The organism is Shimia sp. FJ5 (assembly GCF_032918335.1).
GTDB classification, from domain to species: domain Bacteria; phylum Pseudomonadota; class Alphaproteobacteria; order Rhodobacterales; family Rhodobacteraceae; genus Shimia; species Shimia aestuarii_A.
This window is the reverse complement of the sequence record NZ_JAWJUV010000001.1, coordinates 276,352-733,170: the sequence shown is the minus strand read 5'-3', so window position 1 is coordinate 733,170 and position 456,819 is coordinate 276,352. Positions and strand designations below refer to the sequence as shown.

Sequence of the window (456,819 nt, the reverse complement as noted above, 5' to 3'; positions counted from 1 at the left end):
GTGGATATCTGCGCGAAATCGCTCAAGAAATACGGCCTCGATGCCGCGCCTATCCACGGCGACCTCGACCAGAGCCAGCGCACGCGGACCCTCGAGTCTTTCCGCAATGGTGAACTGCGCTTCCTCGTGGCCTCTGATGTCGCCGCACGCGGCCTTGACGTTCCGTCGGTGAGCCACGTGTTCAACTTCGACGTTCCGGGCCATGCCGAGGACTATGTGCACCGTATCGGCCGCACCGGCCGCGCTGGCCGCGAAGGCAAGGCCTTTACCATCTGCATCCCGCGCGACGAAAAGGCCTTTGCCGCCGTCGAAGCCCTGATCCAGAAGGAAATCCCGCGCGTCGAGGTCGAAATCAAGTCGACCCGCAAGCGCAAATCCGACGATCAGCCCAAGGCAGAAGAAAAAACCGAGGCGCCAAAGACCGAAGCCAAGGCGACCGACGCGAAACCCGAGGAAACCCCCAAGAGCGAGAAATCCTCCTCCAAGAGCCGCAGCCGCTCGCGCGGTGGTCGCTCCTCGGATCGCAATGATCGCAACAACAACGACCGCGGCGGCAAGGACAACAAGGTTGTCGGCATGGGCGACCATATGCCGAGCTTCATCGCGCTAAGCTTTGACGAGCGCCGCGCTAGCTAAGCGGCCTCACCAAGATGAAAAAAAGGGCCGGAGAGCATCTGCTCCCCGGCCCTTTTTCTGTCCGATGTCCGTGCCTTAGCTCAGACGGCTTACAATCACCGTGACTTCCGGCTTGCGGCCGATCTCGTCATTGCAGGTGTTGCGCGCGATCCGGCGCAGCTCTTCCTCGAGCTTGTCGTCATTGGCCAACGTCTTGTCCGCCGCGCGCCCAAGGAACTGCGTCAGGTCTTCCTCGAGCACGTCGAGAAGCGGCGCAAAGCTGCGGCCTTGCTCCGGCAGGCCCTTGATCTCGCACCAGGCTTCGCCGAGCGGCTCGTCGTCTTCATCGAGGATCACGTTCACCACAAGATGCCCGTTGAGCGCCATGCGGATACGATCCCGCACCACACCGTCCAGCGCGCCGATCTTCACCGCACCATCAAGATAGGTGCGTCCGGTCTCGACAAACCCCGCAACTTTCGGCGCATTGCCCGAAAGGTCCACCATCGTGCCATTTACGGCGACGATGCTCTGCCGTCCGCGTGCCTCGGATATCTTGGCGTGCTGGCGCAGGTGGCGGTGTTCGCCGTGGTTCGGAATGACCATCTGCGGATTGACGATATCCTGAAGCGCCTCGAGATCGGGGCGGTTGGCATGGCCCGAGACGTGATAGCGCCCCTCATGATCGTCGACGACCTCAACACCCATTTCCGAGAACTGGTTCATGATGCGGATCACACCGCGCTCATTGCCCGGAATGGTCTTTGAGGAGAAGAGGAACATGTCGCCCTCTTTGAGAGTCATGCCGTTATACTTGCCACGGGCCAACTGGGCCGACGCCGCGCGTCGCTCGCCCTGCGAGCCAGTCACGAGAAGCATCAGGTCCTGACGCGGGATCGCGCGGGCGTCTTCGATGCTGACGACCTTGGGAAAGCTGTCGAGCACGCCGGTTTCCACCGCCGTCTCGATCATCCGACGCATCGCACGTCCCATGAGACAGATCGACCGCCCTGCCCGTTCGCCCGCTTCCGCCAGCGTCTTGACCCGCGCCACGTTGGAGGCAAACGTCGTCGCGACGACCATATGCGGCGCCTCGCTCACAAGCGCATCGATCTCGCGCCCGACACTCGCCTCGGAGCGCCCCGGATGAAGCGAGAAGACATTGGTCGAGTCACAGACCAGCGCCTTGACGCCGTCCTTGCTCACCTCTTTCCAAAGTTCCTTGTCGAAGGGCTCGCCCACAACAGGCGTTTCGTCGAGCTTGAAGTCGCCCGAATGAATAACCCGGCCCGCCGGGCTGTCGATGACAAGCGCGGCGCTTTCGGGGATCGAGTGGCTCACCGGCAGGAAACCGACGTTGAACGGACCCGCCTTGGTCATGTCAGGCCATGCGCCCACGGTGATAACTTCCGCCTCCGGCGCGCCCCGGTCCTTCATCTTGTGCCGGGCAAGCGCCGCGGTGAACACCCGCGCATAGACCGGCACGCCAAGGTCTTCCCAGAAATGGCCGACCGCGCCGACATGGTCCTCGTGGCCATGGGTGATGAACACCGCTTCAAGGCGGTCCTTGTTCTCAACAAGCCATGTCATGTCCGGGAAGATCAGGTCGACACCGGGGCTCGTCTCCATATCCGAGAAGGTCACGCCCAGATCGACTAGGATAAGGCGCTCTTCGCCCTCCTTGCCATAGCCATAGACATAGGCATTCATGCCGATTTCACCCGCTCCACCGAGCGGGAGGTAGATTAATTTTTCGCTGCTCAAGCTGCGTTTTCCTTATTGTATTTGTGAATCACGGTCAGGCCGTGCATCGTCAGGTCGTCTTCGAAACAATCGAAAAGTTCGACCGATTGCTGGAACAGAGGCGCCAGCCCGCCCGTCGCGATAATTTGCATCGACCGATCGCGCTCGGCCTTAATTCTCTCACAGATCTCGCGCACGAGACCCACATAGCCCCAGAACACCCCCGACTGGATACAGGCGACAGTGTTGGTGCCGACAACATTCTGCGGCTTGGCAATATCCACATGCGGCAACGCGGCCGCAGAATTGTGGAGCGCCTCGAGGCTGAGGTTCACCCCCGGCGCGATGACCCCGCCGACATAGGCCCCGTCCTTAGCCACCACGTCAAAGGTCGTCGCGGTGCCGAAATCAACAACGATGATATCGCCACCATGGCGGTCAAACGCGCCCGCTGCATTTACGAGACGGTCCGGACCAACCTGTGTGCCGATATCGACACGCGGCTGGGTCGGCAAGAGGCATTCCGGCTTGCCAACCACAATCGGACGGCACCCAAAGAAGCGATCCGCGAACACCCGAAGGTTAAAGACAACGCGCGGCACGGTCGAGGAGATGATGACGTCGGTGATGTCGGCGTCAATTCCATAGTGTTTGACGAGCGTCGAATACCACGTGAAATAAGCGTCCGCCGTCCGCGCATGATGTGTCGATGTCCGGAGCGTGCAGAGAAATTTCTCCCCGTCCCAGATCGAGAAAACCGTATTGGTGTTGCCGCAATCAATGGCCAGGAGCATGATCTGCCTCCTTAGAAAAACACCTCCGCCGCCGGAATGGCCACGGACCCTTTCGCCGTCTTCAACACCAGATTACCGGCGCTGTCCACCGTTTCAAAAACGCCAACCGTCTCGTCACGTGACGTTCGGGCCGTGATCGTCTCTCCAATACGCGCCGCCCGCGCAAGCCACGCGGTCCGGATCGGCTCGAACCCGTAGGTCCGGAACTGCGTCTCATACCGCGCATAGGCAGGGGCCAAGAGGTCGAGAAACTCTTCTGGTGTGACCTCTGCACCGGTCTCTGACAAGAGGCTCTTGGGCGCGACCGCCCCCGGCTCAACCTCTCCCGCGCTCGGCGCGTGGCGTAGATTGACGCCGATCCCGATGGCGATATGGCTCACTGCGCCGCCTGCAAAGCCTGCGCTTTCAAGCAGGATTCCGGCGACCTTGCCACCATTCAAGAGTACGTCGTTCGGCCATTTGAGCGCAAAGGGCGTGGCCTGTCCCGTGGCTGCCACGAAGGCGTCGAACAAGGCGAGCGAGGCCACGAAAGACCGAAGCGCAATCCGGTCTGGTGTCTCAGCCGGCTGCATCACGAGGGTTGCGGCGAAGTTCCCGCTCGGATCGGTCCAGGGACGTCCTCGCCGGCCCCGGCCCTTGGTCTGGCGCAGCCCCAGTATCCATTCCGGGCGCACAAGCTCAGGCGCGATACGGGCCGCCTCGGCATTGGTGCTATCGACCTCTGCGAGAACCCGCTTGCCATACCCTTCGGGCCAGCCTGCCATGCCCTATCCTTCCCTCACAAACAGCAACGCGCCCCAAAAAGGGCGCGCCGCAAACCGATTGTCCTGCGTTTAACGCAGCAGGGCCTCTGCCGCGATCAGCGCCGGGGTCTCAATGCCGAAGAGGTTCACGACACCGACCAGCATGATCGCCGCCGAGCCCATCAACATGACCCAGAGCACCGGAGACTTGCCCTTGTCGAGCGCCTCACCCTCTTCTCCGAAGTACATGTAGTAGACGATGCGCAGGTAGTAGAACGCGCCGATCACCGACGCGATCACGCCAAGCACCGCGAGCCAGATCAGCCCGGCCTCATAGGCTGCGCGGAGCACATATAGCTTGCCAAAGAAGCCCACGAGCGGCGGCACACCAGCCAGCGAGAACATCAGGATCAGCACGGCAAGCGCCTTGCCCGGCTCACGCTTGGCATACATGTTGAGCGCTGTGATATCCGTGACCGGCTGGCCGTCCTTCTCCATCGTGAGGATAAAGGCAAAGCTGCCGACGCTCATCGTAACATAGATCGCCATGTAGATCAGAAGCGCCTGCACGCCAAAGGCCGTCCCGGCGGCCAGCCCCATAAGCGCATACCCCATATGCGCGATCGAGGAATAGGCCATAAGGCGTTTGATATTGGTCTGTCCAATCGCGGCCACCGCGCCAAGGAACATCGACAGCACCGACAGGAGCGCGATGATCTGCTGCCAGTCGCTGACCACACCGCCGAACGCATCATGCAGGACACGGGCAAAAAGACCCATCGCCGCCATTTTCGGAGCCGTGGCAAAGAAAGCCGTGACCGGGGTCGGCGAGCCTTCATACACATCCGGCGTCCACATGTGGAACGGCACGGCCGACACCTTGAAGGCAAGCCCAGACGCCACCAGCGTCAGACCGATCAGAAGGCCGATCGGCGCATGGCCCTCGCCTGCGGCGGCGATGATACCGCTAAAGAGCGTTGTGCCTGCGAACCCGTAGACCAGCGAAGACCCGAATAGGAGAAGGCCAGAAGACAGCGCACCAAGGACGAAATACTTGAGGCCCGCTTCGGTCGATTTGACACTGTCGCGGCGGATCGAAGCCACCACGTAGAGCGCAAGCGATTGCAGCTCGAGTCCCATGTAGAGCGCCATCAAGTCCCCCGCGGAGACCATCACCATCATCCCTACCACGGAAAGCGTGACGAGGATCGGGTATTCAAAGCGGAGCATACCGCGCCGGCTCATGTAGTCCTGCCCCATGACAAGCACCGCCGCCGCCGACAGCAGCATCGTGATCTTGGCAAAACGGGCAAAAGGATCATCGTTGAACATACCGCCGAACGCGGTCCGAGTGCCTTCACCATTGATGCCGATCCACACCGCCACAAGCACGAGCACCACCGCCGTCACCCATGTGAGCATCGGGGCAAGCTTGTCCTTGCTGGTATAGACCGCGCCAATCAGCGCCAGCATCGCAAACAGTGCCAGAACGATTTCCGGCACGATAATGTTGAGATCAGCCTGGATCATTTCTCAAGCTCTCCTTAATGCGACGCCATCTGGTGCGCCCCGTCCGCGGCGCTGCCCAGTGCGGCATGGTAGTTGGAAATCAGGGCTTCAACCGAAGGCCCGATGATATCGGTGATCAGTGCCGGATAGACACCAAGGATCAGCGTCATCGCCACGAGCGGCGCAAAGATCCATCTCTCGCGCGCGCTCATATCCGAAATCGTGCGCAGGCTCTCCTTGATGAGATCGCCAAACACGACCCGGCGATAGAGCCAAAGCGCATAAGCCGCCGAGAAGATCACGCCCGAGGTCGCCACAAGCGCGACCCAGGTGTTGACCTGGAAGATGCCCATGAGGGTCAGGAATTCACCAATGAACCCCGAGGTGCCCGGCAGGCCAACGTTGGCCATGGTGAAGAACATGAAGATCAACGCATAGGCCGGCATCCGCGTCACAAGCCCGCCATAGGCGTCGATATCGCGGGTGTGCATCCGGTCATAGATCACGCCCACACAGAGGAAGAGCGCGCCCGAGATGAACCCGTGGCTCAGCATCTGGAAGATCGCCCCGTCAATCCCCTGTTGGTTGGCAGCGAAAATACCCATCGTGACATAACCCATATGCGCGACCGAGGAATACGCGATGAGCTTTTTCATATCCTCCTGCACCAGCGCGACCAGCGAGGTATAGACAATGGCGATCGCCGACATCCAAAGCACGAGGTCGGTCATGACCTCCGCCCCCACAGGGAACATCGGCAAACTGAAGCGCAGGAAGCCATAGCCGCCCATTTTTAGCAGGATCGCTGCAAGCACGACCGAACCCGCCGTCGGCGCCTGCACGTGCGCGTCCGGAAGCCAGGTATGCACTGGCCACATCGGCATCTTCACCGCAAAGCTCGCAAAGAAGGCGAGGAACAGGAGCGTCTGCATCCCGCCAAGCACATGTATGCCAAGGACCGAAAAGCTCTCGGAGGCGAATTCATGGCTCATGAGCGTCGGGATATCCGTCGTGCCCGCATCGGTGAACATCGCCACCATCGCAACCAGCATCAGCACCGAGCCGAGGAAGGTATAGAGGAAGAACTTAAAGCTCGCATAGATGCGGTTCGCCCCGCCCCAGATGCCGATGATGAGGAACATCGGAATGAGGCCCGCCTCGAAGAAGAGGTAGAAGAGCACAAGGTCCAGCGCCATGAACACGCCAAGCATGAGCGTCTCCAGCAGGAGGAAGGCGATCATGTATTCCTTGACCCGCGTCTCGACCTGCCAGGAGGCGGCGATGACAAGCGGCATCATGAAGGTGGTGAGCATCACGAACAGAACAGAGATCCCATCGACCCCCATCTTGTATTTCATGCCCAAAAGCCATTCGCGCTCCTCGACGAACTGGAACCCGGTGTTGGAGGGGTCGAATTCGACAAGGATAAAGAGCGAGACGAGGAAGGTGATGACCGTGGCCACCATCGCAACCCATTTCGCATTGCGCTGCGCTGCGGCCTCCTCCCCACGCAGGAAGATGGCCAGAATGGCCGCCGCCAGCGCCGGGATGAAGGTAACGAGAGAGAGCAGGCTGTCGTTCATTAGTGCGCTCCTCCGCTGAGCGTCATCCAGGTGATAAGCACGACGATGCCGATCACCATGGCAAATGCGTAAGTGAAGATGTAGCCGGATTGGGCGCGACCTGCGAGGCGGGTAAAGAAGGGGATGATCCCCATCGCCACGCCGTTGATCGACCCGTCAATGACATTGCCGTCGCCACGCTTCCAGAGAAAGCGGCCAAGGGCCTGTGCCGGACGGACGAAGATCGCGTCGTAGATCTCGTCGAAATACCACTTGTTGAGCAGGAAAAGGTAGAGCGGGCGCTGCACCTCTGCGAGCCGCTTGGGCAACGCCGGGTTCAGGATATAGAACCACACTGCCGTCAGGAAACCGATCACCATGGCAACGAACGGGCTCACCTTGACCCATTTCGGGGCGTGGTGGGCCTCGTCGATGACGTGATTGTCCGGTGCCATGAAGATCGCACCCTGCGGCGCCATACCATGACCTTCGGCCATTGCGTGATCGTCGCCGTGATCGTCCGGCTTGGCATGACCATCGTCGCCATGACCTGCGTCCTCCCCGTGGCCCGCATCGGCCTCGGCCGCGTGGTGTGCCTCGATGCCGAAGAAGGCGTTGACCTTGTGGTGGTCGCCAAAGAACACCCCGTACCAGATCATCCCCGAGAACACCGCGCCAAGCGCCAGAACGCCAAGCGGCACGAGCATCACAGTCGGGCTTTCATGGGCGTGGTCGTGGGTATGCTTGTTGCCCCGCGCCTCGCCATAGAAGGTGAGGAAGATCAGGCGCCAGCTATAGAACGCCGTGAACAGCGCCGCGATGACCAGCATCCAGAAGGCATACCCACCGCCCGTTCCGGCCCATGCGCTCTCGATGATCGCATCCTTAGACAGGAACCCGGCAAAGCCGATGGTCGTCATCGGAATACCCACCCCGGTAATGGCCAGCGTGCCGATCATCATCGCCCAGAAGGTATAGGGGATTTTCTTCCGCAGCGCGCCATAGTTGCGCATGTCCTGCTCGTGATGCATCGCATGAATGACCGAGCCAGCGCCAAGGAAGAGCATCGCTTTGAAGAACGCATGCGTCAGCAGATGGAACATCGCCGCCGAGTAGACGCCAACGCCCGCCGCCACGAACATATAGCCAAGCTGCGACATGGTCGAATAGGCGATCACGCGCTTGATGTCGTTCTGCACGAGGCCGATCGTTGCCGCGACAAAGGCTGTGCTTGCGCCGAGGAAGGTCACAAAGGCCATCGCCTCGGGCGCATATTCCATCAGGGGCGACATGCGGCAGACGAGGAAGACACCCGCCGTCACCATGGTCGCCGCGTGGATCAGCGCCGACACCGGTGTCGGGCCTTCCATCGCGTCCGGAAGCCATGTGTGCAGGAAGAGCTGTGCCGACTTGCCCATCGCGCCGACGAACAGCAGGAAGGCCAGAAGGTTCGCCGCGTTCCACTCGGTCCACAGGAAATGCAACTGCGTCTCGGCCAGCGCGGGCGCGGCTGCGAACACGTCGTCGAACTTGATCGAGTCCGTTAGGTAGAACAGCCCGAAAATCCCAAGCGCAAAGCCGAAATCGCCGACCCGGTTGACCACGAAGGCCTTGATCGCCGCCGCGTTGGCGCTCGGTTTCTTGTAGTAGAACCCGATGAGCAGGTAGGACGCGACCCCCACACCTTCCCAGCCAAAGAACATCTGCACCAGGTTGTCGGCGGTCACCAGCGCCAGCATGGCAAAGGTGAAGAAGCTGAGGTAAGCAAAGAAACGCGCCTTATAGGCCTCGCCCTCTTTCCAGTTCTCATCATGCGCCATGTAGCCAAAGCTATAGAGGTGGACCAGCGCCGAAACCGTCGTCACCACGATAAGCATGATCGAGGTCAGCCGGTCGAGCCGGATCGACCACGAGGTATCGAGCGTGCCCGACTGGATGAAGTCGAGGATATGGATATGTTGGGTTTCCGGCCCATGGGTCAGGAACACGACCCAGGAAAGCACGCAAGACAGGAAAAGAAGCCCCGTCGTCACATATTGCGCGCCCTTTTCGCCGATCAACCGCCAGCCAAAGCCGCCAATGAGGCTGCCGACAAGCGGGGCGAAGAGAATGATCTTTTCCATCTGCCCTTAGCCTTTCATCACGTTGACGTCTTCGACCGCGATCGTGCCACGGTTGCGGTTGAAGGCGACGAGGATCGCGAGGCCAATCGCCGCTTCTGCCGCCGCAACGGTCAGCACGAAGAGCGTAAAGACCTGCCCGACGAGATCGCCAAGGAAGCTCGAGAAAGCCACGAGGTTGATATTGACCGAAAGCAGCATGAGTTCGATCGACATCAAAAGGATGATGACGTTCTTCCTGTTCAGGAAGAGGCCGAAGATGCCGATGACAAAAAGCGTCGCCGCCACTGTCAGGTAATGTTCAAGCCCAATCATTTTGGTCCCTCGTTCTCTTTTTTTGTTCGCCGGGTTCTGGCCCCGGCCCAGACCGCAGTTGCGACTGCAATCCCGATTGCCAACCAGCTTGCAAAGCCCATCAAAGCCCCTGCCCCGGTTTCACGTCCTTGAGTTCCATCGCCTTCGCCGGATCGCGCCACATCTGTTCGAGCACGTTCTGACGCTTGATGTCTTTGCGATGGCGCAGCGTGAGCACGATGGCCCCGATCATCGCCACAAGCAGGATCAGACCGGCAAGCTGGAACAGAAGGAAATATTTGTCATAGATGAGATGCCCAAGCGCGGCGGTGTTCTCGACCCCGTCCGGCGTCACGGCGGCACGTTGTGCCTCGGCAACGTCCGACGCTTGCCAGACGCCCACCGCCATGCCGAGCTGCATCAGGAGGATCACCCCGATCAAGAGCGCGACCGGCAGATATTGCGCCATGCCCGCTTTCAACTCGGCGAAATCCACGTCGAGCATCATCACCACGAACAGGAACAGCACCGCGACCGCGCCGACGTAGACGATGATGAGAAGCATCGCGACGAACTCCGCCCCAAGCAGGACGAAAAGCCCCGCCGACGACAGGAACGCCAGGATGAGCCAGAGCACGGAATGCACCGGGTTACGGCTGATGACGGTGAAAAGCCCGCCTGCGATCACGCAGAGCGCGAAAAGATAAAAGGCCAGTGCTGCGATACTCATGTGTCACTTTCCTCGTTTGCGTCCAGCACTTCCTGGACGAGTTCCATCGCCTTGGTCATGGCGGGAATGCCGGCGAACATCGACATCTGGCCGATGGTCTCGACGATTTCTTGTTTCGTGGCGCCCGCCTCGAGAAGGTGGCGCACAGTCATGCGGATTTGGCTCTCGGCCTGCGCGCCAAGCACGGTCAGCGCGCCAAGCGTCAGGAGAAGCCGGGTCTTGGCATCAAGCCCGTCTTTGTTGAGCGTCTTGCCAAAGAACATCTCCATCACGTCCTTGGGCATGGTCGGCCACAGGGATTCAAACCCCTTCGGGGTAAACGACTCCATCGCAGGATTGAGGGTCTTCGCCATCTCCTGATACTGCGCGATCATCGCTTCAAAGGGGTTCGTCTTGTCGTTCATCGGTACGGCGCGTCCAGTTCGATATTGCGGGCGATCTCGGCTTCCCAACGTTCACCGTTCTCCAGAAGCTTCGCCTTGTCATAGAAAAGCTCTTCGCGGGTCTCGGTGGCGAATTCGAAATTCGGCCCCTCTACAATCGCATCCACCGGGCAGGCCTCTTGGCAGAAGCCGCAATAGATGCACTTGGTCATGTCGATGTCATAGCGCGTGGTGCGGCGGCTGCCGTCTTCGCGCGGTTCTGCATCAATCGTGATCGCCTGCGCCGGACAGATCGCCTCGCAGAGTTTGCAGGCAATGCAGCGCTCTTCCCCATTGGGATAGCGGCGCAGTGCGTGCTCGCCGCGGAAACGCGGGCTGAGCGGGCCTTTTTCATGCGGGTAGTTGAGCGTCGCCTTGGGTTTGAAGAAATACTTCAGACCAAGCTTGAAGCCCCCGATGAAGTCACTGAGCAGGAAGTAGCCTGCGGCGCGTCGATAATCGATATTCGCCATGGGTTTAGCCTCCAATCGCCCAGCGGGCATAGGCACCGCCGAACGCTTCGAATTTTGCAAGGAACGCCACGATCACAACCCAGACGAGCGACATGGGCAGGAACACTTTCCAGCCAATACGCATCAGTTGGTCATAGCGATAGCGCGGCGTGATCGCCTTCACCATCGAGAAGATGAAGAAGACAAAGAGCATCTTGGAGAACATCCAAAGGATGCCATCCGGCAGCCCCGGAATGGGCGAGAGCCAGCCACCAAGGAACAGAAGCGAGGTGAGCGCACACATCAGCACGATCGCCACGTATTCGCCAATCATGAAGAGAAGGAACGGCGTCGAGGAATATTCCACCTGATAGCCTGCGACGAGTTCGGATTCCGCTTCCGGAAGGTCGAACGGCGGACGGTTCGTCTCCGCCATGGCCGAGATCAGGAACAGGAACAGCATCGGGAAATGCGGCAGCCAGTACCACGAGAAGATGCCGTAATCGCCCTTCTGCGCATTGACGATATCGCCAAAGTTCATCGACCCGGTCGAGATGATGACGCCGATGATGATGAGGCCGATGGAGACCTCGTAGGAAATCATTTGCGCGGCGGAGCGCAATGAGCCGAGGAACGGATATTTCGAGTTCGAGGCCCAACCGCCCATGATGACGCCGTAAACCTCAAGCGAGGAGACCGCGAACACATAGAGGATTGCCACGTTGATATCCGAAAGCACCCAGCCATCGTTGAACGGGATCACGGCCCATGCGATGAGCGCCATCACGAGGCTCACCAGCGGCGCCATGAGGAACACGACCTTGTCGGCCCCTGCCGGATAGACGATCTCCTTGACCGCATATTTCACGAAGTCCGCGAAACTCTGCAAAAGGCCAAAGGTGCCGACAACGTTCGGCCCCCGGCGCATCTGCACCGCGGCCCAGATCTTGCGGTCGCCATAGAGCAAGAACGCGAGCGCCACGAGAAGCGGCACAACAATCAGCAGAACCTGCCCGACAATGAGCAGGAAGATACCGAGATTGGTGGTGGTAAAGAATTCAATCATGGGTCCTCACACCGTGGGTATGCCGTTTTCCGCGCAGTTCGCGACGGTGACTTCTGCGTCAATCGTCTTGAGCCCGCGTGGAAGCGCCGGGGAAATCGTGTAGACGGCGTCGCCCTGCCACGTCCCCTTGTTTTCATTGACCTGCGTGCGCACATGGCGCGCGAAACCGAAACCGCGGATCAGCGCATATTGCGCCGCCGCACACTCCGCATATGCCTGCACGTCGGCCTCGGTCGCGAGGCCTGCCATGCGGACACGGAAATTCACCAGATCGCCCTCGAGAAGCCGCGTCTCGACTCCGAGATACTCGGCCTCGGGCAGATCCGCACCCGAGCCACACGCCCCACCGGAACAAACCGGCTGGCACGCCGAAAGCCCCAGCGCGAGCGCGGGAACAATCGGGGATATGTGGGCGTTAAGCTGCATTTTCCTCACTCGGCCGCCATCTTGGCACTGTTGCGCGCGCGGGCATTGGCCGAAAGCTCGGCCATCAATTCGCTGGCCCGTGCAATCGGGTTGGTGAGGTAGAAATCCTTGACCGCGAGACCAAACGCCCCCTTGCCAAGTTCCTTGGCTTCAAGCGGCTCCCAGCCATTGTCGATCACCTGATCGATCTTGGCGAGATGCGGCACTTCGGCCACGAGCGCCTGACGCAGCTGCGCCAGCGTATCGAACGGCAGCGTCGCGCCGAGCTCCGCAGACAGCGCCCGCAGGATGGCCCAGTTCTCCTTGGCTTCGCCCGGTGCGAAACCTGCGCGCATGGCAAGCTGCGGACGACCTTCGGTATTGACGAAAAGACCGTTTTCTTCCGTATAGGCCGCCGCCGGCAGGATCACGTCGGCACGATGCGCGCCACGGTCGCCATGGCTGCCCTGGTAGATCACGAAAGGCCCTTCGCCGACTTCGATCTCGTCCGAGCCAAGGTTAAAGACGACCTCCGCGCCTTCCATCGCCACGTCGAGACCGCCTTCGGTCACCGCGCCAAGGTCCATCGCCCCCACGCGGCTCGCCGCCGTATGCAGAACGAGCATCTTGCCACCAAGCTTTTCAGCCAGCGCCATCGCCTGACCAAGAACGGCCACGCCGTCGCCTTCGGTAATGGCGCCCTGACCAACAATGACAATCGCTCCCTCGGTCGGTTTTGCCTCGCTGACGAGACGGTTCAGCGGCAAACGCCCCGGCCCGACAGAGGTATAGTCGTAGGTGAGGTCCATATCTTTCGGCCCGACCACCGTCACATTCGCGCCCTTGATCCACGCTTTGCGGATACGGGCGTTCAGAACCGGCGCTTCGTCGCTCGGGTTCGAGCCGATGAGGTAAACCGCCTTGGCGCTATCGATATCTTCGATTGCCGCGTTGCCGACATAGGCCGACCGATTGCCCGCAGGCAGCACTGCGCCGTTGGTGCGGCATTCAATCGTGCCGCCAAGCCCATCAACGATCTGCTTGAGTGCGTAAACCGCTTCGACCGGGGCCAGATCGCCCACGAGTGCGGCAACCTTCTTGCCGCTCATCGCCTCTGCCGACTTAGCCAGCGCCTCGCCCCAGCTTGCCGGGCGCAGCTTGCCGTTTTCGCGCACATAAGGCCGGTCAAGCCGCTGACGACGCAGCCCGTCCCACACAAAGCGCGTCTTGTCGGAAATCCATTCTTCGTTCACGCCGTCATGGTTGCGCGGCAGGATACGCATGACTTCGCGCCCCTTGGTATCGACGCGGATGCTCGAACCAAGTGCGTCCATCACGTCGATGGTCTCGGTCTTGGTAAGCTCCCATGGACGCGCGGTAAACGCATAGGGCTTCGACGTGAGCGCGCCGACCGGGCACAGGTCGATGATGTTGCCCTGAAGATTGCTGTCGAGCGTCTGGTTTAGGTAGCTGGTGATCTCCGCATCCTCCCCCCGGCCCGTCTGGCCCATCTGGGTGATCCCCGCGACTTCGGTCGTGAAACGCACACAACGGGTGCACGAGATACAGCGCGTCATCGTCGTCGCGACAAGCGGGCCAAGATCAAGATCATCGACCGCACGCTTGGCTTCGCGGAACCGCGTGTCCGAGATACCATAGGCCATGGCCTGATCCTGAAGATCGCATTCGCCGCCTTGGTCGCAGATCGGGCAATCGAGCGGGTGATTGATGAGCATGAACTCCATCACCCCTTCGCGCGCCTTCTTGACCATCGGCGAGTTGGTCTTGACGACCGGCGGTTGGCCTTCCGGTCCGGGACGCAGATCACGCACCTGCATCGCGCAGGACGCCGCCGGTTTCGGCGGTCCGCCGACGACTTCGACAAGGCACATACGGCAGTTGCCCGCGATGGACAGCCGCTCATGGTAACAGAAGCGCGGAATCTCGACCCCAGCCTGCTCGCAGGCCTGGATCAGGGTCATCGCGCCCTCAACCTCGACTTCCGTGTCGTCAATGATGATCTTGCGTAGGTCAGACATGGTTATTTCGCTCTCAGCAGCACGCCGATCTGGCTTGATTTCTGAATTTCTTCGCGCCCCAGCGCGCAAAAGCTCTGCGGGTCGTCATAGGAGACGCCCTTTGCGGCGAGATAGGCCTCGCCACGTGCCCGCAACCGGGCCTTTTCCTCGTCGTTGTCGACATAGGCTTCGATCTCGGCATCCGAATACCCCATGTCCCGCGCCTTGCGTTTGAGCGACGACAGAAAGTTGAACGCCCGAAAGTACCGCGCATTGATGGTTGGGCAGTAATCCTTGATCTCGCGCGCAATCGCGACGGCGAACAACCCGTTGTTGATCTCCGTTGCCTCGCGCAGGTGTGGGCGTGCCGCCGCCGAAGACACCGGCGCCGCGAGACAGGCCGCGAACACGGCCCCCGCGAGCGCAACACGCGCCGTCGTCGTCAGGGATATGACGCCACAGGATCTCACGGCTTACAGACCCCTTCGAACATCAACCGGCCGTTGTCATAGACAAGCGCACCGTCTTCCACATCTGGGCCGCTGACCCAGTCGATCTGCGAGGTGCCGAATTCCTTGATGCAGTATTTCACCGCTTCGTAGCGCCCCGCTTCGCGCGCGGCGTCGAGCGATTGCTGCGGTTGGCGCACGAAGACTTTGAACTTCTCGCGCTCCTTGCGATCTTGCCGGTCCACCGTGGTCACGAAATAGAGCCCATCAAAGGTCACTTTCTCGTTGTTGCTCAGCTTGTCGCGCATGTTCGCGCAGCCCGCCAAAAGCGCGACCGCACCAACAAGCGCAATTGTGAACCGCACCCGGCGTGCCATATGTGTCTGCGTATCGTTCATCACGAACCCCGAACCTTTATTCCGCCGCCATCGCGCCCATGCGCCCGGTCTTGTTGGCCTTGATGCGATCTTCGATCTCTTCGCGGAAGTTGCGGATGAGGCCTTGGATCGGCCAGGCCGCCGCATCGCCAAGCGCACAGATCGTGTGCCCCTCGACTTGCTTGGTCACGTCCCAAAGCATGTCGATTTCCTCGATATCGGCCTCGCCCTTCACAAGGCGATCCATCACCCGCATCATCCAGCCGGTGCCTTCACGGCACGGCGTGCACTGGCCACAGCTCTCGTGCTTGTAGAACTTCGAAAGCCGCCAGATCGCCTTGATGATGTCGGTCGATTTGTCCATCACGATGACCGCCGCCGTGCCAAGACCCGAGCCAAGCTCACCGCGCAGGTAGTCGAAATCCATCACCGCATCGCGCATGTTCTCGCCACGCACGCAGGGCACGGACGAACCGCCCGGGATCACCGCAAGGAGGTTGTCCCAGCCGCCACGAATACCGCCACAGTGCTTTTCGATCAGTTCCTCAAAGGAGATCGACATCGCCTCTTCGACGACGCACGGGTTGTTCACATGGCCCGAGACCGCGAATAGCTTGGTGCCCGCGTTGTTGGCGCGACCAAAGCCCGCGAACCACTCCGGCCCCCGGCGCAGGATCGTCGGCACAACGGCAATCGACTCCACGTTGTTGACTGTGGTCGGACAGCCATAAAGGCCCGCCCCCGCCGGGAACGGCGGCTTCATGCGCGGCATGCCCTTCTTACCCTCAAGGCTCTCAAGAAGCGCGGTTTCCTCGCCACAGATATAAGCACCTGCGCCATGATGCAGGAACAGATCAAAGTCCCAGCCCGATCCGGCCGCATTGCGCCCCAGAAGGCCCGCTTCATAGGCTTCGTCGATTGCCGCCTGGAGCGCCTCGCGCTCGCGGATATACTCGCCGCGGATATAGATGTAGCAGGTGTTCGCATTCATCGCGAAAGATGCGATCAGGCAGCCCTCGATCAAAGTGTGCGGATCATGGCGCATGATCTCGCGGTCTTTACAGGTGCCCGGCTCGGATTCATCTGCGTTCACTACGAGATAAGCCGGACGCCCGTCGCTTTCCTTGGGCATGAAGGACCATTTGAGGCCGGTCGGGAACCCTGCCCCGCCTCGCCCGCGCAGACCGGAGGCTTTCATCTGGTCGATGATCCAATCGCGGCCGTTCTGGATGATCTTTGCCGTGCCATCCCAATGGCCACGCTGTTTCGCGCCTGCAAGGCTGCGGTCATGCATGCCGTAGAGATTGGTAAAGATACGGTCCTGGTCCTTGAGCATCCCGTTACCCTTCGTTCTTCTGGCGCTGACGCCAGATCTGATAAATCATCGCCAGTGCGAGCACGAAGCCCCCTAGCGCAATGAGGTCGAACAGCGCCCGAACCCGTTGGCTCAGGCCCATCTCGGCCCCGATAAAGGTGGCGGCGATCCAGAACAGCGCCGTGCCTGCAATCACAATGGCGACGATCCGCCCCTTGCGTGCCTGTTCGCTGTTCCGCTCGTGTTCCGCCATCCCTTGTTCCATCCTCAATACACGTCGCCGTCTTCAACGCGCTTGGCAAAGTCGGTCGAGCCGCCCGAGGCGAGCGTCTTGGCCTGCTCGACCCAGCCATCGCGTGCGATACGACCCTTGAAGGCAAGCAGATCGTCCATCTTGGCAATATCATCGGCATCCCATGCCGCGATCTGCGCAAAGCTGGTCACGCCTGCCGCATTGAGCTTCTCTTCGATCTTCGGACCCACGCCCTTGAGCTTCTTGAGGTCGTCCGGACCTGTCGACGCCGCTGCCACGGGTGTTTCCACCGGCGCTGCTGCCGGGGCCGACTCGGCGGCAGGCGCGGGCGCGGCTTCCGGTGCGGGTGCGGGCTCGGCTTTCGGCGCAGGTGCGGGCTCGGCTTTCGGCGCGGCTGGCGTGCTCGCCGGGGCTGCCTTCGGCGCGGCAGGCGCGCTCACTGCGGCGGCCTCGTCCTTGGCACAGAATGCTTTGATAAGGATAAACCCAAGGCAAACTGCCACGACCACAGCCAAAATGAGCGCCAACAACGTCGCCATCGCACCTTTCAATAGGAAAAACGCGATTACGCCGCCGATGATTCCGACGATCCAGCAGACATTTCTGCACTTCGATGTGTCATTCTGAGCCATGGTACTATCCCCTGTTAAGCTATTCTTTGTCCTTTGGTCTTCTTAGTATACGTTGCCCTTGTCGACTTTCTTGGAGAACGCGGTCTCGCCGCCTTCCGCAAGGGTTCTTGCCTGATCGATCCAGCCATCACGCTCGATACGACCCTTGAATTTCAAACGGTTATCGACCCAAGCGATTTCTGCCTCGGTCCATTTCGCGATCTGATCATAGTGATAGAAGCCAAGCGCATTGAGCGTCTCTTCGAGCTTCGGCCCCACGCCCTTGATCTTCTTGAGATCGTCCGCACCGCCGTCGCGCGCCGCGCCAAGCGTTTCCGGGGCTTTCTCTTCGACCTCTGCCACCGCAGCTGCCGGTTTGGCCGCGGGTTTTGCGGCTTTCTTCGCCGGGGCTTTCGAGGCTTTCTTGGCCTCTTCGGCCTGTTTCGCCGCCGGTTTCGGGGTGTCGGGGGCTTTCGGCGGTTGGGCCTTGCCGGGCGAGCGCCCCGCAACCGTGCCATCCGCGCCAACCCACGGCGTCGTCAAAGGCACCTCGGTGCCGTCGATCCGTTTCACCGTGTCGCCGATATCCGTCGCAAGCTGCGCCGAGGCGTTGTATTTCGTGTGGCCCGAGTCATATTCCTTAAGGCTGGTCAGCCCGGAAAGCGGCTCGGAGGCGAAACGGCCATTCATCGGACCCGGCGCAGGCACCTTGCCCGCCGCGAGATCGTCGAGAAGCTGGGCAAAACCCTCTGCCGTCATGTCCTCGTAGTAGTCCTTGCCGATCTGCGCCATCGGCGCGTTGGCACAGGCCCCAAGACATTCGACCTCTTCCCACGAAAACTTGCCATCCGCCGAAAGCGTGTGCGGCGTCGGCGCGATCTTTTCCTTGCAGACCTCCATCAGATCTTCCGCGCCACAGATCATACAGCTCAGCGTGCCGCAAATCTGAATATGGGCGACCGATCCAACCGGCTGAAGCTGGAACATGAAGTAGAAGGACGCGACCTCAAGCACACGAATATAGGCCATGTCGAGCATCTCCGCGATGGACTCGATGGCCGGTTTCGTGACCCAGCCCTCCTGCTCCTGCGCCCGCCACAAAAGCGGGATCACAGCGCTGGCTTGCCGCCCTTCGGGATACTTGGTGATCTGCGCCTCGGCCCAGGCCTGATTGGCGGGCGTAAAGGCAAAGCTCTCGGGTTGTTCAGAATGAAGACGACGAAGCATTAGCGGTCAATATCCCCAAAAACGATGTCCATCGTGCCGATGATCGCGGCCACATCGGCGAGCTGATGGCCCGTCGCGATGTAATCCATCGCCTGCAAGTGGCGATATCCGGCACAGCTGATCTTGGCGCGGTAGGGTTTGTTGGTGCCATCGGCGACAAGGTAAACGCCGAACTCGCCCTTGGGCGCTTCCACGGCGCAATAGACCTCGCCCGCGGGCACGTGGAACCCTTCGGTGTAAAGCTTGAAGTGATGGATCAGGCTCTCCATCGAAGTTTTCATCTCGGTGCGCTTCGGCGGCGTGTATTTGCCACGTGCCAGCACATCCCCGGTCGCCTCGCGCAGCTTGACGATGCACTGGCGAATGATGCTCGTGGATTGGCGCATCTCTTCCATGCGCATCAGGTAGCGATCATAGCAATCGCCGTTCTTGCCAACCGGGATCTGGAATTCGAACTCGTCGTAGCATTCATAGGGCTGCGCGCGGCGCAAGTCCCAAGCAAGCCCCGCCGAGCGCGCCATGACGCCGGTCATGCCATAGGCCTCGACCGAGTCGCGATCCACCACGCCGATATCGACGTTGCGCTGTTTGAAAATGCGGTTCTCGGTCAGAAGCCCGTCAATATCGTCGATCATCGACGGGAACTCGATCGCCCATTCCTCGATATCATCAAGAAGCTTGTCCGGCACATCCTGATGAACCCCACCGGGGCGGAAATAGTTGGCGTGCATCCGCGCACCACAGGCGCGCTCGTAGAACACCATGAGCTTCTCGCGCTCTTCAAAGCCCCAAAGCGGCGGGGTTAGCGCGCCGACGTCCATCGCCTGCGTGGTGATGTTGAGAAGGTGGCTCAGGATACGGCCAATCTCTGAGAACAGAACCCGCAAAAGCTGACCACGCCGCGGCACCTCAATGCCTGCAAGCTTCTCGATAACCAGGCACCAGGAATGTTCCTGATTCATCGGTGCCACGTAGTCGAGACGGTCGAAATACGGCAGGTTTTGCAGGTAGGTCCGGCTCTCCATGAGCTTTTCCGTCCCGCGATGCAGCAAGCCAATATGCGGATCGCAGCGTTCCACGATCTCGCCGTCAAGCTCGAGCACAAGCCGCAAAACCCCGTGCGCCGCCGGGTGTTGCGGGCCGAAGTTGAGGTTGAAGTTGCGGATTTTCTGCTCGCCCGTCAGGGCGTCTTCGAAACCTTTGGAGCCGTCCATCATTTCGCCCCCTCTTTCTCGTCGCCCGGAAGGATATATTGCGCCCCTTCCCATGGGCTCATGAAGTCGAACTGGCGGTATTCCTGCGGCAGTTTCACCGGCTCATAGACAACGCGCTTCTGCACCTCGTCATAGCGCACCTCGGTATAGCCCGTGGTCGGGAAATCCTTGCGCAGCGGATGGCCACGGAACCCGTAATCCGTCAGCAGACGGCGCAGGTCCGGGTGGTCGCTGAAGATGATGCCATACATATCGAAGGTCTCACGCTCGTACCAATCGGCCGAGGGGAAGACGCCCGTGATCGACGGCACAACCTCGTCCTCGCGCACCGAGACCCGAAGGCGGATGCGTTGGTTCTGCGCCATCGACAGCATGTGATAAACCACGTCGAACCGCTTGGCGCGTTCTGGGTAATCCACGCCCGTGATGTCGAGCATCTGGGTAAAGCGGCAGGAAGCATCGGTCTTGAGGAACTCCACGAAACCCGCAATGCCGCCCGGCACCACATCCACGTTTAGCTCGCCATGACTCACGTCCCAGCCAAGCACGCAATCCGGACGCTTCAATTCGATATGCGTCCCAAGTTCGTTCAGTGCCTCGTCGCTCATCTTTCGATCGTCCCCGTGCGGCGGATCTTGCGTTGCAACTGCATGATGCCATAAAGCAGCGCCTCCGCCGTGGGCGGACAGCCGGGCACGTAGACATCGACCGGCACAATCCGGTCACAGCCCCGCACGACGCTATAGGAATAGTGGTAATAGCCCCCGCCATTGGCACAAGAGCCCATGGACAGAACATAACGCGGCTCCGGCATCTGGTCATAAACCTTGCGCAGCGCCGGGGCCATCTTATTGGTAAGCGTCCCGGCCACGATCATCAGGTCCGACTGGCGCGGGCTGGCGCGCGGCGCGGTGCCAAAGCGCTCGAGGTCATACCGCGGCATGGAAAGCTGCATCATCTCGACCGCGCAACAGGCGAGCCCGAAGGTCATCCAGTGCAGCGAGCCGGTGCGCGCCCAATTGATGATGTCTTCGGTCGAGGTCAGGATAAAGCCCTTATCCTGCAATTCAGTGTTGAGCGCCTGCGTGGCGACCTCGCGGTCGGCCCCGGCAGTGTTGGCTCCCGTCATCACTCCCATTCCAAGGCTCCCTTCTTCCATTCATAGGCAAAGCCGATGGTCAGAACCCCGAGGAACACCATCATCGACCAGAAGCCGACCATGCTGATGTCCTTGAAGCCCACGGCCCACGGAAACAGCATCGCGATCTCGAGATCGAAAATGATGAACAGGATCGACACAAGGTAGAACCGAACGTCGAATTTCATCCGCGCGTCGTCAAAAGCGTTAAAGCCGCATTCATAGGCGCTGACCTTCTCGGGGTCGGGCCGACGAACGGCAAGAACAACAGCGGCGAGGATCAGGACGAGGCCTAGTGCGACAGCGACGGCCAGAAAGACGAGAATGGGAAGATATTCCCGCAGCATCTCTTCCAAGTGTGGCTCCTTTCATGCGCGTGCCCGAGGGTGCGCAGTCAAATGGCTGATGTGACTAAGGAAGGGTTTAATCCTGCCCCCCTTGGGGGTCAACTCGCACAGGACATATTCACATTCATGAAATCGTTGCGATTTTTCAACATATACAACGGTATGCGCAGCGTTTCGCGCGCCGCAAGAAAATGTGGCAGGAAATATTTTCTTTCCCTTTCCGGCCCTTGCCGCGCTTGCAAAGGGAAAATTCCGCAGATGCGAAAACATGCATCTGTCACCTTGGATTCGTCTCGAATCGCGTGAACTGCGCCAAAAGCGCGCTGGCGATATTGTCTGCCGATCAAAAAGAAAACCCGCCCGGCAAAAACAGCAGGGCGGGCGAAACGATGTTTGCGCTAGCAAGAATCTCAGTGCACCTGGCCTGCGCCCTAGCTGCGGACCCAAGACGCTTTGCGTTTTTCAAAGAAGGCCGAAATGCCCTCCGGCGCCTCGTCGCCTTCCCACGCATTGACCAGCGCCTGGATGGTCATGTCGATGATCTCGTCATCAATCCGCGGTCCAAGCGCACGGGTCAGCGCCTTGGCCGAAGCCACCGCACCGGGGGCACAGTTCATATAAGGGGCCACTTCCGCCTCGACCGCCGCATCGAGCTCTTCTGCCGGAACCGCCTTGGCGAGAAGGCCAAGTGTCACCGCCTCCTCCGCCTTGAAGAGACGCGCCGACATAAACACCCGCCGCGCCATCGCTTCGCCCATGCGCGAGACGACATAGGGCCCAATCGTGGCCGGGATCAGGCCCAGCTTGGTCTCGGTCAGCCCCATGAGAACCGTGTCCGCCCCAATGGTCACGTCGCAAACGCTTGCCATGCCGACACCGCCGCCAAAGGCATTGCCCTGCACCTTGCCGATCAACGGTTTGGGCAACGTGTTCAGCGCCTGAAGCATCTCAGCGAGCTTGCGCGCCTCACGGCCCCGCGTCTCTGGGTCCATATCCATCTGCGCCCGCATCCACGCAAGATCACCACCCGCACAGAAACTCTTGCCCGCACCGGTCAGGATCACCACCCGCACCGCGTCATCCGCCGCAAGCTGTTCTGCCGCGGCTTTCAGGTCGTCGAGCATCTGCCCCGACATCGCATTGTGCTTTTCCGGGCGGTTGAGCGTCAGCGTCGCGACGCCCCGCGCATCCGTCTCGATCGTCACTGTCTCAAACATTTCAGTCTCCCTTCCGCATCTCGCGCGCCATCTCCGCCGCTTCGGCAAGGACCGTCGCATCAAGGCCTGTCTCATAGCCAAGCGCCGTCAGCCGCTCATGAACCGCTTCCGTCGCCACGTTGCCCTTAGCGCCCGGCGCATAGGGGCATCCACCCAGACCGCCGACCGCCGCATCAAAGACGCGCAAGCCCTTTTCAAGCGAGGCCTCGATATTGAGGAGCGCCCGGCCGCTCGTGTCGTGATAGTGTCCGGCAAGCTTCTCGGCTGGCACCTCCGCAATCACCGCATCGAGCATCGCTCCAATGCTCTCCGGCGTGCCCTGTCCGATCGTGTCGCCAAGGGAAACCTCGTAACACCCAAGATCAAAAAGCATCTTCGCCACCCGCGCCGCGCTCTCCGGCGCAACCTTGCCGTCATAGGGACAGTCCGTGACGCAAGAGACATAGCCCCGCACCGGCAGCCCAATCGCCTTGGCAGCCTCGATCACTGGCACAAAGCGTTCGATCGATTCCGCGATGCTGGCGTTGATATTGGCCTTGGAAAACCCTTCCGAGGCCGACCCGAACACCGCGATTTCATCCGCCTTGGCCGCCACCGCGCCCTCAAAGCCGCGCATATTCGGCGTCAGCGCCGCATAAGAAACGCCCTCGGCCCGCGTGATCCCGGCAAGCACATCCGCACTATCGGCCATCTGCGGCACCCATTTCGGGCTCACGAAACTCGCAATCTCGATCCGGCGAAACCCGGCCCGGCTGAGGCAATCGACCAAGGCGATTTTTTCATCCGTCGGGATCAGCCGCTTTTCATTCTGCAGGCCATCGCGCGGCCCCATCTCGAAAATCTCAACCGTCTCAGCCATTGGGCACCTCATAGAAATCCTTGCGGTAAAAACTCTGCTCGCCATCAAGCGCGCGCGCCTCGCGATAAGCAGGCCGTGCCGCGATCCGTTCTACATAGGCCGCAACATTCGGGTATTTGTCGAACCGCACATAATAAGGCGCAGCAAAGAGATTGAACCCCATCATTGTATCCGCGGCTGAGAACCCTGACGGCAAGAGCCAGTCGCGCGCCTCAAGCACCCGGTCCATCGCCTTGATCGTCGAGGCAAGCCGCGCGGTCTCAAGCTGGATCGTCTCCGGTGCTGCGGGCGTCGGATCCCCCATGAAGAGCTGTTGCATATTGAGCGAGCCGATGATGCTCGCCTGCGTCTCGGCAAAGCCCAGCCACTCAAGATAGGGCACGCGCTCCGCATCCCCCGGCAGCCGCCCCAACCCATGTTCGGGCCGCGTCTCGGTCAGGTATTCAACAATCGCCCCGCTTTCATAGATCGTCTGCCCGTCAATCTCGAGCGCAGGCACCCGCCCCACGGGCGAGATCGCCTTGAACTCGGCGGCGCGCAACGAGCCATCGGTAATCGCATAGCTCTTGAGCTCGGCCCGAAGCCCCATCTCTTCGAGAAGCCAGAGAATCCGGAAAGAGCGTGAGAACGGGATATGATGCAGGCGGATCATGCCGCCGCGTCCTCTTCTTCCTCCACAAGCTGGATCAGCGCCGCACCTTCCTGCACCTGATCGCCGGCATGGGCCAGAACCTCGGCCACCACCCCGTCGCGCACCGCAAGAAGCGAGTGTTCCATCTTCATTGCTTCGAGGATCGCAAGGCGGTCGCCCTCTTTGACCTCTTGGCCGGCTTCCGCGAAAATCGCCTTCACAAGGCCCGGCATCGGCGCGGCGATCACATTGCCTCCCGCCCCGGCTTCCGCCGCGACCTGAAGCGGATCCACCACGTCAAACTCGATCCCGTAGTTGGCAAAAAGGCTGACCTTGCCCCCCTTGACCACGACCGGCGCCGCGCGCTTGCCGTCGAAATGCCAACCGCCACCGATCCGCTCTGCCTTGACTGTCGTCTCACCGACCAGAACCTCGGCCCGGTGCGCGCCGTCCATCATGACCTTCACGTCGAACACCTCTTCGCCATGGGACATCTTGACCGCGCGGGCGAGCGGCGCCCAAAGGGTGAACCCCCCTTCGACCGGTGCCAGCGTATCAAGCCCAAGCGCCGCCATTCCGGCCCAGGCCACCTGCGCCGCGTTCGGGGTGATATCCTGCACAAGACTGTCGAGATCACGCGCGATGAGGCCGGTATCGACCTCCCCGGCAGCAAAGCCCTCATGGCCGCAAAGCGCCCCGAGGAATGCAAGGTTCGTCACCGTGCCGCCGACCTGCGTCTCCGAAAGCGCGGTCTTCATCCGCGACAACGCCACGGCACGGGTCGGCCCGTGAGTGATGATCTTGGCGATCATCGGATCGTAGAAGGGGCTGATCGTGTCACCCGAGCGCACGCCGCTGTCCGAACGCGCCCCGTCCGGGAATTGCAGATGCGAAAGCGTCCCGGTCGCCGGAAGGAAGCCCTTCGGCACATCCTCGGCATAAAGACGGACCTCGAAACTATGGCCATAGATGGCAAGCTCATCCTGCGCCGCCGGAAGGCTCTCGCCTGCCGCCACACGGAGCTGCCACTCCACGAGATCCACGCCCGTGATCGCCTCGGTCACCGGATGCTCCACCTGTAGCCGCGTGTTCATCTCCATGAACCAGAATCCATCCGTGCGCAGCCCGTCCGAGCCGTCCACGATGAATTCAACCGTGCCCGCGCCCTTATAGCCGATGGCCTCGGCGGCACGCACACCCGCCTGTCCCATCGCCTCGCGCACCTCAAGGCTCATCCCCGGCGCAGGCGCCTCCTCGATGACCTTCTGGTGACGCCGCTGAAGCGAGCAATCGCGCTCAAAAAGATGCACCGCGTGGGTGCCATCCCCAAAGACCTGCACCTCGATATGACGCGGCTGGGTCACATATTTCTCGATGAGCACGTCCGGATTGCCAAAGGCCGTCGTCGCCTCGCCCTGTGCGCTTGCCAGTGCATCGGCAAAGTCCTTCGCGTCCTCGACAAGGCGCATCCCCTTGCCGCCGCCGCCCGCCACGGCTTTGATGAGCACCGGATAGCCAATCTTGCCCGCCTGTTCGGCAAGGAACGCCGCATCCTGATTGTCCCCGTGATAGCCCGGTACGACCGGCACACCGGCTTCTTCCATCAACGCCTTGGCCGCATCCTTGAGACCCATCTTGCGGATCGCCTCCGCCGATGGGCCGATAAAGACCAAACCGGCTTTCTCGACCGCATCCACGAAATCCGGGTTCTCCGACAGGAAGCCATAGCCCGGATGGATCGCCTCGGCCCCCGTTTCCTTGGCCGCCGCAATGATCACATCGCCCTTGAGGTAGCTTTCCGCCGGTGCCGCGCCACCGATGTGCACCGCTTCGTCCGCCATTGCCACATGCTTGGCCTCGGCATCCGCATCGGAATAAACCGCCACGGTCTTAACGCCCATGCTCCGGGCCGTTTCCATCACCCGGCAGGCGATCTCGCCCCGGTTCGCAATCAGGATCTTGTTGAACATGATTTCAACTCCCTATCTGGTTTGGCCTTGTCCGGGCCTTGAGGCGCACCGACGCAATACCGACGTGATACCGACGCGATGCAGACCCCGGTTTTACATCCGGAACACGCCGAATTTCGTCTCTTCCACCGGTGCGCAGAGCGAGGCCGACAGGCTCAGCGCAAGCACGTCGCGGGTCTTGCGCGGGTCGACAATCCCGTCATCCCAAAGCCGTGCCGAAGCATAGAGAGGATGGCTCTGATGCTCGAACATATCGAGCGTCGGCTTCTTGAAATCCGCCTCCTCCTCGGCCGACCATTCCCCGCCTTGGCGCTCGATCGCGTCGCGTTTCACGGTGGCCAAAACCCCCGCCGCCTGCTCTCCGCCCATCACCGAGATGCGGCTGTTGGGCCATGTCCACAGGAACCGCGGGCTATAGGCGCGCCCGGCCATGCCATAGTTCCCTGCCCCAAAGGAGCCGCCGACAAGCATAGTGATTTTCGGCACTTTCGTGGTCGCCACAGCGGTGACCATCTTGGCCCCATGCCGCGCGATCCCTTCCGCCTCGTATTTCTGCCCGACCATGAAGCCAGTGATATTTTGCAGAAATACCAAAGGGATACCGCGTTGCGAGCAAAGCTCGACGAAATGCGCGCCCTTTGCTGCGCTTTCGGAATAGAGCACGCCATTGTTGGCCACGATCCCCACCGGACAACCCTTCACATGGGCAAAGCCGGTGACCAGCGTCTCGCCAAAGCGCGGCTTGAATTCATCGAACCGCGACCCATCGACCACACGCGCAATCACCTCGCGAATGTCATAGGGCGTGCGCAGCCCCGCAGGCACCACGCCAAGGATTTCTTCCGGGTCATAGGCCGGCTCTTCTGGGCTCTGCCAAGTCACGGTGCTCGGCTTGGACCGGTTGAGATGCCCCACCGCACGCCGCGCCAGCGCCAGCGCATGCGCGTCGTCCTCGGCAAGGTAATCCGCCACACCCGAAAGCCGCGTATGCACATCACCGCCCCCAAGGTCTTCGGCAGAGACAACCTCCCCCGTCGCCGCCTTCACAAGCGGCGGCCCGGCAAGGAAGATAGTGCCTTGTTCTTTCACGATAATCGTCACATCCGACATCGCCGGAACATAGGCGCCACCCGCCGTACAAGACCCCATCACCACGGCAATCTGCGGAATGCCCTTGGCGCTCATATTGGCCTGATTAAAGAAGATACGGCCAAAGTGATCGCGGTCCGGAAAAACCTCATCCTGTTGCGGCAGGTTCGCCCCGCCCGAGTCCACGAGATAGATACAAGGCAATTGACACTGCTCTGCGATCTCCTGCGCGCGCAGGTGTTTCTTGACGGTCATCGGGAAATAGGTGCCGCCCTTCACGGTCGCGTCGTTGCACACCACCATGACTTCCTGACCCTGCACCCGGCCAATCCCGGCAATGACCCCTGCGCCCGGCGCAGCGTTGTCATACATATCATGCGCAGCCGTCGCCCCGATCTCGAGAAAGGGCGCACCCGGATCGAGCAGGTTCGCCACCCGTTCACGCGGCAACATTTTGCCCCGGCTCACATGGCGTTCGCGCGCACGCTCCCCGCCACCCGCCGTCGCTGCCGCAGCCGCCTCGGCCGCCACGCCCAGCGCCTCGAGATGCGCCTCCCGGTTCTGGCGCGCATCGTCGCTGGTCGGGATGAATTTGGACTCTAGTTTCATTGCCGCGTCTCCTATGTGTCCGCAAGACGCCGTCGCGCGCCCCATCGAACATGTCTCCCACGGCGCCCTAGAAAGGCGCCCATCTTGTCGATTTGGCCCGCGAGCTGCGGGCCAAACAGATCAGCTCATCTTGTTCATCATCTCGCGACCGACGAGCATGCGGCGGATTTCCGAGGTGCCTGCGCCGATCTCCATCAACTTGGCATCGCGGAAAATCCGACCCACAGGGTTGTCGCTCAAATATCCCGCACCGCCAAAGGCTTGCACCGCCTGGTGCGCCACGACCATCGCTTCCTCAGACGCGTAAAGACAGCAAGCCGCCGCGTCCTGACGCGTGATCTCGCCACGATCACAGGCCTTGGCCGCCTCGTAGACATAGGCGCGTGCCGAGTTCATCTTGGTGTACATATCGGCAATCTTGCCCTGCATGAGCTGGAAGTTCCCGATCGGCTGGCCGAACTGCTTGCGCTCGACCATGTAGGGCATGACCTCGTCAAGACAGGCCGCCATGATGCCGGTGCCGATGCCCGCAAGCACGACACGCTCATAGTCGAGCCCCGACATCAAGACGCGCACACCCTTGCCTTCTTCGCCAAGCACGTTCTCAAACGGCACTTCCACATCTTCAAAGACGAGCTCTGCCGTGTTCGACCCACGCATCCCAAGCTTGTCGAAATGGTTCGAGGTCGAGAAGCCCTTCATCTCTTTCTCAATGATGAAAGCGGTGATGCCTTTGGGCCCTGCGTCCGGATCGGTCTTGGCATAAACGACAAGCGTATCGGCATCCGGGCCATTGGTGATCCAATACTTATTCCCGTTGAGCACATAGCGGTCGTTCTTCTTCTCAGCGCGCAGCTTCATGCTGACAACATCCGATCCCGCCGAAGGCTCGGACATGGCCAGCGCACCGACCTTCTCGCCTGAGATCAGGCCGGGAAGGTATTTCTGCTTCTGCTCATGCGTCGCGTTGAGCTTGATCTGATTGACGCAAAGGTTCGAATGCGCACCATAGCTGAGCGACACCGACGCCGAAGCCCGCGCGATCTCTTCGACCGCAATCACATGCGCAAGGTAGGACATGCCCGCCCCGCCATATTCCTCTGGCGTGGTGATACCGAGAAGACCAAGATCGCCAAACTCTTTCCAAAGTTCGTTCGGAAACTCGTTCTTCTGATCAATCTCTGCCGCCATCGGCTTGATCCGCTCTTGTGCAAAACGGTGCACCATCTCGCGCATCGCGTTGACGTCTTCTCCGAGGTCGAAACTCATCGTGTGCATGAACATCGTTCAAACTCTCCCATTAAAGCGTTTCACGAAAACCCGCCGACTGGACTTGCGAAAACCGCCATCTCTCCCAAAGCGCCTTAAGGGCCTCCCGCCCGGCACTTTATTGAACACTTGTTCATATAACTACGCCGCACACCGATTCCGGTCAATAGTTTTCCACCCACACCGCATTTCTACAGGTCTGCGTACACGCGCTTGCCCCGCCGGACCCTTCATGCCAAACCTCTTGCAACGGCCCTGAGAAATGCGATGCCATGCGCCCTGAACGCCCGATTGACGCCCCACCTCTCCGCCTGACGGAACTGATCGCGATCGCCTTGGGCGGCATGGTCGGGGGCGGAATCTTCACGGTGCTTGGCCTTGGTGTGGCGACAATCGGTGTCTGGACACCCCTTGCCATCGCCCTCGGTGGCGCAGTGGCGGCACTCGCGGCCTATTCCTATGTCAAGCTGGCGCTCTATTTTCGCGACGAGGGCGCCACCTACGCGTTCTTCAAGCTGAGCTTCCCCGGACATGATTTTGCTGCCGCACTAATCGGCTGGTGGGTGGTGTTCGGCTATATCGCAACCATTGCGCTTTATGCCTTTACCTTTGCCTCCTACGCCATCGCCCCTTTTTCCGACGACGACACTCTCCGCCGCGTTGTGGCAATTGCCGTCATCGCCGCATTCGCCGGGATCAACATCTGGTCAACCCGTGGCATGGGCCGCATCGAAGATCTCATGGTTTATTCCAAGATCGTGATCCTCCTGATCGTCGCGGGCGTGCTTTGGGGCAATGCCCGCGCCTCACTCCCCGACCTCGCGGGACCGGACCCAGCCCTGCCGCTCTTCGGTATCGTCACCATCGCTGCCGTGACCTTTGTCGCCTATGAAGGGTTTCAGCTTGTGATCCACGCCATGGGCGAGATGACCGCGCCCGAGAAGAACATTCCCCGCGCGATCTATACCGCCGTGGCGCTGGCAACTCTGGTCTATGTGGTGATCGCCATCGGCGCGGTGCTCGCCATCCCCTTTGCCGACATCATCGCCAATCAGGAACACGCCCTCGCCGCAGGGGCCGGGGACATTCTCGGCCCGATCGGCACTCAGCTTGTCATCGCGGGCGCCCTTCTCGCCACCATGAGCGCCATCTCTGGCACACTCTTTGGCGCCTCACGCCTCATGTCGGTGATCGCGCGCGACGGTTTCTTTCCCGCCCGCCTTGAGAAACGGCGCTCTGGCATCCCCCGCACGGCCGTCTTGACGATGGCGGGCTTTGCCGCGCTCCTGATCCTCATTGGCGATCTGCGCCTGATCCTCGAGTTCGGCTCGATTACCTTCCTCTTGGTGTCGATCCTCATGGCCTGGGCAAACCACGTCCATCGCGGCAAGACGGGCGCACATCCCGCCATGACGCTCCTGTCGATCTTCGGCCTCTCTACAGGCGCCGTCCTGATCCTGATTTTCGAAGCCCGCCACGCCCCGGCACAGCTCGCCTTCGTACTGGCGCTCTACGCAGCCCTGAGCTTCGGCGCACGCCTCTACACGCGCCTACGCTAGGGCTTCTTCTCTGAGAAATACTCTGGGGTGAGGCCGCAGGCCGAGGGGCAACGCCCCTACCCCCCTTGATAAACCGCGCCAACCTCGGACCGAATGATCCGCGCAATCAGAGCACAATCTGCTTCCGTGAAAGTCAAAGGCAAGCGCATATCGACAATGCCCGCCAAAACACGGTCGCTCTCGGGCATCCGCTCTGCCGCCGCATAGCGCCACGAGTCATAGCGCGAGGTGAACGCCACAGGTTCGGCACCACCAAACCATTTGAGTTCCACGCCCCGCGCCGCACAGCGCCGCAAGACCTCTTCGACCTGCCCCTCGCCCCAATCCAGAAGAAGAAACTGGATAGACGAGCCGACATAGCTCTCCGCCTCGGGCCGCTCCACGACGGTCAATCCCGGCGTGCCCCGCAAGCCGTCTTCCACGACCCGGTAAAGCGCATTCCACCGTGCAACCTGCTGGTCAAGATCGCGCAATTGCGGCCGCAGGATCGCGGCGCGCAAATGATCCATCCGCCCCGAAATGTTGGGGGTGACATATTTCACCGCCTCAAAGGCCTCCACCGGAGGCCTCGCAAGGTGGCGTTCATAGAGCATATAGGACCCCGACAGCATGATCGCCCGCGCCATCAATGCATCATCATCGCTTATGAGCAGCCCGCCCTCGCCGGAATTCGCGTGCTTATAGGTCTGTGTCGAATAACACGCCATGACACCATGCCGCCCTGACCACGTGCCGCGCCACTTCGCGCCCATCGTATGCGCGCAATCCTCAATCACACGAATGCCCGCCGCGTCACAGATCTCCATAAGCCGATCCATGTCACAGATATGCCCCCGCATATGGGAAAGCATCAGCACATCCGCGCGGCCGGCCTTGGCCGCGAGATCTTCGAGGTCGATCACAAGGTCCTCGGTGACCCCAACAAAGACAGGCTCGGCCCCGACGCTGGTAATCGCCCCCGGCACAGGCGCCAGGGTGAAGGCATTGGTCAGAACTCTATCTCCCGGCCCAACCCCGAGCGCACGCAAGGCACAGGCAAGCGCATATCCCCCTGAAGCGACGGCAAGGCAATACTTCGCCCCCATTTGCGCCGCGAACTCCTGTTCAAGAAGGGAAACCTCGCCCGGCGCATCCCCGACCAGATTGTAGCGATGCAATCGCCCGCTTTGCAGCACCTCAAGCGCCGCCGCGATCCCTTCGTCGGGGATCGGCTCTTGTTGGGTGAAGTTACCAGTGAAATGTTCTGGGAAACGCTCTGTCATGGGCCGATCCTTGACCTGCCCCCGCGCGCCCGTCAACGCCGGAATGCGCCCCCCGATCCCCTAAAGGCGGCCCGGTACCCCCGCAAAATGTCGCGAACGGACGATTTACAGAGACCACGCCGTGCCACGCTAACACGCAAAGGGAGGACAAGATGCACGACCCGATCGCCTTTCTACATGACCTGACGTGGGAGACCCTGCCCGAAACCGTGCGCGCGCAAGTGCCGCTACACCTGCTTGATCTTTTCGGTATTGGTGCGGCAGGGATGCGCACCAACATGTCCCGCATCATTCGCGATCACGCGTATGAGGATTTCGGCGGTGAGATGCCCCTTCTCTATGATGGCCGCGGTGCAAGCCCCCTTGGCGCAGCCCTCGCCGCCGGGATCACCATCGACTCCATAGACGGCCATGACGGGTTCAACCCCTCCAAGGGCCATATCGGAGCGCCGATGATCCCGGCCGCGCTCTATGCCGCGCATGAGGCAGGCGCGACAGGCCGTGATTTCCTAACCGCCGTTGTCGTGGGCTACGAAATTGGCGCCCGCGCCGCCATCGCCCAACACGCCACGGCACCGGATTATCACACGTCGGGAAGCTGGGGCGCCGTGGCCGCCGCCGCCGTAGCCTCCCGGATCATGCAGCTTTCCCCGCACCAAACTCGCCACGCCCTTGGCATCGCCGAATACCACGGCCCCCGAAGCCAGATGATGCGCTGCATCGACCATCCCACCATGGTCAAAGACGGCGCGGGCTGGGGTTCCATGGCTGGCATCTCCGCCGCCCGCCTTGCCGCCAAGGGCTTTACCGGCGCACCAGCGCTCATCGTCGAAGAGGTGACTGAGCCTTGGGCCGATCTTGGCACGCGCTGGTATATGCTCGAACAGTATTTCAAACCCTATCCTGTTTGCCGCTGGGCCCAGCCGCCAATTGAAGCCGCCCTTGCCCTGCAACGCGCCCACAACATCGCTGCCGCCGACATCACGAAAATCGAGGTCGAGACGTTCCACGAATCCATCCGCCTCGCGACGTCACACCCAAAGCGCGGCGACGAAGCGCAATATTCCACGAGCTTCCCAACCGCCGTTGCCCTCGTCCATGGCGATGTGCGCCCCGAACACCTTGTTGATGCCGCGCTTTCGGATCCCGAAGTGCTCCGGCTTTCCGCCGCCATGATCATGCGCGAGAGCGACCACGCCAACGATGCCTTCCCGTTGCGCCGTTTTGCGCGCGCAACGCTGACCCTCGCCGATGGCACAACACATCAAAGCGACTGGCACGAGCCGCGCTGGGACGCGACCGCCCTGCCCTCGCCCGCCGAAATCCGCTCGAAGTTCCACGCCTACGCTGATCCCGTCCTCGGTCGGGACCGCGCCACCGCGCTCGAAACCGCCATCGACGCGCTGCCCGAAACCGGGCTCGCGCCGCTCACGGATCAGCTATTCCGCCCGATCAACTCCTGAACAAGGTCAGGCAGATCGGCATAGTCTTCAAGTAGCGCCTCCGGCTCCAACGCCGCCATATCCGCACCACTCGGCCCGAAGGTCACAAGGACAGACGGCACACCAGCGGCGCGCGCTGTGTTGCGGTCGGTGTCGCTATCCCCAATGAGGATCGTTTTGGCCGGATCTCCCCCAAGACGGCGCGCCGTTTCGCGCAGCGGTTCCGGATCAGGCTTGCGCACCGGAAGCGTGTCCGCTCCAACAAGCGCCCCGAACGCGTCTCGCGCTCCAAGCGCCTGCATGAGTTGTTCAGCCAATGCCTCAGGTTTGTTCGTACAAATCCCCACGCCATAGCCACGCGACGCCAGCACCTCGACCGCCTCAAGCGCGCCGGGATACAGCACCGTGTGATCGGCAATCGCGCGACCGTAGGCCTCAAGCAACATAGGGTAATACCGATCGACAACGACAGCATCCATGCGCCCAAGCCTCTCGAGCCCTGCGGTGAGCATCGCCCGTCCTCCGCGTAGCGCGATCGCCTCGTCTCGTCCTACCCCGAGAACATCGCCAAACCCCATGTCCCGAAAACAGGCATTCGCCGCCGCGAGCAAGTCTCCGCTCGTATCTGCCAACGTCCCATCGAGATCGAAAACCACTGTTCGCATACCGTTCCTTTCACCTTGGCAATGAATCGCCCACCGCTGTTACACCCGGTAACGCGAATTGATAGATATCGCCCTTGCACCAATACCGCGAACCGATAAAACGGCCGCAACGTCATTTCAAAGGGAAACCCGATGAATATTGCACTCGTCATCCTCGCGGCTGGCAAAGGCACCCGGATGAAGTCCGATCTTCCGAAAGTGCTACACGAGATCGCCGGTGCGCCGATGCTGGTCCATGCCATGCAATCTGGGGCCGCTCTCGATCCAGCACGCGTGGTGATCGTCGCCGGACACGGGTTTGACACTGTGAAGGCCACCGTCGCCGACCACGATCCCGACGCCACGGTTGTGCTTCAGGAAGAACAGAAAGGCACGGCCCACGCGGTCGATGCCGCCCGCGAAGCACTCGCCGATTTCGAAGGCGACGTGATCGTCCTCTTCGGAGATACGCCCTTTGTGCGCCCTGAAACACTCGCCCGCATGGCCGACGCGCGGGGCGAAAACGCAGTTGTCGTGCTCGGGTTCGAGGCCGCTGATCCGGGCAAGTATGGCCGGCTCGTGATGCAAGGAAACAGCCTCGAAGCTATCGTAGAATATGCTGATGCAACAGATGAGCAACGCGCGATAAGCTTCTGTAATAGCGGCGTAATGCTAGCAGATAGCAAATCTCTTTTCTCGATGATTGCCGAAATCGAATCCGACAACGCGCAAGAGGAATACTACCTCACCGACGTCGTCGGCATTGCCCGTGATCGTGGCCTGTCCGTGACCGCCGTTGCCTGCGACGAAGAAGAAACCCTCGGCATCAATTCTCGTCTCCACCTTGCTGACGCGGAAGAGATCTTCCAGACCCGCGCCCGTCGCGCTCTGATGGAACTCGGCGTGACCATGCAGCAACCCGCAACCGTCATGCTTTCGCATGATACGGTCATTGGGCGCGACACGATCATCGAGCCGAACGTCTATTTTGGCCCCGGCGTGACGATTGAAAGCGGCGCGCACATTCGCGCCTTCTCGCACCTTGAAGGCTGCCACGTTTCGCGCGGCGCCATCGTCGGCCCCTATGCCCGCCTGCGTCCGGGCGCGGAACTGGCCGAAGATGTGCGGATCGGGAATTTTGTCGAGATCAAGAACGCAACCCTCGATGAGGGGGCCAAGGTCAATCACCTGTCTTATATCGGTGATGCCTCCGTCGGAGCCGCGTCCAACATCGGCGCGGGCACTGTGACCTGCAACTATGATGGGGTGATGAAGCACAAGACGACCATCGGCAAGTCGGCCTTCATCGGATCCGACACAATGCTCGTCGCCCCCGTTACGGTTGGTGATGGCGCCATGACAGCAAGCGGTTCGGTGATCACACAAGACGTCCCGGCGGAAGCCTTGGCTCTGGCACGCGCGAAACAGGTCAACAAAGCCGGCATGGCGCGGAAATTGTTCGAATTGTTAAAATCCAAGAAGGTTAAACGCGATAAGGAGAGCGTATAATGTGCGGAATTGTTGGTGTACTTGGTGAACACGAGGCCGCTCCGATCCTCGTCGAGGCGCTGAAACGCCTTGAATATCGTGGGTATGACAGCGCCGGGATCGCGACAGTGAACGACGGCGCTTTGGATCGCCGTCGCGCAGTTGGCAAGCTGGTGAACCTCTCTGATCTTCTCGTCCATGAACCGCTGCGGGGCCGTGCCGGGATTGGTCATACACGCTGGGCCACCCACGGCGCCCCCTCGGTCGGCAACGCTCACCCGCACAAGGCTGGCCCTGTCGCTGTGGTGCATAACGGCATTATCGAAAATTTCCGCGACCTACGCCAAGAACTCGCCGAAGCGGGTTTTGAATGCTGCACGGAAACCGACACCGAGACCGTCGCACTTCTGACCCAGCGCTATCTCGACGAAGGCCTTCCGCCCGTCGAGGCCGCCCGCAAGACGCTCTCGCGCCTTGATGGGGCTTTCGCCCTGGCTTTCCTGTTCGAGGGCGAGGACGATCTGATCGTCGCCGCCCGCAAAGGGTCTCCCCTCGCGATTGGCCACGGTGACAACGAGATGTATGTCGGCTCGGACGCCATCGCGCTTGCACCGATGACCCATCGCATCACCTATCTCGAAGAAGGCGATAGCGCCGTTCTGACGCGCAACTCGCTTGAGATCCAAGACGTTGATGGAACCCGCGTGACCCGCGAACTGCGCGAGATCGCCATTGATCAGGCGCATGTCGACAAAGGCGGCCACAAACACTTTATGGCCAAGGAAATCGCGGAGCAGCCGAGCGTCCTTGCCAACGCGATCCGTCATTACCTCGGCGGCGGCGAAAGCGATATCGTGCTCCCCGATGCCGGCCTCGATTTTACCAAGATCGAACGTCTGACCATGGTGGCTTGCGGCACGGCCTTCTATGCCTGCCTGACGGCCAAGTACTGGTTCGAACAGATCGCGCGTATTCCGGTCGAAGTCGATATCGCCTCAGAATTTCGCTACCGCGAACCGCCGATGAGCAAAGGCACTGTCGCCCTTTTCGTAAGCCAATCCGGCGAGACCGCCGATACACTCGCGGCGCTGCGCTACTGCGCCGGCAAGGCCGACAAGATCGTCTCAGTCGTAAATGTCCCCGAGAGCTCGATCGCACGCGAAAGCGACCTTGCCCTTCCGATCTATGCCGGCGTGGAGATCGGCGTTGCCTCGACCAAGGCCTTTACCTGTCAGTTGACCGTGCTTCTCCTGCTCGCGCTCAAAGCCGGGCATGAACGCGGCACGCTGAGCATGGAAGACCTGCAAGAAAAACTCGCATCGCTGCAAACCTTGCCGGGCATCCTCAACAACGCGCTTGAGATTGAGACCAAGCTGACCCGTGCTGCCCGCAAACTTTCCGAGGCGCGCGATATCCTGTTCCTAGGCCGCGGCCTTATGTATCCACTCGCACTCGAGGGCGCGCTGAAACTCAAAGAAATCAGCTACATCCACGCCGAGGCTTATGCGTCCGGTGAACTCAAACACGGCCCCATCGCGTTGATCGACAAGCATGTGCCCGTGGTGGTGCTCGCCCCGCGCGATGCACTCTTCGACAAGACCGTGAGCAACATGCAGGAAGTCATGGCGCGCGGCGGAAAGGTGCTTCTCGTGACCGATAGCAAGGGCGCAGAAGAAGGCGGCCATGGTGTCTGGGACACCATCATCCTGCCCGAGATCGACCCGATCCTGACGCCGATCCTCTATGCCGTCCCGGCCCAGCTCCTCGCCTACCACACGGCCGAGGCCAAAGGCACTGACGTGGACCAGCCGCGCAACCTCGCGAAATCCGTGACTGTAGAGTAGCATGACGCTAGATGACGCACTGGCCGCCCTGCGCGCCCGGATCGAACCGGGCCGCGCCGAAGGGCAGGCGAAGTATCACAAACAGACGCGCGAGGTTCTGGGCATCCCAAACCCCGCGCTCAATGACCTGACCAAGGACTGGCGCCAGAGCCTAACGGTCGAGGAACGTGTCCTCCTCGCGGACGCGCTCTGGCAGACCGATATCTTCGAGGCGCGTATCGCGGCGGCCAAGCTCCTGACACAGGCGCGCATCCGCCCCGACACCGCCGCATGGGACCTTATCGTCTCATGGGTGCCCGACTTCGATAGCTGGGCCATCGCAGATCATGTCTGCATGGCTGGCCAGAAACGCCTGCTCGCCGATCCGTCCCGCCTCGACACGGTCGAAACATGGACCAACTCCGCACATATGTGGACACGTCGAGCCGCCTTGGTCATCACGTTGCCCTGGACGAAACAGAACAATCCCAAACCCGCCGACCTCGTGATCCGCGACCGCGTCCTCGGCTGGGCGGCGTCTTACATAGACGATCCTGAGTGGTTTATCCAAAAGGCCATCGCTTGGTGGCTACGCGATCTCTCCAAGCACGATCCCGCGCGCAGCCGAGCATTCCTTGACGCGTATCAGGACCGCATGAAGCCCTTCGCCGTCAAGGAAGCCTCAAAATACCTCGCCTAGCGCCTTCGCGAGACGCAGTGCCTTAGATGGATTTCGTATGACTTTAGTTTGCGGTCACCCGCACTTCGCTCAACTCAGTCAGCGGCATCTCCAAGGCACGCATCGCTGCAAGCGACATCCGCGATCCCGCCGTGGATGCACCTTCGATCGGGATCAACGTCACCGCGAGCCATAGCCCGTTATAATACACACGCCCCTTGCCCTCTCGGGTGACGAGCGGCGTCTTGAGCCACATTCCGGGTTCGCTCGCCGCACCAAGCGATACTACCGTGGTGCCAAGCTCGCCACGAAGCGGTGGCGGTGTCTCTTCGACCTCGGGAGTTATCTCTTCGACTTCGGGTGCATCAGGTGTCGGGGTGTCTGGCGCCCGCTCTGATCGGTTGAAAAGATCCCAGTCCGGCATTTTCACGCGCGGCACCTCATCGCACCCCGCCAGAAACGCCAATGCGACCGCCCCGAAGACCCATTTCCGACCTTGCAACACAAGCATCCGCCCTTGCCCCCTCTTGTTTCTAAGACTACCTAAGAGATATGACCGATGCCCCATTGATCGACCCCTTCCAACGCGCTGTCAATTACCTGCGCGTGTCCGTGACTGACCGTTGCGACTTCCGCTGTGTCTATTGCATGGCGGAAAACATGACATTTCTGCCCAAGAAAGAGCTGCTTACACTGGAAGAACTGGACCGGGTCTGCACGAATTTCGTCGAACTCGGGGTCGAGAAACTGCGCATCACCGGCGGAGAACCGCTGGTGCGGCGGGGGATCATGACCTTCTTCGATTCCATGTCCCGACACCTCGAAAGCGGCGCTCTGCGCGAATTGACGCTGACAACCAACGGGTCGCAGCTCGAGCGCTTTGCCGATGATCTCTGGGCGGCAGGTGTGCGCCGGGTCAATATCTCGCTCGACACGATCAATGAGGCCAAATTTGCCGAGGTGACCCGGTGGGGCCGTCTGCCGCAAGTGTTGCGCGGCATCGACGCGGCCCAGCGTGTTGGCATGCGCGTCAAGATCAATGCCGTCGCCCTCAAGGGGTTTAACGAGTCCGAGCTCTTTGACCTCACAGAATGGTGCGCCTCCCGCGACATGGACCTCACTTGGATCGAAGTCATGCCGATGGGTGACCTCGGCAACGAGGACCGACTGGATCAATACTGGTCGCTGAAAGACCTGCGCGCCCGCCTCGCAGAACGCTACACAGTCACCGATCTTTCCGAACGCTCCGGGGGTCCGGCCCGCTATGTCCGGCTTGAAGAAACCGGTCAAAAGATCGGCTTCATCACGCCGCTGACGCATAACTTCTGCGAAAGTTGCAACCGCGTGCGCCTGACGTGCACCGGGGAACTCTTCATGTGCCTTGGACAGGAAGACATGTATGATCTGCGTCCCGCCCTGCGCGGCAGCAGTGACGACACCGCCCTCAAGGAGGCCATCCGCGCCGCCATCGCACTCAAGCCCAAAGGGCATGATTTCGATTATTCGCGCCAACGCCCCGACGGCCAGATGACCCGCCACATGAGCCATACAGGCGGCTGATCCGGAGATGGCCGCGCCCGCGCTGACCCTGACCTACCGCCTGTATCAGGCGCTGACCGCCCTTGGCGCGCCATTGGCGATGCGCGAAGCACGCAAGCGCTTTGTCGAAACCAATGGCCCTCTCGACCGCCTGAGCGAACGCGCCGGGCGCACAAACGTGGCACGTCCAGAAGGACGTCTGGTCTGGATACACGCGGTCAGCGTCGGCGAGTTTCGCTCGATCCTCGGCCTTGTCGACCGGCTTGTCGCCGAAGGCGTCCACGTTCTCGTGACCACGACCACCGCCACCTCCGCCACCCTCGCGGCCGAACGCTTGCCCGAAGGGGCCTTGCATCAGTTCTCGCCGCTCGACACACCGCAGGCGACCCGGCGTTTCCTCGATCACTGGCGCCCCGACCTTGTCGCCTTTGTCGAAAGCGAAATCTGGCCCAACCAGATCGTCGCCGCTCACCGTCGCGGCCTGCCGCTCGTGCTCTTGAATGCCCGCCTCTCGGCGCGCTCCCTCAAACGCTGGCAGAAACTCTCTGCCACGGCTGAAAGCCTCTTTGCCCGTTTCTCCCTGATCCTGTGCCAGGTAAAGGGCACGGAACAGGCCTTGGCCCTGCTCGGCGCGGATGCCATGGTGACCTCGACAACCGGCGATCTCAAGGCCGATGCCGACGCCTTGCCTATCGACCCGGACGAGGCCGCGCGCTTATCTGCATTGATCGGGGACCGCCCGCTCTGGGTCGCCGCCTCGACCCACGAGGGTGAAGAAGAACAGGTGTCCGCCGCTCATCGCATCGTCACTGGCACCTCCCGCGAAAGCCTCCTCATTCTCGTGCCGCGCCACCCCGAGCGCGCCAATGCCATCGCGCACCAACTGGCCGAGGAAGGCTGGCAAATCGCCCGCCGCAGCGCGGGTCAGGACCCCGGCCCAGACACCCAGATCTACCTCGCCGACACGCTCGGAGAGACCGGTCTCTGGTATCACCTCGCGCCTGTGGTCTTCGTCGCAGGCTCCTTCGCCCCTGTCGGCGGCCATAACCCCTACGAGCCCGCGCATTTCGGCTGCGCGATCCTGCACGGCCCCCTCTACGCCAATTTCGCGCTGGCCTATGGCGAAATGACCCGCCGCGACGCCTGCCTCGAAGTCGAAGACGCGACAGCGCTCGGGCTCACGGTTGCGGGCCTCTTTCAGACCCCGCGCCTCGCTCCGCTACAGGACAACGCCCGCGCCTATGTCACCTCTGCCAAGAACCTTCAGGACGACATCGCCGCCCGCCTGCGCGCCCTGATCGAGGCATGAAAAAGGGCGCCCAAGAGCGCCCCTTTCTTCTTCTCTGTGACAAATACTCTGGGGTGAATTGGCCGTGTGCGGCCAAGAGGGGCAACGCCCCTCCGCCCCGTCACGCCGCGGGCATCCGCTGTTCCACGATCTCCGCCCACCAGCTACAACCCGCCGGGATGGCCTCGTCGTTAAAGTTGTACTCCGGGTGGTGCACCATCGCCGTGTCGCCATTGCCGACAAGGATATAGGCACCGGGCCGCTCTTCGAGCATGAAAGCGAAATCCTCGCCGCCCATGACAAGCGGCGCTTCTTCGCAATCGCCGCTCACAGCCTTCGCCACGTCCACGGCAAAATCGGTCTGCTCGTCCGAGTTGACCATGACCGGGTAGCCGCGGTGATAGACAACCTCAACCGTGCCGCCAAAGGTCGCCGCGATCCCGTTGCAGATCGCATTGATGCGCTCTTCCGCCAAATCGCGCATCTCAGGGCTGAGCGTGCGCACCGTGCCCTTGAGATGGACTTTCTGCGGAATAACGTTGAACGCCTTCGAGGAGGTCTCGAACGAAGTCACCGAGACAACCACCTGATCGATCGGATCGGCATTGCGGCTGGCGATGGTCTGAAGCGCGGTCACCGCCTGCGCCCCCATCACCGTCGTGTCGATGGTCTCATGCGGTTTCGCAGCATGGCCCCCCTTGCCCTCGAAATGAATGTCGAACTGGTCCGTTGCGGCAAAGAACGGCCCCGAGCGGATCGCGAAGGAGCCAACCGGTTTGCCCGGCCAATTGTGCATCCCATAGACTTCCTGAATGCCCCAGCGCTCCATCATACCATCGTCGCACATTTCCTTGCCGCCGCCGCCGCCTTCTTCGGCGGGCTGGAAAATGACAACCACGGTGCCGTCGAAATTGCGCGTCTCGGACAGGTATTTCGCCGCGCCCAAAAGCATCGCCGTATGGCCGTCATGGCCGCAGGCGTGCATCGCGCCATCGGTCTTGGAGGCATAGTCGAGCCCGGTCTGTTCATGGATCGGCAACGCGTCCATATCCGCGCGCAAGCCAATGACCTTGCCTGATCCTGTCGTCTTGCCCTTGATGACACCTACGACACCGGTACGGCCAATCCCGGTCACGACCTCATCACAGCCGAATGCTTCGAGCTTTTCCGCCACGATCGCGCTGGTGCGGTGGGTCTCAAAGAGAATCTCCGGGTTCTCATGAAGATCGCGCCGCCATGCGGTGATCTCGTCCTGCAGTTCTGCAAATCTGTTCTTAACGGGCATGTCTCTCGCTCCTGTTCTTGCACGTTGTCTCTAGTTGTTGGTCAGCGGCATCCGCCGCTCGACCAGTTCCGCGAACCAGCTACACCCAAACGGGATCGCGTCATCTTCGAAGATATAGGCCGGGTGGTGGCACATCGGCCCCTCCCCATTGCCCAGAAAGATATAGGCTCCGGGCCGCTCCTGCAGCATGAAAGAGAAATCTTCCGCCGGCATGATCGGGTCCGTCACCTCGTCCACATTGTCCGAGACCGCCCGCGCCGCATCAACCGCATAGGCGGTTTCCGCCTCGGTGTTGATGGTGACCGGATAGCCCTCATCCCACGTGACCTCGGCCTCTGCGCCATAGGCCTGTGCCGTGTGCTCTGCGATTTTCCGGATACGCATCTCGGCAAGCCCCCGCCCCTCAGGGTCAAGCGTGCGCACTGTCCCCTTCATCCGCACCCGGTGCGCAATGACGTTAGAGGCGTTGCTGTCGCTCTCGAATGTGCCCACGGTGAGCACCACACGATGGATCGGGTTGACGCTGCGCGACACGATGGATTGAAGCGCCACAACGATCTGTGCCGCGACCAAGGTCGTGTCGACTGCCTCATGCGGGGCCGCCGCATGGCCGCCCTTGCCTTTCACCACGATCCCGAACTCATCCGCCGAGGCAAGAAGCGGACCGGGCCGCGTCGCAAAAGATCCGACAGGCAGGCCCGGCATATTGTGCAGCCCATAGACCTCCTGAATCCCCCAACGCTCCATAAGCCCATCGTCACACATCGCCTTGCCACCCGCGCCGCCCTCTTCGGCGGGCTGGAAGATCAACACCACCGTGCCGTCGAAATTGCGCGTCTCCGAAAGGTATTGTGCCGTCCCGAGAAGGATCGCCGTATGCCCATCATGGCCACAGGCGTGCATCTTACCCGGCACCGTGCTGGCATAGTCCACGCCCGATGCCTCCTCGATCGGCAGCGCGTCCATATCCGCGCGCAACCCGATCACGCGGCCTTTTGTATCGCTCTTGCCCTTGATGACGGCAACAACCCCGGTCTGCCCGATCCCCGGCGTGATCTCATCCACGCCAAAGCCTTCAAGGCGCTCGACAACAAAGCTCGCCGTCTTGTGCACATCATAGAGAAGCTCTGGATGCTGGTGCAGGTGGCGCCGCCACTCCGTGATATTTTCCTGCATTTCTGCAATACGATTGCGTATCGGCATGACGCCACCCCTCTGTCTCGCAAAACTCGTCAGATATCCGGCCCAAGCTCAAGCTTCGACCCATCTGAAAACCGTGTGACCCGGAAGCGGTTCAGAGCGTGGCCAAGCTCACCGCCCGACACCAAATCCGCCATAATCCGCCCAAACGCCGGGCCAATCCCAAACCCATGCCCACACATCCCCGTGCAGATCGAAAGCCCTTCGAGCGGCGCGCGATCCACCACCGGCACGATATCGGGAAGCGAGTCGATCATCCCGGCCCAGCTCGTCCTGATCTCGACCTTGCCGAGCGCCGGGAAAAGCGCCTCGAAATCCGCTCGGATCTTCTCGACAATCGCCGTGTTCGGCAATGGGTCCAATATCCGCATCGCCTCAAACGGCGTTGGCGCATCCGCGCCGAACCGCCGTTTCGTCCCCCAACCGTCCGGGTAGCCCTTAGGCGCGCGCGGCCTGTAGGTCCGTCCGAACGGATCGCGGATCAGCTCCGGGATATAGGCCGAGAAATGGCGAAATGCATCCGGCCCGATAAAAAGTTCATGATACCCCGCCGAGGCCAGCGTATAGCCCCCGTCCTGCCGCCGCCGAAACGCAAGACCGTCGCCATTCGCGCCGCCCTGATGCACATCCGGGAGGGCATTTGTCGCCGCCACGGTTGCGCGCACCGAAAGCTGCGGGATCTTGATCCCCTCATTGCGCAGGAAAAGCGACGACCACGCGCCGCCCGCGACAATCACCTCCGGCGCGCGAATACGGCCTTTCTCGGTGACGACGCCCGCGACCTTGCCGCCCTCGCGATCCAAGACCCGCGCCGCGCAGCCCTCGAGGATCACCGCGCCCGCGCGCACCGCCGCCCGCGCCAGTGCCGGCACCGCGATGAACGGTTCGGCCCTCATGTCCGATGCCGTATGAAGCGCGCCCCGGAACGTCTTTGTCATGCCGGGAAACATCTCGCCGACGTCGGCCCCGGAGAGCATCCGGCTATCGACCCCGATCTCACGCGCCCCTTTCAGCCACGCCTCGTAGCGCGCCTCATCGGCTTCATCTTTCGCCAGATAGGTCAGCCCACAGGTTGTAAGCCCAAGATCCTCGCCAACCTCCGCCGCGAGGTCTTTCCAGAGACGGTTCGCCTCCATCATGATCGGCAATTCCGCGAGGTCGCGCCCCTGCTGCCGAATCCAGCCCCAGTTGCGCGAGGATTGCTCGCCCGCGATCCGCCCTTTCTCGAGGACGACCGGGCGAAGCCCCTTCTTGGCAAGGTAATATGCCGCCGTGATCCCGATGATCCCTCCGCCGATGATAACCACGTCCGCCTCTTTCGGAAGCGGCCCGGTATGTTCGGCGGCAAGGCCCATATGGATCACAAACGCCATATGCCTCAGCCCCGCAACATGTCGACCAATCGTCGCATAAAGGCTTCGCCAGCTTCGAACTGTGCCACGGTCAGGAACTCATCCGGCTGATGCGCCTGTTCGATATTGCCGGGGCCACAAACCACACCGGAATACCCGCCATTCTGGAAGTGCCCGGCTTCGGTGCCATAGCTGACAACACGCGGCGCATTGTCCCCGGTAAGGCTGCGCACGATCTGTTCGGCCTCGCCGTCTTTCTCAGGCACAAGGCCCGGCACGTCGAACATTTCCTCAAGCACGATATGCGCCTCTGGGCGCACCGCCTGCATCTCGGCCTCGACCTCGGCTACCTTCTCGCGGAATCGGTTGGCCCACCCCTCGGCACTTTCCCCCGGCACGACCCGGAAGGTGAGCGCGAACCGGCAGTCGAGCGCCGTGATATTATGCGCCGTGCCGCCTTCGATCTTGCCAACATGCACCGTCGTCCAGGGGGGCTCGAACATCGCATCGATCTCGCTCGGCACCTTGGCGCGGTTTTCCTCGTTCATCTCGTTGGCCCACTCGATGAGCTTGGCCCCGTACATGATCGCGTTGACGCCGGTGTGCATGATCGAGCTATGCACCTCGAAGCCGCGCACATGCACCTCGAACCCCGTGCCGCCCTTGTGGCCCGTCACCGCCTGCATCATCGACGGCTCGCCCACGATCACCGAACTGGCTTTCGGCACCTTGCCATCCATCGCCGCGATAAGCGGCGGCGCACCGGTGCAGCCGATTTCCTCGTCATAGCTCAGCGCGATCTGCAGCGGACGCTGTACCTCTGCGGAATGCGCCTCCACTAAGGCCCAGATCGCCAGCGCGTCGAAACTCTTCATGTCGCAGACACCGCGCCCGTAAAGCTTGCCATCGCGCTCGACGACTTCGAACGGGTCCGATGACCATGGCTGTCCCTCAACCGGCACGACATCCGTATGTCCCGACAACACGATCCCGCCCTCAATCTCTGGCCCGACATGGGCAAAGACCGCGGCTTTCTCGTTGGTCTCGTTGTAGTGGCGATGCACGGTGATGCCATGCCCACTGAGATAGTCATCAACCCACTCGATCAGGGGCAGGTTGCTGACATCGCTGACCGAGGGAAAGCTCACAAGCTTCTCCATGATCTCGCGTGCGGAAAGTGTCTCGCTCATCGGTTCGGCCTTTCGATACGTGTTGCCGCGCTCCTATCGCGTTCGCCCGACGAGGCCAACGCGCTCCGCTGCGGCACAACCCGCATCCCTTGTAAAATCGTCATGAGGTTCAGTATCCGCTATCCGTCGTCAGGATCTTGTGTCCCGGCGAGACCTCTCGGTATTCGCTCGGCGCGGCCTCATAGCCAACCGGATGGATGGGCGACGGGATCGGCTTGAAATTGAGATCTCTCTCGCTCTTGCGCTGACGTGGATCGGCCACTGGCACAGCCTTCATAAGCGCCCGCGTATACGGGTGTTGCGGGTCTTCGAACACGGCCCGGCGCGGTCCGATCTCCACGATCCGGCCAAGATACATCACCCCGACATAATGGCTCACCCGTTCGACCACCGCCATGTCATGGCTGATGAACAAGTAGCTCAGGCCCAGCTCCGCCTGCAATTCCATCATCAGGTTCAACACCTGCGCCTGCACAGACACATCAAGCGCCGAGACCGCTTCATCCGCCACGATCAACTTGGGGTTAAGAGCAAGCGCGCGGGCAATCGCGATTCGCTGCCGCTGCCCTCCCGAAAGCTCATGCGGGAATCGCTTCATGAAACTGCGCGGCAATTCCACCCGGTCGAACAAATGCGCGACACGATCCTGCATCTCGCTGCCCTTGTGGGTGCCGTAATTGCGCATCGGCTCCGCGACCTGCTCCATGAGCTGCATCTGCGGATTGAGCGAGGCGAACGGATCCTGAAAGATCATCTGTAGATCGCGGCGCACCTTGTGCATTTCTTTCTGCGACAGGGAAAGAACATTGCAGCAGTCAAACTCGACATGCCCCGATTCCGGTTCCACGAGCCGCATCAAGGACCGCCCCACTGTCGACTTGCCGCAGCCCGACTCGCCCACGAGCGACAGGGTCTGCCCCTTGTTCACCGTAAAGGACACGTCCTCGACGGCATGGACCCGTGCCACCGTGCGGCGCAATAGGCCGCCCTGCACCGGAAAGCGCGTCACAAGGTTTCTCACCTCAAGGATTGGGGTCTCTTCACCTGGAATCGGATCAAGCGTCTGCCCCTCCACCCCAAAAAGCTTCATCGGGCGCGGCAGGTCGGTGCCGGTCATCTCGCCAAGTTTCGGCACCGCCGCCAAAAGCGCCTTGGTGTAGTCATGCTTGGGGTTCTCGAAGATCTCCTCGACCGGACCTTCCTCGACCTTATTGCCGCGGAACATCACGACAACCCGGTCCGCCATTTGCGCCACCACTGCCATATCATGGGTGATGAACATCACCGCGGTGCCCGTCTCGCGCTTGAGGCGGTCCATCAGCGCTAGAATTTCCGCCTGAATCGTCACGTCGAGCGCCGTCGTCGGCTCATCTGCAATCAACAGGCGCGGCTCACAGGCCATGGCCATCGCGATCACCACGCGCTGCCGCATCCCGCCCGAGAGTTCATGCGGATATTGCTTGAGGCGCCGCTCCGGCTCGGGGATCCGCACCTGCTGCAACAATTCGAGTGCCCGAGCCTCGGCTTGCTCGCGTGACAGTTTTTTGTGCAGACGAAGCCCTTCTGTAAGCTGTCTGCCCACCGTGAACACCGGATTGAGCGCCGTCATCGGCTCTTGGAAGATCATCCCGATCTCATTTCCGCGAATCGTTCGCATGAGACCTTGGTCGGTTTTGGCAAGATCGACCTCGCCGCCTTCCTTGCGATCAAAAAGCAGGCGCCCGCCCGAAATCTCGCCACCGCCATACTCGATCAGCCGCATCAGAGACAGGCTCGACACCGATTTCCCAGAACCGGATTCGCCAACGATACAAACGGTTTCCCCCGGCTTCACGGCAAAGGAAACATCCTCCACCCCGACAACTCTACCGTTCTTGGTTTCGAACTCGACTCGCAGATTTTCGACCGAGGCGATCGTGTTGTCCAACATCTGGCGGCTTCCCTGCTGATTTTTCTATTTGGTCAATAGCTTGACGCTAACGACAGCTTTGCCCGCATGTCAAACACCCGCAAGAGGCGACGACACTGGCGTTGGGTAAACTTGTCGGAGAGACTTGCATTTTGCAAATCCTTAGATTGATAGTGGGACCAGTCGAGAGGGGATGTCAGGTCTGCGCCGCATGTGGGGCGTGTGCCAATTGCCGTTTTCTCAACAAGACACTCAACCGCGAACGGCAGGCAATGCCGTCGCATCGAAGCGCAAATTGCGCACCAACAAGGAGTGAGACATGAAGGTTAAAACCCTTATGCTTGGGGCTGCGGCCGCCTTTGCAATGGCCCCTGCGGCCATGGCCGAGCGCGGATCGGATGGCCACGTAAACATCATCTACTGGCAGGCGCCGTCGATCCTGAACCCGTATCTGTCGAGCGGGACCAAGGACATCGAATCGTCGTCGCTGGTGATCGAACCGCTTGCGCGCTTCGCCCCGGACGGCGCTCTGGTGCCTTACCTCGCCGAAGAGATTCCGACCGTCGCCAACGGTGGCGTGTCCGAAGACCTGACCTCGATCACTTGGAAGCTCAAAGAAGGGCTGAAGTGGTCTGACGGCACCGACGTGACCGCGCGCGACGTGCAGTTCACTGCCGAATACTGCATGCACCCGGAAGGTGGCTGTGCGCAGTTCGCCAAGTTCGAAGGCGTGGACACCGTCGAGGTCATTGACGACCTGACCGTCAAGGTGAACTTCTCTGAACCCAAGCCGAACCCCTACTCGGCCTTCATGGGTGGCCAGTCGCCGATCATCCAAGCGGCCCAGTTTGCCGATTGCCTTGGTGCCAAGGCTCCGGAATGTACCTCGGCAAACTTCATGCCGATCGGCACCGGCCCCTTCAAGGTGGATGAATTCAAGCCGAACGACGTGATTTCCATGTCGGCCAACCCGAACTACCGCGACCCGGCCAAACCGGCCTTCGCCACGCTGACCTTCAAAGGCGGCGGTGACGCGACTGCAGCAGGCCGCGCGGTTCTCGAGACCGGCGAATTTGACTACGCTTGGAACCTCCAGCTCGCCCCCGACGTCCTCGCCAAGATGGCAGAAGGCGGCAAGGGCAAGACCGTGGCAGCCTTCGGTTCGCTCGTGGAACGTCTCGAAATGAACATGACTGACCCGAGCCCTGACCTCGCGCCTGACGTGCGCGCAACACGCAAGGCCCCGCACCCGTTCCTGACCGACCTCAACGTGCGTAAGGCTCTGTCGATGGCGATCGACCGTGAACTCCTCGTCGAGATCGGCTACGGCCAGGCAGGTCGCCCGACCTGTAACCTCGTGCCGGGTCCGGCAGTCTATGCCTCCGACAACACCGAATGCTTCACGCAGGACATCGAAGGCGCCAAAGCGCTTCTCGACGAAGCCGGTTGGGTGGATAGCGATGGCAACGGCATCCGCGACAAGGACGGCGTTGAACTCTCGATCCTCTACCAGACCTCGACCAACGCCGTGCGTCAGGACTTCCAGGCCCTCATCAAACAGTGGTGGTCGGAAATCGGTGTTGAAACCGAACTGCGCAACCTGAACGCTTCGGTGTTCTTCGGTGGCGACCCGGGCTCGCCGGACACGTTCCAGAAGTTCTACGCAGACGTAGAAATGTATGCCAACAACTTCGACGGCACCGATCCGCAGGCCTACCTTGCGATGTATCGCTGTGGCAACGAGCCGAAGCCGGAATCGCAGTGGCAGGGTGAGAACATCAACCGCTTCTGTGACCCCGAGTATGACAAACTCGTCGCCGAACTGTCCAAAACCTCGGAACTTGAAAAGCGCTATGAGCTTGCCAAGAAGATGAACGAGATTCTGACCAAGGAAACCTACACCATCGTTCCGCTGGTGGACCGTGGTCGCGTGTCGGCCCACTCCAATACCCTTGGCGGTGTGGTTCTGAACACTTGGGACTCCGAGCTTTGGAACGCAGCTGACTGGTATCGCATCAAGTAACCGCTGCACCATCAACCCGTCCCGAGGCTTGACCCGGGGCCTCCCGCCCGTCACGGTGGAAGGCCCCGGTGATCGCACTGGGGCGGGTTGCACCAATAATAAGCCCTCATAAAGGCGACGCCCATGCTGACATTCACGATCCGCAGGCTGATCCTCGCAGTGCCGACACTGCTGTTCATCAGCCTTGTGATCTTCCTGCTGCTCGAACTCGCCCCCGGCGACCCGATGGCGCAGGTCCCCCTCACCGTCCCCCCTGACGTCAAGATGAAGATGCGCGAGGCGCTTGGTCTCGGGGAACCCCTCCATATCCGCTACTGGAAATGGCTGGTGCAATTCTTCTGGATTGAACCCCAAGTTCTCATCGACTCGATCTTCAACACCTCTTTCGCCGAAGGCAAACAACGCATCCTGTCCTGGCAGACCCGCTCACCGGTCATGGATATGGTCGTGCAGCGCCTGCCCCAGACCCTCTGGGTTGTCGGCATGTCCTATATCGTCGGTATCCTGATCGCGCTGCCGATCGGCATCTACTCGGCCTACCGCCAGTATTCGATGTTCGATCAGGCCGGGACATTCGTGACGATGATCGGCTTCTCGATCCCGCCCTTCTTCACCGGCCCACTTCTGGTGATGATCTTTGCGGTGCAACTCGGCTGGTTCCCATCGGTCTATGACACCACCCACGTGGTCAACGACTGGGATAGCTTCATGGTGCAACTGCGCCAGATGATCATGCCGGTCATGGTACTCGCCCTGCAAACCACGGCGCAGATCAGCCGCTTCATGCGCGCCTCAATGCTCGACAACCTCAATCAGGACTACGTGCGTACCGCGCGCGCCAAGGGCCTGCCGGAAAAGATCGTTGTGCTTGTCCACGTGCTGCGCAACTCCATGATTCCGGTGATCACCGCGATTGCACTTGGCATCCCCGGCATCTTTGGTGGCGCGATCATTACCGAGGTGGTGTTCAAGGTGAACGGCATCGGCGATCAGCTCCTCAACGCGCTCTTTGCCAATGACCTGCCATCGGTGCAGACACTCGCCTTCATGATTGCGGTGCTCATCGTCCTCTTCAACCTCATCGCCGATGTGCTCTACGGCGTGCTCGACCCGAGGATTCGTTATGACTGAGACGCTTGAAAAGAAAATCGAGCCGCTTCAGGATCTCGAACCCTCCGAGCCGCCCCATTCGCAATGGAAGGACGTCTGGGACCAGTTCAAAAAACACAAGGGCGCCCTCATGGGTGGGTCGTTCCTCCTCCTGATTACCCTTGGTGTGCTGTTTGGAGAATATATCTGGACCCTCGATCCGCAAAAGCTCGACATCCGGAACAAGGACATCCGACCGATCTACACGATCCTCTGGGATAGCGGTGCCAAGGTCCAATGGGGCCACCCGCTCGGCACCGACAACCTTGGGCGCGATGCACTCGCCAACATGATCGTCGGCGGACGCACCTCCATGGCTGTCGGCTGGGTAGCGATGCTTCTGGCGCTGTCCATCGGAACAACCATCGGCGTGCTCGCGGGCTTCTTCCGCAAGCTCGATGGCCCACTGATGCGCTTCACGGATCTCGTCCTGTCGCTTCCGATCCTGCCCCTGCTGCTTGTCGCCGTGACCCTGTTCCGCGATGCACTCAGGGCTCAGCTCGGCCCGGAGACCGGTATGTTCCTCCTGATCGTCGGCGTGGTCGGCGTGACCTCTTGGATGCAGACCGCGCGCATCGTGCGCTCCGAGGTGCTCGCCCTCAAGGAACGCGAGTTCATCCTCGCCGCCCGCTCCATCGGCACCACGCCCGGAGCGATCATCCGTCGGCACCTACTCCCCAACGTGATCTCGCCGATCATGGTCTCGGCCACACTTGGCCTTGCCACGGCGATCATCACCGAAAGCGCCCTGTCCTTCCTCGGGGTCGGCTTCCCGCCGGACTTCCCGACATGGGGCAAGATGCTTGCAGACGCCGTGCCGCGCATGGATCAATTCCCCGAGCGCGTCATGTTGCCCGGTCTCGCGATCTCGCTGACTGTGCTCTCGGTGAACTACCTCGGTGACGGTCTGCGCGACGCGCTCGACCCGCGCATCCGCGGACGCTGAAACACACCCGCCAAGGGCCTGCTCAAAGGCCCTTGGCAGCTCGCGCCTATGCGAAAATAAGAACATCCCCCACCGCCATCACCGGTCTCCACACCGCTCGTTTCCCGCATCAACTCAAATCGGGACAAGCGTTCTGCCAGAACAGAACAGCAGGGAAAATGTCCCGCAAAGCACCGCATTCCTCAAGGAAACCTCTCTTGATTCTGCGCCTCCCCTGCGCCATCTGGAACGATGTTCTAATCCCGCGCGAGGAAGACCCATGTTTGAATCCCTTGGCTTTGAAAATTACACCGCCCCGCAGGTCGCTGTTGGCTTTGCCCTCCTAATCGGCCTTGTCTATGGCGTGCTCGCTGAACGCACGGGCTTCTGCCTGCGTCGCTCGCTGATTGGTGAAGATCGTCGCGCTGCTGCTGGTGTCTGGCTCTCGGCGCTCGTCGTCGCCCTTCTTGGCACCCAAGCCATTGCCCAAGCCGGGCTGATTGACTTTGGCGAACACCGCTTCTTTGCCGCCGATCTGCCGCTCCTCGCCATCGTGGTGGGCGGGTTGCTGTTCGGGGCCGGCATGGTGCTCGCGCGTGGCTGCGCCTCGCGTCTGACCGTCCTGACCGGGACGGGCAACCTGCGCGCTCTGACCGTGATCCTCGTTTTCGCGCTGACCGCACATGCCACCCTCAAAGGCGTGCTCTCGTCGCTGCGCACCGGCCTCGGCTCGGTCACGTTGCCACTCGAGTCCGCGACCCTGCCGGGCACCCCGCTGCTGTGGACCGCGCTCATCGCCGTGGCCGCCATCGCCGTGATCCTGCGTTCGGGCAACCGCCCCCGCGCATTGCTCGGCGGCGCCCTCATCGGCGCGCTCGTGCCGCTCGCATGGGTTGGCACCGGCTATGTCCTCTATGATGATTTCGACCCGATCGCGCTACAGGGCCTGTCGTTCACTGCGCCTGCCGCAGACACGCTCTTCTTCACCGCGGCCTCGACCGCCGTCTCCGCCAACTTCGGTATCGGCCTCATCGGTGGTGTGGTCGTAGGGTCGCTCATCGCCTCCCTCGCCTTCGGCTCCTTCCGCTGGCAGAGCTTCACCGCCCCCGCCGAGACCGGCCGCTACCTCTTCGGTGCCGTGCTGATGGGCTTCGGGGGTGTGCTGGCCGGTGGCTGCACCGTCGGCGCGGGTCTCTCGGGTATCCCGACACTCTCGCTCTCCGCGCTTGCCGCCATTGCGTCGATCGTCGTCGGCACGCTGGCAACCCAGCGCCTGCTCAACGCCGCCCCTCGTGGCGCAGCCGTCCCGGCGGAATAATCCCACCGCGCGGCGTTTGCCGCCATAGACGTCGCGCACGCGCCGGATCGTCCCCACGGTCCGGCGCATTTCTTTTCAGCGCCTCAATGCATCTTCTTCTTGATCCGGCGCACCATCGCCCACACGGCAAGCACCACCGGAAGCACAAGGATCGCCGTTAGCTCTCCCTTGCTGATCCCGATCCACCCTGCCACCGGATAGGCCAGATAGGCCGCCAGCGAGAGCGCGTAGTAGCTGATCGCCACGACCGAAAGACCCTCGACTGTCTCTTGCAAGCGAAGCGCAAGATCGGCCCGCCGATCCATGCTCTCAAGAAGCGCCTGGTTCTGCGCCGAGCGCGCCACATCGACCTTGGTCCGGAGCAAATCGCCCGCCCGCGCCGCGCGTTCCGACAACTCGTGCAACCGTTTTTGCGTCGAGGTCACGGTGCGCATTGCCGGATCATAGCGCCGCATCATGAACTCGCGGAAGGTCTGCCGCCCGTCCACGCGCTCCTCGCGCAATACCTCAATCCGTTGGTGCACAATCGCCTCATAGGCCCCCGTCGCACCAAACCGGAACGCGCTCTCCGCAATCATATTCTCAAGCTCTGCAGAGACCTGTAGAAGCCTGTCCAGAGTTCTTTCCGGCGCTTCATCTTCCTTGCGAATATTGCCCATGAGCTGCGTTAGGCTGGTGTCCTGCGCTCCAAGGCTCGCAGAAAGGCCACGCGCCCGGCTAAAGCCGAGCATCGACATGCTCTTGTAGGTTTCGATCTCACAAAGCCGCTGCACGATCCGTCCGACACGCCGCGCCCCCGTGCCCGGCTGCACGAAACATGCCATACGCATATGCCCTGCCGGGTTGATGCGGAAATCAGTCGCAATGACCGCCGCCCCATCAAGGACCGCCGAGGCCGCAAGGCTCTCCGGCACGAACCAGTCCCTGAGGTTCTCGCGCAGAACCTCCTTGGCCGGTGTCTCACCAATCCGGATAAGCGCCGAGGTGATCCGCACGCCCGGCACTTCGGCAAGCCAGTCTTCAGGAAAGACTTCGAACTCCGCCGGATCAAACGCCCGTGCCCCAAGCCCATGGGTGAACACCGTATAGGTGACGAACTCGGTATGCTGTTCCCATTTGAGAAGATGCCGCCCGATTTTGCCCGAGTAATGCGTTGCCCCCGGTTGCGGATGCGTCCCCCCGTGCCGGTCGAGCAGCTTGCACAGATGCGCCAAATCCTGCGACCGGTCCCGCGCCACGGCATCATGCGGCTGCTTGATAGCAAGAAACACCGCGGTGCAAGGCACTTCAAGCGAGGGAAACGGACGGGCATGAAGCTCATTGGTGAGCTTATAGCGCAGCGGATGGTCTTCGATTGGCGGCATGGCGCGGCTCCTGAACTTCAGGCCAACCTACGCCTTTTTCCTCAAAAGTAAAGAAGTGAGTTATTTCAATGTGTTAGCGGAATACAATGGTATACAAACCCCTCTAGCCCCGCGTCTCCACCGTCAGGATCGTGCCCTGCGCCGCTGCACAGAGAAGCTCCTCCCCCTCTCGCAATGCAAAGACATCACAACGGCACACCGCTTGGCGTTTCCCGTAGGAAACGACCTCGGCCCGCGCAATCAACACCTCGCCAATCGCCGGGCGGGTGTAATTGATCTTCATCTCCTGCGTGAGCACATTGCCAAGCACCGATCCCCCCGCATAGGTGATCGCATTGTCCGCAAGGTAGCTCAGCACGCCGCCATGCGCGAAACCGTGCTGCTGTTTGTGGTCCTCGCTCAGCACAAGGCGCAATCCCGCCCGCCCCGGCTCGAACTCTGTGAGCTCTGCGCCCAACAACGCACTGAAAGGTTGTGCGGCCAGAACCGCCTTTCCCATTTCCATCATATCGGTCATGCGCTTTCCTCCTGCGCCGATCCGACCACGCCGCGCGCGGCCCTGTCAAAACCGACGTGACGGCAAGGCGTGCATGAAAAAAGGCGCCCCGAAGGGCGCCTTTCAAACTCTCACATGACTGGGATCAGTTGACCATCGTCAGAAGGGTGTCGAGCGACTGTTTCGCATCGCCATAGAACATGCGCGTGTTCTCCTTGAAGAACAGCGGATTCTCGATCCCCGAGTAACCGGTGCCTTGGCCCCGCTTGGAGACGAAGACCTGCTTCGCCTTCCAGCACTCAAGAACCGGCATCCCCGCGATGGGCGAGTTCGGGTCTTCCTGTGCGGCCGGGTTCACGATGTCGTTGGAGCCGATCACGATGGCCACGTCCGTTTCCGGGAAGTCGTCGTTGATCTCGTCCATCTCCATCACGATGTCATAGGGCACCTTGGCTTCGGCCAGAAGCACGTTCATGTGCCCCGGCAGACGGCCCGCGACCGGGTGGATCGCAAAACGCACGGTCTTACCCTTGGCGCGTAGACGCTTGGTCAGCTCGGCCACGTTCTGCTGCGCCTGTGCCACAGCCATACCATAGCCCGGGATGATGATGACCGAGTCGGCCTCGTCGAGCGCCTGGGCCACGCCCTCGGCGTCGATCGCGACCTGTTCGCCCTCGACTTCCATCGCCGGACCCGTCGTGCCGCCAAAGCCGCCGAGGATCACGCTGATGAACGAGCGGTTCATCGCCTTACACATGATGTAAGACAGGATCGCACCCGAGGAACCGACAAGCGCGCCGACCACGATCAGGAGGTCGTTGCCAAGCGAGAAACCAATCGCCGCCGCGGCCCAACCCGAGTAGGAGTTGAGCATCGAGACAACCACGGGCATGTCCGCGCCACCGATCCCCATGATGAGGTGATAGCCAATGAACAGCGCCGCGATGGTGAGGATCGCAAGCGGCAGCATCGCGCTCGTGTTGAGGTACCAGATCAGACAGACCAGTGACAGGAGCGCCGCGCCCGCGTTGAGCGCATGACCACCCGGCAGTTTCGTCGCCGCCGAAGTGACCTTGCCCGACAGCTTGCCATAGGCAATGACCGAGCCGGTAAAGGTCACGGCACCGATCCAGACGCCAAGCGACAGTTCGACCAGAAGGATATTGATCTCGATCGGCTCTTTCTTCGCGATCAGCTTGCCAAAGGCGCCAAGCTCTTTCACCGCGTCACCGCCCGCCACAAGGGCCGCTGCGGCGTTGCCGATCTCGAAATGCGCGTTAAAGCCGACGAATACCGCCGCCAGACCGACAAGCGCGTGCATCCCCGCGACAAGCTCGGGCATCTGCGTCATCTCGACCTTGGAGGCGAGTTGATAGCCAATGAGACCCCCCGCAAGGATAAGCGGGATCGAGAGCCACCAAAGCCCAACGCCGGGGCCGATCAGGGTCGCGAAGACCGCCAGCGCCATACCGACGATGCCGTACCATACGGCGCGCTTTGCGCTTTCCTGGCCCGAAAGCCCGCCGAGCGACAGGATGAAGAGGACAGCCGCAACCACATAGGCTGCCGTAGTAAATCCGTATTCCATTTGCCTCTACTCCTTACGATTTCTGGAACATGGCGAGCATGCGCCGTGTTACGAGGAAGCCGCCGAAGATGTTGATCCCGGCCATAAAGACCGAGGCGGCAGCGAGGAGGATCACCAGGAAGGAGCCCGATCCGATTTGCATCAGGGCGCCAAGAATGATGATCGACGAGATGGCGTTGGTCACGGCCATGAGCGGCGTGTGCAGCGAGTGCGACACATTCCAGATCACCTGGAAACCGACGAACACGGCGAGGACGAACACGATAAAGTGCTGCATGAAGCTCGCAGGCGCCACAAGACCGACACCAAGAAGAATAGCAGCCCCAACCGCAAGCAGGGTCACCTGCTGTTTGGTCTGTGCCTTGAACGCGGCCACTTCCTGCGCGCGCTTCTCTTCCGCGGTAAGCTCTTTGGGCTCTTCCTTCTTCGGCTGCGCCGCGATGGCCTGAACCTTCGGCGGCGGCGGCGGGAAGGTGATCTCGCCCTGATGGGTCACGGTCGCGCCGCGGATCACGTCGTCTTCCATGTCATGCACGATCTGACCGTCTTTTTCGGGGGTCAGGTCGGTCATCATGTGACGGATGTTCGTCGCGTAAAGCGTCGAGGCCTGCGTCGCCATGCGGCTCGGGAAATCGGTGTAGCCGATGATGGTCACGCCATTGTCGGTCACGATCTTCTCGTCTGCCACGGTCAGCTTACAGTTGCCGCCCTTCTCCGCCGCGAGGTCAACAATGACCGAGCCCGGCTTCATCGCTTCGACCATGTCCTTGGTCCAAAGCTCGGGCGCTTCGCGGTTGGGGATGAGGGCCGTGGTGATCACGATGTCGACTTCCGGCGCCAACTCACGGAACTTGGCAAGCTGGGCATTGCGGAATTCTTCCGACTGCACCGAGGCATAGCCGCCCGTCGCTGCACCGTCCTGCGTTTCCTCTTCAAAGTCGAGATAGACGAACTCGGCACCCATCGATTCGACCTGTTCGGCCACTTCCGGACGCACATCAAAGGCGAGCGTGATCGCGCCAAGGCTGGTCGAGGTGCCGATCGCCGCAAGACCGGCCACACCGGCGCCCACGACAAGAACCTTCGCCGGCGGAACCTTGCCCGCGGCGGTGATCTGACCCGTGAAGAAGCGACCAAAGTTGTTGCCTGCCTCAATCACGGCACGGTAGCCCGCGATATTGGCCATGGACGACAGCGCGTCCATTTTCTGCGCGCGGCTGATACGTGGCACCATTTCCATGGCGATCACATTGCCGCCCTTGGACTTGGCAAGCTCGAGGCCTTCCTCGTTGCCGCCCGGATTAAAGAACGAAATCAAGGTCTTGTTCTTATTCAGACGCTTGAGTTCCGTCTCGTTGGGCTGACGCACCTTGGCGATAATGTCGGCGTCTTTCCAGAGCGCCGCCGCCGTTTTGACGATCTCTACGCCCGCAGCCTCATAATCTGCGTCCGAGAAACCAGCCTTCTCGCCCGCGCCGCTTTCGATGGCGCAGTCATAGCCCAGTTTTTGAAGTTGCTTGGCGGAATCCGGCGTCATCGCGACACGGTTCTCTCCGTCAAACACCTCTTTTGGTGTTCCGATCTTCACGTTTTCAGTCCCCCTTCGTTCAAAGAGCTCGAAATTTTATTTCGCGCAAACCCTGTTGCGGTTGCGGAAAGTTCTAACGTCACCGCGAATGCTGCACAAGCAAAGTAAGCCATTCGGGGCGTCTTTGTTCGTAACGTCATCAGACCCAGCGCCTCGTTTTCTGCGTGTAGCGGAAAAAGTCGGCGCGGAATTTGCGCCGAAGCCGGTTCTCCTCCGGGATGACGAAACGCCGCTCGATGATCCAGACGAAGATCGGCACGAGCGGCAGCGAAAGAACCGCGTCCATGTTCAGGATAAGCCCCGCAAGGAAAAGCGTGTCCCCGACGTAGATCGGGTTGCGGGTGCGGCTATAGATCCCGCTCGTGACAAGCCGTTCAGCGTCGCGGTGCGGGATAAGCGTCGTTTTCATCCGACGCATCTCGTAAAAGGCCAGAAGCATGAGGACGACACCGCCCCCGGCAAGGATGCCCCCAAGGAAATCCGCCCAAACCCCGCCAAAGCTGAGGCCGAGAGGGTAATAGGTCGCCTGCGCCCAGGCGATGCCGAGCGCCGCCAGAAGCCACATGGGCGGAATATCAATCCAGGTCTTCATTCCGGTTTATACGCCGCTGTTTCCTGCCACCCGATGATCCCGGACTGGAGCACCACCACGTTCTCGCGCCCCATCAGGCGCGCCGCAAAGGCGGCCTGCGCCGAAAGCGATCCCGTGTTGCAATATAGGATGACAAGGCCGCTCTCAGGCAATTCATCAATCCGCCGCGGCACCTCGCGCCATTCGATATGCGTCGCACCCGGAATATGCCCGGCCTCGAACTGGTCCGCGCTGCGTGTATCGACAAAGGTCGCCGCCTCGAACACGTCCCTATCGAGTTGCTGCGGCAGAATGATCCCCGCCTCGTAGGTTGCGAAATCCATGTAGTCGGTGATCGCTTCGGCCACGGCCTCTTCATCCGCGAAGGCGGGCAAGGCAAGCGTCGCCGCAACCAACATGGCAATAAGTTGTTTCATGGACATTTCTTTACAGTAGCCGATCCCGTTCGCAACGCGTCATGTCGCAAAAGGCCGAAAAAAGGACGATTTGTCACAAACTCCCGGCCCCTTGGAACAATCACCTAGGCGATTATTCCCATTCCATCTCTTCGAACACGCGCCCGGCGTTCTTTGTTGCCAGTTCTTCAAATGTATCGAGGTATTTCCATTTCTCCTGATCGACGTAGTAGGCTCCGGCAAGGTCGCCGCCCTCGTCGATATGCGCGCCAATCTTCTCGCGCAGGTCGCTGAGATAGCCAGTGGTCTCCTCACGCACCATTGCCATGTTCGTGGGATGCCCATGGCCCGGTATGACATAAGTCGCGCCAAGATCCGTGAACGGTCCCTCGAAGGTCTCGATCCAACAAGAGGTGCAGATCCCCTCAAAAATCGGCGGCATCCGTTCATGGAAGGCAATATCGCCCGCGATCACGATGTCCCATTCGGGAATCCAGACCTGCACGTCGCCCGGATCATGCGCAGGGCCAAGATGCAGCGCCTCGATTTTGACGCCGCCCATCTCGATCTCATACGTGTCCTCAAAGCTGAGGTTCGGGGTGACGGTGCGCGTGCCTTCCGCCTTGTCGCGGTTGTAGCGCTGCATGCCCTGAAGGATGAAATCCGCCTCTTCGGTGAACGCGTCAATCGCGTCCACATGGGCAAGGACATCCACCCCCTGATCGACCCAATAGGAATTGCCAAGCATGGCATGGCCCTGCCCGTTCTCGTTGATGACGAGTTTCACAGGCTGATCCGTGACCGCCTTGATCTCATCATGAAGCGCCTTGGCAAGGCGCGCCGACGCACCGCCATTGACGACCACGACGCCATCGCCGGTGACGATAAAGCTTAGGTTGTTGTTATGGCCCGAGTTCTCATAGGTCGGCGGCGCGGTCGCTCCAATCGCTGAATAGACCCCCGGAATGACCTCGTAAGGCTTCGCATAAAGCTCCGACTGCGGGTACTGGTCTGCAATGTCCTCAAAGCCCATCGCGGCTCCGGCCCCAAGCACCAGCGCGGCGGCAGAGGCAATACTGATAAAACGAGTCATGAACGCTCCTCCCTGCGGTTCAACACATCTGCCCAACAGCCATACAGAACAAATTCATAAATGTGAATTGTTTTAGATGTCCTCCCTGATCCCAAAGTGACGGTACGACCTTCTTGCCCCATGGCCATGCCTTGATACGGTCGGGGCAAAGGGAGGAATGAACATGGATCATCTCAAAGGAAAACACGCGCTCATCACGGGCGGCGGAACGGGAATCGGTCTCGCCATTGCCCGCGCGCTTGCCGCCGAAGGCGCCAACGTGACCATTACGGGCCGCCGCCGCGACGTGCTCGAGGAACAGGCCGGCGACGGTCTTTTTGCCGTGCAAATGGACGTGGCTGACGAGGAGTCGGTGGTGAACGGTGTCGCCGCCGCCGTCGAGGCCCGTGGCCCGGTGCAGATCTGCGTCGCCAATGCCGGGGTGGCCGAAGGCCGCGCCCTGCACAAGTCGTCCCTCGCCGAATGGCGGCACATGATGTCGATCAACGTTGACGGCGCCTTCCTGACCATCCGCGAAAGCCTCAAGTCTATGGTCACGACGGATTGGGGCCGCGTCATCGGCATCTCCTCCATCGCGGGCCTGCGTGGCCTCAAAGGCGCGCCTTGCTATTCGACCTCGAAACACGCGCTCAACGGCATGATCAAGGCGCTCTCTGCCGACTACGCGACCAAACCCTATACCTTCAATTCGCTCTGCCCGGCCTATGTCGACACCGACATCATCGCCCGCAACGTCGAAAGCATCTCTGCCCGCGCCGGCGTGAGCAAGGAAGAGGCCCGGCACATGATGGTTGGCGTGAACCCCCATGGCCGCCTGATCACTGCCGAAGAAGTGGCCGAGGCGGCGATGTTCCTCTGCGGCGCCCACTCCGGCAGCATGAACGGCCAGACCATCCAAATCTCCGGCGGCGAGATGTAGGCCCTCACCACCGATAAGAAATCAAACGCCCGCCCGACCCCGGCGGGCGTTCTTTTTTGCTGAAATCACAAAACTTGATGGCTGAAATCACAAGAATTGCTGGTGCGCGGAAAAATTCGATCCGCTAAAGCGTTTTGAAACACCTGCCCCACAGGAGACGCGCCATGACCGATTTCACCGCCACCAAAGCCATGTTCGACCTGCCCGAGGGCGTCATTTACCTCGATGGCAACTCTCTCGGCCCCCTGCCCTCCGCCGCACCTGCCGCAATGGAGCAGGTCATGCGCAGCGAATGGGGCGAGATGCTCATCACAGGCTGGAACAAGGCCGGCTGGATGGCCCAGCCCGCCCGCGTCGGCAACCGCATCGCCCGCCTGATCGGGGCCGAGCCGGGCCATGTCGTCATGGGTGACACGCTCTCGATCAAGGTCTATCAGGCCCTCGCCTCCGCCCTCGAGATGTGCCCCGACCGCCGCGTGGTCCTGTCGGATTCTGGCAACTTCCCCTCCGATCTCTACATGGCCCAGGGGCTCCTGAAATCCCTCGGTGACGACTACGAACTCCGCGTCGTCGCCCCTGAAGATGTGGCCGACAACATTACCGACGAGATCGCCGTTCTGATGATTACCGAGGTCGACTATCGCACCGGTCGCCTGCACGACATGAAGGCGCTCACTGAAAAGGCCCATGCCCACGGCGCGCTGACGGTCTGGGATCTCGCCCATACCGCGGGCGCAACAGATGTGCGCCTCGCCGAGTGCAACGCCGATTTCGCCGTCGGTTGCACCTACAAATACCTCAATGGCGGCCCCGGCTCCCCTGCCTTCATCTATGTCGCCCCCCGCCACGCCGACGCAGCGCGCCCCGCGCTCTCCGGCTGGCTCGGCCACGAGGCGCCCTTCGCCTTCGACCTCGACTACCGCCCCGGTGCAGGCATCGAACGTATGCGCGTTGGCACGCCCCCGGTTCTCGCCCTCGCCGCGCTCGAACAGGCGCTCGATATCTGGGACATGACGACGATGGCCGAAATCCGCGCCGCCTCGCAGGATCTGACCACTCTCTTCATTGAAGAGGTCGAGCGCCGTTGCCCCGATCTCGCGCTCGCAACACCCCGCGACCCCGCCCAGCGCGGCTCGCAGGTCTCTTTCCGTTTCGAACACGGCTACGCCGCCATGCAGGCCCTGATCGCGCGCGGCGTGATCGGCGATTTCCGCGCCTCCGATATCATGCGCTTCGGTTTCACGCCGCTCTATATCGACGCCGACGACGTGCGCGCCGCCGCCGAAATCCTCGAAGACGTGATGACAAACCGCCTCTGGGACGATCCCGCCTACCAGACCCGCGCCGCCGTCACCTGATGCACCCGCGCACCCCGCATATCCCTCTTTGTCGCCCCGCCGGCTGGGTCGCCCTTTGGCGGCGGCTGGCGGCGTTCGGCACGCTCAACCACCGGAGTCTCCTTGTCCCTGTGATACGCTCATCCCAAGACAAAGGAGACCTCCATGACCACCCCCACTTCCGCAAACCCCGAAGACCACGGCGCCCAGATGTCCTTTGACGGGCGCATGTCCTATGGCGACTACCTGTCGCTCGACAAGATCCTGTCCGCACAAGCCCCACTCTCCGATGCCCATGACGAGATGCTCTTCATCGTCCAGCATCAGACCTCTGAACTCTGGATGCGTCTCGCCATTCACGAACTAACCGCCGCCCGCACCCTTCTGGCCAAAGGCGAAACCCGCCCCGCCTTCAAGATGCTCGCCCGCGTCGCCCGCATCTTCGAGCAACTGAACTCGGCTTGGGACGTGCTGCGCACCATGACACCCTCGGACTACACGCGCTTCCGCGACGCGCTCGGGCAAAGCTCGGGCTTTCAATCGCATCAATACCGCCTGATCGAATTCATCCTCGGCAACCGCAACCGCGCCATGCTCAAACCCCATGCCCACCGCGCCGATCTCGTCGCGCTACTGGAGGAAGAACTGACCCAGCCCTCGCTCTACGATGTGGCGCTCACGGCCCTGAACGAGAGCATCGCCCTTCCACCCGAGGTTCTGAACCGCCCGCGCGACAAAGCGCACGCCGCCACCCCCGCCGTCGCCGCAGCATGGGCGCAGGTCTACCGCGACCCGGAACAACATTGGGAGCTCTACGAGTTGGCCGAGAAATTGGTCGATTTCGAGGATTACTTCCGCCGCTGGCGCTTCAACCACGTGACCACGGTGGAACGGGTGATCGGCTTCAAGCGCGGCACCGGTGGCACTGGCGGCATCTCCTATCTGAAGCGCATGCTCGAGGTCGAACTGTTCCCCGAACTCTGGCACCTGCGCACCGATCTCTAATCCCGGCGTGGATCAGGCCGTCTTTAACGCCGCGCCCTGCCGCCCCTCGGCCCAGGCGCGCACCGCATCGCCAAAGGCCTCGAATAGAGGACGCGAGACCGGATCATTGGCCGCGTCCCATTCCGGGTGCCACTGCACCGACAGGGTAAAGCCCGGCGCGTCCTTGATATAGATCGCCTCGGGCGTGCCATCGGGGGCATAGCCGTCGATGACCACCCGTGCGCCCGCGCGCTTGATGCCTTGACCGTGAAGCGTGTTGGTCATGACCTTCTCTGACCCCATCAGCCGGTGGAACACCCCACCCTCGCTGAAGGTCACGCAATGGCGCAGGGCGAATTTCTCTTCCAACGTGCCATCCGGCGGCATCCGGTGATTGTCGCGCCCCGGTAGGTCGCGGATCTCCGGGTAGAGCGAGCCCCCCATCGCCACATTGACCTCTTGAAAGCCGCGGCAAATGCCAAGGAATGGCTGCCCCCGCTCGACACATTCCCGCACCAGCGGCAGCGCGATCGCATCGCGCGCCCGGTCGAAATCGCCATGCGCCGCTGTGGCCTCCTCGCCATAATGCTCGGGATGCACGTTGGGGCGGCCACCGGTGAGAAGGAAGCCATCACACCGCTCCATCAATTCCGCGACTGAGACGAATCTCGGATCCGCCGGCACCAGAAGCGGCATACAGCCCGACACCGACGCCACCGCCTCGGAATTCATCGTGCCCCCGGCATGGGCCGGGTATTGATCGTTGATGAGATACTGGTTGCCGATAATGCCAACGACGGGCCGTGCCATGCTGTCCTCGCGCTTGTCCTTGGCGGTAACATAGGCGCGCACCCGACGAATGGCAAAGGGTTCCCTTAGGGACGTGACGCCCCCTCTTCTTCTCTGTGAAAATACTTCTCGGGGGAGTGTGAGGGGGCAGACAGCCCCCTCACCCCTGCCACTTATTTCAGCGCTTTCAATTCAAGGCGCCGCGCGTGCAACACAGGCTCGGTATAGCCCGAGGGTTGCACCCGCCCCTTAAAGACAAGATCACAGGCCGCCTGAAACGCGACGCCCGCGAAATCCGGCGCCATCGGGCGATAGTCCGGATCGCCTGCGTTCTGACGGTCGACCACGGCGGCCATCTTTTGCATCGCGGCCATGACCTGCGCCTCACTCACAACGCCATGATGGAGCCAGTTCGCCAACGCCTGGCTCGAAATCCGGCAGGTCGCCCGATCTTCCATAAGCCCCACGTCATGAATATCCGGCACCTTGGAACAGCCCACGCCCTGATCGACCCAACGCACCACATAGCCAAGGATGCCCTGCGCGTTGTTCTCGATCTCCTGCTGGATGGCCTCGTCCGACAAGTTCTCGCCCGCCATCACCGGAATGGTGAGCAGATCGTCCAGCGTGCCGCGTGCCCCGCCCGCCTTGATCTCGCCCTGTCGCGCCAGAACGTCGACCTTGTGATAATGCGTCGCGTGCAGCGTCGCCGCCGTCGGGCTCGGCACCCAGGCACAGTTCGCGCCCGACATGGGATGGCCGATCTTCTGGTCGAGCATATCCGCCATCCGGTCCGGCATGGCCCACATCCCCTTGCCGATCTGCGCCTTGCCCTGAAGGCCACAAGCCAGACCGATATCGACATTGCGATCCTCATAAGAGGCAATCCACGGCGTCGCCTTCATCTCGCCCTTGCGCAGGAACGGCCCCGCCTCCATCGAGGTGTGAATTTCGTCGCCCGTGCGATCAAGGAACCCGGTGTTGATAAAGGCCACACGATGCTTGGCGGCGCGGATACATGCCTTGAGGTTCGCGCTGGTACGCCGTTCCTCATCCATAATCCCGATTTTCACCGTATGGCGTGGCAGGCCGAGGATATCCTCCACCGTGTCAAAAATCCGGTCGGTGAACTGGACCTCCTCCGGCCCGTGCATCTTCGGCTTCACCACATAGACCGATCCATGAAGCGAATTGCCGCCCTCGGCCTGCAGGTCATGCATCGCGATCATCACGGTGACGAGCGCATCCATCAGCCCCTCGCCGATCTCGGCGCCGTCGCGATCAAGGATCGCAGGGTTGGTCATCAGATGACCCACATTGCGCACAAGCATGAGCGACCGCCCCTTGAGCACCGCCGCACTGCCGTCCGGCGCGCAGTAGGAGATGTCCGCGTTGAGGGTCCGGGTGAAACGCTTGCCGCCCTTGCTGACCGCCTCAGCCAAATCGCGCCGCATCAGGCCGAGCCAGTTGCCATAGGCGACAACCTTGTCCTCGGCATCCACGCAAGCGACCGAATCCTCACAATCCATGATCGTTGAAAGCGCACTTTCGAGCGTCACATCGTTGATCCCCGCCGGATCGGAGGCACCGATCTGGCCCTCCGTGTCGATCTCAAGGATCACGTGCAGACCGTTGTGCTTGAGGAGGACACGCGACGGCGCATCTTCTGCGCCCACATAGCCTGCAAACTGCGCCGGATTTGCCAGCGCGGGCACAAGGTCCCCGCCCGTCACGGAAAGCGCGCCTGCCTCGGCCCAAGACCCGCCCGCAAGCGGCACCGCCTCATCCAGGAACCCCTTGGCCCAGGCAATCACCCGTGCGCCGCGCGCAACGTCATACCCCTTGCCCTCTGGCAGGTCGCCCAAGGCATCCGTGCCATAGAGCGCATCATACAAAGACCCCCACCGCGCATTCGCTGCGTTGAGCGCAAAACGCGCATTGGTGATCGGCACGACAAGCTGCGGCCCCGGCACGTTTGCAATCTCGGGATCGACATTGGCGGTCTCAACCTCGAAATCCGCGCCTTCCGGCAAGAGATAGCCGATCTCGCGCAGGAACGCGGTATAGGCCTCCGCATCATGCGCCTGCCCCTTGCGCGCCATGTGCCAGCCGTCGATCTTCTGCTGCATCTCCTCGCGCACGGCAAGCAGGCGGCGGTTCTCCGGCCCCAACTCATGTGCAAGCTGGCTCATCCCCTCCCAGAACGCCGCGGCGGGCACGCCGGTGCCGGGCAACGCCTGCGCCTCGATGAACTCCACGAGTCGCGCATCGACCTGCAACCCCGATTTTTCGATCCGTTCCGCCATTTGCCGTTCCCCGCTTTGCGTTTTGTATACCAAGGCACACCAACGAATTAGAACGGAAGTTTCCTATAGGCAACAAGCCCGCGCCCCCGCCCGGACAAAAACACTTGCACGGAAAGCCGAATAATCACCTGCCTGCTTTCTTGTTCCGCCTGCAACGCTCAGAACAGAACCGCACCTCGTCCCACACCGCACGCCACTTGCGCCGCCATGTGAACGGCCGCCCACAGGTCGCACAGGTTTTTTGCGGCAAGCTTGGTTTCTTATGCGCCATGCTCTGGGTCTCCCGTCTCTCCTTTCCCAAGAGCTAGCAAGCCCCCCCTGAAAGGAAAGCCTGCTTGCAGCGCCGCCACGATTGGCTACATCTGTTCAGAACGACAATGCAGGAGACTTCCATGCGCGACGCCGCCCCGACCACGATCTACCTCAAGGATTACACCCCCTTCGCCTACCTGATCGACGAGGTGTCGCTGACCTTCCGGCTCGATCCTGAGAAAACCCGCGTCCTCTCCCGCATCGCCTTCCGCCCCAACCCGGACGCCACGGACCGCCGCTTCTTCCTGCATGGCGAAGACCTGACCCTGATCTCGGCCAAAATTGACGGCAAAGATATCGAGACCCGCACCGTAGACGGCGGCATCGAGGCCGACGCGCCCGACGCCCCCTTCATCTGGGAGGCCGAGGTCGAAATCGCCCCCGCCTCGAATACCGCGCTTGAGGGCCTCTATATGTCGAACGGCATGTATTGCACCCAATGCGAGGCCGAGGGTTTTCGCAAGATCACCTACTACCCCGACCGCCCCGATGTCATGGCGCCCTTCCATGTGCGTATCGAAGGCACCGAGCCGGTCCTCTTGTCCAACGGCAACCCCGGCACCTCCGGCGCAGGCTTTGCCGAATGGCATGATCCGTGGAAGAAACCCGCCTATCTCTTTGCCCTCGTCGCGGGCGATCTCGTCAATCACCCCGACACATTCACCACCAAATCGGGTCGCAAAGTCGATCTTAACATCTGGGTCCGCCCCGGCGACGAGGGCAAATGCGCTTTCGGGATGCAGGCGCTCAAGGACTCGATGAAATGGGACGAAGACGTCTATGGCCGTGAATATGACCTCGACCTCTTCAACATCGTCGCCGTGGACGATTTCAATATGGGCGCGATGGAGAACAAAGGCCTCAACATCTTCAACTCCTCCTGCGTGCTGGCCAGCCCCGAAACCTCGACCGACGCCAATTTCGAACGTGTCGAGGCGATCATCGCGCATGAGTATTTTCACAACTGGACCGGCAACCGCATCACCTGCCGCGACTGGTTCCAACTGTGCCTCAAGGAAGGCCTGACCGTCTTCCGCGACAGCCAGTTCACCGCCGACATACGCTCGGCCGAGGTCAAGCGCATCACCGACGTGATCGACCTGCGCGCCCGCCAGTTCCCCGAGGACCAAGGCCCGCTCTCGCACCCGGTCCGCCCCGAGAGCTTTCAGGAAATCAACAACTTCTATACCGCAACGGTCTATGAGAAAGGGGCCGAGCTGATCCGCATGCTCAAGACCCTCGTGGGCGATGACGCCTACAAACGCGCGCTCGACCTCTATTTCGACCGCCATGATGGCGACGCCGCCACCATCGAAGACTGGCTCAAAGTGTTCGAGGACGCGACGGGCCGCGATCTGACGCAATTCGCGCGCTGGTATTCGCAATCCGGCACGCCTCGCGTCACGGTGCGCGAGGCATTCGAGGGCGACACGCTGACCCTGCACATCTCGCAAATGACCCCGCCCACCCCGGGTCAGGACGAGAAAGACCCGCGCGTCATCCCGATCGCCGTCGGTCTCCTCAACCCCAATGGCGACGAGGTGATGGAGACACAAATCTTGGAGCTGACAGAGGCGGAACAGAGCTTTTCCTTCCCCGGCCATGCCACGCGCCCGATCCCCTCGGTCCTGCGCGGCTTCTCGGCTCCCGTGGTCCTTGAACAGGACATCGACAACGCCCGCCGCGCCTTCCTCCTCGCCCATGACACCGACGCCTTCAACCGCTGGGAATCCGGCCGGATGCTGGCGCGTGATGCGCTCCTACGCATGATCCTCGAAGATGCCGCGCCGGATGCGGCCTATCTCGAGGCGCTCACCACGCTCATGCGCGACGAAACGCTCGATCCCGCCTACCGCGCCCTGATGCTCGGCCAGCCGACGCAATCGGAACTCGTCGGCCTGCTGCACGAACAAGGCCATACCCCCGATCCGCAAGCGATCCACGACGCCTCGGAAGCCTTGCGCGATGCCAAGGCACAGGCGCTCGCCGACCTCCTGCCCGGCCTTTACGCCAACAATCAGGTCGACGGCCCCTTCTCGCCCGATGCCGACGCTGCGGGAAAGCGCACGCTCGCCAATGCCGCGCTCTCGCTCCTGACACGTCTCGATGGCGGCACGGCGGCGGCGAACCAATACGCCATGGCCGACAACATGACCCTGCAACTCGCCGCGCTCTCGGCGCTATTGGATGCGGGCAAAGGCGAAGAGCAATTGGCGGCATTTGAAAAACAATGGTCCCATGATCGCCTCGTCATGGACAAATGGTTCGGCCTTCAGATCATGCAGGCTGCGCCCAAGGACACCGCCGCCACCGCCGCGCGCCTGACGGACCATCCCGATTTCAGCATGAAGAACCCCAACCGCTTCCGCGCCGTCTTTGGCGCGCTCGCCATGAGCCACGCGGGCTTCCATCATGAAAGCGGCGCGGCGTATACCCTTCTCGCCGATTGGCTTATCCGCCTCGATCCGCTCAACCCGCAAACCACGGCACGTATGTGCTCCGCGTTCCAGACATGGCGGCGCTACGATGCAGACCGGCAGGCCGCGATCAAGACGGAACTTGAACGCATCCTCGCCACCCCGAACCTGAGCCGCGACACCAATGAAATGGTCTCGCGCATCCTCGGCGCATGAGCCTGCCGTTCCGCCATCAAACCCGGGGGCGGTCTCTGCGCACCGCCCTCGCCGTTGCTGCCGCGCTTGTGGTGCTGATCGGGCTATACCTCGTCGGCACGCTCCTGTGGCTTCTGGCGGTGTTCTCGCTCTTCTTGCTCCCGGCGCTGCTTGACCTCCTGCGCGATCCAAAAGGGCATTTCGAACTGACCGAGACGGACCTCAAATGGGACACCCCGCGCCTCTCCGCAGCCCTGCCGGTCGCACGCATTGCCAAGGCGCGCTTCGACACGCGCTGGGATTTCTCGGTCCGCGTGACCTTGATCCTCCATGACGGCAAGAAACTGCGCATCCCCCAAGATGTCCTGCCGCAGCATCAAGCCCTTGAAAACGCTTTTAAATCCCTCAACATCCCCGTCGAACGGCACCACTTCAGGGTGATCTGACCCGGCACCTTTCTGCCGCTTCGCAAAACCGTCCGCTTCTTTCCCAAAGGGTGCCTTCTTTCGGCCCGAATGCCTCTGCACATTTGCTCTCAATCAAGGAGTGAATGTCGCGAATGTCTGTTTTCCCGCCCAAGCCACCGTCTTTCAAGAGCATGATTCCCCCGTCCTTGAAGGCGCTGACAAAATCTTTCGAAACCAAGCGCCGCCCCCCCGAGGTTCAGCGTCTGGGCGGCGAAACCTATCGCAATTTGCTCGACCGTCTGCACATCGCCGTCAATGTCATGCCCCCTGACCAGACCGAGGCCGATGACGCGCGTGAACACGGCACCTTTCTCGCTCGTCAGGATCGCTGGGACGAACTTGCCGATCTCATCCGCGAGGCGGACCGCGCCCGTCGCACCACCGACGCAGGCCAACCCATCGCCGACCTCCTGTCCTACGGTGGCCGAGCCGACGTGGTGCAGGCCGCCGAGCACGCCCTCTTGCATGGACGCGCGGCAAAAGGGTCGAACTTCTTCTCCGGCGTCGAGGCACTCGAATTCGTGCTCGACGAAGCGCCCGACAACTATCCGCTCGCGCTGATCGTCGCCAATATGCATATCGACATCGGCTGGGCCTGGCGCGGGGCGTCCGCCACCGAGGAGCTGCGGGCGACCAACCGCGAGGCCTTCCACGCCCATTTCGACCGCGCCAGCGATATTCTCGACGCCTTTTGCCCGGTTGACCTCGACTCGCCTGCGCTTGCGGCAGCGCGCTGTGCCCTGCTGCCCGGTCGCCATAGCCCCGAACTGCACATCATCCGCGAGTTCGAGCAACTCGTTTCCCTCGACCCGATGAACCCGCGCCATATGCGGGCGCTCGGCAACTACCTCCTGCCGCGCTGGTATGGCGACTTTCAGGCCCTCGACCTCGAAGCCCGCCGCACCGCCGCCCGCACCTACGAGGACTGGGGCGCCGCGGGCTATACTTGGGTCTGGTTCGATGCGCTGCTCGTCGATCCCGAAGGCCTCTCCATCTTCGAGCCCGAGTATTTCCTCGAAGGCATCTACGACATCCTCGACGCATGCCGAGATCAACACACAGCCAACCTCACCGCCGCGCATCTCTACCAATGCTGGCAGACCGCGCGCGAACGCTACAACGAGACAGGCTATCGCCCCGACCTGCCCCCGGCCCTGCGGCGCGGCTTTGAAACCGTGGTCGAACACCACCTCCGCGAGGTTCACCCAATGATCTGGGGCCATGCCGAGATCGGCTTTGAAAACACCGCCCGCATCATCTCCCACTCCCGCCTAGCCGAAAAGGGCCGCGAGACCGCGCTCTCCGCCATCGCCATGCCGTTCCTCAAACGCCTGCAAGATGGCCAGACCGTGACCTTCGGCCCCGACGGCATCCATCACGGGCCCTCCTGACTCCCTGCCCCCTTGCTCCTTTTCGGCCTCTGGCCTAGAACGCGTCCCAATACGCGTTCAAAGGAGTCCGGCAGATGCTCGACCTGACATATGATGCCCCCAAGCCCAAGGTGATCGCGGGCGCCAAGCATGACTGGGAACTGGTCATCGGCATGGAGGTCCATGCCCAGGTTGCGACCCGTGCCAAGCTCTTCTCCGGCGCCTCGACGCAATTCGGTGCCGAGCCGAACTCCAACGTCGCCTTCGTCGATGCGGGCATGCCCGGCATGCTGCCGGTGATCAACGAGGAATGCATCGCTCAGGCCGTGCGCACCGGCCTTGGCCTCAAGGCCGATATCAATCTGTTCTCGGCCTTCGACCGCAAGAACTACTTCTATCCCGACCTGCCGCAAGGCTACCAGATTTCCCAGCTCTACCACCCGATCGTCGGTGAAGGCGAAGTGCTGGTGGAAATGGGCGACGGCACCGCGCGCAACGTGCGCATCGAACGCATCCACCTTGAACAGGACGCCGGGAAATCCATCCACGACATGGACCCGCACATGTCTTTCGTGGACCTCAACCGCACGGGTGTCGCGCTGATGGAAATCGTCTCGCGCCCCGATATCCGTGGCCCCGAAGAGGCCGCCGCCTATATCGCCAAGCTGCGCCAGATCATGCGCTATCTCGGGACATGCGACGGCAACATGCAAAACGGCAACCTGCGTGCCGACGTCAACGTCTCGATCTGCCGCCCCGGCGCCTACGAGAAATACATGGAAACGCAGGACTTCTCGCATCTCGGCACCCGCTGCGAGATCAAGAACATGAACTCCATGCGCTTTATCCAAGCCGCGATCATGATCGAGGCCGAACGCCAGATCAAAATCGTCGAGGCCGGCGGCTCCGTCGATCAGGAAACCCGCCTCTACGATCCGGACAAGAACGAAACCCGGTCCATGCGCTCCAAGGAAGAAGCCCACGATTACCGCTACTTCCCCGACCCCGACCTCCTGCCGCTCGAGATCGAACAGGACTGGGTGGATGACATCGCCAAAGGCTTGCCGGAACTCCCGGATCAGAAAAAGGCCCGTTTCATCGGCGATTTCGGCCTGTCGGACTATGACGCCTCCGTCCTGACCGCCGAATCCGAGAACGCCGCCTTCTTCGAAGAAGTGGCCGCCGAAGCAGGTGACGGCAAGCTTGCCGCGAACTGGGTCATCAACGAGCTGTTCGGCCGTCTCAACAAGGACGACCTTGGCATCAAATCCTCGCCCGTCTCGCCTGCGCAACTCGCGGGCATCATCAAGCTCATCAAGTCCGACGCCATCTCCGGCAAGATCGCCAAGGACCTGTTCGAGATCGTCTACACCGAAGGCGGCGACCCCGAGGCGATCGTCGAGGAACGCGGCATGAAACAGGTGACCGACACCGGCGCCATCGAGACCGCGCTAGACGAAATCATCGCCGCAAACCCGGCCCAGGTCGAAAAAGCCAAGGTGAACCCCAAACTCGCGGGCTGGTTCGTCGGTCAGGTGATGAAAGCCACCGGCGGCAAGGCCAACCCCAAGGCCGTCAACGAGCTTGTTCAGAAAAAACTCGGCTGATCCAACCAGCCCTTGCCTTTCCGCCCCAGTATCTGGGCGGAAAGGCAAGGGCCTCAGGTTCAGTCTACTGACCGTATAACTTCGGATAAAGCGCGATCGCCTCATCAATGGCTGTCTGATTAGGGCGATATCCTCCCATCTCATTGACCGAGTTCCGAAGCGCGATCTTGATCATAAGCGCGTTGGGAAACCCATCGTCATCCACCAGAGGCAGTGGATCAGATACCGCGTAAGGCGTGTCTGAGACCCATTCCCTGGCAAGAACACTTGGGCAGTTACAAGATTTGCATTGCGCCGCACTCGGCTTCCCGGATGCTGGCTTGCGACAGTATTTTCTACCGGGCTTCATATCTGACGGGTCAAGCTTGCAAGAGCGATAGTAGGATCCCTTTTTGGGCTTGCTGCCAAGCGTGTCACACCAAGGCAGATAGGATTCGGCATGGGCAATCGCAGATTTGCTGCCCCGACGCGCAAACCAGTTGAACTTCGCCGCAAGAGACGCTGGCGCAGAGCGAAATACAGAATGCCCATTTCGCCCGCCACGCCCATCATGGGCACCATCATTGCCCGCCTTCATATCCGTCCCCGGCCACGAACCGCTCCTTTGCCACATGCACCCATAGTTGTTGAGCCGGACACAAAGCCTCTTTATCCCGGTACGCATGTCGCCGTTGGAGTCACAGGTAAACGCGGGGCGTCCGCCCACCGGTTCAAGGTATTTGGCAGCCTGCGCACACCAATCTGTCCCGTTCCCGGACCATTTGTAGAGATCAGCCGAGGCCGGACCGCTGCAAAGCGAGAGCGCCACCACGGTGAAAGACCAGAAATATTTCTTTAAAATTGATTGCATCAAAGCTCCTCCATAAGAACGCCGAGGCAGACGGGCTCAGCTTGGCGGCGTCTCAATAGATGGCTATCGAGACTAACAATTGGCGGCGCGTCGCGACGGAATGGGCGCAATCCTACACCGTTTGGCGAAATTTCAAAACGTGCCCGGCCTGACCTCGCCATCGGTAAAAGCGCCCACCACCGCGCGGAATTTTCAAAAAATTCCGCCCCGATTTCTTCAAAAGAAATCGTGACCCGCCCATTAACCCGTGCGCTCCGTTCATCATGCGATCTGCGCGATCCAGACCGACGCAATACCGACGTCATACCGACGTGATACAGATCGCCCTTTTGCCGCGTTAATTCTTCGCGCCACGATCTGGCACATCCCCTTTTTCGGCGCTAGGCTGCGGCCAAATCGAACCGCGAAAGGATCCCTCATGGATTGGGTCAAGATCATCCATCTTCTCTGCGTCATGGGCTGGATGACCTCCGTCTTCGCCGTCCCCCGCGCCATCATCTACTGGAAGAAAGAGCATGACCGCCTTGGCGAGTTCGGCCCCACCGGCGACCTCACCGTGCGCCTCTATCGTTTCTCCGCCATGCTCGCCGTCATCGGCGTCATCACCGGCCTCTGGCTCGCTTGGTCCGTGTGGGATTTCGCCACATGGACTCACGTGAAGATCACTGCCGTCGCAATCCTCGCCGCACACTACATCTGGACCGGCCGCATCGTGCTGCGCGCCCGCCGTGGCGAATTCCGCGAGAGCGAGGTTTTCCTGCGTATTTTCAACGAAGTATCCGTTTTCATCACCATCGCGATCCTGTGGGTCGTGGTCGTCAAACCGTTCTGAGGCACCCCCAATGACCGGACCTTTTCTCTCTGCCCCTATGGAGCTTGATCCGTCCTGGATCGACTATAACGGCCATCTCAACATGGCCTTCTACAACGTGCTTTTTGACCGTGGCGTCGATGAGATCTGGACCGCGCTTGGCTTTGGCCCGGAGTACCGCGAGGCGCGCAACCTTTCGACCTTCTCGGCCGAGTTCCATCTCTGTTACCTGCGAGAATTGCATCTCGGCGCCAAGGTGCGGGTGTCGTTTCAGCTTCTGGCCCATGACGAGAAGCGCTTTCACTTCTATCAGGAACTGATCCACGAGGACGGCTGGATCTCGGCGACAGGCGAAGGTCTGGCGCTGCATATCGACATGTCCGGACCCCGAGTCGCCCCCATGCCCCCCGACATCCTCGCCAACGTCGACAAACTCGCCGCCGCCCACGCCACCCTGCCGCTTCCCGAACGGGTCGGGCGCAAGATGGGGATACCCGGCAAATCCCCTTGAAAATATGGCAAAATCCAATGCTGACGCAGCGCAGATTGCCTGCTAATGTCAGAGTATTGGAAACAAAGCTGTATTAGTTTGATGGTCGAGTATGAATACAAGGTCGTGCCGGCCCCAAGCCGGGGAAAACGGGCGCGTGGCGTCAAGGGGCCGGATGGGCGTTTCGCACATGCCTTGCAAGAGGTGATGAACGCGCTCGCCGCCGAGGGCTGGGAATACCTGCGCTCTGACACCCTGCCCAATGACGAGCGCACCGGCCTGACATCGGTGCAGACAACTTTTCGCTCCATCCTCGTATTCCGCCGCCCGACCGCGACCGCCGAGGCCAAGCCCGCGCCACCAGTGCAGCAATTGCCGCCCCCCGGCGAGACACCCTTCATGCCGCAAGTGGTCGCCACCGCCGACCAGGCCGCTGACGAGATCGACGAGCCGGAATTGGACAACGTGCTGCCGATGGCTCTTTTGCAACGCGCCCGTCAGATCGCGGACGATAAACCCGAAGACGACAAGAAATCGGACGTGGCGGCAGAATAGCGCTTAGTTACCGAACCGGAGCTCAAGCGCGTGAATGCGTGCCAAGAGCGGCTTGCCAATCGCATCATGCACAGCGCGGTGGCGCGCGATCCGGCTCATCCCATCGAATTTATCCGATTGGATTTCCACGATAAAATGGCTTTCCCCGCCTTCTTGATAGCCCGCATGCCCGCGGTGGCGTTCGCTGTCGTCGATCACCTGCAAGGTTGCTGGCTGAAACGCCGCTTCGATCTGATCATGAATTTCCTGTGTCACGGACATTTTTTTCTCTGAGCCTCTTCAATCTGCCGATGGTTAGACTAAACTCTCCGCCTCGAGTCGAAAAGGTGAGTTCATGCGCAAACCAGATCCCTTCGGTTTTGATATGTCAGTATCGACCGCGAAGAAGAAAAACCCGCGTGGCCGTCGTGGCATGTCCGGGGCAAGCGAAACCTCGACCCGCGAATGCGAGCATCCGGGCTGTACAGAGGCGGGCAAATACCGCGCACCGCGTGCCCCCGACGTCCTTGATGAGTTCAAATGGTTCTGCAAGGAACACGTGCGGGAGTATAATCTTAAGTGGAATTTCTTCGACGGTCAGACCGAAGCAGAAATGAACGCCCAGAAATCCAAGGACAAGGTCTGGGAGCGGGAAACCAAGTCCTTCTCCGATCCCGAGGCCCGCGCCTGGGCACGACTTGGCATCGAAGATCCGCATCAGGTCTTGGGCGCCAACGCGACCCAGAACCCCGGCAAAGGCGCCGCCGCCGGACGACGCCTCCCCCCCACAGAACGCCGTGCCATCGAGATTCTCGAGGCGAAGGACAGCTGGAGCAAGGCCGAGGTGCGCAAGGCCTATAAGAAGCTCATCAAGGTTCTGCACCCGGACATGAATGGCGGCGATCGGAGCCAGGAAGAACAATTGCAAGAGGTGGTCTGGGCCTGGGATCAGATCAAGGAAAGCCGCAACTTCAAATAACCAAAAAGAAAAGGCCCCTTCCGGGGCCTTTTGCTTTCTCTATCCTCGCTGTGGGCGAAACCGTCAGGCGGCTCGGAACACGAGGCTCACGCCGTTCAGGCAATGGCGTTTGCCGGTAGGCTTCGGTCCGTCATCAAAGATATGCCCAAGGTGGCTCCCGCAACGGCGGCAATGGCATTCGGTGCGCACTGCAAAGAGTTTGCGGTCGGGCTTCGTTTCAATCGCATTGGGCAACGCCTTCCAGAAGCTCGGCCAGCCTGTGCCGCTGTCATACTTGTGGCGCGACGAATAAAGTCGCAGATCACACCCGCGGCAATGATACGTGCCCTTGTCATAAAGCTTGTCGAGCGGCGATGTCCCGGCCCGTTCGGTGCCTTCGTTGCGCATCACCTCATATTGCAACGGCGTCAGCATTTCGCGCCATTCCGCCTCGGTGCGCGTAACCTCGAAAACCTCGTCCGAGGCCGCCGCCGGGCTCAGGCCAAACATCGCAGCCCCGAGCGCGGTGCCTCCTGTCAAAAGAACCTGTCGTCTTAGCATGGTCGTCCTCCTTTTCTTCTTCATTTTGGAGGGAATCCCCCCGCGTCTCAAATCAAACCTACCCACAGTGTTGCGAGCTTTGTGTCGAAACGCATGAGGCCGCCCCGATGGGACGGCCTCTGTTCGCGCGTCTCACACGGGCTTACATGGCCGGCAGGAGCACCGTGTCGATCACGTGGATCACACCGTTCGACTGTTTCACGTCAGCGATGGTCACGGTCGCATCACGGCCGCGCTCGTCGGTGAGGGTGATCTCGCCGTTGTCATAGCTTGCCTTGAGGGTACAGCCACCGACGGTCGGCACATCATGCACGCCGCCATCGTCGTCGATCATGCCCATGATCGCATCCGACATCGCGTTGGCCGACACAACGTGACAGGTCAGAACCTTGGTGAGTGCGTCTTTGTTCTCGGGCTTGAGAAGCGTTTCAACTGTGCCAGGCTTCAGCATGGCAAAGGCATCATCGGTCGGCGCAAAGACGGTGAACGGACCTTCGCTCTGCAGGGTCTCGACGAGACCAGCGGCCTGGACGGCAGCAACCAGCGTCTCGTGGTCAGCCGAATTCACGGCGTTCTCAACGATGTTCTTGTTTTCATACATCGGAGCACCACCAACCATCGGGTTCGCAGCAAGTGCTGCACCGGCGGTCAGGGTCAGGGCGGCGATGATATTCAGCTTCGAGAGTTTCATGTTATCCTCCATGTTCAGGTTTTCAGGACCGGCCTGATCGCCGGAACTGTGGGGGTTACGCCCCGTTTCCCGCCGCGGATCACGGTTCGTCGATCACAAGCGTTCACCTCATCGTCAGACTTCCTGACTTGCCGCCGAGCAGGGGCGCGCTACGCGCCCGCGCGCAGCGGTGCCAACGAAACCGTCAACAAACCGAAGCACACCTGTCACAAAAAATCTGTAGCCGAGGCCAAGCACATCGCTGGAGTTGCCGTTATGATCCTCACGCTCGCCTCGCTACACGCTCTTTCCTTTGCGCTGACCGGCCTTTCCGGCCTTGCGCTGGCTGCGCATCTTGCGCTGAGCCTCGCGCGTCCGGATCTCGGTCTCTGGCCCGCCTCCTCCGGCTGGCGGCACCATCTGGCCTTTGGGCTGTTTCGATTGTTTTGTGGTGGCACTGTGGTTTTTGCGCTTTGCGCGCTGGTGGTGCATGGAGTGACGCATTGGGGCCAGTTCGCCCTTGGCCTGCCGATCATGATCTTCGCCTTCGGCCTGACCCTGCGCGGCTATCGCTTCCTCGGCCTCGACAATACCTATTGCGAAAGCGGGGGCCTCGTGACGGGCGGCATGTATGCCTATTCCCGCAACCCGCAATATGTCACCTCGGTCATCGCCACGATCGGCCTCGCCATCACCTGCGGCTCTCCCCTGACCGGCCTCTTCGCACTGGCGCTCTTTGCGCTCTACTTCCTGTTCGTCCTCAACGAAGAACGCTGGCTCATCTCCGGCTATGGCCAAGCCTTCCGCGACTACATGAAGAGCACACCGCGCTTTGTCGACGCCCGTAGCCTCCTGCGCGCGAAGGCCACACTGCGCGAAGCCTTCTGATCCCGAACGCCTGTTCGACATGCAAGCCGAGGCCGGTTCAACCCTTGTCGTTGTGACGGGGCGATAATCCGGCCAGAGCCTCTTGCCCTTGCGCGCAAGATAAGGCACCAAGTGCGGGTTTGGTGCCCGGCGGGGCGCAGAGAAGAAGGACGAATTCCATGGACGATGGCTTGCTCGACATCAACGCGAAACCAACCGAAGCGATTTCGGTGCGTGACGTCTTTGGGATCGACACCGATATGGTGGTCCACGGCTTCGAAGAAAAAAGCGCCCGCGTCCCCGAGATCGATCCCACCTACAAATTCGATCCCGACACCACCATGGCCATTCTCGCGGGTTTTGCCCGCAACCGCCGCGTCATGATCCAAGGCTATCACGGCACCGGCAAGTCGACCCACATCGAACAAGTCGCTGCACGCCTCAATTGGCCCGCTGTGCGCGTCAATCTCGACAGCCACATCTCCCGGATCGACCTGATCGGCAAGGACGCGATCAAGCTGCGCGATGGCAAGCAGGTCACCGAGTTCCATGAAGGCATCCTGCCTTGGGCACTGCGCAACCCCGTCGCGATCGTTTTTGACGAATATGACGCAGGCCGCGCCGACGTGATGTTCGTGATCCAGCGTGTTCTGGAAACTGACGGCAAGCTGACGCTGCTCGACCAGAACGAGATCATCACCCCGCACAAGCACTTCCGCCTCTTCGCAACTGCCAACACGGTTGGCCTTGGTGACACCACGGGCCTCTACCACGGCGTGCAACAGATCAACCAAGCACAGATGGACCGCTGGTCCCTCGTCGCGACGCTGAACTATCTCTCGATCGACGCCGAGACCAATATCGTGCTCGCCAAGAACCCGCATTTCAACACCGAGGCAGGCCGCAAGACGGTCAAGCAAATGGTGACCGTCGCCGACCTCACCCGCACCGCCTTTATGAATGGTGATCTCTCGACCGTGATGTCGCCGCGCACGGTGATTACATGGGCCGAGAACGCCGAGGTGTTCCGCGACGTGGGCTATGCCTTCCGCCTGACCTTCCTCAACAAATGCGACGAGCTCGAACGCCAGACCGTGGCCGAGTTCTACCAACGCCTGTTTGACGAGGAACTTCCGGAAAGCGCCGCAAGCGTGAGCCTTGGTTAAACCGCTTCATATCGGGCTGATCGGCGGGATCGGCGTTGCCGCGACCGTCGTCTACTATCAACGTTTGACCAAGGCGGTCGAGGCGCGTGGCGGCAAGCTCGAGCTGACGATTGTTCATGCCGATGTGCAGGACCTGATCCGCAACAACCTCGCCGACAATCGCACCGCACAGGCCGCTCTCTATGCGCCGCTGATCGACCGCCTCAAGGCCGCGGGCTGTGACTGCGCGGCCATTACCTCGCTGGGCGGGCATTTCTGTTTCGAGGAAACTAAGGCCATTTCCGCCCTGCCGCTCATTTCCGCCGTGACACCGCTTGATTCCTATTTCGCCGCCGAAGGGCTCGGCACGGTCGGTCTATTGGGCACACGGGTTGTGATGCGGACCGGCCTCTACGGGCAGCTGACGAAGACACGCGCCGTCGCGCTTGAGGACGACATCGAAACACTCGGCCAAAGCTATCAGGACATGGCCGTTGCCGGGATGTGTAGCGAAGCGCAACGCGCCCTCTTCCTTGATGCCGGGGCGCGGATGGTGCGAGACAAGGGCGCAGATGCGGTCGTCCTAGCCGGAACAGACCTCAACCTTGCCTTTGATGGTCAATCCCCCGGCTACCGTGTCATCGACGCACTCGACGTGCATGTCGCGCTCCTCGCCGACATCGCCACAGGCCAGTGCAGCCTGTCGGATATCACGTCCTAGACAGCAAACACCCGAGAAAGTTTTCAAATCGCACACTTGATATGCGATTATTTCTGCTCAAAGATGATTTCATGAGCGGTTTGAGAACATATTTTCGCCGACTACCCCTCTCCTTGGCGCTATGCGCGGCACCGATCTGCGCACAGGGCGAAACCATGCCTCCCTCCGATCCCCTACGCACCTTTGCAACCTGCGCAGGCCGCCTTTCGGCACAGATGGAATTCGAATGGATGTTCGATGGCGCCGCTTCCGAGGTCACACAAGATCGGCGTGGCGAGGTGCTCGACATCCTCGACGCAATGACGCCGCCGACGCAGGCCCGCGACGTGCTCAACTGGCGGATCGAGGCCAAGATGGCTCATAGCTCTCTGCTCCAGCGCACGACCTTCTCCGACGATTCCCGCATTCAGATGCAAGCCCGTCGCCTCTCCGTGCAGAAGCTCAAAAGCTGCACCGCATTGCTCTTGGGCTAAAGCCTGATCCTTGGGTGCGCGACGCGCCGTTCCGACACATTCCCACCTTGCCTTTTCCGGCTGATGCGTGATTTATCGTTGCCATGACCAAGAAGTCCGACAACCCCGCCGATCCGTTCAAAAAGGCTCTTGCCGAGGCCACCAAGGTAATGGCCCATGATCCGGAGCTATCGGTCAGCTATAGCGCTGATCCATCCGGCGTGTCGGGCGAACAAATGCGCCTACCGCAAGTTAGCCGCCGGATGAGCCGCGACGAAGTGCTCTTGGCGCGCGGCACGGCGGATGCGCTCGCCATGAAACGTCGCTACCATGACGATGGCACCCACGCGAAATACGCCCCGGCCCAAGGCATCGCCCGCGATCTCTACGAAGCCATGGAGACCGCCCGCTGCGAGGCGATGGGCGCCCGCGACATGCCCGGCACCGCAACAAATATCGACGCAAAGATCGAGAACGAAGCCCTGAGCCGCGGCTACGACCAGATCACCAACTCCGCCGAGGCGCCGCTCGCAACCGCGGCGGGCTATCTCGTGCGCCACCTTGCCACCGGTCGTGATCTTCCCCCGGCCGCGCGCAACGTGATGAATCTCTGGCAGGGCTACATCGAACAACAAGCCGCCGACACGCTTGGCGATATCAACGCGCTGCTGTCCGACCAACAGAGCTTTGCCAAACTTGCCCGCAAGGTCATCGAAGACCTTGGCTATGGCGATCAGCTTGGCGAAGACCCCGATGCCGAGGACGACGACCAAGAAGACGAAGCCGAAGAGCAGGAAGACAACGAAGATCCCGACAGCTCCGGCCAAGACGACAGCCAGGACGACGAGAACGAGGCCAGCCCCGAACAGTCCCAAGAAGAACAACAGGACATGTCCGAGGCCCAGGTCTCGATGGACGAGATGGCCGAGGACGAGATGGGCGATGACGTGGAAATGCCCGACGGCGAAGCGCCGCTCGAGCCGCCCGCCCCACAGCCGATCTCGGATGCCGACCCGAATTACTCGGTCTTCGCGACTGATTTCGACGAGGAAATCGCCGCTGAAGATCTCGCAGAACATGTAGAGCTTGAACGCCTGCGCGCCTATCTCGACCAGCAGCTCGAACCGCTCAAGGGCGCGGTGGGCCGTCTTGCCAACAAGCTCCAGCGCCGCCTTCAGGCGCAACAAAACCGCTCGTGGGAGTTCGACCTCGAGGAAGGCATCCTCGATGCGGGCCGTCTTGCCCGCGTGGTCGCCAACCCGACGACACCGCTTTCTTTCAAGGTCGAGAAAGACACCGAGTTCCGTGACACGGTGGTGACACTGCTGCTCGACAACTCCGGTTCCATGCGCGGCCGCCCGATCTCCATCGCGGCCATCTGCGCAGATGTTCTGGCCCGCACGCTTGAACGCTGCAACGTCAAGGTCGAGATCCTCGGCTTCACCACCCGCGCGTGGAAAGGCGGCCAGAGCCGTGAGAAATGGCTTAACGAAGGCCGTCCGCAACAACCGGGCCGCCTCAACGACCTGCGCCACATCATCTACAAATCCGCCGACGCCCCTTGGCGGCGCAGCCATGTGAACCTCGGTCTGATGATGAAAGAGGGGCTTCTTAAGGAAAACATCGACGGCGAGGCGCTTGAATGGGCGCACCGCCGCATGGTCGCCCGCCGCGAGGCGCGTAAGATCCTCATGGTGATCTCGGACGGGGCGCCGGTCGACGACTCGACGCTTTCGGTCAACCCGGCCAACTACCTCGAAAAACACCTGCGCGATGTCATCGCCATGGTTGAGAAACGCAAGGCGGTTGAGCTTCTCGCCATCGGCATCGGACATGACGTGACGCGCTATTATGAACGCGCGGTCACCATCACGGATGTCGAACAGCTTGCCGGGGCGATGACCGAACAGCTTGCCAGCCTGTTTGACAGCGATCCGCGCAAACGCGCCCGCGTGCTCGGGATGCGCAAGGCGGGGTAGAAGGGGCCAGCCCCTCTGGCCGCAAAAGCGGCCATTCACCCCGGGATATTTTGGGCAAGAGGAAGAGCAAACCGGCTCTGGAGAAAGACAGATGTTCCAGGATTTCACCGCAACCACTCGCCCGGACCAAGGCCCGCCCCGTCTCGCCCGCCTGCGCGAGACGCTGACCCAAGAAGGGCTTGACGGGTTCATCGTACCACGCGCCGACGCCCATCAGGGGGAATACGTCGCCGCCCATGACGAACGCCTTGCCTGGCTCACCGGGTTTACCGGCTCAGCGGGCTTTGCCGCGATCCTCGCCGACAAGGCCGGTGTCTTTGTCGATGGGCGCTACCGAGAACAGGTCAAGCTACAGGTCGCCGACTGCTTTACGCCGCTCGACTGGCCGGATGTAACCTTGGGCGACTGGCTCCTGGGCGAGATCACGGGCAGTGCGCGGATCGGCTTTGACCCATGGCTACATACCGTGGGCCAGATCGAGTCTCTCGAAAAAACGCTCCGAGATAGCGGAATCGCGCTCGTTGGCAGCGCCAACATGGTCGACCGTATCTGGGTGGACCAGCCTGATCCGCCCACCGCCCCTGCCACCGCGCAACCGCTCGAGTTCGCAGGCGAGCCGCATTCCGAAAAGCGCGCCCGCCTCGCGGCGCAGTTGGCCGACGCCGGGCAGGCCTGCACCCTCCTGACCCAGCCGGATTCCATCGCCTGGCTTCTTAACATTCGCGGCCAGGATATTCCCCGCAACCCGATCGCGCATGGATTCGCGCTCCTGCACAGCGACAGCTCAGTCGACCTATTTATGGACCCGGTCAAGCTCGAGGCGCTCGAGGATCATCTCGGCGACGCGGTACGCGTGCACGCACCCGACGTGCTACGCCCGACACTGCGAAGCCTCGACGGGCCTGTCCGCCTCGACAAGGTGACAACACCCGTGCTGCTGGCCGAAACATTGGTTGAGGCCGGGATCACGCTCCAGTGGGGCAGCGATCTTTGCGCCCTGCCCAAGGCGCGCAAGAACGCCACCGAGATCGCCGGCACAACCGAGGCGCATCTGCGCGACGGTGCGGCCATGTGCGATTTCCTCGCTTGGTTTGAGGACGCGGCCGAAACCGGCATCACCGAGATCGACGTGGTGCGCAAACTTGAAGAGAGCCGCCGCGCCACCAATGCGCTACTCGACATCAGTTTTGACACCATCGCCGGAACTGGCCCGCATGGCGCCGTCATCCACTACCGCGTAACGGAAGAAACCAACCGCGCCCTTGCCAAGGGCGATCTTCTCGTCCTCGACAGTGGCGGACAGTATCGAGACGGCACCACCGACATTACCCGCACCCTCCCTATCGGCACGCCCGGTGACGCCGAACGCGAAGCCTTCACCCGGGTCCTCAAGGGCATGATCGGAATTTCCCGCCTGCGCTTTCCACGCGGCCTTGCGGGTCAAAACCTTGATGCGATCGGACGCATCCCGCTCTGGGAAGCCGGGCTCGATTTCGATCATGGTGTCGGCCATGGCGTCGGGGTCTATCTTTGTGTCCACGAAGGCCCGCAGCGTTTCTCGCGCCTCTCGGATGTGCCTCTTGAGCCGGGCATGATCCTATCGAATGAACCGGGCTATTATCGCCCTGGTGCGTTCGGTATCCGCATCGAAAACCTTGTCGTTGTCGAAGAGGCCCCGGCCCTTCCAGGGGGGGACGCCCATCGCAAGATGTTGCAACTGCGCACCCTGACCTATTGCCCTATCGACCGTCGCCTGATCGACCCCGGCATGCTTTCGAGCGTCGAGGTAAAATGGCTCGATTCCTACCATGAGACGTGTCGTCGCGTGCTGCGCGGCAGGGTGGCGTCTTCCACGGAAATGTGGTTGGATCGCGCGACCGCGCCGCTCTGATCCGAACCGTTGGCAATACCGCCCGGGATCATGGGCTGTGACACGTTCCTGTCACGTCGCACCGCGAAAATGGCGCTACCTTGAACCGAGGGGATAAGATGCATGGGTAAGAAGATCACGATCCGCAAAGCGGAAGGCAATTGGAGCGTTCGCGCTGGTGGCGCTGTCTTGGGCGAGAGCGCCAACGCACTCGAACTGAGCGAGGGCGATCTGGCACCCGTGATCTATTTCCCGCGCGAAGATATCGCGATGGCATTCCTCGACGAGAGCGATCATACGACCCATTGCCCCCACAAGGGCGATGCAAGCTACTTCTCCATCGTCACCAAAAGCACGACGATCCAAAACGCCGCCTGGAGCTATGAGAATCCGATCGAGGACGCCGACCGGATCAAAGGCCTTCTCGCCTTTGCCCAAAGTGACCTCGTGACCGTCGAGCGGATCTAGCCCACGACGCTAGGGCCGAAATCCGCACAGTCGCAATACCGACGTAATACCGACGTGATACAGACCCCCGATTTCGGGGGTCTTTTTGCTCTAGCTGTGTTCCTCAGCCGCCGTCGCGGCAAGGGCCCGGTTGTAGGCACGCAGGGCATCCACCTGATAGAGCGCGCCCCAAAGTTCCGGCGCTTGATCCTCTCCCGAGAGCGTCACCACAGGGATGAACAGCACCCCCGCCTTGTCGAAGATCGGCATCGCCGCCTCGAGCGTCGCGTTGCCATCGACATAGACCCCTTCGCCGATCATATCCCAGCAGGCATCTTCCGACGCTGCGCGCGGATCGTCCTTGGCCCGCATAACGCTGGCGACCCGGAACATCGACAGGAGATAGGCCTGCGGCCCGGCCGCGACATGGACATTGCGGCGCTCCAACTGGCTGAGAAAGAAGGACCGATCGACAAGCCGCGACCCAAGCGCGGTCGAGATCGACACACACACCATGACCGCAATCCCGGTCTGCCAGTCGCCGGTCAACTCGAAGACGATCAGCGTTGTCGAGATCGGCGCACCTAACACCGCCGCAGCGACGGCGCCCATACCTGCAAGGGCATAAAGTGTCACGCTTCCAGACACTTCCGGGAAAACGCTCGTCGCGATGAGGCCAAATGCAAGGCCGGTCAAAGCGCCAACCATGAGCGCCGGAGAAAAGACCCCGCCCCCCATCCGCCCGGCCATCGTGATCGATACGGCGATGACTTTGAGCACGGCAAAGATCACCGCATTGTGCAGGACAAGCTCCCCCGTGAGAGCAAGCGAGGTTGTCTCATACCCGACCCCGATAATATGCGGGAACCAGATCGCCAGCCCTCCAAGAAGCGCACCAGAGAGTGCCGGTCGAAGCCAGCGCGGCAACCCAGTCCGGTCGCGCAACTGGTTGCCGATATCCTCGGCCCAGAAGATCGTCCACATGAGCGCGACCGCCACAAAGCCACAGACCACCCCCAACAAAAGAAAGGCTGGAAGCTCTTGGTAGAACTGAAGCGTGGTCGTGTCCGGCAGGTGAAACTCGGTGACGCCACCAAATTCGATCCGGTTGATGACGGTGCCTGCGACCGAAGCAATGACAATCGGCGCAAAGGCATGCACCGCGAAATGCCGCAACACCACCTCCAACGCGAACAAGGCCCCCGCGATCGGCGCATTGAAAGACGCCGACACCGCCGCCGCAACCGCGCAGCCCAGTAGGTCGCGCCCTGTGATCCCATCTGCTGAAATGCGGTTACTCACCCAAGACGAAATGACCGCTGCCATATGCACCACTGGGCCTTCGCGTCCGGAGGATCCACCGGAACTAAGCGTTATGAGAGAGGCCAGTGCTGAGGCGATTCCTTCTTTCTTCTCGACGCGCCCCTCATTCAGCGCGGCCCCTTCGATCACGTCAGCAACGGACCGGACGCGCGCATCATCCGTGAACCTGTCAAGGATCACTCCCACCGCAAGTCCGCCACAGATCGGGATAAGTAAAAGCAGATACCACGGCAGATCTCCTGCATAGCTGTGCAAAAGATTGACGTCTTCCACTCCGTAGAGCGCGGATTGCAAGGCCTCGATCCCCTTGCGAAAGAACAGAGCTGCAAACCCGGCGGCTATTCCGATGACGAGACTGATAAGCCAGAACTGAAACTGGCTTGGCCCCTTATCGATCAGGACGCTCCAGCCGTCTCGCGCCCGCGCCACAGCCTTCTTGCCACTGTCCATCAGGAAAGATCGGATGGAATTGGACATGTCCCTGCGGCCTCGTTCTAACTCTCACCAGCTTACGGTGCTCTGCCACGAAGGCAACGTCTGTACGTCTGCTACACCAACAACGCCCGCGCTGCGGCGCGCGCTTCATCAGTGATCGTGTCACCGGCCAACATCCGCGCCACCTCATCGACCCGAGCATCCCCCTTGAGAGGCACCACGGTGGACATGGTTTGATCCGCGACTACCTGCTTCTCGACGCGCCAATGGTGTGCTCCGAGGGCCGCCACCTGCGGGGAATGGGTCACCACGAGGATTTGTCCACCTTCGGCAAGCGCGGAAAGCCGACGACCCACGGCATCCGCCGTCGCCCCACCGACGCCACGGTCGATTTCGTCAAAGATCATCGTCAGCCCGGCATCATCGCGGCTCAGACAGACCTTGAGTGCGAGGAGAAAACGGCTCAGTTCACCACCCGACGCGATCTTGCCGATCGGTCCTGCAGGCGCACCGGGGTTCGTGGCAACGGTAAAGGCCACTGCTTCCTTGCCGTCTGGGCCGGGGGTGGCCTCGCTGAAATCGGTTTGAAAGACTGCACGCTCCATCTTGAGCGGAGCAAGCTCTGTCATGACTGCCGTATCAAGCCGGTCTGCTGCACCGCGACGCGCGGCTCCAAGCGCATCCGCCGCATTGTCGTAGCGCCGCTCTGCGTCCGTCACCGCTTTGGAGAGGCTCTCTAACCGCTCCGCCCCGGCGTCCACGGCGTCGAGCCGCGTGCGCAGGTCTTCTGCAAGAGCACCAAGCTCGTCCGGCACCACATTGTGCTTGCGCGCCAAAGCTCGGATGGCAAAGAGGCGCTCTTCTGTCTCTTCCAGTTCGTGGGGATTGAATGTGAGCACATCAAGACAGCGCTCCACCTCTTCAACCGCCTCCCCAAGTTCTGTTAGGGTCCGTTCGATTGCCGCCAGGGGGGCATCAAGATGCCCTTCTGCCCCGCCTTGGGCGCCTTCGAGCCAGCGGAGCGCGTCTCCGATCGCCCCTTCGGCGCCGTCGCCGCCAAGGGCAGCATGTGCACGGGTGACGTCTTCACGCAAGCGCTCAGCACCCTGCATCATGCGCCGGCGCGAGTCGAGATCTGCCTCTTCTCCCGGTTGCGGATCGAGATCCCCCAACTCGGCCACGGCATGGCGGAGGAAATCTTCTTCGGCCTTGGCCTCGTCTATCTCGACCTGAGCTGCTGACAACGCTTTGCGCGCTTTACTTAGTGTGGCCCAAGCCTCACGCGTGGCGCGTTTCTCGGCATCAACACCGGCAAACGCATCGAGGAGTTCCCGGTGACCGCGCGGGTTCAGAAGGCCGCGATCATCATGTTGACCATGCAGTTCAACCAACGTCTCAGATAAGCGGCGCAACACCTCGCCAGAACAGCGCCGATCGTTGACCCAAGCTGTCTTGCGCCCATCGCGACTGTTCACGCGCCGCAAGATCAGGGTTTCGTTGATCGGAAGACCCGCCTCTTCAAGCACTCCATGTGCGGGATGATCCGGCGCAAGCTCGAACTCGGCGGTCACTTCTCCCTGTTCTGCTCCCTGCCGGACCAGCTCGGCACGTCCCCGCCAGCCCAGAACGAAACCGAGCGAGTCGAGCAGAATCGATTTGCCCGCACCAGTTTCACCAGTCAGAACGTTCAGGCCCGGTTGGAACAGAAGTTCCAACCGGTCGATGATGAGCATATCCCGAATATCAAGTGCGCGAAGCATGATGGTGGATCTTTCCTGGCCCTAAGTGGCTCAGAGCCAATCCCCTTTGACTGTCTGACGATAGACACGACGCAGCCAGCTATCCCCTGCCGCCTCAAGCTCGAGCCCGCGACCCGTCAGCAGCTTGTAGCTATCATCATACCATTGGGTCGACCGGTAGTTGTAGCCAAGGATCGCACCCGCGGTTTGGGCTTCATTTGTCAGGCCGAGTGAGAGATACGCTTCGACGAGTCGATGCAACGCTTCGGGCGTATGTGTCGTTGTCTGGAAATCTTCCACCACGACACGGAAGCGCGAGATCGCCGCAGCAAAGTGTTCACGGCGCAAGTAGTACCGTCCGACTTCCATTTCCTTCGAGGCGAGATGGTCAAAGGCAAGGTCAAACTTCAATTTGCCAGACCGCGCATATTCACTATCGGGATAGGTCTCGATCAGCTTGCGTAGCTCTTGAAGGGCTTCGAGGGTCAGCTTCTGGTCGCGTCCAACTTCGTCGATCTGATCATAGTAGGTCAGCGCAAGAAGATACTGCGCATAGGCCGCGTCATCATCCGCCGGGTAGAAGGCGATGAAACGCTCGGCTGCCGCGCGGCTGTTCTCGTAGTCCTTGGCTTTGTGGAAAGAGAATGCCTGCATGATCAACGCACGTTTTGCCCACTCCGAATAAGGATAGAGGCGTTCTACTTCAGAGAAATAGAACGCGGCCTCTTCCGCTTCGTTGTCGTTCAGCTCGTACTCACCGCGTTCGAAAATCTGCTCAGCAGTAAAATTCTCGATCGGGATCTTGCCATCACGCACTTTCTCCGAGGTGCTAGAACTGCAACCTGCAAGAATGGCGATAGCGAGGATCGCACCGATCACACCAAAACGCGGCCCGACACCTGTCATGCTGCACAACCTCTTGTTCGGTTTCGGCAGGATATTCCCACCCTTTCCCCAAGCTGTTAGCACAGAAAATTCCAGTGCAAAACGCATTTGGCGTTTTTTAACGGTTCAGGATCAGGCGACTGCCGGAAATTCTTCGAGATGGACACCGGCACCGGGCAGGCGAGCGGCGGTTTTCGCATCGACTTCGCGGACCCGAAACGCGCCAGGCGTGGCGAAAAGCTCGCGAAGAAGCGCGTTGGTCAAGGCGTGACCTGCCCGAATCCCAGTGTAGCGGCCAAGGATCGGCGCACCAGCCAATGCCAGATCCCCAAGGGCGTCGAGCATCTTGTGGCGTACGGCCTCATCCTCATGACGCAACCCGCCGGGGCTCAGAACGGCATCCCCGTCCACAACGACGGCGTTTTCAAGCGTGCCGCCAAGCGCAAGACCATTGGCATGCATCGTGTCCACATCCGCCTTGCGACAGAAAGTTCGGCTATCACAGAGTTCACGCACAAAACTCCCATTCGCAAGCACGAGGGATTTCTGTTGCACACCGATGGCCGCGTCATCGAACGCAATGTGGAAGTCGATCTGCATTTCATCTGCCGGAACAAGCGTCGCGGTCGCATCGCCGCGCGTTACGCTCACCGGAGCCAGCACTTCAATCACGCGTACATTCGCGGACTGCTTCATGATGCCTATCTTGAGAATTGCATGCACGAAATCGGCCGCGCTTCCGTCCAGGATCGGCACTTCCGGCCCATCGATCTCGATCAGGGCGTTGTTTACCCCCGTGCCAGCCAGCGCCGCCATCACGTGTTCGATCGTCGAGACCGAAACACCAGCCTCATTCCGAATACGCGTACAAAGCGGTGTTTGCTCGGCCACATCCCAACGCGCGGCGATCAATGCATCCCCCAAAGCAATATCGGTCCGACGGAACCAGATTCCGTAGTCGGCCGAGGCAGGATGAATCGTCATCCGCACCGTTTCCCCGGAATGGAGTCCCTTCCCGGTAAAACGAATGGGTGATTTGACCGTTTTCTGCACGTTGTTCTCCGAATGGCGCGCCACCCCCCAATGGTGACGCCCCACTGAAGTAGAGCTTTGGCCTCAAAGGCTCAATTCAAAGATTGTAACCGACTGAAACAACTTTGTAACAGATCGGCAGAACGTCGCTTAAGCACGCGTAAGCCTATGCTTTAAAAGGAAAAGGCCGCTCCATGAGCGGCCTCATCGTCACGCTTTTTCTGCGCGTTAGTTCGCCTGTCGGCGCAAGAAAGCCGGAATTTCGATCCGTTCCTGATCTTCATCAGCTTCCGGCTGAACCGCGTGCATCGTCGGCTGGGCATGCCCTGCGTGATGCACAGGACGCTCTGTCTCCTGTCCGTGGCCTGTCATGCGGCCGATCAGGGAGTTCAGGCCGAAACCACCTTTGCGAGGCTCTTCGGCACGCGGTGCAGGAGCGGTTTGCGGCTGCTCTGCGGCTTCCATCGGGCGACGCCCGGGTGCCTTGTCCGCAGCCGCACGCAGGCGCTGCAGAACTTCCGGCGACGGTGACCCAAGAGGCGGAGCTTTCGGCGCGACATACTGTGCGACATCGTCTTCCTCGTAGGCGGCTTGGGCCTGCGGGGCGAACTGTTGCTGCGGACGCGCTTGATATGCCGGTGGCGGCAGATCATCGGCAGCTGGTTCTTCGTAGGACGCGGACTCTTCGAAAATGTCTTCCATCTGCTCTTGAGCCGCGGCACGCTCAGCGTCGAAACTGCTAAAGAAAGTCGGCTCGGTGTCTGCGGAAGCCACCGCCACTTCCGGCTCGGCAATCGGGTCTTGCGCAACTTCCGGCTCAGGCTGCACAGCGTGATGCGCGGCGTCCTCAAGGACATGCGGGTTCAGTGGTTGGGCCAGCGGGCGGCGCACCGGGATATCCGAATGCACTTCCGAAGCATCAATTCCAGTTGCCACAACCGACACCCGCATCGCACCTTCGAGCGTGTCATCCAAGGTAGAGCCAACGATGATGTTCGCGTCCGGGTCCACTTCTTCGCGAATGCGGTTTGCGGCTTCATCCAGTTCGAACAGCGTCAGGTCATGTCCGCCAGTGATGTTGATCAGCACACCGCGCGCGCCACGCAGGGAAATCTCGTCAAGAAGCGGGTTGGCAATCGCTTTTTCAGCGGCTTGGATCGCGCGATCCTCGCCATCGGCTTCGCCGGTGCCCATCATCGCCTTGCCCATCTCGTCCATCACGGCGCGCACGTCGGCAAAGTCGAGGTTGATCAGACCGGGGCGCACCATCAGGTCGGTAACGCCTTTGACACCCTGATACAGAACATCGTCGGCCATCGAGAAGGCCTCGGTGAACGTGGTCTTCTCCGTGGCGAGGCGGAAGAGGTTTTGGTTCGGAATAATGATCAGCGTGTCCACGACCTTCTGGAGAGCCTCGACGCCCTCTTCGGCCTGGCGCATCCGCTTCGCGCCTTCGAACTGAAACGGCTTGGTAACAACACCAACGGTCAGGACACCAAGTTCCCGTGCCGCCTGTGCGATGATCGGCGCGGCGCCGGTGCCCGTGCCACCGCCCATACCGGCCGTGATGAAGCACATATGTGCGCCTGCGAGTTGGTCAACGATCTGTTCGATGCTTTCTTCGGCGGCAGCCGCACCAACAGTTGCACGTGCCCCGGCCCCGAGGCCCTCGGTCACTTTCACGCCGAGCTGAATTCGGCTTTTCGATTGGCTTTGCTGGAGTGCCTGCGCATCCGTATTCGCCACAACAAAATCCACGCCCTCGAGCGCCTTTTCGATCATGTTGTTCACTGCGTTGCCGCCGGCACCGCCGACACCGAAAACCGAGATACGCGGCTTGAGGTCACCCTGGTCGGGCATAGTCAGATTCAGAGTCATGGTTTTCCGCCTGTTCTATGGTCCGCATTTGCTGCGGTTTTTTACCTACTCAACACCATTATTACCCAAGACGGGAGGAATCGTCACGAGAAAAAGCGCATTTTGACCCAAAACATGGGCGCATTTTCATCACGATTCCCGATATTTCGCGTTTTTCGGCAGATATAGACGCACGACACCGGCAAGATTCCGCGCGTCAGAAGTGCCTACCAATTCTCTTTGAACCAGCGCACCGCCCTCTTGATGCTTCGCACAGGATAGCGTTCGACTGGCAGATCGAAATCCCACCACTCATCTTGAGGGTGTGTCGCAAAGAGGCACATGCCGACCGCACTCGCAAAGCTCGGCCCCGTTGCCGCCTGCGGCAAACCATGCACCCGGAGCGGCCGCCCGAGGCGTACCTGCTGGCCGAGGATCTTGGAGGCCAGACCGTCAAGCCCGGGTATCTGGCTCCCGCCGCCTGTCAGCACAATTTTCTGGCTCGGAAGATACTCAAAACCAGCGGCATCAAGAAGTGTGCGCACTTCCTCGAGGATTTCCTCTACGCGCGGCCGCATGATCCCGATCAGTTCTGCGCGGCTCACGCGGCGGCGATCATGCTCCCAATCGCCAGTATCGCTCTCGAGCTCGATCATCTCACGGTCATCCATACCCGTCGCATAGACACCGCCATAGAAGGTCTTGATCCGCTCTGCCATCGCGGTCGGCACCTGCAATCCCATCGAAATATCCGAGGTGACGTGCTCGCCGCCCATGCGCACGGCATCCGCATAGATCATATGTTTTTTCATGAAGATCGAAACACCGGTGGTGCCACCGCCGAGATCAACGCATGCCGCGCCGAGTTCTTGCTCGTCTTCCACAAGCGCCGAGAGCGCAGAGACATAAGACGAAGAGGCAATGCCCGCCAGTTCGAGATCACACCGCTTGACGCAATGCGCAAGGTTCTGCACCGCAATGGCATCCACGGTGAGCATATGCATATCGGTGGCAAGCTCTTGGCCCATCTGCCCGCGCGGATCGGAAAGCCCCGTCCGATGATCCAGTGCAAAATTGACGGGCTGAGCGTGCAGCACCTCACGCCCGTCGCCATAGTCGGGCATATCGCAAGACGCCAAGACGCGTGCAACGTCTTGTTCATTGACCACGTGGCCCTCAAGCCCGATCCGACCGGCAAGACCATACGAACGTGGGGACGCCCCCGAGAAGCAGGCAATCACGTGGTCGACGCGAATCTTCGCCATTTTCTGCGCGGCCTGAACAACGGTGCGAATGGCGCGCTCTGTCTCTTGCATGGCTGAGACCTCACCAAAACGCACGCCACGTGACCGCGTGGTTGCCGCCCCGATGACACGGAAGCCGCTCTGGCCCGCCATTGAGCCGATCCCCTCGACTTCGGCCAAACGCTCGGTGCCGTCAAAGCGCAGCACGAGACAGGCAATCTTGGAACTCCCCACATCCAGAATGGCCACGACACCTCTCTGCATGGCGGCCTTTCGCATGTTGCGCATCGCGCGCTGGGATTCATATAGCTCCATCATTCTTCTGTGTTCCCAACTTCAAGGCGCCGCAAGCGCCACCAATCTTCAACTGATCTTTCGGCAATTCGTAGCGTTGGCCGTTCAGGCAAACGCATATCCACAATGGTCAGATCGCGCGCCAGCAGGTCTTGTGCCTGGCTAAGCGCGATGACTCGCTCAAGCGCCTGAACCGCCCCTTCTTCTGGCAAGAGGATGCGCTGACCATCCTTGAGGACCATGTCCCAACGTCGCTCGCCGACGCGCACAAGCCCGCGCAACTGGGATCGCAGAGGCTCGGCAGCCACAAAAAGTGACCGCGCTTCCACGACGTGTAGCTCCGCCCCAGCCCCTGCCATGAGCGGTAGGTTCGCATGCTCTGATCTTGACCGGGCTGGCGCGACGACAAATCCTTCTTGGTCCACGAGGAAAAGCCCGTCCCGCGATCGCCAGACCATGACCGGGTCGCGCTCAGTGATGGTGATCTGCATGATCCCACCGGGACGGATACGGACAGTCGCAGAAGCCACAGCCGGTAGACCTGCGACCTGCTCTTGAATGTGGTCGAGATCGAGATCGAATGAGCTTATCGGAAAATCAATTGGCATGATTTCCCGGATATCCTCGGCAATACCTACCGAGGCGCCGTCGATCGCCATCACGTTAACCATGAACTCGGGGCGCGTTTCGATGCTGACACGCGCCTCATGTACCCAGCCAGACAACTGATCGCGCCGCATCTCGTCAGAAAGCCAGATCGCGGCCATGCCAAAGACGACCAAGAATGGCAAAATGACGCGCAAGAAGAGCCGGAAGAACGGCGTCAGCATCAACCGCTCAAAACGATAGGCCCAGCGTGAAGGGGCTGGATCGCTCTTGAGGCCTACCTGTTGCACGACGCGTCCTCCACCATCCAAGCGCAGAACTCCGAGAAAGAAATTCCGAGTTGCCCGGCTTGCTCAGGAGCGAGTGACGTGGGCGTCATGCCTGGCTGCGTATTGGTTTCAAGAAGGATCAGCCCCTCAAGGCCGCGTGCTTCGTCCCAACGGAAATCGGTTCGACTGACCCCGCGACACCCCAAGGCGTCGTGGGCGCGTAGCGCGTAGTCTAGGCAGGCATCGAAGATCTCTTGTGGCACATCCGCCGGCACCACGTGATGCGAACCACCTTCCTTGTACTTGGCGTCGTAATCATACCAGCCATCAGTCAGGATATCGGTCACAGTCAATGCGCGATCACCCATGACCGTTGTCGTAAGCTCGCGCCCCGGCGCGAAGGTTTCAACCATGACAAACTCAGGCATCTCTTCGGAAAGGTGGGGCGGACTGTTTGCCGCTTCGTTCACAAGGTAGACACCAACGGAAGACCCCTCGTTGTTGGGCTTCACAACATAGGGTGGCGCCATGACATGGCGTTTGCTGACTTCGCTTTTCGGACAGATGATGCTCTCAACGACTGGCAATCCGCACGCCCGATACACATCCTTTGACCGCTGTTTATCCATCGCGAGCGCCGAAGCCAGGACACCGGAATGGGTATAGGGAATGCCCATCCACTCAAGCATCCCTTGCACACAACCATCTTCGCCCCAGCGTCCATGCAAGGCGTTGAAAGCCACATCAGGTTTGAGATCAGCCAAGCGCGCAGATAGATCGGGGCCCGCATCGACCTCGACAACATCATACCCTGCTTCCCGCAGCGCGGCAGCGCATTCGCGCCCGGATGTCAGCGAGACTTCGCGCTCAGCCGAAGGCCCACCCATCAATACCGCCACTTTGGGGTTTGCCCTGCTCGACATACCCGTTCGTGCCCCAATGTCCCGGACCGTTTTCGGTCCCTTTTTTTAACTGCTGTCCGGTCTGATTAGCCTGCGACCGGAAGTCATTCAGCCGCTGGTTCTCCAACGCGCTTGATTTCCCATACTAGCTCTATTCCGCTGTTTTGGAAAACCCTTTTTCTGACTTCTTCGCCGAGATTCTCGAGGTCCGCGGCGGTGGCGTCCCCGGTGTTGAGCATAAAATTCGAGTGTTTCTCACTCATCTGCGCACCGCCAATGCGTGCACCGCGCATGCCTGCGTCGTCTATGAGTTTCCATGCCTTCAAGTCATGCACATCATCGTCTTTGCCTGTCGAGGAAAATCCAGCCGGGTTCCGAAAAGTGCTTCCGGCGGTGCGATCTTTGGTCGGCTGTGTTGCATCACGCTTGGCGAGTTGGTCATCCATGCGCTGCGCAAGGTCTTCTGGATCGCCCGCCGGGGCCTCAAACGTCGCCTCGGTCAAGACCCAGCCTTCGGGAAGGTCGGTCTGGCGATACTGGAAGTTGAGATCATCCGCAGTCAAGGTCACGATCTCGCCGGACCGCGTCACGGCTTTGGCCTCGACGAAGACATCTGCCACATAGGTGCCATAGCATCCGGCATTCATCCGCACCGCACCACCGATCGCGCCGGGGATGGTGCGTAGGAATGTCAGGTCAAGACCAGCCTGACCGGCCTTGCGCGCGACATGTGCATCCAGCATAGCAACGCCTGCGGTCACGCGGTTCCCATCGATCTCGACCATATTGAAACCGCGCCCCAAACGGATCACAACAGCGCGCAGACCTCCATCGCGCACGATCAGGTTCGAACCGACCCCCATCGGGAATACGGCCACGTCCTCGGGCAGGTCGCGCAAGAAAGCCGCAAGGTCTTCTACATCAGCGGGCTGAAAGAACCAATCCGCGGGTCCGCCAACGCGTAGCCAAGTCAGGTCCGCAAGGGGACGGTTCTCTGTCAGTTTGCCGCGAGGTGTGGGAATATGCGTCATGCGAGCCTCTCTAGTTTCGCGCCCTCCTTTTGGGCAATCCCCTCTTGGGAAGCAAGCCATAGGACTGGAAAAGTCACGCCTTGCGCCCAACCCTTCGGCGTAGCCAGCGCCAACCATAGATGACCGGCCAGCGCATCACCCAGCCCGCGAGAACAAGGAGCCCGACCGCGTACCAAGTCCCCTCCTGCCACCAAACAAATGCAAGGATCGGCGCACCAACTGCCATCATCATATAGGCGAAACGCCAATGATGATCCCGGCTCGGGAACATGCCTCTGACGTTCACGGCAACCAACCATGCAAGTGCGAGTATAAGGGATAGGCTCATCTGGGGATCTCCGGCTTTTCGCCGCGCAGACGCTTCCAAAGATACCGGAGCGGGTTTCGGAACATTGAAACAAACGCAAACAGCGCGGCAAACCCGAACCAGACCCCATGCTCCCAGAAGATCACGCTGATCAGGAGGGGTGCCGCAAGCAAGAGCACAACGCCGGGCGCGTATTGCCTCCGCATCGGTAGCATCGCAACGAGTGCAGCCGCCAGCACCCAAAAGCACCCAAGGATCATTGAAAGGCTCATAGCGCCCCCTGAATATTGAAAAGCAACGCTCCAGCGGACAGGCATAGCCCGATCACGGGCACAAACATGGGCACTCTGAATGGTGCCTCGGGTTCGCGCCGCTTCTCGAAGATCAATGCGAGGTTCACGAGGACAAAGACCGCAAGCAGTATGGAAGACGTCATCTCGGCCAATAGCCCGACATCGAGTGCGATTGCGCCAAGCACGACAAGGGATCCGACGAGGCATGTCGCCAAGACGGGTGTGCCGGTGCGAGGCCATACATGATGAAATAGTGCAAACACCTTCTCGCGTTTGCCAAGGCCAAAAAGCACGCGGCTCGCCATGACGATCTGGGCAAGGACACCATTCAGCGCTGCAAACACCGCTATGGTTGAAAGAAACTTGGCGTCACCGCCTTGTGCCGCTTGCCAGACCAAAGCCAGGGGACGCTCGCTCGCCCCTAACGCCTCAAGAGGCACCGCGCGCACCGCGGCGACCGATACAAGAGCATAGATCACCGTCGTGAGAACCAGCGCCGCAAGGATTGCACGCGGCATGGTACGCTCGGGCTGGGCCACTTCTTCGGCCATGTTGACGATATCCTCAAAGCCGATAAACGCGAAGAAAGCCAGAACTGCAGCCGCCGCGACCCCGGAGAAAACGATGGGCGGCGCAGCTCCCCAATCCCCGCTCGCGGGCGCGTCCCAGCCAGCCCATATGACGAGGCCGAGCCCGCATAGCTCGACCACGGTAAAGATTGCAGCAAGTGAAAGGCTCTCCATGACACCGAAGACCGCAACAGCCGCCAACCCCAGACCAAGCGCAACCATGGTCCAATTGGCCTCAAGATCGACCACAAGCATAAGATAGCCCGTTCCGCCCCGAAGCACTGCCGCCGCCGAGATCGTCCCAGCCGCAACGATGGCAAGGCCCACCACGACCGCCAGTAGCCGGCTTTGTAGCCCCTGACGAATATAGGCTGCCTCGCCCGCAGCTTCGGGAATACGTGCAGAAAACTCGGAGTAGGAAAGTGCAGTCGGGGCCGCGATCAAGCCCGCGAGAAGAAAGGAGAGCGGCGCCCAAATGCCTGCTTCCGCCGCCACCGCACCGACCAGGACATAGATCCCGGCACCAACCATGACGCCCACACCGTAGGCCGTCAGAAGCCCGAAGCCGATGCGTCGCTTGAGATGCTCTGCCATGACCTGCTCCTGTCCGGCGGTTTTCTCTCGCCGCCAGTCTTTGCCCAAGCCACGCAAGTTGCAAGCCCCAACCTAAGGGTGTGGCGCTGCCTGGCTTATCCCAATCGTTTGGCGAGGTTGTTTGCCCAGGCACTGATCGTACCAGCCCCAAGACAGACCACGATATCGCCTGATTTCGCCTCAGCGCGCACAAGGGCTTCGAGGTCGTCCTCGCTGTCAATTGCGATCGCGTGGCGATGGCCATGCGCCACGAGCCCGGCAACGAGATCATCGCGGCTCGCACCCTCGATAGGCTGTTCCCCCGCGGCGAAGACTTCGGCAATTCCGACGACATCGGCCTCATTGAAACAGGCACAGAAATCCTCAAAGAGCGAATGCAACCGTGTGAAACGATGTGGTTGATGGACAGCTATGACACGGCCCTCGCAGGCCTGGCGCGCCGCCTTAAGGACCGCTGCAATCTCGACCGGATGGTGACCATAGTCGTCAATGATCGGGATGCCCTTCCACTCACCGACCCGCGTGAAGCGCCGGTTTACGCCGCCAAACTTGGCGAGCGCTTCTCGGATTTCATCCTTCGACATACCAAGATGAAGCGCCACGGCAACGGCGGAAAGAGCATTCGAGACGTTGTGATCACCCGGCATTGGAAGGGTGCAGTTCTCAATGACCTCGCCCTCCTGCTGTAACCTGATATCGAAATGCGCGATACCGGTCTTGAAGTGGAGGTTTACGGCACGAACATCTGCTTGGGCGTTGAAACCGAAGGTCACAACACGGCGGTCGGTGATCTTGCCAACCAAGGTCTGCACATCGGGATCATCGGTACAGCAGACTGCGAGTCCATAGAAGGGGATGTTCGACACAAAATCGAGGAACCCTTTGTGCAGGTTTTCTTCAGTGCCCCAATGCTCCATATGCTCGGGGTCAATGTTCGTCACGATGGCAATCGTCGCCGGCAAGCGATTGAAGGTGCCGTCGCTTTCGTCGGCCTCGACCACCATCCATTCGCCTTCGCCAACCCGCGCGTTGGAGCCGTAAGCATGGATGATACCGCCGTTGATAACAGTGGGGTCAATCTTGCCATGATCGAGCAGTGCCGCCACCATGGTCGTCGTTGTCGTCTTGCCGTGGGTCCCCGCGACCGCGATGTTTGACTTGAGCCGCATCAACTCGGCCAGCATTTCCGCGCGCCGCACGACCGGTAGGCCGCGCTTGCGCGCTTCGTCGAGTTCTGGATTGCCCGGCTTGATCGCGGAAGAGATCACGACGACCTCTGCCCCCTCCAGGTTCTCCGCTTTTTGTCCGACAAAGACCTTGGCGCCCATGTCTGCAAGGCGCTCCGTGATCTTACTCGACTTCAGGTCAGAGCCCTGCACGACATAGCCATGGTTCAACAGAACCTCGGCAATCCCCGACATACCGATTCCGCCGATGCCGACAAAATGGATTGGGCCTACATCTCCGGGGAGCTTCGTCGCTGCATTCATGGTCTTCACTCTTCTTTACTGGCCAGCATCTCAACGAGCGCGACAAGGCTTCGTGTCGCTTCAGGCTTGCCCACAGAAAGCGCAGCCATTGCCATCTGGTTCGCACCCGACGGATTGCCGAGGATCAGAGCGATCTGCTCTGCGAGGGAGGCAACGTTGAGTTTGCTTTCGGGAATTCGGATTGCTCCGCCAACTTCGACCAACCCTTTCGCGTTCGCGGTCTGGTGATCCCCAGTGGCCGCAGCAAAGGGAATGAGGATAGACGGTCGCCCAATCACGCTGATATCGGCAACGGAGGATGCGCCGGATCTCGAAATGACAAGCTGCGCTTCACTCATTCGCGCGGGAACATCGTGAAAGAAGGGTTGCACATCCGCGGCGATCCCGTGCTCGGCATAGAACGCTGCGACGCGTTCGCCATCTTCATCACGGGCCTGATGGCTCACACGGATATTGCGCAGGAGTTCTGACGGAAGGGAGGCGATTGCGCTCGGCACCGTGTCGGACAGGATGCGCGCGCCCTGCGAGCCGCCGATCACCAAGATCGACATCGGGTAGTCGCCCGGTGCGATATAGCCAGACCCAGCGCGCTCGAGCACAGCCGCACGCACCGGATTGCCAACATGTACCCCTTCGACCCCTTCAGGTAGATCGGTCGGCCAAGTGCCGCACGCCACCGCATCCACACGGGATGCGAAGAGATGATTTACGCGGCCCAGCACACCATTTTGCTCATGGATCATGCGCGGGAGCTTCAACACCCACGCTGCGCCCATGGCCGGGATCGTCGGATAGCCGCCAAAACCCACAACAACTTCGGGGCGGTCGCGACGTAGTTTCACCACGGCAGAAAGCACCCCTCCGAGAATCCGAAATGGTACCGCAAGCTTGGCCAGCTTGCCGCCACGCGCAAAGGTCGCTGACGACACTTGCTCAATTTCCGTGGAGTGAGGGAACCCGCCAGTGTAGCGCGCACCGCGCGCATCAGTCGTCAGTTTGACCCGCCACCCCTTGCGCAGCATCACTTCGGCCAACGCTTGAGCGGGGAACATATGCCCGCCTGTGCCGCCTGCCGCGATGACAAGCAATGGTTTATTCATCATCTCACATGTCCCCGCAGGATGTCTCCGATCTCGCCCTGAGGCCGGCTGCGGGTAAACGCCAAAAGCATGCCGACTGCAATCCCCCCTGCAACGAGAGAGGAGCCTCCATAGCTTACGAACGGCAAAGTCATGCCTTTCGCGGGCAGAAGACGAACCGCGACGCCCATGTTGATGATCGCTTGCACGCCGAACATGGCCGCGAGTCCAGTGCCTGCGATACGGGTAAACGGATCACGCTCTCGCATCAGGCGCAGGAACGAGCGGAGCACGATGCTCGCATAAAGCGCGATGATCACGAGGACGAGGACCAACCCATATTCCTCTGCTGCTACCGCGATAATGAAATCTGTATGCGCATCCGGCAGGGACCATTTGACCTGCCCCTCTCCGACACCGACACCATAAAGCCCGCCTTCGCGGATGGCGTTGGTCGCATAGCCAAGCTGTGTTGTTGGATCGACGGAACGGTCAAGGAACCCATCAATGCGCCGCGCAAAATGTTCAGAGTTGGCATAGGCGAAACGGGCAACTGGATAAATTGCAACGATAATTGCAGCAATGAGCACCATCGACGCACCAGAGACGAAATACATCACGCCCCATGCAAAAAGGATCAGGCTCGCCTGACCGAAGTCCGGCTGCAACGCAAGGATCACCACCAGAGAGAGCATCAGGAAGAAAGACCAAATACGCCCGGGCGGACCATTGATCTCTTCATTGGCCGCCATGAGCCACGCTGCCACAACAACAAAAGCGGGCTTGAGGAACTCGGAGGGTTGTACGCTCGCAAAGCCCAAGGAATACCACCGCATCGCGCCTTTGCCGAAATCCGTGCCAAAGAGCGGTAGACCGAGAAGCGCGATCACGGTGACGATGAATCCGATCACGGCGAGGCGTCGCACCACGCGAGGGCTCATCATCGAAGTGACCAGCATAGCGATCAGCGACAATCCGCCAAAGATCACCTGTTTCTCGACATAGTGGAAGGCTGCAAAGCCGTTCTTCTCGGCCAATGGCGGCGAAGCAGCAAGCCCGAGAAGAACGCCGATCCCAAAAAGGATCAGAATTGCCGCCAGCGACCACTTGTCGAGCGTGCGCCACCATTTAGGGAGAACAGGCTCGCCTCCCTGTGCCGGGAGCGTGCCATACACCATCTCTGTCATCGGATACCCGCCGAATACTGCCTCGAATACGCCCGGTTTTCCGGGTCTGTGTGCAAAGCATATCACGCCTGTCTGTCCTTGCAAAGCGCGCCTCGTGCTGCAAGCCCCTTGACCCGCCTCAAAGGATCGGGCACCCGCCATTTATGCAGTTTGAGACGATCATCCTTGGCGCCGGGGCTGCCGGCATGATGTGCGCGGCCCACGCCGGGGCGGGCACGCTCGTTATTGACCACGCCAAGGCCCCAGGCGAGAAGATCAGGATCTCAGGCGGCGGCCGTTGTAATTTCACCAACCTTTACGCGGGGCCGGAGAACTTCATCTCCAAGAACCCGCATTTCTGCAAATCCGCGCTGAGCCGCTATACCCAGTGGGATTTCATCGAACTCGTCGACCGCTACGGCATCGCTTGGCATGAGAAGACCCTGGGGCAGCTTTTCTGCGACGAGACCGCCAAAGACATCGTAGCGATGCTGGTGAGCGAGCTTGAGGCGGCGGGCGCGGCTCTGCAACTCGAGACGACAATTCTTGGCGTGTCGCACGACAGGACCACGTTTCGGGTCGAGACGGAACACGCCGGGACGCGTAGAACGCTCACAGCGAAGAACCTCGTTCTGGCGACCGGTGGCAAGTCGATCCCGAAGATGGGTGCCACCGGTCTGGCCTATGATATTGCAGAGCAATTCGGTCTGCCGCTCTTGCCGACACGTGCGGGGCTCGTACCGTTCACCTTCCCGGATGGTCGGTTCAAACCACTCTCTGGCACCGCGCTGCCTGTGCGCGCCTCGGCAGATGGTCCAGCCTTTGAAGAAGCGCTTCTCCTGACCCATAGGGGGCTTTCGGGCCCATCCATGTTGCAGATCAGTTCCTACTGGCAAGAAGGTCAGCCGATCCAAATCGACCTCCTCCCCGGCACGGATGTACTCGGGCAGCTGAAGGCGCGTCGGCAGAGTGACGGACGGCGGCAACTGCGGACGGTTCTTGGCTATCTCCTACCCGCGAAACTAGCTGACTACCTTTCCGTGGAATGGGCGCTGAAAGGGAACATGGCCGACCAATCCGACAAGGCTCTCGAGGCATTGGCGGAACGGTTGACCGAGTGGGACCTACGCCCGGCAGGCACCGAGGGCTACCGCACTGCGGAAGTGACGCTGGGCGGGGTCGATACGGAGGCGCTCTCCTCCAAAACGATGGAGGCCAAGACCGTGCCCGGCCTCTATGTCATTGGTGAAGCGGTGGACGTCACCGGTTGGCTTGGCGGGTTCAATTTTCAATGGGCTTGGTCGTCGGGCTGGGCTGCGGGAACCGCAATCCGGAACAAAGTCTAGCCACCCAAACTATTGACAAGACATATGAAATCATCGCCTCGCTTCTCGAAGCTATCGTACTGATCGAAACTCGCCGCCGCCGGTGCGAGCAGCACTGTATCGCCTGCTTCTGCGTCTTCTGATGCGCGGGCCACGGCGACGTCCATCGTCGTGCATATCTCTGCGTCCACTCCTTTGAGCTGCATCGCGAAAGCCGCCGCCTCGCGGCCGATCACATAGGCTTTGACGACCTCCCCAGCGTGTTCCGCGAGATCTGCAAGCCCGCCTTCTTTCTCAAGCCCGCCACAGATCCAGCGGATTTTCTTGAACGCGCCCAGCGCCATCTTGGCGGCGTCGACGTTGGTTGCCTTGCTATCGTTCACGTAGGTCACGCCGCCAATCTCGGCAACGACCTGCGAACGGTGTGGCAAACCACCGAACGAGGCAAATCCAGCTTCGATGACACGCGGCGCAAGGCCGAGTGATCGACACACCGCATAGGCCGCTGCGGCATTCTGATGATTGTGCGCGCCGGGCAACCCCTTGATGGCGCGCAAATCAATGGATCCCGTCTGACGGCCTTTGCGATACTCTGATAGAAAACCTTTCTTAACAAATACCTGCCACCCCGGCCCAGACAGCTTTCGCTCAACAGAAATCGGGATCACGCGGTCGTCGCCCAGCCCCATGGAAAGCTGGTTGGCAAGGAACTGCCCCTCGGCCTCGTCCACTCCGATAACGGCGCGGTCCGGCCCACCCTCAGCAAAGAGCCGACGCTTGGCCGCAAAGTAGCCCCCCATTCCGCCATGACGATCAAGGTGATCCGGCGAAAGGTTTGTAAAAACAGCGATATCCGGCGTCAAAGCGCGCGCCAATTCGGTTTGATAACTCGACAATTCAAGCACCACGATATCGCCGTTCTCGGCGGGATCGAGGTCTAGGGCGCCTCGGCCTATGTTGCCGGCGAGTTGGGTGCGGTGGCCGGCGGTGTCGAGAACGTGGTGGATCAGGGCGGAGGTTGTGGATTTACCATTTGAGCCCGTGACCGCAACGACGCGGGGACTTGTGTCGAAATGATCCCAATCACGGGTTGCGAAGGATTGGAAGAACAGGCTGATATCGTTGTCGACGGGCACACCTGCGGCCCAGGCGGCGGCGATGACGGGGTTCGGCGCGGGGTAGAGATGGGGGATGCCGGGGGAGACGATCAGCGCGGCGACATCCTCGAAAGCGCCTTGTTTTGCAAGGTCTTGGCAGGCAAACCCCTCCGCTTCGGCGCGGGCGCGGGCCTCCGGGTTGTCGTCCCAGCAGAGCGGCTCGGCACCGCCTTCGACGAGCGCGCGCGCGGTGGCGAGGCCGGAGCGGCCAAGGCCCAGAACCGCGACCTGTTTGCCCTCGTATCCTTTGACTGGAATCATCGTTTTCACCCCGAAATTACGCGTGCCGCGACAATGCCCGCCCCCGCCGAGCGACGCAAGAGAGGCCCCCTTTCGGGACGAGGTTAACGCGAAAAAATCCTGTCGGTATCACGTCGGTATTACGTCGGTATCGCGTATGTGCGGGTTTTCGGTGGTCGTTTTGGCGTTAACCCCGGCGTGCGGTGGTTAAGCGGGCGCGCGGTGGGTTTGCGAGACGTGCCGCACCAGCGCAATTCCATGCGTTCGCCTGCGATTGGTTAAGGAGGAGGACGGTCGCAATCTGCCCCTCCAGCCCCAAAAGCCTACATGACCAACAGGGAATTCGATCCCATCGTGCGGCGGAAAGGGGGATTTTTTGCGTCTTAGATGATTCAAGACGCTCTGCAATCGCCATGCAGTAGTATTGAGAGCCAACAGAATGATCAGGCTGGTCTAAAGTCAATCCCGGTAAGCCCTGCATCAAGCCAAGCTTGCTTGAACTCTTCATTTACAAGAACCTGCCCCTGAGCATCTGGGTTATACATTCCCGAATAATGTGGCCGGAATGCTGTCAGGCCTTTCACCTTGTCTTTATGAAAAGCGTAGCGCTTCACGGTCTTTCCATTCGGAGATTTTTCAGACCGGGCAATATCAACGCTGTTATCGACCCAAGGCACCCACCACAGAAAGAACTTCTCATCCGCATTCATCACATCAAGTGGCAAAACGTGACCTTCCCGTTCAAGAAGCGGACGCATAAGATTGACAGAATTCCCCGATATAATCGGGCCGACCATATTGTGAAAAATTCGGTCTGCCTTGACGAGCTGCCGGCCACTCGCCTCAAAGTGTAAGCAAATCGGCTGAGGTAACCATTGCCGCCCAGCCCTCCAGCTCTCAAGATACGCCCCAATACGCCTTTGCTCGGTGAAATCCTCTTTCCCAGTCTCCGGATCAAACCTCTGTTCAGGCGTTTCACCTAAAGTGGCGACCCACCCACTGGTTCTGCTTGGGTACTTCAAGCCATAGTAGGCCATTGAAACGACCAATTGATTTCACCTCTCTCTAACCGCAGCTATTCTCAGAACAACAGCAGGCCGCTGACTTGGTGAAGCATTGCGCAATTCGATATTCACGTAGTCATAGTACCCTTGTGAGTGAACAAGGTCACCTCAATGCAGAGCCTTGTTATTCGGGCTAGGCGTCGCTCTTGTGCCTGGTAAAGGAACCGCATTCGTTGGGCTATTCAAGTCAAGGCCCGATCCTATCCTTCAAAAAGTCCGACGAACGCGCAGTTCACCATGTTGCCAACCTTGAACTGTGTATCTTGCACTCATGCTGACGATGGGGACACCAGCGGCGGCCAGCCTATTCAATGCAGCCAGAGCCCGTGGTTCGTCCACTTCCAAACAATGAGCACCAGCCCAAAGCCGCACAGAGGGGTTTTCGTCTTCAAGAAGCGATAGAACCTCAGTATCTGCGTTTGCTTGACTCAAAGCCTTCAAGGCACCTAGCAACCGATCATGCGCCTTGTTTGCAGCTACGGCATTGCCTGCCAAAGTGTGTTCCCCATGCGCTACTGCACATTTCCGATATTCTTTCAGAAGGTCTCGCATAGGGTGTCTGCCCTCTCAGTCTGCACCCAAGCGATTTCGAAATCGCTTGGGGCAAGGCTTATCGAAAATCCTATGTCCTCTAACGGACCTTGAGGGTCGCGAGGCCGATCATGGCGAGGATCAGGGAGACGATCCAGAAGCGGATCACGATCTGGGGTTCGGACCAGCCCTTCTTCTCATAGTGGTGGTGGATCGGAGCCATGAGAAAGACGCGCTTGCCGGTGCGTTTGAAGTAGAGCACCTGAATGATGACGGAGAGCGCCTCGACCACGAAAAGGCCGCCGACAATGCCGAGGACAAGCTCGTGTTTCGTGGCCACGGCGATGGCACCGAGGGCACCGCCGAGTGCGAGAGACCCAGTGTCCCCCATGAAGACGGCGGCAGGCGGCGCATTGTACCAAAGGAATCCGAGGCCACCACCAACAACACCGGCGGCAAAGATGAGGATCTCGCCGGTGCCGGGCACATAGTGCACATCGAGGTATTCGGTAAAGTCAACACGGCCCACGGCATAGGCGATGATGCCAAGCGTCCCCGCTGCGATCATCACCGGCATGATGGCAAGCCCGTCGAGACCGTCTGTGAGGTTCACGGCATTGGCCGCGCCGACGATGACGATCATCGCAAAGGGCAGGAAGAACAGCCCGAGATTGAGGAGCGTATCCTTGAAGAACGGCAGGGCGAGGCCGAATTGCAGCTCTGCCGGATGCAATGTTGTTGCCCAGTAAGAGGCAATCAGGGCGATCACAAAGCCGAGGCCGAGGCGCACCTTGCCAGAGACGCCTGCGGTGTTTTGCTTGGAGACCTTGGCGTAGTCGTCGGCAAAACCGATGAGGCCATAGGTCAAGGTCACAAACAGCACCACCCAGACAAAACCATTGTCCAGCCGGGCCCACAGAAGCGTTGAGGTCATCAAGGCGCCGACGATGAGGAGACCGCCCATCGTGGGGGTTCCGGCCTTGGCGAGGTGGGTTTCGGGACCATCTTCGCGGATCGGCTGGCCCTTGCCCTGACGTTTGCGCAGGACGTTGATAAGCGGCGGACCGAAGAGAAAGCCGAAGATCAGCGCGGTCATGAAGGCGCCGCCGGCGCGGAAGGTGATGTAGCGGAACAGGTTGAAGAAGTCCCCGCCGTCCGAAAACTCGGTCAGCCAATAGAGCATTTAATCGTCCTCATCATTGGATTGCGGGGCGGGATGGCCCAATTTGCGGATCGCGTCAACAATTTGCGCAAGACCCATCGACAATGAGCCCTTGGCGAGCAGGGAATCGCCTGCGTCGACCATGTGGCGGATGTTTTCGGCCATCTCAGCGCTGGTCTCGGTCCACTTGCCGCGTTTGTGCGGCGGCAGGGCCTCATAGAGGTGGCGCATGAGGGGGCCGATGCAATGCACGGTGTCGATATGCACGAGGCTGGGCAGATCGGCGATGGCGGCGTGCATGGCGGCCTCTTGAGGCCCGAGTTCCTTCATGTCGCCGACAAAGGCGATGCGTCGGCCCTTCCCGATGCGCCCCACGCCGTTCTGCGGCGTCGCGGCGGCAAGCACCTCGAGCGCAGCGGCAAGCGAGGTCGGGTTGGCATTATAGGCGTCGTCGATCAGGTCGAGCGTCATGTCGATCTCGACCGGATCGAGATAGATCACTTCGCGCGCACCGCGGCCCGTATAGGGCGTCCAACGGCCAAGATCGCCCACGGCGATGGCAAGGTCAGCGCCAAGCGCATCGACAGCAGCAAGCGCGCCGAGAGCATTCATCGCGAAATGGCGTCCGGCGCTGTTGATCTTGAACACCAAGGGCTCGGATTTGACAGTGGCACGGGCCACTGTGCGGTCGCCAGAGAGGCTCACGTCGCCCAAGGACCAGTCGGGGGCGGTCGCGCCGAAGGGGATGGCCGTGATGCCGAGGGCGGCGGCCTTGTCGGCGAGGATCGGCGCGGTGTCGATATCGGCGGGAAGGACGGCGATGCCGGAGGCGTCGAGCCCGTCTAGGATCGCGGCCTTTTCAGCGGCGATGGCGGCGACATTCTCAAACGCTTCGAGATGCACGGCGGCGACGGTCGTGATCAGGGCGACATGGGGCTTGGCCATGCGGGCAAGGGGCGCGATCTCGCCGGGGTGGTTCATGCCGATCTCGATCACGGCATAGTCGGTGTCGGCGGGCATCCGCGCCAGCGTCAGCGGCACGCCCCAGTGGTTGTTGTAGCTGGCGACAGAGGCGTGGGTCTTGCCCTGCCCCGCGAGCATGGCGCGCAGCATTTCCTTGGTCGAGGTTTTGCCGACGGAGCCCGTCACAGCGACGACGCGCGCCTCGGTTCGGGCGCGGGCGGCGCGGCCAAGGTCTTCGAGCGCGGCCAGCACGTCCTCGACGATGAGAAGTGGCGCATCGGGGGCGACACCTTCGGGGATATGGGTCACGAGCGCGGCGGCGGCCCCGGCCTCGAGCGCTTGGGCCACAAAGTCATGCCCGTCGCGCGCCGCCTTGAGGGCGACGAAGAGATCGCCGGGTTCAAGCGTGCGGGTGTCGATCGAGACGCCTGTGGCCTCCCATGCGGTGGTGGCCTTGCCGCCGGTGGCGGCGGCGGCTTGGGAGGCAGTCCAGAGGCTCATGCAAATCCCCCGTCGAGCGCGGCGACGGCCACGCTGGCTTGTTCGCTGTCATCGAAGGGCAGGATCGCGTCGCCGACGATCTGGCCGGTTTCATGGCCCTTGCCTGCGATCAGGAGGGCGTCACCCGGCTGAAGCGCATCGACGGCGCGCAGGATGGCCTCGGCGCGGTCGCCGACCTCTATGGCGTCGGGCGCGCCGAGCATGACGGCGGAGCGGATCACCGCCGGATCTTCGGAACGCGGATTGTCGTCAGTCACAAAGACCAGGTCGGCATTGGCCGCCGCCGCCGCGCCCATCAGCGGGCGTTTACCTGCGTCCCGGTCGCCGCCCGCGCCGACAAGGGCGACGAGACGGCCCATGACATGCGGGCGCATGGCCTTGAGCGCGGTTTCCACGGCGTCGGGCGTATGGGCGTAATCGACGAAGACCGCTGCCCCGTTCTGCCGTGTCGCGGCGAGCTGCATCCGGCCACGCACGGTCTTCAATTCTCTAAGCACCTCGAAGACGCGCTCGGGGTCAGCCCCGCAAGCGATGGCGAGACCGGCGGCGAGGAGAACGTTTTCGGCTTGGAATCCGCCAATGAGGTTCAGACGCGCCATGTAGCTTCGGCCGCGGAAGGTAAAGCGGATGTCCTGCCCCGTGGCGTCGAACCGCTGGGCGTCAAGGGTCAGATCGGCACCGTTGCGCCCCACGGTGATGACGTCCTGGCCTCTCGCCTGCGCGATGGCGGCCATGTCGACCCCGCGCGCATCGTCGGTATTGATAACCGCCGTCCCTTCGTCGGGAAGAACGCGGGCAAAGAGACCGGCCTTGGCGTCGAAATACTCCTCGAAGCTCTCGTGATAGTCGAGGTGGTCCTGAGTGAAATTGGTGAAGCCTGCCGCCTTGAGCTGCACCCCGTCGAGGCGGCGTTGGGCGAGGCCGTGCGAGGAGGCTTCCATCGCGGCGAACTCGATCCCATTGGCGCAGGCGGCGGCAAGGGTACGGTGCAGCGTGATGGGTTCCGGCGTGGTGTGGTTTAGAGGCGCGGTATAGTCGCCCTCGACGCCCGTGGTGCCAAGGTTGACCGCCTCGAGACCCAACTCCTGCCAGATCATGCGCAGGAAGGTGGCGACGGAGGTCTTGCCGTTGGTGCCGGTAACGGCGGCCATGATGCCGGGCTGTTCCCCGAACCAGAGCGCGGCGGTGAAGGCGAGTGTCTGGCGCGGATCTTCGGCCACTACGAGCGCAGCATCCGAGTCGGCCAGTTCGGTGGCGGCGATGCGCGCGCCCTCGGCGTCGGTCAGGATCGCGCTCGCACCCATACGCAGGGCATATTGGATAAACTCGCCCCCATGCACGCGGGTTCCGGGGAGTGCGGCAAAGAGAAAGCCGTCCTTGACCTCACGACTATCAACGGCAAGGCCCGTGATTTCGGGGTCGCGCCCTGCGGCGGCGGTCAGCCCCAGTTCGTGAAGTGGTCGTGACTCGCCTGCCATTTTGTCCTGCCCTTATGCCGCGGGTTAATTCGATGTCAGGGTTATATCAGCCAACGAGGCGGGTTCAATCTCGGGGCGCAGGCCAAGGAGCGGCGCGACGCGGCGGATCATCTCGGCGGCAACGGGCACAGCGGTCCATCCGGCGGTGCGACGCGGCTCGGGGCCGGAGGTCTCAACCGGCTCGTCCAGCGTCACCACGAGCACGTATTTGGGATCATGCGCGGGGAAGATCGAAGCGAAGGTCGCGATCACCTTTTCATCGTAGTAGCCACCACCCTGCTCTTTCGGCTTGTCGGCGGTGCCGGTCTTGCCGCCGACGGCATAGCCGGGCACTTCGCCAAAGGAGGCGGTGCCATCTGTCACCACCTGCCGCAGCATCTTGCGCGCGGCGCGGGAGGCGGCTTCGGACATGACGCGCGGGCCGTTCTGGGGGGCATTGCGCTTGAGGAGGGTCGGCTTGATCGCCTTGCCGCCATTGGCAATCGCCGCGTAGCCAGCGGCAAGGTGCAGTGGGCTCGACGAGAGACCGTGGCCATAAGAGATCGTCATCGCGGAGAGTTCGGACCAGTTCGGCGGCAGAAGCGGTGTGCCGCCGCTCGCCTCGACCAATTCAAGCGGCGTTGCTTCGAGGAAGCCGAGATTGCCGAGGAATTCCTGTTGCCGCGCGACGCCGATCTGTTGAGCGAGACGAGCGGTGCCGATGTTGGAGGATTTCACGATCACCTTGGTGAGCGACAGTTCGGAGCCATAGTTGTGGAAGTCGCGGATGCGAAACTTGCCCCAGCGCAGTGGCCCCTTGGTATCGATCATCGTCTCGGGATTTGCGAGGCCGAGATCCATTGCCTGCGCGGCCGTGAAAATTTTGAAGGTGGAGCCGAGTTCATACACCCCTTGCACCGCGCGGTTGAAAAGCGGGCTATCAGAGGCGTTGCCTTCGGTCGGGGGGCGCGGACGGTCGTTCGGATCGAAGTCAGGCAGGCTCACGAGCGAGATCACCTCGCCAGTATGGGCATCCATGAGAACCGCCGCCGCGCCTTTGGCGTTCATCAGCTTCATCCCACCGTAGAGCACACGCTCGGCGGCGGCTTGCACCGTGAGGTCGAGCGACAGGGTCAGAGCCTTGTCGCCATTCGCCGGATCGCGCAGCACGTCGTTGAAGTGCCGTTCAACCCCGGCAACACCTGCGAGTTCGGCAGCGCGCACGTCTTCCTTGCGGAAGCTCGCGCCGCCAAGGACATGGGCCGCAAGGTGGCCGTTGGGATAAAGGCGCATCTCGCGCGGGCCGAACATCAGACCGGGATCGCCGATATCATGCACGGCCTGTTTTTGCTCGGGGCTGAGTTTCTTCTTGATCCACATGAACTTGCGGTTGCCGGAGAAGCGTTTGAACAGCTTCTCTTCGTCGAGGTCGGGAAAGACCTTGACCAGTTCGCGGGCCACATGGGCCTTGTCGATCATGTGGTGCGGTTGCGCATATAGCGAGTAGGTCTCGAGGTTGGTCGCAAGGATGCGGCCTCGACGGTCGACGATATCAGCGCGTTGGGACGTAATCATTGAACCGGACACCGTTGCGCGCGGTTCTTGCGCCTCGGAGAAGGAGAGCATCGCCATGCGCGCGCCGACCACCGAAAAAAGCGACAGGAAGACCACGGAAAGCACCAGAAGGCGGCCCTCAGCACGCAGACGCGACGTCTGGCGCATGGCCTCGTGGCGCAGGCGAATGTTTTCACGCTCGATCGCGTCTGGGTTCTCGCCCGTCTCGCGCGCCGGGAGAATGCGGGCCAAGGGGCGCAAGGGGGTGCGGGTCATTGATCGTCTCCATCAGAAGAGACATCCACGGCACCGCTGAAGTCGAAATTGACCGGCGGATAGACGACCTGATCGACGCGGCCGAACTGATCCGGGGTCAGCGGCAGAAGTTGCAAACGATCATAGTTAATGTCCGCCAGATCGCGCAGTCGGCCAGGGCGGTTGAGATAGGCCCATTCGGCCTTTAGCACAGAGAGCCGCGCGCGGGCGGTGCCGATCTCGCGCTGCAGGCGCTCGGTCTCGTTGATCACGGCCTGGGTCTGGTAGTTCTCACGGTAGGCCCACACGGCGAGGCCGATTACGGCAAGCGCGGTCAAAAGGAAGATCATTGAGCGCATCAGGGTCGTCCTTTCGTCTGTTGGGTTTGGGGCATGCCGATTTCGCGTGCGGCGATTTCGCCAGCCGGGGCATCAGTGCGGCGCGCCACGCGCAGCTTGGCCGAACGCGAGCGCGGATTGATCGCAAGCTCGTCCTCGTCGGGGCCAACGGCCTTGCGGGTCAGCAGCTCGAAGGCGGGTTTTTCTTGTTCAATTTCAGGAGCGTAGCGATTCACGTTGCCCTTGCGCCCGGCGCGGGACTGCATGAAGCGTTTAACCATGCGGTCCTCGATCGAATGAAAGGTCACGACCGCCAGAAGGCCGCCCGGCGCAAGTGCACGCTCGGCGGCCTGCAACCCGCGATAGAGCTCGCCATATTCGTCATTCACCGCGATGCGCAGGCCTTGGAAGGTGCGGGTCGCGGGGTGGGACTGGTTCGGCTTGGGGCGCGGCAGGCAGGATTCCACGATTTCAGCAAGCGCGAGTGTCGTGGCAATCGGGGCCTCGGCGCGGGCGCGGACAATGGCGCGGGCGATGCGGCGGCTGGCGCGTTCCTCGCCGTAGTGAAAGATAATGTCGGCCAGTTCGGCCTCGTCGGCCTCGTTCACCAGATCGGCGGCGGAGGGACCATCCTGCGACATGCGCATGTCGAGCGGGCCGTCGCGCAGGAAGGAGAAGCCGCGCTCGGCGAGGTCGAGTTGCATGGAGCTCACACCGAGATCGAGGACCACACCATCAAGGCCAGTCGCATATTCATCCATGCGAGAGAACACGCCCTCAACCATCTCGATCCGGTCGCCGTAGTCACTGACCCAATCGGCGGCCATTTCGAAGGCCAGAGGGTCACGATCCACGCCGATGACCTTGGTCGCGCCGGCCTCAAGCAGGCCGCGCGTGTACCCACCGGCGCCAAACGTGCCATCGAGCCACGTGCCTTGCACAGGCGCGACGGCTTTGAGGAGAGGCGCAAGAAGAACGGGAATATGGGGTGCAGATGCGGGGGCGTCGGGCCGGTTCGACATACCTTAGATCCCCTCGTCCCCACCAAGATAGATGGACGGATCCACATCCGGATCGAAGTCGTCATCAGCTTCGAGCTGTTCCATCTGGTTGGCGTCGTATGTCTCGGGGCGCCAGATTTCAAAGGTGTCGCCCTTGCCCGCGAAAAACGCCATGCCGTCGATGTCGATTTTGTCCCGCAGATCGCGGGGCAGCACGAGGCGGCCCGTTTCGTCGACGCTCGCCTCGGCGGTCTGGGTCATGTAGAGCTGTGAGAGCGCGATGCGGCGCTTGGTGCCGCGCCCCATCTTCTTGATACGGGCATAGACATCATTCATGGCCTCGACGGTAAAACACTCGAGGTAGTCGCGGCTCGGGCCGCCGTAGACGATGTAGAGATTGGGGTTGTCGCCGTTCTTCCATTCCGGGTCACCAGCTTCGAGCACACGACGGAACTTGGCCGGGATCGAGACCCGGCCCTTCGTATCCACCTTGTTGCGGCTCTCGCCTATGAACATCAGCGCCACGGTTTGGCCTTTCCTGCCCCTCACGTTTCGCATCCCGGAAACGAAACGGCGGATAGAGCTGCTGCCACTGCCCTATCCGCCGCCCTCGTCCCGCGTTGCGGGGTGTCCGACTGCGCGCGCCACCTGGGGGGATGTCTGCTCGCCCGCGCGCCGGATCTCTTGTTTCGATGAAAGCGGGTGCCTGTATGAAACCTGACTTTGGGAGTTCTTATTCGGGGTCTTTATCGCCCCTTTGATCCCGTCCTCATCGTGTCATCAGGTATGACATGGGATTTCTTGGGAAACAACAAAAATATGCGCCAACCGAGACTATATATTGTCGAGAGACATCCTGAAAAACAACATCCTGTATCCAAATGGCTCCAATCCAACACAATATGTAGATATTTTTACCGCGACTTAAGCGACATATAGATGCAGAGCATGGAGACCCAAGCCGACCCATATTTTCCCTGATTTTTTCGACATCCCCTTACTCAGACCGACATCAATCTTGTCTTTCCGGCTGTTTTTCAGAGATTTCCCATGACCTCAAGCCCAAGTGATTCGCCATCTGACCCCCCCCTTATGCACAGCAGGCCCATGGTTTCCCATGAACCGCAGATCCGGGGACAAGAGACAATTCCTTTGGCGTTGTGGCACCGTCTGTCGTATCCTTGTCTCAGACCAAGAGTAACTTGGCCGAGCAGAACAACACGGCGGTTATGACGATTCACGTACCGAAGCAGCATCCGATCAACCTTCGAGCAGCGCGTAAGACGGATTTGCGCTCGCAGTTCGGGGCGCTTGTCTATCGCATCCGCAATGGCAAGACGCAGGTGTTGCTCATTACCTCGCGCAAGACCAAGCGCTGGATCATTCCCAAGGGCTGGCCCATGTCGGGCTTTACCGCACCGCAGGCTGCGGCGCAGGAAGCATGGGAAGAAGCCGGGGTCCGCGGCAAGGTGCATGATTTTCCGCTCGGGTTCTATTCCTACACCAAAGAGATCGAGACGCGTGGCGGCCTGATGCCGATGCCGGTTCTTGTCACTGTCTATCCGGTCAAGGCGCGGAAATGCGTGGCCGATTTTCCCGAGGCTGGACAGCGGCGCCAGAAATGGATGAGCCCGAAGAAAGCAGCCTCGCTTGTGCGCGAAAAGCACCTTGCCAAGATGCTTCGGGATTTCGACGCACGCATCCTGCGGTAGCGCGCTTTCGCTTGAACGGTGTCCTGCCGCGACCTATCTTAACCGGCACAGCCGGGACAGGATCCGGCACAGGAAACACGAGATGATCCAATACACTCTCAAATGCAGCCAGGATCACCGCTTTGATAGCTGGTTTCAGTCGGCCGACGCTTTTGACAAGCTTCGGGCGTCAGGCATGATTGTGTGTGCCGTCTGCGGCGATAGCGCGGTGGAGAAAGCCATGATGGCACCGCGCGTGCGCCCCGCGCGCAAGTCGGCAGCCCCTGAACAACCTCAGCCGACGCAAGAGAACGCCCGCCCGCTGGCCGCTCCGACAAGTGAGGCCGAGAAGGCATTGGCCGCGCTCAAGAAGACCGTCGAAGAGAACTCCGACTACGTCGGCAAGAATTTCGTCAAGGAGGCGCGCGATATGCACCTCGGGGCGAAACCCGAACGCGCGATCTATGGCGAGGCCAAGATCGAAGACGCCAAGGCGCTGATCGAAGAAGGGGTGCCGGTTGCGCCCCTGCCTTTCCGCGCGACGCGAAAATCCAACTGAATTTCGGGAGACCTCTATGCAAGTCGTGATTACGGGCGCCAATCGGGGCATTGGCCAGGCGCTCGACCAACGCTATCGCGCACGCGGCGCGGATGTGACGGGCACCTCGCGCAAGGGCGGGGAATTCGTGACCCTCGACGTGACGGACCCAGCCTCCTTCAGCGGGTTGACCCGCGCTCTCGATAGCCGCCCGGTGGATCTTTTGGTGTGCAACGCGGGGGTCTATCTTGACAAGGGAGAGAGCCTTGCAGATGGGTATCCAGCCCAGATGTGGGCGGATACGATGGCGGCGAATGTCACAGGCGTGTTCCTCACGGTGCAGAACCTTCTGGCGAACCTGCAACTTGCCGAGGCGCCGAAGATCGCCATTCTCTCGAGCATCATGGCGTCAGACGAACGCGCGCCCGGCGGCTCTTATATCTATCGCGCTTCCAAGGCGGCGACTCTCAATCTTGGGCGGAACCTTGCAGCGGATCTGCGCCACATTGGGATTGCGGTCGGAATCTATCATCCGGGTTGGGTCACCACGGATATGGGCGGCGCGGCGGCCGATATCGGCGTCGACGAGAGCGCGGATGGCCTTGTAGCGCGGTTCGACGCACTCTCACTCGAGACGACCGGATGTTTCCTCTCGTATGACGGGACGCCGATTGCCTACTGAGCATGCGACTTTTAGCGCAATCATAGGGGTTTGGCGCGCATGTGCGCTTGCCTCAGGCGCGGCTTGCGCGTAAACCCCGCGCAACTCAAGGCCAAGGAAGACCCATGCCCGTTCTCGTGATGAAATTCGGAGGCACCTCCGTCGCGAACCTCGACCGTATCCGGCGCGCCGCCAAACGTGTGGGCGTCGAAGTGGCCAAGGGCTATGACGTGATCGTCATCGTGTCGGCCATGTCGGGCAAGACCAACGAGCTTGTCGGCTGGGTCAACGAGACCTCCCCCCTGTTCGATGCGCGCGAATACGATGCGGTCGTGTCCTCGGGCGAGAACGTCACGGCGGGCCTCATGGCGCTGACGCTTCAGGAGATGGACGTTCCGGCGCGCAGCTGGCAGGGCTGGCAGGTGCCGGTCAAGACAACCTCGGCCCATAGCCAGGCGCGGATCGAGGACATCTCGCCGGACAACATCACCGCGAAATTCGACGAAGGTATGCGCGTCGCTGTGGTTGCCGGGTTCCAAGGGATCAGCCCCGAGGGACGGATCACCACGCTTGGCCGTGGTGGGTCGGACACGACCGCCGTGGCCTTTGCCGCCGCCTTTGGCGCGGAGCGCTGCGATATCTATACGGATGTGGATGGGGTCTATACCACCGATCCGCGTGTCTCGGCCAAGGCGCGCAAACTTGATAAGATCGCGTTTGAAGAGATGCTTGAACTGGCCTCTCTTGGCGCCAAGGTTCTGCAGACGCGCTCGGTCGAACTCGCCATGCGCTATAAGGTGCGCCTGCGGGTGCTCAGCTCTTTCGAGGAACAATCCGACGAGGCAGGCACGCTCGTTTGCGATGAGGAGGAAATCATGGAATCCAATGTTGTTGCCGGTGTCGCCTTTAGCCGTGACGAAGCCAAGATGACCCTCATCTCGGTCGCTGACCGTCCGGGCGTCGCCTCGATCATCTTCGGATGCCTGTCGGACGCGGGCGTCAATGTCGACATGATCGTGCAGAATATCTCGGAAGAGGGGCGCACGGATATGACCTTTTCGCTGCCGACCGATCAGGTGGGCCGCGCGGAAAAGGCACTTGGCGAGTTGAAGTCGTCGGGCGGGCTGAACTTCTCTGACCTCGACACCGAGCTTGATGTCGCCAAGGTCTCTGTGGTCGGGATCGGCATGCGCTCTCAATCGGGGGTTGCAGCCAAGATGTTCAAGGTGCTGAGCGATGAAGGCATCAACATCAAGGTCATCACCACCTCGGAAATCAAGATTTCCGTGCTGATTGATCGAAAATACATGGAACTCGCGGTCCAAGCCCTGCATGATGCGTTCGAACTTGAGAAAGCAGCCTGACGGCGCTGCATCTTTGTCATGCGCAGTCGTCAGCGGAATTTGCAACTGATGGGCGCATATGTCTGAAAGCACGGAAAGCGAGAGCCGCAAGCTCCTGGGACGTCTGCGCGAAGCACTCGCAGAGGACAGCGCCGGGCAGGAACGGCTCGACAAGATCACGCACCTGATCGCCTCGTCGATGGGGACGGAAGTGTGCTCGATCTACCTTTTCCGGGACTCTGAGACGCTCGAGCTTTGCGCCACGGAAGGCCTCAAGGCAGAATCCGTGCACCAGACACGACTGCGGGTTGGCGAAGGCCTTGTCGGGCGCGTCGCGAAATCCTCGCATATCATCAACACAGCGGATGCGCCGAAGGAAAAAGGCTTTCGCTACATGCCGGAGACGGGCGAGGAGATTTATTCCTCGTTCTGCGGCGTGCCGATCCAGCGGCTTGGCGAGAACCTTGGCGTGCTTGTCGTGCAGTCCAAAGAAGCGCGGGATTTCTCGGCGGATGAGACTTATGCGCTCGAAGTCGTGGCGATGGTCCTGGCCGAGATGACAGAACTTGGTGCCTTCGTCGGTGAGCATGATGCGATGCAGGCCCGCCACCGCCAGTCGGTTCTCATCAAGGCGGGCAGCGCGCAGGAAGGCACGGCGGAGGGGCATGTCTGGCTCCACGAGCCGCGCGTTGTTGTCACGAACCCGATCGCAGATGATCCCGAGACCGAGTTGAAGCGGCTTGACGAGGCAGTCGATACGCTGCGCGTCGGCGTCGACAAGATGCTCGAAGGCGCAGCGGGCGGAGACAAAGAACAGCTTCAGGTACTCGAAGCCTATCGCATGTTCGCCAACTCCAAGGGTTGGATGAAGCGGATGCAGAGCGACATCGCACGCGGCCTTTCGGCCGAGGCGGCGGTCGAGAAAGAACAGAGCACGGCACGGGCGCGGATGGAACAGGTCACGGATGCCTACCTGCGCGAACGTCTGCATGACCTTGATGATGTGTCGAACCGCCTGCTGCGTATCCTGACCGGACAAGGCGCACAGACGGGCGCGGAGCTTCCCGCCGACCCAATCCTTGTCGCGCGCAATATCGGCCCCGGCGAATTGCTTGAATATGGCCGGTCACTACGCGGGATCGTGCTTGAAGAAGGCTCGGTCGGCTCGCACGCGGCCATCGTGGCACGGGCGCTCGCGATTCCGCTCATCATCCATGCCGACCGGATCACCACCGAGGCGCTCAATGGCGATCATATCATGGTCGATGGCGATCAGGGGATCGTGCACCTGCGTCCGGATGAAACCGTGGTCAATGCCTTCCGCGACAAGATCGCAATGCAAGCCGAAGCGCAGGAACGCTATGCGTCGATCCGCGACAAGCCGGCGACAACGCTCGACGGGGTGACCATGTCACTTACCATGAACGCTGGCCTGATGGCGGACCTGCCGAGCCTCGAAGGGTCAGGCGCGGAGGGCGTTGGCCTTTTCCGCACCGAGCTTCAGTTCCTCGTGCGCAGCCAAATGCCCAAACGATCCGAACTGTCGGCGCTTTATGCGCGGGTGATGGACGCGGCCAAGGGCAAGCGTGTGGTGTTCCGCACGCTCGATATCGGGTCGGACAAAGTCCTTCCCTATATGACGCCTGAGGATGAACCGAACCCGGCGCTCGGCTGGCGAGCGATCCGCGTCGGTCTCGACAAGCCCGGCGTGATGCGTATGCAGCTTCAGGCGCTGTTGCGTGCGGCGAATGGGCGGCCCCTCTCTGTCATGTTCCCCTTCATCGCGCAGTATGAAGAATATACCCGCGCCGTCTGGGAGATGGAGAAAGCCAAGGAGCGCGAACGCAAGCTCGGCCACCCCCTGCCCGAGAAGCTCGATCTCGGGGCGATGCTCGAGACGCCGAGCCTTGGCTTTGCGCCGCAGAAGTTCTTTGACGAGGTTGGGTTCCTGTCGATCGGGGGCAATGACCTCAAACAGTTCTTCTTTGCCGCCGACCGCGAAAACGAACGCGTGCGCAAACGCTATGACACACTCAACGTCAGCTTCCTGACATTCCTTGAGGGGATTGTCGCGCGCTGCAATCACAATGCGACACCGCTTAGCTTTTGCGGCGAGGATGCGGGGCGCCCGCTCGAGGCGCTATGCCTTGCAGCGATGGGGCTGCGCACGCTGTCGATGCGCCCTGCGTCCATCGGGCCGGTGAAGAACCTGTTCCGCCGGGTGAACCTTGCCGAGGTGCGCCAAGTCATCATCGAGGCGCGCGACCAGGGCGAGCAATCCGTGCGCAAGCCGGTCAAAGACTATCTCGCCGCGCAGGGGATCATCGTCTAGCGCGGTCTCCGAAGACGTTTTGTCCTTCCATCCGATCCGATTGTTCGCGCGCGCCATGTCGAAGTGGTGCGGCTTGCGTGTGTTCTTGGCCGGGTTTTCTCACGTAATCCATCGCGCTTCGAGCACGCCTCTGTGAAGGCCGTGTGAAGCCCCAAGACTTGAAAAACGAAGGGCGGTTAACGCACCTGTCGATCTTCGCGATTTTCTCTCATTTCAAGCCCCCGAAGACCGGAAAAAAGGTCTCAATCTCTGACACAGTTCAGTGATTCAGCGTGTTTTGAAACTTCGCATTGCGACCCACAGATAGGGTGCAGATCACAAACGATCCCAAACACAACACACGAAAGGAAATACACTATGAAACGCACTCTTACCGCCCTCGCAGCCCTGACCGTCCTCGCAACCCAGGCCGGCGCAATGGTTTCCTCCAATGACGCCAACATCGCACGCGACTCGCTCTATGGCGCTTCGGTCGCAAGCACCACTGGCGACCGCGAAACCGTGTCGCTTGAAGGCTATGTCAGCGGCGAAGATCGCACCGCTCTGGGCCACGAAACCAAGACCGTCAGCGTCACCACCTTTGAAGGTGTCGGCTTCTCCCGCGTCCGCTAACGTCGCGAGACGCAGCCCTAAGCTGGCCCGAGGCAGCACTGCCTCGGTCACCTGCTTGTGCACAAAGACACACACATGTGCGCTGACGCGGTATTCGTCGTGCCAGCGCTCAGGAACGCGGCTCGGGACACGTCCCGGGCCGTTTCTTTTTGCCCATGCTCCAGAAAGAAATGCCATGCGGCAGCGCGCACGCCGCGCGTGCCCTGACGCACTCGAGAACACATATCAGTGAGTGAGCGTGTTTGGAAAAAATCCGAAGGTGGCACAGATCAGAGTCAGATCGGAGACGATCCGAACCGACTATGGAAAGGAGACCAGTCATGACTCGTTTTATGATCCCTATTGCAGCCCTCACCTTGCTTGCGTCGCAGGCAGGCGCAGCCAGCGCCATCGACAACGGTGGCCCCGCCTATCCGGAGACTCCGCGAGATCTGATTTTCGTGACCTCTGTTGAAGGGCAAACCGGTGATATGGAGCGTCTCGAGAAAGACGGCTATGTCAGCGGCGAAGACGGTGTCTACCTGCGGGATGGCCTCCTCATCGTCGAGACCTTTGACGAGATGTCGAAGATCGACGTGGACGCCAAACCGCGCCTCAAGTGACGCGGCCTCAGGTTTCGCCAGCGGGAAGAACACGCTGGCGGAACGCGCCGACAAGCTGGTCATGGGGCATTTCTGTCTCTATGGCCAGCTTGCGCAGACCGAAATGCACATGCGCCATATCCCGGTAGTAGCCGAGGTAGGCGCTATTGATCGCGGCCCCCGTCGCAGCCCCGAGAAGCGGGACCGCCTGGGCCGCGAGCTTCTGTCCAAGGACAGAGGCCAGACGCGGCGCGATACGCGCGATTAGCGCTTGCATAGAGCCACTGCCGAGCGCCACGCGGGCGCCCAAGAAGGAAAGGTCCGCACCATCATCCTGCGCCATCGGCCCGGCGGCTCCGAACACTTGAACACAATCGAAATGGACATTCTGCGAGGACGGGTCAAAGCCGAGCCGCGCAGCTTCGCCTTGGATTTCGCGCAGGAGCACCACGACAGTCACAGGCACTTCTGCCAAGGCCGTGGGCGCCCCTCCGAGCCCTCCTGCAACGCCAAGGGCCCCTGCCAGCACGCGATTGAACCAGTCCGGCTCCCAGGATGTCGCCCCGCGCGAGGCATGGGCGAGGCGCATCGCTTCGCTCAGGGCGCGCTCCGTCGCCCCGTCGAGCCGTCCACGCAATCGTGGTGGCAACTGCTGAAAAAGCCCTTCCGCCTGCAGGCCCAGCGCATTCAGGAGGTCAAGGCCAAAGGATCCGGCCTCGCGATAGCGCGTGCAAAGCCGGTCCAATTCGGCCTGAGGGTCCACCGCCGCGGCGGGATCGAGCAGATCAAAATGCGTTTTTGCCATGCAAGATAGATTGGGACGGCAAGGCGATCCGTCAAGCGTCCGCCATCAGTACCGAACGCACCTTGCCATGCACACCGTCCCAAGCGCCCCCCAGAAGAGCGCGCCCCAAGACGCGGTCCGGATTGGTCGGAGGTGGCATTTCGACACCTTCGAGACGGGTAAAACCGAAGCGGCTGTAGTAAGGCTCATCGCCGACAAGCATGACCCGCGCCCAGCCAAATTCCGCGGCCCGTGCAAGGCTTTCATTGATGAGAAACGCGCCGAGGCCTTCGCCTTGCCGGGTCGGGTGCACTGCCACAGGGCCTAGGAGAAGTGCATCGCTGTCGCCGACGCGCACCGGCCAAAACCGGATTGCACCACCGACAATGCCGCTCTCATCCCGCGCGACAAGGCAGAGCTCCGGCACCGGCGGCACGCCATCACGTAGCCGATAGGACGAGAGCGCCTCGCGCCCCGGCGCGAAGCACAGGTCATAGAGAGCCTCGACCTCCCACCAATCCTGCGCGCTTTCCTCTGTCAGCCGTAGCACCCGCCCTGCCCCACATTTTTTCGTGGCTCTTCGCCTAGCACGGCGCTAGGTCTTGGGCAAACCTATAGGAAAGCGCGAAACATGTTCTACAAGCCAGAAGACGGCCATGGCCTGCCACATAACCCGTTCAACGCCCTCATCACACCGCGCCCGATCGCGTGGATCTCGACGCAGGATGCGGACGGCCTGCGCAATCTTGCACCCTATTCCTTCTTCAACGGCACAGCTTATGTGCCACCGCAAGTGATGTTCGCGACGACCGGCGCCAAGCCCGATCAGGACGGCACCAAGGACACGCTCGCCAATATCCGGGCGACGGGCGTGTTCTGTATCAACGTGGTCGAAGAGACGATGCGCGATGCGATGAACATCTCAACGACGGGGTTTGACAAGGACGTGGACGAATTCGAACGTGCAGGGCTTGAAGCGGCACAATGCGAGACGATCGACTGCCCCCGCCTTGTCGGTGCGCCTGCGAGCCTTGAGTGCCGGGTGACCGAGATCATCAAGATCAAAGGCGAATTTAACCATGTGGTGCATGGCGAAGTCGTGGGCATACATCTGCGCGATGATTGCCTGAAAGACGGAATCTTCGACATCACGACCTTCCGCCCGCTGGCGCGGCTCGGCTATCGCGACTACTCGGTCGTGGACAACACGTTTACGCTCGCCCGCCCCGACGACTGACCCCTCTCTTCCTCTTGCTGGAAATATCCCCGCCGGAGGCAAACTCGCAGGCAGCGGCCCCCGAAAAGGGGCTGCTGACGAGATATCATGCGCGCCCCGCAACGCGGGGCGCACACTTCGGGATCAGTGACCGCCACCGAGGATGCCGGTTTTGACGGAGTAATCTACGGCGATCTCGTATTCGGGGTCATCGTCGCTATCGACCATGAGATGCCCTGCCTTCGCGAGAAGCTGATGGCAGTCGCGGCTCAGGTGGCGCAATTGCACGGTCTTGCCCGCCGCCTCGTATTTCGCCGCCAGCGCCTCAATCGCCTGAAGCGCGGATTGGTCGGCAACGCGGCTATCGGCAAAATCGACCACTACGGTGCCGGGATCGCCTGCGATGTCGAATAGCTCGAGAAAGCCCTCGGACGAGCCAAAGAAGAGCGGCCCTTGCACCTGATAGACCTTTGCGCCCTCAGGAGTGGTATAGCTCTTGGCGTGGATGCGGCGCGCGTTCTGCCAGGCATAGGCGAGCGCGGAGACGATCACACCGACGACGACGGCCACGGCAAGGTCTTCCATCACGGTGACGACGGTCACAAGCACGATGACGAAGGCATCGGTCAGCGGCACCCGCGCCATGATCTTGAAAGAGTTCCATGCGAAGGTGCCGATCACCACCATGAACATCACGCCGACAAGGGCTGCGAGCGGGATTTGCTCGATCAGCGGGCTCGCCGCCACGATGAACAGGAGCAGGAAAAGCGCTGCGGCGATGCCGGCGATACGCGTGCGGCCGCCGGATTTCACGTTGATCATCGACTGGCCGATCATGGCGCAGCCGCCCATGCCGCCGAAGAAGCCGGTCAGGATATTGGCCGAACCTTGCGCGATGCATTCCTGGCTCGCACCGCCGCGCTTGCCGGTCATTTCGCCAACGAGGTTCAGGGTCAGCAGGCTTTCGATGAGGCCAATCGCGGCGAGGATCACGGCATAGGGCAGGATGATCCAAAGTGTTTCGAGCGTGAGCGGCGCAAGCGGTGTGCCGTAGATGCCGACGCCCTCGCCAAAGGGGATGTGGAACATCGGGAAGCCACCTTCGATCGAGGCCATGTCACCGACGCGCGGCACATCGAGGCCAAGACCGATCACCACGAAGGCGGTGATGGCGATCCCAGCGAGCGGCGCGGGGATAACCTTGGTCAGTTTCGGCAGCAGCCAGATGATCCCCATGGTGAGCCCGACAAGCCCGAGCATGGTATAAAGCTGCAACCCCGAGAGCCATTCGCCGCCCGACATACCATGGCCATCGCTGACCATGCTGCCCGGTACTTTGAATTGGCTCATCTGGGCGAGGAAGATCACGATGGCGAGGCCATTCACGAAGCCAAGCATCACGGGATGCGGCACGAGGCGGATGAACTTGCCCCAATGCATGGCCCCGGCGATAACTTGCAAAATCCCCATCAGCACCACGGTCGCGAACAGGTATTCCACACCGTGTTCAGCCACCAGCGCCACCATCACCACCGCCAAAGCACCGGTCGCGCCGGAGATCATACCCGGTCGCCCGCCGATCAGAGCGGTCACAAGACCCACGAGAAACGCCGCATAAAGACCGACCAGCGGATGCACGCCCGCGACAAAGGCAAAGGCCACAGCTTCGGGCACCAGCGCAAGCGCCACGGTCAGCCCCGAGAGAAGCTCGGTCTTGATACGCCCGGCGGTAAAGCCCTCGTCCTGCATCAGGGAAAGGTTGGGCGGGGAGATGTTCTTGGCCAGAAGGGCCAAAGCTGCGCGTCTCATGTAAATGACCTGTCAATTTCGGGATGGGTTCGCGGCTTTGGCCCTAAAGGAACTCGGCCTGTGGCGCAAGGCGCAGAGGCATTGGCGCAGGGCGGTATGGCGACGCAGCAGGTCATCCGCTGCGGCTTTTCGGGCAATCCTGCCCGCGATGACGCGGTTTTCAGCGTCGCGACGTTGCCAAGCAGGTAAAGGCGGGCCAAGAATGGGCGCAACAGACCAACAGGAGACGAACATGGGCGAGACGATGATCGCCGTCATTGGCGGTTCGGGCATTTACGATATCGACGGGCTGGAAGATGCCAAATGGCAAGACGTCGAGACCGGCTGGGGCGCACCGTCGGATGCGATTCTGACCGGAGTTCTGGATGGGGTCCGCATGGCCTTCTTGCCCCGGCACGGGCGCGGCCATGTGCATACGCCGAGCTCTGTCCCCTATCGCGCCAACATCGCCGCGCTGAAGCAGATCGGGGTCACGGACGTGATTTCGGTCTCCGCTGTGGGCTCATTTCGTGAAGAAATGGCGCCGGGCGATTTCGTCATCGTGGATCAGTATATCGACCGCACCTTTGCGCGCGAGAAGAGCTTCTTCGGCCCCGGCCTTGTTGCACATGTAAGCGTGGCGCACCCGACCTGTCCACGGCTTGGGGCGGCTTGCGCAACCGCAGCCGAACAAGCCGGGATCACCTTTCACAAAGGCGGCACTTATCTCGTCATGGAGGGGCCGCAGTTCTCGTCACTGGCGGAGTCAAAGATGTATCGCGAGAGCTGGGGCTGCGATGTGATCGGCATGACCAACATGCCCGAGGCGAAGCTCGCCCGCGAAGCCGAGCTTTGCTACACCTCGGTCGCGATGGTCACCGACTACGACAGTTGGCATCCCGAACATGGCGAGGTCGATGTCATGGAGATCATCAAGACACTGACCGGAAACGCCGAAAAAGGCCGTGAGCTCGTGCGTCGCCTGCCTGCGATCTTGGGCGCGGAACGGGCGCCGTGTCCGCATGGATGTGATCGGGCGCTGGAATATGCAATCCTAACCGCCCCCGAGGCCCGCGACCCGCAAGTTGTCGAGCGCCTTAAGCCGATCGCCGGGAGGGTTCTTGCATGAGTTTCGAAATCTGGTTGGCTTTCGTGGCCGCATCGACGGTGCTTCTCATCATTCCCGGGCCAACGATCCTCTTGGTGCTGTCCTATGCCCTGAGCCAAGGGCGCAAGGTGGCGCTCGCGACGGCGGCGGGGGTTGCGCTTGGCGACTTGATCGCGATGACGGCCTCTCTTCTGGGATTGGGTGCGATCGTGCTCGCCTCGGCCACGGCCTTTACAGTGCTGAAATGGGTCGGTGCGCTTTATCTCCTCTGGCTCGGCTACAAGATGCTGCGCAGCGCGGGCCATGCAGACGCGCCGGATCTTCTTGCCACACCGGAACGCGCCTCGCCCCGCATCTTTGGACATGCGGCGGCCGTCACTGCGCTCAACCCCAAGAGCATCGGCTTCTTCATTGCTTTTGTACCGCAATTCCTTGATCCCACACGCGCCATCACGCCGCAATTCGCGGTCATGATTGCGACTTTCGTCGGATTGGCGGCGCTCAATGCGCTCGCCTATGCGCTTCTTGCCGATAAGCTCCGCACCCGGATCGCCCGGCCTTCGGTCATTCGTGGCCTGACGCGGGCGGGGGGTATAACGCTGATGGGGATGGGGGTTCTCACGGCAACGCTCAAGCGGGCGGCCTGAAAGAGAGAACGGCGGGATCAATCCCCGCCGTTTTCCTTCATGAAATCACGGATAAACCGGCGAATTTCGCGCGCCGCGCTGGTGTCCATGTCCTTGCACAAATCCACGAACGCATCACGCTCGGCCTTGTCGAGGCGTAGGACCAGTTGGCTGTCCTTTTTTGCGGCTTTCTTGCCGTCTTTCTTGCCCATTTTATCTTTTCGCGCCTGAGTGATTGACGTTTTTGTAAAGCGAATGTATATACATGCCATATACAAGAGCTACACGTTCTTACCGAGGCAGTATTGGAAAGGAAAGAGAAAATGACCCTGTTGACCGCAAAAACCATTCTCGTGCGTGATCGGATGGACTGGCACAAGCCGCATCTGAACTGGATGTCGAACTCTGTCTACCGCTTCCTGCGTCGTCGCAGCCAGTAACCGATCGCCCAGCCCTCTTGCGTAGAGGCGCGGCATCAGTAAAAGCTGAGGCCGACCAGCAAGGGGACCAACATGGGCAAGAAAAGCAACGACGTCAGGGACTACATCCGCACTATCGTGGATTTTCCGCATGAAGGCATCATGTTCCGCGATGTGACGACGCTCTTTGCCGACCCGCGCGGCTTTCGCATGGCCATTGACCAGATGTTGCACCCGTTCGCGGGCGAGCGGATCGACAAAGTGGTCGGGCTTGAAGCGCGAGGCTTTATCCTTGGCGGCGCAATCGCGCATCAGCTTTCGCTCGGCTTTGTGCCCATTCGCAAGAAGGGCAAACTCCCCGGCACCACTATCTCGCAGGACTATAAGCTCGAATATGGCGAGGCGATCGTCGAAATCCACGATGACGCCATTGAGCCTGGCGAGAAGATCCTCGTCGTCGACGACCTGCTTGCAACGGGCGGCACTGCCGAGGCCGGGATCAAGCTTATCGAGCGGCTTGGCGGCGAGATCGTTGCCTGTTCCTTCATCATCGACCTGCCCGAACTTGGCGGACGTAAGAAACTCGAAGACATGGGCGTCAATGTCTCGGTTCTGTGCGAATTCGAGGGTCTGTAAAGACTTCTGAAAGGTTTTGCGTGCCAGATGTGCCTGTCGGTCGGGAGCCGACACTCGCTTGCACGATCATGGTGATCGCGCCCCGTCCTCATTTCAGGGCGGGGCGTTTCCCTTTTCAGGGTAGAACGACGCCCGGATTCATGATGCCGTTGGGATCGAGCGCCGTCTTGATCGCCCGCATCGCCGCGAGCTTGGCAGGATCGCCGTAGTGTTGCAGATCGCCGGTCTTGAAGCGACCGACACCGTGTTCCGCACTAAATGAGCCGTCATACGCGGCGACGAGATCATGAACGAGGGATTTGACCGCCGCGCGCTGGTTCTCATAGTCGGCGCGGTCGCGGCCCTTGGCGGGAAAGACGTTATAGTGCAGGTTGCCGTCGCCCAAATGCCCGAAACAGTTGATCCGAAAATCTCCCAGAGCGGCGAGCTTCTCTCCGGCCTCGGCGACAAACTCCGGCAGCGCAGAGAGCGGCAGGGAAATGTCGTGGCTGCTGATCGAGCCGATGCGTTTGTTGGCGACGGGGATATGCTCGCGCAGGGACCAGAAATCGCCGCGTTGCCCTTCGCTTTGAGCAATCAACCCGTCCTCCACCAGCCCGGCGTCAAGTGCGGCGGCAAATATCGCTTCGAGCGCGTGCTCTGCGCCTTGCGACATGCCGAGTTCGACCAGCACCATCCATTCGGGCGTCTCCGAGAAAGGCTGGCGGATATCCGGGAGGGTGTCGCGCACGAACTCCGGCCCCTGACGGTGCATGATCTCAAAGGCGGAGACCGCTTCACCCACGTGATCGCGGGCCAATTCCAAAAGGCGCAGGGCGGCGGTGGGATCCCTCACCACCATGAGCGCGGTGCCACGCGAGGCGGGGCGCGGCGAAAGCTTGAGGGCGGCGGCGGTGATGATGCCGAGCGAGCCTTCGGAGCCAACGAGGAGACCGCGCAGGTCATAGCCGGTATTGTCCTTGCGCAGCCGGGTCAGACCGTTCCAGATGTCGCCCGTCGGAAGGACGGCCTCAAGCCCAAGACAGAGGTCGCGCGTATTGCCGTAGCGTAGGACGTTCACGCCGCCTGCATTGGTTGCGAGATTGCCTCCGATACGCGCCGTGCCCTCGGCAGCAAGCGAGAGCGGAAAGAGACGGTCGGCCGCCTCGGCGGCGGCCTGCACATCGGCAAGAATTGCACCGGCCTCGGCGACAAGTACATTTTCGAGCGGATGTACGGCACGAATACGGTTCATTCGTTCCAGCGACAGGATAAGCGGCGCAGGGCCTTCCGGCATGATCTGTCCGCCGACAAGCCCTGTGCCGCCGCCATAGGGCACGACGGCCACGCGGGCGGCGTTACAGGCGGTGACGAGGATCGAGACCTCCTCGACGCTGCGCGGCAGGGCAAGGGCGGCCCCCGCCTGCCCCTGATATCGGCCACGCGGTTCCTCAAGGTAGCGCGGCTCAGGCCTGCGCAACGTATCAGCAGGAAGCTGCTTGGCGAGGGTGTCGAGAAACGGGAGGGAAACGGGCGTAAGACTCATGTCCGCATCTCTAGCATGCGCGCCCTTCAGGGGTCACGTAGGAAGCGCGGCCGAAGCACGTGGATCGTCGGGCGCTCTGGGAGGGTGCGCAGAGAAACCGTGATCTCGCTCGCGCCATTGCGGACGATCTCATAGTCGCGTGACATGCCTTCGAGAAAGGCATCGAGCGTCCAGCCTTGAAACCAGTGCATCGGGATCACGATGCGCGCCTTCATCTTTTGCAGAACGCGGATCATCGACGGCAGGTCGAGCGTCAGCGTGCCATCCACGGCTGCCATCACCACATCCATACGGCCAAGAGCAGCATATTGGGCCGGGGTTGGTTCGTGATGCAGGTGACCAAGGTGCGCGATGCAGAGGCCTGCGGCCTCGAAGACAAAGATCGAATTGCCATGCGCCTCGACCGCGTCGCCGCCGCGGCGGATATCGGTCGGCACGTTGCGCACGAGGAGCGAGCCGAGGTCAAGGTGGTGATCGGCTGGGCCTCTCCCCTGCCCCCAGCCTTCGAGCACATGCCGGATCGCGGGGTCTGGGGCGTCGGTGTAGTGGGTCTCATGAGCGTGGTTCATGGTCACCACGTCGGGGATCAGGTCGGTATTGCCGATGAAGCCCGTGTAGTCCGTCACCGCTGACACCCCGTCATCGGTCTGAATCAGGAATGAGGCGTGCGCGATATAACTTAGCCGGACATGGTTTGCCTCAAGCGGGTCGCGGAAACTCGCCTTGTGGAGATAGGCAAGTCCCCCGGCATCAGCGAGCGCGATACAATGGCTCGGGCGACGGTCCTCAGCGCGGGCCATACCGGCAACCAAGAGGAACAGAAGGATCAGGCGGATCATGTCAGGCTCCTTTCGGGCGAAAGGATAGCATGGGGACACGTGTTGGCGGATCAAATTTGTGTAAGGCTAGGCCTGTCCGACGAGTGTCCGGCCACGGCGATCGCCGCGCAGTGCCGCATAAAGGACATGAGTCCGCCAGCGGCCATTGATCTGCAGATAACTCTGGGCGACACCTTCGTACTTGAAACCCGATTTCTCGAGCACCCCGCGCGACGCGGTATTCTCGGGCAGACAGGCGGCTTCGATCCGGCTGAGGTCCAACTGCGTGAAGGCGTGGTGCACGACGGCTTCGATGGTCTCGCGCATGTAGCCTTGGCGGGTATGCCGCTCGCCGATCCAATACCCAAGTGTCCCTGCCTGCGACGGGCCGCGGCGGATATTGTCGAGGGTAATCGCCCCAAGGAGCATTTCGTCAGAGCGGCGCACGAGGAACAGGGGCATGGCGGTGCCGCCACTGATTGCGCGCTGAGCCCAATAGACCCTGTTGGTAAAGCTCTTGCGGCTCAGATGATCGGCCGACCAGGACGGCTCCCACGGAATCAGGAAATCCGCGCTTTCGCTCCGCAGGCAGGTCCAAGCCCGAAAATCTCCGTGCAGAGGGGGGCGCAGGGTCAGGCGCTCCGTCTCGATGCGGACCTTCCGCCGCCCCAAGAGCATCAGGCGGCGCACCGCAGGTCTTGCAGCGTCGCCAGATCGGGCGCGGCAGAGACAGGACCATAGAGCGCAAGCGCAGGGCGGGCCTCGACGGCCATATGTTCGGCAAAGCGGCGCACATCGGCATCGGAAATCCCGTCGATCCGTTCGACCGTTTCCTGAAGCGTGGGCACATAGCCCCATATCGCCAGAAGCCGCGCAAGACGTTCGGCACGGCTCGACGGGCTTTCGAGCCCCATGAGAAGACCGGCTTTCATCTGGATTCGTGCGCGCGCGATTTCCTTGGCGCTCATACCTTCGGCAGCGCGCTTAAGCTCTTCGATGGTCACCCGGCACAGATCGGCGATTTGAGATCCGGAAGTGCCCGCATAGATCGTCATCATACCGGTATCGGCATAGGCCCCGGCCTGCGAATAGATCGTGTAGCAGAGACCGCGGCGCTCACGGATTTCTTGAAACAAGCGCGAGGACATGCCGCCACCGAGGGCTGTGGCATAGATCTGTGCGGTGTAGATATCCGGGTCGCAGTAGTCGGGGCTTTCAAAGCCAAGCGCGAGATGGGCTTGCTCGAGGGTCTTTTCGGTGCGGTATTCGCCGCCAACGAAGCGCGCGGGATCAAGCGGCATGGCCCGCCCGCCCTTGAGATGGCCAAACATCTCTTCGGACAGGCGCACGATCATGTCGTGATCGACTGCACCCGTCGCTGCGAGCACCATGTTCTCGGGGCGGTAATGCTCGGAAACGAACCCTGCCAGATCCTCGCGGCCAAAGGCACGCACGCGTTCTTCGGCGCCGAGAATGGTGCGGCCAATCGGTTGATCCGGGTAGGCACGCTCCTGAAGCCAGTCAAAGATTACATCGTCCGGCGTATCAAGTGCCTGACCGATTTCCTGAAGGATCACACCGCGTTCAACCTCAATCTCGTTCTGGTCGAACACCGGGTTGAGAACGATATCGCCAATCACGTCGAGCGCCAGCGCCACATCGTTCTTCAGGACGCGCGCGTAGTAGGCGGTCACTTCGCGGCTCGTATAGGCGTTGATATAGCCGCCCACGTCCTCGATCGCCTCGGCGATATCAAGCGCACTGCGCCGCTTGGTGCCCTTGAACGCCATATGCTCGAGGAAATGCGCAATGCCGTTCTGCGCGCGCCGTTCGTGGCGTCCGCCGGCATTGACCCAAATGCCAATCGAGGCCGACTCGAGGCCGGGCATATGCTCGGTCACGATGCGAAAGCCATTGGCGAGGGTATGAAGCTGTGTGGTCAACGTGAAGCGATCCGGTCTTTGATAAAGGTGGTCAGGTGGGCGAGATCGTTGGGCACCCGTGTCACGCGCTCGGGCTTGTCCATCATGTCCGCCATGTGCGGCGGCAGAGCGGGACGTGCGCCCATCGCCTCTTCCACCGCGTCGGGGAATTTGGCCGGGTGCGCCGTGGCAAGCGTGATCATCGGGGTCTCCCCGAGATTCTCGTTTGCGACCTTTACCCCAACTGCGGAATGGGGGCAAAGCACTTCCTCGCAATGGGCATAGGCCCAAGTGATCGTCGCGCGGGTCTCATCCTCGGAGGCGCGTCCCGATGAGAAATGCTCGCGTAGGGTTTCCATCGCGCCTTGGCTTACGGTGAAGGCCCCGGATTTCAGCTCGTCCATGAGCTGAGACACGGCGTTGCCATCACGACCATAGGCGTCGAACAAGGCGCGCTCGAAGTTTGACGAGACCTGAATGTCCATCGAGGGAGACATCGAGGGCGTCACACCTTCCTTGGTATAGGCCGAGGTCTCCATCGTGCGATGTAGAATGTCGTTCTGGTTCGTCGCGATCACCAGGCGATCAATCGGAAGGCCCATCTTCTTGGCGATGTAGCCCGCGAAAATGTCCCCGAAATTGCCGGTCGGCACCGTGAACGAGACCTTACGATACGGCGCACCGAGGGCGGTCGCGGTGGTAAAGTAATAGACGACCTGCGCCAGAACGCGCGCCCAGTTGATCGAGTTCACCCCGGCGAGGCGCACGCCATCGCGGAAGTCAAAATCGTTAAACATGTCCTTGAGACGGGCTTGGCAATCGTCGAAATCCCCATCGAGCGCGAGGGCGTGCACATTGGCATCCTCGGGTGTCGTCATCTGCTTGCGCTGGATGTCGGAGACGCGGCCATGCGGGAAAAGGATGAAGACGTCGACATTGTCGAGGCCGCGGAAGGCCTCGATCGCAGCCGAGCCGGTATCGCCGGAGGTGGCGCCGACAATGGTCACGCGTTCATTGCGGCGTGCCAGCGAGAACTGAAATAGCTGCCCTATGAGCTGCATTGCGAAGTCTTTGAACGCCAACGTTGGGCCGTGGAACAGTTCCATCAGGAAATGGTTGGGGCCAAGCTGCACCAGCGGTGCGCGGGCGTCGTGGCGGAACCCTTCGTATGCGCGTTCGATGATGCCCTTGAATTCGTCGTCGGTGAAGCTGCCGCCGATGAAGGGTTTCATCACGCGAAAGGCGGCCTCTTCGTAAGGCAGGCCCGCGAGCGCCGCAATCTCGCCCTTGGTCATGGTCGGGATGGTTTCGGGCACGTAAAGGCCGCCATCGCGCGCGAGGCCGGTCAGCATCGCCTCTTCGAAGGTCAGTTCGGGCGCGTTGCCGCGGGTAGAGATGTATTTCACGGGACTCAGGCCTTTTTCGTTTTGCGCATGCGCAGGAGGTAATAAAGCGTCATGAACACCCAGACAATCGCCAGTCCATACCAAGTGACAATATATTCGAGGTGATCGTTGGGGATTCCGGAGGTATCGACCGGCAAGGGCGTCAGTGTCGGCGTTTCAACCGAGGACTGACGCAGGATGACGAGGATCGGTTCGGCGTTGAGAGCGGCGGCCATTGTCGGCACATCGCGCGAGAACCAGATATTGCCCGCCACGTCATTCTCGGGCGTGAAACTATCGATTTCCTCAGGCCAATGGAGATTGCCACCAATGGTCATCGGGCCGGTGACGCGGGAGGTCTCCTTGTCCTCAATGGCGACAAAACCCCGGTCGATCATCAAGCGACGGCCAGTCTCAGTCTCGAAGGCAGAGATGATACGATAGCCCGCGCCGAGCTCTTTCGTGGAGACGAGCACGTGCAATTCATCGTTCGTCATTGTGCCTGTCGTAGTGACGGGCAGGAAGCGGTCGGCTTCGGGATCGGGCATCGCGGGAACAGCCACGGGCGCGTCGTTGATCCGTGCCTCGATCGCCGCAAGATAGGCCTCTTTCTCGGCCAGACGGCGCACCTGCCAATTGCCCAGAGACACGAGGATCGCGGTGCCAACAATACCGAAGACGAGAGGCAGGATAAGGCGGGACACGGGGGCGGGATTCCTTGCAAAGAAAAAGTCGCGGGCTGCTTGGCAACCCGCGACCTGACTTACGTGTTTTGGGGGCAGTGTTTCAACCGCAAACCCCGAACCAGCCCTTAGCCGCCCCAGATGTAGACTGCGGCGAAGAGGAAGAGCCAGACAACGTCAACAAAGTGCCAGTACCAGGCTGCGGCCTCGAAACCGACGTGGTTTTCGGGGGTGAAGTGACCACGCATCAGGCGGATCAGGCAGACAAACAGGAAGATCGTGCCGACGACCACGTGGAAACCGTGGAAGCCCGTCGCCATGAAGAAGTTCGCGCCGTAGATGTTGCCGGAGAAGCCAAAGGCCGCGTGGCTATATTCATAGGCCTGGAAGATGGTGAAGATGATGCCGAGACCGATGGCGATCACGAGGCCCCATTTCATGTCCTGGCGGTTGTTCTCATGCGCAAGAGCGTGGTGCGCCCAAGTCGCCGCCATACCCGAGCAAAGCAGGATCAGCGTGTTGATGAGCGGCAGGTGCCAAGGGTCGAAGGTCTCGATACCAGCGGGCGGCCAAACGCCATCGACGCCGGGGCTGATCCCATCGGGGTGCATCGGGTAGATCGCGTGCTTGAAGAAGCTCCAGAACCATGCGGCGAAGAACATGACTTCGGACATGATGAAGAGGATAAAGCCGTAGCGCAGGCCGATCTGGACGACCGGAGTGTGATCGACGCCGTTGTTGCCCTCGGCGACAACGTCCGACCACCAGCCGAACATGGTATAGAGAACAACCACCAGCCCGATCAGGAACATCCAGGGCATGTCATTGGCCATCCAGAGCACCGCCCCGAAGAGCATGATGAAGGCCCCGACCGATCCCAGAAGGGGCCAGGCCGACGGCGGCAGAATATGATAGTCGTGGTTCTTAGCGTGCGCCATTTTCGTTATTCCCTCGTTGGAAGGCTTCTTAGTTTACTTCAGTTTCGGTTTCCTGCGCGAGCGCCGCTGTGGTCTCGGGCAGGTCGATTTCGTGGAACGTGTAGGACAGGGTGATGTGGGTCACGTATTGCGCGTCCCGGTCCTCGACGATCTCGGGGTCGATGTAGAAAGAGACGGGCATAGAGATTCGCTCGCCCGGTTGCAGCACCTGCTCTTCAAAGCAGAAGCAGTCGATCTTGGTAAAGTAGCCACCTGCCTCGTAGGGGAAGACGTTGTAGCTTGCCGATCCGGCGATGGGGCGGTCCGTCGGGTTGTAGGCCTCGTAGAAGGCGAGCCCGGTTTCCCCGATACGGATTTCCATCGTGCGCTGAACGGGTTTGAACTCCCACGGGAAGTCGCGTTCTTTGCTGCCATCAAAACGGACCTTGATGGTCTGTTCGAGAATTTCGCCCGACCCATCCTCGGCCACACCCGTGGTGCCACCAAAGCCTGTCACCCGGCAGAACCAATCGTAGAAGGGCACAGAGGCCCATGCCAGCGCACCCATGGTCACGACGACGCCGAGGGTCTGGGCCAATGTCTTGATCTTGGGGTCCATCGCCATCAGTTCTGAATCCTTGCGTTTTCAGGTTCGTAGTCGCCGCGCGTGACCTTGACCACGGTCAGGCCGAACACGATGGCGATAAAGCCGACAAGCACCAGCGCGAGGCCGATATTGCGGCCAAGGCGGCGTTTGTGGAGTTCATGTTCCTCACGAAAGCTCATGGTCTTACCAGCCCCCCATGCCATAGCGCGCCAGCGTCGCCTCGACGAGGATCGCACCGAAGTGCAGGAACAGGTAAAGCAGCGACAGGCCGAAGAAGCTCTTTTCGCGCTTGTAGGAATCGGCTTCGGCGGTCGCTTCGTCGCGACGCCAGATCGAGATCGCCCCAATGAGGAACAGACCGTTCAGGAGAAGCGCGGTCGCCAGGTAGATCGGGCCACCGACGCCGGTAAAGGCCATGCCGATGGCCACGATGGCGAGGAGGATCGTATAGACGAGGATATGATTGCGGGTCACGCGGCGCCCGTGGGTCACGTGCAGCATCGGCACCCCCGCATCCTTGTAGTCCGATTTCATAAACAGGCAGAGCGCCCAGAAATGCGGCGGGGTCCACATGAAGGTCAGGGTGAACATGAGGACGGATTCGATCGAGACACCGCCCGTCGCCACGGCCCAACCGATCATCGGGGGAAAGGCGCCCGCAGCACCACCGATGACGATGTTCTGCGGGGTCCAACGCTTGAGCCACATGGTGTAGATCACCACGTAGAAGAAGATAGTGAAGGCGAGAAGCAGCCCGGCAAAGACATTTGCAGCCAGCGCCAGCATGATGCAGGCAAAGGCCGAAAGCGTGATGCCGATGGCAAAGGCCTCATCGCGGGTCACCTTACCGGCGGGGATCGGACGACCCTGGGTGCGTTTCATCACCGCGTCGATATCTGCGTCCCACCACATATTGAGCGCTCCGGAGGCGCCGCCGCCGACCGCGATGAACAGGATCGAAGCGAAGGCAATGAACGGGTGCACGTCCACAGGGGCCGCGAGCAGGCCGACAAGCGCAGTGAACACGACAAGCGACATCACGCGCGGCTTCAGCAGGGCGAAGTAATCGCCAAAGCTGGCCTCGTTGAAATCTGCTTGGCTGTTAACGCTTGCGTCGCTCATGCTCGCTTCCTTCCTGGAAGGGATGCACGATCACGCGCATCCCGGGTCTGGGTCAGATCGACCGGATCACTCTGCCGAGGCGAGTTGAACGCGGCTCGGAAGGGTCGAGGGATCGCCAGCATATTCGTCGATCGCGCCCTCGAGCCATGCGTCATAGGCCTCTTGCGATACGACCTTGACGGTGATCGGCATGTAGGCGTGGTCCTTGCCGCAAAGCTCGGAACATTGGCCGAAGTAGATGCCCTCACGCTCGGCCTTGAACCAAAGCTCTGCGAGGCGACCCGGCACAGCGTCCTGTTTCACGCCAAAGGCAGGAATGGTCCAGGAGTGGATCACGTCGGCGCCAGTAACTTGCATGACGATGGTCTTGCCTACGGGCACGACGACCTGTGTATCGGTGGCGAGAAGGTATTCGTCATCGTTATAGCCATATTCGGCAAGGTCTTCGCGCGGCAGCAGGAAGCTGTCAAAGCCGAACTCGTGGTCGACATACTCATACCCCCAGTACCATTGGTAACCGGTCACCTTGATGGTGATGTCGCCTTCGGGGATCTCTTGCTGTTTGAACAGCACCGGAAGCGAGAAGGCACCGATGAAGACCAGAATGATGATCGGACCGATGGTCCAAGCGATCTCAACCGGGGTGTTGTGGGTAAAGCTTGCCGGGGTTGGGTTGGTACGCCGATTGTAGCGCACGAAGATGTAGAGCATCAGCCCCGCCACCAAGGCGACGATCCCGGTAATGATGACCAGAATCATATGGTCCAGAGACTGGAGGTCACGAGCCAGTTCGGTCGCCGCCGGCTGGAAGCCGAGGCCACGCTCGATCGGCTTACCGACCGTTTCGACGTCTTGTGCAAGCGCCGAAGACGCGGTGAGAGCTGCCATCAGGCTCAGGATTTTCGTTTGAATTCGCATAGTTCACCCTGATCGGTTGCGTTCTTGTTCGTTTCTGTTCCGATGCAAAACACCGCCGTATACGACGGCATCCCGCGCTTGTGTTGACGATAGAAACCATATTCTATCCGCCAAATATAGAAGCAGGTCCGCGACAAACGGACGCTTTTCTTGATATAGATCAAATTCCGAAGGGAAAATCCATATGACTCAGATCAAATTCTTGCCGTTCGAGACACTTATCGACCAAGATTTTGCTCTTGCAGAGTTGCAGGCCGCGACGGAAGGGGCCGATGACGGTGAATTGTTCCTTGAACGGCGCCGCGGAGAGGTTCTGGTCTTCGATGACGGTCGGCTTCGCAATGCTTCGTATGATGCTTCCGAGGGATTCGGCCTGCGCGCGGTGCGCGGCGAGGTTTCAGGCTATGCGCATAGCTCGGAAATCTCCGAATCAGCGCTTAAGCGCGCGGTGCAGACGGCGCGGCTTGCCGTTGGTGACGGTGGCGGAGCGCTCGCCGCTGGACCGAAGCGCACCAACCGACAGCTTTACATGGATCGCGATCCAATCGCCGACGCGGCCTTTCCCGTCAAGATCGAGACATTGCGCGAGATCGACGCCTTTGCCCGCGGTCTTGACCCGCGTGTGGTGCAGGTGACCGCCTCGGTCGCAGCCTCGCATCAGGAGGTTGTGATCCTGCGCCCGGACGGCTCTCTCTTGAGCGACAGCCGTCCGATGACCCGCGTGGATGTCTCGGTCATCGTTGAGAAAGAAGGCCGCCGCGAAAGCGGGAGCGCCTCGGGCGGTGGGCGCATCGGGCTCGACGGATTGCTCGAGCCGGTAGATTGGCAACGTAAGGCACGCGAGGCGCTTCGCATCGCGTTGGTGAACCTCGAAGCGGTTCCTGCCCCGGCAGGCGCGATGGATGTGGTGCTTGGTCCCGGCTGGCCGGGTATTCTCTTGCATGAGGCGGTGGGTCACGGCCTAGAAGGAGATTTCAACCGCAAGGGCTCGTCCCGGTTCTCGGGCCGGATCGGGGATCAGGTCGCAGCAAAGGGAGTCACGGTTGTCGATGACGGCACCCTCCCCGACCGGCGCGGCTCGATCACTGTCGATGACGAAGGCACCCCCTCGGGGCGCAATGTGTTGATCGAGGACGGGGTGCTTGTCGGCTATATGCAGGACCGGCAGAACGCACGTCTGATGGGGGTCGAGACAACGGGGAACGGGCGGCGCGAAAGCTATGCGCACCCACCGATGCCGCGCATGACCAATACCTATATGGAAGGCGGCGACGCCGATCCGGCGGATCTTGTCGCGTCGCTCAAGGATGGCATCTATGCGGTCGGCTTTGGTGGCGGGCAGGTCGATATCACCAATGGCAAGTTCGTTTTCTCCTGCACCGAGGCCTACCGCGTGCAAGACGGCAAGATTGGTGCGCCGGTCAAGGGCGCGACGCTGATCGGGGATGGGCCAACCGCGATGGGCCAGATCCGAGGATTGGGCAACGACATGGCGCTTGATCCGGGCATGGGCAATTGCGGCAAGGCGGGGCAATGGGTTCCTGTCGGTGTCGGCCAACCCACGGTTCTCATGGGCGGATTGACGGTCGGCGGCGCCGCGACCTGAGCGAGAGATATTATATACGGAGTGGCTCCGGTCCTGCGGTGGTTTACGCGCTGTTAACCAGACGTGCGTTAGACATGATTCTGCAAGCAGGCGGAGCCACGGATGACCGGAACTATCTCTTCTTCCACTCACCCCCAACTCCCACCCACCACGGAAGAACAGCGGGTTTCGTGGCTCCGTCTTTTGCGCTCGCGCCGCGTTGGCGTGACGACTTTTCATCGCCTACTCAAGGAATACGGCTCGGCCGAGGCCGCGCTCGATGCGCTCCCTGCCATCGCGCAGGAGGCGGGCGAAGACAGCTATCGCACCTGTGACCGCGGCCACGCCGAACGCGAGCTTGAAGCCGGTGACAAGGCGGGCGCAACCCTTCTCCTTTGGGGCAGCGCCCCCTACCCGCACACCCTTGCCGAAATCCCAGATGCGCCACCGCTCCTATGGACGATGGGTCGTGGGGATCTTCTGCAACGCCCCTTGGTCGCCATCGTCGGAGCGCGCAACGCATCGTCACTTGGCACGCGCATGGCCCGCGCCCTTGCCCGCGACCTCGGCGAAGCAGGGTTCACCGTCGTCTCGGGACTTGCCAGAGGCATCGACACGGCGGCGCATCTGGCCACGTTGGAGACGGGGACAATCGCGGTTCTCGGCGGCGGGGTCGATGTGATCTACCCGGCGGAGAATGCCAAGCTTGCCGAGGATATTGCCTCCCGCGGCCTGCGCCTATCCGAGCAACCGATGGGAATGCAGCCGCAAGCGCGCCATTTCCCGGCCCGCAACCGGATTATCTCTGGCCTCGCCCGCGCCGTCATCGTTGTCGAGGCCGCGTCCCGCTCCGGAAGCCTGCTGACAGCACATGGCGCGCTGGATCAGGGGCGCGACGTACTGGCTGTGCCGGGACACCCGTTTGATGCCCGTGCCTCCGGCTGCAATATTCTACTGCGCGACGGTGCGACCCTCGTGCGCGGCGCGCAGGACGTGATCGAGGCCATCGGCCCGGCCACGGCCCCCGCCAGACCCGTCGAACAGATCGAGATGCCGCTTGCCGAAACCCCACGTGAGGCGCGCACGCTGCGTGAAACGGCGAAGCTGCACAAACAGATCCTCGACCGTCTCGGCCCCGCCCCGCTCGCTGAGGATCAACTCATCCGCGATCTCGCCAAGCCTGCGGCGGATGTCGCGCCGGTCCTGATCGACCTCGAGATGGAGGGGCAGATCCGGCGGCAGGCGGGCGGCTTCCTGTCGCGCGCCTAGAAGCCTTCGCGCGCGCCCTCTCCCTGCCCAGAGCCCGGGCAGAAAGGGGTGCTCACCGTGGTTCAAACAGGTCAATTTTCCCTGCGACGCAAAGGGCGCATTGACATTCCCCCCCTCAAGACCACATTTTCCGCCGCCAGAGCATTTCCAAAAGTCGGTAGAAAAAACATGCCCGTTGTTGTCGTCGAATCCCCGGCCAAAGCCAAAACAATCAATAAATATCTGGGGTCCGACTATACCGTTCTCGCCTCTTACGGCCATGTGCGAGACCTGCCGCCAAAGGATGGCAGCGTCGATACCGACCAAGATTTCGAGATGACGTGGGAGGTCGGCACCGATTCGCGCAAACATGTGAAAGCGATTGCCGACGCGCTCAAGGAAGACAACGCATTGATCCTCGCGACCGACCCCGATCGCGAAGGCGAGGCGATCAGCTGGCACCTTGAGGAAGCCCTGCGCAAACGCCGCGCGATCAAAAAGGACACCCCCGTAAGCCGCGTGGTGTTCAACGCGATCACCAAATCCGCCGTCACCGAGGCGATGCAGAACCCGCGCGATATCGACCAACCGCTTGTCGATGCCTATCTCGCACGCCGGGCGCTTGACTACCTCGTAGGGTTCAACCTTTCGCCCGTCCTTTGGCGCAAACTGCCGGGCGCGCGCTCGGCGGGGCGCGTGCAATCGGTCTGCCTGCGTCTCATCGTAGAGCGCGAGATGGAGATCGAAGCGTTCAATCCACGCGAATATTGGTCCGTGAAAGCGCTTCTCGCAACACCGCGCGGTCAGGAATTCGAGGCCCGCCTGACGGTCCTCGGCGGGCAGAAGCTCGACAAATTCGACATCGCGACCGACACCGCCGCGGAACTTGCCGTGCAGGCGATCTCGTCGCGCGACCTCGTGGTCAAGAGTGTCGAGGCCAAACCGGCGAGCCGCAACCCTTCGCCGCCTTTCATGACCTCGACCCTGCAACAGGAAGCGAGCCGCAAATTCGGCATGGGCGCGCGCCAATGCATGAGCGCGGCCCAGCGTCTCTACGAGGCCGGCTACATCACCTATATGCGGACCGATGGCATCGACATGGCCCCCGAGGCCGTGGCGGCGGCGCGCGATGCAATCAAGGATCGCTATGGCGCGGAGTATGTCCCGTCCTCCCCGCGCATCTACAAGAACAAGGCCAAGAACGCGCAGGAAGCGCACGAATGTATCCGCCCAACCGAGATGACCCGCACGGTGGACGACCTCAAGGCGGCCGAGCCGGATCAACGCAAGCTCTATGATCTGATCTGGAAACGCACGCTCGCGTGCCAGATGGAAGGCGCACGGCTTGAGCGCACCACCGTCGACATCGCGAGCGGCGATGGCGAAGTGGGCCTGCGCGCGACCGGGCAGGTTGTGCAGTTCGACGGTTTTATGCGCGTCTATGAAGAGGGCCGCGACGATCAGGTCGTGGATGACGACGACAAGCGCCTGCCTCAGATCATGGAAGGGGAAGCCACCGACAAGCGCTCGATCAGCCCAGAACAGCATTTCACCCAACCCCCGCCCCGCTATACCGAAGCGACACTGGTCAAAAAGATGGAAGAGCTCGGCATTGGCCGTCCCTCGACCTATGCAAGCGTCATCACGACGATTCAGGACCGCGAATATGTTCGCAAGGACAAGAACCGCCTCTTCCCAGAGGACAAGGGCCGGATCGTGACGATCTTCCTGCTCAACTTCTTCCGTAAATATGTCGGCTATGAGTTTACCGCCGATCTCGAGGAAGAACTTGATGATGTCTCGGCGGGCAATCGCAATTACAAGAATGTGCTGAACCGGTTCTGGAAGGATTTCTCGGCGGCGATTGCTGAGACCTCGGAACTGCGCATCACCGAAGTGCTCGACGTGCTCGACGAGGCGCTCGCACCGCAGCTTTACCCGCCGCGCGAGGATGGCTCCGATCCGAGAATCTGCCCCAAATGCGGCAATGGGAAATTGCACCTCAAGACCTCGCGCACCGGCGGGTTTGTGGGCTGTGGCAACTACCCCGAATGCACCTACACGCGTCCCATCGCAGGCGAAGGTGCCGATGGCGACGAACGCGTACTCGGCGAGGATCAGGGCGACGAGATCTGGCTCAAGTCGGGCCGCTTCGGGCCTTACGTGCAACGCGGTGAGCCGACGCCGGAGAACAAAAAACCGCCGCGCGCCTCGCTGCCGAAAGGGTGGAACAAGGACGAGATGACCCTCGAAAAGGCGCTGGTGCTGCTGAGCCTGCCGCGCGAGATCGGGGAACACCCGGAAGGGGGCATGATCTCGTCGAACTTTGGCCGTTTCGGACCCTATGTTATGCACAAGCTGCCGGATGATGCGAAACCGGTCTACGCCAACCTCAAAGATCCCGAGGATGTCTTCGAGATCGGCATGAACCGGGCTGTGGAACTTCTGACGGAGAAGCGCAACAACCCACGCGGACGCGGGCGGACGGCAGCCAAGCCTTTGAACGAGCTTGGAGATCATCCCGAGGACGGTGGCGCAGTCAATGTCATGGAGGGGCGCTATGGGCCCTATGTCAAATGGGAGAAGGTCAACGCGACGATCCCCAAGGACGTGAAGCCCGAAGACGTCACCATGGAGATGGCGGTTGCGCTTATTGCTGAGAAGGCAGCCAAGAAAGGCACCAAACGCAAACCGGCGGCGAAGAAGAAGACTGCCGCGAAGAAATAGGACGGACGCGCGCGCAAACAGGCGGCGCTTTGCCCAGAGTGGTGGGTGCGCGCGACGTCACATGCGATGTCACCGATATGTGATTTGCCTCTTTGCTAGCCGCAGCGCAGCGTGCAGCCCAATCGAGCACGCGAACAGGAAATCACATGTCCAAGACGGATCTTACGCGGCGCGGTCTGATCGCCGCCCTTCCCGCCCTCACCCTCGCCCCTGGCGCAGCTTTGGCCGAGCTTGGCCGCGGTGACCAAGAACCGGTCAACCGCATCATTTCGAGCTTTCGAGAGCAGGATTGGCGCGATCATTTCGACGATCTCGGCAAGGCGAGCATCGTGGCTGACACCGTGTCTCGGGCGCTGCATTTCTGGAGCGGCGATGGAGAGACCTACCGGGTGTTCCCGACCTCCGTGCCCGCCTCGGATGAGTTGACAAAACGCGGCTATACGGAGGTTGTGCGCAAAAAGATCGGCCCGGACTGGACGCCGACGCCTTCGATGATCGAGCGCAACCCCGAGCTCAAATACATGCCGCCGGGACCGGATAACCCCTTGGGAACGCATGCGATGTATCTTGGCTGGCCCGCTTATCTCATCCATGGGACGCATGACACGCGCAAGATCGGGCGCAAGAGCTCGGACGGGTGTATCGGGCTTTATAACGAGGCGATTGCGCAGTTGTTCGAGATCACCCCGGTCGGCACACAGGTCCGCATCATCTGATCCGGACGCGGGGCGGACAGTAGAAATACGTACTCTGTCCCGTATTCGTTGACTCTCTCGTGACGCGCCGTCACAACACGGGCAATTCCGGATCATAGGGAGAGTTCCATGAAGAAGGTCTATGCAAACGCAAAGGAAGCCCTCGACGGTATCCTGCGCGATGACATGCTTATTGCGGCAGGTGGCTTTGGCCTCTGCGGCATCCCCGAGCTTCTGCTCGAGGCGATCAAGGAGTCGGGCGTCAAAGACCTGACTTTTGCGTCCAACAACGCGGGCGTCGATGATTTCGGCATCGGCATCCTCCTGCAGACCAAGCAGGTCAAGAAGATGATCTCGTCCTACGTCGGCGAGAACGCAGAATTCATGCGCCAGTATCTTTCGGGCGAACTCGAGCTTGAGTTCAACCCACAAGGCACGCTCGCCGAACGTATGCGCTCTGCAGGTTGCGGCATTCCCGGTTTCTATACCAAAACCGGCGTAGGCACGCAGATCGCCGAGGGCAAAGAAGTCAAGGTTTTCAACGGGGAAGAGTATATCCTTGAAGAGGGTATCTTTGCCGACCTGTCGATCGTCAAGGCATGGAAAGCCGACACCACGGGCAACCTCGTCTTCCGCAAGACCGCGCGCAACTTCAACCCGCCGGCGGCAATGTGTGGCAAGATCTGTGTCGTGGAGGTCGAGGAAATCGTCGAACCCGGCGAGCTTGACCCCGACAACATCCACCTGCCGGGCGTCTACGTGCATCGCATCATTCAGGGCGAGCACGAGAAGCGCATCGAAAAAGTGACCACCCGTCCGCGTGAGGAGGCTTGATCCATGGCTTGGGACCGTAACCAGATGGCCGCACGCGCGGCACAGGAACTCGAAGATGGCATGTATGTGAACCTCGGCATCGGTATTCCGACGCTCGTGGCGAACTATGTCGGCGACAAGGATATCACGCTCCAGTCCGAGAACGGGATGCTGGGGATGGGGCCTTTCCCGTATGAGGGTGAGGAAGATCCAGACCTAATCAATGCGGGTAAACAGACGATTACCGAGCTGCGCCGCACCTCCTATTTCGACAGCGCCACCTCCTTTGGCATGATCCGGGGCGGCAAGATCGCTGCGGCGATCCTTGGGGCGATGGAAGTCGACGAGAAGGGCGACCTCGCGAACTGGATGATCCCCGGCAAGCTCGTGAAGGGTATGGGCGGCGCGATGGACCTCGTGGCCGGTGTTGGTCGCGTCATCGTCGTCATGGATCACACCAATAAACACGGTGATTCCAAGGTGTTGAAAGAATGCACCCTGCCGCTCACCGGTAAGGGCGTGGTCGATCGCATCATCACCAACCTCGGCGTTCTCGACGTGGTCGAGGGCGGGCTGAAGATCGTCGAATGCGCCGATGGCGTGAGCGAGGATGAAATCCGCGCCGCAACGCAGGCGACCATCGTCGGCTGATTTTGATGTCGGTGTAAATACAAGGGCCCGCGCGATTCGTGCGGGCCTTTTTCGTTGTGCGACCGATGGTTAAGGCGCAAAACCTGCTGCTGTATCACGTCGGTATTCCGTCGGTATTGCGTCTGTCTGGACCTCAGGAATCGTGGTGTTAATGCAGCGTGCGGCGAGGGTCAGTCGCATGGCACCGGGTAGATCAGAGCGAACCGCTCCCCGGCGCGATATTGGTCAAGGCAGGTGACCCGCCCTGCCCCGCCCGCCCAAAGCAGGTTCGGATCAATGGCGCGACGTCCGGCTGGGGTCTGTGCCCAGAGTTCGAAATGCAGATGCGGGAAGCCGCCCGAAAGCACCCCCGTTGCGCCGAGCGCGCCAATCCCTGCGCCGCGGCTCACGGTTGCCCCGGCCGAGACCTCACGCCGCTGCATATGAGCATAGCGGGTCCAGTGGCCGCCGCCGTGGTCGATCATCACGACATTGCCATAGGCCGGGTCGAAATGGGATTGCACCACGCGGCCCGGCGCGGCGGCAAGGACGGGTGTACCGATAGGGGCGTGCACATCGAGACCGTTGTGATCGCTCCATTCCCGCCCCTCACCAAGCGCGCTCGCCGGGGCGCGGAATTGCTGGGTGATCGAGGGGGCCGTCGCGGGCATCGTGACGGCGATGGGATCGGGGTAGCGCGGCACATAGGGCGCAGAGGCCCCTTTGGGCGGCAGCCCGCCGCTACAGGCGGCGAGGAGAAGCCCGAAGGCGGGGAACAGGGCCCGACGCACCGCCCCCGCCCCTATTGCGCGGTCCAGCCGCCATCAACGGGAATCGAGGTTCCCGTGACGTTATGGGCGACCGGATTGCAGAGCCAGAGCGCGAGTGCGCCGATCTCCGAAGGGTCCGAGGTACGTTGCGAGGGCTGTTTCTCGGAGAGGAGTTCTGCGATCCCGGCATCCCGGTCGCCGCCGTGCGCGGCGGCGCGGGCTTCGATCTGGGGTTCGATGATCGCGGTTTCGGTCCAGCCGGGGCAGATGCAGTTGACGGTCACACCGCCCGCCGCTTTGGTCCCTTGGTTGGCATACTCGAGCGCGGCGACGCGGCTTAGACCGACGAGGCCAAACTTGGCGGCGCAATAGGGGGCTTTTTCCTTGGAGGCGACAAGACCATGCACCGAGGCGATATTGATCACCCGGCCAAAGCCGCGTTCGGCCATGCCGGGCATGGCGGCCTGCATGGTGTGGAACGCCGCCGAAAGGTTGATCGCAAGGATCGCGTCCCATTTCTCGGCAGGCATGTCGGCGAGGGCGGCGGTATGCTGGATACCGGCGTTGTTGACGAGGATGTCGGCCCCGCCCCATGCGGCGATGTCGTCCATCATGCCGGAGATCGCGGCCGGGTCACGCATATCGGCGTCAAAGAAGCGGGTCTCGGGCGCGCCCTTGGCGTCGAGCACGCGGCAGGTGGCGGCGCCCTCTTCGGCGGTGGCAAGGCCATGCACGGCGATCCGCGCGCCCGCACCTGCCAGAGCTTCTGCGATGGCGAGGCCGATGCCTTGGACCGAGCCGGTCACGAGGGCGGTTTTTCCTTTGAGGTCGGTCATTCCTGGTCCTCCAGTTTGCTGCGCAGCTCGGTCTTCAAGACCTTACCGTAGTTGTTCTTGGGCAGTTCCTCCAAGGCGAAATAGGCCTTGGGGCGTTTGAAGCGGGCGATCTGGTCGAGGCAATGGGCGTCAAGCGCGGCGGCGTCCATCTCGCCGTTGCAGACCACGAAGGCGACCACATCCTCGCCCCATTCGGGATGGGGACGGCCAATGACCGAAACCTCGCGCACAGATGGGTGCAGCAGAAGCGCCTCTTCGACTTCGCGGGGGTAGATATTGGTGCCGCCGGAGATGATGACGTCCTTGGAGCGGTCCTTGAGCGTCAGGTAGCCGCCTGCGTCGAGCGTTCCCATGTCGCCGGTCATCAGCCAGCCATCGACCACCGTCTTGGCCGTGGCTTCGGGGTTTTGCCAATAGCCCGCCATGATCGCATCGCCGCGCACCATGATCTCGCCGACCTCACCCGCCGGGAGCGGAGTGCCGTCCGTGTCGCCAATCGCAACCTCGACCACGGATTGCGCGCGGCCCACGGAGGCAAGGCGCGCTTGCCAGTCGGGATGGGTGCGGTCGGCCACTTCTTCGCGCGTGAGCGCAGTGATGCACATGGGGCATTCGCCCTGACCGTAAATCTGTACGAAGATCGGGCCGAAATGGTCGACCGCCTCGACGATATCGGCGACATACATCGGCCCGCCGCCATAAACGATGGTGCGCAGGCCCTCGCCGCTTTCGCCTGTGGCTTTGGCGGTGTCGGTCATGCGTTTGACCATGGTGGGGGCGGCGAACATGTGGACGCGGGCGTGATGGCGCGCGAGGTCGAAAATCTCGGCCTCGTCAAAGCCGCCAGAAACGGGCGTCACATGGCGCGCGCCCTTGAGGACATGCATCAGGTTGTAGATACCCGCACCATGGCTCATCGGGGCGGCGTAGAGGGCGGTGTCCTCGCCCGTGACCTCGTCCACATCCGCGAAATAGCTCAGCGCCATGGCGTGCAGCATGCGGTTGGTGATGGTGACGCCCTTGGGGCGCCCCGTGGTGCCGGAGGTGTAGAAGAGCCAAGAGAGGTCTTCGGGGCCGCGCGGCACGATGGTGTCGAGCGGGGCATGGGCAAGCGCGGCTTCGAAGTCGGTGCCGGTTACGTCATGACAGGGAATGTCGCTCACCGTGATTAGCCCCTCGTGCAGGCCCGGCGAAGTAAAACAGCGCGCTGCGCCCGCATTGTCGAGAATCCATGCGGCTTCGCGCGCGTGAAGTTTGGCATTGATCGGAACGACGGCGGCCCCTGCGGCCCAGACCCCGTATTGCGCGACGAGGTATTGCGGCAGGTTCTTCAGGAATAGACCGACCCGGTCGCCGGGCCCGACGCCCGCAGCCTTGAGCCAGCCCGCGACGGCCATTGCGCGGGCGTAGAACTCGCCATAGGTCGCATCAAGATCGCGTCCGTGGAAAAGCGCCGGGCGTTCGGGCGCAGCTTTGGCCACCCGCTCCAGCCATTGTGCCAGGTTCATGTTGTCCCCTCCTCCTGTGTGGGCCGAGAGTTACCCTTGGGCGGTGCGCGGGGGCAATTCGTAGAAATACTCGGCCCTTGGCCTCCCCCGCGCTTCGGTGCATGGTGCGTGGATGGAGCTTGATGCGATTGCCTTTGATTTCGCGCCCGTGGGGCTTGCCGTGCTGGAGAACCGGATCATCCGGCGCTGTAACACGGCCTTTGGCGAGATGTTCCGGCAAGACCCGAAGGATTGCGAGGGCGTGTCGCTTGGCGAGTTCTATGCCAGCGAGGAGGATTTCCAGACCATTGGTGAACGCGGCCTTGCCGTCATGCGCGAGACCGGGCGCTATCATGACGAGCGCGTCATGCGGCGGCGTGACGGGGCGTTGTTCTGGTGCCGGGTGCGGGGGCAGTCGCTCACGCCGGAGAACCCATTTCAGCGCGGCATCTGGTCCTTTGCGGACCTGTCGGAAGAGCGGCCCATTGTCGAGCTGACCCAGCGCGAGCGGGAAGTGGCGATCCTGACCTGCCGGGGCCTCACGAGCAAGGAGGTCGGGCTTGAGCTTGGCCTCAGCTATCGCACTGTCGAGGAATACCGCGCGCGTCTGTTGCGCAAGTTCGGGGCGCGCAAGCTTGCAGAGCTTGTGGCCAAACTCTCGGGTATGCCGCTCTAGCAAAAACAGGCTTGGACATGAGGCCGAAAAGACCCATGTTAACGTGAACTCCTGCGCTTTTCACCTGCGCGGTTCTGCCATATAAGGCCGACCCAGGGGAAACCAAAAAGACTCAACACGCGCGCATCGAAGCGCTGCAGAGGATCGACACAGATGAGCAAAAAGAACCACGACACCGACGTTGCCTTTATTCAGGCCCTTGCAGAGCTTCTGCGGGAGAACGATCTCACGGAACTCGAAGTGATGCGCGAATATGGCCAGGACGACAGCCTGAACGTGCGCGTGAGCCGTCAGACCCAAGTCGCCGCGAGCGTCGTGGCACAGGCACCCGTGGCCGCCGCACCGGCGGCAGCCCCCGTCGCGGCCCCGGCCGCCGCGCCCGCCGCAGCCGCCCCGGCAGAGGACGACCCGGCCAACCACCCCGGCGCCGTGATCTCGCCGATGGTTGGCACGGTCTACCTTCAGGGCGAGCCGGGCGCGCCGGCCTTCGTCAGCGTCGGTGACAAGGTCTCCGAAGGCGACACGCTTCTGATCGTTGAAGCCATGAAGACCATGAACCACATTCCCGCTCCCAAGGCTGGCACCGTCAAGCGCATCCTCGTGGGCGACGGCGACTCGGTCGAATACGGCGCGCCGCTGGTCATCCTCGAATAAGGGCGTGGCCATGTTTGACAAAATCCTGATCGCCAACCGCGGAGAGATCGCCCTGCGCGTCATCCGTGCGTGCCGCGAAATGGGCATCCAGAGCGTTGCCGTGCACTCGACCGCCGATTCCGACGCCATGCACGTGCGCATGGCCGACGAGAGCGTCTGTATCGGCCCGCCTTCGAGCACCGAGAGCTATCTCAACATGGCATCGGTGATTGCCGCCTGTGAGGTCACCGGCGCGCAAGCGATCCACCCCGGCTATGGCTTTCTGTCGGAGAACGCCAATTTCGTGCAGATCATCGAGGATCACGGCCTGACCTTTATCGGCCCGACCGCGGAACACATCCGCGTCATGGGCGACAAGATCACCGCCAAGGATACGATGAAAGCGCTTGGCGTGCCCTGTGTGCCCGGCTCCGAAGGCGGCGTGCCCGACCTCGATGCGGCGCTTAAGATCGGCGAAGAGTTCGGCTATCCGGTCATCATCAAGGCCACCGCCGGCGGCGGCGGCAAGGGGATGAAGGTCGCCCACACCGCAGAAGAGATGAAATCCGCGTTCCAGACCGCACGTGCGGAAGGCAAGGCGAATTTCGGCAACGACGAAGTCTATATCGAGAAATACCTCACCACGCCGCGCCATATCGAGATTCAGGTCTTTGGGGACGGCAAGGGCAACGCGGTGCATCTTGGCGAGCGGGACTGTTCGCTCCAGCGCCGTCACCAGAAGGTTTTCGAAGAGGCTCCCGGCCCTTGTATCTCGGAAGAGGAACGCGCGCGGATCGGTAAGATCTGTGCCGACGCTGTCGCCAAGATCAACTATATCGGCGCGGGCACAATCGAGTTCCTTTACGAGAATGGCGAGTTCTATTTCATCGAGATGAACACCCGCCTTCAGGTCGAACACCCGGTGACCGAAGCGATCTTTGGCGTCGACCTCGTGCGCGAGCAAATTCGCGTCGCCGAGGGCCTGCCGATGTCGTTCACACAGGACGATCTTGCGATCAATGGCCATGCCATCGAGGTGCGTATCAACGCCGAGCGCCTGCCGAATTTCGCCCCCTGCCCCGGCAGGATCACGCAGTACCACGCCCCAGGCGGGCTTGGCGTGCGCATGGATTCGGCGCTTTATGATGGCTATTCGATCCCGCCCTACTATGACTCGCTCATTGGCAAGCTCATCGTACATGGGCGCGACCGGGCCGAAGCGCTGGCGCGGCTCAACCGGGCGCTTGGCGAGATCATCATCGACGGGATCGATACCACGCTGCCGTTGTTTGCCGCCCTGCTTCAGGAAGACTCGATCCATAGCGGCGAGTACAACATCCATTGGCTCGAACATTGGCTCGAGTCGAACATGGCCGATGGCTGATGAGCGACGGCGCGCCTGAGACGGAGATCACACCGTCTCTTCTCATGCGCGCCTACGCCAGCGGCGTCTTTCCCATGTCCGAACACCGCGACGACCCAGAGATTTTCTGGGTCGATCCGGTGATGCGCGGGGTGATTCCGCTCGACGGCTTCCATATCTCCCGTTCGCTTGCCAAGGCGATCCGTCGCGCCGACTATGAGGTCACGCTCGATGCGGATTTCGAAGGGGTGCTCAGCGCCTGTGCCGACCGGGCAGACACTTGGATCAACGCCCCGATCCACGCCCTCTACACAGAGCTGCATCTCCGCCAACAGGCCCATTCCATCGAGGTGTGGCGCGAAGGACGCCTGATCGGTGGGGTTTATGGTGTCGTGCTTGGGCGCGCCTTTTTCGGGGAAAGCATGTTCTCGCGCGCCCGCGACGCCTCAAAGATCGCGCTGGCCTGGCTTGTCGATCACCTGCGTCGCTGTGGCTATGTGCTTTTCGATACGCAATTCATCACGCCGCATCTCGCCTCGCTTGGGGCGATCGAGATTCCCCGCGCCGCGTATCGCGCGGCACTGGCCGAGGCGCTCGAGGTGGATGCGGATTTCTACTCGGTCTCGCCGGATTCGGCGGCGGGTGTGTTGCAGCGCAGCACCCAAACGTCATAACGCGCGTGGTCCAGCGCCGAGAGCGCCGGGGATGAGGCAATCATCCAGCCTTGGAAGACTGGCGGCTCGGAGGCTTCCTCGCCGCTATAGATCGTCAGAAACGCAAAGGCCTCACCGGCGGCGTTGTCCTCGGGGTGGCGACATTCGGCAAGGTCAACGCGCAGGTCGCCGAACATCACGCTATAGCCGTTGTCCAAGGTGAAATCGACGGTCTTGCCGTTGAGCTTATCAAGGCCGCGCAGCTGGGCGCCGGTGCCGGTCACCACAGGCGTGACCAGTTCCGAAGTCACGCGCCCGAGGTCTTCTTCCAGCGGTGAGAGGGAAAAGACCTCGCGGTCGGGCTGTTCGATGATGACGGGCGGCTCTGTCGGATCGAGCGATTCGACAGTGATCGACTGCGCCGCGAGCGGCGTCGCGAGGACCAGCGGCAAAAGTGACAGGGCGGTCCGGCGGATCACTCGTCGTCCCCGCCAGTCACGAATTTCATCAGCAGGCCGACCAGACTCACCGCGCTTTGCGTGTCCTCGATCTCGGCGCCTTCCTCGAAATTGAAGGGCGACCCCCCCGGCAGGATCTCGACGAAGTTGCCGCCAAGGAGGCCCTCGGAAGAGATCACCACGGCGCTGTCGTCAGGCAGGATGATGCCGTCCTTGATGGTGAATTCGGTATCGGCGCGGAAGGTCTGGGGGTTGAGCGAGATGCCCGTGACCGAGCCGATCTTGACCCCCGCAAGGCGCACATCCGTGCCGACCGTCACCCCCTCGAGCGAGCGGAAGGAGGCCGAGAGCGGATAGCCCGCATTGCCCGACGAGACGCCGGTAAACTGGCTCGCGTAGATGAGAAACCCTGCAGCGACCGCCACAACGGCGGCCCCAACGGTCACTTCTGTGCGGTGGGCAGACATATCGCGCGTGTTCCCTTGGTTATTCCGGCACCCAGGCTTCGTAGTCCCGGCGGTCGGCCGGAGCGCCCTTGCGGATCGACCCGGCGGGCGCATAGGCCATCGCCGTCCCGGTCAGGTTCTCCACATGCGGTTTTTCCCAAGCCTTGTGCGGCAGCGGTTTTTCCGACGGGATCTCGTCAAAGGTGCGGTGCAGCCAGCCATGCCAATCGGCACTGATGCGGCTTGCCTCGGCCTCGCCGTTGAAGATCACCCAGCGCTTGGAATCATCCTTGGTGTGGTAATAGACGTTGCCCTGATCATCTTCGCCGACCTTGATCCCCTTGCGACGGGTAAAAAGACGGGTGTTGAGGGTCGCCCCGTTCCACCAGGTGAAGATGCCGTTGATCGTGCTCAGAATGCCCATGTTCGTCTCCGATGGTCTGCACCCGATATGCCGCAAATTGGATCGGAGGTCCAGTCAGTAGACCACCCGGACAGCACCTTCCCGCCTTGCACCGCGCGACATCAGCCCGCGGTGGCGGATTCCTTGTCGGCCTCGGCATGGATCATCAGCGGCGCGGCCTCCGAGGTCACGGCCTCTTCGTTCACAACCACTTCCTTGACGCTCTCCATCGCGGGCAGTTCGAACATGGTGTCGAGAAGGATATCCTCGAGGATCGACCGCAGGCCACGGGCGCCTGTCTTGCGCTGAATGGCGCGCTTGGCGATCGCCTTGAGCGCATCATCGGTAAAGGTCAGGGCCGCATCTTCAAGCTCGAACAGGCGTTGATACTGCTTCACAAGCGCGTTCTTCGGCTCGGTCAGGATCGTCACAAGCGCATCCTCGTCGAGATCCTCGAGCGTCGCCAGAACCGGCAGACGACCGACAAATTCCGGGATCAGGCCGAATTTCAAAAGATCTTCCGGCTCGAGCTCTTTGAAGAGTTCGCCCACACCGCGATCGTCATTGTCGCGCACATCGGCGCCAAAGCCCATGGCCGAGCCCTTGCCACGCTGCGCGATGATCTTGTCGAGACCGGCAAAGGCCCCGCCACAGATGAAGAGGATGTTGGTGGTGTCGACCTGAAGGAATTCCTGCTGCGGATGCTTGCGTCCGCCCTGCGGCGGCACGGAGGCGACGGTGCCCTCCATGAGCTTCAAGAGCGCCTGCTGCACCCCCTCGCCCGAGACATCGCGGGTGATCGAGGGGTTTTCTGACTTCCGGGTGATCTTGTCGACCTCGTCGATATAGACGATGCCGCGCTGTGCGCGCTCGACGTTATATTCCGACGCCTGCAACAGCTTGAGAATGATGTTCTCCACATCCTCGCCGACATAGCCCGCCTCGGTGAGCGTCGTGGCGTCGGCCATGGTAAAGGGCACATCGAGGATGCGCGCCAGCGTCTGCGCCAGCAGCGTCTTACCACAGCCCGTCGGACCGATCAGAAGGATGTTCGATTTCGAAAGCTCGATATCGCCACTCTTTTGCGCGTGGTTGAGACGCTTGTAATGGTTGTGCACCGCGACCGAGAGCACACGCTTGGCCATCGCCTGACCGATCACGTAATCGTCGAGCACATCGCAGATCTCCTGCGGCGTCGGCACGCCTTCAGAGGCCTTGAGGCCGCTCGACTTGGTCTCTTCGCGGATAATGTCCATGCAAAGTTCAACGCATTCATCACAGATGAACACAGTCGGCCCGGCAATCAGTTTGCGTACCTCGTGCTGGCTCTTGCCGCAGAAGCTGCAATAGAGGGTGTTCTTGCTGTCACCGGAGTTGTTCGACATGTCCTACCTTTCGGTCCCCCGCGAAAAATGCCGGGGGCAATCTGCGTCGCGTCTTCGTCTCACCCAAGTCTAAGGCAGCTTGAAACGGGCCACAATGGGCGAATTTAGCGCCCCTCGAACGGCTGTCCAAGGGGCGCAAACCCTTACGCCTCGTCGTCGCCCTTGGCGCGCGACTCGACGATTTCGTCAATAAGACCCCAATCTTTGGCGTCTTCGGGGCTCATGAAGTTGTCCCGTTCGAGCGCGGCTTCCACGGCCTTGAGCTTCTGGCCCGTGTGGCGCACGTAAATCTCGTTCAGGCGTTTCTTGAGCTTCAGGGTTTCCTCGGCGTGGATCATGATATCCGTCGCCTGACCCTGATAGCCGCCCGAGGGCTGGTGCACCATGATCCGGCTATTGGGGAGCGAAAAGCGCATCCCCGGCGCGCCTGCCGTCAGCAGAAGCGAGCCCATCGACGCCGCCTGCCCGATCACAAGGGTCGAGACCTTGGGGCGGATATACTGCATCGTGTCATAGATCGAGAGACCAGACGTCACCACACCACCGGGCGAGTTGATATACATCGAAATTTCTTTCGACGGGTTCTCGGCCTCGAGGTGCAGAAGCTGCGCCACGATCAGGCTCGACATGCCGTCATGGACGGGGCCGTTGACGAAGATGATCCGCTCCTTGAGCAGGCGCGAGAAAATGTCATACGCGCGCTCGCCGCGGCTTGTTTGCTCGACCACCATGGGCACGAGGGTGTTCATATATGTCTCGAAAGGGTCTGTCATATCCGCCTGCCTGTTGTTCGCGTGCATCGCTTCGGCCAAAGCCTAATACAAGAGTCTTAGTGCTGCCCCGAGGGGGCTGCAAGAGCACCCCGTAAAATTCGCCGCATCCCCCGGCTTCCCCTTTGTGAAAATACTCCGGGGGTGAGCGATGGTTTTGCCTCGCAAAAGCATCGCGAGGGGGCCGCGCCCCCTGCTCCGCGCCTGACAAGGCGCTCCCCCTGCGCGCGCCCTGCGGGCGCGCTCCACCCAGCAACAGGAAGGGCCAGCAACAAGAAGGGCGCCACAAAGGGCGCCCTTCCGGTGTGAGGTGTCGGCCGTGAGATCAGCCGAACATGTCGGTGGTGATACCCGCATACCAGCCGACGCTCTCCTCGAAGGTGCGCTGGCGCAGGTCCGCGTCCTCACCCACCTTGGAGATGAAGCCATCGACCTTGGCGATCTTCTCGTCGGTCGCCTGATAGGAGGCCCCGACCTTCACGCCATCGTTGGAGTCGATGAGCGACCAGCATGTGTTGGTGAACTTCGCCGGGAAGACCTTGGACCCGGTGAGCGCACCGCGCACCGCCATCGCCGCAACCTTGGCTTGGCTGTTGGCCGAGAAACCCGACTTTGGCATGTCGCCCTGGTTGGTGGCGTCGCCGAGCACGTGGATGTTCTCGTCAACGCGGCTCTGCATGGTGTGGCCGCTCACAGGCGCCCAGTTGCCTTCGGTGATGCCCGCCATTTCGCAAATCCGGCCCGCTTTCATCGCCGGGATGACGTTGCAAACATCGACCTTGGTCACTTCGCCATCGATCGAGAGCGTCATCTCGTCGGCGTTGACCTCGACATTGCCGCCGCCGAAATCCGGGCCGAGCCATTCGATCATGCCATCGTAGTGCCTGCTCCAGCCATCCTGGAACAGCGCCATCTTGGAGAATTTCGGCTTGGGGTCGGCGATGATGATCTTCGCGGTCGGGTTCTTCTCTTTCAGCACATGCGCCACCATCGAAATCCGCTCATACGGCCCCGGCGGGCAACGGAACGGGTTCGGCGGGGCGACCATGGCATAGGTGCCGCCCTGCGGCATGGATTCGATCTGCCGCTTGAGCAGTTCGGATTGCGACCCGGCCTTATAGGCATGGGGCATCTTGTTCTGCTTGCTCACGTCCCAGCCCGGCACGGCACCATCGACGAAATCAATACCCGGCGACAGGATCAGCCGATCATACGGCAGCTTGGCCCCACCTGCGAGGCTCACCGTCTTGGCATCGCGATCGACGCCCACGGCCCAGTCATGCACAACGTTGATGCCATATTCGGCCGCCAGCGTGCCATAGGTATGGGCAATCGACTCCAGCGAACGGAAACCGCCCATGTAGAGGTTGGAGAAGAAACAGGTGTAATAGGTGCGGGTCGGCTCGACGAGGGTCACGTCGATCTCGCCCTTGCTATCCTTCGCGATATAGCGTGCCGCGGTGGCCCCGCCTGCCCCGCCGCCGATCACGACGACGCGCGGCTTGCCGGACGACATGCCCCAGACCTGCGGCGCGGAGAGCGATGCGGCGGTCGTGGCTGCGGCCACACCAAGGAATTTCCGTCTGTTCAAAGTCATTCTGGTCTCCTCCCTATGGAACGCCCGGGTTATTCGAGCGTTTCGAAATATGCAGCGAGCGCCGCAATCTCTTCGTCCGAAAGCCGGCTGGCCATCATCTGCATGACCGGGTGCGGACGTAATTTCTGTTTGTAGGCGTGCATGGCGATGACGAAATCTTCCTGCGGCCATTGAATAATCGAGGGAATCCCCTGGTCCGAGCCGTCGCGCTGGTGACAGGTCGTGCATTCGCTCGACAGATACTCACCATAGGCCGGATCGCCCTCCATCGCGAGCACTTCGGGATCGAGGTGGGGATAGTTCGGCTCGGCGGTCGGTTCGGCCTCGGGAATGTTGGCCGGGTTGTCCGACTTCGAGCGCAGAAAGGCGAGAAGATCGGCCCGGTCGCCATCGTCCTTGAGGCCGCGGTAGCTCATCCGCGTGCCAGAAACGAGCGCCTTGGGGTTGTGAATATATGCGTCGAGCGTCTCGAGCCGCCAGACAAGGCCATCCTTGCCCGCCCGCGCCATCGACTTGGAATACCGAAAATCCTCGACCGAGGCGGCGCGGCGGCCGAAAATGCCATTCAACTGCGGGCCGATGCGGTTTTCCGCACCGGCGCCAATCTGGTGGCAGCCTTTGCATTGGTTCCAGAGCTTGGCCCCTTTGTCAGGGTCGCCGATCTCTTCGGCACGGGCCGAAAGGGCCAATCCCAGCGCGCAAATCGCAGAAAGTAAAATTGTCTTTTTCATAGCTTCCAAGCCTGCGCCATTTCCCCGACTCGATCAACATATTTTGCACGGATTTCGGGCAAAAAATGCGGAAATTCGCATACTTTCTGCGCGCCGTGAAAACTCTTTTTTACCAATAGGTTAATCTTTTCTCCCAGATGCGAAATCACGCCCATGTGATGCTGCGGCGCGGCGCGGCGGCGGTGGGTCCAAAACGCAAAAAGCAGCCCCCGCAGAGGCTGCTTTTCAAAGCTGTCTTCCGGCCCGTTTTCGGGCCAAGGCGAAGATTACTCTTCGTCCTCCGGCGTCACGTCGAGCACGGCGGCGCGCATGGTGATTTCGACCTTGTCCTTGCAGTTCTCCATGCAGGGTTCGTCGGTCCAGAAATGCGCTTCCGAAGTTTCGCGATCGTCAACGATAAAGCCACCAGCGTTCGGCATCTCCACGTCGAGGAAGGTCTCTTTCGAGAGCTCGAACTCATCATCGATGAGGTCGTTCGAGTAGAGGATGTAGGCCACGATCGCATAGACCTCGTCATTGGTCAGCGTCTGGGCCGAGCCGAAGGGCATCGAGCGGCGCACATAGTCGAAGGTCGTCGAGAGATACGGCCAGTAGGAGCCCACGGTCTTCAGCGGGTCATCATGGTTCAGCGTATCCATACCACCGGCCAGCTTCGGCCAGTTGTCGACACCCTCGGCAAAGTCGCCGTGGCAGGCGGCGCAATAGTCGGCGAAGATTTCCTCGCCGTCATAGGCATTGCCCGACCCTTCGGGAAGGCCGGTGCCGTCGGGTGCCACGTCGAGATCCCACGCGGCGATCTCTTCCTCGAGCGCCGGGCGGCCAAGGCCGTATTCCCCTGCGATCACGGGCGCGGCGATCAGGCTCGATGCCAGTGCTGTTCCGGCTACGAGATTAAGAAACTTCGACATTCTCTGCCTCCCCGTTCGATTTGACCCACCAGGTCTGGATACAGTTGTTGTGATAGATCGAGTTCAGGCCACGCACTTCGCGAAGCTGGGCCTTGGTCGGCTGGATATAGCCGCTCGAGTCCCGCGCACGCGACTGGAGGAACATCTCTTCACCGTTCCAGTTGATGTCGAGATAGAAGCGGGTCAGGGCCTTGTCGGTCCCCGGTGCGCCGAGGCGTGCTTCTTGCCAGGTCATGCCACCGTCAAGCGACACGTCCACGCCGGTGATCGCGCCACGGCCCGACCATGCGAGGCCGGTGACGACCAGCGGGCCTTTGCCGTGCTTGATCGGCGATTGCGGGCTGGGCGAAGTGACGACCGATTTGGCGTCCATGACCCAAGTCCATTTGCGCGAGGTGCCGTCTTCGAGCGTGTCGGTGTATTTCGACGTCTCTTCGCGGCTCTCGATGGGCATGTCGGTGACTTCGATGCGACGCAGCCACTTGACCCACATGTTGCCTTCCCAACCCGGCACCACGAGGCGCACCGGATAGCCATGCTCCATGCGCAGCGCTTCGCCGTTGGCCTTGAACGCGACGAGCACGTCATCGAGCGCCTTTTCCATCGGGATCGAGCGACCGTTCGAGGAGGCGTCCGCGCCTTCGACATAGACCCATTTGTCCTTGAGCTCGCCCGCGGCATCGAGGCCTGCTTCTTCGAGCAGGGTGCGCAGGGACACGCCGGAATATTCCATGTTGTGGATCATGCCGTGGGTGAACTGGGCACCGTTAAGCTGTGCACCCGCCCATTCCATGCCGGTGTTGGCGGCACATTCACAGAAATACACGTGGTTCTCGCGCGGGAAGCGTTCGAGATCTTCGTAGGTGAAGACCAGCGGCGTATCGACAAGGCCGTTGATCATCAGGCGGTAGTCTTCCTTGCGCAGCTCAATCGCGCCCGAGTGGTGGCGTTCAAACGCACAGCCCTGCGGGGTGATCGTGCCGTCCAGCGCGTGGATCGGGGTAAAGTTGATCGACGAGATCGTGTCTGCGGTCAGCCATTCCACGTTCCGGCGCACCACGTCCGATTCGAACTCGATCGGAAGACCGTAGGGGGTCGCATCCACACCGTCGCCGGTATAGGACGCCCAATCCTGGACCTCGGTGATCAGCGGATCGGCCTCGGCCTTGGCCACGCTGGCGCTGGCAAGGGTGCCACCGGCCGCGACAGCGCCCTTGAGGAACGCGCGGCGCGAGGGCTTGCCTTTGAAGCTCATTGTCATCTGGCTATGCCTCCTTTTCATCCAATTGCCCGGCTGACGAAATAGTCAGCCGGATGTGTCAATCTGTGGTGCCGGATCAGACCCCGGTCACCTTCACGTTTTCATGCGGTTCGACGTGAACCGTGCCCTTCTTGCGGATGTGGCTCTCCACCACATCCCAGATCTGCGGTCCTTCGGTGCCTTCGTTGACCGAGGCCCAGCCCGCGACCTGATATGTTTTCGAGGGGTCGATCGCCTCGCCGGTCTTGAGCAGCGTCATCTCGGAGATGCGCGAGCCCTGCGGCTTGGAAACGTCGATCTTGTAGCCCATGCCACCGATCCGAACCATGTCGCCGCCCTGCTGGTAATAGGGGTCGACGTTGAACAGGTTGTCGGCCACGTCTTCCATGATCACGTGAATGAATTCACCTGTCATTTCAGTGCGATAGGCCTCGCCATAGGTCATCGAGGTCACGTTCCAGATATCCTCGCGGGTGATGTCCTGACCCGGCAGGATCGACGGCCCCCAGCGCACGCCGGGCGACATGGAGATGTCGGCCTCGCGCTCTTCGATGAGCGCCTGGCAAATCAGGTCGTCCCAGGTGCCGTTGAAGTTGCCGCGACGATAGAGAAGCGAGTCGGTTTGGCCGATCACTTCGGTCAGTTGATCGAGATAGGGCGCGCGCTGTTCCTCGATGACCTTGGTGACAACCGGGTCTGGCGTGATCACGTCCGAGAAGATCGGGATCAGCTTGTGACGGAAGCCCATCATCTTGCCATTCTGGATGTCGAGGTCGACGCGGGAGACGAACTTGCCGTTCGAGCCGGAGGCGACAACGATGGTTTCACCAACGAGGACCGGTTCCGGCAGGGCGTCGTGGGTGTGCCCGGAGAGGATCACGTCGATGCCCTTGACGCGGCCCGCCATCTTCTTGTCCACGTCGAACCCGTTATGCGACAGCACGACGACGCATTCTGCGCCCTTGGCGCGAACTTCGTCGACCATCTGCTGCATATGCTCGTCGCGAATCCCGAAGGAGTATTCCGGGAACATCCAGCCGGGGTTGGCGATCGGCATATAGGGGAAGGCCTGACCGATGACGGCGATGTTGACGCCACCGCGCTCGAAGAACTTGTAGGGAGGGAACAGTTCTGCGGGCTCGTCCCATTCGGCGTCAAAGATGTTCTGGCCGAGGGCTGCGAAAGGCAGACCTTCGACGATCTCGTTCACACGCTCGGAGCCGAGGGTGAATTCCCAGTGGAAGGTCATCGCGTCAGGCTTCAGCGCGTTCATCACGTTGACCATGTCCTGCCCCTGCGTCTGATAGCAGGTGTAGGAGCCGTGCCACGTATCGCCACCGTCGAGCAGGAGCGCATCGGGGCGGTCCGCGCGGATCGCGTTGATCACAGTCGACACCCGATCCATGCCACCGACGCGGCCATAGGCCTGCGCCAGCGAGGTGAAGTCGTTATAGGTCAGGGCGTAATGCGACATCGAACCATCTTCGATGCCATACATCTTGCGGAAATCTGCACCGGTCACGTGCGGCACCTGCCCGCGGGCATCGCCAACGCCAAGGTTGATCTCGGGCTCGCGGAAATAGATCGGCATCAGCTGGGCGTGGATGTCGGTCACGTGGATGAGCGAGACATTCCCGTAGGTGTCAAACTGAAGCAGGTCATCCTGAGTGAGCGTTTGCTGCGCTGCAAGACGGGCCCAGTTGCCAAAGCCGGACGCACCGACCATGGCCGAAGCCGCCATAGAGACCTGAAGAAAATCGCGACGAGAGATCATAGACGAGGCGCCTTTCAATCTGTTGCTCACACAGCTTATATTCGCATGTGTGAATTCATTACATGTAACAAAGGCCCGCCCCGTTTTACGCTCGGGAGCGGGCCTTTGCGGTGTTAGTTGCGGACCGAGGGCCCTTCGACCGAGAGGCCGTTGCCGCGCGAGGCGACATAAAGCTCAAGCGCGACGAACTCGTCCGAACCCGGCTTGTAGGTCTCGGCGCGGGTATCGCGCACGCAGCCCTTGAAGCGACCGTGGGCCGTGGTGAGTTTCGCGTTCTTCAGACGATACACCGGGAAGCCGTTGATCTGGCCCTGGCTGAGATGGTCCGAGCGAATGTGGTTGCCATAGTTTTCTTCGTGGCAGGACGCGCAGGACAGGTCGAGCTGACCAGTGCGGGTATAGTAGAGCTCTTTGCCCCACTCCCAGGTCGCTTCGGCCGGGCCGTCGATCGCCACGTTGACCGGCATGCCGCGCGACTGCACGGAGATCAGAGCCTCCATACGGGCCATTTGTGCGCCGGATTTCTTCCAGGCTTCTGCGCCCATACCGTCGGTGAGGCAGTCGTTGATCTGCATCTCCATGGTGTAGACTTTCTCCTTGCTGTCATTCCATTTCGGATAGACAGCGCGGACGCCTTTCATGCTTTCTTCGACGTCACCGTGGCAGGACGCGCAGGACTTGCCCTTGGTGCCCATCTCGGTGTTCCAGTCATCCATCGCCTGTTCGACGAAGATCATGCCGGGGTTGTCGAAATCATCTGCCTGCATCACCTGGGTCTCATCCGAGCGGAAGTGCCAGCCCGACATGATGGTGTCCAGTGCGTCCGACAGGTGTGCCGGCGCGGCGGTCTTGGTGACCATTTCTGTCTCGCCATTGAGGACGAGCGTGTCGTCGTCCGGATCCGCCAGCGCCAACGCCGGCAGCGAGATCACAAGTGCGGCAATCGCAGTTGTTGCCTTGAATTTCATCGCATTTCCTCCCTTGGAACCGCCCTGCCCCTCTCGTGGGGGCAGGACAGATGTGCCTTGGTCTAGCGGCCAGATTTAGCCGATAGCGACAGCTTTGGTTTCGTCGTACACGTCGCCATCGTCGTCATACCACGTGAACTTGAGCTCACCCGCTTCCGGGATCGTCGCTTCAAATTCGAAATACGGGTTGGTCGAGATCGCGGGCTCAAGGGTCACGTCGATCACGTTCTTACCGTTAAAATCGCAGGTAAAACGGTTGATGATCGAACGCGGGATGAGGTTGCCCTCTTTGTCCTTGCGCTGACCCGATTCCATCTTGTGAGAGATGAGGGTCTTGATGGTCACAACTTCGCCGGCTTCTGCCTTCTTCGGAGCTTTGACGCGGGGTTTCACACCAGATGCCATGTTCCTATTCTCCTCTGATTAGCCGCCGCAGCCGCCGATGGTGACTTTGACGGTCGACGATGCCTTTGCGAACGAGCCGTCCGCCATCTTGGCAATGGCAACCACGTCCTGGGTGCCGGCAAGACGGATACGGGTCGATGCCATCTGCGAGCCAGCCAGCTCGCCGAAGTTGAAGGTCGCAACGCCCGGGGTCGGGTTGCCCGTTGCGAGCAGCAGGATCGACACGGCGCCCTCTGCGTCGACGCTGATCGGAACGGTGTTGCCGTTCTCAGCGATTTCCGGGGCGGTCAGGTCGACGCCGCCATCGGCCACGTCCGCACCGCCGGTGAATGCTGCGATCGCCTCGTCAGCGGCAGCGTGCACGCGGAAGGGAAGAACGGTCAGCGCCGCCGCCCCTGCACCGAGTGCCAGAGTTTCACGTCTCGTGAAGTCCATCTGATTCTCCTTGGGATTAAGGTTGTTTGTCTCTCGTCACTCGTCTTTGAGCGTCGAGAGGAATGCGATTACATCTTCGATCTGCTGGGCGCTCAGGAGCGGATCCAGCGGACCTTCCGCTGCTTTGCCGGTATAGGCGTTGCCCGGACGGGTGAACCCGTCGACAACATAATAGGCCGGCATCACGGTGCCCTCGTAGGTCTTCTTGGCGTTGCTGAGGATGCCGCGCAGTTCGGCAAGGTTCCAGCGATCACCAACCCCGTCCAGCGACGGACCGACGTTCCCGTGGAACGGCGCTTCGCTCAACGCGGTGACCTGGTGGCAAGCAATACAGTTGCCCAGCGATTTCGTGGTCATCACCTTGGCACCGTTCGCGGGATCGCCCGCAGTGCCCGACAGCGATGTTTCCACGGCGCCATATTCCGTATAGGCCACATCGGCAGGGGCCACCGGGCCGGCGATTGCGGTGCCGGCGGCAAGCGAGGCCACCAGTGTCAATGTCGAAAGCTTCATGTTTCCTCCCTTTGGCTACCTTACTCTGGCTAGGTAAGCTCGGTATACCGTAGGCTACCGGTCCCCCTTAACGCAACAACAAATTCACGTTAGTGAATAATTGCACACGAAATCGCGGGCCAGAGCGGCTTTTCATTTGTTTTCAATAGACCCCGGCGCGCGCAATAATCATGTCCGCGCACCGCATGTTTTGGATTCAATCGCCCTGCTCGGCGCGACGCTCCCGAATCATCCGCGCATGGTAGCGCTGGAAATCCTCTTCGGACTGGTCGAGATAGCGCTCTTCGAGCACCCATGTCAGCAGGTCATATGTCGTGCCCGGCTTGAACGCGCCCGGCATGACGGCAACGGCCTGGCGGATCGCGGAGGTTTCTTCGTCCAGGTCCGGCGGCATGAAGATCATGGTGGGCGTGAACATCACCCCCCATTTGCGCGCCGCCGCGCGTTCCTCCATCGCTTCGCCATCGGTGTCGACCATCTCGGTCGCGCCGTGCAGGTTGATGCGGATCGGGTAGTAATCCTCGGTCAGGCGCGCCCGCACCTTCTCATCCTTGAACGATGTCTCGTGCATCTCGCGGCAATAGATGCAGCCGCGCTGCTCTACGATGATGAGAAGGCGTTTGCCCTCTTCCTTGGCCGTGGCAAAGTCTTCTTGCAGGTCTTTCCAGGTGTCCTGATACCAATCGACCTTGTGCAGGCCGTCCGCATCCACATCCGCGGCCCAAACCGGCACGGCAAAGAGAACGGCGAGAAAAGCTGTGAAAAGGCGTGTCATATATGGTCCCTCCCCTGGCACTGATGACATTGCGATCAGCCGATCCCCGAAAGCCAGGACGGCCCGTATTCGATCATAAAGTTGGCGATGTGATTCACGCTATTGGTCGCGATGAGTATAGCGAAGATGAGCAGCATCACCCCCATCACTTTTTCCACGTAAGGCAGATAGCGGCGGTTGCGGTGCATCCACTTCAGGAACGGCTGGGCAAACAGCGCGGCGATGATGAAGGGGGCGGTCATGGCAAGGCCATAGACGAAGAGCAAAAGCGCGCCGCGCCACAGATCACCCATGCCTGAGGCCACCATCAGGATAGAGGCCAGCGCCGGGCCAACGCAGGGCGTCCAGCCAAAGCCGAAGGCCAAGCCCATGACATAGGCGCCAAGGATGGTCTTGGGTTCGGCGGTGCTTTCGATCTTGGCCTCGCGGTAAAACAGGCCGATCTTGAGGATGCCAAGGAAATGCAGACCAAACAGCGCCAGAAGCGCCGCCGCCGCATAGGACAAGGGCTGTTTCCATTGGGCGAAGGCCTGACCGAGCGCGGTTGCCCCCATGCCGAGCAGCACGAAGATCGTGGTCACCCCAAGCGCAAAGAAGATCGCAGAGATCACCAGGCGGCGTTGCGCCCCCTTGGCGATTCCGCCGTCGCCTTGCAGTTCCGACATGGAGATCCCGGCCATGTAGCACAGGTAAAACGGCACCATGGGTAGAACACAGGGTGTGAAAAACGATAGAAGCCCGGCAACGGCCGCTCCCACGAAGGATATTTCAAGCATCCTCCCCTCCTCCTTGCCTTATGCATATATTCAAATTATATTTTGCGTAATGCGCTCGTCTACCGGATTTTTCATGACGCTACGTTCTGTGCTCTTGTCTGTCGCCCTTCTGTTTGGCTCTCTCCTGCCCGCCTGGGCCGTGGAGCTTGTCATCGTCGAGCAGAAAGGCTGTTATACCTGTCGCCTCTGGAACGAGGAGATTGCCCCGATCTACCCCAAGACCGAGGCCGGGCAGTTTGCGCCGTTGCGCCGCGAGGACCTTCGCAAGGCACCGGACGATCTTCGCTATGCGCGCGCGATCAACTACACGCCAACCTTCCTTCTGATCGACGAAGGCCGGGAGGTTGCCCGCCTCGAAGGCTATCCGGGTGAGGATTTCTTCTGGTGGCATATCGAAAAGATGCTGGCCGACAACACTGCATTCGAAGGCAGCACCCGTTAAGACACAGGCGCCGGACCGCCCAACGCGACGCAGCGTTCCGGATAGACGCCCCCCGAAACAGCGTTGCATGAGGGATAGAAACGACGGCCCGGGTCCGAAACAGGCACCCGCGAAGGCACAAAGAGGCCCGGCCTCCCCAAGACGGGGACCCGACAGGAGCGAGGACAGATCCCATGGCACTTCCGGTGTTCAACGACGACATCAGTGACGAAGAAATGGACGCCATGGTCGCCAATGCGACCAAGGCCTCGAACTTCATGAAAGCAATCAGCCACGAAGGCCGATTGATGATCCTCTGTCACCTCGTCAATGGCGAGAAATCAGTGACCGAACTCGAAGACCTCCTCTCGGCTCGGCAGGCCGCCGTCTCGCAGCAACTCTCCCGCCTGCGCCTCGAAGGGCTCGTCATTCCGCGCCGCGAAGGCAAGACGATCTATTATAGATTGGCGGATCACCGTCCAAGGCGTATACTCGAAGTGGTCTACGATCTCTTCTGCAACGGTAACGACTGACCGCGCCTCGGGGATCGGGACACGCACACCGGTACCTGAGGAGAGCAACCGGACATGCTGGCACTTTTGGAATATCTGGGCGGCGCCAATATGGTCGCCCTATTGGGCTGTCTCGGGGGCGTGGTCCTCGGACTTGCGGCGCGACTTGGACGGTTCTGCACCCTCGGCGCGATTGAAGACCTTCTCTACGGTGGCTCCGACCTGCGCATGCGCATGTGGGGCATTGCCATCGGCACCGCGGTGCTTGGCTCCTTCACGCTCATTGCATCGGGGTATCTCGAACCGGAAGCCTCCTTCTACTACTCGATCCGCTGGATGCCGCTGGCCTCGGTGCTCGGGGGGCTGATGTTCGGCTATGGCATGGCGCTTTCAGGGAACTGCGGTTATGGCGCGATTGCGCGGCTTGGCGGCGGCGACCTGCGCAGCTTTGTGATCGTCCTTGTGATGGGGGTTTCGACCTACGTTGTCCTCGCCGGGCCGCTTGCGCCCCTGCGCAACTGGGCCTTTCCACAAATCGAAGTCACAAGTGCCGTTCCGCCCAGCATCGCGCATCAGCTTGGCGCATGGACCGGGGTTGCCCCGGCCTTTGTCGGACTTGCCATCGGGGCGCTGATCCTCATCGGCGCGCTGGCCTCGCGTGAGATGCTACGCGAGCCGAAATCGATCTTCTGGGCCGTTGCCGTGGGCCTTGCCGTGGTCTCGGGCTGGGCCGGAAGCCAATGGGTCTCCAGCAATAGCTTCAGCGCCACGCCGCTCGTGTCGCATAGTTTCTCCGCCCCGGTGGGCGAAAGCATCCTCTGGGCCATGAATGGCTCGGTGCGCCCGCTCTCCTTTGCGGTGGGATCGGTCGCGGGAGTCTGGCTCGGGGCCTTCATCGGGTCGATGATCCGGGGGCATTTCCGTTGGGAAGCCTGCGAAGACCCGCGCGAACTCCGCCGTCAGATCGTCGGCGCGATGATCATGGGCGCGGGCGCGATCCTCGCCATCGGCTGCACCGTGGGGCAAGGCATCACCGCCTTTTCGCTTCTGGCGATTTCCGCGCCGGTCACCTTCCTCGCGATCTTTGCCGGGGCGGCCATTGGTCTGCGCCAGTTGATCGAAGGCTTCCAGCCCGCGGAATAGTCGCGGGCGGACGCCTTCCTTACCGCTGCACCGTCTCGAGATAGGCCAGAAGCGCCGCAAGCGGGCGCGGTGTGGGCGTGAGGGTGCCGTCATCGGTCTCGACCGGGACGAGATCACCCTCGAGCAACTCGCCAAACTCCGGCATGTCATCCCCGCCCTCGCCCTTGAGATAGCCATCCACCTGGCTCAGCACGCGGTTGACCGGGAAGGCGCCGCCATTGCCGCGCGCCAAGGTAGTCAGGTCCGCAGGCGCCGGCATCATGCCCGCCGCGACATCCCCCTGCCCGCGCCCATCCGCGCCATGACACATGGCGCAATGCGCGTCATAGATCGCCCGGCCTTCGCGGTTCTCGGGCATTTCATATGCCGTACACGCCAGAAGCACCGCCACGGCTCCGCCCGTGGCCAAGATCGTCAGCGCCGTTTTCATTTCTGCACCCCTTCAAGGTAGACCGTAAGATCGGCCACCGGTTGGCTTGTCATGATCGGTTGGCCCGTCTCGGTCTTCAGCGCGAGATCGCGCCCCTCAAAGAGCGTGCCATAGACCGGCATCGGGCTCCCGTGCGAGACCAGCGGGTCGCGCCCGTCGATCCGCTTGATGACCCGAACAAGCGGAAAGACCCCGTCGTTTCCGGCACTGAGCGCCGTCAGGTCGGAGGGTTTGATGATCATCACCCCCGCCATCGGCCCCTTGCCCTCAAGATCGACGCCGTGACAGGCGACACAATGCTCAAGATAAAGCGCCTCGCCCCGTTCCGGATCGCCTTCGGCGGCCCCAAGACAAGCGCCAAGCACGCTCAACACGGCCGAAGCTGTCAATGCAGGTAAGTATTTCATCTCGCTCTCCTCCCCCGAATAGGGGTCTATTGCTGGATGCTCTCAAGATAGGCGACCACTGCCTCAAGCTGACTATCCGGTGCGATCCCCGACACATCCAGATCCGAGAAATCAGGCATCGCCCCGCTAAAGTGCGCATCCCGGCCCTCGCCTGTGATCGAAAGCGCCACCCGTGTCGCCGGAAACGTCCCGCCATTCTCGCGCGCAAGACGCGTCAGATCGGGCGGCAGGCTCAGAAGCTGGTCGGCAAAATATCCATCACCGCGCCCGCTCTCTCCATGACACATCACGCAATGCAGATCATAGACCGTGCGGCCACGTGACTCGACCGACGCACATCCAATCACAACGCCCGCAAGGGCCAGTGCCGCTATTCCCCATGCTCGCCGCATCCGTCGCTTTCTCCTGTCGTCCTGTGGCCCCATGATCGAGCCCATCACAAGGGCGCGCCTTGATCCCGATCATATGCAGGTGACATTTCTCGGAACAACCGCCATTCTCGCCTACGACAGGACATTCGCGGGGGGAGACGCGCACCATGAGCATGACACCGGCACAGGCCCAGACGATTCTGGGCGAGTATTTCGCGCCGTGGGTTCGGGCGCTCGACCTGACGATCGACGAGATCTCGCCCTCCGGCGCCACGCTCTCGATGCCGATCACCCCCGAGCTGGCCCGCTTTGGCGGAATCGTCTCAGGCCAAGCGCTCGCCGCCATGGCGGATACGGCGATGGTCTTTGCCGCGATTGGCCATTTTCAAGCCCCCGCCCCCGTCGCCACCACGAATCTCGACCTCCAGTTCCTGCGCCCCGGAAAAGGCGAGCGTATCCGCTGCGATGCGGAGATCGTGCGCGCGGGCAAGGCGCTTCTGTTCACCCGCGCGACGATGGTCGCGCTTCCCGATGACAAGCCCGTGGCCACGGCCACCGCCACCTTCTACAACCCTTGATCGATCACACGAGGACGCGCCCATGCCGCCGACCAGCATCTACGCCACCACTATGCTCGCCGCAGGAATCGGCATCCCTGTGCTTGCCGCGCTCAACGCCGCCCTCGGCCAACGCCTCGGCGCGCCCGTGGCGGCGGGGGTGATCCTGTTTCTCGTGGCGCTCTCGGCGGCGGTCGTCACGCTTGTCCTGACCGGCAGCGCACCGGCACTCGCCAAGGCCTCTGGCGCACCGAAACACCTCTTTCTCGCGGGGCTGCTCGTGGCCTTCTACGTGCTGTCGATCACCTATGTCGCGCCGCATTTCGGCGTCGGTAACGCGGTGTTCTTCGTGCTTCTGGGGCAATTGATCTCGGCCGCCGCGATTGACCATTTCGGACTTTTCGGTGCGCAAGTCTCTCCGCTCTCGCTCACACGGTCCGGCGGCATCGCCTTGATGGCGGCAGGCGTCTGGCTCACGCAACAGGCCTGATAGTCAGGCGGGTGTGAGCCCGCCTGCATCGAGCCGCAGAACCCTGTCCATCCGACGCGCCAGATCAAGGTTATGCGTCGCGATCAGCGCCGCGAGACCGGTCTCGCGCACCAATCCCATGAGCGTGTCAAAGACCTGATCCGAGGTCGTCGGATCAAGGTTTCCTGTCGGCTCGTCCGCGAGCAAAAGACGCGGCGCATTGGCGAGCGCACGGCAGAAAGCAACCCGCTGTTGTTCACCGCCCGAGAGCGCTGCCGGACGATGATCTGCGCGCTCAGCAACACCCACCCGCGCGAGCAAATCCTGCGCCCGTGCGTCAGCCTCCTTGCGGGAAATACCATTCGCCAGTTGCGGCAGAGACACATTCTCCATCGCATTAAATTCGGGCAATAAGTGATGGAATTGATAGATAAATCCGATATCGCGCCGACGCGCAGAAGTGCGCTTGCGATCCGAGCGCCCGGTGAGCACTTCGCCAGCGATGGCGACCTCTCCCGCATCCGGTGTGTCGAGCAATCCAGCGATGTGCAGCAGCGTTGATTTCCCGGCGCCGGAGGGCGCGACAAGGGCAACGATTTCGCCCGCCGCGATCTCAAGGTCGATACCGCCAAGCACGTTGACTTCGCTCTCCAACCCTTTGTTATAGCTCTTCTCGACGCCGCTCAGGCGCAGGATCGGATCACTCATAGCGCAACGCCTCCACCGGGTTCATCCGCGCCGCCCGGCGCGCCGGGAAGATCGTCACCCCAAATGATAGCCCAAGCGACAGGCCAACCGCGCTCATCACATCCGCGAATTCAAGCTTTGCAGGGAGCTGATAAATGCCGCGAATGGACGGATCCCAGACGCCGCCGCCCATCATCATGTTTACAAAAGCGAACACTGGATCAATATAGATCGCAAAAAGACATCCGAGCAGCACGCCAAAAAAGGTTCCAATAAGGCCCGTAAACGCCCCGCAGATAAAGAAGACTCTGAGAACCGATCCCTCGGAGAGCCCCATGGTGCGCAGAATACCGATATCGCGCCCCTTGTTCTTTACCAACATAATGAGACCTGAGACGATATTCATCGCCGCGATCAACACGAGGATCGACAAAATGATGAACATCACGTTGTCCTCGACCTCGAGCGCTCGCAGGAACCCGCCCGAAGCGTCTTTCCATGTCCAGAGCAGCGTGCGATCTCCGCCCGCCCGCAACAGGGCCACGGACATGTCGGCGACCTTTTCCGGCGCCTCAACCATCACTTCAATTTCGTCCGCCACACCGTCGCGGTCAAAGAAGTTCTGCGCCTCGGCAAAGGGGAGGTAGACGCGCGTGCGGTCAATGTCATAGCGCCCCGCCGAGAAGATATAGACCACCTCGTAGGCACTCACGCGCGGCGAAGTGCCAAAGGCCGTTTTAACGCCATTGGGCGAGATGAGCTTGATCCGGTCGCCGACGATGGCGCCCAGTTCCTGCGCCACACCCGAGCCGATGGCGATGCCCTCCTCGAAGCGCGCGATGTCGCCCCGCCCGGTTTCCGGGTCCGCGATCCGAGGCAACTCGGCAAGGTTTTCCTGCCGGATTCCAAAAACTTCCACGCCGGCGTTACGGTTGCGCAGGTTGGACATGACCTGCCCCTTGACGAGTGGCGCCGCGCGCACCACGCCCGGCACCTCGCGCAGGCGCTCGGCCACGGCTTCGAAGTCCTGGATCGTGCGATCAATGCGGCCGTTCTCGGCAACTTCGCCCGAGCGGTAGACCGTCACATGTGCGTTAGAGCCAAGGATCGTGTCGACGAATTCTGCCCGAAATCCCGAGCGCACCGCCAGCGTCGCAATCAGTGCGAACACCGCCAGCGTGATCCCGACAAGGCTGATCCAAGTCATCACGCTCACGCCGCCCTCGGCGCGCCGCGCACGAAGGTAACGCCACGCGATCATCCACTCGAACGCGGCAAAAGGAGGGGGTGTGCCTGCCATGTCTGCTCCGGCTCTCTAGTCGGCCTTTTTCTTGCGCTGAACCCTAGGCCGCGACACAGGGCGCGTCAAGAAAGCCCCAACCGCCCCGCCACCACATTGCGCAGGGCGAGACCAAGGGCCCGGCTGTCCGCCGCCTCGAGATGATAGCCATCCGCCGTGCTTGCCCGCGCGACGCTGGCCGCATCGAAGAACCCCACATCCATCGCCTCGGCCAGCGGCGCAATCGCCGCGGCGAGCGCTTCGGACCGAGAGACTTTCTGCGCCGTCACATCCGCATCCCAACAGGGCGTCATCGGCGGTGGCGAGACGAGCAGGATATCGGGCACATCGGTCTCTGGCAGACGCCAGGGATGGTGCCGCACGATCTCGACCAAGCGCATCAACCCGTCACGCACATGCGACACATCCCATCCTTCGCAAAGATCATTGATCCCGAGCATGATCACCACGAGGTCCACAGGCGCGTGGCTATGGAGCAGCACAGGCAGGATGCGCCCACCATTCATATCCGCCGGTGCCGTGGGGCGGTCATAAACCGTGCTGCGCCCGCGCAAGCCCTCGGCGATGATCTCCACCCCGACAAGCGTCTCGCCAAGCGCCACAGGCCAACGATCCGCATGTCCGTGCCGCCCGCCGGTCTGTGGGCAAGACCCCCAGGTCAGGCTATCACCGAAACAAAGAACCGTTTTCATATCTGCCTCCCGAACTGATGTGCGCGCCCCTGTCTTCACCTTTGCACAAATACTCCCGCCGGAGGCAAGACTGCGCAGGCAGCGCCCCCGATCAGGGGGTGCTGACGAGAAAACCTGTGCGCCTGCAAGGCGCGCCGATCAGAACCGCAGATCAGAGACCGCGCACCATGTGGGATTCGTAAATCCCGGCAAGCTTCGCAACCGCCTGTTCGGGCGGCAGTTCTTCGCTCTCACCAGTGCGCCGGCAGGTGAGCTCGACCACACCGTTCTTGAGGCCGCGCGGCCCGACAGTGATCCGCCACGGCAGGCCGATCAGGTCCATGGTGGCGAATTTCGCCCCGGCCCGTTCCTTGCGGTCATCATAAAGCGGCTCGAGGCCCAGCGCGGTCAGCGACTTGTAAAGCGCGTCACAGGCCGCATCGGCCTCGTCATCGCCTTGCTTGAGGTTGACGATACCGCAATGGAACGGCGTCACGCCCTCAGGCCAGATGATGCCCTTGTCGTCATGGCTGGCCTCGATGATCGCGCCGAGGAGACGCGACACGCCAATACCGTGGCTGCCCATGTGGACCGGAACCTTGTTGCCGTCCTTGTCCTGCACGGTGGCGCCCATGGCTTCGGAATACTTGGTGCCGAAATAGAAAATCTGACCGACCTCGATACCGCGCGCCACGCGGCGGCGCTCTTCGGGCACTTGGTTGAACAGGGCTTCGTCATGGGTTTCGTCGGTGCGGGCGTATTTCGAGGTGAACTCTTCAAGAACGCCCTGACACTGCGCCACGTCGTCATAGTCGATCTCGCGGTCGCCAAATGTCAGGTCGGTCACGGCGCTGTCATAGAACACTTCCGACTCGCCGGTTTCGGCCAGAACGAGGAACTCATGCGTATCGTCGCCACCGATCGGGCCACTATCGGCGCGCATCGGGATCGCCTGAAGGCCCATGCGCTCGTAGGTGCGCAGGTAGCTCACGAGGTGACGGTTATAGGCGTGCAGCGCGTCTTCCTTGGAAAGGTCAAAGTTATAGCCGTCCTTCATGTAGAACTCGCGGCCCCGCATGACGCCGAAACGCGGGCGGATCTCGTCGCGGAATTTCCACTGGATCTGATAGAGGGTCAGCGGCAGATCCTTGTAGGAGGAGACATGCGCGCGGAAGATATCCGTCACCATCTCTTCGGCGGTCGGCGTATAGAGCATGTCGCGGCCGTGCCGGTCCTGCATCCGCAGCATTTCCTGTCCATAGTCGTCATAGCGCCCGGATTCGCGCCACAGGTCCGCGCCCTGAAGGATCGGCATCTGGATCGGAATATGGCCCGCACGGATTTGTTCCTCGTGGACGATATTCTCGATCTTGCGCAGCACCTTGAAGCCGAGCGGCAGCCAGGAATAAATCCCGGCGGATTGCTGTTTGATCATGCCCGCGCGCAGCATGTAGCGGTGGCTCACGATCTGCGCCTCGGAAGGCGTCTCTTTCAGAACGGGCAGGAAGTAGCGGGAGAGGCGCATGTCGGCTCCATCGGCGTTAAACTTGGGTTTCGTCCTCCGTTTATGGCTTTGCACGCGCCCGCACAAGGGTGCAGAGCCGCAACGCGGGGGTGCGCGCATCTTCGCCGGGGGACGATATAATTTCCCTGCCCTCTTGAACTGGCGCGCGCGGTGGGCAATGTGGAAGAACAAGCGACAAAGAGGGGGCCATGGCGCTACCGATCCGCGACCAGATGAAATACTGGGGTGTTGCACTGGCCGTCTTCGGCCTCGCACTCTGGTATCTTGGCGACATCATGCTGCCGTTTATCCTTGGCGGCGCGATTGCCTATTTCCTCGACCCGGTGGCCGACCGTCTCGAGACGATGGGGCTTAGCCGGGTGATGGCAACCGTGGTGATCACGCTTGTCGCGCTGGTGATCTTTGTCGTCCTTGCCCTGGCTGTCATTCCGACCCTGATCCAACAGCTTGTGACCCTGTTCAATATCGCCCCCGATATTGCCCGCGACCTCCAGAGCTTCCTCAATGAACGCTTCCCGGATCTCCTGCGTGAAGGCTCGGCAGCGCGTGAGACGCTGATGAAGGTCGGCCAAGCGGTGCAGGAACGCGGCGGCGCACTTCTGCAAGGCGTGCTGAGCTCGGCGCTATCGCTTCTGAATATCGTGTTGCTCTTGGTGATCGTCCCGGTTGTGGCCTTTTACCTCTTGATGGACTGGGACAACATGGTGGCGCAGGTCGACAACCTCCTGCCCCGCGATCATGCCCCGACCATCCGCAAGCTTGCGGGGGAGATCGACACCACGCTCGCCTCTTTCATTCGCGGCATGGGCACGGTCTGCCTTGTGCTTGGCACCTATTACGCCATCGCGCTGATGCTGGTGGGGCTGCAATTCGGCCTCGTCGTCGGGGCCTTTGCGGGGCTGATTACCTTTATTCCCTACGTCGGCGCGATCCTTGGTGGCGCACTGGCCATCGGCCTCGGCCTGTTTCAGTTCTGGGGCGATTGGGTCTCGCTTGGCCTTGTCGCGGGGATCTTCATCCTTGGGCAGGTGGTCGAGGGCAATATCCTGACCCCGAACCTCGTTGGATCGTCCGTGGGGTTGCACCCGGTCTGGCTCATCCTTGCGCTTTCGGTCTTCGGGGCGCTTTTCGGCTTTGTCGGGATGCTCGTCGCGGTGCCTGTGGCGGCCTCGATGGGTGTGCTCGCACGCTTTGCCATTGGTCACTACAAGGGGTCTCGCCTCTATACCGGCCTTTCCGGCAGGGCGGAGTCTGAGGACTGAACATGCCCGAGCAGTTAAACCTCACCCTTCCAGTGCGCACCGCGCTGGGGCGCGACGACTTCTTTGTCAGCCCCGCCAACGCCATGGCGCTTGGTCTTGTCGAAAGCTGGCCGAACTGGCCAGGAGGCAAATTGCTCCTGTCCGGCCCCGCCGGAGCAGGCAAAACGCATCTGACCCATGTCTGGGCAGCGCGGTCCGGCGCGACGATCCTTGCCGCGCAGGCTCTGGCAGAGGCCGATATCCCGGCCCTTGCTGGCGGGCCTGTCGCCGTCGAGGACGTGCCGGAAATCGCCGATGACCCGGAGGCGCAGACCGCGCTGTTTCACCTGCACAACCTCGTGCTTGCCGAGGGCCATAGCCTTCTGCTTAGCGGGCATGGCGACCCGGCGCATTGGGGGCTGACGCTGCCTGATCTCAAGAGCCGGATGCAGGGCACCACAGTGGCCACCCTTGAAGAACCGGATGATACGCTTCTGGCCGTGGTCCTCGCCAAGCTTTTCAGCGACCGACAGTTGACGCCGCACACGGATGTGATCCCCTATCTTGTCGGGCGCATGGACCGCTCTTTTGACGCCGCGCGCCAGATCGTCGAGCGCCTTGATGCGCTCTCTCTCAGCGAACAACGCCCGCTCACCCGCGCCCTCGCCCGGCGGGTCTTCGAGCACTCCGAGAACCCGCCCCTGCCCGGCTGGACTTCCTGAAAAAACAGGCAGATAGTGTCATTTCTCCGTTACCTGACGATGCGATATCAACGCCATGACACAAGCTGACTTTCTGAAATCCGACTTCCCCGCCGCTGTTGATATCCCCGAGATTGATCCCGAGGGCCCAAGCCGCTTCTACAATCGCGAGCTGAGCTGGCTTGGTTTCAACTGGCGTGTGTTGGAGGAATCGGAGCATATGCGCGTGCCGCTTCTGGAACGGCTGCGCTTCCTCTCCATCTCGGCCACCAACCTTGACGAGTTCTATACCGTCCGCGTCGCCGGCCTGCGCGAGCTTGTGCGCGAGAACAACACCACCCCGGCGCAGGACGGATTGACGCCCGCCGAGCAACTTATCCTCATCAACGAGGACGCCCGCAACCTCCTGCAATCGCAGCAGCGCATGTTCCGGTCCCTGCGCGCCGAGATGGAAGCGGAGAATATCCATATCCTCGATCACAAGGCGATTGAGCCGGAGGACCGGGAGTTCCTTGCCGATACCTTCCTCAACAAGGTGTTTCCGGTGCTGTCGCCGCTGGCCATCGACCCGGCGCACCCGTTCCCCTTTATCCCCAACACCGGCTATTCCCTTGCGCTGCAGCTTGAGCGGAACAAGGACAAGGGCACACTCAAGGCGCTCTTGCCGATCCCGCATCAGATTGATCGCTTCATCTTTTTGCCCTCGCCCGATGGGGTGACGCGGGCGTTGCCGCTTGAAGAACTGCTGCTTCTGCATCTCGATAGCCTGTTCCCCGGCTACAAGGCCAAGGGGCATTGTTCGTTCCGCGTGCTGCGCGATAGCGATCTCGAGGTTGAGGATGAGGCCGAAGACCTCGTGCGCGAATTCGAGGTGGCACTCAAACGTCGCCGTCGCGGCGAAGTGGTGCGGATGAAAATCTCGACCGATGCACCGGACGCCCTCAAATCGCTCATCATGGAAGAGCTGCACGTGACCGAGGACGAGGTCGTCGAGATCGACGGCATGATCGGCCTTGCAGACCTCAAGGAACTTGTCGTGGACGAGCGCCCGGACCTTTTGTGGCCGTCCTTCATCCCGCGTGTGCCCGAGCGGGTGCAGGATTTCGACGGCGACATGTTCGCCGCGATCCGCCAGAAGGACATGCTCCTGCATCATCCCTATGAGACCTTCGACATGGTGGTGCGCTTCCTGCAACAGGCAGCGCGCGATCCCAACGTGGTGGCGATCAAGCAGACGCTTTATCGCACGTCGAAGAATTCTCCCATCGTCGAGGCGCTTTGCGAGGCGGCGGAAGACGGCAAATCCGTGACCGCGCTTGTGGAACTCAAGGCCCGCTTCGACGAGGCCGCCAACATTCGCCAGTCCCGCCGCCTTGAACGCGCCGGCGCGCATGTGGTCTATGGGTTCACCGACTGGAAGACCCACGCCAAGATATCAACCGTGGTGCGCCGCGAGGGCGACAACCTCGTGACCTATACCCATTACGGCACCGGCAACTATCACCCGATCACCGCGAAGATTTACACGGACCTCAGCCTCTTTACCTGTGATCCCGAACTCGGCCGCGACGCAACCAAGGTGTTCAACTATCTCTCTGGCTACGTAAAACCCGAGAAGCTTGAAAACCTTGCGATTTCGCCCCATTCGCTCAAACCGCGCCTGATCGAGATGATCGACCGCGAGATCGAACACGCAAAGGCGGGCAAACCTGCGGAAGTCTGGGCCAAGATGAACGCCCTGATCGACGCCGAAGTCATCGACGCGCTTTATCGGGCAAGCCAGGCGGGGGTGAAAATCTCTTTGGTGATCCGCGGCATCTGCGGATTGCGTCCCGGTGTCAAAGGGCTGTCCGAGAACATCCGGGTCAAATCCGTGGTCGGCCGGTTCCTCGAACATTCGCGCATCGTCTGTTTCGGCAATGGCGCCGGGCTGCCGTCCAAGAAAGCACGGGTGTTCATCTCGTCAGCCGACTGGATGGGGCGCAACCTCAACCGCCGGGTGGAGACACTTGTCGAAATCAACAACGCCACCGTGAAGGCCCAGATCGTGAGCCAGATCATGGCCGCGAACCTTGCCGACGTGGCACAGAGCTGGGTCATGAAACCGGATGGACATTTCCAGCGCGCCGAGATCCCCGAGGGCGAGTTCGCCTTTTCCTGCCACCGCTTCTTTATGGAGTATCCGTCGCTTTCGGGCCGCGGTTCGGCAGGCGCGTCGGACGTGCCGAAACTGACGCATACCGAGGACTAAGAGCGTTTTCTTTCGAGAAAACGCTGCCTTGCATGGTTGACCTGCACCGGGCCGGGACGGATAAACTGGCCCGAGACGAACCGGGGGAATCATGGACGGCGATATCGACGCAGCACAGGATTGGGGCGTCTTCGGTCGGCCCCTGTTCAAGGATCCCTCCTCCCGCGCCCTGAGCCGGGTCGGGGTTGTCGATGTCGGGTCAAACTCTGTCCGCCTCGTGGTGTTTGATGGTGCCGCACGAAGCCCGGCCTATTTCTACAACGAAAAGATCATGTGCGCCCTGGGTGCGGGGCTGTCGGAGACCGGACGGCTCAACCCCGAAGGCCGCGCGCGCGCCCTCTCGGCGATCCGACGGTTTCAGGCCCTTGCAAGCCAGATTTGTCATGGTGAGCTGACTGCCGTCGCAACCGCCGCCGTGCGCGAAGCCGAGGATGGGCAGGATTTTTGCGCCGAAGTGCTGCGCGAGACCGGCCTCAAGATTCACGTAATCGACGGTCAGGAAGAAGCCCGCCTCTCGGCGCAGGGGGTGCTTCTCGGCTGGCCCGGCTCCTATGGGCTTGTCTGTGATATTGGCGGCTCGTCCATGGAGCTTGCAGAGATCAACGATGGCGAGGTCGGCAAGCGCGTCACCTCGCCCCTTGGCCCCCTCAAGCTCAAGGAAATCAAAGGCGGCAAAAAGGGGCGCAAGGCCTTTATCAAAGAGACGCTCGCCCAGCTCGAGGACACGATGGGCAGCCAGCGCAACCGCCTGTTCCTCGTCGGCGGGTCATGGCGCGCCATCGCGCGCATCGACATGGAGCGGCGCGGCTATCCTCTGCACGTGCTGCACGAATATCGGATGAGCGCCAAGGCGATCAACGCCACCGCGAAATACATCGCCGCGCATGATCCCGAAGAGCTTCGCACGCGCTGTGGCGTGTCGTCGAACCGCATGGCCCTCGTGCCCTATGCGATCGACGTGCTCAAAGCCGTGGTGCGCCAGTTCAAGCCACATGACATTGCGGTCAGTTCCTACGGCATCCGCGAAGGCATGCTCTACGAACAGATGCCCGACCCGCTGCGCGCCCGCGATCCGCTGATCGAGGCCTGCCGCTTTGCCGAGGACAAGGACGCGCGCCTGCCCGGTTTCGGACGGCAGCTCTACTACTTCATCCGCCCGCTCTTTAACTCGGCCCGCCACGATACGCTGCGCCTCGTGCGGGCGGCGTGCCTGTTGCATGACGTAAGCTGGCGGGCGCATCCCGATTACCGCGCCGAGGTCTGTTTCGACAACGCCACCCGCGCCAATCTCGGCGGTCTGCGCCATTCCGAACGCGTCTTCCTTGGTCTCGCCCTGCTGCACCGCTACCGCAACAAGCGCGAGGGGACACGGTTCGAGGGCCTCTATGACCTGATCGACGAGAAGACCCAGAAGAAGGCCGAAGTCCTTGGCAAGGCGATGCGCTTTGGCGCGATGCTCTGGATGGACCCCTCCGCCGACCTTGGCAATCTCAAGTGGCGTCCGAAAAAGGGCGAGTTGGAGTTGCACCTGCCACAAGGCTCGGAAGCACTCTTCGGAGAGGTTGCCGAGGCGCGATTTGCCTCGCTCGCCGCCGCGCTCGAGGCGACGCCGATCGTCAAGATCAAGCGCTAAAGCTCTGTCGACCCGTCTTCGTCAAGTTCGATCTCTGGCGTCTCTTCCGGCGTGATCTCCGGCTTGCGGCGCAGAATGATATCGCCATTGGGCAACATCTCCGGCGCCTCATAGACGCTCCAATCCTCGACCTTGCCAGCCATCTCCGAAAGCGCGGGCCCCATTTCCTTCAGGAAAGAGCCGAACGCCGGGCCAAACTTTGAGGCGAAATCCTCGACCCCATCAAGGGCTGGTTCCATCTGGCTCTGAAGCCCCTTGAGGAAGAGCTTTGCCCCCTCTTCCATGAGCGAAAACCCCTCGCTTGGGGCCTCGGCTTCGGGCGCGGCGTCCTCCTGCGCAGCGACGGGCAACGCAGTCAGAGCAAGGGAAAAGGCGATCACGATGGGTTTCATGGCATATATTTGGGGGCGCGATGCCCCTGTTTTCAAGGGTCAGATATCAATATCAAGCGTCACGGGGAAATGATCCGACGCCGCAAGCAGGGCTGCGCGCAAGTCTGGCACGGACCAGCAATCGACATCGTTGAACGGGTGCCAGATACGCCATTGCGGATCGTGACCGCGCAAGTCCTGCGAAATCATCACATAGTCCAGCAACGCCTGAAGATAGCGTTTCTCGTTGGCAAGGTAGAAGCGCGAGGTGGTCGCCGCCGCGCCGATCCGGCTCCCAAGGGCTTCGCGGGCATGTGGGTCGTAAAGGCAAGGTTCAGACCCATTGCCCATGATGATCTCGACCGAGGAACGCCCGAAGAGATGCTCGTATTCATCCAATCCCGGACCATCGTTGAGATCGCCCAGAACGATCAACGCATCCCCTGCCGCCAAATGCCCCTCGACCCGACGCCGAAGCCAGATCGCCTGCGCCAATTGCTTGCGCCGGTTGGCGATCGACATGCGCATGACCTCGTCGCGCCCGCGCGCACCATGCGGCGCCTTGGACTTGAGATGCGCGCCGATGAGGCGCAGCTCCGTGCCTTTCGCAGTCTTGAGCGCGACCTCCAAAGGCGGCTTGGAGAACCGCACCATGTCCTCGGTCGCGTCGATATCAAGGTCGATCCGAAACACCCCGTCAAAGCGCGGCGCATCCTCGGCGCCCTTCTTGCCAGTCTCGGGCCCGAGCGGGTCATGCCGCGCCGTGACGGCCTCGGGATCGTAAAGAAGCGCGATCTCCTGCTGGGTGTCGTTGCGAAACCCAAGAAGCGCTTTCTTCGCTCGCAAGCCAAAGGCGGCGGCAAAGGTCTCGAGCGCTGCCACAGTCGAACGTTTGCCGTTCTCATCCGGCGCCTCGATGACCATGATCGCATCGGCGTCAAGCGCCGTGAACACAATACCAAGCGCCTCGATCTGCTGCGCCCGCGTGACGTCTTGGCGCCCTGACCACCCATCGTCCATCAATAGATGACCTTGCTCGTCAAAGAGGTTGGTGAACCATTCAACGTTGTAGGTCGCGATCCGCATCAGGCCTCGGCCTTTTCGTTGATCGCCTCCCAGGCGCGGTTGAGCGCGATGAGCCGGGTTTCGGCCATCTGCACCGCCTCTTCCGGCACGCCGCGCGCGATCATGCGGTCGGGATGGGTCTCGCGCACCTGCGCGCGCCAGGCCTTGCGAATCTCCGGGATCGGCGTCGTCGGAGTCACGCCAAGGATCGTGTAGGGGTCCGGCTCTGCATCCGGCACGAGCCGCGCCCGCATCGAGGCGAATTCCGCCTCGCTCATGCCGAAAATCTCGGCCACCCGCCACAGGAACCGATCCTCGTTCTCGTGATATTCGCCATCCGCCATCGCGATATGGAAAAGCCCTTCCATGAGATCGCAGTAGCTCTCGTTCTCCTGCCCGAAGAGGCCCTTGATACGCATGGCGTATTCCTCGAATCCCGCCACGTCCTGACGGGCGAGATTGAAGACACGCGCCGCGCCGGCCTCATCCTCGGGCGCGATGCGGAACACCTCGCGAAAGGCCGTCACCTCATCCCGCGTCACAAGGCCGTCCGCCTTGGCCATCTTCGCCCCAAGCGCCACCACCGCAATGGCAAACGCGACCGAGCGTTCCGGCGGCGCTTTCAGTCGGTCAAAAACAGCCGTCAGCCCCTCGCCCTTGGTCAGGGCGGCCAGCGCGTCGGATATGCGTGTCCAGATCGACATGGGCCAAGCCTATCGTGGCAAAGCAGGAAAGTCAGGCGCGAAATGCTGCACTGGCAAAATGGCGCATCAGAGGATTTTCTGCATCAAGACAAGCGCCATCCAACGGTCGAACTTCTGCCCGACCTCCGGCATCCGCCCGACCTCTGCAAAGCCAAGGGCCGCGTGAAAGGCGACTGCGCCGGGGTTCTCGGCGCTGATCCCGGCGACAAGCACGTGGATGCCCGCATCGCGCGCCTCAGCCTCCAGCGCCCGCATGAGTGCGCGCCCAACCCCGCGCCCGCGCGCGCCCTCACCAAGGAGGATGGTATGTTCGCGCGCATGGGCATAGCCCGGCCCACCGCGAAACGCGCCATAGCCCGCGAAACCAAGAACGACACCGTCCTCCTCTGCAACGAGCCATCGGCCCTCGGGCGCGGCAATCATCGCCTCAAGCCCGGCAGCGGTCTTTTCCTCCGTTGTGAAGGTGATGGCCGTATCGCGGATGATCGGGTTCCAGATCGCCGCCATTGCCGCCACATCGCCCGCCCGCGCGCTCCGAACCATCATCTGAGCACCCGTTCGCCATGCGGGGTCTCAAACGTTGCGCGCATCTCTGCTGCGCCTTCCGTGAAGATCACCCGCGCATCCGCAAGCGGCACCACATCGCGCAGCCAACGCGCTTCGGGATGGGCGATCTCGAACCGCGTAAGGCGGATGCCCTTGCCCGGCAGGGTATCGCCCGGAAGCGTCTCGACCTGCCACTGGATCAGCGCCGGAAACGCCCCGCCGCAAGGCAAGCGTCCGTCCGGCGGCACCGCCATGCGCCAGCGCAGGTCGCCGCGCGCAAGGTCCACGGGCCTGCCCGCCCCCTCCGGTAGGCTCTTGAGGCTGGCCTCAAGGTCGTCCACGCGACAGATCCAATTGCCGATCCGCGGCGCGCCGTGAAAATCGTCCAGCGCGAACCAACGCCGATAGGAGAGCGGACTTGCCGAGGGATCAATGGCGATCGCCTCAAGATACAGCCCCGCCTCAAGACCGATCAGACGGTTGTGCGTACCGAAATGCGCATGCTTCCCACCCGGCCCCATTTCCACGCCAAGCGCCTCTTCCACATGTGCAACCGCCGCCTCGAGCGTCTCGCCAGCGACGGCCAAATGATCCAATAACATGCGCGTTTCCCCACTTTTTGGTATTGTCCTGACGCCAAATCACCCCATCTGTCATAGAACGACAATTTGACTCAGGGATACAGATGATCATCGCCGCTATAGACCGCTTTTTCAAACATGAAGCTGCCGGGGGCATCATGCTGATGCTGGCTACGGTGGCCGCCATGCTGATCGCCAACTCCGGCTTTGCGCCTGCCTACAATTTTATCCTCGAAACCATCGGCGAAGTGTCGATGAACGGCAAGGGGATCGAGAAGCCGATGATCCTTTGGATCAATGACGGGCTTATGGCGGTGTTCTTCTTCCTGATCGGCCTTGAACTCAAACGCGAACTTCTGGAAGGCAAGCTCAAGAACCCGCGCGATGTGCTCCTGCCCGGCGCCGCCGCCGTGGGCGGCATGGCCTTTCCCGCCATCATCTTTGCCGCGCTCAACTGGAACAGCCCCGAGACCCTCTCAGGCTGGGCCATTCCGGCGGCAACGGACATCGCCTTTGCCCTTGGTATCCTTGCTCTCGTGGGGGCCCGCGCCCCGACCTCTCTCAAGGTCTTCCTGCTGACGCTGGCGATCCTCGACGATATCGGCGCGATCCTCATCATCGCCCTGTTCTATACCGCCAACCTCAAAGTGCATTTCCTCGTCATGGCGCTGGCGCCGCTGGCGGCGCTCTTCGTGTTGAACCAGATGAAGATCCACCGCATCGCGCCCTTCATCCTGCTTGGCACGGTGCTTTGGGTCTTGGTCCTGAAATCCGGTGTCCACGCGACGCTCGCCGGTGTGGTCACCGCCTTCTTCATCCCGCTCTATGACCGTTGGGGCAAATCCCCGCTGCACTCGATCGAGCACGGCCTGACGCCCTATGTCTATTTCTTCATCGTACCGGTCTTTGCCTTTGCCAACGCCGGCGTGGTGCTTTCGGATCTGTCGCTCTCGGCCTTCACCGACCCGCTCACGCTCGGCATCATCCTCGGTCTCGTGATCGGCAAACAGGTCGGCGTCTTCGGCTTTACATGGCTCTTGGTGAAGATGGGCCTTGCGCGCCTGCCGCACGGGGCAACGTGGCGCCATATTTATGCCATCGCCTGCCTTGCCGGGATCGGCTTTACCATGTCGCTCTTTATCGGCGGGCTGAGTTATGCCGATCCCGCCCTGATGAACGAGACCCGCCTCGGCGTCCTGACCGGCTCGCTGATCTCGGGGCTGCTGGGCTATTTCCTGCTCGTCACCGCACCGCAGGAAGAACCGGTGGCTGCCGAATAAGAAAAACGGCCCCCACTCGGGGGCCGCCTCTTCTTCTCTGTAAAATACTCGCGGGGGGATCGTCGCTTTTGGTACAAAAGCGACGTGGGGGGCAGCCAGCCCCCCCGCCCTTTTGCGTCAGGCGCGGGCTTCGCGGATCAGGCGCAGAATGTCCTGAGCCGCTTCCGGGATATTGGTGCCGGGGCCAAAGATCGCCTTCACACCCGCCTTCATCAGGAAGTCGTAATCCTGCTGCGGGATCACGCCACCACAGATCACAAGGATATCCTCAGCCTCACGCTCCTTGAGCGCTTGGATAAGCTGGGGGGCGAGGGTCTTGTGGCCCGCCGCCTGCGAGGAAATGCCGATCACGTGCACGTCGTTGTCAACCGCGTCCTGCGCCGCTTCATCCGGCGTCTGGAACAGCGGGCCCACGTCCACGTCAAAGCCGATATCGGCAAAGGCCGTGGCGATGACCTTGGCGCCGCGGTCATGGCCGTCCTGCCCCATTTTCACCACGAGCATCCGCGGACGACGGCCTTCGGCCTCGGCAAAATCTTCAACCGATTTCTGGATCGCGGCAAAGCCCTCGTCGCCCTCATAGGCGGCGCCATAGACCCCGGCCAGCGTCTTGACCTCGGCGCGGTGACGGCCGAATTCCTTTTCCATAGCCATGCTGATTTCCCCAACAGAAGCCCGTGCACGCGCCGCCTCCACGGCCGCCTCGAGCAGGTTGCCCCCCTCTTTCGCCCGGCGGGTCAGCTCGTTCAGAGCCGCCTCGCAGGCATCGGTGTCGCGTGTCGCACGCATCTTCTCGAGGCGGGCGATCTGGCTTTCGCGCACGGCCACGTTGTCCACGTCGAGAATGTCGATCGGGTCTTCCTTGTCCTTGCGGTACTTGTTGACCCCGACGATCACCTCGTCGCCCTTGTCGATCATCGCCTGGCGGGTCGCGGCGGATTCCTCAATCCGCAGCTTCGGCATGCCAGAGGCCACGGCCTTGGTCATGCCACCCATCTCCTCGACCTCTTGCATCAACTCCCACGCCTTCTCGATCAGCTCGTTGGTGAGGCTCTCGACATAGTAAGACCCCGCGAGCGGATCGACGACATTGGTCACGCCGGTCTCTTCCTGAAGGACAAGCTGGGTGTTGCGCGCGATGCGGGCCGAGAAGTCGGTCGGCAGCGCGATGGCTTCGTCAAGCGCGTTGGTATGCAGCGACTGGGTGCCACCAAGCACCGCCGAAAGCGCCTCATAGGCGGTGCGGATCACGTTGTTATAGGGGTCTTGCTCCTGCAGGCTCACGCCCGAGGTCTGACAGTGGGTGCGCAGCATCTTGGAGCGTTCGCTCTTGGCGCCGAACTCAGTCATCACGCGATGCCAGAGCGTGCGCGCCGCGCGCAGCTTGGCCGCTTCCATGAAGAAGTTCATACCGATGGCAAAGAAGAACGACAGACGGCCAGCGAACTTGTCGACATCCATGCCCGCATCCATCGCCGCGCGCACGTATTCGCGCCCATCGGCCAGCGTATAGGCCAGCTCCTGCACGAGGTTCGCGCCCGCTTCCTGCATGTGATAGCCGGAGATCGAGATCGAGTTGAATTTCGGCATCTCGTTCGAGGTATACTCGATGATGTCCGAGATGATCTTCATCGACGGTTCCGGCGGGTAGATATAGGTGTTGCGGACCATGAACTCCTTCAGGATGTCGTTCTGAATGGTCCCTGCCAGAAGCGATTTGTCATGCCCCTGCTCTTCGCCGGTGACGATAAAGTTCGCGAGGATCGGGATCACCGCGCCGTTCATCGTCATCGAGACCGACACCTTGTCGAGCGGGATACCGTCAAACAGGACTTTCATATCCTCGACCGAGTCGATGGCCACACCGGCCTTGCCCACGTCGCCGACAACGCGCGGATGGTCCGAGTCATAGCCCCGGTGCGTTGCAAGGTCGAAGGCGACCGAGACGCCCTGCTGTCCTGCCGCGAGGTTGCGGCGGTAGAACGCGTTGGATTCCTCCGCGGTGGAGAAGCCCGCGTATTGGCGGATGGTCCAGGGACGACCCGCATACATCGTCGCCTTGGGGCCACGGGTGAAGGGACCGAACCCCGGCAGGCTGCCCATATGCGGCAGATCCTTGGTATCCTCTTCGGTGTAAAGCGGCTTGACCGTGATACCTTCGAGCGTGTTCCAGTTCAGGTCTTCAAGCGGGCGCCCGCGAAGCTCCTTCTCCGCCAGTGCCGACCACTCGTCTTTCTTGGTCATGTTCCAGTCCTCTTTGCTTGTCAGACCGCAATCTGCGTTCCGACCATGTTAGCTCTATGAATTGCCTTGCTGCGACCTATATTGAACCCGACAGGAGGGTTCCAGATGCGCCGCTTGGCACTTGTTTTGATTGCGTTTCTCACCGGCCCCGCCCTTGCGGCGGAAGAGGCGGGCGAGCCCGAGGCTGATCCGCTCTTCGTGGACGGCACAGAGATCGAGATTGATGCGTTCCATTGGTTGAAACGCACCGTCGTCGTCTTTGCCGACAGCCCCAACGACCCCCGGTACATCCAGCAGATCGATCTTCTTGAAGAGCGACCCGAAGCGCTGCGCGAACGCGATGTGATCGTCTTGACCGATACCGACCCCAAGTCCGAGTCCGCCCTGCGCGAACGGCTGCGCCCGCGTGGATTCATGATGGTGCTGATCGGCAAGGACGGCACGATCTACCTGCGCAAACCCTTTCCTTGGGACGTGCGCGAGATCTCTCGTTCCATCGACAAGATGCCGTTGCGCCAGCAGGAAATCAAAGACCGCCGCGCCGATCCGATCCGCTAGGTGCGAAAGGCGCCCCACCGTGATCTGGGCGCAGCCCGGCCACGTCGCGCGGGGCATGGCCCCGAGCGAAAGCAGTCCGTGGTATGGCTGCGCCATCGTCATGGTTTATTCGAACTCCATGATCACGTCGTCCACCGCGAGACTATCGCCAGCGCCCGCATTGATCTTGGTGACAACGGCCTTCTTCTCGGCGCGCAGGATGTTCTCCATCTTCATCGCCTCGATGGTGCAAAGGGCCTGGCCTTCCTGCACTTCATCACCCACCTCAACGTCGAGTTTCACGACGAGGCCCGGCATCGGGCAGAGCAACATCTTGGACGTATCCGGCGGCAGTTTCTCCGGCATCAGCTCGGCCAGCTCGGCCTGACGCGGGGTGCGCACATGCACCTTGAGGTCCGCGCCCCGTGTGCGCAGGCGGAAGCCGCCCGAAACCTTACCAACCTTGAGCACCAGCGGCGTGCCATCGAGATCAATCTCGGCAAGTTGGTCGCCCGGCGTCCAATCCGACGCAACACGCATCACCGCGCCATCATCAAACGTCACGGTCGATCCATCATGGTCCGCCGCGATGGTGACCGGGAAGGAATGATCCTGCAGCGTCACGACCCAATCAGTGCCGACGCGGCGCTCGTGGTTGTCCATGCGGCCCGACACGCGGGTGCGACGGATCTCCGCCACACGGTGCATTGCCGCCGCCGCCGCCGCCACGCGACGCAGGTCCTTCTCGCCAAGCGCGACGCCCTGGAAACCGTCCGGATACTGCTCTTCGATAAAGGCGGTGGTCATGTCGCCGGAAATGAAAATCGGGTGATCCATCACCGCGCTCAGGAACGGCAGGTTGTGACCGATGCCTTCGACCTCGAAACTGTCGAGCGCGATACGCATCGCCTCGATCGCCTCTTCACGAGTCGGAGCCCATGTGCAGAGCTTGGCGATCATCGGGTCGTAATACATCGAGATCTCGCCGCCCTCGTAGACGCCGGTATCGTTGCGCACGGCCACGTCGCCCTTCGGCGCGTCGCCCTGCCACTTGTCATTGACGAGCATCGGGCCAGCCGCGATTTCCGCCGGCGGACGATAGCGCGTCAGGCGACCAATCGAGGGCAGGAAGTTGCGATACGGGTCTTCGGCATAAAGACGGTTTTCAATCGCCCAACCGGTCAGCTTTACATCGTCTTGCGTGATGGTGAGCGGCTCGCCCGCGGCGACGCGGATCATCTGCTCCACAAGGTCGACCCCGGTGATGAGTTCGGTCACGGGGTGTTCCACCTGAAGGCGGGTGTTCATCTCGAGGAAGTAGAAGTTCTTGTTGCCATCAACAATGAACTCCACGGTGCCCGCGCTGGCATAGCCTACGGCCTTGGCAAGCGCCACGGCCTGTTCGCCCATGGCCTTGCGGGTTGCCTCGTCAAGGAACGGCGACGGCGCCTCTTCGACGACTTTCTGGTTGCGGCGCTGGATCGAGCATTCGCGCTCGCCAAGATAGACGCCGTTGCCATGCGCGTCGCAGAGCACCTGAATTTCGATGTGGCGCGGTTGCGTCACGAACTTTTCGATAAAGATCCGATCATCCCCAAAGGAATTCGCGGCCTCGTTCTTGGACGATTGGAATCCCTCGCGTGCCTCGTCATCGTTCCATGCGATGCGCATGCCCTTGCCGCCGCCGCCAGCCGAGGCCTTGATCATCACCGGATAGCCGATCTCGTTAGAGATCTTCACCGCTTCCTCGGCATCCTCAATCAGGCCCATATAGCCCGGCACGGTCGACACGTCGGCGTCCTGTGCGATCTTCTTCGAGGTGATCTTGTCGCCCATCGCCTCAATCGCGCCTTTCGGCGGGCCGACAAAGGCCACGCCTGCAGCCTCGAGCGCCTCGGCGAATTTCGAATTCTCCGACAGGAAGCCATAGCCCGGATGCACCGCCTGCGCGCCGGTTTCCTTGATCGCTGCCATGACATTGTCGATCACGATGTAGGACTGGTTCGCCGGGGGCGGGCCGATATGCACCGCCTCGTCCGCCATCTGCACATGCAACGCCTGCTTGTCGGCATCGGAGTAGATCGCGACGGTCTTGATGCCCATCTTGCGGGCGGTCTTGATCACACGGCAGGCGATTTCGCCCCGGTTGGCAATCAGGATCTTGTCGAACATGTCATGTCCCTTCTGGTTCTTGGCCTGCCGGGATCGCGGCAGGCATCTGGCAACAAAAAAGCCACCGGCGGCCCAAAGGCGCCGATGGCTTGGTCTCGGTGGTCAGCGCGCCGAAACGCGCCGAGGAATTCAGATTAGTCGCACTTGCTCGGGTTTTCGCGGCAATAAAGCACGTTTGCCCCAGCCCCGATGACAGCGCCGGTGACAAGGTTCCCGTCAAGAATGGCCGAAGCGGCCGCGCCGGTGCCTGCACCATAGAGGGCCTGTTCGCCCATCGTGTCCCCGCATGCCGCGAGCGAGAGCGCCGCGAAGCCTGCAAGGACCGCAATCGAAGTTCTACGCATTGGTCTTTTCCTCTCGAATGTACTGCTACATTCGGATTTAGAACCCTCCGACGCGGGAAAGAAAGGCCTTTCGCAAGACCCCGCCCGGTATCGGCAAGCTTTCGCTTGCGTAACGGGTTGGTCTCAAACGAAAAACACAGATCGGAAAGAAAAACGGGTGATCCGCAGGGAACGCGAGCGGACCACCCGGAAGGGGAAGGGTAACGAATACTGTTACAAGCAGAGGCCCTGGTCAGCCCGACTGCCATGACACCAACTTGGGTGGCCGAATGCGTTCCCGCAACCACCCCCTGTGACAAATCCCGGAAATAGGCCGCTTTCTGCGCAGCAGGACGGGTCATCGGCGAATTCATGCCCAATCCTCCCCGTCAAACACCTCGGGGAAAGACGCGCGCGCAACACCCACGTCAATCTGCAAAAGTGCGTCGTAACTGGCCGGATCAAAAGGCTCTTCCGCCGCCACAACTTCGCGCTCGAAAAGCCAACTGATGCGCCCGGCATCCAGGTTGCCGCGCTCGAAAGGCGCATCGCCGAACTGTTCCCAAAGCGCCTTGAGAAAGCCGACATCGGCGCGCTTGTCGGCGGGACGGCGGTCGCGATAGCGTTCTCGGCGCACGATCTCCGTCACACCACGCGGGTTGGCGCGGCGGATGGTGAATTGAAAATCCGTGCCCGGAAGTCTGCTGGGAAAGCCACGATGTTTTAGCATACCGCACCCTTTCGTGACGGAAGGGAACGGGAATCGGCGGGCCGAACGGCCCGCCAAGAGGTCAGTGTGGGATTATTTCCACTTGCCGGTGTAGACCGGCTCTTCCGAGATGGGCTCGGGATCGACCACGACGTATTCTTCGACCGGCGCGGTGTCCGCGCAGGCTGCGACAAAGGCCACGAGGCCAAGCGCGAGGAGTGCTTTGAAGCTGTTCGACATGTCTTACTCCAGTTTTCTGTCTTTGTTTGAACAAGGTCTTTTGACCCTGCCTGCCCCAGTTTCTTATACGAGGTCACTTGGGTGTAACCGAGGCGCAGAATAGCGGATTCAGACGTAAAAATATAGAGATAGACGTCACCGTTGAAGTGTTGTGGCCGGAAAGACGCATTTGCCGCGCCCCCATCGGCACAGGCCGCAAGATATAGTGGTGCCATCAGAAACCCTCCCAGATACAGGCCCCGTCTTCGACGCGAAACGCCTCGAAATACTGGGTTGCTTCGGGGGCGGGCTCGCCGAAAGGCGTCTCCTGATCGGCCAGAGAGATGATCACCTGCACGACAGTTTCGTCATTCGCAGACAGCACCGGAACCGCCACGGACGCACAGAGATAAGGGAAATCCGCCTCTACCGCGCCATACCCAAGCGGCACCTCGGCGATCGCGGGCATCACATAGCGCAGGCGCAGCACGCGGCTCTGGTCAGTGCGGGTCTCAAAGAAGCTCTGTTGCAGGTAGAGGTGATAGCCGGAGGGCACGGCCGGGGTCTCCTCAGCCCCGGCCATGGCCGCGCCCGCAAGGGTCCCTCCAAACGCGGCAATGTTCAAAATCTGCAAGAGCCTACCCATGGCGCACCTCGCGATGCGCCGCATGGGCGCTCCAGCGGGCACGGGTCTTGGGCTCGGCCAAAAGATCGGCAATCTCGGCCTCCAGACGCGCCTTGGCAAAGCGCCCCTCGATCCGCCCCCCAGCCCGCACGTGGCAGCGATCTCCCTCGCGGGTGACCTCAATCACCGGCGAAAAGCCGCGCTGCCCCTGCAAGCGGCGCCAGAGATCCTGACGCACTTGCCGCGCGATCGCCAGACGGCTGCCGTCGGGCAGCACCGTCTCGGCGCTCACGTCAAAGCGCACAGGAACCTGACGCGCCAACGTCAGGCGCGTGTCGTCACGCAAGATATGCCAGTCATTTCGGGCCAAGCCGGTCTCCTTACGTCCCGCCGGGAGCAGATTTCATGCCTCCGGCGGGAGTATTTGTTACAGAGAAGAAGCGATCAGAGCGGGATGTTGTCGTGTTTCTTCCACGGGTTGGTGAGCTTCTTGTTGCGCAGGCTCGCAAAGGCGCGCGACACGCGGCGGCGGGTCGAACGCGGCTGGATCACCTCGTCGATAAAGCCCCGCTCGGCGGCCACGAAAGGATTGGCAAAGCGATCTTCGTAATCCTTGGTATGCGCCGCGATCTTCTCTTCGTCGCCAAGGTCGGCACGGTGGATGATCTCGGTTGCGCCCTTGGCGCCCATCACGGCGATTTCGGCGGTCGGCCAGGCATAGTTGAAGTCGCCTCGCAGATGCTTCGACGCCATCACGTCATAGGCACCACCATAGGCCTTACGGGTGATGACGGTCACTTTCGGCACGGTCGCTTCGCCATAGGCAAAGAGCAGTTTCGCGCCGTGCTTGATGACGCCGCCATATTCCTGGCTCGTCCCCGGCAGGAAGCCCGGCACGTCCACGAGGGTGAGGATCGGGATTTCGAAACAGTCGCAGAAACGCACGAAACGCGCCGCCTTGCGGCTCGAGTCGATGTCGAGACAGCCCGCAAGCACCATCGGCTGGTTGGCGACGACGCCCACGGTCTGACCCTCGAGGCGGATGAAGCCGGTGATGATGTTCTTGGCGTAGTCTTCCTGAATCTCGTAGAAATCGCCCTCGTCCGCCACTTTGGTGATGAGCTCTTTCATGTCATAGGGCGTGTTCGGGTTTTCCGGGATCAGCGTATCAAGGCTGTCCTCGATGCGGCCCGGCTCATCGAAGAAGGGGCGCACCGGCGGCTTTTCGCGGTTGTTGAGCGGCAGGAAGTCAACAAGGCGGCGCACTTCGGCGAGGGCTTCGACATCATTGTCGAACGCACCATCCGCGACCGAGGATTTCTTGGTGTGGGTCGAGGCTCCGCCAAGCTCTTCTGCGGTCACCTGTTCGTTGGTCACGGTTTTCACAACGTCAGGGCCGGTCACGAACATATAGGACGTGTCTTTCACCATGAAGATGAAGTCGGTCATCGCCGGGGAATAGACCGCGCCGCCCGCACAGGGGCCCATGATCACAGAGATCTGCGGCACGACACCAGAGGCCATGATGTTGCGCTGGAACACATCGGCATAGCCAGCAAGCGAGGCCACGCCCTCTTGGATACGTGCACCGCCCGAGTCGTTGATGCCGATGACCGGCGCGCCATTCTGCACTGCCATATCCATGATCTTACAGATCTTCTCGGCGTGGGTTTCCGAGAGCGAGCCGCCAAACACGGTAAAGTCCTGGCTGAAGACATAGACCATACGGCCATTGATCGTGCCCCAACCGGTCACGACACCATCGCCATAGGGTTGCTGTTTTTCCATGCCGAAATCGGTGCAGCGATGGGTCTTGAACATGTCGAACTCTTCAAAGGAGTCCTCGTCGAGCAGAAGCTCGATGCGTTCGCGCGCCGTGAGCTTGCCCCGGCCATGCTGACTGTCGATCCGTTTCTGGCCACCGCCAAGACGCGCGGTGTCGCGGCGTTCTTCCAACTGCTGAAGAATATCTTTCATCATAGGTCCCCTTGAATTTGTCGCGACACTAAGAGGTCTTGGCCCAGACACAAAGAAGAATCCGGCAAATTTGCAAACCACAGAAAATACAGACGGTGAATATTGCAAACTTGCTAAGTTCACGCCGGGCATAGACGCCCAATCAATCCATGCCCCTCGGGAGGGAGAACTCGCGTCCTCGTCATAGGCAGGATGGCCACTTTCCACAATATCGCGCAGAGGACGTCCCGTCACCTTTCCGCGAGATGCTGGGAAAAGGTTGCATAAGTCAACTGTTTGACCTAGGTCAGAAGACATGACTGATCGCCCCGAGTCGCGATACCTCGACCGCGCCACACCGCCCCATATCAGCACGCTGATCCTGCTCACCGGGATTTCCGCGCTTTGCATGAACATCTTCTTGCCATCGTTGCCGGCGATGACGGAATGGTTCAACACGGACTATCACATCATGCAGCTTTCGGTGGCGCTTTACCTCGCGGTGAACGCCTTCCTGCAGATCCTCGTCGGCCCGATCGCGGACAAATTCGGGCGGCGCCCCGTGGTGCTCTGGGGGCTGTCGCTGTTCCTCGTGGCGACGATCGGCTGCATCTACGCCCCGACCGCCGAGATCTTCCTCGCCTTCCGCATGGCCCAGGCGACCGTGGTCGCCGCGATGGTGCTCGGCCGGGCCGTGGTGCGCGACATCTTTCCCCAAGACGAAGCGGCGGCGATGATCGGCTATGTCACGATGGGCATGGCCGTGGTGCCGATGTTCGGACCTGTGATTGGCGGCGTCCTCGAGGGGTTCTTTGATTGGCGCGCCAATTTCTGGCTTTTGTTTATCGTCGGCGCGCTGGTCCTGTTCCTGACATGGAAAGACCTTGGGGAAACCGGGCGCAAGAGCGGCCTCTCCCTTGGCCGCCAATTCCGCGAATACCCCGAACTCCTCAAGAGCCCGCGCTTTTGGGGCTATGCGCTCTCCTGCGGCTTCTCCTCGGGGGCGTTCTTCTCGTATCTCGGTGGTGCGCCCTTCGTCGCGACCGAGCTTTTCGGCATGAACCCCACGATGATGGGATTTTACTTCGGTGCGCCCGCGCTTGGCTATTTCTTCGGCAACTTCCTCTCAGGCCGCTATTCGGCACGGATCGGCGTCGACACCATGGTCAAATGGGGCTGCTATATCAATTTTATCGGCATTGCCTTGTCGCTCCTCCTCTTTGCCGTCGGTCTTGGCTCAGCCGAGAGCTTTTTCGGCCTGATGACGCTTGTCGGCCTCGGCAACGGCATGTCGATCCCCAACGCCACCTCTGGCGCGCTTTCGGTGCGTCCGCACCTTGCCGGGACGGCGTCGGGCCTTTCGGGCGCGATCATGCTTGGCGGCGGCGCGGGGCTTTCGGCCCTCGCTGGCGCGCTCTTGTCGCCGGAAACCGGGGCCTACCCCCTCCTCGGCCTGATGCTCATCACGGCCATCGGTGCGATCATCGCGATCCATCTCGTGATCCGCCGCTCTCGCCGCCTCCACATCTGAGGCGAAATCAGGGGGCTGACGCGCAGGGTTTGCAAAGCTATATTTGCAGTAGCAAAGCAATCCCGGACCGCTCATGGCTACCCAGAAACTCTACGCCGGCGCCAAGCTGCGTGAAATTCGCTCTCGGCTCGAACTGACGCAAAAGGAGTTTGCCGCCAAGCTCGGCGTCTCCCTGCCCTACCTGAACCAAATGGAGAACAATAACCGCCCGGTCTCGACCACGGTGGTGCTCGCGCTGGCGCAGGAGTTCGGCTTTGACGTCACCGAACTGTCGACCGGTGATAGCGAGCGGTTGGTGTCTGACATGCGCGAGGCAATGGCCGACCCGGTTCTGGCCGAGGCCACAGCCCCGCTTGCCGATCTGCGCCTGACGGCCTCCAATGCGCCCGCCTTTGCCCGAGCCTTTCTCGAATTGCACCGCGCCTACCGCCAGACCCACGAACGCCTCGCCTCGCTCGACGAGGCCCTTGGGCGCGAAGACGTGCGGATGCAGCCCTCTCCCTGGGACGAGGTGCGCGATTTCTTTCACTACTGCGACAACTATATCGACGCGGTGGACCACGCCGCCGAGAATTTTGCCAATCGCGCGCTGGCTGCTGACGGCATCCGCCCCGCAGTGATCCGAACCCTCGCCGATCTTGGCATCACGCTCGAGCTGACCGACGCCGACCGCCTGCGCCACTACGACCCTGAAACGCGGCGGCTCTATATCTCGGCCCGCGCAGCGTTCGAGACCCAGACCTTTCAGATGCTCCTGCAACTGGCGCTTTTGCAGTCGGATAAGCTTCTCGAGGCGACGCTCGACCTCGCCCGCTTCCAATCCGACGCCGCCCGCGCCATCGCCAAGATCGGCCTTGCCAACTACTTCGCCGGGGCCGCGATGATGCCCTATACGCGTTTCCTTGAGGCCGCCCGCGACACGCGCCATGATCTCGAGGTGCTTGCCAACCGGTTCGGCGCCTCCATCGAACAGGTCGCGCACCGGCTCTCGACCCTGCAACGCCCCGGCGCCAAGGGCATTCCCTTCTTCTTTGTCCGCGTCGATCAGGCCGGTACGATCACCAAACGCCACTCCGCGACCCGCCTGCAATTCGCGCGCTTCGGCGGGGCCTGTCCCTTGTGGAACGTGCACCGCGCCTTCGAGACGCCGGGCCGCTTTCTGCGCCAACTGGCCGAGACGCCGGACGGGGTCCGCTATATTTCGCTGGCCCGCGATGTCTCCAAGCCCGGCGGCCATTTCGGTGCGCCGGTGCGCCGCTACGCCATCGCTTTGGGCTGTGAGGTACGCCATGCCGACGCCCTGATCTATGCCGATCATATGGACATCACGACCCCCGAAGCCTTTGAGCCGATCGGCATTTCCTGCCGCATCTGCGAGCGCACCCATTGCCACCAACGCTCGGTCCCACCGCTCGAACGCCGCCTGACGATCCGCGAAAACGAACGCGGCGTGTTGCCTTACGAGGTCGACTGACATGCGCGGGCTGCTGCGCCTTGGCGTGGTTCTGCTGATCCTCGCCGCCGCGACGGTCGCTCTCGGAAGCATGGCCGAACGCTGGGTGCTCTATCCCTTTGACGCGACCCATGTGCCCCCTGCCGAGGCTGGTCTCCCGGGCGTCGAGGAACTCCACTTCGACAATGACGGCGAGACCCTCATCGCTTGGACCGCAGCCCCCAAGCGCGGCAAGCCAGTGATCTTCTACCTGCATGGCAATGCCGGAAACCTCGCCGCCCGCGCGGGCCGCTTCCGCCGTTTCCTTGATCGCGGCTATGGTCTCTTCGCGCCGGCCTATCGTGGTTCTTCGGGCAGCAGCGGCACCCCAAGCGAGGCCGCCCTCATCTGGGACACGGAGGTCGCGTTCCACAGGTTCTTCGCCGAGATGCCCGCCCTCACCGCGCGCCGCGTCGTCCTTTACGGCGAGAGCCTCGGCACGGCGGTCGCGCTCTGCCTCATGGCCTCCCCCGCGCTGCACCCGGAAAAAGGCCACGGCCCGCTCGCCGGTGTCATCCTAGAAGCACCTTTCACCTCGATCCCCGATCTGGCGGAACATCACTACCCCGGCACCCGCGCTCTTGCCGCGCGCCTCGACAGTGCGTGGCCAAGCCTCACCCGCGCTGCCGACCTCCAAGCGCCGCTCCTTGTCCTGCACGGCACCGAAGACGCGCTCATCCCAATAGAAATGGGGCGGCAGATCACCTCTGCCGCCCCATCCCGAAACAAGCGCTTCCTGCCCGTCAAGGGCGCAGGTCATACCGATCTCTGGCGGACCGACACGCTCCCGCGCCTCTGGGCTTTCATCGATCAGTTCGCCTTGAGATAGGCGTAGATCTCGTCCTTGAGCGCCGCGCGGCGCTTGCGCAGGTCCACTTCGGCAAGTTCCTCGCGCGGCTGGACGTTGGTTTCGGCAAGGTGGACCTTGTCGTTGAGTTCCTGATAGTCGCCGGCCAGCTTCGCAAAGTGCTTGTCGCTGACTTTCAGCTCGCTCATCTTCTCTGCGAATTCCGGGAATTCCGCGGCAAGATCGTGCGGGACGTGAGACATGTTGTGCGTTCCTTCTTCTAACGTTCGACCGACCTTAGCGATGCCCGGCCGCCACCTGCTTTGACAGGGATCAAAAAGAAACGCGCAACGCTACTTTTTATCGCTGCGCAGTCTGCCAGTCCGAATGCACCCACGCCTCGCCCGGATCGCGCGGCAAAAGAGGCCGCCCTAGGATATGATCCGCCGCCTTCTCGCCGGTCATGATCGAGGGGCCGTTGAGGTTGCCATTGGGAATACGCGGAAAGATCGAGCTATCCGCAACGCGAAGCCCCTCAACCCCGATCACCCGGCACTCCGGATCAACCACCGCGCCCGGATCGTCCTTCGCCCCCATCCGGCAGGTGCCGCAGGGGTGATAGGCGCTCTCGGCATGTTCTTTGAGAAAGGCGTCGATCTCGGCATCGCTCTGCGCCGCGACACCGGGCTGAATCTCGTGTTTCACGAAGGGCGCAAAAGCCTCTTGTCCGAAAATCTCCCGCGTGAGGCGCACACAGGCGCGGAAATCGGCCCAGTCCTCTTCACGACTCATATAGTTGAAAAGGATCTCCGGCGCCGCCGCCGGATCCGCACTCGCCAATGTGACCGCCCCGCGCGAGGCGGACCGCATCGGCCCGACATGGGCCTGAAACCCGTGCCCCTCCGCCGCCGCTTTGCCGTCATAGCGCACCGCGATGGGCAGGAAATGAAACTGGATATCCGGATAGTCGATCCCGGCGCGCGAGCGGATGAACCCCGCGCTCTCGAACTGGTTCGACGCCCCAAGCCCCGCCTTGGTCAAAAGCCAGCGCGCCCCGATCATCCCCTTCGAGATGAGGTTCCAATGGCGGTAGAGCGTGATCGGCTGCTTACTCGCCATCTGCATGTAGACCTCTAGGTGGTCCTGTAGGTTCTTCCCCACACCGGGGCGATCCGCAACAAGCTTGATCCCGCGCTCGACAAGGTGCCGCCCCGGCCCGATCCCCGAGAGCATCAAGAGCTTGGGCGAATTGAACGCCGAGGCCGCGAGGATCACCTCGCGCTCGGCCTGGATCACCTCTCTCTGCCCCTTGCGTGTGACCTCAACCCCCACGGCGCGGCCGTCTTCGATCACCACGCGCTCGGCAAAAGCGCGTAGGAGGGTGCAATTCTCGCGCTCGAGCGCCGGGCGCAGATAGGCATTGGCCGCCGACCAGCGTCGCCCCTTCCACACCGTCATCTCCATCGGGCCAAAGCCTTCTTGCTGCTGGCCGTTGTAATCCTCAGTGACCGGATAGCCCGCCTGCCGCCCTGCTTCGACAAAGGCGGCATGGAGCGGATTGTCCCGCGGCCCACGCGTCACATGAAGCGGTCCGTCCGCACCACGCCACGCCGGATCGCCCCCCTGCCCGCCGTCGTGCCAATGCTCCATGCGTTTGAAATAGGGAAGCACGTCGCCATATCCCCATCCCGACGCGCCAGCCTCCTGCCAATGGTCATAGTCGCGGGCATGGCCGCGCACATAGACCATGCCATTGATCGAACTGGACCCGCCCACGACCTTGCCACGCGGCGCCGCAAGCCGACGCCCGCCAAGATGCGGCTCAGGCTGCGTCTGATAGCCCCAATCATAGCGGCGCATGTTCATCGGATAGCTGAGCGCGGCGGGCATCTGGATGAACGGGCCAGCGTCGCTGCCGCCATGTTCGATCACGATCACGCGCTTTCCGGCCTCGGTCAACCGATAGGCCAGCGCACAGCCCGCGCTCCCCGCCCCGACGATCACATACTCGGCTTGCATCCTGTTCTCCGGCTCCAGATTCGCATTTCTTGTATGGTCATACAATTTTTTGACACATCAAACAATTCGCCTTGCCGCGCCCGCAAGCCCGCGCCACACTGGGCGCATGGCACGACGCAAGATCCGCGATATTCGGCATGAAGAACTGATCGCTGGCACGATCCGCGCTGTGCAGGCGCATGGCTTTGCCGCGGTGACCATGGCCGACATCGCTACCGAGGCCGGTAGCACCGCGCCCTCGATCACCTATTATTTTGGCTCCAAGGACCGGCTCATGGAAGACACCATGCGCCATCTCCTGCGCCTCTTGCGTGCCGCATTCCTTGATCGAATCCGCACAGCCCGCACCCCCGAGGACCGCCTCCTCGCCGTGGTCGAGGCGAATTTCGCAGACCGTCTCTTTACCCCGGCCCAATGCGCCCTCTGGACCCAATTCTGGGCCAACGCGCCCCATGCGCCGGGCCTAGCGCGGCTGCACCGGATCAACCGCGCGCGGGTTGCGACGCATCTCGACCACGCGCTCGCCCCCCTCGTCGCACCCGACCGCCGCGACACGGTGCGCCACGTGCTGCAAAGCTACATGGACGGGGTCTGGCTCGAAGCGGCGCAATCGCAAACACCGCCCGACGCCGCCACCGCCCGCGCCGAAGCCCGCGCCGTGGCCCGGCTCTTGCTCTCCCGCCCGCCCGAGACACAAACCCACCAAGAAAAATGACGCGACGCGGCGTGTTTCACATGTGAACTGCCTCGACATCCCGCGCCTGCCGGGTCTTAATGCCCGCATGAGCGAGAGTGTGAATGCGCGCCCCATCGTCGGGGTCTTGTGGATGTTGGTGACTGGCGTCTGTTTCGTCATGGTGACCGCGCTGGTGAAATATCTCGGCCCTAGCGTGCCTGCACCCGAAGCAGCCTTCCTGCGCTATGCGCTTGGCCTTGTCTTCCTGCTGCCCATGATCCGACCGCTCTTGCGCACCCGGCTCACCAAGCGCCAGATCGGCCTCTTTGGTCTGCGCGGCGTGGCGCATACGATCGGGGTCTCTTTCTGGTTCTTTGCCATGACCCAGATCCCAATCGCCGAGGTGACGGCGATGAACTATCTCTCGCCGATCTTTGTCACCATCGCCGCCGCTTTGTTCCTTGGCGAAACCCTCGCCGTGCGTCGCATCCTCGCCGTCATTGCCGCCTTGCTTGGGGCGCTTCTCATCCTACGGCCCGGCTTTCGCGAGCTTAGCCCTGGCCATATTGCCATGCTTGGCACTGCCGTCGTCTTTTCCGTCGGCTATCTCATCGCCAAGATCATGAGCGAAGAAGTCAGCCCCGCCATGGTGGTCGCCATGCTCTCGGTGACGGTCACCATCGGGCTTGCCCCGCTCGCGGCGCTCGTCTGGGTCACACCGACACTCTGGGAAGTGCTTATCCTGTTCGGGGTCGCCACCTTCGCAACGGCGGGTCACTACACGATGACCCTCGCCTTTGCTGCCGCCCCCATCACCGTGACCCAACCCGTCGCCTTCCTGCAATTGGTCTGGGCCGTTTTGATGGGCTGGCTGGTGTTCGACGAAGGCGTCGACATCTGGGTGTTGATCGGCGGCGGCATCATCATCTCCGCCATCACCTTCATCACGTGGCGCGAAGCGGTGCTGAAACGCCGCGCCGTGACCCCTTCTGTAAACGCCCCCAAGGTCTGATCCGGTCCAATTCGCGATTGACCCGCGCCACGCCGCGGGCCTAGCGTGGCGCGCAATTCCAACCCGTGCCGGAGACGCTCATGAGCCGCCCCAATATTCTCATCATCATGGTGGACCAACTCAACGGAACTCTGTTCCCCGATGGCCCCGCCGACTGGCTCCATGCACCGAACCTGAAGGCTCTTGCGGCACGCTCGACCCGTTTCGCCAATGCCTACACCGCCTCGCCGCTCTGCGCGCCGGGCCGGGCGAGCTTTATGTCGGGCCAACTGCCCTCTGGCACCCGCGTCTACGACAACGCGGCCGAGTTCGCCTCGTCGATCCCGACATACGCCCACCACCTGCGCCGCGCGGGCTACCAGACCTGCCTCTCGGGCAAGATGCATTTCGTCGGCGCCGACCAACTGCACGGCTTCGAGGAACGCCTGACCACCGATGTCTACCCGCCCGATTTCGGCTGGACGCCCGACTATCGCAAACCCGGCGAGCGCATCGACTGGTGGTTTCACAACATGGGCTCGGTCACCGGCGCAGGCGTCGCCGAGATCACCAACCAGCTCGAATACGACGACGAGGTCGCCTATCACGCGACCCGCAAAGTCTATGATCTCGCGCGCGGCGGCGATGACCGTCCGTGGTGCCTCACCGTCTCCTTCACCCACCCGCATGACCCCTATGTGGCACGGCGTAAATATTGGGATCTCTACGAGGATTGCGAGCACCTTTTGCCCACCGTCCCGGCGATGGACTACGAGGATCAGGACAACCATTCCAAGCGCATCTTCGACGCCAATGACTGGCGCAGCTTCAACATCACCGAAGACAATATCCGCCGCTCACGCCGCGCCTATTTCGCCAATATCTCCTATCTCGACGACAAGATCGGCGACATCCTCACCGCGCTCGAGACCACCCGACAGGACAAGGACACGGTCGTGCTCTTCGTGTCCGATCACGGCGACATGCTCGGCGAGCGCGGTCTCTGGTTCAAGATGTCCTTCTTCGAAGGCTCCGCCCGCGTCCCCGTCATGGTCTCGGCCCCCGATATGGCACCGGGCCGCGTCGACACACCGGTGAGCAATATCGACATCTGTCCGACGGTCTGTGACCTCGCAGGTGTCAGCATGGAAGAGGTCATGCCTTGGACCACCGGCGAAAGCCTCGTGCCACTCGGTCAAGGCCAGAGCCGCACAAGCCCCGTCGCCATGGAATACGCCGCCGAAGCGTCCTATGCGCCGATGGTGGCGTTGCGGGCGGGCAAATGGAAATACACCCGCTGCACCCTCGACCCGGAACAGCTTTTCGATCTAGAGGCCGATCCGCATGAGCTGACCAACCTCGCAAACGATCCGGCCCATGCCGAGACGCTGGCCGAGTTCCGAGCCGAGGCCGATGCGCGCTGGGATCTCGATCGGTTCGACGGCGACGTCCGCGAAAGTCAGGCCCGGCGCTGGGTCGTCTATGAGGCGTTGCGCAATGGCGCCTATTACCCATGGGATTACCAGCCGCTGCAGAAAGCCTCGGATCGCTACATGCGCAACCACATGGATCTCAACGTGCTGGAAGAAAACCAACGCTTCCCGCGCGGCGAATAGCGACGCCCGTCCAGATTTCATTTTCAATTGGGGGGCCAGCCCCCCAAACCCCCCGGGATATTTACGGCAAGAGGAAGACAGGGGCGCATTCCCGGCTTCTTCTCTGGTGAAATACTCCCGCCGGAGGCATGAAATCTATGCGATGCCGGATCAGGCGAGCACAAGTTTCGCCGCAATCGCCCACATGGTCAGCCCGACCAGCACGTCGAGCACCTGCCACGCCCGCGCGCTGGTGAACAGAGGCCGCAAGAGCCGCGCGCCAAACCCGAGCGAGAAGAAAAAGAAAAAGCTCGAGAGCACCGCACCCGCGCCGAAAGCAAGCGCCGGGTCATATTGCGCCGAGATACCGCCGAGGAGGACCACCGTGTCGAGATAGACATGCGGGTTGGCCCATGTGAGCGTCAGGCAGGTCAAGAGTGCCGCAGCGAGCGGCACACGTTCGCGCCCCTCAGTCGCCAATGCCTCACCACCGCGCCACGCGGCACGAAAGCTCATCACGCCATAGACCACGAGGAATGCCGCGCCACCCCAGCGCGCGATCTCGACCGCCGCTGGGAAACGCTCGACGAGGACACCGAAGCCCGCCACGCCCGCCACGATCAGCACCGCATCCGAAAGCGCACAAGTCAGCACCACGGGCAACACATGCTCGCCGCGCAACCCCTGTCGCAGAACGAAGGCGTTCTGTGCGCCGATGGCAAGGATCAGCGAAAACCCGAGCGCGAACCCGGCAATGGCAGCTTGCAACATGATGTGACCCCTCCCTGGTGCCGCGCGCGGTTTCGAGACAGACGCGATACCGACGCAATACCGACGTGATACAGACCCCCGTTTCCGAGGCCAACCCAAGAAAAAACGGCGCCCCGCAGGACGCCGCCTCAACACCTGTCAAAGATGGATCAGAGCTGATCCATGACCTCGTCGGAGGCTTCGAAATTGGTCGTGACGCGCTGCACGTCGTCGTCATCCTCAAGCGCGTCAATGAGCTTCATCAGCTTCTGCATGCTCTCAAGGTCCATCTCGGTCGTGGTGGTCGGACGCCAGACGAGCTTGGTCGACTCGGATTCGCCAAGCTCCGCCTCGAGCGCGTTCGACACTTCGTTGAGATCGGTGTCGGCGCACCAGATGACATGGCCGTCCTCGCTCGATTCCACATCTTCCGCACCGGCCTCGATCGCTGCCATCATGACAGTGTCTGCATCGCCAACAGAGGCCGGATACGACACCTCGCCCTTGCGTTCGAACATGAACCCGACCGAGCCCGTTTCGCCGAGGTTGCCGCCGTTCTTGGAGAAGGTCGAGCGCACCGTCGAGGCGGTCCGGTTGCGGTTGTCGGTCATCGCCTCAACGATCACCGCGACGCCGTTCGGGCCATAGCCCTCATAGCGGATTTCTTCGTAATCGTCGCCTTCCCCGGCGGTCGACTTCTTGATCGCGCGTTCGATCACGTCCTTGGGCACCGATTGCGTCTTGGCTTCTTTAACCGCGAGGCGCAGGCGCGGGTTCTTCTCGGGATCGGGGTCGCCCATCTTGGCGGCGACGGTGATCTCCTTGGAAAGTTTAGAGAAAAGTTTCGACCGCGCGGCGTCCTGACGTCCTTTGCGGTGCTGGATATTTGCCCATTTACTATGGCCGGCCATATCTACGCGTGCCCTGTTTGTTGCTAAATCTGGCTCCCTATAGCGCAACCGCGGGCAGGCCTGCAAGCTGAGCGGAGACACGCCTTTTTCCCCGCAAGCACCGCTTGCCATCGCGGCGTGGCTGCGTTTGGGTAGGGCAACGCGTGAAAGGCAGACCATGACCCAAGACCAGATTATCCTGTTCTCTCTCTTCGGCGCAGTGTTCGCCCTGCTTCTGTGGGGGCGTTTTCGCTATGACCTCGTGGCGTTCACGGCGCTCATGGTGGGGGTCGTGGCGGGCGTTGTGAAGGTCGATGATGCCTTTAGCGGGTTTGGCCATCCGGCAACGCTCGTGGTGGCGCTCGTGCTCGTGGTCTCGGCCGGGCTGATGCGCTCCGGAGCGGTCTTTCTCATCACCCGCACCTTGGTCGATAGCTCGCGCAAGCTTGGCAGCCACATCGCCCTCATGGGCGGGATCGGCGCGGTGCTTTCGGCCTTCATGAACAACGTGGCGGCGCTTGCCCTGCTGATGCCGGTCGATGTGCAAACCGCACGCAAGGCCGGGCGCAGCCCCGCGCTGTCGCTGATGCCGCTCTCCTTCGCAACGATCCTTGGCGGCATGGCAACGCTCATCGGCACGCCCCCCAACATCATCATCGCGACGATCCGCGAGGAATCCCTTGGCGCCCCCTACCGTATGTTCGATTTCGCCCCTGTGGGTGGCATCACGGCGCTGGCTGGCCTGATCTTCGTGGCCCTGATCGGCTGGCGCCTGATCCCTGCGCGCGAGGACGCAGGCAAGAAGGTTTCCGATCTGGATCAATACCTTGCCGAACTAACTGTGCCCGAAGAAAGCAAGCTGATCGGCAAACGCCTTGGCGAACTTCAGGGACAGGCCGACGATTCCGATGTCGCTCTGATCGGCCTCATGCGGGACGACAAGCGCCGCTATGGCGCCGCACGCAATACCGTGCTCGAGGCGGGCGATGCGATCCTGATCGAGGCAACACCGGATGCGCTCGACGAATTCCGTGCCGCGCTCGACCTCGACTTTGCAGATTCCAAACGCGAGGAACATCTCAAGGCGGCTGGCGAAGGACTTGATATGGTCGAATTGGTGGTGCCGGAAACCGCGCGCATCAATGGCAAGACCGCACAGAGCCTTGGTCTTGCCTGGCGTCAGGGCGCGGTGCTCTTGGGGATTTCCCGCGAAGGTCGCCGCATCCGAAGCCGCATCCGCAAAACGGAGGTCCGACCCGGTGATATTCTTTTGCTTCTGGTGCCCAAGTCGCGCGGTGCGGACATTACGGAATGGCTCGGCTGTCTGCCGCTCGCCAATCGCGGCTATGCGGTGACCAACAATCGCAAGGTCTGGCTCGCGATTGGCCTCTTTGGGGCGGCCGTTCTGGCGGCCTCGATCGGCCTTGTGTACCTGCCTATCGCGCTTGGCCTCGTGGTTATTGCCTATGTGCTGTCGGGCATTTTGCCGGTCACGGAAATATATGATCAGATCGAATGGCCCGTGGTGGTCCTGCTCGGGTCGATGATCCCGCTCGGCGCGGCGCTCGAAGATGCGGGCGGCACCGAGTTGATCGCCGGTTCCCTTGTGACGATCACCGAAGGCATGCCGACCTGGGCCGTGCTAACGCTTCTGATGATGGTGACGATGACGCTCTCGGATGTGCTCAACAACACCGCGACGACCATTGTCGCCGCCCCCGTGGGTATCCAAATGGCGCAATCGCTCGACGTCTCGGCCGATCCGTTCCTGATGGCTGTCGCCGTTGCTGCCTCTTCGGCCTTCCTGACCCCGATCGGGCACAAGAACAACACGCTGATCCTTGGTCCTGGCGGTTATCGCTTTGGCGATTACTGGCGCATGGGCTTGCCGCTCGAAATCCTCGTGGTCGCGGTTTCGGTGCCCGCGATCCTCGTCTTCTGGCCGCTCTAGGACACTAGATCTACGTGCCGCGCCCCGCCATTAGGCGCGCCATATCGAGCATGCGACAGGAAAACCCCCATTCGTTGTCATACCAGCCAAAGACCCGCAAAAGCCCGCCGACCGACACTGACGTCTCGCGCCCCGACAGGATGAGCGACTCGGGTCGCGCGCGCAGGTCGGTCGAGACCAGCGGTTTCTCGGTCCAGCCCAAGACACCGCCGTGCGCCACTTCGCCCTTGAGGAGCGTATTGACCCCCTCCACCGTGGTTTCGACCTCGGTCTGGATCGTGAGATCAATCGCCGAGACGGACGCCGTCGGCACCCGGATCGCCCGCGCAAGAACCCGCCCGGCAAGATCGGGCAGCACCGCGTCGATCAACCGCCCGGCGCTTGTCGTGGTCGGCACCATCGAAAGCGCTGCCGCCCGGCTTCGGGCCAATCCGCCACCGCGGGGTTTGTCAACGGTTGGCTGGCTCCCGGTATAGCAATGCACTGTGGTCATGTGGCCGCTGATGAGACCATAGGAAGCATCCAGAACCTTCAGAAGCGGCGCAAGCGCGTTGGTGGTGCAGGATGCATTGGAGACGATCCGGTGATCCCCAAGTTCCGCCTCGTTCGCGCCCATGACGAGGGTCACGTCCGCCTCATCCGACGGCCCGGAAATCAACACCGCGCCCGCCCCGGCGGCCAGCCCGCGTTCAGCCACAGCGCGCGACCCGGCCATGCCGGTGCATTCGAGCACCACATCCACGTCGCCCAAGTTCAGCTCGGACAAATCCCGCACGCCATGAAACGGGATCGCTTTGCCATCGAGGATCAACCGCCCTGCCGCGGTCTCGACCGTGCCACCGTAGGGGCCAAAAACGCTATCGTATTCAAAAAGATAGGCGCAGGTCTCGAGCGGCTCGATATCGTTGATGCCGACGATCTCGATATCGCCGTATCCGCCTTGTCCGAGGATGCGCAGAAGGGTCCGGCCAATCCGGCCAAACCCGTTGAGAAATACTGTCGTGCGATGCTCGCCCATGCGCGTCTCCCCTGATTGCCCCTGTTTCACAAGGTTTACAGCCCGAGGACAAGCGCGTTTTCGTGATGCCCACCATCACGCAGCATGGATCACAGTGGCATATGCCGGTTCACGTCCTTGTAGAGGAGGTAGCGGAACTTGCCTGGTCCCCCCGCATAGCAGGCCTGCGGGCAGAAGGCGCGCAACCACATGTAATCGCCCGCCTCGACCTCGACCCAATCCTGATTGAGCCGATAGACCGCCTTGCCCTCAAGAACATAAAGCCCGTGCTCCATGACATGAGTTTCGGCAAAGGGGATGACCGCGCCCGGCTCGAAGGTGACGATATTGACATGCATGTCGTGACGCAGGTCATCCGGCTCGACAAATCGCGTCGTCGCCCACTTGCCCTCGGTATCGGGCATGGCGTTGGGCGCGACCTCGGTCTCGTTGGTGACAAAGGCCTCCGGCGCATCAAGCCCATCGACCGCCTCATAGGCTTTGCGCACCCAATGAAAGCGCGCCGGTTCTGTGCCCTCATTGCCAAGCGTCCAGTCACTCCCGGCAGGGATGTAGGCATAGCCGCCCGGCGCCATCTCGTGACGCGTGCCCTCGATCGTGAGGACCACCTCACCCTCGACTACGAATAGCACCGCTTGCGCCTCGGGATCGGTCTCGGGCCGCGTGCTGCCCCCGCCCGGAAGCACCTCGGCGATATAGTGCGAGAACGTCTCGGCAAAACCCGACAAGGGCCGCGCCAAGACCCAGAAGCGCGAGTCGGTCCAGAACGGGAGCTGCGAGGTCACGATATCGCTCATCGTTCCGCGCGGGATGACCGCATAGGCTTCGGTGAACATGGCGCGATCGGTCAAAAGCTGGGTCTGGGGCGGCAATCCCCCTTTGGGCGCGTAATATTGGGTCATCTGTGTGGTCTCCATCGGCTTACCCCATCATGGCGCGTCGGATCGCCCCGGTCCAATCCGATCCGTGGGTTTGCACCATGAAACATTCGTTGGAATTATTTGAAAATCACGGCTCAAGCGGCTCGATAAGCTCTGGCCCGCTGGCGCGGTTGGAATTGACCGCCCGGTCCACCTGATGAAAGGACAAGAGGTCCTCGGGCGGTGCGCTCATCAAAGGCGCCGCTCCATGCCCCGCTTCACCAAGCCAAAGCGCCCAGTCCTCATGCCCGATCACCACCGGCATCCGATGGTGAATGCGGGCCATATTGCGGTTCGCCCCTGTGGTCACGATGGCGCATGTTTCCAGACGCCCATCTGGCCCGTCCCAGTCCTGCCATATCCCCGCAAGCGCCAACGGCCCTTCCGCATGGATATACCATGGCCAGCGCACGCCCTCGCCATCCTTGGTCCATTCATAGAAGCCGCTCACCGGGATCAGGCAACGCCGCGCCCGACAGGCGGCTCGGAACGCAGGTTTGGTCGCGATGGTCTCGGCCCGGGCATTGATCAGAAGCGGGCCATCGTCCACCGCCTTGTACCAGGTCGGCACAAATCCCCAGCGCATCCCCAGAAGCTGTCGCCCCCCCTCAGCCGCGCGCACCACATGAACCCGCGTCGTCGGGCAAACATTGAAATTCGGGATATCCGGCAGGTCATTGGCCGGGGCAGCGTCAAAAAGGCGCGCCATGGCATCATTGGGCAAGGTGATTGCAAATCTTCCACACATGTATACACCCTACCACCGGGCCACGCTTGGCTCATGCGGAAAATCGCCCTTCGCAAAAAGGATCAGACCCGAAAATGGCAGTCACCGTTCAACAGCACGCCCAGAAAATCATGGGTCTTATGAACAGCGGTAGTTTCAAGGCTGCGGCCAAGGCGGCCAAAGGGGCGATGAAAGCCTTCCCGCACGAAGCCAATTTCGTCAACCTCGCCGCCTCCGCCATGGCCCAGAGCGGTGATGGGCGCGCGGCGATCACGATGTTCTCCAAGGCGCTCAAGATGCGCCCCGGCGATGTCGAGATACAGAATAACCTGATCCAGGCGCTGATCCAGACCGGCCAGCACGTCAAGGCACAGGAATTGATCGCCAAGCTCTTGCCCAAACGCGCCGATCCGAGCGCGCTTTGGTTCTTCAAGGGGGCGTCACTCTCCCAGAGCGGCGACTCCAAGGGCGCGATTGCGGCGCTGACCAAGGCGATCGAGGCCAACCCGAAACATGCGATGGCCTATAACCTGCGCGGCATTGCCCATGCGACCGAGAACGATGAGCAAAGCGCCATCGCCGATTTCCGCCGCGCGCACGAGTTGAACCCGCGCGATCCCGACCCGCTTGCCAATATCGGTCTGCCTTTGGCGCGCACGGGGGATCCCGACGCCGCGCTTGCAGCGGTCGAAAAGGCGCTCGCGATCAATCCCAACCATGTCAATGCACTGCACCGTCAGGCGATCCTGCTGGCCGAGGAAGGCCGGATCGAAGACGCGATTGCCGCCTATACCTACCTGCTGACCATTGATCCGCTGCACGCCGAAGGCTACGCGGAACTCGCGGCGATGCAATCGCGCGAAGAAAACCGCGCCCTTTTGCCGGACATCCTGACAGCGCAAAAGAAGCTGCCGCCGAGATCGCCCTTTCAGGCCGACCTCAACCGCGCAGTCGGCAATATCCACTTTCAACTCGGCGACTACGGCAAGGCCGCCACGGCTCTGGCCCGGTTCAACGACTGGAACGCCAAGCTGCGCCCCTATGACAGCGGGGCTGAGGCCGCCGAATGTGACCGAATTCTCGCCGCCTTCCCGCTGGGCGCGCCGCTGCCGGCCGGTGGAGACCGCGACACGCCGACCCCCATCTTCGTGCTCGGCCAGCCTCGCTCGGGCACCACGCTGAGCGAGATGATCCTGACCGCACATCCGCAGGTGCAATCCTGTGGTGAGTTGGACATGGCACGCCGACTCGTGGCCGCGCTTGAAGAAAACGGCGAGGCCTTTGACCCCGCCGCCTTTGCCGCCGGGTTCCGGGCCGACATGCCGCCGGTTGCGGCACAGGCACGTGCCTTCGTCGACAAAATGCCGCTCAACTATCGCTATATCGGCTATCTCCTCGCCGCCTTCCCCGAGGCGCCGATCCTCCATATTGCCCGCGATCCCCGCGATGTCGCGCTCTCCATGTGGCGGAGTTACTTCCCCGCCGGAGGCATGGCCTTTACCTTTGACCAACGCGCCATGGCCAAGAGCGCCAATACCTACCGCCGCTACATGGCCCATTGGGAGGCGCTCGCGCCCGACCGCATCCTGACGCTCGACTATGGCGAGATCGTCTCCGACCTGCCTGCCGCCGCCCGGCGCATGGCCGATTTCTGCGGCCTCGACTGGCATGACGCCATGGCCGCCCCCGAAAAGAACACCGCTGCCGTGCGCACCGCCTCTGTGGTGCAGGTGCGCCAAGGCGTACACAAGCGCTCGCTCGGCGGCTGGCGCCGCATGGAAGACGCGCTTGGCCCCTTCCTGAATGAACTCGACCCGGCCCTTTGGCCGGACCTGACGTGAGAGACCCCAAATGACCCCGCAACAGATCGCAGATAAACTCGCCCAACAGCTACAGACCGGACAGTTCAACGCCGCCGCGAAGCTCGCCAAATCCGCGCATAAGCAATTCCCGCGCGAGCCGCATTTCGCCAATGTCGCGGGCACGGCACTGGCCAACTGCGACAAGGGCCGCGAGGCGCTGCCTTATTTCGTCAAGGCGGTGCAGCTCATGCCCGACCACGAAGAATACCAAAACAACCTCGTGCACGCGTATATCGTCGCCAATCAGCACGACAAAGCGCGCGAGCTTGGCGAACGCTACGCAGCACAACGCAAAAACCCGCTCAAGGTTTATGAACTGCTGTTGTTCTCTGCCAACCTGCGAAGCCAGCGAGACCGGATCATCGACATCGCAACCCGCGCCCTTGATCTGCTCGACGGGCCGGCACGGCTTGGCTTTCTCCTGCCCCGTGCCACGGCCTATGAAGAACTTGGCGCGGCGAAAGAGGCCGAGGCCGATCTCGAGGAAGCCCGCAGCCTCGATCCCGAGAACCCCGCCGTCATCGACACCACCGCGAATTTCTATCTCTCGCAATTCCGCCCGGAAGAGGCGCTCGCACTTGTCGAAACGGCCCTCGAGAAACAGAATGACCTCCCGGCGCTCTACATCACGCAGGCCGCAGCCCTGACCGCTGTCGGCCGTATCGACGATGCCCGCACCGCGCTCTACAAGACGCTGGATCTTGCGCCAAACCACCGTGGCGCCCTGACCCAGCTGGCCGAGATCGAGACCCCCGAGGCCCTTCCCGAACTGCGCGAGAAAATCCGCAAGGCGCTGCAATCGACGCCGCGCGGCTTGAACGAATGGTGCCGCCTGATGATGTCGCTTGGAGAAATCGACTTCCGGCTCAAGAATTACTCCGCCGCCGGCAAGTCCTTCGCCAAGGCCCGCGAAGAGCTGGCCTATCTGTTCAAATGGCACCCGGAAAACAGCGAAGGGAACTTCAAGCGCGTGATCGATGCGACGCCGAAAGGCCCGGCGATCCTACGTCCCGAAGCGGCGAAATCGCCGCGCCCGCTCTTCGTCGTGGGCCAACCGCGCTCGGGCACGACCCTGACCGAGATGGTGCTTGCGGCCCATCCGGACGTGGCAAGCTGTGGCGAACTTGGTGCCGCAACAAAAGCCGCTCAGACGTTCCTCAAGGACGACGCGCCAGAATTTGATCCGGCCCGTTTCGAGGAAACCTACCGCGCCAACCTGCCGCCGCATGCGGCTGGCCATGTTGCGCTCGCCGACAAGATGCCGGGCAACTACCGCTATGTCGGGATGATCCTGCACGGCATCCCCGGCGCCCGCATTATCCATCTCGAACGCGATCCGCGCGACGTGGCGCTTTCGATGTGGCGCAAAGTCTTCAAGGCCGAGGGCATGCGCTACACCAACGATCTGGCCCATATGGCGATCGAAGCGAACTTCTACCGCCGCTTCATGAACCACTGGAAGGCGGAGTTCCCCGATCAGTTCTTGACCATCACCTATGACGGTCTCGTCGGGGATATCGAAGGCACGAGCCGCGCCATGGCTGAATACTGCGGCCTTGAATGGTGCGAGGCGATGATGGAGCCGCAAAAAACCAAATCCACCGTGCGGACCGCCTCGGTCACGCAGGTCCGTGAGGGCGTGCACAAACGCTCTGTCGGCGGCTGGCGCCGCATGGAGGACGCGCTCAAACCTTTCGTCGAAGGGCTCGACCCGGCGCTTTGGCCCGAGCTTGATCTCGAACAGGACTAAACGATGAAAGGGGGCGGCACAGACCGCCCCTTAGCGTTTGTATTCCTTGCGCGCGATCTCGATGCGCGCCTCGGTCATCGACATGTCCTTGAGGATATCCTGTCGCCGCGCCCGGTCGTCGGTCTCGCGCAACTCCTCGCGCAAGCGACTCAACTCGCGCGAAAGCGAGACGAATTCCGGCACCCCACCCGCTTCTTTCACCAACCGATTCAAAAGCGCGTTCTCCGGATCATCCTCCTTCGGCAACGGCTTCCCCGCCCCTTCAAGGTTCTCGAACGCGCCATCGGCCTCCGCCTCGCGGATTTTCTGGTTGATCAGATCAATGAGCGGGTGATCCAAAACGCCGGTCCTTTCCTGCCCAAGTCTTGCTGCAAAGGCCTTAATGTCAAGCCGATGCTTGACCTCGCGCAAGCGCGGGTGCATGTCAACGCCATGCTGATTTTCAAGATTTTCCGTGAACAGGAATGGGCCGACCTGCGCGCCTCAGGCAAGACACAAGGCGCGCCTGTCGATATCGCCGACGGGTTCGTCCATTTCTCCACTGCCGAGCAGGTTGAAGAAACCGCCGCCAAGCATTTCGCAGGCGAGGACGGCCTCTTTCTCCTCGGTCTCGAGACCGACAGGCTCGGGGATGCGCTCAAATGGGAACCCTCGCGCGGTGGCGCGCTCTTTCCCCATCTCTATCGCGACCTGACGCTCGAGGACGTGGCTTGGGCCCAACCCCTGCCGCTCGAGAACGGCACGCATCAATTCCCAGCGGGGCTTGGCACATGACCTTCCTTGAGAAACTGGGCCTGCGCGCCCTGCACTGCATCGATCCCGAGACAGGCCATGGCCTCGCCATCAAGGCGCTTCAGACCGGCCTCGCCCCCGCGCCCGGCACGCTCACCACGCCGCGCCTCGCCACAACTTTGGCCGGAATCGACCTGCCAAACCCCATCGGTCTCGCCGCCGGGTTCGACAAGAACGCCACCGCGCTCGACGGGCTTGCAAAGTCGGGCTTCGGCTTTGTCGAAGTCGGTGCCGCGACACCCCGACCCCAGCCGGGCAACCCCAAACCGCGCCTGTTCCGTCTCTCCGAGGATCGCGGCGTCATCAATCGCTTCGGCTTTAACAATGACGGTATGGAGGCCATCGCCACCCGTCTCGCGAAGCGGCCCAAGGGCGCCGTGATCGGCCTCAACCTCGGCGCCAATAAGGACAGCGCCGACCGCGCCAGCGACTTTGCCAAGGTGCTCGCCACCTGCGGTGCCCATCTCGATTTCGCGACGGTCAACGTCTCGTCTCCCAACACCGAGAAGCTCCGCGATCTTCAGGGTAAGGCCGCCCTCTCTGCGCTCCTTGCGGGTGTCATGGAGACTCGCGACGCGCTCGCGCACCCGATCCCTGTCTTTCTGAAGATCGCCCCCGATCTCTCCGAGTCCGAGCTCGCCGAGATCGCCGAGGTCGCGCTCGAGGCCAAGCTGGACGCGGTGATCGCCACCAATACGACGCTCGACCGCACCGCGCTCGTCTCGCGCCACAAGGGAGAGACAGGTGGTCTCTCTGGCGCGCCGCTTTTCACAAAATCAACCCGCGTCCTCGCCCGCCTCTCCGCCCTGACCGAAGGCAAGCTGCCCCTCGTCGGCGTCGGCGGAATTTGCAATGCACAGGACGCCTATGACAAAATCTGCGCCGGGGCCTCTGTGGTCCAACTCTATAGCGCGCTGGTCTATCACGGCATGTCTCTCGTTGGCGAGATCGCCGAGGGCCTCGACGCACTTCTTGAACGCGATGGTTTCGCCAACGTGGCTGAGGCCGTCGGCTCCAAACGGGAGGCTTGGCTATGATCACGATCTGGCACAATCCGCGCTGCTCCAAATCGCGCGAGACCCTTGCCCTGATCGAGGACAAGGGCGATGTCTCGGTGCGCAAATACCTCGAGGAAGCGCCGAGCGAGGCGGAAATCCGCGAGGCGCTCGCCCTCCTTGGCCTGAAGCCGATCGACATGATGCGCCCGCGCGAAACCGCCTTCCGCGATATGGGACTGTCCAAGACCGATCCCGACGACATGCTCATCGCCGCCATGGTGCAAGAGCCGAAACTGATCGAACGCCCGATTGTCTTTGCAAATGGCAAGGCGGCGCTTGGCCGTCCGCCTGAGGCCGTGCTCGATCTATTCTAACTCGCTCGGCAACGGCACCAGCTTGGGATCACGGAACCGCTGCAACCGCCGCGCCGCGTCCATGGCGAATTTCTGCACGATCTTCTTGCGCCGCGCCGGGGCAAGTTTGTCCTCCGGCGCCATGCGCACGATCTCTGCATCATAGGCATCCGCCATGATAAGCCCCGTTTCCTCGGGCAAAAGATCGGTCGGAAAGTCCGTATCCACAGCCCAGAAATAGCGGTCACACCACTCAAGATACCCCTGCCACTTGCTGTCGCTCTGGAAATCCGCCCGGCTCGATTTGCACTCGACGATCCACAACTCGCCCTTCGGCCCAAGCGCCATTACGTCAACCCGCAACCCCCGCACCGGCACGAACTCCTCGACCGCGGCAAAGCCATGGCCGCGCAGGTGGCGCGAGACGCCACGCGCAAGAAGCTGTCCGGGTTGCAGGATCTCTGTCATGGCCTCACCGTGAACAATCCATGAACAAAATTCAAGTCCTTCCGCACTGCGCCCCCTTGTCGTTGCCTCAACAAAGGACTACCTGTGCCAAAGGCGGGTTCTGCCCTTCTCGTGATACGGTAGCATTCCGGTGGCCTTAAGCAATTCCGAGGGAGCTGGCTCTGTTCAGGTCCTGGCCTGATTACCTGGCGCCCACCTGTATAAACAGGTCCTCGGGAATGAGATAACCACACGGCTGCGTTTGCGGGCCCGCCGCTTTCCTCTCTTGCCCTGCTCCGCTAGGCTCGGGGCAAAGACCAAAGGAGCTATCCCATGTTTGCGCGCGACGCCCTGTCCTACGAAGCCGTCCCCCTGCCCAACCGAAGCGATATGAGCGACGCCGAGATGCTTGCCGCGGCCACTGCCTATTTCGAGGCGATGAAGACCCGCCACACCGTGCGTGACTTCACAGACCGGCCTGTGCCGCGCGACGTGATCGACACCTGCATCCGGACCGCAGGGCGCGCCCCGTCTGGCGCCAATCATCAGCCATGGCACTTCGTCGCCATTGCCAACCCGGCGCTGAAATCCCGCATCCGCGCCGAGGCCGAGGAAGAAGAACGCCGCTTTTATGATGGCGGCGCCCCCGACGAATGGATCAAGGCGCTTGAACCAATTGGGACCAATGCCGACAAACCCCACCTCGAGATCGCGCCCTGGCTCATCGTGATCTTCGCCCAGAGATATGGCACCTTCGATGACGGCACCCGCTACAAGAACTACTACGTGCCCGAAAGCGTTGGCATTGCCACGGGCTTCCTGATCTCCGCCCTGCATCAAGCCGGCCTGTCTGTCCTGACACATACGCCAAATCCGATGAAGTTCCTTAACGGCGCCCTCGCGCGTCCTGATGCCGAGAAGCCCGTGATGATCCTCGCCGTCGGACACCCTGCCGAAGACGCGGCCATCCCCTCGGTCGCCAAGATCAAGAAACCGCTCGATCAGATCCTGACAGTCTACGAATAGCGAAAAAGGCAGGTGCCCATGGCACCTGCCTTTCCTGAAAAACCTGTCACGCGCTTACTTGCGCTTTGACGACGCCTCGACCGGCACGGGGACAAGCCGCGCGGGCATCACCGGGAGGTCATCCCGCTTGCCGCCTCCGGGCGTGTCGTCTTGTGCCATGCGCATGATCGAAATCGCGAACTGCACCCCGGCAAAGACGATACCGTTGAACATAAAGAGCATCACTACGGCCACGAGACCGCCCGACGTGCCCGACACGAGATGCCAGAGGTTGCCGACGTTGAAATAGAGCAGAAGCCCGACGAAAATCGCCGAGAGGCCAAAACCGGCAAGCACCTGCGTAATATACAAACGGATCAATTTGGGCATGAGAGACTCTCCCTTCTTCTCATAGAAGCTATGCCGTTTCTCGAATATGGCAAGGAGAATCCCACCAAAGCGACATTTTGGGCCAATCTTTGCGTTGCGAGGGGCGGATTTCTTGCATCTCCCCGCACCCGCCCCCTAGGCTCTGCCCAAAAGAGGAGCAGAGACATGCCGGACGCCCGCGCCACCGCCCACCAAACCGCCAGAGACACCGTTGCCGCCCGGATGCCCGAGCTGTCACGCTGGACCCGCGATATCTGGGAGTTTGGCGAGACCGCTTGGCGCGAATACAAAAGCGCGGCCTATTACGTCGACCTCCTGCGCCGCGAGGGCTTTACCGTTGAGGAAGGCTCGGCAGGCATGCCAACCGCTTTCTGCGCCACATGGGAAAACGGCGACGGGCCGACCATCGGCGGCTACGCGGAATATGACGGCATCCCCGGCAATTGCCAGGCGGCAGAACCCCGCAAGATGCCCCGCCCCGGTCTCGGGCCCCATGCGGGCGGCCATACCGATCCCCATTCCGCCCTTGGCATGGGGGCGCTTGGTGGTTTCCTCGCCACCAAGGCCGCGATGCAGGCCCATGACATCCCCGGACGGCTCAAGTTCTTTGGCGAACCCGCCGAGAAAGTGCGCGGTTCCAAGCCGATTCACGCCGCCGCCGGATATTATGATGATCTCGACGCCGCCCTGTCGTTCCATCCCTTCTACATGGCCCCGCTCTGCAACACCGTGCGCTGGGATACCCATTGCGGCGTCGGCTATGGCGTCATCTACGAATTCACCTGCGAGGAACCTGAGACATGGATGGCAGGCAGCGATGCCTCTCCCATTCCGGCAAGCCACGCCACCGCCCGCGCCCCCGGCGCAACGGACGCCATGGTGCAGATGTATCAATCCGCCAAAGCCTTGCGCGAACACATCATGGCGCCGGGGCAAAGCTGGTCGATGAACGAAACCATCCTCAGTCACGGACAGGCCACCGCCGACAATATCCCGGCCCAGATCGCCGAGATTATGTATTTCATCCGCATTTCCGAAGTCTCGGAGGCCGAGCATATCATCCGTGGCCTCGATCACTTCGCCGAGGCCGCTGCCCGGCTTTGTCATTGCTCTTGGCGTCGCCGTTGGGTCGCCAAGTCGCGTCCCGGCCTGCCCAACCACGCGCTCGCCGCCGCTACCTATGCCAATCTTGAAACGGTCGGCGCGCCGCGATGGGGCGCGGAGGCCCGCAGCTTCGCCCGCACGATCCAGACCGAGCTTGGCCTTGAGGCGATGGAGGATCCCTTTCTGCCGATGATCTCCGAGCTGATGCCCCCCAAGGAGGCCGAAGCCGCCCTGCGCGACATCCTCCCGCCCTCGCAGCGCCATTTCACCTCCGATGACTATACCGAATATTGCTGGCACGCGCCGACCGTGCGGCTCTATATCGGTCGCCCCGCCCTTTCCGCGCCTGAAGGCTACGCCTATCCCGCATGGGCGATGAACGCGATGGGGGGACATGGGCCTTGCATAGACCCGATGATGGAGATAGCGGCACAGGTGCTCGCCCTGACGGCGCTTGATTGCCTCACCAATCCGGCACTTCTCGAAGAAGCTCAGGCCGAGTTCAAAGCCCGCACCGGTGGCGGAATCGGCGGCACTGACTGGCTCGCCCCGCTCTGCGACTACGCCCCACCCCTCAACGCCCGCTGGCCGGAATACATCACGACCGCACGCGGCGAAGATTGGGTCATCCCGACCCGTGATTAGACTGTTCTAGAGCGTTCTGTATGGGCAAGGTCTTCTAGAAGACTTTGCCTTTCTCAGAAGTCTTCCGGCTTCGCTTCGCGCGCCATGTGGTCGAGGACGGCATTGACGAATTGCCGCTCCTTGCCACCGGGATAGAACGCCTCGGCAAGCGCCACATACTCCGCGATCACAACCTTGGCCGGCGCGTCCCCATGCGTGACTTCGGCCCCCGCCGCCCGAAACAACGCGCGCAGCGTCGAGTCGATCCGCGCGATCGGCCATTTCGCCACAAGCGCCCGGTCCGTCATCTGGTCGATCTGCGCCTGATAGTTCACCGCATCCTCAAGCGTGCGCGTGAACAGGTCCACATCGCCCTCGAGCATATCGTACTCATCGAACTGTTCGCCAAAGCGATGGTCCAGAAATTCAAGGCGGACCTTGTCCACGGTCTGCCCGCGAAGCTCCATCTGGTAGAGCGCCTGCACGGCATAGAGCCGGGCCGCGGATTTCATCTTGCGTTTCTGGTTGCCGGAAAGGGTCATGCGGTCGGGTTGTCCTTGAGTTCACCAGCGATCTTGAATTCCTCGGAGGCCGGCATGAATCCGACGCCCTTGCGCTGGCCGCCCCACTTACGCGTGAGCGCGATAAGATGCAAGGCCGCCGCAGCCGCCCCACCGCCCTTATTCTGATCTTTCGGATCGGCGCGCACTTCGGCCTGTGTGCGGTTCTCGACCGTGAGGATTCCATTGCCGATGCAAAGCCCCTGAAGCCCCAAAAGCTGGATCGCCCGGCTCGAATCGTTGCAGACCGTCTCGTAATGCGTCGTCTCGCCACGAATGACACAGCCAAGCGCCACGTACCCGTCGAAATTGCTCATCCGTTCGGCAATCCCGATCGCCGTCGGAATCTCAAGCGCACCGGGTACTTCGACAACCTCGTAAGTCCCGCCCGCCGCCTCGATCTCGGCCGTGGCACCTGCGAGCATGTTGTCGGCGATATCCTTGTAATAGGGAGAGATCACGATCGCGAGTTTGACTGGTTTGTCAAACTCCGGGCGGGGAAGGATATAGTGCTTTTCTGCGCCGGCCATGGGCTCACTCCTTGGAAATCGGGCGGGTGCCCACAATGGACAGCCCGTAGGCGTCGATACCGAGATATTGCGTCCGGGGCGAGTCGGTCAGAAGGACCAAATCGCTCATCCCCAGCGACGACAGGATCTGCGAGCCAAGTCCGGTGTGCTTGACGATCCGGGGGCGGTCATCCTCTTCGCCGAAATCGAGCTTGGGATGCGGTTCGCGGAACAATAGCACCGCACCGCGCCCTTCCTCGGCCACGATCTCCATCGCGCGGGAAAACTCGTCGCGCGGCTTTGCCCCGATGCCGAGCACATCCTGCAATTCATTGAGCGCATGGGTCCGCACCAAGACCGGCTCCGGCGTCGTTACATCGCCCTTGATAAGCGCAATATGTTCGATGCCGTGGATCACGTCGGTAAAGACCCGCATCTCCCAATCACCGCCAACATCCGCGGTCACTGTCTCGCGTCGCGTCTCGCGCACGAGGTTGTCGTGCTGGTGACGATAGGCGATCAGGTCTGAAATCGTGCCGATCTTGAGTCCGTGCACCTTGGCGAACGCCACGAGCTCTGGCAGGCGCGACATGGTGCCATCGTCATTCATAATCTCGCAAATGACCGCCGACGGGTTCAGCCCCGCCAGCCGCGAAATGTCGACCGACGCCTCCGTGTGCCCGGCCCGCACCAACACCCCGCCATTGCGCGCGCGCAGCGGAAAGACGTGCCCCGGTGTCGCGATCGCCGCCATGGTGTTCTGCTCGTTGATCGCGGTGGCCACGGTCAGCGCCCGGTCCCCCGCCGAAATCCCTGTGGTCACGCCCTCTCGCGCCTCGATGGAGACGGTAAAGGCGGTTTCCATCCGGCTCGAATTGTTGACCGCCATCATCGGCAGGCCAAGCCGCTCAATCCGCTCGGCCGTCATCGGCAAACAGATCAGCCCCCGCCCATGCGTCGCCATAAAGTTGATCGCATCCGCATCTGCAAACTCCGCCGGGATGATGAGATCACCCTCATTCTCGCGGTCCTCGTGGTCGACAAGGATATACATGCGGCCCTGCCGCGCATCCTCGATGATCTCCTCAATCGGGCTGATCGCATCGCGCAGCGATTCTTCCACGGGGCCGGGTGTCTCGAATGTCATGGGCTCTCTCTCGTCTACTCAAGCGCGGAAATACCGCAAGCAAGCCCCCTTGGCCAGAGGCGCAACCGGCATGGCCGGGCCGAACCCGACATTTGAGATGCACAATTGTCGCCCCTCGCCCACGGCGGAACATTCTACTTGGACCAATCCCGGCTCTGACCGCGGCCGTTCCCTACCTCAAGCGAGGTCATCCGCAATCCGCGTTACTGCGTAATCTAGGAACGCGCGGAGTTTCTGCGGCACCATCGCGCGCGGTTCATAGAGAAGATGTACCGGCCAGGGTTCCGGTTCAAAGCCTTGCAAGAGCGGCACCAACCTCCCCGCCTTGATCGCATCAGCCGCCTGATAGGAGAGAACCCGCGTGACCCCAAGACCGCGCACCGCGGCATCAATCGCCGCCTCCGCCGTATTCACCACAAGGCGGGAATGCACCGGCACGATGATCTCTTCGCGCCCCGCACCAAAACGCCAATCCTGTGGCGACATCAGGTTCTGAAATGTGATCGCGTCATGCTGTGCAAGATCGTGTGGCGTCTCGGGCGTGCCGCGTTCTGCAAGATAGGCTGGGCTTGCACAGACGATGCGGCAAATCTCGCCCACCTTGCGCGCGATCAAATCACTATCGGGCAAGGGTCCGATGCGCACCGCAAGATCAAGATGCTCTTCACGCAAGTTGACCGGACGATCCGTCAGCTCCAGACGAATATCGACCTCTCGAAACATCCGCAGGAAAGCCGTAACCGTGGGTAAGACATGCAACCTTCCAAAGACGACCGGCGCCGTCATCGTAAGCATCCCACGTGGCATCTTGAATTCACCTGACGCATTGCGCTCGGCCTCGGCCACGTCCTCAAGAATGCGTCGACAAGCGGCGAGATAGGTCTGGCCCGTATCCGTCAACGAAAGACCACGCGGCGACCGCAGCAACAGCTCCGCACCAAGCGAGGTCTCTAGCTCGGCCACCCGACGGCTGACCGTGGCGATGGGCATCCGCAGTGCCCGCGCCCCGGCTGTCAGGCTGCCTGCATCCACAACTTGCGCAAAAATCGACATGGTTTCGAGTCGGTCGGTCACTGATCTTTCCAAAAAATGAGAACTATCATCCCAAATTTACCGCCTACTCCTGCTTTTTGGAACCCTCTAAGTCTCGTCTCATCGCAAGCAAAAGGAGCTTCCACATGTCCCGCATCACCTACCCTGCGACGATCACCGCCGCCCCCGAAGCGTCTCAGCCGCTGTTGCAGGCCGTCGAGACACAGCTTGGCTCGGTGCCCAACCTGTTCCGCCTCGCCTCTGTCAGCCCCGCCGCCCTCGAAGGCTACCTCGGCCTCTCCGGCGCTCTCGGCAAAGGCCGCCTCCCGGCCGCCACCCGCGAACGGGTTGCCCTCGCCGTGGCTCAGGAAAACGGCTGCAACTACTGCCTCTCGGCGCATACCTACCTCGGAAAGAACCTCGCCAAGCTCGACGACGCCGAAATCGCCGCAAACCGTCTTGGCCGTTCGAACGACGCCAAAGCCGACGCTGCCGTGCGCTTTGCCGTAAGCGTGCTGAACGCACGCGGCCGTATCGCTGACGAAGACCTGAAGGCAGTGCGCGCGGCGGGCTATGACGATGGCCAGGTGATCGAGATCGTGCAGCATGTCGCACTGAACATCTGGACCAACTACCTCAACGAACTGGCCCAGACCGAGATCGACTTCCCCGCGGTCCAAGCTGGCGATCTCGCCGCTTGACCTTGGTGTGGTGGCCGGGCTCGTCCCCCGTCCGGCCGCCCGCCTGAACGCCCCACGCCCTTGAAAGGACCACCCCATGTCCCGCCCGCCGTTGCCGCCCTTCACCGAAGACACCGCCCGCGAAAAGGTACGTCTTGCCGAGGACGGCTGGAACGCCCGCGATCCGGCCAAAGTCACGCTCGCCTATTCCGTCGACAGCCGCTGGCGGAACCGTGCCGAATTTCCCGTCGGCCGTGCCGAGATCGAAGCCTTCCTGACCCGCAAATGGACACGCGAGCTGGACTACCGCCTGATCAAGGAGCTCTGGGCCTTCTCCGACAATCGCATCGCCGTGCGCTATGCCTATGAATACCACGACGACAGCGGCCAATGGTTCCGCGCCTATGGCAACGAGAACTGGGCCTTTGCCTCCGACGGTTTGATGACCGAGCGTCATGCAAGCATCAACGAACGCCCCATTTCCGAAGACGAACGCCTGTTCCACTGGCCCCTCGGGCGTCGGCCCGACACCCATCCAGGCCTGAGCGAGCTCGGGCTCTAACAAAGGAAGGACCGTCCCATGAACCCGCATTTTCCCTGCAATGCCGAACCGATCCGGCTCTATCGCAATCCCAAGTCCGGGCATTGCCACCGGGTCGAGCTGATGATGTCACTGCTTGGCGTGCCCTATGAGACCTATGATCTCGATATGGCCAACGGTGCCCACAAGTCGCCCGCCTTCCTCCGTTTCAGCCCCTTCGGCCAAGTGCCCGCAATCAATGACAACGGCACCATTTTGGCAGATTCAAACGCCATTCTCGTGTATCTGGTGCGCAACTACCCGGACGGGCACCGCTGGCTTCCGGATACGGCGCAGCACGGCGCCGAGGTGCAACGCTGGCTTTCGGTCGCCGCAGGCGAGATCGCTTCCGGCCCGGCAATCGCCCGACTGGTGTCCGTCTTTGGTGCCAAGTTGGATCAGGAGGCAGCCCAAGCCAAGGCCCATCGCCTGCTTCGCGTCATGGAGGACACCCTCAAGACCCGTAGTTTCCTCACCGGCCGCGCCATCACCATCGCCGATATCGCCTGCTATAGCTACATCGCACACGCCCCCGAGGGCGGTGTGAGCCTGCGAGCCTACCTCGCGGTGCGCGCATGGCTCTCGCGTATCGAAGCCTTGCCGGGGTTCGTTGCCATGGAACCCTCGCGCGTCCCTGAAGACGTCGCCTGAACAAGGCCCATCACCATGACTGAGACCCCGTATGTGTTTCACGCCGGTGAGCGCGCCGTGCAGGACCGCGCAGGCATCAGCGCAGAGTGGCGCAGCCGCGCCGCCCGCGCCATCCGCCCCGAGATGCTGCCACAACACCAAGCGTTCTTTGAAAACCTGCCTCTGGTCTTTCTCGGACTGAAGGACGGGTTCGGGCGGCCTTGGGCGACGGTGCATCTCCTCCCCACCCGTGCGCGTGCCTCCGAAACAACCCTCACGCTCCCCGGCCTTCCGGTTCTCGCCGAGCAACTGGGCCTCGATCTGTGCCCCGGTGCCAAGGTGGCCACCCTTGGGCTAGAGTTCGAGACCCGACGCCGCAACCGCATGAACGGTGCCATCGCAAGCGCCACGAAAAGCGGCCTGACGGTTGCCGTCGAGCAGAGCTTTGGCAATTGCCCCAAATACATTCACCCGCGCGCGATCAACCTCCCCGCAAGATCAGGCCCAAGCGCGCTGGGAGAGCGTGTCACGCTCGACGACCCGACCACCCACGCCATCATCTCCGCCGCAGATACATTCTTCATCGCCACGAGCGGTGACGGCGGCGCCGATGTGTCCCATCGCGGCGGCACGCCCGGCGTGTTGCAGATTGGCAAAGACGGCACGCTGTCATTCCCCGACTTCGCGGGCAACCGGTTCTTCAATACGCTTGGCAATATCGAAACCACGGGCCGCGCCGGGCTCTTCATCCCCGATTTCACAACCGGAGATGCGGTGCTTCTGACCGGCCACGCCCGCATCGACTGGACGCCCGAGCGGGCCGCCCGGATCGACGGTGCCGAACGGGTCATCGATCTCCACCCCGCCGCGATCTGGCGGGTGAGCGGCGTCCTCTAGAAGGTCGCCCTCAACGCCTAAAAAATGGACATTAGTCGTAAAAGCGCGCCAAATTGCGCAGGCCGCTCGCTGCAACGCCGCATCGGCCCTTGCCGAACACATACTGGCGCGCCATTCGACCTATGATGGATACGAAACTCACAGTCGTTGTAGTCGAAGAAAACCGCGATCGCGCGATCGCGGTGGTCGATGCCTTGAAAGACAGTGTCGACTGCGACGTCTTTGTGATCTCCGAAGCCAGCGGCCTCGGGCGCAGGATCGCGGCGCACGCTCCGGATATCGTCCTGATCGACATCGACAACCCAACGCGCGATATGCTCGAGGAATTGACCCTCGCCTCTGGCCCGCTCGAGCGCCCAGTGGCGATGTTCGTTTCGGGTGCGGCTGGCGGCTTGGCACAAACCGCAATCGAGGCGGGCGTTTCGGCCTATGTCGTCGATGGTCTTTCACCGGAACGCATCAAACCCGTCATGGATACCGCAATTGCGCGGTTCCGCATGGTGCGCCAGATGCGCAGCGAACTCGCCGAGACACGGCGCGCCCTTGAAGAGCGCAAGGTGATCGACCGCGCCAAGGGCCTCCTGATGAAAGCCAAGGGCATTGACGAAGACGCCGCCTACGCGCTCTTGCGCAAGACGGCGATGGATCAAGGCCGCCGCGTGCCCGACGTAGCCGAAGCGCTGGTGACTGCATCGGGGCTTCTGGGATGAAGACGGTCAATATCTCCGTGGCCTTCATGCCCCTCGTGGATGCGGCCCCCCTGATCGTCGCACAGGAGATGGGATTCGCCGAATCCGAAGGCATATCGCTGGACCTGATCGCCGCGCCCTCCTGGTCTTCTGTGCGCGATATGCTGGCCTTCGGGCGCGTCGACGCGGCGCATTTGCTCTCGCCTGTCCCGGTGGCCATGGCTCTGGGGCTTGGCGGCGTCTCGACGCCGATCTCGGCGGTGTCGATCCTGTCGGCCAATGGCAATGTGCTCGGTGTCGGACGCGCGCTGGAAGACACGCTCCGCGCATCCGGGTACGATTTTGACTTCAAGGATCCGGTCAAGGCCGCCGCCGCTCTGGCCGCCGCACATGACGGACCGATTACCTTTGGCGTGCCTTTCCCCTTTTCCATGCATGTCGAACTCCTGCGCTATTGGGGGGCCCGCACCGCGCTTGGCGAAGATGGCATCGAGATCCGGACCGTACCGCCACCACTTATGGCCGAAGCTCTGGCCGCGGGCGATATTGACGCCTTATGCGTTGGCGAACCCTGGGGTTCGGTCGCTGTCGACCGGGGGCTTGGCGCGCTTTTGCTTCCGGGCAAGGCGATCTGGGAATTTGCGCCCGAAAAGGTGCTCGCCGTGCGTACCGATTGGGCCGAGACCGAGCCCGACCTTCTGGGACGCCTGATGCGGGCGGTCTGGCGCGCGGGCCGCTGGCTCAGCAGTCCCGAAAGCCGCAGCACCGCCGGGGAAATTCTCTCGCGCAAAGCCTATCTGGATGTGCCTGCCGAACTCATTGACCGGGCTCTGTCCGGCGAGCTCACGGTGACAAGCAGCGGCGCCCAGCGCACAGTCGACCACTTTGTCGAATTCCATACCGGCGCCGCTACCTTCCCCTGGCGTAGTCAGGCCAAGTGGATCGCCCAGCAATTGCAACAGCGCCACGGCACCAATGGCGCGGTCTCCACCTCCCAAGCTGCACATGTCTTCCGCAGCGACCTGCACCGCAGTCATCTCGCCTCGACCGGAGCCGATCTGCCCGGCGCATCCGAGAAACTCGAAGGCGCGATTCGTCATGCAACCGCTGTTGCGTCGATGAAAGGGGGCATCAGTCTCCTGCCAGACGCCTTCTTTGACGGCCAGATTTTCGACCCCAGCGAAGGCAACTGATGCTTTTTTAGGCATTTCTCGCGATCCCCCGCTCCAAAAGACCCGTTTTCCCACACGTTTCACGATCTTTGCTTTGTGAGATTGCTGCACTGCGGAATGATGATCTCATCAGCCCACAACGGGGTGAGCTGATCAGAATTCTCCCATCGACAGGGATTTCATGAGCAAGGCCGCTCGCGCACCGCTGTTTCTCAGCGGCATGTGCAGTGGCCTTTTTTGCATTTGCCCGGCCCTCCTCCCTTCCGGGCGCATCGAAAGGAAAGACGATGAAAAAGCTTCTCCTTGGGCTTGCCGCCTCAACCGCATTGGTAAGCCCCGCATTCGCCGAAATGCTGGAACTCGAAAAAGACGAGCTGACATTTGGCTTCATCAAATTGACCGATATGGCGCCGCTGGCCGTCGCCTATGAACAAGGCTATTTCCTCGACGAAGGTCTTTTCGTCACGCTGGAAGCACAGGCCAACTGGAAAGTGCTTCTCGATGGCGTCATCGACGGACAGCTCGACGGCGCACATATGCTCGCCGGTCAGCCGCTCGCCGCCACCATCGGCTTCGGCACCGAGGCGCATATCATCACGCCCTTCTCCATGGACCTGAACGGCAACGGGATCACCGTCTCCAATGCGGTCTGGGAAAAAATGCTGCCACACATCCCCAAGATGGATGACGGTCGCCCACAACACCCGATTAGCGCATCGGCGCTTGCCCCGGTCGTGGAAGAGTACAAGGCCGAAGGCAAACCCTTCAACATGGGCATGGTGTTCCCGGTCTCGACCCACAACTACGAACTGCGCTATTGGCTCGCCGCCGGTGGTCTGCACCCGGGCTATTACAGCGAACAGAACATCTCCGGCCAGATCGACGCCGATGTGTTCCTCTCCGTCACCCCGCCGCCGCAAATGCCCGCCACGCTCGAGGCCGGTACGATTCACGGCTATTGCGTGGGTGAGCCTTGGAACCAACAGGCGGTGTTCAAAGGCATCGGCGTTCCGGTCATCACCGACTACCAACTCTGGAAGAACAACCCCGAGAAGGTCTTCGGCATCACCGCCGAGTTCGCCGAGCAGAACCCGAACACCACGCTGGCTCTGACCAAGGCATTGATCCGCGCCGCCCAATGGCTCGACGAGAATGACAACGCCAACCGCCCCGAGGCCGTCCGAATTCTCTCCCGCCCGGAATATGTCGGCGCAGATTACGAAGTTATCGCCAACTCCATGACCGGGTTCTTCGAATTCGAGAAAGGCGACAAGCGTGACATCCCCGATTTCAACGTCTTCTTCCGCCACAACGCGACCTATCCTTTCTATTCGGATGCTGTCTGGTACCTGACGCAGATGCGCCGCTGGGGGCAGATCTCCGAGCCCAAACCCGATAGCTGGTATGACGAGGTCGCCAAGTCGGTCTACAAGCCCGAGATCTATCTCGAAGCGGCCCGGATGCTGGTCGACGAAGGTCTCGCCAACGAGGCAGACTTCCCTTGGGAAAGCGATGGCTACAAGGCGCCGACACCTGCCGCGGACATCATTGACGCCATCCCCTACGACGGCCGCACCCCTAACGCCTATCTCGAAAGCCTGCCGATCGGCCTCAAGGGCGAACAGCGCGTCGTTGGCACCGCTGTCAAAGGCTGACCAAAGCGGGGCGCCCGCGCGCAACTCTCAAAGCGCAGGGCGTCCCGACATCAGAAATCAAGGAACCTCCCCATGACAACCGTCGACCCAGATTTCGCAAGTTCCGAGGCAAAAGAGGCCCGCCGGGCCCGCCTCTTTACCCGCATCAACGCCGCCGACAAATGGTTTCAGGTGCTCGGCCTGAGCTGGATGACCCCTGTCCTCAAGGCCATCGCCGGTGACAACCCCCAGGCCCAGGCCAAGGAAATCTGGCGTCTCCTCGCCGTGCCGCTTCTGGCGATCGCCGCCTTCCTGCTGCTTTGGGGCACTCTGGCGCCCAAAGTGCAAACATCGCTCGGGGCCGTGCCCGGACCTACGCAAGTCTGGCAGGAAGCCGTCACCTTGCATGAGGACTCGCGTGCCAAGGCCGAGAAACGCGCCGCATTTCAGGCCAAGGTCGATCAACTCAACGAACGCCTGATCGCAAGCGGTCGCGAACCCAAAGAACGCGCCTATACCGGCGCCCCAAGCTACTATCAGCAGATCTGGACCTCGATCCAGACGGTGTTCTTTGGCTTCCTGCTGGCCACAGTCGTGGCGGTTCCGCTCGGCATCTTGGCAGGCCTCTCCCCCACGGCGAACGCAGGCCTCAATCCGCTGATCCAGATCTTCAAACCAGTGTCGCCGCTGGCTTGGCTGCCCATCGTGACCATGATCGTCTCGGCCCTTGCCGCCACAGAAGGCGGTCTCTTCGCCAAGAGCTTCATCATCTCTGCCGTCACCGTAACTCTTTGCTCGCTCTGGCCGACCCTGATCAATACCGCTCTGGGCGTGGCGAGCATCGACAAGGATTTGGTGAACGTCTCCAAAGTTTTGAAAATGAACACATGGACCAAGATTACCAAGCTTGTCCTGCCCTCTGCCCTGCCCCTGATCTTTACCGGTCTGCGTCTCTCTCTGGGCGTCGGCTGGATGGTCCTGATCGCGGCGGAAATGCTCGCGCAGAACCCCGGTCTTGGAAAATTCGTCTGGGATGAATTCCAGAACGGCTCGAGCTCCAGCCTCGCCAAGATCATGGTCGCCGTCTTCACCATCGGCATCATCGGCTTCCTGCTGGATCGGGTGATGTACGCGCTGCAATCCCTCTTCACTTTCTCGAACAATCGGTGAGCGCTATGAGCATTCTGACCTTCGACAACGTCAGCAAGTCCTTCGGTGAAGGCACGCACAAGACCGACGTGCTCAAAGGGATCGACCTCGAGGTGAAAGAGGGCGAATTCCTGGTGATCCTCGGCTTCTCCGGGACGGGCAAGACGACGCTGATCAACCTGATGGCCGGGCTTGAGACGCCCACCAAGGGCACTGTCTCTTTCAAGGGCGCACCGATTACCGGCCCTGGCCCCGAACGTGGCGTGATCTTTCAGAACTATTCTCTCATGCCGTGGCTCACGGTCGGCGGGAACGTCAGCCTTGCGCTCGATACGGTCTTCCCCGGCCTCAGCAAGGCCGAGAAAGCCGAGAAGGTGGCCCACTATGTCGATATGGTCGGCCTGAGCCACGCCATGAGCCGCCGCCCGGCAGAACTTTCGGGCGGCATGCGTCAGCGGGTGAACGTCGCCCGCGCCCTCGCCATGAGCCCGGAAATGCTGCTTCTGGATGAACCTCTCTCGGCGCTCGACGCACTGACGCGGGCCAATCTCGCCGACGAGATCGAACATATCTGGGAGGCGGACAAGAAAACCTGCGTGCTGATCACCAACGATGTGGACGAGGCGATCATTCTCGCCGACCGGATCATCGCGCTAAACCCCGACGGAAGCTTGGGGGCTGAGTTCAAGGTCACCATCCCGCGCCCGCGGGACCGCAGCGCCATGAACCACGACGAGAGCTTTAAACGTCTGCGCGCCCAGGTGACGACCTACCTGATGGATGTGGGGGTCGAGGCCAAGGTCGAAGGCAGCCGCGAGTTGCCCGACGTGACCCCGATCCACGGCGTCCCAACCGCCGTGCAAGATGCGCAAAAGGGTCTGATCGACTCGCGCTTCCTCGATTTCTCGCAACTCTACAAAGTCTATCCGACCCCTAAGGGCCCCCTGACCGTGGTCGAGGATTTCGACCTCAAGATCGACCGGGGCGAATTCATCTCGCTGATCGGGCATTCGGGCTGCGGCAAGTCCACGGTGCTGACCATGGCGGCGGGGCTGAACGACATCTCCAAAGGCGCGATCAAGCTGGACGGGCGTCACGTCGAAGGCGCCGATCCCGAGCGCGCCGTGGTGTTCCAGTCGCCGAACCTGTTTCCATGGCTCACAGCACGGGAGAACGTGGCGATCGGGGTGGACAAGGTCTATCCCAAGGCCTCACAGGCCGAACGACAAGACGTGGTGGAATACTACCTCGAACGCGTCGGTCTGGCCGATGCGATGCACAAGCCCGCCACCGACCTCTCGAACGGCATGAAACAACGGGTCGGCATCGCCCGCGCCTTTGCCTTGTCACCCAAGCTCTTGCTTCTCGATGAACCCTTCGGAATGCTCGATAGCCTGACCCGCTGGGAGCTTCAGGAAGTCCTGATGGAAGTCTGGAGCCGCACCAAAGTGACCGCGATCTGCGTCACCCATGACGTGGACGAAGCGATCCTCCTCGCTGATCGCGTGGTGATGATGACCAACGGACCACAGGCCACCATCGGCAAGATCACCAAGGTCGATCTACCGCGCCCACGCACTCGCAAGGCCCTCCTCGAGCACCCGGACTACTACGCCTACCGGCAAGAGGTGCTCGATTTCCTTGAAGAATACGAGCACGGCGCAAAGCCCAAATCCCCGGCCCCAAAGGCCATAGCGGCGGAGTGAACCCATGACACAGAAACTGGTAATCATCGGGGCCGGAATGGCCTCTGGCCGACTGATCGAACAACTGGTCGAGACCAGCCCGGACACCTACGACATCACCCTCTTCAATGCCGAGCCACGTGGCAATTACAACCGGATCATGCTTTCGCCAGTCCTGTCCGGCGAGACGACCTACGAAGACATCATCACCCATGACGCCGCGTGGTACGAAGCGCATGGCGTGACCTGCCGCTTTGGCGAACACGTGGTCCGCATCGACCGCGACATGAAAGTGGTCGAAGGCCAAAAGGGCCATGTCCCCTATGACAAACTCATCATCGCGACCGGCTCGGCCCCCTTCATCATTCCGGTGCAAGGCAAAGACCTCCCCGGCGTCGTCACCTACCGCGACCTCGACGATACCAACGCCATGATCGACGCCGCCAAGGCGGGCGGCAAGGCGGTCGTGATCGGCGGTGGCCTTCTCGGCCTCGAAGCCGCCGCAGGGCTCGCCGGGCGCGGCATGGACGTGACCGTGTTGCACCTGATGGGCCACCTGATGGAGCGGCAACTGGACGAAGCGGCGGGCTATCTCCTGCGCCGCGATCTGGAAAAGCGTGGCATCACCATCAAGACCCAAGCCTCCACCGCCGCGATCCTTGGGGATCACAAGGTGGAAGGCGTGCTGCTCGAGGACAACACCGGGCTGGAAGCGGATCTTGTCGTCATGGCCGTTGGCATTCGGCCCGAAACACGGCTCGCGACGGACGCGGGCATCGCCGTGGCACGCGGCATCGAGGTCAACGCCCAGATGCAAACCTCCGACCCGGACATCTACGCGGTTGGCGAATGCGTCGAATTCAATGGACACCTCTTCGGGCTCGTGGCGCCGCTCTACGATCAAGCCAAAGTTCTGGCCAAGACCCTGCTCGAGGAACCGGATGCCTTTGTCGTCAAGGACATCGCGACCAAGCTCAAAGTCACCGGCTGCGACCTATTTAGCGCCGGCGATTTTGCCGAAGGCGAAGGGCGCGAGGATATCGTGTTCCGCGATCCTGCCCGCGGCATTTACAAGCGCCTCGTGATCGAAGGCGACCGCCTCGTCGGCGCGGTGATGTATGGCGACACCACCGACGGAAACTGGTTCTTCGGGCTGATCAAGGACGGCACCGAGATCGACGACATGCGCGACACGCTGATTTTTGGCCCCGCCTATCAAGGAGGCGACCAAGCGGACCCTCTATCAGCCGTTGCAGCCTTGCCGCGTGATGCGGAAATCTGTGGCTGTAACGGCATTTGCAAAGGCCAGATCGTCGACGCCATCGAAGGCAGCGCCACCGACCTTGGCGCGGTAAAAGCCCAGACCAAGGCAAGCGCCTCCTGCGGGACATGCACCGGTCTTGTGGAGCAATTGCTTCAGGTGACCTTGGGCGACGGGTTCGAAATGCCAACGGCGCAACCCATTTGTAGCTGCTGCGACCTCACCCACGAGGACGTGCGCCGCCTGATCAAGTCGCAAGAGCTGAAATCGCAACCTGCGGTTTGGCAGGAACTCGGCTGGAAAACACCCAATGGCTGCCATGTCTGTCGCCCGGCGGTGAACTTCTATCTTCTGGCCGACTGGCCGCTCGAATATCAGGACGATCCGCAAAGCCGCTTCGTCAACGAACGCAAACACGCCAACATTCAAAAAGACGGGACGTTCTCCGTCGTGCCGCGCATGTGGGGCGGCATCACCAACCCCGATGAGTTGCGCGCCATTGCCGATGCGGCAGACAAATACAACGTACCGACCGTTAAGGTGACTGGCGGGCAGCGGATCGACCTGCTTGGCGTCAAGGGCGAGGATCTCCCCGCCATATGGGCCGATCTGAACCGCGCAGGTCTTGTCTCGGGACATGCGTATTCCAAGGGGCTGCGCACCGTCAAAACCTGCGTCGGCACCGATCACTGCCGCTTCGGCACGCAAGACAGCACCGGCCTTGGCATCAAGCTGGAGCAGGCGCTCTGGGGGTCTTGGACACCGCACAAGGTCAAGCTGGCGGTCTCCGGCTGCCCGCGCAACTGCGCCGAGGCCACATGCAAGGACATCGGCATCGTCTGTGTCGACAGCGGCTACCAGATCGGCGTCGGCGGCGCGGCAGGTATGGACGTCAAGGAAACCGAACGGCTGATCGACGTGCCCACCGAGGAAGAAGCCCTCGAGGTCAGCACCGCTTTCGTGCAGCTCTACCGCGAGAACGCCAAGTATCTCGACCGACCCTACAAATGGCTCGCCAAGGTTGGGCTGGACTGGGTGAAAGAACGGATCGCGGATCCCGAAGAACGCGCGCGCTTGGTTGCCGCTTTCGAACTCTCGCAATCCATTTATCGCAAAGACCCTTGGGCCGAACACGCGCAGGAACGCGCGGCAAGCTACGCGCCCTTGGCGGATCTGACACTGGAGGCCGCAGAATGAGCTGGATCGACATTGGACATATCGACGACATCCCCCTACGCGGGGCGCGTGTGGTGAAAACACCGGTGGGCTGCGTGGCCCTGTTTCGCACCGCTGAAGCCGAGATCTTTGCCGTCTCCGATACCTGCCCGCACAAGGGCGGCCCGCTCTCTGATGGGATCGTGCATGGGCGCTCCGTCACCTGCCCGCTGCACAATTGGGTGTTCGATCTCAACTCGGGTGCCGCACAGGGCGAAGAGGGTCAACTCGCCACCTATCCGGTGCGCCTCGAAGGGGCGCGCATTCTTCTGGACGGCGAGGCGGTCGGCAAACGGAGTGCCGCATGATGGATGGGGGCGGCCTTCCTGAAATCCGCTCGACGTGCCCCTATTGTGGCGTCGGCTGTGGCGTGCTCTTGCGCCCTGACGGACAAGGCGGGCTGGCGGTGCGGGGCGATCCGGAACATCCGGCGAGCTTCGGTCGGCTGTGCTCCAAGGGATCCGCTCTGGCCGAAACAACCGGCCTCCAGCACCGGCTGCGCGCTCCACAGGTCAACGGTCAGGACGCCGGTTGGGATGAGACCCTGCAACTGGTCGCAGACCGGTTCTCCGATACCATCGCCACACATGGCCCCGACAGCGTCGCCTTCTACGTCTCGGGGCAATTGCTGACCGAAGATTACTACGTCGCCAACAAGCTGATGAAAGGCTTCATCGGTTCGGCCAATATCGACACCAATTCCCGGCTCTGCATGGCCTCGAGCGTGGCAGGCCACAAACGCGCCTTTGGCACCGATACCGTGCCCGGCACCTATGAGGATCTCGACGAGGCCGATCTCGTGGTGCTCGTTGGCTCAAATCTCGCTTGGTGCCACCCGGTGCTCTACCAACGCCTTCTCGCCGCCCGCAAGACACGCGGCACCAAGATCGTCGTGATCGATCCGCGCCGCACGGCAAGCTGCGACGGCGCCGATATGCACCTCGCCCTGCAACCGGGAAGCGACGTGGCACTTTTCAATCGCCTTCTGGTCACGCTTGCCGATGCCGGAAAGCTCGACGAGGCCTATGGCGCCCATACCCAAGGGCTCGCCTCCGCCCTGACGGCGGCGCGGCGCGATGATCCCGCCGTCACCGGCCTCTGCCCCGAAGAGATCGCCACTTTCTGCGCGCTTTGGATGCAGACCGAGAAGGTCGTGACGATCTACTCGCAAGGCGTCAACCAATCGACCTCCGGCGCCGACAAGGTCAACGCCATCCTCAACTGTCACCTTGCCACGGGCCGCATCGGCAAACCGGGCATGGGGCCTTTCTCGGTCACGGGTCAGCCCAACGCCATGGGCGGGCGCGAAGTCGGTGGGCTGGCCAATATGCTCGCCTGTCACCTCGATCTGGAAAACGCCGACCACCGGGCGGCGGTGCAGGACTTCTGGCAAGCACCCGCCATGCCCAAAGCCGCCGGCCTCAAGGCGGTGGACATGTTTCGCGCCGTCGAGAACGGACAGATCAAGGCGCTCTGGATCATCCACACCAACCCGGCCGTCTCGATGCCCGAAGCCGACCGTGTGCGCGCAGCGATTGCCAACTGCGCCTTCACCGTCGTGAGCGATATCACCGGCCAAACCGATACCGCGCGACTGGCCGATGTGCTTTTGCCTGCCACGGCCTGGGCCGAAAAAGACGGCACCGTGACCAATTCCGATCGCACCATCAGCCGCCAGCGCAGCGTTCTGGCCGCTCCGGGACAGGCGCGCCCGGATTGGGACATCCTTGCCGAGGTCGGACGGCGCATGGGGCATGACCGGGCGTTCTCCTATACCCACCCCGCCGAGATCTTCCGCGAGTATGCGGCGCTTTCCGGCCTCGCGGGGCGCTTTGGCCGCGATTTCGACATCTCCGCCTTCGCTGATCTGGACGCCGCCGCCTATGCGGCACTGGCGCCAACCCGTTGGCCCGTCACCAAGACCCGCCAAGGCGGGCGGTTCTTCGCGGACGGCCACTTTTTCCATGACGATGCAAAGGCGCGCATCCTGCCCGTGACCTACCGCCCGCCCGCGGCCAAGACCGGTCCACGCTACCCGTTTCGCCTCAACACCGGGCGCTTGCGTGATCAATGGCATACCATGACCCGCACCGCGCTAAGCCCGCGTCTCTCGGCGCATCTGCCCGAACCCTTTGTCGACATTCATCCCGACGATGCCGCACGGCTGACCCTGGCCGCCGCAGATCTCGTCACCCTGTCGAGCCCCACCGGACGCGCCATTCTGCGCGCCCGTATCACAGAGACGGTGCAGCCCGGTCAGGTCTTTGCCTCGATGCACTGGACCGGGGAAACCGCCCCCTGCGCGCGGATCGACACGCTTGTGGCCGCGGCAACTGATCCGGTCTCCGGTCAGCCTGAAAGCAAGGCCAGCGTCGTCGCCCTCGCCCGGTTTGACGCCGCCTGGTATGGCTTTGCAGTGTCCGCCCGGCCCATGTCTCTAAGCTCTGACTATTGGGCACAGGCCCGAAGCGCACGCGGCTACCGCGCCGAACTCGCCGGCACGACCCCGGTCACCGATTGGGAGACCGAGGCCCGCAAACTGTTCTCGGCCCCCGAGGCAGAAGCCATCTCGATCATCGACGCCGGTCGGGCAAGCGCGCGCATCCTGTTGCACGATAAAGGCGTCGTACTGGGCGCACTTTTCGTGGCGCCATCCCCGGTCGCCCTCAAGCGCGACTACCTCGCCACCGTCCCCGGCACCGACCGCATCGACGCGCTGAGCGGCCGCCCGCCTGCCGATATGCCTGATCCCGGCCCCGTGCTCTGTTCCTGCCTCGGGATCGGCATCAATACGATCCGCGAAGCCGCAAGCACTGGAACGGCGCTGACGGTGGACGCCATTGGCGAGGCGCTCGGCGCCGGGACCAATTGTGGCTCCTGCCGTCCCGAGATCGCCGCGCTTCTACAAACGATCCCCCGCAAGGAGGCCGCCGAATGACCCTCTCCAACGACCTGCCCATCCCTTACCGCGCACGCGACATCGCGCCCCGTCCCGCCACAAACCTCCCGCGCCCCTCTCTCGGCGCTTGGGTCTCGCGCCTCTATCATAGTGCCCTATCGCCTCTCTCGCGCCCAAGTCTGCAAAGGGCTTGGTCTTACCTGTTCCGGGACACAGCAATTGACCTTTGGCCCCGCACCGTTTCCCCCACGAGCAAAGCGGCGCGCGACACGAACCAGACGCCCCAAGCCCCTGCACGCGGTGCGATCTCTCTTGTCGGCGCCGGGCCGGGCGCGCGCGACCTGATGACCCTGCGCGCAGTGGCCCGCCTGCAAGCCGCGGATGTGGTGTTCTATGATCGCCTCGTCGAGGAAGACGTCCTCGATCTCGCCCACCCCAAAGCCGAGCGCGTCTTCGTCGGCAAACATGTCGGTGCGCATAGCTGGCCGCAGGACAGGATCAACCAAAAGATCGTCGCCGAAGCCCTCAAGGGCCGCCGCGTGGTGCGGCTCAAATCCGGAGACCCGGCAATCTTCGGACGCGCCGTCGAAGAGATGGACGCCGCGCATGCCGCAGGCATCCCGGTCGAGATCGTCCCCGGCGTCACAGCCGCCTCCGCCGCCGCCTCTGCCTTGGGCCAAAGCCTGACCGAGCGCGGGGTCGCCGACACGTTGGTGTTGGCCACCGGAACCGGCCATGACCAAGACCCGTTCCCCGATTGCACCCGCCTTTGCGGGCCGGGCACAACCACCGCCTTCTACATGTCGGTGCGCCAAGCTGGACGCATCTCGGCGGCCCTGATCGACAAAGGCCTGCCCCCACACGCTCCGGTCGAGATCGCCGTCGATGTGTCGAAGCCGGGCCAAAGGCTGCTCTCGTCAGAGATTGCACACCTCACCGAGACACTCTCGACAGAGGCCATCAAAGGCTGCGCGATCCTGCTTGTGACATGGCCCAAACCCCACAAGGCCCAGGCCCCAGTCGCCACCGCCAAGCGCTCGTTGGCGGCGCAGATCTGAGAACCAAGGACGCTCGTCAGGGGACCGGATTACTCTTCGCAGCCCTCGGGCAGGTCAAAGTCCGGATCGTTCTTCTTCGCCACAGCATAGAGCGCATCAATTGACGAGGCGCGCCAGAACGCCGCCTACCGGCACTGCGAAACCCTGCACCACCGCGATACAGACGCAATACCGACGTGATACCGACGTTGGATTCTAGCGCATTTCGGCAAGCCGCGCGACATAGCGCGCAAGCGTGTCGATCTCAAGATTGACCCGGTCTCCGACCTTCGCATCGCCCCATGTGGTGGCGTCCTTGGTGTGCGGGATAAAGTTGATCCCAAAGTCGCAGCCCTCAACCTCGTTGACCGTCAGCGAGGTGCCGTTGAGCGCCACCGACCCTTTCGGCGCAATGAACTTCGCAAGGGCTTCCGGCGCCCGGAGCGTCACGCGGGTGGAATCCCCTTCGTCGTTCATCGCCACAATATCTGCCACACCATCCACATGGCCCGACACGATATGCCCCCCAAGCTCGTCGCCGACCTTGAGCGCACGTTCAAGATTGACTCGTTTGCCAACCTGCCAATCCCCTAGGTTGGTCTTGGAGACGGTCTCGGCACTGATCTCGACATCATACCAATCGGGGCCGATCTCGATCACCGTGAGACATACCCCATCGCTCGCAATCGACGCGCCAAGATCAATCGTAGCCGTGTCATATCCGGTGCCGATCCGCGCCTTGAGATCGCCGCGCTTCTCCAGCGCCCGCACCTCACCAATATCCGTAATGATCCCTGTGAACATTCCCTGCTCTCCCTGGACAACCTGCCCCAGACCTACCCCGCGTCCCCCGCCTCCGCAAGACGCCTTACTTTTGCCATTCGAACACGCTAACCTGTTGGCAAGAATTTGTAGATAAGCAGATCAACATGGCAATTTCGAGTGGCAGCGACAGGGTCTTCCTGTTCCTCCAAGGCCCGCACGGTCCTTTTTTTCATAAGCTGGGCAAGATGTTGCGCCGGTCTGGCGCCTCTGTCTGGCGCGTCGGATTTAATGCCGGGGACCGTGTCTTCTGGCCCGAACGCAAGACCTACATCCCCTACACCGATCCGCAAGAGGATTGGGCCGATCGGTTCGATGCCATCGTTGCCGACAAAGGCGTGACCGATATCGTGCTCTACGGGGATGTGCGTAGCATCCATGCGACGGCCATCGAACGCGCCCGCACCGCCGGGCTGACGGTGCATGTGTTTGAGGAAGGCTACCTGCGCCCCTACTGGATCACCTATGAACGCGACGGTTCCAACGGCCATTCGCGCCTGATGGAGATGTCCATCGACGACATGCGCACGGCACTCGAAGGCTCCGACACGGACATTCCCCTGCCGCCCGGCCATTGGGGCGATATGCGCCATCATGTCTTCTATGGTGCGCTCTACCATTGGTTCGTCATGTTTACGAACCATGCCTACCGCAACTTCCGCCCTCACCGCGCCCTCTCGGTCGCGCGTGAGTTTCAACTCTACCTCCGCCGCCTTCTGCTGATGCCGTTCCATGCGATCGAACGCCGCATCGCGACACTTCGGATCAAGTATGGCGGCGCACCCTATCACCTCGTCCTCCTGCAGCTCGAGCATGACAGCAGCTTTCAAGAGCACTCCCCTTTCAACTCCATGACCGAGTTCCTCGAACTGGTGATGACCGCCTTCGCCCAAAGTGCCCCGGCCCATCATCACCTCGTCTTCAAGGCCCATCCTCTCGAAGATGGCCGCGCCCCGGTCCGGCGCGAGTTGAAACGCCTCTGCCGCCTGCACGATCTTTGCGACCGCGTGCACTATGTGCGGGGCGGCAAACTCGCACAGCTTCTCAACGAAACCCGGAGTGCGATCACCGTCAACTCCACCTCCGCGCAACAGGTGCTCTGGCGTGGCATCCCGATCCGGCTTTTCGGCAAGGCGGTCTTTGACAAGCCGGAATTCGTCAGCGATCAGCCCCTGCCCGAGTTCTTCGCCGCCGCGGTGCGCCCGAACTCCCGCGCCTACAAGACCTATCGCCGCTTCCTGCTCGAGACGAGCCAGATCGCGGGCGGGTTCTACTCTGCGCGCGGACGCCGTTTGTTGATGCGCCACTTGGTCGACATGATGCTATCGTCAGAGGATCCCTATGACGCGTTGAAGTCTGGCAAGGCCGCCCCAAGGCAATTGTTGCGTTTGGTAAAGTGACGCACACTAGGTCTAGCGCTGGATTTTCATTTCGGATTCCGGTAGTTTAGAGAAAAAGCCTAAGGCAGAATAATAATAGGTCGAGGAGACCGAGCAGTGAAAATCTTGGCAAAACGCTGGGCGAAAGCCGTGGCGATCATGGCGGCTATGTCCATGGTCTCGTCGTGTGACCTTCTGCCGAGGGCAGGTCCGAACAAACGGGAAATCTACGCGGGGTCTGTGCAACGCGAAGGCGACGCCTTTATCGTGGCAGTCAATGACCGTGTGACGCGCACCACGGCAGTGGTCCCGGCGCTTGGCTTTTCCGAAAACTTCAAACGCGCCAGCCAGCTTGGCTCCGATACGATCCGACCCGGTGACATCCTCTCGCTCACCATCTGGGAAAACGTCGACAAGCCGCTGCTTGGCCCCGAGGGGCAGGTCGCGGCCGTGCTGAACGAAGTGCAGGTCGATGGCGCAGGATTTATTTTCGTACCTTACGCGGGCCGCATCCGCGCCGCGGGCAACACCCCGGAATCGATCCGTCGCGTCATCAGCGGCAAGCTCGAAGAACAAACCCCCGATCCACAGGTCGAAGTCCGCCGTGTCGCGGGCGACGGGGCGACCGTGTCGCTTGTCGGCTCCATCGGCGGCCAGGGCGTCTATCCCATCGAACGGCCGACCCGCACGCTCTCGGCGATGCTCGCCAAGGCCGGCGGTGTGACCATCGCGCCCGAAATTGCCCGTGTGACCGTGTTGCGCGGCAACACACGGGGCCAGATCTGGCTTCAGGATCTCTATGAAAACCCCGAACTCGACATCGCGCTGCGCGGCGGCGACCGTATCCTGATCGAGGAAGACACCCGCGCCTTTACCTCGCTTGGTGCCACCGGCGCCCAGAGCCGTGTGAATTTCGAAACCAAGAACATGTCCGCCATCGAAGCCATCGCCCAGGTTGGCGGCATCCAGGCCGCGGTCGGCGATCCGACAGGCGTCTTCATCTTCCGCAACGAGGCCGAGGACATCTCTAACCAAGTGCTTGGCCGAAACGATCTCGTCGGGGCACAGCGCATGGTCTACGTGCTCGACCTCACCCGCCCGAACGGCATGTTCGTGGCGCGTGACTTCGTGGTGCGCGACGGTGATACGCTCTATGTGACCGAAGCGCCGATCACCACGTGGAACAAAACCATTGCAGCCTTCACCGGTACACTCACTTCGGCCGATACCATCGGTTCGTTCGGTGGCCTCAACTAATGACACCGGCGCCCACCGCGCCGCACGCCGCCGACGCAGAGATGCGCCGGCGGCTTTTCGCATTCAACGGCGGCTTCTTCTTACAGAGGCGCTTGCGTCGGATGCTCTCTCTTGCCGGGTATGACCTTCGCATAGGGCGGCCCGGCGAGGACGATCTCGTTGCGATCTGGGGCCAAAGCCCGACCGCATGGCGCGGTCTTGCCATGGCCGAGAAACACGGCACCGGGCGCCTTTTCGTCGAAGACGCCTTCCTGCGTTCACTCTTTCCCGGACGTGCGGGCAAGCAGCCCCCCATGGGGCTCTTCCTCGACAGCACCGCGCCGCATTTCGACCCCAGCGAGCCGACCGATCTCGAGACGCTTCTCGCGACCGCTCCACTTGACGATACCGCGCTCCTCAACCGCGCCCGCGCCGCCATCGCTCGCATCCGCGAAGCGCACCTGACCAAGTATTGCGCCGTCGATCCGACCCTGCCACATCCCGAACCGGGCTATGTCCTCGTGATCGACCAGACGCGCGGCGACGCCTCCGTCACGGCGAGCGGTGCCGACGACGCCGCCTTCCGCGAGATGCTCGTCTTCGCGCAGGAGGAACACCCCGGCTGCCGCGTCCTCATCAAGACCCACCCCGAGACCGCGCAGGGCCATCGCCCCGGATATTTCAATGCCGAGGACGAGACCGACCGCGTGACTCTCATCGATGCGCCCTATTCCCCTTGGGCGCTCTTCGAAGGCGCGGTCGGGGTCTATACCGTCTCCTCACAAATCGGCTTCGAGGCGATCTTTGCCGGGCACAAACCGCGCGTCTTTGGCCAGCCCTTCTACGCGGGCTGGGGCCTGACGACTGACGAACGCCCCGTCCCTCGCCGCCAGCGCAGCCTGACACGCGCACAGCTCTTTGCCGCCGCGATGATCCTCTACCCGCTCTGGTATGACCCGAGCCGGGATGCACTCTGCGAGATCGAAACGGTGATCGACCAGCTCGAGGCAGAGGCGCGCGCCTGGCGTGAGGATCACAAGGGATGGAACGCGCATGGTATGCGGCTCTGGAAGCGCCGCCAGCTTCAGCGTTTCTTTGGCCGCCACACCCCCGTCACGTTCGACAAGCCCGCCAGCGCGCGACGCGAGATGGTCTGGGGCCTGAAGGACGGGCCGGAAGGCGCGGTGCGGGTCGAAGATGGATTTCTGCGCTCGCGCGGACTTGGCGCGGAATTGGTGCCGCCGCTCTCTCTCGCGCTGGACGACCTCGGCATCTACTATGATCCCACAGGCCCAAGCCGCCTTGAGGCGCTCATCGCCGAGCGCGCCGAATTGCGCCCTGACCAATCCCTGCGCGCCGAACGCCTTATCGACGCCGTGGGTCGCCTCGGTCTGAGCAAGTATAATATCGGCACCGATCTCCCCGATCTGCCCGAGGGCCATCGCATCCTTGTGCCCGGACAGGTCGAGGACGACGCCTCAATCCTTCTTGGCGCAGGTGCGATCCGCACCAATTCTGCCCTCCTTGCCGAAGTGCGCGCCGCCAACCCAGACGCCGTAATCCTCTACAAGCCGCACCCGGACGTGAGCGCAGGTCTCCGCGTCGGGGCCGTACCTGACGCAGATGCCTTTGCGGATCAGATCGTCGAGAACGTCGATATGGCGCGCCTGCTCGACGCCGTGGACGAGGTCTGGACCATGACCTCCGGCACCGGATTCGAAGCGCTCATGCGCGGGCGACGGGTGGTCACCTTTGGCGCACCGTTCTATGCCGGTTGGGGCCTCACAGAGGATCGCGGTCCGGTTCCGGCCCGGCGTGGGGTCGATGTGCCGCTTCTCTGTCTCGTCCATGCCGCGCTGATCGACTATCCGCGCTATCTCGACCCGATGACTGGCCGTCCCTGCCCCGTCGAGACGATCCTCGACCGTCTCGCCACGGGCGCTATCCCGCATCCGGGCCTTGCCAATCGTCTTGTGTCAAAACTTCAGGGCGTGTTTGCCTCAAAAGCCGCCCTCTGGCGCCGCTAAGGCCGCCAAATAGCCATCAGGTCCGCGCCACAACGCCGCTGCTCGACAAGGCGCATGCGCGGCGCCGCGCCCAACCGCTCCACGCCCATCGCGCCAATCGCCGGATAGCCTTCGGCGCCAAGCGCCATCCCGGCGTTGAAGGTCACAAGCTCATCCACGACCCCCGCACCAAGAAGCGACGCCGCCAAGGCCCCGCCGCCTTCGCAGAACACCCGCGTCAGGCCCTTTTCCCCTAGCGCCCGCAACACGCCCGCAGGCGCTAGATGCCCCGCTTCACGTTCACAAACCAAGAGCTCAGCCCCAAGATCTTCCCAAGTCCGAAGCAGCGTCGGGTCCGCGTCCTCGCCATGCACGATCCAAACCGGCACATCCTTGGCCGTCTTGGCGAGATTGCTCATAAGCGGCACGTCGAGCCGCCGTGACACCACAATGCGCACCGGCTGATGCGAAACGCCAAGATCGCGCACCGTGAGCGAAGGATCATCCGCCCGCGCCGTGCCCGCGCCGACCATCACCCCATCATGGCGCGCGCGCATGGCGTGCACCATGCGTCGCGCCTCTGGCCCGGTGATCCACTGGCTCTCGCCTGTCGCCGTGGCGATCCGCCCATCGAGCGACGCCGCGAGTTTCAATGTCAGGAAGGGGCGCCCCTCGTCAACGCGTAGGAAGAACCCCTTGAGATCGCGCGCGGCCTCTTCGGCGCAGACACCCGTCTCAACAACGATCCCCGCCGCGCGTAGCATTTCGAACCCTTTGCCGGACACCCTGTCGTCGCGATCCTCAAGCGCCACGACAACGCGCGCCACCCCTGCCGCGATGAGCGCTTCGGCGCAGGGCGGTGTCTTGCCATGGTGAGCGCAGGGTTCGAGCGTGACATAGGCCGTCGCCCCTTTCGCCGCGGCACCGGCCTGCGCCAGCGCCACAGGCTCCGCATGCGGCCGGCCGCCCGGCTGGGTCCAGCCGCGCCCGACGATCCGCCCCTCTTTCACAAGGACACAGCCCACCGCCGGGTTGGGCCAGGTGCGCCCCTGACCCCGCCGCCCCAGTTCAAGAGCGAGCGCCATATAGCGACGGTCGGACAGTTTATCCCTCCACCGGCGGCTCGGGCCGCAGTTCCGAGACGAACTTGTCGAAATCGTCTGCTGCCTGGAAATTCTTGTAGACGCTGGCAAAGCGCACGTAGGCGACGGTATCAATCCGCGCCAAGGCTTCCATCACGATCTCGCCGATCGTCTTCGAAGGAATATCCGTCTCGCCCATGCTCTCAAGCCGGCGCACGATGCCGGAAATCATCTGGTCGATACGCTCCGGCTCGACCGGGCGTTTCTGCATCGAGATGCGGATCGACCGCTCGAGCTTGTCTCTGTCGAAATCTTCGCGGCGACCATTGGTCTTGACGACCACCAGATCGCGCAGCTGCACCCGCTCATAAGTCGTGAACCGTCCGCCGCAGGCCGGACAGAACCGGCGCCGCCGGATGGAGACATGGTCCTCGGCTGGCCGCGAGTCCTTTACCTGTGTGTCGATATTTCCGCAAAACGGGCAGCGCATGGCCTTCCCCTTCTCTCGTCTTTTCCGCCTCATTGGGTGTTGGGTATGCTCCCAACTTATCCACAGGCACTATAGGCGAGCCGCTAGGGTTTGGGTAGAGGGGAAATAGACCCCCAAGATAAGCGACAGAGGGAAAAATCTTTGCCTTTCCCCCTGTAACTCTGCCGCGTCAGAGCTATCTCTAAATGTAAGACAGGGGTTTCCCGCCCCGAATTCCAATTCAACGTCCCAAGTGCGCCGCTACGCTTCGCGTATGCGGCGCATTTCTATGTTCGAAAAGGTAAATGCCCTGCCATGTGCCAAGGACAGGCCGCCCTCCACTGACCGGGATGGAGAGGGAGACCGGCATCATCGCCGCCTTTATATGGGCCGGCATGTCATCAGGGCCTTCATAGGTGTGCGTCAGATAGGCCATCGACGGATCGGTCGTCGGTGGCACGAGCCGATGAAAGAAATTCCGCAGGTCTGTTTGCACTTCGGGGTCCGCGTTCTCTTGGATCAACAGAGAACAAGAGGTGTGGCGCACGAAAAGCGTCAAAACACCATCCACCTGTCCCGCCTCGCGCACCCAAGTGGTGACATCGCCGGTGAACTCGTAGAGGCCCTGCCCCCGCGTTGAAATCTGAAACACAGTCTGCATGGCGCAACCCTGCCAGAGCGTCCGCCCCTTGCCCAGCGATTTTGCCCGACTGCGGCCTACCAATCCATTTCGTAAGTGCAAAGCCCGCGCGCATTGCCAACCGAGATGTTGAACCCGGCGAAATCAAACCGTAACGAGTAGTTGCCGCCGTCCCCCGGCCGCGCCGCATTGGCAAGAAGACCAGCACTCGGCGCAAGGGTAAACCCAACCCCATAGCCGCGCTCTGTCTTGGCCACTGCGCGCGGGGTCTCAACATAGAGACGATCCGTGGCGCCAGCCCCAAGCTCCCGCAACGCATAGCGCCCTGCTTCGCACCAGATCCGAAGATCGCCACCTTGCAAGCCTTCAACCACTTCGAAACGCGCATCTCCCGGCAGCGGGTTGATTTTCCACGTCGGATCCGGACGCATCGTCTGGGCTGTCCCTGTGCTGGCGACAAGGCAGAACGCAACCGCGGCCTTCAACGGGTTCCACATTGTAACGGCCCTCTCTTTCCAATGCCTTTTCATTACCTAGTGCCACAGCCCGCGAACGCCAACCCTTCGGCACTGGACGGAAAAGGCCCGCCCTTTTGGGGCAGGCCAGCGTTGTTTAATCGGCGGCGTCAGCGGCCGCTGTCTCAACCGGTGAGTAGCTTAGGCTATAGCCTTTTTTCGCCAGCACCCTGACAAGCCGGGCGCCGCGCTTGGTCGCCGCTTTGCGAGCGTCCTTCCACGCGGCATCACGCTCCTGCTTGGAGGCTGTGGGATGCTGCGCCCTGAATTCCTGGAACCAGGCGGTGCGCCCGATCAGGCGGGCAACCCGGCGCCGCATTTTTTGCTCTTCGGTGAGCGGGGTCTTGGTTTTTTCCATGTCTGATTTTCCTTGTGAAAACATGGCGGCGGCCCCTTGGAACAAGGGCCGCAGACGGCAACCGCGCCGCCATAGCTCGGAATACACCAACCTCCTGATCCTGTATCGAAAATTCGGATCGGTCCGTGCCGCATATCGGCGCTTTTCCGCTCTTTCCCGGCAACGAAAAAGGCGCCCCGCGGGGCGCCTTGTTTCCTATTGGTCGAGGAAGCTGCGAAGCTTCCGGCTGCGGCTCGGGTGTTTGAGCTTGCGCAGCGCCTTGGCTTCGATCTGACGGATCCGTTCGCGTGTCACGCTGAACTGCTGCCCCACCTCTTCAAGCGTGTGGTCGGTGTTCATGCCGATGCCAAACCGCATCCGCAACACCCGCTCCTCACGCGGCGTGAGCGAGGCGAGCACCCGTGTCGTCGTTTCCTTCAGGTTCTCCTGAATCGCCGAATCCAGCGGCAGAACCGCGTTCTTGTCTTCGATGAAATCGCCAAGTTGGCTGTCTTCCTCATCGCCAATCGGCGTCTCGAGAGAGATCGGCTCTTTGGCGATCTTCATCACCTTGCGCACTTTCTCGAGCGGCATCTGAAGCTTCTCGGCAAGCTCTTCCGGCGTCGGTTCGCGACCGATCTCGTGCAGCATCTGGCGCCCGGTGCGGACAAGCTTGTTGATCGTCTCGATCATGTGGACCGGAATACGGATCGTGCGCGCCTGGTCGGCAATCGAGCGGGTGATCGCCTGACGGATCCACCACGTCGCGTAGGTTGAGAACTTGTAGCCCCGGCGATACTCGAACTTGTCGACGGCCTTCATCAGGCCGATGTTGCCTTCCTGAATAAGGTCAAGGAACTGCAAGCCGCGGTTGGTGTATTTCTTGGCAATCGAGATCACCAGTCGCAGGTTCGCCTCGACCATCTCTTTCTTGGCCTGACGCGCCTCTTTCTCGCCCTTCTGGACCTGCTGCACAATGCGGCGGAATTCCGAGATGTCGAGACCGACATACTGACCCACCTGCGCCATGTCGGCGCGCAGCTCTTCGACCTTATCGGTCGAGCGCTCCATAAACATCTGCCAGCCGCGGCCCGGCTTTTGCGCCATTTCGTCGAGCCATGTGGGATCAAGCTCACGGCCACGATAGGCTTCGATGAACTCGCGACGGTTGATGCGCGCCTGGTCGGCAAGCTTGACCATGGACGAGTCGATCTGCATCACGCGGCGGTTGATCCCGTAAAGCTGGTCGATCAGCGCCTCGATGCGGTTGTTATGCAGGTGAAGCTCATTCACCAGAAGCACAATCTCCGAACGCAGTTTCTGGTACTTCTTCTCTTCGCCTTCCGAGAAGCTGTCATCCTCGTTAAGCGTCGCGGAAATCCGCACATCCTGCATGTCCGACAGAAGCGCATAATCCTGCGCGATCTGGTCCAAAGTTTCGAGGACGCGGGGCTTCAACGCGGCCTCCATCGCGGCAAGCGACATGTTCGCCTGCTCGTCCTCGTCATCGTCATCATCCTTGGCAATCGGGTTGCCATCGGCATCAAGCTCTGGGCCCTGCTCTTCTTTCTTCGGGGCGCTGTCGACATTGGCGGTCTCGACGACGGGCTCTTCCTCATCTTCGCCCATCTGATTGCCAAACGTCGCCTCGAGGTCGATCACGTCGCGTAGAAGAATCTCCTCGGACAGAAGTTCGTCGCGCCAGATGGTGATCGCCTGGAAGGTCAGCGGGCTTTCGCAAAGCCCCGCAATCATCGTGTTGCGGCCGGCTTCGATCCGCTTGGCAATCGCGATCTCGCCTTCACGGCTCAAAAGCTCGACCGACCCCATCTCGCGCAGGTACATGCGCACCGGGTCATCGGTACGGTCAAGTTTCTCAGTGGTGCCCGAACCGAGCGCAACTTCGCGGTTGGACGACGAAGTATCGACCACGGCGGTGGATTTCTGCTCCTCCTCCTCGGCCTCTTCGTCCTCGATGATGTTGATGCCCATCTCCGACAGCATCGACATCACGTCTTCGATCTGCTCGGAACTGACCTGCTCGGGGGGCAAGACCTGGTTGAGCTGGTCGTAGGTGATGTACCCCTTCTCCCGCGCCTCGGCGATCATCTTCTTGACGGCGGCCTGGCTCATATCGAGCGAGATCTCCGCTTCCTGATCGGCGGGCTTCTGGTCGTCGGTGTCTTTTGCGGCCATGCGGTGCTCCTGCGGAAAGGGCGTGGGTGATTCGGTTTAACCCGAATCAATAGCGCGATCTGGTGATTCGCACACCCGTTTACCCTGTTTTCTTTACCTGTTCCTCACCAAAGTGACTCATCGGCCTCGTCCGCGTCCGCCCTTGGTGAAATCGATTCCCTTGGTCAACGCGTCGAGCGCCTCGCGCTCCTCGCGATCTACTGCCACGCCATTGGGGGCTTGTTCATACTCGGCGGCGTCCTCCTGACGCACCCGAAGCGCGTTATTGCGCGCCTCCGCCGCTTGACCAAGACGCCATGTCACGGCCTCATCTGCAACCCCCATAAGGTCTTCGGCGGCTTCCGCGACCTCGGCCAGAAGACCACTTGTCGTCTTCATCTTGGCCAATTCCTCGACCAACGTCTGCCGCGCCAGATCGGCATCGCCCGGATGACGTACCGCAGGGGTAATCGCCACATGGGGATGCCCCAAGAGCGTTTCAACCGCCTCCGGTCCAAGCGCACCTTCAATCGCAGCTTTCGGATCGGCTGTGTTGGCAAAGCGCAACAGAGCGTCGCGCAACCGCGCATTTTCCGAGTGGCGGCACTCCATGCGTTCGATCTCATAGTCGAAATCGTCAAGCACCTCCGGCGTCGAAAGCACCACCGCCAAGACCACCGCCTCGCGCAATTGCTGTTCGACCGCGCCCTGCGCGGCGGCCAACATGGAGGCCTTGGTATGGCTTTGCACGACGGGTTTCGGCGTCCATCCTTTGAATGGTCCCTTCGACGTGACCGACCGCTGCGGCCGGAACAGAGACCAGCGTAGCTCCTTGATCGCCTCGCCATAATGGCCCCGGATCGACGGATCGCGGATCAGCTTGAGCTTGTCACGCAATGTCTTGTCGAGTGCGGCTTTGCGCTCGGGGCTGTCAAAGACCTTCCCCTCGATCTCGCGCTGCCAAAGAAGATCGACCATCGGCTTTGCCTGATCGAGCACGGCCTGAACCGCCGCGGGCCCCTTGGCGCGCAAGAGATCGTCCGGATCCTGCCCCTCTGGCATCAGGGCGAACCGCAGGGATTTCCCCGCCTCAAGAAGCGGCAGCGCAAGATCGATCACCCGCATCGCCGCCCGAAGCCCCGCCGTATCACCATCAAGCGCGATGATTGGCTCGGGCGAAATCCGCCACAACAGTTCCAACTGATTTTCCGTCACCGCCGTGCCAAGCGGCGCCACGGACGCGCCGAACCCCGCCTCGGCAAGCGCGATCACATCCATATAGCCCTCGGCCACGATAAGCGGCTGGCCCTTGCCCGCCGCTTCTCGCGCAGGCCCGTGATTGTAAAGGCTGCGCCCCTTGTCGAACAATTCGGTCTCAGGGCTGTTGAGGTACTTGGCGTTGTCATTGGGGTCCATCGCCCGCCCGCCAAAGGCGATACAGCGCCCCCGCGCGTCGCGGATCGGGAACATGATCCGGTTGCGGAACGTATCATAGGGCCGCTTGCCCTTGTTCGAAGGCTTGGCAAGACCACAGCCAAGGATCAAATCCTCCGCCACACCCTTACCGGTCAGATGGTCCCAGAGCCCCTGCCAGCCATCCGGTGCAAAGCCGATTTCCCACCGATCCCGCGCCGCCTCGGACAATCCTCGCCCATCGAGGTAGTCGCGCGCCGCCGCGCCGCCGCCAGTCTTGAGTTGCAAGCGAAAGAACTGCACCGCCTGCTCCATGACATTGGCCAGCTCGGTGCGTCGATCGGCTTTTTCCTGCGCTTGCGGATCGCGCGCAGGCATCTGCATCCCGGCCTCCTCGGCCAAGATTCGCACCGCCTCCATAAAGTCGACATTCTCGGTCTCACGGACAAAGGAAATCGCATCGCCCTTGGCATGGCAGCCAAAGCAATAGTAATAGCCCTTCTGGTCATCTACATGAAATGACGCGGTTTTTTCGTGATGAAAGGGGCACGGCGCCCACATGTCGCCCTTGCCCTGATTGGATTTGCGCTGATCCCACATGACCTTACGACCGACCACATGGGTCAGGCTCGTACGGCTACGCAGTTCATCCAGGAATCCGGGGGGCAGGCTCATGGAGCGAATATAGGCGCGGTGCTGCGCCCCGTCCAGACGCCCTTACTGCTTGACGCAGGTCTCGTAGTAGGCCGCGCCCGGATCATTCTTGAGGTCTTTGCGCTTGAGCGTGTTGTAGACCCAATCGACGATATGCGGCACGGCGGCAACGTACTTGGCGGCCACGGCCGCATCTTCTCCCGAGCTCATCATCTCGACCGCTTTCTTTTCGCGCACACGATCTTGCCGAAGTGCCACTGCCCGGTTCACGATATCAGCCTGCATCTGACACTCGGCCTTCTGATCGGCGAGCGCGGGGGACAGGGTCGCGGCGAAAAAAGCGACGGTGACGGGAACGAGAAAACGCATATGTCTGGTACCTTTGTCATTCGGACTGCGCCGAAAATGTCAGGCTCACCGGCGCGCGGCAACCCCTTTCATCGCGGTCTCGAGATCGTGAACAAGCGTTCCGGCCATGGATCGGAAGGCAAGAATGAAAAACGCCTCGTCGCTTATCCGGGTGATCGACACGCTCATATGCTGCAACATCGTGCGCACCGAATGGCCGCGTTTGAACACCGTTTGGCGCAGATCAACCGGCACCAGCCGCGCCAGCACGTCCTCCGCCGCCGCTCCCTCAAGCCGCACCATCGCCCAGGCGTCCGACTGGTCCGTCATCGCCGCATGGGCCGCAAGACCCGTATCCGGCTCCGGCCCGACAAGCATCGCCTGCCCCTTGCCAATCCAAATCGCCCGCGCCCCCTCCTTACCCGTCGCCCGGTTTGGCGCGGGAAACACCATGCCATGCGCGGATTTGAGCGCCTGCGAAAGCGCCTTCTCCTGACCCTGCTTCGGCTGAAGAGAGGTCAGGCAGGTCATCGCGACCTCGCTCAATCGTGAGGCGCCATGCTCGACCGGCAAACGCCCGCCACAGGGGGATTTCGCAACCAACTCAACCACGCACACGCCCTCCTTCGGGATCAAGGAACACCGGATCGCAGACCTTGCAGCGTGTGGTCACGCCACGCAAATGATCGACCATCGTGATCTCTTCGCCATGCCGCGCCCGCCCATTGCGCAGGAACGCAAGCCCCAGCGACGTTTCAAGCGTCGGAGAGAAACAGACCGAAGTGACATAGCCTTGCGCATTGCTGCGCACCGGCTCGGCGCCCGGCTCAAACAAATGCGCCCCTGCCGTGATCTGTTTCACAACGCCCACCGGCATCAGCCCGACCAACTGCTCGCGCTCTTCGCCCGAAAGGCCGGGGCGTTCGCTCATCGTCTTGCCGATACAGTCCTTCTTGGCGCTGACCATCCGTCCCATGCCGATATCATACGCCGTCACCCGGCCATGGATTTCCGCATGGGTGATAAAGCCCTTCTCGATCCGAAGCACGTTGAGCGCCTCCATCCCGTAGGCCCCGCCGCCCATCACTTCGGCGCGCTCGAGCAAGAGCTTGAACAGGCTCTCGCCATAGCGCGCAGGGACCGCGATCTCGTAGGCATGTTCGCCGCTAAAGGAAATCCGAAACAACCGCCCCGCCACACCGCCAATCGTGGCCGGCCCGCAGCCCATGAAGGGAAAGCTCTCATTGTCGATTTCTTCCGCCACGATCCCATTCAGGAGTTCGCGCGATTTCGGCCCGGCAACGGCGAACTGCGCCCATTGCTCCGTCACCGAGATCATCGCCACGTCGAGATCAGGACAGAGGCACTGATGCACATATTCGAGATGGCGCATCACCTGCCCCGCCGCCGCGGTGGTCGTGGTCATCACGAAATGATCCTCCGCGATCCGCGCCGTCGTGCCGTCATCCATGACAAACCCGTCCTCGCGCAACATCAACCCATAGCGCACCTTGCCGGGCTTCAGTGTCGAGAACGTGTTGGCATAAACGAAATCGAGGAATTGGCCCGCGTCCTTGCCTTGAATGTCGATCTTGCCGAGGGTCGAGACATCGCAGACCCCGACCGTGCCACGCACCATGTTGACCTCGCGGTCACAGCTTTGCCGCCACGTGCGCTCGCCCGTCACCGGGAAATAGCTCGGACGATACCAAAGCCCTGCCTCGATCATCGGCGCTCCGCGCCGGACGCTCTCGGCGTGACTCGTCGTATGGCGTTGCGGCGCAAAGCCCGTGCCCTGCCCGCCCGCGCCAAACGCCGCGATGGCGACCGGAACAAAAGGCGGGCGGAAAGTCGTCGTGCCCGTCTCTTCGATCCCGCGCCCCGTCGCATCGGCAAGAACCGCAAGCGCTGCAACATTCGAGTTCTTGCCTTGATCCGGTGCCATGCCCTGCGTCGTGTACCGCTTCATGTGCTCGACCGAGCGGAAATTCTCCTGTGCCGCGCCCTGCACATCTTTGACCGTCACGTCATTCTGGAAATCGAGCCACGCGCGCCCCTTGCCCGCAACCGCCCAAAGCGGCTCGATCCTGTAGGGGCTATCCTCACTCTCAGGCACCACGGATTTCTTTGCCTTCACACCCAGATCGCCCAGCGCCCGAAGCGCCGCTTCGGCGCCTTCGACAAAGGCCCGATGTGTCGAAAACGCGCCGTTGCACGCGCCCACGGCCTCCAACCCCGGAATGGCTCCCGGCACAGGCACGAAAGAATGGATGCCGCCATGCCAATTCGGCCGCCCGTTCATGTGGCACGTCATATGCACCGTCGGGTTCCACCCGCCCGACATGGCAAGGCAATCGGTCTGGACCTTGTCGACGCTGCCATCGGCGCGCCGATAGCTCACCGCCTCAAGCGCCTTGCGCCCCTCGCTGCCACAAACCTCCGCGCCCTTGATAACCTCATAGCCCGCGCCCTCCGGCGCCTCCGCGCGGCTGTCGATCACGGCGGCGACATGCACGCCTGCATCGACAAGATCGCGCGCCGTGCGATGGGCATCGTCATTATTGGCAAAGATCGTGACACGCTGCCCTGGCGCCACGCCATATCGGTTGAGATAGGTGCGCACCGCGCTCGCCGTCATAATGCCGGGCCGGTCATTGTTGGGAAAGGCCACGGGCCGCTCAATCGCCCCCGCCGCAAGCACCGCGCGCTTGGCCACAATCCGCCAGAAACATTCGAGCGGCCGCCCCTCGCGCGCCGCAACATGATGCGACACCCGCTCAAGCGCGCCATAGGTGCCTTGGTCATAGGCCCCTGTGACAGAGGTGCGCGACATGACCCGCACATTGGGCAGGCTCTCGAGTTCCCGCACGGTCTCTGCCGCCCAATCGGATCCGGCCATGCCACCGACCTCGAACGTCTCACCATTGAGCCGCCCACCAAGAAGGCTGTCCTCGTCACAGAGGATCACATCCGCCCCGGCGCGCCCCGCCGTCAGCGCCGCCATAAGCCCCGCAGGCCCCGCGCCGATCACCAGCAGATCACAGAAGGCAAACGCCTTCTCGTAATACTCCGCATTCGCCTTCCCGCTCAGCGCCCCGATCCCTGCCGAGCGGCGAATGACCGGCTCATAGAGCTTTTCCCAAAACACCTTGGGCCACATGAAGGTCTTGTAGTAGAACCCCGCACCAAGGAAGGGCGCGAAAAGGTCATTCACGCTCAGGAGGTCATAGTTGAGCGACGGCCAGCAATTCTGCGAGTGCGCCGAGAGGCCATCGTAGATTTCCTGCACCGTCGCGCGCACATTCGGATCCTGCGTCGCGCCGCTCCCAATGGTGACAAGCGCGCTGGCTTCCTCGCTGCCCGCCCCCATGATGCCGCGCGGACGGTGATACTTGAACGACCGCGCGACAAGCTTCACATCATTGGCCAAAAGCGCCGAGGCCAGAGTATCGCCCTGAAATCCCTCTAGCTGCCTTCCGTCAAAGCTGAACCGCACCGGCGCGCCGTGATCGACAAGTCCTTTTCCCGCAATCCTCATGACGCGCCCTCCACGAGCTTGCGCCTGCGTTTCTCGGCAAGTTCGGTCTTCAGGATTTCATGCGTGACCGTATTGCGCGTCACGACAACCCAAGCCGCACAGCCCCCCTCGTGATACCAAAGGTCCCGCGTGACACCCGCTGGGTTGTCCCGAAGATGCAAATAAGTGTCCCAAGCATGGTCACCCGCATCCGGGTCCGGCCGCTCAAGAAGCACCGCATCGCCCACGTAGTAGAATTCCCGCCTGTCACGTTCCCCACAGAGGGGGCATTTGATCCGCATGGTGTGTCCCTCCTCAGTGCAGGTTATGCTGAGAGCCGGTGCCCTCTTCATCCATGATGTTGATCCCCGTCCGGAACCGGTCGAGGCGGAACTTCTCGGCGACCTCGTGGGGCGTGTTCGTGGCCATCAGATGCGCCATGCACCAGCCCGACGCCGGCACCGCCTTGAACCCGCCGTAGTTCCAGCCACAATCGATATAAAGCCCCTCGATCCCGTCCATCTTGTCGATGATCGGGCTGCCATCCGGGGTCATGTCCATGATCCCGCCCCAACTTCGCAGGATCTTTGCCTTGCCGATCATCGGCATGAGCGTCATCCCCGCCTCCATCACATGCTCCACCATCGGCAGGTTGCCGCGGCTCGCATAGGAGGCATAGAAATCAAGGTCGCCGCCAAACACCAGCCCGCCCTTGTCGGACTGGCTGATATAGAAATGCCCCATGCCGAAACTCACCACATGATCAATCACGGGCTTGAGCCCCTCGGTGACAAAGGCCTGCAAGATATGGCTCTCGACAGGCAGGCTCCGCCCCGCCATCGCCGCCACTTGACCAGAGCGCCCGGCGACAACGATCCCAACCTTGCCCGCCTTGATTGGCCCCTTGGTCGTCCGCACGCCTTTGACGACGCCGCCCTCAATATCAATGCCTGTGACTTCGCAGTTCTGGATCAGGTCGACGCCCCGTTCCGACGCCCCGCGCGCATACCCCCAGGCGACCGCATCATGACGCGCCGTGCCGCCGCGCGGATGATAGAGCCCGCCATAGATCGGGAACCTCGCCTGTTCAAAATCGAGATAAGGCAGATGCTTGCGCACCCCGGCCTTATCGAGAAGGATCGCGTCATCGCCTTGATTGACCATCGCATTGCCGCGCCGCGCAAAGGCATCGCGCTGCCCGTCGCTGTGAAACAGGTTGATGAGTCCCCGCTGCGAATGCATCACGTTGTAGTTCAGCTCTTCCTCAAGCCCCTCCCAGAGCTTGAGTGAATGTGAATAGAATTCCGAATTGCCCGGAAGAAAGTAGTTGGCGCGCACGATCGTCGTATTGCGCCCGACATTGCCGCCGCCAAGATAGCCCTTCTCCAGCACTGCGATATTCGTAATCCCGTGGTTACGGGCAAGGTAATAGGCCGTCGAAAGCCCATGCCCGCCGCCGCCGATAATGATCATGTCATAGGCGGGTTTGGGTTGCGCATCGCGCCAATGCGCCTGCCATCCCTTGTTACCGCTGAGGCCCTCCTTGAGAACCCGCAAGCCGGAAAACCGCATCTTGTCCTCCACACATCGTCTGACCCGACTGAACCAAGTCCCGCCGAGCTTAGCAATGGGCGACCGCCCGCCAATCCGAAGTTTTCGACAGGAACCTGTCTACCAGCGACCAACTCGCCACGAAGTCAGGCGCTAGTCCGGGCACGCCGCGTTGCGCTCTTCAAGCGTCAGGACACGCGGCGTACATGTCGCCGCACCATCCGCATCAAAGAACGGTGCCATCGTCGCCGCACGACCAAGCTTTGCCCGCAAATGCCGCCGCATGATGTTGAACCCCGTGCGCGCAAATCCGTATTTGCGCACCGGTGGCCCCTCGCCCGTCGCACCTTCGGTAAAGGTCTCGGCAGTCAGCGGCCCAAGCGGGTCGCGCGCCTCCTCCGCCACGGTATGCACAAGCACGCCCGAGAAACAAAGCTTCGGACTGGGCAGCGTGTTGAACAACGGCGTGTTGCAGCACTCGGCATACCAACGCATCAGCCCCTTGGGAGAGAGGCGCAGGCAGGCCACATGCGTCGCGCCCTCGTCGATGCGAATATGGGCGGGGGTGGTCTGGTAGATGTCCGACCCACCCCGCGCATTCAACAAGTCCGAACGCCCAAGCGCATGCGCCGCTGTCTGGCAATCCTTGCAATAACAGGTGATCCGGCTGCCCGCTTTCTTGTCAATATCCACAAGCCTGCCGTTGACGGTGCCGCACGTGCAGGAGAACGGAATGTCACCCATGTGTCAGAGCCCTTTCGCCCGATAGCTTGCGGCCACCTTGTCGATCGCCACGAGATAGGCCGCCGTGCGCAAATCGTCGACGTCGCCACGCTCGTGCCAGACATCGCGCATCGACTGGTAGGCGATCCGCATCGTATCATCGAGCCCCGAGCGCACAAGCTCAAGCTCATCCGCCCCGCGCAGGTACTTCTGCTTGAAGCTATCGGAAAGCGTATAGGTGTTGCCCATTGCCTCAGAGATCTTCTGAAGCTCGTCCACCACAAGCTGGTGGCGCGCCTCTTCCTGGCGGCGCTGCATCCGGCCAAAGCGGATATGGCTGAGGTTCTTGACCCATTCAAAATACGAGACCGTCACGCCGCCCGCGTTGGCATACATGTCCGGGATGATGACCGTGCCCTTGTCGCGCAGCACTTCATCCGCGCCCGCTGTCACCGGGCCGTTAGCCGCTTCGATGATGAGTGGCGCCTTGATCCGCGCAGCGTTGGAAAGGTTGATAACCCCCTCAAGCGCCGCCGGGATCAGGATATCGCATTCGCTCTCGAGAACCGACGCACCGTCTTCGCTATGAAGCGCATCCGGGAACCCCGTGACGCCACCATGTTTGACGATCCACGCCCGCACCGCCTCAACATCGAGACCCTTTTCGCTGAACAGGGCGCCATCATGCTCAATGATCCCGGTGATGATTGCACCATCTTCTTCGCTCAGGAACTTCGCCGCGTGAAAGCCCACGTTGCCAAGGCCCTGCACGATGATGCGCTTCCCCTCGAGCGTCCCGGTCAGACCGGCTTTCTTCATGTCGCGCGGGTCACGGAAGAACTCGCGCAGCGCATATTGCACGCCGCGCCCCGTCGCCTCGACACGTCCCGCGATGCCGCCCGCATTGAGCGGTTTGCCGGTCACACAGGCGACCGCGTTGATATCGGTCGTGTTCATCCGCGCATATTGGTCAGCGATCCACGCCATCTCGCGCTCGCCCGTTCCCATGTCCGGCGCCGGGACGTTCTGCGATGGATGGATCATGTCACGCTTGGCAAGCTCATAGGCGAACCGTCGGGTGATCCGCTCAAGCTCGTGCTCGTCATACTGGCGCGGGTCGATGCAAAGCCCGCCCTTGGAGCCGCCGAACGGCGCTTCGACCAGGGCGCACTTATAGGTCATCAGCGCCGCCAGCGCCTCGACCTCGTCTTGGTTCACCGCGCTGGCATAGCGGATGCCGCCCTTGACCGGCTCCTTATGCTCGGAATGAACCGAGCGATAGCCAGTGAACGTATGGATTTCCCCACGCAGTCGCACACCAAAGCGAACGGTATATGTCGCGTTGCAGACCCGGATTTTCTCTTCAAGCCCGGGCGACAGGTCCATCAACGCCACCGCGCGGTTGAACATGAGGTCTACGCTCTCGCGAAAACTCGGCTCTTTTGGAATTGTCATGTCTACGGCCTCCCTCAGCCACGTCATTTGCGCGACTCGATGCCGCACCCCTCCCTGCGACCCTACAAAGACCTGCGTCCGAATTGCGAGGGGGAAAAACAACAAACTGCCTGTATTTTTGGCAGAACCCCATTTCGAAACAATCACATCAGAAACCCGGCAATTGTCCTCACGCCCTTGTAAATATGAGGAAAATTTGTGCGAAAACCCCATTCCCGCGCCAGTTCAGCCCAAGTTCCGCCCCATTTGAAAGGGATATTCAGCTAGGGCCGAAGTGCGTCGAGTCGCTCGATTTACCTTCGCGTCAAGAAGCTCAGGTGAAGAAAATGCCGACCAAGACAACCAAGACCATCAACGCCGTGCGCGAACGGCTTTCCCGTTTTCGTCATGATGAAAGCGGTGTGCTCGTCGGGTTCTCAGTATTCCTTTTTCTGATCATTCTGCTCGTGGGCGGGATCGGCATCGACCTTATGCGCTCGGAAATGAACCGCACCCGGATGCAGCACACGCTTGACCGCGCCGTGCTCGCCGCCGCCGATATGGGCCAGACCCTCGACCCCAAATCCGTGGTGCGTGACTATTTCGCCAAATCCAACCTGAGCGAAACACTGACCTATCTCGACGATGACACCGGGCTGAACTACCGCGTCGTCACCGCCCGCGCCAAGCGCGACACCAAGACCAACTTCATGAAACTCGCCGGGATCGACACGTTGAGCGCTGTCGCTGCGGGTCGCGCCGAGGAACGGATCGGCGGCGTCGAGATCTCCCTCGTTCTCGACGTATCCGGCTCCATGAACAGCAACAGCCGCCTGTCGAACCTCAAGGTCGCCGCCAAGGACTTCATCGACACGATGGATGCCAATACCGAGGACGGCAAACTTTCGATCTCCATCGTCCCCTACGCGACCCAGGTGTCCGCCTCGAAAAAGCTCTTCGATACGCTCAACGCCTCGATTTCCGGCAATATGGACGTGGACACCGTCATCAATCCGAACGCGAGCGGTGTGGAAGCAGCGGCGAACCAGCAAGGCTATTCGCATTGCATCCATTTCGACGCGGCAGACTTCGACACGACCGAGCTTGACCCAGACGAGCGCTGGACCCAAGCCATGCATTTCAGCCCGTGGAGCGATTATGACGGGCGCGACAATGATCCCAAACAATTGGTTCAGACACCGGTATGCCGCACCGATAGCGGCAGCGAGATCATGGCGCTGGAGAAGAACAAGACCACGCTCAAGAACTACATCAACGGCCTCTGGGCCGGTGGCAATACGTCGATTGACGTCGGGATGAAATGGGGCGTTGCGATGCTTGACCCCTCGACCCAGGACATCATCGACTACCTGATCGACGAGGACGTGATTTCTGATGATTTCGTAGACCGCCCAACCCGCTACGAGGATGGCGATGCGCTCAAAGTGATCGTGCTCATGACCGATGGTCAGAACACGAGCCAATACTATGTGCACGATGACTTCCGCTCGGGGGCGTCCAACATCTGGTGGAACGATCAGGAAGAGATCTATTCCGTCTATGTCGGCACGGATATCTACGACAGCAACGACAACGACGACTACACCGACGAGCTCTACTACTGGCCCGGTCACAACGACCAGAATGGCGACTGGCAGGAAGGCTGGTACGATCACCCCTATGGCAACGGCGAGATCACGACGACCGAATGGATCGAGCATGTCGAAACCTATTGTAAACGCTACTACACGCGGGGCTGGCGCAAGGGCCAATGTAAGAAGTGGGGCAACCAGACCTCCTATGAGGAGATCACGACAACCGTTTCCGAGAACGGCGAAGCGATCCAGCTGCAATACCCCGATCTCTGGGCCTATACCTCTCTCGAGTGGAACGTCGAAGAGCACTACGAGCCTTGGATGAATGACAATGACGCCTGGGACGACTGGTTCTACGACGTGCGCAAATCCATCGGCAACTCGACCAAGAACGCCCGCACCAAGGCGATCTGTGACGCCGCCAAGGCCAAGAACATCGTGGTCTTCACCATCGGTTTCGAAGCCCCCTCCAACGGGCGCGCCGTGCTCAAAGACTGTGCCAGCACCGACGCGCATTATTTCGATGTGGACGGGCTTGAAATCTCCGATGCCTTCTCGGCCATCGCCTCTTCCATCGCCCAGCTGAAGTTGACCCAATGAAACGCCTGCTGACCATATTCCGCCGGGACGATCGCGGTCATGCCTCGATCGAATTCGTGATCATGTTCCCGCTCTTCTTCTGGATCATGGTTTCGGCCATCGACATCGGCATCATTACAATGCGTTCGGCACTGCTTGAGCGCGCCCTCGATGTGGTTGTGCGCGACATCCGGCTATCAACGGGCACCGCCCCCGACCATGACGAGATCCGCCGTCGGATCTGCGCCGAAAACGCCGTGGTGAAGGACTGCACCGAGAATCTCATGCTCGAAATGCAAATCGTCGACATGCGCGCCTGGAGCGACCTGCCCAGTCGCACGACCTGCACCAACCAAGCTGAGGAAACCCAGCCTCTGACAACCTTTGAGAACGGCATGGACAACGAGCTGATGATCCTGCGCGCCTGTGCCAAGATCACACCGATGTTCGGGGAACAGGGCATCGGCCCCTATCTCAACAAAGACAGCAACGGCGACGTCGCGATCTTCGCGCTCTCCGCCTTCGTGCAGGAACCGAGGTAAAACACATGTGGATCAGGCTTATATCCGCCCTCAAGCAGTTCCGCGATGACACCCGCGGCTCGGTCGCCGTCGAAGCGGCGATCATCCTGCCCATGTTGCTGTGGGCCTATATCGCGATGTTCGTCTTCTTCGACGCCTACAAGACCCGTTCCATGACCGAAAAGGCCGCTTTCACGATTTCCGACATGCTCTCGCGCGAGACCGCGGCGATTGACGATTACTACCTCGGCAGCACCCGCAAGCTCTTTGACCTGTTGGCACAGTCAGACTCGCCCTCGGGTCTTCGTGTCACGGTCGTAAGCTATAGCGGAGTGACACAGGAACATTCGCTCGAATGGTCGAAATCGATCGGCAACATGGACGAGTTGCAAGCCCCGAACCTCTCGGATTTCGTCGTCCGTCTCCCGGCGATTGCGGCCGGAGAAAGCATCATCGTGGTGGAGACCTTGTCCACTTATGAACCGGCGCTGAATGTCGGCCTCGGGGACAACACGATCGAGACCTTCATCTTCACCCGCCCGCGTTTCGCGCCCCAGCTTGTCTGGAGCGATGGCGACAACAACGTCTAGTCGTCGACAGGACGCCCGGCAATCAACGCCTCGATCATCTGCGCCATCATTTTACCCTGTGGCCCGGGCGTCACGCCGCCAATCCCGACTCGTTTGCCTGCGCGCCACCAAAGGCCCGGACGCCAACGTCCCTCGCCACGTGTCTTCAGGCTGAGAACGAACCCGTTCGATGGTTTAAAAGCAAACGTCCCCCGGCTCACCCCATCGATCTGCGCGATCTCGGCCACGGTCTCGCCCGTGCTATCGACGATCCCTTCCTCTGTCAGCGTCAGCGTTAGCTCAGTCGCCCGCCGCGTCGCCTCGGCCAGCCAGAGAGACAGCCCACCGAGCAAGAGCAAGAACCCCTGCCAAAGCACGGTCGCAGGCGGAACGGCCACCGCAATATAAATCAGCAACCCGCCAAGCGTGGCCATGATCGCCACACCGATCCACCGGCGCGGCGCCGAGGCACGCAATTCTGCAAGGACTTCCTGCGACATCTTAAGTTCCTTCGTCTGACGCCCCGCCCTATCCCAAGGCGCGGGCGCGCTCAATAGGGCATCGGATGGGCGCGATGCGCGTCATTGATGTCTTTCATCACCTCATCCGAAAGCGTCACCTCGGTGCATTTCAGGAGATGCTCCAATTGCTCGATCCGCGTTGCCCCGAAGATCGAGGAACACATGAAGGGGCGCTGAAGCGTGAAGGCCATGGCCATATGGATCGGATCAATCCCATGGGTCTGGGCAATCGCGAGATAGGCATCGACCGCATCAAAGACCCGTGCCGACTTGCGCCCGCCAAGGTTCTCGACAATCGACATGCGCGACCCTTCCGGCACCCGGCCATGCTGATACTTGCCGGTCAAAAGCCCCGCCGCAAGCGGCGAAAACGCCAAAAGCCCCACATCCTCGTTGACGCTCAACTCCGCAAGATCGGTGTCGTAGAGACGGCAGAGAAGCGAATATTCATTCTGGATCGACGCCACCCGCGGCCCGCCCTTTTCGCCCGCAATCCGCAGCCACTCCGCCGTGCCCCAGGCGCTCTCGTTCGAGAGACCAAAGGCGCGGATGTTGCCCTTCTCGACCTGCGCCTGAAGCGCCTCGAGCGCCTCTTCCATATGTGCGAGCGTCGCCGCGCGGTCCTGCTGCGACGGATCAAACGCCCAGTTCTGGCGGAACATGTAAGAGCCGCGGTTTGGCCAATGGAATTGATAAAGGTCGATCACATCCGTCTTCAGCCGCCGTAGCGAGCCTTCAATGGCCTCCGGGATCGTCTTGGCCGAAATCGGCGCCCCGTCGCGCGCATGTTTGAACCCCGCCCCGGAATGTTTCGTCGCCATCACGACCTCATCCCGCCGCCCGGTCTTTTCAAACCAGTTGCCGACGATCTCCTCGGTCAGGCCCACGGTCTCGGCGCTGATCGGATTGACCGGATACATCTCGGCCGCATCGAAAAAGTTAATCCCGTGATCGCGCGCCATCTCCATCTGCGCATGGGCCTCGGCCTCGGGTGTCTGCGTGCCAAAAGTCATCGTCCCAAGGCAAAGCTCCGAAACCTCGATTCCCGTCCGGCCAAGCGGTTTCATTTTCATTGTCGCGTTTCCTTTTTCCGTTTCATTCAGCGCTTGGCGCGCTCGTGAAAAATAAAGCCCAGCATGTTGAGCAAGACCTGTGCCGCAAGGATCGAGGTTGATCCCGTGGTGTCATAGTCCGGCGCCACCTCGACAAGGTCGATGCCCACAACCTCATGCCGCTTGGCAAGCGCCTGCAACATCTCAAGCACATCATAGTAGAGGAAACCCCCATGGCTCGGCGTGCCCGTGCCCGGCGCGATGGACGGACAGAACCCGTCGATATCAATCGTCACATAAACCCGCGCGCCTTCCGGGATACGCGCGATGACGCCCTCCGGCCCGATCTTGCGCGCCTGACGCACCGAGAGGATATCGCTCCCCATCGACCGCGCCGCGTCATAGCCTTCCTTCGCCGTGGACGACACATTCCGGATACCAACCTGCGTGAGCCCGGTGACATAGGGCTTTTCCGCCGCCCGCCGCATCGGGTTGCCATGGCCATAGCGCACCCCATGGCGCTCATCGACGAAATCGAGATGCGCGTCGATTTGCAGGATATGAATATCCCCCTCGCCATCAAAGGCATTGATGCAGGGGATATTGATTGAATGATCCCCCCCGATCACCACCGGAAGCGCGCCGGCCTGAAGGATCTTGCGCACGCCTTCCTCGATATTGGCGTGGCTCTTCATCGTGTCGGTATGGACGATATCGGCATCGCCAATATCCACGATCCGCACCTCTTCGGGGAGGTAGGTCGCATCGTCCTCGTGGTCATAGGCCCCGGCATGGCCAAAGGAAAAAAGCGTCGAGGCCTCGCGCACACCGCGCGGCCCAAACCGCGCCCCCGCCCGAAACTGCGTGCCGAAATCAAACGGTGCGCCCATCACGGCCACATCCGCCTCGATCGCGTCCCAATCGCTGACGTAAGGCCGCTTGCCAAAGGTCGAAATCCCCACGAAAGGCAGGTCAAGCCGCCCCGTCTCATAGCCATGTCCCGCCATCTGCGTATCCCCGGTCTGTCGTCTTTGCCGGTAACCTGCGCATATTTCCCGGCCCCGGCAAGGGGCGTTCGGGGAAAACGCCCGCTCTACTCGTCAAGCGGCTGGACTCTCGCCCCCCGCCATGCTCGCATGGCCCACGCGAACACCACTTCCCCAAAGGGCTCGAAAACGACGCTGGCTGTCGAATATCCACAAGACCCCGCCGCCCGCGCCACCCCAAGCTGACACACATGCGCTTCCTGATTACCTCTTCTGCCCTGTTTCTCTCGGTCATCCTGCTTCAGCTCAGTTCCGGTGGCGTTGGCCCGCTCGATGCGCTCTCCGGCCTGACCCTCGGCTTTACCACGAACCAGATCGGCCTCCTCGGCTCGGCGCATTTCCTCGGCTTCTTCATCGGTTGCTGGTGGGCGCCGCGCCTCATGGGCAGTATCGGTCATTCCCGCGCCTTCGCCGCCTTTACGGCGACCGGCGCGATCAGCCTCATTGCCCACTTCCTCGTCATCGACCCGATGGCCTGGGCGCTCATGCGGATCGCCTCGGGCCTTTGCGTCGCGGGCTGCTATACCGTGATCGAAGCTTGGCTTCAGGCGCGTGTCACCAATGCCAACCGGGGCCGCGCTATGGGGACCTACCGGATCGTCGATATGGGCGCGTCGCTTGCGGCGCAAATGGTGATTTCGGTCCTCGAACCAGCCTCCTACGTCTCCTATAACCTGCTCGCGATCCTCTGCTGCGCCGCGCTTTTGCCCATCACGCTAAGCAAGTCGGCCCAGCCCGAAACCCCCGACGCCCCGCGCCTGCGTCCAATGCTGGCCGTCGCCCGCTCGCCGCTGGCCGCCGCCGGCGTGGTGGTGGCGGCGCTAAGCTCGGCCTCCTTCCGCATGGTCGGCCCGGTCTATGGCACGCAGGTCGGCCTCGGCACGGATCAGATCGCATGGTTCCTCGCCGCCTTCGTCTTTGGCGGCGCACTGGCACAATACCCGGTCGGCTGGCTCGCAGACAAATTCGACCGCCGTTGGGTTCTGATCTGGCTTTCTGGCGCCGCGATCCTCTCCTGCGCTTCGACCGCGCTCTCGGGCGGGCTTGGCACGACGACGGTCATGGTCAATGCGGTGTTCTTCGGCCTCACCGCCTTCCCGATCTATTCCGTCGCCGCCGCCCACGCCAACGACTTCGCAAGCGCCGACGAACGGGTCGAGCTCTCCGCCGCGCTGATGTTCTTCTTCGCGCTCGGGGCCATCGCCGCACCGACCGTGGCTTCGGGCCTGATCAACTGGTTCGGCCCCGCCGCGCTCTTCGTGATGATCGCTGTCGGTCATGCCGTCCTGATCGTCTTCGGCATCGCCCGCATGCGCATCCGTCCCACGGTCGAGAACCGCACCCGCTACGTCTATGCCCCACGCACGAGCTTCACCATCGGCCGCCTCATGGGCCGTCAGCGCGACCGCAACTCCTGAGTCCCCGTTTTCCATAAAAGAAAACGGACCGAAATCCGCACATACGCAATACCGACGCAATACCGACGTGATACCGACACTGGGTTTCGACACTTTTCGAGCCAAACATCCGCTGGAAACGCGCGCCGCTTTGGTCTAGGGAAGGCCAGACTAGCGGGACAACGGAAGAGACCTCATGGCGCGCCACCTCATCACTTCGGCCATTCCATATATCAACGGCATCAAGCACCTCGGGAACCTCGTCGGCAGCCAATTGCCCGCCGACCTCTTCGCTCGGTATCAACGTGGCCGGGGCAACGAAGTGCTCTTCCTCTGCGCCACCGACGAACACGGCACGCCCGCCGAACTCGCCGCCACCAAGGCCGGTCAACCCGTCGCCGACTACTGCGCCGAAATGCACGAGGTGCAATCCAAGATCGCCGAGGGCTTCCGCCTCTCCTTTGATCATTTTGGCCGCTCCTCGAGCCCCGAGAACCACGCCCTGACACAACACTTCGCAGGCGTCCTCGCTGACCGCGGGCTGATCCGCGAAGTTGTTGAAAATCAAATGTATTCCAAGGCCGACGGTCGCTTTCTTCCGGACCGCTACATCGAGGGTACCTGCCCTAACTGCGGCTTTGACTCCGCGCGCGGCGACCAGTGCGACAACTGCACCAAACAGCTCGATCCGGTCGATCTCATCAACCCGCATTCGACGATTTCCGGCTCGACCGACCTTGAGATGCGCGAGACCAAACACCTCTATCTCTGTCAGTCGCAGATGAAGGACGAGATCGAGGCATGGATCGATTCCAAGGCCGACTGGCCCGTCCTCACCACCTCGATCGCCAAGAAGTGGCTCAACGATGGTGACGGCCTTCAAGACCGCGGCATCACGCGCGATCTCGACTGGGGTATTCCGGTCAAGAAAGGCGACGTGGACTGGCCGGGCATGGAAGGCAAGGTCTTCTACGTCTGGTTCGACGCCCCCATCGAATACATCGCCTGCGCCCAGGAATGGGTCGCAGCGAACAAAGGCACCGACTGGCAACGCTGGTGGCGCACCGACAAAGGCGCCGACGACGTGACCTACACCCAGTTCATGGGCAAGGATAACGTCCCCTTCCATACACTCACCTTCCCGGCCACCATCCTTGGCTCTGGGGAACCGTGGAAGCTCGTCGATTACATCAAGTCTTTCAACTACTTGAACTATGACGGCGGCCAGTTCTCAACCTCGCGAGGGCGCGGCGTCTTCATGGATCAGGCGCTTGAAATCCTGCCCGCCGATTACTGGCGCTGGTGGCTTCTGAGCCACGCCCCCGAAAGCTCGGATGCAGAATTCACTTGGGAGAATTTCCAGCTTTCGGTGAACAAAGACCTCGCCGACGTGCTTGGCAATTTCGTCTCTCGCGTGACCAAGTTCTGCCGCTCCAAATTCGGCGAAGAAGTCCCCGCAGGCGGCGAATTCGGCGAGACCGAGACGGCCCTGATCGAAGAACTCACCACCCGCACCCGCGCCTACGAGGCCCATATGGAGGCGATGGAGGTGCGCAAATCGGCGCAAGAACTGCGTGCAATCTGGGTTGCGGGCAACGAGTACCTGCAAACCGCCGCGCCGTGGTCAACCTTCAAGGAAGACCCGGAAAAGGCCGCCGCGCAGATTCGGCTCGCGCTGAACCTGATCCGCTTCTACGCCGTTCTGTCGGCCCCCTTCATCCCGGACGCCAAGGACACACTCCTCGCCGCGATGCAGACCGAGAACGCCAATTGGCCCGATGACGTGCCCGCCGCGCTTACCGCGCTGGCCCCCGGCCATGCCTTCACCGTGCCGGATGTGACTTTCCGCAAGATCACAGACACCGAGCGTGAGGACTGGCAGGAGCGTTTTGCCGGAACGCGCGATTGATCCGATGACGGACCACCCGGCCCAAAGCAACGCCCTCCCTGCCCTGACGGACGCGGACATCACCGCGCTGACCGCGCTCCGCCATGATCTGCACCGCCACCCCGAGCTTTCGGGCGAAGAGGCAGAGACCGCCGCACGGATCAAGTCCGTGCTTGCCGAAACCGGCCCTGATGACATTCTGACCGGTCTTGGCGGACATGGCATCGCCGCGCTCTATTCTGGGGCCGTGGCCGGGCCGACCGTCCTTTTGCGCTGTGAACTCGACGCGCTCCCGATCGAGGAGAAGTCCGACGCCGATCACCGCTCGACAGTGCCGGGCAAAGGCCATCTCTGCGGCCATGACGGCCATATGACGATGCTTATGGGGGTCGCGCACCATCTCTCCCGCCTCCGCCCCTCGAAGGGTCGCGTCATCCTCCTTTTCCAACCCGCCGAAGAGGATGGGTCCGGTGCGCAAAAAGTGCTCGAGTCGCCGGATTTCACGGCACTTTCAATTGATTACGCCCTGTCGCTCCACAACATGCCGGGAATGCCCCTCGGCCATGTCTCGCTTCAGGAAGGCCCCGCCAACTGTGCCTCCTGCGGCCTCGAAATCCGCCTTTCGGGGCGCACCGCCCACGCCTCTCAGCCCGAAACCGGCGTGCCGCCGACCCCGGCCATCGCCGCGCTTGTCCCGACCCTGCAAGCCCTGAGCAACCCGGCCCCTGAAAACCCCGCTGATTTCGCGCTCGCAACCATCACGCATATCCGCGTCGGGGAGCCCGCCTTTGGGGTCGCCCCCGGCGACGGCACCCTCTGGGTCACGCTGCGCAGCCTCACCGATCCCGGCATGGAACACCTCTGCCGCGAAGCCGAAACCGCCGTGGCGCATCTCGCTGAAACGCACGCGCTTCAGGCCTCGCTCGCCTACCACGACTATTTCCGCGCCTGCACCAACGACCCCGACGCCACCGCCGTCCTTGACCGGGCGATTCGGCGGCTTGGACTGGTGCGCGAAGAGGGCCACCTGCCCATGCGCGCCTCCGAAGATTTCGGACGTTTCGCGGATGTGTCGAAATCGGCGATGTTCCTACTTGGCAGCGGCCTCGACAGCCCTGCGCTCCACAACCCGGATTACGATTTCCCGGATAGCCTGATCCCCACCGGCACAGCCGTCTTCATGGCCGCGCTCGACGATCTCTTGGGCCTGCCAACGCCCTGATACTCTTTGAAAATTGGTACCCGCGGCCGGACTCGAACCGGCACGGCCTCTCGGCCTAGGGATTTTAAGTCCCCTGTGTCTACCATTCCACCACGCGGGCACTCACACTCCCCAAGCATTTGGATTGGACGCGAAAATACTGGCTGTGACGTCCGTGTAAAGACCTGCCAAGACCCGCGGTCCGCTTCTTTTCCGGGCTTACCCGATTTCCGCCCAAGGCGTTTCCTTGACTGCCTCCATCCCGACATAGGTCGAGGTGCTCGACACATAGGGTAGGGCCGAAATTTTTTCCCCAAGAACAACGCGGTAGGCGGCCATGTCCCGTGTGCGCACCTTCAGGAGGTAGTCGAAATGCGAGGCGATCATATGTGCTTGCTCGATCTCCGGTACAAGGAGAACCGCCGCGTTGAACGCCCTCAACGCCGCCTCCCGCGTGTCGGTCAGCTTTACCTCAACAAAGGCGACGTGATCGAGGCCAAGCCGGATCGGGTTGATCTGCGCCGAATAGCCGGTAATGACCCCCTCCGCCTCAAGACGGCGCAGCCGCGCCTGCGTTGGTGTCTTGGTCAGGCCGATCCTCTTGGCAAGGTCCGTGACCGCGATCCTCCCCTCCCCCGACAACACATCGAGAATCGCGCGATCAAATCGATCGAGCCCCACCTCTCCATCCTGCATCAAAATCCCCTCCTTTGAAGATCATATTGCCTACATTGTTAATATGATTTGGGCAACCTGCCTATATCTGAGCTGCTATTCTCTCCCAAACAGATGGAGAGCCCCATGTCCAACCGCGCCCTGATCGACACCACGACCTACCGCGACGAGAAAGCCCTCGTGGCCGAGCTTATCGCCGAATCCGGCCTCTCGCCCGAGGATCGCCGCCAGATCTCGGCGCGCGCCGCGACGCTTGTCACTGCAATCCGCAACACGACGCAGCCGGGCATGATGGAGGTCTTTCTCGCCGAATACGGTCTTTCGACCGACGAAGGCATCGCGCTCATGTGCCTCGCCGAAGCGCTCTTGCGGGTGCCGGACGCAGAAACAATCGACGCCCTCATCGAAGACAAGATCGCGCCTTCGGACTGGGGCAAGCATCTGGGCCATTCGACCTCATCGCTCGTCAACGCTTCGACATGGGCACTGATGCTGACGGGCAAGGTTCTTGAGGACAAGGAACCGGGTATCGTCGGCACGCTGCGCGGCGCTGTGAAACGCCTTGGCGAACCGGTGATCCGCACCGCCGTGGGCCGCGCAATGAAAGAGATGGGACGCCAGTTCGTCCTCGGCGAAACCATTGAGAACGCGATGAAACGCGCTGCCGGAATGGAGGCGAAGGGCTATACCTATTCCTACGACATGCTCGGCGAAGCCGCCAAGACCGACGCCGACGCCATGCGCTACCACCTCGCCTATTCCCGCGCCATCTCGGCCATCGCCGCCGCCTGCACCCATGACGATATCCGCGATAACCCCGGTATCTCGGTCAAACTCTCGGCGCTGCACCCACGCTACGAGGTCGCCCAGCGCGCCCGCGTCATGGACGAATTGGTCCCGCGCCTACGCTCGCTCGCGCTTCTGGCGAAATCGGCCAACATGGGCCTCAATATCGACGCGGAAGAGGCCGACCGCCTGTCGCTTTCCATTGACGTGATCGAAACCGTCCTCTCCGAACCGGCGCTGGCGGGCTGGGACGGCTTTGGCATCGTCGTGCAGGCCTATGGCAAACGCGCAGGCGCGACGCTCGACTACCTCAACGACCTCGCCAGCCGCTTGGACCGCAAGATTATGGTCCGCCTTGTGAAGGGCGCCTATTGGGATACCGAAATCAAGGCATCACAAGTGCTTGGCGTCGATGGCTTCCCAGTCTTCACCTCGAAGCCAGCCACCGACATTTCCTACATCGCCAACGCGCGCAAGCTCCTGTCGATGACGGATCGTATCTATCCGCAATTCGCGACGCACAACGCCCACACTGTCGCCGCCATCCTCGAGATGGCCGACGACATGAGTGCTTTTGAGTTCCAGCGCCTGCATGGCATGGGTGAGGCGTTGCATGATATCGTGCTCAAATCCGACAAGGCGCGCTGCCGCATCTACGCGCCGGTCGGGGCGCATCGTGACCTCCTCGCCTATCTTGTGCGCCGCCTCCTCGAGAACGGCGCCAACTCCTCCTTCGTGAACCAGATCGTGGACGAGGACGTGCCGCCCGAAACCGTCGCCCGCGATCCGTTCGACGCCTATGAGGAGGCACAAACAACCCTGCCGACCGGACCAGACCTGTTCCAGCCCGAGCGTATTAACTCCAAAGGCTTCGACCTGCGCGACATCCCCACGATCGAAGCGATTGAGGAAGCCCGCGCACCATTTCGCGAGGCCGAGTGGCACGCCGCTCCGCGACTTGCGGCCAAGGCTGCACCCAACGCGCCAGAGCCGGTGAGCAACCCGGCTCTCCCCGGCGACCGCCCCGGCACTGTCGCGACCGCCAGCGCCCAAGACGTCAAAACCGCGCTCAAATCCGCCCGCCCATGGCAAGCCAGCCCGGCAGACCGCAGCGCCGCCCTCAACAAAGCGGCAGACCTCTACGAGGCGCATTTCGGCGAGATCTTCGCCCTCCTCGCCCGCGAAGCCGGCAAGACGCCGCTCGACGCCGTGGCCGAACTACGCGAAGCGGTGGATTTCCTGCGCTACTACGCGGCCAACGCGCCGACCGACGCCCCTGTGGGGACGTTTACCTGCATTTCGCCTTGGAACTTCCCGCTGGCGATCTTCACTGGCCAGATTTCCGCCGCCCTCGCGGCCGGGAATGCTGTCCTCGCCAAACCGGCCGAGCAGACCCCGCTGATCGCGCATTTCGCCGTGAAACTCCTGCACGAAGCGGGCGTTCCGGCAAGCGCGCTGCAACTCCTGCCAGGTGCGGGCGATGTGGGCGCGGCACTGACATCCGATCCGCGCGTCGGCGGCGTTGCTTTCACCGGCTCGACTGAAACAGCGTTGCTGATCCGGCGCAGCATGGCCGAGAACCTCGCTCCCGGCGCGCCGCTCATCGCTGAAACCGGCGGTCTCAACGCCATGATCGTCGACTCAACCGCCCTTCCCGAGCAGGCCGTCACCGCCATCGTCGAGAGCGCCTTCCAATCCGCGGGCCAGCGCTGCTCCGCTCTGCGCTGCCTCTATGTGCAGGAAGACATCGCCGCAGAATTTTCCAAGATGCTGATCGGCGCGATGAAAGAACTCTCGGTCGACAACCCGTGGCACCTCTCAACCGATAGCGGCCCGGTGATCGACGCCGAAGCTCAATCTGGTATCGCTGCGCATATCGCCGAAGCCGAAGCACAGGGCCGTGTGCTGTTCCAGATGCAGGCGCCTCAAACCGGCACCTATATCGCCCCGACCTTGATCCGCGTGACCGGCATCGCCGATCTTGAACGCGAGATCTTTGGCCCGGTCCTGCACATGGCCACCTTCAAGGCAGATGAACTCGACGCCGTGATCGACGCCATCAACGCGACGGGCTATGGCCTGACGTTCGGCCTGCAAACACGGATCGACGATCGGGTGCAGCATGTCTCGGATCGCATCCACGCAGGCAATATCTACGTCAACCGCAACCAGATCGGCGCCATTGTCGGATCTCAGCCCTTCGGTGGCGAGGGCCTTTCCGGCACAGGCCCCAAGGCGGGCGGTCCGCACTACCTCGCCCGGTTCTCGACCCCGGCTACGGCAAGCGTGGACGCAGGTACGTGGTCTGGCGAGATGTCCCACGAAGCCGCACAAACCGCCCTCAAATCCGCTCCCCCAGCGCAGGCCAGCACCACCCTGACCCTGCCGGGGCCAACCGGCGAATCCAACCGCCTGACCATGTCCGCGCGCCCGCCGGTGCTTTGTCTCGGGCCGGGCGCAGAGGTTGCGAGCGAACAGGCGCGCGTCGTCGGAAGACTTGGCGGGATCGCTGTCAAAGCCACCGGTTCCGTTCCGCCCGAGGCACTGACAACGCTCTCCGGCCTTTCTGGTGTGCTCTGGTGGGGCGATGCAGAGACGGCGCGTGCCTATGAAGGCGCCCTCGCTGCGCGCACGGGACCGATCCTGCCGCTTCTGACAGGCGTGCCTGACGCGGCGCGCGTCCTCGGCGAACGGCATGTCTGCGTCGATACCACCGCAGCGGGCGGCAACGCGGCGCTTCTTGGCGGGGTGGCTTGACGCCCCGCCCGTTTCCGCCACAGTGGGCGCATGTTTCCGATCCGTGACCACAACCCGTCCGGGCGCACGCCCTATGTCGTCTACATCCTGATGGCGCTCAATATCGGCATCTTCCTGCTCTATTGGCCGATCATGAGCGAACCCTACAGGATCGCCGCCTTCTTTCAGGATTGGGCCCTGATCCCCGCCGAGGTCAGCATGGGGAGCAAACCCCTCGGCCTCGTGACGTCGATGTTCCTGCATGGCGGTTTCCTGCACCTCGCGGGCAACATGCTTTTCCTGTGGATCTTCGGTGACAATCTCGAAGACGAGATGGGCCACGGCGGTTTCCTCTTCTTCTACCTCCTGAGCGGCATCGCCGCAGGGCTGGCGCAAGTGATCTCCGATCCCGGCTCCCAAATCCCGACCGTCGGCGCCTCCGGGGCCATCGCTGGGGTGATGGGCGGCTATCTCCTGCTCTTCCCCAAGGCGCGAGTGGATGTGCTCCTGATCATCATCATTTTCTTCAAGGTCTTCACGGTGCCCGCTTGGGTCATGCTCGGCCTCTGGTTCGCGCTACAGCTCTTTAACGGGGCAACCAGCACCGCTGGTGCGGGCGGCGTCGCCTATTGGGCCCATGCCGGCGGCTTTGTCGCGGGCCTGCTTCTGACGCTGCCGCTCTGGCAACGGCGCGGCGGTCCGCAGTTCTGGCAAAAGACCGATGGCAAGCCACCCCACCCCGACGCGGTCTATTCTCGTAGCACCGTGCCCAAAGTCCGGAGACGCAGATGAGCCATAAACTGACATGCCACTGTGGCGCGGTCGAACTCGCCGTTGACTTGTCCGACGGCCTCGCAACTGCCCGGCGCTGCGATTGTTCCTTCTGCCGCCGCCGCGGTGCCGCCGCCGTGAGCGTGCCCCTCAACGGTCTGCGCATTGTGCAGGGCGAAGAGAACCTGACGCTCTACCAGTGGGGTACAGGGACTGCGCGTCACTACTTTTGCAAGACTTGCGGCATCTACACCCATCATCGCCGCCGCTCGAATCCGAATGAATACGGCGTCAATCTCGGCGCACTCGAAGGTGTCAACCCGCGCGACCTTGGCGATATTGGCTGGGTGGACGGGGTCAATCACCCCTCCGACCAGACATGAAAAAAGCGCCACGAGGGCGCTCTTCTTCTCTGTCTCAATACTCGGGGTGAATTGGCCGCCTTGCGGCCAAGAGGGGCAACGCCCCTAAACCCTTACCCGTTGCGGATCGTCTTTGCGAACTGGTCGAAAATAGGCTCGTTGGCACAGATCACTTCGCCATCTTCGAGAATATCCCCGCCCGGCGTCAGCGGCTGCACGAGCCCCCCTGCTTCCTTGACGATGATGACGCCCGCCGCAAGGTCCCATGCGTTCAGACGACGTTCCCAGAAGCCCTCGTAGCGACCAGCCGCCACATACGCCAGATCGAGCGCCGCCGACCCCCAACGCCGCACGCCTGCCGTCGCCGGCAGAAGCCGCGCCAGATCCTGAAGCGTTTCCGGCAGGTCCGCGCGACCGCCGAACGGCAGCCCCGTGGCAAAAACCGATTCGATCATCCGCGACCGCCCCGAGACACGCAAACGCAGGCTGTCGTTAAGCCACGCACCCTCGCCTTTCTCGGCATAGAACATCTCGTCTTTGGCCGCGTCAAAGATCACCCCCGCAACGATCTCGCCTTTATGCTCAAGCGCGATGGAAATCGCCCAATGCGGCAGACCGTGCAGAAAGTTGGTCGTCCCGTCGAGCGGGTCCACGATCCAGCGCCGGGTCGGATCTTTGCCGTCCTCTCCGCCGCCTTCTTCCGCGAGCCAGCCATAGCTCGGGCGCGCGGTCATAAGCTCTTCCTTGAGAATTTCCTCGGCCCGCAGATCGGCCCGGCTTACAAAGTCGCCCGCGCCCTTCATCGACACCTGCAGGTTCTCGACTTCGCGGAAGTCCTTGACCAGCGACCGTCCGGCCTTGCGGGCGGCCTTCATCATGATGTTGAGATTTGCGCTGCCTGGCATGGCATGGCTCCTTTCGGGGTTTCAGGCCGCGCGTATACGCCCCCCAGTCCCGTTTGCCAAGTCAGAAGCCCGCCGCCACGTCACAATCTCCCGAAGGGTTGTCAAACCCCGCCGGTGCCCGCAGGCTCTGGTCCAAACAGGAGGACCAAGACCATGACCGATCAGATGCAGCGCATCGTACTGGCAAGCCGCCCCGAGGGCAGCCCGACAGACGAGAATTTCCGACTTGAGACCGTGGACATGCCCACGCCCGGCGAGGGCGAAGTGCTTGTCAAAGTGCTCTATCTCTCGCTCGACCCCTATATGCGCGGCCGCATGGATGACGCGAAATCCTACGCCGCGCCAGTGCCTGTTGGCGGCACGATGGAAGGCGGCGCCGTGGGCGAGGTCATCGCCTCCAACAGCGACAGCCTCAAACCCGGCGATACGGTCTTTGGCATGTTCGGCTGGGCAAGCCACGCCGTGCAACCCGCCAAACTCCTGCGCAAGCTGGATCCCGCGCAAGGTCCGGTCACGGCGGCGCTCGGTGTGCTTGGCATGCCCGGTTTCACCGGTTGGTTCGGCCTGATGGAACATGGTCGTCCCAAGAAAGGCGAAACCCTCGTGGTCGCCGCCGCAACCGGCCCCGTCGGTTCCATGGTCGGTCAGATCGCACGTCTTCATGGGCTGCGCGTCGTCGGCATTGCGGGCGGGCCAGAGAAATGCGCCATGGCCAAGGAGGTCTACGGGTTCGACGATTGCCTCGATCACCGCGCCTATGAGACCGCCTCAGACCTAAGGAAGGCGCTGAAGAGCGCCTGCCCGGATGGCATCGACATTTATTTCGAGAATGTCGGCGGCAAGGTGCTCGACGCGGTTCTGCCGATGATGAATCCGCACGGGCGCATCCCGATCTGCGGCATGATCGCATGGTACGACGCCGGCGGCCTCGGCGCAGGCGCCGCAAGCGAGAGCCTCACCGGCCCGCGCATCTGGCGCTCGATTCTCGTCAATTTCCTGTCGGTCAACGGGTTCATCATCTCAAACCATTTTGATCGCTACCCGGAGTTCCTCAAGGAGGTGGCCCCGCGCGTCGCCAAGGGCGAAGTCGCCTTTGTCGAGGATATCGCCGAAGGTCTCGAAAATGCGCCCGCCGCGTTCTTCTCGATGCTCAAGGGCGGCAACAAGGGCAAACAGATCGTCAAGATCGCCTGAACCTCAGGCTTCCTGAAGCCGCCTTGCCTCTTCTCCTGCAAGGCGGATCAGGTCGCGCATATAGGGCTTTTCAAGGTCGCTCTCCCGCGTCGCCGCAAAAAGCTGCCGCGTGATCCCGGTCTCGGTCAGGGGACGGGTCACGTAGTCCGAGGAATACTTGACCTCCCGCACGACCCAATCGGGTAGAACCGACACACCCCGGTTCGACGCCACCAACAAAAGGATCACTGCCGTCAACTCTGCCTGTCGGATCGACGCGGGTTCGACCTTGGCAGGGCTAAGGAGCTGCGAGAAGATATCGAGCCGCGCCCGCTCGACCGGATAGGTGATGAGAGTCTGGCCGCGAAAGTCCTCGGCCTCGATAAAGGGCTTCTCGGCGAGCGGATGGTTTGAGGCGGCGACAAAGACCGGCTGATAGTCGAAAAGGTGCGAGAAGGTGATCCCCGGCAGGCTTTCCGGATCCGAGGACACGACGAGATCCACATCCTCCTTCTGCAACGCGGGCATCGCCTCAAAGGCAAGGCCCGGACGGATATCGACATCCACATCCGGCCAAATCTTGCGGAACTTCTCGAGCACCGGGAAAAGCCATTCAAAACAGGCATGACATTCGATCGCGATATGAAGCCGCCCCGAACTCCCGTCGCGCAAGCCATTGAACTCCGCTTCGAGTGCCTCGATCTCCGGCAGCACCTTGTTGGCCAACCGCAAGAGCCGCATCCCCGCAGCCGAGAGCTTCATCGGTTTTGATCTGCGCACGAACAACTCGACCCCTGTCTGGGCCTCAAGGCCTTTGACCTGATGGCTAAGCGCCGATTGCGTGATGTGCAGGAGGTCCGCGGCCTTGGCGAGGCCGCCTGCTTCGTGAATGGCCCGGACGGTGCGCAGGTGGCGCAATTCGAGGTGCATCTTCATGTCGCACTCATGTTGTTCTTGAGGATTATGCAGTTGTCACCATGTTTCACACATGCGACATGAAGACAACCGCAAGATAGGATCGAAGAACATGACCGTGCCTAACATTTCCTTGGAATTCTTCCCGCCGCAGAACCTCGAAGCGTCGTTCCGCCTGTGGGACACGGTCCAGACCCTCGCGCCACTTGGCCCGCGTTTCGTTTCGGTGACCTATGGTGCTGGAGGCACGACCCGTGATCTGACCCGCGACGCCGTGGCCACGCTGCATAAATCGAGTGGCCTCAACGTCGCGGCGCATCTGACCTGTGTCAACGCCACCCGCGAAGAGACCCTCGAGATCGCCAATGGCTTTGCCAAGGCAGGCGTCTCCGAGCTTGTTGCTCTGCGTGGCGACCCGCCCAAGGGCAGCGACGGGTTCGAAGTGCATCCCGACGGGTTTGCCAACTCGGTCGAACTGATCGAGGCGCTCTCGCAGACTGGCGACTTCACGATCCGCGTCGGCGCCTATCCCGACAAACACCCCGAAGCAGCGGATTCACAGGCAGATATCGACTGGCTCAAGCGCAAGATCGACGCTGGCGCCTCCGAGGCCCTGACCCAGTTCTTCTTCGAGGCCGATACCTTCCTGCGCTTCCGGGACCGTTGTGAGAAGGCCGGGATCGACGCGCCAATCGTGCCGGGCATCCTTCCGATCGAAAACTGGAAAGGCGCACGCAACTTCGCCCTGCGCTGTGGCACCGAGATTCCCGCCTGGCTCGACGATGCCTTTACCAAGGCCGAACGCGACGGGCGCACCGACCTTCTCGCCACCGCGATCTGCACCGAGCTCTGCTCGGACCTGATCGACGAGGGCGTCGACTCGCTGCACTTCTACACGCTGAACCGCCCCGACCTGACCCGCGATGTTTGCCACGCGCTTGGCGTGACGCCGCAGGTCGTGCTCGAAAACGTGGCGTAACAAGCCCGCCGACGGGCTGGACGCCCCCGACAAATTGCGGCCTTCTGAGGAGACCCCTCAGGAGGCCTTTTTCATGTCAGATATGCTGATCGCTCAATCCCCCAAAGACCTGCCGGACCTCGACTATGTCCTGTCCCGCAGCGGGCTCGAACTCATGCAGGATATCGTCGCAGGCAAAATCCCCGGCCCGCCCATCGGCGCGACGCTTGGCTTTCGTCCGATCCTCGCCGAAGAGGGCAAGGTCGTCTTCGAAGGCACGCCGGAATTCAAGGTTCTGAACCCGCTCGGAACCGTGCATGGCGGCTGGTATGGCACGATCCTCGACAGCTGTATGGCCTGCGCCGTGCAGACCAAGCTCAAAAAGGGCCAGATTTATACCACCCTCGAATACAAGATTAACATCATTCGCCCGATTCCGACCGGCACCACCGTCCACGCCATCGGCAAGGTGCATCACGCGGGCCGCTCGACAGGGATCGCGGATGGAGAAATCGTCGGTGTGGAGGATGGCAAGCTCTACGCCACTGGCTCCACGACCTGCATCGTCATGCAGGGCCCCAAGGGCTAGAGGTTGTTTTCCTTGCCGAACTGGCGCAGATTTCGGCGACGTTGACCCCTGAGCGAGACACACGCGCCATGATCCTGTGCTGCGGCGAAGCCGTGATCGACATGTTGCCGGCGACAGCCCCCGATGACGCGCCCTCCTTTCGCCCCGTGACCGGCGGCGCGGCGCTCAATACCGCCATCGCGCTCGCACGCCTCGGACAGGCAACCGGCTTTTTCGGCGGTCTCTCACGTGATGCCTTCGGCAAAATCCTCATTGAGGCGATGCAGGCCGAAGGCGTTGATCTCTCCCGCGCACCCCTCTTCGATGCGCCGACAACACTCGCCTTCATTCATCCCGGAGACGGCACTCAGGGGTTTTCCTTCTACGATCGCGAAAGCGCGGGCCGTCAGCTCACGGCCATGTCCCTACCGCCGCTCGACGGGATCAAAGCCCTCGTCTTCGGCGGCATCAGCCTGATCCACCGCCCCGCCGCCGGAGCCTTCGAGGCCTTGATGCAGATGGCCGGAGCGGATCGCCTGATCCTTCTCGATCCCAACATCCGCCCGGCCCTGATCGAAGACGCGGAAGAAGACTACCGCAAACGCCTCGACCGCATGCTCCCGATGGCCGATATCGTGAAACTCTCTGATGAGGACGCCGCTTGGCTCGGCCCTGTCTCGCCAGAAGACCTGCTCTCAGGCCGCGCTTGCCTAGTCTTGCACACCCACGGGCGGGACGGTGTCACACTACATTCCCGCCACGGCACGCTGCATGTCCCGGCCCCCGAGGCGGAGGTGATCGACACCGTTGGCGCGGGCGATACGTTCAACGCCGCCTTTCTCGCCGCACTCGCGGAGGCGCTCCCCCTCACTCCGCGCGCCGTTGGTCTTGCCGATGCTGAAATACTCGAGCGCGCCGCCCAGTTCGCAACCCGCGCCGCAACGCTCTCGACAACACGTCCCGGCGCCAATCCCCCCACCGACAAGGAGCTTTCATGCGCGCCCTGATCCAACGTGTTTCCGAGGCCTCTGTGACAGTCGATGGCGAGATCATCGGCGAAATCGACCATGGCCTCCTCGTCCTTGTCTGTGCCATGCAGGGCGACACGGAAGCCGAGGCCGACAAGCTTGCCGCGAAGATCGCAAAGCTGCGCATTTTCGAGGATGACGCGGGCAAGATGAACCGCTCGGTCCGTGACATGGGTGGCGCGGTCCTCGTCGTGTCGCAGTTCACCCTCGCCGCCGATACCCGTAGCGGCAACCGCCCCGGCTTTTCCACCGCTGCACCGCCCGTCGAAGGCGAACGGCTCTACACCTATTTCGCCGACCGCATGGCGGGTGCCGAGGCCCTGCCAACAGAGCGCGGCCGCTTTGGCGCAGACATGAAGGTCCGGCTCCTCAATGACGGGCCAGTTACGATCTGGATGGAAGTCTGAAGAGCCTTAGGACTTCTTGACGAACTTCGTCAGGATCACGATCCGCTGGCCCTCGACGCGTCCCTCGATATGCTCGGCATTGTCCGGCACAAGAGAGATATTGCGCACAGCCGTGCCCCGTTTGGCGGTAAAGCCCGCGCCCTTCACGGGCAAGTCCTTGATCAGGACAACCGCATCGCCCGCCGCGAGCACCGCGCCATTGCTATCGCGATGTACTACGGCGTCCGGATCGGCCATTCCCGCCTCGGCCCAGTCTTTCACCTCATCCTCGAGATAGGCAATGTCGAGCAAATCCCGCGCCCAGATCGCCCCGCCAAGCCCGTTCAGCAGACGATAGGCCACAACCTGCACCGCAGGCTCTGTGCTCCAAATCGCTTCGTGCAGGCATTGCCAATGCGGCGCATCCTCGGGGCCGTTCTCCACACCTTGAAGACAGGTTTCGCACAGGGCGATCTCATCGGTCTTCGGAGCCACGGTATAGGCAGTGGCCGCACCTTCGGCGCCACAGATCGCACAGGGGACGGACATCGGCTTTCCTTTCGAGTAATGCCTCGCTTATGACGCTCGCCGTCCCTCTCGTCCAGCCCATCGCCCTGCGTTGTTTTGACTGGTCTTCCGTCGCCCGTTCGGACAGTCTGTCGCAAAGACGAAAGGACGCCCCCCGTGGACCCACAGATGCGCAAGACGGTCGAGGATATCTGGTGGCACGGTGTGCGCGCCGTGCAGGGGCGCGCATGTGTGGCGCGCGCGCTGCGCGACGAACAGGTCGCCCGCCCCGACCGCATCCTCGCCATCGGCAAGGCCGCCGCTGCGATGGTAGAAGGCGCGCATGAGGTCTTCGGGGCCGACATCCCCGCCCTTGTTGTAACGAAATACGGCCATGCGGGCGATCTTCCCCCCTCCTGCGAGGTGATCGAAGCCGCGCATCCCGTGCCTGATGAGAATACCCTGATCGCGGGGCACGCCCTGTTCCAACAGGTTCAGCACATGTCCCCCGGCACCCATCTCCTGATGCTGGTCTCTGGCGGGGCCTCGGCGCTCGCCGAATTGCCCGAACCGGGCACAACCCTCGCAAGCCTGCAGGCCGAAAACGCCCGCATGCTCGCCGAAGGGCTCGACATTCACGCCATGAACGCGCGCCGCAAGGAACTCTCGCAGATCAAAGGCGGCAAGCTTCTCGCCGGGTTCAAGGGCGAGCTTGTGACCACCTGCGCAATCTCCGATGTCGAGGGCGACGCCCTCTCTGTGATCGGCTCCGGGATCGGCAACGCGCCCGAAGATGCGGCGTTTTCCTTCGATCCCTTCATCGTCGCATCGAACCACATCGCACGCGCCGCCGCTGCAGAACGCGCCACCGCGCTTGGCCTCAACGTGATGACCGACACCGAGACGCTCTACGGAGATGTCGAAGACCTCGCCCGCTCTGTTGGCGAGATGCTGCGCCATGCGCCGCCCGGCGTGCATATTCTTGGCGGAGAGCCGACAGTCATCCTTCCGCCCGATCCGGGCCAGGGGGGCCGCAATCAGGCGCTGGCGCTGGCGCTTTCGCGTGAAATCTCGGGCATGCTGAACCTCGCGGTGCTTGTCGGCGGAACGGATGGCACGGACGGGCCGACCGAGGCCGCAGGCGGGATCGTTGGCGGCGCGACATGGCGCGAAGAAGGCGCTCGCGCCCTCAAGCGCGCCGAAAGCGGCCTCTTTCTCGAGGCGCATGACGCGCTCTTTGTCACCGGCCCCACCGGCACCAACGTCATGGATTTGCTTGTTGCGTTGAAAACCTGAGCCGCCAAGGTTTTCCGAAACGGCTTGGCCGCTTAGACCGAAAGCGTCGCCTTGATCGCACGCTGCCAGGCGCCATAGCGCGCCTCCCGCGTCGCTTCGTCCATCGCCGGCTCGAACCGCCGCTCAAGCGCCCAGGTCTCGGCAAAGCCCTCCTTGTCCGGATAAACCCCAACGGCCATCCCCGCGAGCCACGCCGCCCCGACCGCCGTGCTCTCAAGGATACGTGGGCGATCCACCGGGGCCGCAAGGATGTCAGAGAGGAACTGCATCGTCCAATCACTCGCCGTCATCCCGCCATCAACCCGCAAGACCGTCTCGCCCGGCCCGCCCATATCTGCCTGCATCGCCTCGATCAGATCGCGGGTCTGAAACCCGACACTCTCAAGCGCGGCGCGGGCGAACTCCTTTGGCCCTGAATTGCGCGTCAGCCCATAGACCGCCCCGCGACAGTCTGGCGCCCAGTACGGCGCACCAAGCCCGGTAAAGGCAGGCACGAGGATCACCTCCTGGCTTGGATCGGCCTTCTCGGCCAAACCTTGTGTGACCGAGGCCGTGTCGATGATCCCAAGACCGTCCCGCAGCCACTGCACCACGGCACCAGCAATAAAGATCGCCCCTTCGAGCGCATAAGTTGTTTGCCCATCAAGGCGATAGGCGATCGTGGTGAGGAGGCGGTTCTGCGACGCGACGGCCTCCGTGCCAGTGTTCAAGAGCGCGAAACAGCCCGTGCCATAGGTCGATTTCATCATCCCCCGCGTGAAACACGCCTGCCCGATGGTCGCGGCCTGCTGGTCGCCGGCGACGCCGCGGATGGGGATGGATGTGCCGAAGAGGGCGGGGTCGGTATCGCCGTAGTCATCGGCGCAATCGCGCACCTCGGGGAGCATCTCCATCGGCACGTCGAGCAGCGCGCAGATGTCCTCGCTCCAAGCGTTCTGGTGGATATCATAAAGCAAGGTGCGCGAGGCATTGGTGGCGTCGGTCGCATGGACCTTTCCGCCGGTGAGGCGCCAAATCAGGTAGCTGTCAATCGTGCCGAAAAGAAGCTCGCCGGTCCGCGCGCGTGCCCCTTCGACCTCGTTCAAGATCCAGCGCAGCTTGGTTCCCGAAAAATAGGGATCAAGCAGCAGACCGGTCTTGGCGCTGATCTCTGCCTCATGCCCCAAGCCTTTCAATTCGCTGCAAAAATCTGCGGTACGCCGATCTTGCCAGACGATCGCGCGATGCACGGGCCGCCCCGACTTCTTGTCCCAGACCACGGTGGTTTCACGCTGGTTGGTGATGCCGATGGCGGCGATCTCCGCTGCCGTGACCCCGGCTTTCTCAAGCGCCACGCGGCAGGTCGCCACGACCGTGTCAAAGATCTCTTCCGCGTCATGCTCGACCCATCCAGAGGCCGGGAAATGCTGGGTAAATTCCTCTTGTGCGAGTCCCGCAATCTGCATCTTGGCGTCGAACACGATGGCGCGCGAAGAGGTGGTGCCCTGATCGATGGCAAGCACGAAAGTCATGTCGGTGTCCCGTCGGTATTGCGTCTTTATCACGTCGGTGCAGATTGGACGATTTCGCCCCCCGCGCCAAGCCTCAGTCCGCGAACCACGCCTCGACCGCCGCGCGCTGAGCGGCACTCATGTGCAGCCCGAGCTTGGAGCGCCGCCAGAGCGCGTCCTCGCCCGTGCGCGCATATTCTCTGTCCCGCATCCAGCGCAGTTCCGCCTCGGTCAGGGTCGCGCCGAAATCCTTGCCAAGGTCTTCGCGCTGTGTGGCATCGCCAAGCATGTCCCATGCCTCGCGACCATAAAGCCGCACAAGCCGTCCTGCCCATCCGCCTGTAATGAACGGATAGTCGCCACAAAGCTCTTCGATCAGAGCCCCCTTGTCGCCCAGATCGAAATCTCCACCCGGAAGCGCGACGCCCGCTGTCCATTCCCCGCCCGCCGTCGGAAAATGCGGGGTGAGCTTGGCCAGCGCCGCCTCGGCCAGTCGACGATAGGTCGTGATCTTGCCGCCAAACACATTGAGCAGCGGCGCACCCTCTGCGTCGAGCGTCAGAACATAGTCCCGCGTCGCCGCACTCGCGGAACGCGCCCCATCATCATAGAGCGGCCGCACGCCGGAGTAGGTCCAGACCACATCCTCGGCGCGGATCTCCTTGGCGAAATACCGGTTGGCAAAAGCGATGAGATAATCGCGCTCCTCATCACTACAGCGGGGTGGTTCAGACGGATCCTCATGGGGCGCGTCCGTGGTGCCGATCAGGGTAAACTTACCCTCATAGGGGATGGCAAAGATGATGCGTCCATCCGACCCTTGCAGGAAATAGGCGCGGTCATGGTCATAGAGGCGTGGCACGATGATATGGCTGCCACGCACAAGGGTAACACCTTCGCGGCTTTCGGTATGCACCACGTCGCGGATCACCTCGCCAACCCACGGCCCTGCCGCGTTGACAAGGGCGCGCGCAGTGACGTCCATAGTGCCTTGTGGACCGCGCAGGGATACGCGCCAAAGATCGCCCTCGCGCCGCGCGTCCGTGACCTCAGAGCGAACCCGGATATCCGCCCCGCGCGCCGCCGCATCGCGCGCGTTCAACACGACAAGCCGCGCATCATCGACCCAGCAATCGGAATACTCGAACGCCCGCGTCATCACCGGGCGCAAAGGGTCTCCTGCCGCGTCTTTCCTCAGGTCGATGCGACGCGTCCCCGGCAGGATCTTCCGCCCCCCAAGATGGTCATAGAGGAAAAGGCCAAGCCGGATGATCCATCCCGGCCGGCGCCCGCGCAGCCACGGCATGGTGACACCAAGGAGACGCGAGATCGGTGTGCCGCCCTCGAACCGCATGTCGGGATGAAGCGGCAGGACAAAGCGCATTGGCCACGAGATATGCGGCATGGCCTTGAGAAGAACCTCGCGCTCGATGAGGCTCTCACGGACAAGGCGCACCTTGCCATATTCGAGATAGCGCAAACCGCCGTGGAAAAGTTTGGTCGAGCCGGAAGAGGTTGCCGACGCAAGATCGCCCTTCTCGGCAAGAAGCACCGAAAGCCCGCGCCCCGCCGCATCGCGCGCGATGCCTGCGCCGTTGACGCCGCCACCGATCACCAAAAGGTCCACTGTCGTCTCAGACATCTTGCCCCCGTCTCCTGCGCCGCGCCCAAGGCTTTTCGAAAAGCCATGTCACGCAAATTCGAAATGGTTTGCCCCGCTCTAGCCCCGCCCACACCGCCGGGGAAGGCCCAAACAGCAGCCAGGCGGCAGGAGACCCCACCGCCCGGCAAAATTTCATCAACCTGTCACATCTTAGGCGTCGACGTGATCTTTGGCCCATTCCCAAGGCCGGACGAAATCGCCAAGAACCTTGCCGACCTCTTCGTCGCTCGATCCGTTGCTTTCAAGCTGAGCAACAAGGCCGCGCTTCTTGTCGTCAAGAACAGACGTGACGCGTGCCGCGACGCCTGCCTCTTCCAGAGCCGCATTGTAGATACGCGTGATCGCCGCCTTGCGCAGGTCAGGTTTGAAGATCTTGCCCACCGCCGTTTTCGGCAGCTCGTCCATGATCTCCACATGTTTGGGCAGGGCCGCGCGTTCGTGGATATGCACCTTGGCGTGCTTGCGCAGCTCCTCGAGCGACACGCTCGCCCCCTCGACAAGCTCGACATAGACGCACGGCACCTCACCTGCATAGGCATCAGGTTGGCCGATCGCACCCGCGAAGGACACGTCATGATGCGCCAGCATGGCCTCTTCGATCTCGGCAGGGTCGATATTGTGACCCCCGCGGATGATGAGGTCCTTGGCCCGCCCAGTGATCCAGACATAGCCATCCGCATCAATGCGCCCAAGGTCGCCCGTGCGCAGGAACTTGTGGTGATAGAACAGGTCTTTGTTCTTCTCGGATTCGGTATAGGTATTGCCTTCGTGGACACCGGGGTTGTCGACGCAGATTTCGCCCACCTCATCGACCGCGCATTCCACTGGCCCGTCTGGCGTATCCTTGAAGATGCGCACATCCGTGTAAGGGAACGGAAGGCCAACCGAGCCGACCTTCTTGTCGCCGGTCGGCGGGTTGCAGGAGACGAGACAGGTCGCCTCGGTCAGGCCATAGCCCTCGACGATATCGACGCCACAGGTTTTCTCGAACCGTTTGAACAGTTCGAGCGGCATCGGGGCCGAGCCGGAGAACGCCGTTTTGACCGAGGAGATATCCGCATCCACCGGGCGCTGCATGAGCGCAGCCACGGCGGTCGGCACGGTGATGATAAAGCTGATCTTCCAGCGCTCGATGAGCTTCCAGAAGTTATCAAACACCCCGTCGCCGCGATAACCCGCTGGCGTCGGAAAGACCACATGCGCGCCCGAGGCAATCGCCGCCTGCACGATGACATGCACCGCGAACACATGGAAAAGCGGCAGCGGGCACATGATGTTGTCCTCTTCGGTGAAGAGAAGCTCATGCCCGATCCAGCCATTGTAGATCATGCCGGAATAGAGATGCTGCGCGACCTTGGGCATCCCCGTCGTGCCGCCAGTATGGAAATAGGCCCCGACGCGATCGCCCGCGCAATCCTCGAAATCAAGCGTGGTATTCTGTTTCGCCAGTTCCTTGTTGAAGGGTTTTACATCGGCGTGGTGGTTGCCCGGTTTCTTGGGCCGTACAAGCGGCACGATCCAGCTTTTGGGCGGGGTCAGGTAGCGGTTGAGGTCGATCTCGAGCACCGTATGCACATGCGGCGCGTGGCGAACGGCCTCGGCGACTTTCTGCGCCACGTCGGTCTTCGGAAACGCCTTGAGCGTGACGACGACCTTGGCATCGGTTTCGCGCAGGATCGAGCCGATCTGCTCCGGCTCGAGAAGCGGGTTGATGGGGCTTACGATGCCCGCGATCATACCACCCAGAAGCGTCACCAGCGTCTCGTTACAGTTCGGCAGGACATAGGCGACCGTATCATTCTCGCCGATCCCGAGATCGCGGAACATGTTCGCGGCTTGCACGGCCTTGGTGTGAAGCTCGGTCCAGGTCAGGGTTTCGGCTTTGTCCGTCGCCCCCGACAAAAGCTGATAGCTGACCGCCGGACGGTCCGGGAACCGTTCTTTCGTGCTGGTCAGAAACTTGTAGATCGTCTTTGGAAGCGGGCGCGCTTCCCACGGCATTTCTTGTTCGATCTTCTTTAGGTCTTCGCGCGTGGCAAATGACATTTTCCGGTCTCCTCCCCGTCGTCTGCCCGTTTCCCAAACCGGGCTTATATTCAAGATGCGATCTAAATCCCCAACTCGCAAGGGCTTGGCCAGAGTCGACCCTAAGTCAAGCAAGGCCAAAACGTTGCGTCAGACCACCCCTTTTTGCCCATTTCCCCTGTAAAACAGGGAAATCCGTGGCTCATCAAAGGAAAAAGGGCGCCCCGAAAGGCGCCCCGGACTGAAACCGAATTCTGGCCGCGATTAACCGTCTTGCGGAATACGCAGAACCTGACCCGGATAAATCTTGTCGGGATGGCTAAGCATCGGGCGGTTGGCCTCGAAAATCTCGTTATAGCGGTTGCCATCGCCAAGCGCCTTTTTGGAGATCGCCCAAAGCGTATCGCCCTTCTCAACCGTGTGAAATGTCGGCTCTGCGCCGCCATCATCCTCGACTGCGGCCACGCCTTCGACATTGCCGACCGCAAGGATCACCTTCTCGCGCATCTCTTGGCTGACCGCCGCGCCGGATACTTTCACCTTGTCGCCCTCGACCGTAATGTCGAGACCCTCGGCATCAAGCCCGAGTTCAGCAACTTCTTTCTTGAGCGCCTCGGCGTCCGGTGTGTCGTCCCCACCGATCAGCGATTTACCCGCTCCTTTGAGGAAATTCCAAAGACCCATCTTCATTCTCCCGTTTGACAGATGGGGAAAGCATGCCCCCATCCCCGCCAAAAGGTAAGGGGGAAATCACAGGTCCAAGGCCCCGTCCGTAAACTGAAGCCGTGCAAGGCGCGCATATAGGCCGCCTTCGGCCACCAGATCATCATGGCTCCCTTGTGCCACGATGCGCCCTTCTTCCATGACGAGGATACGATCGGCCTTTTTGACCGTGGCAAGGCGGTGCGCGACGATGATCGTCGTGCGCGAGCGCGCCATTTCATCCACGGCGTTTTGCACCGCGCGTTCGCTCTCGGCATCAAGGGCCGAGGTCGCCTCGTCCAAGAGAAGCACCGGCGCATCGCGCAGGATCGCGCGAGCGATGGCGATGCGCTGTTTCTGACCGCCCGAGAGCATCACACCGCGTTCGCCCACGTATGAGTCATACCCCTCAGGGAGCGCCATGATGAAATCATGCGCCGCCGCGGCCTTTGCTGCGGCTTCGACCTCGGCATCGTTTGCATCCGGGCGACCAAAGCGAATGTTCTCGCGCGCCGATGCGGCGAAAACCACCGGGTCTTGCGGCACGAGGGCCATTTCCTTGCGGAAGGTGGCCCGCTCCATGTCGCTCAGGGACACGCCGTCAAGACAAACCTGCCCGCTGTCGGGATCATAGAAACGCTGCATCAGCTGGATGATCGTCGACTTGCCGGCCCCCGACGGGCCGACAACGGCCACCGTTTCACCCGGCGCAATCTCAAAGCTCACCCCGTCGAGCGCCTGCACACCGGGGCGCGAAGGATAGGCAAAATGCACCGCATCAAAGCGGATCCGCCCCTCGACCGGGTTGGGCAGGGCTTTGGGCGCGGCAGGATCAATGATCGCATCCTCCACATGCAGCAACTCCACAAGCCGCTCTGTGGCGCCCGCCGCGCGCTGCAACTCGCCCCAGATCTCAGAAAGCGCCCCAACGGCCCCCGCAACCATCACCGAGTAGATCACGAATTGCACCAGCATCCCGATGCTCATGCCGCCCGCCCGCACATCGCGCGCGCCCATCCAAAGGACGCCCACCACACCCGAGAAGATCAGGAAGATCACGATCATCGTCATCACCGCACGGGTGTTGATCCGCCGCATCGCCGCATCAAGCGACAGGTCGGTCACCGACCCAAAGGTCTTGCGCGCGGCGGCCTCGCCGGTAAAGGCCTGCACCGTTTGCGCCGAGGTGAGTGCCTCGGACGCATTGCCAGAGCTCTCTGCGATCCAGTCCTGGTTCTCACGGCTCAGCTTGCGCAGGCGCCGCCCCAGAACAAGGATCGGCACAATCACCACAGGCACCACCAAAAGGACCAATCCCGTCAGCTTCGGCGAGGTCAGCAGCATGAGCGCCAGCCCACCGAAGAACAAAAGCACGTTGCGCAATGCAATCGATACCGACGAACCGACAACCGTCTGGATCACCGTCGTATCCGTGGTGATCCGGCTCAGAACCTCGCCGGTCATGATCTTTTCGTAGAACACCGGGCTCATGCCGATCATCCGATCGAACACCGCCTTGCGAATATCGGCCACAACCAATTCGCCCAGCCGCGACACGAGCAAATAGCGCAGCGCCGTGCCCACCGCGAGAAGCGCGGCAAAACCGATTGCGGCAAGGAAATACTGATCCAGAAGCGCATCGCTTTCGGTGCCGAAATTGTCGACCACCCGACGCACCGCCATGGGTAGAACCAACGATACCGTCGCCGTCAAAACAAGCGCAAGACCCGCCGCCAACGCCCAGAAACGATAGGGGATGATAAAGCGTTTCAACCCGGCCAACGCCCCGATCCGGCGCGATTTGGCGCGGTCTTCTTCGCTTGGCTGCGGCGTCGGTTGTCTGGCCATGATCTCTTCCCTGTCCGTCGTGTCAGACGGTATTGGCCGAGCCTGCGCACAGGGTCAAGGCGACAATGGGGCCCGATCAGAGGAGAAGGTTGGAGCGGGTAGCGGGAATCGAACCCGCACCTTAAGCTTGGAAGGCTCTTATGATACCATTTCACCATACCCGCCCGAGGGTTCGGCCTATCTAGTTCAGGCGCGAAAGAGGGTCAATAGGGTGCAGCGGCCAAACCGGAAATTGCCGACACGGGCCGGGCAATTTCGCCCGCCCCGTGCCTGTCTTGTCTTACCAGGGCTGGTTCGCCGGGCCGATGGTGAACTCGTTGATCGTCGTGTCCTCAGGCATCTCGAGCGCAAAGGAAACAACCCGCGCGATCCGTTCGGGCGAGATGCCGAACGCGTCATAGAGATCGGACATCCCCTGCGCCGCGCCCACGTCGGTGATCGTGTCGAGCAGCTCGGTATTGATCGCCGCGGGATAAAGCGTCGCGGTACGGATATTCGTGCCCTCCATCGCCGATTCCATCCGCAAGCATTCCATGAAATCGCGCACGAACCACTTGGTCCCGCCGTAGATCGCAGTGCCCGGATAGGCCTTGAGCCCCGCCACCGAAGACACCGCGAGGATATGGCCGGATTTCTGCTCGGTGAAGGTCGGCATGACCGCTGCAACGCCGTTCAGGACGCCGTTGATGTTCACATCGACCATCTGTTTCCACTCGCTGGTCTTAAGCGCCGAGACATTGCTCACAGGCATGATCCCCGCATTGAGAAAGATCGCATCGACCCGGCCATAGGTCTCCTTGGCCAACGCAACGAGTGCGTCGTTGTCTTCGGGCTTGGTCACGTCGAGGCTCTGATAGACCGCCTCGCCGCCGGCCGCGCGAATGTCTTCAGCGATCTGGCGGAGCTTGTCTTCGCGCCGCGCTCCAAGGACCACCTTGCCGCCCTTGGCCGCGATATCCTTTGCCGTCGCTTCGCCAATCCCCGACGATGCGCCCGTGATGATGATAACCTTGTCTTTCATGTCTCTAGTCCTTCGTGTTTGGTGTTGGATTTGAATGCACCTTCCCCCTTGAGGGACGCGAAACGCCCCCCTGACATGGCGTGTGCCACCGGGTTCAGGGATGTGATTGACGTGACCTTAGGCCGATGAAATCCGAAGCGGGAACGACCCACGCAGAAGCAGCGGTGCGATGCCGCCCTCGATGCGGCCAAGCCGGATCAAGCCGCGAGAATAGTGGTAGCCCTCATAGAAGAAGACGAGGTTGCCCCAGGGCGCGAAGTAACAGAAATCCCCCGGTGCCTCGTTTCCAAACGGCTCGGACACTGCCCCGGAAAGTTTCTGCGGCAGGTAGGCGATCTTTTCATTGCTGCCATAGTCCTCGATTGTGAGGTCAAGCGGCAGCTGCGCCATGAGAGCTTCGCCCACCGGTGTCTGCGCAAGACCGATATGAAACATCTGGTCCGCGAAACGACATGCGATCCGCATCGCACCCTCCGATTTCTCTGCAAATAGGCCGCCCGGCACGACTCCCGCCGCAAGCGACATCTTCAAGAGCCCACGCCGCCCGATCCGCGCCCTACTGCCCATCATAGGCCTCGTCCGAGACCTGCTCCATCCAGTCGACGGCTTTGCCGTCCTGCACTTCCTGAATGGCGGTGTGGGTCATGGCGCTATCGGGCGCCGCCCCGTGCCAGTGTTTTTCGCCGGGCGCGAACCAGATCACGTCGCCGGGGCCGATCTCGACGACTTCACCGCCCCAGCGCTGCACCCGCCCCTTGCCGGAAAGAATGATAAGCGTTTGACCAAGCGGGTGGGTATGCCATGCGGTGCGCGCACCGGGCTGAAACGTCACGTTCGCGCCTTGCACCCGCGCCGCATCATGCGGATTGAAAAGCATCTCGAGCGCGACCTCACCAGTAAACCAATCGGTCGGCCCCGGCATCGTCGTCAGGCTGTCTCTGCGGGTGATTTCCATCTGCGCGTCCTTTCCTATCTCTTCGGCCTTGCTGGTAATCTAGCCCAGACTGCGCTATCCGATTAGATGCTATAATTCACATGAACTACTGAATGAGATTCAATAATGGCGCGAGATGAGATGAGCGAGCTCAAGGCCTTTGTCGCTGTGGCCGAAGAGCGGAGTTTCACCCGTGCCGCGGCGCGGCTTGGCCTTTCGCCCTCTGCGCTTAGCCACACAATCCGCGCCTTGGAAGACCGGCTCGGCCTGCGCCTCCTGACCCGCACCACGCGCAGCGTCTCGACAACCGAGGCTGGAGAACGCCTGTTTCAAACGCTCGCCCCTCATTTCGAACAGATCCGCGCCGAGCTCGACGCCCTGAGCGAGTTGCGCGACAAACCCTCCGGCACCCTACGGATCAGCTCGGGCATTCACGCTGCGCAAACCATCCTACGCCCCCGGCTCGCGGATTTCCTACCGCAGTTTCCCGACATCAACGTCGAAGTGTCGATCAACGACGGCTTTGTCGACATCGTCGGCGACCATTTCGACGCTGGCGTGCGCCTTGGCGAGTCGGTGAGTAAGGACATGATCGCGGTGCGTATCGGCCCCGACTGGCGCTTTCTCGTCGTAGGGACGCCCGCCTATTTCGCGCGCCGCTCGCCCCCCGAACATCCGCGCGAGTTGACCAATCACCAATGTATCAACCTACGCCTGCCCTCGGCGGGGGGGCTCTATGCGTGGGAATTTGAACGCGACGGACGCGAAGTCGAGGTGCGCGTCAGCGGCCAACTAACCTATGACAGTATCCTGCCGATCCTGCACGCCGCACGCGACGGGCATGGCCTCGCTTTCCTGCCCGAAGACCTTGCCCGCCCCTATATCGACACAGGCGAGTTCGAGGTCGTGCTGCGCGAGTGGTGCGCGCCTGTGCAGGGATATCACCTCTACTACCCCAATCGCCGCCTCGCCTCTCCGGCCTTCACGCGGCTTGTCGAAGCCTTGCGCTACCGCGCGCCCTAAGCGTCAATCCTTGCCTTGCGCCGCAAGCGCCGCAGCGCGCATGTCGCTGAGCGTCTGGCGCGGGGTAAGCGCCTCGGGAGAGGTCACAAGGTCAAGCACCGCCCCGGTGTCCGACGCCAACGCCCGTTCGAAGGCCGCGTCGAAATCGGCCGTCGTCTCGACCCGCTCGCCATGCATGCCATAGGCCTGCGCAAGCGCCGCAAAATCCGGGCTTTGCATCGTCGTGCCAGACACCCGCGCGGGATAGGTGCGTTCTTGATGGGCGCGGATCGTGCCGTAGATCCCGTTATTGAGGATAAGGATGATCGGACACGCCCCCGCCTGCACCGCCGTCGCCAACTCGCCGCTGGTCATCTGGAAATCCCCGTCGCCCGCGAAACAGACCACGGTGCGTTCCGGATGTGCCACCTTGGCGGCAATCGCCGCTGGCACGCCATAGCCCATCGCGCCCGATTGCGGCGCAAGAAGCCGCGCCTTGGGCCCAAAGGTGTAAAACTTGTTCGGCCAGACCGCGAAATTCCCTGCCCCGTTGGTGATAATCGCGTCTTCCGGCAGGCTCTCGCGCAGGGTTTTGGTCACCACACCCATATCAACCGGCGAGGGCTGTGCAGGCGCCTCGATGCTGGCCTCAAAATCGGCCCGCGCCTGCGCCCGCCACACGCCCCAACCGCCCGACACCGGGGCAAGCGCGACGGCGAACCCGTCCGGGCCAGCGTGAATACCAAGGTCTGGCTGGTAGATCTTGCCGATCTCGCGATCCGAGCCATGAACATGGATGAGCGTCTGTGTCGGCACCGGCACCTCAAGAAGCGTATAGCCATCCGTCGTCATCTCACCAAAACGCACATTGATCGCAAGGATCACATCCGCCTCCTTGACGATGCGTTTGACATGCGGCGGCATCCCGACCCCCGCCTCACCCGCATAAACGGGCGAGGAATTGTCGAACTGATCCTGATAGCGGAACGCCGCGAGAACCGGAATATCCGAGCTTTCCGCAAAATCCTGCATCGCCTTCTGCCCCGTATCGGACCAGTTGCAGCCCCCCATGAGGATCACCGGCCGCTCCGCCCCAGAGAGCAGCGCGCGCGCCTTTTCGACCGCGCCCATGTCCGGCATCGGGGCCGCAATCTCCGCAGGCCCCGCGAGCGGCGCCTTATCCGTGAGGCTCGTCAGCATATCCTCTGGCAATGCCACAACCACAGGACCGGGCCGCCCCGTTGTCGCCGTGGTCCAGGCCCGCGCGAGCAGTTCCGGCACCCGCTCCACCTGGTCGATCTCGACCGCCCATTTCGCCACCGTGCCGAACATGGCGCGATAGTCGATCTCCTGAAACGCCTCGCGGTCGCGCATATCCGTGCCGACCTGCCCGACAAAGATGATCATCGGCGCGCTGTCCTGCATCGCCGTATGAATCCCGATCGAGGCATTGGTGACACCGGGGCCGCGCGTCACGAAGCAGATGCCGGGACTGCCGGTGAGCTTCCCCCACGCTGCCGCCATGAAAGCCGCGCCGCCCTCGTTGCGGCAGAGCACGAAATCCAGTTTGCCGCGCGTATCATGCAACGCGTCCAGCACCGCGAGATAGCTTTCTCCCGGCACGCCAAATCCCTTCGTTGCCCCAAGGGCCACGAGGCTCTCGACAAGAAGCTGTCCGCCGTTGCGCATGATGTCTCTCCCCTATTCGCTCATCGCCGCTACTCTGCCCGAAGCGGCGCGAGTTGCAAGGGCTAGCGGGCGGGAACCGCCACCTTGGCGCCAAGCGCTGCGACCACCTCACCAAGGACAAGCGCCGCGATCATCTCGGGCCGCTTGTCGCCGCTCTGCCCCGCCCCGATCGGACAGATGAGGCCCGCCGCCGAACCTCCCCGCGCGCGGGTCCAGCTTGTGAAAGAGGCGCGTTTCGTAGCCGATCCGATCATCCCGACATAGGCCCCGTCCCCGCACCCGAGCGCCTCGGCAGCGAGCAGGAAATCAAGCGCATGGTCATGGGTCAGGATGACAAAGGCGCTTCCTGCGGGCGCATCGCGCACCAAAGCTTCAGGCAAGGGCGTCAGCGCCGTCTCGACCTCTGCGTCGCATAGCCCAAGCTCCGCCGCCCGACCGTCGACAAGCACCGTGCGCAGCGGCAAATGCTGCGCCAGATCGGCCAGCGCCCGGCCCACATGCCCGGCCCCGAGAATATAAAGATGCGGCCTCGCGTCCTGCGCCGCGTCTTCGGCCTTTATCGCCTCGGCGCGCATCACGTCGTCCATCCGCACGAGCGCGATCTCGACCCGCCCGCCACAGCATTGGCCGATCTCCGGGCCAAGCGGCACATCCATCTCGCCGCACGGCGCGCCACGAATAAGAAGTGCGCGCGCCTCATCGATCGCCATATACTCCAACTGCCCGCCGCCAATCGTGCCATGCACGGCGCTTTGCGAGACGAACATCTCGGCCCCTTCATCGCGCGGCGACGATCCCCGCACGCGGACAATGCGCACACGGATCACTTCGGGCTGCACCGCGAGATATGCCGCAAGCGCGCTCATCCGCGCAACCGCTCCACCGCCATCAGGACACGCTCGGGTGTTGCGGGCGCATCTAGGCGCGGGCATTCGCGATAGTCTGCCACCGATGCAACCGCCATCGACAGCGCCTCGAACACCGAAATCCCAAGCATGAAGGGTGGCTCGCCCACTGCCTTGGAACGTTTGATCGTGCGTTCGGCATTCTCCGACCATTCGGCAAGCCGCACGTTGAAGTCTTTCGGCATATCCGAGGCGAGCGGGATCTTATAGGTCGAGGGCGCATGGGTGCGCAGCCGACCCTCATCGTCCCACCAAAGTTCCTCGGTCGTGAGCCAGCCCATACCCTGCACAAACGCGCCCTCGACCTGTCCCTTGTCGATCGCCGGGTTGAGCGAGCGCCCCACATCATGCAGCACATCCACCCGCTCGACCGTATACTCCCCGGTCAGCGTATCAATCGTGACTTCCGAGACTGCCGCGCCATAGGCAAAGTAGTAGAAAGGCCGTCCCTGCCCGGTGTCGCGGTTCCAATGGATTTTCGGGGTCTTGTAGAACCCTGCCGCCGAGAGGTGCACCCGCGCCATATAGGCCTGCTTGATGAAATCCGCAAAAGCGAAGACCTCATCGCCCACTTGCACCTGATTATTCGCAAAACGCACCGTGTCCGCCGCGACGCCCCACTTTTCAGCCGCCCACGCAACAAGCCGCGCCTTGATCTGCGCCGCCGCATCAAGCGCCGCCATCCCGTTCAGGTCAGACCCTGACGAGGCCGCCGTAGCCGAGGTATTGGGCACTTTCTCGGTCGTGGTCTTGGTGATGCGGATTTTGTCCACATCGACCTGAAACGCATCGGCCACAACCTGCGCCACCTTGGTGTTGAGCCCCTGCCCCATCTCGGTCCCGCCGTGATTGAGCATGAGCGAGCCGTCATTGTAGACATGCAAGAGCGCGCCGGCCTGATTGTACCAGGTCGCAGTAAAGCTGATCCCGAACTTGACCGGTGTGAGGGCAATGCCCTTGCGCATCATGCCGCCCTTGGCGTTATGAGCGATCACAGCCGCGCGCCGTGCTTGGTAATCGGCGCTCGCCTCAAGTTCCTCGACGATCCGAGGCATGATATTGTCCTCGACCGTCTGGTGATAGGGCGTCACATCGCCGTGCACGCCATAGAAATTCGCTTTGCGGATTTCGAGAGGATCACGGCCCAGCGCATAGGCGATTTCCTCGATCATCCGCTCCGCTGCAACAACGCCTTGCGGGCCACCAAAGCCCCGGAAGGCCGTGTTGGAGACGGTATTCGTCTTCATCGGCCGCGAGCGCAGCTCTGCCGCCGGGTAGAAATAAGCATTGTCCGCATGGAAAAGCGCCCGGTCCGTCACCGGCCCCGACAGGTCCGAGGACCAGCCACAGCGCGCCGCGAACTCGCCATCGACGGCCAAAATCCGGCCCGTCTCGTCAAAGCCCACGTCGTAATCGACAAGGAAATCATGCCGCTTGCCGGTCGCGATCATGTCCTGATCCCGGTCGGGCCGTATCTTGACCGCCACGCCCCAGCGTTTCGCCGCCATCGCCGCCACCGCGCAAAACAGGTTCATCTGGCTTTCCTTGCCACCAAACCCGCCGCCCATACGCCGCACGTTGACGACAACCGCGTTGGACGGCACGCCAAGCACATGCGCCACCATGTGCTGCGCCTCGCTCGGGTGCTGAGTCGAGGAATACACCACAACCTCTTCGTCCTCGCCCGGCAGCGCGAGCGCGATATGGCCCTCGAGATACATATGATCCTGCCCGCCGATGCGGACCTGCCCCTTGATCCGCTTCGGCGCGGCCTTGAGCGCCTTGGCCGCCTCACCAATCCGAAGCGTGAGCGGGTCCGTGACATGCGGATACCCTGCCTTGACCGCTTCGCCGACATCCGTGACGTGGCGCTCTGGCGCATAGTCGACCTTGGCCAACTCCGCCGCCTTGCGCGCCGCGTCCCGGCTCGTGGCGACCACAGCAAAGAGCGCCTGCCCATGGAACTCGACGTGGTCCTCTGCGAAAACCGGCTCGTCATGCCGCCCCGTGGGGCTAATATCATTGACGCCCGGAATGTCCTTCGCGGTCAGCACGCCGACCACGCCCGGCGCGGTCTCGACCTCCGAAAGGTCCATCGCCACGATACGCCCCGCCGCCACCGTCGAAAGGCCAAGATAGGCATGAAGCGCGCCCTCAGGCAGCGCGATATCATCGGTATAGTCCGCCCCACCCGTGACCTGTTTGATGGCCGACTCGTGCCGGAGGTCTTGCCCGGCGATCCCCTTGACGTTGCTCATGCCGCCGCCTCCCCGTCCGTGCCTTGTTCGATCCAGAAGCGGCGCAAGAGGTTCTGCGCAACCCGCATCCGGTATTCCGCGCTCGCCCGCATATCGCTCAGCGGTGTGAACTCGCCCGCGAGCGCGCGCGCCGCGGCCTCGAACGCCGCCGCGCCAAAGGGCTGTCCGACGAGCGCCGCCTCTGCCGCCATCGCCCGTTTCGGCACTGCAGCCATACCGCCATAGGCGATCCGCGCCGCCGTGATCTGACCGTCTTCGACGCGCACATAGACACCTGCCGCGACTGTGGAAATATCCTCATCCCGCCGTTTCGAGACCTTGTAGGCCGCGTGCAATCCGCCCGTCTTCGGCACCGTGATCGCCTCGACGAATTCGCCCGGCGCACGGTCCTGCTTGCCGTAATCGACAAAGAAATCCTCAAGCGCGATCTCGCGCCGCGCCGCGCTTTTGCGCAAGGTGATCGTCGCGCCCATGGCGATGAGCACCGGCGGCATGTCTCCGATGGGCGAGCCATTGGCGATATTGCCACCAATCGTGCCCATACTGCGCACCTGCCAGCCCGCGATCCGCTCGAAATACGGCGCCAGATGCGGGAAGGCTGCACCCATCGCGCCCTCGGCCTCCGCATATGTCACCCCGGAGCCGATACGCACCGCCGCATCGCTCTCCTCGATCTCTTTCAGCCCCTCGAGATGCCCGATGAACACCGCCACAGGCAGCGCCCGAAGGTGTTTTGTCACCCAAAGCCCGACATCCGTCGCCCCGGCGATCACCCGCGCCTCTGGCTCTGCCTCAAGCACCGCGGCAAGGTCATCGACGTCGCCCGGCAGGATCGCTCGGCTTCCATCGCGCGAAACCTCGACCCGCGCGCCCTCGCGCCACGCAAGAAGCTCTGCCGTCACCGCGTCGCGCTCGGCGGCAAGGAAATCCTCGCCATCCGCCTCGACCGACATGGCCGCATCAATGATCGGCCGATACCCGGTGCAGCGACACAGGTTCCCCTGAAGCGCGACCTCGACCTCGCGGCGCGTCGGATTCGGCACCCGCATCCAAAGCGCATAAAGCGCCATGACGATCCCCGGCGTGCAGAACCCGCACTGGCTCCCGTGGTGTTCGACCATCGCCTTTTGCACCGGATGCAACGCGCCATTCGCCCCCCGCAAATGCTCGATCGTCACCACGTGACAGCCATCGAGCGAGGCGAGGAACCGGATACAGGCATTGACCGGCTCATAGACGAGATCGCCGCCGACAAGCCGCCCGACCAACACCGTGCAGGCCCCGCAATCACCTTCGGCACAACCCTCCTTGCTCCCCGTGAGCCGCTTTTCGAGCCGCAGAAAATCGAGCAGCGTATCGCTTGCCGCGACCGCCTCTTCGCGGACCTCGCGGTCGTTCAGTCGAAACCGGATATGGGTGCGTGGTGTCGGTGCTGTCATGATGCCTCGCTATCGCGCGCTGGGTGCGTGTCTTTGACCTACGAAAGCCTAGCCTAAGCGCGCCGGAAACGGGTAGCGATGAATTGGTGAATGAATTTCAACGTTTCATTGATAATGAAGCGCGTCTATCCTCGAAACGCCACGAAAAGAGGCAAGAGGAGTCGCTGATGCCTTATCTTGAAAGTCTGCGGGTTTTCCTGCGTGTTGTCGAGCTTGGCTCGATCACGGCGGGGGGGCGCGATCTGCGCCTGACGCCCGCGGTTGCGAGCAAGCGGATCAAGGAGCTTGAGGCGCATCTTGGCGTGCGCCTGTTCAATCGCACCACACGCCGCCTTTCGCCAACGGAAGTGGGCCGCGAATTCTATACCCATGCCCGCCGCGTCATTGCCGCGCTCGACGAGGCAGAGGCCGTCGCGGCGGGGTTTTCCGACAATCCGCGCGGTACGATCCGGGTTGCCGCGCCGCTTGGCATCGGACGGCGGGCCATCGCGCCCCATATCCCCGATTTCACCGATCTTTACCCGGGCATCGACGTGCGCCTGCGCCTGACCGACCGGCGCATCGACATGTTCGAGGACAGTATCGACCTTGCCTTCAACCTTGGCGACTTCCCCGATAGCGACCTCAAGCTGCGGCTGATCCTCGACTGTCCCCGCGTCCTCGTCGCAAGCCCCGGCTACCTCGCGCAGCACGGCACGCCCGCGCACCCTGAGGATCTTCTCAGGGATGCGCATAATTGCCTTCTGCTCCGCTACCCGCGCTCGCCAGAGTACTTCTGGACCCTGCAAACCAAGGACGGGCCGCAGAAGCTCGACGTGCGGGGGCGGTTTGATGCCGATGATGGCGACGTGCTGACCGACTGGGCGCGCGACGGGCGCGGCATTGCCAACCGCCCGCGCTTCGACGTGGCCACCGCGCTGGCCGCAGGGGATCTCGTCGAGGTGCTGCCCGACACCCCGCCCCTGCCTGCGCGCTTTGGATGTCTCTTTGCGCATCGCACCCTGCAAGACCCCAAGATGCGCCTGTTTCTCGACTTTATCGCCGACCGCGCGCGCGCCTCACTCTCGCTCTAGAGGGCGTCGGCAAAGCGGAACTGCGCCCGTCCGGCGTGTTTCGCGGCGTAGAGCGCCTTGTCGACACGGTCAAACAGCGCCGTGTCTACCTTTTCCTTCGCGTTGGGGCCAATGGCGATTCCGACCGAGGCCGAAATGCCAAGCTTCGCCCCATCGCGCCATGCGATCGGTTCTTCGATGCGCGAGATAAGGCGCCTGGCGATACTGGCAAGCTCCTCTCGCCCCCGCACCCCGTCAAAGATGAGCACGAACTCATCGCCGCCCACCCGCGCCACGCAATCGCCGCGCCGGGTCTCATCGACAAGTATCCGCGCCACCTGTTGCAATACGTGATCGCCTGCCGGGTGACCGTAGGTGTCATTCACCGCCTTGAAGAAATCGAGGTCGATCTGCATCACGGCAAAGGCCCCGCCCCGTTCGATCTGGCGGGCCAGAACATGATCGACCGCGCGCCGGTTCTTTAGCCCGGTAAGCGTATCGGTAAAGGCCTGTTCCTCGGCCGCGATCTTGGCCCCTTGAAGCCGCTGGTTGAGCTTTCGAGAGGCCCCCATTGCGACCGATTTCGCCTCAATCAGGTAGAGCATCTCGATGGCAAGGTCCGTGGCGGCAAAATCAGACCCGCTCAGGCCGAAATCACGCACCCCGTCCATGATCGAGATGCCAAAGGACAGGTTGATCGCCGCCCCTGCTCCGACCGGAGCAAGAATCCCCTTGAAGGACGCGCGCGCATCATCGCGCAGGCGCAGGCTCATCTTTTGCCCACCAAGGCGCAGGAGGGCCTCCATGGTCTCTGCCCCGCGCGGGCGCAACACCTCGAACAGCTCGAGAAACCCGCGCCCCTCTGCCGTCGGCCCGCCCGCAAGCTTGGCAAAGGTCGCGCCCATATGCAGGATCTCGCCTCGCGGCCCAAGCATCACATGCATGGGACAGAAAAGATCGAGCACGGCCCGCATATCTTGCATGGGCACGGTCATGGCGATCCTGCCCGCGCGCCAAGGTCGAACCGTCGCCCGGCGGCAAAGGCCGCCTCAACCACTGTGACCTCGATCGTCTCGAGCGTTTCGCCCGGTCCCGCCTTTTCGACGCCGCGATGTTCAAGAAAGACCAGCGCCCCATAGTCATCCGCCAGTGTCCGAAGCACACCGATCATCACATGGCCAAACCCCGGCCAAGGAAAGCGACTCAGAAGCGCGAAACGCCCCTCTTCCAAGTCGCGCAATTCCAACGTCGGCAAGCCAAGATCATCAACCGCGAGCCGAGCACGTTCCGGCAGTTCATCCAGAGAATGCAGAAACTCGACAAAGCTCTCGCCGCCGAACCGCAGCAATCGGCGCAGGGCTTCGACATTGGGATGCGACACGAGATAGGTGCCGATATCCTCAAGCACGGCTTCGCGCAAAACCCCCAACTCCGCCGCCGTCGCGTTGAGAAGACGCCCCGTCACCGCATCCTCGTAATGCAGCATTGCCTCGAACTCGGACTCCTCAAGCCGCGCCGCACGGCAGATCGCCTGCCAGCGTTCCGCGCCGAAGCTGTCGCAGACAAACCCCTCTATCGCCTTGTTGATCAGACCGTGCATAACACTCCCCAAAACTGCGGGGCACTATGACGGTCAGGGCGTTAAGGATCCCTCTATATCTTCAATTGTCGGGATTGATTTCCATGTCCCCGATCCAGAGCGACTTGCGGCTGCTCGGCGCGATCCGGTAGCTCCCTTCGAGCACCCGCGCCACATCCTCGCGCGTCAGGCGCAGCGCCATGCCGGTTTCGGCGTCGCGCAGGTATGAGCCAAGCATGACCTGCCCCTGCACAAAGCGCAGCGCCACCGCGTCATAGCGATCACTCCGCCCCGGCAAGAAGGCGATGCCGCCCGTCTGCGGCGTACGGGTGCTGAAATCGCCAAGCACCACGACACAGCCCGGTTCCGGCTCACGGTCACAGGCCATGAGCCAGTCCTCGAGCCGGTGATTGGGCAGTTCGGCAAGCATCTGCGGCGTGATTTCGCGCCCCTCGGGCAGCACGGTGAGAAGCCCGGCAAGCCGTTCGATCCGCGCGTCTCGCCCGGTATCTGTCGTGCGCCGCTCAAAGACGTGACGATACTCCGAAGTCTCCGAAAGCTCGATGGCGCGGTGCAGATCGGCGTGATCCTCACCCTCCAGCGCCTTCAGTTCTGCAATGCCCGCGACCCCGGCCCGACCCCAGCTATGCTGCATCTCCCAGACCGCAAGCTCGGCCGCCGACACCTTGCCGTCAAGATACCGCGCGACCTGATTGCGGGTCGAAATCCGTTCCGCATTGATCAGCGGCGTGAGCCAGGCAAAGCCAAGCAAAAGCACCAAAAGCGCCATGGCAAGGTTCACCACCCGCACATGCTGCATCCATGCCCCACGCCACAGGACCGAGACCGCATAAAGCAGCCCGTAAAGCGTCACCATTCCCGACGCGAGCGCCGCCGCGATCCGCTCCGGCGTCCAGCCATATTGCGCCACGCGCAGCCACACCGCATAGGCCGCCAGCCCCGCGATAATCGGCAGCAAGAGCGCAAGCCCCTCCGTCGCCAGCCGCATAAAGCCAAGTTTCACCGCGTGGTCCTCATCCTTGTCCACCGCCACACTGACAAGCGACACCGCGCCCAGCGCTACGACAAGAAGCGTCGCCGCAGGCGAAAGCTGCCCGAAAAGCCCGTCAAACGGTCGGAACGGCAGGGCCGCGACGAAAATCCCCACCACCACAAGGACCACCGGCACCAGAAGCCGTAAGAGACGCAAAAGCATGAAGGGCGAGAGATAATCGCGCATCTCGTGCACAACGCGGATCGCAAGGCCGAGCATCGCGCCGGTCAAGATATGCGGCATCGGCTCGATATCGATCAGGTCGTCGATCACCGTGATATCGACGATCTCCAAGAGCGCATTCGACAAGAGCAGAATGCCCCAGAAGAGCCCGACGAAAAGCCACGCCGCCGCATAGCGCACCACGATCCGCCAGGAACAATCGAAAAGCTCGGGATAGCTGCGCCAATCGCCATCCTTGCGCAGCGCCACGATCAGGAACGGCGTGCCCACGAACAGGATCACGCCCCAAGCCACAAGCGCAAGACCGTTGCGGATGAAGGTCTCGAGTTCCTCGAACCCAGAACTGGCCCAGCCAAGCGCCAAGGCCGATGGCGCCGCGAGGAGCATAGCGCCAAAGGCGGCCCGACCAAGCGACAAAGGCCCCGCCATCGCCAAAAGCACCGCCGCGCCCCCGGCCACGAACGATGCCAGAATGACAAAGGCCTGTGGGTTGCTCACCACCTCGCCGGCCACCTCGAACAGGAACCACATGGCGATCCCGACAAGGGCACCGACACCCGCCATGATGGCCCGCCCGCTCAATCCGTTGCTGGTCGCTGCTGCCATGATCTCTCTCCCAGACTGTGGCCCCAGTCTAGAAAGGATTGGGCCGGGTGCAATGTAAATCCGCTCTTAGAAATCGGTCGGCGCGCCGCCCTCTTCCTTGCGTCGCGCCACGAAAGCGGCAAGCTCTTCGCGGATCGCCTCGTCCATCGGTGGCGCCTCGAACGACTCGATGATCTCCCGGAACAGACGATGCGCGCGCTCCGGGGTCCAGACCGCGCCCGCCGCGTCCCAGGCCTCGAAATTGCGCCAATCCGACACGAACGGTTGATAGAAGGCAGTGGTATAGCGGTCCTGCGTGTGCTGGATGCCAAAGAAATGGCCCGCATTGCCCACATCCTTGATCGCATCAAAGGCGATCTCGTCCGGCCCTGTGGCACAAAGCGTCGGGTCCATATAGCGCTGGATCATCTGCAGGACTTCGCAATCCATGATGAATTTCTCCGGGCTGGCGATCAGCCCTCCTTCAAGCCAGCCAGCCGCGTGATAGACCATGTTGGCCCCCGACTGCACCGCGCTCCAAAGGCTGTTGGAGGTCTCCCACATGGCCTGCCCGTCCGGCACGTTCGCCGCGCAAACACCGCTGGCTCGCATCGGCAGGCCGTAGAACCGTGCCATCTGCCCGGTCATCTGCGTGGCGCGCATGTATTCCGGCGTACCAAAGGCAGGCGCGCCGCTCTTCATGTCCACATTCGATGTAAAAGTGCCAATCGCACAAGGCGCGCCGGGCCGGATATACTGCGCCAGCGCCACCGCACAAAGCCCCTCGGCCAGTGACTGCGCCACGGCGCCCGACATGGTCACCGGCGCCATCGCACCCGCGAGCGTGAACGGCGTCACCACAAGGCCCTGCCCGCGCCGCGCAAGACGCATCCAGCCATCCATCATCGGCTCGTCATGCTTGAGTGGCGAGGTGGAGTTGATGTTGGTGTACATACGCGGGGTGGCCTCGAACTCCTCGTGGCTTAGTCCGCCCGCGATCCGCACCATCTCCATCGCATCCTCGACCCGCTCCTTGCCGAGCGAATAGGTATGCGCAACCTTGTCCGTGAGTGTGAGCTTGTCATAAAGCACGTCGAGGTGCCGGATGCTGGCATGGATATCCTGCGGCTCGACCGGGTAGCCGCCCGCGAAATGGATACAGTTGAAATACTGCGTCAGCTTCAGCAGGTTCGCACATTGCTCGCGGGTGCCCGGCATCTTGCGGCCGATCGACATGTCCCAGTAATTGGGCGGCGACGAGACATTGCCAAAGGCCATGTGATTGCCGCCCAAGGTGATCTTGCGATCCGGGTTGCGCGGGGTGAGCGTCCACTCAGACGGCGCCTTTGCGATCATCTCCATGACGAAATCGCGCCCCATGCGCACGTTGTCGCCCTCGACGATACAGCCCGCCTCCCGAAGGATATCGCGCGCCTCGGCATTGTAGAACTCAATACCGATCTCCTCGAGGATGCGCATCGCGCCCTCGTGGATCGCCTGCACACCTTCTTCGCGCAGAGGTTCCGTTGGACGGTCGATGTTGACCGGCTGGCGCCATGGCATCTGCTCGATCACACCCGCGCTCGTGCGTCGTGCGGTGTTTCCGGCCCGGCCTCCGCCGCGGCGTCTGCGTCCACCCGTTTCGGTCATTCTCTGCATCCCTCTCGTGCTCTGGCCTCCAGAAAACAGCACGAATCGCGACGCAAGTTTGCCCTCAACGACACATCTCGTCGTTTTTGGGTGATGACACGGCGGGTTTCACACATCGCGACAGGGCCAAGGCCTTTCGAAAGGCTTTGCACACAGGATTTCGAAATCCCGTCCCAAGTGGTTTGAAAACCGCTGAGCTATCTGGAAATCACTCCGCGAGCCAGCCCGCGATATGGCCGATATCGGGGAACACCACGTCGGCAAAGGGCGCGAGTTCGTCTGCGCCCGCAACCCCTGTGAGCACGGCAATGGTCTGCATCCCCGCCGCGCGCCCGGCGATCAGATCATGGGTGCTGTCGCCCACCATGGCGACACGGGCCGGATCGATCTGCACCGCATCGGCAAAGGCAAGCAGCGGCCCCGGCGCGGGTTTGGCGCCAAACCCGCTATCAAACCCGGCAATGAAGTGGAATTTCTCCGCCACGCCCGCCTCGCCAAGATGCGCCCGTGCGGCATATTCCGTGTCGTTGGTCATCACGCCGAGCCGCAGCCCCAACCCCGCAAGCCCGTCGAGAAACGGCGCCAGAGCCACAGCCGGAGCCAACGGCGCATCCGCCGCGGCATGCATCAGACGGAGCTCCATTTCCTCGACATCCTGCCCCGGCACCGCCCGCGCCACGGCCTCGGCCGCCTCGCGGTTGGTCCCGGCGATGACGACGCTTTCCGGCAGGAACTTTTCTGAAGGGAGGTCGAAATCAAGCTCTGCCGCAATCCGCGCCGCCATCTCCGCGTCCCCGTCGGCAAAGTCGCGGATCATGCCCGCCGCCCACGAGTTCCATGTCGCACCGAAATCGAACAGCGTGCCGTCCTTATCAAACAGGAGTCCGTCTACTCGCATCGCGCTCTGCCCTTTATTCCGTCGTCCTGACTACAGCACCATTGCAACAGACCCGTGTCAGGTCCAATGCCGCCCGCTTTCCCCAAGCAGCACTTGCCGCGCCATCATCGGGGTCATGTAATCCTCGCGCACACTGTCGCAAAAGGCCACAACCCAAGCGTCATCCATGGTGAGAAACTCGAGCACCGAAGCAAGAAAATCCGGATCCCCCGCCTGATCCTTGAGATCATCGACCGACGCCCCCGTCGCGCCAAGGAAAACCGGCATCAACTCGTCATTGTTGACCAGCCAGCCCAAGGCCTGAAGCGCCAACGTCTCTGCCGCATCCTTTGAAAGGTTCATTTCTTACCACTTTCGAAATCTTTTCTTAACCAATGCGAATACAAAGTGAATCAACCTCTTTGCAAGTTGCCAGGGTGCCCCATGCCCGGAAAAATTCTCATCGTCGAGTCGCTGCCCACGACGCGCATCGTTCTCAAGGTCAAGCTGTCGAGCGCGTTCTATACCGTGTCTCAGGCCGCCGCCCTGCCCGAAGCGCTCCTGCGCCTCGAAGAAGATCGCCCGGACCTGATCCTTCTCGGGGCCGATTGGAGCGAAGACGGCAAGGGCCTCGCACTCTGCCGCGCCCTGCGCAAGGCCCAGTCCGGCGCGCCGGTGCCGATCCTGATGATGAGCACCCACGCCACCCCCGAGATGCGCAAGGCTGCCTTGCGGGCTGGCGCCGACGATCTTGTCGCCAAACCCGCTGACGAGGCCGAACTGATGGCCCGCATCCGCGCCCTGATCCGCACCCGCGATAGCGTCGAGGGCCTGCACCTGCGCGAAGAAGCCACCGCCGCGCTTGGCTTTGCCGAGGCCGAAACCATCCCCTTTCGTCCCGATGCCCGCATCGTTCTCGCCGCCGCGGATCCGGCGACGGGCGTGCGCTGGAACGCACTTCTGAAGCCGGTCCTGCCCTATTCCGTCGCCACCGAGCCGATCGCCAATCTTCTGCGCGCTCTGTCGCAACAGACGCCGCCCGATGCCCTCGTCATCGCGCCCTCGCCCGACGCACCCGAGGACGGGCTGCGCCTTCTGGCCGAGTTGCGCGCCCGCGCCGCAACCCGCCGCGCGGCGGTGCTCGTCGTGCTGCCGCCCGCCTGTCGCGATCTCTTTACCGATGCGCTCGACCTTGGCGCGGGCGACGTGATGGCCGATGGCTTCGACGCCGAAGAGGTTGCCCTGCGCCTCGAACGACTTGTCGAGCGCAAGCGCCTTGCGGATCGGCTTCAGAAACGCGTGCAGGACGGGCTCGAAGCGGCGGTGACCGATCCCCTCACGGGGCTGTTCAACCGCCGCTATGCCTTGCCGCACCTCGCCCGCGTGGCCGAAATTTCCCAACGCGATCAACGTGATTTCGCGGTCATGGTTGCCGATCTCGATCATTTCAAAACGGTGAATGACCGCTATGGCCACGCCGCTGGTGATACGGTTCTGACCGAGGTCGCCCACCGTCTGCGCGACTGTCTGCGCCCCGGCGATCTTCTCGCCCGGATCGGCGGCGAGGAGTTCCTCGTCGTGATGCCTGCCACCGACCGCGCCACCGCGCGCGCCATGGCGACGCGGCTCTGTGACACGCTGCGGCGAGATCCCATCCACATCCAGTCGCGCGACCTGCGTATCCCCGTCACGGTCAGCATCGGCCTTGCCATGTCCTGCGATTTCCGCTGCGCCGTAAGCGGCGAGGACCGCGGCGACGCTATGGTGCGCACCCTGCTCGACCGCGCCGATCAGGCGCTCTACGGTGCAAAGGCAACCGGGCGGGATCAAGTCACCCTGAGCCCGCCCGCCGCTTGAATTTCGATGTCCTGCGGGATCCTCAATCCCGCTTCGGCTTGTCCTTGCGCGTCTCGGCCAGCACCGCGCGCAGCCGCGCGGCATAGGCCGCCCGATCCGTCGCACTCATGCCTTCGACCCGGTCAAGCCAGACATCCCGCGCCACCTCGTAGCGGGTCCGCTTGGCGGTTTCCATCGCATTGAGCAGCCCCGCCAGCGCCGCGCGATCAACCTCGGGCGCCGCGATCAAATCGGCAAGCGCTTGCGATTGGCTACGGGTTGAGCCGTGCTCGAACCGTCCCTCCTGATAGGCGGCCCGAATGCCCCGGCCGATGGCCCGGCGATCCGCATGATCAAGCGCGCGCACATGCGCTGGCATCCGCATGTCCCGGTGCCCTTTCGGTCCGCCCGAAAGCACCGCCCCAACCGCAAGGCCAAGGATCAACAGGTTAAAGGCCAGCGACAGGATCAACACGATCCGCACACCGCGCCGCATCCGGGGCTTTGCACCGCCCGTCTCGGGGGCTTGATTTGCCGTCTTGTCCTCGCTCATTGCGCGTCCTCCTCGAGAAAGGCATAGCTCGTGTCGAGATAGGCCAGGTAATCCGTGTTGCCACCGCTCACCAATCCGGCAAGCCCATTTGGAAGCACTGTCGGTGTCGCGCTGAACCCGATCCAGAGACCGGCCACCGTCGCCGTGGCCAACCCACCAATCGAGGGCCAACCGCCAAGCGCCGCCACGATCCCCGCCAGCATCCCGCGCCGGGGCGCAGGCTCTGCCACGATCGCCGCCGGTTGCGGCTGCATCGCCTCCGCATCCGCCAGCACCCGCGCCATGAAATCTGCCGAGGGCGCCTGCGCCGTATCTTGCGCCGCCGCCGCAAGCAGGGCGTCGAGATCGCGCTCCGTCATGCTCTTATCAGCCATGTTCATACCCCAGTTCTTCCTTGCGTCCCGCCAATCCGGCGGCCAACGCGCGCTTGCCCCGTGCCGTGAGGCTTTCCACCGCCTCGACGGTGATCTCCATGATCTCCGCAATCTCGGGATTTCCCAACCCCTCGATATGGCGCAGGATCACGGCCTGTCTCTGCCGTTCCGGCAAATCGTTGAGCGCCGCCTGCAATGCGTCGAGTCGCGCCTTGTCCTGCAACGTCTCTGCCGGCCCGACCGCATCGTCTTCCGGCTCGGGAATTTCGTCGATCCCGACCGAACGCCGCTTCCGTAGCCGGTCGGTGCAGAGATTGGCCGTGACGCGGTATAGCCATGTCGTGACCTTCGCCTCGCCCTGCCGCCACTCCGGCGCGATCTTCCAGAGCCGCATCAACGCCTCTTGTGCCACGTCCTCGGCCTCGGCCCGGTCGCCAAGCATCCGGAACGCCTGCGCAAAGACCCGCGGCGTCAACCGCAGGGTCAGAAGCCGCGCCGCACGCGCATCGCCATTGGCATAGAGCACCAATAGCGCGTCGTCTCCGACTTCGGTCTCTGCATCAAGCGGCATCGTCATCATCCCATCGGCCTAGCCTGAAACCCCCTGCCCGGCAATCCCGGCGCGACAGTCCCCTGCCGCGCCGGAAACCATTTCTTATTGGTTGGCTTTGCCGCTGCCGTCGCAATTGCCACGGTCTTTCTTGTGCCATCCCTTGTGACCGCCCTTGCCGTCCTGCATGCGCTCCTGCATGCGGGCCTGGGCTGCGTCGAACTCGTCCTGGCTGATGGCGCCGTCATCGTCAGCATCGGCCCGATCAAACATCCGGTCCATCATCTTGCCGCGCGGTCCTTTGTCCTTCATGGCCTGCATCTCGTCCATCGAGAGCTTGCCGTCCTTGTCGGCATCCATCCGCTCGAGCATCTTCGCCGAGCGCGCCTCGATGCGCGCCTTGGCCATCTCGAGGCCGCGGGCGTTCATTTCTTCAAGGCTGAGGAACCCGTCGCCATCCGCATCGGCCTTGCCGAACTGTGTCGCACCGATGGCCGCGATCTCTTCCTTGGTGATCTTGCCGTCGGCATTGGCGTCGATTTCTTCGAAATTCATCATCGGACGCGGGCCATGCATACCATGTCCCATCTTGCCTTCGGCATAGGCTGCAGCCCCGCCCATCATCAGCGCCGCTGCCAGAACACCACTCATAAGCTTTGCACGTTTCATAGGAGTATCTCCACTTGTGTTACATCTGCCGGAAACCGGCCTCTTCGTCCTGCTTCCTGACCATGAAACGCGCCGCCCCCGCCTTTCCGTCGCATTTTTTTTCATCCCTGGCCCCGCCCCGCTTTGCAGCCGTCAGAAAAAGGGTGCACTAAGCCACATCTTTTGCGACATCGGGACGCAAGGTGCTTTTGCCCCCTTTCAATGCGCGCCCACGAGGCGCATTTTCTCCGGATCAAGCGAGGACACGTCATGTCGAACACGATTGCATCTCAGCCGGAGCGCCCCCTCGGCCCGGCTCTCTACAAGGGCTGGCAACGCAAATGCCCCAACTGCGGCAACGGTCCGCTTCTCAAAGGCTATCTCAAGGTCCGCGAAAGCTGCTCTGTCTGTCGCGAAGACCTGACCCCCCAGCGCGCCGATGACGGCCCGGCCTATCTCACGATCCTGATCGTGGGCCACCTGATGGCGCCGCTCCTGCATATCGTCTTTGTTCAGTTCCGCCCCGAGCCGCTTATCATGTTTACCATTTTTGCGGTTGGCTGCGTCGCACTCTCGCTCTACCTTCTCCCCAGACTAAAAGGGGTGGTGGTCGCGTTCCAATGGGCGCGGCGCATGCACGGGTTCGACAAGAGCTAGGCCAAAGACCGGCCCCTTTGGACCGACCGAGGGGGAGAGGCATGACAATAGACAAGACCGCAATCCGCAACGCAGCCACGGTGATCGTGCTGCGCGACCGCATGAGCGACCCGCATATCCTCATGGGACAACGCGGCGCCTCGGCGGCCTTCATGCCCAACAAGTTCGTCTTTCCCGGCGGCGCGGTCGATGCCGCCGATGCTACGATTCCCCTTGCCGCGCCGATGCCGACGCTTTGCCGCGAACGCCTGACCGAGGATAGCGACCCGGCGCTCGCCCATCCGCTTGCCGTTGCCGCCGTGCGCGAGCTCTGGGAAGAAACCGGCCAGATTCTCGGCCAACCCGGCACATGGGACGGCACGCCCCCCGATGATTGGGCCACCTTCGCCGCAACCGGCCACCTGCCCGCCGCCCACGGGCTGCAATTCGTCTTTCGCGCGATCACCCCGCCGGGCCGTCCGCGCCGCTTCGATGCGCGGTTCTTCTTGCTCGACGCAGAAGAGCTTGCCAGCGACCCGGATGATTTCTCTTCTGCCTGTGACGAGCTCTCACACCTGCAATGGATCCCGCTTCAGAAAGCGCGCGATTTCGACCTGCCTTTCATCACCGAGGTGGTGCTCGCCGAGGTCGAAGCCCGCGCCCATAGCACCGAGCCGCCGCAAACCGTGCCCTTCTTCAAGAACAGTGACGAAGAAAGCCTTTTCTTGCAGCTGAAGGGCAAGATGCCCGACTGGCGCGCCGACTGAGAGGTTGGGGGCGCTGCCCCCAAACCCCCGAGGTATTTTCGCCAAAAAGAAACCATGGCGGGCGTTCAAAGCAAAAGCACAAGCCCAAGAATACTTGCGCTCAAGAGCGCCATGCCGATCCATTCCCGGCGCGTGATGCGCTCGCGGAAGAACAACACCGATCCGAGCACTGCAAAGATCAGCTCCACCTGCCCCACGGCTTTGACGTAGGCCGCATTCTGCAAGGTGAAGGCCGTGAACCAGCAGAAAGACCCCGCCATCGAGGTAAGGCCGATCCACCCTGCCCGCGTCCATGCGCCAAAAACCCGGCCGATCTCGCCCGCCTCGCGCCAGACGAGCCAGACCGCCATGGCAAGTGTCTGCATCGTCGTCACCGCCGCCAAGGTCACAAGCGCACGCAGGAACGGGTCTTCCGCCGCAACCAGAAGGCTCGCGCCGCGATAGGACACCGCAGAGACCCCGAAAAGCGCCCCCGCCGCAAGACCAAGCGCTGCCGAGGGCGTGATCAGGCGGTTAAGGATGTTGCCTTCGACCTGTGGTCCCGACAGGACAAGCACGCCCGCGACACCGATCAGGATCGCCGCAAGCCCCGGTAGGCTCACCTTGTCGCCAAGCACCACCATGCCAACAAGCGCCGTCATCACCACCTCGACCTTGATAAAGGTCACGCCGACCGCGAAATTGCGCCGCTTGAAAAGAAGGACGGTCAGGACCGTCGCCGTAATCTGCGCCGCGCCACCAATCGCGCCATAGGCCCAGAACCCCGCCGTCGGGAGCGCGACACGCGCCTCCCCCAGCCCAAGCCAAACGGCCAGCAGAGCGCACAGGATTGGCGCGGAATAGACAAACCGCGCGAAGGTCGCCCCCGCCGCCGAGAGCTGCACGAGGCTGAGCTGCTTCTGCAGCATGAAGCGCACCGTTTGGAACAATGCGGCGGCGATGGAAATGACAATCCAGAGATCCATGCGCTCTTAGAGCATAGGCTTACTCTTTCGGCCAGAGCGGATGCGGTACCGGGTCTTTCGCGCGCAGGAAGAACTTGGCGAAAATCTCGCGGTAAGAGCGGAAATAATAGGCCTCGTTGCGCGCAAGATACCGTTCGCGATGCGCCTCAAATAGCTTGGGCAGGTGATACCACGGCACTTTCGGATGCATGTGATGCACGACATGCAGGCTATTATAGAGGAAGATCCACGCCAGCGGCCCGTGATCCTCGATGATCACGGTGCGCCCCCGCGCGCGCTCATGCGCCTGATGCTCAAGGAAGGTGCGGATCTTAAGGACCGAGAAGGCCGCATAGGCCGAGATCACATAGGCCCATAGCGGCATCGCCGAGACCGCCAGCACGAACCAAAGCGCCAGCGCCAGCGCCGGGACATGCCAAACCCATGCATGCAGGACCGCCTTGTCCCCGCCCCGGATCGCACGCCAATCCGCGGCCATGAACGCCGCCTGTCCAAGCGCCGGACCAATAAGAAGCCGTCCGATCAGCAGGTTGTTGAACCGCAGAAGCGCCTTGTGCCACCCCGGCAATTTCGCCCAGATGTCCGGGTCGAGATAGTTGCTCTCGGGGTCGTCATAAGGGTCGGTCAGGATCGTGTCGTCATGATGCGCAAGATGCGTGTCACGGAACCGGTAATAGGGCACAAAGAGGCCCAGCGCCGGAAACACCATCAGATCGTTGAGCCATTGGGCGCGGAACGGATGGCCATGCAGGACTTCGTGGCTGAGCGAGGATTGCAGGGCAATGCCAAGGATCGTGATCGCCATGCCAAGCGGCAGGAACCACGCCGCCGCCCAAATCGTGCCGAGCGCGAAGAGTGCATAGCACAGCAAAAGCATCGCCACGGTCGGCCATTCCACCAAAGGGCGCGCGTGGCGCAGGGCGCGGGTATCAGACATGCCGCCGCCCCCAGCCGATCCCGGCCCAGACGCGCTCATAAAGGACGTAGCAGGCAAAACCGACCGCTGTATTCACGATTGCCAATGTCCCGCCAAGCGCTGCCGAACCTGTTGCCACCACCCCCACAAGGGTCATCGAGGCCAATCCAATCAGGTTCCAGATCACCGCTTTCACCAATGAGCGCTGCCGCGTCTCCATATCGCCTCCGTCTTCGTTCTGTTGTCTTGGGTCACGAAACCGTTACCGAACCGGGGGTGCGTGGGGAATTCGGAATGTAATTCACAAAATTCCGCAAATATGATATTTATCAACAAATGAGTATTTATATCGACAAACGCCTCCGCGCCGACCAGTTCCGGCAGCGACTCGCCGCCGCCATGCAAGAGCGTGGCGCGACGCAGAGCGGCCTTGCCCGCGATATCGGCGTGGATCGTTCAACCATTTCGCAGCTTCTAAAGGACAAGGGCGCGCGCCTGCCCAATGCGCAGGTGGTGGGGGAATGCGCCGCCGCGCTTGGGGTTTCGGCGGATTGGCTCCTGTCGCTGACCGACCGCCCGGAACAGGCCGCCGATATCCTCGCCAACTCCCTGACCCTGACCGAGGCCCCCCGCGCCCTCGTCGATGAACAGATCTTCGATTGGCACCGCGAGGCCGAGGGCTACAAGATCCGCCACGTCCCCGCCGGTCTCCCCGATATGCTCAAGACACGCGACATGCTCGAATGGGAATACTCGCCCCACCTCGGGCGCACGGCGGAACAGGCCATCGGCGCTTCGCAGGACCGGCTCAACTGGATGCGCGCAAGCCCCTCGGATTATGAGATTGCCGTGCCGCTACACGAGCTCGACGCCTTTGCCGCAGGCACAGGCTATTACGCAGGTCTCCCCAAGGCGCTCCGCAAGAGCCAGCTTGACCACCTCTCCTCCCTCACGGCCCAGCTTTACCCGCGCCTGCGTCTCTATCTCTTCGACGCGCGCCGCCTGTTTTCCTCGCCGGTGACGGTGTTCGGCCCGCTCCTCGCCGTGCTTTACCTCGGACGCAACTACCTCGCCTTCCGCGACAAGGAACGCGTCGAGAGTTTCACCGCGCATTTCGACAATCTGGTGCGGCAAAGCACGGTGACGGCCCGCGAACTCCCCGAGCACACGCAGGCGCTGCGCGACAAACTCTCCTGATCCGCGCTAGACCTTCGGGTCCGGGTTGACCGTGTGGCCATCCACGGCGACGACCTGCCCCGAGACGCCCCGCGCGCCGTCTGAGGCAAGGAACACCGCCATATCCGCGACCTCCCGCGCCTCGACAAAACGGCCAAGCGAGGTGCCCGAGGCATAGCCCGCATAAACCGCGTCCCGCGTCATGCCCTTGGCCGCCGCCTCGCGCTCCAAAACACCCTCCATGCGCGGCCCCTCGACCGCGCCGGGACAGACCACGTTACAGCGCACGCCAAACGGCCCAAGCTCCATCGCCAGCGTCTTGGCAAGGCCAATGACCGCCCATTTCGAGGCCGCATAGGGCGCGCGGTTCGGGTATCCATGCTGCCCCGCCGTCGATGAGGTGACGACAATCGCGCCCTGTGATGCCTTGAGGAGCGGCACCGCGTGTTTCGCCGTGAGGAACACCCCATCAAGCGTGACCGCCGTGCAGGCCCGCCAATCCTCAAGCCGCACCTCCTCGACCGGCGCGGTCGGCCCCGCAATCCCCGCATTGGCGCAAAGCACATCAAGACCGCCCGCCGCCGTTAGATCGGCAAAGACCGCGCGCATCGCGTCCTCATCGCTGACATCCGCCCGGACCCTGCGCCACGCGTCTGGCACCTCGGCAAGCGCGCCCTCGTCCACATCCGTGATCCAGACCTCATAGCCCGCCGCCGCGAACGCCTCGCCCATCGCCCGCCCGATGCCCGAGGCCCCGGCCGTGATGAGAACGCGTCCCCCGCTCATCGTGGCGCGCCGACGTAACGCCCGACGCCCTCCGGTGCGGGCAGGTCCGCCTGCGCCTCGGCAATCATCGCAAGGTTCGCGGCAATCTCCGGGCTGAACGGTGCGGGCCGCCGCGTCTCAAGGCTCACATGGATGAGAATATGCTCCGCCGTCGCAAGCAGGCGCTCTCCGGCATACATCTCATGCCAAAGGTGCATCTTCTTGCCCTCCGCCATGAGAACCCGCGTGCGCACCTCGATCCGCTCGCCAAGTTTCGCCTCGTCGATATGGCGAATATGGGTCTCGGCGGTAAAGAACGACCCGCCCGAGGCGATATAGTCCTGATCGCAACCCACGATCTCCATGAGCCGATCCGACGCATCCGCAAAGGCATGAAGATAGCGGCTCTCGGTCATATGCCCGTTATAGTCGAGCCAATCGACCGGCACCGCCCGCGCCTGCGTCACGATGGGCTGGGAGGCATCCGCAATATCCTCCGCGCGCCGCACCATGCCCGCCGCATCCGAGAGACGCCGATCCTGCTTGTTCAGAACCGCGCCCGAGGCCCAATCCTGCGCCTTGAGCGCCCGCATCATCGACACGAGGTTATCGTCGCGAATCCGCTCCATCTCGCGGATTGTCATATGCCCTGACTGCGCGTCCGACTGTTCCGCGATCAGGTCGACCAACTCGTCGGTGAACTCCGGCACATCCATGAGCTTGGTCCACGGCCATTCAAGCGCCGGACCGAACTGCGCCATGAAATGCCGCATCCCTGCCTCGCCGCCCGCCACGCGATAGGTATCGAAAAGCCCCATCTGCGCCCAACGAATGCCAAACCCCATGCGGATGGCCTCGTCGATCTCTTCCGTCGTCGCCACCCCGTCCTTCACGAGCCAAAGCGCCTCGCGCCAGACCGCCTCAAGGAAACGATCCGCAATATGGGCGTCGATTTCCTTGCGCACATGAAGCGGGAACATCCCCACGCTTTCGAGGATCTCCTTGGCCCGTGCCACGATCTCCGCCCCATTGGCCGCGCTCGGCACCACCTCGACAAGCGGCATGAGGTAGACCGGGTTGAACGGATGCGTGACGACGATCTGTTCCGGCCTTGCCGCGCCTTCTTGTAGTTCGCTCGGTTTGAACCCGCTGGTGGACGAGCCGATGATCGCCCCCGCGTCACAACCCGCCTGAAGCCCCGCATAAACCTTGTGCTTGAGGTCGAGCCGCTCCGGCACGCTCTCCTGAATCCATTCCGCGCCCGCGACTGCCTCGGCCATATCACTATGAAAGCTAAGCGCGCCTTCCTCTGGCATCGACGTATCCGAAAGCCCCGGCATCGCCCGACGCGCATTGGCAAGCACCTCACCGATCTTGCGTTCTGCCTCCGGGTCCGGATCGAACACCTTTACGTCCCATCCATTGAGAAGGAACCGCGCGGCCCACCCGCCGCCAATGACGCCCCCGCCGATGATTGCCGCCTTGCGTGCCATGTCTGGCCTCCCCGTGTTGTCTTCTTTGCATGAACGCTTTGCACCGCGCTCTGGGCGCAAAGCCTAAAGATGTCTGAATACCGCGCCAGGCCTCGTCCCGTTTGCGCGCACAGACGCAATACCGACGTGATACCGACGCGATACCGACCCCCGTTTTCGGGGGCCGCGCCTTACTTCGCGACCGGCGCGCGCTTCGTTAACCCAAGCGTCTCGCGCACCTCCTGCGGCCCGATCACCCGCGCGCCCATGTTCTCGACGATGCTCTGCGCGCGTTCCACAAGCTGCCAGTTCTCCGCCAGAACCCCTTTCTCAAGCCAGAGGTTATCCTCAAGCCCCACCCGCACGTTGCCGCCCGCAAGAACCGACGCCGCCACATAGGCCATCTGGTTGCGCCCAAGGCTAAACGCCGAAAAGGTCCATTCATCCGGCACGTTGTTGACCATCGCCATAAAGGTATTGAGATCATCCGGCGCGCCCCACGGCACCCCCATGCACAACTGCACAAGCGCATCCGGCGCGAGAATGCCATCCTTCACAAGCTGCTTCGCATACCAGAGATGGCCGGTATCAAACGCCTCGATCTCGGGCTTAACCCCTAGATCTGTCATCATTTTTCCCATCGCCTGCAACATGCCCGGCGTGTTGGTCATGACGTAATCGGCCTCTGCGAAATTCATCGTCCCGCAATCGAGCGTGCAAATCTCCGGCAGGCAGTCCGCCACATGAGCGACCCGCTCCGCCGCGCCGACCATGTCAGTGCCCTCAACGGGCGGAAGCGGGCTTTCAGTTCCGCCAAAAACAATGTCGCCGCCCATCCCCGCGGTGAGGTTGAGGACCATATCCGTCTCGCTCTCGCGGATGCGCTCCGTGACTTCACGGTAAAGGCCAAGGTCACGGCTCGGCGCGCCCGTCTCCGGGTCTCGCACATGGCAATGCACGACCGCCGCCCCCGCCTTCGCCGCCGCGATCGCACTGTTCGCGATTTCTTCAGGCGAGCGCGGAACATGGGGGCTGCGATCCTGCGTCCCCCCCGACCCGGTCACAGCACAGGTGATAAACACCTCACGATTCATCTCCAAAGGCATAGCATCTCCCCTTCTTCTTTTCCCGATCCTCCCCCGCCTTGCGCGTCGATATTTTCCCCAATACGAATGATATTTGATGAAATCCGAATCAAATCCACGCCTGCCCCTCGATGTCGCTGTGCTCGTCCTCGACGAGAGCAACACGCTGAGCTTCGCCGCCGCCGTCGATCCCCTGCGCGCTGCCAACCGCCGCGCGGGGCGTACCCTGTTCCGATGGCGCTTCTTTACCCCGCTCGGCACCCCCGTCACGCTCACAAGCGGCCTACCCATCTCTGGCCCACCGCTGTCAGACCTCGACCGCACCGACCTCCTCATCGTGGTGGCAAGCTTCGATCCCGACCGCCAATCTCCGCCGCGCCTCCTCGCCTCCCTGCGCCGCTTTGCCGCCAATGGCGCGCCGCTCGCCGCGCTGGATGGCGGCCCCTGGCTCTTGGCCAAGGCCGGGCTTCTCGACGGTCACGCCGCCACGATCCACTGGGAAGACATCGACACTTTCGCCGCCCGCTTCCCCGAGATCGAGACACGCCGCGACCGCTATGTCCTCTCGCCCGGGCGCGCCACATCCGGCGGCGCAGTGCCGGGGATCGACATGATGCTTGCCCTGATCTCCGAACGCTTCGGCCCGGCGCTGGCAACCCGCACCGCCGCAGCTTTGCTGCACGATCCCGCCCCCGCGGGCCGTCAAAGCCCCGCTCCCGCCCGCCAAAGCGCCCGACGCGACCGCCAAGTCGCCCGCGCCCTCGACCTGATGGAACGCCATATCGAAGACCCGCTGCCCATCTCCGAAGTCGCCGCGCGCCTGCGGATCAGCCCCCGTAGCCTCGAAATGCGCTTCCGCCGCGCCCTCGACCAAAGCCCGCGCGATCACTACCTGCAACTGCGCCTCGGCGAAGCCTTCCGCCTCGCAACCGATACCGAAGACCAGGTCAGCGCCATTGCCGCCGCCACGGGGTTCGCCTCGCAATCCAGCTTTGCCCGCGCCTTCCGCAACGCCCACGGCCAATCCGTGCGCGCCCTGCGCCGCACACGCCCCTGATCTTCCTCTTGCCGAAAATATCCCCGCCGGAGGCACCCCGAGGAGACGGGCCGAAGGGCCGGCGACGAGATATCCAGCGCGCGGCCTTGGCTGCGCCCCCTCTCCTAGCCGCCGATATCGCCCTGCGCGACAGAGACCGATTTCACGATCGCATGTATCTCATCCCCTTCGGCCAGCGCCATCGCCTCTGCCGAGCGCCGCGTGACCCGCGCCAGCACATGCTCCTCGTCACAGGCAATCCGCACCATGACCCCCGGCCCCGTGCCCGACCGGATCGACGCGATCCGCCCCTTGAGGATGTTGAGCGCTGAAAGCCCCTCGGGCGCCGCCCGTGACAGGATCACATCCTGCGCCCGGATACGCACCCGCAGGATATCTCCCACTGCGCCGCCCACACCGGGCAGGAAAAGCCGCCCGCCGCAGGTCTGCAATTCGCTAAGCCCGTCCTCGTGATGCGCCACGAGCCGACCGCGAAGGACGGCCCCTGCATGGCGCACACCAAAGGCCGGAGCAGCCTCGGGGTCCGACAAGATTTCTGCCGTCGGGCCGCTCTTGATCACTCGCCCCTCCTGCAACACGACCACAGTCGTCGCCAACCGCGCGACCTCCGACACCGCATGACTCACAAAAAGGATCGGCAGGCCCGCATCATCGCGCAGCCGTTCGAGATAGGGCAGGATGTCCGCCTTGCGCGCCTCGTCCAGCGCCGCCAGCGGCTCGTCAAGCAGTAGCAAATCCGGCGCCGCCAGAAGCGCCCGGCCAATCGCCACACGCTGCCGCTCGCCGCCCGAAAGCCCCGCCGGGCGCCGCTCGAGCAGGGCACCAAGGCCAAGCATCTCCACCACCCGCGCCTCTTCGCGCGGGTCTCTCGCCCGCCCCCGCACCCGCGCCGCATAGCGCAGGTTGCCCGAGACGCTCATATGCGGGAAAAGGCGAGCGTCCTGAAAGACATAGCCCAACCGGCGGCAATGCACCGGAAGGTCGATTCCCTGTGCGCTATCAAACAGACACCGCCCCGCAACCATGATGCGCCCCGCCTCAGGCCGGAGAAGCCCCGCAACCGCCTGCACCACACAGGTCTTGCCTGCCCCGGATTTGCCGAATAGCGCCGTGACACCGGCCGGTGCGGTAAAATCCACGTCGAGCGCAAAACCCTCGAACCGGTGGCGCAGGGACACCTCGACCGTCATTGTCCTGCCACCCGCTTGCTGACCCGGCGCGCGAGGATTTCAGACACCACGAGCGCCCCCATCGCCACGGCGATTGATACGATGACAAGTCGCATCGCCTGTGCCTCCGCGCCCGGCACCTGCAAGACGCCATAGATCGCCGAGGGAAGGGTTTGTGTGCGCCCCGGAATGGCCGAAACAAAGGTGATCGTCGCTCCGAATTCGCCCATCGCCTTGGCAAAGGCGAGGACTGCCCCCGTCAGAACCCCCGGCAGGATGAGCGGCAAGGTGACCGTCAGGAACACCCGCCAGCGCGGCGCGCCAAGCGTCGCGGCCGCCTCTTCAAGGCCGGGGTCCACGGCCTCATAGGCCAGCCGGATCGCCCGCACCATAAGTGGGAACGCCATCACCGCCGCCGCCAGCGCGGCCCCGGTCCAGCGGAAGGCAAAGACAAGGCCAAACGTCTCTTCAAGAAACGCCCCCACAGGCGCGCGCCGCCCAAGCATCAGCAGCAGGAGATAGCCGGTGACGACTGGCGGCAGGATCAACGGCAGATGCACGATCCCGTTGAGCACCTGCTTGCCCGCAAAAGACTTGCGCGCCAAGAGCCACGCCACGGCGATCCCGAAAGGCAGGCTCAACAGTGTCGCCCAGACCGAAACCTTGAGCGACAATTGAACTGCGGCCCAGCCCTCTGCCCCGAGCCAGCCGCTCATGGCAACACCTTGAAACCGTTGGCCTCGAACACGGCCCGCGCTTCTGGCCCCGCGAGGAACGCAAGGAACGCGCCCGCGTCCTCTGCCTCGCTGATCGCCGCCGCGGGATAGGTGATCGGCGCATGGCTGCCCTCGGGAAACTCGGCCACGACATGCACCCGAGGCTCGGCTACGGCGTCACTCGCATAGACAACACCCAAAGGTGCCTCGCCAAGGGCCACAAGCGCAAGTGCCGCGCGCACATTGGCCGCTTCAGCGACATCCGCCGCTACCGTCTCCCAGAGGTCCAGCGCCCCGAGTGCCTGTTTTCCGTAGATCCCTGCGGGCACCGCATCAACGAGCGCCATAGCGAGCGGCCCATCGCTCAGCCGTGCCATGATTGCCCCAGCCTCGAGCGCCACCGGCCCCGGCGCGGCACCGACCATGACGAGCCGATTGCCAAGAAGAGCGCGACGGGTCTCGGGTTGCACCAGCCCCGCCGTCTCTACCGCGTCCATCCAACCCACATTGGCCGAGATGTAAATATCCGCAGGCGCGCCCGCGAGGATCTGGCGCGCAAGCGCCGACGATCCGCCATAGGAGATCAGGACGCTTTCGGCCTGCCAAAGCGGCGCGATCTCGTCGAGCGCGGTCTTGAGGCTCGCCGCGGCAAACACCGTCAGCTCGCCCGCGCGCGCCGCCCCCGGCAGGGCCATCAGCGCCGCAAGGGCCCCGGCCCAAAACGTCCTGGTCAACCTGTTGATCATGGCGCGACTATCGGTCAACGCCGCGCGGCTCGCAACATGAACTTGCGCGTCTTATCGCGCTGCGGCCAAGAGCCCCGGCACATCGAGATGCGCTTCCATATGATCGGCAAGCCCATCAAGCACCGTCTCGACCACCGCGCCATAGCGCGCCTCGCTCGCCTCGGCCCCGAGCGCGCGGAGCCATGCCGCGCGGAAATCATCATCGCGAAACATCCCGTGCAGGTAGCTGCCGACGATGCGCCCGTCTGGGCTGGCCGCGCCTTCATCCACGCCATCAATCCGCGCGAAAGGCCGCGCCCGGTCCGGCCCTTCGCTTCGGCCAATATGAATCTCATAGCCACGAAACGCCTGCCCCGATCCGACATGGATCGCGCCCGTCTCGCATAGCCGCTTCTCGGGCGTCATCACCGTCTCGATATCGAGAAGACCAAGCCCCTCGGTCTCGCCTGCTGGCCCTTCGATCCCGTCGGGATCACGCACCACGCGCCCCAACATCTGATAGCCGCCGCAAATCCCGAGCACGCGTCCGCCCCGGCGCACATGCGCGAGAAGGTCAATATCCCAGCCCTGCATCCGCAGGAATTCGAGATCGCCCCGCGTCGATTTCGTGCCCGGAATGATGACAAGATCGGCATCGCCCGGAATCGCACGCCCGGGGCCAAGCATCGTCAGGCGCACGCCCTCTTCCTGCTCGAGCGGGTCAAGATCGTCGAAATTCGCAATCCGCGAAAGCGCGAGGCACACGATATGAAACCCGGCATCGCGCTTCTCGGCCCCGATCTCAACCGCATCCTCCGCCGGAAGCCGCCAGGCATCCCGGAAGTAAGGCAATATCCCGTATCCGCGCCAGCCCGTCGCCTCCTCGATCATGGCATAGCCATCCTCGAAAAGCCGCACATCGCCACGGAACTTGTTGACGAGAAACCCCGCGATCATGGCGTTGTCCTCGTCCGAGAGAACCGCCTGACTGCCAACGATCTGCGCAATGACGCCGCCGCGATCAATGTCGCCCGCAAGGATCACCGGCACATCGGCGCGACAGGCGAACCCCATATTGGCAATGTCGCGCGGCCGCAGGTTGATCTCGGCCGGACTACCGGCGCCCTCAACAAGCACTAGATCGTTCTCGGATTTGAGCCGCGCGAAACTCTCCATGACCTTCTCGATCAACGTCTCGCGCAGCCGCCCGTAGTCCTTGGCCTCTGCCGTGGCGAGGCGCTGTCCCTGCACCACGACCTGCGCGCCGGTGTCCGTCTCGGGCTTCAATAGAACCGGGTTCATATGCACGCTGAGCGGCTTGCCACAGGCCAGCGCCTGAAGCGCCTGCGCACGCCCGATTTCGCCGCCATCTTCCGTGACGGCGGCGTTGTTCGACATGTTCTGAGGCTTGAAGGGCGCGACATTGATCCCCCGACGCTTGGCCGCACGGCAGAGCCCCGCGACAAGCATCGACTTCCCGACATTCGAGCCGGTGCCTTGGATCATCAGCGCCCGCGCCGCCATCAGAATTCGATCCCGAGCTGCGCCTTGATCCCGTCACGGAACGGATGCTTCACATCCTTCATTTCCGTCACAAGGTCCGCCGCCGCGATGAGTTCCGGCTTGGCGTTGCGCCCGGTAAGAACGACATGGGTCATCTCCGGCTTTTCCGCGAGGAGGAAATCCACCACGTCATTCACATCGAGATAGTCATAGCGCAGCGCGATATTGATCTCATCGAGAAGCACAAAGCGGATGTTCGGATCGCGGATCATCTCTTTGGCCTGCTCCCAACCGGCCTCGGCCATGGCGATATCGCGCGCCCGGTCCTGCGTCTCCCAGGTAAAACCCTCGCCGGAGACGATGAATTTGCACTCGTCGGCAAACCGCTGGCGCAGAAAATCGCGCTCGCCCGCCTGCATGTTGCCCTTGATGAACTGCACCACACCACAGGGCATCTCGTGCGCAATACAGCGCATGATCATCCCAAACCCCGAGCTCGACTTGCCCTTGCCATCGCCGGTGTGGACCATGATGAGACCCTTTTCGCCGGTCTTATGCTTCATGAGCCGATCCCTCTGGGCCTTGATCTGCTTCATGCGTTCATTGTGCAGGCGGTTCTTTTCCGCCTCGTCGATCTGGTCGGTCATGTCGCGCGTGTCCTTCTGTTTCGTCCTATCCTGCGCCAAGTCATAGGCAAGCCCGCGTCCGAAGGCGACAGCTAAGACGTGCCTTGCGTCCAAAAACAACACGGCCCGGTCCAACGTGGGACCGGGCCGTTTTGTCTCTGTCGCTTTTCGTCCCTCTAGGGGATCAGGAAGAGCGTGATCGCCGGGAACAACACAAGAAGGATGACCCGAAGGATATCCGAGGTCACGAACCACATGACCGCCTTGTAGGTGTCGGTCATCCGCGTCTGCGGGTCCATGGCGTTGATGATGAAAAGGTTCATCCCCACAGGTGGCGTAATGAGGCCCACCTCCACCACGATCAACACGAGGATACCGAACCAGATCGCGACATGTTCCGCCGGCATACCAAAATCGAGCACGCTGATGACCGGGAAGAAGATCGGGATCGTCAAAAGGATCATCGACAGCGAATCCATGAGACAGCCAAAGATCAGGTAGAAGACGAGGATCATCACAAGGACGGTCCACGGGCTGAACCCCTGCCCCACGACCCAGTTGGAAAGCTCCTGCGGCACCTGGCTGAGCGCGAGGAAACCGTTGTAGAAGCCCGCGCCAAGCACGATGAAAAAGATCATCGCGGTCGAGGTCGCGGTGGCGATGATGCTCTCGCGGAAGATCTTCCAGGTGAGGTTACCCGTGACAAGCGCGATAAGCCCGGTCCCCGCCGCGCCCACGGCGGCGCCTTCGGTCGGGGTAAACCAGCCGAGATAGATACCGCCCACCACAAGACCAAAGACCAGCAGCACAGGCCAGACATCAATCATGGCGCGGATACGTTCATTCATCGGCACCGCCTCGCGCGTGCCTGCCGAATCCGGGTTGAGACGGACATAGATCGAGATGGTGATGATATAGCCAATCGCCGCAAGGATCCCCGGCACGAAGGCCGCAAGGAAGAGCTTGGCGATGTTCTGCTCGGTCAGGATCGCATAGATCACAAGGATCACCGACGGCGGAATAAGGATGCCGAGCGTGCCGCCCGCCGCAAGCGTCGCGGTCGAGAAGCCCCCGGAATAGCCATAGCGGCGCAGTTCCGGAAGGGCGACGCGGCTCATTGTGGCCGCGGTGGCAAGCGAGGAGCCACAGATCGCGCCAAAGCCCGCACAGGCCCCGACCGCCGCCATCGCGACACCGCCCTTGCGGTGCCCGAGCCAGCTTTCGGCCGCCTTGAAAAGCGCCTTGGACATGCCCGAAAGCGTCGCGAATTGCCCCATCAGCAGGAACATCGGGATCACTGTCAGAGAATAGCTCGAGAACGTGGTGTAGGTCTCGCTCTTGAGCTTGGCCATAAACATGGACGTGCCGCCCATCGCGAAATAAAGACCGCCCAAGCCGCAGAGCATCATGGCAAGCCCGATCGGCGCGCGCAGGAAGATCATCACAAGAAGGACAGGGAAGGACCAGAAGCCCAGTTCAAGCATGCTCAATGGACTGCCTCCTCGGAGTAGGGCATGAATCGACGGCCTGTGACCACTTCGGCCACCCGCGCCAATGCGCAATAGATACCGACAAGCGATGCCACGCAGGCCGCGAAAAAGCTCAGCGCGTAGGACCACCAGATCGGGAATTGCAGTAGGAATGTCGTATCGCCATAGGCGTATTTGCTCTCAAGCCCGGCAAAAAGGCGGACCGTGATGAGCACGATCACCACCGTCAGGATGATTTCCCAGAAGGTGATCAGGAGTTTGTTGGCCTTGCGTGGCAGGGCGTTGGTAAAGATGTCCACCGTGGCATGGCTGCCGTAAAGCTGACAGATCGGCAGGAAGGCGAAGATCGCAAAGGCCACCCCGGCTTCGAGGATTTCGAAATCGCCGTTGATCGGCCCGACGCCCGCTTCCACAAGCCTGTCAGCAAGATGCTTCATGCTGCGCATCTTCCTAGACATTCCCTCTACGGCATCCGAATGCGCGAGACTGTTCAGCCCTCGGCCCAGCACGCTGACACATGTCAGGACAACAAGCGCCGAAAGCACGAGTCCCCCGATCACAGCCATGAAGCGCGCGACGCGTTCCACGATTTTGAGCATGGTATCTCTCCAATAAAAAGCGCCCCCGGATGGCACCCATCCGGGGGCGCGCTCGGGTCTCTTAGTTGCCCGAGTGCTTTTCGATCAGTTCGGCTGCACGCTTGCGCAGGCCGGTGCCGTCGAGACCTTTTTCATCCATCTCGGCGGTCCAGGCTGCGGTGGTGGCTTCCGCCGCCGCTTTCCATTCGGCCGCCTGCTCTTCGCTGAGCGTGATGATGTTGTTGCCCGCGGCTTTCGCAGCTTCATAGGACGGCATGTCGTCGGCCTGCATCTGCTTGCCTGCGAAGCCCGAGAACTCGAGGCCGGAGTTGTTGTCGATCACAGCCTTGAGATCGTCGGGAAGCGCGTTGTAGCGGTCCTTGTTCATCGCGAAGATGAAGGTCGTGGTGTAAAGCGCCTCGTTCGGGAACATGGTGTGGTTCTCCACGAGTTCCGACACTTTCAGAGCACCAACAACTTCCCACGGGATGATGGTCGCGTCGACAACACCCTTCGAAAGCGCTTCCGGGATTGCCGGAACCGGCATGCCGACCGGGGTCGCGCCGAGGTTCTTCACCAGCATGTTGGTGACGCGGGTCGGGGCGCGAAGCTTGACACCGTTCAGGTCGTCAACCGAGGTGATCGGGTCTTTCGAGTGGATGACACCGGGACCGTGGACCCAGACGCCGATGACTTTGAAGTCTTTGAAGTCCTGGTCGAGCATCGATTCCTCGGCAAGATCCCAATAGGCTTTCGACATCGCTTCGGCGTCGGTCATGGTGAACGGAAGTTCGAACACTTCTGCGCGCGGGAAGCGGCCCGGCGTGTAGCCCGAAACAGTCCAGACAATATCCGCCACGCCGTCGATCACCTGATCGATAAGCTCAGGCGGCTTGCCGCCAAGCTGCATCGAGGGGAAGTGCTGGATCGCGATGCGACCCTCGGATTCCTCTTCGACCTTCGCTGCCCAAGGCAGAAGCACGTTTTTCGGCACGTTGGCCTGCGCCGGCAGGAACTGGTGCATGCGAAGCGTGACGTCCGCGGCCTGTGCCGAAGTGCCCGAAAGACCGAACGACAGGGCCGCAACGGCCGCCGCGCTGGCGAATTTGAGAATATTTCTGCGGTTCTTGATCATGATGTCCTCCCTGGATGATCAACGATGATGCCCGAAAGCACCGGCTTGCAATGTGTGCGCCGAAGCGCTGTCTTCTTTCTGACCGGCCCGTTCCTCCTCGAAGCGGGCAAAGTCTTGTCTATGTCCTGCGCCCTACTGGCGCTCTGCATGCGTCCTTATGCAGCGTCCCGGCACGCCGGGTATGATATGGGTGCGTCCGCCTTGCAGGGCCCCAACAACCCCGACCGACCAGTCGGTTAAATATTATCCTCCGACCGCAAACAAGGCAACTTCTTTTGCAGGTCGAACCGTCGCAGCCACTTCAAAAAACTTAACATGACAACTATCTACGCCGATTGAATGGATATGAGCTGTTTTTGTAACCATCAACCCCCGCTGTGTCGCGCGTTTCTTTCTCTTCGTGCTGCCATGCGCCAGAGGCACCCCTGCCCCGAACTTTGGCTCATGACGCAGCATGAAATACTTTTAGCGAAAGTAAACTGAAGATTTCGCGGTTTTGGTTTCCAAAAACGGCAAGTAAAGGCCAAGAGGCGGCCTTACTCTGCCGCGCCAATCGCAACCCGGACCGGAGCAAGCCCCTCGATCTCGCCCACGAGATGATCGCCAACGGCCACCGGGCCGACCCCGGCGGGCGTCCCCGTCATGATGAGATCGCCCGGTTGCAGGTGATAATAGAGCGAGAGATTCGCGATGATCGCATTGATCCCGTGAATCATGTCACTGAGGCGCGCCTCCTGCCGGGTTTCGCCATTGACCTCTAGACGGATCGCTTGCCCGCCGATCGGCCCCACCGCCTCGGCGCGGGTCAACGGGCCAAGCACAGCCATGCCCTCGCCATCCTTGCCAAGGTCCCAAGGGCGGCGCTTGTCCTTGGCCGCCTGCTGCAGGTCGCGACGCGTCATATCAAGACCGCAGCCATAGCCAAACACGGCCCCTGCTGCCTCGGCCTCATCAACCTTGAAGACCGACGCCCCAAGGGCAACGACACATTCCATCTCGTGGTGCACGTCCTGCGACCCCGGCGGATAAGGCAACACGCCGCCGCTCTCGAGCACGGCATGCTGGCTCTTGGTGAAATAGAACGGCGCTTCACGATCGACCTCGTTGCCCATCTCCGCCGCATGCGCTGCGTAGTTGCGCCCGACACAGAAAATCCGCCCCACAGGGTAGCGGGCCACCTCGCCCTCGACGGCGAGGGACGGCTGTTTCGGCGGCTCGAAAAGATACTCGGTCATGGCGGCTCCCCCTGGCATCCGGCGCGTTCTTGCAGCGGTTCAGATCTTGATAGCCGCCTAATCGCGCGTCCGAAACCTTAACCACGACCCAAACCCCTTGTTTTGCGCCTTTTGGGGCCGTGAACCGCGCCGCACACTGATGCAATACCGACGTGATACCGACGTAATACCAAAGCGCCGAAGGTCAGGGCGTGAGAATCACCTTCCCGACCACCTCACGGTTAACCAATGCCGAAAGCGCCTGCCCAGCATCGGCCAAGGGGTAGGCCTTGCTGACTTGCGGCGCCAGCTTGCCCTCCTCGAACCATTTGAAAAGCTCGGCAAAATTTGCCGCATCTTCCTTTGGTTCAATTTTTCGGAACGCCCCCCAAAATACCCCGACAATCGCACAACCCTTGAGAAGCGTCAGGTTGACCGCGACTTTCGGAATGTCTCCTGAAGCAAAGCCGACAACCAAGGCGCGACCACCCCAAGCCATTGACCTTAAACAACTTTCAAACATCCCGCCGCCCACAGGATCGTAAAAGGCATCAACGCCCCGCCCCCCCGTGATCTCCTTCACCCGCCCCCGTAAATCCTCGTCGGAATAGTTGATGAAATGGTCCGCCCCGGCCTGTTTCGCGGCCTCCAATTTCTCAGCCGAAGAGGCCGCCGCGATGACCGTTGCGCCCATCGCCTTGCCGATCTCGACAGCCGCCAAACCGACCCCGCCCCCGGCTCCAAGCACGAGCAGGACTTCGCCTTCCTGAAGCCGCGCACGCTGTTTGAGCGCGTGCATCGACGTGCCGTAAGTCATTGTAAAACCGGCTGCGATTTCGGATTTCATCGTCTCGGGGCGCGACATGATCGCGTCTTGGTCGACGATGATCTGTTCGGCATATCCACCGGTCAGCGCCATTGCCATGACCGCATCACCGCGCTTGAAGGCTGTCACGCCCTCGCCCACCGCATCGACCACACCCGCCACTTCGCCGCCAGGTGCAAAGGGAAGCTCCGCCTTGAACTGGTACTTGTTCTGAATAATGAGCGATTCCGGGAAATTCACCCCGCAGGCTTCAACTCGTACCCGAACTTGCCCCGCGCCCGGTTCAGGCGTTGCGACCTCGCGCAGTTTCAAGAGTTCTGGCGGCCCAAATTCCTCGCACAACATGGCTTTCATGGCTTTTCCTCCCCTAAGTCCTTGCGGCCAATCGCTGCGTTAACCTTATCACCATGGATCGGAATTATGATGCTGATCAGCCTTCGGGACACTGCGTCACAATAAAATAATCTCTTTTCTCCGCCGAAGGATTCGCGCCAAGGTGAGGCAAATCCGGAGGAGAGACCCGTATGAAGACTATCAAAGCCGCCGTGTGCCACGAATACGGCGCGCCGCTCGTTATTGAAGACATCCAAATCGCCCCGCCCGCCACGAACGAGGTCGAGGTGACGCTGGATGCCGTATCCATTTGCCATTCCGATATCTCCTTCTGGGAAGGGAAATTCGGCGGCACCTTGCCCGCGGTCTACGGTCACGAGGCGGCCGGGCGCGTCACCGGGGTCGGCCCCGGCGTCGTGGGTTTCGAAGAAGGCGACAGCGTGATCGTGACCCTGATCCGCGCCTGTGGCAGCTGCCCCAACTGTGGCTCCGGCAAACCGACAATCTGCACCACCCCGCATGACCAAACAGCCCATCCACTCACGACCATGGGCGGCGACAAGATCATGCAGGCGATGGATTGCGGCGCCTTTGCAGAGAAAGTCGTCGTCGACACGAGCCAGATCGTGAAGATCCCCGCCGACATGCCAAAAGATTGCGCGGCTCTGATCAGCTGCGGCGTCATTACCGGGGTCGGCGCCGTGGTGAATGCTGCGAAACTGCGCGCGGGTGAAGATGTCGTGGTGATCGGTGCGGGCGGCATCGGCCTCAACGCCATCCAAGGCGCGCGCCTTGCCGGGGCACGTCGTATCGTTGCCATCGACATGGTGCCGGAGAAGCTTGAAATCGCTAAAGAATTCGGAGCAACTGACGCCGTTCTCGCAAGCGATCCAAAGCCCTGGCGCCATGCGATCCGCTCTTTGGGCAAAAAGGCTGACGCGGTTATCGTGACCGTCGGGGCGATCCCTGCCTACAATTCCGCCCCCCGCTACCTCGCGGAAGGGGGTCGAATTGTGATGGTCGGGATGCCCGCCTTCGGCCAAAGCGCCGAATATGAACCGCTCATCATGTCCGACGCGGGCCAGAGCATCGTGGGCTCCAAGATGGGGGATACTGTCATCAAGCGGGATATCCCCTGGATGGTCGACCTCTATCAACAGGGACGACTCAAGCTCGATGAACTGATCTCCGGCCGCTGGGAACTTGGCCAAATCAACGACGCCATCGCCGACACCAAGACCGGCGCCGCCAAGCGGAACGTGATTCTCTTCTGAGGCACAGCACAAGCTGGACACCAACGCCCCGTCAAATGACGGGGCGTTTTACGTTCCGGAAATGCGGAAATTATTTCCACATACTTGACAGAATGTTTTTTAGAGCCTTCACTGCGCCGCACGCTATGCGAAATTATTTTTCGCATTGCAGAATTTAAACCGGGAGCACAGCTCCCCTAGCTATGGATGGAACTGTCATGATTGCTGTTGTTCAGGATCTCAAAGACAGCGTCGGCGTCGAAATCGGTCTCTCTTCCTGGATCACGATTGACCAGCAGATGATTGACGCCTTCGCAGCCGTCACCGGCGACTACCAATTCATTCACACCGATCCCGAGGCCGCCGGGCAAACCGCCTTTGGCGGGACAATTGCGCATGGGTTCCTGACCCTGTCTCTGTTGCCCAAGATGATCGAGGAATGCGTGACTCGTCCCGGAACGCAAAGCACCGGTGTCAACTATGGCCTCGACGATGTGCGCTTTGTGACGCCCGTCCCGGTCGGCGCGCGCATCCGTGGGCGTTTCGTGCTGAATGACTATATCGAACCGCGCCCCGGCGTGCGCAAGCTCTGCTGGGATGTGACCGTCGAGATCGACGGTCAGGATAAACCGGCACTTGTCGCGAAGTGGCGCTCTTTGCGCGTTGAGCGCAAAAGCTGATGGACGCGGGCCGCGCGAGGCCCGACACTAAACCAGATTCATAAGGGAGGAGGACCCCATGCGGGAAGCCGTTATCGTTTCAACCGCGCGCACGCCGATTGGCAAAGCCTTTCGCGGTGCATTCAACAACACTCAGGCACAGGCCCTGATTGGTCACGCCGTAAGCCACGCTGTCTCTCGGGCCGGGCTGGACGGTTCGGAGGTGCAGGACTGTGTCATTGGCAGCGCCCTGCAACAAGGGTCAACCGGCGGCAATATCGGGCGTCAGGCCGTGATCCGCGCCGGGCTTCCGGTCTCCATCGCAGGCATGTCGCTCGATCGTCAGTGTGCAAGCGGCATGATGGCAATTGCCACTGCCGCGAAACAAGTCGTGCATGACGGGATGGATGTTGCGATCGGTGGAGGCGTGGAATCGATCTCTCTCGTCCAGAACCAGAACATGCGCGCCGACCGCGCACGCGACCCGTGGATCAACGAGCATAAGCCTTCGCTCTATATGTCCATGCTCGAAACCGCCGAGATCGTGGCAGAGCGCTACGGCGTCTCGCGCGAGGATCAGGACGCCTATGCCCTGCAATCGCAACAACGCACCGCAGCCGCGCAGGACGCAGGCAAGTTTGACGATGAGATCGTGCCGCTGACGACGTCGATGGGCGTCATGGACAAGGAAACCAAGGAGATTTCCTTCCACGACGTGACGCTCGAGAAGGATGAGGGCAACCGTCCCTCGACCACGCTTGAAAGCCTCGCGGGACTGCAACCGGTATTCAAGGACGGCCAGAGCGTAAAGGAAGGCCAGAACATCACCGCGGGCAACGCATCGCAGCTCTCGGATGGTGCCTCGGCCAGTGTCATCATGGAAGCCTCGCTTGCCGAGAAACGCGGGCTGGAACCGCTTGGACGCTATGTTGGCGTCATGGCCGCCGGTCTGGAACCTGACGAGATGGGCATCGGCCCAATCTATGCGGTGCCGAAACTCCTCGAGGCCCATGGGCTCAAGATGGACGATATCGGCCTTTGGGAGCTCAATGAGGCCTTTGCCTGTCAGGTGCTGCAATCGGCGCGGGTTCTGGGCATCCCGAACGACATCCTGAACGTCAACGGCGGGGCGATCTCTGTCGGCCACCCCTATGGCATGTCCGGAGCTCGCATGGTGGGTCACGCCCTGATCGAAGGCAAACGACGCGGCGCGAAATACGTGGTCTGCACCATGTGCGTCGGCGGCGGCATGGGGGCTGCGGGGCTTTTCGAAGTCCTCTAAGCTGCCATGTTGAAAACCAAAACGCCCCCGCGAAACCGCGGGGGCGTTTCTTTGCCTAGGGCCCAGATCAGGCCGCGTAACTTTGCATGACCTCCGTCAGGCATTGGTCCGTATCGCCAAGCTGCGCGTCCAGCATGACAAGGCGCTTGCCGTAGTGCGAGGCGGCATATTCCCATGTCATCGCGATCCCGCCATGCATTTGGATGGACTCCTCGGCCACAAGACGTGCTGCACGTCCAACGAGGTTCTTGGCCATCGCGGCCTTGAGCGACGCGTCCTCATCCCCAAGGCTTGCCGCCGCGCTAATCGTGATCGAACGTGCCTGCTCGATCTCTGTCAGCAGATCCACAGTTCTGTGCTGCAGAACCTGAAAGCTCCCGATCGGGCGCCCGAACTGTTTGCGGGTCTTGAGGTACTCGAGAAGGATCTCATAGTTCGCTTCCATGGCACCGACAGCCTCGGCACAAAGCGCCAACCTTCCCGCTGCGACGGCGTCGGCCACTGCGGCTTCTGCGCCTTCGACCAACAAAGTCGCCGCGGTTTCCTCGAGCAGAACCTCGGCAGCACCGCCACCGTCAATCATGCCGTAGCCGACCACGTTGACCGCGCTGCCCTCGACCGAAAAGATCGCGGCCTTGCCATCAAGTTTGGCAAGGACAAGAAGCACATCCGCGTCCTGCCCGCCATAAACCGCGCTCTTGCGTCCGTTGAGCACATAACCATCGCCCGACGCCTTGGCTGTCGTCTCGATCAGGTCGAGATCATAGGCGGCGTCAATCTCGCCAAGCCCAACGGCATAGCGTGTTTCACCGCTGACCAGCGCCTCCATATCCGCGCCAGCAGCCCCAAGAAGGCGCGCCGCGAGAAGTGTTCCGAGGAACGGTTCCGGACAAAGCGCCCGGCCCAAAGCCTCAAACACCACGGCGATATCGAATCCCGCGCCGCCAAAGCCACCCTGCTCTTCCGGCACGAGCGCACCAGCAATGCCAAGTTCGACCATCTCGGTCCATTTCGACGGATCGTGAAACGGCGCTTCATAGGCAGCCGCATTGCGAGCTTCGATCCCATATTGGTTCGCGAGATAGCGGTTTAGTGTATCAGCCAGCATCTGCCGGTCTTCTGTCAGATCAAAATGCATCTCAAAGCTCCAACATGGTCTTGGTCAGGATATTGCGCTGAATCTCATTCGAACCACCGAAGATCGAGGTCTTGCGGTTGTTGAAATAGCGCGCCGCGTTATTGGCGGTATCCGGCGGCGAAAGCGCGAGATTGCCATCGGTGATCGCACCGGGGAACGGCGCCGCCGACGGACCAAGCGCCCGGCGGGCGAGGTCGCGCAATTCCTGATTGATGACGGTGCCCTTGATCTTAAGGATTGAGGTTTCCGGCCCCGGATAGCCCTGTTTCTGCGCTTGGTAGAGCATCCGCAGGTTGGTGATCTTCATCGCCTCGAGGTCGATCTCTGCCTGAGCGACCCGTGACGCAAAGAGAGGATCCTCGATCAGCGGGCGCCCATTCCGGCGTGTCTTGCGTGCCAAGGCCTTGACCTCTTCAAGCGCCTGCATCGAAACACCGATACCCGCGATATTGGTGCGCTCATGGGTGAGCAGGAACTTGGCGATGGTCCAGCCTTGGTTTTCTTCGCCAACGAGGTTCTCGGCCGGCACACGCACATCGGTAAAGAACACCTCGTTGACCTCATAACCGCCTTCGATCAGGCGGATCGGGCGCATCTCGATGCCCGGCGTATCAAGGTCGACGAGGATAAAGCTGATGCCTTCCTGTGGTTTGCCTTCGAACTTCGTCCGTACAAGGCAGAAGATCTTGTTGGCGAACTGACCAAGGGTCGTCCAGGTTTTCTGGCCGTTGATGACATAGTCATCGCCATCGCGCTCGGCCCGCGTCTTGAGCGAGGCAAGGTCTGACCCGGCGCCCGGCTCGGAATAGCCCTGACACCACCAATCTTCGGCAGAAAGAATGCCCGGAAGCACCTCTGCCTTTTGGCGGTCATTCCCGAATTTCTGGATCACCGGGCCAAGCATCGCGAGACCGAACGGCACGATACGCGGTGCGTGGAACCGATTGCACTCCACCTCAAAGATATGGCGCTGCACCGGCGTCCAACCGGGACCGCCGTATTTTTCGGGCCAGGTTGTCGCGAGCCAACCTTTCGCCGACAGAATGCGATGCCATTCCTGCATCATCTCGCCGGTGAGTTCGCCCCCAGAACGCACAGCTGCCGCGATGTGATCCGGCAAGTTGTTTTCGAGGAAGTCGCGCACTTCCGCTTCGAAGGCGCGCTCTTCCGATGAGTAAGACAGATCCATATCAACCTCCCTTGTTGATGTCGTCAAAGCTCTTGCCAGTCTCCGCCATTTTACGAAGGATTTCCGGCACTTGCCAATAGTGGGCGTCTTCCTTGGCGTAGGTCTCGATGCGGCGCACGAGCTCTTTGGCGCCGATGGTGTCGGCATAGTGCAGTGGACCGCCGCGGAAACGCGGGAAACCATAGCCAGACAGGAAGACCACATCCACATCCACAGGACGCAGTGCGATGCCGTCTTCGACAACGCGGGCTGCCTCGCTGATCATCGCAGTCATATACCGGTCGACGATCTCCTCGTCGGTAAAGCTGCGCGGCGTTACACCGGCCTCGGCTCGCTCCTCGTCGATGATCTTTGCAACCTCCGCGTTCGGATGCATGTCGCCCTCGTCATAGACATAGTAGCCCCGTCCGGTCTTGCGGCCATACCATCCGTTTTCACAGATGCGATCCGCGACCGCCCCGGCATAGCGTTCCTCCGCCGAACGCGTCGCCGCCTTCCGCTTGCGGGTCATCCAACCGATGTCGAGCCCCGCCAGATCGCCAACCTTGTGCGGCCCCATGGCAAACCCGAACGCCTCGAGCGCATCATCCACCTGCTGTGGCGTCGCCCCGTCGAGGACGAGATAGGAGGCCGTTTTCGAGTAGTGGCCAAGAATCCGATTGCCGATGAACCCGTCACAGACCCCGGCACGCACACCGATCTTCTTGAGCCGTTTGGCGAGGGCAAAGCCGCTCGCCACAACTTCTGGTGCCGTCTTTTCGCCAACAACGATCTCGAGAAGCTTCATGATATGGGCCGGTGAAAAGAAATGCAGACCGATCACATCCTCGGGGCGCGACGTCTGCGCGGCGATCTCGTTGATATCAAGATAGGACGTATTGGACGCAAGAATTGCGCCTTTCTTGCAGACCGCGTCGAGCTTGGTGAAGATCTCTTTCTTGATCTCCATCTGTTCGAACACGGCCTCGATCACGAGGTCCACATCGGACAAGGCGGCAAGGTCCGTTGCACCGGTCAACTGTGCCAGCATTTGATCGCGCTGGTCTGCGCTGAGTTTGCCGCGTTTTACGCCGCCCTCAAGGTTCTTGGTGATCGTCGCGATGCCACGCTCAAGCGCGTCTTCCTTCACCTCGACAAGCGTGACCGAAAGCCCCGACATGAGCGCAGAGGTCGCGATACCCGACCCCATCGTGCCGCCCCCGATCACGCCGACCGCATTGATATCGCGCGGCGTGGCCTTTTTCTCAGGGATGTTGGCGACGGCGCGTTCGCCAAAGAAAGCATGGATGAGGCCCGCGCGTTGCGGCGTGTCGAGGCAATCCATGAAGGCCTTCCGCTCGATCTTGAGACCTTCCGAAATCGGACCGGTCGACGCGGCGATGGCCTCGATGCAACGCTGCGGTGAGACAAGGTTGGGGAACTTGCGTGCCACCATCTTGCGCGCTTCTTCAAGCGCGGCGTCATCCGGTGTCGTATCGATCAGGTCAGTGCGACGCGTCTTGATCTTTCCATCAAGCGCATCTTGCCCGGCGCGGAGCGCGACATCGCGCGGCTCGCCGTCTTCGAGCGCATCCAGTAGCCCCATGCCAAGCGCTTCTTTCGCGGCAACCTGTCGACCCGAGAGGGACATGTCGAGTGCGACGGGAATTCCCGCGAGGCGTGGCACGCGTTGCGTCCCACCTGCCCCCGGCAGCAGTCCGATCAGCACCTCGGGAAGACCGATCCGAAGCCCCTTAATCCCGACGCGCGCATGGCTTGCCAACGCCACCTCAAGACCACCGCCAAGCGCAGTGCCGTGCAACACACAGACCACCGGGATCTTGCTTTGCTCCATTTCGTTGAGAAGATCCGGCAGCGCGGGCGGCATCGGCGGTTTGCCGAACTCAGTGATATCGGCCCCAGCAATGAAGGTGCGGCCAGCGGCATATAGCACGATGACCTTGGCTGATTGCGCGGCGTTGATTTCTGCCACCGCGTCCTGAATCCCGCGGCGCACATGCACGCTCAGCGCATTGACTGGCGGATTGTCCACACAGACAAGGGCGATATCTCCAACGATTTCCGTGGTGACGGATATGATGTCCTGATCCTGCATCTCTCTGGATGTCCTCTCTTACTTGTTCGTTCCATGATCCGCCTCAGCGGATCGTTTCTCCACCGTCGGCCACAATGGTCTGGCCGGTCACATATGCCGAAGCGTCGCTCGCCAGGAATAGCGCAGTACCTGCGATGTCTTCCGGCTTACCGATGCGGCGCAACGGTGTTTGCTCTTCTACCTTCGCAAGCCGCTCTGGATCCTCCCAAAGCGCGCGGGCAAAATCCGTCTTGATGAGGCCGGGCGCAAGGGCATTGACGCGAATGTTCTTTGGTCCCCACTCTACAGCGAGGTTCCGCGCAAGGGCAGCCTCTGCCGCTTTCGACATCCCGTAAGCCCCGATCACGGGGTTACCCCGGATCCCCGCGATAGACGACAGGATGACCACAGCGCCCCCGCCCTGCGCCTCCATGTGCGGCAAAGCGAAGTTGCAAAGCTGAAAGGTCGATCGCACGTTGGTCGCCATGATCTTGTCAAAGGCTTCATCCGATAGGGATGACATGGGGCCGTAGACGGGATTGATCGCGGCGTTGCAGACAAGGATATCGACACGTCCATACGCCTCGATCGTTTTGGCCACCAAAGCCTCTAGAGCCTCCCTATGTCCGATATGACACGGAATCACCGTTACCTCGCCGCCCCCGGCGCGAATGGCCTCGGCGACCGGGGCACAAGCTTCCTCCGACCTGCTCGAGACGACAACCTTAGCGCCCGCCTCGGCGAAGGTCTCTGCGATCGCGCGGCCGATCCCACGGCTCGATCCTGTGATGATTGCCACCTTGCCTTTCAAATCGAACATAGAGCCCCTCCCTTGGCGTCCATCGCGCCCGCCTCCAGACGAGCATCAAACATCTTGATTGTGTGTTTTGCAGTGTGGACAAAGCGAGTCAACTTTTGCAGAATTTTTTTTCGCAAAGCGAAATAAGGACGCGACGTCCTTTTCGCAGAGCGGAAAATTGCTGGCGAAGGAACGCGTAAACCACTAGGAAGCGCCGACAACGCGAGCCGGTGAATCGAAGTGCACAATGTAAGGAGTGCGTCCATGCGGAAAAGAACCGGAGACAGCGGCGAGTCGGATGCGGCCACGGGCGACCGTCAGTTTATCACCTCTCTGCATCGTGGTCTTGAAGTCCTGCGTGCCTTTCGCCCCGAAGATCGTGTAGGACTGAGCAATGGAGATATCGCAGATCGAACTGGCCTGCCGAACTCCACGATCTCGCGCCTGACATACACACTGCTCAAAACCGGCTACCTGCTCTACGACAAAGAAACTGGCCGGTATCGCATGGGGGTTCCGGTTCTGAGCCTTGGCTACGCCTGCCTCAGTGGCGTGCCCGTACGCGATGCCGCGCAAGGATACATGCAGGAGCTTGCCAACGAATGCGGAGAGGGGGTGCAGGTCGCGCTAGGTGGTCGTGTCGACTACACCATGACCTATATCGCCGCAGCGCGCTCCCGCTCGGTCATTTCATTGCAACTCGATGTCGGGTCGCGCATTTCCCTTGCCCGCTCAGCCATGGGGCGGGCCTATATTGCGGCGGCGCCTGAAGAGGAGAAGACAGAACTCCTTGAAGGGATTCAGAAACGCTATGACCCTGCACTCTGGCCCGCCATTCACGACGGGATCAAACGCGCAGAAGACGAGATCGCTACACGCGGATTCTATGCCAATATCGGTGAATGGCAGTCCGGCGTGAACGCCGTCGCCGTGCCGTTCCAAAGCAAACAGAGCAATGCGCCCCTGCTTTCCTTCAACCTCGGCGGACCAACGACCTATCTTGACGAGAAAGATATGCTCGACTCATTTGGTCCTATGCTGGTTGAAATGGTGGCCACACTACGCCAAAGCGCCATTTGAACACGCGGCTAAGGCTGGGCTAGGTCCGAACGGGCCTTGGCAAGGATAGTGGCGATTTCTTCAAAGAGCGCTTTTCGTGCCGAGGACGACCGCCACACAAGAACGACAGTTCGTGGGCAGGCATCCGGCAGGGGCAACAAGGCCACACCGGTATTCCGTGCAACGCCCCCATCCAACGAAAGATCCGGCAACAGCGTGATACCAAGCCCTTCCGACACCATCGCGATTAGGGTGGGCAAGCTGGTTGCGGCAAAACTCTCATCTTGCTGCAGGTCGCGATCGGGAAAGGCCGCGAGGGCATGGCGCTGAAGACAATGCCCCTTTTCCAGCAACATGAGCTTTCCACCTTCAAGTTCGTCCGACGCCGAGGCCGCGCGCTCTTCGGCCCATGACCGTGGCACCGCGAGGTGATAGCCGTCCTCGAATAGTGGTCGCACCTCCAAGGTTCCAACATCGAAGGGCAATGCGATCAACGCCAGGTCGAGGCGCCCCGAGACCACGCCTTCGATCAAACTCTCAGTCATTTCTTCGCGCAGGTAGATGTTGAGCTTTGGAAATTGGCTGCGCAGCACCGGCAGGGCCGACGGGATCAGGTAGGGGCCGATTGTCGGGATCGCCCCCATGCGTAGATCCCCTTCGTCCACATTGAGGTGCGCTTCTGCGATACGCTCAATATCCTTCGCACCTAGCAAAAGCGCCCTGCCCCGCCCAACGATCTCTTCCCCCACTGGAGTCAACATCACGCTACGGCGCGTGCGCTCCACGAGCACAACCCCGAGCCGTTCCTCAAGCTCCTTAATGCCTGCACTCAACGTCGGTTGAGTCACGAAACATAACTCCGCCGCGCGGGAGAAGTTAAGCGTGTCAGCGACGGCCACCAGAAAGCGAAGTTGTCGAAGGGTAATCATTATAGCCTTTCTCTATTATTAATATCTTTTTAATCAATTTCACCAAACGCCGACAAGCATCTATCTCTTCTTCATCGAAACGCACATAGATGGAGACACACCGATGACTGACGTTATCCAAGCACAGGGGCCGCGCCTGAATGAAGCTGCCCCGGCCTTCAACGCACCGACCACCGCGGGCCAGAAGACCCTCGAAGACTACAAGGGCAAATGGCTCATCCTGTTCTCGCATCCGGCCGACTTCACCCCGGTTTGCACCACAGAGTTCATCGCTTTCGCCAAGAAGCAGGATGATTTCAACGCCAGTAACACCGAGTTGCTTGGCCTGTCGATTGACAGTCACTACAGCCACATCGCCTGGATGCTGAATATCAAAGAAAAGTTCGGCGTTGAGATCAATTTCCCGATCATCGCCGACCTGAACATGGCGGTGGCGCAGGCCTACGGCATGATCCAGCCCGGTGCATCCGATACCGCCGCCGTGCGCGCGACCTTCATCATCGACCCTGAGGGCGTGCTGCGCGCCATGGTCTACTACCCGATGAACGCGGGCCGCTCGGTTGACGAGATCCACCGTCTTCTGGTCGCTCTGCAAACCGCGGACGAGAACAAATGCGCGATGCCGGAAAACTGGAAGCCCGGCGACGAGGTGATCGTGCCGACACCCGCGACGCCCGAGGCCGCTCTGGCCCGTGCGGACGAAGGCTATAACACGGTCGACTGGTATTTCTCGACCCGCGCACTCTGAGCCATCTGGGTGGCCTCCACGGGCCACCCACCCTTCCCCACATCTTTCGGAGACACGATCATGACCACCAAAGTTCAAAGCAATATCAACAGCCTGAAGACCATTCTTGGCGAAACCTTCCGCCTTTACGTCCAAACGCACGGCTATCACTGGAACGTGGAAGGACCGGAGTTCCGCCAGCTTCATACCCTGTTCGAAGAGCACTACACCAACCTCTGGGGCGCACTTGACGAGATCGCGGAACGCATCCGGGTTCAGGGCGCTTATGCGCCGGGGTCGGTGGCGGAGTTGATGGCGTTGGCCGGGGCTGAGGCGGAGCCCGCGCAATCGGCGGCGGACATGATCGACAAACTGATCTCGGCCCACGAGGCGATTGCAGACAGCATTCGTGCGGGCATTGAGACCGCCGGAGAGGTCGGAGACGAGGTCTCAGCCGGGCTCCTGACGGACCGCCTTGAATGGCATGAGAAAGAGCTCTGGATGATGAAGGCCAGCAGCCGCTGACACACATGCCTGAACGGCCGCAACGCCGTTCGGGCCTGCCGCTGGAAGATAAGAAAGGACACCCCATGAGTACCCCCATCGTCAAACCGTTTTGGGATCAGGCGACCGGAAGCTGGCAATATGTCTTCCATGATCCCGTCACCATGAAAGGCGCTATTATCGATCCCGTGCTGGACTTTGACCCGCTTGCCGGAGCGACCGCAACGACGAACGCTGAGCGCCTTCTTGCCTATGTCAGAAGCGAAGGGATCGAGATCGTCTGGATCCTCGACACCCACCCCCATGCCGACCATTTCTCGGCCGCGCCGTGGCTCAAGAAGAAGCTGAGCGCGCCGACGGGGATCGGTGAACGGGTCACAGGTGTTCAGAGTCTCTGGCAAGAAATTTACAATCTTCCCAAAGACTTCCCGACCAACGGCACGCAATGGGATCACCTTTTCAAGGACGGCGAGCGCTTCATGGTGGGCGAGGTGCCGGTGACGGTCATGTTTTCACCGGGCCACACGCTGGCCTCGATCACCTATGTCGCGGGGGATGCGGCCTTCGTGCATGACACGCTGATGATGCCCGATAGCGGATCGAGCCGGGCGGACTTTCCGGGCGGAGATTCCAAGGCGCTCTATAGCAGCATTCAGGCCATTCTCGCGCTACCTGAGGAAACCCGAATTTTCGTTGGCCACGACTACGCACCGAAAGGGCGGGCGGCGGCGTGCGAGGCAACCGTGGCAGAGCATAAAGCGGCGAATATCCACTTCTGTGAGGCCCCGTCAGAGGCGGCCTACCGTGCGGTGCGAGACGCGCGGGATGCAACGCTGCCTTTGCCAAAACTGATGCTTGCGGCGTTGCAGGTCAACATTCGCGGCGGGCGTGTGCCGGAACCGGAAGACAACGGGCAATCTTATCTGAAGCTGCCACTCAACTACTTCCACTCACGGAACGATTGTTGAGGCAGGGAGGGCCGGTTGTGTGGGGCAGCCGGCCCTTTCTTTTTGCCAGAAAACAGGGGTCTGTATCACGTCGGTATTACGTCGGTATTGCGGTGGTGCGGAAATCGGCCCTCCCGATCTAGCCGCGCATGACCTCACGCAGCAGTTTCGGCAAATCACGGAGGCTCGGGCGGTGTTGAAACCGGGTCAGGGCCTTGCCGATGCGGCGCTGGTTCTTGTTGGTGATGAAGAAAGGTGGGCGCGGCATGAGGCTAAGCTCGCGACTGAAAAAGCCGCGCGGGAACGGCGCCCACGGCATACGGACCACGGTGCGCTCGGTCTCTTCGAGCATGAAGGCATTGTGGACGACGCCCGTGCCGGATTGGATGTCCTCCGGCGTATGGCCGGGGAAAGCGCCCCACGGGGCGGTCGCGATGAAGAAGCCGAAGCCGCACCAGCCGTTGATGGCGATGGTCCCGTAGCGGAGCTCGGCGATGATATCTTCGAACCTCCGCTGACCGATCTGGCGCAGCGTGGTGGGGTGGATCAGGATATTCGCCCCGAGCGTGCCCCAGAGTTCGTCATTGGCATAGGCGATCGCCGCGCGAAGATAGGTTTCAGTATCCGGCGCAGGCAGTTCCTTGATCCCAAGCGCGGGGCCGAAGACCTCGGCGCGGTGGTTGTGATCGTCATCGCCGAGCGTCCCGAGGACCACCGGTGGTGCATTGCTACCTCGCTCGACCTTTTCGACAGTGTCGAGATGGGCGGCATATTGCGCGATCCTGTCCTCCGTGCCGGGATACCATGCCGGGCGGCGCGAGGTCGCGAGGACAGATTTGACCGCGTCGAGCAATGCCGCGCCCTTGTCCCAGCCTTCCGGCATTACGAGGGTCTGGCACGCAATGCAGTTATGTCCCGAATTATGGAGCTTCATCGAGGCGATGCTCTCGGCCTGATAGGCGACATCGGCGGCGGACCACGGCCCCGGCACGACGAGGGTCGGGCTGACGCAGCCAAGCTCGGAAGAAAAGCGTTTGGTGTTTTTCGGTGTGCCGGCGGCGCGGTTCTTCGCGCCCTCCTCGCCCATGCCCCAGACAATCGCATCGTGGGTCTTGTCAGAGCCAGTGATGTGCAACTCCTCGACCAAGGGGTGATCGCAGAGGTAGCGTCCGACGTCCGCCCCGCCCCGGACGATCCGCAGAGCGCCTTTGTCGATCAGGGGTTTCATCGCGGTCTCGAAGAACGGGGTCAGGTCGTCGTTGACCGGGTTCATCTTGAGGATGACGACCTGATTTTCCACGAGAAGCTTGTAGAGCACATCGAGCGGTGTGATCGAGGAGACGTTGCCAGCGCCAAGAACGAGGGCCACGGCCCCCTCGCGTTCCGTTTCAGGCGTCTCGTAGAGGCGGGCAGCTTTGGCGCGGATGGTGTCGGGCGTCTCTCCGGGGCGCATCCAGACCTCGGCACGCACCCCCGGCAGGAGCAGTTTGTCGCGGGCGGAGGTCGGCATGACCTGCACCGCCGTTTGTCCGTTCGGAAGGCCGCGCATCGTCAGGCGAGAGAAAAAGCCCTTGCCCGGCATGTCGCGCAGGGTTCGGATATAGGCGTTAAGGCCTTCCATGGTGGCATAGGGGCCTATGATCCAATCCTCGCCCGCAATTGGCGTTTCGGGATCGAGACCCTTTTCGCGCGCCGAAGTTTCGGCCCAATCAGCGGCGACACTCATGACACCGTCTTTCACCGCCCGCAGGAGGCGCAGGCGGTCAGATATCGAGCATTGCGCCCAGTCGGTCTTGGCGCGGTCGAGCTCTGCAAGCGCCGCATCCAGCGCAACGCGTGTCTTTTTGGGGAGCGGTTGAGCGGTCATCTTGGGCTCCTGAGGTGCGGGGACAGCCACAGGAAACCTCTTTCAGAGTAGATTGTCCAAGGCTCTGCGCCCTGCCGTGACGGAAGGGCGCAGAGACGGGCTTGAGATCAGGCGTCGGTCGCTTTCTTGGGCCAAAGAAGCGACTCCACCGTGTAGACGAGGATGGCCGCGCCGACCGCGCCGGCAACCGCGACGCCGAGGAGCACAATGACATCCACCGGCCCACCAATGTCGGCAAAGGAGGAATGGGTCATCGCCTGCACGAAGAGCACGGCAGCAATTGCGCCAAAGGGCATCGAAAGCTGTGCCCAGAGGAATTTGTGCCAACTCACGGAGCGGTCGCGGATCAGCACGTAGAGATAGGCCAGCGTGATGATCACGGCGGCCCCGACCATGACCCAGAACAGGCCACGGCCAAAGATTTCTTCGAAGACGGCGATCAGAGTGCCGAAGGTGAGATCTTTCATGGTTCTGTCTCCTTATGCCCGGCCACGCAGCATGGCGTTGTAGGTGGCCTTGAGCGCCACCTCTTTCATCAGCCAGCTGATCCACAGCTCTTCCAGCGGCGCGATGACGCCTGGGAAGGAGGGGGTCAGATCGTTGTTGTAGTCGAACTCGATCAGCATGGCGCGCCCGATCCGCGTAATCAGCGGGCAAGAGGTGTAGCCATTGTAGGAGGCGGTCGAGGATGTGCCCGCGATGTCGGCGACGAGATGCTCTTCGACAACCGGCACCTGCCATTTGACCGAGGCCGCGGTTTTGCCCTTGGGCACGCCCGCCACATCGCCGACGGCAAAAATATCGGGATAGCGGTTGTGACGCAGAGAGTGCTTGTCGACATCGACCCAGCCCTGATCCGCCCATTTATCGGCCCAGGCAAGGCCCGAGTTGCGCACCACATCCGGGGCGCGTTGCGGCGGGATGATATGGACATAGTCATAGTCCCGCTCCACAGGGCCGTCCAGGGTCGCAAAAGTCACGCGTTTGGCGCCTGCGTCTATGGATTGGACGACGTGGTTATAGGCGTGGTTGATGCCGCGATCGCCAAAGACCATGCGGATCTTCTCTGACACGATAGGCACACCGAAGAGTGACGCGTTATTGGCGAAATAGGTGATCTCGGCTTTGCCGCGTGCACCGTTGCGGCGCGCGATATCATCGATCAGAAAGGTGTGCTTGATCGGCGCACCGGCGCATTTCATTTCAGTGTTGGGGCGGGTGAAGAGGCCGACACCGCCTTCTTCGGCGAATTTGCCCGCTGCGGCCCATGTCTTCGCAGCATAATCAGGACCAGCGTAGAGAGAGCCGACACCGTCCTTGCCGATCATGTCCATCTCGAAGCCTTCGATGGACTCGTAGTCGAGCACGAGGCCAGTCGCGACAATGAGATAGTCGTAGCGCAGCACCTCGCCATTGCCGAGGGCGACGGTCTTGGCTTCCGGGTCGATATTGGCGGCCATCTCGGTCTTGAGTTCGACACCGCGCGGTAGCCAGTCCGTGGTTTGCGACACAGAGTAGCTCGCCGGTTTCAAACCCGCAGCAATCAGCGAGAAACCGGGCTGATACCAGTGCTCCTTGCGGCCATCAACAATGGTGATGCGGGCGCCGTCGAGGCGGCCCACAAGCCGATTTGCGAGCGCCGCCCCGGCCGCTCCTGCGCCGAGAATGACGATATGGGCCGTCGTGGCGATCTGCGCCTCGGCCTTCTGCCCGGCCCCGGCGGCGGCGAGCACGCCCGCGCCCGCAGCAAGCCCAAGAAAGCCCCGGCGCGTTGGTGTGAATTGCGTTTCCTTGGTCATGTGGTCCTCTCGAGAACAATCCAAAAGTCCCCCAGTTTAGGGAGGCATGTGCCTGAGCGCACACGCCGTACCTTTCAGGCCGTCTGGGTGTTTACGGCCTTTTCCAAGGTCGGTCGCCTCCTCCGCAGGACGGCTGACCGGATAACATACATTCAATAATCACTATTTGTATAAAATGGAAGACTTAACATGTTGACAAATTGGCACAGGGCAGCGCCTCGATGCCGCGCTGCAGCACCAAGGCGCAACACCCAAGACCCGCCTCAACCATGGCCACCGCTTCCAGTGAACCACAGGCGCAAGAAAATTACGTGACGAATCCAGTCTGCACAAAAAATGCCGTAATAAATTCAGAACCTTGAAGATGATGCGTTGTTAGCGCTCAAACTCGGCCAAACAGGTGTTTTTTTGCGCTTTGACGGTAGCCAATGGGTGTCAACTTGTCTATGCCACCCCCTGACTCGCAACGGCATCCCGCTTGCGCTCTCGCGGCCATTTCCGCATCCCCCGGACCGCCGCGCCTACGTGGCCCGGATGTCCGATATGCGATACATTGGCGTCAGCTATAGGGTCGAAGAGGCTAAAGAGAAAACTCAGGATATGCGGCAATTCAAATTGAAACGGGGTCTGGACCTGCCCGTCACGGGTGCTCCGGACCAGACCATTCACACCGGCCCCGCGATCACGCGGGTGGCGGTTCTCGGCAGAGACATCAACGGTCTCAAGCCCCGGATGAACGTGAACGAAGGCGACACCGTGCGCCGGGGTGATCCCCTCTTCGTACATAAAGACGCGGAAGACGCTCAGATCGTGGCGCCGATGAGTGGCAAAGTGGTCGAGATTAACCGCGGTGCGCGGCGCGTGTTGCAAAGCGTTGTGATCGAAATCAGCGATGCGGACGATACCGGCGTGGATTTCAGCGGTGTTGGCAATGCCGACAGCGCAGAGGGCATCACCGAGAAGCTCTGTGCCGCAGGTCTCTGGACCAGTTTCCGCACCCGCCCCTATTCCAAGCTCCCGGTTCCCGGCACCGCGCCGCAGGCGATCTTTGTCACCGCGATGGATAGCGAGCCGCTTGCAGCGGACGCCGCCGTCATCATCAACGAGGCCAAAGATGCTTTTGACGCAGGCCTTGCCGCCGTTGCCAAGCTGACCGAGGGCACGACCTATGTCTGTCAGGCGCCGGGCGCGGAGCTGACCGCGGTCCCAGGTGTCGAACTGGCCGCCTTCGAAGGGCCGCATCCGGCGGGCCTTGCGGGGACGCACATTCATTTCCTGCACCCGGTGACGGCCAACAGCATGGTCTGGACCATCGGGTATCAGGACGTGATCGCGATTGGCCGCCTGATGCTCACCGGGCACCTTGATCCGTCGCGCGTTGTCGCGCTTTGCGGCCCAGAAGCGACCAACCCGCGCCTTGTGCGCACCGTCATGGGCGCTTCGACCGAGGAACTCACCCGCGGAGAGATCGGCACCGATACACCGCGCGTCATTTCCGGCTCTATCCTTTCGGGCGACCAAGCAGAGGGGCCGTTTGCCTATCTTGGTCGTTTCGCGCGTCAGGTCACGCTCATCCGTGAGGACAAAGACAAGCACCCGCTGGGCTGGATCCGTCCGATGGGCAAGAAATACGCAGTGCAGCCGGTTCTGGCCTCGGCGTTTTCCAAGCGGCTCTTCCCGCTGACGTCGAACCTCAATGGCGGGCGCCGCGCGATGGTGCCGACCGGCACGTTCGAGACGCTCATGCCGCAGGACTTCCTGCCGACGCAGCTCCTTCGGGCGCTTCTCGTCATGGACACCGACACGGCGCAGGCACTTGGCGCGATGGAGCTCGATGAGGAAGACCTCGGGCTCGTGGGCTTTGCCTGCCCGGCCAAGTATGAATACGGGCTCGCGCTTCGCGACAGCCTGACCAAGATCGAAAAGGAGGGCTGAGCCATGGGATTGCGCAGCTTCTTTGAGCGGATCGAGCCGCATTTCGAAAAGGGGGGCAAATACGAGAAGTATTTCCCGCTCTACGAAATGGTGGAATCGCTGGTCTATACGCCAAAGAGCGTGACCACGGTCGCCCCGCACGCCCGTTCTTACGTGGATATGAAACGGATCATGACCTATGTCGTGATCGCGACCATTCCCTGTATCCTCTGGGGCATGTTCAACACCGGCCTTCAGGCCAACAGCGCCATTGCCGCGCTTGGCGAAGGCTCGGCCTCGGGCTGGCGGATCGCCATCCTGCAATTCCTCGGCATCTCGCTCGACGCAGGCAACCCGCTTGCGAATTTCGCGCATGGGCTGCTCTACTTCCTGCCGATCTACATCACGACGCTGGTCGTGGGCGGTATCTGGGAAGTGCTTTTCGCGACGGTGCGCGGGCATGAGGTCAACGAGGGCTTTCTTGTCACCTCGATGCTCTACACGCTCATCATGCCGGCCTCTGCGCCGCTCTGGCAGGTGGCGCTCGGGATTTCCTTTGGTGTCGTGATCGGCAAGGAAGTCTTTGGCGGCACGGGCAAGAACTTTCTCAACCCCGCGCTTGTGGGCCGGGCGTTCCTCTATTTCGCCTACCCCGCCAACATGTCGGGCGACTCGGTCTGGACCCCGGTGGACGGGTTCTCGGGCGCGACCGCGCTTGGCGTGACGGCGCGCGACGGTGTGGGCGCGCTGGCAGCGGAAGGGATCACATGGATGGATGCCTTCTATGGCACGATCCAGGGCTCGTTCGGGGAAACCTCGACACTGGCCTGTGCCATCGGCCTTGCCTTCCTGCTCATCACCAAGATCGCCAACTGGCGTCTGATCGTGGGCTGCCTTGGTGGGATGATCGCCTTCTCGGCCCTGCTCAACGTCATCGGGTCGGACAGCAACCCGATGTTCGCGATGCCGTGGCATTGGCATCTCGTCCTCGGCGGCTATGCCTTTGGCCTTGCCTTTATGGTCACCGAGCCGGTCTCGGCCAGCCACACCAACATGGGCCGCTTCATCTATGGCGCGCTGATCGGGGTCATGGTCGTCCTGATCCGGGTCATCAACCCGGCCTTCCCGGAAGGCATGATGCTCGCGATCCTGTTCGGCAACGTCTTTGCGCCGCTGATCGACTATTTTGTCGTGCAGGCCAACATCAAACGGAGGGCGCGTCGCCATGTCTGATACGCAAACGCCTGATACGCCGAAGGGGCCGATTGGCCGCTTTCTAGCCGCATCGCCGGATTCTGTCGGCAAGACCATCTTCGTCGCCGTCGCGATCTGTCTCGTCGCCTCGATGATCGTCTCGGTCGCCGCCGTGAGCCTGCGCCCGGTGCAGGAGGCCAACAAGCTACGCGACAAGCAACTCAACGTGTTGCAGGTTGCGGGCGTCTATGAGCCGGGGATGGATGTCGCCGCTGCCTTTGCCGACTTTGAGCCGAAAGTGCTCGAGCTGGCCTCTGGCGACTTCTCGGACCAGTTCGACGCGGCGACTTTCGATGATGCCGCCGCGGTGGATGACCCCGAGCTGAGCATCGCGCTCGAGAATGACCCGGCCGCGATTGGCCGCCAGTCGAAATTCCGCACCATCTATCTTCTCAAGGATGAGAGCGGCGCGCTCGATAAGGTGATCCTGCCGATCCGGGGCTATGGCCTGTGGTCGACGCTCTATGGCTTTATCGCCATCGAGGAGAACGGCAACGATATCTTCGGCCTGCAATTCTACCAGCACGGCGAGACCCCCGGTCTTGGTGCCGAGGTGGACAATCCGAAATGGAAGGCGCTCTGGAACGGCAAGAAGCTCTTTGACGAGAGCGGCGAGCTGCAAATCTCGGTCGCCAAGGCACAAGGGCCCGCCGGTCCCGAGCACCATATCGATGCGCTGGCCGGTGCGACCCTGACTTCGGTCGGTGTCGATAACCTCGTGAACTTCTGGATGGGCGATCAGGGATACGCCCCGTTCCTCGAGAAACTCAAAGCGGGAGAGCTCTGATGGCCCAGAAACGCAAAGAACTTCTCGTCGACCCGCTGGTCGACAACAACCCGATCACGCTTCAGGTTCTGGGGATCTGTTCGGCGCTGGCTGTGACGTCCTCGCTCAAGGTCGCCTTTGTGATGGCGCTTGCGGTGACCTTTGTGACCGCCTTCTCGTCGCTCTTCATCTCGATCCTGCGTAGCCAGATCCCGAGCTCGATCCGGATCATCGTGCAGATGGTCATCATCGCCTCGCTCGTGATCCTCGTGGACCAGATCCTCAAGGCCTATGCGTTTGAGATCTCCAAGACGCTTTCGGTCTTTGTCGGTCTTATCATCACCAACTGTATCGTGATGGGCCGCGCCGAGGCCTTTGCGATGTCGAACCCGCCGGGCGCGGCGTTCCTTGACGGGATCGGCAACGGGCTTGGCTATGGCCTTATCCTGATGCTTGTCGGTGTCATCCGCGAGCTGTTCGGGTCGGGCAGCCTTTTTGGCGTGACCATCCTTCAGACGGTGAACAATGGCGGCTGGTACGTGCCCAACGGTATGCTTCTTCTGCCGCCTTCGGCGTTCTTCGTGATCGGTCTTCTTATCTGGGGCTTCCGCACGTGGAAACCCAAACAGGTCGAAGAGCGTGAATTCAAAATTCAGACGGTGGAGGGGCACTGATGGAAGGGCTCATTTCGCTGGCCGTTAAGGCCGTCTTTGTAGAAAACCTCGCGCTTAGCTTCTTCCTCGGGATGTGTACCTTCATCGCCGTCTCCAAGAAGATTTCGACCGCGCTTGGCCTTGGTATCTCGGTCATGGTCGTGCAGGCCATCACGGTGCCGACCAACAACCTGCTTCTCACCTACCTCCTGAAACCCGGTGCGCTTGCCTGGGCCGGGTTCCCGGATGTAGACCTGACCTTCCTCGGTCTGATCTCCTATATCGGGGTGATCGCGGCGATGGTGCAGATCCTTGAGATGACACTCGATAAGTATTTCCCACCGCTCTACAACGCGCTGGGGATCTTCCTGCCGCTCATCACGGTGAACTGCGCAATCCTCGGTGGCTCGCTCTTCATGGTGGAGCGCGACTACAACTTTGCCGAAGCAGCGACTTATGGTGTCTCTTCCGGCTTTGGTTGGGCGTTGGCCATCGTGGCCATGGCAGGCGTGCGCGAGAAGCTCAAATATTCGGACGTGCCGGACGGGCTTCAGGGCCTTGGCATCACCTTCATCACTGCGGGACTGATGGCGATGGCCTTCATGTCCTTCTCTGGCGTGAAACTTTAAGGGGGCGTTGAACGATGGAAACCTTCACTCTCGGCGTTGCCCTATTTACGCTGATCGTTCTGGCGCTGGTGACGATCATCCTCGCCGCGCGCTCGCGTCTGGTCTCGTCTGGTAATGTCAACATCACCATCAATGGCGAAAAGACCATCTCGGTTCCCGCCGGTGGCAAGCTTCTGCAAACGCTCGCGGCGGAAAAGATGTTCGTCCCCTCGGCCTGTGGCGGCGGCGGCACCTGTGCCCAGTGCCGAGTCAAAGTGCATTCGGGAGGCGGGTCGATCCTGCCGACCGAGGAAAGCCACATCACCAAGCGCGAGGCGTCCTGTGGCGACCGCCTGTCCTGTCAGGTCGCGGTCAAGCAGGACATGGATATCGAAGTTCCCGAAGAGGTCTTTGGCGTCAAGAAATGGGAGTGCACCGTGCGCTCCAATGAAAACGTCGCGACTTTCATCAAGAACCTTGTTCTCGAACTGCCGGAAGGCGAAAACGTCAACTTCCGGGCCGGTGGCTATATTCAGATCGAAGCGCCGGCGCACAAGCTCTCCTACAAGGATTTCGACGTTGAGGAAGAGTATCGCCCGGACTGGGACAAGTTCAATCTCTGGCAATATGAGTCGACGGTAAGCGAACCGATCGAGCGCGCCTATTCCATGGCGAACTACCCGGAAGAAAAAGGGCTTATCATGCTCAACGTCCGCGTGGCCTCGCCGCCGCCGGGCTCGACCGGGATTCCTCCGGGGCAGATGTCGTCCTACATCTTCAACCTCAAACCCGGTGACAAGGTCACGATTTCCGGCCCGTTCGGCGAGTTCTTTGCCCGCGATACGCAAAAGGAAATGGTCTTTATCGGCGGTGGTGCGGGTATGGCGCCGATGCGCAGCCACATCTTCGACCAGCTCAAGCGTCTTGAGAACCGGGATCGCAAGATCACCTTCTGGTATGGCGCCCGCTCCAAGCGCGAGATGTTCTTTGTCGAGGACTTTGACCAACTCGCCGAGGAGTTCGACAACTTCGAATGGCACGTGGCGCTTTCGGATGCGCTGCCGGAGGATGACTGGAAAGGCTATACCGGCTTCATCCACAATGTTCTTTTCGAGGAATACCTCAAGAACCACCCGGCGCCGGAAGACTGCGAATTCTACATGTGCGGCCCGCCGATCATGAACCAATCGGTCATCAACATGCTCCTTGATTTGGGCGTGGACCGGGAAGACATCATGCTCGACGATTTCGGCGGCTAACAAAAAACAAGGGCGGGGATTTCCCCGCCCTTTTCATTTCGTAACCTTGATTGCCGGATCAGCCGACAATCATCTGTTTCATCTTAAGTGCCTCGTATTCCAATTCGTTGAGGCGGAAGTTCACCACGTCACCGATGGTGATCATGCCGCAGAGGCCGCTCTCGTCGATCACGGGAAGGTGGCGGAAGCGGCCTTCGCTCATGCGTTTGAGGATATCGGTCAAGGCTTCGTCCGGGCGGCAGGTCTGCACATCGGACGTCATCAGGTCACTGACGGATTGCGGCAGGGTCTGCCCCGGCGTGTCGGCCATGCGGCGCACGATATCCCGCTCGGAGAGGATGCCGACAAGGCCACCATTCTGGTCTGTGACGAGCACCGCGCCGATCCGCTTGTCGCGCAGCACCTCGACCACGGTGCCAATGGTATCGTTCGGGCGCACAGAGACCACATCGCCCCCCTTGGCCTCGAGAACCTTGGAAACGGTGGTCAGGGAATGGGCAAGGTTGGAGCCACTGGTTTGGCTATAGGTCGTGCTATCGGCCTTGTCGCCGCGCATGGGGGGCTGATAAGAGCTTGGTGCCATGAGTCTAGTTCCTTTCCTCCGCTAGACCTCCATTGTACCCCGGCGCCGATATGGTGCCAGTCTTGACTTTCAACATGCGAGGCCCCTACCCTTGCCAGCTTTCCTTGCCTCTCTGCACCTGACACCGCTTTCGGGCACGATCCTCGTAGTGATTGTGGTGTTGGCTGGGCATCGGTTCCGCAAGGCTTGGAAAGAGCGCGAGACGGATTCGGGCTGGAAGACCCGTGCTTGGCTCTTTGGACTCGTGGCGTTCTTCGGGTTGCTCGTGCTGGCCTTTGTGCCGTTAAAGGGCTGAGCGATGCGGCGGCTTCTGGTTCTTCTCCTGCTGCCGCTTGCGGCCTGCCTGCCGGGCGGAGAGCGCGAGGTGTTGCGCCTTTCGGGGCAGACGATGGGCACGCAATACCACATCATCGCCATTGGCGAAGATCTTGATGAGGTGGCGCTTGGGGTGCAGCTCGAGACCGTGCTGGCCGACGTGGACTCCAAGATGTCGAACTGGAATCCGGAGTCAGAGATCTCCCGTTTCTCCGCATCGCAGGACACCTCTCCACAGCCGGTTTCGCCTGAATTGGCGCATGTCATACAAGGCGCAGCGCAGGTACATACGCAAAGCGAGGGTATGTTTGACGTGACCCTTGGGCCGCTGATCGAACTTTGGGGGTTTGGGGCGCGGCAGGCGGAAGACCCGGTGCCGTCAGAGGCCGAGATTGCCAAAGCGTTGACGCGCGTTGGTCAGTCCCGGCTCCTCCGCCTCGACCCGGAATTCCCCAGCCTTGCCAAGGAGATGCCAGAGGTCGAGGTCAACGTTGCGGCGATTGCCAAGGGCTACGGGATCGACGCGGTGGCCGCGATGCTTCACGACGCCGGGATCGAGAACTACATGGTCGAAATCGGCGGCGATCTTGTCACGCGCGGGCAGAACGACAAGGGACAGCCGTGGCGGATTGGAATTGAAACACCGGAGCCGGGCAGCCAGAACAACGTACAGCGCATCATCGCGCTAAGCGGGCTCGGGATGGCGAGCTCTGGCGACTATCGCAATTTCTTTGAGCGTGATGGGCGGCGCTATTCACATCTGCTTGACCCGACCACAGGCCGTCCCGTCACCCACGCCACGACCTCAGCGACCGTCTTGGCGGAAAATGCCATGATGGCAGATGCTTGGGCGACGGCGATGCTTGTCCTTGGGCGCCAGCGGGGTCTTGCCGTTGCAGAACGGCACGGGGTTGCAGTCTTCTTCATTTCCCGCGATAGACAGGCGGACGGACAGTCCTATATCCTAGACGAGAGCAGCGCCTTTACCGCGTTGACCAAGACAGACTAAAGGCACCGCAATGGCCCTCAGCACCTTTTTCCTAGCATTCTTTTTCTTGTTGATCATTGTCGTCGGCATGAGCATTGGCGTCATTGCCAAAGGCCGGACGATCAAGGGAAGCTGCGGCGGTCTCAATGCCATTGAAGGCACGGACAAGTGCGTGGTCTGCAAGAAGGATATCGACCCCGATAGCCCTCTGCGCGACAAGCTTCAGTGCAAGCGCCAGCGCCAGATTGTTGAGCAGATGATGGCGGAGTGATCCGTCAACGGATGCGGGGCTCTTCTCAGAACCGCCCGTCTTCTGTCGGCACGAGCTTTTCTTCGAATGCATCCTCAAGACGGTAGAGGAACGACTCAAGCTGCCCACGCACGGCGTCGATCGAGGCGGCGTCATAGGGTTCCTGCACGATCTCACCAAACGCGATATCGAGCCGACCAGCTTCTTCTCCGAGTTTCGGAAAGCCGACGCTGCCAGCGATGCCACTGATCTTGTGCACAATGCCCTGCAACCCGACAATCGCCGGTAGCGCATAGTCGGGATCATCGAGGTATTTGCAGAACTCTTCCATCTGACCGATCTGGTTCACGAGATCGTTGAGAAAGCTCTCACGGATGTCCTTGAGAGCATCATAGAGTTCTTTGGTCATTGCCATCGTCATTGCTGGTCTCTTTATACTTGGTACTTGTGACTACACGCTTGGTTAGATGGCCATAAGACGTGTCGACACGCGGCTCGGCACGAAGGCATGGCGCTTCTGAACGGACTCCAGTGCCTGATCAATGATCTTAAGCGGGCTCGACCCGAAAAGGCTACCATTGATCTGTTCGCCGACAAGAACCCGGACTTCGTCCTCTGCATCGAACCCTTCTTCGGTACGGTAGTTGACGAGATGGGTGGTGATGAGGTCTTCGAGGTCTTCGCTCGAGAAATTGGGGCTGCGGGGCACGATCGCAATGAAGCAACCGCTTCCGAGGTAGGAAATCACCGGATTGACCGCGCGGGTCGCCTCGAAGATGCAGTCAGCGACATCCGTGAGTATTTCGCGGAACTCATCGCAGCCTTCGTGTGCGTAGAGACCATTCGCATTGCGGATCTGAAAGCCGATGGTCCCGAGCTTGAACATCCCGAGACGTCCAAGCTGCAGCAGGTAGTTCTCCATCGCCAGAGAATTCACCACGCGCGGCACATCTTCGATTTGGATCGCATCGCTGAAATCAAACTTCTCGCCCTCGCGCGCCGGCAGGGCGCCAACGCTCGGCTGTTGGTTGGTATTGGCCTCACAGAGAAGACGCGCCACACGCAACCGCGCCAGAAGCTCTGTCGCATCAAGCGGTTTCGTGAGGTAGTCCGTCGCCCCGTTGGCAAAGGACTCGTCAATATAAGACTTCTCCGAGAGCGCCGTCAGCATGATCACCGGCGTCGACCGGTAAGACGGAAGCTGGCGAATTTGCTTGAGGAGGTCGATACCCGACAGGTTGGGCATGCGAATGTCGAGGAGAATGCAGTCGAAAGGCTCCGGTGCTGCATTGAGGCACTTCAGAGCTTCGGCGCCGGACTCGGCAAACGTATTTTCGGAGTAGCCGAGCCCTTTCAGAGTCGTCTCCAAAAGCCGCAGGATTAGGGGCTCATCGTCAACGGCCAAAATCTTCATGTATCTACTCTCCAGCCATACGGTCTTATTCGGTCAACCGATTTCGGTTTTCTGCCTATGTGGTTCAGCCTAAAGGCGAATTAGGGCGAAAATCAGGCGAAGTTAAAAATTCCTTACGACGCGACATCTTTTCCGAAAATTCCGCAAACCATTATAATTAAACGACTTTATATAGGTAAATCGATCAAACGTCCGGTTTTTCTATGGCAACTGTGACACGCCGGAAGGTATTTAGGATTTTCGCCTTCACACGTTGCTTTGTTTCCGTCTACGATATATGCGAGCGGGCTTTCATCCTCCTATGGTTGTGATTTATGACGAATAAAAAGACACTGCGACCTGCGGGAAAACTCACGGTAGTCGCGACAAATGTTGTCTTGCTCTGTCTGATTGCAGCGTTCCTTTGGATGAAGACCCGGATCGACACGAGCGACCAGCGCGAGCAAGAACAGCTTACCGCGCATGCCGCGATTGCCGAATATGCAGAGAACGTCTCCAACGCAGTGACCAATGCGCTTTTGGTTGGCAGCGCCTTCAAAGGGGCGATCACGCTTGACCCCGATCTCACGCAAGAGAGTTTTACGCGCTTCGCAAAGGAGATCGTCAAAGGCCATGATGCGCTGGTGAATGTCGCGACGATCCGCGACTACACTGTCGAATATGTCCATCCCTTCGACGAGAATGCCCATGTCATCGGTCGCAAGCTCGACGATATTCCCGCGCAGCGCAGGCTCGCCGAAGCCGCCTTACGTGAGAACCGGAATATCCTTCAGGGGCCTGTGCCGCTCTTGCAGGGGTATCCGGGATTCATCCTTCGGGTGCCTGTGATCCTAGATTCCGCTGAGAACGCACACCCCTGGGGCCTTATTTCCATCGTGTTCTCGGCCGAAGCCCTTCTGGCCGATCTTGAGCGCGACGCCATTCCCGCACCTCTTGTCGTCGCCATGCGCAAGACGGAGGATGGCACGCCGATCCTCGGGGATCAGCGCCTGTTTGAAACAGACGGCATTCGCCGGACGATCGACGTTCCGGACGGGCGTTGGACGCTTGTCGTGCGGCCCAAGGACGGATGGACAAGCGGAACTCTTAGCGCAAAGACCGTGATTATCTTCCTCCTGCTCGCGACCGCCGCGTTGGCCACGACGAACATGCTCTTCTGGTTGCGTCAGGAAGCGTCGATCAAGGCCGAACAGCTCCGCGCGGCAATTGATGTGCTGGGGGATGGGTTCGTGCTCTATGATTCCTCGGATCGGCTCGTGATCTGCAACGAGCGGTATCGCGAAATCTACAAGGACAGCGCCCCCGCGATCAAACCCGGCGTCACGTTCCGCGAAATCCTTCAGTACGGGCTCACGAACGGCCAGTATAAGGAAGCGATCGGGCGCGAGGAGGAGTGGCTTGAGGAGCGGCTCGATGCGCACCGTCAGGCCGATTTCACGCTCGAGCAACAACTTGGTAGTGGCAAATGGCTCCGCGTGCGCGAGATGGAAACGCCGGACGGCGGGCGCGTTGGCATTCGGGTCGACATTACGGAGCAGGTCGAGAGCCGTAAGCGTGCCGAAATCGCGGAAACCCGGCTGCGCGACGCGATTGATACCGTTCCGGCGGCATTTCTTTTGTTCGACGCGGAGGGCGAGCTTGAAATCGTCAACGCCCGCGCAATGCAGTTCCTGCCGGATGCCCGAGCGCGTCTCAAGACCGGCACGCCGATCCGCAAATTGCTCGAGCGGCTTGTGTTCCTTGAGCTTCCGCATGCATCACGCGATGAGCGTGAAGCGCGGATCGAGGCTCTCCTCGTGCAACTGCGCCGCAAGGGATCGCAATTCGACCTGCACCTTGGCAATGACCGTTTCTACAAGATCTTCAGCCACCGCACCCAAGAAGGCGGTGTGGTGTGCTTCGGAGTCGATATCTCGGACCTTATGGCCCAGGAACGTTGGCTCGAGCGCACCAACGACCGTTTGCGCGCGGCGATCAAGGAACGCGACACGGCTGAGGCCCGTTTCGCCGATGTCGCCGATATCGCGACGGAATGGTTCTGGGAGCAAGATGCCGAAATGCGGATCACCTACCTCTCGCCCGGTTTCGAAAAGGCGACGGGGACTCCGCGGGAGAACGTCATCGGACACACACGCGCCGAGATCATGCATGAAGGCGCGTATATGAACTACGAAGAGCACCTGCATCAAATGCAAGCGCACGAGCCTTTCCATAATGTTGTCTACCGCAGCAACCTCAATGAGGCACAGGAGACGTGGTTCCGCACCAGCGGCAAACCTGTCTTCGACGAAGCCGGTGTGTTTACAGGCTATATCGGCACCGCCGCCAACGTGACGGAGTTCTATGTCGCGCTTCAAAAGGCGAAGCGGGCCGATGAGGCCAAGACCCAGTTCCTCAATATGGTCAGCCATGAGTTGCGGACGCCGATGACGGTCGTGCTTGGGTTCAATGCCTTCCTGCGCAATCCGGAAGCGCTTCCGGCGACGCGAGCTTTGCGGGAAGTGGTGCAGGCAACCGGCGAAACGGCGCTGGAAGATGGCTATACGGCGATGGTCGACGAAGTGAGCACCATGGCGGGCAAGATCGAGTCCGCAGGCAAGCAGCTTCAGGCGCTGATCGGGGACGTGCTCGATCTATCCCGGATTGAGGCCAACAGTTTGCATATCGACATTGCACCTGTCGATCTTCAGCCGGTTGTGGAGTCGACCATTTCGCAGATGCAGTCTCTTGCGAAGGGCAAGGATATCAAGCTCGTGGCCGAGATCGAAAACGCGACTCTGAAATGCGACGAGACCCGCCTGCGCCAAGTGCTCATCAACCTCATCAGCAATGCGATCAAGTTTACCGACAAAGGCAGCATCACCGTGCGTTCGGATATCAAGGACAGCATGATGCAAATCTCGGTCCTTGATACCGGGATCGGCATCCCCAAAAACGCGCTTGAGGATATTTTTGACCGTTTTACCCAAGCCGATGCCTCGAGCACACGCAACGAAGGCGGAGCGGGTCTAGGCCTTGCCATTTCCAAAGACATTGTCGCCCTCCACGGTGGCGAAATCAACGTTGTCAGCACCTCAAACGACGGCACAACAATCACCTTCACGATCCCCCTTTGGGAGGAGGACGTCGCCGCATAGGGCCGCAAATCCGGTACAAACAGACCCCCGAACCGCCCTCCCCTGTTCACATTTCAGCCCGAATTCCCTGTCAGTGTATCCCGCAATGCGATGACACCTGGAAGAACCGGGGATCGCGTGCCGACATTCATTTTCTTGTCGGCAGGGAGAGCAAGAAAGATATGAAATGTTTGATTTGTGGAACATATCTCTAGCGCTGAACGCGCTGCTGGTCGGGATCATTATCGTCCTCAGCGGTATTGCCTTTGCGCGCAAGAACAAGATTACAGGCCTGCAGGAACAGAAACTCCGCGACAAGGAGCTTGAACTCGCGTTTCAGAAGAAGGCTCTGTTCGAGCACGGATTGGTCAGTGTGACCGACACCGATGGCGAAATCCTCGAAGTGAACTCGAAATTCCTCGGGGCATTCGGATACTCGCGAGACGAGCTTATCGGGACATCGATTCACGAGCTTTACCCGGACGAGGAGAAGCACATCTCGGACGCCATTCGTGCGCAGACCAAAACCGGGCGCATGTGGTCTGGAGAAACCCAGCTCCTGCGCGCGGACGGAAGTCGCGCGATGACCCAGAACACTGTTGTGCCGCTCATGGATGACGACAAGAAGCACGTCAAGAACCTGTCCTTGCGCATCGACATCTCTCGCCAGAAAATCAAGGAAAACCAAAAACTTGTCACAGCCGCCTTTGACAAGATGACGGATGCGGTCGTGCTTTATGATCCGAAGAATTTCAAGATTTTCTACATGAACGCCTTTGCCCTTGCCGAGCAGGGCTGGGACGCGAACGAGATTGAGGGTAAGACCCTTTGGGACACGCGCTATGTCTCCGATCGCGACGCCATGGTCGAAACCTGTCAGAACACGGCGACGCAAGGCAAATGGACCGCACGCATGGAAAACGCGATCAGCGGCGAGATCTACGAGGCGCATTCCTACCGCGTTGTCGTCACAAGCGATGCGCCGCGTATCCTCACGATGTTCCGCGAAGTCACCCGCAACGTCGAGCTTGAGCGCGAGCGCAATCGCCTGATTTCAATCATCACCCATGAATTGCGCACCCCGCTGACGAGCATCAAAGGTGCGATGGGGCTATTGGATTCCTGCGCTATGGGACCGATGCCTTCAGAGGCTAAGAACCTTGTTGGGATTGCCCTGCGCAACAGTGACCGGATGCTCGATCTCATTGCGCAAATCCTTGAGGCCGAGAAGGCCGAGCATGAGGCCCGCCACGAAGTGCTCGTGCCGATCAACATGGCCGAGGCCGTTGCGGCGGCGATTGCGTCCAACCAGGGCTACGGCACGGAGCTCGGGATCACCTACCGCGATCCGGTCGGGACCGAGGAGGTCTGGATCAATGGCAGCGAGCGGATGCTCGAACAGATCCTTGCAAACCTGATGTCAAACGCAGCGAAGTTCTCTCCCGAAGACAGCACGGTCGATGTCTGGGCCGAGCGGAAGGGGCGTCGCGTGGTGCTCTTTGTGCGCGACCATGGCATGGGGGTTCCGAAAGACCTGCAACCCCAGTTGTTCAGCCGGTTCGTCAAGACAGACCAACAGGTGCGCAGCAACGTACATGGCTCTGGGCTTGGGCTCTCGATTGTCAAATCGCAGGTAGACCGCCTTGGTGGCACCATCGACTTTGACACGGCAGAGAACGTGGGCACCTGTTTCCGTATTTCCCTGCCACTTCTCGAAGTCGATCCCGAAGCGATGAAGCCGGGAGCAGTCGGCAACCGGATCGGTGCCTAAGGGTTGAACATGCTGGACAGCATACAGTTCAAAGGTTAGCGTTGATACAAACCTTCCCCTAGCAGAATGAAGCCAGATGCCTGATCTCAAACGCGTTGTGCATATTGACGACGAACCCGACATCCGCGAGATCGTGCGCATGTCTCTTGCGCTTGTCGGTGGTCTTGAAGTCGAACAATACCCGTCGGGAGAAGAGGCGCTCAGCCATATTGCCGACGTCAATCCCGACCTTGTCCTGCTCGACGTGATGATGCCGAATATGGACGGCGAAGAGACCTACCAACACATCCGCGAGATCGACAGTCTTAAGGATATTCCCATCGTATTCATGACGGCCAAGGCGTCGAATGCAGATCTTGCCAAGCTGCGCGATCTTGGCGCAATTGATGTCTTGATCAAGCCATTCGACCCGATGACCCTCGCCGATCAGGTCAAGGCGATTTACCGCGACGCGAAGGCGGCCTAGGCGCGGGGTGCCGCCAGCAGGGCGTTGATCCTTGACAATGTAGCCACGCTGACCGCGACTCCTTCCGAGGCCGCGCAAGCACGTTTGGCACGGCGCCCATCCCCTGGCAAATGCGCTCCCTCTTGCGCATGGATCGCAGCGGCGAGGGCTGCAAGGCGATCCCCAAAAGCGCCACCGGAGGTCACGCCGGGATCGACCGCGACAAAGAACTGTCCGGTCTTGGGCGGACCACCCATCGTTCCTGAGAAAGGCGACGCGTTGATACCAAGAGTGGCTCCCGTCATTGCGGCTGCCATCAATTCCGTCAGTAGCGCAATGCCGACGCCTTTGTAGCCTCCGGACGGCGCCATGGAGCCTTTGAGGCCGATCTCGGGGTCGGTTGTCGGGGTTCCGTCCGGCGCAAGCGCCCAGCCTTCCGGGATCGGTTTGCCTTCGCGGGCGTGCTTCATGACTTCGGACTTGGCAATGGTGCTTGCCGATTGATCGATCAGGATCGTCGGGGCACCGTTTGGACCGGGCGCCGCGATTGAGAACGGGTTGGTCCCGACCACGGGCTTGGCCCCTCCCGACGGCGCGATAGAAGCCGGTGCATTGGTGAATCCAAGTCCGAGCAACCCCGCCTGTGCAAGACGATAAGTATGATAGCCCAGCACGCCGCAGTTATAGCTGTTTCGAATGGCGAGCGCCGCGATACCTTGCTCTTTCGCGAGGGGCATGAGGCGTTCAAATCCGGCGTCGATCGCAGGGTGCGCAAAGCCCGTTGCAGCATCGACCACCACGACTCCGGGGCGCGGCACGGACACCTGCGGCATGGCCTGACCGTCTACCTTTCCACATAGGACATGTTCACAGTAGATCGGGACATACGCCAGACCATGGCTTGCAACGCCATCCGCTTCGGTGGCCGCGGTCGCGATGGCGAGGGGGCGGGCATTGGCTTCGGATGTGCCTGCGGCAACGAGGGCGCGCAAGGCGAGATCCTCGATCTCGGCGAGGGTCAGTATTTGCGTGTTGGTCATGGGCACCTCGGATCAGTCATTGTCGGAAAGCCCCGCACCAGCACCGCGCAGGCGGCTATCTTCGGTCGCAGGGGCATAGGTTCTATGGGCATAACCTGTGAGGGTCTCCCAGTCGGCCGCGTCGGGCTGAGCGCGAGACTGATGCGGGCGTGGCGCCGAGAGCACCCCATCGACACAGATCTCGACGTAAGTGGCCTTGGGCACAAAGGGTTTTGTCATCGCAAGCCCCCGCCCGTCCGTGACCGCATGGGCCCCATCACATTCGACCCAAAGCGTTTGCGATGTTTGGCGCGCGGCCATCGCGATGAACGGCAAAAGGAGAACTGGCTGGGCCACCCCTTCTAGCCGCATCGGCTCCTTGAGAAGGTGGGCCGCCCGATCTGAGAGCGCACAGCCCAGCAAGAGCGGGCAGTCTGTGTCTGGATGCGCCCGCCCGAGCACAGAGCAGAGCGCCGCTACCCCATCAATCCCCTGCACGCAGAGCCAGCGCACAGCGCGGCCCGCGTCTTCGGCCACACCCCAGTCAAACCCCGCACCGCGCGCGGCTTTGCGCGCCATGGCCTCCACCTCGTTCAAGGAAAAGCTCATTGCGAGACCTCCGGGTAGACCCAATCATCCGCATTTGCGATGCAAAGATCTGACGGATAGGGCGCGCCTGCATACATCGAAACCCGCACCCAGCGATCCGAACGGGGATCGAAATGCGTCACGCCGAAAAAAGAAAGCTTGGCGCGGAGCATGTCTATGGGCAGCAAATCCGCCCCGATCGTATTGGAGCGGATTTCGCCATAGGGGGCGAATTTGGTGATCTGGGCGCGGCGGATGGCATTGCGGTGCGCGGGATGTGTGGCAAGGACGTCGGCCACCGGCGCATCGGCGTCCCAACCACGCAGCAACGCATGGGCCGCGGCGGCATCACGCGCGGGAGCGAGAGGTTGTTCAAAGGGCGCAATCGGTTCTTCAAACCGCTCGCCAAGGCGCGGTTCAAGTTTTTCCTCGGAGACGTACCACGCCCGCGCGCAATTCTCCGGCGCGGCCCAGTCCACCTTGAGCGCCCAACCGAAACTGTCCTCTAGGCATTGCATCGCCGCTCGGACGGTCATGGCACCGTCGATGACATATGCATCTGTCGCTGCATCGGCCATGCAAGCGCCGAGGCCGTCCACAAGGGCACCATAGGGTTCAAGGATCAGCGACGCGAGCCATTCCTGCCCCTCGAGGCTCAGATGCGTCTCTGCCCAGCGCATGAGGCGGTCCCAAGGTGCAGCGCTTTGCAGGTCGGCGCTGTCGAGATGGGTGCGCAAGGATTCGACATCGCGGCGCAGGTCGGCCAGTTTGGCGATCTGGATCGGGTGCTCGGTCTTCCATGCCGCCACGGACAAAGCGGCGCGGGAAAAGAGGGCCCGGAACTGGTCACCCTCGGCGACACTGGCATCGCGAAGGCTACGGACGCGCGCAATGGCCTCTTCGCGCGCCATGATCCAGTTATTGAAAAGCACCGGATGGGTCACGAGGAAAGGCGCCATGCCAAGGCCGGTGGAATTGCCGATGCCAAGGCGTTGGGCCGATTGCGGCGCGAGCGGCACCGCGATCTTGCCGCCACGAGCGCGCGCCATGTGCTCGATCAGGTCGCGCACGAACCAACGTGTAAGGTAGACCGATAGCATCTCGGCTTGGAATGGGGCCTGCATCTCGGGGCGATCCGCGATCACTTCGCGATCCGCCGCGCCGAGTTTGCCCGATCCGTAAACAGCGGTTGTGCGCATGAGATAGCCGACCTCGGCAAGGCGCGCGGGGTCTGGCTGTTGCCCGCGCGAGAGCGCATCGACGATATGATCCCAAAGGCGCACCGACCGATTGGCGCGACTGACAGAAATCTCGCGCTCGCTCACACGGCCGGCCTCTTGCAGGGGGACGTTGCGGGACAGACGGTCGATATCGTCTTGGGTTGGGATGCCGTCGAAAAGCGCGAATGTCGCGTCCCACGCCGTCGCGATCACCCTGTCAGAGCGCATCTTAGGCGGCAGGTCATGGGCGAAGGCAACAAGGGAATAGGTGCGCGCGGGGCCGTGAGCGGTAAAGACGGCGTGGCCAACACCGGCGTCGTCAATGTCAAACACCCTGCGATCAAAGCGCCATCCTTCGTTTGCCATACGGCGGGTCAACTGACGCATGAATGACAGGCGGGACTGATGCAACGAGCCGAGACGGGCCAGTGTCATGACCGTGTCAGGTGCGCGCCGTGCCACCATTACTCTTGCCCTTTCGGTTGGAAGTTCTCGGCGAAAAAACGGTACCAGTTGCCGCCCATGATGCCTGCGACCTCATCCGCATTCATGCCCACGGCGCGCAGTCCATCTTCGAGGTTTCCAAAATCCCGGTTGTCGCGAAACCAGTCTGGCATGGCAGGAAAGCCCGGCGCGGCGGCAGAGCCTTCGCCATAGTCGATCTCCTTGCTCCAGCGTCCAACACGCATCCATTCGACAACGCTATCAGGTTGATCCTGACATAGGTCCGACCCGATCCCAAGATGGTCTACGCCATAGCGATCCGCACTGCGTGCGATCATCTCGCAGAAGCCCTGCAAGGTGCAGGCGGATTTGTCGCGAAGATGGTGCGGGTAAAGCGAGAAGCCGAGCATCCCGCCGTTTTCCGTCACCGCCCGGATCACCGCGTCGCGCTTGTTGCGCAGCGCAGGCGCCCAGTCGTGCGGGTTGGCGTGGGTGATGGCGATGGGGCGTTCGGAGACTTCGGCGGCTTCGATCGTGGAGCGATCGCCGGAATGGCTCATGTCGATGACGAGGCCGACGCGGTTCATCTCCTTGATGACCTGCCGCCCCATACGCGTGAGGCCGCCATCCTCGGCCTCGTAACAGCCCGTCGCGAGGAGCGACTGGTTGTTATAGGTGAGCTGCATAAACCGCGCGCCAAGCGTGTGCACGATCTCGACAAGGCCAATATCGTCCTCGATGGGCGACGGGTTTTGAAACCCGAAGAACACCGCCGTGCGTCCTGTCTCGCGCGCCCTGTCGATATCTGAGGCCCAAAGACCCTTCATGATGAGGTCCGGGTATTGCTCAAACCAACGGTTCCATTGCTCGAAGTTGAGAACGGTTTCGCGGAAATTCTCATGATAGGCGATGGTGACGTGGATCGCGTCCACGCCGCCTTGACGCAGTTGCCGGAAGATCTTTTCCGACCAATTGGCATATTGCAGCCCATCGATCCGCATCAGACGGGGCCTGCGCTGATATAGGCGGTCTTGACCGTGGTGTAGAACTCCGCTGCGGCCTTGCCCTGTTCGCGGGGGCCGTAGGAACTGTCACCACGCCCGCCGAAGGGGACGTGATAGTCGGTCCCGGCGGTCGGCAGGTTGACCGTCACGACACCGGTACGGGCGTTGCGGCGGAAATGGGTCGCCTTGGCGAGACTCTTGGTGACGATACCCGAGGTCAGACCGAACGCGGTATCGTTGACCACCGAGAGCGCCTCGTCATAGCCCGCGACCTTGATGACCGAAGTCAGCGGCGCGAACATCTCTTCGCGGTTGATGCGCATGTCATTGCGGGTATTCAGGAACACGCCGGGCGACATGTAGTAGCCCTCATGTGCCAGGGCCAGGCGTTCTCCACCACAGGCCAGTTCAGCCCCTTCCGATTCGCCGAGCTCGACATAGGCAAGGTTTTCGGCCAATTGCTGCGCGCTGACGACCGGGCCCATCTGCGTGCCCTCCTCGAGCGCGTGACCGACCTTCATCGCCTTGGCCCCGGCAACGAGCTTCTCGACAAAGGCATCGTGGATAGCCTCATGCACAACAAGGCGCGAGGACGCGGTGCATTTCTGTCCCGTGCCACCAAAGGCACCACCAAGCGCGAGAGTGACCGCAAGGTCGAGATCGGCATCCTCCATCACCGCCAGCGCGTTCTTGGAGCCCATCTCCATCTGCACCTTGGTGAAATTCTGGATCGCCGAGGCGGCGATGCCCTTGCCGACGGGCACCGACCCCGTGAAGGAAATCGCGTCGATCTTCGGGCTTTCGACAAGACGCTGGCCGATATTGCTACCCGATCCCATGACGAGGCTGAAGAGCCCCTTCGGGATGTCTTGCCGCGCGATGATTTCGGTCAAGGCACAAGCGGACGCGGGGGTCATGTTGGCCGGTTTCCAGACCACGGCGTTGCCGTAGCAAAGCGCGGGCGCGATCTTCCAAGAGGCGGTCGCGGTAGGGAAGTTCCAAGGGCTAATGATGGCAACGACGCCAATGGGCTCGCGGCGCACATCAACCTCGATATCGGGGCGCACGGAATCCGCATTCTCACCGATCTGGCGCAGGCATTCAGCGGCATAATAGGTAAAGAACTGCCCGGCGCGATAGACCTCGCCTTTGCCCTCTGCGAGCGGTTTGCCCTCTTCACGGCTTAGAAGCGTGCCAAGCTCTTCGGCGCGCGCCATCAGCTCGTTGCCGATACTCATCAGAACGGCCTGTTTGCGCTCAAGCCCGTAGGCGGCCCATTCGCGCTGTGCCTGGCGGGCCTGATCGAGCGTTGCCTCGAGTTGGTCGCGGGAGGCCTGCGCATAAACGCCAATCAGGTCCGAAAGGTCGGACGGGTTGCGGTTTTCGATTTCGCTTTCGCCAGCCAGCCAATCGCCGGCGATCAGGTTCATATGGAGCAAGAGAGCCCTCTTTGTCTGATAGGTGGTATTGGCTCAAGATGGACAAGGCAGACCGCATCAGTCAAACTCAAACAGTTGAAAGAAATTTCAGGAAACCTGAAGTGATGGCGATCAAGATCGAAATGCTGCGCAGTTTCTGTGCTGTGGCACAGGCGGGCAATCTCGCGGATGCGGCAGACCGGCTTGGCCGCACGCAATCCGCCGTCTCAATGACCTTGAAACAGCTTGAAATGCACCTTGGCAGCCCGCTTTTTGAGGGTGAGCGCAAGAACCGTCTCACACCACTTGGCGAACAAGTTTTGCGTCTCGGACAAAGCCAGATCAGCCAGTTCGACAGCACCGTTTCTGCCATCGAGCTTTCGGCGCGGGCACCGCAGGGTCTATTGCGGGTGTCGGCGGTGCCATCCGTCGCGTCTTTGGCCTTTCCGCACTTGGTTCGGCGCATGTCGGCACAGCACCCGGGCCTGCGCATCGAACTGCGCGACGCAGACACGAAGCAGGTTCTAGAAGCCTTGGTTCAGGGCTGGGCCGACATCGGGATTGCCTCGTCAGAACATATGCTGAACGGTGTCGCCACTTCGCTCTTGTTTCGCGATCCCTTCGGGATCGTGCTGGCGGACAGGCATCCGCTTGCAATGCGGACCACCCCCCTCACCATCGCGGATGTGTTTAGCGCGCCGTTTCTGCGCAATGCGCTATGCGACCAGATCGAGACCCCAGCCTTTCGTGCCGCGCTCGCCGGGGTCGATATCACGGTGCACAATACGCAATCCCTTCTCGCCATGGTACGCGAGGGGGATTGGATCACGGTGTTGCCGCAACTTATCACCGAGCTTGCCCCGGAGGGATTGGTGTTTCGCCCGGTCGCCGACCTGCCGGACATGCGGCAGGTCTTTCTCTACGCGCGAGAGCAAACCTCATCAGAAGAGATCCTCTCGGACGCCAAGCGCTGTCTTCATGACGCGACCAGTGCCCTAGCCCATACGCTCGCTTGAATAGCTGCCGGGCGAAGCTTGGAACACGACGGTCTTGTTGCCGTCAAGAAAGACGCGATGGTTCGCGTGCGCGTGGATCGCGCGGGCAAGGACTTGGCTTTCGACATCGCGACCAAGAGAGACATAGTCCTCGGGGCTTTGCGCATGGGTCACGCGCACGATGTCCTGTTCAATGATCGGTCCTTCGTCGAGGTCCGCCGTCACGTAGTGCGAGGTCGCCCCAATGAGTTTCACGCCGCGCGCATAGGCTTGTTTATAGGGGTTTGCGCCCTTGAAGGAGGGCAGGAAGGAGTGGTGGATGTTGATGATCCGTCCCGACATCTTCTGACACATCTCATCCGAGAGGATTTGCATATAGCGCGCAAGGACGATCAGCTCGGCCCCGGCCTCCTCCACAACTTGCATGATCGCGGATTCGGCCTGAGGTTTATTTTCCTTGGTGACGCGAATGCAATGGAATGGAATGTCGTTGTTCACCACGACCTTCTGGTAGTCCATATGGTTTGAAATCACCGCAACGATCTCAATGGGCAGCGCCCCGATGCGGACGCGATACAGAAGATCGTTGAGACAGTGGCCAAAGCGCGAGACCATGATCACGACCTTCATCTTGCTGGCAAGGTCATGGAAGGCGTAACGCATCTCGAACTCTTGCGCGATGGCGTCGAAAGCGGCGTCAAGTTGCTCCTGCGAGGCGCCCTTCTCAGAGGTAAAGCTGATCCGCATGAAGAAATTGCCGGTCTCCATGTCATCATATTGCGAAGAGTCGGTGATGTTGCAGCCGTGCTCGGCAAGGAAGGTCGCAATTGCGGCGACGATACCCCGGCGACTTGCACAGGCAACGGTCAGGCAATGTTTGGTCATGTCGGTCTCCAAGTGGTCATGGTCCCGCCGGGCGTGGCAAGGAAAAGAGAGAGGGATGTAGCATCCCGAAAGCGGGTCAGTTCGAGGATATTAGGCCGTCTGATCAATGCGCGCCGCAGCCGTCACGAGCGCATGCCAGAGCGCCGCTGCAAAGCTGCGCATCCCCATCACTGCAAGGTGTGTCTCTGACCTGCGAATAAGGTAAACACTCATGTGTTCCAAGCCCGTTCGCGCAGCGTGTCCCGGTGCTATTTGCGCGGGATCGAGATTGACCAATTTCTGCATCAACGCCTCAAGCGCCGCCGAATTTTTCGCCGTGATCTCGATGGCGGTCCAGGCATCGGTTTGCTCGGAGATGGAGCCCCCCGGAACCTCTTCTTCTAGACGTGCGGCAAAATCCTCGTTGGCACGGCCCGGCGCCTCGATCATCCATTGGCCGGGGGCGGTCCAGAACGCTGCGACCGAGCCTTTGTCTGCGCAGTGTCCGGGGTCCGGAAGGCGCAGACCGAAAGGTGATGGCGGGGTTTGATCGCGGCGCAGGGCAAGCGAGGCCAAGGCAAGCTCGGGGTTTTCGGAGAGTGTGAGCGCGTCGTAGGTTTCCTTGCGCGCGGTCTTGGCCCCGAGGGCGGTGATCGGTGTCAGGTCAGTCACGGAGACGCTCTCCTTCCGGGTCGATGAAATGGGCAGAGACGACCTTGAGTCGGGTCTCTTGTCCTTCGAGGGGGTTCGCGGCGACAAGGATTTCGCCCATGCGGGTCTCTCCATCTTCGAGAAACCCGAGGCCTATGGACGATCCCAGATGCGGCGAGAAGGCCGCGGAGGTGATCCAGCCCTGATCCGTCGCCATGGAACGCGCCGCACCTTCCGCGAAGAGATGCGCGCCGGGGGTGACGGTGGCGGCAGGGTCGACAGGAGTCAGACCGACAAGACGGCGACGGTCGGCGGCAAGGCCCTCGCGACGCGACATGATCGCGCCGATCGAGTCCTTCTTCTGCGACACCATGCGCCCAAGACCAAGCATTTGCGCCGTGGTTTGACCGTTCAACTCGGCCCCGGCGGCATGGCCCTTCTCGATCCGCAAGACGCCAAGCGCCTCGGTGCCGTAGGGGGTCACACCGAGGTCCGCGCCCGCCTCCATGAGCCGCGCCATGAGGGCTTGGCCATAGCGCGCAGGCACCGCGATCTCATAGGCAAGTTCACCCGAGAAAGAGATACGGAACAGCCGCGCACGCAGGCCCTTGCAGACGGTCATCTCGGCGCATGCCATGAAGGGGAAAGCCGCGTTCGAGAGGTCGAATTCATCGACGATACGTTCGAGCAGCGCCCGCGATTTCGGTCCGGCGACAGCGATCTGCGCCCAGGCATCCGTGGTCGAGATGACCTGCACGTCAAGGTCCGGCCAGAGGCATTGGCGCGCGAATTCCATATTGCGATAGACCGGCCCGGCATTGGCTGTCGTCGTGGTGACAACGTAGTGATCCTCGGACAGGCGCGCGCAGGTGCCATCATCATAGGCATGTCCGTCTTCGCGCAACATCAACCCATAGCGGACTTTGCCAACAGCGAGCGTGCCCATCATGTTGGAATAGAGGCGGTTGAGGAATTCTCCGGCATCCGCCCCCTGCACATCAACCTTGCCGAGCGTCGTGACATCGCAGAGCCCCACACCGGCACGCACGGCCTTGGCCTCGCGATCGACGGTTTCGCGCCAGTGGGTTTCGCCGGGGCGCGGGAAATACTGTGCCCGCATCCATGCGCCGACCTCGACGAACACCGCGCCCTGTTCCTCGGCCCAATGATGGGTCGGGGTGAGGCGTTTGGGACGGAAATGCGCACCGGTATCGCCACCGCCAAGCACCGAGAGCGACACACCGGTATAGGGCGGGCGGAAGATCGTCGTGCCGGTTTCCGGGATCGTCTTGTCGGTCAGTTCCGCCATCACGGCGAGCGCGGAGATATTGGCCGTCTTGCCCTGATCCGTCGCCATGCCAAGGGTGGTCCAACGTTTGAGATGTTCGACCGGACGCATGTTTTCCTTATGCGCCAGGGCAATGTCCTTGACGGTCACGTCATTCTGGAAATCGACCCATGCGCGACGCTTGCCTGGCACATGCCAGAAGGCAGCTTGCCGGATCGGCGCGTCCTCTGCGTCGGGCAAAGACAACGCAGTCGCGGCAATGCCGATCTCCGCGAGCGCTTTTCGTGCTGCCTCCATGCCGCTTTGCAAGGCGGCGGCGGTGCTGCCCTTACCAGCTGCGGCCCCGGCGGGGAACAGGCCGGACGGCCCGCCCGTGCCCGGCACGAAGGCAAGAAGCGTCTCTTCCCAGACTGGGCGCCCGCGATGGTGCGAGGCAAGGTGGACATTGGGGTTCCAGCCCCCGGCGACACCGAGCGCGCCACAACGGTGCCACGAGGAGCGGCCGTCCTGCGTGATGCGAATTGCGGAGAGGCCAAGCCGCCCCTTGGTGCCATCGATCACGCCGCCCGCGAAAAGGTCATAGTCTCCAAGGCGGGGCGCGTCCGGGCGCGGATCGATCACGCCGAGGACCGGCACGCCCTTGGCCATGAGGTCGAGCGCGGTGCGGTGGCCGTCATCGTTGTTCGCAAAGACCGCGACCGGATCAGCAGCGTTGCGCGTCGGGGCGGTCGCCCAGCGGTTGGCATAGGCGCGCATCGCCCCTGCAAGCATGATCCCGGGGCGGTCATTGTCGGCGAAAGGGATATGCCGCTCGGTCGCGCCCGCCGCGAGGACAGCGCGTTTCGCGGTGATCCGCCAGAGCGACTGACGCACGCGATGACCGGGGGTTGCGAGATGATCCGCGACCCGCTCCACCGCGCCATAGACGCCATGGTCGTAGACGCCGAACACCGTCGTGCGCGTCATCAGGCGCACATTCGGCAGACTGGCGAGTTCCTGCGCCACGCTTGCGGCCCAATCGGTCGCGGGCGCATCATCAAGCGTATGACTTTCTGCGAGAAGCCGCCCACCAAGGCGGAAATCTTCGTCCGCGAGGATGACCTGCGCGCCCGCACGGCCCGCCGTCAGCGCCGCAGCAAGCCCCGCCGCGCCGCCACCGATCACAAGGAGATCGCAATGCAGGAAGCCTTTGTCATAGGCATCCGGGTCGGCCTGCTTCGACAGGCGGCCAAGCCCCGCCGCGCTACGGATCATCGGCTCGTAGAGCTTTTCCCAGAAGGCGCGCGGCCACATGAAGGTCTTATAGTAAAACCCCGCCGCGAAGAAGGGCGCGAAAAAGTCGTTCATCGCGAGAAGATCACGGTTGAGCGGGCCAAGGTGGTTCTGGCTCCGGGCGATGAGGCCATCGTAGAGTTCAGTGACCGTCGCGCGGGTATTCGGCTCCTGCCGCGCGCCTTCGCGCAGTTCGACCATGGCGTTCGGTTCTTCCGATCCGGCCGAGAAAACGCCGCGCGGGCGGTGATATTTAAAGCTCCGCCCCATGAGTTGCACACCGTTGGCAAGGAGTGCGGAGGCGAGCGTATCGCCGGGGTGGCCTGCGTAGCTTTTGCCGTTGAAGGCAAACGAGAGCGTCGTGCCGCGATCGACAAGACCGCCATTGAGCCGGGTCATTGCGCGCCCTCCTCGTTAAGTTTCACATCGCGCGCCAGTTCCGCGCCGAGGATTTCATGGGTCACGGTATCGCGCGTCACGACGAGCCAGGAACGGTCGCCCTGTTCATGGAACCAAAGCTCGCGATGGACACCTGCCGGGTTGTCGCGCAGGAAGACATAGTCGGTGAACGCCGCTTCGGCATTGCCGCCTGCGGGATCGGGGCGATCCATGAGCGCGGCGTCGCCAAGGTAGGTAAACTCCTGCGCATCGCGCGGGCCGAGAAGGGGATGGGGGATCAGCATACCGTCACCTCAATGCAGGTTGGGTTGGGCGCCAACGCCCTTTTCGTCGATGACATAGCCGCGCGCGAACCGATCAAAGCGGTAGGCCTCGGCGGTTTCGTGCGGGCGGTCAGTGGCGAGGAGATGGGCAAAGGCATATCCCGAGGCCGGGGTTGCCTTGAACCCACCATAACACCAGCCGCCATTGAAATAGAGCCCGTCGATCTCGGTTCGGTCGATGATGGGAGATCCGTCCATCGACATATCCATGATGCCGCCCCAAGAGCGCAGGAGGCGCGCGCGCCCGATCATCGGCATCAGCGCCATGCCGCCCTCGACCACATCCTCGACAACCGGCAGGTTGCCGCGCTGAGCATAGGAATTGTAGCCGTCGATATCGCCACCAAAGACAAGCCCGCCTTTGTCGGACTGGCTCACGTAGAAATGGCCCGCGCCAAAGGTAATCACGCCGGGAATCGTCGGTTTGAGACCCTCGGAGACGAAAGCCTGTAGCACATGGCTCTCGATCGGCAGGCGCATGCCCGCCATCGCCATGACGCGGCTCGAATTGCCCGCGACTGCGACGCCGACTTTGCCCGCACCGATATAGCCGCGCGAGGTCTCGACGCCCTGCACCTTGCCGCCCTCGATGCGAAACCCCGTCACCTCACAATTCTGGATGATATCGACGCCTCGCATATCCGCACCGCGGGCATAGCCCCAGGCGACACCATCATGGCGCGCGGTGCCGGCGCGGGGTTGCATCAGGCCGCCTTTGATCGGGAACCGCGCATTGTCAAAGTTGAGGAAGGGCGCGATCTCGCGCACCTCGTCCTGCCCAAGAAGTCGCGCATCCGCCCCGGCCAGAAGCATCGCATTGCCGCGCCGTCGGTAGGCATCGCGCTGGCCATCGGTGTGGTAGAGGTTAATGATCCCGCGCTGCGAGACCATCGAGTTGAAATTCGTCTCCTGCTCAAGGTTCTCCCAGAGTTTCATGGAAAACTCGTAAAACGGCTCGTTGCCCGGCAAGAGATAGTTGGACCGGATGATCGTCGTGTTGCGCCCGATATTGCCCGACCCGAGCCAGCCCTTTTCGAGCACCGCAACCCGCGCCTGTTTGAAGGTCTTGGCGAGATAGAAGGCGGTGGCGAGACCATGCCCACCGCCGCCGACAATCACAATGTCATAGGCGGGTTTGGGATCGGGATTGCGCCATAGCATCCCCCAGCCCTTGTGCCCTGTCAGGGCCTCCTTGACGACCCGGAAACCGGAAAACCGCATCCATTCGCTCCTTTGTATCTAAAGACTTTTCTAGCGGGAGCATGGTCGCTATACTTATATTTACAGGACTTTTGATTTCTTTTTTGGGACAATTTTGACACCATGCCAATCCGACGTCTCGCCTTTGTTCTTGTGGACGGATTCGCCCTTCTTTCGACGGCGGCCGCGCTAGAGCCGTTGCGGGCTGCGAACCAGTTCTCGAAACAGCCGCGCTATGAGGTGACGCTTCTTTCGCTTGCGGGACATGTCGCGACATCCTCGCTCGGATCGCCCTTCGAGACCCAGCCCTTCGACGCAGTGCCGCTTGATTTCGACCTGATCTTCGTGGTCGCGGGTGGGGATCCGAAACGGCTCAACCATCCGGGGTTGATGGCGTGGTTGCGCCGCGCCGGTCATGCGGGGATCGCGCTTGGCGGGATTTCGGGTGGCTCGGTGATCCTTGCCAAGGCAGGTCTCCTCGGAGAGCATCGATTTACCGTCCATTGGCATCACTATGCGGATTTCGACGTCCTGCCCGGCACTTGGTTGCTCGAGCGGCGTCTCTTCGTGATTGACCGGGATCGCTATACCTGTGCCGGAGGATCGGCGCCGCTCGACATGATGCACGCGCTAATCGCGCGCGACCACGGCACGCCTTTTGCCCAGCGGATTTCGGATTGGTTCATCCAGACGGAAATCCGCGCCGCCGACGCGCCCCAAACCGCCCCCCTGTCACCGCGCTATGACGCCCTGCCCCGCGCGGTCACGGCGGCCATCGAGTTGATGCAGACCCATATCGCCGACCCGCTCGATCAGGATCAGATCGCTCGCCTTGCAGGCCTCTCGACGCGCCAACTTCAGCGCCAGTTTCGCGACAGCCTCGGCACCTCGATCATGCAAGAATACCGTCAAATCCGCCTTGAGACAGGCAAAGACCTGTTGTCGACAACGCATCTGCCGCTTGGCGATATCGCTGAGATGACCGGTTTTTCGAGCCAGGCGCACTTCTCGACCTGTTTTCAGGCCGCTTTTGGCGAAACGCCCTCACGCTGGCGCAAAAAAGCGGGCCCGGACATGTCCGGACCCGCCGTTTCCAAAGAAGGCTGAGCCTCAGATATCGAGCGTGTGCTGCTTTTCCCAATTCGAGAAATGCGACACGAAGGAATTCCATTCCTGGTGCTTCATCTTCACGTAGGAGGCCGAAAACCCTTCGCCAAGCATCGCCTTTAGCGCCTCATCCGCGTCATAAGCACGGATCGCATCAAGCATGTTGAGCGGGAGTCTCGGGGCGTCCGTCACGGTGTGCCCCTCGGCATACATATCGATATCATAGCGCGGCCCCGGATCAGCCTTGCTTCGGATACCCGAAAGCCCCGCCGCGATGATGACGGCCTGAAGCAGATAGGGGTTCACCGCCCCATCGGGCAGGCGCAGTTCAAACCGCCCCGGCCCCGGCACGCGGACCATATGGGTGCGGTTGTTGCCCGTCCATGTCACGGTATTGGGCGCCCAAGTCGCCCCCGACATGGTACGCGGCGCGTTGATCCGCTTGTAGGAGTTGACGGTCGGGTTGGTGATCGCTGCCAACGCCTCGGCATGTTTCATGATCCCACCAAGGAAGAAACCGCCCTGCTCTGATAGACCGACCTCACCGATCTGCCCGCCCGCATCGCCTGCAAAAGCGTTGGTCTTGCCGCTCGTATCCCAGACCGAGATATGCGCGTGACAGCCGTTGCCTGTCAGACCCTCGACGGGCTTGGGCATAAAGGTCGCGCGGAAGCCATGTTTCTCGGCCACGGATTTCACCATGAATTTGAAGAAGGAATGGCGGTCCGCCGTCATGAGCGCATCGTCGAATTCCCAGTTCATCTCGAACTGGCCGTTGGCGTCTTCGTGATCGTTCTGATACGGGCCCCATCCGAGGTCGAGCATGTAGTCGCAAATCTCGGCAACGACATCATAGCGGCGCATCACCGCCTGTTGATCGTAGCAAGGTTTCTCTGCCGTATCATAAGGATCGGAGATCTGATCGCCTTCCGGGGTCAGCAGGAAGAACTCCGCCTCGATCCCCGTCTTGACGCGAAGCCCCGCCTCGGCGGCCTCCTTCACGAGCTTCTTCAAGACCTGACGCGGCGCTTGTCCGACGGCCTCGCCTTCCATCACACAATCGGCGGGCACCCATGCGACCTCGGGCTTCCACGGAAGCTGGATGGCGGCGTCTGGGTCTGGCACGGCGAGCATATCGGGATGCGCCGGGGTCATGTCGAACCATGTCGCAAAGCCGGCAAAGCCCGCGCCGTCCTCTTCCATGTCGGCAATCGCCTGCGCGGGGACGAGCTTGGCCCGTTGTCCGCCGAAAAGGTCCGTGTAGGAGACCATGAAGTATTTCACGCCGGTTTTCTCGGCGAAGGCTGCAAGTTTGCTCATCTTCTATTCCCTTTCCCTGTGAAATGCGAAGAGCGGCCTTGGCCGCTCTCCGGTTCCTTCGTTGTTCAGAAACCCGCTTTGCCCGGGTACCAGTTGGTTCCAGCCAGCGGCACTTGCGCCATCGCAGCCGCTTCCATGGTCAGCGCGCAAAGGTCTTCGGGCTCAAGGTTGTGGACGTGGTTGTGGCCACAGGCCCGCGCGAGCGTCTGGCATTCGAGCGTCAGCACGTTGAGGTAGTTGCGCAGCTTGCGACCCGCGATCTCCGGGTCGAGCCGCGCCATAAGATCGGGGTCTTGTGTCGTGATCCCCGCCGGGTCGCGGCCTTCGTGCCAATCATCATAGGCGCCGGTCGTAGAGCCGAGCTTTTGGTATTCTGCTTCCCACTTGGGATCATTATCGCCAAGAGCGACGAGCGCCGCCGTCCCGATCGAGACCGCATCCGCCCCTAGGGCAAGTGCCTTAGCCACATCGGCGCCGGTGCGAATTCCGCCGGACACCACAAGCTGAACCTCGCGGTGCATGCCGAGATCCTGCAACGCCTGCACGGCAGGCCGGATACACGCAAGCGTCGGCTGGCCGACATGTTCGATAAAGACATCCTGTGTCGCCGCCGTGCCGCCTTGCATCCCGTCAAGGACGACCACGTCCGCCCCCGCTTTCACCGCCAGCGCGGTATCGTAGTAGGGGCGTGCGCCGCCAATCTTCACGTAGATCGGCTTTTCCCAGTTGGTGATCTCTCGCAGTTCGAGGATCTTGATCTCGAGGTCATCCGGCCCGGTCCAATCCGGGTGCCGACAGGCAGAACGTTGGTCGATCCCTTCGGGCAGATCGCGCATCCCCGCGACGCGCTCGGTGATCTTTTGGCCAAGCAACATGCCGCCCCCACCGGGCTTGGCACCCTGGCCCACCACGACCTCGATCGCATCGGCGCGACGCAGGTCATCGGGGTTCATGCCATAGCGGCTCGGCAGATATTGATAGACGAGCTTTTCGGAATGGCCGCGCTCTTCCTCGGTCATGCCGCCATCGCCGGTCGTCGTCGAAGTGCCCGCCATGGTCGCGCCGCGACCAAGCGCTTCCTTGGCCGGACCAGAGAGAGAGCCAAAGGACATGCCCGCGATGGTGATCGGAATTTTCAATTCAATCGGTTTCTTGGCAAAGCGCGTGCCAAGCGTCACTGCCGTCTCACATTTCTCGCGATACCCTTCGAGCGGGTAGCGGCTCATCGAGGCGCCGAGAAACAGAAGATCGTCAAAATGCGGTACGCGGCGTTTCGCGCCACCGCCGCGAATGTCGTAGATACCCGTCGCAGCGGCGCGACGAATTTCCGAGTTCACATCGTTGGAAAACGTCCAGCTTTGGCGCGGTTCGGTTTGGGGTGTCTTGTCCATGTCGCGCTCCTCAGTAGGCGTCTGCGTGATCGATGTTGAAATTGTAGAGCTTGCGGGCCGAGCCATAGCGTTTGAACTCTTCCGGCTTGGCGTCGGCGCCTGCCTTCTCAAGCAACTCTGACAGAAGCGCGATATGCTCCGGGCGCATCTCTTTTTCGATGCAATCTGCACCAAGGGATTTGACGTTGCCGCGCACGAAAAGCCGCGCTTCGTAAAGGGAATCCCCAAGCGCATCGCCTGCGTCGCCAAGCACGACAAGGTTGCCCTTCTGCGCCATGAAGGCGGACATGTGGCCGATGTTGCCATGCACCACGATGTCGATCCCCTTCATGGAGATGCCGCAGCGCGACGACGCATTGCCCTTGATATTGAGAAGCCCGCCGTGCCCCGTCGCACCTGCATATTGCGAGGCGTCGCCCTCGATGGTGACAACCCCGGACATCATATTCTCGGCCACGCCCGGCCCGGCCGAGCCTTCGACGGTCACTGTGGCGTCTTTGTTCATCCCGGCGCAATAATAGCCGGTCGATCCCTTCACGGTGACAGATAGCGGGCCGTCGAGGCCGCAGGCCACGGCGTGGCTGCCGCGCGGATTGGTGAGGGTGTAGGCCGCATTGGCCTTGTCCTTGGCCGCTGCTTGCAGAGTCGTGTTGACCGCGCGCAGATCCGTTTCGGCCATGTCGAGAATGGTGCTCATGTCTCAGCGCTCCCAGAAGTAAACAGTTGCAGGTTCAGGCTCCCAGACCTTCGCGGCCTCGATCCCTGGCAAGTCGGCAAAGGCGCGATATTCGCTGGCGAAAGCGACGTAGTCGTCTGTCTCGGCCATGACAGCGGGTTTGCAGGCGATGGGGTCACGCACGACGCCAAAGCCGTTCTTGGTCCCGGTGACGAAGGTGAAGAATCCGTCGAGATCGTCGATCGTACCTTCCAGCGCCTCGCCAAGGCTCGCGCCCTCGGCAATGCGCGACGAGATATAGGCCGCGCCCACTTCGGTATCGTTCTCCGAGCGAGTAAAGACACCTTTCTTGGCAAGCGTCCGGCGCATCTGGTTGTGGTTCGAAAGCGAGCCATTGTGCACGAGGCATTGGTCATCGGCTGTTGAGAACGGGTGCGCGCCCATCGTGGTCACGGCGGATTCTGTCGCCATGCGGGTGTGGCCAATGCCGTGGCTGCCGCCCATCTCGCGCAGGCCGAACCGCGCTGCGACATCCTTGGGCAGACCGACTTCCTTGTAGATTTCCATAGAGGCGCCCGAGCCCATGATCCGAAGCCCCATCCCCTCGAGGGCGGTGATGGCCGCTGCCTCTGATGCGTCTGGCACCGTCAGCACGGCGTGGGTGTCGAGCGTCTTGATCGCGACCGGCGCGTCGATTTCGGCAGAGAGCGCGGTGTCGAGTGCGTCAAACGCCGTCTCGGGCGTATCCGATTGCACGGTAATCTTGATGCTGCCCGCTGTCTCCTCACCATAGATCGCGATCCCGGCGCTATCCGGGCCACGATCCGTCATCGTGATGAGCATATCGGTCAGCATGTCGCCCAGTTGCGGGCGCAATTCATCCCGCTTCAGGAACAGGCCAACAATACCACACATGGGGTCCTCCATTCGGTTGTCCGCGGCAAAGCGCCGTGGGACTGTCCTAGCGGGAAATGAATTTTCCCCTCAAGAAACTATCTCTCTTTTGGGGAAATATTTGACCGCAGATCAGCGCCCGCCCAAATCATGGGCAGTTTTCTGGCGCATAGGTCTCGTGTGCTTGATTTTTGAGCGGTGAAAGAAATCAGAGCTGCTGGGGATAGGTGATGATCGACAAGAATCGCACCGGCAGATCGAGGATCACCTCCGGCCCATGCGGCGCATCCGCGTCGAACAGAAGCGTATCACCCGGCTCAAGGATGAAGATCTTGTCGCCATGGCGATAGCGCACCCGCCCTTCGAGGAAATAGAGCATCTCCATGCCCTCGTGCTGAAAGGTGGGGAAGCGGTCACTCTCGCTTGTCAGGGTGATGAGATAAGGCTCGACCACGACGCCCGAGTTATTCGCGCCAATATGGCCCAAGAGGCTATATTGGTGTCCCGCCCGCGTCCCCTCGCGCTCGGTCTCGACACCTTCGCCAGCTTTGACATGCATACAGCCGCGCTCTTCCTCATAGCCGGAAAAGAGCTGCACCACAGGGACTTTGAGCGCATCCGCCAATGTCGAAAGCGTATTGAGCGAGGGAGAAATCACGCCGTTCTCGATCTTCGACAGCATCCCCACCGAAAGCCCCGCCTGCGTTGCGAGATCAGAACCTGTCATCCGTTGCCGCTTGCGCAGCTCGCGCACCTGTCGACCGATTGCCACCTCGAGGTTCTTTTCGCGCACCTCCCGCAGGGCGTGCGGGTTCTGTTGCAGGGTCTTTCGTCCTTTGGGCAAAACGATCTTCTCCGGTCGGGGTGGCGCCTTTCGGGCGGCAGGGTGACAGCGTCGCCACCATATTCTTCCAAGGAAACTTAATTGACCACGGAAAAACGCGGGGCAGTTCTACCAATACGTCCGTTCTTCCGCATCCACGCGGGCCATTGCCTCATCACAGGCCGACAGGAAAGCCGATTCAGCATCCGCGAACCGGCGCGTCGGATTGGTCAGGAGATAGATATTCACCCGCGGCAAATCTTCGTAGGGGGGGAGCTGCCGCAGTCGGCCGATCTCCACGTCACGTTGCGCAACATGAAGCGGCAAGGCGCCGATACCCACATCCGCGAGGATCATGCGCCGCAGTTCATGCAGATCCGCCGACACTCCGCGCCAGCCGCTTGCGATCTTTGCCCGCGCCCGCAAATGCGCCACCGGTTCAAGTGGGCGGCCCTCCGTCTCTGTCTGGAAAGAAACAGACGCCTGTCCCTCGAGATCCGAAAGCGCGATCTCGTCTTTGTCAAAGAGCGGATTGTGCGGACCACAAAACAGACCGAAGTATTCGCGGTAAAGCACCGACGCCTTAAGACCGGCGGGGATCTTGTGCAGGAGGCAAATGCCATAGCTGATCCGGTTCTGCGCCACCCTGGCAACGATCTCTTCGCTTTCTGCCACAGTAAAAGAGAACGATACCTTGGGGTGCGCGGCGGCAAAATCATGCAGCACTTCATCGAAATGCGGCGAGATCACGTGACTTGCGATGGCGACCGACAAATGCCCGCGCAGTTCGGCCCCCCCGATCTCCATCAAAGACGGCAATTGCGAGATCGTTCCAAAGATCGAGGAGCACTCGGAATAAAGCACTTGCCCGGCGCGTGTCACCCTGAACTCATTGGGTTTTCTGATGATGAGCCTTTGGCCCACCGTGTCCTCGAGCCGCTTCAACGCAGAAGAAATGGTGGGTTGTTTCAGGCCAAGGAAATCCGCCGCGCGCGAGATGCCACGCTGTTCAATCACCACCATGAAGGTCCGTAGAAGATTCCAGTCCAACTGCCAGGGAAAGCGCTGCTCATAGGGCTTTATCATAGATTTCCTCAATTTTGAGAATTGCCATTATTTATTTGCGCAATGGTTTCGCCCATGCAAGCTTTTTCAATAAGGCGGGCAAAACCGCCATCTCGCAACTGGGCTCCGGCCCGTTCAACGCTGCCTTTAGACCCAACAGGAGACAGAAATGACAAAGCGCAGAACTTTCATGAAAGCCGCCGTCGCTGCCGGTGGACTCGCCCTCGCAGGCCTCATGACCGCCGCCCCCGTCGCCGCGGACGAACTTGAAACGCTCAAGGAAAAGGGTGTGGTGCGTATTGCCATGTCCGGCGCCTACCCTCCGTTCAACTTCGTCAATGACCAGAACGAAGTTGTCGGTTTCGACCCGGCCATCGGTGCGGAAATCATCAAGCGCATGGGCCTTGAGACCGAGATCGTCACCACCGCATGGGACGGTATCATCGGCGGCCTTCTGGCCAACAAGTATGACGCCATCGTCGGCTCGATGACCATCACCGCAGAGCGTGATGAGGTCGTCGATTTCGTTGGTCCCTACTACACCACCAAACGCGCCATCTTCACCAAGCCGGATTCCGGCATTACCTCGGTGAGCCAGCTTGGCGACGTCAAGGTCGGCGTGACCCTCGGTGAAACCCACGAGGAATGGGCCAAGGAACAGGGCTACACCGTGAAGACCTACAAGGGTCTGCCGGAACTGCTTCTCGAGCTTGAGAATGGTCGTGTCGACGTGATCGTCAACGACTCCATCGCGGCGATCCTCGCGATGACCGAAAAGGGCCAAGAATTCGCGATGATCGAAGATCTCGAGACCGATGCTTTCGGTGCCGGTATCGCAATCCGCGAAGGCAACCCGGAACTTGCGGCGGCCATGCAAGCGGCGCTCGACTCCATGATGGAAGACGGCACCTATACCATGATTGCTGAAAAATGGATCGGTGCGGACATCCGCTAAACCTATCCCCCGGGGTCGCCATCACAGAACGGCGACCCCGACACTCAAGACCCCCGAAAGACTCTCCATGACAACCGACTATGGCAAACTGACCTGGGAAGACGTGCGCGATGCGGACAAGGACCGCGTTGTGATCCTGAACGTCTCCGCAACCGAAGACCACGGCCCGCACATGCCGCTCGACACTGATACGGTGCTCGGTATGGCGGTTGCCAATGGCGTCGCCGAGGCTGCGCCCGATGAGGTCTTTGTGATGCCCCCGATTGCCTATGGTTTCAACGAACACCACAAGGATTTCCCCGGCGTGATCTGGATTCAGCCCGAGACGCTGATCGCCTTCGTGACCGACGTGACCAAATCGCTCGCGCATCATGGTTTCCGCCGAATTCTTCTGTTGAACTCGCACGGGTCCAACCACCCGATCCTCGACCTTTCCGCACGCAAGACGGTGATCGAGACCGGTATCATCTGTGTCTCCGCCTCGTATTGGAACCTCTGCGCCGACCGTATCAACGAGGTGCGCGCCTCGGAGGTGGGCGGCATTGCCCATGCGGGCGAATTCGAGGCGGCGATGTATATGCACTTGCATCCCGAACATGTCGATCTCGACAAGGCCACGAACCAGAACCTGCACGACCCGAAAACCAATTTCTTCAACCTCGATCTCGCCAAGGGTGGCGGCAAAGCCATGCTCATGCGCTGGTGGTCCTCGGTGTCGCCAGAAGGCACGATGGGCGATCCGACCGTGGCCACCGCAGAAAACGGCGAAGCCTTTCTCAAGGCCGCGATCGAAGAAACCACGGCACTGGTGCGCGAAATCCGCGCCTTGCCGATCCTTGAACGTACCGACCACCACTAGGAAGGCGGATAGATGGATATTGACCTGATGTTGCGGGTGTACCCGTATTTTCTAGAGGCCGCTTGGGTCACCATACAACTATCGGTCCTGACCATCCTGCTGGGTCTGGCCTGCGGTATACTCGGCGCTGCGGGACGATTGTCGCGCTTTGCGCTGTTCCGCTTCATCGCAGCGGCCTATGTGAGCTTCTTTCGCGGCACACCGGCCCTGATCCAGCTCTTCCTGCTGTATTTCGGTGGCCCGCAGGTCGGGATTCAGCTAGACGCCTTCGAGGCGGGCGTGATCGGTCTTGGCGTCAATATCGGCGCTTACATGACCGAAACCATGCGCGGCGCGATCATCTCGATCGACAAGGGCCAGATCGAAGCCTCCCGCACGCTTGGCCTGTCGCGGTTTGAGACCTTCCGAAAGGTGACACTGCCGCAGGCGATGCGCCTGATGGTCCGTCCCCTCGGGGTCAACATCAACGCCCAGATCAAGGGCACAGCCCTTGTCGCGGCAATCTCCGTTGTGGAACTGACCTACACTGCCCAGCGCTATATCGGGTCAACCTACAAGCCCTTCGAGATGTTCCTGATCGCCGGTATTCTTTACCTCATTATCATCACCGCGGTCGGCAAACTCGTTACTTTCATTGATCGCCGGGTGCGTCTGCCATGATCTGCGCGACACTCCTCCCCCCGTTCCTCCAATCGAAAGGTGCGTCCCATGGGTCTTGATTTCACAGTCGTCCCCTCATACGCCGACGCTCTCCTGCTTGGCGTATTGTGGACCATCGCGATCACTGTCGCGGCCGGTCTCCTGAGCTTCTTCGGCGGCATCCTGTTTGCGGTGATCGCGCTTTACGCGCCGCTCGTCATTCGCCTGCCGTTCCGCTTTGTCGCCTGGCTCTTCATGGGCACGCCGCTCCTGTTGCAACTGTTCCTGATCTATTTCGGGCTGGTGCAGATCGGGATCGACCTTCCTGCCTTCGTGGCCGGGGTGATCGGCTTGGGTCTGCACTTCGCGGTCTACAACTCCGAACTGATCCAGACCGCGATCATCGCCGTCGACAAGGGCCAGATGGAAGCCGCGCGTACCCTTGGCCTGTCGCGCAGGCAGGCGCTCATCAAGGTTGTGATCCCACAAGCCGTGCGCGATGTGATCCCGCCCATTGGCAACATGATGATCGCGCTCCTGAAGGACTCAGCGCTGGTCTCGGTGATCGGGGTCACGGAACTCACGCTCTCGGCTCAGCTCGCCATCGGGCGCACCTATCGTCCGTTTGAATTCTACGCCGCCGCCGCCGTGCTCTACTACATCATCAACCTTGGGATGGAAGCGGTGATCCGTCGGATCGAACGCCGCACCCAGCTCTCGCGCTGACCCAAAGAGGATCTGACATGACTGAGAAAACACCTTTCGTCGAAATCCGCCACGCCCAGAAGTCCTATGGCTCTCTGGAGGTGCTCAAAGACATCAGCCTCACGGTGGAGCGCGGCGAGATCGTCGCCATCATCGGTCCCTCCGGGTCTGGTAAATCCACCCTGCTGCGCGCGATCAACGACCTTGATCCCCTGACTGGCGGCGAGATCATCCTCGACGGTGTCCAGGTCAACAAGAGCCTGCCCCATCGCCAGTATGAAAAGCACATCAACGAGATGCGCCAGCAGATCGGCATGGTGTTCCAGCACTTCAATTTGTTCCCGCACCTAAGCGTGCGCGACAACGTCACCATGGCGCCGAAGCTCCTCAAGGGCATTTCCGGCAAAGAAGCGGATAAGCTCGCCGAGGAACAGCTCGCCCACGTCGGCATGCTCGAGCGGATCGACTATTATCCCTCACAGCTCTCGGGCGGTCAGAAACAGCGCGTCGCCATTGCCCGCGCCCTTGCGATGCAGCCCAAGCTTATGCTCTTTGACGAGGCCACCTCGGCGCTCGATCCTGAGCTTGTCGAAGAGGTTAACCTGGTGATGAAGAAGCTCGCTGAAGAGCACATGACCATGATCATCGTAACACATGAAATGGACTTCGCGGCCTCGGTTTGCGACCGCGTGTTGTTCATGGATCAAGGGGTCGTTGTCGAAGAAGGCCCGCCTAGCAAAGTCTTCAAGAACCCCGACAAGGACCGCACCAAAGAATTTCTCCGCAAACACCTCGAAGGCTCAAAGTGACGACCACGCCCTCCCACCTGTTTTACCAGTCCCGCACCCCCCGTCCGTTTCTCGATCGGGGTGAGGGCATCTACCTCTACGACACCACCGGTAAGCGTTATATCGACGGCACGTCCGGGGCGATGGTGTCCAATATCGGCCATTCCAACCCCAACGTCCTTGCCAAAATGAAGGCACAGATGGACAAGGCAACCTTTGGCTACCGCCTGCATTTTCGGACCGAACCGTCCGAGAACCTCGCTGCCAAGACCGCCGCGATGATGCCCGAGGGGTTAGATCGCGTGTTCTTTGTCTCCGGCGGCTCCGAGGCCGTCGAGAGCGCGATCAAGCTCGCCCGGCAATATGCCATCGTGCAGGGCCAAGAAAGCCGCTGGAAAGTCATCTCGCGTTTTCCCTCCTATCACGGCTGTACGCTCGGCGCGCTTGACCTGACGGGCTACGACCCGCTGGCGCGCCCATTCGATCCGATGATGCGCGGGATGCCCAAGGTGGCTGCCCCTGTGACCTATCTCGACCGCGACAACCTCAGCGAGGAAGAGCGCGGCCTGAAATATGCCGAGATGCTGCGCGATGAAATTATCGCCCAAGGCCCGGAAACCGTTCTCGCCTTCCTCATGGAGCCGGTGGGCGGGGCTTCGACCGGCGCGCTTGTCGCTCCGGATAGCTACTATGGACGCATCCGCGAAATCTGTGACGAGTTCGGGATCCTGCTGATCTATGATGAGGTCATGACCGGTGCGGGCCGTACCGGCAAGTTCATCGCCGCCGAGCATTGGGGCATCACCCCCGATATCGTCGCCCTCTCCAAGGGGTTCGGCGCGGGCTATGCCCCGCTTGGCGCGACCGTGGCCGGCGCGCGCATTGTCGAGCCGATCCTCGACGCAGGCGGCTTCCTGCATGGCTTCACCTATGCGGGCAACCCGCTGGCCTGTTCTGCGGGCCTCGCGGTGCTCGAGGAACTCGAGGAACAGAACCTCGTCTCCAATGCGGCTAATATGGGCGACGTGCTTTTGTCACGCCTGCATGGGCTGATGGATCGCTATCCGTTTATCGGTCATGTACGCGGCAAGGGGCTTTTGACGGCGTTCGAATTCGTCTCCGACCGCGACACGATGGACCCGCTACCGACCGCCCTCAACGCCCACTCCCGGCTTGTCGAGCTCGCCTATGAGCGCGGCCTCATCACGTATTCGCGCCGCACACGTGGCGGCACCGCCGGGGATCACTTCCTCGTCGCGCCGCCGCTCATCATCACCGAGGCACAGATCGACGAGATGATGGCGATCCTCACCGACTCCCTCGACGCCTTTGCGCGCGAGGCCGGTCTTGACGTGGAGAGCGCGGCATGAGGCTTCCTGATAAGGTCGGGGCCCTTGAAGAGGCGATCGCCCACATCGGCGACGGTGCCACCGTTATGATCGGTGGTTTCGGCGTCCCCGGCACACCGTTCACGCTCATCCGCGAGCTTGTCCGGCAGGGTCCGCGCGATCTCACGATCATCAAAAACGACGCCAACGAGACCGACATGGGGGTCGATCACCTTCTGGTTTCGGGACAGGTTGCACGCCTTGTGACGACACATATCGGCCTCAACCCGCGCGCCATCGCAATGATGAACGCGGGCGAGATTGAAGTGGAGTTCAACGCCCAAGGCATCCTCGCCGAGCGCATCCGCGCAGGTGGCGCAGGGCTTGGTGGCATCCTGACCGACATCGGCATTGATACCGAGCTTGCCGACGGCAAGGAACGCATGGAGATAGACGGCAAGGCCTATGTCGTCGAAAGCGCCCTGCGTGCCGATGTGGCGCTTGTCCATGCAGATCGCGCCGATCCGTTCGGGAACCTGTCCTTTGCCGCCACCGCGCGCAATTTCAACCCGCTCATGGCCATGGCCGCGACGCGTGTCATCGCCGAAGTCGAACGCGTCGTGCCGCTTGGGGCGCTTCATGCCGATGACGTGCACACGCCCGGCCCCTTCGTGGATGACCTCGTAGGGCTCACAGAACTCAGCGAGGAATACGCCGTTGTCCAACGCTAGGAGCAAAATGGTCGCTCGAGCGGCCCGCGAAATCGCCCCCGGCATGGTCGTGAACCTTGGGATCGGCCTGCCGACGAAAGTCGTGGATCACCTTGGACCGGATTTCCCGGTGTGCTTGCATACTGAGAACGGCCTTGCGGGGATCGGTCCGACCCATGCGTATGAGACCGCCGACCGCAACCTGATCGACGCGGGCGGGGCCTATGTCTCGACCATCCCCGGCAGTTCCTTCTTTGACAGCGCCGTGTCCTTTGCTCTGGTGCGGTCGGGGCGACTCGACCTGACCATGCTCGGGGCCTTCGAGGTTGCGCAGACAGGCGATCTTGCCAACTGGAAAATCCCCGGCAAATTCTCTCCGGGTGCAGGCGGCGGCATTGAGCTGGCGCAAAAGGCCCGTCGGGTGATCGTGTTGACCACCCACACAGACCGCGCAGGCAACCCCAAACTAAAGGACACATGTAGCCTGCCTGTGACAGCCCGTGCCTGTGTCTCACGGATCTTTACCGACATGGGGGTCATCGACGTGACCGAAACCGGCTTTGCCCTTGTTGAACTGGCCGAAGGCACAAGCCTTGCCGAGATCACCGAGGCTACAGGCGCCCCCCTCTCCCTTCCAAAGGGCGACATTCCAACTTTCTGAGGCTGACTGACATGACGACCGAGCTGACACCCCGCATCCTTGACGCGGTGGATGCCTATTTCGACGAACAGGTGGATTTTCTCGCCGCCCTGACCGCCCATCCGTCCACGCGCGGCAACGAACAGAGCGCGCAAAATTTCATGGCCGAGGAGCTGACTGACCGAGGCTACGAGGTCGACCGCTGGCAGATTGACGTGGAAGACATCCGCCACCTGCCCGGCTTCTCGCCCGTGCTCGGCCCCTACGAGGACGCGGTGAACGTCGTCGGAAGCCACCGCTCCAAAACCCAAAAGGGTCGCTCGCTGATCCTCAACGGCCATATCGACGTCGTGCCGGAAGGCCCGCTCGACATGTGGGATAGCCCACCTTACGAGCCGCGCGTCGCGGAAGGCTGGATGTATGGCCGTGGCGCGGGCGATATGAAGGCCGGGCTTGTCTCCAACCTCTACGCGCTCGACGCGCTGCGCCGGTTGAACCTCGCCCCGGCGGCGGACGTGTTCTATCAATCCGTGGTCGAAGAGGAATGCACCGGCAACGGCGCGCTGGCTTGTCTTGCGCGCGGCTACAAGGCCGACGCCGCCCTGATCCCCGAACCCTTCGCCGAACAGCTCGTGACTGCCCAGCTTGGTGTGATCTGGTTTCAGGTCCATCTCAAGGGCCTGCCGACCCACGTCGCCTATGCCGGACAGGGCGCCAATGCGATCGAGGCCGCGATCCCGCTCATCTCGGCCCTGCACGAGATGGAGGCCCGCTGGAATGGCGTCGAACACCGCCACGGCGACTACGCGCACATGGACCACGCGCTCAACCTCAACATTGGCAAGATTCAGGGCGGCGACTGGACAAGTTCCGTGCCTGCATGGTGCGTCTTTGACGTGCGTATGGGGATTTTCCCGGGCCAAAGCATCGAGGACGCCAAGAAAGAGATCGAGGCCGTCCTGATGGAAGCCGCGCGCGAAAACGCTTTCCTGCGCAACTCACTCCCCGAAATCGTCTATCACGGCTTTCACGCCGAGGGATACGCCCTCTCCGACGACAAGAGCCGCTCTGCCGCCGATGCGATTGGCGCGCTTGATAGTGCACATGGCACGGTCACCGGCGGCGCGCTCGACCGGGCCGCGATCACCGCAACCACCGACGCCCGGTTCTTCGGCCTCTACGCCGACACACCCGCCCTCGTCTATGGCCCGACCGCCGAGGCGATCCACGGCTTCAATGAACGGGTCGAGCTTGAGAGTATGCGCCGCGTGACCAAGGCCACGGCCTTGTTCATCGCCGACTGGTGCGGCGTCGAAGACATTTGAACCGGAGACAAGACATGCGCGAACCCGTCATCGTATCCACCGCCCGCACCCCCATCGGCAAAGCCTATCGCGGCGCATTCAACAACCTCGAAGGCCCGAGCCTCGCGGCCCATGCCGTGCGTGCCGCCGTCTCCCGCGCGGGGCTCGAAGGTGGCGAGATCGAAGACGCGGTTTTCGGCGCCGCCCTGACCCAAGGCTCGACGGGGGTCAACGTCGCGCGCCATATCGCGCTGGCGGCAAGCCTTCCCGATTGCGTCGCGGGTCAGACCATCGACCGCCAATGCGCCTCTGGCCTCAACGCACTCGCCATCGCGGGCCATATGGTCAAGGATGGCGCGGACGTCGCGCTGGCTGGCGGTTTGGAGAGCATCTCCCTCGTGCAGGAAAACCACTGGAACGGACACCGCTATCGCGACCCGTCCGTGCGCGACGGCTATTACCTTTCGATGCTTGAAACGGCCGAAGTCGTCGCCGAGCGCTATGGCGTCAGCCGCGAAGCTCAGGACGCCTATGCCCTCGAAAGCCAAATCCGCACCGCCCGCGCGCAGGATGCGGGCCTCTTTGCCGACGAGATCATCCCGGTCGAAGCAGTGAAACTCGTCACCGACAAGGCCACCGGTGAAACTCGTGAACAGACCGTGACGATCCACGCCGACGAATGCGGCCGCCCCGGCACCACGGAAATCGGCCTTGCCAGCCTGAAACCGGTCTTGGGGGAAGAAAAGACGGTCACCGCAGGCAATGCAAGCCAGCTTTCGGACGGCGCGGCGGCGCTTGTCGTCATGGAGGCCCGCGAAGCCGAGAAGCGTGGATTGACCCCCTTGGGCGCCCTGCGCGGCTTTGCCGTGGCCGGCGTCGCACCGGAGGAGATGGGCATCGGCCCGATCGTCGCCATCCCGCGCCTGCTAGAGCGGGCAGGCCTCAAGGCAGAGGAGATCGACCTCTGGGAAATCAACGAAGCCTTCGCGGCCCAGCTTCTGCCTTGCCGCGACACGCTCGGCATTGACCCGGACAAACTCAACGTCAATGGCGGTGCGATCTCGATCGGCCACCCCTACGGCATGTCTGGCGCACGAATGGCCGGGCATATCCTTCTCGAAGGCCAACGCCGTAAGGCGCGCTGGGGCGTGGTATCGATGTGCGTCGGTGGTGGGCAGGGCGCTGCCGGTTTGATCGAGGTTTTCTAAGCACCCGCCTGTCTGATGGGCCGCGCCACGTCTGGCGCGGCGCCATGCCTCTACAGCGATTGACAGTCTCGCCGACTGCATGGAAGATTTCTCTGACACTGGGAAGAGCAACGCGCGACCGCGCGGCTCCAGCCCCTCTGAAGAAAGGAAACCCCATGCCCGGACCTCTTACGTTCGACGACCTAAAAACACAGGTCGCCGGAGGCGAGATCGACACTGTTCTTGTCTGTTTTGTCGATATGCAGGGCCGCCTCATGGGCAAGCGCTTTCATGCCGGGCACTTCATTGAAAGCGCCTGGGAAGAGACCCATTGCTGCAACTACCTATTGGCGACCGACTTGATGATGTCGACGCCCGAGGGCTTTGCCTCGACCTCTTGGGAGAAGGGCTATGGCGACTACGTGATGAAGCCCGACCTCTCGTCGCTGCGCCCCCTGCCATGGCTAGAAGGGACGGTGATGGTGCTCTGCGATATCCTTGATCACCACACCCACGAGGAGATCTCCCATTCCCCGCGCGCCATGCTCAAGAAACAGATCGCCCGCGCCGAGGCGATGGGCCTGACCCCGATGATGGCAAGCGAGCTGGAGTTCTTCCTCTTCGAGAAGAGCTTTGACGAGATCCGCAAATCCGGCTTCCGCGATCTTGCGACGCTCTCGGGCTATAACGAGGACTACCATATCCTGCAGACAAGCCGCGAAGAGCATGTCATGCGCCCGCTGCGCAATCATCTCTGGAACGCAGGGCTTCCCATCGAGAATAGCAAGGGAGAGGCCGAGACCGGGCAGGAAGAGCTCAACATCAAATACGCCCCGGCCCTCGACACTGCCGATTTTCACACCATCGCCAAGCACGCGACCAAGGAAATCGCTTGGCAACAGGGCCACGCCGTCAGCTTCCTGTCGAAATGGCACAAGGACAAGGTCGGCTCCTCGAGCCACGTGCATCAATCGCTCTGGAAGGACGGCGCGCCGCTCTTCTATGATCCGGACGATGCGCTCGGCATGTCGAGCCTCATGAAATCCTATGTCGCGGGTCTTCTGAAATACGCCGCCGACTATACCTATTTCCTCGCCCCCTACATCAATAGCTACAAGCGCTTTCAGAAGGGCAGCTTTGCGCCGACGCGGATCATCTGGTCGATCGACAACCGCACGGCGGGCTTCCGCCTTTGCGGTGACGGCACCAAGGCGGTGCGCATCGAGTGCCGGGTTGGCGGCTCTGACATCAACCCTTACCTCGCGATGAGCGCCATGCTTGCTGCCGGTCTCAAGGGGATCGAAGACGGGCTCGTGCTTGAACCCGCCTTCTCTGGCGACGCCTACGCTGGTGAAGGCCGTTATATCCCTGAAACGCTACGCGACGCGCGCGAGGCACTTCTGGCCTCTGATCTGTTGCGCGACGCGCTTGGCGAAGATGTAGTGACCCACTATGCACGCGCCGCCGAATGGGAAATCGAAGAGTTCAACCGCGTCGTGACCGACTACGAGATCGCGCGCGGCTTTGAACTGGCCTGACCTCGAGAAAGAAAGACACTCCATGACGCTTACCGGAAACTGGTCCTACCCGACCACGATCAAATTCGGCGCGGGCCGGATCGCGGAGCTTGCCGACGCCTGCGCGGCGACCGGCATGACCCGTCCGCTCCTCGTCACGGACCGGGGCCTTGCCGACCTGCCGATCACCACTCAGGCGCTCGACATCCTCGAGACCGCGGGGCTTGGCCGTGGCCTCTTTGCTGATGTCGATCCAAACCCGAACGAAAAGAACCTCGCCTCCGGTGTCGAAGCCTACCACGCAGGCGGGCATGACGGCGTGATCGCTTTTGGCGGTGGCTCTGGTCTCGACCTTGGCAAGATGGTCGCCTTCATGGCGGGCCAGACGCGCCCCGTCTGGGATTTCGAGGATATCGGCGACTGGTGGACCCGCGCCGACGCCAAGGCCATCGCTCCGATCATCGCCGTGCCAACCACCGCGGGCACCGGGTCGGAAGTTGGCCGCGCCAGCGTCATCACCAATTCCGAGACCCACGCCAAGAAAATCATCTTTCACCCCAAGGTGTTGCCGAGCATCGTGATCTGCGATCCCGAATTGACGGTCGGCATGCCCCGTTTCATCACTGCGGGCACCGGGCTTGATGCCTTTGCCCATTGCGTTGAGGCCTATAGCTCGCCGCACTACCACCCGATGAGCCAGGGCATCGCGCTTGAAGGGATGCGCCTCGTGAAAGATTACCTGCCGCGCGCCTATGCCGATGGCACCGACCTCGAGGCACGCGCCCAGATGATGAGCGCCGCCATGATGGGCGCGACGGCGTTTCAGAAGGGCCTCGGTGCCATTCACGCCATGAGCCACCCTATCGGCGCGCATTTCAACACGCATCACGGCACGACCAATGCCGTCTGCATGCCTGCCGTGCTCGACTTCAACGCACCGGCCATCGCAGATCGCTTCCAACAAGCCTCGGCCTATCTCGGGATCGCGGGCGGCTTTGACGGGTTCCGCGCCTTCGTGCAAGACCTCAACGACAGCCTCGGCATTCCTCGCCGCCTCTCCGACCTTGGTGTGACAGCAGAGAGCATTCCAGCCCTCGTCGAAGGCGCGCTTGTCGATCCGTCCTGCGGCGGCAATCCGATTGAGTTGACCAAGGCCAACCTCACGGCGCTTTTTGAGACCGCGCTCTAAGGGAATTCAGGCCGCCCGAAACCGCGCGGCCTGTTCCTTTCGTCACTCACTTCCCGAAAGATTATCCGGCGCAAAAACGTTGCCGAACGCTCCTGTGCCCCCCTGAGGCGCTTCCGGCTCGTCCGGTGTGTCTTCGGAGAGGTTATTCGGGGCAAAGACGTTGCCGAAGGCCCCACTACCGCCCTGCGGTGCAGGTTCAGGCACCGCCTCGCTCTCTTCCTCTCCCGAGAGGTTCCCCGGCGCAAAGACATTGCCAAAGGCGCCACTATTGGACGGCGACGGAGCTGCCGGGACTGCGTCCTCGGCCTCCTCAGCGGCCTTGGCGCGTTCTTCCGCACGGGCCTTCTGAAGCGCTTCGATGCGTTTCTGAATCTCGATCTGGCGCGCTTCCTTGACCCGGATCTTGCACTGTTCCGGGCTATAGGATTGCGCCGTGCCGACCATCGCGATCACGAAGAAGGACAGAAGGACAAGGATGATCGCCGCCGGATTGCCACGCAGGAAACCCGGCAACACCCCTCTACCCGGCTTAAGCCGCCCCTGGCGCATTGCGTCCTTGCGGCTCTTGTTGCGTTGCACCGCCTCAAAGATAAGCGCGGCAAAAACCGTGAGCGTGATGATGATGAAGGCCAGCGACGAAATCGACGGGTTGATCCCAAGGCGCACCTTCTGAGCCAGCACCGTGGTCAGCGTCTTGTAGTCGATGATGGTAAACGTCGTCGTGTTGTAGTTCTCAAAAGAAGCCAGAAACGCCAGCACCGAGGCCGAGGCAATCGCCGGGCGCATGAACGGCAAGAGGATCTTGCGAAACGCCTGTGTGTGTGTCGCCCCAAGGTCGAGCGCCGCTTCCGTCAGGCCCGGATCAAACCGCTGAAGCCGCGCCACGAAAACAAGCATCGCATAGGAGGCAATAAAGGATGACTGACCAAGGATCGTGAGGAAGATCCCGTTGTGGAACAACTCGTAGAAGAACGACCCATCCTCAGCACCAAAGAACCGCCCAACCCGGTCCCAGAACACCAGCGTCGAGATACCAAGCACCACACCGGGAATGAGGATCGGCGCAATGATCATCGTGTAATAGGTCGACCGGAAACGCGGCCAGACCTGCGTGAGCACGATAGATGCCGCAAGCCCCATGGAGACCGAGAGGATCACCGTCCCGATCCCGATCAGCACACTATAGAAAAGCCCGTCGCGGATATGTTTGTCTTCAAACAGGACACCGAACCATTCGAATGTGAAACAGGCCCAGGGCGACACCGACGGGAAGGCCGATGAGTTGAACGCCGTCAGGCTCATCACCACGAGCGGCCCGAGCAGGTAGCTGAAGAAGATCAGAAGATAGGCGCCAAGGGCGATACGGATCAGGGTCGCAGAACTCATTTCCCGATATCCCCCATGTTCACCTTGAAGACCCGCATAAAGGTCAGAACGATGGCGATGGTCGAAACGAGAAGCACGATGGCATAGGCCGCGCCCTGCTGCCAATTGAGCGAGTCATTGAACCACTGATAGACAAGCTGCGTGAACCAGAGGCTGCTTGGCCCGCCAAGGATTTGTGGCGCGGCAAGCGCCCCGGCAGAGAGCATGAAGACCATGGTCGAGCCCGAGGCGATGCCCGGCTTTGCATGGGGAATGACAATGCGGCGGTGAATATGAATCCAACTCGCCCCCATGTCCCGCGCGGCCTCGATCTGGTTGCGATCAAGGCTCTCGATGACGTTATACATCGGGAAAAGCATCAGGAGGATATAGGCATAGCCGAGACCCGCATAGAGCGCGACATCCTGACGGATGAAATCAATCGGCTCGCTCGCAAGATGCAGGAACATCAAGGCCTCGTTGAGTAGCCCTGTCTCGCCAAAGATGATCCGCAAGGCAAAGGCTCGCAGGATTTCATTGATCCAGTACGGAATGATGAGCAGCACCACGAAAAGCCGCGCCACACCAGCCCCCTTTGCCTGCCCAAGAAAATAGGCCAGCGGATAGCACAGAACGATATTGAAGATCGTCACCACCATCGCGGCGAGGATCGTGCGCACGAAGACCTTGAGGTCAACCGTGTTGAAGCTCTGCTTGCTCTCATCCGACCCGTAGATCAGGTATTCGTAGTTGCTCAGCGTGTAGACGTCCTTCGGCCCGCCCACGTCCGCAGGCGGCAGGTTGAACCGGAAGGAATAATCGAGCATCGAGAGCTGCGGCAGCAGGATCAGGAAGATGAGCCAGAACGCCACCAGCCCGATCAGGATACTGCCCATGACGGGGCCGTTGTTCCGGAAGAACTCGGAGAAAGGCAAATTGCGTTTCATTGCCCTTACTCCGATGCCAACTCGCCCGCACGCATCACGACCGCGTTGGACGGCTCATAGCGCAAGGTGAGGTCATGGCCGCGTGTCGAGATACGATCTTGCCCCAGATTGGGCACCGACATCTTGATAAGCTTGCCGCCATCTCCCTCGAGGAAGACACTAAAGGAATTGCCCTCAAACTCTTCATTGACCGCCTTGGCAGACACGAGGTTCTTACCGGTGCCGCCCTGTTCTGGCGCGACCTCGAAGGCTTCGGGGCGCACGAACATCATCGCCTCATCCCCGACTGATAGCTTGCCGATCTCCGCAGGCGTGATCCGCGCCACAAGGTCGCCAGAGCGATTGGTGCTGATGATCGCCTCGCCGCCTTCGATGGATTTGATCCGGCCCCGGAAGACGTTGTTTTCGCCCACGAAAGACGCCACGAAAGGCGTTGCGGGATGGTCGTAAATCTCATGACCCGAGGCGATCTGATCGATCACCCCGGATTTCATCACCGCCACGTTGTCGGACATGGTCAGGGCCTCGCCCTGGTCGTGGGTGATGTAGATAAAGGTGATACCCACGCGCTGCTGAATCTCGCGCAGCTCGGTGCGCATATGCTGGCGCAGCTTGAGATCGAGCGCCGAAAGCGGCTCGTCAAGCAAGAGAACGTCCGGATTGGCACAGAGCGCCCGCGCAATCGCGACCCGTTGTTTCTGACCGCCCGAAAGTTCGCTCGGCAGCTTGTCGCCCTGCCCCGGCAAGGCAATCATGTCGAGAAGCTCATCCGCCCGGCGGCGTCTCTCCTTGGCGCTCGCCCCGGCGACTTCCATCGAGAACGAGATGTTCTCCCAGACGGTCATCAGTGGGAACAGCGCAAGGTTCTGAAAGATCAGCGCAGTGGGGCGTTTGTTCGGGCCGATCCCGGCCATATCGTTGCCCCCGATGAGAACCCGTCCCTCACTCGGCTCGAGAAAGCCCGAGACCGCGCGCAGGATCGTGGTCTTGCCGCATCCAGACGGGCCAAGGAACGAGAAGAAATCCCCGCCGTTGATATTCACATTCGCATCCTTCACCGCCGTGAAGTCGCCGAACCTGATCGTGATGTTCTCCAGATCAACTGCAACACCAGAGCTCATGTACCGTTCCCCGTCGTTTGTTTTTCGTATCGCGGGCTCGTTTGGGTGGCCCGTCAAGAAAACGCCCGGCCACGTCTTGGTGTGGCCGGGCGATGAAGTGCTGTGCGTCAGGCGCTCTGGAACTGGTTCACGAATTCCGTCCGGACATCCGCGTACCAAGGCGCTTCTGCCGGCCATGCGTTGAGGTTGGCCAGCGCATCGCCCGGATAGGCCTCGGCGAAGTTCTTCGCGTATGTATCTCCGGCAAGCTTGTCCGCGCCGAGAATCGGCGAGTTGTAGCCATGTTTGTCGATCGCCGGGCCTGCGTTTGCCGGGTCAAAGGCGAACTTGATAAGCTCATAGGCCGCATCAATGTTCTGTGCGCCCTTCGGCATCGAAAGACCATCGACCCATGCCATCGCCCCTTCGGCCGGGGCCTGATAGGTGACCGGCTCGCCCGCCGTCTTGAGCGCGAGCGGCGGACCATCCCAGGTCTGACCAACGAGAACGCCATCGTTGAGAAGGCCGTTCTTCTGGGTGTCGGCGTCGTTCCAGATGAGCTTGAGCGCCTGTTTGCGTGCGATGCACCAATCGGTGATCTGGGTCCAGACCTCGCGCATCTTCTCTTCCGAACCATAGGCGGCCCAGACAGAGCCCGGCTCCAACTCGCCCGCGGCTTCCATGTAGAGACCGGCGCAAAGCATGCCTGAATGGGCGCGGATCATGGTCTTGCCCGCGTTTTCTTCGGACCAGATCTCACCATAGCTCGGCACGCCCGAGGGATCTTTCGGCGCCCATTTGTCGACACGCCACGCCATGCCTTCCGTGCCCCAGATATGCGGGATCCACGTGTTGCCGTTGCCGCCGAAATCCCAGGCATCCGGGCCGATCTTGGCCATCGCCGGGTTCGCCGCCTCGATCGGAATACGGGTCATGTCGAACGGCTGAAGCAGGTCGAGCGGCCCCCACTGAAGCGACCGGTTGTTGGTCGGACCGATCAGGTCCGCGCCGCCCCCCTGCGAGGCTTTCATCTTGTTGATAAGCTCTTCGTTCGAGCCAATGCCGATATAGTTCACCTTGATACCGGTTTCAGCGGTGAACTTCTCGAGCATGTCCTCGGGCCAGTAATCCGACCAGTCCATCAGGGTCAGTTCACCCGACGAGGCAAAGGCCTTGCTGACGAGAGCCGGACTCGCGAGTGCCGCGACACCGGCGGCGGCACCCGATTTAAGAACGGCGCGACGGCCGAATGTTCTCTGGTTCTTCATAAGATACTCCCTCCTGGAGAAATGTCAGGAACGACCCAATGCCGTTCTTCCAAGGTTGGTCCTCGTGTCGCAGCGGGCGATCCTCTCGCCCGAACGACACGCGGGAATACGGCAGCCTTCATCGGCGCTCTCATTGTAAGACGTTAGGAACTCACCCCATCTATGTAACGAAATTCTGAATGGTTCGGCATCGAAGCGTAAACTTTCCTCAGCCCGCTGAAACGGGTGCCTAATTTCCGATCACTCCAAAGCTAAACGCAACTTCGCCTTTGCGTCTACCTTCTTGGAATCCCCGCCGCAGCGCAGCAGACGCCCACAGCGGCGCCACATTTCGTAGAAATCCCAGACAAGACAGCCTCTGGACCCGCGCGCCTGCGTCGGTGATACTCGGGTAAATTTTTTCCAAACAGACAAAAACAGGCGGCAAAAATGGCGAATCTGGAACGGAGAATCGCTCAGGGACGCGGGGATACGCCCGCAGATATCGTGCTGCGTGGGGGCACGGTGTTCGATGTCGTCACCGGCACGATGATCGACGGCGATGTGGCGATCTGCGACGATACGATCGTGGGGATCGGCGCAGAGTACGAGGGGACTGAGATCATTGATGTCTCGGGACTGACCCTCGTGCCCGGCTTCATCGACACGCATCTACACATCGAAAGCTCTCTCGTTACGCCGTTCGAATTCGACCGGTGCGTCGCCCCGCGCGGCATCACCACGGCGATCTGCGATCCCCATGAGATCGCCAACGTGATCGGCCTGCCCGGCATCCGCTACTTTCAAGAGGCCTCTGAGCATACGCTGATGGATATCCGCGTGCAGCTCTCCTCCTGCGTCCCCTCCACCCACATGGAGACGGCGGGCGCGACCCTTAGCGCCGAAGACCTTGCCAAGGTTATGGATCACCCCTCGGGCATCGGGCTTGCGGAGTTCATGAACTACCCCGGAGTGATCCATCGCGATCCGGGGTGCCTGGAAAAGCTCTCATTGTTCGAGGGCGGCCATATCGACGGCCACTGCCCGCAACTCGTTGGCAAAGACCTCAACGCCTATATCGCCGCCGGGATCCGAACCGAACATGAAGCGACCACCGCCGAAGAGGCGCTTGAGAAGCTGCGCAAGGGGATGCGCGTGTTGATCCGCGAAGGCTCTGTCTCCAAGGATCTCGAGGCGCTCGCCCCGGTCCTGACCGAGGCGACATCGCCCTATCTGTGCCTTTGCACCGATGATCGCAACCCGCTCGATATTGGCGAGCATGGCCACCTCGACTATATGATCCGCCGACTGATCGCCCGGGGCGCCTCGCCCCTCGCGGTCTATCGCGCGGCGTCGCTCTCGGCGGCCGAGGCCTTCGGCCTCAAGGATCGTGGTCATATCGCGCCGGGCAAACGCGCCGATATCGTCGCCCTCGACAGCCTCGAGACGTGTGACGCGCAAATGGTGTTCTGCGCCGGGAGACGTCTGACGGACAAGGCCTTTGGCGCACGCAAGACGCTGCCGCCAGTGGGGCGCAAATCGGTTCTTGCTCCGACCGTCACACCGGAAGATTTCCGCGCCCGCACCAATCGCGCCGAAACCGATGTCATCGGCATCCTCGAAGGCAAGATCATCACGGAACACCTGCACGAAGATATCCCCGTCCAAGATGGCGACAAACGTCCGGACCCGACGCGCGACCTGATCCGCATCTCCGTCATCGAACGCCACGGCAAGAACGGCAACATCGCGAGTGGCTTCGTAAAGGGCTTTGGCCTGAAATCCGGTGCCATTGCCTCGACGGTCTGCCACGACCACCACAATATCGCGGTGGTCGGGGCGACCTATGACGATATGGCGCTCGCGGCAAACCGCATGTCCGAAATCGAAGGCGGTTTCGTCGTGGCACGCGACGGCGAAATCCTCGCTGAGCTGGCGCTACCAGTTGCCGGCCTGATGAGCCTCGAGCCGTTCGAAGAGGTGCGCGACCGCCTCGTCGCACTGCGAAGCGCCGCGCGCACGCTCGGCGTCACGCTTGAGGAACCCTTCCTGCAGCTCGCCTTCCTCGCCCTTCCGGTCATTCCCGCGCTCAAGATCACCGACCGGGGCATGGTCGATGTCTTGAAATTCGAGATCCTTTAAAGGTCGATCTCAAGCTGCGGCGTGCCGTCCGACGTGCGTTCTCGTGATTGCCCCTTGGGTCCAACCGTGCCCTGCACCCGTTTGCGAAAGCTCGAAAAGCTCTCGAAAGTGACCACGTCCACGGCTTCATCAAGGTCAAGCGATAGCCGCACCCACCCGTCGCTAAGAGTCTCCACATTGCGCAGGACCGCCGTGAACGGCTGAGACAGGTAGCGCCCGCTGACACGATCCCCGACGACGAACATCGGCCTTTCGGCGATCGCCGCCCGCATGGCGTTCCAATCGCGGAACCCATGCAGGCGCGCTACTTGCTCAAGGGCTTGCCCCTGCCCCAACTTGCGCCCCACGGCCTCGGCATCCTTGCGCAGGCGCGCTGCGGCGGCCTTGGCGTCTTGCAAACTTGGCAAACGGGTCATGCGCGATCCTCCACAACCGATGAAAACAGGCCCCAGCGTAGCATCTCCCGCCGGGATCGTTGGTATAGGACAAGTGCCGCCAGCCCCAGAAGCATAAGCTCCGCCATTGGCCCGGCCCACCAGACCGCCTCGCTCCCAAAGAGAAACGGAAGGATAAACGTCATCGGCAAGGCAAAGAGATAGGGCTTCGACAGACCGAGCACCGCCGCCCTTGGCGCGTCTCCGATAGCTTGAAAATGCGCCGCCAGCATCATCAACGGCCCGGCAAGAACAAAGAGCATCGACATCACCGGCAGGATCGCAGCCGTCTCCGCGATCACCTGCGGGTCATCGACAAAGGATGCCCCGATCTGCCGCGCGAAAACCGTGACGAAAACCTGAACCGCCCCGCAATAGACAAGCGCAGAAAACACCGCGACACGCAGGCTCTGGTCCCGCCGCTGCCAGAGGCCCGCCCCGGTGTTGTTGCCGGTGATCGTCTGCATGGCCTGCGACAGGCCAAGCAGTGGCAGGAAGGCAAATGTGATGACCCGCGTGGTAATCCCATAGGCCGAGACCGTCGCCGCATAGTTCGGGCTCTGGAACATCTGAAGCGCCATGAGGATCGCCGACGAACCAAGCGCAATGCCAAGAAAATTGAGGCTCTGCGGCGCACCAAGGGCGAGGATAGGCCGCCACTCGACGGCGCTTACATGGCGCAAGACCGCGCCGGGCCGCAGGGTGGTCTGCCCGCGAAGTCGCACCGCAAGGATAATCGCAAGGGCCACGGCCTGCGCCAACACGGTGCCCACGGCCGATCCCACGACCCCGTAGGACCAGACCGCAATCAAGAGATAGTTGAACCCGATATTGCTAAGCGAGACCAAGAGGCTCATCGCCGCCATCAAGCCGACCCGCCCCTCGTTGCGCAGGGCATCGGAATTGACCGACAGAATGAAGAGCACCGGCGAAAACACCACGAGGATTTGCAGGTAGCTCTGCGCCATCTCCGCGATCTCTCCCGCACCGCCCGCCGCGATCTGCACCATCGGCGCACCGACCGCGAGATAGAGCAGGATCAACACCCCGCCAAGACAAAGCGCGAGCCAATGGGCACTTGCGAAAAGGCGCTGCGCCTCTTCGCGACGCGCGCCACCAAGATAGCGCGCAAGGATGCTCGACATGCCGCTCGCAACCAAGGTCGCCAGCGCGACGATGACCATATAGAGCGGGAAGATAAGCGTCACCGCCGAGAGCGCATCCGCGCCCACGTAGTGACCAAGAAAGAACGCATCGACCACGGTCAGGAATCCGTTCATCCCCATGATAAGGATAATCGGCAGCGCGGTTTTCACGTAGAGATGCGACAGGGGCGCATCGAGAAAGGAATTCTGGGAAGACTCGGACATCTCATTACCTCGAACGAGTCTCGCATTTGGTAGGATGGGGCTCGCATTGCCATCCGCGCGAGACGCGGAAAGGTCATCAGAGTGTCGATGAGATACAGAACTTTACCAAGATGTTGCCATCTGCGAGCGGCAGGCGTCTGTCACCTGCCGCGCTAGGTAGTGACGTCCGGACCGCCTGTCAAGCCGCCCTTTCGCACAGAATAAGGATTGGGCCGCGCGGGACGCTGCGCGGCCCAACCGGCTCAGAAGCGCGTTTCCAAGCTGATATACAACGTCCGTCCCGGTTCATTGACCTGGAACATGGTCGGGTCAAACACGTTGGTGCGGCTCAGGTGGTTGGCATAGGTCTTGTCAAAGACGTTATCCACACCTGCCACCAACGTCGTATTGGCGTTCAACGCATAGCTGCCGAATAGATCAAGCGTTGCCCAACCCGGCGTTGCGCCGGGGTCGCGGGCGGGGTCGATCTTGTCCTGCGCCGTGGCCCAGTTGACGCGACCACCGGCCCGCCACGCATCCTGACCATAGGACGCCGTAATGCTCCCGCTCAGAGGCGGGATCTGCGCAAGATCGCGCCCATCGGTCCGGTTCTTTCCACGTGTATAAGTGGCATCGGCAAGAAGCTCGAAACCGCCACGCTGCCAGCTTCCGTTGAGCTCGATCCCCGTCAGGACCGCATCAACATTGCGATAGGTGGTGACGCCCGGCACGGTGAACTGATCGCGCAGGATATAGTCGTTAACGCGGTCGGCATAGACCGAGGCGTTGAACGTGTAATTCGCCCCGGCCCGCTCATAGCCGAGGTCAAGCTGATGGTGCTTTTCCGGTGCAATATCCGGATTCCCGACCCAGTTGCTCCGCGCCATCGCACGTTCCGTCGCATCCGCCGTGCGCACCGAGCGCGACAGCCCGATGAAGACGTTGCTTTCGCTGTCGAGCGCATAGTCGATCCGGGCAAGCCCGCCAAAGTTATGCTCTTCGCGTGCCGCGTCAAAGGTCGTACCATATTGCGCGGTGTAGAACGTGTTGGGCGAAGCCGCAGAGCCTCCGGGCACCGTGCCCGCTGCGCCTGCTGTGGCCCTCACATAGTCATAGCGCGCGCCAAGCGTGAGCGTGGTGCGATCCGACAGGGTCGTGACCGTCTCGCCATAAAGCCCGGTCTGGCTGATCGTGACATCCGGCCACATCAGAAAGCGCGCAAATGCCGGATTTTCCGCGAGCACCGGCACAGCCGCCCCACCCGCGTAGAACGTCGCCATGCGGTTGTTCGACACAAGATCAAGGCCAACTTTTGCCTCGGTGGCCCCAAAGGCGAGATGCGCCTCGATCTTCCCGCCGTGGGTGTCTGAGGTGGTCGGCGTGCGGGCAAACATCGCCCCCGCCGGGCGCAGCGTGAAATTATCCATCACGTGATCGACTTCGCTCAGGAATAGGTTCCCTTCGATCCGGCGCAAAATGCCGGCGTCGAGATCGACACCCCCGCGCAACCGGTAGATTGTCGTATCCGAAAGCGGGCTGTCCATCCCGGCACCGGGAAAGAGCGCATCCTTGACCTTGTCGCGTTCGATATCGAACGCAAGGTCCACGCCGTTGCGCTCATAGCCAAAGGTCAGACCCGCGCTCTTCTGGTCATAGGAACTGCGCACCGGAGTGCCATCGCCATCCTCGTAGTTGTCGGCGGTCTTGGAACCGGCATAGCCCTCCACATAGAACCCCTTGCCAAGGTCGAGCTCGAAATCACCATTCACGTTGATCTTGCCCGAATTGCTCGACACCCCGGCACTGAGGCCAAAGCTCAGGCGCTTGTCTTCTTCGAACTCCGGCGCTTCGCGCTCAAGGATCACCGATCCGCCCGAACCGCCGGGCCCGTTGGTGACGCTCTGATAGCCACGCTCGACGACGATCTTGTCGGCGCGCGAAATCCCTGCCGTCGCTGCGGGCGGGTCCATCCGGTTGGGACAGCCACCGAAAGTGAAAGAGCCACTATCAACGATGTTGAGTTGGTTTTGGGATTGCCCCCGGATCACGATTTCAAGCCCATGACCGCCCATGCGGCCAGACGCGACGCCCGGTACTTGGCGCAGGAACTCGCCGCCATCGGCAGGCGGGGTCGACATCATCGGCTCATCGCCAAGGACGATCTTGCTCGCCCCGACAACAGTCCCGTCTTGGTCAACATAGATCGGATCAAGCGGGACAGCCTTGTCGCCCCCCTGCATCTCCGTTGCTTGCGCGACCGCCACAGAGGACAACGAGGACAGCAGGATCGCATACGCACTCAGGCGCATCATATTGGTATTGTTCATTCTTCTTACCACTGGAATTCAGCATGTCAGACAATTCCGCACGCCTTGAGACGCCCGGAGCCATTCATATCAGGAAAAGGGAAAACCCCTCAGGCGATGGCCGGTGGTGCGCGAATGCCATGCGCGCGCGCCCGGGACTCCCTCGGCGCGATGACGTCATGCTGTGCTTGGTAAGAGACATAGTGGAATGAGACCGCCCGCAGCGCCACGCCGGGGGACGCAAGTTCCAGCGCGGGACCAACGATACAGAACGGACAATGGCCGGTCGTCGAGGGCGCCCCCTCGCCTCCGGCCTCATCAATGAGATTGCCATCCGCATCTATCGTAACGGTCTGAACACCATTGGCACCGCAGATAACGATCTGGATGCCATTCTCGCCCGCCACAACGGACGCGCCACCAAAGGCCATGGTGCTCTGAAGGAATAGAAGACCGGCGAGAAAAATCCCGCAAACCTGCCGCAAGGGCGTGATCCAGCCTCTATGCATCTTCATGCTGGAATATGTGCCGCAAGAGCAGCAGCGGGGCAAGCGCAAACCCTCCCCCGCTGTAGCGCATTTTGACGCGTTGGTTATTGCATGTCGGTGAAGACCTGCGATTCAACGCCAGCTTCGGCCAATGCGTCCCGGATCGCGTCGATCGACGCGATCTCCTCCGAGCTCACGATCACCACATCATTGACCACGAGCGTGTAGAGCGTCCGATCCGGCGAGGGATCAAGGCTCGCAAGATATTCTTCTGCCGTGCGCCGGGACTTTGGCCCCCAAGACCCGTCATAGGCTGTGCCGATGGTAAACTGCACGTCCATCGTGCGTTCGCGGCTAACGGACTCGCCGTTGTTCAACCGCGAGACCGACAGGCGCAGCGCCTCGGTATCTTCGATCCGTTCCGGCACGAAAACCTTCGAGCAGGTCTCAACCTCACGATACCGCGTGACGGTCTTCTTGCCCTTCTCGTTGGCCACCGCGCCGCCAATGATCGCCCCGGCCGCAGCGCCCGCGTTCTCACCCGTCGCCACTTTGCCGATAACGCCGCCAATCAAGGCGCCGCCAACCACGTTTTCAGGCTTCGCGCCTTCCCTGACCTGATACGGAACCTGCTTGGTCTCGCATCGGGTCTCATATGTGCCTCCGAACACCGGTGTCGCCAGAAGCAAGAGGGCAGCTGTTGTCTTCAGGTACATCATCGTCAACTCCGTTCCGCGCTGTCGCGCTGGTTGGTGAAGACCTTTTATATAATGCCGAAGGCCCGGGATTCCGAATCCCGGACCTTCCTATTGGCGTCTTCCCGCCCATCGGAAACTCGTCACAATCGTGAACACGCTTATCAAATCAAGCCAGAAATGGTCTCCTCAGGCCGTCTGAGAAATACAATTGCTAAGTATCTGCGCCGAGCCGCGGCATTTAGGCGGGGAGAGTCCACAAGAGAGGCGGAAAATTTCGGAGTAGGACATGGACACCCGGATGCGGTCGAGGCTACGGTGCCGCCAAATTTACCAGTTAGAGGACCGATTTTGAAAAGAGCAATTCTGGCGGGCGCGGTGGCCCTTACTCTCAGCGGGTGCAAAACCTTCGTCGAGGCGGACATCTACACCAGTGACGTGTTGGCCGTAGCCGAGGGCGAGACCCTTTCCGTGGACATGAACCTCGGACTGGAGATGCCTGGCATGGACACTTGTAACGAACATGCCGAGGCGATCACCGCGGCCTATGCGTCTAGCTTTCAGGCCGCCGAGTTCCGCACCTGCGAGAACATCGGATTAGACACCATCCTACAGATGCGCGTGACAACTTCCCTTTACGACCTCAAAACCACTGAAGCGCAAGCGAGCGAACCGGTCTCGGTCGCAGTATTTGTACAAGAAACCGGCACGCTGACTGTGCTTTTCATACCGAATGACGCAGCCTCCCGACAGCTCTGGGATGCACTGCCGAACAACCTGACCAGCATGGCGACCTACGACCCAAAACCTTTCCTGACCGCAAATGTAATAAATGATGGGCGTACCGCAATGGAGTTCCAGGCTGAGGGCGCGTTCGTAAACGACACTCCCATCACCTTCGCCACGGTTTCCTCAATGGATCGCCGAGGTGAGTTGGAAGTGCGGCTCTCCGACGTGGCTAATGCCGCCTTTGCTGCGGACCGCGCTGTGATGATCGGTGGATTGGTTGTCACATCGAACGAGTGAACTACCCCACCAATGAAGTGGCTTGAAAGGGGCCTCCCATGATCGCCGCCGGCGGGCATTGAGCCTTCTGACGGCGATGGGGAACATTTATAACATCACACCCTCTCCGAAAAGATGGGTGCGGTCGGGATCGACAGTCCCCGGCCGCGGCTTTCTTTGATGGATCTCTCGGACCAGAGCTCCTCAATTTAAGAAATATCAGAGGCTTAGGTTCCACTGGTCATTTTACACCCAGCAAAATTCCGTTTTTTTGGCCGGAATGGCTCTCAATTGCCCGCCGAAACAACCTTCCTGCGGTGGACCCTAGCCTAGCCGCATTTGGAGTGGCCACAGCTCGCACAGGTCATGCAGCCTTCGACCATCCGCATCTCGAACTGACCACAAGACGGGCAGGCCTTGCCGCGCGGGGCTTCGCCCACGGCCATAGCTTCGGTGGTGGGGTCTGCCTTGAGGCCAAGACCCTCGCCCTCGATAAAGCCGATGGCGATCATGTGGCGCTCGATCACGCCGCCGATCGCGGCAAGGATCGACGGGATGTATTTCCCTTCCATCCACGCCCCACCGCGCGGGTCGAACACGGCCTTGAGCTCTTCCACGACAAAAGACACATCCCCGCCGCGACGGAACACCGCCGAGATCATCCGCGTCAGCGCCAGCGTCCAGGCGTAATGCTCCATGTTCTTGGAATTGATGAAGACCTCGAAGGGACGGCGATGACCATTGATGATCACATCATTCACAGTGAGGTAAATCGCGTGCTCACTATCGGGCCACTTGAGCTTATACGTGGCCCCTTCAAGCGCCTTGGGCCGCTCAAGCGGTTCCGCCATATAGATGACCTCGCCATCGGCGACGTGATCTTCGGGTTTCTCGCCCGGCGCACTTTCCGTCTTCTCCGACACGGCAAGCACCGACCCGGTGACGTCATTCGGACGATAGGTCGTGCAGCCCTTACAGCCGGTATCCCAAGCCTGCATGTAGACGTCTTTGAACGCCTCAAAGGAGATATCCTCAGGACAGTTGATGGTCTTGGAAATCGACGAGTCGATCCACGATTGCGCCGCCGCCTGCATCCGCACGTGATCGGCGGGCGACAGGGTCTGGGCGTTGACGAAATAGTCAGGAAGCGCCTTGTCCCCGAACTTGTCGCGCCACATCTGCACGGCGTAGTCGACAACCTCTTCCTCGGTGCGGCTGCCGTCCTTCTGAAGCACCTTGCGCGTATAGGCATAGGCAAAGACCGGCTCGATCCCGCTCGAGACATTGCCCGCATAAAGGCTGATTGTGCCCGTCGGCGCGATAGACGTCAAAAGCGCATTGCGAATACCATGCTCGGCAATTGCCGCCTTCACGTCTTCATCCATATGCGCGACAAGCCCACCGGAGACATATTTCTCTTTATCGAAAAGCGGGAACGCGCCCTTCTCCTTGGCAAGGTCGACCGACGCCAAATAGGACGCCCGCGCGATCGCCTTCATCCATTTTTCCGTCTGCTCTGCCGCCTCTTCGCTGCCATAGCGCAGGCCAAGCATCAAAAGCGCATCGGCAAGACCTGTCACGCCAAGCCCGATCCGGCGCTTGTTGCGCGCCTCTTCAGCCTGTTCCGGCAGCGGGAAGCGCGAGGCGTCGACCACGTTGTCCATCATCCGCACCGCCAGCGCGACAAGCTCCGAAAGCTCCGCCTCGTCAAGCGCGGCGGCGTCCTCGAACGGCTCTTTCACCAGCCGAGCAAGGTTGATCGAGCCAAGCAGACAGGCCCCATAGGGCGGCAGCGGCTGCTCGCCGCAAGGGTTCGTCGCCGCGATGGTCTCGCAATAGCTGATGTTATTCATCTGGTTGATGCGGTCGATAAAGATCACGCCGGGCTCGGCATAATCATAGGTCGACTGCATGATCTTGTTCCAAAGATCGCGCGCATCCACCGTGTGATAGACCTTGTCCCCGAACTTGAGCTCCCACGGCCCATCCGCCTTCACGGCTTCCATGAAGGCGTCGGTGACAAGCACCGACATGTTGAACATCCGAAGCCGCGCCGGATCGGATTTCGCGGTGATGAATTGTTCGATATCCGGGTGATCACAGCGCATCGTCGCCATCATCGCCCCTCGGCGCGATCCGGCGGACATGATCGTGCGGCACATCGCGTCCCACACGTCCATGAACGAAAGCGGCCCCGACGCATCCGCTGCCACGCCCATCACATCCGCGCCGCGCGGACGGATGGTCGAGAAATCATAACCGATCCCGCCCCCCTGCTGCATCGTCAGGGCGGCTTCCTTGAGCATGTCGAAGATACCCGCCATGCTGTCGGGGATCGTGCCCATCACGAAACAGTTGAAAAGCGTCACGGACCGTCCCGTTCCGGCCCCGGCGGTGATCCGTCCTGCGGGCAGGAATTTGAAATCCTCAAGCGCGCCGTAAAACTTCTCTTCCCAGCCTTTGGAATCGTCCTCGACCCGCGCCAGATCACGCGCGATTCGACGCCACGAATCCTCGACCGTCTTGTCGATTGCCGTCCCATCGGCCTCTTTGAAGCGGTATTTCATGTCCCAGATGGACTCGGCGATCGGGGCGGCAAAGCGGCTCATGCGGTGATTCCCTGTCGGTGCTGTTCGCGGAAGAGGTTCCCAGAGTAACCCGAACCACCCCCGCGACACAACGCTTTGAGGGGTGGAAAAATGCCCTGAAATGACAATTGAGGCACAACGCCTTGCCGCTGCTCGGAATTAACCTACTATATGAGGTTCATTCCACGAGAGCCGCTCCCAGTGACCAAGACCGTCAATCTCATCAAACTGTCCGTCGGCACAGAAAGCGTCGAAACCCTCGCCGCCTGGCAGGAAAGCCGCGCGGCCCAGACACCGGATGGCCTACCGCGGCACGTCACCCGCATGTGGCCCAAACGCGAGGCGGAATTGCTCAATGGCGGCTCGATCTATTGGGTGATCAAAGGGGCGATCCAGTGTCGGCAAAAAATTCGTCGCCTCGACGAGGTGATCGGCGCGGACGGTATCCGCCGCTGCGCCATTGTGCTCGAACCGGAATTGCACCGCACGGCTTCGGCCCTGCGCCGTCCGTTTCAAGGCTGGCGCTACCTCAAACCTGAGGATAGCCCGCGCGACCTGCCGCCGGGCCGGGATCAAGAAGACGCCCTCCCCGAAGATCTGAACCGCGCACTGGCCGAAATCGGCGTCCTTTAGGGCTAGAGCTCGCCTTCTGTCTCAATATGAATGACCGCGCCGCAATGCTTGCAATGCACCGCGTCCGCATCATGCAGGCTGAGCCCACAGGTCTTACAGGTCTCCTTGACCTTTGGCGGACGAAACAGCACCTGCGCCAGCCGTAGGAAAAGCGTGACCCCGAAAATCATCACCCCGACCGAGAGCATCCGCCCGCCTGTGCCGCTTAGCGTGATGTCCCCGAACCCCGTCGTGGTAAGGGTCGTCACCGTGAAATAGAGCGCGTCGGCATAGTTGCGGATGTCCGGATTGACCTCGTGCTGAAGCGCGTAGATCAGGCCGGTCATCACGAAAAGAAACACCGCGAGGTTGATCGCGGCAAGCACCACCTCTTCGTTGCGCCGGAAATAAGGGAAATCCGCCCGCAACCGATGCAGCAGCTGATAGGTATGCAGAAGGCGCAGTGTGCGCAGGATGCGCAGGAACCCAAGCCCCTCTCCCGCTATCGGCGCAATGAAGGAGACAATGGCAATGATATCGGTCCATGTCGCGACCCGCAGAAAGAACATCCCCTTCCGCCTCTCAATCGCCACCCGCACAAGGAAATCCGCAAGGATCACCACACCAAGCACGAGGTCGGTGATCTCGATGGCAGGCGTATGGGGAATGAAAGAGGTCACGATCACAAACAGGATCGTCAGGATATCAAAGATCAGAAGGGCATAGCGAAACCGATGCGATGCCGGGCCATGCCCCTCGTATAGCTCTTTGAGCCGCGCCAGCACGCCAGCCTCCTGCTTCTTTCCGCGCCAAGCCTAGCCCTGCGCTGCGGTCAACTGCAAGCCTAGCCGTCAACCCCGAGCTTCGCGACCAACGTCTCGAGCGCCGCCTTTTCCGCGTCATCGACCGGCGCCTTGCGGCTGCGCCACAGGGTCGCCTGACTGCGGAGGATAAGGCCATCCGCAAGGATCTTCAGGTGGTTCGCCCGAAGCGTATCCCCTGTCGACGTGATATCCGCCACAGCCTCGGCGGTCAGGTTCTTGACCGTGCCTTCCGTCGCGCCTTGGCTGTCGACAAGCTGATAATCCGCAACGCCATTGTCGCGCAGGAACTCCCGCACGAGGCGGTGATATTTCGTCGCGATCCGCACCCGGAACCCGTGTTCCGCCCGGAACGCCGCCGCCGCCGCGTCAAGATCGTCGAGCGTGTCCACATCCACCCAAATCTTTGGCACCGCAATGATCAGATCCGCCTGCCCGAACCCGAGCGGCTCGACCTCTTCGACCTGCTGATCCCACTGGCCAAGCTTTTCGCGCACGAGGTCCGTGCCGGTGACGCCAAAGTGGATACGTCCGGCGGCAAGTTCGCGCGGGATCTCCCCCGCCGACAACAGCACCAGTTCGACCCCCTCGACGCCTTCCACGGCCCCGGCATATTCCCGTTCCGATCCGGTCCGCGCGAGCGTCACGCCACGCGCCCCGAACCAGTCGAATGTCTTTTCCATCAACCGCCCCTTGGACGGCACGCCAAGCTTGATCGTCATAGCACGCCCTCCAGTTGCAGCATCAGGCCCGGGCGGATCACGCCGCCCACAGCCGGGATTTCGCGCCCTTGGCCAAGCACACGGGTCAGCGCATCATACCGCCCGCCCGTCGCGACAGGCGGCATGTCATGCCGTCCCTCTGCGTAGAACCCAAAGACGAACCCATCATAGTATTCCATCTGGGTGCGCCCATAGCTCGTCTCGAACTCAAGCGCATCGACATCGACGCCGCGCGCGGCAAGCGCCTCCATCCGGTCCTTGATCCGGAACACCGCCTCGGTAATCGCGGGCATATCGACCGTGATATCGCGCAGGTGCTCAAGCGCGAAGGGCAGCGTCTCGCGCACGCCCAAGAGCGCCTCGAGCATCTCGACCTGTCCCGCCGACAAGGGCGGCGTCTCGGCGTCTTCGCGCAGCGCCTCGATCCGCGCCGCAATCTCCGCTTCCGAGCGCATCCCGATCATCGGCGCGTCAATCGCCATCGGATCAGCCTTGGCCAAGAGCGCAGACCGGCTCGCAGGCACAGGTGCGCGGCCTGCAAAACGCTCGATCAACGCCCGGAACCGACGCGGCCGCCAGATATGACGCATCAGCGCAGCCTTGCGCCGCGCGCTCGTCTCAAGCCCCTGCACCGCCGCCATCAGGACACCAATATCCCCCGTCGCCGCCCGAAGCCCCAAGGGCGCCACGACCGACTGGATCAGCGCGAAAACCTCCGCATCCGCCGCCGCCGGGTTCTCGCGGTCAAAGACCTCATAGCCGACCTGCGTATACTCATTGTCCTTGCTGGCGTCGTCTTCCTGCCGCCGGAACACCTGCCCCGAATAGGTATAGCGCGCAGGCTCCGCGCCGTGCTCCATATGCATCTGCACAACAGGCACCGTGAAATCGGGCCGCAGCATCTGCTCGCCCCGAAGCGTGTCCGAGGTCACATAGGCGCGCCCCCGGATATCCTCACCATATAGGTCGAGAAGGACTTCGGCAGGCTGCAAGACATTGGTCTCGACCGGCTGCGCCCCTTCCGCCTCGAACATGGCGCGCAGCTCTGCCGCCCGCGCCCGGATTTTTCCCCGTGCCGGCATGTTAGCTGTCCTGCCCCGCAAGGATTTCGCGCACCTTCGCCACAAGGTCATCACGCGACACCTCGAACTGGCTCGGGCGCTCTTTCCATTCCTCGAGCGTCGCGCTCTCGGCAATCTTCGCACCAAGGATCAGGTCTTTGATCTGCACCTTGCCCGCATCGAACTCGTCCCCGCCCGCGATCACGGCCACGGGCGAATTGCGCTTGTCGGCATATTTAAGCTGGTTGCCAAAGTTCTTCGGATTACCAAGGTAGACCTCGGCGCGAATGCCCGCATTGCGCAGCTCTGCAACCATCGCCTGATACTCGGCCATCCGGGCGCGATCCATGACCGTGACAACCACCGGCCCCTGCACCGTGCCACCGATCCGGCCCTTCTCGTGCAGCGCGGCCAGCAGGCGATCCACCCCGATCGAGACACCCACAGCCGGCACCGCCTGCCCGGTGAACCGCGCCACGAGATCGTCATAGCGCCCCCCGCCCGCGACCGAGCCAAACTGCCGCTTGCGGCCCTTTTCGTCGAAAATCTCGAAGGTCAGCTCTGCCTCGAACACTGGGCCCGTGTAATAGCCAAGACCACGCACGACGGAAGGATCAATCTCTATCCGATCCGCACCATACCCGCCCGCCTCGAGAAGCGCTGCGATCTGCTCCAACTCTGCGATGCCGTCCGCGCCAACCTTGGACTCGCCCACCGCCTCGCGCAGGTTGGCAAAGGTCTCATCCGCGGTATCCGCTTTAGAGGTCAGAAACGCCACAACCGGCGCCGCCTGTTCATCGCTGAGGCCCACGCCGTCGATAAAGGCTCCCGACGCATCAAGACGCCCCTTTCCGAGCAACTCGCGCACACCTGCCTCGCCAACCTTGTCGAACTTGTCGATAGTGCGCAGAACCGCATCCTTGCGGTCCTGATCGTCGCCAAGGCCCATTGCCTCAAGCACCCCGTTCAAAACCTTCCGGTTGTTCACCCGCACGATGTAATCCCCGCGCGGAATCCCCACCGCCTCAAGCGTATCCGACAGCATCGCGCAAATCTCCGCATCCGCCGCCATGCTCGCCGTGCCCACGGTATCCGCATCACACTGATAGAACTGGCGGAACCGCCCCGGCCCCGGCTTCTCATTGCGCCAGACCGGGCCCATCGCATAGCGCCGATAGGGCGTCGGCAACTCATTGCGATGCTGCGCATAGACCCGCGCCAACGGCGCCGTCAGATCATAGCGCAGCGCCATCCAGTCGCCTTTGTCATTCTCGTCGAATTCCTGCCACGCAAAGACGCCCTCATTGGGCCGGTCCACATCCGGCAGGAACTTGCCAAGCGCCTCGACGGTCTCGACAGCACTCGATTCCAAAGCATCAAACCCGTAATGATGATAGACCCCCGCGATCTTCTGCAGCATCTCTGCACGTTCGGTCACCTCGGCGCCGAAATAGTCGCGGAACCCCTTGGGCGTGATCGCCTTGGGGCGGGGGGCTTTCTTCACTTTGGCCATGTCGCATGGTCCCTTCGGTTTGCAGTCGCCCCGCCTTTACCCAATGGACCGCACGGGGGCAAGCAAACCCTCTGTAACAGGGGGGCTAGATATCCCCGAAATCGCCGCCCCGACCCTTGCCCGAGGCAAACCGCGCCGCACCCGCCGCGCCCTCGGCGGCAAAGGCCGCGAACGAGGCCCACTCGCGACGGATCGCGCGCGCCAACGCCGCGCCATCCATCCGGCCCGAGGCGAAATCCGCCCGCATACAGGCTTGCGGAAACCGCACCAGCCCCTCGGCAATCTCTTTCGCCGCCGCCAGCGCCCCGCCTTCCGGCACAACCCGGTCGGCAAGCCCCATCCGGTAGGCTTCTTCCGCCCCCACGGGCCGCCCGGTGAGGATCAGGTCATTGGCCCGCCCCTGCCCGAGGATTTTCGGCAAGCGCACGGTGCCGCCGTCGATCAACGGTACGCCCCACCGGCGACAGAAAACCCCGAATGTCGCGCTCTCGCTCGCCACCCGCATATCGCACCACGCCGCCAACTCGATCCCGCCGGCAACCGCATAGCCCTCGACCGCCGCGATGACGGGCTTCGTCAGCAAAAGCCGCGATGGCCCCATTGGCCCCGGGATCGGCTCTGCCGCCGCATCCTGCCAGCCTTCCGGGATATCCACCTGCGCCAGCCAGGCCGCACCGCCCTCTCCCGCCGCCGCCTTAAGATCGTAGCCCGCACAGAAATGCCCGCCCGCCCCCGTCAGGATCGCCACATCCACGGTCTCATCTGCCTCAAAGGCACAAAACGCCTCGTAAAGCGCCCGCGCCACCTCCGGGTTGACCGCGTTGCGCGCCTCTGGCCGCTGGATCGTCACGATCCGCACCCGGCCTTCTGTCTCGACTGAAATGCTCATGATGTCTCCTCCCTCACCGACCGCAACACCCCACCCCGTTCCGGTCAAGACAGACGCCGCGTCGCTTGACCCCGACGCGCAAGCGGCCTATCGCAAGAGGCATGGAAGACCTCGAAGCCCAGATCGCCCACCTGACCCGCACCGTCGATGACCTCTCCGAGATCATCGCCCGTCAGGATGCAGAAATCGCCGTGCTGACTCGCCGGGTGCACATGCTCATGGAGCGCGAAGCCACCCGCGAATCCGAAGGCACCGGCGGCGTGGTCCTCGGCGACGAACGCCCACCGCATTACTGACGCCCAATTCTTCCTCTTGCCGGAAATATCCCGGGGGTTTGGGGGCAGCGCCCCCAATTGAAATGGGCTTGAGAACGCCCCCTCAATACTCCTCGACCGCCATCACCCCATCGAGCGACTTGAGCGCGCCCTTGATCTGCGGGTTGACCGGAAATTCCCGGCCGGTGTCGATCTCGACCTCGCCGGGCAGGTCCGCGCTCATCAGACAAAAGAGCACCGGCCCCTTCGCCCCCGCCTTCACGGTCTCCGCGGCCTGCTGCAGCACATTGGCCACCGGCCCGACGGCCTCGGCATCCTCGAGGAACACCTTCAAGCCCGCGCTGCCCGCATCGGCAACCACTGCATCAATCGGCGCAATCGAGCGTGCCAGCAATTTCAACTGCTCCGACTCAAGCGTCGCCTCCGCCGTCACAACAACCTTGGACCCCGTCTCGAGATATTCCCGGCTCTTCTCGAGCGTGTCTGAGAAGATCGTCACCTCATAGGCGCCCGTCGGATCGCTCAATTGCGCAAAGGCAAAGCGGTTGCCCTTCAACGATTTACGCTCCTGCCGCCCCGAGACGCGCCCGGCGAGCTTGACGACGCATGGCCCGCCCTTGGCCTGCTCGGCCACCTCGTCAAGCGTCAGAACCTTCTTGCGCTTGAGCGCGGGCATATAGTCCTCGAGCGGATGGCCCGACAGGAAGAAGCCAATCGCCTTCGCCTCCTCATCAAGCCGCTCCGCCGGGAGCCAATCGCCCACCGGCGAAAGCCGCGGCTCCGGCAGGTCGTCCCCCGCCTCACCAAAGAGCGAGACCTGGTTCGAGGCTTTTTGCTCATGGATCGCCGCCGAGTAATTCACCAAGGAATCGAGGCTCTCGAGAACCCGCCGCCGGTTCGCGTCCAACTCGTCAAACGCCCCCGAGCGCGCCAGCATCTCCAAGGGGCGCTTACCCACCCGCTTGAGATCGACCCGCCGCGCAAAATCATAAAGCGTCGCAAAGGGCTTCTCCACGCCCTCAACCTTGCGCCCCTCGGTCACAAGCCGCATCGCCTCGACGCCGACATTCTTCAACGCGCCCAGCGCATAAACGAGCGCCCCGTCGACAACCTTGAACATCGCATCCGAACGATTGACACAAGGCGGCACAAAAGGCAGCGCCAGCGCCTTCTTCACCTCTTCGAAATACACGGCGAGCTTATCGGTCAGATGAATATCGCAGTTCATCACGCCTGCCATGAACTCAACCGGATGGTTCGCCTTGAGCCATGCGGTCTGATAGGACACCACCGCATAGGCCGCCGCGTGCGATTTGTTGAAACCGTAGTTGGCGAATTTCTCGAGAAGGTCGAACACCTCTGAGGCCTTTGCCTTGTCGACCCCGTTCTCCGCCGCGCCGGTCTCAAACTTCGGGCGCTCGGCGTCCATCGCCTCCTTGATCTTCTTACCCATCGCACGACGCAGCAGGTCCGCACCGCCAAGCGTGTAATTCGCCATGACCTGCGCAATCTGCATCACCTGCTCCTGATAGACGATGATGCCCTGTGTCTCTTCGAGGATATGGTCGATCAAGGGATGCACCGAGGTGATCTCCTTGAGACCGTTCTTCACCTCGCAATAGGTCGGGATATTCTCCATCGGACCCGGACGATAAAGCGCCACAAGCGCGACAATATCCTCGATACAGGTCGGCTTCATCCGCTTCAGGGCATCCATCATGCCCGAGCTTTCAACCTGGAACACAGCGACGGTCTTGGCCGAGGCATAAAGCTTGTAAGTCGCCTCATCATCAAGCGGGATGGCGTTGATCTGGTTCTCCGCCCCGTCCGCCGGTTCATAAAGCTGCGTGCCATCCGCCGCGACATGCAAGTCACGCCCCGACGCGTGAATCTGCTCGATCGCATTCTGGATCACGGTGAGCGTCTTCAGGCCAAGGAAGTCGAACTTCACGAGCCCCGCCTGCTCGACCCATTTCATGTTGAACTGCGTCGCGGGCATGTCTGACCGCGGGTCTTGGTACAAGGGCACGAGATGATCCAAGGGCCGATCCCCGATCACAACCCCCGCCGCGTGGGTCGACGCATTGCGCAAAAGGCCCTCGACCTGCTGACCATAGGTCAAAAGGAGATCAACAACCTCTTCCTCGCGCGCCGCCTCGCGCAAACGCGGCTCTTCCTTGAGCGAATCCGCGATCGACATCGGCTTGACCCCCTCGACCGGGATCAGCTTCGAGAGGCGGTCCACCTGCCCATAGGGCATCTGCAACACCCGCCCGATATCGCGCACCGCCGCTTTCGACAAAAGCGCACCAAAGGTGATGATCTGGCCCACCTTGTCGCGGCCATATTTCTCCTGCACGTAACGGATCACCTCTTCGCGCCGGTCCATACAAAAGTCGATGTCAAAGTCCGGCATCGAAACACGTTCCGGGTTGAGGAAGCGTTCGAACAGAAGCGAATAGCGCAGCGGATCAAGGTCGGTAATCGTCAGCGCATAGGCCACGAGCGAGCCCGCGCCAGAGCCCCGCCCCGGCCCGACCGGGATATCGTGGTCCTTGGCCCATTGGATAAAGTCCGCAACGATGAGAAAGTAGCCGGGGAACCCCATCCCCTCGATAATCCCAAGCTCGAAATCGAGCCGTTCCTGGTATTTCTCGACACTGACCGCATGTGGGATCACGGCAAGCCGCGCCTGAAGTCCCTCATTCGCCATCCGCCGCAATTCCGCGACCTCGTCATCGGCGAATTTCGGCAGGATCGGATCGCGCCGATAGGCCATAAAAGCACAGCGCTTGGCGATCTCGACGGTGTTCTCGATCGCTTCCGGCAGGTCCGCAAAAAGCGTGACCATCTCTTCCTGGCTCTTGAAATAATGCTGCGGCGTGAGGCGGCGACGCCCCTCCTGCTGATCGACATAGGCCCCGTCCGCGATACAGATCAGCGCATCATGTGCCTCATACATATCGCTCTTGGGAAAATAGACGTCGTTGGTCGCCACCAGCGGGATTGCCATCTCATAGGCCATCTCGATGAACCAGCGTTCCGTGGCGCGTTCCGGCTCCGGCAACCCGCCCTCGCCCGGATGGCGCTGCAACTCGATATAGAGCCCATCGCCATAAATCTCGTGAAACCGCCGCATGAGCGCATCGGCCTCGTCCCATTTGCCCGCCTGCATCAGCCGCCCGACAGGCCCGTCCGCCCCACCGGTCAAACAGATCAGTCCCTCGCCATGCACCGCCAGCTCGTCCATGCTGACCTGCGGCAACTGCCCGCCCTTGTCCACATAGAGACAGGAGGAAAGCTTCATCAGGTTCTCATACCCGGCCTCATTCTGCGCCAATAGGACAATCGGCGCCGGCTTGGCGATCTGACCCCGCCCATTGTTCGGCACCTCGTCTTCCGGTGGCGTCACATCGACCTGACAACCGATGATCGGCTGCACCCCGGCCCCGCTCGCCGTGACGGAGAACTCCAACGCCGCGAAAAGGCTGTTGGTGTCGGTGATCGCCACCGCGGGCATGTTCATATCGGCGCACATGCCGGGAAGTTTCTTGACCCGAACCGCCCCCTCGAGAAGGGAGTATTCGGTATGCACGCGGAGATGGATGAATCGGGGATCGCTCGTCATCCCGCAAGGCTACCCGAGCGCGCCGCCCTTTGGAATGGGCCAAACGCCCTGCTCTTCCTCTTGCCGGAAATATCCCGGGGTGAATTGGCCGCCTTCAGGCGGCCAAGAGGGGCTGGCCCCTCTCCCCCCCCCTCTCAGTGACGCAGGTGGCAGGCGTTGATCTCACCGCGCCAATAGGGCTCATAGCCATCCGGATAATCATACCCGACCTCGCCCCGCGCCGGAATGCGCCGCCCCCCGATCCAACGATACTCCGAAAACCGCCCGCGCCAATCGCGCAAGCGGCTTTCGCCATCAGGGTCGCGCACCGGGCGATCCTTGGCTGTCATCTCGACAATATCGCCCGCTCCATCGAACCGGAACTCGACCGCCACCTCGCCAAGGCTGACCCGCACGCGCTGCGCCTCGATTTGGTTCCAGATCAGCGCCCCGTTCTCGAGGATCGCATCCGGCACCCACGGGAGCTCTGCGAGATAGCGCATCGCCTCGCCCCGATCGATATCCGCGCCTGTCGCCCGCACCACCGGGATCGCCCCAAGGAGATTGACCCAAAGTCGCCCTTCGCCCCACACATAGGCATCCAGCACGAGGATTTTCGCCAACGGCCCCCAAAGCTGCTGACCCGCTTTCCAGACAAAGCCCGGCTCGCGCACGCAAATCCACTGCCACGCCCAAAGCCGGGTCCAGCGCCCCCGCCGCTCAAGCCGCATGTCTACCGATTGACCAAGCTCAACCCGACGCACCCGCGGCCCCCGGCCCGCCCCGTTGCGGCGCGCGAAATCCCGCACGATACGTGGCATTGGCGCCTGCTGAACCGGGCCGTCCGCCTTGCTCATCTCGCCCGCACACCAGTTCGCGGCCCGCTCGAACAGGAAGCGCCCCAAAATCAAGCCCGCAACCACCAGAAAGAGGGCGAACACAAGCAGCCAAGCCCAGAGGTTCATTGAAACACCTTCAGGTTTTTCCAAATAATAATGTGCGCGCAACCGCCTGAAACTTAACGTTTTTATAAGACCCCAGCAATGCCGAAAATTTAGCCATTTGCCCAGCCAGGCGGCGTCCTGACCCAAGTTTCCCTTGCCAAGATCAATCCCCCCTTCCTAGTGTGGGTCGGCACAAAAAAACGGCATGCCGGGTAACGGCTCTGCCCCTTCAGGGAAAAAACATATGACAGGGACTTTGCTAAGTATCCGCGGCCTGACCAAGGCCTACCCCGGAGTGGTGGCAAATGATTCAGTCTCCTTCGATATACAGGAAGGCGAAGTCCACGCCCTCTTGGGGGAGAATGGCGCCGGGAAATCAACTCTCGTCAAGATGATCTACGGCCTTGTAAAGCCCGATAGCGGCACCATGACATGGCGTGGCGGCGAATTCGCGCCGCCCGAACCACGAGCCGCCCGCGCCACTGGCGTCGCAATGGTGTTTCAACACTTTTCCCTCTTCGACGCCTTGAATGTCGCAGAGAACGTTGCCCTCGGCATGGAGAACCCGCCTCCGATGCGTGATCTCGCCGCGCAGATCCGCTCGGTCTCCGAGAATTACGGGCTGCCGCTCGATCCCGACCGCATCGTCGGTGACCTCTCCGCCGGCGAACGCCAGCGGGTCGAGATCATCCGCTGCCTGCTGCAAGACCCGAAACTCCTGATCATGGACGAACCGACCTCGGTTCTGACCCCGCAAGAGGTCGAGATCCTGTTCAAGACCCTGAACAAGCTCAAATCCGAAGGCACCGCGATCCTCTACATCTCGCACAAGCTCGAGGAAATCCGCACCCTTTGCGATCACGCCACGATCCTGCGCCTTGGCAAGAACGTCGGCACCTGTATCCCGTCCGAAACCACAGCGCGGCAGATGGCCGAGATGATGGTGGGGGACACGCTCCACACACCGACCCGATCCGCCAAGGAAGAAGGCGCGCCGGTGCTGCGCGTCAACGATCTGTCGCTATCTTCGGCCAACCTGTTTGGCACCCGGCTCAAGAACATCTCCTTTACCGTGCACGCCGGGGAGATCCTCGGCCTTGGCGGCGTCGCGGGCAACGGGCAGGACGAACTCCTCGCCGCGCTCTCCGGCGAAGCCCCGACCGAAGCGGAAACGATTACCGTCAACGACAAGCCTGTCGGCCATTTCGGCCCCAACGAACGGCGCGAACTTGGCATCCTTGCCGCGCCCGAAGAACGGCTCGGCCATGCTGCCGCCCCGGATATGAGCCTGACCGAGAACGCCCTCCTGACCGGGGCGATCCGCGAAAAGCTGATGAACAACGGTTTTGTGGACTGGAACGCCACAACGAAATTTGCCGAACGCATCATCTCGGCCTTCGATGTGCGCACCCCCGGCCCGACAAGCGCCGCGCGCTCGCTCTCCGGCGGTAACCTGCAAAAATTCGTCATTGGCCGCGAGGTTCTGCAAAACCCGCAAGTCCTCGTCGTCAATCAACCGACATGGGGCGTCGACGCCGCCGCTGCGGCTTCGATCCGTCAAGCGCTTCTCGACCTCGCTGCCGAAGGCGCCGCCCTCGTCGTCATCTCGCAGGATCTCGACGAGCTGATGGAGATCGCAGACCATTTCGGCGCCCTCAATGAAGGCCGCCTCTCCGAAATCCGCCCCGCCTTGGGCCTGACCATCGACGAGATCGGTCTGATGATGGGCGGCGCCGACGCCTCCGAAGGAGCCGCCGCATGATTGTTCTCGAGAAACGCCCCGAACCCTCGCGCCTGCTGTCGATGAGCACGCCCGTCTTTGCCGTGATCGTGACCATGATCGCCGGGGGCCTGCTCTTTGCTGCGCTGGGCAAGAACCCGTTCGAAGCCATCCGCACCATCTTCTGGGATCCGCTCTTTGGCGAATATGCCTTCTACTACCGGCCACAACTCCTCGTGAAAGGCGCGCCGCTTGTGCTGATCGCCATCGGCCTTTCCCTCGGCTTCCGTGCCGGGATCTGGAACATCGGCGCCGAGGGCCAGTATATCATGGGCGCGATCTGCGGCGCGGCGGCGGGCCTTGCCCTCTACCCGTCCGAAAGTGTCCTGATCTTCCCGCTCATGGTTCTTGCCGGGGCGCTGGGGGGCTGGATCTGGGCGATGATCCCGGCGCTTCTCAAGGTGAAATTCGGCACCAATGAAATCCTCGTCTCGCTGATGCTCGTCTATGTCGCCGAACAGCTCCTTGCCTCGATGTCCCTCGGCCTCTTGAAGAACCCGCAAGGCTTTGGCTTTCCCGGCTCACGCAACATCGCTGAATGGGAGGCCGCAAATAGCTGGATCGCGCAAGACTACGGCATGCACTGGGGCGTGGTCGCCGCGATGATCGCCGTCATCATGGCCTATGTCCTCCTCAACAAGCACATTCTCGGCTTCAACATCCGCCTGACAGGTGAAGCCCGCCGCGCCGCGCGCTTTGCGGGCGTGAACCCGACCCGCTTGATCCTGTTCTGCCTCGGCACCTCCGGCATGCTCGCCGGTCTCGCTGGCCTCTTCGAGGTCGCAGGTCCCTCCGGTCAGGTGAGCATCGACTTCAATGTCGGCTACGGCTTCACCGCCATCATCGTCGCCTTCCTGGGCCGCCTGCACCCGGTCGGCATCCTCCTCGCCGGTCTCCTCATGGCACTCACCTATATCGGCGGTGACATCGCGGAATCCCAAATGGGCCTTCCCGCCTCCGCCATCCAGGTCTTCCAGGGCATGCTCCTGTTCTTCCTTCTGGCGCTTGACCTCTTGACCAACTACCGCGTGAAACTTGCTATGAAGGGGACTGCATAATGGATCTCTCAGCCATCAACCCCGTCCTCCTTGTCGCCTCCCTCATGGTCGCCGCGACACCGCTCCTCCTCGCCGCGATTGGCGAATTGGTGGTCGAACGCTCCGGCGTCCTCAACCTCGGCGTCGAAGGCATGATGATCACCGGCGCCATCGCGGGCTTTGCCGTCTCGGTCGAGACCGGCTCGCCCTATGTCGGCGTCCTCGCCGCCGCCGTGGCTGGTGCCGCCCTCTCGTTCCTCTTCGCCTTCCTGACCCAGTTCGCGCTGGCCAATCAGGTCGCCTCCGGCCTTGCGCTGACCCTCTTTGGCCTCGGCCTCTCGGCGCTCATGGGACAAGGCTATGTCGGCATCCGCCCCCCTGCGATGACCCGCCTCGACATCCCCGTGCTCTCTGACCTGCCCGTGGTCGGCCCGATCCTGTTCGGCCACGACCCGATCCTCTACTTCGGCCTCCTCCTCACGGCGGCAGTCTGGGCCTTCCTCAAGTTCACCCGCGGCGGTCTCATCCTGCGCGCCGTCGGTGAAAACCACGATGCCGCCCACGCGCTTGGCTATAGCGTGATCCGCGTGCGCGTCCTCGCGATCCTCTTTGGCGGTGCCTGTGCAGGCGTCGGCGGGGCCTATATCTCGCTCATCCGCGTGCCCCAATGGACCGAAGGCATGACCGCCGGCATCGGCTGGATCGCCCTCGCCCTCGTGGTATTTGCAAGCTGGAAACCCTGGCGCGTGCTGCTTGGTGCCTATCTCTTTGGCGGCATCAACGTGCTACAACTCAATCTACAGGCCGCAGGCGTTGCGATTCCCGTCGAATACTTGGCAATGTCGCCATATCTGATAACCATCCTCGTGCTGGTTATCATGTCGGCTGACAAGAGCGGCGCACCCGCCTCGCTCGGCCGCAGTTTCCACGCCTCGCAATAATGCGCGGCATCGTTTGACTACCAACAGGGGGATATCCCGAATGAAACTGACCAAACTCCTGACAAGCGCAGCTGTCGCGCTGGGCCTGGCGACCACCGCCATGGCCGAGGACAAGACCAAAGTGGGCTTTGTCTATGTCGGCCCCGTCGGCGACGGCGGCTGGACCTATGAACACAATCAGGGCCGCCTCGCGGTCGAAGAAGAATTCGGCGACAAGGTCGAAACCGTCTTCGTCGAATCCGTCCCCGAAGGCCCCGACTCCGAACGCGTGATGACCCAGATGGCTCTCAACGGCGCCGACCTGATCTTCACCACCTCGTTTGGCTACATGGACCCGACGATCAACGTCGCGAAGAAATTCCCGAACGTGAAATTCGAACACGCCACCGGCTACAAGACCGCGCCGAACGTCTCGGTCTATTCGGCCCGCTTCTACGAAGGCCGCGCCGTGCAGGGTCACATTGCAGGCAGCATGACCAAGTCGAACATCGTCGGCTATATCGGCTCCTACCCGATCCCCGAAGTGATCCGCGGCATCAACTCTGCCTTCATCCACGCCCGCAAGGTGAACCCCGACGTCCAATTCAAGATCGTCTGGGCCTATACCTGGTTTGACCCGGCAAAAGAGGCCGACGCCGCCAAGGTTCTCATCGAACAAGGCGCCGACGTGATCCTTCAGCACACCGACTCCACCGCGCCGCAAGCCGCGGCTCAGGCCGCTGGCAACGTCATCACTTTTGGTCAGGCCTCCGACATGAGCGAATACGCTCCGCTGCCGCGCGTCTCTTCGATCATCGACGACTGGGCGCCCTACTACATCGCGCGCACCAAGGCCGTGATGGACGGCACCTGGGAAAGCAAGAGCACTTGGGACGGCATCGGCGCTGGCATGGTCGGCATCGGTGAAATCTCCGACGCAGTGCCTGCCGATGTGAAGGAAGAAGCCCTCGCGCTCAAGGCATCGCTGGCCGATGGCTCCTACCACGCCTTCACCGGTCCCCTGAACAAGCAGGACGGCTCGGCATGGCTCGCCGAAGGCGAAACCGCTGACGACGGCACGCTCGCGGGCATGAACTTCTACGTCGAAGGCATCACCGGCGACATTCCGCAATAAGCGACCTGCCCTTTAAGACACAAGAAAGGCCCGCCAATCTCGGCGGGCCTTTTTCATTGAGGCTCAAAGGACGCGCTGTTAGGCTCAATCCATGATTGTTTCACGCATTCTCTTTGTCCCCTCAAAGAGAGCATTCATACAAGGTTATATTCCCGATGAACTATATCGCCGCCGCTCTCTGCGCCCTCTGCTTCGCGACCCAGTCCCACGCCGGTCAGGCCTGGAAATGCACGATGGAAAAGAAATCCCCAATGGATCTTGGTGCCGTGCAGGACACCATCTTCTTCGAGCACGATGTCAAAGCGGACGCGGTACTCGTGCTTGACGCCTTGATTCACTCCTTCGGGAAGAAATACGTCAAGGCCGCTATCACGTCGAATACAGAAGAACGTCTCAGATTCGATTGGCGCCTGAAAGATATCCCCACTTTCGCCCTGAACACGACCGAGAGAGAACTGGTCGAATGGCGCTTCAAAGCCATCTTCATCAAGAAGAACAACAATCTGGTGGTGCGCAGCATCTCTGCCGGCGAGACGAATGTCTCTCGGCGCGGCGTCTGTGAGAAATACTAAGACACAGCGCAGGAAAAAGGCCCGCTCAACGCACGGGCCTTTCTTATCCCTGCCCCCGCTTTACTTGGCCTTACAGGTGTTGATCCCGAGGATCGAATAGAGCGCGCAATTGCCCATCAGTCCGGTCGCCAGCGGAATGATCCCGATCAGGCCCCACATGCTTCCCCCGGTGATCGGAAGCAGCAAGAGCGCAATCCCAACAATGATACGCAGCGCGCGATCGATAGTGCCAACATTTCGGGTCATCACGAATCTCCTGAATTGGTAAATAATATATTCGATATATAGCACATTTCCCGCAAAAAACCCGGCATCAAATGTCACATCTTCGCGCGCCCGGTTTGCCAGCACCGCCCCCGCCCCCTATCCTGTGCATGACGCGACAGGAGACACCTCATGACAGACATCCAGCGCATTCAATCTCAGGGCGTGCACCACATCACGCTCACCGGCGCAGACCGCCAAACTTCGATTGATTTCTGGGAAGGGGTGCTCGGCATGCCCTTCATCTTCGACCAACCCAATCTCGACGACCCGGACGAAGGCCACCTCTATTTCGATCCCGGTGATGGACGGCTGATCACCATCTTCACCAACGAAACCCGCAAGCCAGATCGTAGGCGCACACCGATGGAACCGGGCTGTGTCCACCATCTCGCCTTCAACGTGAGCCGGGCCAGCTTCCTGCTCGCAGCCGAACGGCTCGAGGCGCGCGGTATCGGCCATTCCGGCGTCAAGGATCGTGGCTTTATGGATTCGATCTATTTCAAGGATCCGCTCGGCCTCCTGATCGAACTGGCCTGCTATAAATTCGAACCGCCCGTTGGCTGCACCCATGCCGACGTGATGATCCGCGCCCACCGCATCCGTGTCGCGGCCGGGGATTACAACATCGCCGAACCGCATCTCGCCGCCGCCATCGAAGAGCTGGTCCTCGCCCGACAGGACTCGCTTTCCAAAGATCGCAGCCCGCGCAATCCGTTCTGAAACCAGTCTCGCGGGAAGGTGGGCGGGGCGTCTTTGCTAAAAGAGCGCCCGCCCTCCCGCGAAAACCACACCACCGCAATACCGACGTAATACCGACGCGATACAGACCCCCGTTTTTCGCGGCTTTGCCCCCCTTTCCCTAGCCCTGAAACCATGGCAACGTCGCGCCATGACTCGCGCCGCCACCGGCCCAAGACAGACTGAAAAACGCATGAACGATTTCCTCGTGATCGGCGGCGGCATCGCCGGAACGTCCGCAGCCGCCCGTCTCGCCCAGCTTGGCAAGACCCTTCTTCTCGAACGCGAACCCGCGCTCGGCTATCACGCCTCTGGCCGGTCGGCGGCCCTGTTCGAGGCGAACTATGGCCTCGACTCCACCGTTGCCCTGTCTAAGGCGAGCGCCGATTTCCACGCCAATGCCCACGGTGGGTTCCTGTCGCCGCGCGGCTTGATGCTTGTGGGTAAATCTGAGGACGCCGCCGCCTTTGAGGCGGCCTGCATTGACCTCAACATGGACCCGATCCCGCTTGCCCGTGCCTATGATTTGGTGCCAATCCTGAACCCCGATGTGATCGGCTTTGCCGCCTATCACGACGAAGCCTATGACATTGACACAGATCGAGAAATTCAGGTCTTTGCCTCAATCGTGCGCGACAACGGCGGTGCGGTCATCACGGGCCAGGACGTCACCGCCATCCGCCGCACCCAAAGCGGCTGGAGCGTGACCTCGAACGGCACCGACCACGAGGCCCGCACCCTCATCAACGCCGCCGGAGCATGGGTCGACGAGATCGCCCGCATGGCCGGGATCAAACCCCTCGGTTTTACCCCGTTGCGCCGCTCCATGGCGCGCTTGCCCGCGCCAGGTGGCCATGATGTGAGCAAATGGCCGATGATTATCGGCGCGCACGAAGATTGGTACGCCAAACCCGACGCCGGGAAATTCCTTGTCTCGCCTGCCGACGAAGACCTGCAAGACCCCTATGACGCTTGGGCCGATGACATGGTGCTGGCCGAGGGTCTTGCCCGCTACGAAGAATACGTCACCGAACCCGTGACCCGCCTCGAAGGCAGTTGGGCCGGGCTTCGCACCTTTGCGCCGGACCGCAACCTCGTGATCGGCCCGGCTTCTGACGATCCCGCGTTCCTTTGGTTCGCCGGGCAAGGCGGCTACGGGTTCCAAACGGCCCCCGCCGCATCGCAGCTTCTGGCCGATATCGTCTCTGGTGCGCCGTCCGAACTCGACGAGACAACCCGCGCTGCCCTTGATCCGCATAGGTTTGCCTGATGCCCAAACGCCTGAACCTGCCCGATAGCGCCTCAGTCGCCACGCCCGATGCCGAAGGCCGCCTCTTTGCCCCCTCCGCCGCGCGCAACGCCGAAGCCATCGTCTCGCTTATAGGGGATGTCGCAGGCGAAATGACGGGCGTCGCGCTCGAGATCGCCTCCGGCACGGGCCAGCATATCGCCGCACTGGCAGCTGCCCTCCCCGGCCTCCACTGGCAACCAAGCGATATCGACGCCGAGCGCCGCAAAAGCATTGACGCCTACGCGGCATCGGCCAACCTTCCGAACCTCTCCCCCGCCATCGCGCTCGATGCGACAAGCCCCGGTTGGGGCGCGGAACATGGCGGCAAGTCCTTCATCTGCCTTGCCAATCTCCTGCATCTCATCTCCACGAAAGAGGCCCGCATCTTGATCTCCGAAGCCGCCGAAGCCCTTGCTCCGGGTGGCCGCCTGATGATCTACGGCCCCTTCATGCGCGATGAAGAACTGACAAGTGCGGGCGACGAAGCCTTCCACGCAAGCCTCGTCTCACAAGACCCCGAGATTGGGTACAAGAGCGATTTCGACGTCGTCGAATGGGGGCTGTCTTCTTGGCTCGACTACGAGGATATGGTGGAAATGCCGGCGAATAATCTCGCGATCTTCTGGCGCAAACCGGGCTGACGCGAGGAACGCCAGCTTTTCAAAGGTCTATCTGATCTTAATCAAAGAACACACAGGCGAAGCGTGGTCTCCAACCGATGCACACAATCATTGGAGACGCCCATGTCCTGGAATGACACGCTCGACAAGACTCGCAACCAACTGCGCGCCCTGAACAAGACCATCCCCGATACGACCCGCGCTTTCGGTGCCCTCGGCAAGGCGGTTAAGGAAGGTGGCGTTCTCGAGTTCAAGCAGAAGGAATTCGTTGCTCTCGGCATCGCGGTCGCGGTCAAATGCGAGGCTTGCATCGCCCTGCATATCGAGGCGCTGGTGCGTGCCGGTGCGTCCCGCGAAGAGGTCGGCGACGTGCTCGCCATGACGATCCAGATGGGGGGTGGCCCGGCCATGATGTATGCCGCCAAGGCGCTCGAGTGCTACGACGCGCTGACCAAAGAATGAGCATGAAAGGGCCGCTTCACGCGGCCCTCGAGACGCCTGCGGCAAGGCGCCTGATTTTCCCCTGAAATGGATCGACATTCCCTGATCTAATCGTCGCGACGATACAAAGAAGTGGAATTTCAGAATGTCGATTCTCTCTCTCCTGCAACAAGCCCAGAACGGTCAGGGCCTCGCCAATGTCGCATCCCAGTTCGGGATCGGCACCGACAAGGCCGCCGAAATTGCCGAGATGCTCGCCCCCGCGATTAGCGGCGCGGCCAAGCAAAAAGCCGCCTCGGGCGGACTGGATGCGCTGCTGGGCAATTTCCAAGGCGAAACGCAAGGCGCGCTATTCGAAGATGCTTCAGCCGCCGCATCCGCCGAAGGTCAGGCCCAAGGCGCCGCATTCCTCGACTCGCTCCTCGGAGGTCAGGAAGGCCGCGCTGCGCTCGAAGGTGTCGCCGCCGAGAAATCCGGGCTCGACTTCTCCATGGTGCAGCAGATCCTACCCGCCCTCGCCGCAATGGCCCAAGGCGGCATGCAAAAGTCGCTTCCCGATGACTCGATCTCCTCGATGCTCGGCGGAGCGTCCTCTGGTGGTGGTGGTCTGCTCGGCATGGCGGCAGGTCTCTTGGGCGGCGGCGCTAAAGGCGGGCCCGATCTTTCTATGCTGACCAATATGCTCGACGATGACGGAGACGGCTCGGTCGTCGATGATCTGCTCGGCAAGTTCCTCAAGTAAGACGCGGGTTCGGCCCCGGCCTAGGCGCCGGGGTCAGGCCGCGCGCGGCTTTGCCCACATCCGAACCACAAGGACGAACCCGCCCAAAAGCATCATCGGCAGGATCAGGATTCGGAACACAAAGACCGACAGGATCGTCACATAGCTCGCGATCAACGCGTCCGCCCGATCGACAAGCGCCGAGGCCAACCGGGAATACTCCTTGGCATCCTCCCATACGCCCCAGCCCCGCGCATCTTCCTCCACGACGACGGGCGCAATAGAGCCGGTGATCTCTTCGAGAATGGCCTCGTTCTCGGCCCAGACGTCGCGCGTCATGGCATCGGCGAAAAGGCTCGCCAAGACAAAGGCAAGCGGCACCGCCACGCCCAGTATCGCCCCATACCAGCCAAGGCTACGCGTGATCTCCGTCACCCGCCGCCCGGCCCCCATACGCTTTTCAAGAAGCCAAACGATCAACGCCACCCCCACAAGCGCCGCCCCAACCGCACTCGCCGGGCCAAGCGTAACCGAGAGAATGCCGGTCACCACCATCACGTAAAAAACGATATCCGAGATGCGCTCGACCGTGTCGTCGATGGGTTCGAGCACCTTGAAGGGCTGCGCCGTGCCCTGCACGACAAGCGATCCGCCGACCTCGATCTCCTGCGCAGCCGAAAGAAAAGCATTCACACCGCGCAGCGAGACATAAAGAACCGCGCTCGAGGTGGCGATATCCTCGGCATAGGCCTCGGCCTGCCGGACAAGGGGGTTGCGATCGAAAAACGCCATGGCAACAAGAGCTGCCATGGCGATCACGAAGAGGATTATCTGGCGCGAAGCGCGCATCTAGCCATCCTTGCGGATCGTTTCGTTCTTCGGGTCATAGGGGCTGTCGCAGGTCACGACCGCATCCCAGAGCTTATCAAGCATCTTAACCTTCAGCTTCGTCCCTTCAACCGCGAGTTCCGGGCGCACATAACCCATGCCGATGCTCTTCTCGAACGCGACCGAGTAGCCGCCCGAGGTCAAGCGTCCCACGCGGGTGCCATCTTCAGCATAGAGAACCTCACGGCCCCAGGGGTCCGCATCCTCCGGACCATCGATGAGCACGGTGACACATTTCGAGCGAATGCCCTTGGCGACCATCTCATCCTTGCCGTTGAAATCCTTCTCGAGGTCGATGAACCGCGGCAGGTCGGCTTCCGCCGGGGTCGCATCACGGCCAAGCTCGTTGCCGAACGCACGATAGGATTTCTCCTGACGCAACCAGTTCTGAGCCCGCGCACCGACGAGTTTCAGACCATGCTTTTCGCCCGCCGTGTTGAGCAGATCCCAAAGGTAGTTCTGCATTTCGATCGGGTGGTGAAGTTCCCAGCCAAGCTCGCCGGTATAGGCCACGCGGATCGCACGCACCGGGCACATGCCAAGCTCGATATCGCGCGCCGAAAGCCACGGGAATCGTTTGTTGGAAAGCGCGGTCTCCGGGTCTGCGTCGCTGATGATTTCCTTAAGAACATCGCGCGATTTCGGGCCCGCGATGGCAAAGACGCCCCATTGCGTGGTCACATCCTGGATCTCGATATAGCCGAACTCTTCGGCCTTCTCGGCGGCTGCCTTGCGCAGGTAATCGGCGTCGTATTCGGTCCATGCACCGGCTGAGACGAGATAATAGTCATCCTCGCCGCGCCGCACGATGGTGTATTCCGTGCGCGTCGTGCCTGCCGACGTCAGCGCATACGTCAGGTTGATGCGTCCCACCTTCGGAAGCTTGTTGCAGGTGAACCAGTCGAGGAACTGCGTCGCGCCGGGGCCTTTGACCACGTGCTTGGTAAAGGCGGTGGCGTCGATCAGGCCAACGCCTTCACGGATCGCCTTGGCCTCGTCCACGGCATATTGCCACCAGCCACCTCGGCGGAAGCTACGCGCATCGTGATCGAAGTTTTCCGGTGCATCGAGCGGCCCGTAATAGTTCGGACGCTCCCAACCGTTGACCCAACCAAACTGCGCGCCTTTCGCCTTCTGGCGGTCAAACGCCGGCGCGGTGCGCAGCGGACGACATGCCGGGCGCTCTTCGTCCGGGTGGTGCAGGATGTAGACGTGCTCGTAGCATTCTTCGTTCTTGCGTGCCGCAAACTCGGTGGTCATCCAGTTCTGCGAATACCGTTTCGGGTCGAGGCTCGCCATGTCGATCTCGGCTTCGCCGTCGACCATCATCTGTGCGAGGTAGTAGCCCGTGCCGCCTGCTGCGGTGATCCCGAAGGAGAAGCCTTCGGCAAGCCACATGTTTTGCAGCCCCGGTGCCGGGCCAACCAGCGGGTTGCCGTCCGGCGTATAACAGATCGGACCGTTGAAATCGTCCTTGAGACCGGATTCGGCACAGGACGGCACGCGTTCGGCCATCGCCATGTATTGCTCGGCAATCCGGTCAAGGTCGAGCGGGAAAAGGTCGGCGCGGAAGCTATCCGGCACACCATGTTCGAAGCGCGCAGGCGCACCGCGTTCGTAGATGCCGAGGATCCAGCCGCCGCGCTCTTCGCGGGCATAGGATTCATTGTCCGCGTCGCGCACGACGGGGTGCTCGGGATTGCCCGCTTCGCGCCATTTGACGAGTTCCGGATCCTTGTCCATGACGATGAACGTATGCTCAACCGGGATCGCGGGCATCTTGATGCCAAGCATCTTGGCGGTGCGCTGCGCGTGGTTGCCCGATGCCGTCACGACATGCTCGGCAGTGATGACAACCTGCTCGTCGGATTCAACGAGGTTGCCGCCCTTCTCGACCATCTTGGTGCAGGTGACTTCCCAATGGGTGCCGGTCCAGTGGAAGGCATCGGCCTGAAGCTTCCGAACGATCTCGACGCCGCGCTGACGTGCGCCCTTGGCCATCGCCTGGGTCACATCGGCGGGGTTAATGTAGCCATCCTCGGTGTGATAGATCGCCCCCTTGAGATCGTCGGTCTGGATCAGCGGCCAACGTGCCTTGATCTCGTCCGGGGTCAGCCACTCATAGGCGACGCCACAGGTCTCTGCGGTCGACGCATAAAGCATGTATTCGTCCATACGCTCTTGCGTCTGCGCCATGCGCAGGTTGCCGACAACCGCAAAGCCGGCATTGAGGCCCGTTTCCTCTTCGAGGGTCTTGTAGAAGTCGACCGAGTACTGGTGAATATGCGTGGTCGCATAGGACATGTTGAACAACGGCAAAAGGCCGGCTGCGTGCCATGTGCTGCCACTGGTGAGTTCATCGCGTTCAATGAGCATCACGTCGTCCCAGCCAGCCTTGGCCAGGTGATAGGCAATGGAGGTGCCGACGGCACCGCCGCCGACGATCAGAGCTTTGACTTGGGTTTTCATGTCCTACCGACTCCCGAGGAATTATCTTGCCACACCCTGACAAAACAATGATCCTCGCGGCGGTTTCAGCCGACCGAAAATCGCCGAAAACCGACCCATCGGCGCGGAATGACATTTTTTCGCCGCGCGCCCAGCCGTTATTGGAGCGTCTCGACCTCGATCTTGCCCGGCTTGAAGGCATAGCCCGCCATCTCCTGAGGCGGTTCAACTTGGGCTTGGTAGGCCGCCATGGCAAAGAGGAACCCGGCGCTTAGCACGAAGAGAAAGGGTTTGCGCATTGTCTCAATCCTCACATCGTTGCCCCCATGACGAAGAGTCTCGCACGGCAACACGGCGCTCTCACGGAGGAATTGCGGCATCGTTCAGGCAATGACGCTGCGCCCGTAGTATCACGGCTTCCCGCTATAGCGCTTGCCGCAGCGCAGCGCCCCCTGCTAAGAAAACACGCAGAAAGACCGGAGACTGCGCACCTTATGAAAACCTGCCGCACCATCGCCGATTGCCGCGCTGCCGTGGCCGAATTCCGCCGCGCCGGGGAAAGCGTTGGCCTCGTGCCGACCATGGGTTTCCTGCACGAAGGCCATATGGCGCTGGTCGCCGCCGCCAAATCCGCGGCCGATCGCGTCGTCGTCACGATTTTCGTCAATCCGACACAGTTCGGCGAGGCCGCGGACCTCGACGCCTACCCTCGCGACGAGGCGCGCGACCTCGCCATGCTCAAAGCGGCGGGCGTCGATCTCGTGCTGATCCCATCGGTCGAAGAGGTCTACCCCGAGGGGGATGAAACCATTGTCGAGACCACCCGCATGGCCAATATGCTGCATGGTCTCGTGCGCCCCGGCCATTTCCGCGGCGTGACCACCGTTGTCGCGCGTCTCTTCAACTTCGTGCAGCCCGACATCGCCTGTTTCGGCGAAAAGGACTATCAACAACTTCAGGTCATCAAGCGCATGACCCGAGATCTCGCCTTCCCGATCGAGATTCGCGGCGTGCCAACAGTGCGCGAACCGGATGGCCTCGCCATGTCCTCGCGCAACGTCCGCCTCAGCGCCGAGGACCGGAAGGCCGGCCTCGTGCTCTCCAGCGCGCTCGATGCTGCAGAACAGGCAGCACGCCAGGGCACCACCATCGAAGCCCTGCACAGCCTCATCTCCGACACCATACATGCCGAACCCCGCGCAACCCTGCGCGGGCTCGACATCGTGGGCGCCGAAGATCTCTCCGATCTCTCCGGCCCCCTCACCACCCCCGCCGCCATCATGCTTTCGGCTGAATTCGGCGGCATTCTTCTGATTGATCAAAGGGTCGTCACACCATGAGCACTCAAGCCAAAATCCGCCGCAACACCGTTCCCCAGATCGCTGCGCGCAAAGGGGGCGAGCCCATCGTGTCGCTGACCTCCTACCACGCCCACACCGCCGCCATCGTCGACAAATACGCCGACTTCATCCTCGTCGGCGATAGCCTCGGCATGGTGATGCACGGCATGGAAAGCACCGTCGGCGTGCCCCTCGACTTGATGATTATGCACGGCAAGGCCGTGGTGCGCGGCACGCAAAAGGCGCTGATTGTCGTAGACATGCCCTTTGGCACCTATGAGGAAAGCCCCGGCGTTGCCTTCCGCAACGCCGCCAAGATCATGAAGGAAACCGGCTGCGGCGCGGTGAAGCTCGAAGGCGGCAAGCGTATGGCCGAAACCATCCGCTTCCTCGTCGAGCGCGGCATCCCCGTCATGGCCCATATCGGCCTCACCCCGCAGTCGAGCCATGTGATGGGCGGCTTCAAGACGCAAGGCCGCGATGAAGAGAGCTGGGCCGAACACGAAGAAGACGCCAAGGCCGTCGCCGAGGCGGGTGCCTTCTCGATCGTGCTCGAAGGCATGGTCGAACCGCTCGCCGCGCGCATCACCAAACAGATCGACATTCCCACCATCGGCATCGGTGCGTCGGCTGAATGCGACGGGCAAATCCTCGTCCTTGAAGATATGCTCGGCCTGAACGAATGGACCCCAAAATTCGTCAAGGTCTATGGCGATCTCGGCCCCGCCATCGAACGCGCCGTCGAGCAATACGCAGAAGAGGTCAAGGACCGCTCCTTCCCCGGCGAAGATCAGGTCTATCGCTAAACCACGAAGGGCGCCCTAACCGGCGCCCTTTCTTCTTCTCTGGTAAAGTACTCCCGCCGGAGGCCTCGACTCTCAATCACACCCGTTATGCTTGCGCCACATATCCGGGTCATGCCCTTCCGGCACCGCGTCACATGGATCGCTCGCGTAACCGCGCAGGCGGTTATAGGCCGCGATCTGCTCTGGTTCGAGAATCTCCACCGTCGCCAAATGCTGGCGCAGATGCACGAACCGCAGATCGGCCCGCGCCTTGCCTGACGCCTCAAGCAGCCCGCGCAACGTCGCCTCATCTAGGCTATCGCCCGCAAACGCATCGCTGAGCGCCGCTTCGGCGTCGATAAACCGGTCGCCCGCTGCGACCGCCTCGCTCTGCATCTCGGCAAAAAGCGCCTCAATGGCGCGAACCTGTTCCTTCGAAAGACCGATTTCCGCCTGCAATTCAAGAAGATGCGCCGGACCGGGCTTGCCGTTCAACTCCGCTGCAAGTGCAAGCCCCCAGCCCTTTCCGGCCCGCAACTGCGCAAGATCTTCCTCCGAAAGACTCTTGATCGCGCGCCCCTCGAACCCGGCATAAGGCTGATGGGCGCCATGCCCATGCGACTGCGCCGAGACCGCCCCGGCGGTCATCGCCATGAAAGCCGAAAGTAAACCGAGTGTCTTCATCGCCACCCTCATGCGTCCGGAAGGATCTTGCCGGGGTTCATGATGTTATCGGGGTCAATCGCCCGCTTGATCGCGGCCATCATATCGACCGCCCCGCCAAGTTCCTTGACGAGATAAGGCCGTTTGCCCTGTCCGATCCCATGCTCACCGGTGCACGTGCCGCCCATTTCAATCGCCAGATCGTTGAGCCAACCGATGAAGTCATCCGCCTTGGCAAGTTCTTCTGGGTTCTCCACATCGACAAGCGGCAGGCAATGGAAATTCCCATCCCCCACATGGCCCACGATGGGCGCAATGAACCCAAGCTCATCAAGCCGCGCCTGTGCCGCAGAAACGCATTCCGCAAGCCGCGAGATCGGCACACAGACATCGGTCGAAATCCCCTTCGCACCGGGGCGCAGCGCGACCCCCGCCCAATAGGCATCGTGGCGCGCCTGCCAGAGCTTGTTGCGCTCTTCCGCGCTGGTGGTCCATTCGAACCCCGTACCGCCAAATTCCTCGGCAATGCCGCCAAACAATTCCGCCTGCTCCGCCACGCTGCTCTCGGAGCCATGGAACTCCAAGAGGAGCAACGGCGCCTCGGGCAGCGAAAGCTTCGAATAGGCATTCACCGCCTGAACCGATAGCGTATCGAGAAGCTCGATCCGCGCCACGGGGATGCCGTATTGGATCGTCATCATCACCGCCTGACAGGCCGCATCGAGGCTCTCGAAGGACACCCGCGCCGAGGACATTGCCTCGGGAATACCCTGCAATTTGAGCGTGATCTCAGTGATGAGGCCCAATGTCCCCTCCGAGCCCACCATAAGCCGCGTCAGGTCATAGCCTGCGCTCGACTTCTTGGCCCGCGTCCCGGTGCGGATGATCTCGCCCTGCGGCGTGACCACCTCAAGACACACCACATTGTCCTTCATCGTGCCATAGCGCACCGCGTTGGTGCCGCTCGCCCGCGTCGCCGTCATCCCACCAAGCGAGGCATTCGCACCGGGATCAATCGGAAAGAACAGCCCCTGATCGCGCAGGTAGGTATTGAGCTGTTCCCGCGTCACACCCGGCTGCACCACGCAATCGAGGTCTTCGGCATTGACCGCGAGAATCTCGTTCATCTCCATCAAATCAATGGAAATCCCGCCTGCTGGCGCATTCACATGCCCCTCAAGCGAGGTGCCCGTGCCGAACCCGATAACCGGCACTTTATGCGCGGCACAGGTCTTTACGATCTCGGCCACTTCCTCGGTGCTTTTCGGAAAGACAACCGCATCCGGCAACTGGTTCTTGATCCAAGTGGTCGTATGCCCATGCTGTTCGCGCATCGACTCCCCGGTCTGACATTTCTCGCCAAATCGCTGCTTCAAGACGCCAAGAACGGCGGCGATGCCCGTCTCGTTTCGTGGCAGATCGGTTGCTTGGACCATGGATGTTTCCCCTCACTTTGCGCCGCGCACTATCTGCTTTCCCTGCTGGGCCTGCAAGGGCTACTCGCCAAAGGCAAGCCCCTCGCGACGCGGGTCCGCCCCGCCGCGCAATCCGCCTTCAAGGGAAATCGCGTGCAACCCAGAGTTCAGCGCCCTCTCGCGGGTCTCAAACCCCATCTCGGCAAGCGCCGACACCATCGCCTCCGGCACTCGCCCCTCCTCAAGGTCATAGGTGCCAAACCGGTTGACCATATGCGGCAACGAGACCGCCTGCTGCACATCCATTTGCCAATCGATATAGGCAATGATCGTGGTCAGAACGTAGGGAATGATCCGGCTGCCACCCGGCGATCCCACGGCCAGCACCGGGTCGCCCTTCCACAAGACGATGGTCGGGGACATGGACGAACGCGGCCGTTTGCCCGGTGCGACCGCATTGGCCACAGGCACGCCCCCCCGATGCGACCGGAACGAAAAGTCCGTCAGCTCGTTGTTAAGCAGGTAGCCATTCGCCATGACCCGACTGCCAAAGCCGTTCTCGATTGTGGTCGTCATCGACAACACGTTGCCATAAGCATCCACGATAGAGATATGCGAGGTCGATGGCGCCGCGCGTTCCTCGTCATCGGCCCAGTGGAGCGCGTGATCGAACGCTGGCTGGCCCGGCTCTGCGCGCTCAAGCGCCCGCTGGGGTCGCAGCAATTCCGCCCGATCCGTCAGGTATCTCTGCGCGAGCATCCCCTCAACAGGCACCGGAACATAATCGCTATCGGCCACGTATCGCCCCCGGTCCGCAAAGGCGAGCCGCGTCGCATCCCCGATCAACCGCCAAGTCTGTGGGTTTTCCGGGCCAAGCCCCGTCATGTCATAAGGCGACAGAATGCCAAGCGCCTGCCCAACGGCCAACGCTCCCGAGGACGGTGGTCCCATGCCGCAGACATCGAACCCGCGATAGGGCGCACAGACCGCCGTCCGCTCCTTCACCTCGTAAAGCGCAAGGTCCACAGGCGTGAGCTTGCCCGGCTTGGCCGCGCCCTGCACCGCCTCGACAATGCCTGTCGCAAACCGTCCGGTATAGAACGGCGCGCTCCCCTCTTGCGCCAAAGCGCGCAGGCTTTCCCCATAAGCGGGATTGCGCAGCACATCCCCCGCCGCAACCGGCGCACCACCGGGTAGGAAATAGGCCGCCGTCTCTGGATGCACCGCCAGTCGCTCCGCATCCCGCGCGACCGATTCCGCCATGCGCGGCGAAACGGTAAAACCCTCCTCCGCGAGCCGGACCGCATCATCGAATAACCCGGCCCACTCCTGCCGCCCCCAGCGCGCCTGCGCCGCTTCCATGAGCTTCGGCGTCCCCGGCACGCCGACGGACAACCCACCGACCACAGCCTCAAAGAACCCAAGCGGTTCGCCCGTCGCATCCTGCAAGAGCTGCGGCGTCGCTGCCAAGGGCGCGGTTTCGCGCCCGTCCAAAGTCGTGACCGTGCCGCTTGCGGCATCATACCAGACAAGGAACGCGCCGCCGCCAAGGCCCGAGCTTTGCGGCTCGACAAGGCCAAGCACGGCCTGCACCGCGACCATCGCATCCGCCGCCGTGCCACCTGTGCGCAGGATTTTCGCTCCGGCAGCCACGGCCTCTGGATGCGCCGCAACCACCATCCAGTCCTCGGCCTCAACCGGGCGACCGGCGTCTTTTTCCGCTTGCGACGCCACCAGGCCCGGCAGAACCGCTGCCCCAACCACCGTGCGCCCCTCCGGCGCGACCGTATCGGCCTGTTCCTGTGCAAACACCGGCCAAGCGACCAGAGCCATCGCCGCCACAGCGGCCCGCAAACTGCGATGTGTCATGAAATCCCTCCGTTTCGCGCATCCTGACTGTATCATGGGCGCGCGAAACCGCAGGTCAATTTTGTGCGCGCTGGCTCAGAGCATCGCCGGCACGACAAGGTCCGGCGGACGGTGCCCGTCGTCGAAGGTCTTGATATTGATAAGAACCTTCTCGCCCATCTCGAGCCGTCCTTCGATCGTCGCCGATCCCATATGCGGCAGCAGCACCACATTCTCAAGCGCGACAAGGTCGGGGTTGATATCGGTGCCCCGCTCATACACATCAAGCGCCGCCCCTGCGATGTCGCCCGCCTTGAGCGACCGCACCAGCGCGTTCTCGTCGATCACCTCACCGCGCGAGGTGTTCACAAGATAGGCCTCCGGCTTCATGAGCCGCAGCCGACGGGAATTCATAAGGTGGAACGTCCCCGGCGTATGCGGGCAATGCACGGTCAGCACATCCATCCGCGCCACCATCTGATCAAGGCTCTCCCAATAGGTCGCCTCGAACTGTTCCTCGATCTCCGGGCGCAAGCGGCGACGGTTATGATAGTGGACTTGCATCCCAAAGGCCTGCGCCCGTTTGGCGACGGCCTGCCCGATCCGGCCCATCCCGAGAATCCCGAGGCGCTTGCCGCTGATCCGCCGACCAAGAAGCGCGTTCGGCGCCCAGCCCGTCCACTCGCCCTTGGCCAGAAGGCGCATCCCTTCGGGGATGCGACGCGTCGCACCAATGATCATCGCCATGGTCATATCCGCTGTATCATCGGCCACGACGCCCGGCGTATTCGACACAAGAATACCACGGCTGCGCGCGGTTTCGACGTCGATATGGTCAACGCCTGCGCCATAATTCGCGATCAACTTGAGCCGATCCCCGGCCTGAGCCAAGAGCGATTGGTCAATCGTGTCGGACAAGGTCGAGACAAGCACATCCGCCTCGCGCACCGCATCCACAAGCTCTCCCCGGCTCATCGGGGCATCGTCGTCGCGCAACTTCACATTGAACAGTTCGGACAACCGGGTCTCGACCGCTTCTGGCAAGCGTCGCGTCACGACAACACTCAGACGTTCCTTGGGCATACGGGACCTCCCAATCCTTTTCAAAACAGCGCTTTGGTGACACAGTGCAACACACATCGGCGGGCTACAAGAACCCGCTGACCGATAGAGCAGAAAAAAACGAAAAACAAATGTCGGGGCAAACAGGATGATCTTGCGGATAAGCTTGGCACTTGGGCTGTGTCTTGGCCTTCTTGCGGGCATGGTCGCCGCCGAAGGCGCGCGTGGGCCGGTCACCAACCTGCCATTGCCGCGCTACGTCTCTCTCAAGGCAAGCAAAGCCAACGTGCGGCGCGGCCCTTCGCTCACGCACCGGATCGACTGGGTCTTTACCCGCCGCTCCATGCCCCTCGAAGTCACCGCGGAATACGGTCATTGGCGCCGGGTGCGTGATGTCGAGGGTGCGGGCGGCTGGGTGCACTATTCGCTTTTGTCCGGCGCACGCACCGTGATCGTCGAAGAGGACATGCTGCCGCTCACGGTTCAACCGACCTCGGAAGCACAGGAAAAGGCCTATCTCGAAATCGGCGTCATCGCGCGCCTTGGCGAATGCAATCCCGATTGGTGCCGCCTGAGTTCCGGTGGCTACGAAGGTTGGGCGCCCAAAGCCGCGCTTTGGGGAGTCAAACCGGGCGAACTGCGCGAGTAGCGCCCTACCCCGCCTTTGCCGCTGCCTCGCGCAAGGCACGGATGTTCGCGCCGTAGACCTCGGGCGTGTCGACCGTGCCGCCCTTGAACACTGCCGAGCCCGCGACAAAGCAATCCGCGCCCGCCTCGACCAAAGCGCCAATCGTCGTTGGATCGACCCCGCCATCGACCTGAATATGGATCTCCCGGTCGCCGATCATCTCGCGGATCTGGCGCACTTTCTCGACGCTTGAGGGGATGAATTTCTGCCCGCCAAAGCCGGGGTTCACGCTCATCACAAGCACCATGTCACACAGGTCGAGCAGATACTCGACCGCCGAAGCTGGCGTGCCGGGATTGAGGCTGATCCCCGCCTTCGCCCCCGTCGCCTTGATCGCCTGCAACGTGCGATGCGGATGCGGCCCGGCCTCATAATGCGCCACGATCATATCGGCGCCCGCATCGGCATAGGCCTGAATATACGGGTCCACCGGCGCGATCATCAGATGCACGTCCATAAAGGTCTTCACGTGCGGGCGAAACGCCTTCACTGCCGGCGGGCCAAAGGTCAGGTTGGGCACGAAATGGCCGTCCATCACGTCCACATGCACCCAATCCGCCCCCTGTTCCTCAATCGCCCGAATCTCCGCCCCGAAATTGGCGAAATCAGCAGAAAGGATCGACGGCGCGATCTTGATGTTGCGGTTGAAGGTCATGGCGACGGTCCTTTGAAGTTTCACCGCGCCCTCTCTGGCCCGGTCGATTCGACGATGCCGCGAAGATGATCCGCCCGGCCCAAAAGTGCAAACCCCGGCGGCCAAGATTTCTCTGCGCCGCAGCATCCGCGCTGCCTATTTTTTGGGCAGATCAACTTTGTCGCGCCCGCAGAAACGCCAATTCCCTTGGATCAGCCCAATTCTTCGGCACACTTGTCTCCATTCTGACATGCTGCACTGCCAAAATGCAGCCAATGGCTGGAGGCCCCCATCAACGCGTTTGCGCAAATATCGTCGCTCGACGCCAACACCGCCCCCCCGCGGGCGCGCGGTTCGGTCCACCTCGCCGCCAAGGCGCGCGACGGCCAGAGCCATATTGCCGATCTGCGCCTGTCCGGGTCGAGCCGGGCGCTCTTTCCGCGCAATCGCGACGCCGCGCTTGAGGCCGTCCTTCTCAATACATCCGGGGGCATCACCGGTGGCGATCATTTCGACATCAACGCCACGGCCCTCCCCCACAGCCACCTGACTTTGACCACACAGGCCGCCGAACGCGCCTATCGCGCCCTCTCTGGGACCCCCGGCATTCTCGACACCACCCTCACGGTCAGCGACCACGCCGCGCTCGACTGGGTGCCACAGGAAACGATCCTCTTCGAAGGCTCCTCTCTGCGTCGCCGCCTTCGTGTCGACATGGCGACCACCGCCCGCTTGCTCCTCGTCGAACCGATGATCTTCGGACGCACCGCGATGGGCGAAACATTGCATGACGCGCGCCTGAATGATCGGATCGAAATCCGCCGCGCGGGTCGTCTCCTCTTTGCCGACGCCATCGCCCTTGAGGGCGACATGCAGGCCCAACTCGACCGTTCGGCCATTGCCGGCGGCGCACGTGCCATGGCCTCGCTCATCCTCGTCGCCCCTGAAGCCGAAGCGGCGCGCGACACGTTGCGCGCCCTCCTGCCGCACGGTTGCGGCGTGAGCCTAATCGGCCCCGACCTCTTGTTCGCACGCCTCCTCGCCGAGGATGGTCATATGCTCCGCAAGGCCCTGATCCCCGCGCTCGAAACCCTGCGCGCCCGTCCCCTCCCAAGAACATGGATGCTCTGACATGCAACTCACCCCGCGAGAAAAGGACAAACTCCTGATCGCCATGGCCGCCGAAGTGGCCCGCAAGCGCCTCGCCCGCGGCGTCAAGCTCAACCACCCCGAGGCCATCGCCCTCATCACCGACGCCGTCGTCGAAGGCGCGCGCGATGGGCGCTCTGTGGCCGACATGATGCAGGCGGGCGCCGAGATCATCACCCGCGAAGACTGCATGGAAGGCGTGCCCGATATGATCCACGAAGTGCAGGTCGAAGCGACCTTTCCCGACGGCACCAAGCTCGTCACCGTCCACAACCCGATCCGCTAAGACCCTGAAGGAATTAGACTAATGAAACGTCTCGCTCTTGCCCTCCTGCCCGCGCTCGTCGTCGCAAACCCCGCCCTCGCCCATCTCAATCCGGGCGAACACGGCTCTTTCGCCGCCGGGTTCAGCCATCCGATCTTTGGCACAGACCACGTGCTTGCCATGCTTGGCGTTGGCCTCTGGGCCGCGCTGCTCGGCAAGGGCGCGACGCTGCGCCTGCCGCTGGCTTTTGTCGGCGCGATGACCGCAGGCTTTCTCCTCGCACTGCTAGGGATGCCGCTGCCCTTCGTGGAACCGGCGATCCTTGCCTCGGTGCTGATCCTTGGCGTGTTGGTCGCCCTCGCCGTGCACCTGCCCGCATCCGGGGCGGCGCTGACAGTGGCCGCCTTTGGCCTTTTCCACGGCCACGCCCACGGCGCAGAGATCGGCGCGGCCTCGCCGTGGGGCTATCTCGCCGGGTTCGCCATCGCGTCCATGGCACTGCACCTCGCCGGGATCGGCATCGGCCTTGCCCTATCACGCCTGCAGGCCCTTTCGCTCACCCGCGGCTTTGGCGGCCTGATCGCGCTCATGGGCGCATGGCTCGTCGTGAACTAAGGAGATCCGCACATGATTCCCGGAGAATTGCTACCTGCCGACGGCACCCTGACCCTCAATGGGGACCGCACCGCTCTGACGCTCATGGTCGCGAATACGGGCGACCGCCCTGTCCAAGTCGGCAGCCATTTCCATTTCGCGGAAACCAATCCCGCACTGGACTTCGACCGCGACGCCGCCCACGGCATGCGCCTCGACATTGCCGCCGGAACCGCCGTCCGGTTTGAACCCGGCCAACGCCGCGAAGTGGCGCTGATCCCGATCACCGGGGCGCGCACGATCTACGGGTTCAACCAAAAAGTCATGGGGCCGCTCGGGTCCTGATATCTCATGGAGGAATGACCAATGCAGACGATCCTGACGACACAGTATACCGGCGCCCTGACGGGCATGCTTGCCTTTGGCCGCGTCGTGGAACAGCAGATGCGCATCCAATCCGCCATCGGCAAGGCTGTGCTCGAAGCGCACCCGTTCTTCACCGCCAAAGCCGCCCCGATGCTTGGCGATGCGGGCCTCGTGGCCAAACCAGCCGCCAAGGTGAAACCGACCGCCAAGGCCAAGCCCGCTGCGAAACCGAAACCTGTCGCGAAGGCAGAAACCCCGGCCAAGCCAGCCCCAGCGCCCAAAGCCGAAGCAAAACCGGCTCCTGCACCAAAGGCAGAGGTAAAGCCCGCCCCGGCCCCCAAACCCGCACCGAAGCCCGCACCCAAGGCCGAAGCAAAACCAGCCCCGGCCAAGGCCAAGCCCGCTGCCAAGGCCAAACCGACCAAGAAAGCAAAGTCCAAACCGGCCCCGACCAAGGCGGCCAAGGCCCCCGAGGCCAAAGCCGAAGCCCCCGCCGCACGCAAACGCCCGCGCGCGCCCTCAAAACCGCCCGCGATGCCCGAAACGGCTGCGCCCAAGACGGCGCCCAAGACCGCTCCAAAGAAAGACGGCTGACGCAGATCGCGCCCGCCACGCCCTGACCTCCCGGCGCCCTCTGGCGCCGGACCTGCCAAAGAGACGCCCCATGCCTGCAACGATCTCCCGCTCCGACTATGCCGCCATGTTCGGCCCCACCACCGGCGACCGCCTGCGCCTCGCCGATACAGAGCTCGTGATCGAAGTCGAACGCGACCTGACCGCAGAACGCGCCGGGGCTGCGGCCACGGGCGGCAGCGGCGACAACGCGCTCCTCTATGGCGAAGAGGTCAAATTCGGCGGCGGCAAGGTGATCCGCGACGGCATGGGCCAATCGCAGGTGACACGCGCCGACGGGGCCGTCGATACGGTCATCACCAATGCGCTCATCGTCGACCATACCGGCATCTACAAGGCCGATGTGGGCCTGCGCGACGGGCGCATCGCCAAGATCGGCAAAGCGGGCAACCCCGATACGCAACCAGGCGTCGACATCATCGTTGGCCCCGGCACCGAGGCCATCGCCGGCGAGGGCAAGATCCTGACCGCCGGCGGCTTCGATAGCCATATCCACTTCATCTGCCCACAACAGATCGAAGACGCGCTGCATTCTGGCCTGACGACGATGCTCGGCGGCGGCACCGGCCCGGCCCATGGCACGCTCGCAACAACCTGCACACCGGGCTCTTGGCATCTTGGCCGGATGCTGCAGTCCGCTGACGCCTTCCCGATGAACCTCGCCTTCGCGGGCAAAGGCAACGCCTCGCTGCCCGCCGCACTCGAGGAACAGATCCTCGGCGGCGCCTGCGCGCTGAAGCTGCACGAGGATTGGGGCACCACGCCTGCCGCCATCGATTGTTGCCTGTCGGTCGCCGATGCCTGGGACGTGCAGGTGATGATCCACACCGATACGCTCAATGAGTCCGGCTTTGTCGAAAACACCGTTGCCGCCATGAAGGGCCGCACGATCCACGCCTTCCATACCGAGGGTGCGGGCGGTGGGCACGCCCCCGACATCATCAAGATCTGCGGCGAGGAACACGTCCTGCCCTCCTCGACCAACCCGACCCGCCCGTTTACCGTGAACACGGTCGACGAACATCTCGATATGCTCATGGTCTGCCACCACCTCGACAAGTCCATCCCCGAGGATGTCGCCTTTGCCGAGAGCCGCATCCGCCGCGAAACCATCGCCGCCGAGGATATCCTGCACGACATGGGTGCGTTCTCGATCATCGCCTCAGATAGTCAGGCCATGGGACGGGTGGGCGAAGTGTTGATCCGCACCTGGCAGACCGCCGACAAGATGAAGAAACAACGCGGTCGCCTAGCCGAAGAAACCGGCGACAATGACAATTTCCGCGTCCGCCGCTACATCGCGAAATATACGATCAACCCCGCCATCGCGCATGGCATCGGCCACGAGATCGGCTCTATCGAGGAAGGCAAACGCGCCGACCTCGTGCTCTGGAACCCAGCCTTCTTTGGCGTGAAGCCAGAGATGGTCCTGATCGGCGGCTCCATCGTCGCGGCGCAGATGGGCGATCCCAACGCCTCGATCCCGACACCCCAGCCCGTCTACTCCCGCCCCATGTTCGGCGCCTATGGCCGCTCGGTCGAGAACTCCGCCGTAACCTTCGTCTCCGAGGCCGCCCATGCCGACCGGATCGGTGATGCGCTTGGCCTCGCCAAGACGACAATCCCGGTCAAGAACACCCGCAATATCGGCAAGTCCGCGCTCAAGCTCAACGACGCCACACCCGAGATCGAGGTGCACCCCGAAACCTATGAAGTGCGTGCAGATGGCGAGTTGCTCACCTGCCAACCCGCCGAAGTCTTGCCCATGGCGCAGCGCTACTTCCTGTTCTGAAACTGCCCGAAATTCATGCTGCAATGCAGCACACGCAAGGCGGCCATGAGAGATCAACACTAGTAAAGTCAACAATGATGACCCATTATCAAAGCCAAGGGAGGACCAACTTGAGACATATCGAGGGTCCAAATGGCACATACAGCACTTCACATCGGCGACAGCAGCGCGCTTCTTCACAAATTCGCTGCCCCGTTCAACGCGATCGGCAAAGCGATGATCCGCCTCGCAGAATCGAACTCGCGCATGCAGGAAGTCAACTATCTCAACGGCTTGACCGACGCCGAGCTCAACAAGCGCGGCATCAAGCGCAGCGAGATTGCGCATCACGTCTTCAAGGACGTCTACTACGTGTGATCCGCACGGGAGGTGCCGCATGAGCACCTCCCTGCTGACCGCCCGCGCCTATCATGGCCATAGCCATGGCACAGTGACCGGACAGGTCGCGCTGACCTACGAAGACCGTTTCCTGCGCCGCAAGGTGCTTCAGACGACAGATGGCCGGTCGCTTCTCGTCGACCTGCCCAAGACAACCTCGCTCGATCAAAGCGGGGTGCTCGTTCTCGAAGAAGGTGGCGAAATCGAAGTCATCGCCGCGCCCGAGCCGCTTCTCTCCATCACTTCGGACACCCTGACCCGCATCGCATGGCATGTCGGCAATCGCCATACCCCTTGCCAGATCGAACCGGGCCGTCTCTTGATACAACCCGATCACGTCATCCGCGAGATGCTGCGCCATCTCGGGGCCGAGGTCACGGACGTGACCGAGCCCTTCACGCCCGAGGGCGGCGCCTATGGTCACGGACGCACCCATGCGCATGAACACGGCCATACCCATCACCATGGCCAAGATCACGATCACGCCCACCCCCATGAGCACTGATCCGATCCTGACCCTGACGCAATGGCTGTCGCCCGCCTACCCGGTGGGCGCCTTCAGCTATAGCCACGGATTGGAAGCCATGGTGCAGGACGGCACGGTGCAGGACGCCGCTTCTTTTCGCGGCTGGCTCTCGGATGTCCTGACCCACGGCGCGGGACGCAATGATGCGATCCTCCTCGCGGCCGCATGGCACAGCCGCGACACTGAAACCCTGCAAGAGATTGACGATTGGGCCCGTGCCCTTGCGCCGTCTTCGGAACGTCTTCTCGAAACGGATCAACAAGGCGGTGCCTTTAGCCGCACCACGGCAGAGGTCTATTCCCATGACCTACCTGCCCTCGCCTACCCGGTCGCCGTTGGCCGCGCCGCCGCGCTCGAGGAGCTGCCCCTGGCCGAGACCGCACGTCTTTTCCTGCATGCGTTCGCCGCGAACCTGACCTCCGCCGCGATCCGCCTCGTGCCCTTGGGCCAGACTGAGGGTCAACAGGTGCTGCATAGCCTGACCCCACTCTGCCGCGAGATCGCCGACTGCGCCATCACCCAAACCCTCGACGATCTCGGCAGCGCCTGTTTCGCCGCCGACATCGCGTCGATGACCCACGAAACTCAATATTCGAGGCTTTTCCGCTCATGACCTCTCCCAATGGACCTCTTCGCATCGGCATCGGCGGCCCTGTTGGCGCTGGCAAGACGACCCTGACCGCCAATCTCTGCCGCGTCCTGCGCGACCGGCTTTCTATCGCCGTGGTCACCAATGATATCTACACCCGCGAAGACGCAGAGGCGCTCATGCGCGCCCAAGCCCTGCCGCTCGATCGGATCAAGGGCGTGGAAACCGGCGGCTGCCCGCATACCGCGATCCGCGAAGACGCCTCGATCAACCTCGCAGCCATCGCCGAGTTGAACGCCGATTTTCCCGACCTCGACATCGTTCTCGTCGAATCCGGTGGCGACAACCTCTCGGCAACCTTCTCGCCCGAGCTGGCCGACTTGACGCTCTACGTAATCGACGTCGCAGCCGGAGAGGAAATCCCCCGCAAGGGCGGCCCGGCGATCACCAAGTCAGACATCCTCATCATCAACAAAACCGACCTCGCGCCCTATGTCGGGGCCTCTCTCGAGGTGATGGACCGTGACGCCGCAAAGATGCGCGGCGACCGTCCCTATGTCTTCACCAACCTCAAGACGGGCGCCGGGCTCGACGCGATCTTGCCTCTGATCGGCGCCATTGGCGGCATCCCGGAACTGCTCGAAAACAAAGAGCAATCCCAACCGCTCGACGCCTAAGACCATGCCAGCAGGGCTTTTTTTGCCCGAGCCTTCCTCTGCGACCAAATACCGAAAAATACGGACTATTCAGAAAGCGCCAGCTTGGCTAGGCTACCTCTCGATACGGAAAAGAAACCAATCCGTGCAATGGGAGGAAATTATGATGAACCTTATGGGTAAGGCCGCAGTCGCGGCCCTTGCATTCGGCTTTGCAAGTGAAGCCGTGGCGACGGAATGGAATGCCTCGGTCTGGGGCAAGCGCCGCGCCTTTACCGAACACGTTGAGAAACTGGCCGAACTGGTCGCCGAGAAAACCGGTGGTGAGTTCACCATCAACATCAGCTACGGCGGCCTATCCAAGCCAAAAGAGAACCTCGACGGTATCTCCATCGGGGCCTTTGAAATGGCTCAGTTCTGCGCCGGCTATCACCGCGACAAGAACCGTGTTGTGACCGTGCTTGAACTGCCCTTCCTTGGCGTGAATACCCTCGCCGAAGAAGTCGCCGTTTCCGGCGCCGTCTACGCCCACCCGGCCGCTGCCGAAGAAATGGCCCAGTGGAACGCCAAGCTTCTGATGACCTCGCCCATGCCGCAGTATAACCTTGTCGGCACAGGCGATCCGCGCGACACGCTGGCCAAGATGGACGGCATGCGTGTCCGCGCCACCGGCGGTATCGGCCAAGCGTTTGAGGCCGTGGGCGGTGTCCCGACCTCTGTGCCTGCCCCCGAAGCCTATCAGGCGATGGAATCCGGCGTTGTCGATACTGTCGCCTTCGCCCAACACGCGCACCTGAGCTTTGGTACCATCAATCAGGCCGACTGGTGGACCGCGAACCTCAACCCCGGCACCGTGAACTGCCCTGTGGTCGTCAACACCGACGCCTATGAGGCCCTCTCGGACGCCGAGCGCGAAGCCCTCGATAGCTCGATCCCCGAAGCCCTCGACCACTACCTCGCCAACTACGGCAAACTGCTCGAGAAATGGGATACGGTCCTGGCCGAGAAGGGCGTCGAAAAAGTGACGCTCTCCGAAGAGGAGCTTTCCAAGTTCCGCGCCACGGCCGCCGATCCGATCCGCGAAAAGTGGATTGCCGATATGACGGCACAGGGCCTTCCGGGCCAGGAGCTCTATGATCTGGTCATGAGCACCCTCGAAGAAACCCGCGCAGGCAACTGATCTGCGCGCTGCGCGCCCTCCTTCCCCGTGAAGGAGGGCGCTTTTTTGTCCCTACCTGACATGATTGGGGGTATGCATGGCAGGCGCCTCACCCGTCCTCGAAGATGGCTCGATCCTAAGCCGCATCGACCGGTCCCTACTGACACTTGAACGCTTCTTTGCTCTGATCGCTGGAATCGCGGTCTTCTCGCTGATGCTCTTCGCAGTGCGCTCCGTCGGTGGGCGCATCTTCTTCGAAGCGCCGCTTTCGGGCTATGTCGACTGGATCGAGCAACTCATGCCCTTTGTCGCCATTCTCGCCGTCTCCTACGCCCAGCGCGACGGCACCCATATCCGCATGGATCTCCTCGTCGAAAACCTGCGCGGCCGTGCGCTCTGGTTCTTCGAACTGGTGACCGTGACCGCGATTTTCCTGCTGATCCTGCTCCTGATCTGGGGAAGCTGGTCGCATTTCGACCGCTCCTTCGATTTCTCGCGCCCTTTGTGGAGCCGCGATAGCTCGACCGACATCGCCCTGCCGCTCTGGCCTGCGAAACTCGTGGTACCACTGGCATTTTCCGTGCTCGGCCTGCGCCTGTTGATCCAGATTTACGGCTATGGCCGCGCCCTCATCCTCGGGTTGGAAAAGCCCGTCGCCGTGCCCATGGTGCTCGACGCCGCAGCACAGGCCGCCGCCGAGGCCGAAAGCCTCGAAGAGCAGGAGAATTAAGACATGGACTCGATCGAAATCGGTCTCTGGGTCACCGCTGGCCTGCTCGTCATGGTCGTCATCGGCATGCGCGTCGCCTTTGCCGCTGCGCTTGCAGGCATGGTCGGTCTGATCCTCATCTTCTGGTCCAAGAAGAACTTCGCCATGGACCAATTCGACTGGGCCCTCACCGTCGCCGCAAAACAGGCCGGCACCGTGCCCCACTCCAAGGTCGCCTCGCATACGCTGAGCCTGATCCCGACCTTCATCCTGATCGGCTACCTCGCCTATTACGCAGGCCTCACCAAGGCCCTGTTCGAGGCCGCCAAACGCTGGCTTGCATGGCTTCCGGGCGGCCTCGCCGTCTCGACCGTCTTCGCCACCGCGGGCTTTGCCGCCGTCTCTGGCGCCTCCGTCGCGACCGCTGCGGTCTTTGCCCGTATCGCCATCCCCGAGATGCTGAAGATCGGCTATAACAAGCAATTCGCCGCCGGGGTCGTCGCGGCGGGTGGCACGCTCGCCTCGCTGATCCCGCCTTCGGCCATCCTCGTGATCTATGCCATCATCGTCGAACAGGACGTCGGCAAGCTCCTGCTCGCGGGCTTCGTACCCGGCGCCTTTTCCGCCGTGGTCTACGGCACGTTAATCGTTGGCATCGCCCTGATCTTTAAGAATGTCGGCCCTCCGGTCACGGGCTTTACATGGCGCGAACGCTTCGCCGCCCTTCCGCCCGCCCTGCCGATCCTCGCCGTGGTGATCATCATCATCTTCTTCGTCTACAACCCCTTCGGCGAAAAGGCCTGGGGCACGCCCACTGAGGGCGGCGCGATCGGCGCCTTCATCGTCTTCTGCATGGCGCTCTGGCGTGGTATGCGCTGGCCACAACTCAAGATGGCCCTGCTGGAAACCGCCAAGCTCACCGTGATGATCTTCACGATCATCTGGGGCGTGCTGATCTATGTGCGGTTCCTCGGGTTTGCAGACCTGCCAGGCGCGTTTTCCGACTGGATCACCTCGCTGCACTATTCGCCGATGACGATCCTGATCTGCATCCTCTTGGGCTATGCGGTGCTCGGCATGTTCATGGACGCGATCGGCATGCTGCTGCTGACCCTGCCCGTCGTCTATCCGGCGGTGATGGCGCTCAATGGCGGCGAATACGTGACAGCCGCCGAAAGCGCCTTCGGCATGAACGGCACCATGTGCGCGATCTGGTTCGGTATCCTCGTGGTCAAAATGGCCGAGTTCTGCCTCATCACGCCCCCCATCGGCCTCAACTGCTTCGTGGTCGCAGGCGTGCGCGATGACCTTTCGGTACAGGACGTCTTCAAAGGCGTGACCCCTTTCTTCGTCGCCGACGCCCTCACCATCGCAGGCCTCATCGCCTTCCCGCAAATCGTGCTCTGGCTGCCATCCTTGGCGTCTTGAACAAGCACCCCCCGTCACCCTGACAAGAGCCGCGGCCTCTCGTGCTGCGGCTCTTTTCGTCAAAAGGCACCCTCGCGCCCCACTCTCGCCAAATTCCCCTGCTTCAGTTGCCGGGTATCAAGAATGTTAGAGAGTAGTCATGAGTGAACCAGTGGCCGTGCTTGTCGATGGTGATAATCTGAATGCGAAATACGCGGGCGCGATCCTCGCCATCGCCCGCAAGCATGGAACCCCGACCGTCATCCGCACCTATCTCGACGCCCAGCGCAACGACGCCTGGCACGAGGCCCCCGCGTTCCGCGTGATCCATGCTGGCACCGGTAAGAACGCGGCAGACCTCTTGCTCGCGCTCGACGCGATGGAGATACTCCTCACCCAGCACATCATGAACTTCGTCATCGCGTCATCCGATGGCGACTTCGCTCACCTCGCCCAACGCCTGCGCGAACATCAGGCCAAGGTGATCACGGCCGGAGAGGCCAAGGCCCCCGCCCCCTTCCGGGCAAGCGGACATCACTTCGTCGAACTTGGCCCGCGCCCAACGGTCCAACTTGTCGAACCTGGCACCAAGTCCCACACTGATCTCGACCTTAAAATCCGCTCGATGATCGCCGCCCATAGCACCGGCGGCAAGGGAATGCGCATGACCGACCTCGCTCGCGAAATGCACCGCAAGCACGGTATCAAGATCAGCTCCTCCCCAGAAAAGACATGGCGTGCCTATCTTCTAGCACGCCCCGCCCTCTTCGAACTCGATCCGCGCGGCCCCGAGGCCATGGCCCGTTTCCGCCCCGAAGGATTCGCCGCCGTCGCCTGACATCCTGCTGCCCCCCTTCTTCTCTGCCAAATACTCCCGCCGGAGGCGTCGGACGTGTCAGCCGGGCAGGCCCTTTTCGATTTCCACGACTGGACTCTCGACGGACCGAGCCTCTAACGTCCGCGCATGAAGCCCAAGATCCTGACGACACTGACCACCTATTCATGGTCTCTCCTGCTGCGAGACACGCTCGCGGGGATCACTGTCGCTATGGTCGCCCTCCCCCTGTCCCTCGCCATCGCCATTGCCTCCGGTGCAGGCCCGGAAAAAGGGCTGGTCACGGCCATCGTCGCCGGCTTCCTGATTTCCCTCCTCGGCGGGAGCCGGGTGCAGATCGGCGGCCCCACAGGGGCGTTCATCGTCGTCGTCTTTGGCGTCATCATGGAACACGGCTATGACGGCCTTGTCCTTGCCACGCTCATGGCCGGGCTGATCCTGCTCGTCGCCGCCTATTTCCGCGCCGGGAACCTGATCCGCCTGATCCCCGAGCCGGTCATCAACGGTTTTACCATCGGCATCGCCGTCATCATCGCCACCAGCCAGATCAAAGACCTCGGGGGCTTGCAACTCGCCCATGTCCCCGCCGAATTCCTTGAGAAAACAACCGCGCTCTGGGCCGCTCGCGACACGCTCTCCCCCGCGGCAACCGCGATCGGGCTGGCCAGCATGGTTTTGATCGTTGTTTTTCGCCGCCTCGCCCCGCGCCTTCCCGGCCTCATCGTCGCCGTCGCATTGACCTCTGCCATCGTCGCCGTCGCGGGCCTTCCCGTGGAGACGATCCACTCCCGCTTCGGTGCCCTGCCCAATACCTTACCGGTCCCACAAGTGCCCGACATCTCCTTTGCCCGCATTGTGGAACTCCTGCCCTCGGCGCTCATCATCGCCTTCCTCGCCGGGGTGGAATCGCTGCTCTCGGCCATGGTCGCCGACCGCATGATCGCGGGCCAGCACCGCCCCAACGCCGAGCTCCTGGCACAAGGCGCGGCCAATATCGGCTCGTCGCTCTTTGGCGGCCTGCCCGCCACCGGCGCCATCGCCCGCACCGCGACCAATATCCGCGCGGGCGGCAAAACGCCGGTCTCTGGCCTGATCCATGCCGTGACAATCCTCCTTGTGATGCGGCTCGCCGCGCCATTGGTCGGCTACCTCGCCATGCCCGCCCTCGCTGGCCTTCTCCTGCTGACCGCCTGGAACATGAGCGAGCCGCATAAATGGCGTGGCTACCTCTCGGAACCACGCGCGCATCAACTCCTCCTGCTTCTGACCCTCGTCCTGACCGTTCTCGCCGACCTCACCGTCGCCATCGGCGTTGGCGTGGCCCTCGGCCTTGCCTTGCGCATGCAGACCCGCCATGTCCCCGCCTCCGACTGGTCCGACCCGGAACGCTAACCCCATACGCCCCCCCGCCCTTCTTCTCTGTCCAAATACTCCCGCCGGAGGCGTCCGACGCTTCAACCGCCGCCGCCCTTGGTGTATGAGCGCCTCAACGAAGCATCTGGACCCGCACCATGATCGAGATCGAAACCGTCCGCCTCGCCTATGGCGATCGCACCGTGCTGCACGATATCTCGCTGTCTCTGGCCGAACGCCGCATCGGCATCATCGGCGCCAACGGCTCGGGAAAATCCTCCTTCGCGCGGCTCCTGAATGGCCTCGTCCTGCCGAGTTCCGGCAGCGTCCGTATCGACGGTCTCGACACGCGCGCCAAGGGCAAAGAGGTGCGCCGCAAGGTCGGCTTCGTGTTTCAAAACCCTGACAACCAGATCGTTTTTCCAACCGTCGCCGAAGACCTCGCCTTCGGAATGAAGAACCTGCGGCTGCCCAAGGACGAGATCGCCCGCAAGACCGACGCCATCCTCGCGCGCTACGACCTGAGCGACCTGCGCGACCACCCCGCCCATCTCCTCTCTGGCGGCCAGAAACAGCTTCTGGCGATCTCTGGCGTCCTCGTCATGGACCCGGCCTATCTCGTGCTGGACGAACCCACGACGCTGCTTGACCTGCGCAACACCCGCCGCATCGCCGCGGCGCTCGAGGCACTTGCACAAACGGTGATCCTCGCCACCCATGATCTCGACCTGCTCGAAGGCTTTGACCGCGTGCTTGTCTTTGACGAGGGGCGCATCGTCGCCGACGACACCCCCGCCGCCGCTCTGCCGTTCTATGTGGAGCGCATGGCCTGATGCTCGACCTCTACCGCCCCGGCACATCCCCCCTACACCGTCTCTCTCCGGGGCCAAAGATCCTCGTGATGATGGCGGCAGGAACGGCGCTTTTCTTGGTCGAGAGCCTGCCTCTCGTCCTAGGCGCATTGCTACTGACCCTCGCGCTCTATCGTCTCGCCGGGCTGACGCTGGGCGACGCGCTGGCGCAACTGCGCCCGCTGGCGCTCATCTTCGTCATCTTCCTCGCGCTGCAATACTGGCTCTCCGGCCCGGTGCTCGCGGCCTTCGTCGTGCTGCGCCTCGCGGCCCTGATCCTCTTGGCAAGCCTCGTGACGCTGACCACCCGCGCCTCAGACATGATCGACACGATCACCCGCGCGCTTGCGCTCTTGCGCCCGCTCGGCGTCAACCCGGCCAAGGTCGGGCTCGCGATCTCTCTTGCCCTGCGTTTCATCCCCGTGCTCGGCCAAATTACGACCGACGTGCGCGAGGCACAAAAGACCCGTGGACTCGAACGCTCGGTGATCGCCACGGCCCTGCCGGTCGCCATCCGCACCCTGAAAATGGCCGACGATATCGCCGACGCGATCGAAGCGCGCGGCTACGATCCCCGCGCCTGATCTCCAACGCAGGCTTGCGATCTTGTCGCCCGCCACGTATCCCTGCCTGAAAAATACGCACAGGACACACCCATGGACACTCGCAGCATCGTCTACATCGCCCTCTTCGCGGCTCTGACCGCCGCCCTCGGCCTTGTTCCGCCCATTAGTTTCGCAGGCCTCGCGCTGCCTCCGATCACCGCCCAAAGCCTCGGCGTCATGCTCGCAGGCGCGATCGCCGGTGCGCGCCGCGGTGGCCTCGCGATGCTTCTCTTTGTGGCCCTCGTCGCCATTGGCCTGCCGCTTCTCTCCGGCGGGCGCGGCGGCTTTGGCATCTTCGCCGGGGCGTCCGGCGGCTTCGTTGTGGCTTGGCCGATCTGTGCCGCCGTCATCGGCTGGCTCGTTGGACGCGCCGAGACCTCCCCGCTGCGCCTCGCCGTGGCCATTGCCATCGGCGGCATCCTCGTCATGTATGCCATCGGTATCCCGTGGATGGCCGTGGTCGCGAAGCTGCCGCTGTCCAAGGCGGTGATGATCATGCTGGCCTACGTACCCGGCGACCTCGTGAAGGTGGCGATCGCCGTGATCGTGACGCGTGGTATCCGCCGCGCCTATCCCGCGCTCTGAGGTCGGCGTGCCTCTCGGCACCGCCCTTGAAACCCACGCCCGCCAGCGCCCTGACGCGCTGGCGGCCTGCATTGGCGACACGGCGCTCTCCTATGCCGCCCTGCGTGATCAAACCGCCCGGCTTGATGCAGCCCTGCGTGCCCTGCCCGCCCGCGAACACCCCGGCCTGACACTCTCAGCCCCGGCCCGTCTTTTCGCGCTAACCACAGGCAACCACGCCGCCGCGCTTCCCCTCTTGGCGACAGCCTTCTCGACACCCCACGCAGTGCAGCTCCTCGATCCCCAATGGCCCGAGGCGCTCTTGATTGCGGCGCTCGAAGCGCAGCGCCCCGACGCGCTCTTCTGCCTTACCGATCAAACCGCCCTGCGCGCCGCCGCTGCGCGCCTCTGGATCCCCGCCTATCCCGTCGAGACTGCCCTCCCGGACCTTCTCGCGACCGCTCCCGCCGCGCCCCTGCCGCGCGCGCCGGACGAAACCTTCCTCATCGGCTACACCTCCGGCACAACCTCCCACCCCAAGGCCTTCGCCCGCTCCCGCCATTCTTGGCGCGCCTCCCTCGATGCAAGCCGCACCGCCTTTGGCCTCACCGACCAAAGCCACACGCTCGCCCCCGGCCCTCTGGCCCACGGGGTGACGCTCTATGCTCTGGCCGAAACCCTCGACAATGGCGCAACCTTCCACGCGCTGCCCCGCTTCGACGCTCCCACCGCAAGCGCCCTTCTCAAGGCCGAAGCACCCCGCCTCGTCGCCGTGCCTGCCCTCTTGCAAGCCCTCACCCGCCACGCCCCCTTGCCGACCGTAACCAACATCACCACCGCCGGGGCCAAGCTCGACCCTGCCCTCCTTGCAGCCGCACGCGCAACCTTCCCCACCGCCACGCTCTATGAATATTACGGTGCCTCGGAACTCGGCTTCCTGAGCCTCTCGCGCCACGACGCCCACGGCTCCTCCGCCCCGCCCGACACCGTGGGTCATCCCTTTCCCCATGTGGCCCTGTCGATCCGAACCGAGGGCCGCGCCCTGCCGCAAGGCGCAACCGGCACCATCTTTGCCCGTGGCGACCTCGCCATCGACGGCTACCTCACACCCAATACCCGCTCCGGCTTCCGCCGCGAGGGGGACTGGGCCACGGTCGGCGACCTTGGCCGCATCAACCCCGATGGCTCGCTCTCCCTCATGGGACGCGAAGGCGGCATGATCGTCACCGCCGGCCTCAACGTCTATCCACAAGAGGTCGAAACCGCGCTCTCCGCCTGCCCCGGTGTGACCGGCGCCGTGGTCCTCGGTCTGCCCCATCCGACCCGTGGCCAAGACCTCGTTGCGCTCCTCACCGGCGACACCACCCTTGCGGCCTTACGCGCCCATCTCGCCCCGCGCCTGCCGCGCTATAAAATCCCGCGCCGTGTGGCTATGCTGGAAGACTACCCCCTGACCAGCAGCGGCAAACCCGACCGCCGCACCCTGATGGACTGGATCGAGAAAGAGGATGCGCGCCTTGTCCCCCTTACCGCCTGAGCGCTGCCCCGTCATCGTCGCTGCCCGGCGAAGCCCCATCGGCCGCGCCGGGGGCATGTTCCGCGCCCTCGACATCGAAGACCTCGCCGCCGCGCCCCTCACCGCCGCGCTCGCCGACACACCCTTCGCACCCGCCGAGATCGACGACGTGATCCTCGGCAATGCCGCTGGCCCCGGCGGCAATGTCGCGCGCCTTTCGGCCCTGACCGCCTGGGGCAATGTCTCCGTGCCGGGCCTCACCGTAGACCGTCAATGCGGCGCAGGGTTTGAGGCCGTGATCCTTGCCTGCCGCCTTGTGCAATCCGGCGCTGGCGACCTCTACCTCGCAGGTGGCGTCGAAAGCCAAAGCCGCAAACCCTTGCGCGCCCTGCCCGCCCGCGATGGCGGCGCGCCGCTGCCCTACGACCGCGCGCGTTTCTCCCCCGAGTCCATTGGCGACCCCGAAATGGGCGCCGCCGCCGATGCCGTCGCCGCCCGTTTCTCCGTCTCGCGCGACCGACAAGACGCCTTCGCCCTGCGCTCCCACGCCCGCGCACTGGCAGCACAAGCCGAGGGCGCCTTCGACACCGAAATCGCCCCCCTCGCGGGCCACGCCCTCGACGAATGCCCCCGCCCCGACCTCACACCCGACCGCCTCGCCCGCCTGCGCCCGGCCTTTACCCCGGACGGCACGGTCACCGTCGCCAATGCCTGCCCCCTCAACGATGGCGCAGCGGCTCTCGTCGTGACCTCCCGCGCCCGTGCCCGCGCCGCCGGGCTGCCCTATGCGCTGGGTTTCGAGGACGCCGCCGCCGCCGGGGTCGATCCGAACCTCCTCGGCATCGGCCCTGTCGCTTCGACGCAAAAACTCCTCTCCCGCCGCCCCGACCTGTCGCTCGACCGGCTGACCCATCTGGAATTCAACGAAGCCTTTGCCGCGCAGGCGCTGGCGTGTCTCGACGCACTCCACCTCCCCGAGACGTTTCCCAACCCGCACGGCGGCGCCATCGCCCTCGGCCATCCCTTCGGCGCCTCCGGAGCAATCCTCGTGACCCGCCTCTTCGCGCAACTGCGCCCCGTCTCGCAAACTGCCCCCGAGGGCGCGCTCGCCATGGCCATGATCGGCATCGGCGGTGGCCAAGGGCTGACCGCTGCCTTCCGCCCTCTCACCCCCTGATCCTCTTCCTCTTGCCGAAAATATCCCGGGGTGAATTGCCTGCCTTGGCAGGCAAGAGGGGCTGGCCCCTCCCGTTTTCTTTCCAAGAAACGCCCCCCCAAATGAAAAACGGGGCCGCTCAAGGCGACCCCGCTCCAACAAAACCAAGAAACGGCCTTACACGTCGTCTTCGTCGATCTGGCGCACCGCCCCGAGTGAGGCGTTCGACACATGCGCCGCATAGACCTTGAGCGCCTTGGACACGGCCCGCGGCCGCCCTTCCGCCTTCCAGAACTTGCGATCCGCCTGCGGGTGGTTCGCACGGCGACGTTCAAGCTCCTCGTCGCTGACATCAAGATGGATCGTGCGGTTCGGCACCGAGATCTTGATCTTGTCGCCATCTTCCACAAGCCCGATCACCCCTTTCTCCGCCGCTTCCGGCGAGGCGTGACCGATCGAAAGCCCCGCGGTGCCGCCCGAGAACCGGCCATCGGTGAGCAAGGCACAGGTCGTGTCGAGCTTCTTCGACTTGAGGTAGGCGGTCGGATAGAGCATCTCCTGCATCCCCGGCCCGCCCTTCGGCCCCTCGTAGCGGATCACCACGACGGAATAGGGCTGAACCTCGTTCTGGAGGATGCCATGCATCGCGTCTTCCATGGATTCAAAGACCTTTGCGGTGCCTTCGAATTCATACATCTCCTTGATGACGCCCGCCGTCTTCAGGATACAGCCCTGCTCGGCGATATTGCCGAAAAGCACGCACAAACCGCCCTCCTCGGAATAGGCATTGCCGAAATCACGCACGCAGCCGTCCTCGATATCAAGGTCAAGCTCGGTATACATGCGCGACTGGCTGAAGGCTTCCGTGGTGCGCACACCGCCCGGCGCGGCGATGAACAGGTCGCGCGCCTCGTTGCCCGCGGTTTCGCGGCGGATATCCCACTTGTCGATGAACTCGCCCATGGTCTTTTCATGTACCGTGGCGCAATCGCGGTGGATTTTGCCCTCGCGATCCAACTCGCCCATGATCCGTGCGATCCCGCCCGCGCGGTGCACGTCTTCCATGTGATAGAGCGGTGTCGACGGCGCCACCTTGCACAGATGCGGGATCTGACGGCTCATCCGGTCCATATCGGCCATGGTGAAATCG

At 61.7% G+C, this 456,819-nt stretch carries 442 protein-coding genes, 2 tRNA genes and 1 pseudogene (2 of these 445 cut by a window edge); 185 read left to right on the top strand and 260 right to left on the bottom strand.

Translation table 11 applies throughout. From position 1 onward, the window contains the following. A protein-coding gene (locus tag R1W01_RS03725; protein ID WP_243612366.1) for a DEAD/DEAH box helicase crosses the window boundary here: on the top strand, positions 1-636 show its 3' portion. 792 nt of this gene lie to the left of the window's left edge; 636 of the gene's 1,428 nt are visible here — the last part of the coding sequence; its start codon lies beyond the left edge, outside the window; the stop codon is at positions 634-636. A gap of 75 nt (positions 637-711) precedes the next feature. Here the strand turns inward: R1W01_RS03725 and R1W01_RS03720 are convergent, their stop codons facing one another. From R1W01_RS03720 to R1W01_RS03580, 29 genes are all read right to left on the bottom strand, one after another. After that, positions 712-2,379, bottom strand: a complete 1,668-nt coding sequence (locus tag R1W01_RS03720) for a ribonuclease J (protein ID WP_297756263.1) — start codon at positions 2,377-2,379, stop codon at positions 712-714. Beyond that, complete coding sequence (locus R1W01_RS03715) at positions 2,376-3,152, bottom strand: type III pantothenate kinase (protein ID WP_243612364.1); 777 nt, start codon at positions 3,150-3,152, stop codon at positions 2,376-2,378. Before R1W01_RS03715 ends, R1W01_RS03720 begins: the two co-directional genes overlap by 4 nt. 11 nt (positions 3,153-3,163) lie before the next feature. Next, positions 3,164-3,916, bottom strand: coding sequence for a biotin--[acetyl-CoA-carboxylase] ligase (locus R1W01_RS03710; RefSeq protein ID WP_243612363.1), 753 nt, complete (start codon positions 3,914-3,916; stop codon positions 3,164-3,166). Between the two features lie 69 nt (positions 3,917-3,985). Beyond that, the gene (gene nuoN, locus R1W01_RS03705) at positions 3,986-5,425 is read right to left on the bottom strand and encodes an NADH-quinone oxidoreductase subunit NuoN (protein ID WP_243612362.1); all 1,440 of its coding nucleotides are present in this window, start codon (positions 5,423-5,425) and stop codon (positions 3,986-3,988) included. A gap of 14 nt (positions 5,426-5,439) precedes the next feature. After that, positions 5,440-6,987, bottom strand: coding sequence for an NADH-quinone oxidoreductase subunit M (locus tag R1W01_RS03700; protein WP_243612361.1), 1,548 nt, complete (start codon positions 6,985-6,987; stop codon positions 5,440-5,442). Continuing rightward, complete coding sequence (nuoL, locus tag R1W01_RS03695) at positions 6,987-9,089, bottom strand: NADH-quinone oxidoreductase subunit L (RefSeq protein ID WP_297756268.1); 2,103 nt, start codon at positions 9,087-9,089, stop codon at positions 6,987-6,989. Before nuoL ends, R1W01_RS03700 begins: the two co-directional genes overlap by 1 nt. Positions 9,090-9,095: 6 nt before the next feature. Continuing rightward, the gene (gene nuoK / locus R1W01_RS03690; RefSeq protein ID WP_243612359.1) at positions 9,096-9,401 is read right to left on the bottom strand and encodes an NADH-quinone oxidoreductase subunit NuoK; all 306 of its coding nucleotides are present in this window, start codon (positions 9,399-9,401) and stop codon (positions 9,096-9,098) included. A 100-nt stretch (positions 9,402-9,501) separates the two neighbouring features. Next, positions 9,502-10,110, bottom strand: a complete 609-nt coding sequence (locus R1W01_RS03685) for an NADH-quinone oxidoreductase subunit J (RefSeq protein WP_243612358.1) — start codon at positions 10,108-10,110, stop codon at positions 9,502-9,504. After that, on the bottom strand, positions 10,107-10,514 hold the full coding sequence (locus tag R1W01_RS03680; protein ID WP_243612357.1) for a carboxymuconolactone decarboxylase family protein: 408 nt from the start codon (positions 10,512-10,514) through the stop codon (positions 10,107-10,109). The genes R1W01_RS03685 and R1W01_RS03680 overlap by 4 nt, the downstream gene beginning before the upstream one ends. After that, on the bottom strand, positions 10,511-11,005 hold the full coding sequence (nuoI, locus tag R1W01_RS03675; RefSeq protein ID WP_243612356.1) for an NADH-quinone oxidoreductase subunit NuoI: 495 nt from the start codon (positions 11,003-11,005) through the stop codon (positions 10,511-10,513). Before nuoI ends, R1W01_RS03680 begins: the two co-directional genes overlap by 4 nt. A gap of 4 nt (positions 11,006-11,009) precedes the next feature. Next, positions 11,010-12,050 carry an NADH-quinone oxidoreductase subunit NuoH gene (nuoH, locus tag R1W01_RS03670; RefSeq protein WP_297756271.1) on the bottom strand — a complete coding sequence of 347 codons (1,041 nt, stop codon included), beginning with the start codon at positions 12,048-12,050 and terminating at the stop codon, positions 11,010-11,012. Between the two features lie 6 nt (positions 12,051-12,056). Next, complete coding sequence (locus tag R1W01_RS03665) at positions 12,057-12,476, bottom strand: hypothetical protein (protein ID WP_243612354.1); 420 nt, start codon at positions 12,474-12,476, stop codon at positions 12,057-12,059. A 5-nt stretch (positions 12,477-12,481) separates the two neighbouring features. Continuing rightward, entirely contained in the window at positions 12,482-14,494 is a 2,013-nt protein-coding gene (nuoG, locus tag R1W01_RS03660; RefSeq protein WP_297756273.1) for an NADH-quinone oxidoreductase subunit NuoG, read from the bottom strand. A gap of 2 nt (positions 14,495-14,496) precedes the next feature. Continuing rightward, complete coding sequence (locus R1W01_RS03655; protein WP_297756275.1) at positions 14,497-14,943, bottom strand: DUF5333 domain-containing protein; 447 nt, start codon at positions 14,941-14,943, stop codon at positions 14,497-14,499. After that, positions 14,940-15,320, bottom strand: a complete 381-nt coding sequence (locus tag R1W01_RS03650) for a hypothetical protein (protein ID WP_243612351.1) — start codon at positions 15,318-15,320, stop codon at positions 14,940-14,942. The genes R1W01_RS03655 and R1W01_RS03650 overlap by 4 nt, the downstream gene beginning before the upstream one ends. Positions 15,321-15,336: 16 nt before the next feature. Further along, the gene (gene nuoF / locus R1W01_RS03645; RefSeq protein ID WP_243612350.1) at positions 15,337-16,635 is read right to left on the bottom strand and encodes an NADH-quinone oxidoreductase subunit NuoF; all 1,299 of its coding nucleotides are present in this window, start codon (positions 16,633-16,635) and stop codon (positions 15,337-15,339) included. A gap of 4 nt (positions 16,636-16,639) precedes the next feature. Beyond that, a complete protein-coding gene (locus tag R1W01_RS03640; RefSeq protein ID WP_297756278.1) occupies positions 16,640-16,867 on the bottom strand; it encodes a DUF5337 domain-containing protein in 228 nt (75 codons plus the stop codon). A 14-nt stretch (positions 16,868-16,881) separates the two neighbouring features. After that, on the bottom strand, positions 16,882-17,499 hold the full coding sequence (locus R1W01_RS03635; protein ID WP_297756279.1) for a helix-hairpin-helix domain-containing protein: 618 nt from the start codon (positions 17,497-17,499) through the stop codon (positions 16,882-16,884). 42 nt (positions 17,500-17,541) lie between these two features. After that, positions 17,542-18,705 carry an NADH-quinone oxidoreductase subunit E gene (locus R1W01_RS03630; protein ID WP_297756281.1) on the bottom strand — a complete coding sequence of 388 codons (1,164 nt, stop codon included), beginning with the start codon at positions 18,703-18,705 and terminating at the stop codon, positions 17,542-17,544. Then, entirely contained in the window at positions 18,705-19,919 is a 1,215-nt protein-coding gene (locus R1W01_RS03625) for an NADH-quinone oxidoreductase subunit D (RefSeq protein WP_297756371.1), read from the bottom strand. The genes R1W01_RS03630 and R1W01_RS03625 overlap by 1 nt, the downstream gene beginning before the upstream one ends. After that, positions 19,919-20,527 (bottom strand): NADH-quinone oxidoreductase subunit C, encoded by a 609-nt coding sequence (locus R1W01_RS03620; RefSeq protein WP_243612345.1) that lies wholly within the window; start codon positions 20,525-20,527, stop codon positions 19,919-19,921. Before R1W01_RS03620 ends, R1W01_RS03625 begins: the two co-directional genes overlap by 1 nt. Next, positions 20,524-21,057 (bottom strand): NuoB/complex I 20 kDa subunit family protein, encoded by a 534-nt coding sequence (locus R1W01_RS03615; protein ID WP_243612344.1) that lies wholly within the window; start codon positions 21,055-21,057, stop codon positions 20,524-20,526. Before R1W01_RS03615 ends, R1W01_RS03620 begins: the two co-directional genes overlap by 4 nt. Then, positions 21,048-21,413 carry an NADH-quinone oxidoreductase subunit A gene (locus tag R1W01_RS03610; protein WP_243612343.1) on the bottom strand — a complete coding sequence of 122 codons (366 nt, stop codon included), beginning with the start codon at positions 21,411-21,413 and terminating at the stop codon, positions 21,048-21,050. Before R1W01_RS03610 ends, R1W01_RS03615 begins: the two co-directional genes overlap by 10 nt. Before the next feature lie 422 nt (positions 21,414-21,835). After that, positions 21,836-22,621: a crotonase/enoyl-CoA hydratase family protein gene (locus R1W01_RS03605; protein ID WP_243612342.1), complete on the bottom strand. Its 786-nt coding sequence runs from the start codon at positions 22,619-22,621 to the stop codon at positions 21,836-21,838. Between the two features lies 1 nt (position 22,622). Continuing rightward, positions 22,623-23,480: a hydroxymethylglutaryl-CoA lyase gene (locus tag R1W01_RS03600; protein WP_297756286.1), complete on the bottom strand. Its 858-nt coding sequence runs from the start codon at positions 23,478-23,480 to the stop codon at positions 22,623-22,625. After that, positions 23,473-24,132, bottom strand: a complete 660-nt coding sequence (locus R1W01_RS03595; protein ID WP_243612340.1) for a glutathione S-transferase family protein — start codon at positions 24,130-24,132, stop codon at positions 23,473-23,475. The genes R1W01_RS03600 and R1W01_RS03595 overlap by 8 nt, the downstream gene beginning before the upstream one ends. Further along, positions 24,129-26,081, bottom strand: a complete 1,953-nt coding sequence (locus tag R1W01_RS03590) for an acetyl/propionyl/methylcrotonyl-CoA carboxylase subunit alpha (protein WP_297756289.1) — start codon at positions 26,079-26,081, stop codon at positions 24,129-24,131. The genes R1W01_RS03595 and R1W01_RS03590 overlap by 4 nt, the downstream gene beginning before the upstream one ends. A gap of 93 nt (positions 26,082-26,174) precedes the next feature. Beyond that, positions 26,175-27,779, bottom strand: a complete 1,605-nt coding sequence (locus tag R1W01_RS03585; protein WP_243612338.1) for a carboxyl transferase domain-containing protein — start codon at positions 27,777-27,779, stop codon at positions 26,175-26,177. Positions 27,780-27,899: 120 nt separating this feature from the next. After that, positions 27,900-29,063 (bottom strand): isovaleryl-CoA dehydrogenase, encoded by a 1,164-nt coding sequence (locus R1W01_RS03580; protein ID WP_243612337.1) that lies wholly within the window; start codon positions 29,061-29,063, stop codon positions 27,900-27,902. 257 nt (positions 29,064-29,320) lie between these two features. On the opposite strand from R1W01_RS03580, the gene R1W01_RS03575 reads away from it, so the two are divergent. Next, complete coding sequence (locus R1W01_RS03575) at positions 29,321-30,607, top strand: APC family permease (protein WP_297756291.1); 1,287 nt, start codon at positions 29,321-29,323, stop codon at positions 30,605-30,607. A 56-nt stretch (positions 30,608-30,663) separates the two neighbouring features. Here the strand turns inward: R1W01_RS03575 and R1W01_RS03570 are convergent, their stop codons facing one another. Beyond that, positions 30,664-31,869: a DegT/DnrJ/EryC1/StrS family aminotransferase gene (locus tag R1W01_RS03570; RefSeq protein WP_297756293.1), complete on the bottom strand. Its 1,206-nt coding sequence runs from the start codon at positions 31,867-31,869 to the stop codon at positions 30,664-30,666. Between the two features lie 152 nt (positions 31,870-32,021). Between R1W01_RS03570 and R1W01_RS03565 the strand changes: the two genes are divergently transcribed. Further along, positions 32,022-33,332, top strand: coding sequence for an MmgE/PrpD family protein (locus R1W01_RS03565; protein WP_297756295.1), 1,311 nt, complete (start codon positions 32,022-32,024; stop codon positions 33,330-33,332). On the opposite strand, the gene R1W01_RS03560 is transcribed toward R1W01_RS03565, so the two are convergent. Next, positions 33,305-33,976, bottom strand: a complete 672-nt coding sequence (locus R1W01_RS03560) for an HAD-IA family hydrolase (protein WP_243612333.1) — start codon at positions 33,974-33,976, stop codon at positions 33,305-33,307. The two genes, R1W01_RS03565 and R1W01_RS03560, sit on opposite strands and share 28 nt — an antisense overlap. Positions 33,977-34,108: 132 nt before the next feature. Between R1W01_RS03560 and glmU the strand changes: the two genes are divergently transcribed. Genes glmU through R1W01_RS03545 form a run of 3 tightly spaced genes read left to right on the top strand, consistent with a single transcriptional unit; the run spans position 34,109 to position 37,966 of the window. After that, complete coding sequence (glmU, locus tag R1W01_RS03555) at positions 34,109-35,464, top strand: bifunctional UDP-N-acetylglucosamine diphosphorylase/glucosamine-1-phosphate N-acetyltransferase GlmU (protein ID WP_297756298.1); 1,356 nt, start codon at positions 34,109-34,111, stop codon at positions 35,462-35,464. Continuing rightward, the gene (glmS, locus tag R1W01_RS03550; RefSeq protein WP_297756299.1) at positions 35,464-37,287 is read left to right on the top strand and encodes a glutamine--fructose-6-phosphate transaminase (isomerizing); all 1,824 of its coding nucleotides are present in this window, start codon (positions 35,464-35,466) and stop codon (positions 37,285-37,287) included. Before glmU ends, glmS begins: the two co-directional genes overlap by 1 nt. Position 37,288: 1 nt before the next feature. After that, positions 37,289-37,966, top strand: a complete 678-nt coding sequence (locus R1W01_RS03545; protein WP_297756300.1) for a DNA alkylation repair protein — start codon at positions 37,289-37,291, stop codon at positions 37,964-37,966. A gap of 43 nt (positions 37,967-38,009) precedes the next feature. Here R1W01_RS03545 and R1W01_RS03540 read toward each other — a convergent pair whose 3' ends face one another. Then, positions 38,010-38,456, bottom strand: a complete 447-nt coding sequence (locus R1W01_RS03540) for a hypothetical protein (RefSeq protein WP_297756301.1) — start codon at positions 38,454-38,456, stop codon at positions 38,010-38,012. A 41-nt stretch (positions 38,457-38,497) separates the two neighbouring features. Here R1W01_RS03540 and moaA point away from each other — a divergent pair, with 41 nt between their 5' ends. Next, a complete protein-coding gene (gene moaA, locus R1W01_RS03535) occupies positions 38,498-39,505 on the top strand; it encodes a GTP 3',8-cyclase MoaA (protein WP_297756302.1) in 1,008 nt (335 codons plus the stop codon). A 7-nt stretch (positions 39,506-39,512) separates the two neighbouring features. After that, the gene (locus R1W01_RS03530; RefSeq protein WP_297756303.1) at positions 39,513-40,793 is read left to right on the top strand and encodes a 3-deoxy-D-manno-octulosonic acid transferase; all 1,281 of its coding nucleotides are present in this window, start codon (positions 39,513-39,515) and stop codon (positions 40,791-40,793) included. Between the two features lie 100 nt (positions 40,794-40,893). Here the strand turns inward: R1W01_RS03530 and R1W01_RS03525 are convergent, their stop codons facing one another. The 5 genes from R1W01_RS03525 to R1W01_RS03505 form a co-directional block, all read right to left on the bottom strand. Continuing rightward, the gene (locus R1W01_RS03525; RefSeq protein ID WP_297756304.1) at positions 40,894-42,057 is read right to left on the bottom strand and encodes a M20 aminoacylase family protein; all 1,164 of its coding nucleotides are present in this window, start codon (positions 42,055-42,057) and stop codon (positions 40,894-40,896) included. Positions 42,058-42,087: 30 nt separating this feature from the next. Beyond that, positions 42,088-43,260: a M20 aminoacylase family protein gene (locus tag R1W01_RS03520; RefSeq protein WP_297756305.1), complete on the bottom strand. Its 1,173-nt coding sequence runs from the start codon at positions 43,258-43,260 to the stop codon at positions 42,088-42,090. Positions 43,261-43,289: 29 nt separating this feature from the next. After that, complete coding sequence (locus R1W01_RS03515; RefSeq protein ID WP_297756306.1) at positions 43,290-44,630, bottom strand: NAD(P)/FAD-dependent oxidoreductase; 1,341 nt, start codon at positions 44,628-44,630, stop codon at positions 43,290-43,292. Between the two features lie 5 nt (positions 44,631-44,635). Further along, complete coding sequence (argE, locus tag R1W01_RS03510; protein WP_297756307.1) at positions 44,636-45,799, bottom strand: acetylornithine deacetylase; 1,164 nt, start codon at positions 45,797-45,799, stop codon at positions 44,636-44,638. Positions 45,800-45,908: 109 nt separating this feature from the next. Next, complete coding sequence (locus tag R1W01_RS03505) at positions 45,909-47,729, bottom strand: ABC transporter ATP-binding protein (RefSeq protein WP_317275029.1); 1,821 nt, start codon at positions 47,727-47,729, stop codon at positions 45,909-45,911. A gap of 298 nt (positions 47,730-48,027) precedes the next feature. On the opposite strand from R1W01_RS03505, the gene R1W01_RS03500 reads away from it, so the two are divergent. The 4 genes from R1W01_RS03500 (at position 48,028) to R1W01_RS03485 (ending at position 53,123) form a co-directional block, all read left to right on the top strand. Beyond that, positions 48,028-49,731: a peptide ABC transporter substrate-binding protein gene (locus R1W01_RS03500; RefSeq protein ID WP_297756309.1), complete on the top strand. Its 1,704-nt coding sequence runs from the start codon at positions 48,028-48,030 to the stop codon at positions 49,729-49,731. 123 nt (positions 49,732-49,854) lie between these two features. Continuing rightward, positions 49,855-50,862, top strand: a complete 1,008-nt coding sequence (locus tag R1W01_RS03495) for an ABC transporter permease (protein WP_297756310.1) — start codon at positions 49,855-49,857, stop codon at positions 50,860-50,862. Beyond that, positions 50,855-51,826: an ABC transporter permease gene (locus R1W01_RS03490; protein ID WP_243612319.1), complete on the top strand. Its 972-nt coding sequence runs from the start codon at positions 50,855-50,857 to the stop codon at positions 51,824-51,826. Before R1W01_RS03495 ends, R1W01_RS03490 begins: the two co-directional genes overlap by 8 nt. 259 nt (positions 51,827-52,085) lie before the next feature. After that, complete coding sequence (locus tag R1W01_RS03485) at positions 52,086-53,123, top strand: YeeE/YedE family protein (RefSeq protein WP_243612318.1); 1,038 nt, start codon at positions 52,086-52,088, stop codon at positions 53,121-53,123. Positions 53,124-53,206: 83 nt separating this feature from the next. Here R1W01_RS03485 and R1W01_RS03480 read toward each other — a convergent pair whose 3' ends face one another. The 7 genes from R1W01_RS03480 to R1W01_RS03450 form a co-directional block, all read right to left on the bottom strand. Further along, positions 53,207-54,487, bottom strand: a complete 1,281-nt coding sequence (locus R1W01_RS03480) for a DUF3422 family protein (RefSeq protein ID WP_243612317.1) — start codon at positions 54,485-54,487, stop codon at positions 53,207-53,209. Positions 54,488-54,590: 103 nt separating this feature from the next. Beyond that, complete coding sequence (locus R1W01_RS03475) at positions 54,591-55,004, bottom strand: PaaI family thioesterase (protein ID WP_297756311.1); 414 nt, start codon at positions 55,002-55,004, stop codon at positions 54,591-54,593. Between the two features lie 124 nt (positions 55,005-55,128). Then, positions 55,129-56,571 (bottom strand): NAD(P)(+) transhydrogenase (Re/Si-specific) subunit beta, encoded by a 1,443-nt coding sequence (locus R1W01_RS03470; RefSeq protein ID WP_243612315.1) that lies wholly within the window; start codon positions 56,569-56,571, stop codon positions 55,129-55,131. A gap of 13 nt (positions 56,572-56,584) precedes the next feature. After that, on the bottom strand, positions 56,585-58,159 hold the full coding sequence (locus R1W01_RS03465) for a Re/Si-specific NAD(P)(+) transhydrogenase subunit alpha (protein ID WP_243612314.1): 1,575 nt from the start codon (positions 58,157-58,159) through the stop codon (positions 56,585-56,587). Between the two features lie 139 nt (positions 58,160-58,298). After that, entirely contained in the window at positions 58,299-58,751 is a 453-nt protein-coding gene (locus R1W01_RS03460) for a methyltransferase family protein (protein WP_297756312.1), read from the bottom strand. Beyond that, a complete protein-coding gene (locus R1W01_RS03455) occupies positions 58,748-59,167 on the bottom strand; it encodes a rhodanese-like domain-containing protein (protein ID WP_297756313.1) in 420 nt (139 codons plus the stop codon). The genes R1W01_RS03460 and R1W01_RS03455 overlap by 4 nt, the downstream gene beginning before the upstream one ends. Before the next feature lie 112 nt (positions 59,168-59,279). Beyond that, positions 59,280-60,239 carry an MBL fold metallo-hydrolase gene (locus tag R1W01_RS03450; RefSeq protein WP_297756314.1) on the bottom strand — a complete coding sequence of 320 codons (960 nt, stop codon included), beginning with the start codon at positions 60,237-60,239 and terminating at the stop codon, positions 59,280-59,282. A gap of 163 nt (positions 60,240-60,402) precedes the next feature. Here R1W01_RS03450 and R1W01_RS03445 point away from each other — a divergent pair, with 163 nt between their 5' ends. The 3 genes from R1W01_RS03445 to kynA all read left to right on the top strand — a co-directional run bounded on the left by R1W01_RS03445 (position 60,403) and on the right by kynA (position 63,500). Further along, on the top strand, positions 60,403-61,158 hold the full coding sequence (locus R1W01_RS03445) for an SDR family NAD(P)-dependent oxidoreductase (protein ID WP_243612310.1): 756 nt from the start codon (positions 60,403-60,405) through the stop codon (positions 61,156-61,158). Between the two features lie 164 nt (positions 61,159-61,322). Then, positions 61,323-62,516 (top strand): kynureninase, encoded by a 1,194-nt coding sequence (gene kynU, locus R1W01_RS03440; RefSeq protein WP_297756315.1) that lies wholly within the window; start codon positions 61,323-61,325, stop codon positions 62,514-62,516. A 144-nt stretch (positions 62,517-62,660) separates the two neighbouring features. Continuing rightward, on the top strand, positions 62,661-63,500 hold the full coding sequence (gene kynA, locus R1W01_RS03435) for a tryptophan 2,3-dioxygenase (protein ID WP_297756316.1): 840 nt from the start codon (positions 62,661-62,663) through the stop codon (positions 63,498-63,500). Between the two features lie 12 nt (positions 63,501-63,512). On the opposite strand, the gene R1W01_RS03430 is transcribed toward kynA, so the two are convergent. From R1W01_RS03430 to R1W01_RS03420, 3 genes are all read right to left on the bottom strand, one after another. Next, positions 63,513-64,289, bottom strand: a complete 777-nt coding sequence (locus R1W01_RS03430; RefSeq protein ID WP_297756372.1) for a gamma-glutamyl-gamma-aminobutyrate hydrolase family protein — start codon at positions 64,287-64,289, stop codon at positions 63,513-63,515. 152 nt (positions 64,290-64,441) lie between these two features. After that, the gene (locus R1W01_RS03425) at positions 64,442-66,574 is read right to left on the bottom strand and encodes a malate synthase G (protein ID WP_297756317.1); all 2,133 of its coding nucleotides are present in this window, start codon (positions 66,572-66,574) and stop codon (positions 64,442-64,444) included. Positions 66,575-66,698: 124 nt separating this feature from the next. Next, on the bottom strand, positions 66,699-66,845 hold the full coding sequence (locus R1W01_RS03420) for a DUF2256 domain-containing protein (RefSeq protein WP_243612305.1): 147 nt from the start codon (positions 66,843-66,845) through the stop codon (positions 66,699-66,701). A 121-nt stretch (positions 66,846-66,966) separates the two neighbouring features. On the opposite strand from R1W01_RS03420, the gene pepN reads away from it, so the two are divergent. The 4 genes from pepN (at position 66,967) to gatB (ending at position 72,942) form a co-directional block, all read left to right on the top strand. Beyond that, positions 66,967-69,519, top strand: coding sequence for an aminopeptidase N (gene pepN / locus R1W01_RS03415; protein WP_297756318.1), 2,553 nt, complete (start codon positions 66,967-66,969; stop codon positions 69,517-69,519). Next, complete coding sequence (locus tag R1W01_RS03410; protein WP_297756319.1) at positions 69,516-69,944, top strand: hypothetical protein; 429 nt, start codon at positions 69,516-69,518, stop codon at positions 69,942-69,944. Before pepN ends, R1W01_RS03410 begins: the two co-directional genes overlap by 4 nt. Positions 69,945-70,057: 113 nt before the next feature. Further along, the gene (locus R1W01_RS03405) at positions 70,058-71,356 is read left to right on the top strand and encodes a hypothetical protein (RefSeq protein ID WP_243612302.1); all 1,299 of its coding nucleotides are present in this window, start codon (positions 70,058-70,060) and stop codon (positions 71,354-71,356) included. A 74-nt stretch (positions 71,357-71,430) separates the two neighbouring features. Further along, positions 71,431-72,942, top strand: coding sequence for an Asp-tRNA(Asn)/Glu-tRNA(Gln) amidotransferase subunit GatB (gene gatB, locus R1W01_RS03400; protein WP_297756321.1), 1,512 nt, complete (start codon positions 71,431-71,433; stop codon positions 72,940-72,942). A 64-nt stretch (positions 72,943-73,006) separates the two neighbouring features. Here the strand turns inward: gatB and R1W01_RS03395 are convergent, their stop codons facing one another. Next, the gene (locus R1W01_RS03395) at positions 73,007-73,792 is read right to left on the bottom strand and encodes a hypothetical protein (RefSeq protein ID WP_297756322.1); all 786 of its coding nucleotides are present in this window, start codon (positions 73,790-73,792) and stop codon (positions 73,007-73,009) included. A 418-nt stretch (positions 73,793-74,210) separates the two neighbouring features. Here R1W01_RS03395 and R1W01_RS03390 point away from each other — a divergent pair, with 418 nt between their 5' ends. The 3 genes from R1W01_RS03390 (at position 74,211) to R1W01_RS03380 (ending at position 75,648) form a co-directional block, all read left to right on the top strand. Further along, positions 74,211-74,624 carry a CopD family protein gene (locus R1W01_RS03390; protein WP_243612299.1) on the top strand — a complete coding sequence of 138 codons (414 nt, stop codon included), beginning with the start codon at positions 74,211-74,213 and terminating at the stop codon, positions 74,622-74,624. 10 nt (positions 74,625-74,634) lie between these two features. After that, positions 74,635-75,114, top strand: a complete 480-nt coding sequence (locus R1W01_RS03385; RefSeq protein WP_243612298.1) for a thioesterase family protein — start codon at positions 74,635-74,637, stop codon at positions 75,112-75,114. Between the two features lie 81 nt (positions 75,115-75,195). Then, the gene (locus R1W01_RS03380; RefSeq protein WP_243612297.1) at positions 75,196-75,648 is read left to right on the top strand and encodes a DUF4177 domain-containing protein; all 453 of its coding nucleotides are present in this window, start codon (positions 75,196-75,198) and stop codon (positions 75,646-75,648) included. A 3-nt stretch (positions 75,649-75,651) separates the two neighbouring features. On the opposite strand, the gene R1W01_RS03375 is transcribed toward R1W01_RS03380, so the two are convergent. Further along, positions 75,652-75,909, bottom strand: a complete 258-nt coding sequence (locus tag R1W01_RS03375) for a BolA family protein (RefSeq protein ID WP_243612296.1) — start codon at positions 75,907-75,909, stop codon at positions 75,652-75,654. Between the two features lie 73 nt (positions 75,910-75,982). On the opposite strand from R1W01_RS03375, the gene R1W01_RS03370 reads away from it, so the two are divergent. Next, a complete protein-coding gene (locus R1W01_RS03370) occupies positions 75,983-76,606 on the top strand; it encodes a DnaJ domain-containing protein (RefSeq protein ID WP_243612295.1) in 624 nt (207 codons plus the stop codon). A 63-nt stretch (positions 76,607-76,669) separates the two neighbouring features. Here R1W01_RS03370 and msrB read toward each other — a convergent pair whose 3' ends face one another. Both msrB and R1W01_RS03360 read right to left on the bottom strand, forming a co-directional pair. After that, the gene (msrB, locus tag R1W01_RS03365; protein WP_411028138.1) at positions 76,670-77,146 is read right to left on the bottom strand and encodes a peptide-methionine (R)-S-oxide reductase MsrB; all 477 of its coding nucleotides are present in this window, start codon (positions 77,144-77,146) and stop codon (positions 76,670-76,672) included. 142 nt (positions 77,147-77,288) lie between these two features. Next, positions 77,289-77,837 carry a fasciclin domain-containing protein gene (locus tag R1W01_RS03360; RefSeq protein ID WP_243612294.1) on the bottom strand — a complete coding sequence of 183 codons (549 nt, stop codon included), beginning with the start codon at positions 77,835-77,837 and terminating at the stop codon, positions 77,289-77,291. A gap of 255 nt (positions 77,838-78,092) precedes the next feature. On the opposite strand from R1W01_RS03360, the gene R1W01_RS03355 reads away from it, so the two are divergent. The 7 genes from R1W01_RS03355 (at position 78,093) to R1W01_RS03325 (ending at position 85,318) form a co-directional block, all read left to right on the top strand. Then, complete coding sequence (locus R1W01_RS03355) at positions 78,093-78,704, top strand: methyltransferase family protein (protein WP_297756323.1); 612 nt, start codon at positions 78,093-78,095, stop codon at positions 78,702-78,704. Between the two features lie 158 nt (positions 78,705-78,862). Beyond that, on the top strand, positions 78,863-79,849 hold the full coding sequence (gene cobS, locus R1W01_RS03350) for a cobaltochelatase subunit CobS (protein ID WP_243612292.1): 987 nt from the start codon (positions 78,863-78,865) through the stop codon (positions 79,847-79,849). Next, the gene (locus R1W01_RS03345) at positions 79,842-80,549 is read left to right on the top strand and encodes an aspartate/glutamate racemase family protein (protein ID WP_297756324.1); all 708 of its coding nucleotides are present in this window, start codon (positions 79,842-79,844) and stop codon (positions 80,547-80,549) included. Before cobS ends, R1W01_RS03345 begins: the two co-directional genes overlap by 8 nt. A 155-nt stretch (positions 80,550-80,704) precedes the next feature. Next, positions 80,705-81,022, top strand: a complete 318-nt coding sequence (locus R1W01_RS03340) for a hypothetical protein (protein ID WP_297756325.1) — start codon at positions 80,705-80,707, stop codon at positions 81,020-81,022. An 83-nt stretch (positions 81,023-81,105) separates the two neighbouring features. Next, the gene (gene cobT, locus R1W01_RS03335) at positions 81,106-82,980 is read left to right on the top strand and encodes a cobaltochelatase subunit CobT (protein ID WP_297756326.1); all 1,875 of its coding nucleotides are present in this window, start codon (positions 81,106-81,108) and stop codon (positions 82,978-82,980) included. Positions 82,981-83,071: 91 nt separating this feature from the next. Then, the gene (locus R1W01_RS03330; protein WP_297756327.1) at positions 83,072-84,871 is read left to right on the top strand and encodes an aminopeptidase P family protein; all 1,800 of its coding nucleotides are present in this window, start codon (positions 83,072-83,074) and stop codon (positions 84,869-84,871) included. A gap of 102 nt (positions 84,872-84,973) precedes the next feature. Further along, positions 84,974-85,318, top strand: coding sequence for a DUF427 domain-containing protein (locus tag R1W01_RS03325; RefSeq protein ID WP_243612287.1), 345 nt, complete (start codon positions 84,974-84,976; stop codon positions 85,316-85,318). 90 nt (positions 85,319-85,408) lie between these two features. On the opposite strand, the gene R1W01_RS03320 is transcribed toward R1W01_RS03325, so the two are convergent. The 15 genes from R1W01_RS03320 to ftsW all read right to left on the bottom strand — a co-directional run bounded on the left by R1W01_RS03320 (position 85,409) and on the right by ftsW (position 102,433). Continuing rightward, entirely contained in the window at positions 85,409-87,097 is a 1,689-nt protein-coding gene (locus R1W01_RS03320) for a chloride channel protein (protein WP_297756328.1), read from the bottom strand. Between the two features lie 71 nt (positions 87,098-87,168). Then, the gene (recN, locus tag R1W01_RS03315; RefSeq protein WP_297756329.1) at positions 87,169-88,815 is read right to left on the bottom strand and encodes a DNA repair protein RecN; all 1,647 of its coding nucleotides are present in this window, start codon (positions 88,813-88,815) and stop codon (positions 87,169-87,171) included. A 30-nt stretch (positions 88,816-88,845) separates the two neighbouring features. Further along, the gene (locus tag R1W01_RS03310; protein ID WP_243612284.1) at positions 88,846-89,700 is read right to left on the bottom strand and encodes an outer membrane protein assembly factor BamD; all 855 of its coding nucleotides are present in this window, start codon (positions 89,698-89,700) and stop codon (positions 88,846-88,848) included. Positions 89,701-89,811: 111 nt separating this feature from the next. Then, a complete protein-coding gene (gene lpxC / locus R1W01_RS03305; protein ID WP_243612283.1) occupies positions 89,812-90,732 on the bottom strand; it encodes a UDP-3-O-acyl-N-acetylglucosamine deacetylase in 921 nt (306 codons plus the stop codon). Between the two features lie 207 nt (positions 90,733-90,939). Then, positions 90,940-92,589 carry a cell division protein FtsZ gene (ftsZ, locus tag R1W01_RS03300; protein WP_297756330.1) on the bottom strand — a complete coding sequence of 550 codons (1,650 nt, stop codon included), beginning with the start codon at positions 92,587-92,589 and terminating at the stop codon, positions 90,940-90,942. 206 nt (positions 92,590-92,795) lie between these two features. Further along, the gene (gene ftsA / locus R1W01_RS03295; RefSeq protein WP_243612281.1) at positions 92,796-94,130 is read right to left on the bottom strand and encodes a cell division protein FtsA; all 1,335 of its coding nucleotides are present in this window, start codon (positions 94,128-94,130) and stop codon (positions 92,796-92,798) included. After that, complete coding sequence (locus tag R1W01_RS03290; protein WP_297756331.1) at positions 94,127-95,002, bottom strand: cell division protein FtsQ/DivIB; 876 nt, start codon at positions 95,000-95,002, stop codon at positions 94,127-94,129. The genes ftsA and R1W01_RS03290 overlap by 4 nt, the downstream gene beginning before the upstream one ends. Continuing rightward, entirely contained in the window at positions 94,990-95,904 is a 915-nt protein-coding gene (locus R1W01_RS03285) for a D-alanine--D-alanine ligase (RefSeq protein ID WP_297756332.1), read from the bottom strand. The genes R1W01_RS03290 and R1W01_RS03285 overlap by 13 nt, the downstream gene beginning before the upstream one ends. Before the next feature lie 83 nt (positions 95,905-95,987). Further along, positions 95,988-96,914 carry a UDP-N-acetylmuramate dehydrogenase gene (murB, locus tag R1W01_RS03280; RefSeq protein WP_297756333.1) on the bottom strand — a complete coding sequence of 309 codons (927 nt, stop codon included), beginning with the start codon at positions 96,912-96,914 and terminating at the stop codon, positions 95,988-95,990. Between the two features lie 73 nt (positions 96,915-96,987). Beyond that, the gene (locus tag R1W01_RS03275; protein ID WP_297756334.1) at positions 96,988-97,242 is read right to left on the bottom strand and encodes a DUF2484 family protein; all 255 of its coding nucleotides are present in this window, start codon (positions 97,240-97,242) and stop codon (positions 96,988-96,990) included. Beyond that, positions 97,239-97,493, bottom strand: a complete 255-nt coding sequence (locus tag R1W01_RS03270; RefSeq protein WP_297756335.1) for a DUF2484 family protein — start codon at positions 97,491-97,493, stop codon at positions 97,239-97,241. The genes R1W01_RS03275 and R1W01_RS03270 overlap by 4 nt, the downstream gene beginning before the upstream one ends. Further along, positions 97,490-98,677 (bottom strand): APC family permease, encoded by a 1,188-nt coding sequence (locus R1W01_RS03265; protein WP_297756336.1) that lies wholly within the window; start codon positions 98,675-98,677, stop codon positions 97,490-97,492. The genes R1W01_RS03270 and R1W01_RS03265 overlap by 4 nt, the downstream gene beginning before the upstream one ends. Positions 98,678-98,772: 95 nt before the next feature. Beyond that, positions 98,773-100,167 carry a UDP-N-acetylmuramate--L-alanine ligase gene (murC, locus tag R1W01_RS03260; RefSeq protein ID WP_297756337.1) on the bottom strand — a complete coding sequence of 465 codons (1,395 nt, stop codon included), beginning with the start codon at positions 100,165-100,167 and terminating at the stop codon, positions 98,773-98,775. A 5-nt stretch (positions 100,168-100,172) separates the two neighbouring features. Next, complete coding sequence (locus R1W01_RS03255; RefSeq protein WP_297756374.1) at positions 100,173-101,267, bottom strand: UDP-N-acetylglucosamine--N-acetylmuramyl-(pentapeptide) pyrophosphoryl-undecaprenol N-acetylglucosamine transferase; 1,095 nt, start codon at positions 101,265-101,267, stop codon at positions 100,173-100,175. Then, on the bottom strand, positions 101,267-102,433 hold the full coding sequence (ftsW, locus tag R1W01_RS03250) for a putative lipid II flippase FtsW (protein WP_243612273.1): 1,167 nt from the start codon (positions 102,431-102,433) through the stop codon (positions 101,267-101,269). The genes R1W01_RS03255 and ftsW overlap by 1 nt, the downstream gene beginning before the upstream one ends. Before the next feature lie 143 nt (positions 102,434-102,576). Between ftsW and R1W01_RS03245 the strand changes: the two genes are divergently transcribed. Then, positions 102,577-103,758, top strand: coding sequence for an NAD(P)/FAD-dependent oxidoreductase (locus R1W01_RS03245; protein WP_297756338.1), 1,182 nt, complete (start codon positions 102,577-102,579; stop codon positions 103,756-103,758). Here the strand turns inward: R1W01_RS03245 and murD are convergent. From murD to mraZ, 9 genes are all read right to left on the bottom strand, one after another. After that, positions 103,755-105,155: a UDP-N-acetylmuramoyl-L-alanine--D-glutamate ligase gene (gene murD, locus R1W01_RS03240; protein ID WP_297756339.1), complete on the bottom strand. Its 1,401-nt coding sequence runs from the start codon at positions 105,153-105,155 to the stop codon at positions 103,755-103,757. The two genes, R1W01_RS03245 and murD, sit on opposite strands and share 4 nt — an antisense overlap. A 422-nt stretch (positions 105,156-105,577) precedes the next feature. Further along, entirely contained in the window at positions 105,578-106,171 is a 594-nt protein-coding gene (locus R1W01_RS03235; protein WP_297756340.1) for a hypothetical protein, read from the bottom strand. 658 nt (positions 106,172-106,829) lie between these two features. Beyond that, positions 106,830-107,912, bottom strand: coding sequence for a phospho-N-acetylmuramoyl-pentapeptide-transferase (gene mraY / locus R1W01_RS03230; protein ID WP_243612269.1), 1,083 nt, complete (start codon positions 107,910-107,912; stop codon positions 106,830-106,832). Further along, on the bottom strand, positions 107,913-109,355 hold the full coding sequence (locus tag R1W01_RS03225) for a UDP-N-acetylmuramoyl-tripeptide--D-alanyl-D-alanine ligase (protein ID WP_297756341.1): 1,443 nt from the start codon (positions 109,353-109,355) through the stop codon (positions 107,913-107,915). Further along, the gene (locus tag R1W01_RS03220; protein WP_297756342.1) at positions 109,352-110,833 is read right to left on the bottom strand and encodes a UDP-N-acetylmuramoyl-L-alanyl-D-glutamate--2,6-diaminopimelate ligase; all 1,482 of its coding nucleotides are present in this window, start codon (positions 110,831-110,833) and stop codon (positions 109,352-109,354) included. The genes R1W01_RS03225 and R1W01_RS03220 overlap by 4 nt, the downstream gene beginning before the upstream one ends. A 24-nt stretch (positions 110,834-110,857) precedes the next feature. Then, positions 110,858-112,642 (bottom strand): peptidoglycan D,D-transpeptidase FtsI family protein, encoded by a 1,785-nt coding sequence (locus R1W01_RS03215; protein ID WP_243612266.1) that lies wholly within the window; start codon positions 112,640-112,642, stop codon positions 110,858-110,860. After that, on the bottom strand, positions 112,639-112,980 hold the full coding sequence (locus R1W01_RS03210; RefSeq protein ID WP_243612265.1) for a cell division protein FtsL: 342 nt from the start codon (positions 112,978-112,980) through the stop codon (positions 112,639-112,641). Before R1W01_RS03210 ends, R1W01_RS03215 begins: the two co-directional genes overlap by 4 nt. Beyond that, a complete protein-coding gene (gene rsmH, locus R1W01_RS03205) occupies positions 112,980-113,981 on the bottom strand; it encodes a 16S rRNA (cytosine(1402)-N(4))-methyltransferase RsmH (protein WP_297756343.1) in 1,002 nt (333 codons plus the stop codon). The genes R1W01_RS03210 and rsmH overlap by 1 nt, the downstream gene beginning before the upstream one ends. Positions 113,982-113,984: 3 nt before the next feature. Continuing rightward, a complete protein-coding gene (mraZ, locus tag R1W01_RS03200; protein ID WP_279391749.1) occupies positions 113,985-114,476 on the bottom strand; it encodes a division/cell wall cluster transcriptional repressor MraZ in 492 nt (163 codons plus the stop codon). A gap of 713 nt (positions 114,477-115,189) precedes the next feature. Here mraZ and R1W01_RS03195 point away from each other — a divergent pair. The 7 genes from R1W01_RS03195 to R1W01_RS03165 all read left to right on the top strand — a co-directional run bounded on the left by R1W01_RS03195 (position 115,190) and on the right by R1W01_RS03165 (position 121,739). Continuing rightward, positions 115,190-115,672 carry an NUDIX hydrolase gene (locus R1W01_RS03195; protein WP_297756344.1) on the top strand — a complete coding sequence of 161 codons (483 nt, stop codon included), beginning with the start codon at positions 115,190-115,192 and terminating at the stop codon, positions 115,670-115,672. A gap of 82 nt (positions 115,673-115,754) precedes the next feature. After that, entirely contained in the window at positions 115,755-116,210 is a 456-nt protein-coding gene (locus tag R1W01_RS03190) for a DUF1178 family protein (protein ID WP_243612261.1), read from the top strand. A gap of 16 nt (positions 116,211-116,226) precedes the next feature. Continuing rightward, positions 116,227-116,871 (top strand): SDR family NAD(P)-dependent oxidoreductase, encoded by a 645-nt coding sequence (locus R1W01_RS03185; protein ID WP_297756345.1) that lies wholly within the window; start codon positions 116,227-116,229, stop codon positions 116,869-116,871. Positions 116,872-116,975: 104 nt separating this feature from the next. After that, the gene (locus R1W01_RS03180; RefSeq protein ID WP_297756346.1) at positions 116,976-118,214 is read left to right on the top strand and encodes an aspartate kinase; all 1,239 of its coding nucleotides are present in this window, start codon (positions 116,976-116,978) and stop codon (positions 118,212-118,214) included. Positions 118,215-118,272: 58 nt separating this feature from the next. After that, complete coding sequence (ptsP, locus tag R1W01_RS03175) at positions 118,273-120,525, top strand: phosphoenolpyruvate--protein phosphotransferase (RefSeq protein WP_297756347.1); 2,253 nt, start codon at positions 118,273-118,275, stop codon at positions 120,523-120,525. 357 nt (positions 120,526-120,882) lie between these two features. Then, positions 120,883-121,137, top strand: a complete 255-nt coding sequence (locus R1W01_RS03170; protein WP_243612257.1) for a hypothetical protein — start codon at positions 120,883-120,885, stop codon at positions 121,135-121,137. A 320-nt stretch (positions 121,138-121,457) separates the two neighbouring features. After that, positions 121,458-121,739 carry a hypothetical protein gene (locus tag R1W01_RS03165; protein ID WP_297756348.1) on the top strand — a complete coding sequence of 94 codons (282 nt, stop codon included), beginning with the start codon at positions 121,458-121,460 and terminating at the stop codon, positions 121,737-121,739. A gap of 7 nt (positions 121,740-121,746) precedes the next feature. Here R1W01_RS03165 and R1W01_RS03160 read toward each other — a convergent pair whose 3' ends face one another. Both R1W01_RS03160 and R1W01_RS03155 read right to left on the bottom strand, forming a co-directional pair. After that, positions 121,747-122,523 (bottom strand): EcsC family protein, encoded by a 777-nt coding sequence (locus tag R1W01_RS03160; RefSeq protein WP_297756349.1) that lies wholly within the window; start codon positions 122,521-122,523, stop codon positions 121,747-121,749. Between the two features lie 31 nt (positions 122,524-122,554). Further along, positions 122,555-123,052, bottom strand: a complete 498-nt coding sequence (locus R1W01_RS03155; RefSeq protein ID WP_243612254.1) for a GNAT family N-acetyltransferase — start codon at positions 123,050-123,052, stop codon at positions 122,555-122,557. An 81-nt stretch (positions 123,053-123,133) separates the two neighbouring features. On the opposite strand from R1W01_RS03155, the gene R1W01_RS03150 reads away from it, so the two are divergent. Beyond that, positions 123,134-123,739, top strand: a complete 606-nt coding sequence (locus R1W01_RS03150) for a flavin reductase family protein (RefSeq protein ID WP_297756350.1) — start codon at positions 123,134-123,136, stop codon at positions 123,737-123,739. A 123-nt stretch (positions 123,740-123,862) separates the two neighbouring features. Here the strand turns inward: R1W01_RS03150 and R1W01_RS03145 are convergent, their stop codons facing one another. Then, positions 123,863-125,527: a SulP family inorganic anion transporter gene (locus R1W01_RS03145; RefSeq protein ID WP_243612252.1), complete on the bottom strand. Its 1,665-nt coding sequence runs from the start codon at positions 125,525-125,527 to the stop codon at positions 123,863-123,865. 232 nt (positions 125,528-125,759) lie between these two features. Between R1W01_RS03145 and R1W01_RS03140 the strand changes: the two genes are divergently transcribed. Together R1W01_RS03140 and R1W01_RS03135 are read left to right on the top strand one after the other, a co-directional pair. Then, positions 125,760-126,635 carry an S-methyl-5'-thioadenosine phosphorylase gene (locus R1W01_RS03140; RefSeq protein WP_243612251.1) on the top strand — a complete coding sequence of 292 codons (876 nt, stop codon included), beginning with the start codon at positions 125,760-125,762 and terminating at the stop codon, positions 126,633-126,635. Beyond that, a complete protein-coding gene (locus R1W01_RS03135; RefSeq protein ID WP_243612250.1) occupies positions 126,632-127,261 on the top strand; it encodes a LysE family translocator in 630 nt (209 codons plus the stop codon). Before R1W01_RS03140 ends, R1W01_RS03135 begins: the two co-directional genes overlap by 4 nt. A 17-nt stretch (positions 127,262-127,278) precedes the next feature. On the opposite strand, the gene R1W01_RS03130 is transcribed toward R1W01_RS03135, so the two are convergent. Continuing rightward, positions 127,279-127,452: a hypothetical protein gene (locus tag R1W01_RS03130; RefSeq protein ID WP_243612249.1), complete on the bottom strand. Its 174-nt coding sequence runs from the start codon at positions 127,450-127,452 to the stop codon at positions 127,279-127,281. Positions 127,453-127,752: 300 nt separating this feature from the next. On the opposite strand from R1W01_RS03130, the gene R1W01_RS03125 reads away from it, so the two are divergent. Further along, the gene (locus R1W01_RS03125; RefSeq protein ID WP_297756351.1) at positions 127,753-128,295 is read left to right on the top strand and encodes an adenine phosphoribosyltransferase; all 543 of its coding nucleotides are present in this window, start codon (positions 127,753-127,755) and stop codon (positions 128,293-128,295) included. 115 nt (positions 128,296-128,410) lie between these two features. Here R1W01_RS03125 and R1W01_RS03120 read toward each other — a convergent pair whose 3' ends face one another. From R1W01_RS03120 to coxB, 11 genes are all read right to left on the bottom strand, one after another. Further along, positions 128,411-129,820, bottom strand: coding sequence for an FAD-binding oxidoreductase (locus tag R1W01_RS03120; RefSeq protein WP_297756352.1), 1,410 nt, complete (start codon positions 129,818-129,820; stop codon positions 128,411-128,413). A gap of 26 nt (positions 129,821-129,846) precedes the next feature. After that, positions 129,847-130,659, bottom strand: coding sequence for an MBL fold metallo-hydrolase (locus R1W01_RS03115; protein ID WP_297756353.1), 813 nt, complete (start codon positions 130,657-130,659; stop codon positions 129,847-129,849). 66 nt (positions 130,660-130,725) lie between these two features. Further along, positions 130,726-131,316, bottom strand: a complete 591-nt coding sequence (locus tag R1W01_RS03110; protein ID WP_243612464.1) for a GNAT family N-acetyltransferase — start codon at positions 131,314-131,316, stop codon at positions 130,726-130,728. Next, on the bottom strand, positions 131,316-132,581 hold the full coding sequence (locus R1W01_RS03105) for a M16 family metallopeptidase (protein WP_243612245.1): 1,266 nt from the start codon (positions 132,579-132,581) through the stop codon (positions 131,316-131,318). Before R1W01_RS03105 ends, R1W01_RS03110 begins: the two co-directional genes overlap by 1 nt. After that, on the bottom strand, positions 132,578-133,966 hold the full coding sequence (gene thrC, locus R1W01_RS03100; RefSeq protein WP_297756354.1) for a threonine synthase: 1,389 nt from the start codon (positions 133,964-133,966) through the stop codon (positions 132,578-132,580). Before thrC ends, R1W01_RS03105 begins: the two co-directional genes overlap by 4 nt. Before the next feature lie 5 nt (positions 133,967-133,971). Continuing rightward, positions 133,972-134,649 (bottom strand): SURF1 family protein, encoded by a 678-nt coding sequence (locus R1W01_RS03095; protein ID WP_297756355.1) that lies wholly within the window; start codon positions 134,647-134,649, stop codon positions 133,972-133,974. Between the two features lie 107 nt (positions 134,650-134,756). After that, positions 134,757-135,566: a cytochrome c oxidase subunit 3 gene (locus tag R1W01_RS03090; RefSeq protein WP_243612242.1), complete on the bottom strand. Its 810-nt coding sequence runs from the start codon at positions 135,564-135,566 to the stop codon at positions 134,757-134,759. 28 nt (positions 135,567-135,594) lie between these two features. Next, the gene (locus tag R1W01_RS03085; RefSeq protein WP_243612241.1) at positions 135,595-136,170 is read right to left on the bottom strand and encodes a cytochrome c oxidase assembly protein; all 576 of its coding nucleotides are present in this window, start codon (positions 136,168-136,170) and stop codon (positions 135,595-135,597) included. Continuing rightward, entirely contained in the window at positions 136,170-136,331 is a 162-nt protein-coding gene (locus R1W01_RS03080; protein ID WP_243612240.1) for a hypothetical protein, read from the bottom strand. Before R1W01_RS03080 ends, R1W01_RS03085 begins: the two co-directional genes overlap by 1 nt. A 4-nt stretch (positions 136,332-136,335) precedes the next feature. After that, positions 136,336-137,274: a heme o synthase gene (gene cyoE, locus R1W01_RS03075; RefSeq protein WP_243612239.1), complete on the bottom strand. Its 939-nt coding sequence runs from the start codon at positions 137,272-137,274 to the stop codon at positions 136,336-136,338. Between the two features lie 66 nt (positions 137,275-137,340). Beyond that, entirely contained in the window at positions 137,341-138,192 is an 852-nt protein-coding gene (coxB, locus tag R1W01_RS03070; protein WP_243612238.1) for a cytochrome c oxidase subunit II, read from the bottom strand. A 184-nt stretch (positions 138,193-138,376) separates the two neighbouring features. Between coxB and tldD the strand changes: the two genes are divergently transcribed. The 6 genes from tldD to R1W01_RS03040 all read left to right on the top strand — a co-directional run bounded on the left by tldD (position 138,377) and on the right by R1W01_RS03040 (position 145,911). Beyond that, positions 138,377-139,798, top strand: a complete 1,422-nt coding sequence (gene tldD, locus R1W01_RS03065) for a metalloprotease TldD (RefSeq protein WP_297756357.1) — start codon at positions 138,377-138,379, stop codon at positions 139,796-139,798. A 102-nt stretch (positions 139,799-139,900) separates the two neighbouring features. After that, a complete protein-coding gene (gene dprA, locus R1W01_RS03060) occupies positions 139,901-141,046 on the top strand; it encodes a DNA-processing protein DprA (RefSeq protein ID WP_297756358.1) in 1,146 nt (381 codons plus the stop codon). 168 nt (positions 141,047-141,214) lie between these two features. Next, the gene (gene topA, locus R1W01_RS03055; RefSeq protein WP_297756359.1) at positions 141,215-143,752 is read left to right on the top strand and encodes a type I DNA topoisomerase; all 2,538 of its coding nucleotides are present in this window, start codon (positions 141,215-141,217) and stop codon (positions 143,750-143,752) included. 146 nt (positions 143,753-143,898) lie between these two features. After that, complete coding sequence (locus R1W01_RS03050; protein ID WP_243612234.1) at positions 143,899-144,468, top strand: L,D-transpeptidase; 570 nt, start codon at positions 143,899-143,901, stop codon at positions 144,466-144,468. A 108-nt stretch (positions 144,469-144,576) separates the two neighbouring features. Next, complete coding sequence (locus tag R1W01_RS03045; RefSeq protein WP_243612233.1) at positions 144,577-145,281, top strand: CoA transferase subunit A; 705 nt, start codon at positions 144,577-144,579, stop codon at positions 145,279-145,281. Between the two features lie 3 nt (positions 145,282-145,284). Then, positions 145,285-145,911: a CoA transferase subunit B gene (locus R1W01_RS03040; RefSeq protein WP_243612232.1), complete on the top strand. Its 627-nt coding sequence runs from the start codon at positions 145,285-145,287 to the stop codon at positions 145,909-145,911. 170 nt (positions 145,912-146,081) lie between these two features. Here R1W01_RS03040 and R1W01_RS03035 read toward each other — a convergent pair whose 3' ends face one another. The 3 genes from R1W01_RS03035 to R1W01_RS03025 are packed head-to-tail and all read right to left on the bottom strand — an operon-like array spanning position 146,082 to position 149,004. Further along, the gene (locus R1W01_RS03035; protein WP_297756360.1) at positions 146,082-146,681 is read right to left on the bottom strand and encodes a M23 family metallopeptidase; all 600 of its coding nucleotides are present in this window, start codon (positions 146,679-146,681) and stop codon (positions 146,082-146,084) included. An 11-nt stretch (positions 146,682-146,692) separates the two neighbouring features. Then, positions 146,693-147,496 (bottom strand): 3-hydroxybutyrate dehydrogenase, encoded by an 804-nt coding sequence (locus R1W01_RS03030; RefSeq protein ID WP_297756361.1) that lies wholly within the window; start codon positions 147,494-147,496, stop codon positions 146,693-146,695. Next, on the bottom strand, positions 147,493-149,004 hold the full coding sequence (locus R1W01_RS03025; protein WP_297756362.1) for a class I adenylate-forming enzyme family protein: 1,512 nt from the start codon (positions 149,002-149,004) through the stop codon (positions 147,493-147,495). Before R1W01_RS03025 ends, R1W01_RS03030 begins: the two co-directional genes overlap by 4 nt. A 112-nt stretch (positions 149,005-149,116) precedes the next feature. Between R1W01_RS03025 and R1W01_RS03020 the strand changes: the two genes are divergently transcribed. From R1W01_RS03020 to aat, 4 genes are all read left to right on the top strand, one after another. Further along, complete coding sequence (locus R1W01_RS03020; RefSeq protein WP_243613098.1) at positions 149,117-149,659, top strand: helix-turn-helix domain-containing protein; 543 nt, start codon at positions 149,117-149,119, stop codon at positions 149,657-149,659. Positions 149,660-149,812: 153 nt separating this feature from the next. Continuing rightward, positions 149,813-150,313 carry an acetyl-CoA carboxylase biotin carboxyl carrier protein gene (accB, locus tag R1W01_RS03015; protein ID WP_243613099.1) on the top strand — a complete coding sequence of 167 codons (501 nt, stop codon included), beginning with the start codon at positions 149,813-149,815 and terminating at the stop codon, positions 150,311-150,313. Positions 150,314-150,323: 10 nt separating this feature from the next. Next, a complete protein-coding gene (gene accC / locus R1W01_RS03010) occupies positions 150,324-151,676 on the top strand; it encodes an acetyl-CoA carboxylase biotin carboxylase subunit (RefSeq protein ID WP_243613100.1) in 1,353 nt (450 codons plus the stop codon). After that, complete coding sequence (gene aat / locus R1W01_RS03005) at positions 151,676-152,329, top strand: leucyl/phenylalanyl-tRNA--protein transferase (protein ID WP_297757808.1); 654 nt, start codon at positions 151,676-151,678, stop codon at positions 152,327-152,329. The genes accC and aat overlap by 1 nt, the downstream gene beginning before the upstream one ends. Here aat and R1W01_RS03000 read toward each other — a convergent pair. The 16 genes and pseudogenes from R1W01_RS03000 to R1W01_RS02925 form a co-directional block, all read right to left on the bottom strand. After that, complete coding sequence (locus tag R1W01_RS03000) at positions 152,269-152,787, bottom strand: DUF2155 domain-containing protein (RefSeq protein ID WP_297757805.1); 519 nt, start codon at positions 152,785-152,787, stop codon at positions 152,269-152,271. The genes aat and R1W01_RS03000 overlap by 61 nt on opposite strands. Continuing rightward, positions 152,784-153,233 carry an outer membrane lipid asymmetry maintenance protein MlaD gene (gene mlaD, locus R1W01_RS02995; protein ID WP_243613103.1) on the bottom strand — a complete coding sequence of 150 codons (450 nt, stop codon included), beginning with the start codon at positions 153,231-153,233 and terminating at the stop codon, positions 152,784-152,786. The genes R1W01_RS03000 and mlaD overlap by 4 nt, the downstream gene beginning before the upstream one ends. 19 nt (positions 153,234-153,252) lie before the next feature. Then, a complete protein-coding gene (locus tag R1W01_RS02990) occupies positions 153,253-153,636 on the bottom strand; it encodes an NADH:ubiquinone oxidoreductase subunit NDUFA12 (protein ID WP_243613104.1) in 384 nt (127 codons plus the stop codon). A gap of 101 nt (positions 153,637-153,737) precedes the next feature. Next, positions 153,738-155,000 carry an ATP-dependent Clp protease ATP-binding subunit ClpX gene (gene clpX, locus R1W01_RS02985; protein ID WP_243613105.1) on the bottom strand — a complete coding sequence of 421 codons (1,263 nt, stop codon included), beginning with the start codon at positions 154,998-155,000 and terminating at the stop codon, positions 153,738-153,740. A gap of 143 nt (positions 155,001-155,143) precedes the next feature. After that, the gene (locus tag R1W01_RS02980) at positions 155,144-155,773 is read right to left on the bottom strand and encodes an ATP-dependent Clp protease proteolytic subunit (RefSeq protein WP_243613106.1); all 630 of its coding nucleotides are present in this window, start codon (positions 155,771-155,773) and stop codon (positions 155,144-155,146) included. A gap of 322 nt (positions 155,774-156,095) precedes the next feature. Next, complete coding sequence (locus tag R1W01_RS02975) at positions 156,096-157,367, bottom strand: NAD(P)/FAD-dependent oxidoreductase (protein ID WP_243613107.1); 1,272 nt, start codon at positions 157,365-157,367, stop codon at positions 156,096-156,098. 29 nt (positions 157,368-157,396) lie between these two features. Then, positions 157,397-158,098: a c-type cytochrome gene (locus tag R1W01_RS02970; RefSeq protein ID WP_243613108.1), complete on the bottom strand. Its 702-nt coding sequence runs from the start codon at positions 158,096-158,098 to the stop codon at positions 157,397-157,399. A gap of 272 nt (positions 158,099-158,370) precedes the next feature. Continuing rightward, positions 158,371-159,006: pseudogene (locus R1W01_RS02965) on the bottom strand (c-type cytochrome); the annotation flags it as partial. Next, complete coding sequence (gene soxC / locus R1W01_RS02960) at positions 158,990-160,267, bottom strand: sulfite dehydrogenase (protein WP_411028137.1); 1,278 nt, start codon at positions 160,265-160,267, stop codon at positions 158,990-158,992. The pseudogene R1W01_RS02965 and the gene soxC, both read right to left, overlap by 17 nt. Before the next feature lie 76 nt (positions 160,268-160,343). Beyond that, a complete protein-coding gene (soxB, locus tag R1W01_RS02955; protein ID WP_297757786.1) occupies positions 160,344-162,041 on the bottom strand; it encodes a thiosulfohydrolase SoxB in 1,698 nt (565 codons plus the stop codon). Positions 162,042-162,154: 113 nt separating this feature from the next. Beyond that, a complete protein-coding gene (soxA, locus tag R1W01_RS02950; protein ID WP_243613110.1) occupies positions 162,155-163,009 on the bottom strand; it encodes a sulfur oxidation c-type cytochrome SoxA in 855 nt (284 codons plus the stop codon). 75 nt (positions 163,010-163,084) lie between these two features. Continuing rightward, a complete protein-coding gene (gene soxZ / locus R1W01_RS02945) occupies positions 163,085-163,414 on the bottom strand; it encodes a thiosulfate oxidation carrier complex protein SoxZ (RefSeq protein WP_243613111.1) in 330 nt (109 codons plus the stop codon). Positions 163,415-163,432: 18 nt separating this feature from the next. Further along, positions 163,433-163,849: a thiosulfate oxidation carrier protein SoxY gene (soxY, locus tag R1W01_RS02940; protein ID WP_243613112.1), complete on the bottom strand. Its 417-nt coding sequence runs from the start codon at positions 163,847-163,849 to the stop codon at positions 163,433-163,435. A gap of 36 nt (positions 163,850-163,885) precedes the next feature. Beyond that, the gene (soxX, locus tag R1W01_RS02935; protein ID WP_243613113.1) at positions 163,886-164,362 is read right to left on the bottom strand and encodes a sulfur oxidation c-type cytochrome SoxX; all 477 of its coding nucleotides are present in this window, start codon (positions 164,360-164,362) and stop codon (positions 163,886-163,888) included. Between the two features lie 196 nt (positions 164,363-164,558). Beyond that, a complete protein-coding gene (locus tag R1W01_RS02930; protein WP_297757782.1) occupies positions 164,559-165,137 on the bottom strand; it encodes a thioredoxin family protein in 579 nt (192 codons plus the stop codon). A 35-nt stretch (positions 165,138-165,172) separates the two neighbouring features. Further along, complete coding sequence (locus R1W01_RS02925; RefSeq protein WP_243613115.1) at positions 165,173-165,913, bottom strand: cytochrome c biogenesis CcdA family protein; 741 nt, start codon at positions 165,911-165,913, stop codon at positions 165,173-165,175. 73 nt (positions 165,914-165,986) lie between these two features. Between R1W01_RS02925 and R1W01_RS02920 the strand changes: the two genes are divergently transcribed. The 3 genes from R1W01_RS02920 (at position 165,987) to R1W01_RS02910 (ending at position 167,989) form a co-directional block, all read left to right on the top strand. After that, positions 165,987-166,355, top strand: a complete 369-nt coding sequence (locus R1W01_RS02920; RefSeq protein ID WP_243613116.1) for a thioredoxin family protein — start codon at positions 165,987-165,989, stop codon at positions 166,353-166,355. A gap of 173 nt (positions 166,356-166,528) precedes the next feature. Continuing rightward, complete coding sequence (locus R1W01_RS02915) at positions 166,529-166,867, top strand: ArsR/SmtB family transcription factor (RefSeq protein ID WP_243613117.1); 339 nt, start codon at positions 166,529-166,531, stop codon at positions 166,865-166,867. Positions 166,868-166,921: 54 nt separating this feature from the next. Next, entirely contained in the window at positions 166,922-167,989 is a 1,068-nt protein-coding gene (locus R1W01_RS02910) for a YeeE/YedE family protein (RefSeq protein WP_297757776.1), read from the top strand. A 19-nt stretch (positions 167,990-168,008) separates the two neighbouring features. Here R1W01_RS02910 and R1W01_RS02905 read toward each other — a convergent pair whose 3' ends face one another. Genes R1W01_RS02905 through R1W01_RS02895 form a run of 3 tightly spaced genes read right to left on the bottom strand, consistent with a single transcriptional unit; the run spans position 168,009 to position 169,218 of the window. Beyond that, a complete protein-coding gene (locus tag R1W01_RS02905) occupies positions 168,009-168,419 on the bottom strand; it encodes a c-type cytochrome (RefSeq protein WP_297757774.1) in 411 nt (136 codons plus the stop codon). Then, positions 168,416-168,826, bottom strand: coding sequence for a c-type cytochrome (locus R1W01_RS02900; protein WP_297757771.1), 411 nt, complete (start codon positions 168,824-168,826; stop codon positions 168,416-168,418). Before R1W01_RS02900 ends, R1W01_RS02905 begins: the two co-directional genes overlap by 4 nt. Positions 168,827-168,852: 26 nt before the next feature. Continuing rightward, entirely contained in the window at positions 168,853-169,218 is a 366-nt protein-coding gene (locus R1W01_RS02895) for a c-type cytochrome (RefSeq protein ID WP_297757768.1), read from the bottom strand. 146 nt (positions 169,219-169,364) lie between these two features. Here R1W01_RS02895 and R1W01_RS02890 point away from each other — a divergent pair, with 146 nt between their 5' ends. Then, positions 169,365-169,775: a PaaI family thioesterase gene (locus R1W01_RS02890; RefSeq protein ID WP_317275028.1), complete on the top strand. Its 411-nt coding sequence runs from the start codon at positions 169,365-169,367 to the stop codon at positions 169,773-169,775. 22 nt (positions 169,776-169,797) lie between these two features. After that, a complete protein-coding gene (locus R1W01_RS02885; protein ID WP_243613122.1) occupies positions 169,798-170,244 on the top strand; it encodes a DMT family transporter in 447 nt (148 codons plus the stop codon). A 3-nt stretch (positions 170,245-170,247) separates the two neighbouring features. Here the strand turns inward: R1W01_RS02885 and R1W01_RS02880 are convergent, their stop codons facing one another. From R1W01_RS02880 to proS, 4 genes are all read right to left on the bottom strand, one after another. Continuing rightward, a complete protein-coding gene (locus R1W01_RS02880) occupies positions 170,248-170,931 on the bottom strand; it encodes an ABC transporter ATP-binding protein (protein WP_297757765.1) in 684 nt (227 codons plus the stop codon). Beyond that, positions 170,924-172,210, bottom strand: a complete 1,287-nt coding sequence (locus R1W01_RS02875) for a lipoprotein-releasing ABC transporter permease subunit (RefSeq protein WP_243613124.1) — start codon at positions 172,208-172,210, stop codon at positions 170,924-170,926. Before R1W01_RS02875 ends, R1W01_RS02880 begins: the two co-directional genes overlap by 8 nt. 65 nt (positions 172,211-172,275) lie before the next feature. Beyond that, positions 172,276-172,902 carry a GDSL-type esterase/lipase family protein gene (locus R1W01_RS02870; protein WP_297757762.1) on the bottom strand — a complete coding sequence of 209 codons (627 nt, stop codon included), beginning with the start codon at positions 172,900-172,902 and terminating at the stop codon, positions 172,276-172,278. Between the two features lie 151 nt (positions 172,903-173,053). Continuing rightward, positions 173,054-174,406 (bottom strand): proline--tRNA ligase, encoded by a 1,353-nt coding sequence (gene proS / locus R1W01_RS02865; RefSeq protein WP_243613126.1) that lies wholly within the window; start codon positions 174,404-174,406, stop codon positions 173,054-173,056. Positions 174,407-174,594: 188 nt separating this feature from the next. Here proS and R1W01_RS02860 point away from each other — a divergent pair, with 188 nt between their 5' ends. The 4 genes from R1W01_RS02860 to ppx all read left to right on the top strand — a co-directional run bounded on the left by R1W01_RS02860 (position 174,595) and on the right by ppx (position 180,232). Beyond that, the gene (locus R1W01_RS02860) at positions 174,595-175,668 is read left to right on the top strand and encodes an AI-2E family transporter (protein ID WP_243613127.1); all 1,074 of its coding nucleotides are present in this window, start codon (positions 174,595-174,597) and stop codon (positions 175,666-175,668) included. Between the two features lie 2 nt (positions 175,669-175,670). Next, positions 175,671-176,369 (top strand): HdaA/DnaA family protein, encoded by a 699-nt coding sequence (locus R1W01_RS02855; RefSeq protein WP_243613128.1) that lies wholly within the window; start codon positions 175,671-175,673, stop codon positions 176,367-176,369. 55 nt (positions 176,370-176,424) lie between these two features. Then, positions 176,425-178,599, top strand: a complete 2,175-nt coding sequence (locus R1W01_RS02850) for an RNA degradosome polyphosphate kinase (RefSeq protein WP_243613129.1) — start codon at positions 176,425-176,427, stop codon at positions 178,597-178,599. Positions 178,600-178,690: 91 nt separating this feature from the next. Further along, positions 178,691-180,232 carry an exopolyphosphatase gene (ppx, locus tag R1W01_RS02845; protein WP_243613130.1) on the top strand — a complete coding sequence of 514 codons (1,542 nt, stop codon included), beginning with the start codon at positions 178,691-178,693 and terminating at the stop codon, positions 180,230-180,232. Here the strand turns inward: ppx and R1W01_RS02840 are convergent. The 5 genes from R1W01_RS02840 to R1W01_RS02820 form a co-directional block, all read right to left on the bottom strand. Next, the gene (locus tag R1W01_RS02840) at positions 180,229-180,624 is read right to left on the bottom strand and encodes a hypothetical protein (protein ID WP_297757756.1); all 396 of its coding nucleotides are present in this window, start codon (positions 180,622-180,624) and stop codon (positions 180,229-180,231) included. The genes ppx and R1W01_RS02840 overlap by 4 nt on opposite strands. A gap of 39 nt (positions 180,625-180,663) precedes the next feature. After that, complete coding sequence (locus R1W01_RS02835; protein WP_297757753.1) at positions 180,664-181,689, bottom strand: endonuclease/exonuclease/phosphatase family protein; 1,026 nt, start codon at positions 181,687-181,689, stop codon at positions 180,664-180,666. Beyond that, positions 181,689-182,372: a molecular chaperone DjiA gene (locus R1W01_RS02830; RefSeq protein WP_243613133.1), complete on the bottom strand. Its 684-nt coding sequence runs from the start codon at positions 182,370-182,372 to the stop codon at positions 181,689-181,691. The genes R1W01_RS02835 and R1W01_RS02830 overlap by 1 nt, the downstream gene beginning before the upstream one ends. A gap of 66 nt (positions 182,373-182,438) precedes the next feature. Further along, positions 182,439-182,918, bottom strand: coding sequence for a GNAT family N-acetyltransferase (locus R1W01_RS02825; RefSeq protein WP_243613134.1), 480 nt, complete (start codon positions 182,916-182,918; stop codon positions 182,439-182,441). Beyond that, the gene (locus tag R1W01_RS02820) at positions 182,915-183,520 is read right to left on the bottom strand and encodes a VOC family protein (RefSeq protein ID WP_297757746.1); all 606 of its coding nucleotides are present in this window, start codon (positions 183,518-183,520) and stop codon (positions 182,915-182,917) included. The genes R1W01_RS02825 and R1W01_RS02820 overlap by 4 nt, the downstream gene beginning before the upstream one ends. Before the next feature lie 83 nt (positions 183,521-183,603). Here R1W01_RS02820 and nhaA point away from each other — a divergent pair, with 83 nt between their 5' ends. Next, positions 183,604-184,779 (top strand): Na+/H+ antiporter NhaA, encoded by a 1,176-nt coding sequence (nhaA, locus tag R1W01_RS02815; RefSeq protein WP_297757743.1) that lies wholly within the window; start codon positions 183,604-183,606, stop codon positions 184,777-184,779. Positions 184,780-184,896: 117 nt separating this feature from the next. On the opposite strand, the gene scpA is transcribed toward nhaA, so the two are convergent. Continuing rightward, the gene (gene scpA / locus R1W01_RS02810) at positions 184,897-187,047 is read right to left on the bottom strand and encodes a methylmalonyl-CoA mutase (RefSeq protein WP_279391782.1); all 2,151 of its coding nucleotides are present in this window, start codon (positions 187,045-187,047) and stop codon (positions 184,897-184,899) included. 81 nt (positions 187,048-187,128) lie between these two features. Between scpA and R1W01_RS02805 the strand changes: the two genes are divergently transcribed. Continuing rightward, positions 187,129-187,581 (top strand): DUF4174 domain-containing protein, encoded by a 453-nt coding sequence (locus R1W01_RS02805; protein WP_243613138.1) that lies wholly within the window; start codon positions 187,129-187,131, stop codon positions 187,579-187,581. Positions 187,582-187,686: 105 nt separating this feature from the next. On the opposite strand, the gene R1W01_RS02800 is transcribed toward R1W01_RS02805, so the two are convergent. From R1W01_RS02800 to R1W01_RS02770, 7 genes are all read right to left on the bottom strand, one after another. After that, positions 187,687-189,732 (bottom strand): acetyl/propionyl/methylcrotonyl-CoA carboxylase subunit alpha, encoded by a 2,046-nt coding sequence (locus R1W01_RS02800; protein WP_243613139.1) that lies wholly within the window; start codon positions 189,730-189,732, stop codon positions 187,687-187,689. Positions 189,733-189,866: 134 nt separating this feature from the next. Then, on the bottom strand, positions 189,867-190,076 hold the full coding sequence (locus tag R1W01_RS02795; protein WP_243613140.1) for a hypothetical protein: 210 nt from the start codon (positions 190,074-190,076) through the stop codon (positions 189,867-189,869). Between the two features lie 349 nt (positions 190,077-190,425). Next, entirely contained in the window at positions 190,426-190,785 is a 360-nt protein-coding gene (locus tag R1W01_RS02790; RefSeq protein WP_297757735.1) for a hypothetical protein, read from the bottom strand. A 72-nt stretch (positions 190,786-190,857) separates the two neighbouring features. After that, positions 190,858-191,004: a hypothetical protein gene (locus tag R1W01_RS02785; RefSeq protein ID WP_243613142.1), complete on the bottom strand. Its 147-nt coding sequence runs from the start codon at positions 191,002-191,004 to the stop codon at positions 190,858-190,860. A gap of 214 nt (positions 191,005-191,218) precedes the next feature. After that, positions 191,219-191,617 (bottom strand): DUF6497 family protein, encoded by a 399-nt coding sequence (locus tag R1W01_RS02780; protein WP_317275027.1) that lies wholly within the window; start codon positions 191,615-191,617, stop codon positions 191,219-191,221. A 4-nt stretch (positions 191,618-191,621) separates the two neighbouring features. Then, positions 191,622-191,978, bottom strand: coding sequence for a hypothetical protein (locus R1W01_RS02775; RefSeq protein WP_243613144.1), 357 nt, complete (start codon positions 191,976-191,978; stop codon positions 191,622-191,624). A gap of 74 nt (positions 191,979-192,052) precedes the next feature. Further along, positions 192,053-193,585, bottom strand: coding sequence for an acyl-CoA carboxylase subunit beta (locus R1W01_RS02770; RefSeq protein ID WP_297757730.1), 1,533 nt, complete (start codon positions 193,583-193,585; stop codon positions 192,053-192,055). Between the two features lie 295 nt (positions 193,586-193,880). Between R1W01_RS02770 and R1W01_RS02765 the strand changes: the two genes are divergently transcribed. The 3 genes from R1W01_RS02765 to R1W01_RS02755 all read left to right on the top strand — a co-directional run bounded on the left by R1W01_RS02765 (position 193,881) and on the right by R1W01_RS02755 (position 197,416). After that, entirely contained in the window at positions 193,881-195,095 is a 1,215-nt protein-coding gene (locus R1W01_RS02765) for a multidrug effflux MFS transporter (protein ID WP_243613146.1), read from the top strand. 73 nt (positions 195,096-195,168) lie between these two features. Next, a complete protein-coding gene (locus tag R1W01_RS02760; protein ID WP_243613147.1) occupies positions 195,169-196,569 on the top strand; it encodes a short-chain fatty acyl-CoA regulator family protein in 1,401 nt (466 codons plus the stop codon). Position 196,570: 1 nt separating this feature from the next. After that, entirely contained in the window at positions 196,571-197,416 is an 846-nt protein-coding gene (locus tag R1W01_RS02755; RefSeq protein WP_297757721.1) for an alpha/beta hydrolase, read from the top strand. Here the strand turns inward: R1W01_RS02755 and R1W01_RS02750 are convergent. Together R1W01_RS02750 and betA are read right to left on the bottom strand one after the other, a co-directional pair. Then, positions 197,398-197,637, bottom strand: a complete 240-nt coding sequence (locus R1W01_RS02750) for a YdcH family protein (RefSeq protein ID WP_243613149.1) — start codon at positions 197,635-197,637, stop codon at positions 197,398-197,400. The genes R1W01_RS02755 and R1W01_RS02750 overlap by 19 nt on opposite strands. 97 nt (positions 197,638-197,734) lie before the next feature. Next, complete coding sequence (gene betA / locus R1W01_RS02745; protein ID WP_297757718.1) at positions 197,735-199,393, bottom strand: choline dehydrogenase; 1,659 nt, start codon at positions 199,391-199,393, stop codon at positions 197,735-197,737. A 106-nt stretch (positions 199,394-199,499) separates the two neighbouring features. Between betA and betI the strand changes: the two genes are divergently transcribed. From betI to betC, 3 genes are all read left to right on the top strand, one after another. After that, entirely contained in the window at positions 199,500-200,108 is a 609-nt protein-coding gene (betI, locus tag R1W01_RS02740) for a choline-responsive transcriptional repressor BetI (RefSeq protein ID WP_297757716.1), read from the top strand. A 67-nt stretch (positions 200,109-200,175) separates the two neighbouring features. Further along, positions 200,176-201,081, top strand: a complete 906-nt coding sequence (locus R1W01_RS02735; protein WP_243613152.1) for a DMT family transporter — start codon at positions 200,176-200,178, stop codon at positions 201,079-201,081. An 80-nt stretch (positions 201,082-201,161) separates the two neighbouring features. Next, complete coding sequence (betC, locus tag R1W01_RS02730) at positions 201,162-202,676, top strand: choline-sulfatase (RefSeq protein ID WP_297757712.1); 1,515 nt, start codon at positions 201,162-201,164, stop codon at positions 202,674-202,676. A 150-nt stretch (positions 202,677-202,826) separates the two neighbouring features. Here betC and R1W01_RS02725 read toward each other — a convergent pair whose 3' ends face one another. Beyond that, positions 202,827-203,426, bottom strand: coding sequence for a LysE/ArgO family amino acid transporter (locus R1W01_RS02725; RefSeq protein ID WP_297757710.1), 600 nt, complete (start codon positions 203,424-203,426; stop codon positions 202,827-202,829). Positions 203,427-203,575: 149 nt separating this feature from the next. Next, positions 203,576-204,316 (bottom strand): YebC/PmpR family DNA-binding transcriptional regulator, encoded by a 741-nt coding sequence (locus R1W01_RS02720; RefSeq protein ID WP_243613155.1) that lies wholly within the window; start codon positions 204,314-204,316, stop codon positions 203,576-203,578. A 157-nt stretch (positions 204,317-204,473) separates the two neighbouring features. Here R1W01_RS02720 and R1W01_RS02715 point away from each other — a divergent pair, with 157 nt between their 5' ends. Next, on the top strand, positions 204,474-206,246 hold the full coding sequence (locus tag R1W01_RS02715; RefSeq protein WP_243613156.1) for an SLC13 family permease: 1,773 nt from the start codon (positions 204,474-204,476) through the stop codon (positions 206,244-206,246). A gap of 10 nt (positions 206,247-206,256) precedes the next feature. Here the strand turns inward: R1W01_RS02715 and R1W01_RS02710 are convergent, their stop codons facing one another. The 3 genes from R1W01_RS02710 to R1W01_RS02700 all read right to left on the bottom strand — a co-directional run bounded on the left by R1W01_RS02710 (position 206,257) and on the right by R1W01_RS02700 (position 208,932). Beyond that, complete coding sequence (locus tag R1W01_RS02710) at positions 206,257-207,264, bottom strand: type I glyceraldehyde-3-phosphate dehydrogenase (RefSeq protein ID WP_297757706.1); 1,008 nt, start codon at positions 207,262-207,264, stop codon at positions 206,257-206,259. A gap of 89 nt (positions 207,265-207,353) precedes the next feature. Further along, positions 207,354-208,166 (bottom strand): bifunctional allantoicase/(S)-ureidoglycine aminohydrolase, encoded by an 813-nt coding sequence (locus R1W01_RS02705; protein ID WP_243613158.1) that lies wholly within the window; start codon positions 208,164-208,166, stop codon positions 207,354-207,356. 106 nt (positions 208,167-208,272) lie between these two features. Continuing rightward, a complete protein-coding gene (locus R1W01_RS02700; protein WP_297757704.1) occupies positions 208,273-208,932 on the bottom strand; it encodes an SOS response-associated peptidase in 660 nt (219 codons plus the stop codon). Between the two features lie 74 nt (positions 208,933-209,006). Here R1W01_RS02700 and R1W01_RS02695 point away from each other — a divergent pair, with 74 nt between their 5' ends. Then, the gene (locus R1W01_RS02695; protein ID WP_297757702.1) at positions 209,007-210,752 is read left to right on the top strand and encodes a tetratricopeptide repeat-containing sulfotransferase family protein; all 1,746 of its coding nucleotides are present in this window, start codon (positions 209,007-209,009) and stop codon (positions 210,750-210,752) included. A 10-nt stretch (positions 210,753-210,762) separates the two neighbouring features. Further along, entirely contained in the window at positions 210,763-212,523 is a 1,761-nt protein-coding gene (locus R1W01_RS02690; protein ID WP_297757700.1) for a tetratricopeptide repeat-containing sulfotransferase family protein, read from the top strand. A 30-nt stretch (positions 212,524-212,553) separates the two neighbouring features. Here R1W01_RS02690 and R1W01_RS02685 read toward each other — a convergent pair whose 3' ends face one another. Beyond that, the gene (locus R1W01_RS02685) at positions 212,554-212,862 is read right to left on the bottom strand and encodes a DUF1992 domain-containing protein (protein ID WP_297757699.1); all 309 of its coding nucleotides are present in this window, start codon (positions 212,860-212,862) and stop codon (positions 212,554-212,556) included. A gap of 93 nt (positions 212,863-212,955) precedes the next feature. On the opposite strand from R1W01_RS02685, the gene R1W01_RS02680 reads away from it, so the two are divergent. From R1W01_RS02680 to arsC, 3 genes are read left to right on the top strand one after another with little or no spacing between them, the layout of a single operon-like run. After that, a complete protein-coding gene (locus R1W01_RS02680; RefSeq protein WP_243613267.1) occupies positions 212,956-213,297 on the top strand; it encodes a DUF952 domain-containing protein in 342 nt (113 codons plus the stop codon). Next, positions 213,294-214,352 (top strand): quinone-dependent dihydroorotate dehydrogenase, encoded by a 1,059-nt coding sequence (locus R1W01_RS02675; protein ID WP_297757697.1) that lies wholly within the window; start codon positions 213,294-213,296, stop codon positions 214,350-214,352. The genes R1W01_RS02680 and R1W01_RS02675 overlap by 4 nt, the downstream gene beginning before the upstream one ends. Then, positions 214,349-214,687, top strand: coding sequence for an arsenate reductase (glutaredoxin) (gene arsC / locus R1W01_RS02670; protein ID WP_243613164.1), 339 nt, complete (start codon positions 214,349-214,351; stop codon positions 214,685-214,687). The genes R1W01_RS02675 and arsC overlap by 4 nt, the downstream gene beginning before the upstream one ends. On the opposite strand, the gene R1W01_RS02665 is transcribed toward arsC, so the two are convergent. Next, positions 214,679-215,134 (bottom strand): MmcB family DNA repair protein, encoded by a 456-nt coding sequence (locus R1W01_RS02665; protein WP_297757695.1) that lies wholly within the window; start codon positions 215,132-215,134, stop codon positions 214,679-214,681. The two genes, arsC and R1W01_RS02665, sit on opposite strands and share 9 nt — an antisense overlap. Before the next feature lie 312 nt (positions 215,135-215,446). On the opposite strand from R1W01_RS02665, the gene R1W01_RS02660 reads away from it, so the two are divergent. Next, positions 215,447-216,139, top strand: coding sequence for a nitroreductase family protein (locus R1W01_RS02660; RefSeq protein WP_297757693.1), 693 nt, complete (start codon positions 215,447-215,449; stop codon positions 216,137-216,139). A 54-nt stretch (positions 216,140-216,193) separates the two neighbouring features. Here R1W01_RS02660 and R1W01_RS02655 read toward each other — a convergent pair whose 3' ends face one another. After that, the gene (locus R1W01_RS02655) at positions 216,194-216,508 is read right to left on the bottom strand and encodes a hypothetical protein (protein WP_243613167.1); all 315 of its coding nucleotides are present in this window, start codon (positions 216,506-216,508) and stop codon (positions 216,194-216,196) included. A 165-nt stretch (positions 216,509-216,673) separates the two neighbouring features. Between R1W01_RS02655 and R1W01_RS02650 the strand changes: the two genes are divergently transcribed. Continuing rightward, complete coding sequence (locus R1W01_RS02650; protein WP_297757691.1) at positions 216,674-218,257, top strand: amidohydrolase; 1,584 nt, start codon at positions 216,674-216,676, stop codon at positions 218,255-218,257. A gap of 53 nt (positions 218,258-218,310) precedes the next feature. Here the strand turns inward: R1W01_RS02650 and nusB are convergent, their stop codons facing one another. The 4 genes from nusB to R1W01_RS02630 form a co-directional block, all read right to left on the bottom strand. Further along, positions 218,311-218,778, bottom strand: coding sequence for a transcription antitermination factor NusB (gene nusB, locus R1W01_RS02645; RefSeq protein WP_243613169.1), 468 nt, complete (start codon positions 218,776-218,778; stop codon positions 218,311-218,313). Beyond that, positions 218,775-219,326, bottom strand: a complete 552-nt coding sequence (locus R1W01_RS02640; RefSeq protein WP_243613170.1) for a 6,7-dimethyl-8-ribityllumazine synthase — start codon at positions 219,324-219,326, stop codon at positions 218,775-218,777. The genes nusB and R1W01_RS02640 overlap by 4 nt, the downstream gene beginning before the upstream one ends. A 4-nt stretch (positions 219,327-219,330) precedes the next feature. Then, positions 219,331-220,452: a 3,4-dihydroxy-2-butanone-4-phosphate synthase gene (ribB, locus tag R1W01_RS02635; RefSeq protein WP_297757689.1), complete on the bottom strand. Its 1,122-nt coding sequence runs from the start codon at positions 220,450-220,452 to the stop codon at positions 219,331-219,333. 177 nt (positions 220,453-220,629) lie between these two features. Further along, entirely contained in the window at positions 220,630-221,526 is an 897-nt protein-coding gene (locus R1W01_RS02630) for a LysR family transcriptional regulator (protein ID WP_297757687.1), read from the bottom strand. A 104-nt stretch (positions 221,527-221,630) separates the two neighbouring features. Between R1W01_RS02630 and R1W01_RS02625 the strand changes: the two genes are divergently transcribed. The 13 genes from R1W01_RS02625 to cobA all read left to right on the top strand — a co-directional run bounded on the left by R1W01_RS02625 (position 221,631) and on the right by cobA (position 237,033). Further along, positions 221,631-222,185, top strand: coding sequence for a carboxymuconolactone decarboxylase family protein (locus tag R1W01_RS02625; RefSeq protein ID WP_243613173.1), 555 nt, complete (start codon positions 221,631-221,633; stop codon positions 222,183-222,185). Positions 222,186-222,261: 76 nt separating this feature from the next. Continuing rightward, on the top strand, positions 222,262-222,726 hold the full coding sequence (locus tag R1W01_RS02620; protein WP_243613174.1) for a DUF1348 family protein: 465 nt from the start codon (positions 222,262-222,264) through the stop codon (positions 222,724-222,726). Positions 222,727-222,744: 18 nt separating this feature from the next. After that, complete coding sequence (locus tag R1W01_RS02615; RefSeq protein WP_243613175.1) at positions 222,745-223,395, top strand: glutathione S-transferase family protein; 651 nt, start codon at positions 222,745-222,747, stop codon at positions 223,393-223,395. Positions 223,396-223,410: 15 nt separating this feature from the next. Next, positions 223,411-224,271, top strand: a complete 861-nt coding sequence (locus R1W01_RS02610; RefSeq protein WP_297757683.1) for a pyridoxamine 5'-phosphate oxidase family protein — start codon at positions 223,411-223,413, stop codon at positions 224,269-224,271. Positions 224,272-224,396: 125 nt separating this feature from the next. Next, positions 224,397-224,981, top strand: coding sequence for an ANTAR domain-containing response regulator (locus R1W01_RS02605; protein ID WP_243613177.1), 585 nt, complete (start codon positions 224,397-224,399; stop codon positions 224,979-224,981). Next, a complete protein-coding gene (locus R1W01_RS02600) occupies positions 224,978-226,153 on the top strand; it encodes an ABC transporter substrate-binding protein (RefSeq protein ID WP_297757681.1) in 1,176 nt (391 codons plus the stop codon). Before R1W01_RS02605 ends, R1W01_RS02600 begins: the two co-directional genes overlap by 4 nt. A gap of 266 nt (positions 226,154-226,419) precedes the next feature. Further along, positions 226,420-227,787, top strand: a complete 1,368-nt coding sequence (locus tag R1W01_RS02595; protein WP_297757679.1) for a CmpA/NrtA family ABC transporter substrate-binding protein — start codon at positions 226,420-226,422, stop codon at positions 227,785-227,787. Positions 227,788-227,859: 72 nt separating this feature from the next. Beyond that, on the top strand, positions 227,860-228,936 hold the full coding sequence (locus R1W01_RS02590) for an ABC transporter permease (RefSeq protein WP_243613180.1): 1,077 nt from the start codon (positions 227,860-227,862) through the stop codon (positions 228,934-228,936). 5 nt (positions 228,937-228,941) lie between these two features. Continuing rightward, a complete protein-coding gene (locus R1W01_RS02585; protein ID WP_297757674.1) occupies positions 228,942-230,621 on the top strand; it encodes an ABC transporter ATP-binding protein in 1,680 nt (559 codons plus the stop codon). A 4-nt stretch (positions 230,622-230,625) separates the two neighbouring features. After that, positions 230,626-233,058: a nitrite reductase large subunit NirB gene (gene nirB / locus R1W01_RS02580; RefSeq protein ID WP_317275026.1), complete on the top strand. Its 2,433-nt coding sequence runs from the start codon at positions 230,626-230,628 to the stop codon at positions 233,056-233,058. After that, positions 233,055-233,384: a nitrite reductase small subunit NirD gene (gene nirD, locus R1W01_RS02575; RefSeq protein ID WP_243613183.1), complete on the top strand. Its 330-nt coding sequence runs from the start codon at positions 233,055-233,057 to the stop codon at positions 233,382-233,384. The genes nirB and nirD overlap by 4 nt, the downstream gene beginning before the upstream one ends. Continuing rightward, positions 233,384-236,014 carry a nitrate reductase gene (locus tag R1W01_RS02570; protein WP_297757838.1) on the top strand — a complete coding sequence of 877 codons (2,631 nt, stop codon included), beginning with the start codon at positions 233,384-233,386 and terminating at the stop codon, positions 236,012-236,014. The genes nirD and R1W01_RS02570 overlap by 1 nt, the downstream gene beginning before the upstream one ends. Further along, entirely contained in the window at positions 236,011-237,033 is a 1,023-nt protein-coding gene (cobA, locus tag R1W01_RS02565; protein ID WP_243613184.1) for a uroporphyrinogen-III C-methyltransferase, read from the top strand. Before R1W01_RS02570 ends, cobA begins: the two co-directional genes overlap by 4 nt. A gap of 195 nt (positions 237,034-237,228) precedes the next feature. Here the strand turns inward: cobA and R1W01_RS02560 are convergent, their stop codons facing one another. Continuing rightward, positions 237,229-237,816 (bottom strand): riboflavin synthase, encoded by a 588-nt coding sequence (locus tag R1W01_RS02560; RefSeq protein WP_243613186.1) that lies wholly within the window; start codon positions 237,814-237,816, stop codon positions 237,229-237,231. Positions 237,817-237,941: 125 nt separating this feature from the next. On the opposite strand from R1W01_RS02560, the gene R1W01_RS02555 reads away from it, so the two are divergent. From R1W01_RS02555 to R1W01_RS02545, 3 genes are all read left to right on the top strand, one after another. Next, positions 237,942-239,234 (top strand): capsule biosynthesis protein, encoded by a 1,293-nt coding sequence (locus tag R1W01_RS02555; protein WP_297757665.1) that lies wholly within the window; start codon positions 237,942-237,944, stop codon positions 239,232-239,234. A 147-nt stretch (positions 239,235-239,381) separates the two neighbouring features. Continuing rightward, entirely contained in the window at positions 239,382-240,470 is a 1,089-nt protein-coding gene (locus tag R1W01_RS02550; RefSeq protein ID WP_243613269.1) for a polysaccharide biosynthesis/export family protein, read from the top strand. After that, positions 240,470-242,476 (top strand): capsular polysaccharide biosynthesis protein, encoded by a 2,007-nt coding sequence (locus R1W01_RS02545; RefSeq protein ID WP_297757663.1) that lies wholly within the window; start codon positions 240,470-240,472, stop codon positions 242,474-242,476. Before R1W01_RS02550 ends, R1W01_RS02545 begins: the two co-directional genes overlap by 1 nt. On the opposite strand, the gene ribD is transcribed toward R1W01_RS02545, so the two are convergent. The 14 genes from ribD to R1W01_RS02475 form a co-directional block, all read right to left on the bottom strand. Beyond that, on the bottom strand, positions 242,473-243,540 hold the full coding sequence (gene ribD, locus R1W01_RS02540) for a bifunctional diaminohydroxyphosphoribosylaminopyrimidine deaminase/5-amino-6-(5-phosphoribosylamino)uracil reductase RibD (RefSeq protein ID WP_243613189.1): 1,068 nt from the start codon (positions 243,538-243,540) through the stop codon (positions 242,473-242,475). The two genes, R1W01_RS02545 and ribD, sit on opposite strands and share 4 nt — an antisense overlap. 19 nt (positions 243,541-243,559) lie before the next feature. Next, on the bottom strand, positions 243,560-244,027 hold the full coding sequence (gene nrdR / locus R1W01_RS02535; protein ID WP_243613190.1) for a transcriptional regulator NrdR: 468 nt from the start codon (positions 244,025-244,027) through the stop codon (positions 243,560-243,562). 220 nt (positions 244,028-244,247) lie between these two features. Continuing rightward, positions 244,248-244,667 (bottom strand): secondary thiamine-phosphate synthase enzyme YjbQ, encoded by a 420-nt coding sequence (locus tag R1W01_RS02530; RefSeq protein ID WP_243613191.1) that lies wholly within the window; start codon positions 244,665-244,667, stop codon positions 244,248-244,250. 56 nt (positions 244,668-244,723) lie between these two features. Continuing rightward, the gene (locus tag R1W01_RS02525; protein WP_243613192.1) at positions 244,724-245,143 is read right to left on the bottom strand and encodes a hypothetical protein; all 420 of its coding nucleotides are present in this window, start codon (positions 245,141-245,143) and stop codon (positions 244,724-244,726) included. A 115-nt stretch (positions 245,144-245,258) separates the two neighbouring features. Continuing rightward, positions 245,259-245,519 (bottom strand): hypothetical protein, encoded by a 261-nt coding sequence (locus tag R1W01_RS02520; protein WP_297757658.1) that lies wholly within the window; start codon positions 245,517-245,519, stop codon positions 245,259-245,261. A 195-nt stretch (positions 245,520-245,714) separates the two neighbouring features. Continuing rightward, entirely contained in the window at positions 245,715-247,694 is a 1,980-nt protein-coding gene (rpoD, locus tag R1W01_RS02515; RefSeq protein ID WP_243613194.1) for an RNA polymerase sigma factor RpoD, read from the bottom strand. 117 nt (positions 247,695-247,811) lie between these two features. Continuing rightward, positions 247,812-249,761, bottom strand: a complete 1,950-nt coding sequence (gene dnaG / locus R1W01_RS02510; protein ID WP_297757655.1) for a DNA primase — start codon at positions 249,759-249,761, stop codon at positions 247,812-247,814. A gap of 42 nt (positions 249,762-249,803) precedes the next feature. Further along, complete coding sequence (locus R1W01_RS02505) at positions 249,804-250,109, bottom strand: hypothetical protein (protein ID WP_297757652.1); 306 nt, start codon at positions 250,107-250,109, stop codon at positions 249,804-249,806. Between the two features lie 45 nt (positions 250,110-250,154). Further along, positions 250,155-250,700, bottom strand: a complete 546-nt coding sequence (locus tag R1W01_RS02500; RefSeq protein ID WP_297757649.1) for a sarcosine oxidase subunit gamma — start codon at positions 250,698-250,700, stop codon at positions 250,155-250,157. Then, a complete protein-coding gene (locus R1W01_RS02495) occupies positions 250,693-253,626 on the bottom strand; it encodes a sarcosine oxidase subunit alpha family protein (RefSeq protein ID WP_297757647.1) in 2,934 nt (977 codons plus the stop codon). The genes R1W01_RS02500 and R1W01_RS02495 overlap by 8 nt, the downstream gene beginning before the upstream one ends. Next, positions 253,623-253,907 (bottom strand): sarcosine oxidase subunit delta, encoded by a 285-nt coding sequence (locus tag R1W01_RS02490; RefSeq protein WP_297757644.1) that lies wholly within the window; start codon positions 253,905-253,907, stop codon positions 253,623-253,625. Before R1W01_RS02490 ends, R1W01_RS02495 begins: the two co-directional genes overlap by 4 nt. Positions 253,908-253,920: 13 nt before the next feature. After that, positions 253,921-255,177: a sarcosine oxidase subunit beta family protein gene (locus R1W01_RS02485; protein WP_243613200.1), complete on the bottom strand. Its 1,257-nt coding sequence runs from the start codon at positions 255,175-255,177 to the stop codon at positions 253,921-253,923. Positions 255,178-255,309: 132 nt separating this feature from the next. Continuing rightward, a complete protein-coding gene (locus R1W01_RS02480) occupies positions 255,310-255,900 on the bottom strand; it encodes a DUF6151 family protein (RefSeq protein WP_297757641.1) in 591 nt (196 codons plus the stop codon). Positions 255,901-255,903: 3 nt separating this feature from the next. Continuing rightward, positions 255,904-257,334: a Glu/Leu/Phe/Val family dehydrogenase gene (locus tag R1W01_RS02475; protein WP_243613202.1), complete on the bottom strand. Its 1,431-nt coding sequence runs from the start codon at positions 257,332-257,334 to the stop codon at positions 255,904-255,906. A 326-nt stretch (positions 257,335-257,660) separates the two neighbouring features. On the opposite strand from R1W01_RS02475, the gene R1W01_RS02470 reads away from it, so the two are divergent. Genes R1W01_RS02470 through R1W01_RS02460 form a run of 3 tightly spaced genes read left to right on the top strand, consistent with a single transcriptional unit; the run spans position 257,661 to position 260,598 of the window. After that, positions 257,661-259,508 (top strand): TadE/TadG family type IV pilus assembly protein, encoded by a 1,848-nt coding sequence (locus R1W01_RS02470; protein WP_297757636.1) that lies wholly within the window; start codon positions 257,661-257,663, stop codon positions 259,506-259,508. Further along, positions 259,505-260,029, top strand: a complete 525-nt coding sequence (locus tag R1W01_RS02465; protein ID WP_243613204.1) for a TadE/TadG family type IV pilus assembly protein — start codon at positions 259,505-259,507, stop codon at positions 260,027-260,029. The genes R1W01_RS02470 and R1W01_RS02465 overlap by 4 nt, the downstream gene beginning before the upstream one ends. A 5-nt stretch (positions 260,030-260,034) precedes the next feature. Beyond that, positions 260,035-260,598, top strand: coding sequence for a TadE/TadG family type IV pilus assembly protein (locus tag R1W01_RS02460; protein WP_297757629.1), 564 nt, complete (start codon positions 260,035-260,037; stop codon positions 260,596-260,598). On the opposite strand, the gene R1W01_RS02455 is transcribed toward R1W01_RS02460, so the two are convergent. Genes R1W01_RS02455 through speB form a run of 3 tightly spaced genes read right to left on the bottom strand, consistent with a single transcriptional unit; the run spans position 260,595 to position 263,157 of the window. Then, complete coding sequence (locus tag R1W01_RS02455) at positions 260,595-261,077, bottom strand: hypothetical protein (protein ID WP_297757626.1); 483 nt, start codon at positions 261,075-261,077, stop codon at positions 260,595-260,597. The two genes, R1W01_RS02460 and R1W01_RS02455, sit on opposite strands and share 4 nt — an antisense overlap. 50 nt (positions 261,078-261,127) lie before the next feature. Next, the gene (locus R1W01_RS02450; protein ID WP_297757624.1) at positions 261,128-262,171 is read right to left on the bottom strand and encodes an aldo/keto reductase; all 1,044 of its coding nucleotides are present in this window, start codon (positions 262,169-262,171) and stop codon (positions 261,128-261,130) included. 26 nt (positions 262,172-262,197) lie between these two features. Further along, positions 262,198-263,157, bottom strand: coding sequence for an agmatinase (gene speB / locus R1W01_RS02445; RefSeq protein ID WP_297757621.1), 960 nt, complete (start codon positions 263,155-263,157; stop codon positions 262,198-262,200). 230 nt (positions 263,158-263,387) lie between these two features. On the opposite strand from speB, the gene R1W01_RS02440 reads away from it, so the two are divergent. The 3 genes from R1W01_RS02440 to R1W01_RS02430 all read left to right on the top strand — a co-directional run bounded on the left by R1W01_RS02440 (position 263,388) and on the right by R1W01_RS02430 (position 267,703). Then, the gene (locus tag R1W01_RS02440) at positions 263,388-264,614 is read left to right on the top strand and encodes an MFS transporter (RefSeq protein WP_297757618.1); all 1,227 of its coding nucleotides are present in this window, start codon (positions 263,388-263,390) and stop codon (positions 264,612-264,614) included. A gap of 175 nt (positions 264,615-264,789) precedes the next feature. Then, a complete protein-coding gene (gene metG, locus R1W01_RS02435) occupies positions 264,790-266,502 on the top strand; it encodes a methionine--tRNA ligase (RefSeq protein WP_297757615.1) in 1,713 nt (570 codons plus the stop codon). Beyond that, complete coding sequence (locus R1W01_RS02430; RefSeq protein WP_317275025.1) at positions 266,462-267,703, top strand: amidohydrolase; 1,242 nt, start codon at positions 266,462-266,464, stop codon at positions 267,701-267,703. The genes metG and R1W01_RS02430 overlap by 41 nt, the downstream gene beginning before the upstream one ends. A 14-nt stretch (positions 267,704-267,717) precedes the next feature. On the opposite strand, the gene R1W01_RS02425 is transcribed toward R1W01_RS02430, so the two are convergent. Together R1W01_RS02425 and R1W01_RS02420 are read right to left on the bottom strand one after the other, a co-directional pair. Beyond that, positions 267,718-267,803 (bottom strand) — tRNA-Leu (locus R1W01_RS02425). Positions 267,804-267,901: 98 nt separating this feature from the next. Next, the gene (locus tag R1W01_RS02420) at positions 267,902-268,378 is read right to left on the bottom strand and encodes an Lrp/AsnC ligand binding domain-containing protein (RefSeq protein ID WP_243613212.1); all 477 of its coding nucleotides are present in this window, start codon (positions 268,376-268,378) and stop codon (positions 267,902-267,904) included. A 105-nt stretch (positions 268,379-268,483) separates the two neighbouring features. Between R1W01_RS02420 and putA the strand changes: the two genes are divergently transcribed. The 3 genes from putA to R1W01_RS02405 are packed head-to-tail and all read left to right on the top strand — an operon-like array spanning position 268,484 to position 273,033. After that, positions 268,484-271,900, top strand: coding sequence for a bifunctional proline dehydrogenase/L-glutamate gamma-semialdehyde dehydrogenase PutA (gene putA, locus R1W01_RS02415; protein ID WP_411028136.1), 3,417 nt, complete (start codon positions 268,484-268,486; stop codon positions 271,898-271,900). Between the two features lie 30 nt (positions 271,901-271,930). Beyond that, a complete protein-coding gene (locus R1W01_RS02410; RefSeq protein WP_297757605.1) occupies positions 271,931-272,671 on the top strand; it encodes a rhomboid family intramembrane serine protease in 741 nt (246 codons plus the stop codon). Further along, positions 272,668-273,033 (top strand): GFA family protein, encoded by a 366-nt coding sequence (locus R1W01_RS02405; protein ID WP_297757602.1) that lies wholly within the window; start codon positions 272,668-272,670, stop codon positions 273,031-273,033. The genes R1W01_RS02410 and R1W01_RS02405 overlap by 4 nt, the downstream gene beginning before the upstream one ends. Positions 273,034-273,125: 92 nt before the next feature. On the opposite strand, the gene R1W01_RS02400 is transcribed toward R1W01_RS02405, so the two are convergent. Further along, entirely contained in the window at positions 273,126-273,917 is a 792-nt protein-coding gene (locus R1W01_RS02400) for an inositol monophosphatase family protein (RefSeq protein ID WP_297757599.1), read from the bottom strand. A 153-nt stretch (positions 273,918-274,070) separates the two neighbouring features. Here R1W01_RS02400 and R1W01_RS02395 point away from each other — a divergent pair, with 153 nt between their 5' ends. Next, entirely contained in the window at positions 274,071-275,111 is a 1,041-nt protein-coding gene (locus R1W01_RS02395) for an NADP-dependent oxidoreductase (RefSeq protein WP_297757597.1), read from the top strand. Between the two features lie 3 nt (positions 275,112-275,114). Here R1W01_RS02395 and R1W01_RS02390 read toward each other — a convergent pair whose 3' ends face one another. Continuing rightward, positions 275,115-276,020: a LysR family transcriptional regulator gene (locus R1W01_RS02390; RefSeq protein WP_243613270.1), complete on the bottom strand. Its 906-nt coding sequence runs from the start codon at positions 276,018-276,020 to the stop codon at positions 275,115-275,117. 97 nt (positions 276,021-276,117) lie between these two features. Here R1W01_RS02390 and metF point away from each other — a divergent pair, with 97 nt between their 5' ends. The 4 genes from metF (at position 276,118) to dtd (ending at position 278,966) form a co-directional block, all read left to right on the top strand. After that, positions 276,118-276,984, top strand: coding sequence for a methylenetetrahydrofolate reductase [NAD(P)H] (gene metF, locus R1W01_RS02385; RefSeq protein WP_243613218.1), 867 nt, complete (start codon positions 276,118-276,120; stop codon positions 276,982-276,984). An 82-nt stretch (positions 276,985-277,066) separates the two neighbouring features. Next, positions 277,067-277,552 (top strand): PaaI family thioesterase, encoded by a 486-nt coding sequence (locus R1W01_RS02380; protein WP_243613271.1) that lies wholly within the window; start codon positions 277,067-277,069, stop codon positions 277,550-277,552. A 68-nt stretch (positions 277,553-277,620) separates the two neighbouring features. Beyond that, entirely contained in the window at positions 277,621-278,538 is a 918-nt protein-coding gene (locus tag R1W01_RS02375; RefSeq protein ID WP_297757832.1) for a carbohydrate kinase family protein, read from the top strand. Beyond that, positions 278,526-278,966, top strand: coding sequence for a D-aminoacyl-tRNA deacylase (gene dtd, locus R1W01_RS02370; RefSeq protein WP_297757591.1), 441 nt, complete (start codon positions 278,526-278,528; stop codon positions 278,964-278,966). The genes R1W01_RS02375 and dtd overlap by 13 nt, the downstream gene beginning before the upstream one ends. A gap of 6 nt (positions 278,967-278,972) precedes the next feature. On the opposite strand, the gene R1W01_RS02365 is transcribed toward dtd, so the two are convergent. After that, entirely contained in the window at positions 278,973-279,494 is a 522-nt protein-coding gene (locus tag R1W01_RS02365) for a PhnA domain-containing protein (RefSeq protein WP_297757585.1), read from the bottom strand. A gap of 135 nt (positions 279,495-279,629) precedes the next feature. Here R1W01_RS02365 and R1W01_RS02360 point away from each other — a divergent pair, with 135 nt between their 5' ends. After that, entirely contained in the window at positions 279,630-280,748 is a 1,119-nt protein-coding gene (locus R1W01_RS02360) for a glycerate kinase (RefSeq protein ID WP_297757583.1), read from the top strand. Between the two features lie 32 nt (positions 280,749-280,780). Here the strand turns inward: R1W01_RS02360 and glpK are convergent, their stop codons facing one another. From glpK to R1W01_RS02315, 9 genes are all read right to left on the bottom strand, one after another. After that, complete coding sequence (gene glpK, locus R1W01_RS02355; RefSeq protein WP_297757580.1) at positions 280,781-282,259, bottom strand: glycerol kinase GlpK; 1,479 nt, start codon at positions 282,257-282,259, stop codon at positions 280,781-280,783. Positions 282,260-282,332: 73 nt separating this feature from the next. Continuing rightward, complete coding sequence (gene glpD / locus R1W01_RS02350) at positions 282,333-283,880, bottom strand: glycerol-3-phosphate dehydrogenase (protein WP_297757577.1); 1,548 nt, start codon at positions 283,878-283,880, stop codon at positions 282,333-282,335. Between the two features lie 171 nt (positions 283,881-284,051). Continuing rightward, positions 284,052-285,947, bottom strand: a complete 1,896-nt coding sequence (locus R1W01_RS02345) for an acyl-CoA synthetase (protein ID WP_297757574.1) — start codon at positions 285,945-285,947, stop codon at positions 284,052-284,054. Positions 285,948-286,190: 243 nt separating this feature from the next. After that, entirely contained in the window at positions 286,191-286,610 is a 420-nt protein-coding gene (gene lysM / locus R1W01_RS02340) for a peptidoglycan-binding protein LysM (RefSeq protein WP_297757572.1), read from the bottom strand. A 66-nt stretch (positions 286,611-286,676) separates the two neighbouring features. Continuing rightward, positions 286,677-288,476 (bottom strand): ABC transporter transmembrane domain-containing protein, encoded by a 1,800-nt coding sequence (locus R1W01_RS02335; RefSeq protein ID WP_297757569.1) that lies wholly within the window; start codon positions 288,474-288,476, stop codon positions 286,677-286,679. Positions 288,477-288,566: 90 nt separating this feature from the next. Beyond that, a tRNA-Gly gene (locus tag R1W01_RS02330) sits at positions 288,567-288,640 on the bottom strand. Positions 288,641-288,756: 116 nt separating this feature from the next. Then, positions 288,757-289,497 (bottom strand): SDR family oxidoreductase, encoded by a 741-nt coding sequence (locus tag R1W01_RS02325; RefSeq protein ID WP_297757567.1) that lies wholly within the window; start codon positions 289,495-289,497, stop codon positions 288,757-288,759. A 117-nt stretch (positions 289,498-289,614) separates the two neighbouring features. Next, complete coding sequence (locus tag R1W01_RS02320) at positions 289,615-290,067, bottom strand: cyclophilin-like fold protein (protein WP_297757564.1); 453 nt, start codon at positions 290,065-290,067, stop codon at positions 289,615-289,617. Then, the gene (locus R1W01_RS02315) at positions 290,054-290,452 is read right to left on the bottom strand and encodes a cupin domain-containing protein (protein WP_297757561.1); all 399 of its coding nucleotides are present in this window, start codon (positions 290,450-290,452) and stop codon (positions 290,054-290,056) included. The genes R1W01_RS02320 and R1W01_RS02315 overlap by 14 nt, the downstream gene beginning before the upstream one ends. 105 nt (positions 290,453-290,557) lie before the next feature. On the opposite strand from R1W01_RS02315, the gene R1W01_RS02310 reads away from it, so the two are divergent. After that, positions 290,558-291,454 carry a LysR family transcriptional regulator gene (locus R1W01_RS02310; protein ID WP_297757558.1) on the top strand — a complete coding sequence of 299 codons (897 nt, stop codon included), beginning with the start codon at positions 290,558-290,560 and terminating at the stop codon, positions 291,452-291,454. Between the two features lie 3 nt (positions 291,455-291,457). Here the strand turns inward: R1W01_RS02310 and R1W01_RS02305 are convergent, their stop codons facing one another. The 4 genes from R1W01_RS02305 to xdhA form a co-directional block, all read right to left on the bottom strand. Next, on the bottom strand, positions 291,458-293,122 hold the full coding sequence (locus R1W01_RS02305; protein ID WP_297757555.1) for a thiamine pyrophosphate-binding protein: 1,665 nt from the start codon (positions 293,120-293,122) through the stop codon (positions 291,458-291,460). A 62-nt stretch (positions 293,123-293,184) separates the two neighbouring features. After that, positions 293,185-293,988 carry a xanthine dehydrogenase accessory protein XdhC gene (gene xdhC / locus R1W01_RS02300; protein ID WP_297757552.1) on the bottom strand — a complete coding sequence of 268 codons (804 nt, stop codon included), beginning with the start codon at positions 293,986-293,988 and terminating at the stop codon, positions 293,185-293,187. Next, positions 293,985-296,285, bottom strand: coding sequence for a xanthine dehydrogenase molybdopterin binding subunit (xdhB, locus tag R1W01_RS02295; RefSeq protein ID WP_297757549.1), 2,301 nt, complete (start codon positions 296,283-296,285; stop codon positions 293,985-293,987). The genes xdhC and xdhB overlap by 4 nt, the downstream gene beginning before the upstream one ends. Next, complete coding sequence (gene xdhA, locus R1W01_RS02290) at positions 296,282-297,724, bottom strand: xanthine dehydrogenase small subunit (protein WP_297757546.1); 1,443 nt, start codon at positions 297,722-297,724, stop codon at positions 296,282-296,284. The genes xdhB and xdhA overlap by 4 nt, the downstream gene beginning before the upstream one ends. A gap of 167 nt (positions 297,725-297,891) precedes the next feature. Here xdhA and R1W01_RS02285 point away from each other — a divergent pair, with 167 nt between their 5' ends. Further along, positions 297,892-298,797, top strand: coding sequence for a LysR family transcriptional regulator (locus R1W01_RS02285; protein WP_243613236.1), 906 nt, complete (start codon positions 297,892-297,894; stop codon positions 298,795-298,797). On the opposite strand, the gene R1W01_RS02280 is transcribed toward R1W01_RS02285, so the two are convergent. The 6 genes from R1W01_RS02280 to R1W01_RS02255 form a co-directional block, all read right to left on the bottom strand. Then, positions 298,794-299,771, bottom strand: coding sequence for a GGDEF domain-containing protein (locus tag R1W01_RS02280; protein ID WP_317275024.1), 978 nt, complete (start codon positions 299,769-299,771; stop codon positions 298,794-298,796). The two genes, R1W01_RS02285 and R1W01_RS02280, sit on opposite strands and share 4 nt — an antisense overlap. Continuing rightward, positions 299,768-300,376 (bottom strand): heme NO-binding domain-containing protein, encoded by a 609-nt coding sequence (locus tag R1W01_RS02275; protein ID WP_243613238.1) that lies wholly within the window; start codon positions 300,374-300,376, stop codon positions 299,768-299,770. The genes R1W01_RS02280 and R1W01_RS02275 overlap by 4 nt, the downstream gene beginning before the upstream one ends. A 61-nt stretch (positions 300,377-300,437) precedes the next feature. Further along, positions 300,438-302,198: a DUF4153 domain-containing protein gene (locus R1W01_RS02270; RefSeq protein WP_297757539.1), complete on the bottom strand. Its 1,761-nt coding sequence runs from the start codon at positions 302,196-302,198 to the stop codon at positions 300,438-300,440. A gap of 66 nt (positions 302,199-302,264) precedes the next feature. Beyond that, on the bottom strand, positions 302,265-303,827 hold the full coding sequence (locus R1W01_RS02265; RefSeq protein WP_243613240.1) for a trimethylamine methyltransferase family protein: 1,563 nt from the start codon (positions 303,825-303,827) through the stop codon (positions 302,265-302,267). Between the two features lie 208 nt (positions 303,828-304,035). Beyond that, the gene (locus tag R1W01_RS02260) at positions 304,036-304,725 is read right to left on the bottom strand and encodes an HAD family hydrolase (RefSeq protein ID WP_297757535.1); all 690 of its coding nucleotides are present in this window, start codon (positions 304,723-304,725) and stop codon (positions 304,036-304,038) included. 57 nt (positions 304,726-304,782) lie between these two features. Continuing rightward, complete coding sequence (locus R1W01_RS02255) at positions 304,783-305,067, bottom strand: DUF3572 domain-containing protein (protein ID WP_243613242.1); 285 nt, start codon at positions 305,065-305,067, stop codon at positions 304,783-304,785. An 81-nt stretch (positions 305,068-305,148) separates the two neighbouring features. Here R1W01_RS02255 and R1W01_RS02250 point away from each other — a divergent pair, with 81 nt between their 5' ends. Next, positions 305,149-306,561, top strand: a complete 1,413-nt coding sequence (locus tag R1W01_RS02250; RefSeq protein ID WP_297757532.1) for a diguanylate cyclase — start codon at positions 305,149-305,151, stop codon at positions 306,559-306,561. Between the two features lie 22 nt (positions 306,562-306,583). On the opposite strand, the gene R1W01_RS02245 is transcribed toward R1W01_RS02250, so the two are convergent. From R1W01_RS02245 to R1W01_RS02230, 4 genes are all read right to left on the bottom strand, one after another. Beyond that, positions 306,584-307,093, bottom strand: a complete 510-nt coding sequence (locus R1W01_RS02245; protein WP_243613244.1) for a periplasmic heavy metal sensor — start codon at positions 307,091-307,093, stop codon at positions 306,584-306,586. Then, the gene (locus R1W01_RS02240) at positions 307,090-307,467 is read right to left on the bottom strand and encodes a dihydroorotate dehydrogenase (RefSeq protein WP_243613245.1); all 378 of its coding nucleotides are present in this window, start codon (positions 307,465-307,467) and stop codon (positions 307,090-307,092) included. The genes R1W01_RS02245 and R1W01_RS02240 overlap by 4 nt, the downstream gene beginning before the upstream one ends. Continuing rightward, positions 307,460-308,044: an RNA polymerase sigma factor gene (locus R1W01_RS02235; RefSeq protein WP_297757829.1), complete on the bottom strand. Its 585-nt coding sequence runs from the start codon at positions 308,042-308,044 to the stop codon at positions 307,460-307,462. Before R1W01_RS02235 ends, R1W01_RS02240 begins: the two co-directional genes overlap by 8 nt. Positions 308,045-308,122: 78 nt before the next feature. Continuing rightward, on the bottom strand, positions 308,123-308,686 hold the full coding sequence (locus R1W01_RS02230) for an EF-hand domain-containing protein (RefSeq protein ID WP_243613247.1): 564 nt from the start codon (positions 308,684-308,686) through the stop codon (positions 308,123-308,125). Between the two features lie 249 nt (positions 308,687-308,935). Between R1W01_RS02230 and R1W01_RS02225 the strand changes: the two genes are divergently transcribed. Then, the gene (locus R1W01_RS02225; protein WP_243613248.1) at positions 308,936-309,322 is read left to right on the top strand and encodes a DUF983 domain-containing protein; all 387 of its coding nucleotides are present in this window, start codon (positions 308,936-308,938) and stop codon (positions 309,320-309,322) included. A gap of 41 nt (positions 309,323-309,363) precedes the next feature. Continuing rightward, positions 309,364-310,068, top strand: a complete 705-nt coding sequence (locus tag R1W01_RS02220) for an NUDIX hydrolase (protein ID WP_243613249.1) — start codon at positions 309,364-309,366, stop codon at positions 310,066-310,068. A gap of 65 nt (positions 310,069-310,133) precedes the next feature. Here the strand turns inward: R1W01_RS02220 and R1W01_RS02215 are convergent, their stop codons facing one another. The 3 genes from R1W01_RS02215 to R1W01_RS02205 are packed head-to-tail and all read right to left on the bottom strand — an operon-like array spanning position 310,134 to position 312,169. Beyond that, a complete protein-coding gene (locus R1W01_RS02215; RefSeq protein WP_297757522.1) occupies positions 310,134-311,033 on the bottom strand; it encodes a DMT family transporter in 900 nt (299 codons plus the stop codon). 19 nt (positions 311,034-311,052) lie between these two features. Then, the gene (locus R1W01_RS02210) at positions 311,053-311,970 is read right to left on the bottom strand and encodes a fatty acid desaturase (protein WP_243613251.1); all 918 of its coding nucleotides are present in this window, start codon (positions 311,968-311,970) and stop codon (positions 311,053-311,055) included. Next, entirely contained in the window at positions 311,963-312,169 is a 207-nt protein-coding gene (locus R1W01_RS02205) for a DUF2061 domain-containing protein (RefSeq protein WP_243613252.1), read from the bottom strand. Before R1W01_RS02205 ends, R1W01_RS02210 begins: the two co-directional genes overlap by 8 nt. A gap of 116 nt (positions 312,170-312,285) precedes the next feature. Between R1W01_RS02205 and R1W01_RS02200 the strand changes: the two genes are divergently transcribed. Further along, on the top strand, positions 312,286-313,146 hold the full coding sequence (locus R1W01_RS02200) for a helix-turn-helix domain-containing protein (RefSeq protein WP_243613253.1): 861 nt from the start codon (positions 312,286-312,288) through the stop codon (positions 313,144-313,146). Between the two features lie 6 nt (positions 313,147-313,152). Here R1W01_RS02200 and R1W01_RS02195 read toward each other — a convergent pair whose 3' ends face one another. From R1W01_RS02195 to R1W01_RS02185, 3 genes are all read right to left on the bottom strand, one after another. Next, positions 313,153-313,911 (bottom strand): SDR family oxidoreductase, encoded by a 759-nt coding sequence (locus R1W01_RS02195; RefSeq protein WP_297757519.1) that lies wholly within the window; start codon positions 313,909-313,911, stop codon positions 313,153-313,155. Next, entirely contained in the window at positions 313,908-315,383 is a 1,476-nt protein-coding gene (locus R1W01_RS02190) for a carnitine 3-dehydrogenase (RefSeq protein ID WP_297757517.1), read from the bottom strand. The genes R1W01_RS02195 and R1W01_RS02190 overlap by 4 nt, the downstream gene beginning before the upstream one ends. A gap of 170 nt (positions 315,384-315,553) precedes the next feature. Then, positions 315,554-316,468, bottom strand: coding sequence for a 3-keto-5-aminohexanoate cleavage protein (locus R1W01_RS02185; RefSeq protein WP_243613256.1), 915 nt, complete (start codon positions 316,466-316,468; stop codon positions 315,554-315,556). Positions 316,469-316,544: 76 nt separating this feature from the next. Here R1W01_RS02185 and R1W01_RS02180 point away from each other — a divergent pair, with 76 nt between their 5' ends. After that, on the top strand, positions 316,545-317,504 hold the full coding sequence (locus R1W01_RS02180) for a GlxA family transcriptional regulator (RefSeq protein ID WP_297757512.1): 960 nt from the start codon (positions 316,545-316,547) through the stop codon (positions 317,502-317,504). Between the two features lie 104 nt (positions 317,505-317,608). Here the strand turns inward: R1W01_RS02180 and modC are convergent, their stop codons facing one another. The 11 genes from modC to R1W01_RS02125 all read right to left on the bottom strand — a co-directional run bounded on the left by modC (position 317,609) and on the right by R1W01_RS02125 (position 327,840). Then, entirely contained in the window at positions 317,609-318,694 is a 1,086-nt protein-coding gene (gene modC, locus R1W01_RS02175) for a molybdenum ABC transporter ATP-binding protein (protein WP_297757510.1), read from the bottom strand. Then, a complete protein-coding gene (modB, locus tag R1W01_RS02170; RefSeq protein WP_297757507.1) occupies positions 318,691-319,389 on the bottom strand; it encodes a molybdate ABC transporter permease subunit in 699 nt (232 codons plus the stop codon). Before modB ends, modC begins: the two co-directional genes overlap by 4 nt. Continuing rightward, complete coding sequence (modA, locus tag R1W01_RS02165) at positions 319,386-320,135, bottom strand: molybdate ABC transporter substrate-binding protein (RefSeq protein WP_411028135.1); 750 nt, start codon at positions 320,133-320,135, stop codon at positions 319,386-319,388. The genes modB and modA overlap by 4 nt, the downstream gene beginning before the upstream one ends. Before the next feature lie 51 nt (positions 320,136-320,186). Continuing rightward, the gene (locus R1W01_RS02160; protein ID WP_297757504.1) at positions 320,187-321,638 is read right to left on the bottom strand and encodes a cobyric acid synthase; all 1,452 of its coding nucleotides are present in this window, start codon (positions 321,636-321,638) and stop codon (positions 320,187-320,189) included. After that, positions 321,638-322,264: a cob(I)yrinic acid a,c-diamide adenosyltransferase gene (cobO, locus tag R1W01_RS02155; protein ID WP_243613261.1), complete on the bottom strand. Its 627-nt coding sequence runs from the start codon at positions 322,262-322,264 to the stop codon at positions 321,638-321,640. Before cobO ends, R1W01_RS02160 begins: the two co-directional genes overlap by 1 nt. A gap of 155 nt (positions 322,265-322,419) precedes the next feature. Further along, positions 322,420-323,733 (bottom strand): TRAP transporter large permease, encoded by a 1,314-nt coding sequence (locus R1W01_RS02150; protein WP_243613262.1) that lies wholly within the window; start codon positions 323,731-323,733, stop codon positions 322,420-322,422. Continuing rightward, entirely contained in the window at positions 323,730-324,332 is a 603-nt protein-coding gene (locus tag R1W01_RS02145; RefSeq protein ID WP_297757461.1) for a TRAP transporter small permease, read from the bottom strand. Before R1W01_RS02145 ends, R1W01_RS02150 begins: the two co-directional genes overlap by 4 nt. A 61-nt stretch (positions 324,333-324,393) precedes the next feature. Beyond that, a complete protein-coding gene (locus tag R1W01_RS02140; RefSeq protein WP_297757823.1) occupies positions 324,394-325,443 on the bottom strand; it encodes a TRAP transporter substrate-binding protein in 1,050 nt (349 codons plus the stop codon). A gap of 246 nt (positions 325,444-325,689) precedes the next feature. Next, positions 325,690-325,902 (bottom strand): hypothetical protein, encoded by a 213-nt coding sequence (locus tag R1W01_RS02135; RefSeq protein WP_317275023.1) that lies wholly within the window; start codon positions 325,900-325,902, stop codon positions 325,690-325,692. Positions 325,903-325,982: 80 nt separating this feature from the next. Further along, entirely contained in the window at positions 325,983-326,681 is a 699-nt protein-coding gene (locus R1W01_RS02130; RefSeq protein WP_297757458.1) for a fumarylacetoacetate hydrolase family protein, read from the bottom strand. A 184-nt stretch (positions 326,682-326,865) separates the two neighbouring features. Further along, positions 326,866-327,840 carry an NADPH:quinone oxidoreductase family protein gene (locus tag R1W01_RS02125; RefSeq protein WP_317275022.1) on the bottom strand — a complete coding sequence of 325 codons (975 nt, stop codon included), beginning with the start codon at positions 327,838-327,840 and terminating at the stop codon, positions 326,866-326,868. Between the two features lie 170 nt (positions 327,841-328,010). On the opposite strand from R1W01_RS02125, the gene R1W01_RS02120 reads away from it, so the two are divergent. From R1W01_RS02120 to R1W01_RS02110, 3 genes are all read left to right on the top strand, one after another. Then, on the top strand, positions 328,011-329,093 hold the full coding sequence (locus R1W01_RS02120) for a Zn-dependent alcohol dehydrogenase (RefSeq protein ID WP_243614186.1): 1,083 nt from the start codon (positions 328,011-328,013) through the stop codon (positions 329,091-329,093). Positions 329,094-329,290: 197 nt separating this feature from the next. Then, a complete protein-coding gene (locus R1W01_RS02115; protein ID WP_243614185.1) occupies positions 329,291-329,752 on the top strand; it encodes a MaoC family dehydratase in 462 nt (153 codons plus the stop codon). 58 nt (positions 329,753-329,810) lie between these two features. Beyond that, positions 329,811-331,013, top strand: coding sequence for an acetyl-CoA C-acyltransferase (locus tag R1W01_RS02110; protein WP_297757446.1), 1,203 nt, complete (start codon positions 329,811-329,813; stop codon positions 331,011-331,013). 67 nt (positions 331,014-331,080) lie between these two features. Here the strand turns inward: R1W01_RS02110 and R1W01_RS02105 are convergent, their stop codons facing one another. Genes R1W01_RS02105 through R1W01_RS02090 form a run of 4 tightly spaced genes read right to left on the bottom strand, consistent with a single transcriptional unit; the run spans position 331,081 to position 336,234 of the window. Further along, positions 331,081-332,151 (bottom strand): acyl-CoA dehydrogenase family protein, encoded by a 1,071-nt coding sequence (locus R1W01_RS02105; protein WP_297757443.1) that lies wholly within the window; start codon positions 332,149-332,151, stop codon positions 331,081-331,083. Between the two features lies 1 nt (position 332,152). Further along, positions 332,153-333,340, bottom strand: a complete 1,188-nt coding sequence (locus R1W01_RS02100; protein ID WP_243614182.1) for an acyl-CoA dehydrogenase family protein — start codon at positions 333,338-333,340, stop codon at positions 332,153-332,155. Position 333,341: 1 nt separating this feature from the next. Then, on the bottom strand, positions 333,342-335,435 hold the full coding sequence (locus R1W01_RS02095; RefSeq protein ID WP_297757438.1) for a 3-hydroxyacyl-CoA dehydrogenase NAD-binding domain-containing protein: 2,094 nt from the start codon (positions 335,433-335,435) through the stop codon (positions 333,342-333,344). A 43-nt stretch (positions 335,436-335,478) separates the two neighbouring features. Beyond that, a complete protein-coding gene (locus R1W01_RS02090) occupies positions 335,479-336,234 on the bottom strand; it encodes an SDR family NAD(P)-dependent oxidoreductase (RefSeq protein WP_297757435.1) in 756 nt (251 codons plus the stop codon). Between the two features lie 243 nt (positions 336,235-336,477). Between R1W01_RS02090 and R1W01_RS02085 the strand changes: the two genes are divergently transcribed. Beyond that, positions 336,478-337,293 (top strand): IclR family transcriptional regulator, encoded by an 816-nt coding sequence (locus tag R1W01_RS02085; RefSeq protein ID WP_243614179.1) that lies wholly within the window; start codon positions 336,478-336,480, stop codon positions 337,291-337,293. A gap of 8 nt (positions 337,294-337,301) precedes the next feature. Here the strand turns inward: R1W01_RS02085 and R1W01_RS02080 are convergent, their stop codons facing one another. After that, positions 337,302-338,201: a hydrogen peroxide-inducible genes activator gene (locus tag R1W01_RS02080; RefSeq protein WP_297757432.1), complete on the bottom strand. Its 900-nt coding sequence runs from the start codon at positions 338,199-338,201 to the stop codon at positions 337,302-337,304. A gap of 103 nt (positions 338,202-338,304) precedes the next feature. Here R1W01_RS02080 and R1W01_RS02075 point away from each other — a divergent pair, with 103 nt between their 5' ends. The 3 genes from R1W01_RS02075 (at position 338,305) to R1W01_RS02065 (ending at position 340,400) form a co-directional block, all read left to right on the top strand. Then, a complete protein-coding gene (locus R1W01_RS02075) occupies positions 338,305-338,949 on the top strand; it encodes a peroxiredoxin (RefSeq protein WP_317275021.1) in 645 nt (214 codons plus the stop codon). A 60-nt stretch (positions 338,950-339,009) separates the two neighbouring features. Further along, positions 339,010-339,453 carry a Dps family protein gene (locus R1W01_RS02070; protein WP_297757427.1) on the top strand — a complete coding sequence of 148 codons (444 nt, stop codon included), beginning with the start codon at positions 339,010-339,012 and terminating at the stop codon, positions 339,451-339,453. Positions 339,454-339,518: 65 nt separating this feature from the next. Continuing rightward, entirely contained in the window at positions 339,519-340,400 is an 882-nt protein-coding gene (locus R1W01_RS02065; RefSeq protein ID WP_297757424.1) for an MBL fold metallo-hydrolase, read from the top strand. Positions 340,401-340,518: 118 nt separating this feature from the next. Here the strand turns inward: R1W01_RS02065 and R1W01_RS02060 are convergent, their stop codons facing one another. From R1W01_RS02060 to R1W01_RS02050, 3 genes are all read right to left on the bottom strand, one after another. After that, positions 340,519-342,246 carry an aldehyde dehydrogenase family protein gene (locus tag R1W01_RS02060; protein WP_297757421.1) on the bottom strand — a complete coding sequence of 576 codons (1,728 nt, stop codon included), beginning with the start codon at positions 342,244-342,246 and terminating at the stop codon, positions 340,519-340,521. A gap of 107 nt (positions 342,247-342,353) precedes the next feature. Next, a complete protein-coding gene (locus R1W01_RS02055) occupies positions 342,354-342,713 on the bottom strand; it encodes a DUF5368 domain-containing protein (RefSeq protein WP_243614173.1) in 360 nt (119 codons plus the stop codon). 12 nt (positions 342,714-342,725) lie between these two features. After that, positions 342,726-344,045, bottom strand: a complete 1,320-nt coding sequence (locus R1W01_RS02050) for an FAD/NAD(P)-binding oxidoreductase (protein WP_297757418.1) — start codon at positions 344,043-344,045, stop codon at positions 342,726-342,728. 600 nt (positions 344,046-344,645) lie between these two features. On the opposite strand from R1W01_RS02050, the gene R1W01_RS02045 reads away from it, so the two are divergent. The 6 genes from R1W01_RS02045 to nqrF are packed head-to-tail and all read left to right on the top strand — an operon-like array spanning position 344,646 to position 350,499. Beyond that, entirely contained in the window at positions 344,646-345,980 is a 1,335-nt protein-coding gene (locus tag R1W01_RS02045; RefSeq protein ID WP_243614171.1) for a Na(+)-translocating NADH-quinone reductase subunit A, read from the top strand. A 3-nt stretch (positions 345,981-345,983) separates the two neighbouring features. Next, positions 345,984-347,192 (top strand): NADH:ubiquinone reductase (Na(+)-transporting) subunit B, encoded by a 1,209-nt coding sequence (locus tag R1W01_RS02040; RefSeq protein WP_297757415.1) that lies wholly within the window; start codon positions 345,984-345,986, stop codon positions 347,190-347,192. Continuing rightward, on the top strand, positions 347,185-348,000 hold the full coding sequence (locus R1W01_RS02035; RefSeq protein ID WP_297757413.1) for a Na(+)-translocating NADH-quinone reductase subunit C: 816 nt from the start codon (positions 347,185-347,187) through the stop codon (positions 347,998-348,000). The genes R1W01_RS02040 and R1W01_RS02035 overlap by 8 nt, the downstream gene beginning before the upstream one ends. Beyond that, positions 348,000-348,653 carry an NADH:ubiquinone reductase (Na(+)-transporting) subunit D gene (locus tag R1W01_RS02030; RefSeq protein ID WP_297757411.1) on the top strand — a complete coding sequence of 218 codons (654 nt, stop codon included), beginning with the start codon at positions 348,000-348,002 and terminating at the stop codon, positions 348,651-348,653. Before R1W01_RS02035 ends, R1W01_RS02030 begins: the two co-directional genes overlap by 1 nt. Then, positions 348,653-349,261, top strand: a complete 609-nt coding sequence (gene nqrE / locus R1W01_RS02025) for an NADH:ubiquinone reductase (Na(+)-transporting) subunit E (protein ID WP_243614167.1) — start codon at positions 348,653-348,655, stop codon at positions 349,259-349,261. Before R1W01_RS02030 ends, nqrE begins: the two co-directional genes overlap by 1 nt. Positions 349,262-349,275: 14 nt before the next feature. After that, positions 349,276-350,499: an NADH:ubiquinone reductase (Na(+)-transporting) subunit F gene (gene nqrF, locus R1W01_RS02020; protein ID WP_243614166.1), complete on the top strand. Its 1,224-nt coding sequence runs from the start codon at positions 349,276-349,278 to the stop codon at positions 350,497-350,499. Positions 350,500-350,557: 58 nt separating this feature from the next. On the opposite strand, the gene R1W01_RS02015 is transcribed toward nqrF, so the two are convergent. Further along, the gene (locus R1W01_RS02015) at positions 350,558-351,082 is read right to left on the bottom strand and encodes a CBS domain-containing protein (protein WP_243614165.1); all 525 of its coding nucleotides are present in this window, start codon (positions 351,080-351,082) and stop codon (positions 350,558-350,560) included. A 91-nt stretch (positions 351,083-351,173) separates the two neighbouring features. Here R1W01_RS02015 and R1W01_RS02010 point away from each other — a divergent pair, with 91 nt between their 5' ends. From R1W01_RS02010 to nqrM, 3 genes are read left to right on the top strand one after another with little or no spacing between them, the layout of a single operon-like run. Beyond that, entirely contained in the window at positions 351,174-351,377 is a 204-nt protein-coding gene (locus tag R1W01_RS02010) for a hypothetical protein (protein WP_297757407.1), read from the top strand. 3 nt (positions 351,378-351,380) lie between these two features. Further along, positions 351,381-352,406 (top strand): FAD:protein FMN transferase, encoded by a 1,026-nt coding sequence (locus R1W01_RS02005; protein ID WP_297757404.1) that lies wholly within the window; start codon positions 351,381-351,383, stop codon positions 352,404-352,406. 10 nt (positions 352,407-352,416) lie between these two features. Further along, positions 352,417-352,656, top strand: coding sequence for a (Na+)-NQR maturation NqrM (nqrM, locus tag R1W01_RS02000; protein ID WP_243614162.1), 240 nt, complete (start codon positions 352,417-352,419; stop codon positions 352,654-352,656). A 25-nt stretch (positions 352,657-352,681) separates the two neighbouring features. Here nqrM and R1W01_RS01995 read toward each other — a convergent pair whose 3' ends face one another. Continuing rightward, the gene (locus R1W01_RS01995) at positions 352,682-353,056 is read right to left on the bottom strand and encodes an Hpt domain-containing protein (protein ID WP_243614161.1); all 375 of its coding nucleotides are present in this window, start codon (positions 353,054-353,056) and stop codon (positions 352,682-352,684) included. A 42-nt stretch (positions 353,057-353,098) separates the two neighbouring features. Then, on the bottom strand, positions 353,099-354,049 hold the full coding sequence (locus tag R1W01_RS01990) for a response regulator (protein ID WP_243614160.1): 951 nt from the start codon (positions 354,047-354,049) through the stop codon (positions 353,099-353,101). A gap of 407 nt (positions 354,050-354,456) precedes the next feature. Here R1W01_RS01990 and R1W01_RS01985 point away from each other — a divergent pair, with 407 nt between their 5' ends. From R1W01_RS01985 to R1W01_RS01975, 3 genes are all read left to right on the top strand, one after another. Continuing rightward, positions 354,457-357,186 (top strand): PAS-domain containing protein, encoded by a 2,730-nt coding sequence (locus R1W01_RS01985; RefSeq protein ID WP_297757399.1) that lies wholly within the window; start codon positions 354,457-354,459, stop codon positions 357,184-357,186. A 166-nt stretch (positions 357,187-357,352) separates the two neighbouring features. Further along, complete coding sequence (locus tag R1W01_RS01980; protein WP_243614158.1) at positions 357,353-358,936, top strand: PAS domain-containing sensor histidine kinase; 1,584 nt, start codon at positions 357,353-357,355, stop codon at positions 358,934-358,936. 76 nt (positions 358,937-359,012) lie between these two features. Continuing rightward, positions 359,013-359,402: a response regulator gene (locus tag R1W01_RS01975; RefSeq protein ID WP_243614157.1), complete on the top strand. Its 390-nt coding sequence runs from the start codon at positions 359,013-359,015 to the stop codon at positions 359,400-359,402. On the opposite strand, the gene R1W01_RS01970 is transcribed toward R1W01_RS01975, so the two are convergent. Genes R1W01_RS01970 through R1W01_RS01950 form a run of 5 tightly spaced genes read right to left on the bottom strand, consistent with a single transcriptional unit; the run spans position 359,399 to position 365,086 of the window. Beyond that, positions 359,399-360,421: an Ldh family oxidoreductase gene (locus tag R1W01_RS01970; protein ID WP_297757394.1), complete on the bottom strand. Its 1,023-nt coding sequence runs from the start codon at positions 360,419-360,421 to the stop codon at positions 359,399-359,401. The two genes, R1W01_RS01975 and R1W01_RS01970, sit on opposite strands and share 4 nt — an antisense overlap. 12 nt (positions 360,422-360,433) lie before the next feature. Further along, entirely contained in the window at positions 360,434-361,009 is a 576-nt protein-coding gene (locus R1W01_RS01965; RefSeq protein WP_297757390.1) for a DUF3726 domain-containing protein, read from the bottom strand. Next, positions 361,006-362,673, bottom strand: a complete 1,668-nt coding sequence (locus tag R1W01_RS01960; RefSeq protein ID WP_317275020.1) for a hypothetical protein — start codon at positions 362,671-362,673, stop codon at positions 361,006-361,008. Before R1W01_RS01960 ends, R1W01_RS01965 begins: the two co-directional genes overlap by 4 nt. Further along, the gene (locus R1W01_RS01955; protein WP_317275019.1) at positions 362,673-363,653 is read right to left on the bottom strand and encodes a membrane dipeptidase; all 981 of its coding nucleotides are present in this window, start codon (positions 363,651-363,653) and stop codon (positions 362,673-362,675) included. The genes R1W01_RS01960 and R1W01_RS01955 overlap by 1 nt, the downstream gene beginning before the upstream one ends. Next, entirely contained in the window at positions 363,653-365,086 is a 1,434-nt protein-coding gene (locus R1W01_RS01950) for an aldehyde dehydrogenase family protein (protein WP_297757820.1), read from the bottom strand. Before R1W01_RS01950 ends, R1W01_RS01955 begins: the two co-directional genes overlap by 1 nt. 113 nt (positions 365,087-365,199) lie before the next feature. Between R1W01_RS01950 and R1W01_RS01945 the strand changes: the two genes are divergently transcribed. Further along, positions 365,200-366,090, top strand: coding sequence for a LysR family transcriptional regulator (locus R1W01_RS01945; RefSeq protein ID WP_297757383.1), 891 nt, complete (start codon positions 365,200-365,202; stop codon positions 366,088-366,090). Here the strand turns inward: R1W01_RS01945 and purU are convergent. The 5 genes from purU to R1W01_RS01920 all read right to left on the bottom strand — a co-directional run bounded on the left by purU (position 366,070) and on the right by R1W01_RS01920 (position 372,087). Next, complete coding sequence (gene purU / locus R1W01_RS01940) at positions 366,070-366,954, bottom strand: formyltetrahydrofolate deformylase (RefSeq protein ID WP_297757381.1); 885 nt, start codon at positions 366,952-366,954, stop codon at positions 366,070-366,072. The two genes, R1W01_RS01945 and purU, sit on opposite strands and share 21 nt — an antisense overlap. A gap of 90 nt (positions 366,955-367,044) precedes the next feature. Then, positions 367,045-367,605 (bottom strand): sarcosine oxidase subunit gamma, encoded by a 561-nt coding sequence (locus R1W01_RS01935; protein ID WP_243614150.1) that lies wholly within the window; start codon positions 367,603-367,605, stop codon positions 367,045-367,047. Continuing rightward, complete coding sequence (locus R1W01_RS01930; protein WP_297757376.1) at positions 367,598-370,543, bottom strand: sarcosine oxidase subunit alpha family protein; 2,946 nt, start codon at positions 370,541-370,543, stop codon at positions 367,598-367,600. Before R1W01_RS01930 ends, R1W01_RS01935 begins: the two co-directional genes overlap by 8 nt. After that, positions 370,540-370,827, bottom strand: coding sequence for a sarcosine oxidase subunit delta (locus R1W01_RS01925; RefSeq protein ID WP_297757373.1), 288 nt, complete (start codon positions 370,825-370,827; stop codon positions 370,540-370,542). The genes R1W01_RS01930 and R1W01_RS01925 overlap by 4 nt, the downstream gene beginning before the upstream one ends. A 9-nt stretch (positions 370,828-370,836) precedes the next feature. Further along, positions 370,837-372,087 (bottom strand): sarcosine oxidase subunit beta family protein, encoded by a 1,251-nt coding sequence (locus tag R1W01_RS01920; RefSeq protein WP_297757370.1) that lies wholly within the window; start codon positions 372,085-372,087, stop codon positions 370,837-370,839. A 102-nt stretch (positions 372,088-372,189) separates the two neighbouring features. Between R1W01_RS01920 and R1W01_RS01915 the strand changes: the two genes are divergently transcribed. Further along, a complete protein-coding gene (locus R1W01_RS01915) occupies positions 372,190-373,173 on the top strand; it encodes a GlxA family transcriptional regulator (protein WP_297757367.1) in 984 nt (327 codons plus the stop codon). Positions 373,174-373,176: 3 nt separating this feature from the next. Here R1W01_RS01915 and glnT read toward each other — a convergent pair whose 3' ends face one another. The 6 genes from glnT to R1W01_RS01885 all read right to left on the bottom strand — a co-directional run bounded on the left by glnT (position 373,177) and on the right by R1W01_RS01885 (position 379,363). Next, positions 373,177-374,493 carry a type III glutamate--ammonia ligase gene (gene glnT / locus R1W01_RS01910; protein ID WP_297757363.1) on the bottom strand — a complete coding sequence of 439 codons (1,317 nt, stop codon included), beginning with the start codon at positions 374,491-374,493 and terminating at the stop codon, positions 373,177-373,179. Positions 374,494-374,558: 65 nt separating this feature from the next. Continuing rightward, positions 374,559-375,884: an FMN-binding glutamate synthase family protein gene (locus R1W01_RS01905; protein WP_297757360.1), complete on the bottom strand. Its 1,326-nt coding sequence runs from the start codon at positions 375,882-375,884 to the stop codon at positions 374,559-374,561. 10 nt (positions 375,885-375,894) lie between these two features. Beyond that, the gene (locus R1W01_RS01900) at positions 375,895-376,581 is read right to left on the bottom strand and encodes a GXGXG domain-containing protein (protein ID WP_297757357.1); all 687 of its coding nucleotides are present in this window, start codon (positions 376,579-376,581) and stop codon (positions 375,895-375,897) included. Positions 376,582-376,584: 3 nt separating this feature from the next. Continuing rightward, positions 376,585-377,475 carry a class II glutamine amidotransferase gene (locus R1W01_RS01895; RefSeq protein WP_243614142.1) on the bottom strand — a complete coding sequence of 297 codons (891 nt, stop codon included), beginning with the start codon at positions 377,473-377,475 and terminating at the stop codon, positions 376,585-376,587. 187 nt (positions 377,476-377,662) lie between these two features. Continuing rightward, the gene (locus R1W01_RS01890; protein ID WP_243614141.1) at positions 377,663-378,298 is read right to left on the bottom strand and encodes a helix-turn-helix domain-containing protein; all 636 of its coding nucleotides are present in this window, start codon (positions 378,296-378,298) and stop codon (positions 377,663-377,665) included. A gap of 108 nt (positions 378,299-378,406) precedes the next feature. Next, positions 378,407-379,363: a LysR family transcriptional regulator gene (locus R1W01_RS01885; protein ID WP_297757353.1), complete on the bottom strand. Its 957-nt coding sequence runs from the start codon at positions 379,361-379,363 to the stop codon at positions 378,407-378,409. 148 nt (positions 379,364-379,511) lie between these two features. Between R1W01_RS01885 and R1W01_RS01880 the strand changes: the two genes are divergently transcribed. From R1W01_RS01880 to R1W01_RS01825, 12 genes are all read left to right on the top strand, one after another. Then, positions 379,512-380,297 carry a transporter substrate-binding domain-containing protein gene (locus R1W01_RS01880; RefSeq protein ID WP_243614139.1) on the top strand — a complete coding sequence of 262 codons (786 nt, stop codon included), beginning with the start codon at positions 379,512-379,514 and terminating at the stop codon, positions 380,295-380,297. Positions 380,298-380,364: 67 nt separating this feature from the next. Beyond that, positions 380,365-381,156 carry a creatininase family protein gene (locus R1W01_RS01875; protein WP_243614138.1) on the top strand — a complete coding sequence of 264 codons (792 nt, stop codon included), beginning with the start codon at positions 380,365-380,367 and terminating at the stop codon, positions 381,154-381,156. Between the two features lie 12 nt (positions 381,157-381,168). Continuing rightward, positions 381,169-381,816, top strand: coding sequence for an amino acid ABC transporter permease (locus R1W01_RS01870; RefSeq protein ID WP_243614137.1), 648 nt, complete (start codon positions 381,169-381,171; stop codon positions 381,814-381,816). 48 nt (positions 381,817-381,864) lie between these two features. Beyond that, a complete protein-coding gene (locus R1W01_RS01865) occupies positions 381,865-382,521 on the top strand; it encodes an amino acid ABC transporter permease (RefSeq protein WP_243614136.1) in 657 nt (218 codons plus the stop codon). 17 nt (positions 382,522-382,538) lie between these two features. Continuing rightward, complete coding sequence (locus R1W01_RS01860; protein WP_243614135.1) at positions 382,539-383,309, top strand: amino acid ABC transporter ATP-binding protein; 771 nt, start codon at positions 382,539-382,541, stop codon at positions 383,307-383,309. Then, a complete protein-coding gene (locus R1W01_RS01855) occupies positions 383,306-384,658 on the top strand; it encodes an aspartate aminotransferase family protein (protein WP_297757345.1) in 1,353 nt (450 codons plus the stop codon). Before R1W01_RS01860 ends, R1W01_RS01855 begins: the two co-directional genes overlap by 4 nt. Then, positions 384,655-385,347, top strand: a complete 693-nt coding sequence (locus R1W01_RS01850; RefSeq protein WP_243614133.1) for a CoA transferase subunit A — start codon at positions 384,655-384,657, stop codon at positions 385,345-385,347. The genes R1W01_RS01855 and R1W01_RS01850 overlap by 4 nt, the downstream gene beginning before the upstream one ends. A 7-nt stretch (positions 385,348-385,354) precedes the next feature. Next, the gene (locus R1W01_RS01845) at positions 385,355-385,987 is read left to right on the top strand and encodes a 3-oxoacid CoA-transferase subunit B (protein ID WP_297757341.1); all 633 of its coding nucleotides are present in this window, start codon (positions 385,355-385,357) and stop codon (positions 385,985-385,987) included. An 11-nt stretch (positions 385,988-385,998) separates the two neighbouring features. Beyond that, on the top strand, positions 385,999-387,291 hold the full coding sequence (locus tag R1W01_RS01840; RefSeq protein ID WP_297757338.1) for an ArgE/DapE family deacylase: 1,293 nt from the start codon (positions 385,999-386,001) through the stop codon (positions 387,289-387,291). A gap of 14 nt (positions 387,292-387,305) precedes the next feature. Beyond that, the gene (locus tag R1W01_RS01835) at positions 387,306-388,478 is read left to right on the top strand and encodes a thiolase family protein (protein WP_297757335.1); all 1,173 of its coding nucleotides are present in this window, start codon (positions 387,306-387,308) and stop codon (positions 388,476-388,478) included. Between the two features lie 155 nt (positions 388,479-388,633). Then, entirely contained in the window at positions 388,634-389,995 is a 1,362-nt protein-coding gene (locus tag R1W01_RS01830; RefSeq protein ID WP_297757332.1) for a glutamine synthetase family protein, read from the top strand. A gap of 22 nt (positions 389,996-390,017) precedes the next feature. Next, positions 390,018-391,163, top strand: a complete 1,146-nt coding sequence (locus tag R1W01_RS01825) for an iron-containing alcohol dehydrogenase (RefSeq protein ID WP_297757329.1) — start codon at positions 390,018-390,020, stop codon at positions 391,161-391,163. A gap of 42 nt (positions 391,164-391,205) precedes the next feature. Here the strand turns inward: R1W01_RS01825 and R1W01_RS01820 are convergent, their stop codons facing one another. The 4 genes from R1W01_RS01820 to R1W01_RS01805 all read right to left on the bottom strand — a co-directional run bounded on the left by R1W01_RS01820 (position 391,206) and on the right by R1W01_RS01805 (position 395,843). Then, entirely contained in the window at positions 391,206-392,549 is a 1,344-nt protein-coding gene (locus R1W01_RS01820) for an ABC transporter permease (protein ID WP_297757327.1), read from the bottom strand. After that, complete coding sequence (locus tag R1W01_RS01815) at positions 392,546-393,475, bottom strand: ABC transporter permease (protein ID WP_297757324.1); 930 nt, start codon at positions 393,473-393,475, stop codon at positions 392,546-392,548. Before R1W01_RS01815 ends, R1W01_RS01820 begins: the two co-directional genes overlap by 4 nt. A 5-nt stretch (positions 393,476-393,480) precedes the next feature. Next, positions 393,481-394,596, bottom strand: a complete 1,116-nt coding sequence (locus R1W01_RS01810; protein ID WP_243614125.1) for an ABC transporter ATP-binding protein — start codon at positions 394,594-394,596, stop codon at positions 393,481-393,483. Between the two features lie 107 nt (positions 394,597-394,703). Then, positions 394,704-395,843, bottom strand: coding sequence for an extracellular solute-binding protein (locus R1W01_RS01805; RefSeq protein WP_243614124.1), 1,140 nt, complete (start codon positions 395,841-395,843; stop codon positions 394,704-394,706). Positions 395,844-396,272: 429 nt separating this feature from the next. On the opposite strand from R1W01_RS01805, the gene ade reads away from it, so the two are divergent. Then, positions 396,273-397,964, top strand: coding sequence for an adenine deaminase (gene ade, locus R1W01_RS01800; RefSeq protein WP_297757318.1), 1,692 nt, complete (start codon positions 396,273-396,275; stop codon positions 397,962-397,964). Here ade and R1W01_RS01795 read toward each other — a convergent pair. The 5 genes from R1W01_RS01795 to R1W01_RS01775 form a co-directional block, all read right to left on the bottom strand. Further along, complete coding sequence (locus R1W01_RS01795) at positions 397,961-398,380, bottom strand: glyoxalase superfamily protein (RefSeq protein WP_243614122.1); 420 nt, start codon at positions 398,378-398,380, stop codon at positions 397,961-397,963. The two genes, ade and R1W01_RS01795, sit on opposite strands and share 4 nt — an antisense overlap. Then, a complete protein-coding gene (locus R1W01_RS01790; protein WP_243614121.1) occupies positions 398,377-399,768 on the bottom strand; it encodes an MATE family efflux transporter in 1,392 nt (463 codons plus the stop codon). Before R1W01_RS01790 ends, R1W01_RS01795 begins: the two co-directional genes overlap by 4 nt. A 242-nt stretch (positions 399,769-400,010) precedes the next feature. Beyond that, positions 400,011-402,074, bottom strand: a complete 2,064-nt coding sequence (locus tag R1W01_RS01785) for a TonB-dependent receptor domain-containing protein (protein WP_297757313.1) — start codon at positions 402,072-402,074, stop codon at positions 400,011-400,013. Positions 402,075-402,163: 89 nt separating this feature from the next. Continuing rightward, entirely contained in the window at positions 402,164-402,568 is a 405-nt protein-coding gene (locus R1W01_RS01780) for a DUF2946 family protein (protein WP_297757310.1), read from the bottom strand. Between the two features lie 77 nt (positions 402,569-402,645). Further along, positions 402,646-403,260: a hypothetical protein gene (locus tag R1W01_RS01775; protein ID WP_243614118.1), complete on the bottom strand. Its 615-nt coding sequence runs from the start codon at positions 403,258-403,260 to the stop codon at positions 402,646-402,648. A gap of 327 nt (positions 403,261-403,587) precedes the next feature. Here R1W01_RS01775 and R1W01_RS01770 point away from each other — a divergent pair, with 327 nt between their 5' ends. Continuing rightward, complete coding sequence (locus tag R1W01_RS01770) at positions 403,588-404,262, top strand: hypothetical protein (RefSeq protein ID WP_297757305.1); 675 nt, start codon at positions 403,588-403,590, stop codon at positions 404,260-404,262. Positions 404,263-404,570: 308 nt separating this feature from the next. Here the strand turns inward: R1W01_RS01770 and R1W01_RS01765 are convergent, their stop codons facing one another. Further along, positions 404,571-406,850 (bottom strand): adenosylcobalamin-dependent ribonucleoside-diphosphate reductase, encoded by a 2,280-nt coding sequence (locus R1W01_RS01765; RefSeq protein ID WP_297757302.1) that lies wholly within the window; start codon positions 406,848-406,850, stop codon positions 404,571-404,573. 180 nt (positions 406,851-407,030) lie between these two features. Between R1W01_RS01765 and R1W01_RS01760 the strand changes: the two genes are divergently transcribed. Beyond that, positions 407,031-407,462, top strand: a complete 432-nt coding sequence (locus tag R1W01_RS01760; protein ID WP_297757817.1) for a DUF1489 family protein — start codon at positions 407,031-407,033, stop codon at positions 407,460-407,462. Positions 407,463-407,464: 2 nt separating this feature from the next. Here the strand turns inward: R1W01_RS01760 and R1W01_RS01755 are convergent, their stop codons facing one another. The 5 genes from R1W01_RS01755 to R1W01_RS01735 form a co-directional block, all read right to left on the bottom strand. Continuing rightward, positions 407,465-408,226, bottom strand: coding sequence for an ion channel (locus tag R1W01_RS01755; protein ID WP_243611225.1), 762 nt, complete (start codon positions 408,224-408,226; stop codon positions 407,465-407,467). Between the two features lie 59 nt (positions 408,227-408,285). Further along, a complete protein-coding gene (gene hisG / locus R1W01_RS01750) occupies positions 408,286-408,984 on the bottom strand; it encodes an ATP phosphoribosyltransferase (protein WP_297757298.1) in 699 nt (232 codons plus the stop codon). After that, positions 408,981-410,066, bottom strand: coding sequence for an ATP phosphoribosyltransferase regulatory subunit (locus R1W01_RS01745; RefSeq protein WP_297757295.1), 1,086 nt, complete (start codon positions 410,064-410,066; stop codon positions 408,981-408,983). The genes hisG and R1W01_RS01745 overlap by 4 nt, the downstream gene beginning before the upstream one ends. A gap of 1 nt (position 410,067) precedes the next feature. Continuing rightward, complete coding sequence (hisS, locus tag R1W01_RS01740) at positions 410,068-411,558, bottom strand: histidine--tRNA ligase (protein WP_297757292.1); 1,491 nt, start codon at positions 411,556-411,558, stop codon at positions 410,068-410,070. Between the two features lie 85 nt (positions 411,559-411,643). Continuing rightward, positions 411,644-412,447 carry a crotonase/enoyl-CoA hydratase family protein gene (locus tag R1W01_RS01735; RefSeq protein ID WP_297757289.1) on the bottom strand — a complete coding sequence of 268 codons (804 nt, stop codon included), beginning with the start codon at positions 412,445-412,447 and terminating at the stop codon, positions 411,644-411,646. Positions 412,448-412,548: 101 nt separating this feature from the next. Between R1W01_RS01735 and R1W01_RS01730 the strand changes: the two genes are divergently transcribed. Beyond that, entirely contained in the window at positions 412,549-412,743 is a 195-nt protein-coding gene (locus R1W01_RS01730; RefSeq protein ID WP_243611230.1) for a SlyX family protein, read from the top strand. Positions 412,744-412,825: 82 nt separating this feature from the next. On the opposite strand, the gene dnaE is transcribed toward R1W01_RS01730, so the two are convergent. Together dnaE and R1W01_RS01720 are read right to left on the bottom strand one after the other, a co-directional pair. Beyond that, entirely contained in the window at positions 412,826-416,350 is a 3,525-nt protein-coding gene (dnaE, locus tag R1W01_RS01725) for a DNA polymerase III subunit alpha (RefSeq protein WP_297757285.1), read from the bottom strand. 134 nt (positions 416,351-416,484) lie between these two features. Beyond that, positions 416,485-417,294, bottom strand: coding sequence for a DUF6544 family protein (locus R1W01_RS01720; protein ID WP_297757283.1), 810 nt, complete (start codon positions 417,292-417,294; stop codon positions 416,485-416,487). Between the two features lie 223 nt (positions 417,295-417,517). Between R1W01_RS01720 and R1W01_RS01715 the strand changes: the two genes are divergently transcribed. From R1W01_RS01715 to R1W01_RS01695, 5 genes are all read left to right on the top strand, one after another. Continuing rightward, entirely contained in the window at positions 417,518-419,035 is a 1,518-nt protein-coding gene (locus R1W01_RS01715; RefSeq protein ID WP_317275018.1) for an ABC transporter ATP-binding protein, read from the top strand. Then, positions 419,032-420,111, top strand: coding sequence for an ABC transporter permease (locus tag R1W01_RS01710; RefSeq protein WP_243611234.1), 1,080 nt, complete (start codon positions 419,032-419,034; stop codon positions 420,109-420,111). Before R1W01_RS01715 ends, R1W01_RS01710 begins: the two co-directional genes overlap by 4 nt. Next, entirely contained in the window at positions 420,111-421,031 is a 921-nt protein-coding gene (locus R1W01_RS01705) for an ABC transporter permease (protein WP_243611235.1), read from the top strand. Before R1W01_RS01710 ends, R1W01_RS01705 begins: the two co-directional genes overlap by 1 nt. Positions 421,032-421,071: 40 nt before the next feature. Next, entirely contained in the window at positions 421,072-422,145 is a 1,074-nt protein-coding gene (locus tag R1W01_RS01700; protein WP_297757273.1) for a BMP family ABC transporter substrate-binding protein, read from the top strand. A 155-nt stretch (positions 422,146-422,300) separates the two neighbouring features. Then, a complete protein-coding gene (locus R1W01_RS01695) occupies positions 422,301-422,717 on the top strand; it encodes a hypothetical protein (RefSeq protein ID WP_297757270.1) in 417 nt (138 codons plus the stop codon). Positions 422,718-422,777: 60 nt separating this feature from the next. Here the strand turns inward: R1W01_RS01695 and R1W01_RS01690 are convergent, their stop codons facing one another. Continuing rightward, on the bottom strand, positions 422,778-422,963 hold the full coding sequence (locus R1W01_RS01690; RefSeq protein ID WP_243611238.1) for a DUF2892 domain-containing protein: 186 nt from the start codon (positions 422,961-422,963) through the stop codon (positions 422,778-422,780). A 150-nt stretch (positions 422,964-423,113) separates the two neighbouring features. On the opposite strand from R1W01_RS01690, the gene R1W01_RS01685 reads away from it, so the two are divergent. The 5 genes from R1W01_RS01685 (at position 423,114) to R1W01_RS01665 (ending at position 426,816) form a co-directional block, all read left to right on the top strand. Further along, a complete protein-coding gene (locus tag R1W01_RS01685; protein WP_411028134.1) occupies positions 423,114-423,704 on the top strand; it encodes a VOC family protein in 591 nt (196 codons plus the stop codon). Between the two features lie 211 nt (positions 423,705-423,915). Further along, complete coding sequence (locus tag R1W01_RS01680; RefSeq protein WP_297757267.1) at positions 423,916-424,992, top strand: NAD(P)/FAD-dependent oxidoreductase; 1,077 nt, start codon at positions 423,916-423,918, stop codon at positions 424,990-424,992. After that, positions 424,992-425,654, top strand: a complete 663-nt coding sequence (locus tag R1W01_RS01675) for a DUF938 domain-containing protein (RefSeq protein WP_297757265.1) — start codon at positions 424,992-424,994, stop codon at positions 425,652-425,654. The genes R1W01_RS01680 and R1W01_RS01675 overlap by 1 nt, the downstream gene beginning before the upstream one ends. 102 nt (positions 425,655-425,756) lie before the next feature. Continuing rightward, positions 425,757-426,095 carry a carboxymuconolactone decarboxylase family protein gene (locus R1W01_RS01670; RefSeq protein ID WP_297757262.1) on the top strand — a complete coding sequence of 113 codons (339 nt, stop codon included), beginning with the start codon at positions 425,757-425,759 and terminating at the stop codon, positions 426,093-426,095. A gap of 124 nt (positions 426,096-426,219) precedes the next feature. Continuing rightward, positions 426,220-426,816 carry a DUF937 domain-containing protein gene (locus R1W01_RS01665; protein WP_297757260.1) on the top strand — a complete coding sequence of 199 codons (597 nt, stop codon included), beginning with the start codon at positions 426,220-426,222 and terminating at the stop codon, positions 426,814-426,816. 33 nt (positions 426,817-426,849) lie between these two features. Here the strand turns inward: R1W01_RS01665 and R1W01_RS01660 are convergent, their stop codons facing one another. From R1W01_RS01660 to R1W01_RS01650, 3 genes are all read right to left on the bottom strand, one after another. Beyond that, positions 426,850-427,644 (bottom strand): hypothetical protein, encoded by a 795-nt coding sequence (locus R1W01_RS01660; RefSeq protein ID WP_297757257.1) that lies wholly within the window; start codon positions 427,642-427,644, stop codon positions 426,850-426,852. After that, the gene (locus R1W01_RS01655) at positions 427,645-430,152 is read right to left on the bottom strand and encodes an FAD-dependent oxidoreductase (protein WP_297757254.1); all 2,508 of its coding nucleotides are present in this window, start codon (positions 430,150-430,152) and stop codon (positions 427,645-427,647) included. A 137-nt stretch (positions 430,153-430,289) separates the two neighbouring features. Beyond that, positions 430,290-430,430, bottom strand: a complete 141-nt coding sequence (locus R1W01_RS01650; protein WP_297757252.1) for a hypothetical protein — start codon at positions 430,428-430,430, stop codon at positions 430,290-430,292. Positions 430,431-430,625: 195 nt separating this feature from the next. Here R1W01_RS01650 and panC point away from each other — a divergent pair, with 195 nt between their 5' ends. Together panC and panB are read left to right on the top strand one after the other, a co-directional pair. Further along, positions 430,626-431,471, top strand: coding sequence for a pantoate--beta-alanine ligase (panC, locus tag R1W01_RS01645; RefSeq protein WP_297757249.1), 846 nt, complete (start codon positions 430,626-430,628; stop codon positions 431,469-431,471). Beyond that, the gene (gene panB / locus R1W01_RS01640) at positions 431,468-432,277 is read left to right on the top strand and encodes a 3-methyl-2-oxobutanoate hydroxymethyltransferase (protein WP_317275017.1); all 810 of its coding nucleotides are present in this window, start codon (positions 431,468-431,470) and stop codon (positions 432,275-432,277) included. Before panC ends, panB begins: the two co-directional genes overlap by 4 nt. A gap of 72 nt (positions 432,278-432,349) precedes the next feature. On the opposite strand, the gene R1W01_RS01635 is transcribed toward panB, so the two are convergent. From R1W01_RS01635 to R1W01_RS01620, 4 genes are all read right to left on the bottom strand, one after another. Continuing rightward, positions 432,350-432,940 carry a Spy/CpxP family protein refolding chaperone gene (locus R1W01_RS01635; protein WP_297757243.1) on the bottom strand — a complete coding sequence of 197 codons (591 nt, stop codon included), beginning with the start codon at positions 432,938-432,940 and terminating at the stop codon, positions 432,350-432,352. 8 nt (positions 432,941-432,948) lie between these two features. Then, positions 432,949-434,355, bottom strand: a complete 1,407-nt coding sequence (locus R1W01_RS01630; protein WP_297757240.1) for an FAD-binding oxidoreductase — start codon at positions 434,353-434,355, stop codon at positions 432,949-432,951. Positions 434,356-434,415: 60 nt separating this feature from the next. After that, positions 434,416-436,203 (bottom strand): gamma-glutamyltransferase, encoded by a 1,788-nt coding sequence (gene ggt / locus R1W01_RS01625; RefSeq protein ID WP_297757236.1) that lies wholly within the window; start codon positions 436,201-436,203, stop codon positions 434,416-434,418. A 75-nt stretch (positions 436,204-436,278) separates the two neighbouring features. Continuing rightward, entirely contained in the window at positions 436,279-437,265 is a 987-nt protein-coding gene (locus tag R1W01_RS01620; RefSeq protein ID WP_243611251.1) for a 2-hydroxyacid dehydrogenase, read from the bottom strand. 127 nt (positions 437,266-437,392) lie between these two features. Here R1W01_RS01620 and R1W01_RS01615 point away from each other — a divergent pair, with 127 nt between their 5' ends. Then, positions 437,393-437,893 (top strand): SH3 domain-containing protein, encoded by a 501-nt coding sequence (locus R1W01_RS01615; RefSeq protein WP_411028133.1) that lies wholly within the window; start codon positions 437,393-437,395, stop codon positions 437,891-437,893. Positions 437,894-437,897: 4 nt separating this feature from the next. Here R1W01_RS01615 and rpe read toward each other — a convergent pair whose 3' ends face one another. Further along, entirely contained in the window at positions 437,898-438,587 is a 690-nt protein-coding gene (rpe, locus tag R1W01_RS01610; RefSeq protein ID WP_317275165.1) for a ribulose-phosphate 3-epimerase, read from the bottom strand. A 237-nt stretch (positions 438,588-438,824) separates the two neighbouring features. Here rpe and R1W01_RS01605 point away from each other — a divergent pair, with 237 nt between their 5' ends. From R1W01_RS01605 to R1W01_RS01510, 20 genes are all read left to right on the top strand, one after another. Then, positions 438,825-439,697 (top strand): urease accessory protein UreD, encoded by an 873-nt coding sequence (locus R1W01_RS01605; RefSeq protein WP_317275164.1) that lies wholly within the window; start codon positions 438,825-438,827, stop codon positions 439,695-439,697. Between the two features lies 1 nt (position 439,698). Further along, complete coding sequence (locus R1W01_RS01600) at positions 439,699-440,001, top strand: urease subunit gamma (RefSeq protein ID WP_243611253.1); 303 nt, start codon at positions 439,699-439,701, stop codon at positions 439,999-440,001. Positions 440,002-440,022: 21 nt separating this feature from the next. After that, positions 440,023-440,595: a HupE/UreJ family protein gene (locus R1W01_RS01595; protein WP_297756402.1), complete on the top strand. Its 573-nt coding sequence runs from the start codon at positions 440,023-440,025 to the stop codon at positions 440,593-440,595. Between the two features lie 12 nt (positions 440,596-440,607). Continuing rightward, positions 440,608-440,919: an urease subunit beta gene (locus R1W01_RS01590; protein WP_243611255.1), complete on the top strand. Its 312-nt coding sequence runs from the start codon at positions 440,608-440,610 to the stop codon at positions 440,917-440,919. Positions 440,920-440,940: 21 nt separating this feature from the next. Then, positions 440,941-441,534 (top strand): hypothetical protein, encoded by a 594-nt coding sequence (locus tag R1W01_RS01585; RefSeq protein ID WP_297756403.1) that lies wholly within the window; start codon positions 440,941-440,943, stop codon positions 441,532-441,534. 70 nt (positions 441,535-441,604) lie between these two features. Continuing rightward, positions 441,605-443,365, top strand: a complete 1,761-nt coding sequence (gene ureC, locus R1W01_RS01580; RefSeq protein ID WP_243611257.1) for an urease subunit alpha — start codon at positions 441,605-441,607, stop codon at positions 443,363-443,365. A 132-nt stretch (positions 443,366-443,497) separates the two neighbouring features. After that, entirely contained in the window at positions 443,498-443,722 is a 225-nt protein-coding gene (locus R1W01_RS01575) for a hypothetical protein (protein ID WP_297756404.1), read from the top strand. Between the two features lie 19 nt (positions 443,723-443,741). Next, complete coding sequence (gene ureE / locus R1W01_RS01570; RefSeq protein ID WP_297756405.1) at positions 443,742-444,248, top strand: urease accessory protein UreE; 507 nt, start codon at positions 443,742-443,744, stop codon at positions 444,246-444,248. After that, complete coding sequence (locus R1W01_RS01565; RefSeq protein WP_317275163.1) at positions 444,238-444,882, top strand: urease accessory protein UreF; 645 nt, start codon at positions 444,238-444,240, stop codon at positions 444,880-444,882. Before ureE ends, R1W01_RS01565 begins: the two co-directional genes overlap by 11 nt. Then, complete coding sequence (gene ureG / locus R1W01_RS01560; protein WP_297756406.1) at positions 444,879-445,535, top strand: urease accessory protein UreG; 657 nt, start codon at positions 444,879-444,881, stop codon at positions 445,533-445,535. Before R1W01_RS01565 ends, ureG begins: the two co-directional genes overlap by 4 nt. 142 nt (positions 445,536-445,677) lie before the next feature. After that, complete coding sequence (locus tag R1W01_RS01555) at positions 445,678-446,694, top strand: C4-dicarboxylate TRAP transporter substrate-binding protein (protein WP_243611261.1); 1,017 nt, start codon at positions 445,678-445,680, stop codon at positions 446,692-446,694. Between the two features lie 76 nt (positions 446,695-446,770). After that, positions 446,771-447,403, top strand: a complete 633-nt coding sequence (locus tag R1W01_RS01550) for a TRAP transporter small permease subunit (protein ID WP_243611262.1) — start codon at positions 446,771-446,773, stop codon at positions 447,401-447,403. A 3-nt stretch (positions 447,404-447,406) separates the two neighbouring features. Further along, positions 447,407-448,810: a TRAP transporter large permease gene (locus tag R1W01_RS01545; RefSeq protein WP_297756407.1), complete on the top strand. Its 1,404-nt coding sequence runs from the start codon at positions 447,407-447,409 to the stop codon at positions 448,808-448,810. 139 nt (positions 448,811-448,949) lie between these two features. Continuing rightward, entirely contained in the window at positions 448,950-449,627 is a 678-nt protein-coding gene (locus R1W01_RS01540) for an NYN domain-containing protein (RefSeq protein WP_297756408.1), read from the top strand. Positions 449,628-449,753: 126 nt separating this feature from the next. Next, on the top strand, positions 449,754-451,016 hold the full coding sequence (locus R1W01_RS01535; RefSeq protein WP_297756409.1) for a SulP family inorganic anion transporter: 1,263 nt from the start codon (positions 449,754-449,756) through the stop codon (positions 451,014-451,016). 119 nt (positions 451,017-451,135) lie between these two features. Beyond that, positions 451,136-451,810 carry an energy-coupling factor ABC transporter ATP-binding protein gene (locus R1W01_RS01530; protein WP_297756410.1) on the top strand — a complete coding sequence of 225 codons (675 nt, stop codon included), beginning with the start codon at positions 451,136-451,138 and terminating at the stop codon, positions 451,808-451,810. Continuing rightward, positions 451,810-452,412 carry an energy-coupling factor transporter transmembrane component T family protein gene (locus R1W01_RS01525; RefSeq protein ID WP_297756411.1) on the top strand — a complete coding sequence of 201 codons (603 nt, stop codon included), beginning with the start codon at positions 451,810-451,812 and terminating at the stop codon, positions 452,410-452,412. The genes R1W01_RS01530 and R1W01_RS01525 overlap by 1 nt, the downstream gene beginning before the upstream one ends. Positions 452,413-452,484: 72 nt before the next feature. Further along, on the top strand, positions 452,485-453,018 hold the full coding sequence (locus R1W01_RS01520) for a biotin transporter BioY (protein WP_243611268.1): 534 nt from the start codon (positions 452,485-452,487) through the stop codon (positions 453,016-453,018). A 7-nt stretch (positions 453,019-453,025) separates the two neighbouring features. Next, positions 453,026-454,534: an AMP-binding protein gene (locus tag R1W01_RS01515; protein WP_317275016.1), complete on the top strand. Its 1,509-nt coding sequence runs from the start codon at positions 453,026-453,028 to the stop codon at positions 454,532-454,534. Next, the gene (locus R1W01_RS01510; protein ID WP_297756413.1) at positions 454,515-455,690 is read left to right on the top strand and encodes a thiolase family protein; all 1,176 of its coding nucleotides are present in this window, start codon (positions 454,515-454,517) and stop codon (positions 455,688-455,690) included. Before R1W01_RS01515 ends, R1W01_RS01510 begins: the two co-directional genes overlap by 20 nt. Before the next feature lie 156 nt (positions 455,691-455,846). On the opposite strand, the gene ilvD is transcribed toward R1W01_RS01510, so the two are convergent. After that, positions 455,847-456,819, bottom strand: the 3' portion of a protein-coding gene (gene ilvD / locus R1W01_RS01505; RefSeq protein WP_297756414.1) for a dihydroxy-acid dehydratase. 881 nt of this gene lie beyond the right edge of the window; 973 of the gene's 1,854 nt are visible here — the last part of the coding sequence; its start codon lies off the right edge, out of view; the stop codon is at positions 455,847-455,849.

Bases quoted from the DNA above. Each gene is read 5' to 3' on its own strand.
- R1W01_RS03475 (WP_297756311.1), bottom strand. From the start codon at position 55,004: ATGACCGATATGATGGAAATGGGAAAGGCGGTTCTGGCCGCACAACCT.
- R1W01_RS02695 (WP_297757702.1), top strand. From the start codon at position 209,007: ATGGCAGTCACCGTTCAACAGCACGCCCAGAAAATCATGGGTCTTATG.
- R1W01_RS02710 (WP_297757706.1), bottom strand. From the start codon at position 207,264: ATGGGCGAGCATCGCACGACAGTATTTCTCAACGGGTTTGGCCGGATT.
- R1W01_RS03600 (WP_297756286.1), bottom strand. From the start codon at position 23,480: ATGGCTGAGACGGTTGAGATTTTCGAGATGGGGCCGCGCGATGGCCTG.
- R1W01_RS01670 (WP_297757262.1), top strand. From the start codon at position 425,757: ATGTCCTGGAATGACACGCTCGACAAGACTCGCAACCAACTGCGCGCC.
- R1W01_RS03480 (WP_243612317.1), bottom strand. From the start codon at position 54,487: ATGCCGCCAATCGAAGACCATCCGCTGCGCTATAAGCTCACCAATGAG.
- R1W01_RS02075 (WP_317275021.1), top strand. From the start codon at position 338,305: ATGACTGACGTTATCCAAGCACAGGGGCCGCGCCTGAATGAAGCTGCC.
- R1W01_RS02065 (WP_297757424.1), top strand. From the start codon at position 339,519: ATGAGTACCCCCATCGTCAAACCGTTTTGGGATCAGGCGACCGGAAGC.
- R1W01_RS01895 (WP_243614142.1), bottom strand. From the start codon at position 377,475: ATGTGTGGTATTGTTGGCCTGTTCCTGAAGCGGGATGAATTGCGCCCG.
- R1W01_RS02585 (WP_297757674.1), top strand. From the start codon at position 228,942: ATGAGCATTCTGACCTTCGACAACGTCAGCAAGTCCTTCGGTGAAGGC.
- arsC (WP_243613164.1), top strand. From the start codon at position 214,349: ATGATCACGATCTGGCACAATCCGCGCTGCTCCAAATCGCGCGAGACC.
- R1W01_RS03575 (WP_297756291.1), top strand. From the start codon at position 29,321: ATGCGCCCTGAACGCCCGATTGACGCCCCACCTCTCCGCCTGACGGAA.
- R1W01_RS02035 (WP_297757413.1), top strand. From the start codon at position 347,185: ATGTCTGATACGCAAACGCCTGATACGCCGAAGGGGCCGATTGGCCGC.
- R1W01_RS02900 (WP_297757771.1), bottom strand. From the start codon at position 168,826: ATGAAATACTTACCTGCATTGACAGCTTCGGCCGTGTTGAGCGTGCTT.
- R1W01_RS01950 (WP_297757820.1), bottom strand. From the start codon at position 365,086: ATGAACCTGATCGCCGGCGATTGGCTGGCTGGCGAAAGCGAAATCGAA.
- R1W01_RS02085 (WP_243614179.1), top strand. From the start codon at position 336,478: ATGCGGAAAAGAACCGGAGACAGCGGCGAGTCGGATGCGGCCACGGGC.
- R1W01_RS02460 (WP_297757629.1), top strand. From the start codon at position 260,035: ATGTGGATCAGGCTTATATCCGCCCTCAAGCAGTTCCGCGATGACACC.
- R1W01_RS02855 (WP_243613128.1), top strand. From the start codon at position 175,671: ATGCCCGAGCAGTTAAACCTCACCCTTCCAGTGCGCACCGCGCTGGGG.
- R1W01_RS01540 (WP_297756408.1), top strand. From the start codon at position 448,950: ATGAGTGAACCAGTGGCCGTGCTTGTCGATGGTGATAATCTGAATGCG.
- R1W01_RS01575 (WP_297756404.1), top strand. From the start codon at position 443,498: ATGGCACATACAGCACTTCACATCGGCGACAGCAGCGCGCTTCTTCAC.
- R1W01_RS02375 (WP_297757832.1), top strand. From the start codon at position 277,621: ATGATCCTGTGCTGCGGCGAAGCCGTGATCGACATGTTGCCGGCGACA.
- R1W01_RS02720 (WP_243613155.1), bottom strand. From the start codon at position 204,316: ATGGCCGGCCATAGTAAATGGGCAAATATCCAGCACCGCAAAGGACGT.
- R1W01_RS01860 (WP_243614135.1), top strand. From the start codon at position 382,539: ATGACTGAGAAAACACCTTTCGTCGAAATCCGCCACGCCCAGAAGTCC.
- R1W01_RS01925 (WP_297757373.1), bottom strand. From the start codon at position 370,827: ATGCTGATCCCCCATCCCCTTCTCGGCCCGCGCGATGCGCAGGAGTTT.
- R1W01_RS03150 (WP_297756350.1), top strand. From the start codon at position 123,134: ATGTTCTACAAGCCAGAAGACGGCCATGGCCTGCCACATAACCCGTTC.
- R1W01_RS02185 (WP_243613256.1), bottom strand. From the start codon at position 316,468: ATGCCTTTGGAGATGAATCGTGAGGTGTTTATCACCTGTGCTGTGACC.
- R1W01_RS01975 (WP_243614157.1), top strand. From the start codon at position 359,013: ATGCCTGATCTCAAACGCGTTGTGCATATTGACGACGAACCCGACATC.
- R1W01_RS02725 (WP_297757710.1), bottom strand. From the start codon at position 203,426: ATGTTGCAAGCTGCCATTGCCGGGTTCGCGCTCGGGTTTTCGCTGATC.
- R1W01_RS01840 (WP_297757338.1), top strand. From the start codon at position 385,999: ATGACGACCGAGCTGACACCCCGCATCCTTGACGCGGTGGATGCCTAT.
- R1W01_RS01550 (WP_243611262.1), top strand. From the start codon at position 446,771: ATGGCAGGCGCCTCACCCGTCCTCGAAGATGGCTCGATCCTAAGCCGC.
- R1W01_RS01705 (WP_243611235.1), top strand. From the start codon at position 420,111: ATGGATCTCTCAGCCATCAACCCCGTCCTCCTTGTCGCCTCCCTCATG.
- dnaG (WP_297757655.1), bottom strand. From the start codon at position 249,761: ATGAGCCTGCCCCCCGGATTCCTGGATGAACTGCGTAGCCGTACGAGC.
- R1W01_RS02120 (WP_243614186.1), top strand. From the start codon at position 328,011: ATGAAGACTATCAAAGCCGCCGTGTGCCACGAATACGGCGCGCCGCTC.
- R1W01_RS02260 (WP_297757535.1), bottom strand. From the start codon at position 304,725: ATGCGAGTAGACGGACTCCTGTTTGATAAGGACGGCACGCTGTTCGAT.
- R1W01_RS03215 (WP_243612266.1), bottom strand. From the start codon at position 112,642: ATGACCCGCACCCCCTTGCGCCCCTTGGCCCGCATTCTCCCGGCGCGC.
- glpK (WP_297757580.1), bottom strand. From the start codon at position 282,259: ATGACTTTCGTGCTTGCCATCGATCAGGGCACCACCTCTTCGCGCGCC.
- R1W01_RS01565 (WP_317275163.1), top strand. From the start codon at position 444,238: ATGAGCACTGATCCGATCCTGACCCTGACGCAATGGCTGTCGCCCGCC.
- R1W01_RS03380 (WP_243612297.1), top strand. From the start codon at position 75,196: ATGGTCGAGTATGAATACAAGGTCGTGCCGGCCCCAAGCCGGGGAAAA.
- R1W01_RS02160 (WP_297757504.1), bottom strand. From the start codon at position 321,638: ATGGCGGCGCGGGCGCTGATGATCCAAGGCACCGGCTCGAATGTCGGG.
- ureE (WP_297756405.1), top strand. From the start codon at position 443,742: ATGAGCACCTCCCTGCTGACCGCCCGCGCCTATCATGGCCATAGCCAT.
- R1W01_RS01525 (WP_297756411.1), top strand. From the start codon at position 451,810: ATGCTCGACCTCTACCGCCCCGGCACATCCCCCCTACACCGTCTCTCT.
- R1W01_RS02875 (WP_243613124.1), bottom strand. From the start codon at position 172,210: ATGGCAGGCACACCCCCTCCTTTTGCCGCGTTCGAGTGGATGATCGCG.
- R1W01_RS02890 (WP_317275028.1), top strand. From the start codon at position 169,365: ATGAGCATGACACCGGCACAGGCCCAGACGATTCTGGGCGAGTATTTC.
- putA (WP_411028136.1), top strand. From the start codon at position 268,484: ATGTCCAACCGCGCCCTGATCGACACCACGACCTACCGCGACGAGAAA.
- R1W01_RS01685 (WP_411028134.1), top strand. From the start codon at position 423,114: ATGACAGACATCCAGCGCATTCAATCTCAGGGCGTGCACCACATCACG.
- R1W01_RS02145 (WP_297757461.1), bottom strand. From the start codon at position 324,332: ATGCTCAAAATCGTGGAACGCGTCGCGCGCTTCATGGCTGTGATCGGG.
- R1W01_RS02830 (WP_243613133.1), bottom strand. From the start codon at position 182,372: ATGTCGATCTGGACACGCATATCCGACGCGCTGGCCGCCCTGACCAAG.
- ftsW (WP_243612273.1), bottom strand. From the start codon at position 102,433: ATGACAGAGATGGTGTATGGCACGCTCCCGGCACAGGGAGGCGAGCCT.
- R1W01_RS02650 (WP_297757691.1), top strand. From the start codon at position 216,674: ATGCCGGACGCCCGCGCCACCGCCCACCAAACCGCCAGAGACACCGTT.
- ureC (WP_243611257.1), top strand. From the start codon at position 441,605: ATGCCTGCAACGATCTCCCGCTCCGACTATGCCGCCATGTTCGGCCCC.
- R1W01_RS03245 (WP_297756338.1), top strand. From the start codon at position 102,577: ATGCAGTTTGAGACGATCATCCTTGGCGCCGGGGCTGCCGGCATGATG.
- R1W01_RS02495 (WP_297757647.1), bottom strand. From the start codon at position 253,626: ATGAGGATTGCGGGAAAAGGACTTGTCGATCACGGCGCGCCGGTGCGG.
- R1W01_RS03590 (WP_297756289.1), bottom strand. From the start codon at position 26,081: ATGTTCAACAAGATCCTGATTGCGAACCGGGGCGAGATCGCCTGCCGG.
- R1W01_RS01530 (WP_297756410.1), top strand. From the start codon at position 451,136: ATGATCGAGATCGAAACCGTCCGCCTCGCCTATGGCGATCGCACCGTG.
- R1W01_RS03285 (WP_297756332.1), bottom strand. From the start codon at position 95,904: ATGTCGAGCAGGGCAAACCCCAAAGTGGCGGTATTGATGGGTGGGCCT.
- R1W01_RS02660 (WP_297757693.1), top strand. From the start codon at position 215,447: ATGTTTGCGCGCGACGCCCTGTCCTACGAAGCCGTCCCCCTGCCCAAC.
- R1W01_RS03115 (WP_297756353.1), bottom strand. From the start codon at position 130,659: ATGATCCGCCTGATCCTTCTGTTCCTCTTGGTTGCCGGTATGGCCCGC.
- R1W01_RS01805 (WP_243614124.1), bottom strand. From the start codon at position 395,843: ATGAAGAACCAGAGAACATTCGGCCGTCGCGCCGTTCTTAAATCGGGT.
- R1W01_RS02700 (WP_297757704.1), bottom strand. From the start codon at position 208,932: ATGTGTGGAAGATTTGCAATCACCTTGCCCAATGATGCCATGGCGCGC.
- R1W01_RS02195 (WP_297757519.1), bottom strand. From the start codon at position 313,911: ATGAGCGGGGGACGCGTTCTCATCACGGCCGGGGCCTCGGGCATCGGG.
- hisG (WP_297757298.1), bottom strand. From the start codon at position 408,984: ATGACGATCAAGCTTGGCGTGCCGTCCAAGGGGCGGTTGATGGAAAAG.
- R1W01_RS03040 (WP_243612232.1), top strand. From the start codon at position 145,285: ATGGCTTGGGACCGTAACCAGATGGCCGCACGCGCGGCACAGGAACTC.
- nuoK (WP_243612359.1), bottom strand. From the start codon at position 9,401: ATGATTGGGCTTGAACATTACCTGACAGTGGCGGCGACGCTTTTTGTC.
- R1W01_RS02005 (WP_297757404.1), top strand. From the start codon at position 351,381: ATGCGGCGGCTTCTGGTTCTTCTCCTGCTGCCGCTTGCGGCCTGCCTG.
- dnaE (WP_297757285.1), bottom strand. From the start codon at position 416,350: ATGACGAGCGATCCCCGATTCATCCATCTCCGCGTGCATACCGAATAC.
- R1W01_RS02310 (WP_297757558.1), top strand. From the start codon at position 290,558: ATGGCGCGAGATGAGATGAGCGAGCTCAAGGCCTTTGTCGCTGTGGCC.
- R1W01_RS01655 (WP_297757254.1), bottom strand. From the start codon at position 430,152: ATGAAAACCCAAGTCAAAGCTCTGATCGTCGGCGGCGGTGCCGTCGGC.
- dprA (WP_297756358.1), top strand. From the start codon at position 139,901: ATGACCGGAACTATCTCTTCTTCCACTCACCCCCAACTCCCACCCACC.
- murD (WP_297756339.1), bottom strand. From the start codon at position 105,155: ATGATTCCAGTCAAAGGATACGAGGGCAAACAGGTCGCGGTTCTGGGC.
- rpoD (WP_243613194.1), bottom strand. From the start codon at position 247,694: ATGGCCGCAAAAGACACCGACGACCAGAAGCCCGCCGATCAGGAAGCG.
- nirB (WP_317275026.1), top strand. From the start codon at position 230,626: ATGACACAGAAACTGGTAATCATCGGGGCCGGAATGGCCTCTGGCCGA.
- ribB (WP_297757689.1), bottom strand. From the start codon at position 220,452: ATGACATTCGAGACACCCGGCCCCGTGGAAGAATCGCTGCGCGATGCG.
- xdhA (WP_297757546.1), bottom strand. From the start codon at position 297,724: ATGACAGCACCGACACCACGCACCCATATCCGGTTTCGACTGAACGAC.
- R1W01_RS02595 (WP_297757679.1), top strand. From the start codon at position 226,420: ATGAAAAAGCTTCTCCTTGGGCTTGCCGCCTCAACCGCATTGGTAAGC.
- kynA (WP_297756316.1), top strand. From the start codon at position 62,661: ATGACCACCCCCACTTCCGCAAACCCCGAAGACCACGGCGCCCAGATG.
- R1W01_RS02480 (WP_297757641.1), bottom strand. From the start codon at position 255,900: ATGGGTGACATTCCGTTCTCCTGCACGTGCGGCACCGTCAACGGCAGG.
- R1W01_RS01650 (WP_297757252.1), bottom strand. From the start codon at position 430,430: ATGCGCAAACCCTTTCTCTTCGTGCTAAGCGCCGGGTTCCTCTTTGCC.
- R1W01_RS02640 (WP_243613170.1), bottom strand. From the start codon at position 219,326: ATGGCCGGCGCAGAAAAGCACTATATCCTTCCCCGCCCGGAGTTTGAC.
- R1W01_RS02675 (WP_297757697.1), top strand. From the start codon at position 213,294: ATGACCTTCCTTGAGAAACTGGGCCTGCGCGCCCTGCACTGCATCGAT.
- R1W01_RS03490 (WP_243612319.1), top strand. From the start codon at position 50,855: ATGACTGAGACGCTTGAAAAGAAAATCGAGCCGCTTCAGGATCTCGAA.
- R1W01_RS02060 (WP_297757421.1), bottom strand. From the start codon at position 342,246: ATGACCGCTCAACCGCTCCCCAAAAAGACACGCGTTGCGCTGGATGCG.
- R1W01_RS02225 (WP_243613248.1), top strand. From the start codon at position 308,936: ATGTCGAACACGATTGCATCTCAGCCGGAGCGCCCCCTCGGCCCGGCT.
- R1W01_RS03410 (WP_297756319.1), top strand. From the start codon at position 69,516: ATGAGCCTGCCGTTCCGCCATCAAACCCGGGGGCGGTCTCTGCGCACC.
- R1W01_RS01980 (WP_243614158.1), top strand. From the start codon at position 357,353: ATGTTTGATTTGTGGAACATATCTCTAGCGCTGAACGCGCTGCTGGTC.
- R1W01_RS03090 (WP_243612242.1), bottom strand. From the start codon at position 135,566: ATGGCGCACGCTAAGAACCACGACTATCATATTCTGCCGCCGTCGGCC.
- R1W01_RS01810 (WP_243614125.1), bottom strand. From the start codon at position 394,596: ATGAGCTCTGGTGTTGCAGTTGATCTGGAGAACATCACGATCAGGTTC.
- R1W01_RS03700 (WP_243612361.1), bottom strand. From the start codon at position 6,987: ATGAACGACAGCCTGCTCTCTCTCGTTACCTTCATCCCGGCGCTGGCG.
- R1W01_RS02335 (WP_297757569.1), bottom strand. From the start codon at position 288,476: ATGGCCAGACAACCGACGCCGCAGCCAAGCGAAGAAGACCGCGCCAAA.
- R1W01_RS02125 (WP_317275022.1), bottom strand. From the start codon at position 327,840: ATGAAAGCCATGTTGTGCGAGGAATTTGGGCCGCCAGAACTCTTGAAA.
- R1W01_RS02560 (WP_243613186.1), bottom strand. From the start codon at position 237,816: ATGTTCACAGGGATCATTACGGATATTGGTGAGGTGCGGGCGCTGGAG.
- rpe (WP_317275165.1), bottom strand. From the start codon at position 438,587: ATGACCTTCAACCGCAACATCAAGATCGCGCCGTCGATCCTTTCTGCT.
- mraY (WP_243612269.1), bottom strand. From the start codon at position 107,912: ATGCTCTATTGGCTGACCGAGTTTTCGGACGGCGGGGACTTCTTCAAC.
- R1W01_RS01635 (WP_297757243.1), bottom strand. From the start codon at position 432,940: ATGAAGACACTCGGTTTACTTTCGGCTTTCATGGCGATGACCGCCGGG.
- R1W01_RS02825 (WP_243613134.1), bottom strand. From the start codon at position 182,918: ATGATGGTTCGGAGCGCGCGGGCGGGCGATGTGGCGGCAATGGCGGCG.
- R1W01_RS01835 (WP_297757335.1), top strand. From the start codon at position 387,306: ATGCGCGAACCCGTCATCGTATCCACCGCCCGCACCCCCATCGGCAAA.
- ureG (WP_297756406.1), top strand. From the start codon at position 444,879: ATGACCTCTCCCAATGGACCTCTTCGCATCGGCATCGGCGGCCCTGTT.
- R1W01_RS02380 (WP_243613271.1), top strand. From the start codon at position 277,067: ATGCTGATCGCTCAATCCCCCAAAGACCTGCCGGACCTCGACTATGTC.
- R1W01_RS02715 (WP_243613156.1), top strand. From the start codon at position 204,474: ATGACCCAAGACCAGATTATCCTGTTCTCTCTCTTCGGCGCAGTGTTC.
- R1W01_RS03130 (WP_243612249.1), bottom strand. From the start codon at position 127,452: ATGGGCAAGAAAGACGGCAAGAAAGCCGCAAAAAAGGACAGCCAACTG.
- ggt (WP_297757236.1), bottom strand. From the start codon at position 436,203: ATGACACATCGCAGTTTGCGGGCCGCTGTGGCGGCGATGGCTCTGGTC.
- R1W01_RS03635 (WP_297756279.1), bottom strand. From the start codon at position 17,499: ATGGCTCAGAATGACACATCGAAGTGCAGAAATGTCTGCTGGATCGTC.
- R1W01_RS03030 (WP_297756361.1), bottom strand. From the start codon at position 147,496: ATGACCGACCTCAAAGGAAAAACCGCCCTCGTGACCGGCTCGGTCCAA.
- R1W01_RS03565 (WP_297756295.1), top strand. From the start codon at position 32,022: ATGCACGACCCGATCGCCTTTCTACATGACCTGACGTGGGAGACCCTG.
- R1W01_RS03585 (WP_243612338.1), bottom strand. From the start codon at position 27,779: ATGAAACTAGAGTCCAAATTCATCCCGACCAGCGACGATGCGCGCCAG.
- R1W01_RS03255 (WP_297756374.1), bottom strand. From the start codon at position 101,267: ATGAATAAACCATTGCTTGTCATCGCGGCAGGCGGCACAGGCGGGCAT.
- R1W01_RS03530 (WP_297756303.1), top strand. From the start codon at position 39,513: ATGGCCGCGCCCGCGCTGACCCTGACCTACCGCCTGTATCAGGCGCTG.
- R1W01_RS02665 (WP_297757695.1), bottom strand. From the start codon at position 215,134: ATGACAGAGATCCTGCAACCCGGACAGCTTCTTGCGCGTGGCGTCTCG.
- R1W01_RS02550 (WP_243613269.1), top strand. From the start codon at position 239,382: ATGTCCATGGTCTCGTCGTGTGACCTTCTGCCGAGGGCAGGTCCGAAC.
- R1W01_RS03505 (WP_317275029.1), bottom strand. From the start codon at position 47,729: ATGTTGGACAACACGATCGCCTCGGTCGAAAATCTGCGAGTCGAGTTC.
- betI (WP_297757716.1), top strand. From the start codon at position 199,500: ATGGCACGACGCAAGATCCGCGATATTCGGCATGAAGAACTGATCGCT.
- R1W01_RS02485 (WP_243613200.1), bottom strand. From the start codon at position 255,177: ATGCGGTTTTCCGGCTTGCGGGTTCTCAAGGAGGGCCTCAGCGGTAAC.
- R1W01_RS02400 (WP_297757599.1), bottom strand. From the start codon at position 273,917: ATGCCAGGCAGCGCAAATCTCAACATCATGATGAAGGCCGCCCGCAAG.
- R1W01_RS01665 (WP_297757260.1), top strand. From the start codon at position 426,220: ATGTCGATTCTCTCTCTCCTGCAACAAGCCCAGAACGGTCAGGGCCTC.
- R1W01_RS02405 (WP_297757602.1), top strand. From the start codon at position 272,668: ATGAGCCATAAACTGACATGCCACTGTGGCGCGGTCGAACTCGCCGTT.
- R1W01_RS01875 (WP_243614138.1), top strand. From the start codon at position 380,365: ATGACAACCGACTATGGCAAACTGACCTGGGAAGACGTGCGCGATGCG.
- R1W01_RS02325 (WP_297757567.1), bottom strand. From the start codon at position 289,497: ATGAAAGACAAGGTTATCATCATCACGGGCGCATCGTCGGGGATTGGC.
- glnT (WP_297757363.1), bottom strand. From the start codon at position 374,493: ATGAGCAAACTTGCAGCCTTCGCCGAGAAAACCGGCGTGAAATACTTC.
- R1W01_RS02345 (WP_297757574.1), bottom strand. From the start codon at position 285,947: ATGTCATTTGCCACGCGCGAAGACCTAAAGAAGATCGAACAAGAAATG.
- pepN (WP_297756318.1), top strand. From the start codon at position 66,967: ATGCGCGACGCCGCCCCGACCACGATCTACCTCAAGGATTACACCCCC.
- R1W01_RS03220 (WP_297756342.1), bottom strand. From the start codon at position 110,833: ATGGCAGGCGAGTCACGACCACTTCACGAACTGGGGCTGACCGCCGCC.
- R1W01_RS02870 (WP_297757762.1), bottom strand. From the start codon at position 172,902: ATGAAAACGGTTCTTTGTTTCGGTGATAGCCTGACCTGGGGGTCTTGC.
- R1W01_RS02760 (WP_243613147.1), top strand. From the start codon at position 195,169: ATGGCTACCCAGAAACTCTACGCCGGCGCCAAGCTGCGTGAAATTCGC.
- R1W01_RS02045 (WP_243614171.1), top strand. From the start codon at position 344,646: ATGCGGCAATTCAAATTGAAACGGGGTCTGGACCTGCCCGTCACGGGT.
- R1W01_RS02265 (WP_243613240.1), bottom strand. From the start codon at position 303,827: ATGACCGAAACGGGTGGACGCAGACGCCGCGGCGGAGGCCGGGCCGGA.
- R1W01_RS03460 (WP_297756312.1), bottom strand. From the start codon at position 58,751: ATGAAGACCTGGATTGATATTCCGCCCATGTGGCTTCTGGCGGCGCTC.
- R1W01_RS03710 (WP_243612363.1), bottom strand. From the start codon at position 3,916: ATGGCAGGCTGGCCCGAAGGGTATGGCAAGCGGGTTCTCGCAGAGGTC.
- R1W01_RS03615 (WP_243612344.1), bottom strand. From the start codon at position 21,057: ATGGGAGTGATGACGGGAGCCAACACTGCCGGGGCCGACCGCGAGGTC.
- R1W01_RS03560 (WP_243612333.1), bottom strand. From the start codon at position 33,976: ATGCGAACAGTGGTTTTCGATCTCGATGGGACGTTGGCAGATACGAGC.
- R1W01_RS02885 (WP_243613122.1), top strand. From the start codon at position 169,798: ATGCCGCCGACCAGCATCTACGCCACCACTATGCTCGCCGCAGGAATC.
- nuoI (WP_243612356.1), bottom strand. From the start codon at position 11,005: ATGGCGAATATCGATTATCGACGCGCCGCAGGCTACTTCCTGCTCAGT.
- R1W01_RS01970 (WP_297757394.1), bottom strand. From the start codon at position 360,421: ATGACCAACACGCAAATACTGACCCTCGCCGAGATCGAGGATCTCGCC.
- R1W01_RS03370 (WP_243612295.1), top strand. From the start codon at position 75,983: ATGCGCAAACCAGATCCCTTCGGTTTTGATATGTCAGTATCGACCGCG.
- R1W01_RS03320 (WP_297756328.1), bottom strand. From the start codon at position 87,097: ATGTCCAATTCCATCCGATCTTTCCTGATGGACAGTGGCAAGAAGGCT.
- R1W01_RS02450 (WP_297757624.1), bottom strand. From the start codon at position 262,171: ATGAAAATGAAACCGCTTGGCCGGACGGGAATCGAGGTTTCGGAGCTT.
- R1W01_RS03605 (WP_243612342.1), bottom strand. From the start codon at position 22,621: ATGTTTGAGACAGTGACGATCGAGACGGATGCGCGGGGCGTCGCGACG.
- R1W01_RS02770 (WP_297757730.1), bottom strand. From the start codon at position 193,585: ATGAAAGATATTCTTCAGCAGTTGGAAGAACGCCGCGACACCGCGCGT.
- R1W01_RS03145 (WP_243612252.1), bottom strand. From the start codon at position 125,527: ATGAGACGCGCAGCTTTGGCCCTTCTGGCCAAGAACATCTCCCCGCCC.
- R1W01_RS02820 (WP_297757746.1), bottom strand. From the start codon at position 183,520: ATGTTATTGGATCATTTGGCCGTCGCTGGCGAGACGCTCGAGGCGGCG.
- R1W01_RS03625 (WP_297756371.1), bottom strand. From the start codon at position 19,919: ATGGACGGCTCCAAAGGTTTCGAAGACGCCCTGACGGGCGAGCAGAAA.
- R1W01_RS03395 (WP_297756322.1), bottom strand. From the start codon at position 73,792: ATGCAATCAATTTTAAAGAAATATTTCTGGTCTTTCACCGTGGTGGCG.
- R1W01_RS02835 (WP_297757753.1), bottom strand. From the start codon at position 181,689: ATGCGGATCGCGACCTACAACGTTGAATGGTTCACCAACCTCTTTGAC.
- R1W01_RS02070 (WP_297757427.1), top strand. From the start codon at position 339,010: ATGACCACCAAAGTTCAAAGCAATATCAACAGCCTGAAGACCATTCTT.
- ribD (WP_243613189.1), bottom strand. From the start codon at position 243,540: ATGGCGCTCGCTCTTGAACTGGGGCGGCGGGGTCAGGGGCGCACCTGG.
- R1W01_RS03420 (WP_243612305.1), bottom strand. From the start codon at position 66,845: ATGGCGCATAAGAAACCAAGCTTGCCGCAAAAAACCTGTGCGACCTGT.
- R1W01_RS01590 (WP_243611255.1), top strand. From the start codon at position 440,608: ATGATTCCCGGAGAATTGCTACCTGCCGACGGCACCCTGACCCTCAAT.
- R1W01_RS02545 (WP_297757663.1), top strand. From the start codon at position 240,470: ATGACACCGGCGCCCACCGCGCCGCACGCCGCCGACGCAGAGATGCGC.
- glpD (WP_297757577.1), bottom strand. From the start codon at position 283,880: ATGTCTGAGACGACAGTGGACCTTTTGGTGATCGGTGGCGGCGTCAAC.
- glmS (WP_297756299.1), top strand. From the start codon at position 35,464: ATGTGCGGAATTGTTGGTGTACTTGGTGAACACGAGGCCGCTCCGATC.
- R1W01_RS01630 (WP_297757240.1), bottom strand. From the start codon at position 434,355: ATGGTCCAAGCAACCGATCTGCCACGAAACGAGACGGGCATCGCCGCC.
- R1W01_RS02395 (WP_297757597.1), top strand. From the start codon at position 274,071: ATGACCGATCAGATGCAGCGCATCGTACTGGCAAGCCGCCCCGAGGGC.
- R1W01_RS03355 (WP_297756323.1), top strand. From the start codon at position 78,093: ATGATCCTCACGCTCGCCTCGCTACACGCTCTTTCCTTTGCGCTGACC.
- R1W01_RS02925 (WP_243613115.1), bottom strand. From the start codon at position 165,913: ATGCTTGAAATATCCTTCGTGGGAGCGGCCGTTGCCGGGCTTCTATCG.
- R1W01_RS01600 (WP_243611253.1), top strand. From the start codon at position 439,699: ATGCAACTCACCCCGCGAGAAAAGGACAAACTCCTGATCGCCATGGCC.
- R1W01_RS01885 (WP_297757353.1), bottom strand. From the start codon at position 379,363: ATGATAAAGCCCTATGAGCAGCGCTTTCCCTGGCAGTTGGACTGGAAT.
- cobS (WP_243612292.1), top strand. From the start codon at position 78,863: ATGGACGATGGCTTGCTCGACATCAACGCGAAACCAACCGAAGCGATT.
- hisS (WP_297757292.1), bottom strand. From the start codon at position 411,558: ATGGCCAAAGTGAAGAAAGCCCCCCGCCCCAAGGCGATCACGCCCAAG.
- R1W01_RS02080 (WP_297757432.1), bottom strand. From the start codon at position 338,201: ATGATTACCCTTCGACAACTTCGCTTTCTGGTGGCCGTCGCTGACACG.
- cobO (WP_243613261.1), bottom strand. From the start codon at position 322,264: ATGACCGACCAGATCGACGAGGCGGAAAAGAACCGCCTGCACAATGAA.
- R1W01_RS01945 (WP_297757383.1), top strand. From the start codon at position 365,200: ATGGCGATCAAGATCGAAATGCTGCGCAGTTTCTGTGCTGTGGCACAG.
- R1W01_RS03630 (WP_297756281.1), bottom strand. From the start codon at position 18,705: ATGCTTCGTCGTCTTCATTCTGAACAACCCGAGAGCTTTGCCTTTACG.
- R1W01_RS03120 (WP_297756352.1), bottom strand. From the start codon at position 129,820: ATGAGTCTTACGCCCGTTTCCCTCCCGTTTCTCGACACCCTCGCCAAG.
- R1W01_RS02975 (WP_243613107.1), bottom strand. From the start codon at position 157,367: ATGACTTTGAACAGACGGAAATTCCTTGGTGTGGCCGCAGCCACGACC.
- nhaA (WP_297757743.1), top strand. From the start codon at position 183,604: ATGATCATCGCCGCTATAGACCGCTTTTTCAAACATGAAGCTGCCGGG.
- R1W01_RS01845 (WP_297757341.1), top strand. From the start codon at position 385,355: ATGGTCGCTCGAGCGGCCCGCGAAATCGCCCCCGGCATGGTCGTGAAC.
- R1W01_RS02320 (WP_297757564.1), bottom strand. From the start codon at position 290,067: ATGATGGGCAGTAGGGCGCGGATCGGGCGGCGTGGGCTCTTGAAGATG.
- R1W01_RS02205 (WP_243613252.1), bottom strand. From the start codon at position 312,169: ATGGAGACGCGGCAGCGCTCATTGGTGAAAGCGGTGATCTGGAACCTG.
- R1W01_RS03360 (WP_243612294.1), bottom strand. From the start codon at position 77,837: ATGAAACTCTCGAAGCTGAATATCATCGCCGCCCTGACCCTGACCGCC.
- R1W01_RS01955 (WP_317275019.1), bottom strand. From the start codon at position 363,653: ATGCGGATCGATGGGCTGCAATATGCCAATTGGTCGGAAAAGATCTTC.
- R1W01_RS03390 (WP_243612299.1), top strand. From the start codon at position 74,211: ATGGATTGGGTCAAGATCATCCATCTTCTCTGCGTCATGGGCTGGATG.
- R1W01_RS02990 (WP_243613104.1), bottom strand. From the start codon at position 153,636: ATGGGCATTCTGAGCACGATCAACGGCATCTTCACCTGGTGGAACGGG.
- R1W01_RS02250 (WP_297757532.1), top strand. From the start codon at position 305,149: ATGCCCGGAAAAATTCTCATCGTCGAGTCGCTGCCCACGACGCGCATC.
- R1W01_RS01820 (WP_297757327.1), bottom strand. From the start codon at position 392,549: ATGAGTTCTGCGACCCTGATCCGTATCGCCCTTGGCGCCTATCTTCTG.
- R1W01_RS02765 (WP_243613146.1), top strand. From the start codon at position 193,881: ATGACTGATCGCCCCGAGTCGCGATACCTCGACCGCGCCACACCGCCC.
- gatB (WP_297756321.1), top strand. From the start codon at position 71,431: ATGCTCGACCTGACATATGATGCCCCCAAGCCCAAGGTGATCGCGGGC.
- R1W01_RS02210 (WP_243613251.1), bottom strand. From the start codon at position 311,970: ATGTCTGATACCCGCGCCCTGCGCCACGCGCGCCCTTTGGTGGAATGG.
- R1W01_RS02390 (WP_243613270.1), bottom strand. From the start codon at position 276,020: ATGCACCTCGAATTGCGCCACCTGCGCACCGTCCGGGCCATTCACGAA.
- glmU (WP_297756298.1), top strand. From the start codon at position 34,109: ATGAATATTGCACTCGTCATCCTCGCGGCTGGCAAAGGCACCCGGATG.
- R1W01_RS03375 (WP_243612296.1), bottom strand. From the start codon at position 75,909: ATGTCCGTGACACAGGAAATTCATGATCAGATCGAAGCGGCGTTTCAG.
- R1W01_RS02910 (WP_297757776.1), top strand. From the start codon at position 166,922: ATGCTGGCACTTTTGGAATATCTGGGCGGCGCCAATATGGTCGCCCTA.
- argE (WP_297756307.1), bottom strand. From the start codon at position 45,799: ATGAGCGAGACACTTTCCGCACGCGAGATCATGGAGAAGCTTGTGAGC.
- R1W01_RS02240 (WP_243613245.1), bottom strand. From the start codon at position 307,467: ATGGCTGATAAGAGCATGACGGAGCGCGATCTCGACGCCCTGCTTGCG.
- R1W01_RS02115 (WP_243614185.1), top strand. From the start codon at position 329,291: ATGATTGCTGTTGTTCAGGATCTCAAAGACAGCGTCGGCGTCGAAATC.
- R1W01_RS03540 (WP_297756301.1), bottom strand. From the start codon at position 38,456: ATGCTTGTGTTGCAAGGTCGGAAATGGGTCTTCGGGGCGGTCGCATTG.
- R1W01_RS01780 (WP_297757310.1), bottom strand. From the start codon at position 402,568: ATGAAGATGCATAGAGGCTGGATCACGCCCTTGCGGCAGGTTTGCGGG.
- rsmH (WP_297756343.1), bottom strand. From the start codon at position 113,981: ATGTCGAACCGGCCCGACGCCCCCGCATCTGCACCCCATATTCCCGTT.
- R1W01_RS02570 (WP_297757838.1), top strand. From the start codon at position 233,384: ATGGATGGGGGCGGCCTTCCTGAAATCCGCTCGACGTGCCCCTATTGT.
- R1W01_RS02735 (WP_243613152.1), top strand. From the start codon at position 200,176: ATGAGCGAGAGTGTGAATGCGCGCCCCATCGTCGGGGTCTTGTGGATG.
- R1W01_RS03445 (WP_243612310.1), top strand. From the start codon at position 60,403: ATGGATCATCTCAAAGGAAAACACGCGCTCATCACGGGCGGCGGAACG.
- R1W01_RS03680 (WP_243612357.1), bottom strand. From the start codon at position 10,514: ATGAACGACAAGACGAACCCCTTTGAAGCGATGATCGCGCAGTATCAG.
- R1W01_RS01535 (WP_297756409.1), top strand. From the start codon at position 449,754: ATGAAGCCCAAGATCCTGACGACACTGACCACCTATTCATGGTCTCTC.
- aat (WP_297757808.1), top strand. From the start codon at position 151,676: ATGAGCGACGGCGCGCCTGAGACGGAGATCACACCGTCTCTTCTCATG.
- R1W01_RS02465 (WP_243613204.1), top strand. From the start codon at position 259,505: ATGAAACGCCTGCTGACCATATTCCGCCGGGACGATCGCGGTCATGCC.
- R1W01_RS01765 (WP_297757302.1), bottom strand. From the start codon at position 406,850: ATGAGCCGCTTTGCCGCCCCGATCGCCGAGTCCATCTGGGACATGAAA.
- R1W01_RS03620 (WP_243612345.1), bottom strand. From the start codon at position 20,527: ATGAGCGACGAGGCACTGAACGAACTTGGGACGCATATCGAATTGAAG.
- R1W01_RS03160 (WP_297756349.1), bottom strand. From the start codon at position 122,523: ATGGCAAAAACGCATTTTGATCTGCTCGATCCCGCCGCGGCGGTGGAC.
- topA (WP_297756359.1), top strand. From the start codon at position 141,215: ATGCCCGTTGTTGTCGTCGAATCCCCGGCCAAAGCCAAAACAATCAAT.
- R1W01_RS01675 (WP_297757265.1), top strand. From the start codon at position 424,992: ATGCCCAAACGCCTGAACCTGCCCGATAGCGCCTCAGTCGCCACGCCC.
- betC (WP_297757712.1), top strand. From the start codon at position 201,162: ATGAGCCGCCCCAATATTCTCATCATCATGGTGGACCAACTCAACGGA.
- R1W01_RS02305 (WP_297757555.1), bottom strand. From the start codon at position 293,122: ATGCGCAACGGCGGACAGCTTCTTGTCGAGAGCCTCGTGGCCCTTGGG.
- nuoH (WP_297756271.1), bottom strand. From the start codon at position 12,050: ATGATTGAATTCTTTACCACCACCAATCTCGGTATCTTCCTGCTCATT.
- soxY (WP_243613112.1), bottom strand. From the start codon at position 163,849: ATGGACTTCACGAGACGTGAAACTCTGGCACTCGGTGCAGGGGCGGCG.
- R1W01_RS02680 (WP_243613267.1), top strand. From the start codon at position 212,956: ATGCTGATTTTCAAGATTTTCCGTGAACAGGAATGGGCCGACCTGCGC.
- R1W01_RS01785 (WP_297757313.1), bottom strand. From the start codon at position 402,074: ATGAACAATACCAATATGATGCGCCTGAGTGCGTATGCGATCCTGCTG.
- metF (WP_243613218.1), top strand. From the start codon at position 276,118: ATGACCGTGCCTAACATTTCCTTGGAATTCTTCCCGCCGCAGAACCTC.
- R1W01_RS02135 (WP_317275023.1), bottom strand. From the start codon at position 325,902: ATGCTGCGTCATGAGCCAAAGTTCGGGGCAGGGGTGCCTCTGGCGCAT.
- purU (WP_297757381.1), bottom strand. From the start codon at position 366,954: ATGACCAAACATTGCCTGACCGTTGCCTGTGCAAGTCGCCGGGGTATC.
- nqrF (WP_243614166.1), top strand. From the start codon at position 349,276: ATGGAAACCTTCACTCTCGGCGTTGCCCTATTTACGCTGATCGTTCTG.
- msrB (WP_411028138.1), bottom strand. From the start codon at position 77,146: ATGCTAAGACGACAGGTTCTTTTGACAGGAGGCACCGCGCTCGGGGCT.
- ppx (WP_243613130.1), top strand. From the start codon at position 178,691: ATGGACGGCGATATCGACGCAGCACAGGATTGGGGCGTCTTCGGTCGG.
- R1W01_RS03500 (WP_297756309.1), top strand. From the start codon at position 48,028: ATGAAGGTTAAAACCCTTATGCTTGGGGCTGCGGCCGCCTTTGCAATG.
- modA (WP_411028135.1), bottom strand. From the start codon at position 320,135: ATGATCAACAGGTTGACCAGGACGTTTTGGGCCGGGGCCCTTGCGGCG.
- R1W01_RS02255 (WP_243613242.1), bottom strand. From the start codon at position 305,067: ATGAACCTTTCAAAGGATGCGGCAGAGACGTTGGCGCTTCAGGCCTTG.
- R1W01_RS02100 (WP_243614182.1), bottom strand. From the start codon at position 333,340: ATGGATCTGTCTTACTCATCGGAAGAGCGCGCCTTCGAAGCGGAAGTG.
- nqrE (WP_243614167.1), top strand. From the start codon at position 348,653: ATGGAAGGGCTCATTTCGCTGGCCGTTAAGGCCGTCTTTGTAGAAAAC.
- nuoL (WP_297756268.1), bottom strand. From the start codon at position 9,089: ATGGAAAAGATCATTCTCTTCGCCCCGCTTGTCGGCAGCCTCATTGGC.
- R1W01_RS01990 (WP_243614160.1), bottom strand. From the start codon at position 354,049: ATGAAGATTTTGGCCGTTGACGATGAGCCCCTAATCCTGCGGCTTTTG.
- ade (WP_297757318.1), top strand. From the start codon at position 396,273: ATGGCGAATCTGGAACGGAGAATCGCTCAGGGACGCGGGGATACGCCC.
- R1W01_RS03450 (WP_297756314.1), bottom strand. From the start codon at position 60,239: ATGACTCGTTTTATCAGTATTGCCTCTGCCGCCGCGCTGGTGCTTGGG.
- R1W01_RS02200 (WP_243613253.1), top strand. From the start codon at position 312,286: ATGAGTATTTATATCGACAAACGCCTCCGCGCCGACCAGTTCCGGCAG.
- R1W01_RS02030 (WP_297757411.1), top strand. From the start codon at position 348,000: ATGGCCCAGAAACGCAAAGAACTTCTCGTCGACCCGCTGGTCGACAAC.
- R1W01_RS02905 (WP_297757774.1), bottom strand. From the start codon at position 168,419: ATGAAAACGGCGCTGACGATCTTGGCCACGGGCGGAGCCGTGGCGGTG.
- R1W01_RS02110 (WP_297757446.1), top strand. From the start codon at position 329,811: ATGCGGGAAGCCGTTATCGTTTCAACCGCGCGCACGCCGATTGGCAAA.
- R1W01_RS03485 (WP_243612318.1), top strand. From the start codon at position 52,086: ATGTTTGAATCCCTTGGCTTTGAAAATTACACCGCCCCGCAGGTCGCT.
- R1W01_RS03235 (WP_297756340.1), bottom strand. From the start codon at position 106,171: ATGGCCTACTATGGCTTGAAGTACCCAAGCAGAACCAGTGGGTGGGTC.
- R1W01_RS03455 (WP_297756313.1), bottom strand. From the start codon at position 59,167: ATGAAACAACTTATTGCCATGTTGGTTGCGGCGACGCTTGCCTTGCCC.
- R1W01_RS03580 (WP_243612337.1), bottom strand. From the start codon at position 29,063: ATGTTCATGCACACGATGAGTTTCGACCTCGGAGAAGACGTCAACGCG.
- R1W01_RS02235 (WP_297757829.1), bottom strand. From the start codon at position 308,044: ATGACGATGCCGCTTGATGCAGAGACCGAAGTCGGAGACGACGCGCTA.
- R1W01_RS02840 (WP_297757756.1), bottom strand. From the start codon at position 180,624: ATGAAACCCATCGTGATCGCCTTTTCCCTTGCTCTGACTGCGTTGCCC.
- R1W01_RS03190 (WP_243612261.1), top strand. From the start codon at position 115,755: ATGATCCAATACACTCTCAAATGCAGCCAGGATCACCGCTTTGATAGC.
- R1W01_RS02410 (WP_297757605.1), top strand. From the start codon at position 271,931: ATGTTTCCGATCCGTGACCACAACCCGTCCGGGCGCACGCCCTATGTC.
- R1W01_RS02475 (WP_243613202.1), bottom strand. From the start codon at position 257,334: ATGACAATTCCAAAAGAGCCGAGTTTTCGCGAGAGCGTAGACCTCATG.
- R1W01_RS01545 (WP_297756407.1), top strand. From the start codon at position 447,407: ATGGACTCGATCGAAATCGGTCTCTGGGTCACCGCTGGCCTGCTCGTC.
- R1W01_RS03405 (WP_243612302.1), top strand. From the start codon at position 70,058: ATGTCTGTTTTCCCGCCCAAGCCACCGTCTTTCAAGAGCATGATTCCC.
- R1W01_RS02785 (WP_243613142.1), bottom strand. From the start codon at position 191,004: ATGTCGAACAGCTTCAAAGCACTCCTCGCGCTTGGCCTCGTGGCCTTT.
- R1W01_RS01520 (WP_243611268.1), top strand. From the start codon at position 452,485: ATGGACACTCGCAGCATCGTCTACATCGCCCTCTTCGCGGCTCTGACC.
- R1W01_RS02440 (WP_297757618.1), top strand. From the start codon at position 263,388: ATGCGCTTCCTGATTACCTCTTCTGCCCTGTTTCTCTCGGTCATCCTG.
- modB (WP_297757507.1), bottom strand. From the start codon at position 319,389: ATGAGCGGCTGGCTCGGGGCAGAGGGCTGGGCCGCAGTTCAATTGTCG.
- R1W01_RS03080 (WP_243612240.1), bottom strand. From the start codon at position 136,331: ATGAGCTTTCGTGAGGAACATGAACTCCACAAACGCCGCCTTGGCCGC.
- R1W01_RS02605 (WP_243613177.1), top strand. From the start codon at position 224,397: ATGGATACGAAACTCACAGTCGTTGTAGTCGAAGAAAACCGCGATCGC.
- R1W01_RS03085 (WP_243612241.1), bottom strand. From the start codon at position 136,170: ATGGCGATGGACCCCAAGATCAAGACATTGGCCCAGACCCTCGGCGTC.
- R1W01_RS01790 (WP_243614121.1), bottom strand. From the start codon at position 399,768: ATGTCCGAGTCTTCCCAGAATTCCTTTCTCGATGCGCCCCTGTCGCAT.
- R1W01_RS03385 (WP_243612298.1), top strand. From the start codon at position 74,635: ATGACCGGACCTTTTCTCTCTGCCCCTATGGAGCTTGATCCGTCCTGG.
- R1W01_RS02090 (WP_297757435.1), bottom strand. From the start codon at position 336,234: ATGTTCGATTTGAAAGGCAAGGTGGCAATCATCACAGGATCGAGCCGT.
- R1W01_RS02880 (WP_297757765.1), bottom strand. From the start codon at position 170,931: ATGAGTGATCCGATCCTGCGCCTGAGCGGCGTCGAGAAGAGCTATAAC.
- R1W01_RS01695 (WP_297757270.1), top strand. From the start codon at position 422,301: ATGAACTATATCGCCGCCGCTCTCTGCGCCCTCTGCTTCGCGACCCAG.
- R1W01_RS02590 (WP_243613180.1), top strand. From the start codon at position 227,860: ATGACAACCGTCGACCCAGATTTCGCAAGTTCCGAGGCAAAAGAGGCC.
- R1W01_RS02525 (WP_243613192.1), bottom strand. From the start codon at position 245,143: ATGTGGAACCCGTTGAAGGCCGCGGTTGCGTTCTGCCTTGTCGCCAGC.
- R1W01_RS02930 (WP_297757782.1), bottom strand. From the start codon at position 165,137: ATGACACGCCTTTTCACAGCTTTTCTCGCCGTTCTCTTTGCCGTGCCG.
- R1W01_RS01585 (WP_297756403.1), top strand. From the start codon at position 440,941: ATGCAGACGATCCTGACGACACAGTATACCGGCGCCCTGACGGGCATG.
- R1W01_RS01880 (WP_243614139.1), top strand. From the start codon at position 379,512: ATGACAAAGCGCAGAACTTTCATGAAAGCCGCCGTCGCTGCCGGTGGA.
- R1W01_RS02275 (WP_243613238.1), bottom strand. From the start codon at position 300,376: ATGCACGGTCTGATCAACAAGGCGATAGAGGGGTTTGTCTGCGACAGC.
- R1W01_RS03225 (WP_297756341.1), bottom strand. From the start codon at position 109,355: ATGAGCCTCTGGACTGCCTCCCAAGCCGCCGCCGCCACCGGCGGCAAG.
- ptsP (WP_297756347.1), top strand. From the start codon at position 118,273: ATGTCTGAAAGCACGGAAAGCGAGAGCCGCAAGCTCCTGGGACGTCTG.
- panC (WP_297757249.1), top strand. From the start codon at position 430,626: ATGAAAACCTGCCGCACCATCGCCGATTGCCGCGCTGCCGTGGCCGAA.
- proS (WP_243613126.1), bottom strand. From the start codon at position 174,406: ATGCGCCTCTCCCGCTACTTCCTGCCCGTTCTGAAAGAGACGCCTTCC.
- R1W01_RS01680 (WP_297757267.1), top strand. From the start codon at position 423,916: ATGAACGATTTCCTCGTGATCGGCGGCGGCATCGCCGGAACGTCCGCA.
- R1W01_RS02270 (WP_297757539.1), bottom strand. From the start codon at position 302,198: ATGGCAGCAGCGACCAGCAACGGATTGAGCGGGCGGGCCATCATGGCG.
- R1W01_RS02610 (WP_297757683.1), top strand. From the start codon at position 223,411: ATGACTGAGACCCCGTATGTGTTTCACGCCGGTGAGCGCGCCGTGCAG.
- R1W01_RS01905 (WP_297757360.1), bottom strand. From the start codon at position 375,884: ATGGACAAGACACCCCAAACCGAACCGCGCCAAAGCTGGACGTTTTCC.
- R1W01_RS03310 (WP_243612284.1), bottom strand. From the start codon at position 89,700: ATGACAGGTGTCGGGCCGCGTTTTGGTGTGATCGGTGCGATCCTCGCT.
- R1W01_RS02895 (WP_297757768.1), bottom strand. From the start codon at position 169,218: ATGCGGCGAGCATGGGGAATAGCGGCACTGGCCCTTGCGGGCGTTGTG.
- R1W01_RS02805 (WP_243613138.1), top strand. From the start codon at position 187,129: ATGCGCCGCTTGGCACTTGTTTTGATTGCGTTTCTCACCGGCCCCGCC.
- lysM (WP_297757572.1), bottom strand. From the start codon at position 286,610: ATGGGTCTTTGGAATTTCCTCAAAGGAGCGGGTAAATCGCTGATCGGT.
- tldD (WP_297756357.1), top strand. From the start codon at position 138,377: ATGACTCAGATCAAATTCTTGCCGTTCGAGACACTTATCGACCAAGAT.
- moaA (WP_297756302.1), top strand. From the start codon at position 38,498: ATGACCGATGCCCCATTGATCGACCCCTTCCAACGCGCTGTCAATTAC.
- R1W01_RS03570 (WP_297756293.1), bottom strand. From the start codon at position 31,869: ATGACAGAGCGTTTCCCAGAACATTTCACTGGTAACTTCACCCAACAA.
- R1W01_RS02790 (WP_297757735.1), bottom strand. From the start codon at position 190,785: ATGCTAAAACATCGTGGCTTTCCCAGCAGACTTCCGGGCACGGATTTT.
- soxC (WP_411028137.1), bottom strand. From the start codon at position 160,267: ATGACAATGAGCTTCAAAGGCAAGCCCTCGCGCCGCGCGTTCCTCAAG.
- R1W01_RS02050 (WP_297757418.1), bottom strand. From the start codon at position 344,045: ATGACCAAGGAAACGCAATTCACACCAACGCGCCGGGGCTTTCTTGGG.
- R1W01_RS01700 (WP_297757273.1), top strand. From the start codon at position 421,072: ATGAAACTGACCAAACTCCTGACAAGCGCAGCTGTCGCGCTGGGCCTG.
- R1W01_RS02230 (WP_243613247.1), bottom strand. From the start codon at position 308,686: ATGAAACGTGCAAAGCTTATGAGTGGTGTTCTGGCAGCGGCGCTGATG.
- R1W01_RS03045 (WP_243612233.1), top strand. From the start codon at position 144,577: ATGAAGAAGGTCTATGCAAACGCAAAGGAAGCCCTCGACGGTATCCTG.
- R1W01_RS03025 (WP_297756362.1), bottom strand. From the start codon at position 149,004: ATGAACCTGGCACAATGGCTGGAGCGGGTGGCCAAAGCTGCGCCCGAA.
- R1W01_RS02850 (WP_243613129.1), top strand. From the start codon at position 176,425: ATGACACAAGCTGACTTTCTGAAATCCGACTTCCCCGCCGCTGTTGAT.
- R1W01_RS02040 (WP_297757415.1), top strand. From the start codon at position 345,984: ATGGGATTGCGCAGCTTCTTTGAGCGGATCGAGCCGCATTTCGAAAAG.
- R1W01_RS01595 (WP_297756402.1), top strand. From the start codon at position 440,023: ATGAAACGTCTCGCTCTTGCCCTCCTGCCCGCGCTCGTCGTCGCAAAC.
- R1W01_RS03110 (WP_243612464.1), bottom strand. From the start codon at position 131,316: ATGCTCTTGGGGCGGCGGAAGGTCCGCATCGAGACGGAGCGCCTGACC.
- R1W01_RS02420 (WP_243613212.1), bottom strand. From the start codon at position 268,378: ATGCAGGATGGAGAGGTGGGGCTCGATCGATTTGATCGCGCGATTCTC.
- recN (WP_297756329.1), bottom strand. From the start codon at position 88,815: ATGCTTCGCGCACTTGATATTCGGGATATGCTCATCATCGACCGGTTG.
- nirD (WP_243613183.1), top strand. From the start codon at position 233,055: ATGAGCTGGATCGACATTGGACATATCGACGACATCCCCCTACGCGGG.
- nrdR (WP_243613190.1), bottom strand. From the start codon at position 244,027: ATGCGCTGCCCGTTTTGCGGAAATATCGACACACAGGTAAAGGACTCG.
- R1W01_RS03520 (WP_297756305.1), bottom strand. From the start codon at position 43,260: ATGCCGATACGCAATCGTATTGCAGAAATGCAGGAAAATATCACGGAG.
- R1W01_RS01715 (WP_317275018.1), top strand. From the start codon at position 417,518: ATGACAGGGACTTTGCTAAGTATCCGCGGCCTGACCAAGGCCTACCCC.
- R1W01_RS03265 (WP_297756336.1), bottom strand. From the start codon at position 98,677: ATGGCAGAGCATCTCAAGCGACGCATCGGCTTCGGGCTTCTGACGGCC.
- cobA (WP_243613184.1), top strand. From the start codon at position 236,011: ATGACCCTCTCCAACGACCTGCCCATCCCTTACCGCGCACGCGACATC.
- R1W01_RS01965 (WP_297757390.1), bottom strand. From the start codon at position 361,009: ATGAGCTTTTCCTTGAACGAGGTGGAGGCCATGGCGCGCAAAGCCGCG.
- R1W01_RS03140 (WP_243612251.1), top strand. From the start codon at position 125,760: ATGGGCGAGACGATGATCGCCGTCATTGGCGGTTCGGGCATTTACGAT.
- R1W01_RS02555 (WP_297757665.1), top strand. From the start codon at position 237,942: ATGGCAATTTCGAGTGGCAGCGACAGGGTCTTCCTGTTCCTCCAAGGC.
- R1W01_RS02455 (WP_297757626.1), bottom strand. From the start codon at position 261,077: ATGTCGCAGGAAGTCCTTGCAGAATTGCGTGCCTCGGCGCCGCGCCGG.
- murC (WP_297756337.1), bottom strand. From the start codon at position 100,167: ATGAATGCAGCGACGAAGCTCCCCGGAGATGTAGGCCCAATCCATTTT.
- R1W01_RS03525 (WP_297756304.1), bottom strand. From the start codon at position 42,057: ATGCCCGTTAAGAACAGATTTGCAGAACTGCAGGACGAGATCACCGCA.
- R1W01_RS01920 (WP_297757370.1), bottom strand. From the start codon at position 372,087: ATGCGGTTTTCCGGTTTCCGGGTCGTCAAGGAGGCCCTGACAGGGCAC.
- R1W01_RS02530 (WP_243613191.1), bottom strand. From the start codon at position 244,667: ATGCAGACTGTGTTTCAGATTTCAACGCGGGGGCAGGGCCTCTACGAG.
- R1W01_RS03425 (WP_297756317.1), bottom strand. From the start codon at position 66,574: ATGGCGGAACGGATCGAAAAATCGGGGTTGCAGGTCGATGCGCGACTC.
- R1W01_RS02315 (WP_297757561.1), bottom strand. From the start codon at position 290,452: ATGGAAATCACCCGCAGAGACAGCCTGACGACGATGCCGGGGCCGACC.
- R1W01_RS03640 (WP_297756278.1), bottom strand. From the start codon at position 16,867: ATGGCGGAACACGAGCGGAACAGCGAACAGGCACGCAAGGGGCGGATC.
- R1W01_RS03185 (WP_297756345.1), top strand. From the start codon at position 116,227: ATGCAAGTCGTGATTACGGGCGCCAATCGGGGCATTGGCCAGGCGCTC.
- soxZ (WP_243613111.1), bottom strand. From the start codon at position 163,414: ATGGCATCTGGTGTGAAACCCCGCGTCAAAGCTCCGAAGAAGGCAGAA.
- R1W01_RS03430 (WP_297756372.1), bottom strand. From the start codon at position 64,289: ATGGCACGGCCCGTCGTTGGCATTATCGGCAACCAGTATCTCATCAAC.
- R1W01_RS01660 (WP_297757257.1), bottom strand. From the start codon at position 427,644: ATGCGCGCTTCGCGCCAGATAATCCTCTTCGTGATCGCCATGGCAGCT.
- R1W01_RS02750 (WP_243613149.1), bottom strand. From the start codon at position 197,637: ATGTCTCACGTCCCGCACGATCTTGCCGCGGAATTCCCGGAATTCGCA.
- betA (WP_297757718.1), bottom strand. From the start codon at position 199,393: ATGCAAGCCGAGTATGTGATCGTCGGGGCGGGGAGCGCGGGCTGTGCG.
- R1W01_RS03210 (WP_243612265.1), bottom strand. From the start codon at position 112,980: ATGCGCTCAATGATCTTCCTTTTGACCGCGCTTGCCGTAATCGGCCTC.
- panB (WP_317275017.1), top strand. From the start codon at position 431,468: ATGAGCACTCAAGCCAAAATCCGCCGCAACACCGTTCCCCAGATCGCT.
- R1W01_RS01555 (WP_243611261.1), top strand. From the start codon at position 445,678: ATGATGAACCTTATGGGTAAGGCCGCAGTCGCGGCCCTTGCATTCGGC.
- R1W01_RS03125 (WP_297756351.1), top strand. From the start codon at position 127,753: ATGGGCAAGAAAAGCAACGACGTCAGGGACTACATCCGCACTATCGTG.
- dtd (WP_297757591.1), top strand. From the start codon at position 278,526: ATGCGCGCCCTGATCCAACGTGTTTCCGAGGCCTCTGTGACAGTCGAT.
- R1W01_RS02705 (WP_243613158.1), bottom strand. From the start codon at position 208,166: ATGACCCAATATTACGCGCCCAAAGGGGGATTGCCGCCCCAGACCCAG.
- R1W01_RS01930 (WP_297757376.1), bottom strand. From the start codon at position 370,543: ATGACCCGGCTCAATGGCGGTCTTGTCGATCGCGGCACGACGCTCTCG.
- R1W01_RS02690 (WP_297757700.1), top strand. From the start codon at position 210,763: ATGACCCCGCAACAGATCGCAGATAAACTCGCCCAACAGCTACAGACC.
- R1W01_RS03195 (WP_297756344.1), top strand. From the start codon at position 115,190: ATGACGATTCACGTACCGAAGCAGCATCCGATCAACCTTCGAGCAGCG.
- R1W01_RS01710 (WP_243611234.1), top strand. From the start codon at position 419,032: ATGATTGTTCTCGAGAAACGCCCCGAACCCTCGCGCCTGCTGTCGATG.
- R1W01_RS03325 (WP_243612287.1), top strand. From the start codon at position 84,974: ATGGGTAAGAAGATCACGATCCGCAAAGCGGAAGGCAATTGGAGCGTT.
- R1W01_RS02625 (WP_243613173.1), top strand. From the start codon at position 221,631: ATGTCCCGCATCACCTACCCTGCGACGATCACCGCCGCCCCCGAAGCG.
- R1W01_RS02105 (WP_297757443.1), bottom strand. From the start codon at position 332,151: ATGCATTTTGATCTGACAGAAGACCGGCAGATGCTGGCTGATACACTA.
- R1W01_RS03665 (WP_243612354.1), bottom strand. From the start codon at position 12,476: ATGCAGCTTAACGCCCACATATCCCCGATTGTTCCCGCGCTCGCGCTG.
- R1W01_RS02755 (WP_297757721.1), top strand. From the start codon at position 196,571: ATGCGCGGGCTGCTGCGCCTTGGCGTGGTTCTGCTGATCCTCGCCGCC.
- R1W01_RS03330 (WP_297756327.1), top strand. From the start codon at position 83,072: ATGTTCCAGGATTTCACCGCAACCACTCGCCCGGACCAAGGCCCGCCC.
- ftsA (WP_243612281.1), bottom strand. From the start codon at position 94,130: ATGATGGAGCTATATGAATCCCAGCGCGCGATGCGCAACATGCGAAAG.
- R1W01_RS01775 (WP_243614118.1), bottom strand. From the start codon at position 403,260: ATGATGTACCTGAAGACAACAGCTGCCCTCTTGCTTCTGGCGACACCG.
- R1W01_RS01850 (WP_243614133.1), top strand. From the start codon at position 384,655: ATGAGGCTTCCTGATAAGGTCGGGGCCCTTGAAGAGGCGATCGCCCAC.
- nuoF (WP_243612350.1), bottom strand. From the start codon at position 16,635: ATGCTCAAGGACCAGGACCGTATCTTTACCAATCTCTACGGCATGCAT.
- R1W01_RS01985 (WP_297757399.1), top strand. From the start codon at position 354,457: ATGAAGACCCGGATCGACACGAGCGACCAGCGCGAGCAAGAACAGCTT.
- R1W01_RS03650 (WP_243612351.1), bottom strand. From the start codon at position 15,320: ATGAACGATACGCAGACACATATGGCACGCCGGGTGCGGTTCACAATT.
- R1W01_RS03275 (WP_297756334.1), bottom strand. From the start codon at position 97,242: ATGAGCCTATCCCTTATACTCGCACTTGCATGGTTGGTTGCCGTGAAC.
- R1W01_RS02800 (WP_243613139.1), bottom strand. From the start codon at position 189,732: ATGTTCGACAAGATCCTGATTGCCAACCGGGGCGAAATCGCCTGCCGT.
- R1W01_RS01995 (WP_243614161.1), bottom strand. From the start codon at position 353,056: ATGACGATGGCAATGACCAAAGAACTCTATGATGCTCTCAAGGACATC.
- R1W01_RS01960 (WP_317275020.1), bottom strand. From the start codon at position 362,673: ATGGTGGCACGGCGCGCACCTGACACGGTCATGACACTGGCCCGTCTC.
- murB (WP_297756333.1), bottom strand. From the start codon at position 96,914: ATGACGCATATTCCCACACCTCGCGGCAAACTGACAGAGAACCGTCCC.
- R1W01_RS01615 (WP_411028133.1), top strand. From the start codon at position 437,393: ATGATCTTGCGGATAAGCTTGGCACTTGGGCTGTGTCTTGGCCTTCTT.
- R1W01_RS01620 (WP_243611251.1), bottom strand. From the start codon at position 437,265: ATGCCCAAGGAACGTCTGAGTGTTGTCGTGACGCGACGCTTGCCAGAA.
- R1W01_RS02365 (WP_297757585.1), bottom strand. From the start codon at position 279,494: ATGTCCGTCCCCTGTGCGATCTGTGGCGCCGAAGGTGCGGCCACTGCC.
- R1W01_RS02920 (WP_243613116.1), top strand. From the start codon at position 165,987: ATGACGCTACGTTCTGTGCTCTTGTCTGTCGCCCTTCTGTTTGGCTCT.
- speB (WP_297757621.1), bottom strand. From the start codon at position 263,157: ATGGCGGGACATGGCTATGAGACGGGGCGGCTTGACCTGCCTTTCGTG.
- R1W01_RS02600 (WP_297757681.1), top strand. From the start codon at position 224,978: ATGAAGACGGTCAATATCTCCGTGGCCTTCATGCCCCTCGTGGATGCG.
- coxB (WP_243612238.1), bottom strand. From the start codon at position 138,192: ATGCGAATTCAAACGAAAATCCTGAGCCTGATGGCAGCTCTCACCGCG.
- R1W01_RS03515 (WP_297756306.1), bottom strand. From the start codon at position 44,630: ATGGCGTTTGTGATCCATATGGGCCTTGCCGCCGAACATACCGGGCCG.
- soxA (WP_243613110.1), bottom strand. From the start codon at position 163,009: ATGAAATTCAAGGCAACAACTGCGATTGCCGCACTTGTGATCTCGCTG.
- R1W01_RS03020 (WP_243613098.1), top strand. From the start codon at position 149,117: ATGGAGCTTGATGCGATTGCCTTTGATTTCGCGCCCGTGGGGCTTGCC.
- cyoE (WP_243612239.1), bottom strand. From the start codon at position 137,274: ATGAGCGACGCAAGCGTTAACAGCCAAGCAGATTTCAACGAGGCCAGC.
- R1W01_RS01830 (WP_297757332.1), top strand. From the start codon at position 388,634: ATGCCCGGACCTCTTACGTTCGACGACCTAAAAACACAGGTCGCCGGA.
- R1W01_RS03270 (WP_297756335.1), bottom strand. From the start codon at position 97,493: ATGAGCCTTTCAATGATCCTTGGGTGCTTTTGGGTGCTGGCGGCTGCA.
- xdhC (WP_297757552.1), bottom strand. From the start codon at position 293,988: ATGAGCGCGCTTGCGGCATATCTCGCGGTGCAGCCCGAAGTGATCCGT.
- R1W01_RS01865 (WP_243614136.1), top strand. From the start codon at position 381,865: ATGGGTCTTGATTTCACAGTCGTCCCCTCATACGCCGACGCTCTCCTG.
- R1W01_RS01915 (WP_297757367.1), top strand. From the start codon at position 372,190: ATGCCAATCCGACGTCTCGCCTTTGTTCTTGTGGACGGATTCGCCCTT.
- R1W01_RS02280 (WP_317275024.1), bottom strand. From the start codon at position 299,771: ATGACCGTGCCCATGCAAGATATGCGGGCCGTGCTCGATCTTTTCTGT.
- R1W01_RS02490 (WP_297757644.1), bottom strand. From the start codon at position 253,907: ATGCGGATCAAATGCCCCCTCTGTGGGGAACGTGACAGGCGGGAATTC.
- accC (WP_243613100.1), top strand. From the start codon at position 150,324: ATGTTTGACAAAATCCTGATCGCCAACCGCGGAGAGATCGCCCTGCGC.
- R1W01_RS03545 (WP_297756300.1), top strand. From the start codon at position 37,289: ATGACGCTAGATGACGCACTGGCCGCCCTGCGCGCCCGGATCGAACCG.
- clpX (WP_243613105.1), bottom strand. From the start codon at position 155,000: ATGTCGAACAACTCCGGTGACAGCAAGAACACCCTCTATTGCAGCTTC.
- R1W01_RS03715 (WP_243612364.1), bottom strand. From the start codon at position 3,152: ATGCTCCTGGCCATTGATTGCGGCAACACCAATACGGTTTTCTCGATC.
- nusB (WP_243613169.1), bottom strand. From the start codon at position 218,778: ATGACCCTTTCCGGCAACCAGAAACGCAAGATGAAATCCGCGGCCCGG.
- R1W01_RS03135 (WP_243612250.1), top strand. From the start codon at position 126,632: ATGAGTTTCGAAATCTGGTTGGCTTTCGTGGCCGCATCGACGGTGCTT.
- R1W01_RS02215 (WP_297757522.1), bottom strand. From the start codon at position 311,033: ATGGATCTCTGGATTGTCATTTCCATCGCCGCCGCATTGTTCCAAACG.
- R1W01_RS02860 (WP_243613127.1), top strand. From the start codon at position 174,595: ATGGCGCTACCGATCCGCGACCAGATGAAATACTGGGGTGTTGCACTG.
- R1W01_RS02505 (WP_297757652.1), bottom strand. From the start codon at position 250,109: ATGCGTTTTCTCGTTCCCGTCACCGTCGCTTTTTTCGCCGCGACCCTG.
- R1W01_RS02015 (WP_243614165.1), bottom strand. From the start codon at position 351,082: ATGGCACCAAGCTCTTATCAGCCCCCCATGCGCGGCGACAAGGCCGAT.
- R1W01_RS02615 (WP_243613175.1), top strand. From the start codon at position 222,745: ATGAACCCGCATTTTCCCTGCAATGCCGAACCGATCCGGCTCTATCGC.
- R1W01_RS02470 (WP_297757636.1), top strand. From the start codon at position 257,661: ATGCCGACCAAGACAACCAAGACCATCAACGCCGTGCGCGAACGGCTT.
- R1W01_RS02970 (WP_243613108.1), bottom strand. From the start codon at position 158,098: ATGAAAAAGACAATTTTACTTTCTGCGATTTGCGCGCTGGGATTGGCC.
- R1W01_RS02095 (WP_297757438.1), bottom strand. From the start codon at position 335,435: ATGCAGGATCAGGACATCATATCCGTCACCACGGAAATCGTTGGAGAT.
- metG (WP_297757615.1), top strand. From the start codon at position 264,790: ATGGCGCGCCACCTCATCACTTCGGCCATTCCATATATCAACGGCATC.
- soxB (WP_297757786.1), bottom strand. From the start codon at position 162,041: ATGATCTCTCGTCGCGATTTTCTTCAGGTCTCTATGGCGGCTTCGGCC.
- mraZ (WP_279391749.1), bottom strand. From the start codon at position 114,476: ATGTTCATAGGCGAGAGCCGCAACAAGGTGGATACGAAGGGCCGGGTC.
- nuoG (WP_297756273.1), bottom strand. From the start codon at position 14,494: ATGTCTGACCTACGCAAGATCATCATTGACGACACGGAAGTCGAGGTT.
- xdhB (WP_297757549.1), bottom strand. From the start codon at position 296,285: ATGAGCAACGTCAAGGGGATCGCCGGGCAAGACCTCCGGCACGAGTCG.
- R1W01_RS02520 (WP_297757658.1), bottom strand. From the start codon at position 245,519: ATGGAAAAAACCAAGACCCCGCTCACCGAAGAGCAAAAAATGCGGCGC.
- R1W01_RS01690 (WP_243611238.1), bottom strand. From the start codon at position 422,963: ATGACCCGAAATGTTGGCACTATCGATCGCGCGCTGCGTATCATTGTT.
- R1W01_RS03595 (WP_243612340.1), bottom strand. From the start codon at position 24,132: ATGATCCGCCTGCATCATATCCCGTTCTCACGCTCTTTCCGGATTCTC.
- R1W01_RS03495 (WP_297756310.1), top strand. From the start codon at position 49,855: ATGCTGACATTCACGATCCGCAGGCTGATCCTCGCAGTGCCGACACTG.
- R1W01_RS03340 (WP_297756325.1), top strand. From the start codon at position 80,705: ATGCCTCCCTCCGATCCCCTACGCACCTTTGCAACCTGCGCAGGCCGC.
- soxX (WP_243613113.1), bottom strand. From the start codon at position 164,362: ATGAAGCTTTCGACATTGACACTGGTGGCCTCGCTTGCCGCCGGCACC.
- R1W01_RS02980 (WP_243613106.1), bottom strand. From the start codon at position 155,773: ATGACAGACCCTTTCGAGACATATATGAACACCCTCGTGCCCATGGTG.
- R1W01_RS03470 (WP_243612315.1), bottom strand. From the start codon at position 56,571: ATGGAATACGGATTTACTACGGCAGCCTATGTGGTTGCGGCTGTCCTC.
- R1W01_RS02915 (WP_243613117.1), top strand. From the start codon at position 166,529: ATGGCACTTCCGGTGTTCAACGACGACATCAGTGACGAAGAAATGGAC.
- R1W01_RS02130 (WP_297757458.1), bottom strand. From the start codon at position 326,681: ATGACCGAGTATCTTTTCGAGCCGCCGAAACAGCCGTCCCTCGCCGTC.
- kynU (WP_297756315.1), top strand. From the start codon at position 61,323: ATGACCGATTTCACCGCCACCAAAGCCATGTTCGACCTGCCCGAGGGC.
- R1W01_RS01870 (WP_243614137.1), top strand. From the start codon at position 381,169: ATGGATATTGACCTGATGTTGCGGGTGTACCCGTATTTTCTAGAGGCC.
- mlaD (WP_243613103.1), bottom strand. From the start codon at position 153,233: ATGTCTGCCCACCGCACAGAAGTGACCGTTGGGGCCGCCGTTGTGGCG.
- R1W01_RS02220 (WP_243613249.1), top strand. From the start codon at position 309,364: ATGACAATAGACAAGACCGCAATCCGCAACGCAGCCACGGTGATCGTG.
- R1W01_RS02245 (WP_243613244.1), bottom strand. From the start codon at position 307,093: ATGAGCGAGGACAAGACGGCAAATCAAGCCCCCGAGACGGGCGGTGCA.
- R1W01_RS02285 (WP_243613236.1), top strand. From the start codon at position 297,892: ATGCCTTATCTTGAAAGTCTGCGGGTTTTCCTGCGTGTTGTCGAGCTT.
- R1W01_RS02190 (WP_297757517.1), bottom strand. From the start codon at position 315,383: ATGGCACGCAAGGCGGCAATCATCGGCGGGGGCGTCATTGGCGGCGGG.
- R1W01_RS01735 (WP_297757289.1), bottom strand. From the start codon at position 412,447: ATGAGCATTTCAGTCGAGACAGAAGGCCGGGTGCGGATCGTGACGATC.
- nuoN (WP_243612362.1), bottom strand. From the start codon at position 5,425: ATGATCCAGGCTGATCTCAACATTATCGTGCCGGAAATCGTTCTGGCA.
- R1W01_RS02795 (WP_243613140.1), bottom strand. From the start codon at position 190,076: ATGCGTAGAACTTCGATTGCGGTCCTTGCAGGCTTCGCGGCGCTCTCG.
- R1W01_RS02655 (WP_243613167.1), bottom strand. From the start codon at position 216,508: ATGCCCAAATTGATCCGTTTGTATATTACGCAGGTGCTTGCCGGTTTT.
- accB (WP_243613099.1), top strand. From the start codon at position 149,813: ATGAGCAAAAAGAACCACGACACCGACGTTGCCTTTATTCAGGCCCTT.
- R1W01_RS01825 (WP_297757329.1), top strand. From the start codon at position 390,018: ATGACGCTTACCGGAAACTGGTCCTACCCGACCACGATCAAATTCGGC.
- R1W01_RS03685 (WP_243612358.1), bottom strand. From the start codon at position 10,110: ATGAGTATCGCAGCACTGGCCTTTTATCTTTTCGCGCTCTGCGTGATC.
- R1W01_RS01730 (WP_243611230.1), top strand. From the start codon at position 412,549: ATGGAAGACCTCGAAGCCCAGATCGCCCACCTGACCCGCACCGTCGAT.
- R1W01_RS03180 (WP_297756346.1), top strand. From the start codon at position 116,976: ATGCCCGTTCTCGTGATGAAATTCGGAGGCACCTCCGTCGCGAACCTC.
- R1W01_RS02055 (WP_243614173.1), bottom strand. From the start codon at position 342,713: ATGAAAGATCTCACCTTCGGCACTCTGATCGCCGTCTTCGAAGAAATC.
- R1W01_RS01900 (WP_297757357.1), bottom strand. From the start codon at position 376,581: ATGAGCACCATTCTCGACATGGCCGAAACGGATCTGCGCGCGGTCAAC.
- R1W01_RS02620 (WP_243613174.1), top strand. From the start codon at position 222,262: ATGTCCCGCCCGCCGTTGCCGCCCTTCACCGAAGACACCGCCCGCGAA.
- R1W01_RS01795 (WP_243614122.1), bottom strand. From the start codon at position 398,380: ATGACCCGTTTGCCAAGTTTGCAAGACGCCAAGGCCGCCGCAGCGCGC.
- R1W01_RS03170 (WP_243612257.1), top strand. From the start codon at position 120,883: ATGAAACGCACTCTTACCGCCCTCGCAGCCCTGACCGTCCTCGCAACC.
- R1W01_RS03050 (WP_243612234.1), top strand. From the start codon at position 143,899: ATGTCCAAGACGGATCTTACGCGGCGCGGTCTGATCGCCGCCCTTCCC.
- R1W01_RS01720 (WP_297757283.1), bottom strand. From the start codon at position 417,294: ATGAACCTCTGGGCTTGGCTGCTTGTGTTCGCCCTCTTTCTGGTGGTT.
- R1W01_RS01815 (WP_297757324.1), bottom strand. From the start codon at position 393,475: ATGAAACGCAATTTGCCTTTCTCCGAGTTCTTCCGGAACAACGGCCCC.
- R1W01_RS03165 (WP_297756348.1), top strand. From the start codon at position 121,458: ATGACTCGTTTTATGATCCCTATTGCAGCCCTCACCTTGCTTGCGTCG.
- ftsZ (WP_297756330.1), bottom strand. From the start codon at position 92,589: ATGACTCTGAATCTGACTATGCCCGACCAGGGTGACCTCAAGCCGCGT.
- R1W01_RS01745 (WP_297757295.1), bottom strand. From the start codon at position 410,066: ATGCCGGCACGGGGAAAAATCCGGGCGCGGGCGGCAGAGCTGCGCGCC.
- modC (WP_297757510.1), bottom strand. From the start codon at position 318,694: ATGACGGTCGAGGTGTCCCTGCGCCACCGGTTCGAGGGTTTTGCGCTC.
- cobT (WP_297756326.1), top strand. From the start codon at position 81,106: ATGACCAAGAAGTCCGACAACCCCGCCGATCCGTTCAAAAAGGCTCTT.
- nqrM (WP_243614162.1), top strand. From the start codon at position 352,417: ATGGCCCTCAGCACCTTTTTCCTAGCATTCTTTTTCTTGTTGATCATT.
- R1W01_RS02180 (WP_297757512.1), top strand. From the start codon at position 316,545: ATGAAATCCGAATCAAATCCACGCCTGCCCCTCGATGTCGCTGTGCTC.